The organism is Shewanella sp. Iso12 (genome assembly GCF_012030025.1).
GTDB classification, from domain to species: Bacteria; Pseudomonadota; Gammaproteobacteria; order Enterobacterales; family Shewanellaceae; genus Shewanella; species Shewanella algae.
Window position 1 is genome coordinate 227970 of record NZ_JAAUHW010000001.1, and the last position, 461373, is coordinate 689342.

391 protein-coding genes, 4 tRNA genes, 1 other RNA gene, 3 pseudogenes, 1 riboswitch and 1 other annotated feature (2 of these 401 running past the window's edge) are annotated in these 461373 nt (G+C 52.5%); of the genes and pseudogenes, 162 read left to right on the forward strand and 237 right to left on the reverse strand.

All coding sequences use genetic code 11. The features are described from left to right. The 3 genes from HCX89_RS01055 to HCX89_RS01065 form a co-directional block, all read left to right on the forward strand. Positions 1-159, forward strand: the final stretch of a protein-coding gene (locus tag HCX89_RS01055; protein WP_144217169.1) for an insulinase family protein. The gene continues 2631 nt to the left of window position 1, outside the view; the window shows 159 of its 2790 coding nt (coding positions 2632-2790); its start codon lies beyond the left edge, outside the window; it ends in the stop codon at positions 157-159. Positions 160-448: 289 nt separating this feature from the next. Further along, positions 449-4696, forward strand: a complete 4248-nt coding sequence (locus HCX89_RS01060; RefSeq protein ID WP_167714748.1) for an EAL domain-containing protein — start codon at positions 449-451, stop codon at positions 4694-4696. A gap of 153 nt (positions 4697-4849) precedes the next feature. Then, positions 4850-5383: a hypothetical protein gene (locus HCX89_RS01065; protein ID WP_144191575.1), complete on the forward strand. Its 534-nt coding sequence runs from the start codon at positions 4850-4852 to the stop codon at positions 5381-5383. 579 nt (positions 5384-5962) lie between these two features. Here HCX89_RS01065 and HCX89_RS01070 read toward each other — a convergent pair. Both HCX89_RS01070 and HCX89_RS01075 read right to left on the reverse strand, forming a co-directional pair. Next, positions 5963-8416, reverse strand: a complete 2454-nt coding sequence (locus HCX89_RS01070; protein ID WP_167714750.1) for an ABC transporter permease — start codon at positions 8414-8416, stop codon at positions 5963-5965. Next, positions 8416-9228: an ABC transporter ATP-binding protein gene (locus tag HCX89_RS01075; protein WP_167714752.1), complete on the reverse strand. Its 813-nt coding sequence runs from the start codon at positions 9226-9228 to the stop codon at positions 8416-8418. Before HCX89_RS01075 ends, HCX89_RS01070 begins: the two co-directional genes overlap by 1 nt. Here HCX89_RS01075 and HCX89_RS01080 point away from each other — a divergent pair. Continuing rightward, complete coding sequence (locus HCX89_RS01080) at positions 9167-9841, forward strand: arylesterase (protein WP_044735765.1); 675 nt, start codon at positions 9167-9169, stop codon at positions 9839-9841. The genes HCX89_RS01075 and HCX89_RS01080 overlap by 62 nt on opposite strands. A gap of 95 nt (positions 9842-9936) precedes the next feature. Here the strand turns inward: HCX89_RS01080 and HCX89_RS01085 are convergent, their stop codons facing one another. After that, on the reverse strand, positions 9937-10437 hold the full coding sequence (locus HCX89_RS01085) for a GNAT family N-acetyltransferase (protein WP_167714753.1): 501 nt from the start codon (positions 10435-10437) through the stop codon (positions 9937-9939). A 208-nt stretch (positions 10438-10645) separates the two neighbouring features. Here HCX89_RS01085 and HCX89_RS01090 point away from each other — a divergent pair, with 208 nt between their 5' ends. Continuing rightward, complete coding sequence (locus tag HCX89_RS01090; protein ID WP_025010450.1) at positions 10646-11707, forward strand: DUF3083 family protein; 1062 nt, start codon at positions 10646-10648, stop codon at positions 11705-11707. Between the two features lie 96 nt (positions 11708-11803). On the opposite strand, the gene HCX89_RS01095 is transcribed toward HCX89_RS01090, so the two are convergent. After that, positions 11804-12523: a suppressor of fused domain protein gene (locus tag HCX89_RS01095; protein ID WP_167714755.1), complete on the reverse strand. Its 720-nt coding sequence runs from the start codon at positions 12521-12523 to the stop codon at positions 11804-11806. A gap of 238 nt (positions 12524-12761) precedes the next feature. Between HCX89_RS01095 and HCX89_RS01100 the strand changes: the two genes are divergently transcribed. Next, complete coding sequence (locus tag HCX89_RS01100; protein WP_167714757.1) at positions 12762-15404, forward strand: SO2930 family diheme c-type cytochrome; 2643 nt, start codon at positions 12762-12764, stop codon at positions 15402-15404. Positions 15405-15477: 73 nt separating this feature from the next. Here HCX89_RS01100 and HCX89_RS01105 read toward each other — a convergent pair whose 3' ends face one another. The 3 genes from HCX89_RS01105 to HCX89_RS01115 all read right to left on the reverse strand — a co-directional run bounded on the left by HCX89_RS01105 (position 15478) and on the right by HCX89_RS01115 (position 20484). Then, positions 15478-16488, reverse strand: a complete 1011-nt coding sequence (locus HCX89_RS01105; RefSeq protein ID WP_037475515.1) for an AraC family transcriptional regulator — start codon at positions 16486-16488, stop codon at positions 15478-15480. A 385-nt stretch (positions 16489-16873) separates the two neighbouring features. Then, positions 16874-17896, reverse strand: a complete 1023-nt coding sequence (gene sohB, locus HCX89_RS01110) for a protease SohB (protein WP_028781231.1) — start codon at positions 17894-17896, stop codon at positions 16874-16876. A 119-nt stretch (positions 17897-18015) separates the two neighbouring features. After that, the gene (locus HCX89_RS01115; RefSeq protein WP_167714759.1) at positions 18016-20484 is read right to left on the reverse strand and encodes a VolA/Pla-1 family phospholipase; all 2469 of its coding nucleotides are present in this window, start codon (positions 20482-20484) and stop codon (positions 18016-18018) included. Positions 20485-20745: 261 nt separating this feature from the next. Between HCX89_RS01115 and HCX89_RS01120 the strand changes: the two genes are divergently transcribed. After that, a complete protein-coding gene (locus HCX89_RS01120) occupies positions 20746-21483 on the forward strand; it encodes a YciK family oxidoreductase (RefSeq protein ID WP_039033424.1) in 738 nt (245 codons plus the stop codon). A gap of 95 nt (positions 21484-21578) precedes the next feature. Beyond that, positions 21579-22544 carry a M14 family metallocarboxypeptidase gene (locus HCX89_RS01125; protein ID WP_144128571.1) on the forward strand — a complete coding sequence of 322 codons (966 nt, stop codon included), beginning with the start codon at positions 21579-21581 and terminating at the stop codon, positions 22542-22544. Positions 22545-22895: 351 nt separating this feature from the next. On the opposite strand, the gene HCX89_RS01130 is transcribed toward HCX89_RS01125, so the two are convergent. After that, positions 22896-23432, reverse strand: coding sequence for a TetR/AcrR family transcriptional regulator (locus tag HCX89_RS01130; protein WP_254428336.1), 537 nt, complete (start codon positions 23430-23432; stop codon positions 22896-22898). An 82-nt stretch (positions 23433-23514) separates the two neighbouring features. On the opposite strand from HCX89_RS01130, the gene HCX89_RS22790 reads away from it, so the two are divergent. Continuing rightward, a complete protein-coding gene (locus HCX89_RS22790) occupies positions 23515-23733 on the forward strand; it encodes a hypothetical protein (protein WP_025886786.1) in 219 nt (72 codons plus the stop codon). A 129-nt stretch (positions 23734-23862) separates the two neighbouring features. On the opposite strand, the gene HCX89_RS01135 is transcribed toward HCX89_RS22790, so the two are convergent. From HCX89_RS01135 to HCX89_RS01190, 12 genes are all read right to left on the reverse strand, one after another. After that, positions 23863-24468, reverse strand: coding sequence for a hypothetical protein (locus HCX89_RS01135; RefSeq protein WP_167714761.1), 606 nt, complete (start codon positions 24466-24468; stop codon positions 23863-23865). Between the two features lie 206 nt (positions 24469-24674). Next, entirely contained in the window at positions 24675-25310 is a 636-nt protein-coding gene (locus tag HCX89_RS01140; protein ID WP_167714763.1) for a hypothetical protein, read from the reverse strand. A gap of 759 nt (positions 25311-26069) precedes the next feature. Beyond that, entirely contained in the window at positions 26070-27467 is a 1398-nt protein-coding gene (locus HCX89_RS01145) for a leucine-rich repeat domain-containing protein (protein ID WP_167714765.1), read from the reverse strand. 433 nt (positions 27468-27900) lie between these two features. Then, entirely contained in the window at positions 27901-29298 is a 1398-nt protein-coding gene (locus tag HCX89_RS01150) for a leucine-rich repeat domain-containing protein (RefSeq protein WP_167714767.1), read from the reverse strand. A gap of 658 nt (positions 29299-29956) precedes the next feature. After that, a complete protein-coding gene (locus tag HCX89_RS01155) occupies positions 29957-30946 on the reverse strand; it encodes a transposase (RefSeq protein WP_167714769.1) in 990 nt (329 codons plus the stop codon). 841 nt (positions 30947-31787) lie between these two features. Continuing rightward, positions 31788-32453: a hypothetical protein gene (locus tag HCX89_RS01160; protein WP_167714771.1), complete on the reverse strand. Its 666-nt coding sequence runs from the start codon at positions 32451-32453 to the stop codon at positions 31788-31790. 642 nt (positions 32454-33095) lie between these two features. Further along, positions 33096-34070 (reverse strand): sialidase family protein, encoded by a 975-nt coding sequence (locus HCX89_RS01165; RefSeq protein ID WP_167714773.1) that lies wholly within the window; start codon positions 34068-34070, stop codon positions 33096-33098. A 305-nt stretch (positions 34071-34375) separates the two neighbouring features. Beyond that, a complete protein-coding gene (rluB, locus tag HCX89_RS01170) occupies positions 34376-35248 on the reverse strand; it encodes a 23S rRNA pseudouridine(2605) synthase RluB (protein ID WP_167714776.1) in 873 nt (290 codons plus the stop codon). Further along, complete coding sequence (gene scpB / locus HCX89_RS01175; protein WP_025010666.1) at positions 35249-35839, reverse strand: SMC-Scp complex subunit ScpB; 591 nt, start codon at positions 35837-35839, stop codon at positions 35249-35251. Positions 35840-35850: 11 nt separating this feature from the next. Next, positions 35851-36642 carry a ScpA family protein gene (locus tag HCX89_RS01180; protein WP_167714778.1) on the reverse strand — a complete coding sequence of 264 codons (792 nt, stop codon included), beginning with the start codon at positions 36640-36642 and terminating at the stop codon, positions 35851-35853. A gap of 77 nt (positions 36643-36719) precedes the next feature. Continuing rightward, positions 36720-37340: an L-threonylcarbamoyladenylate synthase gene (locus HCX89_RS01185; protein WP_025010668.1), complete on the reverse strand. Its 621-nt coding sequence runs from the start codon at positions 37338-37340 to the stop codon at positions 36720-36722. Further along, positions 37337-38197 (reverse strand): PHP domain-containing protein, encoded by an 861-nt coding sequence (locus HCX89_RS01190; RefSeq protein WP_028780247.1) that lies wholly within the window; start codon positions 38195-38197, stop codon positions 37337-37339. Before HCX89_RS01190 ends, HCX89_RS01185 begins: the two co-directional genes overlap by 4 nt. A 182-nt stretch (positions 38198-38379) precedes the next feature. Further along, positions 38380-38493: a sequence feature (Trp leader region), on the forward strand. Positions 38494-38552: 59 nt separating this feature from the next. Here HCX89_RS01190 and HCX89_RS01195 point away from each other — a divergent pair. The 18 genes from HCX89_RS01195 (at position 38553) to map (ending at position 53075) form a co-directional block, all read left to right on the forward strand. Beyond that, entirely contained in the window at positions 38553-40112 is a 1560-nt protein-coding gene (locus HCX89_RS01195; RefSeq protein ID WP_167714779.1) for an anthranilate synthase component 1, read from the forward strand. Continuing rightward, the gene (locus HCX89_RS01200; protein ID WP_025010670.1) at positions 40109-40711 is read left to right on the forward strand and encodes an aminodeoxychorismate/anthranilate synthase component II; all 603 of its coding nucleotides are present in this window, start codon (positions 40109-40111) and stop codon (positions 40709-40711) included. Before HCX89_RS01195 ends, HCX89_RS01200 begins: the two co-directional genes overlap by 4 nt. Then, the gene (gene trpD, locus HCX89_RS01205) at positions 40704-41780 is read left to right on the forward strand and encodes an anthranilate phosphoribosyltransferase (protein ID WP_100142450.1); all 1077 of its coding nucleotides are present in this window, start codon (positions 40704-40706) and stop codon (positions 41778-41780) included. The genes HCX89_RS01200 and trpD overlap by 8 nt, the downstream gene beginning before the upstream one ends. Continuing rightward, on the forward strand, positions 41777-43165 hold the full coding sequence (trpCF, locus tag HCX89_RS01210; protein ID WP_167714781.1) for a bifunctional indole-3-glycerol-phosphate synthase TrpC/phosphoribosylanthranilate isomerase TrpF: 1389 nt from the start codon (positions 41777-41779) through the stop codon (positions 43163-43165). The genes trpD and trpCF overlap by 4 nt, the downstream gene beginning before the upstream one ends. Before the next feature lie 58 nt (positions 43166-43223). Continuing rightward, positions 43224-44453, forward strand: coding sequence for a tryptophan synthase subunit beta (gene trpB / locus HCX89_RS01215; RefSeq protein ID WP_167714783.1), 1230 nt, complete (start codon positions 43224-43226; stop codon positions 44451-44453). Further along, positions 44450-45253: a tryptophan synthase subunit alpha gene (gene trpA / locus HCX89_RS01220; RefSeq protein ID WP_167714785.1), complete on the forward strand. Its 804-nt coding sequence runs from the start codon at positions 44450-44452 to the stop codon at positions 45251-45253. The genes trpB and trpA overlap by 4 nt, the downstream gene beginning before the upstream one ends. Positions 45254-46021: 768 nt before the next feature. Then, positions 46022-46549, forward strand: a complete 528-nt coding sequence (locus HCX89_RS01225) for a hypothetical protein (RefSeq protein ID WP_157824637.1) — start codon at positions 46022-46024, stop codon at positions 46547-46549. 94 nt (positions 46550-46643) lie between these two features. Then, positions 46644-47060 carry a GNAT family N-acetyltransferase gene (locus tag HCX89_RS01230; RefSeq protein ID WP_028780253.1) on the forward strand — a complete coding sequence of 139 codons (417 nt, stop codon included), beginning with the start codon at positions 46644-46646 and terminating at the stop codon, positions 47058-47060. 88 nt (positions 47061-47148) lie between these two features. Beyond that, positions 47149-47499: a hypothetical protein gene (locus HCX89_RS01235; RefSeq protein WP_045284101.1), complete on the forward strand. Its 351-nt coding sequence runs from the start codon at positions 47149-47151 to the stop codon at positions 47497-47499. A gap of 43 nt (positions 47500-47542) precedes the next feature. Next, a complete protein-coding gene (locus HCX89_RS01240; RefSeq protein WP_107004626.1) occupies positions 47543-47905 on the forward strand; it encodes an MmcQ/YjbR family DNA-binding protein in 363 nt (120 codons plus the stop codon). Between the two features lie 32 nt (positions 47906-47937). Beyond that, a complete protein-coding gene (locus HCX89_RS01245) occupies positions 47938-48156 on the forward strand; it encodes a DUF6500 family protein (protein ID WP_028780256.1) in 219 nt (72 codons plus the stop codon). A gap of 147 nt (positions 48157-48303) precedes the next feature. Further along, positions 48304-48750, forward strand: coding sequence for a GNAT family N-acetyltransferase (locus tag HCX89_RS01250; protein ID WP_025010677.1), 447 nt, complete (start codon positions 48304-48306; stop codon positions 48748-48750). 7 nt (positions 48751-48757) lie between these two features. Beyond that, a complete protein-coding gene (locus tag HCX89_RS01255) occupies positions 48758-49534 on the forward strand; it encodes a hypothetical protein (RefSeq protein ID WP_107111315.1) in 777 nt (258 codons plus the stop codon). Positions 49535-49537: 3 nt separating this feature from the next. Continuing rightward, positions 49538-49996 carry a hypothetical protein gene (locus tag HCX89_RS01260; protein ID WP_107111314.1) on the forward strand — a complete coding sequence of 153 codons (459 nt, stop codon included), beginning with the start codon at positions 49538-49540 and terminating at the stop codon, positions 49994-49996. Positions 49997-50072: 76 nt separating this feature from the next. Further along, positions 50073-50762 (forward strand): DJ-1/PfpI family protein, encoded by a 690-nt coding sequence (locus tag HCX89_RS01265; RefSeq protein ID WP_081737132.1) that lies wholly within the window; start codon positions 50073-50075, stop codon positions 50760-50762. A 121-nt stretch (positions 50763-50883) separates the two neighbouring features. Next, positions 50884-51735: a sulfurtransferase gene (locus HCX89_RS01270; protein WP_167714787.1), complete on the forward strand. Its 852-nt coding sequence runs from the start codon at positions 50884-50886 to the stop codon at positions 51733-51735. Positions 51736-52093: 358 nt separating this feature from the next. Then, positions 52094-52300, forward strand: coding sequence for a ParD-like family protein (locus HCX89_RS01275; protein ID WP_025010681.1), 207 nt, complete (start codon positions 52094-52096; stop codon positions 52298-52300). Beyond that, positions 52293-53075 carry a type I methionyl aminopeptidase gene (gene map / locus HCX89_RS01280; RefSeq protein ID WP_167714789.1) on the forward strand — a complete coding sequence of 261 codons (783 nt, stop codon included), beginning with the start codon at positions 52293-52295 and terminating at the stop codon, positions 53073-53075. The genes HCX89_RS01275 and map overlap by 8 nt, the downstream gene beginning before the upstream one ends. Before the next feature lie 10 nt (positions 53076-53085). Here the strand turns inward: map and HCX89_RS01285 are convergent, their stop codons facing one another. Genes HCX89_RS01285 through HCX89_RS01300 form a run of 4 tightly spaced genes read right to left on the reverse strand, consistent with a single transcriptional unit; the run spans position 53086 to position 56885 of the window. Beyond that, complete coding sequence (locus HCX89_RS01285) at positions 53086-54216, reverse strand: ABC transporter permease (RefSeq protein WP_071238349.1); 1131 nt, start codon at positions 54214-54216, stop codon at positions 53086-53088. Continuing rightward, positions 54206-55201, reverse strand: a complete 996-nt coding sequence (locus HCX89_RS01290) for an ABC transporter ATP-binding protein (RefSeq protein WP_082050177.1) — start codon at positions 55199-55201, stop codon at positions 54206-54208. Before HCX89_RS01290 ends, HCX89_RS01285 begins: the two co-directional genes overlap by 11 nt. Beyond that, positions 55198-56142: an HlyD family secretion protein gene (locus HCX89_RS01295; RefSeq protein WP_167714791.1), complete on the reverse strand. Its 945-nt coding sequence runs from the start codon at positions 56140-56142 to the stop codon at positions 55198-55200. Before HCX89_RS01295 ends, HCX89_RS01290 begins: the two co-directional genes overlap by 4 nt. Continuing rightward, entirely contained in the window at positions 56139-56885 is a 747-nt protein-coding gene (locus HCX89_RS01300) for a TetR/AcrR family transcriptional regulator (RefSeq protein WP_167714793.1), read from the reverse strand. The genes HCX89_RS01295 and HCX89_RS01300 overlap by 4 nt, the downstream gene beginning before the upstream one ends. Positions 56886-57391: 506 nt before the next feature. On the opposite strand from HCX89_RS01300, the gene HCX89_RS01305 reads away from it, so the two are divergent. The 10 genes from HCX89_RS01305 to fhuF all read left to right on the forward strand — a co-directional run bounded on the left by HCX89_RS01305 (position 57392) and on the right by fhuF (position 69981). Next, the gene (locus HCX89_RS01305) at positions 57392-58960 is read left to right on the forward strand and encodes an aspartate aminotransferase family protein (protein ID WP_197021448.1); all 1569 of its coding nucleotides are present in this window, start codon (positions 57392-57394) and stop codon (positions 58958-58960) included. A gap of 10 nt (positions 58961-58970) precedes the next feature. Further along, a complete protein-coding gene (locus HCX89_RS01310) occupies positions 58971-60317 on the forward strand; it encodes a lysine N(6)-hydroxylase/L-ornithine N(5)-oxygenase family protein (protein WP_167714795.1) in 1347 nt (448 codons plus the stop codon). After that, the gene (locus tag HCX89_RS01315) at positions 60317-60934 is read left to right on the forward strand and encodes a GNAT family N-acetyltransferase (protein WP_167387638.1); all 618 of its coding nucleotides are present in this window, start codon (positions 60317-60319) and stop codon (positions 60932-60934) included. Before HCX89_RS01310 ends, HCX89_RS01315 begins: the two co-directional genes overlap by 1 nt. After that, positions 60931-62823, forward strand: a complete 1893-nt coding sequence (locus HCX89_RS01320) for an IucA/IucC family siderophore biosynthesis protein (RefSeq protein WP_167714797.1) — start codon at positions 60931-60933, stop codon at positions 62821-62823. Before HCX89_RS01315 ends, HCX89_RS01320 begins: the two co-directional genes overlap by 4 nt. Before the next feature lie 143 nt (positions 62824-62966). Next, the gene (locus HCX89_RS01325) at positions 62967-65015 is read left to right on the forward strand and encodes a TonB-dependent siderophore receptor (RefSeq protein ID WP_254428346.1); all 2049 of its coding nucleotides are present in this window, start codon (positions 62967-62969) and stop codon (positions 65013-65015) included. A gap of 65 nt (positions 65016-65080) precedes the next feature. Further along, positions 65081-66181: an iron-siderophore ABC transporter substrate-binding protein gene (locus HCX89_RS01330; RefSeq protein ID WP_167714800.1), complete on the forward strand. Its 1101-nt coding sequence runs from the start codon at positions 65081-65083 to the stop codon at positions 66179-66181. Further along, entirely contained in the window at positions 66178-67227 is a 1050-nt protein-coding gene (locus HCX89_RS01335) for an iron ABC transporter permease (RefSeq protein ID WP_167714802.1), read from the forward strand. The genes HCX89_RS01330 and HCX89_RS01335 overlap by 4 nt, the downstream gene beginning before the upstream one ends. Continuing rightward, the gene (locus tag HCX89_RS01340) at positions 67224-68285 is read left to right on the forward strand and encodes an iron chelate uptake ABC transporter family permease subunit (RefSeq protein ID WP_167714804.1); all 1062 of its coding nucleotides are present in this window, start codon (positions 67224-67226) and stop codon (positions 68283-68285) included. The genes HCX89_RS01335 and HCX89_RS01340 overlap by 4 nt, the downstream gene beginning before the upstream one ends. Continuing rightward, positions 68282-69163 carry an ABC transporter ATP-binding protein gene (locus HCX89_RS01345; RefSeq protein ID WP_167714806.1) on the forward strand — a complete coding sequence of 294 codons (882 nt, stop codon included), beginning with the start codon at positions 68282-68284 and terminating at the stop codon, positions 69161-69163. The genes HCX89_RS01340 and HCX89_RS01345 overlap by 4 nt, the downstream gene beginning before the upstream one ends. After that, on the forward strand, positions 69154-69981 hold the full coding sequence (gene fhuF, locus HCX89_RS01350; protein WP_167714808.1) for a siderophore-iron reductase FhuF: 828 nt from the start codon (positions 69154-69156) through the stop codon (positions 69979-69981). The genes HCX89_RS01345 and fhuF overlap by 10 nt, the downstream gene beginning before the upstream one ends. A 151-nt stretch (positions 69982-70132) precedes the next feature. Here the strand turns inward: fhuF and HCX89_RS01355 are convergent, their stop codons facing one another. Beyond that, positions 70133-72046, reverse strand: a complete 1914-nt coding sequence (locus tag HCX89_RS01355; RefSeq protein ID WP_167714810.1) for a TonB-dependent receptor — start codon at positions 72044-72046, stop codon at positions 70133-70135. 235 nt (positions 72047-72281) lie between these two features. Here HCX89_RS01355 and HCX89_RS01360 point away from each other — a divergent pair, with 235 nt between their 5' ends. Together HCX89_RS01360 and HCX89_RS01365 are read left to right on the forward strand one after the other, a co-directional pair. After that, entirely contained in the window at positions 72282-73352 is a 1071-nt protein-coding gene (locus HCX89_RS01360; RefSeq protein ID WP_167714812.1) for an alpha/beta hydrolase, read from the forward strand. A 562-nt stretch (positions 73353-73914) separates the two neighbouring features. Next, a complete protein-coding gene (locus HCX89_RS01365) occupies positions 73915-74139 on the forward strand; it encodes a hypothetical protein (protein WP_025886758.1) in 225 nt (74 codons plus the stop codon). Here the strand turns inward: HCX89_RS01365 and HCX89_RS01370 are convergent. Further along, positions 74133-75059, reverse strand: a complete 927-nt coding sequence (locus HCX89_RS01370; protein WP_167714814.1) for a class I SAM-dependent methyltransferase — start codon at positions 75057-75059, stop codon at positions 74133-74135. The two genes, HCX89_RS01365 and HCX89_RS01370, sit on opposite strands and share 7 nt — an antisense overlap. Before the next feature lie 27 nt (positions 75060-75086). Further along, positions 75087-76166, reverse strand: a complete 1080-nt coding sequence (locus HCX89_RS01375; protein WP_167714816.1) for an AI-2E family transporter — start codon at positions 76164-76166, stop codon at positions 75087-75089. Positions 76167-76233: 67 nt separating this feature from the next. On the opposite strand from HCX89_RS01375, the gene folX reads away from it, so the two are divergent. From folX to ung, 4 genes are all read left to right on the forward strand, one after another. Further along, the gene (gene folX, locus HCX89_RS01380; RefSeq protein ID WP_025010699.1) at positions 76234-76602 is read left to right on the forward strand and encodes a dihydroneopterin triphosphate 2'-epimerase; all 369 of its coding nucleotides are present in this window, start codon (positions 76234-76236) and stop codon (positions 76600-76602) included. Positions 76603-76648: 46 nt separating this feature from the next. Next, a complete protein-coding gene (locus HCX89_RS01385) occupies positions 76649-77548 on the forward strand; it encodes a TIGR01777 family oxidoreductase (RefSeq protein WP_045282408.1) in 900 nt (299 codons plus the stop codon). Positions 77549-77780: 232 nt separating this feature from the next. Then, complete coding sequence (locus tag HCX89_RS01390) at positions 77781-77993, forward strand: molybdopterin-binding protein (protein WP_025010701.1); 213 nt, start codon at positions 77781-77783, stop codon at positions 77991-77993. A 37-nt stretch (positions 77994-78030) separates the two neighbouring features. Beyond that, complete coding sequence (gene ung, locus HCX89_RS01395; RefSeq protein WP_028780273.1) at positions 78031-78705, forward strand: uracil-DNA glycosylase; 675 nt, start codon at positions 78031-78033, stop codon at positions 78703-78705. Positions 78706-78816: 111 nt separating this feature from the next. Here ung and HCX89_RS01400 read toward each other — a convergent pair whose 3' ends face one another. From HCX89_RS01400 to HCX89_RS01440, 9 genes are all read right to left on the reverse strand, one after another. Next, the gene (locus HCX89_RS01400; RefSeq protein ID WP_167714818.1) at positions 78817-80676 is read right to left on the reverse strand and encodes a SurA N-terminal domain-containing protein; all 1860 of its coding nucleotides are present in this window, start codon (positions 80674-80676) and stop codon (positions 78817-78819) included. A gap of 210 nt (positions 80677-80886) precedes the next feature. Then, the gene (gene hupB, locus HCX89_RS01405) at positions 80887-81159 is read right to left on the reverse strand and encodes a nucleoid-associated protein HU-beta (protein ID WP_025010704.1); all 273 of its coding nucleotides are present in this window, start codon (positions 81157-81159) and stop codon (positions 80887-80889) included. 257 nt (positions 81160-81416) lie between these two features. Further along, on the reverse strand, positions 81417-83774 hold the full coding sequence (lon, locus tag HCX89_RS01410; protein WP_025886755.1) for an endopeptidase La: 2358 nt from the start codon (positions 83772-83774) through the stop codon (positions 81417-81419). A 129-nt stretch (positions 83775-83903) separates the two neighbouring features. Then, positions 83904-85184 (reverse strand): ATP-dependent protease ATP-binding subunit ClpX, encoded by a 1281-nt coding sequence (gene clpX, locus HCX89_RS01415; RefSeq protein ID WP_025010705.1) that lies wholly within the window; start codon positions 85182-85184, stop codon positions 83904-83906. An 88-nt stretch (positions 85185-85272) separates the two neighbouring features. Then, on the reverse strand, positions 85273-85881 hold the full coding sequence (gene clpP, locus HCX89_RS01420; RefSeq protein WP_025010706.1) for an ATP-dependent Clp endopeptidase proteolytic subunit ClpP: 609 nt from the start codon (positions 85879-85881) through the stop codon (positions 85273-85275). 92 nt (positions 85882-85973) lie between these two features. Beyond that, the gene (gene tig / locus HCX89_RS01425; RefSeq protein WP_025010707.1) at positions 85974-87278 is read right to left on the reverse strand and encodes a trigger factor; all 1305 of its coding nucleotides are present in this window, start codon (positions 87276-87278) and stop codon (positions 85974-85976) included. 246 nt (positions 87279-87524) lie between these two features. Then, a tRNA-His gene (locus HCX89_RS01430) sits at positions 87525-87600 on the reverse strand. A 9-nt stretch (positions 87601-87609) separates the two neighbouring features. Beyond that, a tRNA-Arg gene (locus HCX89_RS01435) sits at positions 87610-87686 on the reverse strand. Positions 87687-87753: 67 nt separating this feature from the next. Continuing rightward, positions 87754-87830 (reverse strand) — tRNA-Pro (locus HCX89_RS01440). A gap of 235 nt (positions 87831-88065) precedes the next feature. Here HCX89_RS01440 and folD point away from each other — a divergent pair. Then, complete coding sequence (folD, locus tag HCX89_RS01445; protein ID WP_062793544.1) at positions 88066-88920, forward strand: bifunctional methylenetetrahydrofolate dehydrogenase/methenyltetrahydrofolate cyclohydrolase FolD; 855 nt, start codon at positions 88066-88068, stop codon at positions 88918-88920. 102 nt (positions 88921-89022) lie between these two features. Here the strand turns inward: folD and cysS are convergent, their stop codons facing one another. Next, positions 89023-90402: a cysteine--tRNA ligase gene (gene cysS, locus HCX89_RS01450; RefSeq protein ID WP_044734237.1), complete on the reverse strand. Its 1380-nt coding sequence runs from the start codon at positions 90400-90402 to the stop codon at positions 89023-89025. A gap of 144 nt (positions 90403-90546) precedes the next feature. Between cysS and HCX89_RS01455 the strand changes: the two genes are divergently transcribed. Both HCX89_RS01455 and HCX89_RS01460 read left to right on the forward strand, forming a co-directional pair. Next, entirely contained in the window at positions 90547-91041 is a 495-nt protein-coding gene (locus HCX89_RS01455; RefSeq protein WP_025010708.1) for a peptidylprolyl isomerase, read from the forward strand. A 10-nt stretch (positions 91042-91051) separates the two neighbouring features. Next, positions 91052-91768, forward strand: coding sequence for a UDP-2,3-diacylglucosamine diphosphatase (locus HCX89_RS01460; RefSeq protein ID WP_107004604.1), 717 nt, complete (start codon positions 91052-91054; stop codon positions 91766-91768). 182 nt (positions 91769-91950) lie between these two features. Here HCX89_RS01460 and miaE read toward each other — a convergent pair whose 3' ends face one another. After that, positions 91951-92715, reverse strand: a complete 765-nt coding sequence (gene miaE / locus HCX89_RS01465) for a tRNA isopentenyl-2-thiomethyl-A-37 hydroxylase MiaE (protein WP_167714820.1) — start codon at positions 92713-92715, stop codon at positions 91951-91953. A 187-nt stretch (positions 92716-92902) separates the two neighbouring features. On the opposite strand from miaE, the gene HCX89_RS01470 reads away from it, so the two are divergent. After that, entirely contained in the window at positions 92903-93499 is a 597-nt protein-coding gene (locus HCX89_RS01470; protein ID WP_101059139.1) for a Yip1 family protein, read from the forward strand. Positions 93500-93689: 190 nt separating this feature from the next. Here the strand turns inward: HCX89_RS01470 and HCX89_RS01475 are convergent, their stop codons facing one another. From HCX89_RS01475 to HCX89_RS01490, 4 genes are all read right to left on the reverse strand, one after another. Further along, the gene (locus HCX89_RS01475) at positions 93690-94547 is read right to left on the reverse strand and encodes a hypothetical protein (protein ID WP_167714822.1); all 858 of its coding nucleotides are present in this window, start codon (positions 94545-94547) and stop codon (positions 93690-93692) included. A gap of 282 nt (positions 94548-94829) precedes the next feature. Next, entirely contained in the window at positions 94830-96500 is a 1671-nt protein-coding gene (gene glnS, locus HCX89_RS01480) for a glutamine--tRNA ligase (protein ID WP_167714824.1), read from the reverse strand. Between the two features lie 162 nt (positions 96501-96662). Then, a complete protein-coding gene (feoB, locus tag HCX89_RS01485) occupies positions 96663-98957 on the reverse strand; it encodes a Fe(2+) transporter permease subunit FeoB (RefSeq protein ID WP_044734231.1) in 2295 nt (764 codons plus the stop codon). Beyond that, positions 98950-99189, reverse strand: a complete 240-nt coding sequence (locus HCX89_RS01490) for a FeoA family protein (protein ID WP_025010714.1) — start codon at positions 99187-99189, stop codon at positions 98950-98952. Before HCX89_RS01490 ends, feoB begins: the two co-directional genes overlap by 8 nt. Positions 99190-99624: 435 nt before the next feature. Here HCX89_RS01490 and HCX89_RS01495 point away from each other — a divergent pair, with 435 nt between their 5' ends. From HCX89_RS01495 to panP, 15 genes are all read left to right on the forward strand, one after another. Then, on the forward strand, positions 99625-100602 hold the full coding sequence (locus HCX89_RS01495) for a DmsE family decaheme c-type cytochrome (RefSeq protein WP_243757014.1): 978 nt from the start codon (positions 99625-99627) through the stop codon (positions 100600-100602). A 10-nt stretch (positions 100603-100612) separates the two neighbouring features. Further along, positions 100613-102724: an MtrB/PioB family decaheme-associated outer membrane protein gene (locus HCX89_RS01500; protein WP_167714826.1), complete on the forward strand. Its 2112-nt coding sequence runs from the start codon at positions 100613-100615 to the stop codon at positions 102722-102724. A gap of 82 nt (positions 102725-102806) precedes the next feature. Further along, positions 102807-104675 (forward strand): OmcA/MtrC family decaheme c-type cytochrome, encoded by a 1869-nt coding sequence (locus tag HCX89_RS01505; RefSeq protein WP_273642949.1) that lies wholly within the window; start codon positions 102807-102809, stop codon positions 104673-104675. Positions 104676-104770: 95 nt separating this feature from the next. Further along, a complete protein-coding gene (locus HCX89_RS01510) occupies positions 104771-106957 on the forward strand; it encodes an OmcA/MtrC family decaheme c-type cytochrome (RefSeq protein WP_167714832.1) in 2187 nt (728 codons plus the stop codon). 302 nt (positions 106958-107259) lie between these two features. Continuing rightward, positions 107260-109401, forward strand: a complete 2142-nt coding sequence (locus HCX89_RS01515; RefSeq protein WP_044734226.1) for an OmcA/MtrC family decaheme c-type cytochrome — start codon at positions 107260-107262, stop codon at positions 109399-109401. A gap of 309 nt (positions 109402-109710) precedes the next feature. Beyond that, positions 109711-111693, forward strand: coding sequence for a cytochrome C (locus HCX89_RS01520; RefSeq protein WP_167714834.1), 1983 nt, complete (start codon positions 109711-109713; stop codon positions 111691-111693). A gap of 67 nt (positions 111694-111760) precedes the next feature. Next, positions 111761-112750: a DmsE family decaheme c-type cytochrome gene (locus HCX89_RS01525; protein ID WP_093983290.1), complete on the forward strand. Its 990-nt coding sequence runs from the start codon at positions 111761-111763 to the stop codon at positions 112748-112750. 12 nt (positions 112751-112762) lie between these two features. Beyond that, complete coding sequence (locus HCX89_RS01530; protein WP_167714836.1) at positions 112763-114850, forward strand: MtrB/PioB family decaheme-associated outer membrane protein; 2088 nt, start codon at positions 112763-112765, stop codon at positions 114848-114850. A gap of 189 nt (positions 114851-115039) precedes the next feature. Further along, positions 115040-116128 (forward strand): M35 family metallo-endopeptidase, encoded by a 1089-nt coding sequence (locus HCX89_RS01535; RefSeq protein ID WP_025886743.1) that lies wholly within the window; start codon positions 115040-115042, stop codon positions 116126-116128. A 200-nt stretch (positions 116129-116328) separates the two neighbouring features. Further along, the gene (locus HCX89_RS01540) at positions 116329-116907 is read left to right on the forward strand and encodes a hypothetical protein (protein WP_062793547.1); all 579 of its coding nucleotides are present in this window, start codon (positions 116329-116331) and stop codon (positions 116905-116907) included. 61 nt (positions 116908-116968) lie between these two features. Next, complete coding sequence (locus HCX89_RS01545; RefSeq protein WP_062793548.1) at positions 116969-117592, forward strand: uracil-DNA glycosylase family protein; 624 nt, start codon at positions 116969-116971, stop codon at positions 117590-117592. A 213-nt stretch (positions 117593-117805) separates the two neighbouring features. Next, positions 117806-118954 carry a sugar diacid recognition domain-containing protein gene (locus tag HCX89_RS01550; RefSeq protein ID WP_101059126.1) on the forward strand — a complete coding sequence of 383 codons (1149 nt, stop codon included), beginning with the start codon at positions 117806-117808 and terminating at the stop codon, positions 118952-118954. Positions 118955-119109: 155 nt separating this feature from the next. Further along, positions 119110-120468 (forward strand): GntP family permease, encoded by a 1359-nt coding sequence (locus HCX89_RS01555; RefSeq protein ID WP_025886739.1) that lies wholly within the window; start codon positions 119110-119112, stop codon positions 120466-120468. A gap of 54 nt (positions 120469-120522) precedes the next feature. Further along, entirely contained in the window at positions 120523-121686 is a 1164-nt protein-coding gene (locus HCX89_RS01560; protein WP_167714839.1) for a glycerate kinase, read from the forward strand. Between the two features lie 140 nt (positions 121687-121826). Then, a complete protein-coding gene (gene panP / locus HCX89_RS01565) occupies positions 121827-123473 on the forward strand; it encodes a pyridoxal-dependent aspartate 1-decarboxylase PanP (RefSeq protein WP_167714841.1) in 1647 nt (548 codons plus the stop codon). Between the two features lie 4 nt (positions 123474-123477). Here the strand turns inward: panP and HCX89_RS01570 are convergent, their stop codons facing one another. From HCX89_RS01570 to HCX89_RS01605, 8 genes are all read right to left on the reverse strand, one after another. After that, positions 123478-124530 (reverse strand): hypothetical protein, encoded by a 1053-nt coding sequence (locus HCX89_RS01570; RefSeq protein WP_167714843.1) that lies wholly within the window; start codon positions 124528-124530, stop codon positions 123478-123480. A gap of 135 nt (positions 124531-124665) precedes the next feature. After that, positions 124666-125757 (reverse strand): hypothetical protein, encoded by a 1092-nt coding sequence (locus tag HCX89_RS01575; RefSeq protein WP_167714845.1) that lies wholly within the window; start codon positions 125755-125757, stop codon positions 124666-124668. Between the two features lie 2 nt (positions 125758-125759). Then, positions 125760-127559, reverse strand: a complete 1800-nt coding sequence (locus HCX89_RS01580; protein WP_167714847.1) for a hypothetical protein — start codon at positions 127557-127559, stop codon at positions 125760-125762. Further along, positions 127549-127905: a hypothetical protein gene (locus HCX89_RS01585; protein WP_167714849.1), complete on the reverse strand. Its 357-nt coding sequence runs from the start codon at positions 127903-127905 to the stop codon at positions 127549-127551. The genes HCX89_RS01580 and HCX89_RS01585 overlap by 11 nt, the downstream gene beginning before the upstream one ends. A gap of 10 nt (positions 127906-127915) precedes the next feature. Beyond that, entirely contained in the window at positions 127916-128206 is a 291-nt protein-coding gene (locus HCX89_RS01590) for a PAAR domain-containing protein (RefSeq protein ID WP_025012114.1), read from the reverse strand. Position 128207: 1 nt separating this feature from the next. Further along, positions 128208-128735: a DUF4123 domain-containing protein gene (locus HCX89_RS01595; protein ID WP_167714851.1), complete on the reverse strand. Its 528-nt coding sequence runs from the start codon at positions 128733-128735 to the stop codon at positions 128208-128210. Positions 128736-128739: 4 nt separating this feature from the next. Beyond that, a complete protein-coding gene (locus HCX89_RS01600; protein WP_167714853.1) occupies positions 128740-130812 on the reverse strand; it encodes a type VI secretion system Vgr family protein in 2073 nt (690 codons plus the stop codon). A 156-nt stretch (positions 130813-130968) separates the two neighbouring features. Continuing rightward, positions 130969-131487: an Hcp family type VI secretion system effector gene (locus tag HCX89_RS01605; RefSeq protein ID WP_025009852.1), complete on the reverse strand. Its 519-nt coding sequence runs from the start codon at positions 131485-131487 to the stop codon at positions 130969-130971. A gap of 667 nt (positions 131488-132154) precedes the next feature. Here HCX89_RS01605 and HCX89_RS01610 point away from each other — a divergent pair. The 4 genes from HCX89_RS01610 (at position 132155) to HCX89_RS01625 (ending at position 134976) form a co-directional block, all read left to right on the forward strand. After that, positions 132155-132619 carry a hypothetical protein gene (locus HCX89_RS01610; RefSeq protein WP_044734212.1) on the forward strand — a complete coding sequence of 155 codons (465 nt, stop codon included), beginning with the start codon at positions 132155-132157 and terminating at the stop codon, positions 132617-132619. A gap of 406 nt (positions 132620-133025) precedes the next feature. Beyond that, entirely contained in the window at positions 133026-133910 is an 885-nt protein-coding gene (locus tag HCX89_RS01615) for an AraC family transcriptional regulator (RefSeq protein WP_082050172.1), read from the forward strand. Between the two features lie 2 nt (positions 133911-133912). Next, complete coding sequence (locus HCX89_RS01620) at positions 133913-134677, forward strand: AzlC family ABC transporter permease (RefSeq protein ID WP_234502508.1); 765 nt, start codon at positions 133913-133915, stop codon at positions 134675-134677. Continuing rightward, positions 134674-134976 (forward strand): AzlD domain-containing protein, encoded by a 303-nt coding sequence (locus tag HCX89_RS01625; RefSeq protein WP_025886690.1) that lies wholly within the window; start codon positions 134674-134676, stop codon positions 134974-134976. Before HCX89_RS01620 ends, HCX89_RS01625 begins: the two co-directional genes overlap by 4 nt. Positions 134977-134980: 4 nt before the next feature. On the opposite strand, the gene HCX89_RS01630 is transcribed toward HCX89_RS01625, so the two are convergent. The 7 genes from HCX89_RS01630 to agaR all read right to left on the reverse strand — a co-directional run bounded on the left by HCX89_RS01630 (position 134981) and on the right by agaR (position 143279). After that, positions 134981-136348, reverse strand: coding sequence for an MFS transporter (locus tag HCX89_RS01630; RefSeq protein ID WP_167714855.1), 1368 nt, complete (start codon positions 136346-136348; stop codon positions 134981-134983). A gap of 89 nt (positions 136349-136437) precedes the next feature. Continuing rightward, a complete protein-coding gene (nagA, locus tag HCX89_RS01635) occupies positions 136438-137625 on the reverse strand; it encodes an N-acetylglucosamine-6-phosphate deacetylase (RefSeq protein ID WP_099049507.1) in 1188 nt (395 codons plus the stop codon). Then, complete coding sequence (locus tag HCX89_RS01640) at positions 137609-138616, reverse strand: ROK family protein (protein ID WP_025886687.1); 1008 nt, start codon at positions 138614-138616, stop codon at positions 137609-137611. The genes nagA and HCX89_RS01640 overlap by 17 nt, the downstream gene beginning before the upstream one ends. Before the next feature lie 3 nt (positions 138617-138619). Continuing rightward, positions 138620-139825 carry an SIS domain-containing protein gene (locus HCX89_RS01645; protein ID WP_167714857.1) on the reverse strand — a complete coding sequence of 402 codons (1206 nt, stop codon included), beginning with the start codon at positions 139823-139825 and terminating at the stop codon, positions 138620-138622. 4 nt (positions 139826-139829) lie between these two features. Further along, a complete protein-coding gene (locus tag HCX89_RS01650; protein ID WP_167714859.1) occupies positions 139830-141104 on the reverse strand; it encodes a class II D-tagatose-bisphosphate aldolase, non-catalytic subunit in 1275 nt (424 codons plus the stop codon). A 7-nt stretch (positions 141105-141111) separates the two neighbouring features. Beyond that, positions 141112-142482: a Gfo/Idh/MocA family protein gene (locus HCX89_RS01655; protein WP_028780309.1), complete on the reverse strand. Its 1371-nt coding sequence runs from the start codon at positions 142480-142482 to the stop codon at positions 141112-141114. A 14-nt stretch (positions 142483-142496) separates the two neighbouring features. After that, positions 142497-143279, reverse strand: a complete 783-nt coding sequence (gene agaR, locus HCX89_RS01660) for a transcriptional repressor AgaR (RefSeq protein ID WP_025009833.1) — start codon at positions 143277-143279, stop codon at positions 142497-142499. 337 nt (positions 143280-143616) lie between these two features. Between agaR and HCX89_RS01665 the strand changes: the two genes are divergently transcribed. From HCX89_RS01665 to HCX89_RS01680, 4 genes are all read left to right on the forward strand, one after another. After that, positions 143617-146460 (forward strand): TonB-dependent receptor, encoded by a 2844-nt coding sequence (locus HCX89_RS01665; RefSeq protein WP_167714861.1) that lies wholly within the window; start codon positions 143617-143619, stop codon positions 146458-146460. A 324-nt stretch (positions 146461-146784) separates the two neighbouring features. Next, the gene (locus HCX89_RS01670; RefSeq protein WP_025009831.1) at positions 146785-147090 is read left to right on the forward strand and encodes an NIPSNAP family protein; all 306 of its coding nucleotides are present in this window, start codon (positions 146785-146787) and stop codon (positions 147088-147090) included. Between the two features lie 11 nt (positions 147091-147101). Beyond that, positions 147102-147647: a GNAT family N-acetyltransferase gene (locus HCX89_RS01675; RefSeq protein WP_025009830.1), complete on the forward strand. Its 546-nt coding sequence runs from the start codon at positions 147102-147104 to the stop codon at positions 147645-147647. Further along, positions 147598-148152 carry a hypothetical protein gene (locus HCX89_RS01680; protein ID WP_167714863.1) on the forward strand — a complete coding sequence of 185 codons (555 nt, stop codon included), beginning with the start codon at positions 147598-147600 and terminating at the stop codon, positions 148150-148152. Before HCX89_RS01675 ends, HCX89_RS01680 begins: the two co-directional genes overlap by 50 nt. 71 nt (positions 148153-148223) lie before the next feature. Here HCX89_RS01680 and HCX89_RS01685 read toward each other — a convergent pair whose 3' ends face one another. The 12 genes from HCX89_RS01685 to HCX89_RS01740 all read right to left on the reverse strand — a co-directional run bounded on the left by HCX89_RS01685 (position 148224) and on the right by HCX89_RS01740 (position 164481). After that, entirely contained in the window at positions 148224-148931 is a 708-nt protein-coding gene (locus tag HCX89_RS01685) for a YafY family protein (RefSeq protein ID WP_028780314.1), read from the reverse strand. Positions 148932-149159: 228 nt separating this feature from the next. After that, positions 149160-149543, reverse strand: a complete 384-nt coding sequence (locus tag HCX89_RS01690) for a VOC family protein (RefSeq protein WP_025009828.1) — start codon at positions 149541-149543, stop codon at positions 149160-149162. 221 nt (positions 149544-149764) lie between these two features. Then, on the reverse strand, positions 149765-151486 hold the full coding sequence (locus tag HCX89_RS01695) for a phospho-sugar mutase (RefSeq protein WP_044734203.1): 1722 nt from the start codon (positions 151484-151486) through the stop codon (positions 149765-149767). A gap of 232 nt (positions 151487-151718) precedes the next feature. Then, positions 151719-152024, reverse strand: a complete 306-nt coding sequence (locus HCX89_RS01700) for a hypothetical protein (protein ID WP_025009827.1) — start codon at positions 152022-152024, stop codon at positions 151719-151721. A 279-nt stretch (positions 152025-152303) separates the two neighbouring features. Next, entirely contained in the window at positions 152304-155861 is a 3558-nt protein-coding gene (locus HCX89_RS01705) for a M1 family metallopeptidase (protein WP_167714865.1), read from the reverse strand. 10 nt (positions 155862-155871) lie between these two features. Next, positions 155872-156762: an ABC transporter ATP-binding protein gene (locus HCX89_RS01710; protein WP_025009825.1), complete on the reverse strand. Its 891-nt coding sequence runs from the start codon at positions 156760-156762 to the stop codon at positions 155872-155874. Positions 156763-156960: 198 nt separating this feature from the next. After that, a complete protein-coding gene (locus HCX89_RS01715; protein WP_025886653.1) occupies positions 156961-157476 on the reverse strand; it encodes a rod shape-determining protein in 516 nt (171 codons plus the stop codon). Between the two features lie 294 nt (positions 157477-157770). Further along, a complete protein-coding gene (oleD, locus tag HCX89_RS01720; protein WP_144166234.1) occupies positions 157771-158931 on the reverse strand; it encodes a 2-alkyl-3-oxoalkanoate reductase in 1161 nt (386 codons plus the stop codon). Positions 158932-158953: 22 nt separating this feature from the next. Continuing rightward, positions 158954-160810 (reverse strand): fatty acid CoA ligase family protein, encoded by a 1857-nt coding sequence (locus tag HCX89_RS01725; RefSeq protein ID WP_167714867.1) that lies wholly within the window; start codon positions 160808-160810, stop codon positions 158954-158956. 1 nt (position 160811) lies between these two features. After that, positions 160812-161798 carry an alpha/beta fold hydrolase gene (locus HCX89_RS01730; protein WP_167714869.1) on the reverse strand — a complete coding sequence of 329 codons (987 nt, stop codon included), beginning with the start codon at positions 161796-161798 and terminating at the stop codon, positions 160812-160814. An 88-nt stretch (positions 161799-161886) separates the two neighbouring features. Next, the gene (locus HCX89_RS01735; RefSeq protein ID WP_096141333.1) at positions 161887-162936 is read right to left on the reverse strand and encodes a 3-oxoacyl-ACP synthase III; all 1050 of its coding nucleotides are present in this window, start codon (positions 162934-162936) and stop codon (positions 161887-161889) included. A gap of 201 nt (positions 162937-163137) precedes the next feature. Then, positions 163138-164481, reverse strand: coding sequence for an SAM-dependent methyltransferase (locus HCX89_RS01740; RefSeq protein ID WP_167714870.1), 1344 nt, complete (start codon positions 164479-164481; stop codon positions 163138-163140). A 493-nt stretch (positions 164482-164974) separates the two neighbouring features. Here HCX89_RS01740 and HCX89_RS01745 point away from each other — a divergent pair, with 493 nt between their 5' ends. Further along, positions 164975-165232, forward strand: coding sequence for a DUF1289 domain-containing protein (locus tag HCX89_RS01745; protein ID WP_145838939.1), 258 nt, complete (start codon positions 164975-164977; stop codon positions 165230-165232). A gap of 89 nt (positions 165233-165321) precedes the next feature. On the opposite strand, the gene HCX89_RS01750 is transcribed toward HCX89_RS01745, so the two are convergent. The 4 genes from HCX89_RS01750 to HCX89_RS01765 form a co-directional block, all read right to left on the reverse strand. Further along, positions 165322-166869, reverse strand: a complete 1548-nt coding sequence (locus HCX89_RS01750; RefSeq protein ID WP_062793645.1) for a peptide MFS transporter — start codon at positions 166867-166869, stop codon at positions 165322-165324. A gap of 357 nt (positions 166870-167226) precedes the next feature. After that, positions 167227-167586 carry a YajD family HNH nuclease gene (locus tag HCX89_RS01755; protein WP_025009816.1) on the reverse strand — a complete coding sequence of 120 codons (360 nt, stop codon included), beginning with the start codon at positions 167584-167586 and terminating at the stop codon, positions 167227-167229. A gap of 24 nt (positions 167587-167610) precedes the next feature. Further along, the gene (locus tag HCX89_RS01760) at positions 167611-169596 is read right to left on the reverse strand and encodes a BCCT family transporter (protein WP_208135609.1); all 1986 of its coding nucleotides are present in this window, start codon (positions 169594-169596) and stop codon (positions 167611-167613) included. A 355-nt stretch (positions 169597-169951) separates the two neighbouring features. Further along, on the reverse strand, positions 169952-170542 hold the full coding sequence (locus HCX89_RS01765; RefSeq protein ID WP_028780326.1) for a DUF502 domain-containing protein: 591 nt from the start codon (positions 170540-170542) through the stop codon (positions 169952-169954). Between the two features lie 191 nt (positions 170543-170733). Here HCX89_RS01765 and HCX89_RS01770 point away from each other — a divergent pair, with 191 nt between their 5' ends. Next, positions 170734-171117, forward strand: a complete 384-nt coding sequence (locus HCX89_RS01770; RefSeq protein WP_025009814.1) for a VOC family protein — start codon at positions 170734-170736, stop codon at positions 171115-171117. A gap of 170 nt (positions 171118-171287) precedes the next feature. On the opposite strand, the gene phoU is transcribed toward HCX89_RS01770, so the two are convergent. The 4 genes from phoU to HCX89_RS01790 all read right to left on the reverse strand — a co-directional run bounded on the left by phoU (position 171288) and on the right by HCX89_RS01790 (position 176850). Further along, positions 171288-171992 carry a phosphate signaling complex protein PhoU gene (gene phoU / locus HCX89_RS01775; protein WP_025886617.1) on the reverse strand — a complete coding sequence of 235 codons (705 nt, stop codon included), beginning with the start codon at positions 171990-171992 and terminating at the stop codon, positions 171288-171290. A gap of 30 nt (positions 171993-172022) precedes the next feature. Then, entirely contained in the window at positions 172023-172841 is an 819-nt protein-coding gene (pstB, locus tag HCX89_RS01780; protein WP_025009812.1) for a phosphate ABC transporter ATP-binding protein PstB, read from the reverse strand. A 32-nt stretch (positions 172842-172873) separates the two neighbouring features. Beyond that, a complete protein-coding gene (gene pstA, locus HCX89_RS01785; RefSeq protein ID WP_101059108.1) occupies positions 172874-174529 on the reverse strand; it encodes a phosphate ABC transporter permease PstA in 1656 nt (551 codons plus the stop codon). 62 nt (positions 174530-174591) lie between these two features. After that, entirely contained in the window at positions 174592-176850 is a 2259-nt protein-coding gene (locus HCX89_RS01790) for an ABC transporter permease subunit (protein ID WP_144132188.1), read from the reverse strand. A 175-nt stretch (positions 176851-177025) separates the two neighbouring features. Here HCX89_RS01790 and HCX89_RS01795 point away from each other — a divergent pair, with 175 nt between their 5' ends. The 3 genes from HCX89_RS01795 (at position 177026) to HCX89_RS01805 (ending at position 179188) form a co-directional block, all read left to right on the forward strand. Next, complete coding sequence (locus tag HCX89_RS01795) at positions 177026-177529, forward strand: glycine cleavage system protein R (protein ID WP_025009810.1); 504 nt, start codon at positions 177026-177028, stop codon at positions 177527-177529. A 130-nt stretch (positions 177530-177659) separates the two neighbouring features. Further along, positions 177660-178478: a DUF2797 domain-containing protein gene (locus HCX89_RS01800; RefSeq protein ID WP_107004567.1), complete on the forward strand. Its 819-nt coding sequence runs from the start codon at positions 177660-177662 to the stop codon at positions 178476-178478. A gap of 140 nt (positions 178479-178618) precedes the next feature. After that, the gene (locus HCX89_RS01805) at positions 178619-179188 is read left to right on the forward strand and encodes a DUF1415 domain-containing protein (RefSeq protein WP_093982697.1); all 570 of its coding nucleotides are present in this window, start codon (positions 178619-178621) and stop codon (positions 179186-179188) included. 72 nt (positions 179189-179260) lie between these two features. Here HCX89_RS01805 and HCX89_RS01810 read toward each other — a convergent pair whose 3' ends face one another. The 8 genes from HCX89_RS01810 to HCX89_RS01845 all read right to left on the reverse strand — a co-directional run bounded on the left by HCX89_RS01810 (position 179261) and on the right by HCX89_RS01845 (position 189157). Continuing rightward, positions 179261-180838, reverse strand: a complete 1578-nt coding sequence (locus tag HCX89_RS01810) for a methyl-accepting chemotaxis protein (protein WP_025009807.1) — start codon at positions 180836-180838, stop codon at positions 179261-179263. A 42-nt stretch (positions 180839-180880) separates the two neighbouring features. After that, complete coding sequence (locus tag HCX89_RS01815; RefSeq protein ID WP_197021449.1) at positions 180881-181495, reverse strand: PDC sensor domain-containing protein; 615 nt, start codon at positions 181493-181495, stop codon at positions 180881-180883. Between the two features lie 152 nt (positions 181496-181647). Continuing rightward, the gene (locus HCX89_RS01820) at positions 181648-182352 is read right to left on the reverse strand and encodes a TorF family putative porin (RefSeq protein ID WP_025009805.1); all 705 of its coding nucleotides are present in this window, start codon (positions 182350-182352) and stop codon (positions 181648-181650) included. A 53-nt stretch (positions 182353-182405) separates the two neighbouring features. Next, a complete protein-coding gene (locus HCX89_RS01825) occupies positions 182406-183623 on the reverse strand; it encodes a choline transporter (protein WP_025009804.1) in 1218 nt (405 codons plus the stop codon). Between the two features lie 161 nt (positions 183624-183784). Next, complete coding sequence (betA, locus tag HCX89_RS01830) at positions 183785-185470, reverse strand: choline dehydrogenase (protein WP_025009803.1); 1686 nt, start codon at positions 185468-185470, stop codon at positions 183785-183787. 9 nt (positions 185471-185479) lie between these two features. Continuing rightward, entirely contained in the window at positions 185480-186940 is a 1461-nt protein-coding gene (gene betB, locus HCX89_RS01835; RefSeq protein ID WP_167714872.1) for a betaine-aldehyde dehydrogenase, read from the reverse strand. Beyond that, positions 186940-187536: a transcriptional regulator BetI gene (betI, locus tag HCX89_RS01840; protein ID WP_167714874.1), complete on the reverse strand. Its 597-nt coding sequence runs from the start codon at positions 187534-187536 to the stop codon at positions 186940-186942. Before betI ends, betB begins: the two co-directional genes overlap by 1 nt. Positions 187537-188182: 646 nt before the next feature. Then, positions 188183-189157: a nucleoside hydrolase gene (locus HCX89_RS01845; RefSeq protein WP_044734188.1), complete on the reverse strand. Its 975-nt coding sequence runs from the start codon at positions 189155-189157 to the stop codon at positions 188183-188185. A 397-nt stretch (positions 189158-189554) separates the two neighbouring features. Here HCX89_RS01845 and HCX89_RS01850 point away from each other — a divergent pair, with 397 nt between their 5' ends. The 4 genes from HCX89_RS01850 to HCX89_RS01865 all read left to right on the forward strand — a co-directional run bounded on the left by HCX89_RS01850 (position 189555) and on the right by HCX89_RS01865 (position 195916). After that, positions 189555-191234, forward strand: coding sequence for a carbon starvation protein A (locus tag HCX89_RS01850; RefSeq protein WP_025009800.1), 1680 nt, complete (start codon positions 189555-189557; stop codon positions 191232-191234). After that, positions 191234-191506: a cory-CC-star protein gene (locus HCX89_RS01855; protein ID WP_025886589.1), complete on the forward strand. Its 273-nt coding sequence runs from the start codon at positions 191234-191236 to the stop codon at positions 191504-191506. Before HCX89_RS01850 ends, HCX89_RS01855 begins: the two co-directional genes overlap by 1 nt. 26 nt (positions 191507-191532) lie before the next feature. Beyond that, the gene (locus HCX89_RS01860) at positions 191533-192540 is read left to right on the forward strand and encodes an ArsA family ATPase (protein ID WP_167714876.1); all 1008 of its coding nucleotides are present in this window, start codon (positions 191533-191535) and stop codon (positions 192538-192540) included. A 397-nt stretch (positions 192541-192937) separates the two neighbouring features. Beyond that, complete coding sequence (locus HCX89_RS01865) at positions 192938-195916, forward strand: ricin-type beta-trefoil lectin domain protein (RefSeq protein WP_146507850.1); 2979 nt, start codon at positions 192938-192940, stop codon at positions 195914-195916. A 97-nt stretch (positions 195917-196013) separates the two neighbouring features. Here the strand turns inward: HCX89_RS01865 and HCX89_RS01870 are convergent, their stop codons facing one another. From HCX89_RS01870 to HCX89_RS23050, 4 genes and pseudogenes are all read right to left on the reverse strand, one after another. After that, positions 196014-197606: an ABC-F family ATPase gene (locus HCX89_RS01870; protein ID WP_107004967.1), complete on the reverse strand. Its 1593-nt coding sequence runs from the start codon at positions 197604-197606 to the stop codon at positions 196014-196016. A gap of 204 nt (positions 197607-197810) precedes the next feature. Beyond that, positions 197811-198197 (reverse strand): hypothetical protein, encoded by a 387-nt coding sequence (locus tag HCX89_RS01875; protein ID WP_167714878.1) that lies wholly within the window; start codon positions 198195-198197, stop codon positions 197811-197813. A 282-nt stretch (positions 198198-198479) separates the two neighbouring features. Beyond that, positions 198480-200687 (reverse strand): heavy metal translocating P-type ATPase, encoded by a 2208-nt coding sequence (locus HCX89_RS01880; RefSeq protein ID WP_338327153.1) that lies wholly within the window; start codon positions 200685-200687, stop codon positions 198480-198482. Between the two features lie 237 nt (positions 200688-200924). Then, positions 200925-201530, reverse strand: a pseudogene (locus HCX89_RS23050) (heavy-metal-associated domain-containing protein); the annotation flags it as partial. Between the two features lie 197 nt (positions 201531-201727). Between HCX89_RS23050 and HCX89_RS01885 the strand changes: the two are divergent. Then, positions 201728-202126: a MerR family DNA-binding protein gene (locus tag HCX89_RS01885; RefSeq protein ID WP_028780343.1), complete on the forward strand. Its 399-nt coding sequence runs from the start codon at positions 201728-201730 to the stop codon at positions 202124-202126. A 5-nt stretch (positions 202127-202131) separates the two neighbouring features. Here HCX89_RS01885 and HCX89_RS01890 read toward each other — a convergent pair whose 3' ends face one another. From HCX89_RS01890 to HCX89_RS01945, 12 genes are all read right to left on the reverse strand, one after another. Continuing rightward, the gene (locus HCX89_RS01890; protein WP_129980373.1) at positions 202132-204156 is read right to left on the reverse strand and encodes a S9 family peptidase; all 2025 of its coding nucleotides are present in this window, start codon (positions 204154-204156) and stop codon (positions 202132-202134) included. Positions 204157-204276: 120 nt separating this feature from the next. Beyond that, positions 204277-204501 (reverse strand): hypothetical protein, encoded by a 225-nt coding sequence (locus tag HCX89_RS22795; RefSeq protein ID WP_025009792.1) that lies wholly within the window; start codon positions 204499-204501, stop codon positions 204277-204279. Between the two features lie 151 nt (positions 204502-204652). Beyond that, entirely contained in the window at positions 204653-205636 is a 984-nt protein-coding gene (locus HCX89_RS01900; protein ID WP_167714880.1) for a hypothetical protein, read from the reverse strand. Between the two features lie 72 nt (positions 205637-205708). Next, positions 205709-206464, reverse strand: coding sequence for an SDR family oxidoreductase (locus HCX89_RS01905; RefSeq protein ID WP_025009790.1), 756 nt, complete (start codon positions 206462-206464; stop codon positions 205709-205711). Between the two features lie 10 nt (positions 206465-206474). Beyond that, positions 206475-207374, reverse strand: coding sequence for a 3-hydroxyisobutyrate dehydrogenase (mmsB, locus tag HCX89_RS01910; RefSeq protein WP_167714882.1), 900 nt, complete (start codon positions 207372-207374; stop codon positions 206475-206477). Positions 207375-207415: 41 nt separating this feature from the next. Then, complete coding sequence (locus tag HCX89_RS01915; RefSeq protein WP_107111006.1) at positions 207416-208528, reverse strand: enoyl-CoA hydratase/isomerase family protein; 1113 nt, start codon at positions 208526-208528, stop codon at positions 207416-207418. 12 nt (positions 208529-208540) lie between these two features. Further along, entirely contained in the window at positions 208541-209314 is a 774-nt protein-coding gene (locus tag HCX89_RS01920; RefSeq protein ID WP_167714884.1) for an enoyl-CoA hydratase, read from the reverse strand. Positions 209315-209351: 37 nt separating this feature from the next. Further along, positions 209352-210509 carry an acyl-CoA dehydrogenase family protein gene (locus tag HCX89_RS01925; RefSeq protein ID WP_167714886.1) on the reverse strand — a complete coding sequence of 386 codons (1158 nt, stop codon included), beginning with the start codon at positions 210507-210509 and terminating at the stop codon, positions 209352-209354. A gap of 123 nt (positions 210510-210632) precedes the next feature. Beyond that, complete coding sequence (locus HCX89_RS01930; RefSeq protein ID WP_025009786.1) at positions 210633-212126, reverse strand: CoA-acylating methylmalonate-semialdehyde dehydrogenase; 1494 nt, start codon at positions 212124-212126, stop codon at positions 210633-210635. Between the two features lie 125 nt (positions 212127-212251). Further along, positions 212252-213433 carry an acetyl-CoA C-acyltransferase gene (locus HCX89_RS01935; protein ID WP_167714888.1) on the reverse strand — a complete coding sequence of 394 codons (1182 nt, stop codon included), beginning with the start codon at positions 213431-213433 and terminating at the stop codon, positions 212252-212254. A 649-nt stretch (positions 213434-214082) separates the two neighbouring features. Next, positions 214083-215027: a homoserine O-succinyltransferase gene (gene metA / locus HCX89_RS01940; RefSeq protein WP_167714890.1), complete on the reverse strand. Its 945-nt coding sequence runs from the start codon at positions 215025-215027 to the stop codon at positions 214083-214085. 53 nt (positions 215028-215080) lie between these two features. Next, positions 215081-215494 (reverse strand): YbaY family lipoprotein, encoded by a 414-nt coding sequence (locus HCX89_RS01945; RefSeq protein ID WP_025886564.1) that lies wholly within the window; start codon positions 215492-215494, stop codon positions 215081-215083. A gap of 117 nt (positions 215495-215611) precedes the next feature. Between HCX89_RS01945 and HCX89_RS01950 the strand changes: the two genes are divergently transcribed. Then, on the forward strand, positions 215612-216364 hold the full coding sequence (locus HCX89_RS01950) for an SDR family oxidoreductase (protein ID WP_044734178.1): 753 nt from the start codon (positions 215612-215614) through the stop codon (positions 216362-216364). A 4-nt stretch (positions 216365-216368) separates the two neighbouring features. Here the strand turns inward: HCX89_RS01950 and yidZ are convergent, their stop codons facing one another. The 8 genes from yidZ to purL all read right to left on the reverse strand — a co-directional run bounded on the left by yidZ (position 216369) and on the right by purL (position 228347). Further along, positions 216369-217334, reverse strand: coding sequence for an HTH-type transcriptional regulator YidZ (yidZ, locus tag HCX89_RS01955; protein ID WP_107111001.1), 966 nt, complete (start codon positions 217332-217334; stop codon positions 216369-216371). After that, positions 217303-218535 carry an MdtL family multidrug efflux MFS transporter gene (locus tag HCX89_RS01960; RefSeq protein WP_254428338.1) on the reverse strand — a complete coding sequence of 411 codons (1233 nt, stop codon included), beginning with the start codon at positions 218533-218535 and terminating at the stop codon, positions 217303-217305. Before HCX89_RS01960 ends, yidZ begins: the two co-directional genes overlap by 32 nt. Before the next feature lie 152 nt (positions 218536-218687). Next, positions 218688-219368: an outer membrane protein OmpW gene (gene ompW, locus HCX89_RS01965; RefSeq protein ID WP_045282445.1), complete on the reverse strand. Its 681-nt coding sequence runs from the start codon at positions 219366-219368 to the stop codon at positions 218688-218690. Positions 219369-219785: 417 nt separating this feature from the next. Next, positions 219786-220370, reverse strand: a complete 585-nt coding sequence (locus HCX89_RS01970) for a nucleotidyltransferase family protein (protein WP_144128635.1) — start codon at positions 220368-220370, stop codon at positions 219786-219788. A 61-nt stretch (positions 220371-220431) separates the two neighbouring features. Continuing rightward, entirely contained in the window at positions 220432-220545 is a 114-nt protein-coding gene (gene cydX, locus HCX89_RS01975) for a cytochrome bd-I oxidase subunit CydX (protein ID WP_025009779.1), read from the reverse strand. Positions 220546-220557: 12 nt separating this feature from the next. Next, entirely contained in the window at positions 220558-221697 is a 1140-nt protein-coding gene (gene cydB / locus HCX89_RS01980; RefSeq protein WP_028779211.1) for a cytochrome d ubiquinol oxidase subunit II, read from the reverse strand. 16 nt (positions 221698-221713) lie between these two features. Then, positions 221714-223288, reverse strand: coding sequence for a cytochrome ubiquinol oxidase subunit I (locus HCX89_RS01985; protein WP_025886552.1), 1575 nt, complete (start codon positions 223286-223288; stop codon positions 221714-221716). Between the two features lie 1177 nt (positions 223289-224465). After that, complete coding sequence (purL, locus tag HCX89_RS01990) at positions 224466-228347, reverse strand: phosphoribosylformylglycinamidine synthase (RefSeq protein ID WP_167715144.1); 3882 nt, start codon at positions 228345-228347, stop codon at positions 224466-224468. 291 nt (positions 228348-228638) lie between these two features. On the opposite strand from purL, the gene mltF reads away from it, so the two are divergent. Beyond that, positions 228639-230090: a membrane-bound lytic murein transglycosylase MltF gene (gene mltF / locus HCX89_RS01995; RefSeq protein WP_167714892.1), complete on the forward strand. Its 1452-nt coding sequence runs from the start codon at positions 228639-228641 to the stop codon at positions 230088-230090. A gap of 244 nt (positions 230091-230334) precedes the next feature. Here mltF and tadA read toward each other — a convergent pair whose 3' ends face one another. Further along, the gene (gene tadA / locus HCX89_RS02000; RefSeq protein WP_167714894.1) at positions 230335-230847 is read right to left on the reverse strand and encodes a tRNA adenosine(34) deaminase TadA; all 513 of its coding nucleotides are present in this window, start codon (positions 230845-230847) and stop codon (positions 230335-230337) included. Between the two features lie 108 nt (positions 230848-230955). Further along, positions 230956-231441 carry a redox-sensitive transcriptional activator SoxR gene (gene soxR / locus HCX89_RS02005; protein ID WP_044734174.1) on the reverse strand — a complete coding sequence of 162 codons (486 nt, stop codon included), beginning with the start codon at positions 231439-231441 and terminating at the stop codon, positions 230956-230958. Between the two features lie 119 nt (positions 231442-231560). Between soxR and HCX89_RS02010 the strand changes: the two genes are divergently transcribed. Beyond that, complete coding sequence (locus HCX89_RS02010) at positions 231561-232754, forward strand: efflux RND transporter periplasmic adaptor subunit (RefSeq protein ID WP_144190923.1); 1194 nt, start codon at positions 231561-231563, stop codon at positions 232752-232754. Beyond that, positions 232751-235825: pseudogene (locus HCX89_RS02015) on the forward strand (MexW/MexI family multidrug efflux RND transporter permease subunit). Before HCX89_RS02010 ends, HCX89_RS02015 begins: the two are co-directional and overlap by 4 nt. Before the next feature lie 105 nt (positions 235826-235930). On the opposite strand, the gene HCX89_RS02020 reads toward HCX89_RS02015, so the two are convergent. Next, complete coding sequence (locus HCX89_RS02020; protein ID WP_156019951.1) at positions 235931-236128, reverse strand: hypothetical protein; 198 nt, start codon at positions 236126-236128, stop codon at positions 235931-235933. 172 nt (positions 236129-236300) lie between these two features. Next, a complete protein-coding gene (locus tag HCX89_RS02025) occupies positions 236301-237557 on the reverse strand; it encodes an adenylosuccinate synthetase (RefSeq protein WP_025886539.1) in 1257 nt (418 codons plus the stop codon). Positions 237558-237808: 251 nt separating this feature from the next. Between HCX89_RS02025 and HCX89_RS02030 the strand changes: the two genes are divergently transcribed. Continuing rightward, on the forward strand, positions 237809-238696 hold the full coding sequence (locus HCX89_RS02030; RefSeq protein WP_025009774.1) for a LysR family transcriptional regulator: 888 nt from the start codon (positions 237809-237811) through the stop codon (positions 238694-238696). 99 nt (positions 238697-238795) lie between these two features. On the opposite strand, the gene HCX89_RS02035 is transcribed toward HCX89_RS02030, so the two are convergent. The 7 genes from HCX89_RS02035 to guaB form a co-directional block, all read right to left on the reverse strand. Beyond that, positions 238796-239218: a VOC family protein gene (locus tag HCX89_RS02035; RefSeq protein ID WP_025009773.1), complete on the reverse strand. Its 423-nt coding sequence runs from the start codon at positions 239216-239218 to the stop codon at positions 238796-238798. Positions 239219-239322: 104 nt separating this feature from the next. Continuing rightward, entirely contained in the window at positions 239323-239799 is a 477-nt protein-coding gene (locus HCX89_RS23055) for a hypothetical protein (protein ID WP_311044951.1), read from the reverse strand. A gap of 40 nt (positions 239800-239839) precedes the next feature. Continuing rightward, positions 239840-240400, reverse strand: a complete 561-nt coding sequence (locus tag HCX89_RS23060) for a hypothetical protein (RefSeq protein WP_311044950.1) — start codon at positions 240398-240400, stop codon at positions 239840-239842. An 8-nt stretch (positions 240401-240408) separates the two neighbouring features. Continuing rightward, positions 240409-241506, reverse strand: coding sequence for an alkene reductase (locus HCX89_RS02045; protein ID WP_167714896.1), 1098 nt, complete (start codon positions 241504-241506; stop codon positions 240409-240411). Between the two features lie 235 nt (positions 241507-241741). Then, positions 241742-242623 (reverse strand): LysR family transcriptional regulator, encoded by an 882-nt coding sequence (locus HCX89_RS02050; protein WP_167714898.1) that lies wholly within the window; start codon positions 242621-242623, stop codon positions 241742-241744. Between the two features lie 189 nt (positions 242624-242812). Further along, entirely contained in the window at positions 242813-244390 is a 1578-nt protein-coding gene (gene guaA / locus HCX89_RS02055) for a glutamine-hydrolyzing GMP synthase (protein WP_028779200.1), read from the reverse strand. A gap of 103 nt (positions 244391-244493) precedes the next feature. Beyond that, on the reverse strand, positions 244494-245960 hold the full coding sequence (gene guaB / locus HCX89_RS02060; protein WP_025009769.1) for an IMP dehydrogenase: 1467 nt from the start codon (positions 245958-245960) through the stop codon (positions 244494-244496). Positions 245961-246078: 118 nt separating this feature from the next. Here guaB and xseA point away from each other — a divergent pair, with 118 nt between their 5' ends. Continuing rightward, entirely contained in the window at positions 246079-247422 is a 1344-nt protein-coding gene (gene xseA / locus HCX89_RS02065) for an exodeoxyribonuclease VII large subunit (protein WP_107004541.1), read from the forward strand. Between the two features lie 76 nt (positions 247423-247498). Here xseA and HCX89_RS02070 read toward each other — a convergent pair whose 3' ends face one another. From HCX89_RS02070 to HCX89_RS02110, 9 genes are all read right to left on the reverse strand, one after another. Then, positions 247499-247906 carry an SRPBCC family protein gene (locus HCX89_RS02070; RefSeq protein WP_044734165.1) on the reverse strand — a complete coding sequence of 136 codons (408 nt, stop codon included), beginning with the start codon at positions 247904-247906 and terminating at the stop codon, positions 247499-247501. Positions 247907-248201: 295 nt separating this feature from the next. Further along, a complete protein-coding gene (gene der / locus HCX89_RS02075) occupies positions 248202-249668 on the reverse strand; it encodes a ribosome biogenesis GTPase Der (RefSeq protein WP_039035069.1) in 1467 nt (488 codons plus the stop codon). A gap of 79 nt (positions 249669-249747) precedes the next feature. After that, positions 249748-250935, reverse strand: coding sequence for an outer membrane protein assembly factor BamB (bamB, locus tag HCX89_RS02080; RefSeq protein ID WP_167714900.1), 1188 nt, complete (start codon positions 250933-250935; stop codon positions 249748-249750). Between the two features lie 9 nt (positions 250936-250944). Then, positions 250945-251565, reverse strand: a complete 621-nt coding sequence (locus tag HCX89_RS02085) for a tetratricopeptide repeat protein (RefSeq protein WP_167714902.1) — start codon at positions 251563-251565, stop codon at positions 250945-250947. Between the two features lie 18 nt (positions 251566-251583). Next, the gene (gene hisS / locus HCX89_RS02090) at positions 251584-252861 is read right to left on the reverse strand and encodes a histidine--tRNA ligase (RefSeq protein WP_025009765.1); all 1278 of its coding nucleotides are present in this window, start codon (positions 252859-252861) and stop codon (positions 251584-251586) included. Positions 252862-252979: 118 nt separating this feature from the next. Further along, the gene (gene ispG, locus HCX89_RS02095) at positions 252980-254092 is read right to left on the reverse strand and encodes a flavodoxin-dependent (E)-4-hydroxy-3-methylbut-2-enyl-diphosphate synthase (RefSeq protein ID WP_025009764.1); all 1113 of its coding nucleotides are present in this window, start codon (positions 254090-254092) and stop codon (positions 252980-252982) included. A 63-nt stretch (positions 254093-254155) separates the two neighbouring features. After that, positions 254156-255118 (reverse strand): RodZ domain-containing protein, encoded by a 963-nt coding sequence (locus tag HCX89_RS02100; RefSeq protein WP_052657982.1) that lies wholly within the window; start codon positions 255116-255118, stop codon positions 254156-254158. After that, a complete protein-coding gene (pilW, locus tag HCX89_RS02105; protein ID WP_028779192.1) occupies positions 255118-255903 on the reverse strand; it encodes a type IV pilus biogenesis/stability protein PilW in 786 nt (261 codons plus the stop codon). The genes HCX89_RS02100 and pilW overlap by 1 nt, the downstream gene beginning before the upstream one ends. Before the next feature lie 32 nt (positions 255904-255935). Continuing rightward, a complete protein-coding gene (locus HCX89_RS02110; protein ID WP_025009762.1) occupies positions 255936-257057 on the reverse strand; it encodes a bifunctional tRNA (adenosine(37)-C2)-methyltransferase TrmG/ribosomal RNA large subunit methyltransferase RlmN in 1122 nt (373 codons plus the stop codon). 202 nt (positions 257058-257259) lie between these two features. On the opposite strand from HCX89_RS02110, the gene HCX89_RS02115 reads away from it, so the two are divergent. Beyond that, positions 257260-258336 carry a CNNM domain-containing protein gene (locus HCX89_RS02115; protein ID WP_025887502.1) on the forward strand — a complete coding sequence of 359 codons (1077 nt, stop codon included), beginning with the start codon at positions 257260-257262 and terminating at the stop codon, positions 258334-258336. A 170-nt stretch (positions 258337-258506) separates the two neighbouring features. Continuing rightward, complete coding sequence (locus HCX89_RS02120; protein WP_044735740.1) at positions 258507-260252, forward strand: bifunctional UDP-sugar hydrolase/5'-nucleotidase; 1746 nt, start codon at positions 258507-258509, stop codon at positions 260250-260252. 135 nt (positions 260253-260387) lie between these two features. Here HCX89_RS02120 and HCX89_RS02125 read toward each other — a convergent pair whose 3' ends face one another. Further along, positions 260388-261281, reverse strand: a complete 894-nt coding sequence (locus HCX89_RS02125; RefSeq protein WP_025887500.1) for a LysR family transcriptional regulator — start codon at positions 261279-261281, stop codon at positions 260388-260390. A gap of 138 nt (positions 261282-261419) precedes the next feature. On the opposite strand from HCX89_RS02125, the gene HCX89_RS02130 reads away from it, so the two are divergent. After that, positions 261420-261863 carry a DoxX family protein gene (locus HCX89_RS02130; RefSeq protein ID WP_044734163.1) on the forward strand — a complete coding sequence of 148 codons (444 nt, stop codon included), beginning with the start codon at positions 261420-261422 and terminating at the stop codon, positions 261861-261863. A 124-nt stretch (positions 261864-261987) separates the two neighbouring features. Continuing rightward, positions 261988-262680, forward strand: coding sequence for a pirin family protein (locus HCX89_RS02135; protein ID WP_044734162.1), 693 nt, complete (start codon positions 261988-261990; stop codon positions 262678-262680). Between the two features lie 76 nt (positions 262681-262756). Here the strand turns inward: HCX89_RS02135 and HCX89_RS02140 are convergent, their stop codons facing one another. The 4 genes from HCX89_RS02140 to HCX89_RS02155 form a co-directional block, all read right to left on the reverse strand. Continuing rightward, a complete protein-coding gene (locus tag HCX89_RS02140; protein WP_044734161.1) occupies positions 262757-263266 on the reverse strand; it encodes a GNAT family N-acetyltransferase in 510 nt (169 codons plus the stop codon). A gap of 7 nt (positions 263267-263273) precedes the next feature. After that, on the reverse strand, positions 263274-263813 hold the full coding sequence (locus HCX89_RS02145) for a GNAT family N-acetyltransferase (RefSeq protein ID WP_231473479.1): 540 nt from the start codon (positions 263811-263813) through the stop codon (positions 263274-263276). Positions 263814-263920: 107 nt separating this feature from the next. Further along, a complete protein-coding gene (locus HCX89_RS02150) occupies positions 263921-264220 on the reverse strand; it encodes a hypothetical protein (protein ID WP_025009756.1) in 300 nt (99 codons plus the stop codon). Positions 264221-264313: 93 nt separating this feature from the next. Further along, entirely contained in the window at positions 264314-264529 is a 216-nt protein-coding gene (locus HCX89_RS02155) for a DUF3820 family protein (protein ID WP_028779188.1), read from the reverse strand. Between the two features lie 118 nt (positions 264530-264647). On the opposite strand from HCX89_RS02155, the gene HCX89_RS02160 reads away from it, so the two are divergent. The 3 genes from HCX89_RS02160 (at position 264648) to HCX89_RS02170 (ending at position 267465) form a co-directional block, all read left to right on the forward strand. Next, positions 264648-265079: a MerR family transcriptional regulator gene (locus HCX89_RS02160; RefSeq protein WP_044734159.1), complete on the forward strand. Its 432-nt coding sequence runs from the start codon at positions 264648-264650 to the stop codon at positions 265077-265079. Positions 265080-265355: 276 nt separating this feature from the next. Then, positions 265356-266315: an NAD-dependent epimerase/dehydratase family protein gene (locus HCX89_RS02165; RefSeq protein WP_167714904.1), complete on the forward strand. Its 960-nt coding sequence runs from the start codon at positions 265356-265358 to the stop codon at positions 266313-266315. Between the two features lie 82 nt (positions 266316-266397). Further along, complete coding sequence (locus tag HCX89_RS02170) at positions 266398-267465, forward strand: trans-acting enoyl reductase family protein (RefSeq protein ID WP_044735739.1); 1068 nt, start codon at positions 266398-266400, stop codon at positions 267463-267465. A 9-nt stretch (positions 267466-267474) separates the two neighbouring features. Here the strand turns inward: HCX89_RS02170 and HCX89_RS02175 are convergent, their stop codons facing one another. Next, positions 267475-267954: an N-acetyltransferase gene (locus HCX89_RS02175; RefSeq protein ID WP_025009751.1), complete on the reverse strand. Its 480-nt coding sequence runs from the start codon at positions 267952-267954 to the stop codon at positions 267475-267477. 669 nt (positions 267955-268623) lie between these two features. Here HCX89_RS02175 and HCX89_RS02180 point away from each other — a divergent pair. The 4 genes from HCX89_RS02180 to HCX89_RS02195 all read left to right on the forward strand — a co-directional run bounded on the left by HCX89_RS02180 (position 268624) and on the right by HCX89_RS02195 (position 271405). Further along, entirely contained in the window at positions 268624-269367 is a 744-nt protein-coding gene (locus HCX89_RS02180) for an AAA family ATPase (RefSeq protein ID WP_025009750.1), read from the forward strand. Further along, complete coding sequence (locus tag HCX89_RS02185) at positions 269327-269731, forward strand: CopG family transcriptional regulator (protein WP_107004533.1); 405 nt, start codon at positions 269327-269329, stop codon at positions 269729-269731. Before HCX89_RS02180 ends, HCX89_RS02185 begins: the two co-directional genes overlap by 41 nt. Positions 269732-269910: 179 nt before the next feature. Then, positions 269911-270735 carry a zinc-dependent peptidase gene (locus HCX89_RS02190; RefSeq protein ID WP_044734158.1) on the forward strand — a complete coding sequence of 275 codons (825 nt, stop codon included), beginning with the start codon at positions 269911-269913 and terminating at the stop codon, positions 270733-270735. A 124-nt stretch (positions 270736-270859) separates the two neighbouring features. Then, complete coding sequence (locus HCX89_RS02195) at positions 270860-271405, forward strand: nuclear transport factor 2 family protein (RefSeq protein ID WP_044734157.1); 546 nt, start codon at positions 270860-270862, stop codon at positions 271403-271405. On the opposite strand, the gene HCX89_RS02200 is transcribed toward HCX89_RS02195, so the two are convergent. From HCX89_RS02200 to aceB, 3 genes are all read right to left on the reverse strand, one after another. Further along, on the reverse strand, positions 271385-272773 hold the full coding sequence (locus HCX89_RS02200) for an HDOD domain-containing protein (protein WP_167715146.1): 1389 nt from the start codon (positions 272771-272773) through the stop codon (positions 271385-271387). The two genes, HCX89_RS02195 and HCX89_RS02200, sit on opposite strands and share 21 nt — an antisense overlap. A gap of 293 nt (positions 272774-273066) precedes the next feature. Continuing rightward, the gene (gene aceA / locus HCX89_RS02205; protein ID WP_044734155.1) at positions 273067-274389 is read right to left on the reverse strand and encodes an isocitrate lyase; all 1323 of its coding nucleotides are present in this window, start codon (positions 274387-274389) and stop codon (positions 273067-273069) included. 73 nt (positions 274390-274462) lie between these two features. Next, positions 274463-276073: a malate synthase A gene (aceB, locus tag HCX89_RS02210; protein ID WP_044734154.1), complete on the reverse strand. Its 1611-nt coding sequence runs from the start codon at positions 276071-276073 to the stop codon at positions 274463-274465. A gap of 731 nt (positions 276074-276804) precedes the next feature. Between aceB and HCX89_RS02215 the strand changes: the two genes are divergently transcribed. Further along, on the forward strand, positions 276805-279231 hold the full coding sequence (locus HCX89_RS02215; RefSeq protein WP_044734153.1) for a TonB-dependent siderophore receptor: 2427 nt from the start codon (positions 276805-276807) through the stop codon (positions 279229-279231). 49 nt (positions 279232-279280) lie between these two features. Here HCX89_RS02215 and HCX89_RS02220 read toward each other — a convergent pair whose 3' ends face one another. Continuing rightward, entirely contained in the window at positions 279281-281050 is a 1770-nt protein-coding gene (locus tag HCX89_RS02220) for a monovalent cation:proton antiporter-2 (CPA2) family protein (RefSeq protein WP_044734152.1), read from the reverse strand. Between the two features lie 517 nt (positions 281051-281567). Between HCX89_RS02220 and HCX89_RS02225 the strand changes: the two genes are divergently transcribed. Next, positions 281568-282065, forward strand: a complete 498-nt coding sequence (locus HCX89_RS02225; protein ID WP_109248406.1) for an outer membrane protein assembly factor BamE — start codon at positions 281568-281570, stop codon at positions 282063-282065. Between the two features lie 85 nt (positions 282066-282150). On the opposite strand, the gene HCX89_RS02230 is transcribed toward HCX89_RS02225, so the two are convergent. Both HCX89_RS02230 and HCX89_RS02235 read right to left on the reverse strand, forming a co-directional pair. Then, complete coding sequence (locus tag HCX89_RS02230) at positions 282151-282486, reverse strand: RnfH family protein (protein ID WP_025009745.1); 336 nt, start codon at positions 282484-282486, stop codon at positions 282151-282153. Next, positions 282476-282913, reverse strand: a complete 438-nt coding sequence (locus tag HCX89_RS02235) for an SRPBCC family protein (RefSeq protein ID WP_025009744.1) — start codon at positions 282911-282913, stop codon at positions 282476-282478. Before HCX89_RS02235 ends, HCX89_RS02230 begins: the two co-directional genes overlap by 11 nt. A 208-nt stretch (positions 282914-283121) precedes the next feature. Here HCX89_RS02235 and smpB point away from each other — a divergent pair, with 208 nt between their 5' ends. Both smpB and ssrA read left to right on the forward strand, forming a co-directional pair. Then, the gene (gene smpB, locus HCX89_RS02240) at positions 283122-283607 is read left to right on the forward strand and encodes an SsrA-binding protein SmpB (RefSeq protein WP_025009743.1); all 486 of its coding nucleotides are present in this window, start codon (positions 283122-283124) and stop codon (positions 283605-283607) included. Between the two features lie 115 nt (positions 283608-283722). Beyond that, positions 283723-284077: a transfer-messenger RNA gene (ssrA, locus tag HCX89_RS02245) on the forward strand. Between the two features lie 211 nt (positions 284078-284288). Here the strand turns inward: ssrA and HCX89_RS02250 are convergent. The 4 genes and pseudogenes from HCX89_RS02250 to rfbC form a co-directional block, all read right to left on the reverse strand. Then, a pseudogene (locus HCX89_RS02250) lies at positions 284289-284441 on the reverse strand (transposase); the annotation flags it as partial. Positions 284442-284580: 139 nt separating this feature from the next. Then, the gene (locus HCX89_RS02255) at positions 284581-284829 is read right to left on the reverse strand and encodes a DUF3297 family protein (protein ID WP_025011888.1); all 249 of its coding nucleotides are present in this window, start codon (positions 284827-284829) and stop codon (positions 284581-284583) included. Between the two features lie 390 nt (positions 284830-285219). Further along, the gene (katG, locus tag HCX89_RS02260) at positions 285220-287463 is read right to left on the reverse strand and encodes a catalase/peroxidase HPI (RefSeq protein WP_167714906.1); all 2244 of its coding nucleotides are present in this window, start codon (positions 287461-287463) and stop codon (positions 285220-285222) included. Positions 287464-287855: 392 nt separating this feature from the next. After that, a complete protein-coding gene (gene rfbC / locus HCX89_RS02265; RefSeq protein WP_167714908.1) occupies positions 287856-288419 on the reverse strand; it encodes a dTDP-4-dehydrorhamnose 3,5-epimerase in 564 nt (187 codons plus the stop codon). Positions 288420-288628: 209 nt separating this feature from the next. On the opposite strand from rfbC, the gene HCX89_RS02270 reads away from it, so the two are divergent. After that, positions 288629-289102 (forward strand): copper resistance protein NlpE, encoded by a 474-nt coding sequence (locus HCX89_RS02270; RefSeq protein WP_254428339.1) that lies wholly within the window; start codon positions 288629-288631, stop codon positions 289100-289102. Between the two features lie 78 nt (positions 289103-289180). Here HCX89_RS02270 and HCX89_RS02275 read toward each other — a convergent pair whose 3' ends face one another. The 21 genes from HCX89_RS02275 to rfaH form a co-directional block, all read right to left on the reverse strand. Continuing rightward, positions 289181-290182, reverse strand: a complete 1002-nt coding sequence (locus HCX89_RS02275) for an NAD-dependent epimerase (protein WP_167714910.1) — start codon at positions 290180-290182, stop codon at positions 289181-289183. 41 nt (positions 290183-290223) lie between these two features. Further along, positions 290224-291387, reverse strand: a complete 1164-nt coding sequence (locus HCX89_RS02280) for a nucleotide sugar dehydrogenase (RefSeq protein WP_167714911.1) — start codon at positions 291385-291387, stop codon at positions 290224-290226. A gap of 70 nt (positions 291388-291457) precedes the next feature. Then, the gene (gene rfbA / locus HCX89_RS02285; protein WP_167714913.1) at positions 291458-292333 is read right to left on the reverse strand and encodes a glucose-1-phosphate thymidylyltransferase RfbA; all 876 of its coding nucleotides are present in this window, start codon (positions 292331-292333) and stop codon (positions 291458-291460) included. A gap of 54 nt (positions 292334-292387) precedes the next feature. Further along, entirely contained in the window at positions 292388-293407 is a 1020-nt protein-coding gene (gene rfbB / locus HCX89_RS02290; protein WP_167715151.1) for a dTDP-glucose 4,6-dehydratase, read from the reverse strand. Positions 293408-293756: 349 nt separating this feature from the next. Next, positions 293757-295010: a glycosyltransferase family 4 protein gene (locus tag HCX89_RS02295; RefSeq protein ID WP_167714915.1), complete on the reverse strand. Its 1254-nt coding sequence runs from the start codon at positions 295008-295010 to the stop codon at positions 293757-293759. 345 nt (positions 295011-295355) lie between these two features. Continuing rightward, entirely contained in the window at positions 295356-296474 is a 1119-nt protein-coding gene (locus HCX89_RS02300) for a glycosyltransferase family 4 protein (RefSeq protein ID WP_167714917.1), read from the reverse strand. After that, positions 296455-297600, reverse strand: a complete 1146-nt coding sequence (locus HCX89_RS02305; protein ID WP_167714919.1) for an N-acetyl sugar amidotransferase — start codon at positions 297598-297600, stop codon at positions 296455-296457. Before HCX89_RS02305 ends, HCX89_RS02300 begins: the two co-directional genes overlap by 20 nt. A 7-nt stretch (positions 297601-297607) precedes the next feature. Then, a complete protein-coding gene (locus tag HCX89_RS02310) occupies positions 297608-298372 on the reverse strand; it encodes an AglZ/HisF2 family acetamidino modification protein (protein WP_167714921.1) in 765 nt (254 codons plus the stop codon). After that, positions 298366-298998, reverse strand: coding sequence for an imidazole glycerol phosphate synthase subunit HisH (hisH, locus tag HCX89_RS02315; protein WP_167714923.1), 633 nt, complete (start codon positions 298996-298998; stop codon positions 298366-298368). The genes HCX89_RS02310 and hisH overlap by 7 nt, the downstream gene beginning before the upstream one ends. 39 nt (positions 298999-299037) lie before the next feature. Beyond that, entirely contained in the window at positions 299038-300189 is a 1152-nt protein-coding gene (locus HCX89_RS02320; RefSeq protein ID WP_167714925.1) for a glycosyltransferase, read from the reverse strand. After that, a complete protein-coding gene (locus tag HCX89_RS02325; RefSeq protein WP_167714927.1) occupies positions 300164-301270 on the reverse strand; it encodes an O-antigen ligase in 1107 nt (368 codons plus the stop codon). The genes HCX89_RS02320 and HCX89_RS02325 overlap by 26 nt, the downstream gene beginning before the upstream one ends. Positions 301271-301283: 13 nt before the next feature. Then, complete coding sequence (locus HCX89_RS02330) at positions 301284-302705, reverse strand: lipopolysaccharide biosynthesis protein (RefSeq protein ID WP_167714930.1); 1422 nt, start codon at positions 302703-302705, stop codon at positions 301284-301286. Further along, positions 302702-303205, reverse strand: a complete 504-nt coding sequence (locus HCX89_RS02335; RefSeq protein ID WP_167714931.1) for a DapH/DapD/GlmU-related protein — start codon at positions 303203-303205, stop codon at positions 302702-302704. Before HCX89_RS02335 ends, HCX89_RS02330 begins: the two co-directional genes overlap by 4 nt. 161 nt (positions 303206-303366) lie before the next feature. Further along, entirely contained in the window at positions 303367-304446 is a 1080-nt protein-coding gene (locus HCX89_RS02340; RefSeq protein WP_174839992.1) for a DegT/DnrJ/EryC1/StrS aminotransferase family protein, read from the reverse strand. 8 nt (positions 304447-304454) lie between these two features. After that, on the reverse strand, positions 304455-305042 hold the full coding sequence (locus HCX89_RS02345; RefSeq protein WP_167714934.1) for an acyltransferase: 588 nt from the start codon (positions 305040-305042) through the stop codon (positions 304455-304457). Continuing rightward, positions 305042-305989, reverse strand: coding sequence for a Gfo/Idh/MocA family protein (locus tag HCX89_RS02350; RefSeq protein ID WP_167714936.1), 948 nt, complete (start codon positions 305987-305989; stop codon positions 305042-305044). Before HCX89_RS02350 ends, HCX89_RS02345 begins: the two co-directional genes overlap by 1 nt. A 21-nt stretch (positions 305990-306010) precedes the next feature. Then, positions 306011-307312, reverse strand: coding sequence for a nucleotide sugar dehydrogenase (locus HCX89_RS02355; RefSeq protein ID WP_167714938.1), 1302 nt, complete (start codon positions 307310-307312; stop codon positions 306011-306013). Positions 307313-307799: 487 nt separating this feature from the next. Continuing rightward, positions 307800-308795: an exopolysaccharide biosynthesis polyprenyl glycosylphosphotransferase gene (locus HCX89_RS02360; protein ID WP_167714939.1), complete on the reverse strand. Its 996-nt coding sequence runs from the start codon at positions 308793-308795 to the stop codon at positions 307800-307802. 1 nt (position 308796) lies between these two features. Beyond that, positions 308797-309771 (reverse strand): Wzz/FepE/Etk N-terminal domain-containing protein, encoded by a 975-nt coding sequence (locus tag HCX89_RS02365; RefSeq protein WP_167714941.1) that lies wholly within the window; start codon positions 309769-309771, stop codon positions 308797-308799. Positions 309772-309850: 79 nt separating this feature from the next. Further along, positions 309851-312670 carry an SLBB domain-containing protein gene (locus tag HCX89_RS02370; protein WP_167714943.1) on the reverse strand — a complete coding sequence of 940 codons (2820 nt, stop codon included), beginning with the start codon at positions 312668-312670 and terminating at the stop codon, positions 309851-309853. 803 nt (positions 312671-313473) lie between these two features. Then, positions 313474-313971, reverse strand: a complete 498-nt coding sequence (rfaH, locus tag HCX89_RS02375) for a transcription/translation regulatory transformer protein RfaH (protein WP_025011089.1) — start codon at positions 313969-313971, stop codon at positions 313474-313476. Between the two features lie 432 nt (positions 313972-314403). Between rfaH and HCX89_RS02380 the strand changes: the two genes are divergently transcribed. After that, the gene (locus tag HCX89_RS02380; protein ID WP_025011088.1) at positions 314404-315912 is read left to right on the forward strand and encodes a peptide MFS transporter; all 1509 of its coding nucleotides are present in this window, start codon (positions 314404-314406) and stop codon (positions 315910-315912) included. 242 nt (positions 315913-316154) lie between these two features. On the opposite strand, the gene HCX89_RS02385 is transcribed toward HCX89_RS02380, so the two are convergent. Together HCX89_RS02385 and HCX89_RS02390 are read right to left on the reverse strand one after the other, a co-directional pair. Continuing rightward, positions 316155-317261 (reverse strand): response regulator, encoded by a 1107-nt coding sequence (locus HCX89_RS02385; RefSeq protein WP_054744114.1) that lies wholly within the window; start codon positions 317259-317261, stop codon positions 316155-316157. 79 nt (positions 317262-317340) lie between these two features. Further along, positions 317341-318111, reverse strand: a complete 771-nt coding sequence (locus HCX89_RS02390) for a VacJ family lipoprotein (protein ID WP_044734088.1) — start codon at positions 318109-318111, stop codon at positions 317341-317343. 216 nt (positions 318112-318327) lie between these two features. Here HCX89_RS02390 and HCX89_RS02395 point away from each other — a divergent pair, with 216 nt between their 5' ends. Together HCX89_RS02395 and HCX89_RS02400 are read left to right on the forward strand one after the other, a co-directional pair. Further along, positions 318328-320109 (forward strand): hypothetical protein, encoded by a 1782-nt coding sequence (locus tag HCX89_RS02395; RefSeq protein ID WP_146146518.1) that lies wholly within the window; start codon positions 318328-318330, stop codon positions 320107-320109. 9 nt (positions 320110-320118) lie between these two features. Beyond that, entirely contained in the window at positions 320119-320442 is a 324-nt protein-coding gene (locus HCX89_RS02400) for an EscU/YscU/HrcU family type III secretion system export apparatus switch protein (protein WP_231473474.1), read from the forward strand. 249 nt (positions 320443-320691) lie between these two features. Here HCX89_RS02400 and HCX89_RS02405 read toward each other — a convergent pair whose 3' ends face one another. The 50 genes from HCX89_RS02405 to HCX89_RS02650 form a co-directional block, all read right to left on the reverse strand. Beyond that, the gene (locus HCX89_RS02405; RefSeq protein WP_025011082.1) at positions 320692-321102 is read right to left on the reverse strand and encodes a DUF2802 domain-containing protein; all 411 of its coding nucleotides are present in this window, start codon (positions 321100-321102) and stop codon (positions 320692-320694) included. A 34-nt stretch (positions 321103-321136) separates the two neighbouring features. After that, the gene (locus HCX89_RS02410; protein WP_025011081.1) at positions 321137-321631 is read right to left on the reverse strand and encodes a chemotaxis protein CheW; all 495 of its coding nucleotides are present in this window, start codon (positions 321629-321631) and stop codon (positions 321137-321139) included. A 7-nt stretch (positions 321632-321638) separates the two neighbouring features. Continuing rightward, positions 321639-322649 carry a chemotaxis protein CheW gene (locus tag HCX89_RS02415; RefSeq protein ID WP_167714945.1) on the reverse strand — a complete coding sequence of 337 codons (1011 nt, stop codon included), beginning with the start codon at positions 322647-322649 and terminating at the stop codon, positions 321639-321641. Further along, positions 322633-323424 carry a ParA family protein gene (locus HCX89_RS02420; protein WP_044734086.1) on the reverse strand — a complete coding sequence of 264 codons (792 nt, stop codon included), beginning with the start codon at positions 323422-323424 and terminating at the stop codon, positions 322633-322635. Before HCX89_RS02420 ends, HCX89_RS02415 begins: the two co-directional genes overlap by 17 nt. A gap of 76 nt (positions 323425-323500) precedes the next feature. Then, complete coding sequence (locus HCX89_RS02425; protein ID WP_025887446.1) at positions 323501-323974, reverse strand: hypothetical protein; 474 nt, start codon at positions 323972-323974, stop codon at positions 323501-323503. Further along, positions 323967-325115 carry a chemotaxis response regulator protein-glutamate methylesterase gene (locus HCX89_RS02430; protein WP_144128513.1) on the reverse strand — a complete coding sequence of 383 codons (1149 nt, stop codon included), beginning with the start codon at positions 325113-325115 and terminating at the stop codon, positions 323967-323969. The genes HCX89_RS02425 and HCX89_RS02430 overlap by 8 nt, the downstream gene beginning before the upstream one ends. Positions 325116-325135: 20 nt before the next feature. Next, complete coding sequence (locus HCX89_RS02435) at positions 325136-327466, reverse strand: chemotaxis protein CheA (RefSeq protein ID WP_167714947.1); 2331 nt, start codon at positions 327464-327466, stop codon at positions 325136-325138. 14 nt (positions 327467-327480) lie between these two features. Next, positions 327481-328218: a protein phosphatase CheZ gene (locus HCX89_RS02440; protein WP_025011075.1), complete on the reverse strand. Its 738-nt coding sequence runs from the start codon at positions 328216-328218 to the stop codon at positions 327481-327483. A 13-nt stretch (positions 328219-328231) separates the two neighbouring features. Further along, the gene (cheY, locus tag HCX89_RS02445; RefSeq protein WP_025011074.1) at positions 328232-328615 is read right to left on the reverse strand and encodes a chemotaxis response regulator CheY; all 384 of its coding nucleotides are present in this window, start codon (positions 328613-328615) and stop codon (positions 328232-328234) included. A gap of 47 nt (positions 328616-328662) precedes the next feature. Next, the gene (locus HCX89_RS02450) at positions 328663-329382 is read right to left on the reverse strand and encodes an RNA polymerase sigma factor FliA (RefSeq protein ID WP_025011073.1); all 720 of its coding nucleotides are present in this window, start codon (positions 329380-329382) and stop codon (positions 328663-328665) included. After that, a complete protein-coding gene (locus HCX89_RS02455) occupies positions 329375-330256 on the reverse strand; it encodes a MinD/ParA family protein (RefSeq protein WP_025011072.1) in 882 nt (293 codons plus the stop codon). Before HCX89_RS02455 ends, HCX89_RS02450 begins: the two co-directional genes overlap by 8 nt. A 4-nt stretch (positions 330257-330260) precedes the next feature. Then, positions 330261-331637 carry a flagellar biosynthesis protein FlhF gene (gene flhF / locus HCX89_RS02460; protein ID WP_123116009.1) on the reverse strand — a complete coding sequence of 459 codons (1377 nt, stop codon included), beginning with the start codon at positions 331635-331637 and terminating at the stop codon, positions 330261-330263. A 6-nt stretch (positions 331638-331643) separates the two neighbouring features. Continuing rightward, positions 331644-333749 carry a flagellar biosynthesis protein FlhA gene (flhA, locus tag HCX89_RS02465; RefSeq protein ID WP_028779136.1) on the reverse strand — a complete coding sequence of 702 codons (2106 nt, stop codon included), beginning with the start codon at positions 333747-333749 and terminating at the stop codon, positions 331644-331646. Between the two features lie 62 nt (positions 333750-333811). Beyond that, positions 333812-334948 carry a flagellar biosynthesis protein FlhB gene (gene flhB, locus HCX89_RS02470; RefSeq protein WP_044734083.1) on the reverse strand — a complete coding sequence of 379 codons (1137 nt, stop codon included), beginning with the start codon at positions 334946-334948 and terminating at the stop codon, positions 333812-333814. Next, positions 334948-335745, reverse strand: a complete 798-nt coding sequence (fliR, locus tag HCX89_RS02475) for a flagellar biosynthetic protein FliR (protein WP_025011070.1) — start codon at positions 335743-335745, stop codon at positions 334948-334950. The genes flhB and fliR overlap by 1 nt, the downstream gene beginning before the upstream one ends. 3 nt (positions 335746-335748) lie before the next feature. Then, positions 335749-336018, reverse strand: coding sequence for a flagellar biosynthesis protein FliQ (gene fliQ, locus HCX89_RS02480; RefSeq protein WP_025887440.1), 270 nt, complete (start codon positions 336016-336018; stop codon positions 335749-335751). A gap of 9 nt (positions 336019-336027) precedes the next feature. After that, a complete protein-coding gene (gene fliP, locus HCX89_RS02485) occupies positions 336028-336738 on the reverse strand; it encodes a flagellar type III secretion system pore protein FliP (protein ID WP_234506375.1) in 711 nt (236 codons plus the stop codon). A 29-nt stretch (positions 336739-336767) separates the two neighbouring features. Beyond that, a complete protein-coding gene (gene fliO / locus HCX89_RS02490) occupies positions 336768-337127 on the reverse strand; it encodes a flagellar biosynthetic protein FliO (RefSeq protein ID WP_025011068.1) in 360 nt (119 codons plus the stop codon). 10 nt (positions 337128-337137) lie between these two features. Then, complete coding sequence (gene fliN / locus HCX89_RS02495; protein ID WP_025011067.1) at positions 337138-337518, reverse strand: flagellar motor switch protein FliN; 381 nt, start codon at positions 337516-337518, stop codon at positions 337138-337140. Between the two features lie 11 nt (positions 337519-337529). Continuing rightward, positions 337530-338558, reverse strand: coding sequence for a flagellar motor switch protein FliM (gene fliM, locus HCX89_RS02500; RefSeq protein WP_025011066.1), 1029 nt, complete (start codon positions 338556-338558; stop codon positions 337530-337532). A 26-nt stretch (positions 338559-338584) separates the two neighbouring features. Then, positions 338585-339109 carry a flagellar basal body-associated protein FliL gene (gene fliL / locus HCX89_RS02505; RefSeq protein ID WP_025011065.1) on the reverse strand — a complete coding sequence of 175 codons (525 nt, stop codon included), beginning with the start codon at positions 339107-339109 and terminating at the stop codon, positions 338585-338587. Between the two features lie 66 nt (positions 339110-339175). Next, a complete protein-coding gene (locus HCX89_RS02510; RefSeq protein ID WP_167714949.1) occupies positions 339176-340699 on the reverse strand; it encodes a flagellar hook-length control protein FliK in 1524 nt (507 codons plus the stop codon). Positions 340700-340846: 147 nt separating this feature from the next. Beyond that, a complete protein-coding gene (fliJ, locus tag HCX89_RS02515; RefSeq protein ID WP_039035641.1) occupies positions 340847-341296 on the reverse strand; it encodes a flagellar export protein FliJ in 450 nt (149 codons plus the stop codon). Positions 341297-341422: 126 nt separating this feature from the next. After that, positions 341423-342763 (reverse strand): flagellar protein export ATPase FliI, encoded by a 1341-nt coding sequence (fliI, locus tag HCX89_RS02520; protein ID WP_167715156.1) that lies wholly within the window; start codon positions 342761-342763, stop codon positions 341423-341425. After that, a complete protein-coding gene (gene fliH / locus HCX89_RS02525) occupies positions 342732-343706 on the reverse strand; it encodes a flagellar assembly protein FliH (RefSeq protein WP_167714951.1) in 975 nt (324 codons plus the stop codon). The genes fliI and fliH overlap by 32 nt, the downstream gene beginning before the upstream one ends. Positions 343707-343719: 13 nt before the next feature. After that, positions 343720-344763 (reverse strand): flagellar motor switch protein FliG, encoded by a 1044-nt coding sequence (fliG, locus tag HCX89_RS02530; RefSeq protein WP_025011061.1) that lies wholly within the window; start codon positions 344761-344763, stop codon positions 343720-343722. Further along, entirely contained in the window at positions 344756-346465 is a 1710-nt protein-coding gene (gene fliF, locus HCX89_RS02535) for a flagellar basal-body MS-ring/collar protein FliF (protein WP_071237829.1), read from the reverse strand. Before fliF ends, fliG begins: the two co-directional genes overlap by 8 nt. A 41-nt stretch (positions 346466-346506) precedes the next feature. After that, the gene (gene fliE, locus HCX89_RS02540; RefSeq protein ID WP_025011060.1) at positions 346507-346839 is read right to left on the reverse strand and encodes a flagellar hook-basal body complex protein FliE; all 333 of its coding nucleotides are present in this window, start codon (positions 346837-346839) and stop codon (positions 346507-346509) included. A 177-nt stretch (positions 346840-347016) separates the two neighbouring features. Further along, positions 347017-348348 (reverse strand): sigma-54 dependent transcriptional regulator, encoded by a 1332-nt coding sequence (locus HCX89_RS02545; RefSeq protein ID WP_044734080.1) that lies wholly within the window; start codon positions 348346-348348, stop codon positions 347017-347019. After that, a complete protein-coding gene (locus HCX89_RS02550) occupies positions 348345-349409 on the reverse strand; it encodes a PAS domain-containing sensor histidine kinase (RefSeq protein ID WP_144225128.1) in 1065 nt (354 codons plus the stop codon). Before HCX89_RS02550 ends, HCX89_RS02545 begins: the two co-directional genes overlap by 4 nt. Before the next feature lie 79 nt (positions 349410-349488). Continuing rightward, positions 349489-350919: a sigma-54-dependent Fis family transcriptional regulator gene (locus HCX89_RS02555; protein ID WP_028779126.1), complete on the reverse strand. Its 1431-nt coding sequence runs from the start codon at positions 350917-350919 to the stop codon at positions 349489-349491. 278 nt (positions 350920-351197) lie between these two features. Continuing rightward, positions 351198-351608, reverse strand: a complete 411-nt coding sequence (gene fliS / locus HCX89_RS02560) for a flagellar export chaperone FliS (RefSeq protein ID WP_025011058.1) — start codon at positions 351606-351608, stop codon at positions 351198-351200. A 6-nt stretch (positions 351609-351614) separates the two neighbouring features. Next, a complete protein-coding gene (locus HCX89_RS02565; protein ID WP_025011057.1) occupies positions 351615-351938 on the reverse strand; it encodes a hypothetical protein in 324 nt (107 codons plus the stop codon). A 12-nt stretch (positions 351939-351950) separates the two neighbouring features. Then, complete coding sequence (gene fliD / locus HCX89_RS02570) at positions 351951-353321, reverse strand: flagellar filament capping protein FliD (RefSeq protein ID WP_044734078.1); 1371 nt, start codon at positions 353319-353321, stop codon at positions 351951-351953. A gap of 27 nt (positions 353322-353348) precedes the next feature. After that, positions 353349-353726 (reverse strand): flagellar protein FlaG, encoded by a 378-nt coding sequence (locus HCX89_RS02575; protein ID WP_025011056.1) that lies wholly within the window; start codon positions 353724-353726, stop codon positions 353349-353351. Between the two features lie 117 nt (positions 353727-353843). Further along, the gene (locus tag HCX89_RS02580; protein WP_025011055.1) at positions 353844-354662 is read right to left on the reverse strand and encodes a flagellin; all 819 of its coding nucleotides are present in this window, start codon (positions 354660-354662) and stop codon (positions 353844-353846) included. 215 nt (positions 354663-354877) lie between these two features. After that, positions 354878-355699: a flagellin gene (locus tag HCX89_RS02585; RefSeq protein WP_025011054.1), complete on the reverse strand. Its 822-nt coding sequence runs from the start codon at positions 355697-355699 to the stop codon at positions 354878-354880. Positions 355700-355794: 95 nt separating this feature from the next. Continuing rightward, entirely contained in the window at positions 355795-357000 is a 1206-nt protein-coding gene (flgL, locus tag HCX89_RS02590; RefSeq protein WP_167714953.1) for a flagellar hook-associated protein FlgL, read from the reverse strand. An 11-nt stretch (positions 357001-357011) separates the two neighbouring features. Continuing rightward, positions 357012-358937: a flagellar hook-associated protein FlgK gene (gene flgK / locus HCX89_RS02595; RefSeq protein WP_044734076.1), complete on the reverse strand. Its 1926-nt coding sequence runs from the start codon at positions 358935-358937 to the stop codon at positions 357012-357014. Between the two features lie 20 nt (positions 358938-358957). Further along, on the reverse strand, positions 358958-359968 hold the full coding sequence (gene flgJ, locus HCX89_RS02600) for a flagellar assembly peptidoglycan hydrolase FlgJ (RefSeq protein WP_123116004.1): 1011 nt from the start codon (positions 359966-359968) through the stop codon (positions 358958-358960). A 25-nt stretch (positions 359969-359993) separates the two neighbouring features. Continuing rightward, the gene (locus tag HCX89_RS02605; protein WP_025011052.1) at positions 359994-361085 is read right to left on the reverse strand and encodes a flagellar basal body P-ring protein FlgI; all 1092 of its coding nucleotides are present in this window, start codon (positions 361083-361085) and stop codon (positions 359994-359996) included. A 10-nt stretch (positions 361086-361095) separates the two neighbouring features. Next, positions 361096-361770, reverse strand: a complete 675-nt coding sequence (gene flgH / locus HCX89_RS02610) for a flagellar basal body L-ring protein FlgH (RefSeq protein WP_025011051.1) — start codon at positions 361768-361770, stop codon at positions 361096-361098. Positions 361771-361782: 12 nt separating this feature from the next. Then, complete coding sequence (gene flgG, locus HCX89_RS02615; RefSeq protein WP_025011050.1) at positions 361783-362571, reverse strand: flagellar basal-body rod protein FlgG; 789 nt, start codon at positions 362569-362571, stop codon at positions 361783-361785. Positions 362572-362582: 11 nt separating this feature from the next. Then, positions 362583-363326: a flagellar basal-body rod protein FlgF gene (gene flgF, locus HCX89_RS02620; RefSeq protein ID WP_028779120.1), complete on the reverse strand. Its 744-nt coding sequence runs from the start codon at positions 363324-363326 to the stop codon at positions 362583-362585. A 166-nt stretch (positions 363327-363492) separates the two neighbouring features. Next, positions 363493-364854: a flagellar hook protein FlgE gene (gene flgE / locus HCX89_RS02625; protein ID WP_028779119.1), complete on the reverse strand. Its 1362-nt coding sequence runs from the start codon at positions 364852-364854 to the stop codon at positions 363493-363495. A gap of 54 nt (positions 364855-364908) precedes the next feature. Next, positions 364909-365592 carry a flagellar hook assembly protein FlgD gene (gene flgD, locus HCX89_RS02630; RefSeq protein ID WP_025011048.1) on the reverse strand — a complete coding sequence of 228 codons (684 nt, stop codon included), beginning with the start codon at positions 365590-365592 and terminating at the stop codon, positions 364909-364911. 15 nt (positions 365593-365607) lie between these two features. Next, entirely contained in the window at positions 365608-366024 is a 417-nt protein-coding gene (gene flgC / locus HCX89_RS02635) for a flagellar basal body rod protein FlgC (protein WP_025011047.1), read from the reverse strand. Between the two features lie 2 nt (positions 366025-366026). Beyond that, positions 366027-366425 (reverse strand): flagellar basal body rod protein FlgB, encoded by a 399-nt coding sequence (gene flgB, locus HCX89_RS02640; RefSeq protein ID WP_025011046.1) that lies wholly within the window; start codon positions 366423-366425, stop codon positions 366027-366029. Positions 366426-366599: 174 nt separating this feature from the next. Beyond that, on the reverse strand, positions 366600-367433 hold the full coding sequence (locus tag HCX89_RS02645) for a protein-glutamate O-methyltransferase CheR (RefSeq protein WP_025889999.1): 834 nt from the start codon (positions 367431-367433) through the stop codon (positions 366600-366602). A 144-nt stretch (positions 367434-367577) separates the two neighbouring features. Next, complete coding sequence (locus HCX89_RS02650; protein ID WP_025011045.1) at positions 367578-368498, reverse strand: chemotaxis protein CheV; 921 nt, start codon at positions 368496-368498, stop codon at positions 367578-367580. Positions 368499-368685: 187 nt separating this feature from the next. On the opposite strand from HCX89_RS02650, the gene flgA reads away from it, so the two are divergent. The 3 genes from flgA (at position 368686) to HCX89_RS02665 (ending at position 370215) form a co-directional block, all read left to right on the forward strand. After that, complete coding sequence (gene flgA, locus HCX89_RS02655) at positions 368686-369393, forward strand: flagellar basal body P-ring formation chaperone FlgA (RefSeq protein WP_025011044.1); 708 nt, start codon at positions 368686-368688, stop codon at positions 369391-369393. A 70-nt stretch (positions 369394-369463) separates the two neighbouring features. Then, complete coding sequence (gene flgM / locus HCX89_RS02660) at positions 369464-369784, forward strand: flagellar biosynthesis anti-sigma factor FlgM (protein ID WP_025011043.1); 321 nt, start codon at positions 369464-369466, stop codon at positions 369782-369784. Further along, positions 369784-370215 carry a flagella synthesis protein FlgN gene (locus HCX89_RS02665; RefSeq protein ID WP_144164680.1) on the forward strand — a complete coding sequence of 144 codons (432 nt, stop codon included), beginning with the start codon at positions 369784-369786 and terminating at the stop codon, positions 370213-370215. The genes flgM and HCX89_RS02665 overlap by 1 nt, the downstream gene beginning before the upstream one ends. A gap of 322 nt (positions 370216-370537) precedes the next feature. Here HCX89_RS02665 and HCX89_RS02670 read toward each other — a convergent pair whose 3' ends face one another. Together HCX89_RS02670 and HCX89_RS02675 are read right to left on the reverse strand one after the other, a co-directional pair. Further along, a complete protein-coding gene (locus HCX89_RS02670) occupies positions 370538-371005 on the reverse strand; it encodes an LPP20 family lipoprotein (protein ID WP_051472584.1) in 468 nt (155 codons plus the stop codon). After that, positions 371005-371622 carry a FlgO family outer membrane protein gene (locus tag HCX89_RS02675; RefSeq protein WP_223828927.1) on the reverse strand — a complete coding sequence of 206 codons (618 nt, stop codon included), beginning with the start codon at positions 371620-371622 and terminating at the stop codon, positions 371005-371007. Before HCX89_RS02675 ends, HCX89_RS02670 begins: the two co-directional genes overlap by 1 nt. Before the next feature lie 531 nt (positions 371623-372153). On the opposite strand from HCX89_RS02675, the gene HCX89_RS02680 reads away from it, so the two are divergent. The 14 genes from HCX89_RS02680 to HCX89_RS02745 all read left to right on the forward strand — a co-directional run bounded on the left by HCX89_RS02680 (position 372154) and on the right by HCX89_RS02745 (position 390538). Further along, positions 372154-373311: a flagellar assembly protein FlgT gene (locus HCX89_RS02680; RefSeq protein WP_167714956.1), complete on the forward strand. Its 1158-nt coding sequence runs from the start codon at positions 372154-372156 to the stop codon at positions 373309-373311. A 55-nt stretch (positions 373312-373366) separates the two neighbouring features. Continuing rightward, a tRNA-Arg gene (locus HCX89_RS02685) sits at positions 373367-373442 on the forward strand. A gap of 838 nt (positions 373443-374280) precedes the next feature. After that, entirely contained in the window at positions 374281-374625 is a 345-nt protein-coding gene (locus HCX89_RS02690) for a hypothetical protein (RefSeq protein ID WP_167714958.1), read from the forward strand. Between the two features lie 803 nt (positions 374626-375428). After that, complete coding sequence (locus HCX89_RS02695) at positions 375429-377759, forward strand: leucine-rich repeat domain-containing protein (protein WP_167714960.1); 2331 nt, start codon at positions 375429-375431, stop codon at positions 377757-377759. Positions 377760-378248: 489 nt separating this feature from the next. Beyond that, a complete protein-coding gene (locus HCX89_RS02700; protein ID WP_167714962.1) occupies positions 378249-379580 on the forward strand; it encodes a motility associated factor glycosyltransferase family protein in 1332 nt (443 codons plus the stop codon). Then, positions 379577-379822, forward strand: a complete 246-nt coding sequence (locus HCX89_RS02705) for a hypothetical protein (RefSeq protein WP_045282497.1) — start codon at positions 379577-379579, stop codon at positions 379820-379822. The genes HCX89_RS02700 and HCX89_RS02705 overlap by 4 nt, the downstream gene beginning before the upstream one ends. A gap of 62 nt (positions 379823-379884) precedes the next feature. After that, complete coding sequence (locus HCX89_RS02710; protein WP_167714964.1) at positions 379885-380730, forward strand: N-acetylneuraminate synthase family protein; 846 nt, start codon at positions 379885-379887, stop codon at positions 380728-380730. Positions 380731-380798: 68 nt separating this feature from the next. Beyond that, on the forward strand, positions 380799-382025 hold the full coding sequence (locus tag HCX89_RS02715) for a polysaccharide pyruvyl transferase family protein (RefSeq protein ID WP_167714966.1): 1227 nt from the start codon (positions 380799-380801) through the stop codon (positions 382023-382025). Positions 382026-382034: 9 nt separating this feature from the next. Further along, positions 382035-382784, forward strand: coding sequence for an SDR family NAD(P)-dependent oxidoreductase (locus tag HCX89_RS02720; RefSeq protein WP_174839993.1), 750 nt, complete (start codon positions 382035-382037; stop codon positions 382782-382784). Positions 382785-382822: 38 nt separating this feature from the next. After that, entirely contained in the window at positions 382823-384631 is a 1809-nt protein-coding gene (locus HCX89_RS02725) for a 1-deoxy-D-xylulose-5-phosphate synthase (protein ID WP_167714968.1), read from the forward strand. Then, positions 384628-385926, forward strand: a complete 1299-nt coding sequence (locus tag HCX89_RS02730; RefSeq protein ID WP_167714971.1) for an ATP-grasp domain-containing protein — start codon at positions 384628-384630, stop codon at positions 385924-385926. The genes HCX89_RS02725 and HCX89_RS02730 overlap by 4 nt, the downstream gene beginning before the upstream one ends. A gap of 13 nt (positions 385927-385939) precedes the next feature. Continuing rightward, the gene (locus HCX89_RS02735) at positions 385940-386836 is read left to right on the forward strand and encodes a bifunctional 2-polyprenyl-6-hydroxyphenol methylase/3-demethylubiquinol 3-O-methyltransferase UbiG (RefSeq protein ID WP_167714973.1); all 897 of its coding nucleotides are present in this window, start codon (positions 385940-385942) and stop codon (positions 386834-386836) included. A gap of 40 nt (positions 386837-386876) precedes the next feature. Continuing rightward, positions 386877-388832 (forward strand): glycoside hydrolase, encoded by a 1956-nt coding sequence (locus tag HCX89_RS02740; protein ID WP_167714975.1) that lies wholly within the window; start codon positions 386877-386879, stop codon positions 388830-388832. Beyond that, the gene (locus tag HCX89_RS02745) at positions 388829-390538 is read left to right on the forward strand and encodes an NTP transferase domain-containing protein (RefSeq protein ID WP_167714977.1); all 1710 of its coding nucleotides are present in this window, start codon (positions 388829-388831) and stop codon (positions 390536-390538) included. The genes HCX89_RS02740 and HCX89_RS02745 overlap by 4 nt, the downstream gene beginning before the upstream one ends. Before the next feature lie 109 nt (positions 390539-390647). On the opposite strand, the gene pseC is transcribed toward HCX89_RS02745, so the two are convergent. Together pseC and pseB are read right to left on the reverse strand one after the other, a co-directional pair. After that, positions 390648-391811: a UDP-4-amino-4,6-dideoxy-N-acetyl-beta-L-altrosamine transaminase gene (gene pseC, locus HCX89_RS02750; RefSeq protein WP_167714979.1), complete on the reverse strand. Its 1164-nt coding sequence runs from the start codon at positions 391809-391811 to the stop codon at positions 390648-390650. Further along, positions 391808-392803 (reverse strand): UDP-N-acetylglucosamine 4,6-dehydratase (inverting), encoded by a 996-nt coding sequence (gene pseB / locus HCX89_RS02755; protein WP_109248431.1) that lies wholly within the window; start codon positions 392801-392803, stop codon positions 391808-391810. Before pseB ends, pseC begins: the two co-directional genes overlap by 4 nt. A 291-nt stretch (positions 392804-393094) precedes the next feature. Here pseB and HCX89_RS02760 point away from each other — a divergent pair, with 291 nt between their 5' ends. The 3 genes from HCX89_RS02760 to HCX89_RS02770 all read left to right on the forward strand — a co-directional run bounded on the left by HCX89_RS02760 (position 393095) and on the right by HCX89_RS02770 (position 396754). Beyond that, positions 393095-395548, forward strand: coding sequence for a 6-hydroxymethylpterin diphosphokinase MptE-like protein (locus HCX89_RS02760; protein WP_167714981.1), 2454 nt, complete (start codon positions 393095-393097; stop codon positions 395546-395548). 91 nt (positions 395549-395639) lie between these two features. Next, positions 395640-396119 carry a DUF2947 domain-containing protein gene (locus HCX89_RS02765; protein ID WP_045282504.1) on the forward strand — a complete coding sequence of 160 codons (480 nt, stop codon included), beginning with the start codon at positions 395640-395642 and terminating at the stop codon, positions 396117-396119. Between the two features lie 71 nt (positions 396120-396190). After that, complete coding sequence (locus tag HCX89_RS02770; protein WP_167714983.1) at positions 396191-396754, forward strand: chalcone isomerase family protein; 564 nt, start codon at positions 396191-396193, stop codon at positions 396752-396754. A gap of 86 nt (positions 396755-396840) precedes the next feature. Here HCX89_RS02770 and HCX89_RS02775 read toward each other — a convergent pair whose 3' ends face one another. Together HCX89_RS02775 and HCX89_RS02780 are read right to left on the reverse strand one after the other, a co-directional pair. Continuing rightward, positions 396841-397731, reverse strand: a complete 891-nt coding sequence (locus HCX89_RS02775) for a DUF6268 family outer membrane beta-barrel protein (RefSeq protein WP_167714985.1) — start codon at positions 397729-397731, stop codon at positions 396841-396843. Between the two features lie 47 nt (positions 397732-397778). Further along, complete coding sequence (locus tag HCX89_RS02780; protein ID WP_025009386.1) at positions 397779-398393, reverse strand: TetR/AcrR family transcriptional regulator; 615 nt, start codon at positions 398391-398393, stop codon at positions 397779-397781. A 221-nt stretch (positions 398394-398614) separates the two neighbouring features. On the opposite strand from HCX89_RS02780, the gene HCX89_RS02785 reads away from it, so the two are divergent. Together HCX89_RS02785 and HCX89_RS02790 are read left to right on the forward strand one after the other, a co-directional pair. Continuing rightward, positions 398615-399718 (forward strand): efflux RND transporter periplasmic adaptor subunit, encoded by a 1104-nt coding sequence (locus tag HCX89_RS02785; RefSeq protein WP_123117197.1) that lies wholly within the window; start codon positions 398615-398617, stop codon positions 399716-399718. Next, positions 399715-402801 carry an efflux RND transporter permease subunit gene (locus HCX89_RS02790; RefSeq protein WP_167714987.1) on the forward strand — a complete coding sequence of 1029 codons (3087 nt, stop codon included), beginning with the start codon at positions 399715-399717 and terminating at the stop codon, positions 402799-402801. Before HCX89_RS02785 ends, HCX89_RS02790 begins: the two co-directional genes overlap by 4 nt. Before the next feature lie 61 nt (positions 402802-402862). Here the strand turns inward: HCX89_RS02790 and HCX89_RS02795 are convergent, their stop codons facing one another. Next, positions 402863-405580, reverse strand: coding sequence for a TonB-dependent receptor (locus HCX89_RS02795; protein ID WP_167714989.1), 2718 nt, complete (start codon positions 405578-405580; stop codon positions 402863-402865). A 291-nt stretch (positions 405581-405871) separates the two neighbouring features. On the opposite strand from HCX89_RS02795, the gene HCX89_RS02800 reads away from it, so the two are divergent. Continuing rightward, positions 405872-407878, forward strand: coding sequence for a methyl-accepting chemotaxis protein (locus HCX89_RS02800; RefSeq protein WP_044734039.1), 2007 nt, complete (start codon positions 405872-405874; stop codon positions 407876-407878). A 49-nt stretch (positions 407879-407927) separates the two neighbouring features. Here the strand turns inward: HCX89_RS02800 and HCX89_RS02805 are convergent, their stop codons facing one another. From HCX89_RS02805 to HCX89_RS02815, 3 genes are all read right to left on the reverse strand, one after another. Next, positions 407928-408341, reverse strand: coding sequence for a YbaY family lipoprotein (locus tag HCX89_RS02805; RefSeq protein ID WP_025889849.1), 414 nt, complete (start codon positions 408339-408341; stop codon positions 407928-407930). Between the two features lie 11 nt (positions 408342-408352). Next, entirely contained in the window at positions 408353-409216 is an 864-nt protein-coding gene (tesB, locus tag HCX89_RS02810) for an acyl-CoA thioesterase II (protein WP_025889848.1), read from the reverse strand. A 70-nt stretch (positions 409217-409286) separates the two neighbouring features. Next, complete coding sequence (locus HCX89_RS02815) at positions 409287-410171, reverse strand: SDR family NAD(P)-dependent oxidoreductase (protein WP_051472579.1); 885 nt, start codon at positions 410169-410171, stop codon at positions 409287-409289. A gap of 233 nt (positions 410172-410404) precedes the next feature. On the opposite strand from HCX89_RS02815, the gene HCX89_RS02820 reads away from it, so the two are divergent. Continuing rightward, complete coding sequence (locus HCX89_RS02820) at positions 410405-411280, forward strand: 1,4-dihydroxy-2-naphthoate polyprenyltransferase (protein WP_025009392.1); 876 nt, start codon at positions 410405-410407, stop codon at positions 411278-411280. Positions 411281-411388: 108 nt separating this feature from the next. On the opposite strand, the gene gndA is transcribed toward HCX89_RS02820, so the two are convergent. The 3 genes from gndA to HCX89_RS02835 form a co-directional block, all read right to left on the reverse strand. Continuing rightward, positions 411389-412927: an NADP-dependent phosphogluconate dehydrogenase gene (gene gndA, locus HCX89_RS02825; RefSeq protein WP_167714991.1), complete on the reverse strand. Its 1539-nt coding sequence runs from the start codon at positions 412925-412927 to the stop codon at positions 411389-411391. 157 nt (positions 412928-413084) lie between these two features. Then, entirely contained in the window at positions 413085-413399 is a 315-nt protein-coding gene (gene sugE / locus HCX89_RS02830; RefSeq protein ID WP_025889847.1) for a quaternary ammonium compound efflux SMR transporter SugE, read from the reverse strand. Between the two features lie 272 nt (positions 413400-413671). Further along, the gene (locus HCX89_RS02835) at positions 413672-415588 is read right to left on the reverse strand and encodes a propionyl-CoA synthetase (RefSeq protein WP_145839545.1); all 1917 of its coding nucleotides are present in this window, start codon (positions 415586-415588) and stop codon (positions 413672-413674) included. Positions 415589-415983: 395 nt separating this feature from the next. On the opposite strand from HCX89_RS02835, the gene HCX89_RS02840 reads away from it, so the two are divergent. The 21 genes from HCX89_RS02840 to HCX89_RS02940 all read left to right on the forward strand — a co-directional run bounded on the left by HCX89_RS02840 (position 415984) and on the right by HCX89_RS02940 (position 436983). Next, positions 415984-416391 (forward strand): MerR family DNA-binding transcriptional regulator, encoded by a 408-nt coding sequence (locus HCX89_RS02840; protein ID WP_025009395.1) that lies wholly within the window; start codon positions 415984-415986, stop codon positions 416389-416391. 60 nt (positions 416392-416451) lie between these two features. Then, a complete protein-coding gene (locus tag HCX89_RS02845) occupies positions 416452-417621 on the forward strand; it encodes an isovaleryl-CoA dehydrogenase (RefSeq protein ID WP_025889846.1) in 1170 nt (389 codons plus the stop codon). A gap of 72 nt (positions 417622-417693) precedes the next feature. Further along, the gene (locus tag HCX89_RS02850) at positions 417694-419301 is read left to right on the forward strand and encodes a carboxyl transferase domain-containing protein (RefSeq protein ID WP_025009397.1); all 1608 of its coding nucleotides are present in this window, start codon (positions 417694-417696) and stop codon (positions 419299-419301) included. Between the two features lie 11 nt (positions 419302-419312). Further along, the gene (locus HCX89_RS02855; RefSeq protein ID WP_254428340.1) at positions 419313-420167 is read left to right on the forward strand and encodes an enoyl-CoA hydratase-related protein; all 855 of its coding nucleotides are present in this window, start codon (positions 419313-419315) and stop codon (positions 420165-420167) included. 13 nt (positions 420168-420180) lie between these two features. Further along, entirely contained in the window at positions 420181-422238 is a 2058-nt protein-coding gene (locus tag HCX89_RS02860) for an acetyl/propionyl/methylcrotonyl-CoA carboxylase subunit alpha (RefSeq protein ID WP_167714995.1), read from the forward strand. Between the two features lie 2 nt (positions 422239-422240). After that, positions 422241-423131: a hydroxymethylglutaryl-CoA lyase gene (locus HCX89_RS02865; RefSeq protein ID WP_167714997.1), complete on the forward strand. Its 891-nt coding sequence runs from the start codon at positions 422241-422243 to the stop codon at positions 423129-423131. A 64-nt stretch (positions 423132-423195) separates the two neighbouring features. Then, positions 423196-423897, forward strand: coding sequence for a CoA transferase subunit A (locus tag HCX89_RS02870; protein WP_028779086.1), 702 nt, complete (start codon positions 423196-423198; stop codon positions 423895-423897). A gap of 15 nt (positions 423898-423912) precedes the next feature. Then, positions 423913-424569: a CoA transferase subunit B gene (locus HCX89_RS02875; RefSeq protein ID WP_025009400.1), complete on the forward strand. Its 657-nt coding sequence runs from the start codon at positions 423913-423915 to the stop codon at positions 424567-424569. 926 nt (positions 424570-425495) lie between these two features. After that, complete coding sequence (locus HCX89_RS02880; RefSeq protein WP_167714999.1) at positions 425496-426671, forward strand: DUF5694 domain-containing protein; 1176 nt, start codon at positions 425496-425498, stop codon at positions 426669-426671. 44 nt (positions 426672-426715) lie between these two features. Next, positions 426716-427024, forward strand: a complete 309-nt coding sequence (locus HCX89_RS02885; protein WP_025009401.1) for a hypothetical protein — start codon at positions 426716-426718, stop codon at positions 427022-427024. Between the two features lie 18 nt (positions 427025-427042). Continuing rightward, entirely contained in the window at positions 427043-427429 is a 387-nt protein-coding gene (locus HCX89_RS02890) for an NUDIX domain-containing protein (protein ID WP_025009402.1), read from the forward strand. Between the two features lie 100 nt (positions 427430-427529). Further along, positions 427530-427952 (forward strand): DUF1801 domain-containing protein, encoded by a 423-nt coding sequence (locus HCX89_RS02895; protein ID WP_167715001.1) that lies wholly within the window; start codon positions 427530-427532, stop codon positions 427950-427952. Positions 427953-428022: 70 nt separating this feature from the next. Continuing rightward, positions 428023-428460: a hypothetical protein gene (locus HCX89_RS02900; protein ID WP_025009404.1), complete on the forward strand. Its 438-nt coding sequence runs from the start codon at positions 428023-428025 to the stop codon at positions 428458-428460. A gap of 80 nt (positions 428461-428540) precedes the next feature. After that, positions 428541-429581, forward strand: coding sequence for a linear amide C-N hydrolase (locus HCX89_RS02905; RefSeq protein ID WP_025009405.1), 1041 nt, complete (start codon positions 428541-428543; stop codon positions 429579-429581). 159 nt (positions 429582-429740) lie between these two features. Further along, positions 429741-430319, forward strand: a complete 579-nt coding sequence (locus HCX89_RS02910; protein WP_025009406.1) for a hypothetical protein — start codon at positions 429741-429743, stop codon at positions 430317-430319. A 266-nt stretch (positions 430320-430585) separates the two neighbouring features. Continuing rightward, positions 430586-431698, forward strand: a complete 1113-nt coding sequence (locus HCX89_RS02915; protein ID WP_109248496.1) for a glycerol dehydrogenase — start codon at positions 430586-430588, stop codon at positions 431696-431698. A 339-nt stretch (positions 431699-432037) separates the two neighbouring features. Continuing rightward, on the forward strand, positions 432038-433429 hold the full coding sequence (locus tag HCX89_RS02920; protein ID WP_028779079.1) for an NAD-dependent succinate-semialdehyde dehydrogenase: 1392 nt from the start codon (positions 432038-432040) through the stop codon (positions 433427-433429). A gap of 240 nt (positions 433430-433669) precedes the next feature. Then, a complete protein-coding gene (locus HCX89_RS02925) occupies positions 433670-434497 on the forward strand; it encodes a hypothetical protein (protein WP_167715003.1) in 828 nt (275 codons plus the stop codon). Between the two features lie 257 nt (positions 434498-434754). Then, positions 434755-435054, forward strand: coding sequence for a DUF3861 domain-containing protein (locus tag HCX89_RS02930; protein ID WP_093983503.1), 300 nt, complete (start codon positions 434755-434757; stop codon positions 435052-435054). Between the two features lie 137 nt (positions 435055-435191). After that, complete coding sequence (locus HCX89_RS02935; RefSeq protein WP_045282516.1) at positions 435192-435653, forward strand: isoprenylcysteine carboxylmethyltransferase family protein; 462 nt, start codon at positions 435192-435194, stop codon at positions 435651-435653. A 214-nt stretch (positions 435654-435867) separates the two neighbouring features. After that, positions 435868-436983: an FUSC family protein gene (locus HCX89_RS02940; protein ID WP_167715005.1), complete on the forward strand. Its 1116-nt coding sequence runs from the start codon at positions 435868-435870 to the stop codon at positions 436981-436983. 13 nt (positions 436984-436996) lie between these two features. On the opposite strand, the gene HCX89_RS02945 is transcribed toward HCX89_RS02940, so the two are convergent. Next, positions 436997-438004, reverse strand: coding sequence for a tetratricopeptide repeat protein (locus HCX89_RS02945; RefSeq protein ID WP_368039288.1), 1008 nt, complete (start codon positions 438002-438004; stop codon positions 436997-436999). Between the two features lie 100 nt (positions 438005-438104). Then, on the reverse strand, positions 438105-438683 hold the full coding sequence (locus HCX89_RS02950; protein WP_025009412.1) for a thymidine kinase: 579 nt from the start codon (positions 438681-438683) through the stop codon (positions 438105-438107). A gap of 273 nt (positions 438684-438956) precedes the next feature. Between HCX89_RS02950 and HCX89_RS02955 the strand changes: the two genes are divergently transcribed. Both HCX89_RS02955 and brnQ read left to right on the forward strand, forming a co-directional pair. Further along, complete coding sequence (locus HCX89_RS02955; RefSeq protein ID WP_167715009.1) at positions 438957-441095, forward strand: M3 family metallopeptidase; 2139 nt, start codon at positions 438957-438959, stop codon at positions 441093-441095. A 902-nt stretch (positions 441096-441997) separates the two neighbouring features. Next, positions 441998-443320, forward strand: coding sequence for a branched-chain amino acid transport system II carrier protein (gene brnQ, locus HCX89_RS02960; RefSeq protein WP_167715012.1), 1323 nt, complete (start codon positions 441998-442000; stop codon positions 443318-443320). Between the two features lie 132 nt (positions 443321-443452). Here brnQ and HCX89_RS02965 read toward each other — a convergent pair whose 3' ends face one another. The 3 genes from HCX89_RS02965 to HCX89_RS02975 form a co-directional block, all read right to left on the reverse strand. Continuing rightward, positions 443453-445024 carry a Na+/H+ antiporter NhaC family protein gene (locus HCX89_RS02965; protein WP_062793306.1) on the reverse strand — a complete coding sequence of 524 codons (1572 nt, stop codon included), beginning with the start codon at positions 445022-445024 and terminating at the stop codon, positions 443453-443455. A gap of 81 nt (positions 445025-445105) precedes the next feature. Continuing rightward, positions 445106-445304, reverse strand: a riboswitch (Lysine riboswitch). Positions 445305-445394: 90 nt separating this feature from the next. Next, the gene (locus tag HCX89_RS02970) at positions 445395-446318 is read right to left on the reverse strand and encodes an electron transfer flavoprotein subunit alpha/FixB family protein (RefSeq protein ID WP_025009413.1); all 924 of its coding nucleotides are present in this window, start codon (positions 446316-446318) and stop codon (positions 445395-445397) included. Next, positions 446319-447068 (reverse strand): electron transfer flavoprotein subunit beta/FixA family protein, encoded by a 750-nt coding sequence (locus HCX89_RS02975; RefSeq protein ID WP_028779070.1) that lies wholly within the window; start codon positions 447066-447068, stop codon positions 446319-446321. It lies immediately after the preceding gene. Positions 447069-447387: 319 nt separating this feature from the next. On the opposite strand from HCX89_RS02975, the gene HCX89_RS02980 reads away from it, so the two are divergent. The 8 genes from HCX89_RS02980 to HCX89_RS03015 all read left to right on the forward strand — a co-directional run bounded on the left by HCX89_RS02980 (position 447388) and on the right by HCX89_RS03015 (position 457422). Next, positions 447388-447783, forward strand: a complete 396-nt coding sequence (locus HCX89_RS02980) for an H-NS family nucleoid-associated regulatory protein (RefSeq protein WP_025009415.1) — start codon at positions 447388-447390, stop codon at positions 447781-447783. A gap of 295 nt (positions 447784-448078) precedes the next feature. Continuing rightward, positions 448079-451189 (forward strand): amidohydrolase family protein, encoded by a 3111-nt coding sequence (locus HCX89_RS02985; RefSeq protein ID WP_167715014.1) that lies wholly within the window; start codon positions 448079-448081, stop codon positions 451187-451189. Positions 451190-451212: 23 nt separating this feature from the next. Beyond that, the gene (locus tag HCX89_RS02990; RefSeq protein WP_167715160.1) at positions 451213-452490 is read left to right on the forward strand and encodes an amidohydrolase family protein; all 1278 of its coding nucleotides are present in this window, start codon (positions 451213-451215) and stop codon (positions 452488-452490) included. A 61-nt stretch (positions 452491-452551) separates the two neighbouring features. Next, positions 452552-452932: an Rcs stress response system protein RcsF gene (gene rcsF / locus HCX89_RS02995; protein ID WP_025009418.1), complete on the forward strand. Its 381-nt coding sequence runs from the start codon at positions 452552-452554 to the stop codon at positions 452930-452932. Between the two features lie 10 nt (positions 452933-452942). Beyond that, positions 452943-453677, forward strand: a complete 735-nt coding sequence (tsaA, locus tag HCX89_RS03000; protein WP_025009419.1) for a tRNA (N6-threonylcarbamoyladenosine(37)-N6)-methyltransferase TrmO — start codon at positions 452943-452945, stop codon at positions 453675-453677. After that, a complete protein-coding gene (locus tag HCX89_RS03005) occupies positions 453674-454327 on the forward strand; it encodes an acyltransferase (RefSeq protein WP_167715015.1) in 654 nt (217 codons plus the stop codon). Before tsaA ends, HCX89_RS03005 begins: the two co-directional genes overlap by 4 nt. A 58-nt stretch (positions 454328-454385) precedes the next feature. Beyond that, entirely contained in the window at positions 454386-455591 is a 1206-nt protein-coding gene (locus HCX89_RS03010) for a diguanylate cyclase (RefSeq protein ID WP_167715017.1), read from the forward strand. A 112-nt stretch (positions 455592-455703) separates the two neighbouring features. After that, on the forward strand, positions 455704-457422 hold the full coding sequence (locus tag HCX89_RS03015; protein WP_167715019.1) for a proline--tRNA ligase: 1719 nt from the start codon (positions 455704-455706) through the stop codon (positions 457420-457422). Positions 457423-457581: 159 nt separating this feature from the next. Here HCX89_RS03015 and grpE read toward each other — a convergent pair whose 3' ends face one another. Further along, positions 457582-458199, reverse strand: a complete 618-nt coding sequence (gene grpE, locus HCX89_RS03020; protein ID WP_025009423.1) for a nucleotide exchange factor GrpE — start codon at positions 458197-458199, stop codon at positions 457582-457584. Positions 458200-458293: 94 nt separating this feature from the next. On the opposite strand from grpE, the gene nadK reads away from it, so the two are divergent. Both nadK and HCX89_RS03030 read left to right on the forward strand, forming a co-directional pair. Beyond that, a complete protein-coding gene (nadK, locus tag HCX89_RS03025) occupies positions 458294-459172 on the forward strand; it encodes an NAD(+) kinase (RefSeq protein WP_167715021.1) in 879 nt (292 codons plus the stop codon). 638 nt (positions 459173-459810) lie between these two features. After that, positions 459811-461373 carry the 5' portion of an L-lactate permease gene (locus HCX89_RS03030; RefSeq protein ID WP_044734016.1) on the forward strand. Its footprint extends 84 nt past the window's final position, so 1563 of the gene's 1647 nt are visible here — the first part of the coding sequence; the start codon lies at positions 459811-459813; the stop codon falls past the right edge of the window.

A 461373-nucleotide genomic window follows, 5' to 3' on the forward strand; every position in this document is an offset into this window, starting at 1 on the left:
ATCAAGTTTATGATGGATAAAATGCGCACCAAACACAGCGATCGTCTGGTGCTGTTCAGCACAGGAGAACAACACAGACATCTGGAACGTCTGCAAGCCGGTTCCTTGATCACAGATTTACGCGCCTTCAAGCAACAGGCTGAGCAGTTTAACCTTTAATCCCTGGACTGCCCTTGCTCAAACGAGGAATTTTTCTCCATTCCAATTGGTATCGAAGATTGTTCCAAGACAAAGGGCTGCAGCAGTTATAATCAAAAGGTATTATATTCAATAACAGCACAGCATGCTTTTAAGTGGATGGCACAGCTCGATTTATCACCACATATCTGGGGCAGAAATGAGATAAACGTATGTGATAGAAAGGTTTAATTTTGACAATCAAGCTACTTTCTGAAAGAGTTATCATTCAACGGTACTGGCATCACTCATTATAAAATTTACTAAATTTATGCCTAAATCACTGCACGGTCTCACACTCTCCTTTTCGCTGGTGCTTGCTGTTTTATTCACTTTGGTATCATCACTTCCTGCCTCAGCCATCCCAATCCAACTGAAAGCCGATGTTTACAGCGTCCCCGAAGGGTTATCACAAAGCACTGTTACATCAATTGCTGAAGATCCGGATGGCTACATCTGGGTTGGTACAGTAAATGGGTTAAACAGGTTTGATGGAAGGTCCTTCAAACAGTTTTTTTCCAACGATGGTTCTGGATTGAAAAGCTCATTCATCCGCTCTTTAATCTATTCAAGAAAGTACCAAGCACTCATTGTTGGAACAGATTCTGGACTATCAAAATACGATCCGGAAACGGAAAGATTTATTGGTGTGAACTTTTCAGAATCGGTACTAAGCATAGATGAAAGTGATGACAAACTCTTTATCACAACACCAAAAAACACCTATATTTTCAATGAACTAGAAAAAGATCCCATCCACAAGAGCTCAACGTCTGTAAAAAATATTAAATCCGGTATCTTAATAAAAAATAGTGAATATATTCTCACTTACTCGGGTGAGTTATTACACAACAATAAAACTATCAGCCTAAATATTGAAAACATTGAGAAAATTTCTGATTCCCTGTATGCAGCAAAAAAAGATGAAGTCATTGAGTTTATTGATGGGAATAGAGTAAATTCCATTCCTGGTACATACGACTCTTTAGGTGGTGACAGTGAGCACCTTTACTATACCTATGGCAACAGTATTTTTAAGCTGAACAAAGATAATTCAAGCTCTTATATCGGAAGAGTATCATCAAAAAAGTACTCTCTTAAAAGTCCATATAAAAAAAAAGTTAAAAATGGAATCTTACTTTCAAATATAAATGAAGGGTTCGTTTATTTGAAGAGTAGTAAAAACCTGTTAAAAAAGCTTGACATAACCAACAAACCGACTTGGTCATTAAGCTTAGACAGTAGCGATCATGTCGTTATTGCAGATCAAAGTGATAAAATACGAATATTAAACAGTGACCTTGTTAAAGGTGAAAGTTTTGATAGTAAATTTACTGGTCCAAAGTCAGTACTGAGTGACAATAATAGATTCTTGATTGGAAATAGTGACGGGTTATTCCAACTGTCTAAAGATACTATATCTATTAGAAAGATTATGGCTACTCCTGTATCCGTTGTGAAAAGAATAAAAGATCAGTTTTTAATTGGCACTGTTGATGGTCAGATAATATCTTTAGATGCAGAAAATCTAACCGAGATAGAAAGTTTTACTGTAGACACTCAATTCCCAGTTTTTGATATGATCAGCCATAACAATGAGTTATACATTGCAACACAAGGTGGCTTGTATAAAAAAGACAGTAGTGGTATCAATAATATTTATTCTCATGATATGGTTTTCTGCTTGTCAGCAAACAAGAATAGCGTTTATTTTGGCACGCCTAAAAACATACTTAGATATGATGGAAAAAACACTTCATTATTTTACTCCAACAATAAATCCATATTCTCAATTGTCGCAACAGATGAATTAATTGCCGCATCATCAATAAAAGAAGTTGTAGTGTTTAAAGACAACCAAGAGTTTGTAATCAATTCGAGTTATGGCGCTCAGTTGGAATACAACTCTCAAAGTGGCGTTATAATTAACAACAAATTACTATTTGGGGGTAATTCTGGCGTAAGCATACTAGATATAAGCGAGCTATCTGATTATATAAACTCTCAAGAAAGAATCATTCCAACCATTGACTCCCTACTCATATTCAACATAGAAGAGAGTGTTGGTGACGGTGTACTGGATAAGTCTATTCAACATACAGAAAAAGTCGTATTAAAGCATTCAGACTACCCTTTCACTCTAAAATTCAGTGCGCCTAGCAGCGATATAGATAATATCGAATTCATGTATAGCATGGAGGGACTTTCTGATGACTGGATTTCATCGAAAGGAACGAACTCAGCAACCTACACCAACTTATCTCCTGGTACCTATAGCTTTCATGTTTATGCGATTAATCCTTTGACTCAGCAACAAGGCATCACCAGAACACTGCAAATTGAAATAACCCCTCCTTGGTGGCTCTCCACGCTTGCCAAAACTCTCTATGTATTGGCGATACTGCTGATACTGACGGCTATCACCAAAGCCGTGCTGCGCAAGAGAGAGATCCAGCGTCAAATAGCCTTGAGTGAGGAGCGTCTAAAGCTCTCCCTCTGGGGTAGCGGTGATGAGATGTGGGACTGGGATATAGAAACGGGGCAGATATACCGCTCTAATATCTGGGGTTCTCTCGAGTTTCCCCGCGACGGCCAGCGCTCCGGCCACCATGGTGAAGAGAGCAATATACACCCTCAAGATAGAGAGCGGGTAAGAGAAGCACTCAATAAACATTTTTACGGTGAAACAGATCATTTCGAAGCAACCTACAGAGTCAAAAGCAAGAGTGGTGAGTGGCTGTGGATCCTCGACAGGGCCAAAATTGTTGAGCGGGATGAGCATGACAATGCCCTTCGTATGACGGGAACCATCAAAAACATCAACAGTTTCAAGACAGCAGAAGAGCAGCTGCGCCTGTTCGAGCGGGCGATAGAGAATATCTCGGAAGGCATGTTTATTCTGGATGCCGATTTCCATTATGTTGAGGTTAACGAAGCCTGCTGTGAACTAACCCAACACAGCCGCAACCAGTTGCTCGGCACAACGCTGCAGTTCAGCCGTTATCCTGACAATTACAATCAACAAATAAAACAGTTATTGCAGCAGTACGGTCGCTGGAGCAACGATATAGAAGCCATTAAGGGCGACGGTTCAGAGTTCTTGATGGAACTCACCATAGATGCGATTTACGATGAGCAAGGGATCCTGACCCATTATGTTGGGGTGTTTTCCGATATCTCCCGTCGTAAACAGCAGGAAGAAGAGCTGCGCAAACTCACCAATAATGATCTCCTGACCGGTCTTCCCAACCGCTCCAACCTGCAAGTCACCCTAGGCAACCTGGTGAAAAAAGATCATCACCACACTCTGATGGTCCTTGACCTGGATAATTTCAAAAAGATCAATGACTCTCTTGGTCACCAAATAGGTGACGAGCTTTTGATCCTGGTCGCAGAAAGGCTGCAGCAATCTATACCCGGACACACCAACCTTTATCGCCTCGGTGGTGATGAGTTTGCCATTTTGGTAGACAAGAATCCCGATATAGGTTCCAGTGCAGTGATAGCCAGCCGCGTCATAGACGCATTCGGTCAAGCCTTTGAACTGGTAGGCGAACAGCTGGTTGTCGGCGTCAGCATAGGCATAGTGCTTTATCCAGAAGACGAGCAAAATGAGCAAGCGCTGCTGAGAAAGGCCGATATTGCCATGTACCATGCCAAGTCTGCCGGTGGTAACCGCTATCAGTTCTACTCAGAATCATTGAACCGCAATGCAATCCGGCAGTTGGAGGTAGAAAATCTCATCCGAGAAGGCCTAAAAGACGATCTGTTTGAAGTCTATTACCAGCCAAAAATCAACCTGCGTAGCGGTTTGGTGTCGGGTATGGAAGCCTTGGTTCGCTTGAATCATCCTCAACACGGATTGATCCCACCCAATGACTTTATTCCGCTGGCAGAGGAAAACGGCCTGATTGTTGAAATAGGTGACCTTGTTATGCGAAAAGCCTGCTTTGCTGCCCAACAGTGGCGTGAGCAGGGATTGTTTGATGGCCGTGTGGCTGTCAATTTGTCGTCGCGACAATTCGCGCTTCCCGATCTGCAGCAAAGAATCGCGTCAATTTTACGTCTGACCCGCCTGCCACCGGCTAATCTGGAACTGGAAATCACCGAAGGGACTGTTATCAAGCATCCGGAAAAAGCCATTAAAGTCATGCAACAACTGGCTAAAATGGGAGTCTGTCTGGCACTCGATGACTTTGGTACCGGCTATTCATCTCTGTCCTATCTGAAACGATTCCCCATTCACAGCTTGAAAATAGATAAAGCCTTTGTCGACGATATCGATAAGTCTGACAGAGACCTAAAGATGGTCGATTCCATCATCACCATAGCCCACAATATGGGGCTTTCCGTTGTGGGAGAAGGCGTGGAAGACTCATCACAACTCAGTATTTTAAAAGCGTTAAACTGTGAAGAAATACAAGGGTTTATTTACAGCAAAGCCGTACCGGAAGCTGAGTTTTCCGAGTATCTGAAACAAAATCTGCCCGCATTTACAGGAAAGAAAAATACAATTTAAAAACCAAATTTAAACCGCATATGAACCGATAAAAAGCCAAAATAAAACCAATTTAAAACTGAAATAACACTTTGGCATAACTCCTGCTTTATCTCTCTCAGCGTCAAGAAGTTAACCGCTGACTGTTACCACTACCCTGAGAGAGATAAAATAATGATTAAATCAATACTAGTTACCGCCGCCGTTGTTACCAGTTCACTGGCTTTTGCCGCCGTCCCTCACATTAAAGTACTGGACACCCAAGTCGCTGCAGTGCCACATATCAAGGTGCTAGATACTCAGGTCGCCGCAGTACCGCACATCAAGGTGCTGGATACTCAGATTGCTGCTGTGCCACACATCAAAGTGTTGGAGACTCAAATTGCTGCTGTACCACATATCAAGGTGCTGGATTCTCAAATTGCCGCAGTACCACACATCAAGGTGCTGAATACTCAAATTGCCGCTGTACCACACATCAAGGTGCTGAATACTCAAGTTGCCGCAGTACCGCACATCAAGGTGCTGAATACTCAAGTTGCCGCAGTACCGCACATCAAGGTGCTGGATACTCAGATTGCTGCTGTGCCACACATCAAGGTGCTGGATACTCAAATTGCTGCTGTGCCACACATCAAGGTGCTGGAGACTCAAGTCGCAGCAGTGCCACATATTAAAGTCGTTAACTCTGTTGAGAGCATTGCGTAAGGGGTTCCAATATGATCATATCAATCAAGAAGTTATTGGGTCTGACCAAACCAGAGCGTAAACGGGTGAAACTGCCGGAGGGTCTGTGCCACCTGGAAGTGGTTCCTGCCAGAGGTTGGTGGAACTGATGAAACAGCGAAAAAACAAGGGAGCATTTATGCTCCCTTTTGCTGTGATTTGGAATCAATAGAGGATTCTAGAAGGAATGCTTGCTATCGCCGGACCGAGTGGTTTTGCGGTACGCTAATTGCCTATGTGCATTAAATAACAACATGGCAGCGGGTCCCAGCAACAACCCGGCAGCCACCCAACGTTTAACCCCCATCCCCGCCTTGAAGGCTGAATGTCCCAGAGTGTAAGCGGAGACGCCCAGAGTCCCCGCCAAAGCCAAAGCGCCTGCCAGTATCAGTGTCAACTTGCCTCACCTCACTTGTTGCAGCGCATCCCTTCACTGTCCAAAAGAAAGCCTGAATACTACCCCAGCAGCGCTCAAAATAACAGCAAAAGGTCAGTAATTCGCCACCCGAGCCTGGCAAAAAATGGTTCGACAAAAATAGCCTGACAACCAATCCCCTGGCGCTACTCCAGCCTTAACAGCTCACCACAGGACTTTTGCAGCAGACTGCGACAACGCCACAGGCCAAGCAGTGCCACCAACAAGGCGCCACTGAGGGGAGCCAACAGCCACCATTGCCAGTGAGGGCTGACTCTGAGTTCAAACACCTGAGTTTTCAAAAGCCAGAGCGCAAACTCCGCCACTATGACCGCCAGAATGCCCGCCACGGCACCTAGCAGTGCAAACTCCAACGCCGTGGCAAGCTTAAGCAAGCTTCCCGGCGCACCAAAGGTGCGTAGAACCGCCAGTTCTCGTTGGCGACTGGCCATGCCGGCTTCGGTCTGCGCTATCATCACCAGGGCACTGGCCAATACCACCAGCACCAACACCAGCGTCAGTGCCAAAGATACCTGGGCGACTATCTCTTTGAGCTGAGCCACCATGGCCCCCACATCTATGATGGAGACAGTGGGGAAATTACGGATAAGCTCAAGCACAACAGCCTTTTGGCCATCATCCAGATGAAAACTGGCCATGGAGGTATAAGCAAAGGGGGCCAAGGCTTCCTGACTGAAAATCATAAAGAAGTTGGGTTGCAGAGTTTCCCACTGCACAGAACGAATACTGGCCACTTTGACAGTCAGCGTTTGGTTATCGATAACAAAACTCAGGCTGTCTCCGACAGTAATTCCCAAGCGCTCGGCCACCCCGGACTCCACCGACACGTCATCGGTTCGCCGATTAAAATGGCCCTCAAGGATCTCATTGTTGGGCGGCAAGGTATTTCGCCAGGTGAGATTCAGTTCCCTTGAAATCCCAAGACGCCCTCTCTGCCCCTGTTCCTGCTCTTCGGCAGTGATCACCTCCTCACCATTGATAGCGCTGAGCCGACCACGGATGACAGGATAGATATCTGTGGCAGCAATCTGGCGCTGAGCCATAAAGTCCGCCAGCGGCTCTACTTCGTCCGGGGCTATGTTAACCAGGAAATAGTTCGGCGCATCCTCAGGCAACTGCTTCTGCCATTCGCTGAGCAAGTCCTGACGCAACGCCATTATGGTCAGCAATAACACCAAGGCGCTGGAAAAGCCCACCAGTTGTACAGCGTTTTGTCTGGCACGGCGCCGAAGGCCCGCCAGTGCGAGCGACAAGGGGTTGGTCGTGCGCATGCCAACACTCTGCCCCAGGCGGATTAACAAAAAACCCATCAGGCTGAGCAGCACCCCGAGCAACACCACGCTGGCCACCACGGTCAGGGTCAAAGGCAAAGAGCGCGAGTAGAGCCAGCCGAGTAATCCCATGGCCGCCAAACTCAGCAGCAGATGCAACCACATGCCCAGACGTATTCCTTCTAGCTGGCGTTGCAACACCCTGAGCGGCGGAATAGCCAGCAGCCGCATCAGCGGATAGGCACTGAACATAAAGGCGCTGATAAACCCTGTAGCCAACCCCAAGAGAAGCGGTCTGAGCATAGGCGGAGAATAGGCGGCAATTTCCGCAGGCAAGGCTCGGCTGATGAGATAATCCAGCACCAGGCCACCGAAGATCCCCAAGATCACTCCAAGAAAGGTCACCAGCAGCAGGTGCAGACCGAACAATAAACGGATTTGTCTTGCACTGGCGCCAAAGGTTTTCAGCATGGCAACCACATCATAGTGACGCTGGCAATAACGCTGGGCGGCAATGCCGATGGCGGCGCAGGCAAGGGCTATCCCCAGCAAGCTTGCCAGCAGCAAGAATCGCTCTGCCCGCTGCACCGCCCCGGCAATCGGCGAATCGCCGGATTGTACATCAACCCAACGTTGGCTGCTGGTCAGCAGTGGCTTGGCGTATTCTTCAAAACGGCTCAGCGCCTGGCTGTCCCCGACAAACTGATAAAGATATGTCACCCGGCTGCCGGGTTGAATGACCCCGGTTGCCGCCACATCATCAAGGCGCATCAACACCAAGGGGGAAGAAGCAAATGGATTGAAACCGGCATCGGGCAGCCTGTCTATCTCCTTGGCCAGCGCCATCTGGGCGTTACCCAGCTCAACACTCTTGGGATACCCCAGCAGGCCCCCAAGACGCATTTCAAACCACAGTTCACCTGGCTGCGGCAAGGTACTGGTTTCTCCTTGACGCAAGACAATTTTGCCCTTGAGCGGATAGGCATTATCAACTGCCCTGACAGTGACCAACTGAAAGGCATCACCGCTGTAAACCATAGAGTTAAACTGCAAACTCTGTGATTGCTTCAGCCCTAACGCGTTGGCCTGCTGCAGTATGCCTGCATCTATGGGGACGGGTGAATTAATGATTCGGTCGGCGGCAATAAACTTGGCCGCCTGGCCATTGATGGCGAGCTGCAATCTCTCACTGACCCGGGCCAGACCGGTGACAGACAACACCGCCAGGGTCAAGGCCAGCACAATCAATACCAACTGCCCTTGCTTGAGTTCGCGGCGAAACAGGCGCCATGCCAGCGTCCATTCCATCAGCGCCCCTCCTCTGCCGTTACCGATGCCGCCAGCACCTGGCTCTCTGTCTTGGCCTCATGCAAACCGACCTCTTCCGGCGGGGTTTGCTGCCCCTGTTCATACAATCGCCCTTCGTGCATCTCTAACTGGCGCTCACAGCGACTGGCCAATTGCATATCGTGGGTCACCAGAATCAAGGTGGTCGAACTCTCGCGATTGAGCTCAAACAGCATGTCGGCAACCTTGTCGGCGTTGTGTTTATCCAGGTTGCCCGTGGGTTCATCGGCAAACAGCACCTTGGGTTCGCTGATAAAGGCTCTGGCGATAGCCACCCGCTGCTGCTCACCGCCGGAAAGCTGTTTCGGGTAATGATTGAGCCTGTGCCCGAGGCCAACTCGCTCCAGCATGGCTTTGGCTCGCTCTCTGGCATCCTTGATACCCGCAAGTTCAGCCGGCAGCATGACATTTTCCAGGGCGTTGAGGGTATCAACCAACATAAAAGACTGAAAAATGAAGCTGACCTTCTGCTTACGCAGCGCCGCTTTCTGCTCTTCATTAAGCCCGGCCAGGGCACTGCCATCGAGCCAAATCTCACCGGACGAGGGGGTATCCAATGCCGCCAGCAGGCCCAGCAGAGTTGATTTACCTGAGCCTGATGGCCCAAGAATGGCCACACTCTGGCCCGGCTTGACATCCAAATTGATGCCACTCAGGATAGTCAGGTCACCTTCCTGGGTAGTGACAGTTTTTACGAGATGGGAAACCTTAATGGCACTGTTCTTCAAAATTGCTTCCTTATGCTTGCGTCCGCTGGCATTGATACCAGTCATATTCTTGTTCTCTGCGCTGCCCGTCAAGGCCGCTGATGTACTGATCCTGGGGGACAGCCTGGGAGCCAGTTACGGCATGGCCGAGAAACAGGGTTGGGTCGAAGGGCTGAGACAAGCCTTACCCGAGCATAACATTGTTAATGCCTCTGTCAGCGGCGAAACCACGGCCGGTGGCCTCAGAAGATTGCCTCAGTTGCTGAAGTCGGTAAAACCCTCGCTGCTGTTGGTGGAGCTTGGCGGCAATGATGGTCTGAGAGGCTTTCCGCCAACAGAGCTGAAAAACAATCTTACAAAAATCATTGCGCTGGCTCATCAATCCGGCGCCAAGGTGCTGCTTTCCGAAGTCATGGTACCGCCAAACTACGGCCCCAGATATGCCAACGCCTTCAGCGCCGTTTACAGTGACCTGGCCAAACAGCCCAACGTCACCCTGATGCCCTTCTTTATGACAGAGATAGCGCCTTTCCCCGAGTTGATGCAGGCCGATGGGCTGCACCCGAACGAAAAGGCCCAGCCCAAGATCACCGCCTTTGTGCTGCCCTGGGTTGAATCGGCAATCGAAGCCATCAAAGCCCCTGCCACAGACGCATCTGCGCCGGCAACGGGCGGATAAGACTATCGCCGGACATAATAGCAGCCGGACATAATAGCAGCCGGACATAATAGCAGCCGGACATAATAGCCGCAGGACGACATAGCTAAAAACGACTAAAGGCTGCGGCTGAATACCCTCACCTTGTGCCCCATCAGTTCACTTTCTTCCTGCGGCAGCATTCCCAACTTGAGGGCTATCGCTTCCGAGCCCAGGTTGCCATCCATGATCAGGGCTATCAACTCATTCACGGCGCAAATCGCTTTTATTTCTGGCAATGCATGGCTGGCGGCTTCATAACCCAGTCCCTGGCCCCAGTATTCAGGCAGATATCGGTATCCCAACTCAACCTTGCCGAACTCCGGCAGGAACTTGGGGCCGCAAAAACCTATCACCTTGCCATCGGCCTTATGCTCAACTGCCCAGCGACCATAGCCATACTTGCGGTAGTCGGCAAAAATGACCTTTTCAAGCACCTGACCGGCCTCTTCAATATCCTTCAATGGCTCGCCGGGGATATACCTCAGCACTTCGGGAGTACTGTTCATGGCAAACAAGGCCTGCTGATCACCATCACGGAACTGTCTCAAAATTAATCTGGGGCTTTCGGTAATCAAGATTAACGACTCCTTGTTATTCAGTTTGTTGCCTTAAGGTTGGCTAAAGTTTATTAATGTTTAATAAATCATAACCATAGATTACACTAGGGCGGGCGCGATAAGTCCATACCCGATCGGATTGAAAGTTGTTTTGTCGCAATAAGATTGCAGTGCAACCCGGCTAGTATGCCCATACCGGCCTGAAAACATAAAACAAGGAAAGCGTATGTCCCAGCAAAAAGTCTATATTCCCCTGGCCACCCGTACCAGCCAGTACATCATGGCTGAAATACTGATGACAGATGCGCTGCTCAGCCACTATGCCAGTTACGAAAACTGCTACCGCGAGATCAGCAAGTTGGTATTCCAGTTGGCAGAAAAGGAAGATCTGCACAACATTCATGTGATCGCCAATGACAAACTGCCTGTGGTGCGTTTTCACACCGAGGCCTACTGCTTCCAAACCGCCGAACAGATCCTGTTCTTTTACAACCCGGCCTACCATGAAGCCCAGAACCTTTTCTTCCAGCCGGACTACAAGGCCCGCAAGTTAAGACTGCTGTTTTTGGCCACAGGTAAGGAAATTCGCGCCAACGCCGCCAATTTCCACAGCCGGGTCAATGCCGTATTGAATGGAGTGTTGGACAACCTGCCGGAGCAGGAATTAAGGGTCAAAGTCCGCGATCACCAGCACATGGCCTACGATCTCTTCGCCCGTGCCAAGGGGGAGAAAAAGACCTATGGCTACAAGCTCAGGGATATTTATCAGCGCTACAAGTCGCGCAAGTGCAAACTGCCGGAAGATCACAGTTCATTGGCCTATGTCACCGTCAGCCTGCCGCTGAGCCGCCGCCTGAAGCAGAGCGTGCTGGAAGAAGAGCATACCGAAGACTTCAGCCCGCTGTACCAGTTCCTTGAGGACAAGTTCCGCAGCGCGGCGGCCGGCAAGCAATTGCACCGCATCGCCATGGTGGCCAACGGCCTGATGCCTTTGGTTCGCAACAGTAAGTTCGAGAAGGTGGAAAGTACTGCCGAAGCCCAGATGATAGGCTTTGATCCTGCGGCAACCGACACTCAGTTTGTCAGCCATTGGGATGGGCGCAACCTGGTAGAATCGGTGCACTTTTTGCTGGTTGCCGGTAAAGAGGACTACACAGAGCCAGGTTATGGCCGCTACATGAACCAGGTGGAAGCAGCCTTGAAAGACTTTGCCGAAGCCATAGGCTTGGATCCGGAGCGCCGTGAACTGGTGTTGAGATTCCATCAGCACATCAGTTACAAGCGTTAAGACTCAAAAAAGCCGGGCTAGCCTGCACAATGCAGCTCAGTCCGGCTTTTTACCTTGTTATTATGAGTGTGCTATGAGTGAGTCCCCGGTGCTCGGTTATTTCCGCCCTGTGACCACATTGATTCTGGCAACGTCCACCAGATCGCTCACCTGATACTTGTCGAACAGATCCAACAAGGCATCGCTGCCCTGCTCCAGTTTCAACATCATCTCTTCTTCATAAAGCGGCACCAGGCTATAAAAATTGATGCACTTGTCCTGGTCAATCTCCAGGGTGTGGAACCCCTCATCAACCAGCAGTGACGGCAGAACTATCATGCCGTTTTGACGGGTATTTTCGGCAAAGGGTTCGGCAGGATCACCATTGGGTATTGTGTGTCCCCAGCCCAGCCAGCTGTCGTATTTATGCGGAAAGCGCGCCAAAAACTTAAGCTGCCTTACAGGCCAATACCACTTTTCATCGCTGAAGGCTTCCTGACTTATCTGCCAATGCGCCGGCAAGGTGATCATCAGCTCCATAAACCTGGGAATATCCGCCTCTTTGGGGGTACTCATAGGCAAGTCACTCATGCCGGAAGTCACCAGAGTATGGAAAGGTCGCTCGTCTGTCGGTGCCACATAATGCACATCAATATGCACAGTATCCGAGATAACTTCATGAAAGACCCAGGTGACTTCACCAATATGGCGCTCAATATGTTCGCTTATCTGGACGATACACTCTTCACCCATAGGCGATTGCCATTCCTTTTCACCATCCGTGTATCTGAAAATGGGATCACCGGAAAGGCTGTATTCTTGTTCATCCTTACTCATGCCAACTCCTTTTGATTCTGACGCATGAGGTTTTATCACTGCCGGCGAACTAAATCCAGAATAAATGATGAAAAACAAACTGTTGTTAAAATAGTGTTTACATATGGCGATAACATCTCAATCTGTTATTTGCCGCTACTTGCATTATTTGGCGCTAATTTGGCCGGATTTCACATTGTCAGTCGGGAAATGAATCGGGATCTTGTTAACGGAATAATAACAATAATCAGGAGAGATTATGTTCAACAAGAAAAACCCCCTGACTTTGGCGTTGCTGGCAGCCGGGTTAACCGTGGGACTCATTGCCTGCTCGGATGACGACAATACGTCTCAAACCACTGAACCGCCGGTCGTGACGCCACCGCCGGTAACCAGCCCCTTCCCCGAAGGCGCCATCATGGTTGAAGCCGGAGACAATTTGACAACCCGAATTCAGGAAGCTCTGATCAACGCCCAGAGTGGCGCTGTAATCGTGTTGCCAAAGGGCCGATTTGAGATAGATGCCACCTTGTTGTTTGACGGCGATGTCGACGGTGACGGCAGCTATGCCAGCAATGTCACTGTCATGGGCCATGGCCGCGATGAAACCATTCTCGACTTTGCCAATGCCAACGCCGGTGACGGTATCTTTGTGCAAAACGCCCTCAATATCACCATCAAGGATCTTTCGGTCTATGAAGCCAAAAACAACGGCATCAAGCTGAAAAATACCAATGGCATCATACTGCGCAATGTCTCCGCAGTGTGGGAAGGTGAGCTGGATCAAGGCAATGGCGCCTACGGCCTTTACCCGGTGGAATGCGAGAATATTTTGATTGAAGACAGTTATGTCCGCGGCAGCGCCGATGCCGGTATCTATGTGGGCCAGTCTGAGTACATAGTCGTCAGGCGCAATATCGCCAAGGAAAACGTCGCCGGTATCGAAGTGGAAAACTCGCGCTTTGCCGATGTCTATGACAATGAGGCCATGGGCAATACCGGTGGTATTCTGGTGTTCGACCTTCCCATAGGCAACCACAAGTACGGCTCCAGCGTACGGGTATTCAACAACAAGGTTTATGACAACAATACCCACAACTTCGCCAACGCCTCTGCCAACCCGGCCGGAGTGCATATTGTTCCTCCCGGCACCGGGGTGATCATACTCTCCACCAACGATGTGGAAGTGTTCAACAACCAGATCAGCAACCACGATACCCTGGCGGTCACTGTCTCCAGCTTCTTTATCGCCGAGCCGGATGTCTCCGCCTTTGCCGCCAGCTATGCCCAGCCGGGTCAGGCCATTGAAGATGGCTGGCGCGCCACACCGCGCAACATCTATATCCATGACAACCAGATAAGCGGTTTTGCCACCAAGCCCAACGGTTATCTTATCGAGGATATCATCAAGGCCTACATCTACAGCCATGGCCGCTTCCCGGGGATCCTCTACGATGGCCTGGGTGAACTGCTCGCCAACAATGGTACCGGCGCCTATCTCGGCTTTGGTGAACTCCCCTTCAACCCTGACGGCAGTGAAAATGTCTGTGCCAGCAACAATGGAGATGTCAGCATTGGCCAGCTCTACGGCAACAGCAATACCGATGTCAGCATTCCCGATGTCATGTATGAAGCCAAGCAGCAGCAACTGTTGCAATGCTCTTTGGTCAGCCTACCTGTGCATACCGTCACTTTCGGTGAACAGATCTTCGGCTGCGGCGTGGATGATGATACCGAAGGTTGTGACGGCGGCGTTCTGGTCGGCGGTGGCGGTACTATAGGAGAAGGTGAAGGCGGCCTTGAAGGCGATGGCGACCTGTCGCTGTGCAGCGCTCAAGGCTCTGGTGTGAACTGGGATGCTCTGACGGGTGCCAATTGCAGCAGCCTGGCACAATACCGCCTGTTTGCCGACGCCTCTATGCCGGCGGCCATGCCAAACAGTGGCGGGATCCCTTACGATCTCAACACGCCGCTGTTTACCGACTATGCCAGTAAGTATCGCTATGTGTTTGTGCCGGAAGGGAAACAAGCCAACTACAGCAGCAATGAGGCCTTTGACTTCCCGGTAGGCACAGTACTGGTGAAAACATTTGCCCTGCCTGCCGATACCGCAACCAGAGGCGTGGACAATGAAACTCTGATTGAAACCCGGTTGTTGATCCACAGAGAGTCGGGCTGGACCGCCCTGCCCTATGTCTGGAATGCCGAGCAAACAGATGCCACTTTGGCCAAGGCCGGTGCCATTCAAGGCAAGAGCGTGGTGCACAAGGGGCAAACCCTGAACTTTGACTACGTTGTCCCGTCAATGAATCAGTGCAAGCAGTGTCATCAGTTCAAGGCCGACAGCGCCAGTCAGGCGGTGTTTATGCCGATTGGTCCCAAGGCCCGCCATCTGAACCGTGACTACCCCTACCAGGATGGCAGCGCCAACCAACTGCTTCATTGGCAAAGCGCGGGTATTCTCAGCGGCCTGCCAACTCTTACCAGCGTCGACAAGGTACCAGCCTATGTGGATGGTGATGAAGCCACTTTGACTCAGCTCAGTGACAGCGAGCTGATGCAAACTGCCAAGGGTTACCTGGATATCAACTGCGCCCACTGCCACAGACCCGAAGGCAATGCCTCCAATACCGGGCTGAAACTGGAATACCAGCGCAGCTATGATGAAGACAACGGCTTCAGCCACGGCACCTGTAAATCGCCTGTCGCCTATGGCGGCGGCACCCTGGGCTACGATGTGGTACCGGGTAATCCGGCCGAGTCCATCATGCATTTCCGGATGCAGAGCAATGAGCCGGGCGACAGAATGCCCGAAATTGGCCGTAGCCTCAGCCACGATGAAGGAGTCGCGCTGATAAGCGAATGGATTAAACGTTTACCGGCAGCCAGCTGCTCCAACTGAAGCTGGAGCCAAGCAGACTGAAAAACGCTTACCGCAATAAGCAAAAGGCCCGGGTTTGACGACCCGGGCCTTTTTAGTCTTCCTGCCCCAAGCGGCTGAAATAGCCTGGTGGATAGCCGAGCCAATGCTTGAAGCTCTGGCGAAAATGACAACTGTCGCTGTATCCCAAACGCTCGGCAATCTCACTCACCGATAGCCGGCCCTCAAGGATCCAGCTCACCGCTCTTTGACACCTTTGCTGATCCACCAGGCGTTGATAGCTGCTGCCGAGGGCCGCCAGCTTGCGCCTCAGGCTGCGACTGCTCATGTGTAACCTGAGTGCCATGGTTTCCAATGGCGGTACAGCGGGAAAGTCGCCATCCAGCTCGGCAATAATCTTTTCAATCAGCGAGCTCTGCTGCTGACAGTTTTGGCTGTGATCGGAAAAATGACTCAGATCCACAGCCAGCGCCAGGTAGGATTTATCGAGGCGCCATTCATTGAAGTCACTCTGAAACTCCAGCTGTTTGGTCAGTTTTGCCAATCCCTCAGACGGCATCAAAGTGCCGGTAACACAGATACAGTTAAAGCTGACCTCTTGACCGGTTAACTCCCGCGCCAAACTCAGCAGCGCACCTATGCTGTGAAGAAATTCGCCGCGATAGATTAACGACTCGGCCCGGCCGGTATTGAGCCAGCGCAGGCGGATTTCCCGCTCATCTTCCAGCAGCAACAGATCGGCAAAACTGCCCACCCACTTGGGATGGTTGAGCACAAAATCCAGGCATTCACCGAGATCCCGGCAATCCCCAAGCAAAGGCAACAGAAAGCCCAAGTCGGTTACCCGGGTATTGAGACCAGCCAGCAGGCTGATATCCTCACGTCGACTACGCTGCATGAGAAACGCTATGGTGGCGCTGAGCTGCCAGACCCGCACCAATTGGCACTCCTTGAGTTCATTGATACCTGTGCCTATGTGCAGGCATATCTCTTCGGCAGCCTCGGCTCCCAATTGTGACTGAATAAAACGAATAAGGTTGGCCAGTTCAAAAGCCGGGTACGCCTGATCCCCAACCATCATGTTGGCTCGGTATTTGATCTGCATAGTTATTGTTATCTTTTTGTTAATCCCCCAAGGCTGTTTTAACGTATCCAGCCAGAGAATTAAAGGCGTACTGCATAAAAAGGCCTAAATGCCTCTGTTTATGAATTTTAAAAGCATTAATGTCGGTGTTTTATGCAAAATAGCGTCAATTAGCCGCTCGAATTGGTCTGCGCTTGCGGTCGTTTTCTCAAACTCATCCGGAGGCAGAATCAGCCAAGGTCTTAAACACATTAGGAATGCATTCGGCCAAAGTAATCCTGTGGCTGAATGGTTTTGGCAGCGACTTGAGTGACGATAACGCCGGCACGGTTTTGCCGGAAGAATAGTGACATAAAAAGCCCCGGCGTGCCGGGGTTAGATTAGCGAATGGATTAAACAGCAGGAGTTACATTGGCCGATTCTTCTCGGCCAACTTGTTGTAGCAGGCGTTGAGCATCAAAGAAGCGCTGTGGGCCAACTTGTCGGCCAGTTTCTTGCGCAGCTGATATTTTACCTTGATCACAGTGCGATCCGCGGCCAACTTCAGCAAGAGATCATCACTGGTGCCGACTTCATCTATGAGCCCCAGCTCTATGGCTTGCTGACCATACCAATGTTCACCGGTTGCCACCTTGTCCAGCTCCAGTTGCGGCCGATAACGCCCGACAAAGTCTTTGAACAGCTGATGGGTTTCTTCCAGTTCCTGTTGGAACTTGGCTCTACCCTCATCTGTGTTCTCACCGAACAGCGTCAGGGTGCGCTTGAAATCACCGGCGGTATGCTGCTCATAATCAATGTCATGCTTCTTCAGCAGCTTGTTAAAGTTCGGCAATTGGGCAACAACACCTATGGAGCCTATGATAGCAAACGGCGCGGCAATAATGCGGTCGGCGACGCAGGCCATCATATAACCGCCACTGGCAGCCACCTTATCGACACATATGGTCAGCGGCAGCCCGGCATTGCGGATCCTGTCCAGTTGGCTGGCCGCCAGGCCATAACCATGAACCATGCCGCCACCACTCTCAACGCTGGCGACTACCTCATCACCTTCCTCGGCGATTGCCAGAATGGCGCTGATCTCTTCCCGCAGTGACGCCACTTCGGCCGCTTCTATGCCACCTTTGAACTCGACGACATACACCTTGGGATCTTTTGCTTCCCCGGCATCAAGCGCCTTGTCGTGGGCCTTTTGCTCGGCCTTGAGCTGTTTCTCATAGGCCTTGAACGCCTTTTTGCCCAAAAGCTCTGCCTTGAGGTGATGCTTGAGCGATCTAAGCTCATCGCTGAGATGCGTCAGTTTCAGCTCGCCCCTGTCACTCTTTTGTTTTACCGCCGATGCCACCACAATTACCACTATGGCACCCACTGCCACCACCAAAGTGATCGCCTTGGCCAGAAATAATCCGTACTCGTATAAAAATTCCACTACAGGGTTCCTTTCACCGCGAGAAAGCACACAAAATCGCGCTATTCTAGCAGCCCTTGCATAGATAAAAAAACCCGGCATTTCGCCGGGTTTGTTACAAAAAACATATGAGTAACCGCTTAGCCACCGCAGCTTTGCAGAACGGACGAGTCGGTCACCAAAATGCTGGCACCATCTTTACCGGCAGAAGAGGCAAAAATAGACACCTGAGACTGCATTTCTGCTGTCGCCTGAGCCGCCATGCCATCGGTCACGCCCAGAACTTCGGATGGGTCAATGAGTGAGCTGTGATGCCCCTTGGCAAAGCGCACAGCGCCGCCACCAGCACTGGTCTGATCGACGCAGTTAAGCCCCAGAGTCGCAATCAAAGGCTCAGTGCCGGACAGCGGGAAGCCCGCGACAGTACCAGGCAGAACCTGATCGCCCTTGTTACCTGCACCATCACCGACGATTTCCACCAGATGAACCGGCAAACCCGTGGCCTTGAGCATGGCAGTCTGGTTGATAGGATCGGCTGACTCTATCCCGGTCTGCACCGCAAAGGCGAAGGTAGGGATAAATTCGGCGTATACCTCCTGAACCAGTGCCTCATATTCGGCCGAACCCGGCTGATATCCTTGTTTATTGGCCACGTCCACCAAGGCCTTGAAGGTATCGGAAGCCGTCACATTGGCAAACAACAGAGGTGCAAAGGTGGCTGAACCGGCGAAAGAACCCGCCAGGCCGCCGCTCGGCGCCACCAAAGATGCGCCCTTGATGCCATAGTAGTTGGGCAAGGCTGTGCCGGATGCAGGGTCTTTCAAACCTGTGCTGGCATAGGTCGCGAAGTTGGTGCCGACAATGGCGCCAAGGCTAAGCCCCTGAGCAGTTATCTGGTTATTATCAAACACCTGAGGCGCGCCCATTTCGGCCAGTTGCGCCGACATACCTGTTATCGCGGCTCTAAGCGCCAGATGATCCATGGTCGCCTGACGGAAGTTATCCCGTACCGACAGCGTGCTTTCTATGTTGACAAATACCAGCGGATTGCCGTTTTGGAAGGCATCCGGCTTGCCGACAACATTACCATAGGCAGCACCTGAGGCCGACACTTCATAGATGCCGTCACCATTGGCATCAAATGAACGGGCACCGTGCAGCGGCATATCTATGGCCACTGTAGCCACACCGGCTGCGGCATAACTACCGGCATAGGCCAGCGACATCTCTTTGCCGCCACCCAGACCATGCAGCGCTATCGTGGTAGGCCAGCCACTGGTTGGTGGCGTGAAAGGCAAGCCCTGGCTGGCATAAAATGCCGCCAGCTTAGTGGCGTTGGGCATGGAGATCAGCACAGGCACAGTTTCGTAGTTGCGAATCGCCGGAATGGGATTAAAGCGGGTCAGGTGCTTGGTGGCATCGGCCGCACTGTCATCATCCAGTTTCCACGCTTTGCCGGCCAACAAGGAAGGATTGGCCAGTGCAGCGGCGGGATCTATGTTGTAAGCCATCGCCTGGGCGGCAAAGTTCTCCTGGCTCAGAGTACCGGCCTGCAGCGCCAGCAACACAGATACCGGGCTGTCGCCCTGGGCCTGCCAATAGCCGTTAATGCCGTCACAGCTTGCCGATGAACAAGTGCCGTAAACCGGTACTTCAATGGCCGCAGTGTAGACATCGGCCAAATCCGCCAATACATAGGCTATGCCGTCAGCAGGGGTAAGCCCAGCTGCCATCGCCACTGTATAGCCGGCTGGAGTCGGAGTTTGCAACCACTTGGGCGCATAGGGTGAGCCGGGTTGCAGCATCAGCAGCTTGGTGGTTTCATAAACATCGGCCACCGACTGGGTGGTAAACAGGCCTGAATAGGTAATGCTTTCCTTGTCGACGCCATGAGCCGCCGCCATGCCCTTCTCATAACTGTTTACCAGAGTTTGCAGCATCAATTGATCGGCGGTTTCCAGCGGCGCTGTGTCGATATCCAGTTTCAACAGGCCATAGGTATAGGAAGGCGCTATCGGGCGCTCGGCCGAATCCATGATGAGTTTAGTGGTGGCATAGATATAAGACTGAGCTGGCTTAAGTGGTTTCAGTGGAACAATGACAATCTTGTTGCCGGACGCTTGAGTGATAAAGTCTTCCCCCCAAACCAGCTCTTCACCCACTTCACAGGCAGAAACCGAAGGCTTGGCCTGGCACTCGGCTTTGGAAGAAAGCGGGCCGCCGCTGACGGCTTCAAACATTCTCACCGCTCCAGGCTGGGCCACGGAAGATGCCAGCAGGCTCAGGGTATTGCCGCTGTTATCTTTGGAAGGTTCAATATCTATGGTTATCGGTTGCGTGGTTGACCAGCCATCCAGCGCGCCCAGCGCCAGCTGCGGATTGGTATAGTCACCGGAGGCTTCTCCGGGAATATTCAAGGTACCGTCTGTGGTGCCGTTGAGCAGTAGGTCGTTTGGCAAGGGAACTTCAGCTTTGGCAGGATCAAACACCAAATGGGACTCAGGGATGAGCGGCTCTGTCTTATCCTTAAGTTCGTTATAGCTGTCTTCACCACATGCTGTCAGTCCAAGTGCAGATGCGATTGCAACACCCAAAATGAGTCTTTTCATCTTTTTTCCCCAAATCTTGTTGTAATAATTTTGTTTTCCCCAAGAAATTGGTCACAATACCCCAGACACTGTGACCAGAGGAGCTGAAATCAGTCCTCAGCTCGTCTCAAGTTAACGTAAAAATATTGAGTTAGCTACATTTTTGTCACAGTTGCACGCAACGAAAAGTAACAATGAACAGTCATTTGTTTTAAACAGATGTATACCGCTGTAGTGAGTCGAGTATTGGCGGGCTTTAGCGCGAAGAGGAAACAACTCCCCATGTTGGAATATCAAGCAGCAAAAGATCTTCTCAAGGGCAAAACTATTCTGGTAACCGGTGCCGGCGACGGCATTGGCAAAACCGCAGCCAAGACCTATGCCGCCCATGGCGCCACAGTGATCCTGCTGGGCAAAACGGTCAAGAAGCTGGAAGCCGTTTACGATGAAATTGAAGCCGCCGGTGGCCCGACTCCAGCGATTGTGCCTCTGGATCTCAAGGGCGCCAGCGAACAAAACTACCGCGACATGGCCGAAACCATAGAGCAGCAATTCGGCAAGCTCGATGGCCTGCTGCATAATGCCAGCCTGTTGGGCGCTTTGGGGCCATTTGAACATATTGATATTCAGTCACTGGAAGATCTGCTCAAGGTCAATGTGGTGGCGGAAGTGATGATGACCAAGGCACTGTTGCCTGTGATGCGCAAGGCCGAGCACGCCTCAATTATTTTTACCTCCAGCAGTGTTGGCCGTAAGGGCCGCGCTTACTGGGGCCCATATGCCTTCTCCAAGTTTGCTACCGAAGGCATGATGCAGGTGCTGGCTCATGAATGTGAAGGCACCCAGGTGCGCGCCAACAGTATCAATCCGGGAGCAACCCGCACCGGCATGCGCGCCAAGGCTTATCCGGCAGAGAACCCTCTGGATCTCAAGACGCCAGAGCAGATAATGCCCGTTTATCTATATCTGATGGGCGACGACAGCCTGCAGGAAAACGGTCAGGCCTTTAACGCCCAGTAACATTTTCCTCAAGAATAAACGCAGTCCAATGGGCTGCGTTTTGCTATTCATACGCCATTCATACACGTTTTATAAAAGAAATAAGGAGGCAATCCATGAGTCAAGAATACCCTATAGGCACTCCAGGTACTCCCTGGGGAGAGGCCGAAAAATCCGCCTGGCGCGCCACCCAAATCATCAAACGCAGCTACCGTGAACAGGTACTCGACAAAATCGATTCCCTCAAGACAGCTTTTGAATGCCGCCGGTACGGCGCCTTAAGTTATGACCCGGAACGTTATCCCCTGCTCGCCCTGCAGAGTAAATCGCCACAGGCAGATAAGCCCTGGGTATTGGTCACTGGCGGGATCCACGGTTATGAAACCAGTGGCGTTCAAGGTGCGCTGCAGTTTCTTGAGCAGGAAGCCGAACGTTATCAAGCGGATTTCAATCTCCTGGTCGTCCCCTGTGTCAGCCCTTGGGGATACGAAGTCATCAACCGTTGGAATCCTTTGGCTATCGATCCCAATCGTTCCTTCTTTGAACCCAGCCCGGCGGAAGAGTCTGCCGCATTGATGGCTCTGGTTGCTAGCCACGGCGCCCCTTTCCTGGCTCATATCGATCTGCATGAAACCACAGACACGGATGAAACCGAGTTTCGCCCGGCGCTGGCGGCCCGCGATGGCAAAATCATAGCTCCCGGCGAGATCCCGGACGGTTTTTATGTGGTAGATGATGAAGCCATGCCGCAACCTGAATTCCAACGAGCCATTATCGAAGCGGTCGCCAAAGTGACCCATATCGCTCCGGCCGACAAAGACGGCAATATCATCGGCTCTCCTGTGGTCGACCACGGCGTTATCCGTTATCCGCTCAAGCAGCTTGGTCTATGTGCCTCGGTTACCAATGCCCCATACACCTGCACCACAGAAGTCTACCCGGACAGCCCGCAGGCAAGCGATGAACAGTGCAATGCCGCCCAGGTAGCCGCGGTTTGTGGCGCGCTGGATTATCTAAGGAAGGTGCGAATAAGTCCTCGTGGCACTCTGGCTTGCACAGCAATTGGCGTTCAAGGCATCTGACTGAAGGCATGCCGGGGCCTGTCGAAGTCGGATAACGCTGAGAGCCGGTTGCTGTGAAAGCCCCGAAGGGCGTGGCTTACAGGCCTGCCTGCTGTGTTGTGCTTCTTGCAAAGGACTAGGGCCATTTGCTGCGAACCACGCCTTGCATCCAGGCCCGTAAGCCGACGCAGAGCACACATGGGACTTGTTCGCACCTTCCCTAAAGCGAACCCGGAATTAAGTTTTCAGGATTGAAGCTTGAGCCTTGAAACTTAAGTCTTGAGGCTCAAATAACTAGACCCGGCACTAAGCTTTGTGCCCCAGTGCCGGCTCTTAATTAACTTATTTTCCTCGCCTTTTGGCGATGTGACCTCACAGCAACGCCAGTTTGGCACTAAGACGCTTCACCATGGTATCTGCATCGGGATTCGGCGCATTCAACCCTTCAACCAAGGTCATAAAATAGCAATCCATCATAATGGTTGCCCTCACTGCATCATACTGAGGCGCACCGGTAAACAGCAGCTCTTTGAACTGGCGGATCTGCTCATCAAAGAAAGCTCCTTGCCAGATTAAGCCTTGCAGCAAGGTTTTACTGAACTCCACATGCTGCAAATAGAATCCGTATAAATGCCTGGCATAATGCTGCATCTTCAACTTAGGCTGCTCAAAGTCATCGTTGCTCTGCGCCTCGCTGATAACCCCGGCGATAAGCTCCAACATCAACGCCTTCAACAACTCTTCTTTATTGCTGAAGTGGCTAAACAAGGTGCCATTGGCAATCCCTGCTGCTTTGGCAATATCGCGGGTCGATGTCGCTTCAAAACCTTGCTCGATAAACAGCTCCCATGCGCATTGGCAGATGCGCTCGCGGGTTTGGCGTTTTTTAGGGGTCATATCTGCAGTCAAAAGTGAACCTTTTACTTGTAATTGAGCGTGCTCAATAAATATAATGAGCGCGCTCAATTTTATTTATACCAAGGTAAATCACATGAAATCAGTCGTTAAGATTCTAACACTCGCAGTAGGCTATGTCTTATACATCCCCTTTATCTGCTTCTATTCGTATATCTTGGGGCCGATACTGAAAGCCGTCCTGATACCCGGTGGACTAGTGCTTATTGCGCTTATGATGGGCCCCAAGGCGGCCTGGCAGGAGTGGAATAGTGCCAGGCAGCCGCAAAACAGCCCCCAGTCAAAGCAGGAGTGATGCCGCTCATCGCGAGTCAGCAAACAACAAGCCCCGGCAAAATCAAGAAGTAAGTCAGTCTTTCAACTTTCACTCTTCTGATGCTGGGGCCGGTGTAGGTTGTAGTGCATATAACGGAGACAAATTACTTTAGGGGAGGTTTACACAGTCGGAAACTTTGACAAAGTTAAGTGTATCGACCTTGAGTTTTTTAAAAACCTTAACAATCTTCTCGTGAACCATGACATGAGGAAAGTCAGAGTATTCAGGCATAAATACCAAACGTTCATTTTCGGGTATAGTTTGCATCTTTTGCTTGCAGAGAGAGTATCGTTTTATTGCATACTCGTCTTCACCTGGCTTGTAGTTGTTAATCAAGCACTCTTCAGGGTTCAAAACATCCATATACTCAAAAATATTGAATACCCAAAAGCCTTCATGATAATTTTGCTCGTCGTCGACAATCACAGCTGGGTATAACTGAAAAAACTCATTGTCTACCTCACCAAGCTCCCGTTTGATCTCGTCATCAATAATAGGGTAGTTAATTGCCATATGCGCTTTTTTAATTGGTCGCTTAACCCCTTTTGCAAGGTCCTCATCCCGATAGCCATTTTTAAAAAACATAGGATCACCGGCCGTTAATTTCGTGAACTCATAATGTCTCATGGCAGAACGCATTTCTGGGCTAAGGTATAGGGTTTCCTCATCGTGGTTCAGGGAAAGAATATAATACTGCTCGTTGTATGGGTTCATCTACCTTCTCTTTGGAATTATTTCGAATTTACACAAGTGGTCTTTTCAGTTTTTCTTTAAAATCATTACTATGAACGAAATAAAAAATCATCTCTCATTGCCGGCATTCATGTTCCAATAGCGTTGACAACCAAATTATAGTAGTTCTGGACACTTAACCGGCAAAAGTAAATCGCTCAGCCCCCTTTCAGCTGTATTTCCCGTTCTTATGTCCCGGGTTTTCTCAGGCTCCACTCAATCAGCTTGGCTCTGATCAGGCGTTGCGAAAACTGCTGGGGATCAAGAACCCAGTTGGTGGCGATTTCCCGAACGTTCGCGTCATCAGGATAACCTCCCCCTATAGACAAACCGTTAATATGGCAACGCTTGGCCGCTTGAACCTCAGCCTCTGTAGGTTCACCCGCCGAAATGTGGCTTTGGTCATATTCATGCAGCCCATCATGATACACGGCGTATTTTCTTGTTACCTGACCGTCTTCCGCCATAAACCAAAAATTGTATATACCGCCCTGATGGTCGCCAAAGCCATAGGTTTTCCCAAATTTCTGGCTTAACCTAGCGGCGAATTCTGAAAGGTTGCGTAGGCATTCATCCAGCATCTCCATACTGTCCCTGCGGCCATACTGCCGGAACGGCAAGCCCCAACCGCCAAGGTAGATAAGCCCATCAAGATCCGCGACAACCAGGTGTGAAGTTTTCCAGATAAACTTCAGATCGTCTGCAGACCCCAAATCACCGATGGACTTGATATCCGCTTCCCCCTTCAGATGTTCAACTATTCCATCTAGGTCGCGGCTTTCTACGACCAACCAAATCATATTGCGATACATCGAAACGCTCATTTCTATTCCCTTAAATATCTGGCGAATGCAATTTCAGTAGTCCACGGATTCTAGTGGCTCAACAATGAGCCGGGACAGTAACAAAACCCAAAAACAAAACCAAGACAATAAACAAAATCCAGACCCATAGTTTTCGACAAATTGTTGACTCCTTGCCTAGGTTTCAATGGTTTGTTAGGTATCAAGGACTCTTCGCAACTGATTGATGATAGCGGGCGCATCATCCGCAATAACAAGGTGGCCACACGGCAGCCAGCAGGACGACCTGTCCTTTTGAACCGTTTAATATTCCCACCGACAATGGGGTGCGACTTCACCTATATCAGGGCTTCTTGGTCCCCTTGCAGCTATGACAATGCTCTATAAAACCAGAGTTACAACCACCTCCAACATCGATGAAGGCAAGGGGCTACCCATTGCCAGAAGCTATTTAGCTGAATTCCCAAGGCTCCATGCTCTCCCTCACCCATCGAACCCTATTCGATCTTCATTGTGCTTGGGAACTCGACTTTGTACCCACTTCAATAGCCGAGAAACCTTCACTGGAGTTGAAAGATGATCTTCCTCAAGTGGAAACCTCTGCCGTTCTGTAACATTGGCAACTAACGCCCTCACCCGGCTTATATCGGGTGTTTCCATTGTTCCTGGCTATATTGTTCCTGTGCCCTACTAAAGCAGTGGCTGTAGATTACATACCACACATATAATCACACACGCCCTCATTATTGGGTGATTGCGTTTCATCACTAACTCCTAAACTTAGAATGCTCGTCTTTGCTCGTGGGTTAGGCTCTGATAAAAAGGAGTATTGTAAGCTCTTTTTCGCACAGAAGAATAAGACGCTAATACTTCTGGAGAAATAGCTTCAATAGGGTTATCAGAAAAATCAATTCTCCTAAGGTTATTCCCAGGCTTCAATTTTGGCAAAGTCATTAAACGATTGAATGAAACATCGACTGCTTTTAGCCAGGGCATCTCAGCAATCACACTGATATCATCCAAGTCGTTTTCACGAACAAATAAGCCTTCTAAATTAGGCAGTGATACTACTGACGAAATATCAACAGTCCCATTATTCGTTAAGTTTACTTTTACAAGACTGGGTAATTTATCAATACCATCTAATGTAGGTAGATCAACGTCTGAGCCAAATAATTCTTTCAGACTTGGTAAGTTAGCCATATTTTCCAGTATATTATCTTCGATATGGAGAAAAGAAAGGTCTGTTAACTTAGGCAGATTACTAATTTTCGGTAGGCTACCTTTTTTTACGTCATAGATCGAAATCTTTTCTAAATTTTTAGGAAGTGCTAAACCATTAAATCTTGAGTCCTTCATTCCATCAATATTCAATTCACACAACTTATCTAAATTGTGTACAGTGGCAATGTTCTTGTAACCTGGACTTTTTAACCTAAGCTTCTCCAAATTTTTCAAAGAACCTACATCAATGTTTAAAGATGACAAATCTATGGATAAGAACTTTAGCGACTTTATTTTATTGATACCGTTAAAACTACTCGAGTTAACCACATAACTAATCAACACATCGAGATTTACTTGTTTTTCTAAGTTACTAATAAGGCGTATCTCCTCACCACTAATCAATAATTTATTAAGGCACCCAGATTGAGGTAGAATAATATGTCTAACATTATCTACTGCTGAAATGCTGAGTCGTTCCAATTGATAAAACTGGCTTAAATCCATTTTATCATTAATAAACATTGACCGTCTTAAATGAACATAACGAGCATCCACAATAGCTGATAAAAACTCTGGAGGTATAGTTGTGTTTTTCTCTGATACAACGTTTACTGCTTTGCCATGTTGGTCTAAAAGCACGGCAATGCGAGATAGCGAGCCCGAGCCTCCAAAATGTTCATTTCTTCCTTCGATTGAAGGAACCAGATGATCATTTTGCCTTTCACGGCGCTCTGATGGAAGATCCCCGAGCTCTCCTGTTAGGCCATTGACAAAGAAACTTAGTTTTCCATATTCAGGTTTAAAATTTTGCTTTATCTTTTGCACTACGGGCGAAGCTTGGATAATCGCTGCCGCTTTCTCTTCGGGAGACAACGCCAATACTTGCCCTACCACCAGTAACCATAATCCAAGTATGGCTGTCAACGAGCCCACATGTTTTTGTTTTATCACTATTTGTTCTCCATCAATCGATTCTGAGTATAATTGAGGATACGAAATCTCGGGTGATTCCATATTCTACACAGGTGAAATTCTTGCTCACTCGGTTCTGCTGGCGCAAATAAGTCAGTATTCAACAATTGAGCAATAGACATGACCTCAATGTTTACTCATTCATTCTCCAATAAATGAACTGAGATAAAGCACTTACCATGTCAAGTCAAGTAATAAAAACCGCCGAAGGCAGTTTTTTATTGTTAATTACCTTTCCTCAAAATGCCAACGATAATAATGTGTAGCATTGTGGTCAAACCAATAATAAATACATAATCAAGCAAGCTATTGACCCCATCCGATAAAGCAACGGTGGTAGATTACATACCACACATATAATCACACACGTCCTCATTATTGGATGATTGCGTTTCATCACTAACTCCTAAACTTAGAATGCTCGTCTTTGCTCGTGGGTTAGGCTCTTATAAAAAGGAGTATTGTAAGCACTTTTTCGCACAGAAGAGTAAGACGCTAATACCTCTGGAGAAATGGCTTCAATAGGATTGTCAGAAAAATCGATGCTCTTAAGCTTGCTTTCTAACTTCAATTTAGGTAGAGCCCGTAAGCGATTATATGAAACATCGATGTCTTTTAGCCAGGGCATCTCAGCAATCACATTGACATCATCCAGAACGTTTTCACTAACAAATAAGCCTTCTAATTTAGACAGTGATGCTACTGACGAAATATCAATAGTCTCATTATTATTTAAGTTCACAGTGACAAGGCTGGGTAGTTTTTCAATACCATCTAATGTAGGTAGCTCAATACCTGCGCCAAATAATTCTTTCAGGTTTGGTAGATTATCCATATTTTCCAATATATTATCTTCAACAGAACGAAAAGAAACACTTTTTAATTTAGGGAGGTGACTGATTTTAGGAAAACTACCTTTTTTTATGTTAAACATCCAAATTTCTTCTAAGTTCTTAGGCAGAATCACGTCTTTAACTTTCGGATCATTCATTCTACGTATACTTAGCTCACGCAAATGTTCCAACTTATTAATAGTGGAGATATTTTTGTATTCCGGCATAGTTAACCTAGCGCTCTCCAAATTCATTAAGGAACCGATATCAAGTTCAGATCCTGACAAATCTATTGACAAGTACTTTAGAGACTGACTTCCGTCAACAATATCGAATCCATCAAAATTTACTACGGAGCTAATTAACACATTAAGACGAGTTTGCTTTTCAACATTCAAAACACTCTCCAGATTAGCTTGATCAATCCTTAACTTAGCTAAATTTCCAGCTTCTGGTAGAACTATATGTTTTGTCGTGTCTACAGCTATAATTGCAAGTCTCTCTAGATTACCAAACTGACTTAAATCAAGCGTACCGTCTAAAAACTGCACTCCCCACAGAAGCATATACCGAGTGTTGGCAACAGCCTTTATAAATTCAGTTGTTAATTTGGTGTTACCCTCAACGACAACATTTATAGCTTTTCCTTGTTGATCAAGAAGCACAGCAATACGGGACAGCGAGCCAGTTCCACCAAAAATTTCATTACTTCCTATTATTGCAGGAATAAAGGCGTCATTACGTCTTTCATGCTGCTCCGAAGGTAGCGGGCCGATTTTCCCTGTGAGTCCTTCAACAAAAAAATATAGCGAGCCATATTCAGACTTAAAACCTCTTTGAATATTTTGTGCTGCAGGCGAAGCTTGGATAATTGCTGTCGCTTTCTCTTCGGGAGACAACGCCAATACTTGCCCTACTACCAGTAACCATAATCCAAGTATGACTGTCAACGAGCCCACATGTTTTTGTTTTATCACTATTTTCTCCATCAATCGATTCTGAGTATAATTTGGGCGTAAAATGAAAAGGACGCAAAATGAAGATACCCATAATTCTTGGTAGATTATTGGCTCCTTGTCTAAATAACTGATCCTATTTTTGCTACATCTTGCTGAACCCTTGTGGCGCAAGAGTTTCCGGATATGCGCTCCTGAAGCCCAGCTCATCAGGCTTGGTGTTCTAACTGCGTCAAGTTACCATTTGGAGACGATATCGGTGCAGTATTCTACTGTTTGGAACAGTTATTTAGGCTTGAATGGAGCCTTTGAAAAGGAAAGGATACAATACCGAGGCCAAGATATACTCAAGTAAGTCTTGAGTCTCCCCTTCTATCACTGCATTTATAAAGCACTTCCCCTTTGGGCCCAGCAATATACAAGCAATATACAAGCAATATACAGGACATCCTAAACACTTTCCAACAAACATGCAGCCAAATATGCAGGACCCCCTAAACACTTTCTGAGCAGCAAGGAAGTACACTGCAGGGGGCAGTATCTGATAAATAACGACAGTTTTATGGAAATGAGACTCTCTGAGATGAGTAATCTGCGTGCTTCATACAAAAACTGCGATTGCCAGGCAGGCCAACGGCAGGCTTAAGCCTGTTGCTGCAAAATCACCAACGGTTTAAGGTTAATAGGGGTGTATTGCTTGGCTTTGTTGCTTACCCCGGCACCATTTACCACCATATTTGGCCTTCATGGCACACATCGCATCCCATCGGCCACTCATGCCACTGTACTGACGGCGAAACTCCTTGGCGGAAGTTATCCAGGCATCGTCACTGATACCAAGCTCAAGCAATAGTTTGGGCCTGGAACAGGCAATAAAGCCACGCTTGTCTTCCCGCACCGCCCGGCCTGTCCAATCAATCAGCTCCAGATAGTCGGCAAAGTGAAACGGAATGCCGCTTTGTTCGGTGGCAGTGGCTGCACCATCAAATTGCAGCAGTGGCTTAAGTGAAGTGTTGGCGGTTGCAGGCTCAGCAACTTCTTCTATGCGCTCCTGAATGGATGTGTAATCCGAAGTTTGCAGCGAATCTGCAATACCGGCGCGAATGGGATTTAAATCCACATACATCATGCAGGCCAGCAGCGCCTGTTCATCGAGCAGCGCCTGCGACTTAAAGCGCCCTTCCCAGAATACGCCCTTGCAGCCATCTTCTCGATTGGCCTTGCGGGCGATATCTTCGTTTAAACAGCGCATAAACCAACTGATACTGCCAAGGCGTTCCTGCCAATCGCTAATCAGCGTATCCAACTGTATTCGTTCACCGTCTGAGAGACTATCGCCCTTAAGGAACTTTGCCGCCACAGGATTGCCGCTAAAGAGCAATGTCCAACGCTCAATGACTTCAAATGGCGACAACGATTGTTGCGTAGCAAGGTCGATTTTGAGCACCAAATGGTAGTGATTATTCATGACCGCATAAGCGCAAACGTCGATGCAGAATATTGACGACAACTGCCTGATTCTATCCACTATCCAGCCACGTCTATGCTCGTAACTGCGCCCCGACTGTGCATCTTCACCACACAAAAATGCCCTTCTAACGCAACGGTTAATCACGTGGTAAAAGGGCGTACTTTCAGCGTCTATCAACTGACGGCGGGCTGTAGTCATAACCAACCTCGACTGAGCTTTGATGGGTATTTCAAAGCCTAGTCAAGGCTGGGCGAAACATCAAAAAGGTATGGCTGTCCTATCTTTTCGTGGGCGACGGGGTGTGGTCATAACCAACCTCGACTGAGCTTTGATGATTATTTCAAAGCCTAGTCAAGGCTGTGTGAAACATCAAAAAGATTTGGCTGTCCTGTATTTGAGGGCGAAACATCAAAAAGATATGGCTGTCCTGTATTTCTTTTCACCACACAAAAATGCCCTTCTCACGCAACGGTTAATCACGTGGTAAAAGGGCGTACTTTCAGCATCTATCAACTGGCGACGGGCAGTGGTCATAACCAACCTCGACTGAGCTTTGATGGGTATTTCAAAGCCTAGTCAAGCCTGGGCGAAACATCAAAAAGATATGGCTGTCCTGTTTTCCTGGCACAAAAATGCCCTTCTCACGCAACGGTTAATCACGTGGTAAAAGGGTGTACTTTCAGCATCTATCAACTGACGACGGGCTGTGGTCATGGCCAACCTCGACTGAGCTTTGATGGGTATTTCAAAGCCTAGTCAAGCCTGGGCGAAACATCAAAAAGATATGGCTGTCCTGTATTCTAGCTTTGATGGGTATTTCAAAGCCTAGTCAAGCCTGGGCGAAACATCAAAAAGATATGGCTGTCCTGTATTCTGTCGTATTTTTTTCCTTGCTGTCCTGTATTCCTTGCTCGAATTATGAGGGGATCCTCCAGCGCCTCGTTAAGAGGCAAATAATATGTTGGCTAAAATAAGCGACGCAGGAGCAAAAGCCAACTGTTATTTGTCCTACTTTAACGACTTGTTATGTGTAGATTTATTAAGGATTCTCAGCGTATGAAAACTTACAAACCAATTGAAGTTTATCGTTAGGTGACTCAAACTGTTTCGCCTCTGGAGTTACTATCATTTCACCAGTATACTTTGCAATGATGAAGCTCTCGCTCAAATGCTCTTTTTGTCCAAAAACCCAAGATTCGAGGGTTAAATATGTTGTGCTATTTAATTTAAACGAATTTAAATGAAAGGCTGCTTGAATACCGTAATGTCTGTAAGTGGAATTATGGCACCAACCAATTCCTTCTTTTGACCAAATATCCTGCTTGGTAATATTCAAGGAGCCGTCACTATTTATTTCGTTATCTTCTATAACCCTATAGTATGATTTATCTCCGCTACAGCCTATAAGTCCCTCGAGGACAACTTCAGGAGTACCGTTATTATCAATGTCAAATTTTGAATATTTTAAAAAATTATTTGTAAGGTTATAATGACCTTTTACTTTGTTCCACTTCGTGAAGTCATAATCCCCCCCAGAAGCTTTAATCGCAGAGTGAAAGTTAGCCTCTTTATCACTAAGAAGATTTTTATATACACTTGCACAAACTTTTTCATCGTTGTCTTCATTTAGTACAACATGTTGGGCATATGTGAATGTTGAAACTACCAATGTTATTGGTAGTAATATATTGCAATAAGACTTCATAATTTCTCTATAAAATTAGACCTAATTTAGAGCACTAGACTGCTGATACACATAACAGCTGTATAGGCGCATGCGCGTTTCAGTCCTCGGAGGAGTGTAGACGCGTATTGCTATCTGTTTGTATTAGCTGGATATAATTCAATTTAGTCCAATATCCCTTGCAGCTAAACGCGCAGGCGCGGTTTCTAAACCTACTATCTACCAGCTGCATTTTTTAACATTTTGAATTTGATGGTATTTTTTATAATGTTACAGAAATAACGCGCAAACTTACCTTAAAATTTCCCAAACAGCATCTTGCGGCTATATGCCCCCGGCAACCCCATAACTACCGCACGGCTCCAAACTCTGCTCGTCCCTACATTCCGCTGAGCACGGAAAAATACCACTGCCGCCGACTTTGAGCCGCTGAGCTTAAGGAAGCGCTAAAGCTAAGCGGTTGAATTAGTTATACAATACCCAGTACTGAATGTGAAAACAATTAGCCAAAGGTCAAGTTTTTGACAAAGGCCACAAAACCCTGATTTGGCTGATTTTTGCAATAGAATTGACTGACTTTGAAATCTAAAGCGATTTTCCCTGTTACTAAACCTGATTAAGTCGCACTGGCTGGTGTCGAGCAGACTGGTATTGGTTGGTACTTTAACCTTTGAGCCCGATACGGGCGAAATAGATGGCGGTTTTGCCCTCATGGCTTGAGTAGTACACCAGCTTGAGTTCATCGTCGTCCAGCTCGATACCGGCGTAACTGGTATCGCCGCCGGATGGCAGGGTTAAGAGCTCGGTGACCTGGGCTGTGGTGCTATCGATTTCCACCAGCGAGGTGCGCACCTTATTGTCATAGAGGCGCACCACGGCCAGCAGGCGGTCGTTATAGAAAAAGGCGACCGGACCACCGATACGGCAACTGAGCTGCTGCCAGTGCCAGGTTTTGAAAGGTGCCTTGGCCTTGCCGAGCAGGCCGGTTTCTTGTGCGTCCCACACAGGATCGCGCCTTAGCAGGCAAAGCGCTTCTGTGTTTGAAGAGGATTGAGCAGAGCAAGTCTGCTCGCCGCCCCGAAACACTCGAAACAGCAGTGATGATTCATTGACATAGCCGTCATTTTGCAAGGGGGCCACCCAGGGCGTAAATTGCAGTTTACCAGTTTGTGATGCTTGCAAGCGCTCACTGCGATAGAGCCTGACATCACCATCGGCGCCTGGGCGATAACCCACGCCGTAGAGGCCATCTTCAGCTTCGGTCACCCGCCAGAGCCAGTATCCGGTATCGGCGACTTTTTCGGGGGCCGACCAGTTGATGCCATCCAGCGAGTGCCACATCAAAGACTGCAGCGGCGCCTTGCCATGTTTGGAGGCTGCGCCAAAAAGCCATAAACGGCCGGCATGGGCAAGCAGTTTGCCGTCGCGCAGATCGCCAAGCTCGCTTTGAATAAGCGCCTCGGCTTGCCAGCTTTGGCCATCGTCGGTGGATTTAAGCACTCTCAGCGCACCATCATCAGACACATGGGCCTGGCCCTCCCGAAAGACGCAGTAGAGCGCTCCCTGCCAGCGGCATAGATCGCAAAAGGCGTTGTGTTCGCCTTGGTCCCAAATTTTTGTGTGTGAGATCAGCTGCATGCCTTGGCTCCCTGAGTTGCTGTTCCTTTATCTTATACCATTACTGAACTGCGCCAAGGTAAGTGGACTTTTTACGGTAAAAAGTGATGGCGAAAAACTTTGGTAAAAAGCTATGGCAAAAACAACGACAAAAACTACGCAAAAACTATGCAAAAAAGCGGCGAGAAACAGTGGCAAAAAGCTAAGAAAAACAGCAACAAAAAAGGCCGCCGCGGCGACCTTTCATTGCATTGGAATCACATCTTTAGATGGGATTAGATAGGCTATCGACAAGCTGTAACACACTGCCGAAAGCCTTGGCAGTATCAGTTGCGCTGCCGGGTTGGCTTGGGCTTACCCGCCGCTGTCTTGTGTTTACGCACTGCGCGGCGCACCTTGGCACTGCGCACCTTGTTACGGGCCACGCTGTGTTTGTCGGCACCCAGCATGGAGCGGGTTTCCGGATCCATGCCCGCCAATTGGCGCAGGTAGTTGACCTGCTCCAGCGGCAGTTCGACCCAGCCGCCACGAGGCAGGCTCTTGGGCAGTTCTATCATGCCGTAACGCACCCGAATAAGGCGGCTCACCTGCACTTCCTGGGATTCCCACAGACGACGCACTTCACGGTTGCGCCCTTCGCGCAGGGTAACGTGCCACCATTGGTTGATGCCTTCGCCACCGGCGGCCTTGATGTGGTCAAACTGGGCCGGGCCATCCTCCAGCATAACGCCGCTGCGCAGACGCTGCAGCGCCGCTTCCGGCACTTCACCGAAAGTACGCACGGCGTACTCACGCTCCACTTCATTGGAGGGGTGCATCAGGCGGTTGGCCAGTTCACCATCAGAGGTGAACAGCAACAAACCCGAGGTGTTGATATCCAAACGTCCCACTGCAACCCAGCGGCTGTCGCGGGTGCGGGGCAGACGATCGAATACTGTGGGCCGGCCTTCGGGATCTTTGCGCGAGCAGATCTCCCCTTCCGGCTTGTGGTAGGCCAGTACCCGGCAGATCACATCATCGGCAGATTTCAGCGATACCGCACGGCCATCGATACGTACCTTGGCGTCGGCTTCGATGCGATCACCCAGTTTGGCGATTTCTCCGTCAATACTCACGCGACCTGCAGCAATCCATGCCTCCATCTCACGACGGGAGCCATGGCCTGCACGGGCCAAGACTTTCTGCAATTTTTCGCTCATTCAAGTTGACTCTTCTAAGGGTTCCGGCGGTGTTTTCATCCCCGAAAATACCGCCTCTAATGATTCGGCGTCAGACAGAGGCGGCAGATCCGCTATGCTGTCCAGACCGAAGTATGCCAGAAACTCTGTAGTGGTGGCGTATAACGAAGGCCTTCCCGGCACCTCTTTGTGCCCCACAACGCGGATCCAGCGTCTGTCTGTTAAATTCTTGATAATCTGGCTGCCGACAGCCACCCCTCTGACCAGCTCAATTTCGCCGCGGGTCACAGGCTGACGGTAGGCGATAACCGCCAGGGTTTCCAATGTTGCCCTGGAGTACTTGGGCGCCTGCTCCTGCCACAGAGGTTGCAGCAAGGGGCTGAGGCTGTCGCGGGTCTGAAACCGATAACCACCGGCAACCTTGACCAGTTGTACTCCGCGTTCCTGATAATCCAGGGTCAATTCATCCACCGCAGCGCGAATACGCTCGCGGGAGACACTGAAATCGGCCAGCACGGTTTCCCTCAGCGCCTTCAAGGTCATGGGCTTGGCCAGCACAAACAGGCTGGCTTCGATCAGTTGTTTCAGCTGAAGGTCGTTAATCTTCGCCAAGTCGGCTCCCGTCAGTACGCCTTGAGATAAATTCGCGATAAAGGTTCGGCCTGGATCAGTTCCACCAGCAGTTCCTTTACCAATTCCATCAACGCCAGAAAGCTGACCACCACTCCGGCGCGCCCCTCTCCCACCTTGAACAGGGCTTCAAAAGGGGTGTAATGCTCACTGGAGAGCATGGCCAGAATTTGGCTCATCCGCTCCCGGGTAGAAAGCTGCTCGCGCTGCACCTGGTGAGAAGTGCCGGCTTCCACTCGCTTGAGTACTTCGCCAAAGGCCCGGGCCAGCTCAGCCAAAGACACATCCGGCGGCACCAGCAAGGGCTTGATATCCGGCGCCTTGCCCGCCTTGGCCTGGAATACATCCCGCTCGAGCCTTGGCAGTTCATCCAGCCGCACCGCCGCCTCTTTTATGGCTTCATAGGCCTTGAGTTGGCGGATCAGCACGGCTCTGGGGTCTTCCTCTTCCTCGGCTTCCAGCTCCGGCCTTGGCAACAACAAGCGCGACTTGATTTCCGCCAATGTTGCCGCCATCACCAGATAGTCGGCCGCCAGCTCTACCCTGGCGCCCTGCAGCAGCTCGATATATTCAAGATACTGGGCGGTGATCCTGTGGATAGGCAGGTCTACCACATCCATTTTTTGCTTGCGGATCAGGTACAAAAGCAAGTCGAGCGGCCCTTCAAACGCCTCAAGAAACACCTCAAGCGCCTCGGGAGGAATAAAGAGATCGGCAGGCAGCTCTCTAAGCGCCTCACCCCGCACTACGGCAAGCGGCAGACTCTGTTGAACGCCTTCACTCAAGCCGTTTTCTCTCCTCTGGCAGCATCCTTAAGGCGGCATAGGCCGACCAAACGCGCGATTATACCTTTATTGAGCGGTTAAAGAAATGGGCTGATATCGCCACTGCCTTCACGGACTATGACCATTTCGCCTTCAGACATGTCTATCACTGTGGTGGGCTTTTCGCCCAGGTAACCGCCGTGGAGAATGGCATCTACCTGATGTTCGAGAATATCGCGGATATGCTCGGGATCCGACTCGGTAAAGTCGTTGCCGGGCAGAATAAGACTGGTGGACATCAAGGGTTCACCCAGAGCTTCCAGCAGCGCCAGGGCGATAACATTGTTCGGTACCCGAATGCCTATGGTGCGTTTCTTTTCGTTCTGCAGCCTTCTTGGCACCTCTTTGGTGGCCTTGAAGATGAAGGTGTAACAACCCGGTGTGTTGTTCTTCAGAATGCGAAACGCCTGATTATCGACTCTGGCATAGGTCGACAGCTCAGATAAGTCGCGGCACATCAGCGAAAAGTTATGATCATTGTCTATCTGGCGAATTCTGGCGATACGGCTCATGGCGTCTTTATCGCCAATCATACAACCCAGCGCATAGCCGGAATCTGTGGGGTAAACTATGACCCCGCCGCTTTTCAGAATGCTCACCGCCTGGCTTATCAGACGGGTTTGAGGATTCACCTCATGTACGTAGAAAAATTGACTCATTTAGTTATTGTCCATTGCTTGCATTGCCAGACCCAGTTCAATCCCTGGGGCCGATACAGATTCTTGCCCAGTTCCAGCCAGCGGCCGGGAAAGTGGAAATCGGATCCCACCGAGGCGTAGAGGCCGTTGAGAGTGGCCAGCGCCCCTAAATTATTTCTGTCGTCTGTGGTTTGCTGCCCGAGCACCACCTCCATGGCATCACCACCGGCGGCTTTGAATTCGCGCACCAGGCGTTTGAGCCACTTGGCCGACAGTTGATAGCCACTGGGGTGGGCCAACACGGCCACTCCACCTGCGTTGTGGATCACCTCTATGGCCGTCGCCATCTCGCCCCAGTTGTTGGGCACATAGCCCGTCTTGCCACGGCCGAGAAACTTCTTGAACACGCTGGCGCTGTCCGGCGCATGCCCCTGCTCGGCCAGGAAACGGGCGTAATGGCCACGGCTCAGTGCCGCATCACCGGCGAGCGCCCTGGCGCCTTCGTAGGCCCCTGGAATACCGGCCTTTTCAAGCCTTGCGCCTATTTCACGAGCCCGCTCTTCCCTGAGCTCACGTTGACGCTCAAGAAAGACAAGCAGGTTTTCGTCGTGACGGTCGATATCCAGCGCCACGATATGAATATCATAGGCGTGCCAACGGGTAGAGATCTCAACCCCGTCTACCAGGGTCAAAGGCGCGCTCTGCCCGGCATTGAAGGCATGGGCCTCATCGAGCCCGGCGACTGTGTCGTGATCGGTAATCGCCAGCAGCTCAACCCCCTTTTCCAGGGCGCGCTCGAGCAGCAAAGACGGTGTCAGTTGGCCATCTGAGGCTGTAGTATGGCTGTGAAGATCGGCCAAAGTATTTTCAGTTATCATAGCGCTATTGTACTTGGTTTTGTTGGCAAAATGCGATTTATCTCCGCTGGGCGACGGCAAATTGGCATAAATTTGCATAAATTAAAAATATTCAATTGACATTGGCGGGCAGCTGGGTTTTTCTATAGGTCAAACGTCGAGAGGACAAATTTTCAATGACACACTTCAACGCTTCACTCAACATCATCTGGTGGTGGCACTTCCCTTAACGCGGGTAGTGTGAAGCGCTGTGCACGATTGAAAATAACGCAGCCAAATTCAACAAAAAGCCCGCAAGAGATTGCGGGCTTTTTTGTGCTTAACGGTCAGGAAAACCCCGCAGCCAGGCTAAACAGCGGAACAACAGGAAGAACAGATGAACAGAATCGAGCCAATCGCCAGAGTACACCGCCAGATGCGGTCACTGCCCTATTACGACGATCCCCTGAAACTGTATCAGCAACTGACTCGGGACAAGCCTCACAGCATGTTGCTGGAGTCGGCCGAAATCGACAGCAAGGATCACCTGAAAAGCATTATCCTCAGCCACGCGGCGCTGGCCATTCGCTGTGACGGGTCGACCTTAAGCTTCGAGGCTTTGACAGACAACGGCGCCGGACTGCTGCCCGCCATTCACGACTTCTTTAACTCGCGCGGTGAGGTCAGCCTGGAGCAGCAGAGTCTCAAGGTCCTGCTGCGCCCCATCACTGCCGAACTGGATGAAGATGCCAGACTCAAGGCAGGCTCGCCGCTCGATGGCCTGAGATTACTGCAGCAGGGTCTGGTTGATGAAAACGAGAGCCAGTTTGAAACCGGATTTCTGGGCGGCGTTTTAGGGTACGACCTTATAGCCAGCACAGAGCCGCTGCCAAGCGTAAGCCAGGGCGCCAACCACTGCCCCGACTATCTGTTTTATCTGGCTGAAACCCTGATAACGGTAGATCACCAAAAGGGCTGCGCCGAAGCCGTGGTGATGGAGTTTAATGGCAACAGCGAGGTGCAGGCCGAGCTTGACGCCAGACTGGATGCCATAGAAACCAACTGCCAGCTGCTGGAAGATGTCGCCCCTTTGAGCGGCGTACATGCCGAGGCCAGCGTCAATATCAGCGACGCCGATTTTTGCCGCCAGGTGAGCCGCCTCAAGGAGCATATCTGCGCCGGTGATATCTTTCAGGTTGTGCCATCACGCAGTTTCAGCCTGCCCTGCCCCAATACTCTGGGCGCCTATCGGGCACTGAGACTGACCAACCCCAGCCCCTATATGTTTTACCTGCGCAGCGCCGAATTCACCCTGTTTGGCGCCTCTCCGGAAAGCGCCCTCAAGTATGAAGCCGAGGGCAATCAGGTTGAGGTTTACCCCATCGCCGGTACCCGCAAACGCGGCAAGACCCCAGATGGCGAGATAGATTTCGATCTCGACAGCCGCATAGAGCTGGAGCTGAGACTAGATAAGAAAGAGTTGTCGGAGCACATCATGTTGGTGGACTTGGCCCGCAACGATATCGCCCGCATCAGCCAGAGTGGCAGTCGTAAAGTGGCCGAGCTGCTGAAGGTAGACAGATACTCCCATGTGATGCATCTGGTCAGCCGGGTAACCGGGCAGCTTAGGGAAGATCTCGACGCCCTGCACGCCTATCAGGCCTGCATGAACATGGGCACCCTGGTGGGCGCCCCCAAGGTGCGCGCCGCCCAACTCATTCGTGAAACCGAGCAGCAACGCCGCGGCAGCTATGGCGGCGCCGTAGGTTATCTCAACGCCCTTGGCGATATGGACACTTGCATAGTGATCCGCTCCGCCTTCGTCAGCGAAGGCATGGCGCACATCCAGGCCGGGGCCGGAGTGGTCTATGATTCAGATCCCCAGGCCGAGGCCGACGAGACCGCGCAAAAAGCGCAGGCAGTGATCAGTGCAATCAAGATGGGAGGTGGCCTGTGAAACTCTATCTATTGGATAACTTCGACTCCTTCACCTACAACCTGGTGGATCAGTTCCGCAGCCTGGGCTTTGAAGTGCTGGTGTACCGCAATAATGTCAGTGCCCAGTTGCTCGCCGAGCGGATGCTGGCGGAGCCGGGTCAGGCGGCGCTTATTTTGTCTCCCGGCCCGGGCGCCCCCAGAGAAGCCGGTTGCATGATGGAGCTTATTGCGCTGCTGGCCGGCAAACTGCCGATTCTCGGTATCTGCCTTGGTCACCAGGCCCTGGTTGAACATTACGGCGGCAAGGTTGAACGTGCCCCCCAAGTGGTACACGGTAAGGCCAGCCCGGTAGAGCACAACTGCGATGGCCTGTTTGCCAACCTGCCATCTCCCTTGCCTGTGGCCCGCTATCATTCACTGGTGGCAACCAAGGTGCCCGACTGCTTGGAGGTGATTGCCACTACAGAAGGCATGCCTATGGCCATCAGCCATCGCTGTGATGCCGCCGTCGGCTTCCAGTTCCACCCCGAATCGATTCTCACCACCCTCGGCAGCACCTTGCTGGTGCAAACACTGCAATACCTGACCATGAGCCGCGAGGAAACCTGCCATGACTGAACTGCAACCTCTGTTCGACCGCCTGTACCGGGGCGAGTCTTTGAGCCGTAGCCAGGCCGCCAGCCTGTTTGCCGAACTTATCGACGGTAAGCTCAGTGAAAGCCAGATGGCAGCCATGCTGATCGCGCTCAAGCTCAAGGGCGAAACCATAGACGAGATCAGCGGCGCCGCCGATGCCCTGCTGGCCGCCGCCAAGCCGTTTCCGCACCAATGTCAAAGGGTAGTGGATATTGTCGGCACCGGCGGTGACGGCCACAACACCATCAATATCTCTACCACGGCCGCCTTTGTTGCCGCCGCAGCCGGGGTCAATGTTGCCAAACATGGCAACCGCGGAGTATCCAGTAAGTCGGGTTCTTCCGATCTGCTGGCACAGTTCGGCATAGACTTGACCATGTCGCCCGAGTGCGCCGCCAAACACCTTGCAGACAACGGCCTGTGTTTTCTGTTTGCACCCCATTATCACGGTGGAGTGCGGCACGCTGTGCCTGTACGCCAGGCGCTCAAGACCCGCACCCTGTTCAATGTACTCGGCCCACTGATTAATCCGGCTCGCCCCGACTATATGCTGCTTGGGGTCTACAGCCCGAGCTTGGTTCGCCCCATCGCCGAGGTGTTGCGGGCCCTTGGCGTCAAAGGCGCCATGGTCGTTCACGGCAGCGGCCTGGATGAAGTGGCGCTGCACGGCGAAACTCAGGTGGCCGAACTCAAGGGTGAAGAGATAGTGGAATATCGACTCAGCCCGGCAGACTTTGGCGTGCCCCAAGCGACGCTGGCCGAGCTGGAAGGCGGCACCCCGGCAGAAAACGCCCTTATTACCCAAGCACTGTTCGCCGGTAAAGGCAGCGCCGCCCAGCGTCATGCCGTGGCTATCAATGCCGCCTGCGTGCTCTATCTCGCCGGCAAGGCTGATAATCTCAAGCAGGCCACCCAACTGGCACTGGCCACCCTGGATGATGGCCGCGCCTGCGCCAAACTCAACGCCCTGGCGGACAAGGCCCACCAAACCCAGACTGAAAACAATGACGCCAACTCACCACAACCCAGCAAGGCAGGAGCTATATCATGAGTAACGTGCTTGAGCGTATCGTCGCCACCAAGCAGCAGCATATTGAAGCCCTCAAGCTGCGTTTTCCCGAAGAGAACCTGACGCCCAAGACGTCGGATCGCAGCCTGTATCAGGCACTCAGTGCAAAAGGCGCCGGCTTTATTCTGGAATGCAAGAAGGCCAGCCCCTCCAAGGGGCTTATCCGCAAAGACTTCGACCCGGTTGCCATTGCCGATGTTTACAGCCGCTACGCCTCCGCGGTGTCGGTACTGACAGACGAGGCCTTCTTTCAGGGTGACTTTCGCTATCTGCCCAAGGTGCGGGCCAGAATCAAACAGCCGGTATTGTGCAAAGACTTTTTTGTTTCGCCTTATCAGGTTAAGTTGGCGGCCCATCAGGGCGCCGATGCCATCTTGCTGATGCTGTCGGTACTCAGCGATGAGCAATATCGATTGCTGGCGAGCGAAGCCGAGCAATATGCCCTCGACACCCTCACGGAAGTCTCCAACGAGGAAGAGCTCAAGCGGGCGCTGGCTCTGGGCGCGCCGATTATTGGCATCAACAACCGCAACCTCAGGGATCTGAGTACAGATCTGGCGATGACAGAATACTTAGCCCCCAAGATCCCCGAGGGGACACTGATCATCAGCGAATCCGGGATCTACAGCCGTGAGGATGTACGCCGCCTCAGCCCGCTGGTCGACGGCTTTTTGGTGGGCAGCTCGCTGATGGCCGAGGCCGATTTGGATCTGGCCTGTCGCCGCCTTATCTATGGCAACAACAAGGTGTGTGGCCTGACCCGGGAGCAGGATCTGCTGGATGCGGCAAAATCCGGTGCCGTCTACGGCGGCCTTATCTTCGCCGCCAAGTCCCCCCGTTGTGTCAGCCGCGCCCACGCCGCCGAGCTGTGCCGTTACAACGCCGAGCAGCCGCGTAAACTGGCGATGGTGGGGGTTTTTGTCAATGAATCACCGGCTAAGATGGCCGAGCTGGCCAATGAACTGAAACTGAGCGCGCTGCAGCTTCATGGCAGTGAATCAAGCGAAGATATTGCCAAGCTCAAGCAGCTGCTTGAGCAAAATGGGCACCAGGCCGAGATCTGGAAGGCAGTCCCGGTCAATGTCGACGGCGGCGAGCTGCCAACCTTGCCGGAAGGCGCCGACCGCTATCTCTATGACAGTAAAAGCGGCGACAGCTTTGGTGGTACCGGCAAACATTTCGATTGGCAGCAAGGGCTTGCCCAGCGCGAGCACGCCATGCTTGCCGGTGGCCTGAGTCCGGATAACGCCGCCTTGGCTGCCATCCAGGGCTTTTTCGGGCTGGACTTTAACTCAGGGGTGGAAAGCGCCCCCGGCATCAAAGACAGAGCAGCACTGCAGGCGGTGTTTAAGCAGCTCAAAGCCTGACAAGAACAACAGTATTCGCCTGTCAGACAGGCGCAACAAGTATCCTAAGGAAAGCAGTATGAGCGAGTTAAAACTCAACCCTTATTTCGGGGAATACGGCGGCATGTATGTGCCGCAGATTTTGATGCCGGCGCTGAAGCAGTTGGAAAGTGCCTTTGTCGAGGCCCAGAATGATCCCGCCTTTCAGGCCGAGTTCACCGAGCTTTTGAAAAACTATGCCGGGCGTCCCACCGCCTTGACCCTGACCCGTAACCTGTCGCCCAATGACAAGGTGAAAATCTACCTCAAGCGGGAAGATCTGCTGCACGGCGGCGCCCACAAGACCAACCAGGTGCTGGGGCAGGCGCTGCTGGCCAAGCGTATGGGTAAAAAAGAGATCATCGCCGAAACCGGCGCCGGTCAACACGGGGTGGCCACCGCCCTGGCCTGCGCCCTGCTGGGCCTTAAGTGTAAAATCTACATGGGCGCCAAAGATGTGGAGCGCCAAAGCCCTAATGTGTTCCGCATGCGTTTGATGGGCGCCGAGGTCATTCCAGTCACCTCAGGCTCTGCCACTCTCAAAGATGCCTGCAACGAGGCGATGCGCGACTGGTCCGGCAGCTATGACAAGGCGCACTACCTGCTGGGTACCGCCGCCGGGCCTCACCCCTTCCCCACCATAGTCAGGGAGTTCCAGCGCATGATAGGCGCCGAAACCAAGGCGCAGATCCTTGAGCGTGAAGGCCGACTGCCGGACGCCGTCATTGCCTGTGTTGGCGGCGGCTCCAACGCCATAGGTATGTTTGCCGACTTTATAGATGAAGCCTCGGTGCGCCTCATAGGCGTTGAGCCGGCCGGAAAAGGCATAGATACGCCGATGCACGGCGCGCCGCTGCGGCACGGCAAGACAGGCATCTTTTTTGGCATGAAGGCGCCCTTGATGCAGGACAGCAACGGCCAGATAGAAGAGTCTTACTCCATCTCTGCCGGTTTGGATTTCCCCTCTGTGGGCCCGCAACACGCCCACCTCAACGCCACCGGACGCGCCACCTATGAGTCGGCCACCGATGAAGAGGCGCTGGAGGCCTTCCAGTTACTGGCCCGCTGCGAAGGGATTATTCCGGCGCTGGAGTCAGCCCACGCGCTGGCCTATGCCATCAGGCTGGCCAAAGAGTGCCGCGAAGAAACCATACTCGTGGTTAACCTCTCCGGCCGCGGCGATAAAGACATATTTACCGTTTCCGATATTCTGGCAGAGCGCCAGGCTGCATCTGTGCAGTCAGATAAATCACAGGAGTCACAGGCATGAGTACACGTTATCAAACCACTTTTGCCCGGCTGCAGGCCGAAGGCCGCGGCGCCTTTGTTCCCTTTGTGACACTGGGCGATCCCGGCCCTGAGCTGTCGCTGCAGATTATCGACACCCTGATTGCCCATGGTGCCGACGCCCTTGAGCTGGGCTTCCCCTTTTCCGATCCGTTGGCCGATGGCCCGGTGATCCAGGGCGCCAACTTACGGGCGCTGGCTGCCGGCACTACTCCAGCCAAGTGCTTCGAGCTTATCGCCGAGGTACGTAGCCGTTATCCCGAGTTGCCCATCGGCCTGCTATTGTACGCCAATCTGGTATACGCCAACGGCATTGACAACTTCTATCGCCGCGCCGCCGAGGCCGGGGTGGATTCAGTGCTGATAGCCGACGTGCCGGTTGAGGAAGCCGCACCTTTTATAGAAGCCGCCAAGGCCTATGCCATAGCGCCTATCTTTATTGCACCACCCAATGCAGACGATGATACCCTCAAGGCGGTGAGTGAAGCCGCTGAAGGCTACACCTATCTGCTGTCCCGCGCCGGGGTAACAGGCGCCGACAATAAGGCAGGTATGCCGGTGGATGAGGTACTGGCCAAGCTTAAAGCCTTCGATGCGCCGCCTCCACTGTTGGGGTTCGGTATCGCCGAGCCGGCTCAGGTCAGCGCCGCAATTGCCGCCGGCGCCGCCGGTGCCATCTCGGGCTCTGCCGTGGTCAGGATCATTGAACAACACCAAAATGCGCCCGATATGCTATTGAGCACTTTGGCCGGCTTTACCCGTGCCATGAAGGACGCCAGCTAATCTCAGCCCTCTTTAATCCTCCAGCCAGGGTATTCCCTGGCTTTTTTATGCTTGCCTTACAATGACTTTGCGCTTGTTGCTTGTGTTGGCACAGGGTAACAAGATACCCTTGAATCATTCTCTATGCGGTTGCAAAGAGAAGCATGTAAAACCGAGATCCTTGTACCAAGCTAATCATCTCGGTTTCCGGGACGAAAGGGACTTTCGGCCGTGCGGTAGCTATTGTTTTAATGCACTGTCTTAAAGCTGTATTTAAGGCAATAGCTTGGGATAGAGCCGCGCAGCACTCAGATACGCTTCAGGAGCCCAGTCTCAAACCGCGACTGACAACCAACTACACCAAGCGGAACTCAAGTATGAGAAGACTATTTTGCCTCCCGATTATTCTATTCTCGACTGCCGCTATGGCCTAAACACTGGAAACGGATGGTTATAAAATAGAGATAGAAATCAACTGTGAAAGTGAAATGTTATGTGACGATGTTTCCTATATAGGCCAGTCCAAAAAGTCGGGGAATCAAATAAGATTAACCGGCAGAACAGTACACACTGTGTGCAATGATGGTGTTCCCCCCAGCTATGACTTTCAAAACGGCTCAATCAATTACTTTGTTTCCGTCTTTGGCGAGCTTAGCGTCACCAATCAACATGGCGAGTTGATCCTGGAGCAATCCGGGCAATGGCTCGATTAGCATGCTCATCAGCAAATCCAAATTCACTATCAGACTTGATTGTATAAAGGACAGGGAAAGAATAATGATAAAAAGGATGTTAGCTGTTTTTGGGATAAGCTTTTTTATTGTCGGTTGTGCCAATATTCCACTTGGCACCATGCTCAGTCTAAGCTCCTTCGATGAGCAGGATTTTGTTCAATTAAACCCGCAAGTCATCAGATCGCAGATCCTTATCGATGCGCCGGGCAAACTCGACCTTGATACCACTGAACTGACCCTGGAGCTGGATAGCAGTAAGGGAATATCCAGTTATCGCTTCCCGCTCAGACTGGAATCGACTGAGATTATCCCCCAAAACGAGGGACTGTTCAGCACCAGCCCTATGAAACACCATTACCAATTGGCACTCTCTGAAACGGCAATAAGCAGTTTCAGGCAAGTGCAGGCGTTGATAAATGCCGAGACACCCACAGAGTACAGCTTTTCCATCGACGCGGGCCTTGCTGATACAAGCGAACCGTTAAGGGAAGTCACCTTGTCGGTTTTGATCAAACTGACCGAAGAGCAGGGATACCTGACCTTGATAGATAATGCGACACTGAACCTTGAGCAACAGCCTTGAGCTTGAGCCTTGAGCATAAAACGACAGCAGCCTTAGCCCCTGATTTGATTAAGACTGGATCCAAAACAACCAACAACAACTCAAGGAAATCGGTATGCAGATTGACCTTTTACAGCAAGTTGATGATGACCTGCAAAATGAGCTTATCGACAAGCTCAGAACCTATAATCACAGCTATATAAACGAAACTAGCCAACCTCTGGCCGCAATCGCCCGCGATTCCGAGGGACAACTCATTGGTGGCGTGAGTGGCCGCAGCATCTATCGCCAGTTGCTGATTGAGGTGGTTTGGGTCGCGAAGGAGCATAGAGGTTCAGGTCTCGGCAGCCGCTTAATGGCTCTGTGCGAGCAAGAGGCAATCAAACGGGGGTGCCTGGCTGCGCAGCTCGACACTTTGTCGTTTCAGGCGCCGGCATTTTATGCCAAACAAGGGTTTGAAGTTGTCGGCTCGGTCAGCGGAATTCCCGGCAGTCCGGACAGGTATTTTATGTGTAAACGCTTCAATGGCTGAAGGCCTGGCCAGGCTGCAATATGCCTTTTCTCCTGAGAGCGTGTTTGCGCCTTGTTCAATTTAGAGACTTGTTTCCATGCACGGACTCATGAGTAACACCAAGTGGCGCAAGGTATTGACTGTTCTGGCCAAGTACCCCGTCTATCTACAGCTCAAACGCCTGCAGGATGAAGACTTTCCACTGGATGTCGAACGCGCCGATCTGATTCTATCTGAACTGGGTGCGACACACTTTACTTATGTCAGATGTTCAGTCAGCTACAACGAGATAGACAAGTTGAAAATAAAACGTCCAGCCAGAATATCGGCTTGGGGAGCAAACGAGATGACAGATTTATTCCCAGAGCTGAGCACGGAACTGAAAAACCTAGGTCAGCTCCCTTGCCAATTTGGGACCGATACGCTTGTCCTGTTCGGTTATCAACAAAACGTCGACTGAAGCCGGTATTATTATACTCCCCCCAAAAATGACAGAGAACGCCATGACACTGACACAACTCAAGAAACTGTTACAGCAATGCCCCAACGCCACTGCCGACTATCCTTTTGGTCCTGAGGCCAGAGTCTATAAGGTCATGGGTAAGATGTTTGCTCTGCTGGCCGAGCAGGAAACGCCCCCTAGGGTGACACTCAAGGCCAAACCTGCCGACGTGCTGGCACTGATCGATAGCTTTGAGGCGATAGTGCCCGGCTATTACATGAATAAGCAGCATTGGTTCACGCTAACCTTGAATGGTGAGGTCAGCGAGGATATGCTCCGTGACCTGATTGAGGCATCCTACGCCCTGGTTGTCAGTAAACTGACCAAGGCGCAACAAGCTCAGTTGCAACAGCAAAACACCTAAAAATGACTTTCCAGATTGAGGGAACAATCGAGATGCGTGCCAGCCTGCGACAAAAAGTTATCCATGTCTGCCAGCAAAAAATCGCCCAGAAGGGCGAAAATGTTGGCGTCTCCTTCTATGCCTTCTTTGCCAACAAGAATGATGATCCCGAGTTGCTCATGGAGGCCGCAACCTGGTGGATCCAGACCCATAAACTGGATCACTTTGAGAAGGCCCGCAAAATTCTGCAAATGGTGCAAGCCGGGCAATAACCTCAGGGGCTGAGTAGCGCTAACCAGAGCCTAATTAAGCCCATGGATATAAACCATGCAACTCGCCGGGGAAAGATGAGCGCATCCTGCTCGGCCTGGCTCTCAAAGAGCACCACAACCCGACCCAGGATTGGAAAACCACAAGATATGAACATTGAAACCCCATCCAGTGCCGACTTTGCTGAGCTGCTGCAAGTCTGGGAAGATTCAGTGCGCGCCACCCACGACTTTATCAGCGAAGCCGATATCGCCTTTTTCAAGCCGCTGATCCTCGATAAGGCCTTCCCGGCGGTGACGCTCAGATGTATACGAGATGAAGCCAAAGCCATTGTCGGCTTTCTGGGCGTAGCAGACGACAAGATAGAGATGCTGTTTGTTCACAGCCGGGCTCGCGGCCAAGGCGTAGGCAGTGCCCTGCTCAAGCATGCTATCGAAGACCTCGGCGCCAACTTGGTCGATGTCAATGAGCAAAACCCACAGGCGGTCGGATTCTACCGCCATCAAGGCTTTAAACAGATCTCCCGCTCGGCACTCGATGCCATGGGTAAGCCCTTCCCTATTTTGCATCTGGCGCTTGATACCTCAAAAGGATAACTGATTGATGTCCAAGGAAGATGAGTTAAACAAAAAATATCGTGCACTGCCCCGCGGCGCTCGTTGGCACTTAAAGCTGGATGCCGATGGACGAGCCTACTTTATTGGCAGACAGCAAACCCTGGCTACAATCTGGGGCTTTATCATGCTGGTTCCCCTGTCGGCCTCAAGTTTAATGGCTGTCGTGCTGACAGGTAAATCACAGGTATTTCATGCCGTCTCGGCCTTGCTGTTGTTAACCCTGGCAATTGGCTGTTTGGGGGTGAGAAGGCGTTGGCTGTTTGACCCCAAAAGCGCTGAGATTCAAGAATACTCTGGCTGGTGGCGTATAAAAGCCAAGCCCCGCAAAACCCTGCCCTACAGTCAACTCTCTATTCATATTACCCCACTGGCACAAACGCCCAATGGGGTGCAGCTGGTGCTGCTCGGACAGCGCCACACCCTGACAGATATGGCCGAGGCGCTGGCATTGATAGGCTTTTTGCGCGGCTGCGCCGACCCGCTTGCAGTCTATGAACTTGAAGTCTATGAAAAAGTCACTGCCTGGCCCGAGTTGAAAGCCGTGCCCTTTGACACAGCTCCAAGCGACTCGGCGCCGGAGGCCGAGAGCCAGGCCGCAAAATCCCCCCATACCGAAACCAAGCCTCTGAAAGCCGCGACTCAAACTGGCCAATTCATCAGTCAGTACCGGCCCATTTGGGAGCAACACCTGATGTGGAAACTGGCACTGCCGCTGCCGCTTTTTGCCCTGCTCGGACTGCTACTGACACGCATAGGGAGCTGAGCCATGGCGCACTGGAACAAGTACTCCTCACAAAGGGCCGAGTTGGTGTTTGGCCGCTGGACCTGGTTAATCGGCCTGCCGCTGGCGGCGCTGACTCTGGCACAGGTGTATTTCGGGCTTAACCCTGAATTGCTGCTCGGTTGGGCCATGGGGGCAACACTCGGCTGGCACGCATTGTTCTGTCGCCATAAAATCTTGATAGACAAAGATACCGGAGTGCTGGTGCACAGTATTCGCAGTATCTACCCCATAGGGCAACTCAAGGTGCCACTGGCCGAAATCAGCGGATTTTGCCTCTGCCCCCACTTCGGCGAGCCCAGATACTGGGACTTGATCTTGATGCTCAAGGATGGTCAGAGAGTGACCCTGCTGAAACGTAAGGGCAAGGCCGCAATGCAGGAGCTGGGTAAAGAGCTGGCAGATGTCAGCGGCCTGGCCTATGACGAAGAGTTCAGAGACTGAATCCCGGCTTGCATTGGCATTGAATAACATTCCTGAAGAACCCAATTGTCAAACTGATACCAGACAAGGAGGCTGTATGTCTGTTTATACTTCACCAAACGCCCAAACTCCGAGCGCCAGCTATGGCGCGGCGGACAAGAAACCCACTATCGCCATAGTGGCTTTCGATGAATTTACCGATATCGATCTGTTTTTGATGTGGGACATAGTGGGCCGCATCCAGAATGATTGGCAGGTCAAGCTGCTCGGCAGCAGCAAAAGTCACAAATCGGCATTGGGTCTTGAGATTGAGATGCAGGGCCATATTCGCGAAGCCAACCAGGCTGATGCCGTGCTGTTTATCAGCGGCAAACAGGGGATCCCGCTGGCGCTGCAAGATCCGGACTTTATCAATACTTTTGAGTTGGATCCCAACAAGCAACTGCTCGGCTCTATCTGCGCCGGTTCCTTTATCCTGCAAAGATTGGGGTTACTGGATTGCCGCGCGGCCACCACGCATCCGGATGCCAAAACGGCATTGCAAAAGACAGGTGCCGAAGTACTGGATGAACCTTTGGTGATAAGAGGCAACATAGCTACCGCCGGTGGCTGCCTGTCGGCCATGTATCTGTGTGCCTGGCTGGCCGAACGCCTGCTCGGCGAAGAGAAGCGCCGGGAAATGCTAAGGGAGCTGTTGCCCGCCGGACAACAGCCACAGTTTGAGGCCATTATTGATGCCAGCCTGCAAAGTGCTGCCGAGGCTGCAATCCAAACCGCATGCCAATAACTATTGAGAATAATCGCCTATAGAGGTTCTGTGGCAATAACAGCTTGAGAAATCCGTAGCGCTCCAGTAATTTGGGCCAAGTTTCATTGCTTGGTGCCGTTACCGAGCTTAAGGAGTCGAGATGCAATCTGCACTGGTAAGCAGCGAGTGGTTGGCCGCTCATCTTTCTGATCCCAAGTTGGTCATTTTGGATGCCAGCATGGACAAGGTGATAGGCCGCGAGCCGATAGTCTACGATGAGCCCTGCTTTATTGCCGGTGCCCGGCGGCTGGATCTGGAGCTGGAGTGCACAGATCTGCAGTCCAGTGAGTTACACGCCCTGCCGAGTCAGGCCCAGTTTACCGAGCTGGTGCAGCGGCTAGGCATCGACCAGGACAGCACTGTCGTCATCTATGACAACCAGGGTATCTACTCATCGCCCCGGGGCTGGTGGTGTTTCAAGGTCATGGGCTTTGAGCAGGTGTTTGTTCTCGACGGCGGTCTGCCCAAATGGCTCAAAGAGCAGCGGCCCTGTGCCGACAAGCCGGCGACCAGGTTTCCGCGCGGTAACGCCTGTGGGCAATATCAAGCGGAAAAGGTCTGTAACGCCCTCCAGGTATTGGATACCCTGGCAGGCAAGCAGGCCATGATACTGGATGCCAGGGCCAGTTCACGCTTTCTTGGCCAGAGTCCCGAACCCAGAGAAGGCGTGCGCAGCGGCCATATTCCCGGCGCCGTGAATCTGCCGTTTGCCGAAGTGCTGGATGGCGACAGCCTGAAACCTCAGCCGGCACTGGAGCAGATTTTTCTGCATCTGGGTGCCATGGACGCCAGACGCAGCGGCAAGCCTTTGATATTCAGTTGCGGCTCAGGGATCACCGCCTGTATTTTGATCCTGGCGGCCTATCAGGTACGCCTCGATGCCCTGATACTCTACGATGGCTCCTGGGCCGACTGGGGCAGCAAGGCCCATCTGCCGCTGGCAACAAATTAAGACCCAAGCCGGTATAAACCAAAGCGGTTAAAAACCAGGGCTGTTAAAAACCGGCTCTCGCTTTCTGCCTAACTGAAGACGAGCAGCAAACGGTTCTCTAGCTTCACCTTCACCCTCGAGCTCAATCTCAGGCCTGCTTCCCCAAGCAGGCTTTTTAACATCATAGCCGCCCATCAGCTTGACCCTGCAAAATAGAGCCAAGACTGCTTATGCTTGCCCAAAGAACTGCCTTAAGCCCTTTTCTGACAACGCCACACTTTCTTAAGGCGCCGCAATCTTTCAACCAACATGCTTTTCTTTCACCGCCACACAGTATACGATTCATATATGTTTTATATATAAAGTGTATTTTTAGCATATGGGAATTATCAAGATCTCCGATGAACTCCATGAGGAGCTGCGCAAGGCCAGCGGCCTGATGGCGCGCTCCATCAACGCTCAGGCGGAGTTTTGGATCAAGATGGGCATGCTGGCCGAGCTTAACCCCGACCGGAGTTTCAATGAGCTGATGGCCGAGCTGTATCAGCGGGAAGCCATCAAGGTACCTGGAGCGCAAAATGCTTGATCAAAAAAGAAAAATTCATTTAAAAACCGCGGCAGAAGCCGAGCTGATGCGCCGCTCAGGCGCCCTGCTTGCCAAGGTATTTGCCATGTTGGATGACTTTGTTGTTCCCGGCATTTCGACCATGGCCATCAACGACAGAGTAGAAGACTTTATCGTCAACGAGCTTAAGGCGCGTCCGGCCAGCAAGGGCCAATACGGCTATGCCTATGTGCTCAACAGCTCGGTCAATGAAGTCGTGTGTCACGGGGTTCCTTCGGAGCAGCAGTTGCTGAAGGCCAGCGATATTGTCAATCTGGATATTACCCTCGAAAAAGACGGTTTTATTGCCGACTCCAGCAAGATGTACCTGATGCCACAGGCATCGCCTTTGGCCAAACGCCTGGTACAGGCCACTTATGAAGCCATGTGGCGAGGGATCAGGATGGTCAGGCCCGGTGCCCGCCTCGGGGATATTGGCCATGCGATTCAGCAGTATGCCGAATCCCAAGGCTACAGTGTGGTCAGGGAATATTGTGGTCATGGCATAGGGCGCGAGATGCACGAAGAGCCCCAGGTGCTGCACTATGGCCGCGCTGCCAGCGGCCTGGAACTGCGAGCCGGTATGTGCTTTACCATAGAGCCGATGATCAATCAGGGCGGCGCCAAAATAAAGACCAAGAAAGATGGCTGGACTGTAGTGACCCGGGATAAAAAACTCTCGGCCCAGTGGGAGCACACCATACTGGTGACAGATACCGGCTATGAAGTGCTGACCCTCAGAGATGAAGAGCGCTGAACCACAGCGCTCATCCCAAACGCTTACGGAACCTCAATGAAGCGAGCAACACGCCTCCCAGGGTGAACGCCCCCAGCCAAAAGGCATCTTTAGCCAACATCAGGATATCGGCCTCACGCAGGACTATGGCGCGCACCATACGCATAAAGTGGGTCGCCGGCAGCGCTTCGGCTATCCACTGCGCCGCAATTGGCATAGCTTCGTAAGGAAACATAAAGCCTGACAACAGAATAGAGGGCAACAGGATAAATACCGTCAGCTGCATCGCCTGCAATTGGGTCTTGGCAATGGTGCTGATCACCAGGCCCAGGCTGAGGCTGGCAAAGATAAACAGCAAAGAGGCCAGCAACAAGCTATCCAGACCGCCGCGCACCGGCACACCGAACAGGAAGTGGCCCACGCTGAGGATAATACTCACCTGAATAAGCCCCACCAGCACATAGGGGATGATTTTCCCCACCATCAGCTCCATGGGTTTGACCGGGGTGGTGATCAGAAACTCCATATTGCCCTGCTCTCTTTCCCTGACAATGGCGGCAGAGGTGAACATGATCATTGTCATGGTCAAAATCACCGCCAGCAAGCCGGGCACTATGTTAACCACAGTGCGCTGCTCCGGGTTGAAATACTGCACCACCTCAAAGCTTGGCACCCGGCTTTGGCTGCTGAAACCGGCCACTTCATCCAGCGGCATGCTTCTCAGGCTACGAATCGCGGCGGCGATAACCGTATCCGAGCCATCCACCAGCCACTGGGCCACGGGCCGGGTAAGCTGGCTGTCGCTTTGACGACGGTCGAAGGCTGGATGATTCACCAGACGGGCATTGAGATCCGCCGGCAAATAGAGCACGGCGCGCACTTCTCCCGAGGTGATGGCCGCCTCGGCCTGTTCGATAGAGGCGTATTTTGCCTTGAAGTCCACCACTTGGGTGGCCTTTACCGCCTGCACCAAGGCCCGGCTGTAGCTGCTGGCGGACATATCCACCAAGCCGGCGGGCAGATGCCTGGCATCGGTATTGATGGCGTAGCCAAACAGCAGCAGCTGCACCAGAGGGATCATCACTATCATGCCAAAGGTCATCCTATCCCGCGACAACTGCCTGAGCTCCTTGAGCATGATTGCCAATATCCTAGCCCACATGTCGACCTCCTGTGCAGGATACAAACACATCTTCGAGACTGGGGCGCGCCATGGCGAGCTTGCGCCCATCACAATAGGGGCTGAGAAAGGCGATGGGATCTGTGGCATCACGCCGCACCAACACCCTGAGCCGGGTGCCTACCTGAGCGGCAGAAACAACCTCAGGTAAGGCCACCAGCTGCTGCTTGAGCGCCCTTAGCTGCTCACCGCTCACTTCCACCACGCTGGCGCCCATCTGCTGCATCAATTCGGCCGGGGAGCCATCGGCCCGCTTGGCGCCGCGCTCAAGGATTGCCAATGCATGGCAGCGCTCCGCCTCGTCCATGTAGTGGGTTGAAACCAAAATAGTGGTCCCGGCGGCGCAGAGATCGAACAGCCGCTCCCAAAACTCGCGGCGGTTTTCCGGATCGACCGCCGAGGTGGGTTCATCGAGAAACAACAGCTCGGGGGAGTGTAGTGTGGCGCAGGCCAGTGCCAGACGCTGCTTCTGACCACCACTCATGGAGCCGGCCAACTGAGACTCCCTGCCCTCCAGGCTATACAGATGCAGTAGCTCTTCAATGCGCGCCTTGCCGCGGCGGCCGAACAGGCCATAAATACTGGCGACAAATCTGAGGTTCTCCAGCACAGACAGATTATCGTAGAGGGAAAACTTCTGGGTCATATAACCTATACGTTGCTTAAGTGCCTCTTCGTTGCCGGCAAGCGGCTCTCCCAATACGGTCACCTCACCGGCATCCGGCAACAACAGGCCGGTAAGTAGCCGGATCGCAGTGGACTTGCCGCAACCGTTGGGGCCGAGAAAGCCGTAAATACTGCCACGGGGAATGGCAAGACTGAGATTATCCACCGCGGTCAACTCACCAAAGCGCCGGGTCAGCCCGTGAGCTTCAATGGCTAGGGGAGCTTCAATGGCCAGGGAAGAATCAATGGACAAGGTGGCTTGAATGGCCGAAGAAGCTCCGGCATCAGCTGACTGAGTCATGGCAGTCGTACCTCCAGCGCCAGCCCTGAGGGCAGAGACTCGGCGCCCTCGACATCGATATCCGTCAGATACATCAATCTGGCACGATCGCGCTCATTAAGGGCATAAAACGGGGTAAATGCCGGTTGGGAACGGATATTTCTGACAGTGCCCTTGAGCGGCTGCTCCACCCCATCGACCCAGACCTCCAGCTTGTCGCCGCGGGAAAGCTTACTGATGGCCGTTTGCGGCAGATAAACTCTGGCATAGGGTTTATCCAGTGCCAAAAGCGCGACAAGTTGAGTGCCCTGAGCCACTCGATCGCCCCTCTTCCAGGGCAATATGTCCACCTCTGATGCCAGCGGCGCCCTGAGACTGAGGTCGTCCAAGGCTTTCTCCTCGGCCTTGAGCGCCGCCGCTGCGGCAGCCACTCTGGCTTCGGCCTGGGCCAGTTGTTCGCTGCGGGTACCGTTTTCCAGTTGCAGCCAGTGTTCATTGGCCTGCTCGACCAAGGCCTTGGTGTGATCCCGCTCGGCGATGGTCGCATCCAGCTCCGCCTGCCCCACCACTTTGGCGGCAAACAGCTCGCGGGTGCGCTGATATCTGAGTCTGGCTTCGGTCGCGGCTGCCGTTGCCGCCTCTATGGCGGCTCTGGCCGCCCGCCGCTCTTCTACCCTGGCACCTTGTTGCAGCTCATTAAGCCTGGCGCCGGCCTCAGCCAATTCGGCGCGGCGCTGTGCCACTCTGGCTGCCGCGCTGCGGCTGTCCAATTGCAGCAACAACTGCCCCGCCTCGACCTTGTCACCCTCGGCCACATGGATATCGGCTATCTGCTCGGCAACGGGGGCTGAAAGCTGGATACGATCCCGCTCCAGAGTGCCCATGGCGCGGCTTTCGCCGTTGTCGCCACAAGCTTGCAACAGCAATAGTGTCGCTGTCAGTATCAGGGATATCTTGTTCATTGGGGTTCCTCACTGCCTGGGTTGGCGGCAATATCCTGGCGCAATAAGCCTTGATGCAGGACTTTGGCATTGTGCTCTGCCAGCTGTTTGAGCCAGGTTTCGTTCAATTCGACGCCGAAGTCCCGCATCAGATGGGCCGGGGCGATCAGCGGAAACACCATCAGGCTGACAAAACTCAGCCGCGCCAAGGTAGGGTCCAGGTTGGGATTGAGGCCTTGATGTTGCCCAAGCTGGCGGATCCACAGCCTCGAGCGGCTGAGCATGTCACTGAACACGCTGGCAAGGGCATCGAAGGCTTCACTGCCTTCTCTGTGATTCAATACCTGGATGATAAGCCCGGGCAAGGCCGGGTTGGCGGCCATAGCGCGGTAATAGACCTGCATCAGCTCAAATGGTCCGCCAAAACCTGGTTCGGGCCTTTTCTTGCTCGAATCAAGACTCATCTTGCTCGGCTCAAGGCTGTTTGCAGAGCCCTCAGAGGTAGATTGATGACTTTGCGCGGCATTGTAGTGTTTGAAGGCTTCCAGCACTGGAGCGATGGTGTCTCTAACCATGGCCTCAAACAGGCCTGCCTTGGAGCCGAAGTAATAACGGATCATCGCCGCATCCACTCCCGCCTTGCGCGCCAGCTCTCGGGTGGAAACCCGCTCATACCCCTTCACGGTAAAGCAACTGCGCGCGGCTTCTATCAAAGCATCCCTGGCCCCTGAATGGCCTTTAGGACGACCGGCTGTGGCTTTCATCCCCTGCTCCTCAAAAATTCCTCTTGTGATGAATATACTCAGTTTAGTGCTTATATGGCAGTGAGTTAATTCTCCATTCGTGCCTATGTTGGGGAATTTAGTCGGCCCAGTTAAGAGGATATTTGAGCAAGCTTGCTCCACCGTCTTCGACTCCCGTCCTTTACCTCTCCGCCGACGGAGCCAATGGGAATTCCGTCACTCTTGAGCAAATCGCTCTCAACTCAGCCACTCTCAAATCAGTCGCTCCCAATGCTGTAAATGCCGTCTTTATCCGACCAATTTATGGTTATCGGTACAGGCTTCTAATCAGACCAGTTACATCTTTACACAAATCAATTGAGAATCATTTGCATTTGTATTTGAGTGCATGCTAATTTGTCGCCGCTGTCGTTGAGAAACGGATGACAGCAAAAAAGGAATGGCCCAGGGAAAGGCCGAAGTAGTTCCTGTCCCTGGGTGACTTGTCATTGATGACTGACCTCATGTCAGTCGCAAAGGAGGCAAAAGTGACACACCCCAGCATGGAGCCTGAACAGGCGAGCAATGACCCGAGCTATGATGCCGCCGGTCACCTGCCGTTCGCTCCCCACACTGAACTCTTTGGTATCGCACCCGAACACCACTACTCCCGCTTGATGCAACTGGGCATGGATACCCTGAAACACCGCCTTGAACGGCTGGATGGCCCCAGCAGTGGCATTCGCCCCGAAGAGCTGCAAAGCGCATTTTCCGATATCAATCTCGACCGCCCCCTCGGGGACATGAAGCAAGTTCTGGCCGAACTGGACAAGCTCTATCTCAGCCACGCCATCTACTTCCAACACCCTGATTATCTGGCCCACCTCAACTGCCCTGTAATGCTCACATCCTTGTTGGCCGAGCAGTTGAGTTCTGCCATCAATACTGCGGTGGAAACTTGGGATCAGAGCGCCGGCGGGACTCTGATTGAACAGAAGGTTATCGACTGGGCCTGCGAGCGCGTGGGATATCAAGGATTTGCCGACGGTGTCTTCACTACGGGCGGCACCCAGTCCAACCTGATGGCGCTGCTGCTTGCCAGAGAGTTGGCCGGCAGCCTTGAGCCGGGTCACAGAGGCAATGTTCTGGCCGGCCTGGCTGCCAATGCCCGCCGCTACCGCATTCTCTGCTCTGAATTCAGCCATTTCAGCATTCAAAAAGCAGCCGCACTTTTAGGGTTGGGACACGAGGCGGTGGTGAGTGTCGGTTGTGATGCCAATCGGCGCATGGATCCCAAGGCACTGGCGGGCAAACTCAGGCAGCTCAAAGCGGCAGGACTGATCCCCATCGCCGTGGTCGCTACCGCTGGGACCACTGACTTTGGCGCCATAGATCCCATAGCGCCCATTGCTGCCCTTTGCCGCGAGTTCGGCTGTTATCTGCATGTGGATGCGGCCTACGGCGGCGCCTTGTTGCTGTCACGCACTCAGCGCCAACGCCTCGAAGGCATAGAGTTGGCCGACTCTGTCAGCCTGGATTTCCATAAGTCCTTCTTCCAGCCCGTGTGCTGCTCGGCGCTGTTGGTCAAGGACAAAGGCGTGCTCGGTTACCTCACCTACCATGCCGATTACCTCAACCCTGAGTCCCAGGCCCAGGCCGGAGTGCCGGATCTGGTCAATAAGAGCCTGCAAACCACCCGCAGGTTTGATGCCCTCAAGCTGTGGCTGAGCCTGAGAGCCGCCGGGCCGGATGCCATAGGCGAAATGTTCGACACCCTGATTGCCACCACAGCCGAGCTTTATGAAAGCTTTAGCCGTTTCCCCGAGTTGCAGACGGCGCAGCGCCCGTCGCTGACTACCCTGGTGTTTCGCTTCAACGACCCGGCACTCGGCAGCGCCGAATTGGATGAATGCAATCGCCATATCCGTGCCCGTCTGGCCCGTGAAGGCCGCGCCATGATTGCAGCGACCAAGGTGGCCGGCAGCCAATATCTCAAGTTTACCCTGCTCAACCCTCACACCCGTCTCGAGGATATCGAAGCCGTATTGACCGACATCTGCAAAATCGGTCGCGAGCAGGCCCGTCACTACAAGACCAGCGCGCTTTGCAGCGCCTGAGGAGGAACTGATGCAAACCAAAGTCTACGATATCCTGGGCATAGGGATAGGCCCCTTTAACCTGAGCCTGGCGGCCCTGGCCGAGCCGCTTGACGGTCTTGAGTGTCTGTTTGTCGATGCCGGCGCCGGTTTCGACTGGCATCCCGGCATGTTGCTGGAATCGTCCAGATTGCAGACCCCTGTCATGTCGGATCTGGTGACCATGGCCGATCCCACCAGCCGCTACAGCTATTTGAACTTCGCCAAACAAACCGGCCGACTCTACAGCTTCTATATTCGCGAAAGCTTCTTCCTGCCGCGGCAGGAATATAATCTCTACTGCCAATGGGTCTGCGCCGAGCTGAGTAACCTTAAATTCAATTTCAAGGTCACTCGGGTCAGTTTCGATGCCGAAACCGACACCTATCTGGTCAAGGGACTGGACAGAGTCAGTGGCCAAGAGCAGAGCCTGCGCGCCCGTCACCTGGTGCTGGGAACCGGTACCCAGCCCTGGATGCCCCACTTCTGCCCCGGCGCCGACAAGCGGGTACTGCACTCGGCCAACTATCTGCACCGTAAACAGGCGCTGCAGAGCCAAAATGACATCACCATAGTCGGCAGTGGCCAGAGCGCGGCAGAGATCTTCGAAGATCTGCTGCTGGATATCGACAAATACGGTTATCGCCTGCGCTGGCTCACCCGCTCGCCAAGATTCTTCCCGCTTGAGTACACCAAGCTGACACTGGAGATGACCTCGCCGGAATATATCGACTATTTCCACGCCCTGCCCGAGGCGCAGCGTCGCGAACTTATCGGCTCACAGAAGAGCCTCTATAAGGGGATCAACGCCGATCTGATCAACAGCATCTATGATCTGCTTTACCAAAAACGCCTGCACTGTGACTTTGATGTACAGCTGCTGACCAACACGGCACTGCAAAGCGTTCACAGCGACGGACAGCAACTGCTGCTGGGTTGCAGACATACAGAGCTTGAACAGGAGTTCGAGCTGACCAGTTCGGCACTGGTGATGGCCACCGGCTACTGCTACCGATTGCCGGACTTTCTCGAGCCGCTCCACTCGCAGCTGCTGTTCGATCAAAAGGGCGAGCCAGATGTCCAGCGTCATTATCACATAGACAAGGCCGGACGAATTTTTGTTCAGAACCTGGGACTGCACACCCACGGGCTGTGTTCGCCGGATCTGGGAATGGGCTGCTATCGCAACGCCACCATATTGCGGCAGATCCTGGGCAAAGCACCTTACGAGATAGAGCAGCAAATTGCCTTCCAGAGCTTTGGTATTCCCAAGCAAGACGCCAGTGCGCCCAAACGCCGGCAAAGCAGCAATCAAGCTCTGCAGCGGGAGGCCAGCTGATGGCCTCTCAAACAGCAGTTAATCCGGCTGCGGACACAGCCGGCTTCAGCGCCAGATACGGCTTTGCGCCGGACAAGCGCCTCAAGGTCAACGACTTTGATTTTTGTGCCTATCGGGAAAGCGAGCACTTTGACACCCTGAGCGACTGGCTCGGCCGCGACTATGCCGCCTTCTGGGGTATGCAATCCTTAACGCCCACCGAGCGCCGCGTTGAGCTCGCCCCCACTGCAGATAAGTTTGGCCTGATGGCCTATCGCGACGCAGAGCCTGTGCTCTATACCGAGCTGTACGATCCCCGCTTTGATGAAGTGGGCCAACACTTTGACTGCCAGCACGGCGATTGCGGCATGCATTTGCTGCTGGCTCCTCCCACTAAGCCGCAGCGCGGTTTCAGCCGCCAGGCTATCACTGCTGTGGTGTCTCTGATACTGCAGCATCTGGGCTTTGCCCGCCTGGTGGTAGAGCCGGATATCAACAACCAAAAGATTCACCCGCTGAACCGTGCGGTAGGCATCTGCTACAGCCACGCCATTCAACTCGAAAACAAACAAGCCATGCTGGGTTTTTGCACCCTGCCTGGTTTCAGTGCCGCACTGGCAACAGGAGCCACACAATGACAGCATCCATTATCGAACAGACCCGTCTCAGCCATCTGACGCCTGCTATCTGGAATCAGGCGAGCCGCCATCTGCTGGCGAAAATTCTCAGTGAATTCAGTCATGAAAAGCTAATAGCGCCAGAGCTGTTATTGCCAGCAGAGGCAGAGCAAGAGGCCTGTTGGCAGCTCAAGCTGGATACCCGGGATGGTCAGCTCTGCTACCGCTTCAGCGGTCGCCGTTATCAGCTGGATCACCTGCAGATAGCGCCGGATTCCATCGAGTGTTTCAAAGATGGCGAGCAGCAACAGCCGGACGCCATGCTGTTTATCATCGCCCTCAAGGAGAGACTCGGCATAAGCGATGCATTGCTGCCCACTTATCTTGAAGAGATCACCAGCACCCTCTACAGCAAAGCCTTCAAACTTCTGTGGCAGGCAAAGCCGGTGCAGGAGCTGGTGGATTGCGACTATCAGCAGATAGAAGCGGCCATGACCGAAGGCCACCCTGTGTTTGTCGCCAACAACGGCCGCATAGGTTTTGATGTTGATGACTGGCGGGCCTTTACGCCGGAGAGCGGCCAACCGTTGCAACTCGAGTGGCTGGCGGTCAGCAGTGAACATACCAGCCTGGCGCTGATAGCCGGGCTCGACTATCGCCAACTGCTGCAAGATGAGTTGGGCGATGCTTTGTTGCTCAGATTTGAGCAGAAGATCCGGCAACAGGGCAAAAACCCGGACGATTATTTTCTGATGCCCGTTCATCCATGGCAGTGGCGCGAAAAGATCAGCCGCATATTTGCCGCCGATCTGGCCCGTGACCGCCTCATTCACCTGGGACAAGGCCGTGATGAATATCAGGTGCAGCAATCCATCCGCACCTTCTTCAACCTGAGCCAACCCAAGCGCTGTTACGTGAAGACGGCGCTGTCGATTCTCAATATGGGCTTTATGCGGGGTTTATCGCCCTACTACATGAGCCGCACCCCGGAGATCAATGCCTTTGTCGCCGAGCTTATCGACAGCGACCCTTTCTTTGCCAATCAAAGATTTGTGCTGCTCAGGGAAATCGCCGCCATAGGCTATCACCACAGATACTATGAGCAGGCGCTGGAGAAAGACACCCCCTACAAGAAGATGCTCTCGGCACTGTGGCGTGAAAGCCCTTATGCTCTCAGCTTCCAGGGCGAGCCTTTGGTAAAACCCGGACAGCAACTGATGACCCTGGCGGCCCTGCTGCACCAGGACAATCAGCAGCAGAGCCTGCTGGCGGCGCTTATCGAGGCTTCCCCCCTGAGTGCCCACGACTGGATGAGCCGGCTGCTGGATCTTTACCTTACCCCCTTGCTGCACGCCTTCTTTGCCTACGATCTAGTGTTTATGCCCCATGGCGAGAACCTTATTCTGGTGCTGGATGACAAGGTGCCTGTCACCATATTGATGAAGGACATAGGCGAAGAAGTCGCAATTCTCAACGGCAGTGCGCCGCTGCCGGGACGGGTGGCGCAACTGGCGGTCTCGCTCGAAGAGGAGATGAAGCTCAACTACATACTGCTGGATATTTTCGACTGCATCTTCCGCTTTATGGCGCCGCTGCTCGATAGCCACACCAGCCTGAGTGAACAGGGGTTCTGGAGCCTGGTGGCCGGAAAGGTACGTGATTATCAGGCTTGCCACCCCCAGTTTGCCGATAAGTATCGCCGCTACGATCTGTTCCAGCCGACCTTTGTCCGCACCTGCCTGAACCGGATCCAGCTCAACAACAACCAGCAGATGATAGATCTCGAAGACAGGGAGAAGAACCTGCGCTTTGCCGGCGATATCGACAATCCGCTGCACCCCTTTGCCGCCAGCCACAGCTTTGGCGTGACACCCACCCAGGCCGAGTGTCTTGCAGACCCGGCCTTGTAAACCTTCCAGGAAGTAACAGGAAAATGGACACAAATATGCAAACCCTTAATGGCTTCAGGCCGACCCCCATCGCCCTTCTCTGTTCTGTGCTATTGAGCGCCCCGGTGTTCGCTGCCGACAAGAGCGAAACACAGGAGAAAGAGATGGAGGTACTGACAGTGGTCGGTGCCAAGAGCCAGCCCATGAGCTACAAGGCAAGTGACATGAGCACGGCCACCGGCATGAAGCTCTCGTTTCTCGAGACGCCGCAGTCTGTCACAGCCGTCACCGCCAAGGCCATTGAAGATCAGCAGCTCAACTCTGTCATAGATGTTATGACCAGTGTCGCCGGGATCAACGCCCGCCCCTCGGACAACGACAGATACTCCATCAGCGCCCGCGGGATCTCGGTCAGCAGCATTCTCTATGATGGCGTGGCAACCACCTATGACACCCGCTTCAACTATGGCGATAACCTGATGGACAGCGCCCTATACGAGCGCATTGAAGTGGTGCGCGGCGCCACCGGCTTGATGCTGGGTGCCGGTAGCCCTTCTGCCGCCATCAATTTGGTGCGAAAACGGCCCACTGCCGAGTTTCAGGGCAGCGTCAGCCTGAGCAGCGGCTCCTGGGACATGCTGCGCGGCGTGGTCGATCTCTCCGGCGGCCTCAATCAGGATGCCAGCATCCGTGGCCGGGTGGTGCTGGCCTATCAGGACAGGGAGAACTGGCAACACAGATATGAGCAGCAGCGGCAAACCCTGTATGGCATCCTGGAAGCGGATCTGGGGACCAATACTCTGCTGACCCTGGGCAGTGATTTCCAGCATACCAGGCCGGAAGGCACCATGTCCGGCGGCTTGCCGCTGTTTGACAGTGACGGCAACCGCACCAATTACGACCGTCATGTATCCACCGCCCCCAGTTGGGCCTCCGCCAAGACAGATGCGCTCAACGGCTTCGTGACTCTGGAGCACCACTTCAACCCAGATTGGAGCCTAAAAGGCAGCTATATCTATGGTGACAACAGCCTGGAGTTTGATGTGCTCTGGCCCATGAAAAATCCGGATCCCGTCACCAATGAGGGCATGGTCCCCGGCTCTTTGGCCTTTATCGACGGCAGTCGCACCCAGCACACTTTTGATCTCAAGCTGTCCGGCAACTTCAATGCCTTTGGCCGTAACCACCAACTGGTGGCCGGCGCCAATCAACAAAAACAGGATTTTGCCAACCCCTACTATGGCGCACTCGGCGCCAGGCCACCTCTGGGAGACTTCCGCCAACCCGGCTTTGATTACCCAAAGCCGCAATGGAGCGATAAGGTGCTTTACGGCTCCTGGGGTGAAACCAAGCAACAGTCTGTCTATGTCGCTTCCCAGCTTGAGCTGACCGATGCCCTGTCCATGGTGCTCGGTGGCCGCCTGGATAACTGGGAGACAGATCAGGATAACTTTGGTGCCAAACATGACTATAAGGTCGATGGTGAGTTCACCGGCTACCTGGGGCTGACCTATGCCCTGAGCGACGAATATGCCCTGTATGCCAACTACACGGATATTTTTACTCCGCAAAATAAGGTTCAGGCCGATGGCCGTTACCTGGACCCCATCAAGGGCAGCAACTATGAGGCCGGGATCAAAGCCAGCCTGTTCGATGAGGCGCTGGACTTGTCACTGGCCGCCTTTGAGATCCGTCAGGACAATGTCGGTGAGCGAACCGGCGAAAGCCTGCCCAACAGCACTATCCCTATTTATCTCAGTGTCGACGGCACCAAGACTCGCGGCTTTGAGTTTGAGGTCAACGGCTCCATCAATGACAACTGGGATCTTTACCTGGGCTACACCCAGTTTGATACCGAAGATCCCAAAGGGCAAAAGATCAACACCACCAACCCGGAGCGGCAACTCAAGCTCTTTACCACTTATGAATTCGATGGCTGGCTTCACGGATTGCAGCTGGGCGCCGGGGTCAACTGGCAGAGCCGCATCTATAGCCAAGTCTCAAAACCGGACGGGAAAAAAGTTGAAGTGGAACAAGGCAGCTACGCCCTGGTGAAGTTGATGGCGAGATACAAGTTCAATGAACAGTTGAGCCTGAGGGCCAATCTGGATAACGCGCTCGACAAGAGTTATTACAGCCAGCTCGGCTTCTATGACCAATACCAGTACGGCGCGCCGCGTAACTTCAGCGTCACCCTGGACTACCGTTTCTGAGCCGCGTTATGCCGTGAAACTACCCATAATAAGGAGCGCCCCGCACTGCGGGGCGAATAACAAGTATGTTGTGTGAAGCAAGGCGCCTGTTGGCGCTTATCGTGTTTCTGAGCCTGGGGCTGGCGGGCTGTTATGACCCTCAGCAAACCAAAGCCCAAACACCGCCGCAAGACGGTTATCCGGTTTGCATTACCACGGCCCACGGGACCAGCTGTATCGAGTCGCCGCCCAAGCGAGTGGTGACCCTGGGAGCCGGAGCCGAAGACTGGACCCTATCCTTAGGGGTTGTCCCCATCGCCATTGAACCCCATTACTGGGGCGGCGATGCAGAGGGTTATCTACCCTGGTTTCGCCAGGCATTGGAAGCGCAAGAGCTGCCGCTGCCCGCCATCATCAGCAGTTACCCCGAGCTGGATGTGGAGCGATTATTGGCGTTGAAACCGGATCTTATTCTGGCGCCCCAGTCCGGTATCACCCGCGAAAGCTTTTTGCAGCTGAGCGCTCTGGCCCCCGTCATCGCCTATCCGGACAAACCCTGGCTGACACCGGTTAAGCAGCAGGTGGAACTGATAGCCAAGGCGCTCGGTAAAGAAGTGCAGGCCGAAGCGCTTTTGAAACAGCAACGGGCCTATATCGCCCGAGTCGCCGCCGAAAATCCTGAGTTCAATGGCGTGCGCCTGGCCTATATCAATGCCGCCAGTCGAGTTGGCAATCTCTCGGTTTATGTCACAGGCGATCCCAGAGTGGATCTGCTGTTGGCGCTGGGGTTTGTATTGCCGCCACAACTTTCCGGGCTCAATGCCAGCCGAGGCCACTTCGCCGCCCACATAGGACTGGAGCGCGCCGACATGCTGGACGATGCCGAGCTGCTGCTCAGCTGGTACAGCTCGGACAAGGCCAGAGCCGAGGTAGAAGCCATGGCGGTTATCCGTCGTCTGCCCGCCATGCGCCGCGGTCGGTATCTGGCAATAACCGACCCGGCGCTGGTGATGGCCAGCTCCTACGGCTCGCTGCTAAGCGTTAAATGGGCTATTCCCAAGCTGGTGCCGCAACTGCAACAAACCCTGGCAGAGCAAAAAGAAAACCCTCGCCAATACCGGCATCAAGACACACAGACAGACGCAGATACAGGCGCGCCATCGAATAAAAATTGGAGGCCGGGATGACACACCCAAAAATCTTTCTGCAACCTGCCGCTACCCAGTCCCAGAACCGTCTTGGACGTAACGCGGTAACCCTGCTTGGGCTGCTGACGATACTGGCGCTGCTGGTATTGGCCAACCTGCTCTTTGGCGCCCGCACACTACCGCTGACTATGCTGGGCAAGCTCTGGCAACCGGCCGCAGACGATCATCTGTCGCTGGTGTTACAGGCAAGGCTGCCAAGATTGCTGTGCGGCATGTTGGCCGGCATGGCATTGGCAATGGCCGGTTGCGTTATCCAGGCGCTGTGCCGCAACCCCTTGGCGGATCCCGGCCTGCTCGGCGTCAATGCCGGCGCCAGCGCTTCTCTGGTCACTCTGGGGCTATGGAGCGCAACAGCGGGTTTGAGTCTCTTCTGGCAGGCCTTGCCCGGAGCGCTGCTGGCCAGCGCCTTGGTGTATATGATGTCCAGGGCGCAGCAATCCCAGGGGCAATCCGCGGCGGTCAGGCTGATCCTGGCCGGCGCCGCCATCAGCGCCGTGCTCGGGGCCTATGTCCAGGCCAGAGTGTTGCTGAACCCGCAGCTATTTGATGGTTTCAGGTATTGGATGGCGGGCTCCCTGTCCGGGTTGGGCTGGCCGAAGTTTCATGCGCTCTGGCCCTATCTGCTGCCCGCCGCGGTACTCTTGTGGCTGCTGGCGCCGGCGCTGAATCTGATGCTGCTGGATAATCATACCGCCAAGGCGCTCGGTGCCTCACAGGGCTGGCAGGGGCTGCTCGCCTGGCTGGGTGCCACCTTGCTGTGCGCCACAGCCACCGCCATTGTCGGCCCGCTGGCCTTTGTCGGCCTGGCCAGTGCCCATCTGGCCAGGCGTTATCTGACGCTCAATTTCCGCCTGCTATTACCGGGAGCCGCTTTGATAGGCGGCGCCATGGTGTTATTGGCAGATCTGTTGGCGCGGGTATTGATGCCGCCGGCCGAGCTGCTGACCGGTATCATGGTCGCCCTGCTGGGAGCGCCGTTTCTGTACCTGATGGCCCGAGGGCAAAACCTGAAGGAGGCGTCATGAAACACACCCGTTTTCCTATCTGGCGATGGGGCCCGATAACCTTAAGAGCCCCCTCATCCAGCGCCACAGGGGCCGCCTTGCTGGCCGTAGTCCTGCTTGGCGCTGCACTGCTACTTAGCCTGATGCTGGGACATCAGGGCCTGGCACCGGTGAGCCTTGCCAAGGCCTTGTTTGCCGAAGCCTCCGACTATGAAAACTGGCTTTTGTGGCAATCACGCCTGCCAAGGGCCCTGTGCGCCCTCGGCGCCGGCATGGCGCTGGGACTCTCCGGCGCCGTGTTTCAAAGCCTTAGCCGTAACCCGCTGGGAAGCCCGGATATTCTCGGGGTCAATGCCGGCGCCAGTGCCGGCGCCGTCCTCTGGTTATTATGGCTGCCGGAACTGCCATTGCTGCCCGGCGCCCTCTTGGGCACTGGGGTTGTGCTCCTGCTGTTTTTCGCAGGGCTCGGACGCCAATGGCAGTTTTCCCGCAATCTGGTGTTGATGGGCATCGCCATCAACGCCTTTGCCATCGCCCTGGTGCAGTTTGTGCTGACACTGGTGCAAAGAGAGCAGGCGCAGCAGATGCTGGGGTATCTGTCCGGCAGTCTGGCACACCGCACCTGGGGTGATGTGCTGCTGATAACCTCAGTGTTACTGCTGGCGCTGCCCGCTCTGTTGCTGCTCTCCCGCCGTCTGTCACTGCTGGCTTTGGGCCAGGAACTGGCTCAGGCGCTTGGCAACCCGGTGCGCCAAAGCCAAACACTGGCGCTGCTGTTTGCCACCTTACTGGCGCTGGGCGCCGTACTCTGCGCCGGCCCGGTAGCCTTCGTCGCCTTGGTGGCGCCGCATCTGGCCCGCTTTGGCAATCGTCAATTGGCACTGCTGCGCTCGGCGCTGATAGGCGCACTGTTGCTGCTCGGGGCCGACACTCTTACCTTATTGCTGCCGGGCAACCAAAGGCTGCCGGTGGGCGTATTGACCGCCCTCATCGGCGGCGCCTATCTGGCGCTGCTGTTGAGCCGCGAAATCCGGGGACAACCGCAACTGGCCAAGGGACTGAAAGGAGAAAGATCATGACCCAATACCCTGACTATGACATAGCCCTCAGTGGGCATGAGCTTTATCTCGAGTACGGCCAGCGGCCCATCATAAGCGCCATGAACCTGGCCATCCCCAAGGGTAAGCTGACGGTGATCCTTGGCCCCAATGGTTGTGGCAAGTCGACCCTGCTCAAGTGTTTAAGCCAAGTACTGCCGCCCACACGCGGCCAGGTCATCTTGGGTCACACCCCCTTGGCGCAGTTGAGCAACAAGGCCAGAGCCAGGGAGCTGGCACTACTGGTGCAAAAGCCTGAATTACCGGAAGGAATAGATGTGCAGGAGCTGGTCAGTCGCGGCCGCTACCCTCATCAGAGCCTGTGGCACCAATGGTCAGAGCAAGATGAGCTGGCGGTTGCCCAAGCCCTGGCTGCCACAGGGTTAACCACACTGGCACAAAGGCCGGTGGCCGAGCTCTCAGGCGGCCAGCAACAGCGAGTCTGGCTGGCGATGGTATTGGCGCAGCAAACCGACTTGCTGCTGCTCGATGAACCCACCTCGTTTCTCGATATCCGCGCCCAGCTGGCAGTACTCGACTTTTGCCGGGCGTTGGTGGATCAGGGCCGCACCTTGGTATTGGTGCTGCACGACATCAACCAGGCTCTGCGCTACGGCGATCACTTGCTGTTGATGCGTGATGGCAAGTTGATTGCCGGCGGCGCGCCTGAGTCACTGTTGACCGAGGCCCTGCTGGAACAGGTGTTCGATATCAATGCCAGCATAATCACAGATCCCGAGGCCAACTGCCCGATGATTATCCCCAGACCCAGACCCAGAGTAAAGCCCAGAGCCGCCGGGCACCATGGCGGGGAAGATTCGAGCAACAATGCCACCGGAGGACTGCCATCATGGGAATGAGTATTGCCAGCGAGCTCAACCAACTATTGGCACAAAAAGCCGCCTTCTATGGCGAGCACTTCAAAGCCATAGAGAGTCTGGAGCAGTTACCCCAAGAAGCCATCAGCTTGAACTCAGTCTTGAGCCAGGCACATTACCCGGCGCTGCTGCAACAATTTGCCCTGAGTTATCAAGCCAAGGTGTCCACAACTTGTGCCACAAAGCCCGAGATAGACGCCCGGGCACTGCACTCCATGTGGAGCCAGTGGTTTTTCGGTCTGCAACTGCCACCCCTGCTGCTGTGGTTGTTTGCCAGTCAGCCCGGCAGCGCACTTAACCGCGCCATTGCGGCTGCAGCTTGCAGTGGCAACTGGTACCTTGAACCTTTTGATAACGGCCGGGCGGAAACCTTCTATCTGCTGCTTGATGCAGATGTCAGCCATCCGGCTCCCGCCGGGCAACTTGCCAGTTGGGAAAGCTTACTCGAGCAGTTGCTCATTCCCATTGTCGAGCGCCTGGCAGAGCTGGGCCCAGTGCCATCAAAGCTGCATTTCAGCCATCAAGCCTATATTGTGCATTGGTATCTGGGTGAGTTGTCACTGCCCGTCAGTTGGCGTAGGCAATTGATAAGAGAGATGTTCGAGCAAGCTGAGCTGCAGCCACGGATTGATATTGCACCGATTGCCCATCCGTTTTGGCGAAAGCTAAGGCTCAAGCAGCAGCGAAGCCCGCGTATCGCCTGTTGCCTGCGGCACAAGCTTCCCTGCACCCAAATGTGCGCCGATTGCCCGCTGGATAAAGATGGCCACAAAGGCAAAGGGCAAAAGGCCTGCGGTTAGGTTACGGCTCAATGCCTTTTGGTGGTTATCACCTGAGCCTTTCGATGGAGAAATAAAATGTTGGCCAAAAGAAAAGCAGCGACAAGTCGCTGCTTTTCTTATTGCAATCCTGGCTATTTAAAGGATTCAGGCCGGGAGTAAGCCCAGACGCTTAGAGGCTCAGGCTGACACCGACAAAGAAGGCACGGCCTTGCAGTATCATATCGCTGTTGGTGTCTTCCTCGGCCGGTTGCTCGTCGGTAAAGTTGGTTACCCCTGCGCGTAGTTTCAGGTGATCGTTCACCCGATAACTGCTGCCGATATCGAAGCGGCTGTAGCCATCCTGACGCACGGCACTGCTATCCAAATATGAACCGAAATAGTTACCGGCAACATACAGCTGCCAATCGTCGGTGAGATACCAATCCAATTGCACATTGGCACTCTGGCGTGGACGACCAGTGAGTTCATCACCGTCACCTGTCTCGGTATCGAGATAACTGTAGTTTGCCTTGAGGCCGAGATCCGCCGTGATATCCACGCTGGCGGTCAGCTCTACCCCTTGCAAAGTCACCTTGGATTCGTTGTAGTAAGTACGGGTTGGGCTGGAACCATCCCAAGCCGAAACCGTGATCAGATCTTCCACCTTGTTATGGAACAAGGTTGCAGACAGCTCATAGGAAGGCTGACTCCACAAGGCTGCCAGCTCATAGTTGACACTGGTTTCGGGCTCAAGATCCGCATTGCCCACTACAGTACAAGCGCCGCGGCAACTGACTGAAGAGAAAGTCGGAGATGATTCAAACAGTGCCGGAGCCCTGAATGCCGTACCGACACCACCTTTGAGCACCAATGCATCAGAGGCACGGTAAACCAGATACGCCCTGGGGCTGAAATGGCTGCCGTACTTTTCGTTGTCTTCGTAGCGGCCGCCGAGGGTCAGGGTGAAATCATCCAGGAAATCGAACTGATCCTGAATAAACAGCGAGTATTGTTCAACACTGTCACCACCGGTAAGCGGATATTGCACAGGATCGTCGACTTCAGTTTCAAAGTACTCGGCGCCGACTGTCCAGTCCTGCTGCCACAGGTTAAAGAAGGCTGAGCCTCTGAAGGTAGTGTTTTTCTCTTCGATGTCGCGTCCCAAAGGGGGCTGCAGCGAATAGCGGCTGTTGTAGTCGTAGATATCCGACTTTTCCAGGTTGGCCAAAAGCTCGGTGCCACCCCAGCTCCACTCGCCTCTGTGAGTCAGAGCAAAGGTGTTGCGCTCTATCTTCTGCTCGCGCTTTGAATTGGCAGCAAAGGTGGTCAAGGGCACCTTGTCATTATCGTATTGATAATCCAAGTCCAGCGATTGATTGTCTGCCAGCTGCCAGGTGAGCGAGCCATAGAGCTTGCGGGTCTTGCGCTCTTCTATGGTGTCCTGATCCGGGGTCAGTTCGGGCATCAGCCAGGCGTCCTGCTCGGCCACCTCTGCGGTGAACATCAGCCCCAGATTATCTGTGAGTTTGCCCGAGCCAAACAGGTTGGTACGACTGCGATCGCCACCCTCGCCGTCCTGCATCCAACTGTACTCGCTGTCGAGTACCAGTTGCCAGTCATCATCTGGCGCCTTGGTGATCACGTTGATGACCCCGCCAACCGCATCTGAACCATAGAGAGCCGACATCGGGCCGCGAACAATCTCCACCCGGGAGATGGCGTCGATGGGGATAGCGGTCAAGTCAAAGTTACCGCCGCGCCACAGACCATTGGAAGAAGAAACCCGCTTGCCGTTGATCAACATCAGTACATAGTCTTCATCCATACCACGGATATAGATGCTGTTTCGACCCGAGTCGTTGGTCACCACATTCACGCCGACGCTGTTTCTCAGCACATCCCCCAGATCTTTGACCGGCATCAACTTAATCGCTTCGGCATCGATCACCGAGATTGAGGCAGGCGCAGTGCTGAGTTGCTGATCCTTGGCACTGGCGGTAACGACCATATGCTCCATTTCACCTTCATCTGCCTGGGTATAACCACTGACAGCCATGGCGACCAGGCTCAAGGTAAGCAGTTTGCGGCACTTATCCAGTTTCATTCTATTCCCCCGATTATCGCGGCGACAATTGCGCCTTGTAAGTTATTGCTCTTGAGTAAATCCAGGTAAAGCCCCTGGTTCCATGGCGCGAAAAAGTAGCATAATCTTTACAACATAGGAATGATATTGGTTATCATTTACAATGTAATAATGCGAATGTGAGCCAGGCCACTCAAAAGCCCATCAGGGCTGAATTTCAAGCTGAAAATGTCACCTTTACCGAGTAAAAATTTCCATGAAAAAATCACTGTTTATCCCTCTGACGCTATTGTTAGGTCTGCTGGTAGGCTGCAGCGCCCAAAGCCTGGATAAAGAAGCCGCCGGGAAACAACAGCGACTGACGCTGAACTCCAACATATTGGGAGAATCGCGGGAAGTATTACTGCGCCTTCCCAAACACTGGGATGCCAGGCACAGCAAGAGCTTTGCCCGATATGTAATCCTGGATGCCGAGCAGCAGTTTGAGCATCTTGCGCCCATGCTGGACTATCTGGCTTCCGGGGTTAATCCTGCGATACCTGAAGGCGTCATAGTCGGCATCATCAACCGTAACCGTATTCGGGACTTCACTCCGGTGAAACTGGAAACACTACCCAGTGGTAGACCCGCAGGGCCGCTTTATCAGCAATCGGGCAATGCCGGCGCTTTTCTCGACTTTCTCGACCAGGAACTTAACCCCTGGCTGAATACCAGGCTTGGGCAGCCCGGCCCTACTGTGCTTATCGGTCACTCTTTTGGGGGCTTGTTGGCACTGGAGGCGCTGCGCCGACAACAGCCTATGTTCAATGCTTACCTGGTGCTGGATGCCAGTCTCTGGTACGACAGCCCGACTTATGCCGATGAGCTCGAACAGGCACTCACTCAGGGCCAGCTAACAGGCAAGCCCCTGTACATGGCGATAAGTAACCAGGCCACCACCCCCGGACTTGGCCGCAATGACTACCACAAACAGCGAAATCTGGCGCTGGCCAAACATCTGTCGGTGCTGCCGTCTCAGCAACTTATATTTCACAGCGAGTTCTTCAGTGACGAAGATCATCACTCCCTGCCTCACATAGGTGTCTATCAAGGTATTCGCTGGCTGATGCACTCGCAACAGTTGGATATATTCGCCGAGGATTTCAGCGTGACTGAAGTGGTCAGTCGCTTCAAGCACTTGAGCGAGAGCCAGGGTATTGAAATCAAGCCTCAGTATCATGCACTCAAAGGCTTGCAGCGCCAGGCACAAAGACAAAAGCTTGCTCAACAGCAGCGGATATTGACCCAACTTATCGAGCATTATTACCCCGGCTTCACCCTCGAATGACTCATCCGTAATTCAATGGCAACAAAAAAAGCGGCAACCCTGAGGTTGCCGCTTTTTCAAGATTTGAGCTGCCTGGCTGAGGCTTAATCCAAAAACGCTTCTTCGTCTTTCTCTACCGGAAGTGATTCAATCACTTCATCCTGCAGTTGGTAGTAAGCATCTTGGTACTCATGAATTTCCATAACAACTCCAGTCTATTCTGTAGGGTACAGGGCGTATCTTTTTCTTGGATTCCTGTTAAGTTCAGGTTCCGACGACACTTTATGCCCGATTCCGGCTTTTCGGAGCCTTAGGTGTTTCCCCTAAGGCGGCGCCAGTATAACAGGGCTCGAGAAGGAATTACAGAAAACTTTCACTTTCGTTACCCTAAGCTGGTGAAATCACCTTAAAAAGCTCAAATATCCACCGGTTATGTAGGAAGTACTGAAAGACTTTCAGTTTGATATGCCCCTGGGTTCTGAGGCGAAATTTTTTAAACACATTGGGTCTAGCGGCGGGCGCTGCAACTGCTATTGCTTAAAGGAGGCCTCCCCGGCCCGTAAATCAGCAAGAGGACGACGCCATGAATCATATTGTCGACTTTGAAGCACGAACCCTCGCCACCCTGCTGGCCAGTGGCGATATATTGGGAATGCGCATGTTTATGGAAAGGATGCAGATGCCCTTGGATGTCCAGGACAGGCTATTGCACCAGGCATCCGGCTTGAGCAGTTTTGATGTCGAAGGCATAGCCGCCCTGTTGGAAGAAGGCGGCCAATCCCTGATCTCTGAACGCCTCAGTTATTGAGTATCCGAGTCCGGTTCTCCCTCATAGCGATACAGCAACACCTTCAATGCCCTGTCAGGATCCCGGTCTGCAAAGGCCGGTGGGTTATCCAGCTGTTTGACAAACTCAAGTTCTGGTGCGGCGTCACTGACCTGGCTCTGCAAAAACGCTCTGTCCAGCTCAGGCGCATTGAGACAGAGCAACAGCTCGGCGCCCGGGTTCAAGAGTTGCGGCAGATGACGCAGCAATCGCAGATAGTCTTTGGTTGCCACAAAGCTGCCCTTTTGGTTGCTGGGCGGATCGACAATCAGCAAGTCATAGGGCCCGAGTTTTTTAAGTTTGCCCCAGGACTTGAAGATATCATGCCCCAGAAAGCGGGCGCCGGCAGTAAGCCCATTGAGCAAATGGTTTTGCTTGCCGATGCCGAGCGCCCCCTTACTCATATCCATATTGACCACCTCATCGGCGCCGCCCTTGAGGGCCGCCACCGAAAACGCACAGGTATAGGCAAACAGATTCAGTACTTTCCGCTGAGCACTGTTGGCCATCACCCACTCGCGGCCGTTTCGCATGTCCAGGAACAAACCATGATTCTGGCCCCGTAACAGATGCAATTGATAACGGCAGCCAAGCTCGCTGGCCAGATGTGGCTCGGGTATCTCGCCGGCAATGAGCTCGGTGCGGGTCTGCCCGGCGGCGCGGTATTGATAGACAAGATTCAGGGCCAGCCCCAAGGCTTGCCAGCGTAATTGCAGACGCTCGGTAACCAGCGCCAGCTCTTCCGGCGTCAGTGGTTTAAAGGCGGTCAGCAACACCACAGGCTCAAACCAATCCAAGCATAAGTGCTCGCTGCCTGGATAACGGCCACCGCGACCATGAAACAAACGGCCACACTCATCGCCTGGTATCAGGTCTGTGATGGCTTCCAAAAATAACTGCATGAAATCCTCAACCTCTTATTTCTGCCTTTATTCGGCATCGGATGCCGCTTCTTTATCGGCATTTTCCCGCACGGCAATACTGGCATCGTCCGAGAGCAAGATTGCCAGCCAACTGCCACTCTGGCTCGATTCCAGAGCTATCTTGACTATCATGGTGAGCGGCACGGACAGCAACATGCCGACCGAGCCCAAGAGCCAGCCCCAGAAGATCAACGACAGGAATACCACCAGGGTGGACAGCCCGAGGCCGCGCCCCATGAATCTGGGTTCTACCAGATTGCCCATTACCATATTGGTTGCCAGATACAGGGCGGCAACCCCGCCGGCACCCGCTGTGCCCAACTGCACAAAGGCCAGCAGCACAGCCGGGATGGCGGCGATGATAGAACCGATATTGGGAATATAGTTAAACAAAAAAGCCACTACGCCCCAGAGCAACGCATAATCCACCCCCATCAGCGCCAGACCGACACCAACAATAACACCGGTTGCCAGGCTGACCAGGGTCTTGATCACCATGTATTGGTTCACTGATTGCAAGAAGCGCTCAATCTGGGATAAACGCATCTCGGGGTCATCCAGCGCCAGATGCACCTTGCGCGGCAAAGATTGTGCCTCAAACAGCATAAAGACTATGGTCAGCACTATCAGAAACAGGTTGGCCATGACATTACCCACGCCGGAAAGCGTATTGGTGGTCAAAGACAAGGCCATGCCGGGGTCCAGATAGGCCAGCACCTTCACTTTGGAGATGTGAATATTCAGCTCCTTGAGCTTATCCAATATCCAGGCAAATTGCTCCACCAACTGCGCCCGGTATTGAGGCAATTGCTGGGAAAACTCATTGATGGAACTGCCCACCACAGAGGCCAGCCAAAGCCCAAGTAACAAAATGATCGCCACCAACACAAATACAGCCAGGGCTCGGGGCACGCGGTAACGACTCAAGGCATTGATGGCCGGGCTGCAGATAACCGCAATAAAGGCTGACAACACAAAAGGCACCACTATGGCGCTGGCGGCCTTAATTCCCGCCAGCACTATGACCAGGCAGGCCATGACAGCAAATCCTTTCAGCGCCATGGACGGACGATAGGCTGATGACATAATTGAAATTCCTTGTTGATCTCTGTCACAATCAGCCGTTGCATCAACAACAAAAAGTAGTGACATGATGAAACCCGAATTAGCTATTATACGCATTAAAAACCTGCGCTTGCGCACTTTTATCGGTATCAAGGAAGAGGAAATCAACAATCGCCAGGATGTGATCATCAATGTCTGCATCCATTACTGTGCCGACAAGGCGCGTAGAAGTGATGACATGGAGCACGCGCTCAATTATCGCACCATCACCAAGGCGATCATTAACCTGGTGGAAGACAATCGCTTCTCCTTGCTTGAGCACCTCACAGGGAAAGTACTGGAACTGGCCAGCGAGCATGAATGGGTAGAGTACGCCAGCGTGGAAATCGACAAGCCCCATGCCTTGAGATATGCCGACTCGGTTTCACTGCAACTGAGCTACCGTAAGCCGGTGTAAGTCAGTCTATACTCTGGAGAAACCTTCAGTGATTCAGGGAGAAAGCATGAATATTTTGCTCACAGGTGCAACCGGGTTTGTCGGTTCAGAACTGGCGCAGCGGCTGGCAAAACGCCATAGGCTGACTATTTTGAGCCGCAACCCCGCGGCGGCCGAGCAAAAGCTGGCGCTGGCACAAACCCGTTACATAGATTCGCTGCAAACACCCGGACTGCTTGAGGAGATAGATGCCATCATCAACCTCGCCGGTGAACCCATAGTTGCCAAACGCTGGAGCGATGAGCAGAAACAGCGGATCTGCCACAGCCGCTGGGATATCACAGAGCAGTTGGCCACGCTTGTCCGCAACAGCCAAAAGAAACCCCAAGTCTTTCTCAGCGCCTCGGCGGTGGGTTTTTACGGGCGTCAGGGGCCGGAGCCCATAGACGAAAACGCCACGCCCCATGATGAGTTCAGCCACAGGGTCTGTGCCCAATGGGAGCAAAAAGCCCTGGCGGTTGCCGATCTCACTCGGGTTTGTATCTTTCGTATCGGCATAGTGCTTGGCAAAGATGGCGGCGCCTTGGCCAAAATGCTGCCAGCCTTCAAACTGGGCCTTGGCGGCCCGATTGGCCATGGTCGTCAGGGAATGAGCTGGATAATGCGCGAAGACTTGCTGCGCCTTATTGAATTTCTGCTGGAAAATGAAGCCTGCCGTGGCATATACAATGCCACTGCGCCTCAGCCTGTCAGCAACCGCGACTTCAGCAAGGCCCTCGGCAAAGCGCTGCACCGCCCCGCTTGTCTGCCGGCACCGGCATTGGCCCTGCAACTGGCCATGGGTGAGATGTCGACCCTGCTGACCGAGGGTCAGTTTGTATTGCCGGTTCATGCTCAGGCCGACGGCTTTGAATTCAACTATCCGGAAATCAACCACGCCATGAGGACCTTATTCGATAAAGACTAAAAGGTGTGAATAAGTCCCCGTGGTACTCTGGCTGCAAGCAATGGCGCTGACCAGGTTTATTGCCGGCATAAGCCTGTCATCCGGGGACCAGCGTCCTGTATCTACTTTCGGCGTGACATTGGCGTCATTTCAATCTCCTCTGACGCTCAAATTTGTTATCGAAGCATCCCAACTTAATGGCAATTCGGTTTATACTCTTGATCCTGCTAATCGTTCTTTCGGGAGAAAACCAATGAAAATCAGTGCACGTAATTGTCTTGGTGGCACCATCAAAGCCATCGAAGAAGGCTCTGTAAACAACGAAGTCACCATTGAACTGGCTCCGGGTGTCGAATTGACTTCCGTAGTCACCAAGGCCTCCTGTGAGCGTTTGGGGCTTAAAGTGGGTGACAGTGCATACGCACTGATCAAAGCCAGCAGCGTGATGCTGGGTGTGGACGAGTAATAGATGAGCAGCGCCTTGCGGCGCTGCTTTTTTAGTTATGCATAAGGACATCAGTTGGGCCGAAGTGCTGGGCCCGGAAAAACAACAAGCCTACTTTCGGGATACTCTGGCCTATATCGACGCCGAGCGCGCCCGGGGAAAGGCTATCTATCCTCCCAAAAACGATACCTTCAACGCCTTGCGTTATACACCACTATCGGCAGTCAAAGTGGTGATCCTGGGGCAAGACCCTTATCATGGTCCAGGGCAGGCCCACGGCCTGTGCTTCTCAGTGCCCAAAGGGGTGATGCCACCGCCATCATTGCAGAACATGTTTCAGGAGCTGGCCAATACAGTCCCAGGCTTCAGCTATCCAAGCCATGGCAATCTTTGCAGCTGGGCCAGTCAGGGTGTGTTGCTGCTCAATACTGTGCTCAGTGTCGAACGTGGTCAGGCACATTCCCACGCCCATCTCGGCTGGGAGCAGTTTACCGACAGAGTGATAGAGGCCATAGATAAATACACGGAAGGCGTGGTGTTTCTGCTTTGGGGTAAGCATGCCGGGCTCAAGGCCCAGCGGGTTGACGGCAACAAACACCTTATCTTAAAGGCCCCTCACCCATCACCGCTCTCGGCTCATAGAGGATTCTTTGGCTGCAATCATTTCAATCAGGCCAACGATTACCTCATAGCCAAAGGCAAGCCACCCATAGACTGGCGCTTGCCGGATTAACCCGTTTTATCCCCAAGTTCCAGCAACCTAGTTAACCGCTGGACATAAACGCTGGAGATAAAAAAACCGGTCACTTGGACCGGTTTTTTAACGTTAAATCAATGAGTCAAGTTACTCATCACCTTCTGGATAAATGATCTCGGCCTTGGCCTTCAGCATATCGATAACGGCACGATAGTCATTCTCACCAAACTGGCTGTTGAGACGTTGCTTGATGGCCGCGACCTGATCGGCAGGTGCGCTTTCAGTGTCATGGATTGCATCCAGTACCACTACCGCATAACCGGTTGCCAGCGACACGGTATCAACGCTCAAGCCTTCTTTAGCCTTGGCCATCTGGAATGCCTTGCTCACCAAAGCGGAATCTACATCCTGGGTGAAACGTCCCAGGTTGGCGCGGCTTTGCAGCGCAGTGTCGGCATTGCCTTCTTTGAGCTTGACCATGTATTCCTGTGCCTTGTCACGGGCAATCTCATTGGCTTTTTGCTGTTTAAGACGCGCTTCAATGGCAGGCTTAACCTCGGCGAATTCCAGCGTACCGGCTTGCTGATGCTCTTTAACGCGAACAACTACGACATGGTTGCGATCCACTTCAAGCAGCTCACTGTTCATGCCCCCCAGTACATCACTGGAGAAGGCAGCCTTAGACAGCTCAGGCTTATCGAAAGGTGCGGGCGCGTTGTCACGGCCGAACAGTCGGGTAGTCTTGATCTCTGCACCAACGGCCTTGGCCGCTTCCTGCAGGTTATCAGGAATTTCATAGCTGGTATCGGCCAGTTTCTGCTGCAGGCCATAGAACTGTTTTACAGCTTCTTCCTGCTTGATCTGCTCAACTATCTTGTCTTTCACTTCAGCGAAAGGCGCAGTTTGACCGCTCTGAATATCCAGCAGTTTGATGATATGGAAACCGAAAGGTGTCTTGACCACTTTAGAGATATCACCCTTGTTCAGTGCAAACAGGGCTTCATCGAAAGCGGGATCCATCACACCAGGCTCAAACCAACCCAATTCGCCCCCCTTCTCACCGCTCAGGGTATCCTGGGAATCAGACTTGGCCAGCGCAGCGAAATCGGCGCCGTTTTCCAGTTGCTTATGGATATCCTCTGCCTTGGCTTCGGCATTGTCGGTCGAGGCGTCGATCAGAATATGGGCTGCCAAACGCTTTTCTGCGGTCTGGTATTGATTCTGGTGCTCATCATAGTAAGTCTTGGCTAGCTCGTCACTGACCTCGATACCATCGACCAGATCTTTGGCGTTAAGCTCGACATATTCCAGGCTGACCATCTCCGGACGTTCAAATTGAGCCGGATTGGTGTCGTAGAATGACTTGGCTTCCTCTTCGGTCACTGTCGCTTGGCCCAGGAAAGGCTCGGCATCAACCAAGAGATAGCGAATATCACGGGTTTGTCCCTGCAGCTTGGCCAGAGATTCTGCCTCACCATTGAGAACAAACTCACTGCCAATCAAGGCGCTGATCAGCTGACGACGAGTCATGTCCACCCGCATGCTTTCACGGAAAGCAGCTTGCTGATAGCCCAATTGGCGCAGAATGGCCTCGAAGCGATCATTGTCGAACTTGCCTTCAGTCTGGAAAGCAGGCTCTTGTCTAATTGCTTCTATGATTTGGGCATTGGACACTCTCAAGCCCATTTCAGCGGCAGCTTGATCCAGCAACTTTTGCGCTACCAGACGTTCAAGCACGCCTTTTTTGATACTGGCCAGGTAAGCATCATTGGCCGCCAGGGCGTCAAACATCTCACCCAGCTGTTGTTCCAGACGGGCACGCTCGCTTTGATAGGCCTGGTCCAGTTCGGTTGTGGAAATCTCTTCACCATTGACTGTGGCGGCCGGAGCCACTGAGGAGGAACCCAGGTAACTGCTTACACCAGCAAATGCAAAGGAAAGTATCACCAGTACCAAAATACCTTTGGCAATTACGCCCTGTGACCCTTCGCGAATCTTCTCTAACATCAGACGTCTCGCTTATGCGATTAATAGTAAAAAAAAGGCGCATCTCTTGTGGGATGCGCCTATCTGTAACATGAATGGAGTCTGCAGACGCTACTTCAGCTTATCCTCACACTCCGAAACGTCGGTTAACCCGGCGCTTCCCAATCCGTAAAAAGCACTGCCAGGCAGTGCTTAGTCTTTACGAAAGCCCTACAAAGGCTGCGATGTTAATTAGTTAACAGCGTCTTTCAGAGCTTTACCTGCTTTGAATGCAGGGATCTTAGCTGCAGCGATTTTGATCTCTTTCCCGGTCTGTGGGTTACGACCAGTACGCTCAGCGCGCTCACGCACTTCAAAAGTACCGAAACCAACAAGAGAAATTTTGTCGCCTTCTTTCAGACCATCAGTCACAGCTGCGATGAAAGAATCCAGTGCACGGCCGGCAGCGGCTTTAGAAATGTCAGCACCAGAAGCGATTTTCTCGATTAGTTCAGATTTGTTCATGTCATCCCCTTGAATGTAGTTTTCGCGCCGCAACCAAATCCTTCTCTAGAGCGGTCTGCGGAGGCTTTTATAACAAGCTTGATACCAAAGTTCAAGCTCAGTTGGAAAACCAAAGAATTTAAATTGGATACAGCTCAAAGCCAGTTGCCCCAAGGGCTTGGCACAACTGGCTCTCCACAGACCTAGGCTACCACAGGTCTGGGTTTTGTTAAGCCCCTTTTTTCACTTTTTTTAGTGGCATAGGACATTTTCTTGCGTTAGCCCAAATTTTTAACCACTTCAAAGCCCTCGACTGGTCGCTCAAGCGCCAGTTGCAGTACTTCATCTATCCAGCGAACCGGACGAATATCCAAGTCTGCCACTACGTTAGCCGGAATTTCTTCCAGATCCCGTTCGTTCTCCTTGGGTATCAACACCAGTTTGATACCACCGCGGTGGGCCGCCAGCAGTTTTTCTTTCAGGCCACCGATTGGCAGCACCTCGCCTCTGAGGGTAATTTCGCCTGTCATGGCAACTTCACCCTTGACCGGGTTACCCGTCAGGCTGGAAACCAACGCGGTACACATGGCGGCACCGGCTGATGGACCATCTTTCGGGGTTGCTCCTTCGGGTACATGCACATGGATATCACGCTTCTCGTAGAAGTCAGGGTTGATCCCCAACTGCTCGGCGCGCGCTCGAACCACTGTCATTGCGGCCTGAATAGACTCCTGCATCACATCACCCAAAGAACCTGTATAGGTGAGCTTGCCCTTACCGGCAACTGAGGTAGCTTCAATGGTCAGCAAGTCGCCGCCCACTTCGGTCCAGGCCAAACCTGTCACCTGACCAATCTGATTCTTGGACTCTGCCTTGCCATAGTCAAAGCGCTGTACCCCCAGGAAAGACTTGAGGTTGTCCTGATTGACATCCACGTGCTTGGTGTCTTTCTCCAGCATGATCTGCTTGACCACTTTACGGCAAATCTTCGACAGCTCACGCTCCAGCGCCCGCACCCCGGCTTCGCGGGTGTAATAACGGATCACCCCGAGAATGGCACTGTCATCAACAGTGATTTCATTCTTCTTCAGGCCGTTACGCTCAATCTGTTTCGGCAGCAAGTGCTGCTTGGCAATATTGAGTTTCTCATCTTCGGTGTAACCGCTAAGACGGATGACTTCCATCCGATCCAGCAAGGGGCCCGGAATATTCATCGAGTTGGAGGTGGCCACAAACATCACATCGGACAGATCGTAATCCACTTCCAGGTAGTGATCGTTAAAGGTCGCGTTCTGCTCTGGATCCAACACCTCCAGCAGAGCTGAGGCCGGATCGCCTCGCATGTCCGAACTCATTTTGTCGATTTCATCGAGCAGGAACAGTGGGTTCTTCACCCCGACTTTGGCCATCTTCTGAATAATCTTGCCAGGCATAGAGCCTATATAGGTCCGGCGGTGACCACGGATTTCCGCTTCATCACGCACACCGCCCAGCGCTACCCGCACATATTTACGGCCAGTCGCTTTGGCAATAGATTGCCCCAGGGATGTCTTACCTACCCCTGGCGGGCCAACCAGACACAGGATAGGCCCCTTGAGCTGTTTCACCCGGCTCTGTACCGCCAGATACTCGAGGATACGTTCCTTAACCTTCTCCAGGCCATAGTGATCTGTATCCAGCACCTGTTCCGCCTTGGAGAGGTCTCGCTTGATCTTGGAGCGCTGTTTCCAGGGCACAGAGGTCATCCAGTCAACATAGCTGCGCACCACAGTGGCTTCGGCCGACATGGGTGACATCATTCTCAGCTTGTTGAGCTCGGCAGACGCCTTGTCTTTGGCCTCTTCCGGCATGCCGGCTTCTTCAATCTTACGGCTCAGACTTTCAAATTCGTCGTGGCCTTCATCGAGATCGCCAAGCTCCTTCTGGATAGCCTTCATCTGCTCGTTGAGATAGTACTCACGCTGGCTCTTTTCCATCTGTTTTTTGACCCGGGAGCGGATACGCTTTTCAACCTGCAGCAGGTCGATTTCCGCTTCCATCATGGCCATCAGATATTCAAGCCGCTCACCGACCTTGACCATCTCCAGCACAGACTGTTTGTCTGCCAGCTTGAGAGGCATATGGGCTGCCATGGTGTCGGCCAGCCGGTCGGCTTCTTCGATACCTGTGAGCGAAGTGAGCACCTCGGGAGGAATTTTCTTGTTCAGCTTGATATAGCCTTCAAACTGACTGATTGCGCTGCGAACCAGCACCTCTTCTTCCCTGTCATCCAGCGCTTCGGACTCCAGGTAGTGTGCGGTAGCAACAAAGAACTCTTCTTCCTGGGTATAGCGTTCGATGCGGGCGCGCTTGCCGCCTTCGACCAATACCTTGACTGTGCCATCGGGCAGCTTCAGCAGCTGCAAAATGGAAGCGACTGTACCTACGTCGAAAATATCGTCTATGCCAGGCTCGTCCAGATCCGCATCCCGCTGCGCCACAAGAATGATCTGTTTATCCTGCGCCATGGCAGTTTCCAAACAACGGATGGACTTTTCACGTCCTACGAATAACGGAATTACCATATGGGGATAGACCACCACGTCTCTCAGTGGCAGCACGGGCAATTCGATTCGCGCTTCACGCTCTAGGGTCATAGTTCGATTCCGTTTCAGTTAAAGATTACAGAGAGTATATTGGGACGCTTTCCCGGCTTTCAATGGTAAAGACAAAAAAAGGAGCCCTAGTGGACTCCTTAATTTTCAACTTGATAGCTTGTTGCTCAGTTATTGGTCACCGGCAGCAGCCTGGGAGTCATTATTCTCGTAAATAAGAATAGGCGCTGACTCACCTTTCACCACAGATTCATCAATAACCACCTTGACCACATTATCCATGGACGGCAGGTCATACATGGTATCCAGCAGTATCGCTTCAACGATGGAGCGCAGACCTCGGGCCCCTGTCTTACGGGACATGGCTTTTTGTGCTATCGCCTTAAGGGCGTCATCGCGAAACTCGAGTTCGACATTTTCCATCTCGAACAAAGTGGCAAACTGCTTGGTGATGGCGTTCTTGGGCTGAGACAGAATCTGCACCAGAGCTGCTTCGTCCAGTTCACCCAAGGTCGCAACCACAGGCAAACGCCCGATAAACTCAGGAATAAGGCCATATTTGACCAAGTCTTCCGGCTCAACCTGCAGCAGAGTATCGGTAATGGTGGCCTTTTCGGCCTGGCCTTTAACCTGGGCGCCGAAGCCTATACCGCTACCCACATGGGAGCGCTGCTCAATCACCTTCTCAAGGCCTGCAAAGGCACCGCCACAGATGAAGAGTATCTTGGAGGTATCAACCTGCAGGAACTCCTGCTGTGGGTGTTTACGGCCACCCTGAGGAGGTACGGCGGCAACAGTACCTTCAATCAGTTTCAGCAGTGCCTGCTGCACCCCTTCACCGGACACATCCCGGGTGATGGAAGGGTTATCTGACTTACGGCTGATTTTGTCAATCTCATCGATATAGACAATACCACGCTGCGCCTTGTCGACATCATAGTCGCACTTCTGCAGCAGCTTCTGAATGATGTTTTCAACGTCTTCCCCCACATAACCGGCTTCGGTCAATGTGGTGGCATCTGCCATGGTGAAAGGCACATTCAGGAACCGCGCCAGGGTCTCTGCCAGCAAGGTTTTACCACTACCGGTTGGACCGATAAGCAGAATATTACTCTTGCCCAGCTCCACACCATCTTTGGGAGTACTGTTTTTCAGGCGTTTGTAGTGGTTATAAACCGCTACAGACAACACCTTCTTGGCCTGCTCCTGGCCGATAACATAATCATCCAGATGAGCACGCAGTTCGTGGGGAGTTGGCAGCTTGTCCTGATCCCGGTTGGGCGAAATCTCTTTTATCTCTTCGCGAATGATGTCATTACACAACTCGACACATTCATCACATACATACACAGATGGCCCGGCGATCAGCTTGCGAACTTCATGCTGGCTTTTTCCGCAGAAAGAGCAATACAGCAATTTGCCGCTATCACCGTTGCCTTTGTTGTCACCCATTACTCTACCTCTTTTGCAGTCTGCTCTACTGCCATACACTTAAGCGTCTTCAATCTGAGCATAGCCCAGCCAAAAGCAAAAATCAGCCTTAACGTTTGGTCAGAACCGAATCCACCAAACCGTATTCCATGGCCTGAGAAGCGCTCATAAAGTTATCTCGGTCGGTATCCCGCTCGATGATTTCCAGCGGTTGACCAGTATGATCGGCCAACATCTGGTTCAGCTTCTGTTTGATCCCCAGTATCTCTTGGGCGTGGATAGCGATATCCGATGCCTGTCCCTGGAAGCCCCCCAAAGGCTGATGGATCATCACCCGCGAGTTAGGCAGACAGTGACGCTTACCCTTGGCACCACCGGCCAACAGGAAGGCGCCCATACTGGCCGCTTGCCCGATACATACAGTGCTGACATCCGGCTTGATAAACTGCATGGTGTCATAAATAGCCATACCAGCAGTGACAGAGCCGCCTGGTGAGTTGATATAAAGAGAGATCTCTTTATCCGGGTTTTCTGATTCCAAAAACAGCAACTGTGCCACGATCAAATTGGCCATGTGTTCTTCAACCTGACCAACCAGGAAGATCACCCGCTCTTTCAACAGACGTGAATAGATATCGTAAGAGCGTTCTCCCTTGGCAGTTTGCTCAACCACCATAGGAACGAGTGCATTAAGTACTGATTCTGGCGCGTTATGCATCATTAACTTTCCCTAAATAAAAAAACGGCCCGCATGAGGGACCTCATACGAGCCATTATAAATGGCGAACAACCAAGCAAGTCAAGCTTAGGTTATGCGCGGCCAGTAGCCTTGTTCATAAATTCTTCAAAAGCGACATCTTTCTTAGTCACTTTGGCTGATTTCAGAACCGCTTCAACGGCTTGCTCTTCCAGAGCCAAGTTGCGCATGTTCTGCATCAACTCTTCGTTGCCGTTGTAGTATTCGATCACTTCTTTTGGATCTTCGTAGGCAGAAGCCATAGAAGCGATCAACGCCTGTACGCGCTCTTCTTCAGCTTTCAGCTCGTTGGACTTGATCACTTCGCCCAGCAGCAGGCCGACTTTAACGCGGCGCTCGGCTTGTTCAGTGAACAGCTCGGCTGGCAGCTCAGGCATGTTGGCACCTTGACCACCGAAACGCTGCATGGCCTGGCGACGCAGAACGTTAACTTCACCGTCGATCAGCGCTTTTGGCAGTTCGATTTCGTTGGCAGCCAGCAGACCATTCAGCACTTGTTCTTTCACATTGGCTTTCAGAGCTTGTTCCAGCTCACGGCTCATGTTCTTGCTGATCTCAGCTTTCAGAGCATCGATGCCACCGTCAGTGATACCGAACAGCTTGGCGAACTCGTCGTTAACTTCAGGTAGGTTGGCACCCTTGACTTCTTTCACTGTGATAGCAAACTTGGCGGCTTTGCCTTTCAGGTTTTCGGCGTGGTATTCCTCAGGGAAAGTCACGTCGATGTCGAACTCTTCACCGGCTTTGTGGCCTTTAACGCCTTCTTCAAAACCAGGGATCATACGACCGCTGCCCAGTTGCAGTTCGAAGTCTTCGGCCTTGCCGCCTTCAAACTCTTCACCGTCAACACTACCCACAAAGTTGATAACGACTTTGTCACCGTCTTCGGCAGCGCGCTCAACTGCTTCGTAAGTCGCGTGTTGCTTGCGCAGGGTTTCGATCATGTTGTCAACGTCGGCTTGTTGTACTTCGGCAACAGGCTGCTCAACTTCGATACCGTCCAGGCCTTTGATTTCAACTTCTGGATAAATTTCAAAGGTCGCGGTGAACTCAAACTTTTCGGCGTCAGTGGCACCTGGGGTAAAGGTAGGAGCACCGGCAGGGTTCAACTTCTCGGCAATGATGGCCTCAATGAAGTTGCGCTGCATTACTTCACCGGTAATGTCTTGGCGAATCGCTTTGCCATAACGCTTTTCAATCACGCTTGCTGGGACTTTACCTGGACGGAAACCTGGAATACGGGCACGCTTGGCTTCGCGTTGCAGGCTGTCTTTAACCAGTTGTTCGATCTGCTCTGCAGGAACAGAGATGGTCAGGCGACGCTCCAGGCCTTGGGTTGTTTCAACAGAAACTTGCATTGTTTTACCTCGAAATGTGTCTAACGTCCTTTGCAATAGCCGATTGTTTCAACTATTCAGGTATTCGTTTCTTGATCTTTAACTTGACTGAAATGCCCATCAGAAGTGAATTCCGGCACCGGTCGCACATTGTTGATTGTTATCAAGACGCAGCATTATATCGACCGTTCTTAGTGGAGTCGAGCCTCAATGCCACAGAAAAAGGCATAAAAAAAGCGACCTAAGGTCGCTTTTTTTATAAAAGAGTGGGGTGACTGATGGGGCTCGAACCCACGACAACTGGAATCACAATCCAGGGCTCTACCAACTGAGCTACAATCACCACCGAAAATGGTACGCCCGGCAGGATTCGAACCTGCGACCATCCGCTTAGAAGGCGGATGCTCTATCCAACTGAGCTACGGGCGCAGGATCTGCAAATTCAATTTGCATCCTAAGCGGTACTGACAATGCTATCCACACTGCCCTTGAAATCTGGTCGGTGATAGAGGATTCGAACCTCTGACCCTCTGCTCCCAAAGCAGATGCGCTACCAGGCTGCGCTAATCACCGAAAATTTTCTCCAAGCGCGGTTACAACCGGCTTGCCTCGAGAACGGAGCGCATCTTAGCCCCTCACCCAACAAGCGTCAACGATTTTTTTAAGCGCTTTATCTGCTTGGCGAAATTACGTGCTGCTTTGACGAAATTCTGTGTTCTGGAGCAGGTTTGTCCATGACACTCCCAAGCCTCACTGGTAAAATAGCGCCGTTTTCAACATCGCGCCATACAAAGGATATCCTACACCCATGACAGCCCAACTAATAGATGGCAAAGCGATTGCGCAATCCATAAGACAACAGCTAAAGCAAAAAGTCGCTGCACGTCAAGCAGCGGGACAACGTATCCCAGGCTTGGCTGTTATTCTGGTGGGTGCTGATCCTGCCTCTCAGGTTTATGTCGGCAGTAAGCGTAAAGCCTGTGAAGAAGTGGGGTTCATCTCCCGCTCCTATGATCTGCCGGATTCCACCAGTGAAGAAGAACTGCTGGCCCTGATAGATTCACTCAATGAAGATGCCGCCATTGATGGCATTCTGGTGCAGCTGCCGCTGCCGGAACATATTAAAGAATCCAAGGTGATCGAGCGGATCCGTCCCGACAAAGATGTCGACGGTTTCCACCCTTATAATGTCGGCCGTCTGGCTCAACGGATCCCGGTACTGCGCTCCTGCACTCCCATGGGGATCATGACCCTTATCAAGTCTACCGGTATCGATACCTATGGTCTGGATGCGGTTGTGGTTGGCGCCTCCAACATCGTGGGCCGTCCCATGACTCTGGAGCTGCTGCTGGCCGGCTGCACCACCACTACTTGTCACAGATTCACCAAAGATCTCAAGGATAAGGTCAGCCGCGCCGATCTTCTGGTGGTTGCCGTCGGCAAACCCGACTTTATCCCCGGTAGCTGGATCAAACCAGGTGCCATAGTCATAGATGTGGGCATTAACCGTCTCGACAGCGGCCGTTTGGTGGGCGATGTTGACTTTGATGTTGCCTGTGAGCGCGCCAGCCATATCACCCCGGTTCCCGGTGGCGTGGGCCCTATGACCATAGCCAGCTTGCTGGAAAATACCCTGTTTGCCGCGGAGCAATATCACGACTAAGGGTAGATTGAAACCAACCTCAGTTTGGTTTTCAATTTCAAGCGATAAAAAACGCCGGCTTCAACAGCCGGCGTTTTTGTTTCGATTATTGGCAAAGAAGGATTACTTCTTGCGCCAGCTGGTCCCCTGTGGGCCATCTTCCAGCACCACACCCAGCTCATTCAGCCGGTCACGGGCAACATCTGCAGCAGGCCAATCCTTCTCGGCTCGGGCGCGGTTGCGCTCGGCAATAAGTGCTTCGATTTCAGCTACTTCATCGTCGCTGCCCTCGCCTTTGAAGAAGGCTTCAGGTGTAGAGCTGACAATCCCAAGCACTGCAGCCAGTTGTTTCAGTGACACGCCAAGGGCCGAGGCTGCCGCCATATCCACGCCCTTGAGGCGGTTGATTTCACGCACCATTTCAAACAGCACAGAGTAGGCTTCGGGGGTGTTGAAGTCATCATCCATCGCCGCCTTGAAGCGCTCAACATACTCTTCGGCAGGCGCCGCAGTGACACTCAGGTCAAGGTCTTTGAGCGCTGTGTAAATTCGCTCAAGCGCGGCTCTGGCCTGCTTGAGGTTGTCTTCCGAATAATTCAACTGGCTGCGGTAGTGGCCGGACAACAGGAAGTAGCGCACGGTTTCGGCATCATAATGCGCCAACACATCGCGAATGGTGAAGAAGTTACCCAGCGACTTGGACATCTTCTCTTTGTCGACCATCACCATGCCGGTATGCATCCAGTAGTTCACATAAGGCGTGTCGTGGGCGCAGCAAGACTGGGCGATTTCATTTTCATGATGCGGAAACTGCAGATCGCTGCCGCCGCCATGGATATCGAAATGCAATCCCAGGTGTTTGCTGTTCATGGCAGAGCACTCAATGTGCCAACCGGGACGCCCCGGGCCCCAAGGTGAATCCCAGGTAGGTTCACCAGGCTTGGACATCTTCCACAGCACAAAGTCCATGGGATCCCGCTTATGCTCGTCCACTTCGACCCGGGCACCGGCCTGCAGCTGTTCCAGGTTCTGCCCGGAAAGCTTGCCGTATTCAGGGAAAGAAGCAACGCTGAACAACACATCGCCATCATCGGCCACATAGGCATGACCACGGGCGATCAGCGCCTCAACCATTTCGATAATCTCGCCAATATGCAGAGTCGCCCTTGGCTCCATATCGGGGCGCAGCATGTTCAGGGCATCAAAGTCTTGGTGCATCTGGCCAATGAGACGCTCGGTAAGGCTATCGCAGCTCTCGCCATTTTCATTGGCGCGCTTGATGATTTTGTCATCCACGTCTGTGATGTTGCGCAGGAAGTTAACCTGGTAACCCGCGTAACGCAGGTAGCGCACTATCATGTCAAAGGAAACAAAGGTCCGGCCATGACCGATATGACACAAGTCGTATATGGTGACACCACACACATACATACCCACTTTACCTGGGTTAATCGGTTTAAATTCCTCTTTTTGGCGGCTCAGACTGTTGTATATCTTCAACATCGACTTTCTCTTCAACAATATAGGATTAGTGGGTAAAACGAATCTGGCAGTTTAGCATTGCCAAAAGCTCTTGAATACTGCCCTTTATAGCCGGAGTCGGATAAGTTAGAATCCGCCAACAAAATTTATCCTGAGGATCCGATCATGATTACACTGCACACCAACCACGGCGACATCAAACTGGCGCTGGATAGTGAAAAAGCCCCTCTGACTGCGGCCAACTTTATCAAGTACGCCCAGGAAGGCTTCTATGACGGTACTATCTTCCACCGCGTTATCGATGGCTTTATGGTTCAGGGTGGCGGCTTTACCGAACAGATGTCACAAAAACCTACCAATGCCCCAGTGCGTAACGAAGCCAACAACGGCCTGTCAAACAAGACAGGTACCATAGCCATGGCCCGCACTTCCGATCCTCATTCCGCCACGGCGCAGTTCTTTATCAATGTCAACGACAACACCTTCCTGGATTTCAAAAACGAATCCATCCAAGGCTGGGGTTACTGTGTATTCGGTGAAGTGGTTGAAGGTATGGACGTGGTCAATGCCATCAAAGGCGTGAGCACGGGCAACCACGGCATGCATCAGGATGTGCCCTTGGAAGCCGTGATCATCGAGAAAGTGACCATAGCAGACTGATAACTTCTGAATGCGCACTCTCTTTATCGGCGATCTGCACCTCAGTGCCGATCGCCAAGATATCCTCAACGCCTTCTATCAATTTCTCGATACCGGTCTTGAACAGGTCGACGCCCTCTATATCTTGGGTGATCTGTTTGAGGTTTGGGTCAGTGATGATTTGGCCGAGCCCTTTGCCTTGGCGCTGGCCAAGCGTCTCTATGAAGTCAGCCGCAGCCTGCCGGTGTACTTTATCCACGGCAACCGCGACTTTATGCTGGGGAAAGAATACGCCGCCAAAGCGGGGATAACCTTACTGCCCGAGGTGTATCGACTGGATCTCTATGGCCACAAGACAGTGCTGCTGCATGGCGACAGCCTCTGCACTCTGGACAAGGCCTACCAGCGTTTTCGGCGTTTTCGCAATATGGCTTTGCCCCGCTGGATATACCGCCATCTGCCGAAGAAGACCCGCAGCAATATTGCCGCCAAGCTCAGGCAAAACAGCCAGATGCAGAATCAGCTGAAAAGCATTGAGATAATGGATGTTGAGCCGAGCGCGGTGGATGAACTGTTTGCCGGCACTGGCGCCGAGTTGATGATCCACGGTCACACCCATAGACCGGATATCCATCAATTGGCGGGTAATAAGCAGCGCTTGGTAGTGGGAGACTGGTATGAACAGGGAAGTGTCTTGAGCATCAGTGCCGACAACATAGCACTGACCAGCCTTCCTTTCATAGAATAAAGCCAGCAGACCCGGCTTTAACTGAACTCTTAACTGAACTCATTCGACTCGGGTTTTATCTGTTTGGCTTGAGTCGGCTCGCATTGAACCTAGCCAGCCCTGATAACCTATAAAACCCTTCCAATCCAGCAGTTGCCGACCCTGTCGGCATCTTTATCTATGTAGGCGCAATATCGAGTAGTTTAAAGCGGCGCCCCGCTGTGAAACCTGAATTCATCATCCGGCGCTAGAATAAGCTCGGCTTCCACCTCAGCAAAATAGGCCACTCTGGCGCTGATATCCTCGCCGGCAATCGCCTCGGCCAATGAAAGATAATCCTGATAGTGGCGCGCTTCAGAACGCAGCAGTGAAATATAGAAACGTTTAAGCTCATCATCGAGCCAAGGCGCCAGCTTGGCGAAACGTTCACAGGAGCGGGCCTCGATAAAGGCGCCCACTATGAGTTTATCTATCAGAGTCGCAGGTTCATGGGTGCGAACGTGTTTCATCATCCCCTTGGCATAACGGCCGGCACGGATGTTGCTGTATGGGATATTGCGCGCCAACATCAGTTCCAGAACCTGTTCAAAGTGGTGGAACTCCTCTTTGATAAGGCGGATCATCTTGGCGATGAGCTCAAAGCCATGGGGGAATCCCGCCCTGGGCGTCAACTCACCAATCAACTCGTTCTTCTTCACCTCTCTGGCCAGAAATGCCGCCATATCCCTGTCGTTGTGATAAACAAACTCTTCGTAAAGCTTGGCCCAGGTTAGCAACTGCTCGCCACTTTGCTTGTCCACCGCATACTTGCGGACCAAAAACATCGCCGTCTGCGCCGCCTTAAGCTCACAATTACAGTGATCTATCAGCAATTCGGCCAGTCTATGCTCCTCTTTGGCAGCTGCTATCCAGCTGTCAGGGGTTTCACAGGCCAGGAATTCTTTTACTGGGGCGAGTAACTGCTGCATTGAGGTCAAGCTTCCACAAGAGTTTTCAAGGCCGCCAAGTCTACCAGCAAGCCAATGCTATGCCCACAGCCTCTCGGAGTACAAACTTGACGGCCCGCTGTTTTTGTTCAATAAATAGACTCAGAGCGGTAAAACGCTCGTCTGCAGTTTGACGAGCAAAAGTCAAAGCGGAATAAGGATAATTATAATGGTATTGAATCACTTAATGGGGTTGTATACTCATCCCAAACAGGAATGGCAAACCATAGAACAAAACCATGAGGCACTTAAAAGCTGTCTCAGTCACCTGCTACTCATTGCGCTCATCCCTTCTGTCTGTAGTTATATCGCCGCCGTGCATATCGGCTGGAACCCAGGTGCCGGCGAACCCTTGTTTCTAACAGCCCAAAGCGGCTTCATCATGTGCGCCGGCATGTATTGCGGCCTGGTATTCGGTGTGTTCGCCCTCGCCTACCTGGCCTACTGGATGGGACAAACTTTTGATGCCCATCCGGACTTTACCCAGTGCCTGGAACTGGCGTCTTATACTGCCACCCCACTGTTTATGGTGGGACTGGCGGCGCTCTATCCAGAGCTTTGGTTTATTATGGTGATAGGACTGATAGGCCTTAGCTACTCTGTATACCTGCTGTATACCGGGGTCCCTATCATAATGAATATTCCCGAGGAAAAAGGCTTTATCTATGCCAGCTCTGTGGTGACGGCAGGTTTGGTGCTCCTGGTCGCTCTGATGGCCAGCAGCGTGATCCTCTGGAGCATGGGACTCGGCCCAATACTGCAATAATAAAAGCAGTCATCAAAACACCAGAGACGAAAAAGGCGCTCCTTGAGCGCCTTTCTTACGTCCAATTCAGCCCTAGCCATATAGCATCCCCCAACGGAACCCAGGATGTGTTGGGTAAGCAGGAGATATCCGTCATGCAGAACTGCTAAGAAGCCTTACATCTGCTCTGTACAGACTTACAGGCCAAGCCCTAGTTCAGTAATTCCTTTGCAAGCGCGTCATGGCCCAAACGGTCAAATAATGTGGCCAACTCAGTTAAATCTATGCTGCTGTTCCTTAGGTCTTCAAAAGCTTGAGCAAATGCTTGCTTGAACTTTTGATCCTCAAGGTAAGCTTCAATAAACTTCGCCCAAAAATCTTCCGAATTGATAATACGGGAGTTAAATCGTTCAACGTAAAAGTGTTTAGCCGCATTGGGTGCATTAATGAAGCAATCCAAATACGCCCATCCATAATCACTGTCCGTCGTTAAGTTCACATCCACATTGAGCTTGTTTATAAACCATGAAATTATTTCGGTTTGATCGGAGTTTTCATGATAACAGGAAGTGACACTGGCATTAACCAAGTAGCCAAAGGCAAGATTAAGCTCTTCGTTGGATACTTGAATGTTGGCAATCAAAAACTCAATGGTATCACGACAAATAAAGTTACAGCTCACCTGTAAAACATAACCCCAAGGTATGTCTGCCTTCATATCGAGCATTAATTTGAATAGTTCAACCCTGCCGGGGATTTGGCACATATGATAGAGAGCATCTTCATCGTCGAACTCATAGGATATTCCTTTGTCGAGAGACTTTAAGAAGTTGAGGCACTGGATAGCCGTAGGGGTGATATCAACACCGGCACTCTCGACAACAGCATTAAAAATTAGCTGCTCCATAGGTTCGGTATCTTTAAAATGATTGTAAATTATTTCGACTAGATCAAACCTGTTACTCTCAATTATCGAGGTCAATACCCTAAAGTCCAGATCGTTCCTGATTGATTCTATGTCACCATTATTTATTGCTTCTTCGACTTCATGTGCTTGTTGAATCAACATTTAGATACCTTATATACATCCAAGTTGTTAACGCTTAAATAATCCCTATCACTTCAGCATCTGTTGAAGAATGATTGTGTCTTTACTGATATCAATCGAGAGCAGCTTAACCAGTTATTCAAGGGAAGGTGCGAACGAGTCCCACGGGTGCTCTATATCGGCTCACTGGCCTGGAAACGGTTTAAAGCGCAGAGGGAAATAAGCGGGCTTGTGAAGCCGACAGCTGACTAAGCTTGCGAAAAACAAGTCTAGTCAGCCACAGCTTTACAGAATGGTACTGACTTAAGCGAATGAATCTCTTAATGCCACGGTGCGGTTAAATACCAGCTTATCTGGGCTTGAGTCCTTGCTGTCGGCACAGAAGTAACCTTCACGCTCAAACTGATAGGCCTTCTCGGCCTCCGCTTGCACCAGACCAGCCTCAACCAGACCATGCTTAACCACCAAAGATTCCGGGTTCAGCACTTCGTCCACGGTTTCTGCCGCTGCCGGATTGGCATCAACAAACAGGCGATCATAGAGACGGAACTCGGCAGGCACAGCGCTGCTGGCTTCGACCCAGTGGATCACGCCCTTGACCTTGCGGCCATCGGCAGGGTTTTTACCCAGAGTCTCTGGGTCATAACTGCAGTAAATGGTGGTGACCTTACCGTCGGCGTCCTTGTCACAACGCTCGGCTTTGATCACATAGGCATTGCGCAAACGCACCTCTTTGCCCATCACCAGACGCTTGTAGTGCTTGTTGGCTTCTTCACGGAAGTCGGCCGCATCGATATAAAGCTCACGGCCAAAGGCCAGCTCACGATTACCCAGCTCTTCCTTATTGGGATGCACCGGCGCACGGACATGCTCCAACTGCCCTTCAGGATAGTTCTCAATGATCACCTTAACCGGCTCGATAACCGCCATGGCTCTCGGGGCATTGTCGTTGAGCTCTTCACGGATACAGGCTTCGAGCATACCCACTTCCACCAGGTTATCCTGCTTGGTCACGCCGATGCGATCACAGAATTCACGGATGGAGGCCGGGGTGTAACCGCGGCGGCGCAAACCGGCGATAGTCGGCATGCGGGGATCATCCCAGCCATTGACCAACTGACGTACCACCAGCTCGTTGAGCTTACGCTTGGACATCAGGGTATATTCCAGATTCAGGCGTGAAAACTCATACTGACGGGTACGGTTGGGGATCTTGAAATCATCCAGATTATCCAACACCCAGTCATAGAGGCGACGGTTATCCTGAAACTCCAGCGTACAAAGGCTGTGAGTGATATTTTCCAGCGCATCAGAGATACAGTGGGTAAAATCGTACATGGGATAGATGCACCACTTATCACCCGTCTGATGGTGATGAGCGAATTTGATCCGGTAGATTACCGGGTCGCGCATACACATGAAAGGTGATGCCATGTCTATCTTGGCCCGCAGTGAACACTCGCCTTCTTTAAATTCACCGGCGCGCATCTTTTCAAACAGCGCCAGGTTTTCTTCAACGCCGGTGTCACGATAAGGGCTGTTCTTGCCCGGCTCTTTCAAAGTGCCGCGGTACTCGCGCATCTGCTCGCCATTGAGAAAACAAACATAAGCCAGACCTTTTTTGATCAGCTCAACGGCATAACCATAGAGGCTATCAAAGTAGTCTGACGAGTAGTGAATATCACCGGCCCACTGGAAGCCCAGCCATTGCACGTCCGCTTTAATGGAATTTACATAGTCAATGTTTTCTTTTTCCGGGTTGGTGTCATCAAAGCGCAGGTTGCACTGGCCCTGATAGTCCCTGGCAATACCGAAATTCAAGCAGATAGACTTGGCGTGACCTATGTGCAGGAAGCCATTAGGCTCTGGTGGGAAACGGGTGTGCACATTGGTGTGCTTACCGCTCGCCAAATCTTCATCTATGATATTGCGAATGAAGTTACTTGGACGTACTTCGGTGTCCACATGACTCATGAAATTCCTCTTTGCGAACAATGGCTGTCTAACGAAAAGAGGCATGATCCTACAGATCATGCCCGGTTACAATCCTTCTAGAATAAAAACTGCGGCGCACTTCGTCAAACCCGGTGCCGTGATCAAAAAAGCAGCCAAGATGGCTGCTTTTTATCTGCGACCTTACTCAGTCACTATCTTGATACCCGGAATGATCTCCTGGGTCTTGCGGCCTTTACGCTTCAGCCACATATAGAAACCTATCAGGGCGAGGACAAAGAAGCTTATCCATGCGCTGGACTGCAATGGATGCTCGGCAAAAGTCGCGCCTTGGTAGACCACAGTGGCACTGCCGTAAGCCAGTGCAAAGGTCCAGGTAGCGGCAAAGGTAGCCCAGCGACTGCCAAACTCATTCACCAGTGCACCCATGGCGGCCACACAAGGGGTGTAGAGCAGAATAAACAGCAGATAGGAGAAGGCAGCCAATTGTCCGCTGAATCCTGCCTGCAGTGCACCGAATGTGGACTGATCAACCCCCTGCTCTTCGGCAGCCAGCGTCTTATCCTCAACATGGCCCACAGACAGCTTGAGCGGATCTTCCATCACTATGCCGAACAGGTTGGCCGGAATGGTCGCCAGCGCCTCGGAGAAGCTGTCCATCAATGGAGTAAGCTCGCCATCACCGCCATCAGCCGTGCTATACAGGCTATTGAGCGTACCCACCACCGCTTCTTTGGCGAAGATACCCGTTACTATCCCAACAGTGGCCGGCCAGTTGTCTTCCTCTATCCCCATGGGTGAAAACACCGGAGTGATCTTCTGACTGGCAACACTGAGCAGAGACTCCTGACTGTCTTCATGGCCAAAACTACCATCGACCCCTATGGCATTGATAAAGTTGAGCAGAGTCACTACAACCACAATTGTCTTGCCGGCACCGAGAATAAAGCTCTTGGTACGCTTACCTGTACGGGAAGCCACCGCTTTGAGCTTGGGCAGTTCATAGCTTGGCAGCTCCATCACTACGGCACTGCTGTTACCGGGCAGCAAGGTCTTGCGCAGCAGCAGGCCTGTGCCTATCGCAGCCAAAATACCGATAAGGTAGAGACCGAACACCAGATTCTGACCTGAATCAGGGAAAAAGGCCGCCGCAAACAAGGCGTATACAGGCAATCTGGCACCGCAGGACATAAAGGGCGCCATCATACCCGTGACAATACGTTCACGCTCACTGCCCAGTGTGCGGGTCGCCATGATGGCAGGCACAGAGCAGCCAAAACCGACAATCATGGGCACAAAGGCCTTGCCGGGCAAGCCGATGCGGCGCATCAGGCCGTCAACCACAAAGGCGGCACGGGCCATATAGCCAGAGCCTTCCAGCACAGATAAAGCCAAAAACAGCGCCGCGATAACCGGAATAAAGGTCGATACCGTCTGAATACCCTGACCTATACCACCGGCCAGCAGAGTCACCAACCAGGCAGGAGCTCCTATATTGGTCAGCAAAGCCCCGAAATGATCGACAAACAGCGCGCCGGCACTGATATCGAAGAAGTCGATAAAGGCACTGCCCACGTTGATGGCAAACATGAACATCAGGTACATCACCAGCAAAAATACCGGAATACCCAACACAGGATGCAATACCAACTTATCGAGCCTGTCACTCAAGGTCAGCTGGCCGTCGGCATTGACCGACCCCTTATAAACCCGCTCAACAAAGTCAAAACGTGTGGTGGCCACCATGATCTCTATGTCTTTGCCTTCCAGTGCCAGTTTATCCGTCACTCTGGAGACCTGTTCATCGAGCAAATTGTTCTGGCAAGAACCACAGCCCAAGCCATTGGCCAACATGGCCAGCGCCCGGCCCCGGCTTAATTGACTGTCGCTGCCCATAATGGCTGTGACACCGGTTTCAATGGTGGCGTCATATTGCAGCATCAAAGGCGACTCTGAAACCCGCCCTTCCAGCAGCTCTATCACCTGTTCCTTGACCCGCTCGACGTCTTTGGCTTCTCTTGAAGTCACTCCTATTACGGGGCAACCCAGCTCTCGACTCATGGCTTGGGTATCGACCCGAATGCCGCGCTTGACCGCCGCATCCATTTTGTTGAGCACCACAACCATGGGAATACCCAGCTCACGCAGCTGCACTGTCAGATACAGGTGACGTTCGATATTGGTGGCATCCACCAAGTTGATAATGCCATCTACTTTCTGGTTGGCCAGATACTGCTGGGCAATCTGCTCATCCAACGAGCAATCACAGTTGCTACCGGCGGGAAGAAGATCGTAAATGCCGGGTAAATCGGTTAGAAAGACATCATCGCCATTAAGCGAAAAGTGGCCGGTCTTCTTCTCGACTGTCACCCCGGACCAGTTACCTACCTGTTGATTGGCACCTGTCAGGGCGTTGAACAATGTCGACTTACCGGCATTGGGATTACCGACAGTGACACAATGGAACTGCTTAGTCATTGGCCTTTTCCACCTCTATAATCTGTGCCAGATCCTGACGCATGCACAACTTGCTGCCGCGAATGTCCAATTCCAACCCGGATCCCATGGGAGCACGGCGGATCAAAGAAAAACAGGTATTGGGGGTGATCCCCATGGACAGGAGCTTGCGTTTGACCACTGCAGGCAGATCCAGATGGCCAACTTCGGAAATCATGGCGCGATCACCGGGTTTCAATTCACTTAACTTCATTGCCTCTACCACTGAAAACAGCATGCAAGCATGCGGGTAATGATTCGATTCTACCTGAAACAGTCAAATAAGAACTTTATCTGGATCAAGCTTTTCAACTGGTAACGATAATAGTTTTCAATTGTGTTGGCTATTATGGGACAAAAGCTAGCTGGAATAAACCGTTTAACTGCAAATAAAAGTAACTGAACCGCGGCTTTTTCTGCGGCGGATCCCAAATTCGAACAAAGACACACCATACCCAAAACGAGGCATGGATCACACTTTGTTGTTTTCTTTTTTAAATCAGCCTTCTTTACCCATAAGCATCATCAAAAAGTTATCGCTTTGTCACTTTTTTGCTCTATTCTTTAACATTAGCAATTCGGTAAATTACTGATGCATGCCTAATAACTATAAATCGGCAATGAACGCGCTCAGGATGGAATGATGAAAATGGATAACTCGAGTAAACCAAGCCTTTGGGGGTTGGGTTGCGCTCTCCCCTTATTGTTATTGTTGGCCTTCCCGGCCAAAGCTACCCCGTGGGACAACCAGGACCCGGCCGAGGTTGAAGCCACACTGGACAAGAAATTTGCCGAAGGCAAATACTCCCCCAAGGGTGCTGACAGCTGCCTGATGTGTCACAAAAAGAACCAGAAGGTAATGGCGCTTTTTGATGGTGTACACGGCAATCCCAACGTCTCTCAATCTCCGATGGCCGATCTGCAATGCGAAGCCTGCCACGGCCCCATGGGGAAACACAACCGCGGCGGCAAGGAGCCGATGATCACCTTCGGTGCCGACTCGCCGGTCCCGGCCGACAAGCAAAACAGCGTCTGCCTCAGTTGCCACCAGGATGAGCAGCGTCTGGGCTGGAGTGCCAGCCACCACGACACGGCCGGAGTTGCCTGTGCCAGTTGTCACCAGGTGCATACAGGCCAGGATCCCATCCAGAGCCGTGAAACCGAAGTCGCCGTTTGCAGCAGCTGTCACTCAGAGCAACGTGCCGACATTCACAAACGTTCCGCGCACCCGATACGCACAGAGCAGATGGTCTGCAGCGACTGCCACAATCCTCACGGCAGTCTGGGGGACGCCAGCCTGAAGCAGATGACGGTCAACGAAAACTGTTACAGCTGCCACGCCGAAAAGCGCGGGCCCAAGCTGTGGGAACACGCCCCGGTTACAGACAACTGCGCCAGCTGTCACAACCCTCATGGCAGCGTCAACGAAGCCATGTTGCTGGCCAAGCCACCTCAATTGTGTCAGCAATGCCATGCTTCCGACGGCCATGCAGCCAGAGCCTACTTCCCGGCCAATGAGCAAACCGGCTTGATGCCCAACGCCTATAACGCCGGCAACTCCTGTCTGAACTGCCACACCCAGGTGCATGGTTCCAACCATCCATCCGGCAAACTCTTGCAGCGATAAGGAGCTGAGTATGGTTATCGAGAAACAGACACAGATGAAACTATCACTGCTGACGCTCACCATAGCCTGTGCACTGCAGCCGGCCTGGGCTGGTGGCTATTCGCTGCAACAGGCCAATCGCGCCGAGCTCAAGCAAGACAAGTGGAGTTGCGGCCAGTGCAAGTTACCACAGGAAAGCCGCGGCACGCTCGAAGCCGGTGTGGCCTACAACGATGGCGACAATGCGGTGTTTGCCAATAGTAGTGGCACAGATGCCGATGGCGCCACGGGGCACCTTGGCGGCGATGTCGTCTTTTATGGTGAACAGGGTTACCGTACCCACATTGAAGCCGACAAACTGGGCTATGACACCGGCAGCGCCAGCCTGAGTACCGGAAGACCCGGCCAATTTGATATCCGTCTGGGTTATCGTGCCTTGGCCAACTTCGGCCCGGACAATGGCATGAGCCCCTATATCAATCAGGACAACAGACTGATGTTGCCGGACAACTGGCAAGCGGCCGCCCTCACCTCGCAAATGCCTGGGCTTGATGACAGCCTGACAAGCCAGCGACTGGAAATGAAGCGGGATCGCTTCACCCTGGATGTCCATTACCTGGGCAGCTTTTATAAGGCGGGGCTCAATTACCGTCACGAGCAACGTGATGGCACCCGCCAAACCAACGGCAACTTTCTTACCAACTCCATGGCATTGGCCACCCGGGTGGATGACAGTACTGACGAGCTGGAAGCCAAACTCTATTTCAAAGGAAAGGGCTGGCTGGCCGGCTTCAATTCGACCCTGAGCCAATACAGCAACGACTATCAGGCACTCTATTGGGAAAACGCCTTCTTTCCCACATTCGGCGCCGCCTATAATGGCCAACTTGCCGACAATCCGGATAACAAGGCGCTGAGGGTCGGTGCCGATCTGCAGTTATCCGAGGCCGGACATCAAATATTGATGCACACGGCATTCACCCGCATGACTCAGGATCAGGCGCTGTTACCGGCCACCATCAATGGTCCTTCACCCCAGTTGCCTGCAACCGATGGCGACATGCAGGTTGACGTGCTGGAACTTAAACTCAAGTATGCCGCCCGCCTCAGCAGAGGCTTGTCGGTTCGCGCCGGCTATGACTATCGCGACCGGGAAAACAAGACACAATTTAAAGAATGGCCACAGGTGAGCAGTGACAGCTGGCACCAGGGCAGCGCCACGCCCGCGGCCTATGACCACACCCGCCAAAGAGCCGATATCGCCTTCAACTACCGTTTTACCCGCGCCCTGTCTCTTGACGCAGGTTACGAGTATGAACACCACAGCTATAGCGATCTGGCGCGCGAATCCCTGTTCCAATCCAGCGTGTTTGCCAAGCTGAACCTGCGTGCCAGCCGCGACTGGCAGTTGTGGTTCAAAGGTGAACTCAGTGAGCGCAGTGGCGGCAGTTATCAGGCATCCGAGCTGAGCCAAAGCCCCAATAATCCCTGGATGCGTCAGTATTGGTTGGCAGATCGCAAGCAAACCCTGTTGCGACTGCAAAACGATTACCGCTTCAGCGATGCCCTGTCGTTCAGCCTGGCGCTGAATCACAAGCAGCAAGACTATGATGAGACGCTTATCGGCCTGGATGAAGTCAGCAGTTGGGGCTATGGCCTCAGTGGCAACTATCAATTCTCAGCCCAGTTTGGCCTCAATGCCTGGCTCAATCAGGACTGGCAGGATACAGATCAAACCGGCTCAGCTTCTTTCGGCCCCAGCGGTTGGTACAGCCGTGCCAGCGACAGCAGCACTGTCGCCGGCTTCGGCATCTACTATAACGAGTTGCTGAATAAACAACTGGATCTGGGCTTCGACTGGCAATACTCAAAAGGCGAAAGCGACACAGATGTCAGCCAGGGGCTCACTCTGGATTACGGCGACTATTATTCACGCCGTCATACCTTCAACGCCTTTGCCAAGTATCACTTCAGCGACAAGATGGCATTGAGGCTGGATTGGTTGTTTGAACACTATCAGGACAGTGACTGGCTCAATCAGGGATTAACCCCGGATAGCATCCCCAACGTACTCAGCTTTGGAGATCTTGGCCAGGACTATAACGCCCACTATCTGGGGCTGACACTGAGTTACTCCCTATAAGAGCAAGAGGCGAAGAGCGATGTCAAAGGAATACACCCCAAAAACTCCCCTGCTTTACCTAGGCGCGCCCCTGCTGACCGCCATGTTGGCTCTCTCAGGTTGCGGTGGTGATGATGGCAACCCGGGAACCCCAGGCGAACCGGGCGGCGAGCCGGCGATGAATATCAGTAAGCTCAATATTGAGGTCAAGGAAACGGCTCTCGAAGAGGGCATTACCCGGGTAGATTACCGGGTCACCAATCAGGATGACGAGCCGGTAGTCGGTATCCCCTCAGGACGCTTCATTGCCGCGCAGTTGTTGCCGGAAGGCAGCAGTGGGGCCGGGAACAGCAGTGAGTGGCAGTATTTCACCGCTGAGACCTGCTCCAGCAGCTGCCCTGGCACCTATGTTGACCATAAAAATGGCAACTACTCCTACAGTTTCAGTGCCCCTTTCGACGGGATGAATGAGATAGCTGAAATCGCCGGAGCCACCCACAGAGTGGTGATCAAACTCGGTGGTGATACCTTGGCCGATGGCACCGCATTACCGGTAACCAATGACCATTACGACTGGCAGCCCCCAGGCGGTGCTCCGGCCTACAGCCGGAATATCGTTTCCATCGACACCTGTAACAGCTGTCACAATGACCTGGCGTTTCACGGCGGTAACTATAATCAGGTGGAAACCTGTGTTACCTGCCACAATGCCACTCGGGTCAGCAATCCGGAAAACATCTTCCCGCAAATGATCCATGCCAAACACCTGGCCGGATTCCCCAAACCCTTGTCCGACTGTCAGACTTGTCATAAAGAGGATGAAACCCTCAGCGAACAGCACAACTGGTTCCGGGTGCCAACCATGGAGTCCTGTGGCAGTTGTCATAACAATATCGACTTCGTCAAAGGCGAAGGTCATCCGGCGCAAGCGGATAACAGCAATTGTGTCGCTTGCCACAATCCGGATTGGACCCGCGAAGTACATGCCAATCAGGAGAACATGGCGGCCCTCGAGCAATTCAAGGCCGAGGTCACCAACGCCAGTGTCAGCGGCAGCAGTTTGAGCTTCTCGCTCAAGCTGAGTAACCCGCAGACAGGTGCAGCCTATAACGACAGCGCCGACAAGCAGGTGTTTGTCAACGATCTCAGGGTCTACGCCAACTGGGGCACCAGCTTTGATTACGCCACCCGCTCTGCCCGCTCAATTAGGGTGCATGAAGTGGTACCGCTGTCCGGCAGTGATGGTATCTATCAGTATCAGTTGGATGGACTGACCATTCCCGCCGGCAGTGAAGCCGATGCAGGTACCCTGGCGATTCAGGGCCGAGTCTGTGCCAGCCAAGGCATGCTGGTCGACTGCAGTGACAGCGCCGCCAGTGTGCTGGTTATCAAGTCGAGCCATCAGTCATTCAACATGGCCGGCCTCACCACGGCCGGACGGCGCCAGGTGGTCAGCAACGAAACCTGCGGCAGCTGCCATGGCGATCAACAGTTGAACTTCCACGGTGCTCGCAACGATTTGTCCGGCCAGTGCCAACTGTGCCACAACACCAATATGCAGGCCGACGCCACTGCTGCCAATCCATCAGCGAGCAGCGCCGACTTCAAGCAGTTGATCCATGCGCTGCACTCGGCCAATTTTGAAGGGTTCGAGACGCTGCAATTCCCGGGGAATATAGGCAACTGTGCTCACTGCCACAGCAAAGATGAAAATGGCGTGCTGAGTATGGCACTGCCACTCAGCCCGGCAGTGCAACCCTTGAGTCTGGATGATGGCAGCTTCACCAGCCCCACGGCGGCAGTCTGCAGTAACTGCCACCAGAGCGATAGTGCCCGCAACCATATGACGCAACAGGGAGCCGTGTTCCAAGGCACCGAAGCGGATGCCAAGGCAGGAACAGAAAGCTGCGCCACCTGTCATGGTCAGGGCGGCATGGCCGATGTCACCAAGGTGCATCCTATCGCCCAGTAACAACAATAAGCCGCCCTTTGAGGGCGGCAATTACAGGAACGGGCCGGTCTTCAAAGGCTGGCTCAGTCGTGCAATCAAAGCAATGCAGGGAAATAATGATGAAAAGCTCAAGACTGGTTAAAGGGCATACCCGCCTGGCATTGGCCACTCTGATGTCGCTGACGCTCATGGCATGTGGCAGTGACGGCAAGGATGGCGAAGACGGCAAGGACGGCGTGATCGGAGTGAATATCGATGCCACTCCCACACTCAAGGTCAAGTTTACCGACGCCAAAGTAGAAGCAGGCAAGGTCACGGTCGACTTTATGTTGACCAATGCCAATGGTGTGGCTGTGCTGGGTCTGAACAAAGATTATGACCTCAGATTTGGTATCGCTCAGCTGACCCATGTGACCGAAACCATAGGTGAAGGTGAGGAAGCCAGAGAAGCCGATTGGGGATTCCAATGGCAAGCCTATATCAATAGCCTCAAACAACCGACAACGGTTCCCGACGGGGTGGATAACCTCAGTCCATCGCCTCAGTATCAGGCCGGAGTCGAAGCCGCCAGCGCCTGCGAAACCTGTCTGGTGGACAATGGCGATGGCAGCTATAGCTATAGTTATCAGGTTAATATTGCCGAAGTCACAGAGCCGCTGGCCATAGCTTATGATGCCGATGCCACTCAAAGGGCCACACTGGAGCTGAAACTCCCTCAGGTTACCGCCAATGCCCATTATGATTGGCAACCCTCCAGCGGCAATACAGAAGGTATCCAGACCCGCAATGTGGTCACCATTGATGCCTGTTACACCTGTCACCAACCGGACAGCCTGGAGCTGCACGGCGGACGTCGAATAGCGCTGGAAAACTGCGCTTCCTGCCATACTGCGACCTCAGGAGATCCTGAGTCGGGTAACAGTGTGGAGTTCACCTATCTGATCCACGCCATTCACCGCGGCGCAGAACGGCATACCTATGATGCCGACGGCAATGAAGTGCCGGCACCGTACAAGATTGTCGGTTATGGCGGCAGCGTCCACGACTATGGTGTGGTCGGCTTCCCCCGTAAGCCAGCTTCAGACTGTAGCGTCTGTCACCAGGAAGGCAGTGGCGCTCCCGCCAATGCCGATCTGTTCAAGGCAGAGAAGAGCAATACCGCCTGTGTCGCCTGTCACACGGAAAAGCCTTCATCCCACCACTCCAGCACCGACTGTATGGCTTGCCACAACACGGACAATACCTATCACGGTACCGGCAGCGCAGCCAAGCGCCACGGTGATGTAATGCAAGCCTACACTCTGGCAGCCGAACTGAGCGTCAAGGTGTTGGAGGTCAGCAGCAACGCTGGCAAGATGACCTTTAAAGTGCAGGTGCTGGATAAAGACGGTAACGCCATGGATCAAAGCTTTATCGATCAGGGCAGCCGTATGATAGTCGGCTGGGATGTAGACAAGGACTACCCTGCCTATAACGAAGCCTCCTACAGCCAGCGCCGTATTCGTCTCAGTGAAGGCAGTTTTGACACCACCAGCAAGAGCTATACGCTGACTCCGGCGTTTGATATGCCGGCAAGTCCGGATGGCAAGAGCTTTGAAATCTGGTCGGCACTGGAAGCCTGCTTCAATAACGGCGGTTATGGTGTTGCCGATATTCAATTGACAGACTGCGCAACCGATGGTGTTCGCTCTGTGGCTATCCAGCAGGAACCCTACCGCTTTGTCTGGGGTAACAATGGTGTCGACAGCGGTATGGATGCCGTGGCCCGCCGAGCCATCATAGATCCGACCAAGTGCCAAAGTTGTCATGGCAAGGAGATCCATCACTATGACAATGGCGTCAACTGCCAGACCTGCCATACACCGGATAAGACACTGCGAAATGACGCCGATTATCCCGGTGGCAAGATCCCCTCAAGCTTTGCCTGGAAGGCACACGAGCGTGAGGGCCACTTCCTCAAGTATGCAGGGCTTAAGTCCGGCACTGTGCTGAAAACCGATTGTGCCACCTGTCATGCCGAGTCTTCCGGCAGCGTCACAGGTATCACTCTGGGTCGTTCACCGGATCGTGTCTGGCGCTATGGTGACATCAGCAATAGCGGCGCGGATATCTGGGTATCCTCAGATGCAGGCTCCTGCTTGAGCTGCCACCAACAGTACCTCAGCGATGCGGCCAAATCGCATATTCAAGCCAACGGCGGTATTCTGGATGGCATGGATGAGACCGATGTCCGTAATCGTGCCAAAGAGGCCTGTGCCACCTGTCATACCCCGGCTCAGCTGATGACTGCACACGGCAATTAACTTGCGTTTTGCTACCAAAGGGAGGCATGTGCCTCCCTTTTTTATGCAGCAAAATTCGTTAAAAACTCTTTCAAAAAACACGTTTTTTTGATCAGGATTAACGTTTTTTGATCTAGCCGTATACCCCTAAAGAAATAGTCGGATCTTAATCACATAACCCATCTAAAGTGACTGCTTAATCCCCACCACTTGGGTAGCCTTAGCCTTGGAAAAATAATTCCACACACTTTCCATGGTTAATGAGATTTATTCTTATTTAACCTCTGGTTAGTGATGATTAAAATCACTTGCAGGGAAATATCATGATGAAACGGTTTAATTTCAATGCCGCGACTAAAGCGATGTTGGGTGCCGGTTTGCTGTCTCTGATGCTGGCCGGTTGTGGCAGCGACGGTAAGGATGGTGAGACTGGTAAGCCAGGTCCTGTCGGCACACCCATAAGCAAAGTCAACACGCTGAAATCCAAGATTAATTCAGCATCTGTAGACACCAACGGCTTCCTGACAATCAACTTCAGCTTGTCCGATGCCAACGGCGCCGCCGTCTTTGGTTTGAAAAACACTGACATAGGTGCAGTCTCCTTCGGCCGTGTCGGCAGCGAAGATGAGATTGAAGGCCTGACCAATGTAGAAGGCCAAGCGAGAGAGATCTGGCTGAGCTACTTCAACAAAGACAAAGGTGACGGCTTCTACACGGGTTCTTCCTACTTCCAAGGCAAAAACTGCGAAGACTGTCTGACCGACAATCAGGACGGCACCTATACACTGAAACTGAACAAAGCCATAGATACCCTGGGTAAATACGACTACAAGGCCGATATGGTCAATGGTATTTACCTGGGCATCAAAACAGCCAATGCGGCCAACGTTAACTTGGTTAACAACAGCTTCTTCTACTGGCAGCCCTCTTCCGATACCACTCAGGCCAAGCCCAAGCCGGTTATCGCCGATGAAACCTGCCAAAGCTGTCACAGACCCGGTCATGCCGGTGAACTGGCCATGCACGGCGGCAAACACGTCACTCTGGAAAGCTGTACTTTCTGTCACACCGACTACAACAGCTACATGAAGGATGACAAGGACGAAAATGGCCAAGTGATCGGTAGCCATAAATTTGATGGTTCCATCAAGGCCATGGCGCACGAAGTGCACAGCCATGCCTTCTACAACGGCATTTTCCCGCAATCAGCCAGCAACTGTCAGACCTGTCACCAACCAGATGAAAACCTGGCGATGGCCGATGCCTGGAAAGCCGATCTGGATGCTGCAACCTGTCTGAGCTGCCACAACAGCCAGTATGCCGTACCTTCCTGGCACTGGGATGCAGAAAACAACCAGATTAAAGAAGACAAACTGAACTGTGTCTCCTGTCACAGCGATCCTGATGGCCATGGCCGAGGTGCCGAACGCGCCCACTACAGCAACAACGACAGTGCCCAGTCTGCCAAGACCAGCGTTACTTTCAACAGCATGACTTATGATGAGGCCAGCAAGACCATTAAGGCCAACATGACTGTCAAGCACGGCGACACCAATGTGACACTGGCGCAGATTGACTCCAGCCCATACTCACACGGCGGTTTCACCAGCGCCATCGTCTTCAACGGTGTGGTTAAAGACGACTTCCTGGTTAACTACCAGAAAGTGGGTTACGACCACTTCAGTGAGGGCGCCGACGGCAGCATAGATGTCACCTTCAGCGATGGCGACTTCAAAGTAGCCGAAGTCATGGGTACGCCAGAGGTTAAAGTGGCCCTGAGCAGCCAGTTGCATGTCTGCTTCGATGGCAAAGGCGCTGTAGCCGACTGTAAGCCAGTCGAAGACGGTGTTATCCCTAACTCCGGTCCTTACGTGCCATCTGACACAGCCTACTTCAATGTGGATGGCAGCAAAGTCGACAAGACGCCAAGGGTTCAACATGCCGAAATGACAGCTTGTCAGCAGTGTCACACCACTGCCATCAAGCACCGTTTCTCCAACGACATCGACGGCTGTGCCTCCTGCCACAACGGTACCCGCGACAAGAAGGGTGACGGCTCATCCAACCTGGCGTACATAGTGCACTCCAAGCACTACCTGTATGACAGCTCTGGCAACGGCTTCTTCAAGAAGACAGACTGTCAGACCTGTCACGGTAAAGACGGCTTCTCACTGAAGAAAATTGCCGCCGATGCCGCTCCGGTTGCCTTCGGCAAGACTGAAGATGGCACAGAGCAGACTCTGGTATCACCACAGACTGCCGCCTGCGCCAGCTGTCACCAGCCGCCATACGGCCTGAGTGAAACCACTATCAACCACATAGTGACCAATGGTGGTGTGATAGGTACAGGCCACGGTGTAGCTGCAAGTGATTATGACGCCCAGAAAGGCCAAGAAGCCTGTTCTACCTGTCATACTGATTCCCAGCTGTTGGAAGCTCACTCCAACTGGGGCTTCAGCCACTAAAATTTAACCCTAAAGAGAGGCTTCGGCCTCTCTTTTTTTATCTGCCAAATTGCCAAAATCGAATTAAAAAACAGCGTTTTTTTGATCGAGATTAAGTTTTCCCTACCAGCTCAAATACCTCTTTATAAATAGAAAGATCCAAGTCACACATTAACACCAGTCATGCAGCTTTTCGGCCCTGCTTGAGTTAGCCTTTTCGAGGGAAATCCTATTTCCGGTATCGGGTTAAGGGCCAATTACATAATCAATTTGGTTGAGATGACTCAGCCACTCCCTAAACCAGATACTTCCACTATTGCAGGGAACAAGATGATGAACGCACAAAAAACCAGAATCGCACTGCTGCTGGCAGCCAGTGCAGCTACTCTGGCCTTAGGTGGCTGTGGTGGCGATGATGGCAACGATGGTAATCCAGGTAACCCAGGCGGCGAGCCTGCAGGTGAAATCAAAGAGCTGCATTTCAGCTTTGAGCAAGCTGTTGTCAAAGGCGGTATCCCAACGGTTGAATTTACCGTGACCAACGAAGACGATATGCCGGTAGTTGGCCTGCAGAAGTTCCGCTTTGCCGCCGCTCAGTTGCTGCCGGAAGGCGCAACCGGTGCCGGGAATGCCTCTCAGTGGCAGTATTTCGGCAACGAAGACTGCACTGTAAGCAGCAGCTGCGCAGGTACTTTCGTTGACCACAAAAACGGTAGCTACAGCTACACCTTCAGCAAGACCTTGAATGAGCTGAGTAAAGACACTATCAGCTTCAACCCTGAGTTGGCCCAGCGGGTACTGCTGCGCGCTTACAATACGCCGCTGCCTGACGGCACTCTGATCCCCAACAGCAACGCTTTCGTCGACTTCAGTTCCGACTCAGGTGCCTCCGCGGCTTACAGCCGCAAGCTGGTGAGTACAGATAGCTGTAATACCTGTCACGGTGATTTGGCCAACGTCAAACACGGCGGCGCCTACTCAGATGTTAACTATTGCGCCACTTGCCACACCTCAGGCAAGGTAAAACCAGGCAATGAATTCAACGCCATGATCCATACCAAGCACAAGGATCTGGGCCTGGATGCGCTTAACAGCTGCCAATCCTGTCACAACGACACCAATGTCGAGTTGACGCCCGATTGGGGCAACTGGTCCAAAGTACCTACAGCTGCAAGTTGCGGTAGCTGCCACAGCAACATAGATTTTGCTGCCGGTCAGGGCCACAGCCAACAAACCGACAACTCCAACTGTATTGCCTGTCACAACAGCAAGTGGACAGAAGAGCTGCACACAGGTGTAACCGGTGACAAACGTGCCGTTATCGCTCAGCGCGGTCTGACCGCAGAACTGACCGGCAGCGCCGACAACAGTGCGACTCTGACTGTGACCCTGTTGGACAAGGCCGGCAATGCGCTGGATGCCAACAACGAACTGGCCAAGATCAAGCGTCTGGAAACCATCACCAACGTGGGCCCTAACTTCCCTGTCATGGGCTACAACGTCAGCCCAGGAAGCGGTAAAGCCAAGGTCGCCAAAGATCTGGTTAAAGACGGCCAGCTGCAGGACGCCGTGACTCTGGTTGACGGCAAGCTGCAATTCACCGTTCAGGACCTGCCTTTCGGTGCCGGTGATGCCGATACCGCCTTCAGCTTTATCGGTCTGGAAATGTGCAACCAAGGCAGCGAGCTCATCGCCTGTGCCGATGGCGTTGCCACTACCAGCATGAAAGCTCAACTGGCCTTCGGTACCAAGTCAGGTGATGCACCTAGTCACCGTCATATCGACTCAGTGAACTTCGCTACCTGTCAGGGCTGTCACAGCGACACCTTCGAACTGCACAAAGGCCACCATGCCGGCTTTGTGATGACAGAGCAGCTGGGCCGCGAAGTAAACGGCAAGCTCACCGTCGGTGTTGATGGCTGTGTGGCCTGTCATACCCCAGATGGTACTTACGCCAGCGGTGCCAACAAAGGCGCATTGGAGATGAAACTGCACAAGACCCACATTGAAAAGGCTCACGGCCTGATCGGTGGCAACTGTTCAGCCTGTCACAACGACCTGAATCTTGATGCCTTCAAGAACAAGGGGGCTCTGGCAACCTCAGCAGGCATGTACACCACGCCTGTCACTGCTACCTGTACTTCTTGTCACACTGTCGGTGGCGACTACATGGTACACACCAAGGAGCAACTGGAAGCCTACGGCGCTGTGGTAGATGGTGATTACACCGCTGCCAACCAGGCTGCGCAGCTGGAAACCTGTTTCTACTGCCACAAGCCAACCGCCGCAGATCACACTCAGGTGAAGATGTAATTTGCCCAGGCCGGGGGAGACCCCTCCCCCGTCTTTCAAGGGTTTGGACAAATTAAGGATGCCTAATATGAGAATCAGCAAAAATATACCAACACTGCTAAGCGCCCTTCTGGCGACGGCAGTGTTATCTTTTGGTGTCACCCATGCGGCGCACGCCGCCAAGTGGGACGCCAAAATGAGCCCGGAAGAAGTGGAAGCTACCTTGGATCAGAAGTTTGCCGAAGGCAGCTACTCTCCCAAGGGTGCCGACTCCTGTCTGATGTGCCACAAGAAGTCAGAAAAAGTCATGGACCTGTTCAAAGGGGTTCACGGCGCCATCGACTCCAGCAAGAGTCCTATGGCCGGACTTCAGTGCGAAGCCTGTCACGGCCCCATGGGCAAACACAACCGTGGCGGTAACGAACCCATGATTACCTTCGGTAAGGGTTCTACCCTGGCGGCCGACAAGCAGAACAGCGTCTGTCTCTCCTGTCACAAGGATGACAAGCGTATGTCCTGGAACGGCGGTCACCACGACAACGCCGATGTTGCCTGTGCTTCTTGCCACAGCGTACATACCGCCAAGGACCCTGTGCTCTCCAAGAACACTGAGATGGAAGTCTGCACCAGCTGCCACACCAAGCAAAAGGCTGACATGAACAAGCGTTCCAGCCATCCGCTGAAGTGGGCACAGATGGTGTGCAGCGACTGTCACAACCCTCACGGCAGCACGACCGATGCCGATCTGAACAAGGCGTCAGTCAATGACACTTGTTACAGCTGCCATGCGGAGAAGCGCGGCCCAAAACTCTGGGAGCATGCACCCGTCACTGAGAATTGTGTCACTTGCCACAATCCCCACGGCAGTGTCAACGATGGCATGCTTAAGACCCGCGCTCCGCAACTGTGCCAACAGTGTCACGCCAGCGACGGCCACGCCAGCCGTGCTTATCTGGGTAACACAGGCATGGGTTCTCAGGTCAACGACAACGCCTTTACCGGTGGTCGCAGCTGTCTGAACTGTCACAGCCAGATCCATGGTTCAAACCATCCATCCGGCAAGTTGTTCCAACGCTAAGGAGGCGGGAAGATGAAATTCAAACTTAATTTGATCACCCTGGCTCTGCTGGCTCCTGCCAGTCTGGCGATGGCCGCCGACGGTTATGACCTGGCCAATGCCAATACCGAAAAGGTCAAGTTTTCGGCCTGGAGCTGTAAGGGTTGCGTCAGTGAAACCGGTGTATCCGGTACTATTGGTGCCGGAGTTGGCTATAACGACTCTGACGATATCCGCTCTGCCAACGCCTTTGCCGCCGAAGATGACTTTGCCGGCAAGGTGGATGCAGACCTGAACTATCGCGGTGAAAACGGCTATCGAGCCAGTATCGAAGCCGATAACCTGGGTATGGAAAACGGCCGGGTCGATATCAATGCCGGTAAACTAGGACAGTACAATATCAACCTGAACTACCGTCAGATCCACACCTATAAGACTGACTCTGCCATGAGTCCTTATCTGGGAATTGGCAGCGGCAACCTGACACTGCCGGCCAACTGGCAGACAGCCGGTGGCAGCAACGAGATGCCCATGCTGTATGACAGCCTGAGCCCACTGGAGCTGTCGCTCAAGCGCAAGCGCGCAGGCCTGGGTCTTGAATATCAGGGTGAGGAGCTGTGGAGCACCTACGTCACCTATATGCGCGAAGAAAAAACCGGCCTGAAAACTGCGTCCGGCAGCGTCTTCAACCAGTCAATGATGCTGGCCGAGCCTGTGGACTACACCACAGATACCGTCGAGGCCGGGATCACACTCAAGGGTGACAACTGGTTTACCGCACTCAACTACAATGGTTCATTCTTCAAGAATGATATCCAGACCTTGAGATTCGACAACGCCTTCAACCCAACCTTTGGTGCCCAAAGAGTGGGCTATATGAGCCTGGATCCGGATAACGAGTCTCACACTGTGACCTTGAGCGGCCAATTTGCCCAGAAAGGCGCCGTGGTCAGCGGCCGTTTGTTCGCCGGACAGATGACCCAGGATGAGGCCTTTATCACCTCGGGTTACGGCTATCAATTGCCGCAGGAATCCCTGGACGGCAAAGTCGATATCCTGGGGATGAACCTCAAGGCTGTCAAACGCGCCACCCGCAATCTGCGGATCAGCGGCAGTTATGATTACTACGACAGGGACAACCAAACCCAGATCCAGGAATGGACCCAGATCAGTATCAATAACGTCAGTGGTCGTGTGGCCTACAACACCCCTTATGACAACACCAGTCACAAGGCCAAGTTGGCCATGGATTACCGGATTGCCAACGGCATGAAGTTGGACGCAGGTTATGACTACCGTCGTGATGAACGCAGCTATCAGGACAGGGAAATCACCGACGAGAACAGCGTTTGGGCCCGTTTCAGTCTCAACAGCTTTGAACACTGGAATATGTGGATCAAGGGCAGCTATGGCAAGCGCGATGGCTCAGAGTACGAAGCATCTGAATGGACCTCTTCCGAGTCCAACAAGTTGCTGCGCAAGTACAATCTGGCCGACCGCAAGCGCACTCAGGTTGAAGCCAGGGTGACTCACAGCCCTATCGACACCCTGACCCTGGATTTCGGTGCCCGCTATGCGCTGGATGACTACAACAACACGGTTATCGGTTTGACTGAATCCAAAGACCTCAGCTATGACGCCAGCATCAGCTATTTGCTGACAGACGATCTCAGCCTGAGCGCCTTCTACAACCATCAGACCATAGACTCAGATCAGGCCGGCAGCAGCAACTTCAGCACTGTCACCTGGACAGGAACCGTGGAAGACAAGGTGGACGTCATAGGTGCCGGTTTGGCCTACGACAACCTGCTGGAGAAGAAACTGCGTCTGGGGCTGGATTACACCTACTCTGACTCGGATTCCAGCACTCAGGTACGCCAAGGCATCACAGGCGACTATGGCGATTACTACGCCAAAGTGCACAACGTCAACCTCTATGCCCAGTATCAGGCTACTGAGAAAATGGCGCTGCGTCTTGACTACAAGATGGAGAAATACGAGGACAACGACGCAGGTAACGATATCGCCCCGGATGGTATCTGGAACCTGGTCAGCTTTGGTGACAACAGCCATGACTACACGGCTCACCTGATCATGTTGAGCGTCAACTACCGTCTGTAATTCTCGCTCTTAGCTCCCAAAAGCCCGCTTTTCGCGGGCTTTTTTTATCTCTTCCCGCCTTCACCTCAAACCAACAAGCATTCGGTAAAATTCCTCTTGCCAGCGGCCCTTTTTGCAGCTTACACTGCAAAACGTTACATTTTTGTAACAAACATAACAATTAAGACTATATGACCTGAGGACAAAGGCATGAGAATCACTCATACACTACAAGGAATAGCCTTGCTCGCGGCCCTTTCCAGTACCAGCGTGCTGGCCGATGGCATTCGTGCCAGCCTGGAGATGAGCCAGCAGAGCTATAAGGCCAGTGATAACGTGTTGGTCACTGTGACCCTGACCAATGACGCCAACCAGCCGGTAAAACTGCTCAAGTGGTACACAGCCGCTGATGGAGTGGAAGAATCCCTGTTCAAAGTCAATGCCGATGGCCTTGACCGTCACTATCTGGGTGCCCATTTCAAACGCCCGGCTCCCGGCAAACAGGACTATATCAAGCTCAAATCCGGTGAGAGTGTGTCCTATCAGGTAGAGTTGTCCTCACTTTACGACATGAGCAGCAGCGGCAACTACGAGATAAGCTATGATGTCAGTTCGTTGCAACTCTTCTCCCCCAACCCGGGCCAACAAAAGAAGCTGGCCCGCTTAGGGATAGAAGGGATACATTCAGATCCGGTCAGCTTCTATGTGGAAGGCCGTGAATTCAAGTCCGGCGCCAACAAGGGTAAACCCGGCAGTGGCGATGGCGGTACGGCACCCGACGGTATCAGCTTTACCGGCCGTTGCAGCAATTCCCAACAGAGCGATATTCTGGCGGGACTGGACGCCGCCCGCGCCATGGCGGCAGACAGCAAGCAATACCTCGCGAGCAACAACAACCCCTCAAGCTCGGTGCGTTATGCCACCTGGTTTGGCAGCTACAACAGCAGCCGCTGGAATAGCGTCAGCAGTAACTTCAGTGCCATAGACTCGGCCTTGAACAATCAGCCACTCACCTTCGATTGCAGTTGCAAGAAGAGCTATTACGCCTACGTTTACCCAACTCAACCCTACAAGATCTACATGTGTAACGCCTTCTGGAGCGCACCGGTATCGGGCACCGACTCCAAGGGCGGCACCATAGTCCATGAAATGAGTCACTTCAATGTGGTGGCGGGAACCGATGACATTGTCTACGGCCAAAGTGGCGCCAAATCGCTGGCCCTGAGTAATCCTGCCCAGGCGATTCAAAATGCCGACAGCCACGAATACTTTGCTGAAAACACCCCCTTTCAAAACTAAGGAAGCTTCAGCAGATTAATTTACCTTTCGTGGGCCGGCTCCCCCGGCCCACCTCCCTGTTACCTTGTGAGCTTGGGCGGACGGAACTGCCCCTTTTTTCCTCATAGTCTCAGAGCCATCCCATAACGGCCATCAAGCACTTGCAAGCCTTCCGCCTTTAAGCCAATGTAAGGCGCAGCCTTTATGATGAGAATCTATTGATGAAGTTGAAATATCCTTGTGCCCTGATCGCTCTTTTCCCGCTATCGGCCATGGCCGCACAACCCGACGGTTTAATGGCCGGGGTGTTTACCATACTGGTGCTGGGTGGTTTTACTTTGGTTAACCTGCTACTGCAGTTGGTTTTTTACTTCAACGGCCAATATAGCCGCCCAGGGTTTGTCCGCAGTCATATCTATTGGGCCTTGCCCATTCCGCTCATTACCCTGTTACTTGTATTCTGGGATCATGCTTCTATTGCCGATCTCAGTATGAACTTCGGCCTGGTGTTGATAGCCGTGGCGCTGGCGTTGTTGCCACTGCAACTGAAAAACTCGGCCAAGGTCGCCGGGCCTCAGGCCGGTTGGCGCTTGCTGGCAACCTCTGCCTTATTGTTGCTGCTGGCCAATATCATCTGGCCGCTGACTATACCGGCAATGCTTATCGCCTGGAGTGCTCCTGATTGGCAGCAGTGTAAAGAAAACGGCTTTAAGCTCAGCCGGATAGTGTTGCTGCTGGCGGCGCTGGGGCTGACTTTGTATGAAGGCTTTCAGGCCTGGCAACATTTTTTCGGCGCCTGATTTTCGGAGCCTAGTTTTCGAAGCCTAAGTAGGGTCTGATATCCATCAAAAACCAGGAAATATGATGAAAACTGCCGCTCTGCCCAGTGATTTCCCGCTACTCGATGAGGTGCGAGCCTGCACCCTGTGCCGGGATAAACTGCCGCTACCGCCCAAGCCGATACTGCAGGCCCACCCTGACGCCAGGATTTTAATCGCGGGGCAAGCGCCCGGCAGGATAACCCATGAGCGTGGCCTGCCCTTTGACGATGCCAGCGGCGACCGGCTAAGGCAGTGGCTGGAGGTGAGCCGCGAACAGTTTTATGACCCCAGGCGGTTTGCCGTCATTCCCATGGGATTTTGCTATCCGGGAACGGTTGAAAAACAGGGTCGCAAACAGGGTGATATGCCGCCGAGGCCAGAATGCTCAGCCACCTGGCACCCAAGGCTTTTTGCCGCCTTGCCCAATATTGAGCTGACGCTGATCCTTGGCAAATACGCCATGGCCTGGCACCTCAAGGGCAGTCCGCTGGCCAAGGCGTCCGTCGGTACCGCCGTGGCAGAAGCTGATTCGCTGTGGCCGACAAAACTGGTGCTGCCTCACCCGAGTCCGCGTAATCGCCTCTGGTTCAAACAGCACCCGGAATTTGAGCAAAACCTGTTACCCAGGCTCAGGCAGAGAGTCGCCGAGTTATTAGCACATTAGGGTCTGTTGACCCTTGAAGATGGTTTTTGCAGCTTTTGTCGTTTTTTATACCAAACAACAAATGCTACCCAAAGGGCTCGGCTAGAAGCGCTTTACTCTTTGTTGCAAGGTATTTACCTAGGCCCCTAGGCTGCATACCTTGCGTCGCGATTAAAACGCGTCTAGTACGAGCAAAATTCAACCATGAAAGGTTAACAGACCCTAGAGGCTCGCATGTATTTTCTCGACGCCGCGACCGCGCAGCAGATAGTGGATCGCACCATGAATATCATCGACCACAATATCAATGTGATGAACAGTCAAGGGGTGATCCTCGGCTCCGGCGACAAGCAGCGGCTCAACAGTGTCCATGAGGGCGCCCTTTTGGCCATAGCCCAAAACCGCACTGTAGTGATAGATGAAGGCAGTCGCCACAGCCTGCACGGTGTCAAACCCGGGGTCAACCTGCCGCTGCATTATCACGGCAAGATAATCGGCGTTGTCGGCATTACCGGTAATCCGGCGGAGCTGCTGCGCTATGGTGAGCTATTGAAAATGACCGCCGAAATGATGGTCGAGCAAGCCAACTCTCTCGAGTTGGATCTCTGGCATAAACGCCAGCGGGAAGAATTTATTCTGCAACTGCTGAAACGGGACAATTATAGCGAAAGCGATTTTTGTGCCTGGGCCGCCCAGCTGCAGATAGATCTGCAAAAACCCAGAGTTGCTGCCGTGATAGAGCTCGCCAAAGGCGAAAACAAGGCCACAGATCTCAAGGAGATCCAACGCTTGCTCGAGTATCCCCAAAGGGACAACCTGGTGGCCATGACCGCCATGGATCAGTTGGTGATCCTCAAACCCGCCTTTCTCGATGGTCGCAGTTGGGATCCGGCGCTTGAGGATCTGCGAATCGAGAAACTGCTTGCCCGTTTGCCGGCCGACACCCAGGGCCGGCTCAAAATCGCACTGGGGCATTTCTTCCCCGGTGAAGGCGGTATTAGGCGCTCATTTCATACCGCGCTTGAAACCCTGAGATTGGGAAAGAAACGGGCGCCGGAAAAGACCAAATACCTCTATCAGGATCACGCGCTGGCGGTATTGCTGGCCGGACTGGTCGATAGCTGGCGCGGTCAGGAGCTGGCAGCGCCTTTTCGCAAACTGCAGCAGCATGACAAAAAGGGCCTGCTGACCCGCACTCTCAGCGCCTATCTGCAACACTTCGGCGACCAACAACAGTGTGCCAAGACCCTGTTTATTCATCGTAATACCCTGAGATACCGCCTGGAGCGTATCAGTGAAATCACCGGCATAGAGCTGCAAAGCCTGGATGGATTGCTGCAACTCTACCTGGGAGAAGTCCTCAGCCGCCTGGAACACAAATAATTGTGCACACGCACAAAAAACTACCCTCTTTCAGGGGGGAATTCCGTATTTTCCCCTAAAGCCATCACGGCGCGGCAACTGGGATAATAATCGCCAGCCCGCCTTCGCGCCGGCGCCCCAACCCTACACAAATAACGACCCAATAAGGGACACTTATGAGCCTGGTACTAGTACTATTGGCGGTGATCATCTTTATTGTCATCGCCACCTCAACATTTAAACTACACCCTTTCTTGACGCTGCTGCTGGCGTCATTTATCGCCGCCTTCGGATTCGGCCTGCCCGCCGGGGAAATCGCCAAAACCATCAGTGGTGGTTTTGGAGGTATTCTTGGTTACATAGGGCTGGTGATAGTCCTGGGAACTATCATAGGCACAGTGCTGGAAAAGAGCGGCGCGGCCATCACCATGGCCGATGTGGTCATCAAGGTGCTCGGGCAGCGTTTCCCGACCCTGACCATGTCCATCATAGGTTATATCGTTTCCATCCCGGTGTTTTGTGACTCGGGCTTTGTGATCCTCAACAGCCTGAAACAGTCGCTGGCCAACAGAATGCAGGTTTCCAGCGTTGCCATGAGCGTTGCCCTGGCCACCGGCCTCTACGCTACCCACACCTTTGTGCCGCCGACTCCCGGCCCGATTGCCGCCGCCGGTAACCTGCAACTGGAAGCCAGTCTGGGGCTGGTGATTGCCGTCGGTATCCTGGTTTCTGCCGTTGCCGCCTTCGCCGGTTTGCTCTGGGCCAACCGGTTTATGAACACTGAGCCGGATGGCGAAGGCGCCGAAGAGCTCAAGGCTTCTGCCGAAGAATTTGAAACACTCAAGGCTGCTTATGGCAAGCTGCCAAGCCCCTTGGCGGCGTTCTCACCTATTTTTGTTCCTATTTTGCTGATCTGCCTTGGTTCTATCGCCGCCTTCCCTTCCAAGCCCATGGGTGAAGGCATGTTGTTCAGCCTGTTCCATTTCCTCGGCCAACCGCTCAATGCCTTGATGATAGGCCTGGGGCTGTCACTCTTGCTGCTCAAGGGCGACAACAAGGTCAAAGAGTTTTCTGATCGTATCTCACAGGGCCTGGCTGTTGCCGCCCCCATACTGCTGATCACCGGGGCCGGCGGCGCTTTTGGCGCAGTGATCAAAGCCACGCCTATCGGTGACTTTATCGGTACTTCACTGTCGGCTCTGGGTATAGGTATCTTTATGCCCTTCCTGGTGGCGGCGGCACTGAAGTCGGCTCAAGGCTCCTCCACAGTGGCGCTGGTAGCCACTTCGGCTCTGGTGGCCCCCATGTTGGGAGATATCGGCCTTGGCAGCGAAATGGGCCGGGTGCTGACCGTCATGGCCATAGGCGCCGGAGCCATGACAGTGTCCCACGCCAACGACAGCTTCTTCTGGGTGGTCACTCAGTTTAGCCGCATGAGCGTAGCCCAGGCCTACCGGGCTCAGACCATGGCGACCCTAATTCAGGGGATCACCGCCATCATCTTCGTCTGGCTGCTTAGCCTGGTTCTGCTCTAAACTCTTCCCTTGCTGCTGCCGGTTTCACCGGCAGCCCGTTGTACAGGAAATCAGATGAAAATAGTGATAGCACCAGATTCCTTCAAGGAAAGCCTGAGCGCCCTCGAAGTGGCCAATGAAATTGAAGCAGGCTTTAAACACAGGCTGCCGGATGCCGAGTACCTCAAAGTGCCGGTGGCCGACGGCGGCGAAGGCACAGTGCAATCTATGGTCGATGCGACCAATGGTCACCTGGTCGAGCTTGAAGTCTGTGGCCCACTCGGACAACCAGTGAAGGCCCATTACGGCATTCTGGGTACAGAAGGTGGCACCAGTGGCATCCGAACTGCAGTTATCGAAATGGCGGCCGCCTCCGGGCTGCATCATGTCAGCCCGGCGCTTCGCAATCCAAGGCTCACCACCAGTTACGGCACCGGCGAGTTGATTGTCGATGCCATAGAGCGTGGCATTCGCCACTTCATCATAGGCCTTGGCGGCAGTGCCACCAATGATGGAGGCGCCGGTATGGCCAAGGCGCTGGGCGCCAAACTATTGGATAGTACCGGACTGGAGATAAGCCCGGGCGGGGCGGAGCTCGCGGCCCTGGCAACACTGGACTGCAGCCAACTGCATCCGGCGCTCAATGACTGCCATTTTGAAGTGGCCTGTGATGTGGACAACCCTTTATGTGGCGAGCGCGGCGCTTCGGCGGTATTCGGGCCGCAAAAGGGAGCCACAGAGGAAATGGTCGCCGAGCTTGACGCCGCCCTCGGTCACTTTGCCGATATCCTGGCTCAGAGCGGCTTTGAAGATAAGCGCCTGCAAAGTGGTGCTGGCGCCGCCGGTGGCATGGGACTTGGGGTGATGGCATTTCTGGGCGCCGAGCTGCGCCCCGGTATCGACATAGTCATGCAGGCTGTGGGGCTGGATGCCAAACTCGAAGGCGCTGCACTGGTTATCACCGGCGAGGGACGCATAGATGGACAAACCATCTATGGCAAGACGCCCATGGGAGTTTTGCGCCTGGCAAAGGCGCGCAACATTCCCGTGATTGGTATTGCCGGCTGTCTGGGAGCAGGCTCAGAGCTGGTGTTGGAGCAGGGAATGAGCGCCATTTTTGATATCATACCCTCGGCCTGCGACTTGCCCAAGGCGCTGGCCGAAGCCAGAGCCAATCTGCAGCGCACCTCGAGCAATATCGCCGCTCTGCTGGCTCTGCAACTGAATAACGCCAATTGATTTTTCGCGGGTCAACCTCTGTGGCCCGCCGCTTTTTCGCTTCAGTTTCAACTTGTCTGACCGCAATCCTTGCAGTAAAGTGAGCTGCCATTTCAAGACCTGTGCAGACACAGGCAGATACAGTGTGAGACCAAAGCCCAATGACCGCCAGCAAACAACGCCAGGCCACCGCCTCAGAAAACTCTCTGATGCGTATCTTTACCGTGCCCGAAGCACCGGAATCGACCCTGAGCCGCATAGAGCAGGCATTGTCTGAAGATCTCGCCGGTTTCCTGACCCAAAATATTGCCGCGCTGGAAAAACCCCTGAGTGAAATCGAAAAAGATTTCCAGGCCTTTGAAATCCCGCGTCAACCCAGATTTGTTTCTGACTACACTGAAGAGATGATGCAGAATTTGGTGGCGCATTCAGTACACACCGCCGCCCCCAGCTTTATCGGCCATATGACATCGGCGCTGCCCTACTTCGTGTTGCCCTTGTCGAAAATGATGGTGGGCCTGAATCAGAATCTGGTCAAAATCGAAACCTCCAAGGCCTTCACTCCCCTGGAGCGGCAGGTGCTGGGGATGATGCATCACCTCATTTATGGCCAAACCACCATCTTCTATCACCAGTGGATGCACAGCGCCAATCATGCTCTGGGAGCTTTCTGCTCCGGCGGCACTGTGGCCAATATCACCGCCCTGTGGATTGCCCGTAACCAACTGCTCAAGGCTGACGGTGAATTTCGCGGTATCAATCGTGAAGGCTTAGGCGCGGCGCTCTGCCACTACGGTTGGAAGAGCCTGGCGATACTGGTGTCCGAGCGCGGCCATTACTCTCTGGGCAAAGCTGCCGATCTGTTGGGCATTGGCCGGGATAACATAGTTTCAATCGCGACCGATGCCAACAATAAGGTCGATGTCGACGCCATGCGCGAGGCGGCCACCAAGCTGGCCCGGCAGGGCATCCGAGTCATGGCGATTGTCGGCGTCGCCGGCACCACAGAAACCGGTAACATAGACCCTCTGCCTGAGCTGGCCGAGTTGGCAACCGAGCTCAATTGCCACTTTCATGTTGATGCCGCCTGGGGCGGAGCCAGCTTGTTATCCAGCAAATATCGCCATCTGCTCAAAGGGATAGAACTGGCCGACTCAGTGACCATAGATGCCCATAAACAGATGTATGTCCCTATGGGGGCTGGTATGGTGCTGTTCAAACAGCCTGAACTGGCCCGGGCGATAGTGCATCATGCCGAATATATTTTGCGTAAAGGTTCCAAGGATTTGGGCAGCCAGACTCTGGAAGGTTCCCGCCCCGGAATGGCCATGCTGGTGCATGCCTGCATGCAGATAATCGGCAAGGAAGGCTATGAAATACTGATCAATAATTCGCTGGAAAAGGCCCGCTTCTTTGCCGGCTTGATTGAGCAACACAGCGAATTTGAACTGGTGAGTGCGCCCGAGTTGTGCCTGCTCACCTACCGTTGGTGCCCCTCTTGGGCACAAACTGCTCTGAACCGGCAATTGGCACAGGGCAATCTTGAAAAGGTCAAAGAGATCAATGGCATTCTTGATGACCTCACTCGTGCCATTCAGAAAAAACAACGTGAACAAGGCAAGTCTTTTGTGTCCCGCACCCGGATCCAACCCGCCCGATATCACAGAGAAACCGTGACTGTATTCCGGGTGGTGCTGGCCAACCCGCTGACCACAGACACCATACTGGCAGATGTATTAAACGAACAAACTGAGCTGGCAGCTTCTGAAACCGGGCTACTGCAGGTGCTAAAGCAAGCCTGCAACTAAACATTTATTGAGGGCGATGCTGAGTCACGCCCTGCATGCCGTTTTCCCGCACCCGCACGCTTTTGAGCAGCCCTACTATCATATCGGTGGCATTCAAGGGTGCCATTGCAGGAAAGTCCTTGATCTCTATCTTGCCGCTGATCTCCATATGGGCATAACGGACACTGTTGATTTTGCTGTCGGTGCTGACCCAGGTAAACTCCCGCTGGGTATCCGAGTATTTACCATCACTGATAAACAGCCGCCCTTCCCGCCCGGCCACCTTGGTCTTGCTGCTGGCGAAAAAGGCCATCATCCCGCTGTAGCGGCTGAACTCCTCTTTCAAGCCCTTTTCCTCGCCTTTGCCATACACGTTTACGATGATCTCAAACAGTGAATCCTTTCCGTTAAAAAACTCCGCCCCATAGTTTTCGTGATAAGAGCCTTCCTTATACGCGCTCGTTGGATAAGGCCCTGAAGGGGTAATCGGTGGCTGAAGATTGGCGATCAAGATATTTCTTTGCAAACAGACACCCGCCTGCTTATGCGGCCAGGGCTGATATTCAATCTTCTCTATCGCCTGACGCATCCATTGCAGCCGCTGCTGCAATATCTCATCCACATTGGGGGCGTTACGGGCTATAAACTCATTAGCGCGGCCATCAATGCTGATGCCTATCTGTTGCTCCGGAAAATCCTTAAAGAAAAAAGCTGCAAAGTAATGTTCTGCGTCCGGTTCTTGCATTAGCCTTCTTCTGTCTTTGTAGTAAACAACCGTCTTCAGCTCAGGTTCCAGTTCTTTTATAACGTATTTGGTTGGATAGTATTTTGTCGTTTCCTTACTACGCAACTCCTCCACGTAAGCCAGCCATTGCTCAAGCCTATGTTCACCGGTTATCACCCCTTTCTTTTCCGCCTTATCATCCTGATGATAGATATTGATAAAAAACTGCGGCTGACCATAACCCGAGGTGAGCAGTTGCATCTCTTGGGGTAACTCAAACTCAAACCGACCTACACAGTGCTTGGTAAACACCATACCGGCCGGTCTTGGCGGTATCTCCTTGGCGTACGTCAAAAGGGGAAAAACTGCACAAACCAGGCAGCAGAACCACAGCTTTCGCCGCAGTGAACTTAAGGACTTCAGGCATGCTCTTATCAAAGGTTTCTCCCTTTCGCTCCTATCAATAGTTCCAACCTTTCATTCTTATAGCTAGTCCTTCACTCCGACCATGCCGTTTTCTCTAACCCGCACGCCTTTGAGCAGCCCCACTATCATATCGGTGGCATTCAAGGGAGCCATCTGCGGAAAGTCCTTGATCTCTATCTTGCCGCTGATCTCCATATGGGCGTAACGAACACTGTTGACCTTGCTGTCGGTACTGATCCAACGAAACTCCCGCTGGGTATCCGAGTATTTGCCATCACTGATAAACAGCCGCCCTTCCCGCCCGGCCACCTTGGTCTTGCTGCTGGCGAAAAAGGCCATCATACCGCTGTGGCGGCTCAGTTCTTCTTTCAGCGCCTTACCCTGATCTTTGCCATACACGTTCACCAGGATCTCAAACAGTGAGTCTTTACCGTTATAAAACTCCATCCCATAGTTCTCATGGTAAGAACCCTCAGCATTTTTCAACGGCTGGGAATTGGCGATCAGGATATTTCTCGGCAAACAGACGCCCGCCTGTTTATGCGGCCAGGGCTGATATTCAATCTTATCTATCGCCTGACGCATCCATTGCAGCCGCTGCTGCAATATCTCATCCACATTGGGGGCGTTACGGGCTATAAACTTATCCGCTCGCCCATCAATGCTGATCCCCACCTGCTGCTCCGGAAAATCCTTGAAGAAAAAGCTAGAGAAATCATGCTTAGCATTAGGATCATTCATTAAAACTCTGGAATCTTCGTTATAAACTAATGTCTTAAGTTCAGGTTCCAGGTCTCTAATCACATACTTGGTAGGCCCATATTTCGCAGCCTTACTATGCAACTCCTCCACATAAGCCAGCCATTGCTCAAGCCTGTGTTCACCGGTTATCACCCCTTTCTTTTCCGCCTTATCATCCTGATGATAGATATTGATAAAAAACTGCGGTTGACCATAACCCGAGGTGAGTAGTTGCATCGACTCCGGCAATTCCAGTTCAAAACGCCCCGCGCAGTGTTTGGTAAACACCATGCTCGCCGGTCCTTCCTGCATTTTTTCCGCTTGCGCCATCACAGCCTCTCCCTGCCAAAAACAAACCATTACCAGACTGCCGAGCAGCCCACGTTTAATCCTCTTGCGATAACCATCAGCCATCTCTATCCCTTGAATTTCTGGTGAATATCCGGTAGCCAAGACTGAAGCACACCGACCATAAGCTCCCTGACATCGGGACAGTTAAAGAACCCTTGATGATCCTGGGTCGCCACCAAGCCGATAGTCTGCACCCCTTTGGGATACTTGCCCGCGCCTTCATGCACAGTACCATCGCCCTTGGCCGTCTCTTTGGCAAGCCTGAAGCTGGAACTTTGAGCCATAGGCGGCGTATGGGCATATTGATGGCCATGGCGGTTCTGTTCAACCCAAGCCTTTAACTTACGTTCATGTTCTGCCAGCTCACTGCGACTCAGCAGCTTGACTTCCCCCTTCACGAAGAGCCAGTCATGGTTTTCATCGCCTATAACTTGCCAGCGCTCCACAGCCGCCGTCTCCAGCCCCGGGGTCAAGCTGTTCTGCAATTGCCATTCACAGGTGTCAAACGCCTTGGTGTCCGGGTTATTGCTGTAGAGCAGTGTGGTTGTTGCGTGAAAGTTAGCCGCCAGTTGGTCATGAAATTTCTCACAATCAGTGATACGTTTTGTAAATGCTTTCTTATGTTCTATTAACTGCTCATCCGTTGATGTTCCCAGCTCAGGTGCCAACAAGGAAGGCTGTACCAGGCTGTACCAGGTATCGAAACGGCGGTAGAAATCATAAATGCCACTGCCATAACCTATCTGCAACAGTTCCCGTTTGGCGGCTTGTTTCGTTGGATCTTTATTGATAAATAGCCACTCCCCCTTATTGGCCGCATCCACGTAGAGCTTATTGGGCATCAGCTCCAGCCCGCCCTGACAAAATCCCAGTATTGCCGTGGTATCGGCGGCATTCTTACCCAATACTTGTTTGGCTACCTGACCGGCCAAACCACCACCAACTGCGCCGGAGCGAAATTGGTAATAAGTGGATGGGCTGCCATGGGTTGGCATAGCGCCATGGATAACAGCTTCGACTTGAGTTTCCAGGCCGCTTAAGATAAAGCCGGCGCGAGAGGCGTATCCGCCCATGGAGTGACTGATGACCACAAACTTAATATCGTCCTTGGTCAGCCCCAGGTTATCGCCTTCTTTATCTTCCTTGAGTAACTGTGTCCTGAATTCCTCAAGTTTATCCTTGAGTCGCTCTCCGGCCGTTTCATTGCTGAGCATCCAGTTATAGCCCACGGCAAATACCGGGAATTGCAGCCCGGGATACAGGCGTTTGAATAACGGCTCCTTCGATTCGAGGTGTCGAAGCAGCGGGCCATAGCTGTCCCACAGCACTTCGCCCCAACCTCGAGCCGTTTTCTGCTCCATCTGCGACTTGGGTACTGAGGTATAGACCCTGAAATACTTATCGGTACCTGGGTCCACCTCCAATAAGTCATCCTTCCGATTGACGATCGGCTCTCCTTGATATTTAGTGTTGTCATCCACCAATAGGGCTTTACGCTGCATTGGGCCAGCAAAGAAAAGATCTTTGATTCGAGGCACGGCCGCTGCTTTAGTTCTAACCTTACGACCGGTTTCAGCTATTCCCCGGCCAACCTCCTTGACCGATATCCAGCGGCGAGTAAACCATTTGCCTATCCCCTCGAAGAAACCATCATCATCGTCCGCCTGTGCCGCAGCAAGCTCGGCTTCACGTTCGGCCTTCAGCTCCATGGCGGTACTGCTGGGACCATCAAACATTGCTCCGGCAGCGGGATCCCATACTGAGTCGCCACTCTTTTTGTTCATCAAGCGGGTGCCCATAATGCCGGGAACGAACACCAGCGCCACAATACCCTTGCGGCATTTACAATCAGCGTTACAGCTCATAACCAGACTCCATGGTAGAAGATTGCTGTTCCTTGGCCCACTGCAACAAGATAGCCGCTCGTCCTGAAGGCAAGCCGGTCTTGGTGACTATGGCACTCACTTCCGGGTCATTGATTGACACTTGTGCCAAAAACAAGGCCTCGGCCACCAAGCGCAGATGGCCCAGCTCGGTGAATCCATATTGATAAACCTGACTGACTTGCTGCTCGAGCCAGTCATAGCATGCCTGCTCATCTGTTGGTGGACTTTCCAGTGATAATAGGTGACGTGCGAGGGCATGGATCTGGTTTCGCCTTTGCCAGTTTGGCATCGCATCCATGATTTCCTGACTCAATTCCCAGCTCATTCGCTTCTCCTTAAGACACTGTCAAGGCAGCATCTCCCTGAATGACTTTGCCACCATGGGCCGTGGACGCACCCTGCAATACCACGGCGATGCCATTGACCGTCAAACTCGGATGTCCCTGAACCAGGGTATCTGGCCCGCCAACCTGGCAGTCACACTTGTGCCCGGTTAAGGCCACAGGAATACCGTTGACCGTCAGAGCACTTTCTCCCTGATTTATCGGTCCACCAACATGAGGGGTATTGCCGCTGAACATAGGGCAAATATGTTGATGTCCTTTCAATGCAACCGGAGTACCCATATTAATCCTCCTTAATCGATATCGCCTGACAGCGGTATCCGTCCGGCTCCCTTTGCCAATTCAGCCAATCGCTATTGAAACGAAAGGGGTTAAGCGATGCATAGAGCACTGACCCCAAAGGCTCAAGAAATGCATCCCTTCTGGCCTGCGTTTCTTCGGTTAAATAGTGATGTAAGACCCTGGGGTCGTAGAAACGAAAACGAGTAGTTTCACCATCAGGCTTGACGGCATACAACCTTTGCCCCAGTGCTTCTTTCAGTGACTGCAGGGCTAGCTCACTCTTGCACCACAGCGCGCTGTGGCCATGGGTGTCTTTCTCCAGCATCAGTTGTATCAGCTCATCCTGTCCCGCAAGATGGAGTAACCAAGGGCCGTTATCCACCAATGCCTGATCCCTGTAATCAAACAGGCTATGACACTCGGCTCCGGCCCCTTTGGCAAACCACAAGGGCTCGGGGCATAGCGCTGCATCCAAGACCAAGTAGTTGGGCCCAAACGCCTTGAGGCTATTTTCTTTCACCATAGTCATACTGTTATTCTCCGCAATCGGGACAAAGATCGACTATCGGGTTGCCCTCTTCTGCGGCACTCTTCAGGGTCGCCAATTGGGGCTTGGCTCCGGTTGTCACAGCCACTGGCCCCTTGAGCTTGATATTGGGAGCTTCGAGAGTGATCCCGCCGGAATCTATGAGTATCTTGCCTCCTGGCCCCTGAATAGTGACTTTCTCCGAGCCATTGAGGGTGAGCGACTTGGTGTGCACCAGTACGCTTTCACCGGCTTCCAATAACACCTTTCCCTCAACCTTATGGGTGTAATGGCCGCCCACTTCCAAATCGTGATTGGCTCTGGAGTACTCGTGACGACGATCCATGACTTCGAGGCGATAATGACGCTTGATCAGGGTTTGCCTGTCTCTGGTCACTTCCAGCTTTTGATCCTGACCAATCAATGCCTGCTGATCTCGACCTATTTCCAGAAACTCATCCTGCCCCACGTTCAGGCGCTGATCCCGTCCTATGTGCTTCTCTCTATCGTTACCCACCTGATAGTGCTGGTCGTGGTTGATTTCCAGCTTATGGTCTTTCTGGGCATGCAAATAGATGAGTTGATTTTCGGCGGCATCCTCAAAACTCAACTCATTGAATCCCGGCCCTTTGTGGGTTTGGGTCTTGAGCACGGTTTTGGTTTTGTTGGTCGGCAATACATAGGGCACAGGATTGGCAGCATGGTATGTGCGACCGGTAATGATAGGTTGGTCCGGATCGCCTTCAAGAAAAGAGACTATGACCTCATGACCAATGCGTGGAACCGCCATAAAACCGTACTGACCACCGGCCCACCCCTGGCTGACACGAACCCAACAGCTGCTGTGCTCATCGGCCCGGCCATATCTGTCCCAGGGAAACTGCACCTTGACCCGGCCAAATTCATCACAAAAGATCTCTTCATTATCCGGCCCCACGACAATAGCCATGTGTGGCCCTGTCACCAAGGGTTTGGTGGCCGGAAGCGATAACCAGGGAAGGTGCCCTTCAATTGCCAATAACTGGTTTTGATACTGAGTCGGGGTGCTACTGTTCCCCTCCTCTGCCGCTGCGCCCTGTATTCCGCTGTGTTTTACCCCCACAAGCAACCAATCACGGTTAAACGCCGCATCTGGATGTTCGCCCAAGTTGAACTTGATACCGGCACCGGCATCAGCAATATCGGACATTGCCGATGCCATTTGGGTTTCATTCCGTAACGCCTGCAATCTGGCACGCGTGAAAAGCTCTCCCTGGGCATCATCCTTGTAACGCCCCGGATAATCATAGTGCTCATAAAGCACTTCAGATCCCGCTTGCTGGAAATCGAGCTGATTGGCAATATCATCCTGTAAAAAGCTATAAGCGGGCTTTTTGAAGCTGTAATCCTTGAGTTCGGCCTTGGCACTCGCCAGTTGCTTGGCGTAACTGAAGCTGCGGACAAAAGGCACTTCGCTGTCGCCGCCGCTCAAGGCGTTATAGGGGAATAGTTGTTTGGCCGCTGGCAGCTTGCTGGTGGCATCACAGAAAATCAGCGTATGTTTGTCGTCACTGAATTCGAAATACCAGAACACCCCGGCCTCAGCCGCAAGACGGGTGATAAAGTCAAAGTCCGACTCCCGATACTGAACACAGTATTCGCGCTTTTCCGACTCGTAGCGTGCATCCCAACTGAAGGCATAATCACTGATACCCATTTCATCAAGCAGGGTGCTGAAAATCTGTTTGAGGGACTTTTCCTGAAAGATACGGCTGTTTTGTCTCAGCCGCAGCCGCGCCATGGCAGGTTCCATGGTCAGCTTGTATTGGGTCTGTTTATGGCCTGAGTCTTCCTTGGCAAAGCGACTGACTATGCCGTGAAAACTCCTGACTCGAACACCGTCCTGCCAAATACTCAAGACGCCATTCTTATCGACTATCTGCTCGGCAGTAATATCATCCCTGCGGCTCAGTAATATCAACTCTCCCTTGAAGGGCGAGGACAACTGCTCATCAAAATCAAACGACAGCAGGTTGAAACTATCGTCCGCCTCCGCTTCTGCCTTGAAATGAAACCGCAAACCACTGCCAAGATAAAACATAGCCGGTATCCTTGTTCGAGTTCGTCCTGACTCTAATCCGATAGAATCACTCTTTTAATGTCATCGAAAACCTATTTGCAAAACCTTTACATCAGATAACAAGAGGCGCCCGGCTATCAGCCGGAACACCTCTTAGAAAAACAGTTGCTGAATGAATTATGCTTCGATGGGCTTGCGCCAATCGTCGGCACCAGAGGTTCCGGCGCTGACGTGATCCCAGTCTATCTTGCGATAAGCCATGGACACTTCAACCAGCTGAGTAAAGTCAGCCTTATTGGGATCCTGGCAGTGAGGCATATTGCAGTTGATATCTATGATAGTGGCACCTTCCAGCTTGGTCGTGAAGAAGTGCTCTTGCTTACCTTCGATAGAAGTGCGGTACCACTTGAGCTCAACCTTGGTCAGTTTCTCACCGGAAGATAGTGAGTTGTACATCAAGGGAACGGCTTTGTTCAGCGCGACGGTGAACTTGAACGGTTTGTGCACACGCTGACCGGAAGGCATGCCGGACTGAGGGTCGGTTGGCACAGTCACAATGTGGTTGAACTCCTGAACCAGCATCTCGTCTTCATGGCCTTCCACAAAGATGTCACCGACGGATTCCGCAGTAAAGGCGCCGGCAGTGAGGTTGCCCTGAGTTTGGCCTTCGATAGAGATATAACATGGTGTTGGCATGATAAATTCCTTTTTAAAATTCACTGAGGTTTGGATTAACCTTCCTAGCTAAGGCAACCTTCGTGCCAAAATTTAATCAATTGATTTCGTTACTGTTTAAAAAATAGCCTAATTGGCTGGGCAAAAAATTGCCCGAACTTGAGCAAAAAATTGCCCAGCGGGCAAGAAATTGCCCAATCAGTCAGGCATACCTTAAAAACTTATTTTTTGCTGCTTTATCGCGGCTAAGATTGACCGTCGCAATCCCTCACTTACCGGCACGGGTATGTGTACAGAATATCCAGCGCAAGGTCCCAGGTTAATATGCCGGATAATATGCGAAATAGAGAGCCCGGCAGAGGAATCATGATGAACGCCATAGACATAGGCCTGACCTTGGTGAGCCTTGAACACTGGAGCCTCACCTGCCTCATGGCAACTCAATAGTATGTGTATCAAGTCAATCATATTTGTTGTGTTACTTCTCTGTCTCGGCCAGTTGATAAGTTAGATGGAAGTAGGAGATTGGACATTTTCATGAACCAAGATTTGATAATCAGCGGGCTTTGGCTATCTAATTCATCATCATAGCCCCTGCAACTGCCGTGCTAAACTGCCGATTCGCATTGACATTTAGCGAGAAATATAATTTCATACCAATAATCCATCCAATTGTTTTTAAAGAAAAATGATAGAAGTAAAATGTTTTACGTTTTTTGCCACACAGAAGTTACACGCATCAGATATAACAAAAATAGTGGAGGATAAACATTACCCAATCATAGAAATTGACGGTTTAGAGCTATCTCCAAGCATAAGACTCACATGTACCAACCCTAATATAAACGAGTTTGATGCTGATGATATGTTAGGAGGGTTCTTTTCGGATCTATTCGACTCTATCAATAATGAAATAATAGAAGAGGATGGCAATGTAATTATAAAATCCATTTTTGTCCTACAATTCGATGTTGATTGTCCTATATCACTACATGGCGACGAAATAACCTACAAAGAAGGAGAAAGAGATTACTCATATAAAGTATCACCTTCTTTCTGTAGAACAGACTTTCCACCATTGACCGATTCGATAGAGATTAAATCAGAAAAGAAACTCACAATAGAAGAAGCAGTTAAAGAATTGATAATGTAATGAATGGGTTGATGCGCTTATTACCGGGTAAAGACATCTGCAATGAGGTCGCCCTGAGTTTGAGCATCGATATAAGTACAAGATAGATACAAGTTAGAGTTGGTTTGATAAATTTCTTCTTAAAATTTACTGGGTTTGGATTAACCTTTCAATCCAAAGCAACCTTTACGCAAAATTTAATCAATTGATCTGGTTACAGTTTAAGACTTGGTCTAACTGTGTGGCCCCTTTTCACTCAATCATACCTTAACACTTATTCTTGTTGCTTCATGGCGGCCAGGATTGGCCGTAACAATCCCCGGGGAGTCTTAGCTAATCAACCACTCGCCTGCGTGCAAAAATATCCAAAACAATGCCAGGTAAACTGGTTAATATGCAGGATAGAGAGACTGACAGGGGAATAAAGATGGCCGAAACAGCCAATGCACAGCAAAGCAAAGCGCTGCGCCACAAGTCCCGCAGGCAAGGGCGGGAACGGGCGACTTATCGTCTGGCCGAAGAACTTGGCGGCCTGGAAACTCTCAGTGCCAGCTATCATCAGCAGAACTTTGGCCGCCACAGTCATGAAGGCTTCACCTTGGGAATCATAGACAGTGGTGCCCAGCGGTTTTTCCGAAGTGGCGGAGATCATGTTGCCCCCAAACACAGCATCATTCTGGTGAATGCAGATGAGGTGCATAATGGCCGTTCGGCAACAGAAAATGGCTGGTCGTATCGGGCACTTTACCCTACCCCTGAGCAGTTTGCCGAACTGGCACTGTGCAGCAAGCAACAGGTGCCCTGGTTTGCCGAGCCTGTGGTACAGGACCCTCTATTGGCGCACCTGATAGCCATCACCCATGAAGCGCTCAACTATTCGAGTAATCGCCTGCAACGGGAAAGCCTCTTGTACGAAACCCTCAGCCTGTTGATGCTGCGTCACGGTCGGCTGAAGCCCGCTGCAGCTGTCCAGGCAGGCCCCCTGCTGAATAGGGCCAGGCAGTTTCTGGAAGACAGTTGCAGCAGTAACATCTCGCTCCAGGAACTGGCCAATCTGGTGCAGCTGCCACCTTTTGTGTTACTCAGGCAGTTCAGGGCACAATTTGGTTTAACCCCGCACCAATACCAGACTCAGGTAAGATTAATTCTGGCGCGAAAGTTGTTGCGGCTGGGTGCTTCCCCCATCCAGGTGGCACAGGACTCAGGATTTTGCGACCAAAGCCATTTGAACCGTCAATTCAAACGGGCATTCGGCACCACTCCGGGCCAATTTGTTCAAACAGAAAAATCATCAAGATGGAGTCAAGATTGACCATTCACAATCAGCAATCATCATGCATTCAGGAACTTAACCGGGGCCGCGAATTTTTACGGGGTACCCTGGCGGTAATGCCGCTGACTTTAGCTGTTATCCCCTGGGGAATATTGGCCGGCTCGCTGGCACTGGAAACCGGCCTCAGCGCCTTAGAGAGTCAAGCCATGAGCCTGTTTGTTTTCGCAGGCTCGGCGCAATTGGTCGCCCTCGGAATGATAAAGGCAGGTTCAGGCCTACTGGCCATTTTGGTTACCACGGCATTGATCACCTCGCGTCATCTGCTGTATGCCATGGCGATGCGTCCAGCCATCAGCCCCTTGCCACTGCGCTGGCGCCTGACACTGGGTTTTCTGCTCACGGATGAACTCTTTGCGGTGGCCAATCAAAGCAAGGAAAGTACCCTTAGGCCCTGGTACGCCCTGGGAGCTGGTTTGAGTTTTTATCTTGGCTGGAATCTGGCAACCCTGGCCGGAATTCTTGCCGGCAGCTCTATGGATAATCTCGGCTCTCTGGGACTGGATTTTGCCATCGCAGCCACCTTTATCGCTTTGGTGGTGCCGAGGATAGTCAATGTTGCCACCGCCTTATGTGTGCTCACGGCCATGTTGCTGAGCGTCCTGTGTGAAGCACTGGCTATCCCGGGAGGTCTGCTGATCGCCGCCGTAACCGCCATGGCTGTGGGGTATATCTATCAAAGCCTCTTGGGCAGCAGTCCAGTTAAACCGGTTGAGACAACACAAGATAAAGGCGAGGAGCAGGCATGATTTGGTTAACCATACTGACCATGGCGCTGTTGGTGATACTCAGCCGTTATGTACTGCTTGAGCCCGGGCTGCCGATACGGCTTGGCAAGAAAACCCAGGCTTTCCTTGGCTTTTCGGCGCCGGCGGTATTAAGCGCCATCTTCGCCCCCATAGTGTTTCTGCGAGACGGCGAGTTGCAACTGAGCCTGAGCAATCCCTACCTCAGCTGTGCCCTGCTGGCTGCCTTACTTGCACTGCTGACCCGCAACACCCTGCTGACCACTATCGTCAGCATGGCGGTATTTTTCTGGATCTACTGAGGTCTCAGTCAATCACGGCTTTGGTGGCGGCCGCTCCCGACCAGGCCCGCAGCTTGTGGCCGGCAACGGCGTAATAAAGGATCATCCCATAGCAGGGAAGGAGGATCCCGTAGGCGCTTTGATGGGGCACACCCTGATGCACCAAGGCGCCATAGAGCAAGGGCAGCAAGGCGCCACCGGCTATGCCCATGATGAGCAGTGCCGAGGCCACAGCAGTCAGGTGGCCGAGCCCTTCCAGCGCCAGCGGCCAGACAGCGGGCCAGACCAAGGCGTTGGCAAAGCCGAGTAGCGCAAGGTAAAGCAAGGGATCCGGCAGCGGCATTATCCCCAAAGGTTCGAGCAAGAGACTCGACAGCTGCATGCTGGTTTCATCCCCAAGCATGATCCCCAAAGTAAACACCAACCCAGCCAGCGCCGAGCCCACCAAGGCGCTGCGCTGACTCATCACTCTTGGGATCAAGAGTATGCCGAGCAAATAGCCCAGCACCATAAATCCCATGGTGTAGGAGGTTAGAATGCCAAATTCGGCCACTTTAAGATGCTGGCCATAGAGGCCTATGCTGTCACCGGCAATCACTTCGGCACCTATATACATAAAGAGAGTCAGTGCCCCGAGAATAGCCTGGGGATAGGCCAGAATGGCGCGCCAATCTGTTCTCGGTACCAAGCTGTCACAGCTTTTGGCCTGGCTGTCCTGTTCAAGTTGCAATTCGGGCAGAGGCGAAAATCGCACATACAGCAGCAACAGAGCCAAGACAACCGCCATAGCCAGGTAAGGCTGCACCAAGCGGGCAGACAGTTGCTCCAATGCCGCAGTGCGCTCAAGCTCACTGAGCTGTGCCAGCGCTTCCGGCGTAAAAGCATCCATACCTGTCAGCACCCAGGCACTGAACACTAGAGGGACAATAAAACCGGCGCCCTTGTTGACCACGCCCATACAGCTGATCCGCATGGCGGCGCTCTCTCGCGGACCAATGCAAACAATGTATGGATTGGCCGCAGTTTGCAGTATGGTAAGGCCGGTCCCCAAAACAAACAACGCCAGCAAAAACAGGCCAAAGGTGTGACTCAGCGCCGCAGGGATAAACAGCAGTGCGCCACTCGCCATTACCCCAAGGCCAATCTGTAGCCCGGCACGGTAACCGAAACGGGTCAACAGCCCGGACATAGGCAAGGCCATCACGAAGTAAGCGATATAGAATACAAAGGCCACCAGATAAGCTTGCAGCTCATTGAGTTCACAGGCGATTTTCAGAAAAGGGATCAGTGCACCATTGAGCCAGGTTACGAAGCCGAATACAAAAAAGAGTATTCCAATCAGCACCATGGGCAGTAAAGTGCCGCCTCCTTTATTCAGGGTGTTATTGTCCATTGTCGGCATCTCCTCTTGTTATTGTTATTCTCTGTCAATGATTATCCAGCTGCTGCCAAGGACAGATGCCCCTTGAAGCTGCTTATTTTTCAAACGCTTTTGCTGCGAACTTCGGCGCCCGCTGCGAGCCTGCCGCCTTGCCAGCGCTTTGACTGATACAGGGCATCGTCAAGCAGCAGCAAGTCAGCCCGCATGCCTTCGGCCAACATGCCTCTGTCATTCAGCCCGGCAAAAGCGGCCGGAGTACTGCTGGCCATGGCAACGGCCTGCTCCAGCGGGATCCCCAGCACCTTGACGGCATAGCGAACCGCCGTTGTCATCTCCAATACTGAGCCGGCCAAAGAGCCGTTGAGATCCCTGAGCTCAGTACCGCGGCGCACAACTTTACCGCCGAAAAATTCAAATTCCTGCTCTTCAGAGCCCACAGGCGACATGGCATCAGTCACCAGCATCAAACGTCGACTCCCCTTGGCACGCCAGGCGAGAGTGGCGCTGACCGGGTGCAGATGATGACCGTCGAGAATAATGCCGCAAAATGCCCTTGGGTCACTGAGCGCCGTTCCCACCATGCCAGGGGCACGCGACTCCAGCTGTGACATGCCATTATAAAGATGGGTAAAGCCGCTGGCTCCGGCATCCAGCGCCGCCATCACGGTCTCGGCGTTGGCATTGGAATGCCCCAACGACACTCTGACACCGAGCGCCACCAGGCGGCGAACATCTTCAGGCGCTACCCTCTCGGGAGCCAGAGTCACCACACAAACACCCAGTTGGGACACAGCCTCGGCGTAGAGCGCCAACTCAATATCGCCAAGCTCCCTTAAGCGGGCTTCACTGTGGCAACCCTTGCGCTCCAGTGACAGATGCGGCCCCTCAAAATGGATCCCGGCTATGCCGTCAAGACTGGCTTCCCTGGCGCTGATGGCCGCCGCAAGTGCCGCTTGCATTACCCTGATATCGTCGCTGATAAGCGTCGGCAACATGCTAGTGGTGCCGAAACGGCCATGGGCGTCCAACATCAGCTTAAGCGTCTCAACGCTGGGCTGCCGGTTGAACATGCAGCCACCACCACCGTTGACCTGAGTGTCAACAAAACCGGGAACCAGAAGGCCTGCATAGTGAGTTGCCGCCTCACCTTCCTTGGGCGCCTTGGCAATGGTATGAATACGGCCATCGACTATCCGCAGCCAAACCTCATTACTGCGGCTCATTTGCGGCCCGAGCAGGGCACCATAGGCACCAATCCAGAACGGGGCCTTGTCAGTGTTGCTGTTCATGCCAACCTCCGGTTAACAGAGTATCCATATCCGCTACCTGCTCGTTGGCGCTCACGCTATTGCTCTGTTCCACTCTAGTCGCCAGCGCCTTTCCCAGCATGGCGGCGCCGCGAACGCCACTGGCGGCGCCGAATTGAGCGGCGCAAAACTCGGGCAACTGCACCCCATTGAACATATGCCTGGCGGTAGCTTGTGGCAGCGCCGCCAAAATTTCCGGCACTTCGCTCAAGCCGCCGCCGAAGACAAAGATGTCCGGATCCAGACTGAGGATCTGCCCGGCCAACACACTGCCCAGGGCATCCAGATAAGCATCGAAACTGCGTTTGGCTATGGCATCACCGGCACGCAGCGCCGCCAGCCAAGCGTATGTATCACCCTCGCCGCCAAACGCCCGGTAGATACGACCAAGGCCTGTGCCCGAGACATAGGTTTCGGCGCAGCCTTTGAGGCCACAGCCGCAATCGTAAAGCGGCAAGCCATGGCGCAGCAGCACGCTGGCCGCCATACCCTGATGGCCGAACTCACCGGCCAGACAGTGGGCGCCGGTGATCAGTCGCCCTTCGATACAGATCCCGCCGCCAAGCCCGGTACCGAGTATGAGCCCAAGAACTCTGGCATGATCTTTCCCGGCTCCCAGCAAGGCTTCGGACAGGGCGAAACAACGGCAATCATTGCCAAGAGCCACAGGACGCGACAACAAGGCGCCCAGATCTTCGGCCACTTTACGCTGATTGAGGCAAGGTACATTGCTGGAGACCACAGTGCCATCGGCGCGGATCACCCCGGGCAGGGCTATCCCCACAGTGCCCGGGATGCCGGACTCGGCCGGCCAGCGCCTGTCGGCCTCGCTTATCTGCAAGGCGAGTGAGGCCAGAAAGCTCTGATAATCGTCACCCTGAGTCGCAATGCGCCATTTATCCAACAGACGCAATTGTGGACTGAACACCGCCAGTTCTATCTTGGTACCACCGATATCCACACCGTAGTACATGGCTCAATCCTCTGTGTTATCCAGGCTGCCGGGCCGAGTATAAACCGCAAGCGAATGCAGCTTCACCCCCTGCACCACTCTATTGACCTGGCCGCTGGGACAGGGATTATCCGGTGACACCCCAAGCTCCAACGCCTTGTAAAATGCAAGTAGCTGACAGTAAACAATAAAGGGCAGTGTCAACCAAGCCTCTTCCAGACTGGCCTGACCATCTTGGGCCAGAGCCTCTTCACTCAGATAACAGATATCCAGCGCCCGCTTATCGGCGCGCAGCTCTGCCAGAAGATCCAGATCGTAGGCTCTGGCATAGGGCTCAGAGCTGCCGAGCAGCACTATCTGGGTATCTTCATTTACCAGTGACTTGGGGCCGTGACGAAACCCCAGCGGACTCTCAAAACTGCTGATCACTATACCGGCCGTCAGTTCAAGGTACTTGAGCGCCGCCTCCTGAGCCGCCGCCTTGAGCGGCCCGGCGCCGAGGAACACTATCCGCTTGCAGCAATGGCCCGCGGTTTGCTGCACCCCGTCGAGCCGGGTTTCGAGCAGTTGCTCCGTCAGTGTCAGCACCCTGGATAGCGGTTTGTCTTCCTCGGCAAACAACAGCAGGGTCGCCAGATACATACAGCTGAAGCTGCTGGTCATGGCAAAGCTGCGATCGTGGCTTTCTTGGGGCATCAACCACAAACAAGCCTTGTGACTGTGTTCGGCCGCATAGCTGGCCAAGGCTCCCTCAGGGTTACAGGTCAGCAGCAGATGACTGACATCTGTCAACAACTCCTCGGCCAACGCCAGCACAGCCAGGGATTCAGGGCTGTTTCCAGAGCGGCCATAGGAGACTATCAGAGTCGGCTGTAACGGGTTGAGATGCAGCCTGGGGTGAGAAACAATATCCGTGCTGGACAAGGCTTCCACCCTCTGGCCCGGCAATCTGAGTTGCCGCTGTAAAAAGGCTGCCAACGCCTCGCCGATATAAGCCGAAGTACCCGCGCCGGTGAGAATAATCCGCAGATTGTCCTTGGCCAGCAAGGGATTGAGAAAAGCGCTGAGCTGCGCTTCCCTATGTTTGAAATCGGCCTGTAATTCGCGCCAGAGTGTCGGCTGCTGGGCTATCTCGATCGCCGTCCATTTGCCGCTCTCCGGCGCTTGCCAAAGCGGGTTGGCGGCAGATTTTGGATACAAGTGGGTCTTTGATAGGTCACTGACTTGCATTGATTTATCCTTCGATGGCAGCAGGCTGACAGGCGCTGGCATAACGGTTAAGCACCAAGCCGATATGATGGAGTACCAGCTCAATCGCCGTGGCAGGCAGCTCGCCTCTGACCACGGCCGGATAGGCCAGCGGCAGATATTGGCTGATAAGGGGCTCGGGAATGGGGTTTGCCAGATTGGCCAGCAGCTTGTCTATGGTCAGTGACAATTCGGGCCAGTAGTAGCGGATCCTGTCACTGTAACTGAATCCCAGTTGCCAATCCCGCAGCGCAGGATCTGTATAGAACGACTGCCAGTATTTGGGCTCAGATAGCATCTTCTGCTCACACAGTGCTCTAAGCCCTGAGCGTTTCGCCGCCGGCACCAGCAAGGCCTCGATATGATCCAGGGCAAACAGCCCCTCGCGCAGGGCAAAAGTCAACTGCGGCCCCACCTTGAGAATGGCAAAATGGCCGGCCACCAACTGGGCGTAATGCTCCGGCAATTGATAATCTGTGGAGTGGGCTTCAAACACCAGGTTGGGCTGCTCGCGAATAAAGCGGCTCTGCTCTTTGGTGAGCGTATCATCATACTGATGTACCCCGGCATTGCCGAACTCCACCCCTGGCTGCACCACCAGCGCAATCACCCGCTGCCAAACCTCCTCCCCAAGCCCTTCGGCGGCAAAGGCCTGTTTGTGGGCGCTAATGGTGTGTTTTATCGCCGCGACCGGGGTGATCTGCAGCCCCTCCTCCAGCGAACTGACACCACCGGGAGCGGGTACTTCAGTGCCTATTACATAACAGAGCTGTTGCCCCGGCGCCTTGGCCGCTTCTGCGGCGCGGCACAGTCTGGCGGCGCGCGCGGCAATCACCTCATCGGCAAGGGGCGTTTGTTCCTGATGACAAGCCATGCTGGCATCCAGATGAATTTTACAAAATCCCGCCTCGACATAGGCCCGCACCATGGCTTCGGCCTCAGCCATCGCCTGCTCGGCAGTCAGGTGCTTCCAGGCCACCGGCCCCAGGTGATCGCCGCCGAACAGCAACTGCGCTTCGGCAACACCTTCACTTTGGGCCAGGATCTTCACAAAGGCGATAAAATCGGCGGGGGTCATGCCTGTATAGCCGCCGTGCTGATTGACCTGGTTGGCCGTAGCCTCAATCAGCAAAGGCGCCCGTTGCCGCGCCGCATGACGCAAAGCGGCGCGCAGTACCAGCGGCTGGGCCGAACAGACGGAATAGATCCCCGCCTGCTGCCCGGCCTTGTTGGCCTCAATAATGGATTTGAGTGCAGACATGCTTACCTCAACCTACAATGCCAAGCGGTTTGGCACTCTGCCACACGCCACGGGTAAAGTCGGGGAAATCCTTGGAGTTACCGCGATCGGCCACTGAAGCCGCCGACAGAGGCTGCACCGCAGACCAGGCCGCACCGTCATACACATCCTGATCCAGCGGCTCGCCGTTACGCAGGCAGTAGATCATTCGCCAGCACATTAAAAAGTCCATGCCGCCATGACCGCCGTTCTTTTCGGCCGCCTCGCCCATCTGCAACCACAGCGGATGGTCATACTTGGCATACCACTGGGTCATATCCTGGTCCCAATGGTGGAAGCTGCCACTGCCACCCTGCTCCAGCGCTATGCGGTTGGGGAAACCGGCAAACACCCCATTGGTGCCCTGAATCAGGTTATGGCGGCTGTAAGGACGCGGCGTTGTGGTGTCGTGTTGCACCATGATGGTTCGGCCTTTAACCGTCTTGATAAGACTGGTATTGATATCACCGCAGATATAGTTGAGCTTGTTGCGGGCATGGTCGGCGGGGAATTCACGCTTGGCATAGGCTGCGCGCCCAAGCGACGGGGAGCTCATGGAAGTGAGATAGTCGAACCTGTCCCCGCGGTTGATATTCATGTACTGGGACACAGGCCCCAAACCATGGGTAGGATACAGGTTACCGTCAATCAAGGCGTGATACTTGGTGCGCCAGGAGCCCGTCTTGCGATCTATCTCCTTCATCTGCCAGCGCAACTCGTGAATATAAGCGGCCTCACCGTGCAGCAGTTCGCCGAACAGCCCCTGGCGTACCATGTTGAGCACCATCAGCTCGTCGCGACCGTAGCAGACGTTTTCCATCATCATGCAGTTGCGCTGGGTTTGCTCGGCTGTGTCCACCAGATCCCAGAGCTGCTCCATGGTGATCCCCATAGGCACTTCAACAAAGGCGTGTTTGCCGGCCAGCATAGCCTCTTTGGCCATGGGGTGGTGCCATTCCCAAGGTGTGGCAATGACCACTATGTCCACATCCTGGCGTGCCAACAATTCACGATAGGCGTGTTTGCCCTGGGAATAATAACCGGGCTGGGCCAAGCCTGCGTCACTCATTACCTTCTTGGCACGTTCTATGACCAGGGGATCGGTATCGCAGATAGCTGTTACCCTGGCGCCCTCTATGTTGTTGAAATGGTGAATGAACCCCACACCTCGCTCACCGACGCCGATTAGCCCCACCCGCACTTCAGCCATTTTCGGAACCACCAGCCCCATGACAGATCGGCCACTGGCCTTGGGTGCCAGCGCAGATGAACCGGCATTGGCGGCGCAGCCAGCCAGCGCCGAGGCAGCAGCTGTGGCCACCGAAGCTTTCAGAAAGGAACGACGATCAAAACCAGACATAACTTCTCCCCTTGTTATTTGTTTTTATCTATCAGGTGCAGCTGCACCCCTTGCTTGGTGAGTTCTTCCACATAGCGCTCGGGAATGCCGCTGTCGGTCACCAGTTGCTGGATCTGCCGACTGGCACAAATGACATGAAACGCCTGTTGGTCGAATTTAGATGAATCGGTAACCACTATGATCTCGCTGGCAATCTCACACATCATGCGGTTGAGACTGGCTTCCTTCTCAAAATGGGTGGTGAGACCTGCCTTGAGATCAAAACCATCCACCCCGAGGATCAGCTTGTTGAAGTTGTAATCCCTGAGGCTCTTCTCGGCGATGGAACCATAGAAAGACATCGACTTCTTACGCAGCAAGCCGCCGGTGAGCATCACCTCAACGTCGTCGGAACGCGCCAGCTCAGTGGCTATGTTAAGGCCGTTGGTCATCACAATAAGATCTTGATGTTCAAGGAGGTTGGCCGCGACTTGCTGGGTAGTGGTGCCCGAGTCCAGCAACAGGCGGTCGCCATCATTAACCAAAGAGGCCGCCACCTTGCCCAGCTCCTGCTTCAGTGCCGAATAGCAGTGGCCCTTCTCTTTCAGTGACAGTTCACGAATAAGGTCGGAGTTGACCATGGCGCCGCCGCGGGAGCGCACCAACAATTGCTTTTGATCCAATACCGCCAGATCCGAGCGTATGGTGACTTCCGAGACCCCGAAGCGATTTGCCAGCTCGGTGACCGACACCTTTCCCTGTTGCTGGGTCAGCCGGACTATCTCCTGCTGCCTCTCAATAGTGTTGAGATTATTCACTGCACTCTTCCTGTTTTGTTTGTTGCGCTCTGGAGCAGGTGAACCTGCACTGGCTTTCGAAAGCTTTCAATCTACTAGCAACGTCGTCAAATCATAACAACAATTCTTATACCACAACGACTTAAGCCAAAACCAACAACAAACTTTCACTTTCAACTAGCTAAACTATGCACCAAACCGAAAACAATTAAAAGACATTTTACATTTTTTTATTGATCACCCAGAGTTTTTAACGCTATAAATAAGCAATCGAAAGTATTTCGCTGTTTCTAATGCTTTCGAAAAACAACAAAAGCGAAAGGCATTAAGCCTGATAAAAACAAACAGCGGGGAACCCATGAAGCTCTTAGCCACCCAACCTGCCCTAATTGCCCTGGCAGTTGCCAGTGCGCTGGCAACACAGCCGGTTACGGCCAATGACGAGTCCGACAAGGAAAACAAGGCTCAAACACAACAAAACTCAGCTCAACAGCAGGATGCTGAGCTGGAAAGGATCCAGGTAACGGGTATCCGCTCAGCCATTAAGGAGTCGCTGTTTCTGAAACAGAATGCCACCGCAGTGGTGGATCTTGTGGTGGCCGATGACATAGGCAAGTTTCCGGATGAAAACCTGGCCGAAGCACTGCAACGTATTCCCGGGGTGACCATTACCCGCAACGGCGGCGAGGGACAGAACATACTGATCCGCGGCCTGGGGGACGGCTACAACATCACCACCCTCAATGGCCGCAAGCTGGCGTCGGACAACGCCGGGCGGGACTTCAACTTTGACACCATAGCCTCGGAGCTGGTCAATGTGCTGGCGGTTTACAAGTCTCCCGAAGCGCGGCTCACCGAGGGAGGCATAGGGGCAATTGTGGATATTCAGACCCGCAAACCTTTGGATTTGGACGGTTTTACCCTGCAGGCCTCGGCCAAGGGTATCTATGAGTCGCGCACCGAAGACCTGCACCCGCACGCATCTCTCATCATAGGCGACAAGTCCGATGACGACAGTTTCGGCGCTCTGTTTTCCGCCGTTTACTCCAAGAAAACCCTCAGGGCCGACACCTATTCCGCCGATGGTTTTTTCGATGAAGAGGAAGGCTGGGGTGTCGACAGCGCCGGGGTGCCGGTAGACACCAACGGCAATGGTGTGATTGATGAAGGCGAAATCTACGCCTCCCAAATACCAAGCTACATGTACTATGCCAACGCCCAGGACGTACGCGAACGCATCGGTGGCACCCTGGCGCTGCAATGGCGGCCTCTGGATAATCTGGATGTCAATTTCGACGCCCTCTACTCTCGCTACAATACCGATGGACACAAATACCAGATAGGGTTTGTCAACTACGACGAGGAGTGGACACCGGGTACCCCGCTGTTCAGCGATGCGCAGTTCGATGAGCTGGGGCGAGTGGTTTCCATGCGCCAGCAGGGCGACAACACTATGGTGGAGCTGCTTAACCTGAGCACACCGCGCAAGACAGACACCTACCAACTGGCACTGAATACGGCGCTGTTTATCACCCCCAATTGGTCGGTCACCGCCGATCTTGCCTACTCGGCCGCCAAGAACAAGAACAAGGGCGACAATCGCTTCATCGTCGCCCGAGGCTTTGTCGACAGCATAGATATCGACTACACCAATGGTCAGATGCTGCCGGATGTGGTGATAGGCCCGGGACTCACCAGCGAGCAGACCTATGGTGCACACTACAGCCTAAACAGTGGCACAGGCGTGGATGACAAGGTAACGGATCTTAAGCTGATGACCCAGTATTTGCCGGAAAGCGGCTTTATCAGCAAGCTGGATGCCGGGATAAACTATGTCAAACAGGTCAAGAGCCAGAATGAGTTCAGATCGAAAAACCCCAGCCAATTCAGTCGCGGCGGCTACTATCTAACCCGCGACGGTTATGCTTTTGACGGCTCGGGAGTCTTCACTCAAGGCGAGTTTGAGCTGTTCCAAATTCCGGGCAATGTGTTTGTGCCCGCCAACTTCGATAACTTCCTCGACGGCGAAAACAGCATCTCACCGGATCCCTGGCCCAGCTTTGACTATGACAAGTTGCTGGAATACTACCGCTCCATCAACAGCGATGCCGCCAATGAGGCCATAGTAGCCAGTGCCAATCAGGCCGGTACTTATGAGGTAAGCGAGGCTGTGACCTCGGCCTATGTGCAGATAACGATTGAAGAGCTGCTGTTCGATCTGCCCTATATGCTCAATCTGGGGGTCAGGGCCAGTCGCACCCAAGTCGATTCCGAAGGCTTTGGCTATGACTTGAGCAAGGTAGTGCTGGATGATGCCGGTCAGCCGCTCAACGATGACTGGCGCACCGTCAGCCCGGTAAACTACAGCGACAGCTATACCAACATATTGCCAAGCCTCAACTTCAAGCTGAACCTGCAGGACGATCTGCTGCTGCGTATCTCGGCCGCCGAAGTATTGAGCCGCCCGTCACTCTACTCGCTCAGAGTCTGGGCCGCGCCCAACTTCACCAGTCAGGAGCAGGGCTTACCAACTCTGGTGCGCGGTAATCCCGGGGTTGAACCCGAGCAAGCCAAACAGGCGGATCTGGCGCTGGAGTGGTATTACGGCGACAGCAGTTCACTGAGCGGCGCCCTGTTCATCAAGGATATCGATTCCTTTATCTCTGATGAAAAGACCCCCATGGAGGTCGATGGCAACCGTTACCTGGTAAGCCAGCCGGTTTCCGGACAGTACGGTGCCAAAGTGCAGGGCTTTGAAATTGCCTGGCAACAATCCCTCGAACAGTGGTTGCCTGAGCCATTCAACGGCTTTGGCTGGCAGCTTAACTACACCTATGTGGACAGCCGTTATGACGATCCTGAGCTGAAAGCCAAGGAGCTGCCCTTCAAGGGGATGTCCGAGAACTCCTACAATGCCGTGCTCTACTATGAGCAGTATGGTTTGCAGGCGCGCCTTGCCTATAACTGGCGCAGCAAGTTCCTGGTGGATCCGGATGCCTGGGGCGGCCCGGCCTGGATAGACGACTACGGCCAGTTGGATGCCAGCATCAGCTACGACATCACAGACAACTTGACCCTGTTCAGTGAAGCCTCCAACCTGACCAACAACCGCTACTCCGGTTACATCAAGCGCGAAGATCAGGTGAATTATCTGGAACGCTTCGGTACCCAGATAGCCGTGGGTATTCGCGGCAGCTTCTAAAAACAGAGTTTGGGTGAAAGGATAACGCCTTCCGCCCAAACTCCATGTCGGCCCGGGAAACCGCCATATAGCCTGGGCTGACATCTTCCAAATCAATCCTTCAAGCCGATGATTCTTAATTAAAAGCTACTCTGTTGCTCCCAAGTCACCCACTTGCTTAACAAGCAAAGCCTGGGTTAGTCTCTAGCACTCCTTTTAACACCCGGCTGACAAAAGTAGATACGATTCAGCCGACTCAGCATCTGGCATAGAAGGCCGGCTTCAAGGAATTGGCCGGGCGGTTAATCCCAAGCACTTCCCCCAAAATCAAAGGACTCGAAAACTGTGATCACCTGCTATATCAAATACGTCATCAAACCCAAGCAACTGGCCGAATTTGAACGCTACGCCAAAATGTGGATCCCCTTGGTGGAAAAGTTCGGCGGCACCCATAATGGTTATTTTCTGCCGAGCGAGGGTGCCAGTAATATCGCCCTGGCTCTGTTCACCTTCCCGAGCCTGGCAGAATACGAAAGCTATCGCAATCGAGCCAAAGACGACCCTGAGTGTCAGGCGGCGCTGGTATTTGCCGAACAAACCGACTGCATTGAAAGTTATGAGCGCAGCTTCTTTCGGCCAGTGCTCGGTTAAGGAGAACGAAGATGCCTTCAAGCTTGTTTGCCCCGACACTCGAGACTTCGAGACTCAGGCTCCGGCCGCTGCAAGTGCAGGATGCCGATGCCCTGCTGGCGATATTTTCCGATCCCGAAGTGATGAAATACTGGAATACCGCGCCCTGGACCCATAGCAGCGACGCGCTGGATTTTATCTCTGCCGCCAAGCAGGGCATGACCAGGCAAGAGGGCATCACCCTTGGCATATTCCAGCGGGATACCTGTGAGCTGCTGGGGAAATGCATGTTGTTCAGCTATGACAGCGGCTCCAAACGGGCTGAGATAGGTTTTGGCCTGGGCAAAGCCGCTTGGGGCAAAGGCTATATTCAAGAGGCCGGCGAAGCCCTTATCGACTATGGCTTCAACACGCTTAAACTCAGACGCATCGAGGCCGAGATAGATCCCGGCAACAGTGCATCGGCCAAGGCTCTGGATAAACTCGGCTTCATCCGGGAAGGTTTGCTGCGCCAGCGCTGGCAAATCAATGGTGTTATTTCAGATTCGGCGCTCTATGGGCGACTGGTCAGCGACTGACCATGGCTCTGCATCAGGCGGCGCAGAATGGTATCGGCTGTTTGGCGCCGGTGAAGCTATGGCGCAAATGAGTGAAACAATAAAAGGACTCGATAGTTTGGATAGTTTGCTTGATACGCTGGGGATGCTGAAGAAGTTCCAAGACGATTTATACTGCAATCCACCGGCAACAGAGGCGCAAATCGATCAGTTGCTTAATGTCTGGGAGTCTATTCCACCAGGTTCACTGCCCCGCGATTATCTGGATTTGCTCAGGTATGCCAATGGCATCCAAATTAACAATGTCATCCTTAACTCAATCGACGAACTATTGCACTGCAGCCTGGAGCAGGATGACTTTTTACAGCTGGGCCATGAAGGCAACCTGGACAGCATAGTGTTTCACCTCCCCAGTGCCGAATACCGGGTAGTGAATTTTTTCGACTTACGGGAAACCTTTGAAAGCTTTGATTACCTGAAAGATTTGATAGCTTACCTGTTGCGGGAGCAAGGAATAATGTCTTAGGGGAACTGACATTTTGAATGTTCAAAGTTGGCTTTTCACGCCAGCGCCCTGTCGGTCAAGCGTCAGTAAGATCAGCTTTCGCCCTGGCTTTGCTCCTGTCTTTGATAGTCATCCTCCATACGGCGGACAAAGTCCTCCATCTCCTGGCCCGGGGTAATGGGGAAACGCTCCGGCAACTGTGACAGATTAACGATACGGTCGACCCGAAAGGAGCGAAAGTCGTCTCTCAGTTCACACCAGGCCAACAAGGTCCAGGTGCCGCGCCAAAAGTAGATAGCCAGCGGCCTTATTTTGCGCTGACTGGCGCTGCCTTTTACATCCTGATAGTCGAGCAACACAAAGTGGCGCAGCCTGGCGGCAATACGCAGTGGGTCAAGATAAACAAACTCTTGCTGATCCAGATAAAAGTCCGGTGAGAACATCAAACTCTGCAGCGCCCGCAAACGCTCAGGCACCACGGCTTCGACCTTGATAAGCGCCTGTTTGGCCGCCTTGCCCAGCTCATTGCCGCCCCAGGTCTGCACCATGCGGATCCCCAGTTGAATCGCTTCCAGTTCGGCCTCATTGAACATCAGCGGCGGGACACTCACCTCCTGACGCAGCAGATAGCCAAGCCCGGCCTCCCCTTCGATGGGGATACCACTAAGACAGAGATCCTGAATATCCCGGTAGATGGTTCTGACAGAGACTTCCAGGCGCTCGGCCAATACGGCCGCAGTGGTCAAACGGCGGTGGCGCAGGATCTGCACTATCTGAAACAAACGGTCGGCGCGGCGCATAACTTAATACCATTCCTTATAGCTGTTTGATTTGAATTCCAAAGTTTGGCTTGAAACGCCAGGCTTACAGCGCAGACCAATGACGATTTATCCCTATACACCATGCATTGCCCTACTAGCCTGCCACCCTTTCATTCTTGCCGGCTGAGTAAAAGCCTATGCGCTATGGTATTCATTCAAGCAAAGACCGACATTGCGTCGGTCCCGATAAAGATAACAGCGCTGAGCTTACAACTGCATGGCCCACAAGCCAAGTCGGTTGCCTTCGGAATCGGCTATTTGGGCACAATAGCCGCATTCACCTTCCTTGATGGGCATAGGTGGCAAGAGGATTTGCACACCCTGTGCTTCCAGCTGACCTATGGTGGTACCCAGCTTGTCACCCAGGTGGAGGTAAACCACGGATGCCGTCATTGAAGGGGCCATCTGTGGGTGTTTAATCAGCCCAAAGCAAGCGGTATCACCACTGGTGCGGCTGACGCTGACATACTCACACTCAGGCATAGGGTCTTCGCTGCAGTGCAGCCCCAGCACCTCTTGATAAAAACGCTTGGCGCGAGCCATATCGGCAACCGGGATCTCACTCCAGACCAAAGGGATTTCTGCTGACATTTTCACATCTCCATGTTGATTCAGTTGTGGCAGGAGGACCATCCTCCGCCGTCCTGACAAGCTTGGCTCTCAGGACGAAAACAAGTATGCACTGGTGCTGCTGACAACCTGTTGTCAGTAGTCTGAGCGAAAACACCAATAAAATTTGTATGGGAGTAAACGACAAAAGGCCCGCAGTGCGGGCCTTTATCTATCTTCTCAGCGGTTTTCCGGGTAGTAGGTTACTTGGGCAGTGACGCCTGATGGCCGCTGACGAAGGCATCCAGCGCGGCTCTGGCCCGGCTTTCGGCATCTGCCAGGCTGTCGCTTGCCTGCATAGGCTCAACCACCTCGTAATAACACTTGATCTTGGGCTCGGTTCCCGAGGGCCGCACTATCACCCGGGCACCGCCTTCAAGGTGGAAGGTCAGCACATCACTGGCCGGTAATTCGATGATCTCCCGCCGCCCATCGGCGTAACGCCGCTCGGCCGATTTGAGATCCTCGGTCACCAATACCGCCATACCCGCAATGGACTCGGGGGGATTGGCCCTCAGATGGGCCCCGATATCCGGCGTTCCCGGCTTGAGCGCTATGCTCACCTGAGTATTGAGGTGCAAACCATAGTCGCGATAGAGTTCTTCCAGTCTGTCCCAGATGGTTTTGTCCTGCGCCGCCAGCTCGGCAGTCAGCTGGGCAAAAGCCACCAGCGCCGACAGGCCGTCCTTATCCCACACCATGCTGCCCACTGTGTAGCCCAGCGCCTCTTCATAGGCGAACAGGAATTTATTGCTGTCGCTCTGTCGCTGCATACCAACATTGGTGAGCCATTTGAAACCCGTGAGCGTGGTATAAAACTCACCGCCCTTGGCCTTGGCGATTTTGGAGAGCAAGGTTGAAGAGACTATGGTGGTTCCCAGTAGACGCTGATTAGCCGGCGCCTTGGACAATAGATAGTGGCCCAGCAAGGCCCCCACCTGATCGCCGGTGAGCATTTGGTACTCGCCATCATCACGGCGCACTGCTACCGCCAGCCTGTCGGCATCCGGATCGTTGGCACAGGCCAGCAGCGCCTGATGCTGCTTGGCCTCGGCGATCACCAGATCCATGGCGCCCTTCTCTTCCGGGTTGGGGAACTTAACCGTTGGGAAGTCACCGTCCGGTTTTTCCTGGGCAGCGACAGAATAAACCTGAGTAAAACCGGCATCCTTGAGCACTGTCTTGGCCATTTCTGCGCCAACACCATGCATGGCGGTATAGGCCAGGCTCACCCTTTCGGGCGCCGTTTTGTGCTGCAAAACATCGGCATGGAACACACCGCGGCGATAGTCCTGATAGAAATCATCCTGCAGCCAAATGAGTTTACCCTGCTTGGTGGCTTCACTCTGCTCCAGCCAAGGCAGCTCTTCGTTGGCAGCCTTATCTATGCAGGCAGCAATACCTGAGTCGTGTGGCGGAATGATCTGCGCGCCGTTACCCCAATAGACCTTGTAGCCATTGTATTGCGGCGGGTTATGGCTGGCGGTCACTACGATGCCGGCGGCAGCTTCAAAGTGTTTCACCCCAAAGGCTACCAGCGGCGTGGCGGCCACTTTGGCGGTGAGTCGCACCTTAATCCCCATGGCGGTCAACACGCTGGCGGCATCATGGGCGAAGGTACGTGAATCATGGCGGCCATCGAAACCTATCACCACACCGCGGCTGGCGGCATCTTTAACCTGGGCGAGCAGATACTGCCCCAGGCCCGCTGTGGTTTGGCGGATAACCAAACGGTTCATCCGCATTGGACCGGCGCCGACCACGCCCCTGAGACCGGCGGTGCCGAAGGCCAAACGGCCGGCAAAGCGGGCGGCCAATTCAGTTTCATTGCCTTCGGCTTTAAGACTCAATAGCTCATCCCGGGTTTTAGGGTCGGGATCTTTGTCCAGCCAATGTTTCAGTTGCAGCTCCAGATGAGTATTCATAGGTGGCCTCTTTGACAATCAGTTTCATTCCAAAGTAAGAAAAACTCAGGTCCGCGACAAGTGAATTTGCATTAATTTTATGATTTTGTTCGGACTTTAAAGTAGGCCCTCCTACTTAAGTCAGCCCTTTGCCATCAGTATGGCTAGTATGCAGTGGCAATGAGAACTCTTGTAGAGCGGGCTCCCGGCTTTTATAACACCTGTGACTTACAAACAGATAGGTGCAACTATTTCAGCGGGACATATTGATGGAGATAACGTTATTGAAGATCTCCTTGTCAAATTGCTGCTCCAGTTGTTGCCGCCAGGGCATGGGACAGACACGCACCAGGAAGAACTGTTCCCGGGAGGTATCTGTCACAAATGCCATGCCGTGCTGCATCAATTCATAGTGGATATCATGGACAAACACCATGGAGAAATTCTGCCTGCCGGTAAGCTGGTTGATATCCTCACGGCTCATGCTGACCCCATGCTCTACCTGCTCGAAACGCTTGTAAAGCCAGTCGGCAAACTCTTTGGCACTGACCATAGACATAATCCCATTCCTTATAGAAGTTTGAGTCACTCAAAGCGCTGTCAGCCGTTCGAGTACCAGCCGGATTGGCGATAGCATAGTGATTCTATGGCGAGTCAGGTTAGGCGGTAATCGACTGGCCATATCCATAAACTATAGTCGAGCCCGGAGTGCCGGGGAGATGAATGGCAACCTGCCTGAGACAGTCGCTGAGTTCACTGACAAAGCCCAAATGTAAAAACGCCCCACAAACCTGATTGCGGGGCGTTTTGTCAAATAGCCAAGTAGGCCGTTAAAGGATCAGAGCTTGAAAATATTGTCTTCCGAGTCCCGGTCCACCAACTTGATGAAGGGATCGACCCCGACATAGGCAGGTTTTTCGCTCAGCACCAGTTCGAGATGATTCTCTCCGCTCTTGAGCCGATATTTGTGCAGCGACAACACCTGCTCATCCTGTTTGAGCTTGTCCGGGTTGACCTTGAAGGCGCCTATATCTATCCACTCGTCCAGCGGTACCTCCTGCTCAGCGCCCTTCTCTGAAGCGACCCGGCGTTGGGCATAGATATCCAGACTGACTTTAAACTGGCCTTCCGGCGTTTCGGTTACCTTGGCCTCGGTCAGACGCAGGTCATAGAGGCTGATTTCAGAGAAGGAGTCCTCAATGAAACGCGCCTCGGCGCCGTCCGTATCCCGCTTCAGATAGCTGAGCAGGTCCAGAGTGGTCGGGAAAGGATCGCCGCGGAACTTGTAGCGCTCAAGGAATGCCTTCAAATTGGCATTGAGCCGTTCTTCACCCAGGCGGTCACGGATCCCCATCATGATCACCGAGCCCTTCTGATAATGGATATAGCCCTGCCCTTCACTGCGCAGTAGCGGTTGCTCGCCCTTGCTTTCCGATGAGCGACCTCGCAGGTAGCGGTCAAGCTCATACTTGAGGAAGCGGCGCAGCATCTGCGGGCCATACTTGTGCTCCATCACCATCAGCGCAGAGTATTGCGACAGGCTCTCGGAAATAACCGCACTGCCCTGTACATCGGCAGCGCCAACCTGATGCCCCCACCACTGGTGTGCCACTTCGTGGGCCGTCACATAATAAACGGGGTCAATATTGTCCGAATTGCGCAGGTCGGTGATAAAGCCGATACGCTCAGAGTAAGGCACAGTGTTGGCAAAACTCTGGGCAAAGGAGCGATAACCGGGAAACTCTACTATACGCAGTTGCTTGTGTTGATAGGGACCAAAAGCCTGGGTGTAATAGTCGATAGAGTCTTTCACCGACTCTATCATTCGCTCCACGTTCCAATAGTGGGCCGAATGGTAGTACACCTCGATCACTATGCCCTTGTACTGCTGCCGGTCCACTTCGAAACGTCCGGAGAGGATCGAATAGAAGTTAACCATGGGGCTATCCATCTTGTAATGGAAGAAGTTGCGACCATTTTCACGCCATTGCCGCTGCAGGTATCCGGGCACCAGTGCCATCTGCTGGCCTGAGGTGGAAACCGTGGCTTCAAAGTCGATAAAGTCGCCGTCTACGCCAAAGAAGTTCTGCCGATAAAAGCGCGTGTCTTCCAGCTTATTGGCTCTTGGTTTGTCTTCAAGACCACGTTTCTCACGCTCGTGGCGATCGCTGAGTTCATAGCCTTCCTGATACCCAAACTGAGGCAGCAGCTCGATATTATTGATAAAGGTGCCGTTTTCGACCACAGACAGATCGAAGTTGGACTCTTCAACCCCTTGGGTTTCCCGAATCAAATGAATGCGGCCACTGATTTTCTCCCCCGGCGGCAACGGCTTGTCAAACACCAGCCAACTGACATTGAATTTATCGTCAAACTCGCCCAGAGTCGCCCCCGGCAAGGTGATGCTGAGATCTTCCGCGCGGGTGTGGGACGGTAGACTGACCAGCAATTTGCTTATCGGCTTGTCCTGTTTGTTGACCCAATCAAGCTTGATATCTGCCTCGATTCGCCGTGACTCGGGATAGATATCAATGTCGGCCTTGACCGCAGTGGTGGTCAGCACGGGCAAAGACGCGTACTGCTTGAATTTCTTCTCATAGTCGGCGCGCAGGTCGGTTTCCTCATCATTGGTATAGTAATGATTGACCACCTTGGTCTGGTAGAAGAGATAGCTGCCGCTGGCAACAAACAGCAGTACCCCAAAGGCCGCCAGCAAGCGTCCCTTGGCCCCCAGCTGACCGCCAAGCAGGGCAAACCTGTGTTTCAGAGACTGTTTCGGCCCCCTGTGATAGAGGCCATAACCCAGCACAAACAGCAGCAGTGAGAAACCGCCCCAATAGAGCATATACAGGCTGTGGCTCAAGAGTCCCCAGCCGTAACCGTTCATATCCGAATAGGCCAGATAAGGAGAAGCGCCGAAGTTGTACAGCGAATGGCCGAATCCCCAACTTGCCATCACAAAGGTTGTCAGGTAGTAGGCAACAAACAGCCCCATACCGGCATACTTGTTCGGGCTGAGCACCTGAAAGAAGAACGCCAGAACCGCCGACATCAGCAGTGGCAACAGATAGTAGAAGCCCAACCTGATGGCGTATTGAGCCAGTTCGAGATTGTACTGCCCCTTGATCAGTTGGAAAGTAATTGTGGTCAGGGTCGCCAACAGGTACAGCAGCGCCATCACCAACACCACAGCCACCAGTTTGGAGGTCCAGAACACCAGATTCGGCACCGGCAGACTGTCGACTATGTCCCCCATTCCGGAGTTGCGCTCACGCCAGACAATCTCGGCGCTGTAGTAGATGAGTACTATCACCATCAGCAAGCCGGTGGCCCCGGCAATATTATCGACCATGTCCTGGGTCAGCGGCCAGTTGGAGGTACCATACCAACCAAAATCACCGAACATGGGCCCGACCAGGTTAAAGACGGTGAGCAGTCCCAAAATCACAAATGGTGCTGTGTAGAGCACCTGGCGGATTTCAAAGCCGACTCGGGCCTTGAACTGTGCCGAAGTCGATGGCGAGCTTGCGCGGCTCAGTTGCTGCAAGGGCTGCAATGCCGGGGTTGCAGACTGCTTGCCGGCGCGTTTGTCCTTCTTGCGAGTAAGTGTTGGTTGGCGCCAGACCTTGGCTACAAGCAGCAAGATGACCGCCAGAGAAAGCCACATGGCGCGGTTGCTGAGCATAACACCGGTCAGCTCCACCAACTGGGTGTTTTTCTCGGCTATGGTCCAGTAACGGGTAACGTCGGCAAAGGTGCGCAGTGCAAAGGGATCCAACATGGCCGCCAGCGTGCGAAACTGCGGCTGACTGGCCAGTTCGCCGGTGAGGTTGTAGATGATAAGCAGTGCTACGGCTGTCAGATACAAACCCATCATGGAGCGAAAACGGCTGGCCATGGCATAAAACAGCGCCGATATCAGCAGCAGGCTCGGCGCGGCCAACAGCAGCAAGGGCAGCAGATAATAGCTGAGCCGATTTTCACCGAAACGGCTGGCATCGACCCAAGGCATAAATGAGCCGAGCCACATCGCCAGCGGCACCATGGAAAACACCGCCATGACCACCAGATAACTGCCGAAAAAACGCCCCAACTGATAGGCCAGCGGAGTCAGCGGTTTGGAATAGATCAGTTCCTCCATCCCGTGCTGCTGGTTGCGCACCGCTGTACTACCGACAAAGTTGACCACGGCAAACATGGAGATAAAGCTCATGATCAGCAGGGTCTGAGCAATGCTGAAAGGGCTGTTCTTCAGCACCTCACCGCCACCACCTATCTGCACATTGTTGGATACAATGGATAGAAAGCTGATTAAAAACAACAGCAAAGAAACAACATAAAAAGATGGCTGCCGCAGATAGTAGCGCCATTCAAAGCGTAACATGGAAACAAACATGGGCAGTTCCTCAGGCAGCCTGAACCGGCTTGCTGTTGCGGTGGCGATGCAGGGTGCTGAAATAAAGATCTTCCAACCCCGGCGTTGCCTGAGTAAAACCTTCCGGCGCCGAATCGGCCCAGACATGCAGCACAGTGCGCCCGGCAAACAGGCGTTTGGCAATCACATTGAGCTGTTGTTCAAGCTCAGTGGCTTCGGCCTGGCTGACGGTGCGAGTCCAAATTTTTTGCTCCAAAGAGGCCACCAACTCCATGGGATTGCCCTGCAGCAGGATCTGACCACCGGCGAGCACCGCCATATTGGCGCAAAGCTCCGAGACATCTTCCACTATATGGGTCGAGAGGATAATCACCTTCTCTTCCCCCAGGCTCACCAACAAGTTGTGGAAACGGTTGCGCTCCTCAGGATCCAAGCCGGCGGTGGGTTCGTCGACAATCAACAGCTTAGGGTCGCCAAGCAGCGCCTGCGCAATCCCGAAACGTTGACGCATACCGCCGGAAAAACCGCTGACCGCCTTGTTCTTGTGTTGATAAAGGTTGGTGTGTGCCAGTAAGCCATCCACCATCTCACGCCGCTCACCCTTGTTGTTGATCCCTTTGAGAATAGCCAGGTGATCGAGCAAGTCCCAGGCGCTGATCCTGGGGTAAACGTTAAAATCCTGCGGCAGATACCCCAGGGTCTGGCGCAATTTTTGCGGCTGTTTGAGAATGTCTATGCCGTCGAAACTAATGCTGCCGCTATCGGCACTTTGCAATGCGGCTATGGTGCGCATCAAAGAGGATTTGCCTGCACCGTTGGGGCCGAGCAGACCAAACATCCCTTTGTCTACCTGTAGATTTACATTATCCAGTGCCTTAACACCGTTGTCATAGGTCTTGCTTAGGGCTTCGATACTGAGCATAGTTTCCTCATGCCGGAGAGATAAATGAATACCAAGCTAGCATGATTTAAACTTTACAACTTGCAAAATTTGTAACAAAGATTCAAACATTTAACATACTTTGTTCGCTAACGCCGATAACCTTTTGCTGTACAGTTTCTCGGCGGCGCAGAGATGCCGCCAGTGATGGATTGCAATATGTGCGGTACTTTGGCTCGACTAAAAAGCCTTCACTTGCTGCAGTTTCAACCCATTGAAATCCTGCTGCCCTGTGAGTCTCGGCCCCTGGTAAACCAGGCTGTCTTTTGCGCCGGCAGCAAAGGCGAGTTCCTGCAAGGCGCGCTCTTCTATCATGGTCAGACCGCCGGCATATTCGTCGCTTGGCTGGATGATAAGCAAAGGCGCCTTGGCAAAAAGTTTTCGCGGTAGTACCCGCTTAACCAACTGTTTGAGCAGAATTTCGGCCAGGTAAAAGTCCGCCAACGGGGTACGGACATGGTCGAATGGATTGAGGCATTTCACTCCCTTGGTCGCGGCCAGTTGCCGCGCTTCATCGCCCACTGCCAACAGCTTGAAACTGCCCTTGTTATCCTGCTGCACTGCCACCTCAGGAATGGTCTCAAGACTGACTTGCCCCAGACTATGGCGACTGTCGGCAAGGGTGAGCCTGATACGTTTGGCGTTGAACTCGATATAAATAAGCGCCGGCTTTGTGCCGGGCAACAGCGACAACATGTTATTTCCTTATGATTTTCCTGAGTTTAGGGAAGGTGCGAACAAGTCCCATGTGTGCTCTGTGTCGGCTTACAGGCCTGGATGCAAGGCGTGGTTCGCAGCCAATGGCCTTAGTCCTTTGCAAGAAGCACAACACAGCAGGCAGGTCTGTAAGCCACGCCCTTCGGGGCTTTCACAGCAACCGGCTCTCTGCGTTATCCGACTTTGACAGGCCCCGGCATGCCTTCAGTCAGATGCCTTGAACGCCAATTGCTGTGTAAGCCAGAGTGCCACGAGGACTTATTCGCACCTTCCTTAGTTCGAGTGGCCAAGAGAGCGCCTTAGCTTATTCATCCCCTGCTCCATACTGACGATGACCCTGTAATCCAAGTCGCGCTTGGCGGCTGAGATGTCGTAGTAATGGCTGCAGGAAAGCTGTTTGGCGACAAAGCGGGTCATCAGCGGCTCCTGCTTGATAGCCAGCAGTCGGTATATTCCTTCGAGCATGGCGCCAATGACGTAGGCCAGAGTGGCCGGTACCCGCTTTTCCACCGCGGGTAAGTTGTCACAGGCAAGAATGCTGTCGAGCATGGCCGCCATAGTAAGGGGCTGATCGTTACTGACAAAATAGGCCTTGCCATTGCAGCGACAAGGTTCAGCCAGCAGGCTCCTGGCCGCGCTCAGGTGGGCAAAGGCGGCATTGTCGATATAAATGGTGTCCACCAACTTATCGTCATGACCCACCAACTTGAGCCGGCCCTTGCGGCCTCGCTCCAGCACGCGGGGCACCAGATGAGGATCGCCAGGCCCCCAAATCAGGTGCGGCCGAATGGCCACTGTCTTCAAGCCGTTTTGGGCGCTGGCCAGCACCAACTCTTCCGCTTCCGACTTGGAGGCGCCGTAATGGTTGAGATAACGCCTGGCGTAGGGAACCGACTCATCGATACCGGCCTCATCCTTGCCATCGAAAGTGACACTCGGCGTGCTGGTATAGACCAGATAACCAATCCCCAATTCACGGGCGCAGGCGATGATGTTTTCGGTCCCCAACACATTGGGGCGAAAATAGCTTGCTCTGCTGCCCCAGACTCCGGCCTTGGAGGCAACGTGAAAGATAAGCTCACAGCCACCGAGGGCTTGTTTCAGTGCCTGCTTGTCGCAAATATCGGCGCGCACCATGGTAGCGCCCATGGCCTCGAGCGCCGGATAATGGCCCCTGGCCACCCCCACTACCTGAATACCGGCGGCCAGCAGCGGCCGACATATGGCCTGCCCCAAAAAGCCTCCCGCGCCTGTCACCAACACCCGCTTGACTCGAGTCGCGAGTTCCCTGGCCAGCGCCAACAGCTCGGGATGAAGTTCATCATGCCCGGTTTCTTGTGACAAAGCCGTAGTCTCTTGTGACAAAGCCGCGGGCAAATCCTGCGACGAGGCTATTGACTCAGGTGATTGAGATTGTGGTGCAGATGTGGCCATAGTGGGTTTCTGTCTCTGTTATCTATTTTGGCTTCCAGCCGTTTCCATCCAACTGTTTTTGCGCCCAAACAGCAAGTTGCTCGCGAAATATCTTGGCATTATGGCGCACATCCATGGGAAACCCCGGATGCAACATAAAATGCCTGATGCCTCGGGTCAGTGGCTGCTTGTCGGCAAGTACCTGCAACTCGCTAAACAGCTGTTGCTGCTCGGCTGGCGACAGGGATTGCTCAAGCTCGATGCAGATAAGCGGCGCTTTTTCGGGCACTGTGCTATCAGGGGAAGTGCTATCAAGGAAAGTGCTATCAGGGCCAGCAGTAAAAGAGAAAGCGCTCTCTTGGACTGTCCCCCCGCCGCCAGGCTTATTCTGCATCAGTTCAACGCCAACCAGTGCCGAACGTTTAACCTGAGGATGGGTATTGAAAATCCGCTCACAGGGAATAGACAGATAGCGCTTTTGCAGCTCACCGTCCTTAATGACATCCACTCTGTGGGCCTTGCGGCCACACATCCATAAACGGCCCTCGGCATCTAGATAACCGAGATCGCCCATCCGGTGCAGTTGCCGGCCTTTATAGGCAATCTTGGCCTGCTTGTTGGCGCCTTCACGGCGATAGTAGCTCTGGTTGACCACAGCGCCGTCAACGACGATTTCGCCTATCTCCCCCGTCGCCAACTCGAGAGTCGGCGACCAGCTGTCGATGGTCTCTTCACTGATCCCTATGATACTGACCCTTATTCCGGATACCGGCTTACCGACACAGATGCCGCCGCCCTTGTCGGTCATGGCGGAGGTAGTGCCAAGCGCCTTGCTGCCAATCATGGAGACTGGCAGGGATTCGGTGGCGCCATAGGAGTTGAGCACTTCGACATCCTCGGCCAACATGGCGGAGAAACGCGCTATCGCCTTGGGGTCGGCCGGTGCGCCGGCGGATATCACCCGCTTCAGGCTGTGCAGTCGGCGCCCGTTTCCGCCGCGTCCCAAACGGTCGAGCAAGGCAGGGTTCACGAACATATTGCTGCAGGCATAGTGCTCTATGGCGGCAAACAGGTTTTCCGGTCTGGCGGTTATCGGTTTGCTGGCATCCATTTCAGGCACTATCGATGCCATCCCCAGCGCCGGTCCAAAGAGAGCAAATAGCGGGAAAGTCGACAGATCCCGCTCTCCGGGACGAATGCCATAGTCATTTCGCAGCGCGGTTATCTGCGCCTCAAACATGCCGTGGCTGTAGACCACGCCTTTGGGAGTGCCGGTGCTGCCACTGGTAAACAAGATGGCCGCCATCTGCTGCGCGCCTAGCTGTGCCATGGGAAATGTGACTGACTCGGGTGCCCTGGCCAGCAAACGGCTAACACTGCTGCCCCCCCAAGGAGGGTTACGGCCAAGAAAGCCTTCACCTGCCGTCAGCAACAAGCGGATACTGGGTTTGCCCCAACCGAACAGCAATCTGGCCACATGAGCCTTGGGGATCCCAATAAAGGCATCGGGCTCGGCTTCGGCCAGACACTGCTTGAGCTTGGCGATCCCCATGCCGGGATCTACCATCACAGGGATGATCCCCGCCTTGAACAGGGCAAAGGTAAGCACAAAAAACTCTATCCCCGGAGTCACCATAAGCACGGCTTTCATCCCGGGCTTGAAGCCATAGTCGAGCAAGGCGCTAGCAAGCCGGTCGCTGTCGCTGTCCAGGGTCTTGAAATCAAGCTCCTGATAACTGAACTTACCACCGCAGCGACGCTGCACGGCAACCGCCAGGTCCTCGCTCTGGTTAATGGCCGCCTGCTTCAGGTGGCGACACAAGTTGTGCCCCTTGGCGGAGTTTGCCTCTGGGGCCGGTTCATTTGCGGCCACTTGCGAGTCTTCGGCGGGTGGGAACATCTCAGTCAGCGCTCCCGGCTGAGGTTGTTTCCGCCGATGCCTTTTCTTTAGGGTTAGATGTTTGTTCGTCGGCGCTTTTAGCCACTGCCGTTTCATCAATAAAGCGGCGAATATGGGCTATCACCTCATCACTGGCGTCTTCAAGAATATAATGGCCGCAGTCGGCAAAGGCGTGCAGCTCGGCTTTGGGCAGGCGCTGCTGCCAACCTTCAAGGAAGTGCCGGTCAAAGACAAAGTCCTTGAGACCCCAAAGAATAATGGTCGGCACCCGGGTAAACTGCTGCAAACTGGCATCAATCGACTGCACCAAGTCCCAGTTTCTGTCGCCGGGCTTGAGCGGAATATCCTGTACAAACCTCAAAGTCGAGATTCGATTTTGCCAGGAGTTGAATGGTGCCACATAAGCGCGGCGCACATCCGCAGCCATGGGCGCACGTTTGACTCCCACATAGGAAGCGGCGGACGAGAAGGCATTGAAGCCCCGCACCAGCAGGGTGCCAAGCGCGGTATCGCGGCAGATTTTCAGCGCCAGCGGCAAGGGCTTGCTCTTTGGCAAACCGAAGGCGGCGGTATTGAGCAGCACCAGGCGTTTAATCCTCTCAGGATAGCGGGCGGCATAGCCCATGCCTATCATGCCGCCCCAGTCATGCAGCACCAGTGTGATATTGCTGCGAATATCCAGACTGTCCAGCAGTGCTTCCAGATCGTCGATACGCTGCGCCAGCGTATAGTCATAGGCATCATCGCCCGGTTTGTCGGACAAGCCGCAGCCGATATGATCCGGCACCACACATTCATATTGGTCGCTTAACGCCTGCACTAGGTTACGGTAGTAAAAAGACCAGCTGGGGTTACCGTGCACCATCACCACGGCATCGGGGCGTTGGCCGTTAATCCCGGCAGGTTTTTCATGCACATAATGCAGTTTGTGGCCGCCGAGCGTGATGAAATGACGCTTGAACGGGAAGAGTGTATCTAGGGTGGCCATTGGCTATCCTGTTGTTAATTTTGGTTATTTAGGCACTATTCTAATGGGCCCTGTCGAATGGGCATTGTCTAAAACCTGTATCAAGGGCTTACCAGCGCAGCCCCAGCATCATGCAGTTGAGTCCCGAGCCTATGCCAAGAAAGCTCACCCGGTCGCCTGCCTGCAAAAAGCCTTCACCGTGGGCCAGCGCCGCCGACACAGGCAAAGAGACAGTGCCCATATTGCCAAGGCGGGCAAAGGTGGGAAACTCTTTGTGCTCGGCAATGCCCAGGGCGCCCAGTACTTGTTTTCGGTTGGCAGCCCCCACCTGATGACAGATAACCTTATCCACCTGTCCGGCAAGCCACTGGCGCTGCTGCAAAAACTGCTCCCAGGTCTGGCGCGCCAGCTCCACCCCCTCCTTCAAAAGGGCAACGGCATCTGTGCGCATCACTTCGCGGTAGAGGCGGTTACCGACCTCGACAAAACCCCACTGACACATCTGATGATGCTCCGGCGCCGCCAACTGACTGGCACCGAGCAACTGATGCTTGCGGGAGGTGGTAAGCGGCAAGCTGCCATCCGTGAGGATAACGGCCACGGCACCTGAGCCGCCGGTCAAGGTGGCCAGAGAAGCCGCAAAGTTTGCCATGCTGGGTTCGGCCAGCATCTGCTCTATGGACGCCTCGACTATCTCCCGGGATGATTCACAGGACACCACCATACCGGCGCGGATCTGCCCCAGTTCAATACGGTTGGCCACATCCAGAATACCGGACAGGACTCCCAGGCAGGCGTTGCTGATATCAAAAACGGCGCAGTCGCGCCCGATACCTATGGCAGAAGCCACAGCGCAGGCCGTGGCTGGCTCATGCTGGTCACGGCACACGCCGGTGTAAACCAAGGCGCCAAGCGCTTTGGGATCCAGCCCTGTCTCGGCCAGCGCCTTTTGGGCGGCGCACACTGCACCTTGGGAAACCTTGAAGCCCTTGGGCCACCAACGACGCTCCTCAATGCCCGTCAGGGCAGCGAGTTGCCCAATGGGGATACGAAACTTTTGATAAAGCGGCGCAAGCCGGGATTCCAACTCGCGGCTGGACACCATTTCCGGCGCCAACTCATAAGCCAGACTATTGATATACACACGGGAATAATTCATGAAAAGCCAATCGCTCTCTCGGGCGCTCTGTGCCCTTGTTATCTTTTGGGGTCGTGATAATTAAGTCTTATGCCCCAGGCTGGCGTCATTTGACCAAGAAACGCCGGGGTATTCAATAAAAAACGCATTAAGCCGGTACTTGGCGCCGACTAATTCCCCGCTTGAGAGACATCTCTGTCCAAGCGGGCCTTGTTGTTTCATTTATCGGCTACCAGGCAACCAGGCATGGATTAAGGCATTGCGCGGCGTGGTGGCCTGCTCACAAAAGGCGCCGAGCTGCACCCGGTAACCGGCCTCCAACAGGAAACAGACCCTATCGAGCAGCAGATACCGTTCAATAACCGGCCGAAACAGATGTGCCGCCAAGTCAATACGGGCGGTTAATCTGCGCCTTTGCTCCCCCAAGCGCTGATAGGCGGCAAAATCCACCGCCTCAGGCAATAGCACTCCCTTTTGCGCCGCGGCCCAAAGACAGAAGTCCTTGAAGCTGCCGGACAGCTGACTCTGCCGTACCGCAGGCAGTGGCAGATAAGTGTCCTGAGCACGCACTTCACGCTGCAGACTATCGAATCCGAGCCGCCAACTGACCTCTTTGATCCTGTCGGCGCGCGCCTTTTGATTGGCAATAACACTGTGATTAAGCGGCAGTTGCAGCGCCGTCTTATCCAGTCGCAGCGCCTGCTCTTGGGCACTTTGACTCAAGGGAGTGATATCGCCGGAGGGCAAGAGGTGATAACAACAAGGGGAAACCGAGACCACAGCGGTACCACTTGCAACCGCGCGGCGCAGCAGCGTCAGGTGCAGCTCGCCGCAGGCATGCAGCGCAATGGCATGCTGCTTGGGCTTGAGATAACAAGGCTCGGCGGCAAAGGCATCGGCACAGACAAATTGCTGCGGCAAGTTACGTTTTTTTGCCGCTAGCTCGCCGGCTTCGCACAAAGATGCTTGCCACTCCAGGCTCAATACCGCCTTGCCGCTCAAGGCGCTGAGCAGGCGCCCGAGATGCCCTTTTCCGGCGCACCACTCCAATAAAGGAAAGGGGTTGTTATGGGTGGCGATGGTATTGGCAAAGCGGCTTATCTGCTGCCATTTTCGGCCCTTTATACCGGCACTGAGCCGGGCCTCGGTTGACGCGCAGAGCTTAGGTTGGCCATTATCCTGCTCAGGTGCCGGATAATCAAAGAGGTGCCAGACAAAGTGTCTCTTGTCCCACAGGGCCAATTCCTGCTCGCTCAAGTCTGCAACCAAGGCCGGCCAGAGGGTTGCCAACAACAATGACTGACTGGCATCCACAGTCTCGAGCGCATCGTCATCAATAGCCCAGAGCGCTGCGGCCAGCTTGGCAAAGCGCTGCTGCCAGGGAAGCTTGTGGTGCTCGAAACTCCTGACACTCCAAAGCGCGCGGCTTGAGAGCAACAACTGACTGAGCTGTCGAAGCTCTGCTTTCACCTCGGGCAAGCTGCAATCAACTGCCGTCAGCCGGGTTTCAACCCTGCCGGCCACTGGCTCGGCTTGCCGGGGGGAATTCTGTTGGCAGTCACACATTTTACTGGCCCGATTAACTTAAAGGGGTCGCATTATAGCCCCTGGTTGCCTTTGAGGAAAATAGCGCCACCCAAGCAGGAAACAGGGGGCAAAGCCTGCGAAAAAGCTGGGGTTGAGTCTCCCGCTTGCTGATAGCTTTACAGCTAAGGGGAAAAGCCAGCAGTAGGGACTAATTCACATAACAAATTGATTAGGAGTGGATTATTGTTTCAATAAACTATGCCTAAAGCCCGAGTCATCATCTTTCCTGGCGGCTTGGCAACGAAAGCTGCCGCCGCTATTTTCAGGTATAAATCCGCTCAAAGCTGTTACCTTTGCACCTGCCGCAATAGACTGGTGCATTCAAGCTGACAAAACAATCGAACCAACTCAATCTAACGAACTCAATCTAACGAAATGGTCGAGTGAAATCGGTAGAGCGAAATCAATCGCGCCAATTCACGGCGCTACACTCCGCCGCTGAACAGAATATTGATAAGAAGGATGTTGAATGATCCAATCTCCCTGCGTGGCGCGTTGCGGCCTCAATGAAGACGACTTTTGTATGGGCTGCCTGCGCCATATAGATGAAATCGTCAATTGGAGCCGTTGCCCGGATGAAGAGAAACGCGCCATTATTGCCAAACTCCCGGAGCGAAAACGCGCCTTTTCGGGCATGGAAAACAGCGGCATTATCAGCAGAACCAAATACCTCGAGGCAGAGGCCAGGCTTGGGCGCAGCGACAAGAGTAAAGCAAGTAAAAAAGAGTGATACAGCTTTAAGCGTTCAAGGCAACCAAGCCTTCATAAAGAAAAAGACCGCAATCGCGGTCTTTTTGGGATTTATAGGTCACTCAGTCATTACTGCTCTGAGCTGACATTCCCAAGGGAACTGGCGGCACCGCCATTACCGTTGTGGGAATGGTGAGTTTCTGTGAGGCGACGCATCAGCGGCAATACTGCCAGCGCGATAAAGGTACAAACCAGCGCCGCTATCCCCAACTTGTTGAACAAGCTGGTGTAGATGGGCAGAGTCTCAAGCGGATCGGTTATGTTCTTCGGCACACTGGCGAAGTTGGCCACCACACCACCCAGATACTGAGAGATGCCCGAGGCGACAAAGTAAGCCCCCATCATAAAGCCCCCCATGCGCTCAGGTACGTAACGGGCAATCATAGCCAAGCCCAAACCACTGACCAGCAGCTCACCGAGTGAGTATGCGCCATAACCCCAGATCATCACCCAGGAAGAGGTCTTGCCATCGACGGCGAACATACCGGCAAAGCTGTAGATGAAGAAACCCAGCGCCACTACAGCAAAGCCCAGTGCGAACTTGGCGGCGATGGAAATATCCTTGTTGTTACGTCCGGCAGTGGCATAAACCCAGGCCAGCACAGGACTGAGCAACATGATCCAGATAGGGTTCAAGGCCTGGAACTGCGCCGGTGACCAGGTCCACAGATCGATACCAAAGGCCTGGAAGTTCCAGTCGACGTTACGCAGGGCAAACAGCGCCAGCGAGGTAGACATCTGTTGGTAAAACACAAAGAAGAATACAGTTTGTACCGTCAGAACCAAGGCGGCTATCAAACCGGCCCGTTCACTGGTTTCACTGTTTTTAATCAAGTAGATAAAGATACCGAGTACGGCGGCACCAGCTGTGTAAACAAAGGCGCGGGCCACATCTTCATATTCGAGGATAAAGGCTGAAGCCACTACCGACAGGGCCGCCAGGCCGAGTACCGCAAACAGCTTATTCATTTCTACTGGACGGGTATCCGGCTCTGAGCCGTAGTTGGCCAGAGTCTTACGCATCATGGCGTAGTTACCCAGGCCTACCAGTAGGCCCACGCAGCAGACGGCGAAAGCCGCATGCCAGCCAAACTCGTTGCCATAGTTGGCGTTGACGTAATCTTTAATCCAGGGAGTCAACAACATGGAGAAGGTGGAACCTACGTTCACCGCCATGTAGTAAATGGTAAAGGCGCTGTCTATCTTGGAGTCGTCCCCTTCATAGATTTTGCGCACCAGGTTACCGGCATTGGGTTTGAACAAACCGTTACCGACAACGATTACCCCAAGGGCCGAAAACAGGAACCAGGTGTTTTCGGTCGGCACTGTCATCAAGGCATAACCCAATGACAGAATACCGGCACCGAGCAACATGGTGCGCTTGGTACCGAGAATTTTATCCCCGACCCAGCCACCAATCGCCGGCGACACATAAATCAATGCGGCACAGGCACTCCATACCAGGTTGGCGCGACTGTCCTCAAACCCTAGACGCTGTACCATGAAGTACACGATAAGCGCCTGCATACCGTAATAACCGAAACGTTCCCATAGCTCGATAAGTGACACAGTCATAAAAGAATGCGTCTTGCTTACCTTAGGAGACCCTAATGTCATTTTGCTTGCTTCCATCTTGATTTGAAATAATTGTCAGACGAGTATAAGACTGCTGGCCGCACAATCCAACGCAAACTCTGGGGCAAAACACACTTTGTCGCAATTCTCCTACTCAGCTCAAATTCCATTGGCGAATTTTTCAACAAAACACTTGCCTTCAGTGGGGAAAACAGAGCAAACCCAGCTGCCACAGGGGTTTCCACTAATTAATGAGAATTTTTATCAGTTCCAAAATCACCACCAAGGCGACTTGAAAACAGCATTTATCAGCGCCTATGACATAAAAAAACCGTCCTTGAATGGACGGTTTTTGCATTGAATGGCTTAAGCCTTATCAGGCCTTCCCAAAAGAAGCGGTCAATCTTTGGCCGCCATTCTCGCCTTGAGATCGGCAAAAGGATTAAAGGTGGCCGGCGCCTGTTTGGCTTCACTGGTGTCGCCGTACTGCACCAATTCTTCAAACCTGGAGTGCTCGTTGTCATGGCAGTAGAGACACAACAGCTCCCAGTTGGAACCATCTGAAGGGTTGTTGTCGTGATTGTGATCTCTGTGATGCACAGTCAACTCACGCAAGTTCTTGTGGGTAAACTCCCTGGCACAGCGGCCACAGACCCAAGGATAAAGCTTGAGCGCCTGCTCCCGATAGCCTTTTTCACGACTCGCCTGATACTCACGGGCCTGCGCCAGCACCCGATCCAATTTACTCTGTTCTGCCATCTTTCTTTTCCGGTGAACGGGCCCTTAAGGGCCCTCTACATATTCTGCGCTGGACAGATGCAGATAATGCAGGTGCTTCTCATACTGAGTCACCACATCTGCCTGGATTTGCTCTTCCGTATAACCCATCACATCATAATACTGTCCGCCGTGTTCGAGGAAGACTTCAACCCGGAAGTAGTTATTTTGTGACTCATCCTCAGCTTCTGCCTGAGTCTGATGGGTCACAGGCAGCGTAAAGGCGCGGATCCGCAAGCCATAGACAAAGGTCTGCACCTCTTCATTTTCGATGACCAACCTCACCCTGTCTTCATCGTACTGGAGATCGGCATTGATACCGCGGGACAAGAAGCCCTGAGAGACCTTGGACAGCGCCGGTGTCGCCACGTTGTCGACAAAGCGCCGCGCCTGCTCGTAGGAGGGATGCGACACTAACACATCTATCCTGTCTTCCCAGGACACGCTGGTTCTGGCGTACTGCACACTGGTGGTATGCAACTGCACGCTGTTGATTTTGAGCCAGTCATCCTGCAACGCCTTGAACAGGCCAAAGCAAATAAGCAGCATCACCAACAAGAACGGCATGGCACTGGCAATCGCTGCCGTTTGCAGCGCCTGCAAGCCACCTGCGAGCAGCAGCACAGAGGCAACCACACCTTGCATCAGGGCCCAGAAGATCCGCTGCCATACTGGCGCATCGGCATCGCCGCCTGAGGTCAGGTTATCGATCACCAAAGAGCCTGAGTCCGACGAGGTCACAAAGAAGGTCACCACCAGACACACAGCGATGACTGACAGCAAACTGGAAAGCGGCAAGTGCTCGAAGAAGGTAAACAGGGCGACTGACACATCGGTAGAAACCGCGGTAGCCAGATATTCGGCGCCATGGTTCATGATGGCATCTATCGCCGAGTTACCGAAAACCGTCATCCACAGGAAAGTGAAACCACTGGGAACAAATAAAATCCCCACCAGGAACTCACGAATGGTGCGGCCGCGGGAGACCCGGGCGATAAAGGTACCGACAAAAGGTGACCAGGATATCCACCAGCCCCAGTAGAGCAGAGTCCAGCCACCGAGCCAGTCATTCTTCTGCTCGTAGGCATAGAGGTTAAAGGTCTTGCTCACCAGCTCACTCAAATAGCTGCCGGTGTTTTGCACGAAAGACTGCAGCAGAGCAACCGTTGGACCAAACAGCAGTACTATCATCATCAGCACAAAAGCCAGCCCGAGGTTAAGCTCACTTAAACGCTTCACCCCTTTATCCAGGCCGGAAAACACAGAGCCGGTGGCGATAAGAGTGATACCTATGATCAGTGCCACCTGTACAGTACTGCTGATAGGGAAAGAATCACCCAACAGATAGTTGAGTCCCGAGTTAACCTGCAATACCCCGAAGCCCAATGAGGTAGCCACACCAAACATGGTGCCAAGCACGGCAAAGGTGTCGACGCAGTGGCCTATGGGGCCATAAATACGTTCACCAATCAGAGGATAAAGGGCACTTCTTGGCAGCAGCGGCAGCTTATGCCGATAGCTGAAATAGGCCAGACTCAAGGCCACTACCGCATAGATGGCCCAGGCGTGAATACCCCAGTGGAAGAAGGTGATCTTCATCGCCTCTTTGGCGGCTTCAACTGTCTGGGGATCCGCGTCCGGCGGTGCCAGATAGTGCATCACAGGTTCACCAACCCCAAAGAACATCAAGCCTATGCCCATACCGGCAGAGAACAGCATGGCAATCCAGCTCTTGTAGCTGTAATCCGGCTCGGCATGATCCGGCCCAAGCTTGATATCACCGAAGCGACTCACCATCACAAAGATGATGAATACCAGAAAAATGGCCACGCCCATGATGTAGAGCCAGCCGGCCTTCAACTCCAGCCAGGATTGAGCTGACTTAAATAGCTCCTGTGCTTCATTCGGCCAGACGGCACACACCAACACCATGAAGGCGATACAGATCACTGACGAAAAAAACACCGGAGGATTAATACTCGACTTAATCAAATTTTGCGCTCCTTTTTACGGATAAAACTGCGCTGCCTGCGATCAAGTTCCTAAGTTACCGCTGAACTCGGCCGGGGACAACGCTTATCCAAAGCCACACCAAAAGCTTATAGGGTGTTTATGTGCAGTATGTGACACCCTTCCGCGGACAAGCTCTCGGCTTGATAAAAATGGAAGAGATAGGACCCACCGGGATCAAAGTGTTGGCGGGACAGACAAGATTACCGTGGCATATTGAATGGCAATCGACTCAGACACAAACTGCTACTTTTGGCAACAATCGGCGCTGATTATACACAAAAACGGACAAAATGGGGAGTCTCTGGCGACTCCCGCTCACAGAATCAGCCTTTTCCTACTCGCCGCTTTTGGGGGTTTGTGAAATACCCGCGGTCAGATTAAAGCGCATCGCCTCCTCGAATGACCAATCCACCATGATCAAGTCCTCTCGTTTGACCAGGCTGGTGACCCCGGCCATCTGATAGGAGAGTTGAAACAGCACAGGCACCCAGTCCCCTTCGGGCAAGGCATCGAGCAGCGGCTGAGGCGGCTTGTCCGTCATAATAAAGCCGACCACAAAACCGCCGTTTGCCTGGCGCACCAATACCGTTTGCTGCGACTTGGGCTTACTGCCATCTCGGTTCATCAAAGAAGCAATATCGCGGATACTGCCATAGACAGACTTGAACAGGGGAAAGCGCATCAACTGCCGTTCAATCCAGCTCCAGAGCCAAACGATGGGGCTGACAGAAAACAGTAAACCGGCAACAAATACCAAGGCTGTGACCAATATAAAACCGGCTCCGGTAAATACAGTGTCCATGCCCACCAGAGAGAAGAGTAACTTGCCCAGGCTGTCGAGAGATTCAAACAAGGACCAGAACAGCCAGAGACTAAGCGCCATGGGCAGCAGATTAAGCAAGCCGCGGATCAGGGTTTGTTTCATTGAATTCCTCTTGATATTTAAGACTGTATAGGGCGCAGGACAGAGGCTCAAAGGAAGGTTTCTCGGCTGCCCCTTCCCCAACAGGCGCTCAACTCTGTATCCTGACAGAGACGCAAATCGATAGCAAAATGTTGTGCATATTACCCCGGGAGGCCGCAGGGTCTCCCGGGTGCGACAAGGAGAATAACAGCATGCGCGTAACCCGACTGGACCACCTGGTGTTGACCGTCCGCGACATAGAGCAGAGTGTCGCCTTCTACCAAAAACTGGGCATGAAACGCCAAACCTTTGCCGATAACAGAACGGCGCTGCAATTTGGCGATCAGAAAATCAACCTGCACCAGCTTGGCCGCGAATATTACCCCAATGCCGCCAAAGCCCAAAGTGGTTCGGCGGACTTGTGCTTTATCACCTGTGGTTCACTCGAGGATGTTATGGCGCATCTCAGTGCCGTGGGTATCGACATCGAAGAGGGCCCCGTCGCCCGTACCGGCGCCACCGGCCCGATAGACTCAGTCTATATTCGCGATCCTGACGGCAACCTGATCGAGCTGGCAGAATACCGCGTGGACTAGGCTGGGTTTTGACGAGACTGCTTTGACTAAGTCCTATGTTGACTAAGTGCTCTGTTGACCAAAAGCTCCGTTGACCGGGCGGTGCAGCTAACCGAGCTGCACCAGCCTGCACAGGCACAAAAAAGCCGCTTGACTACAAGCGGCTTTCTCTAAGGCTCGCGGATAAGAGCTTAAAGCTCTTTTTCCATCTCCTCGTAGGAGACGTGGCGTACGTCTTTGCCCTTGACGTAGTAAATCACGTACTCACAGATGTTTTTGCAGCGGTCCCCTACCCGCTCAACCGCGCGGGCAGCCCAGAGCACATCCAGCACACCTGGGATAGAGCGGGGATCTTCCATCATGTAAGTCATCAACTGGCGAATGATGCCTTCATATTCCTTGTCCAGCTTGGCATCTTCCTTGTGCAGCTCCAGCGCCGAGTCGGCATCCATCCGTGCCAATGCATCCAGGGTCGAGTGCAACATACGGGTGGCATGGCGCCCCATGGACTCAATGCTGACCAGCAGCGGCTGCTGATTATTGCTGCGCTTCTCCTGTGCCGCCTTGGCGATACGCACACAGGCATCGCCGATGCGCTCAAGATCGGCAATCGTCTTGGAGATGGCTATCACCAGACGCAAGTCGCTGGCCGCCGGCTGACGCTTGGCAATGATGCGAGTACACTCTTCATCTATCATCACCTCCATGCCGTTGACCTTGTGATCGCCCTCGATCACCTTCTGCGCCAACTCGGTATCCAGGCTGCCCAGGGCATCCAGCGCCTGTTCCAACTGCCGCTCCACCATACCGCCCATGGCCAGCACCCGGTTGCGGATATCTTCCAGCTCGGCATTGAACTGGCCTGAGATATGTTTATTCAGGTTCTTGTTTTCCATTTGCTTCCCCTTGCTCGGACGCAGCGTTTATCAACCGTAGCGGCCGGTAATATAATCTTCGGTCTTACTCTGTTTTGGCGTGGTAAAGATAGTGTTGGTATCCGAGTACTCGATCAGCTCGCCCATATACATAAAGGCAGTCTGATCCGATACCCTGGCCGCCTGCTGCATGTTGTGCGTCACTATCACCACGGTGTACTTGGACTTGAGCTCTGTGATCAGCTCTTCGATAGTCAGGGTCGAGATAGGATCCAGTGCCGAAGTTGGCTCATCGAGCAGCAAGACTTCAGGCTCAATGGCTATCGCCCGGGCAATCACCAGACGCTGCTGCTGACCACCGGACAACCCGAAGGCGTTGTCATGCAATCTGTCTTTCACCTCGTCCCAGATGGCGGCGCCGCGCAGTGAACGCTCACAGGCCTCATCCAGCTCACGGCGGTTACTCACGCCCTGCAGGCGCAGGCCATAGACGACATTTTCATAAATGGACTTGGGGAAAGGATTGGGACGCTGGAACACCATGCCCACATTGCGTCTCAGCGCCGCGACATCGACTTTCTTGTCGTAGATGTTTTGGCCATGGAGCAAAATCTCCCCGTCGATATGGCAGTTATCCACCAGATCGTTCATCCGGTTGATACAGCGCAGCAAGGTAGACTTACCGCAACCACTGGGGCCGATGAAGGCGGTGACCTTCTTCTTGGGGATCTTCATGGAAACATCAAACAGCGCCTGCTTGTCACCATAGCGCAAATCCAGGTTACGGATCTCCAGCGCCGTCTCTTCGGCAGGCAGGTTCGCCAGATCCAGCGTCTCAGTATTCATTACCGATGAGTCTATCGAAATCATATTCTGTCCTATCACTTCAGGATAATCGTCAATTAGTGTTCAAGCGAGCGGTACTTTTCACGCAGATGGTTGCGCACGCTGATAGCCGTCAGGTTGAGTGCCACGATCACAGATACCAGCAGGAACGAGGTGGCATAGACCAAAGGCCTGGCAGCTTCTACGTTGGGGCTCTGGAAACCGACATCATAAATATGGAACCCGAGGTGCATGAACTTACGCTCAAGATGCACGAAGGGGAAATTCATATCCACAGGCAAGGTAGGCGCCAACTTGACCACCCCCACCAGCATCAAGGGTGCCACTTCGCCGGCGGCGCGGGCAACAGCCAGAATAAGCCCTGTCATAATCGCCGGGCTGGCCATGGGGATAATAATCCGCCACAGGGTTTCGGCCTTGGTGGCCCCCAGTGCCAGGCTGCCCTGACGCACTGAGCTTGGAATACGTGACAAGCCTTCTTCGGTGGAAACTATCACCACAGGCAGGGTCAGAATCGCCAAAGTCAGTGCCGACCAGATAACCCCGGGAGAGCCAAAGGTGGGCGACGGCAACGCCTCTGGATAGAACAGCTGATCCAGCGAGCCCCCCAACATATAGACAAAGAAGCCCAGACCAAACACCCCGTACACAATCGAAGGCACACCGGCGAGGTTGATCACCGCGATACGTATCATCTTGGTGATCGGCCCTTTCTTGGCGTATTCGTGCAGATAGATGGCGGCCACCACACCGAATGGTGTCACTATCACGGCCATCAACAACACCATGAATACTGTGCCGAAAATCGCCGGAAACACCCCGCCCTCTGTGTTGGCTTCGCGGGGGTCGTCACTGATAAAGCGTCCCAGACCAACAAACCAGTGGCCAACCTTGTCGATAAAGCCCATGCGGTTGACATAGCTGACATCGAGCACCGAATCCAGGCTGAGAGTCACTTCTTCACCACGCATGTCGCGTACTATCACAGAGTCGCGTCCGGCTTGCTCACGCAGAGAGAACAGCTGCTTTTCCAACCCTTGATAATGCTGATCCAGTTGTTGACGCTTGGACTCAAGCTCGGCCTTGCGCTCAGGCGTCAGGGCATCGTCAAGCTCATAGCCACGCTCTTTAAGGCGCAGACGTTCGAGCTCATAGTTAACCGCGCCTATGTCCTGCTTCTGCAGTGTCATCGCCTGATCGGCCAGGTCCACTGCGCGCTCGATATGCTCCTCGAGTGAGTGCTGCACATCGCCGCCTAGCTCCAGCCGCTGGCCCTTCTCAATCACGGCCACAGGATAGCCGTAGAAGTTACCGTTCTTGGTACGCTCTATCATGGCCAAGCCTTCCGGGGTGGAGCGCGACAAAATATCTGTCTCCAGAATCCAGCGGAAATCCAAGCCGACAAACTCACGGTTACCCGTCTTGACCAGATAGCGGGTCACAAACTCACCCGGCTCTGAGTTGAAGTGGTAACCGGCGGATTTCAACCGCTCGGTCGGCACTTCTTCTCTGTCGTACAGCTCTCCTATCAGGGTGTAGCGCTGGCCTTTGTCATCCTGCATCTCCCACTGATAGATATCCGCGGGCCAGAAATAGCTCAGGCCACGCCAGGCGATGAGTAACAATAGCCCCAACACCGCAATCAAACTCAGGCTAACGGCGCCCCCTGTCATCCAGATCCAGGGAGAGCCTGATTTAAACCACTTACCCATTGCACAAACCCCTTAAGGTGATTGGCGAAACATCTAGTGTTCTATTCATAATTTCTCTCCCGTTACAGTGAGCTGTAGCGGTCACGCAGACGCTGACGCACCACTTCGGCCACAGTGTTGAACAGGAAGGTAAAGATAAAGAGCACAAAGGCTGCGAGGAACAATACCCGGTAATGGGAGCTGCCGATGGCCGACTCCGGCATTTCCACCGCGATATTGGCCGCCAGGGTCCGCATCCCTTCAAACACGCTCCACTCCATGATGGCGGTGTTCCCCGTGGCCATGAGTACAATCATGGTTTCACCCACGGCGCGGCCAAGGCCCATCATGACTGCCGAGAATATCCCCGGGCTTGCGGTCAGCAGCACTACCCGGGTCAGGGTCTGCCAGGGGGTCGCTCCCAAGGCCAGGCTGCCGTTCGACAGATGACGCGGCACAGAGAAGATGGCGTCTTCGGCAATGGAGAAGATGGTTGGAATGACGGCAAAGCCCATGGCAATCCCCACCACCAGCGCATTACGCTGATCGAAGGTGATCCCCAATTCATTGGTGATGAACTGGCGGGTGTCGCCGTGGAAGAAGGCCACTTCGATTGCCGGGCTGATGGCAAAAGAGAACCAACCGACAAAACAGATAACCGGGATCAGCATCAGTTCCTGATAGGTTTCAGGCAGTATCGCCTTAATGCGACCCGGCAGCTTGGACCAGGCATAGGCACTGGTCACTATGCTTATCGGCAACAACAGCAGCAAGGCCAGAATGCCGGGCAGATGCTCTTCAATCAGCGGCGCCAGCCAGAGACCGGCCAGGAAACCGAGGATCACTGTCGGCAGGGCTTCCATGATTTCAATGGTGGGTTTGACTATGCTGCGCACCTTGGGCGACATGAAATAGGCGGTATAGATGGCGCCGGCAATCGCCAGAGGAACGGCAAACAGCATGGCATAGAACGCCGCCTTGAGCGTACCGAATGCCAGCGGCATCAGGCTGAGCTTGGCTTCAAAATCATCCGAGCCGGAAGTCGACTGCCAGACAAACTGCGGCTCAGGGTAACCTTCATACCATACCTTGTTCCACAGGGCGCTCCAGGAAACTTCCGGATGGTCGTTATCAACCGCGTACAGGTGCAGCTTGCTGCCATCTTCAATGATCAAGGCATTGGAGCGGGGGCTGAAGCCCATAACACCCGGCGCCTTGAAGTCGAACTTCTTATCGAACAGCTCGCGCTCACTCGTGGTGTAAAGCAAAGACAGTTCACCCTCAGGGCTTACTGTGGCAAAGCTCTTACGGTAGAACTCAGAGGCTATGGTGTCCACCTTACCCAAACCGCTAAACTCGCGGATCTCCTGATAGACACGGCCGCGGTCGCTGGCCACCTGAAAATACTGGGCCACCACACCGCTGTCGTAGCCTACCAGCAGTGAACTGGCGCCCGCCAGCAGGCTCAAACTGGTGACCTTGGCCTTGGCTTTCTCAACATCTATCACCTGTTGCAGCGATATTTCATCCGCATACTGAATCTTGTAGACAAAAATCTTGTTGCCGGACTGCAGCAGCAGTTGGCGCTGATCCGGGGTCATGAGTTGATGTTCAGTACGGGAAGGCGCATCCGGCAGTGGCATGGTTTGTGTGTTCCACTCCACTTCCTCGGTCATCATGTTCTCTTCGCCGACCATCTTGGTCAGTTGCCAGCGATTCTGGCTGTCTTGATAGGCAAAGCTCATGCTCTCCGAGCTATAGCCGAAGGCGAGGTTCTTGAGTGGCGAGCCATCCTCGGCAACCGTCAGTGCCGACTCCCCCAGTGGATACTTAACCTTGGGAGTGATTAGGCGCTGGTTATTGGGATAGCTAACACCAAACTCGACCCCGGCCAACAAGAGTTGACCGTTATCCAGTCCGAGGGCAAACAACTGCTGGCTTGGGGCACTGACTGCGCTGCTGACCACTTTGCTCGAATCTGGCACTGGCAGTTTCACCTGCTGGTGCTGCTGATCGCCTTTGACCCTGAAGAAATCCACCACGCCTTGGTCACCGACCCGATAGAGCAGTTCATTTTGCTCGTCACTGCCCACCATCAGCGTCTTGTCTGAACTGGCCGGCAGGCTCACTTCGGTGACGGGTTCAACACTGGCGCCGTCAAACACCGGCTTAATCACGTAAAGCAGATAGAAAAAGATCAACAAAAGGGCGACGAACACCATGGTTCCGCCCACTGTTACCCCTATCTGCGCGGCCTTATCCTTGAAGGCTCTGCGGCCGGAGCCCTTGCTCACCAACAGATCTTTCGACGCAGAAGCAGGCTGAATGACCTGACTTTCCATTAAGAACCTCTATTATTAATAGCTGTTAGGCTTTTTTACCGAATTAACCGTACGTTATTGCGTTTCGGCCAACCCAGGTAAGACCATCCCTTATCGAGTGGCTGGGATTATATGACGCAAAAATGACAATAGTGTTACATAGCTTTTTTTAACATTATTCAGGAGTCTGTCTACCATGCTTCGTTACCTTATCACACTGCAAGTCCCTGACAGAAAAGGATTGGTTGAGCAGATTGCCCATGCGGTCAGCCGTCACGGTGGCAACTGGCTCGACTCGGAATTACGTCATATAGACGGAATTTTTGCCGCTATTTTGCTACTTGAGGTGCCCAGCGAACACTGGGATGACCTGCTCGATGCCCTGGAGTGCATCGATGGTATGGCGCTCACCAGTGCCAGGGCCGGCCAGCAGCAGAAATATATCAAACGCCTGAGTTTCAACCTGGTGGCCTACGACAGGCCCGGGCTGGTGCTGGACATTTCCAACAGGATCAATGCCCTGGGCATCAATATCGAGCAATTCAGCAGCAAGTTTGAAACCGCGGGCCATACCGGCATCGCCCTGTTTCGGGCCACCATCAGCCTGGGATTGACCGACCCTATGCAGGAGGAGCGCCTGACCGAATCCCTCTACAGCATAGGTGATGATCTGGTACTGGATAAGCTGAATCTGACCTGAGCCCGATACTGCAGCTGCCCGACCTCTGACTCTTGAACGCCTGCAAAAGCAGCAACCGATGTGCAATCGATAATTCCTGTTAGGAAAACTGGTACACTGGCGAAAATCACAAGAACAGAGTTTTGTCGTTATGCTTGGAACACTGAATAAGATGGCCGTCGCCCTGGACGAGAACCATCTGGCACAATACACCCTCAGAGTGGCTGAACAGCGCCTGGCGTTGAACCCTTTGATAGGCAAGAGTTTAACCCTGAGTCACACGGGTAACATCTTCTGCTGCAACTGCGGTAAGAAGACCAAGAAGAGTTACTCCCAGGGCCACTGTTATGTCTGTATGCAGAAACTCGCCAGCTGCGATCTCTGCGTGATGAAACCGGAAACCTGCCACTATGATCAGGGAACCTGCCGCGAACCCGAATGGGGCGACACGCATTGCATGGTGCCCCACTATGTTTACCTGTCCAATACCTCGGGAATAAAGGTCGGCATTACCCGCCACACCCAGTTGCCCACCCGCTGGCTGGATCAGGGAGCCACCCAGGGGCTGCCGATATTCAAGGTCAGCAGCAGGCAGCTTTCCGGCCTTATCGAAGTCGAACTGGCCAAACTGATTGCCGACAAGACCAACTGGCAGGCGATGCTCAAGGGCAACAACGACGAGATAGATCTCAAGGCCAAGGCCGAAACGCTATTGCCGAGTATCGAAACCCGCTTGCACGAGCTGGCAATGAGCCGCGGTGATTACAAGATAGAGAGATTGACCGAGGCAGAGACGCAAATTCACTACCCGATCAGTGAGTTTCCAAAGAAGATCAAGTCCCATAACTTTGACAAAGAAGCCGTTGTCAGCGGCACTCTGATGGGCATCAAGGGTCAGTACCTGCTTTTCGATACCGGAGTAATCAATATCCGCAAGTTCACCTCTTATGAAGTGGAAGTCAGCTACTGATTTTTTAATTTGAGCAAACCAGCGGCGCCACTTGGATGGGCGCCGTATTTCATCCTTCAGTACCTTTGGTGCTTGCCAGTACCCCAGAGGCTGCCTATGATGGCCGCCAATAACGCCCTTACACAGATACAGAGCAGAATATGGCCACAGACTCCATGATGGGATCCCAGACTATCGCCGCCCAGACCCAGGCTTGGGTCAAGGAGGTGATCATGAAGTACAACATCTGCCCCTTCGCCAGACGGGAAGTCGAGCGCGACTCGATTCGTTACACAGTTTGCGAAGAAAGCCGTATGGATACTGCCTTGCAGGCGTTGCTGGACGAGTGCCAATATCTGGATGAGCACCCACAAGCGGAAACCAGCCTGTTCATTCTGCCGAGGGGCTTTGAAGGCTTTCACCTCTATCTGGATCTGTTGGCCTTTGCCGAGCAGCTGTTATTCGAAGAGGGTTATGAAGGGGTTTACCAGTTGGCCAGCTTTCACCCCGACTATTGTTTCGAAGGGGAGGCCCAGGATGATGCCGCCAACTATACCAACAGAGCGCCCTATCCGACCTTGCACATCATACGTGAAGCCAGTATGGAACAGGCCCTGGCCGAATATGATGATCCTGAGTCGATTCCCGAGCGCAACATCGCCTTTGCCCGCCGCAAGGGCAGCGAATTCTTCGCCAAACTGCTGCAAAACTGCCTGAGCCGAAAACCATAAAAAAGCAGATAAGCCTTGATGTGATTCAGGCTTATCTGCCCCTTCCCGGGCCTTACCCCAGGCCTTGAAACCCTAGACTTTGAAACGCCCGAGGGTTACCTGGGTCTTATTGATTAGGTCGAAGAGCTCACTGCCATGGTGCGCCGCTTCCTCGGCGCTGCTGGCGGAGATTTCACTCAGATGATGCAACTGTTCCAGATCATGGGACAGACTCTCGGCCGAGCGTGCCTGAGATTGGGTCGCCGAGGCTATCAGGCTGTTGACGCTGGAAATGGCGTCTACCTTGGCGGCAATCAGCTGCAGTGCTTCACGGCTCTGCTGTGCCTGCTCAACCCCCTCCCGAGCCTTGTTACAACTGGCATTCATCACATCTGCGGCATCTTTACTGCCGGCTTGCAAACGTTCTATCATCGCCTTGATCTCTTCGGTCGACTGCTGGGTCTTGCTGGCCAGAGAGCGTACTTCGTCGGCCACAACGGCAAAGCCCCGCCCCTGCTCACCGGCACGGGCCGCCTCTATGGCCGCATTCAGTGCCAGCAGATTGGTCTGCTCGGCAATCGCCTGGATCACTTCGAGGATCCGCCCTATCTGCTGACTGTCATCATAAAGCCGCTGAATCACCCCCGAGGCCCGCTCCACCTCGGCGGCAAGTGAGTCTATCGACTCACGATTGCGCTCTATGATGGCCTGCACTTCCTGGGATACCGCCCTGGCATCCTTGGTGGAATCCTCTGCCTCGGCCGCGTTTTGTGCCACTTCGTGGATCACGCTGGACATATCACGTATCGAGTGGGACATCTGTTCCAGGCTGCCGCGCTGCTCTTGAGTGGCGGCATTGGCACTCTGGGATGTATGGCGGCTTTGGGTGGCTATCTCGGTCAAGGAGCTCGACTGAGCGGTAACATCGGCCAGGGCTTCCTGCACCTTGATAATGAAGTGATTGATGTTGTCACACAGGCCGCGCAACTCATCGTCGCTCGAATACTCGATACGCCGACGCAGATCCCCTTCTCCGCGAGCCAACTCCTGTGCCAGTTGGGTGATCCTGTCCACCGGGCGCATCACCAGGCGCTTCATCACCAGCAGCAGGCAGATGATGATCGCCACGGCGACAGGAATAGCAACGGCTATGCCTCCCAGCAACATAGCATTTGTCTGCCGCTGGATCTCCTGAAGACCCCAGCTCATGCCCAGTACCCCAATCAGCGCCTGATCACGACTGTTGATAATGGGATGAAGTATTTGAATATCCTTGTCGGTAACCAAGGTCTGGGGCTCGCCGGCTTTCAGTTGCGGCAGATGCTGCCCCAGCGAAGCCTGCATCTGGGCGCCGGTATTGCCTGGCTCGCCAAACTGAGCAAAAACGGCCTGCGAAGCATCAAACACCACGGCATACCCGAGGTTCCCCCGGGTCTGTTTGGCCAGATTGATAAACTCCTCCTCGACCTTGTCCGCCTTGCCGAATTTCACCGCATTGAGCAGTTGTTGCGACACGAATCCGGTGATCACCTGACTGCTGACCCGCTCCATATCAACCAGAGTGCTGGTGAGCCTATGCTGGCTTATAAAATTGGTCAGCGTAAAACCGGCCAAAACCACCACAGAGGCGATCAAGGCCATCTTGCTGCTGATCCTGTTGAAGATTCCCATACAGGCCTCCCTGACTGAGGGGAAATAACAAGCAAAAGACGCTTAAAGTAGCTCTACGTTGATCCCCAGTGTAATGGCGCCTATCACTGCACCGGACGAGGGGTCGACAACAGGCAGACTCAGCTGACTCTGATAACTCTGGGTAGACTCATCCTCTTCCACCTCGCTGATATGGATACTGTCTGGCCCCTTGGCGAAGGTTTGCTGCCATTTGGCTTCATCCCCCTGCCAATAATCTGAAGTCATGGCACTCTGTCCCACATTCAATCCCTTGTCATCCATGATGAATATTTCGGTATAAAGGCCATTGCTTTGCTGCAGTTTCTGCCGCAAAAAATCGGAAAGCGGATTGTTGAGAAGCTTATCCACCAATGGCTTGTCGGCGGCAGCAACCTGAGCACGCCATTGCTTGTCCAAGTTGAGAATTTGCTCCTTGGAAAGTTCGGCATTGGCACTGTTTTGTTGCTTGATGCTATCGACGATCAAAGGGTCGCCAAGCCAACTCTTGACCTGGGTATTGGCAAGTTCGCTGATGGCGGCTTCATAGTCGTTGGCATTGGCTGCGGCGGCAACAAACATAGAAGTCGCGCCGAGCAGCGTCACACTGAACAATGCAGCGCAAGATTTGCTGCGACAAAATTTGCTGATAGAGGTCATCTGGGTTGCTCCCTGCTGTGATAGAAATCATCCTGAGATAAGACTAGTCAACAAATCACAAGAGCGCTTGAAAGATAAAAGAATATTCTTAAGTAAGCCGCAAGGCCCAGGCTGACGCCGCCCACTCCAGCCTGGGCCAATAGGGCAGCTCTTCAGAAGGTGAATCTGTGCGACAGGCTTAGCACCAACCTGGCATCGGCATTGTCCGAGTCCAGGCTGGTATCTTCACCTGCCAGTTCAATATCTATGCCGTGATATTGGGTCTGGTAGGCGATGCGGTAGTGTTGATAGCCTCTGCTTCCCTGCCACTGCCACTTGTCTGTATCATCCGATGTGGAACGGTCAAAACTCAACCTCAGCCGGTGACCGGGCGCCAATTCAAAACTGTGGGCCAGCATCACTATGCTATGGCCGGCACCGGTACCAAAGTAATCCCAGCTGTACCAGAGATTCAGCTCCGACTGACCGAATGGCGACTGATAACCCCACTTGGCATAAGCTTCCGGATAGTTGTAGTCATCGGAAAAGGATTCGCCGTGATAGCTGTAATAGGCAAGCCCGGCATCCAGGCTCAGGTGTTCATTGAACTGGTAAAAATAACCTGCATAACCGTCAAGTTCCAACCAGGTATCATCGCCACCACCGAAGTCGACATTGGAAGCGAAGCTGCCAAGATACCAGCCACTTTCACTACTGTAATCCAAGCTGGCCTGTAACGCCGGGCCTTCATCTGTCTGACTGACCCCGTTGAAACTGTAATCCGATGCCAGGGTCACGGTCGATGACCACTCGGCCTCGGCCGTGAAAGTCAGTGTCAGCAGTGCCGCCACACCGCCGCTCTTGAGATAATTTGCCATGGCGTTCAAGCGCATCTGTGTTCCTCTTTTGGTTTTATGGATTGAAGCCGACATCAGTCAGCCAACTCTATTTTATTAAAATCTATAGTGTTTTCTTTGGGAGAGCCTTGGATCCGGCCCAAGGTTTTCAATTTGGTCAGCAGCATGTAACCGGCACAGGCGAAGATAAGCCCAATGGCCAGGGCCCCAACCCATTGAATCTCCAGAAAATCAAGCTGGAACAGCAAGGTCAGCAGTACCATCACGGCGATATTGCCAAGCAGATAGTTGCGTTTGCCGAGCCTGGCAACCGTCAGCCCCAGGTTATCCGTGTAGAGACGGATCAATGAGTCCAGCGAATTGATCACAAAGGTTATGCCCACCATGACCATGGCCAGGTTATAAAAGCCGGATGTGGAGATGGCCTGGGTATCGTAGAAATAGAGGACACTGAACCAAATCGCGATGGGAATGGAGGGAAACACCATCATGGCAAGCAAGAGTTGCCAGGTCTTGATCCCGCCGACAAACCGTGAGGTAAACTGGCCTATCATAATGCTCCAGGCAAACCACCAGAACAGGTAAAAGGCGTGATAATCATTGAGCGGCAACACAAAATGCTTGATATCGACAAAGTACTCACCCAATAACGAAAAGGTGGTAATGAAATCGCCGACAGTGCCGCTCTCCCCTAAAAATGCGCCGCTCCACATCAGGGCTATCAGCGCCACAAACAGCCAGGTACTGGCCAGGCTGAGCACCTTGACGTATTTAATGCTGGTACTGGAATAAACCGCGATGGCGATGACGGCAAACACTATCAGATAGAAGGCGCCTATGACGGACTCTCCATCGCCCATCTCCGGCAGATACCAGGGCAAGTTGCTGAGCAGCAGATAAGCAGTGAAGGCACAGGTGCCGATAATCACCATGTTGTTGATGAACTTTACCGCCTTGAGTTCAAAGAACTTCACTCTGGGCTCAATGACGCAAAAATAGAAACAGGTGACAAAGTAAAAACCCCAGATGAGAAAGGCCCAAAATCCAAACTCTATCGCCAAGGGATTGGAAAAGGCGTATTCGGGGCTGCTGTTGGTATCTGTGTAAGTGCCGAATTCGGTGAGCGGGAACATGATCAAGCCTACATCCAGGCCTGAGGTGAACAAAATAGCGATAAAGGTGTTGATCCGCACCGGGGTGACACCTACGCAGGGGATGTTGCCCCACCGATACAGGATCACCCCTATCATGGCAAAGGTAAATAAGATCCCTGCAGAAAGCCAAAGCTCCATAATTTTTCCCTTTATTGTTGATTTAAATTATATTTTTCTAATTTCAGCCCCAGACTAATGGCGAATTTTGGCCAGCAAAAAGCCCTCGGCTTGGCTGCGCCGATTTCAGCATTGACAGGGGTTAAGGGGCCGACTGCAGACTGGCCCCTTGAGTTTTAAGATCAGCTAGGCCGCTCGGGTGCGTGGCAGCGCTGCTGCGCTCGCCACTTGTCAGCCAGAACAACTGTGGCATCAGAGGCCGGTAAGGCTTCACGGCCGCGGATAATATCGGCGGCCTTCTCTGCCAACATTATGGTCGGTGCATTGAGGTTGCCATTGGGAATGGTGGGGAATACGGAAGAGTCCACGACTCTCAGTCCTTCAATGCCATGCACCCGGTTTTGCGGGTCCACCACGGCCATGGGATCTGTGCCCATCTTGCAGGAACAGGATGGATGATAAGCACTCTCTACCGAGCGACGAACAAAGGCATCTATCTGCTCATCGGTTTCCACCTCGGCACCAGGCTGGATCTCTTCTCCGCGATAACCATCGAATGCCGGCTGATGAATAATCTCCCGGGTCAGGCGCACACAGGCGCGAAAGCCTTCGATATCATCCTGGTGTTGCAAATAGTTGAAACGTATCTGCGGATGCCGGTGCGGATCGCTGCTCTGTACTCTGACCCATCCCCGGCTCTTGGGTTTATTGTGGCCGATATGCACCTGAAAACCATCACCATCAAAGGCTTCCCGGCCGTCATAACGCATGGCAGCGGGCAAGAAGTGATACTGGAGATCCGGTGCGGCCAGGCCCGCCTTGGAGCGGATAAAACCGCAGGATTCAAAATGGTTGGTCGCCCCGAGTCCCGTCTTGGTAAAGAACCAGCGGCTGCCGATCAGGAACTTGTTCCACCAATCCAGTTTGCGGTTGAGGGAAACTGGCTGGGTGCAACGGAACTGAAAATAGAACTCCAGATGATCCTGAAGATTCTCCCCCACCCCGGGCAAGGCATGCTCCAGCTCAATACCGGCTTCTTTAAGGACTTCGGGCGCACCTATACCGGAAAGCTGCAACAGATGGGGCGAACCCACGGGACCTGCTGAAAGGATCACTTCGCCGCCCATGCCAACCACGGCCTGCTGCAACTTGCCGCCGCATTCATAGCGCACCCCGGTTGCCACCTTGTCCTGCAGCAATACCTTGTGCACCAAGGCGCCGGTCACCACTTTTAAATTATCCCGTGTCATGGCCGGACGCAGATAGGCATTGGCCGTAGACCAGCGCACACCATTTTTCACCGTCATATGCATGGCGCCAAAGCCTTCCTGCTGGGCACCGTTGTAATCATCCGTGGCCAGGTAACCGGCTTGCACACCGGCATCAACAAAGGCCTTATACAGAGGGTTAGCCATGCGGTTGCCGTTGTTGACCCCCAAGGGCCCTCTATCGCCTCGATACTTGTCACCGCCAAAGGCCCAAGTCTCGGCCTTTTTGAAATAGGGCAAGCAATCGGCGTAGCTCCAGCCCTCGGCGCCACTGGCCTGCCACTCATCAAAGTCATGGGCGTGACCGCGGACGTAGACCATGCCGTTGATGGATGAAGAACCGCCGAGCACCTTGCCCCTGGGACAATGCATGCGCCGGTTGTCCAGCCCCGGTTCAGGCTCGGTTTCAAACTGCCAGGCATACTTTTGGGTATTCATGGGAATGGACAACGCCGTTGGCATCTGAATAAAGATGCTGCGATCGCTGCCGCCGGTTTCCAGCAACAAGACCCGTTTGTTTTTATCTTCGCTCAGGCGGTTGGCCAGCACGCACCCTGCGCTACCGGCACCGACAATGATGTAATCGAAATTCTGATTCATAACGGCTCCTTAAAATGGACTTTCCAGGGGCTGCATGCCGACATAAACCGATTTGGTCTGGGTATAGGCCTTGAGGGTTTCACTGCCGTTCTCCCGGCCGACTCCCGAAAGCTTGTAGCCACCGACGGGCATCTCCGAGGGTGAGGCGCCATAGGCATTGATCCAGCAAATCCCAGCCTGAAGCCGATGAATCACCCTGTGGGCGCGGCGAATATCGCGGCTAAATACCGCAGCAGCCAGACCAAGGGCCGTATCGTTGGCGCGGCGGATCACTTCCGCTTCATCGTCGAAAATCAATACAGACATCACAGGGCCGAAGATCTCTTCACGGCAAATACGCATCTTGTCATCACAGTCGACAAATACGGTCGGCTCAACAAAGAAACCCTCTGGGGCCGAGTCCGGCGTCAAAGGCTTGCCACCGCAAAGGAGCCTTGCCCCCTCGGCCTGCCCAAGGGCGATATACTCGAGCACCTTGTCTCTGTGCGCGCTGGATATCAGGGCGCCGAAATTGGTGTCCGGCGCCATGGGGTCGCCGGCCTTGATATTGGCCATCCTTTGCTGCAAACGTTCGATAAAGGCCGGGTAAAGGTTGCGGGCGACATAGACCCGGGTACCATTGGTACAAACCTCTCCTTGGGTATAAAAGTTGCCCAGCATGGCGGCGCTGACGGCATCCTCCAGCTCGGCGTCTTCAAAGATGATCAGCGGGGACTTGCCCCCCAGTTCCATGGTGACATCCTTGAGACTGGAGGCCGCTGCCGCCATCACCTTCTTGCCTGTGCCCACCTCGCCGGTAAAGGACACCTTGGCGATATCCTCACTGTGAGTCAGCCATTGACCTACTTCGGCCGCGCCCTGCACCACATTGAACACCCCGGCGGGCACACCGGCTTCGATAAAGATTTCCGCCAGCTTCAGAGCGCCGAGCGGGGTCTCCTCAGACGGCTTGAAAACCATCGCGTTACCGGCGGCCAACGCCGGCGCCGACTTCCAACAGGCTATCTGCAAAGGATAATTCCAGGCGCCGATACCGGCACAGATCCCCAGCGGTTCACGGCGGGTATAGAAGAAATCATCGCCAACACTTTGCTGACAGCCTTCCAGGCCCACCACTATGCCGGCGAAGTATTCTATGGCATCGGCCCCTGTGACCACGTCCACCACAGACGCCTCCTGCCAGGGTTTACCCGTATCCAGCACTTCAATTTTGGCCAGCTCATCGTTGCGCTGCCGCAGCAGGGCCACCGCCTTCAACAGCACCCGGCTGCGCGCCATGGTGCTCATGGCTGACCAAGCGGCAAATCCGCGTTTGGCACTGGCAATGGCCGCCTGTTTGATGGCCTCATCGGCCACTTCAACGCGGTATTGCACCTGTCCGGTGCCAGGGTTAATCACCTCAAAGGATTCACCCGAGGCGTTGGCCATATAACGACCGTCAATAAAATTCTGATAAACAGGCTGTGTCATCAATGTACTCCGTGATAAGCCAGACTTTGGTCAATGAAATCGATACACCAGGATTCTGCGGCAGCAAACGCCTGCTCAGGCTCAGGACTGAGAGCACTGCGCAGCCAAAAACCGTCAATCATGGCGGCCACCTGCTCGGCACTCTTAAGCGCCTGCTCCCTGGGTAATAACTGTTTGAAAGAGAAGGCCAGGTTACTCTGCAGTCTGGCACTGTTGACCTGCTGCAACCTGGCAAGCCCGGGCTCATGCATGGACTGAGCCCAGAAATTAAGCCAGGTGCGGGTAGCCGCTCCCGAGCGTTGAAACTCGGTGAAGTTGGCCGCCACTATGGCGTGCAGCCGTGCCTTGGGGGAAAGCTGCCGCTGCGCCGTTTGCGCCAGTAAAGCCAGCTTCAGTTGCTCCAGCAAATGCCGCAATGTCGCTTCAATCAGCTCCTGCTTACCACCGAAATAATGGCTGATGATCCCCGACGACAACCCGGCCAAGCGGCTGATGCTGTTGATGGTGGTATTGTGCAAACCATTGGCGGCCACCGAGGCCATAGTGGCATCGATCAGTTGTTGGCGGCGCACGGGTTTCATTCCAATCTTGGGCATATCTTTTATTAATTGACCGTTCAATTAAAAACAAGCCTAATGATTTGAACTGTAATTATCAACCTGACCAGAGCCGAGTTTTAAGATCACACAAGTCACAAAACAGTGATTTACCTCACAGCAACAAATGCTTACGTTGCTTGAAGTTTATCTGAAAAAGTTTCTATTTACCGACAAAACTTCGCTATTTCTGAGGTGTTAACCGAAAAATTACCGCAGAACGACCCAAGCGTTCACCGTCTAAATAATTACAGCAGATATCATTTGAGCTAAAACATTGTGACTCACTCTGTAACCCGATAGCGCAGATAAATACGCCTGTCGCTCCGGACCTAACCTGCTGCTTGGAAGCCGGACACTGAGATTGAGACTGGGGCTGAGGATAAGGCGATGAGTAGGGGAAGCAGAGAATAAAGTGACAATGAGAAAGAGTGATTAGAATGAGGAGTTATGACCAAAAAAGAGGAGTCATGATTAACAAGAGGAATACTGAACCTGGAAGCCGACTAACGCTGAACTATGTTGAGACAAGTAACAGATGAATAAAGTGAAAAGGCGGATAAAGCGCAAGACAAGAGTCCCTGCGAGGGACTCTTGCATCAGATGAAGTCGGCTGAGATCAGAAAAATAACTGCCGCAGCAAGACCTATGACCGACGACCGAAATCTATCAGGGTGTTGCGATACAGTTCAAGCAGCGCCTCGTTGCGCACCCCTACCCCAACACTTTGCGCCGGCATATCGCTCCAGTCATCATGGGGATGGCGCCGCTCGTAGGTTTTCTGCATTGTGTGGCCAATGGCCGGCCCGGAGCAAACCACCCGCACAGGCCCTTTTCTCAGGGTAAACAGGCTGGGATCTATCACATAGGCAATCGCCGAGGGGTCGTGCACATGGCAGCCGGAAATTCCCAGGCTACGCTGGTAAAAGTCGAGATAGAAACGGCTTATCTGGTGAATAAAGCGTCCCGGCTCACCGGCTTCATCGCGCAGCTTATCCAGATACTCGGGCGTAAAGAAACTCTCATGGGTCACATCCAGACCGATAATCACCACGGGCCAGTCGGCAGTAAATACGATATCGGCCGCCTCGGGATCGTCATGGATATTGGCTTCGGCAAACGGGCTGACATTGCCCTGATGGCCGTTAACCCCAAAGGCCCCGCCCATGATCACCACTTCTTTAACCAGTTTGGTGATCCCGGGTTCATGCTGCAGCGCCAGTGCCAGATTGGTCAGAGGCCCAACAGCCACCAGAGTGATCTCCCCCGGCTGCGCCTTGAGCTGCTCGACGATATACTGCCATGCCGGACGGGGATCGGCGCTTAGGCTGACATCGGCGGCGGTGACTTGCAGATCGCCAAAACCGGTATCACCATGAACTATGGTGGTAGGGCCGACAGGAGGGCGCGACAACGGCTTATCCGCCCCCATGGATACGTCTGCCTTCATGCCGTATTTCTGTTTCAAGTAAAGGGCATTGCGAGTGCTGTTTTCAATGGTGGCGTTGCCAAATACTGTGGTGATACCGATAAGATCCACAGATGCATGCCCTTCGGCAAACAGAATTGCCATTGCATCATCAATACCAGGATCTGTATCCAGGATAATTTTCTTCGTCACAATCCAGCTTCCTTTGTGATGTTATTGATATTATCTGTGCCGCTGCAAGCCGGCGGCACTGGCCCATTCTAGCGCTAAATCTCACGCTGTGCGCCCCATAATACCGCGCCCTATCGAGGAAATGAGACACAGGGGTCAGTATCTGTTCACCTAAGGGCTATCACTGCAATATTCGGCTCTCATCCGGATAAGTTTGATAGCCCATAAAAGCGGCGAAACGCGCAATCAAGCGGCATGAACCACCGCGGTATTGCAGGCAATTATTGCTTTTCTGACAAATGCCTACAGCAAAGATGCTGTTCTTGATAGCCGCGAGCGAATAGGACTTTAGTCTGATATCAGCCACAACCACCTTCCATTAACATCGATACATCAAAACAACAACAAGAGGTGTCCCATGAATGCTGTGCTGTTGATGTTAATGGGCCTGGGCGCGATGGCGGCCGGCTATTTTGTCTATTCAAAATTCATCTGCGAAAAAATCTTCAAAGTCGATCCCAACTTCGTGACTCCTGCACACGAGATGCAGGATGGTATCGACTATGTGCCCACCAATAAATATGTGCTTTGGGGCCACCACTTTACCTCTGTGGCCGGAGCTGCACCGATTATCGGCCCGGCTATTGCGGTTATCTGGGGCTGGGTGCCGGCCTTCCTCTGGGTGGTGTTCGGCACCATCTTCTTTGCCGGGGTGCACGATGCCGGCGCCATCTGGGCCAGTAACCGCAACAAGGCCAAATCCATAGGTGCGGTCACGGGTGATGTTATCGGCGAGCGGGCCCGCAGCATCTTTATGGTGGTGATATTCTTGGTGTTGCTCATGGTTAACGCCGTGTTTGCCGTCGTCATTGCCAAGCAGTTGATCAACTTCCCCAGCGCCACCCTGCCGGTTTGGGGCGCCATAGTGGTGGCACTCATCATAGGCCAGCTTATCTACCGCCGTCTTATCAACCTCTTGGTGGTGTCCATTGTCGGCGTGGCAGCATTGTACGCGCTCATCTATATCGGCCCGTCTTTGCCGCTGGCATTGCCGGAAACCCTGGGGCCGCTGTCGGATAACCAAAGCTGGATCATCCTGCTGTTTGTTTATGCCGCCATCGCCTCGCTGCTGCCGGTATGGATGCTGCTGCAACCACGGGACTATATCAATGGTATTCAGCTGTTTATCGGCTTAGGCTTGCTTTACGGCGCCGTGCTTCTGGGCGCGCCTGATATAGTGGCACCGGCCTTTAATACCGATGTGCCCGAAGGCACTCCATCCATAGTGCCACTGCTGTTTGTCACCATTGCCTGCGGCGCGATTTCCGGCTTCCACGGCCTGGTTTCCAGCGGAACCACCTCGAAACAGCTGGATAAAGAACCGGATGTGCGTTTTGTCGGTTACTTTGGCGCCATAGGCGAAGGCTCTCTGGCACTGGCGGCCATCATAGCCGCCACCGCGGGTTTTGCGACCCTGGCCGACTGGCAGGCTGTCTACCACGCCTTTGGTCAGGGGGGCGTCAGCGCCTTTATCAAGGGCGGCGCCAATATCCTCGAATCCGGGATAGGCATGGATGAAACCATGGCACAAACCCTGCTGACGGTAATGGTAGTGCTGTTTGCCGGTACCACCATGGACACTGGCTTGCGGCTACAGCGTTACATATTCCAGGAATGGGGCAGCATCTATAACCTCAACTGGATGCAAAATGGCGCCGTCGCCACTTTGCTGGCCGTGGGCACCTGCTTGCTGCTGGCCTTCGGTGCCGGCGGTGACGGCTCGGGTGGCATGCTGATCTGGCCGCTGTTTGGTACCACCAATCAGTTGCTGGCTGGCCTGACACTACTGGTAATCACAGTGATGCTGGTGAAACTGGGTCGCCCCATGTGGTATACCCTGGCTCCGCTTATCTTTCTGCTGGTGATGACCACCATGGGCCTGCTTATTCAGCTCAAGGGCTTCTACGACAAGCAGGATTGGTTCCTGTTCACTCTGGACTTGGTGGTACTGATCGCCGCCATAGTAATTTCACTGGAGTGCAGTGCCACGCTGAGCCGCTCGCTCAAGGCGCGCAAAACCGCGGCGGAGAACGACTGATGAAGCTGGCGAAGATCAAGGCATTGGTCAAAGACCTGAGCTACCTGGCGGAAGAGGCATATAACGCCCCTTTTCGTTCGGCAGTCGCCCGCGCCCGCAGGGAGCAGGACGATCTTTTTATGCTGCTGATCTTCTCCGAAATGATGGGGGTACCCAACCCGGCCAGTTACTACACTCTGGAGCTGCAGCCCTTGATGCTGGAAAAGTTCCATGACTGGCACCTGCGTATGGGTATGCCCCACTCACCGCTGGATCAGTTCAGATGCTGTTGAAACAAGATGTTAATTAAGGACGGGCTATGGCGCAGCTGACCGACAAACGTATTCTGTGGGTGGGTGGCAAAGGCGGTGTCGGCAAGACCACTGTCTCCTCCTCACTGGCCCTGTTGGCGGCCGGGCGCGGCAAGAAAGTCCTGCTGGTATCCACAGATCCGGCCCACAGCCTGAGCGATGCCTTTGCCAAGCAGATAGGCGATCACTACACCCGGCTGGCACCGAATCTGGATGCGCTGGAAATCGACCCGGATGAGGAAGTGCGCCAACATCTCGACCGGGTCAGCCAACAGTTGAAGAGTTTTACCCGCCCGGAGATGTTCGCTGAAATTGAGCGGCAGATGCGTCTCACCCGACAGTCTCCCGGTGCCCAGGAAGCCGCCTTGCTGGAGCGGATTGCCAAGACCCTGGAAAGCGGCCTCGGTGAATACGATCTGATTATTTTCGATACCGCACCCACCGGTCATACGCTTAGGCTACTGAGCCTTCCTGAGGCGATGGCCGCCTGGACCCAAGGTATGCTGAGCGCCAATCAGAAATCAGAGAAGCTCGGCGCCATGCTGTCGCACCTGACACCCGGCCGGGGCCGTGATGTCGATAACCCCTTCGACGATCCGGCCGAGCACGCCACCGCCGGAATGGCGCCGCGCAACAAGGCCATAGCCGAAACCCTGCTGGCGCGACAACGGCTGCTGCAACGCACCCGTGAGCTGATTAAAGATCCGCAGCAAACAGGGCTGCTGTTTGTTCTGACCGCAGAGAAGCTGCCTATTCTGGAAACCCGCCGCGCCGTGGCCAGCCTGCAGGCCGAGCAGTTACCGTTGGCAGGTTTGGTGGTCAATCGACTGCTGCCACCCGAGGCCGACGGCAGTTTTCTTGCCAAACGCCGCCAGCAGGAAGCCGTGCACCTCGAAGAGATAGACGTAAACCTTAGCAAGCTGCCCCGCTTTCGACTGCCCCTCAAGGAAACCGATATCCAGGGCCTGAGCGGTCTTGAACAGATGGCGACAGAACTGGCCAAAGCCGGGCTGTAAATTCAGCCAATTTCCCTTCAATCGTTTGGCCTATTTCACCAAACGCAGACAACACCTGCACCCAATCGCGAGCTCCGGCAAGGAGCTACTTATAACCTTTGACACAGCTAAATCCGCAGCATAAGAGACGCCATAGCCTATAAAACCAATCACCAGAAAAACTCACAACACTTTGAGTTTAAACAGATAAAAATCAATCAACTCAAATCAAGAAGGCGCAGTGGCACAGCAGTCTCTACATCTCAACGTTGCCTGTTACCAAGATCACCAACCTCAAAATTAACAAAATTTAAACAATCGCTTGATTAAAACCAGTGTTAGCCATATACATGAGGGTGCAGAAGTTTAGCAGTTGCGAAATAAACCAACATTAACCAGCAACTTCGTGGACTAACCTATGAAAAAGCTAATCGGACATGGAGATTGGCCCAGTGCCAAAAGTCTGTTCTCTGCCCTGATCCCCGGCCTGTTTGCGCTGGGAACCCTACCCCTAGCTGCAGCTGAAACGCAAACCACCCAGGCGGTCGACAGCCTGGCGCAGCAATGTTTTATTATTCAATCGCCAACCAATGGCCAGTATCTGCATCGCTTCCATCAGGGAGGCACTGTGGATGATGGTCTGAGTTATCGTTTCGATAATATCAGCCAGGCCGAGGCCAGTGCGTTTTACTTCAAACCCAGTCGCCGCGGTCATTTTATGATGACAGACGCAGATGGCCGCTTCTTTGCCAGCCATCTGCCGGCCGAAGTCAGCGCCGGTCGTTACCCGGGGGAATTTGCCGAGTGGCGGGTTGACGCCGAAACAACGCCATCCGGTGAATTCAGTTATCGCTTTCACGCCGTGGGCCTCAATCTGGGACTCAGGCACAACTACAGCGGTGGTGGCTTGTATTTCTTCGATCTGCTCAACCCTGGAAACAACACTTCAGAGGCAAGCTTCAAGCTGGTTGCCAGTGACGCCTGCAGTGCGTTTCCCGAGGTTGAAGTCAATGCCAGTGGTGATTTCTCCGCCCTGAAAGGCGATGCTTCACTGCCTGTGCGTGGTCTGGTCGATGCCCACACCCATATCACCTCGTATGAGTTTATGGGCGGCAAGATGATGCATGGCAAGCCGTTCCACCGCTGGGGGGTGACCCAGGCGTTGAACGACAGTGCGGTGATCCATGGGCCGAATGGCTCACTGGATCTCATCGGCAATCTCTACTCCTTCAACGACGCCAACTTCCGCTATGACACCCGAGGCTGGCCGGACTTCCCCTGGTGGCCCAATCACGAGCAGATGACCCACTCAGGTTACTACTACAAGTGGATTGAGCGCGCCTGGCTAGGCGGTTTGCGCCTGATGGTCACCCATCTAGTGGAAAACGAGGTGTTGTGCAACGCACAGAAAACCATCAATCCCGCCAGTTGGGTCAACCCCAACGACTGTAACACCATGAACAGCATTCAGTTGCAGATTAACCGTCTCAAGCAAATGCAGGAGTATATTGATGTGCAGTCCGGCGGCCCCGGCAAAGGCTTCTTCCGCCTGGTGTCCTCGCCTCAAGAGGCTCGCGAGGTCATTGCCGACGGCAAGCTGGCGGTGCTGATGGGCATAGAGGCCTCAGAGCTGTTCAACTGCGGTATCAAGGATGATTGCAACCGCCGCCAGATTGAAGAGCAACTGCAGCAAGTTTATGCCAAGGGGGTGAGAATCCTGTTCCCGACCCACAAGTTCGATAACCAGTTGGGCGGCTCAGTGGTGGAAGACGGCTTTATCAATATCGGTGAAGTCTTGGCGACGGGCCATTTCTTTGAAACCCAGGCCTGCGACGCTGACACCCAAGGCAGACCATTCAAGTCAGGTTTCCCCATTTTGGGCGAAATCCCAGTGCTCAAGGATATTCTCAATGCCGTGGGTCTCAATCCTCAGTACGACGAGAACATGCTGCACTGCAACAAGCATGGCTTATCCGAAAAAGGCGTCTACCTGGTTAACCGCATGATAGATATGGGAATGTTGATAGAACTGGATCATATGTCAGCACAAACCGCCACCAGTGTGATGGATATTGTCGAGCAGCGTCAATATGGCGGGGTGATCACCAGCCACAGCTGGATGACTGATGGCACCCAAGGCAGGCTGCACCCCAACACCCTGCGCCTGGCCAAGGTCGGCGGCTTTATGGCGCCCTACAACAGTAACGCCAACCATCTTGGAGGCAGTATTGATAGATACCTGCAGTTGATAGCCGATACTCCTTTTCTGCCGGGTGTCGGCCTGGGAACCGATATGAGTGGCCTCGGCGCTCAGGCCGGTCCCAGAGACGATGCGGCCACTAATCCACTGCACTACCCCTTCGTCAGTGAGTTCGGTATCCAGTTTGAGCGTCAGGTATCGGGGAATCGTGTATTTGACTTCAATCAGGATGGCATGGCCCATTACGGTATGCTGGCTGATCATCTGCAGGATGTGCGCGAGCAGCTTGGCGGCAGTACCTATGAAGCCTTGATGAACTCGGCCGAAGCCTATCTGCAGATGTGGGAGCGCGCAGAAGCCCACAGGGATGAAGCCTATATCAATCCACTGCCGACCTATGTGCGGATAGTCAACCGCGCTTCGGACAAGTGTATGGATATTCCGGGTAATGGCAGCGATATGGTCAATGGCACAGATGTGATCCTCTATGATTGTGAACGCGACGCCTGGGATCAACGCTGGAGCTTTGATGCCGACAAACGCATGTTCAGCAACAAAGCCAATCCATCCTTGTGTTTGGACAATCGCGGTCAGGCCTACAATGAAGGCGAAATCGTGGTATGGGAGTGTGTCGACAGCGACAATCTGCGTTGGGATTATGACGGCCGCTTTATTCGCAGTGCCCATGACGCCAATATAGTGGCCGACGCCTATGGCCGTGGCAACGATGCCCAAGTGGGTCAATGGCAATTTCATGGCGGCGCCAACCAGCAATGGTTGCTCAGGCCTGAGATGACTATTCACCGCTGGGTCAGTTTGCGGGATAAACGTGCCGGGCTATGTATCAGCGCTCCCGAACAGGCCCAAAGCGGCAGCCTGGTGAACCTGGACAACTGCAGCAACCGTCAGGGGCAAAAATGGTACTTCGATCCGATAAAAGGCAGTATCAAACTGGCTGGTGACGCGGGACTGTGCCTGCACATTCCGGGTGGCAATACCCAGGATCATAGCCAGTTGGCACTGGCGCCCTGCGATGCTTCCAATCCGGCTCAGGCATTCGATAAAGACGGCAGCGTGTTCTCAAGCCGAATGGCACCCAATCAGGTGCTTGATGCCTCGGGAGAACAAGCCGGCGCGGCTCTTATCCTCTACCACCACCATGGCGACAGTAATCAGAAGTGGAAGTCCAGCCTCTGATCCAAGCCCTTAAAAAACAGCAAGGCCGGTTCAATGAACCGGCCTTGTTTATTGTGATTTTTTTACTTGGTGTTAAACCAAGCTCGCCATAAAAGACTTAGGCTTCAATGCCTTTGTTGGCCAGGAACTCATCATAAGTGCCCTTGAAGTCGCTCACGCCATCAGCGCTTATCTCTATGATACGGTTGGCCAGTGATGAAACGAAGGCGCGGTCATGGCTGACAAACAACAAGGTGCCTTCATAGAGTTCGAGGGCGTTGTTCAACGACTCAATCGATTCCATATCCAGGTGGTTGGTCGGTTCGTCCATCACCAGAATATTGGGCTTTTGCAGCATCAGCTTGCCAAACAGCATACGCCCCTGCTCACCACCGGACAGTACCTTGACAGATTTCTTGATGTCATCGGCGCTGAACAACATACGGCCCAGCACTGAACGCACCGCCTGATCGTCATCGCCTTCCAGACGCCACTGACCCATCCAGTCGAACAGGTTCATATCATTTTCAAAGTCGCTGGCATGATCCTGGGCGTAGTAGCCGATACGATGGTTTTCAGACCACTGAATGGTACCGCTCTTTTGTGGCAACTCGTGGATCAGAGTACGCAACAAGGTGGTCTTACCCACGCCGTTTTCACCCAGAATCGCGATACGCTCGCCCACTTCAGCGATAAAGTTCACATCCTTGAACAGCAGCTCATCGTAACCATTGCTCATGTTCTCAACAATCAAAGCGTTACGGAACAGTTTCTTCTCCTGTTCGAAACGAATGTAGGGGTTAACCCGGCTGGAAGCCTTGATCTCATCCAGCTTGATCTTGTCGATTTGACGGGCACGGGATGTGGCCTGCTTGGCCTTGGAAGCGTTGGCAGAGAAGCGCGCCACGAAGGTTTGCAACTCGGCAATCTGTGCCTTCTTCTTGGCGTTTTCAGCCACCAGGCGCTCGCGGGCCTGAGAGGCGGCTGTCATATATTCATCATAGTTGCCCGGATAGACCCGCAGCTCACCATAGTCCAGATCCGCCATATGGGTACAGACAGAGTTGAGGAAGTATCTGTCGTGGGAAATGATGATCATGGTGCTGTTACGCTGGTTAAGCATCTCCTGCAGCCAGCGAATGGTATCGATATCCAAGTTGTTGGTCGGTTCGTCGAGCAGCAACACATCGGGATCAGAGAACAAGGCCTGTGCCAGCAGCACCCTGAGTTTCCAACCCGGTGCCACTTCACTCATGGGGCCAAAATGTTGTTCCAGCGGAATACCCACCCCGAGCAGCAGCTCACCGGCGCGGCTTTCTGCGGTATAACCGTCCATTTCGGCAAACTGCATCTCAAGATCGGCCACTTTAATGCCATCTTCTTCGCTCATTTCCGGTAAGGAGTAGATGCGATCGCGCTCCTGCTTCACCGCCCACAGCTCTTTGTGGCCCATGATCACTGTGTCGATAACGCTGTGCTCTTCATAGGCGAACTGATCCTGGTTCAACTTACCCAGACGCTCGTTGGGATCCAGCGACACATTACCCGAGGTTGGCTCCAACTCACCGGAAAGGATCTTCATAAAGGTAGACTTACCGCAGCCATTGGCGCCGATAAGGCCGTATCTGTTGCCTTCGCCGAATTTAACCGAGATGTTTTCAAACAGCGGCTTGGCGCCAAACTGCATGGTGATGTTAGCTGTCGTTATCACTGTATGATTCCAAAATATCCAGATGCGGGACCTGGCCATGTAAAGCCGCGTCCAAGAGCCCAAGGCCTGTGATTGGCCGGGTAAATAAAGCCGGGCACTATAACATTACTGCGTGAATTATCAACCAAACTCGCATGCAACCAGCGAGATAAAGCAGTGCAACCAGCTGTTTATAAAAGACTTTAAAAATCTTCTGCAAGCAGATTAAAAATCCAGATCGCGGCCACACACCAAGGTAGTTTCCGCCTTGTTTGTTGCAAAAGTGCTGTAACAGCCAAGTTCAGCGCGCAAAATATCCGCCGGCAAGGCATATCCCGGCTCACCATTGATAGTGATGCTCTCGCTGTCCTCGGTGTAATCCGTGCTCAGCGTGGTGCCATCGGCCAACTGCCAGCGACTGAGAAATGAGTGCACATTGGCACAAACCGTGATTTCACACTCCAGGGTCTTTTGGCTGTCACCCTTGATCACTATGCACTCAGTGGTTTTCTCGCCGCAGCCCGCCTGAGCAGGCACAGAGATGGCGCTGAGCAACAAGACGCCGCCTAGCAGACTCAGCTTAGCTGCCGCGGTTAATTTTCTGGATTGCATTTTCCTACTCCTTTCCCATTTATTTTCTTATTTCCCGTTACCCTTGCCGTGACTCGCTTGGCCAGCGATATCCAGCCCCAAGCTTATATTGACCAAAGGCTCTTATAGACTAAAGGTTCTGACAGGCTAAGGGTTCAAGCCGTGACCGCAGGCTGCCTTTTTCGGCAGGCATTGGTGCTGAGCAAAGGCAAACCCCTTATTTAAACAGGAAAAACAAGGTGATAAAACAAGAAAGCAATAAAAAAGCCGGGGAAATTTCCCCGGCTCAAACGCTGAAAAAGCTTAATCCAAAGACTGACGCCGCAAGCGGTTGGCGTTGGTCACCACAGTCAATGAAGACAGCGCCATTGCCGCGCCGGCCACCACAGGGCTCAGCAAGATCCCTGTCAGCGGGTACAGCACCCCGGCCGCAATCGGGATCCCCAGAGTGTTGTAGATAAAGGCGCCGAACAGGTTCTGCTTGATGTTGCCAAGCGTCGCCCGCGACAGGGCAAATGCCCCGGCCAAGCTGCCCAGCCTTGGGTTAAGCAAGGTCAGGTCGGCGCTCTCTATGGCAATCTCTGTGCCTGAGCCCATGGCAATGCCGACATCGGCGGCCATCAGCGCCGGGGCGTCATTGATCCCATCACCGACCATGGCCACCACTTCACCCTGTGCTTGAAACTTATTGACCCAGGATTGCTTTTCATCCGGCAACACCCCGGCGATGACTTCCTCAATCCCCACCTGACGCGCCACCGCTTCGGCGGTGGCCTGGTTATCACCACTGAGCAATACCAAGCGTTTACCCTGGGTCTTGAGCGCGGCCATGGCTTCTTTGGCATCGGCTTTGATTGGGTCACTTATCCCCACCAACGCCAGCAGCTGATGATCTCGGGCCACCAGCACCTGGGTGTGTCCAAGCGCCGCCCCCTGCTCCAGTCTTGCCTGGTGCGTCTCGGTCAGCCTAATGCCCAGTGCGTCCATTAGCTTGCTGTTACCGACCGCCCACTGTCGGCCTTCAAACTGCCCCAGCAGACCTTGCCCCTGGCGATAGTCAAACCCCTGCGGCTCACTCAGTACAACCTCTTTGGCTTTGGCGGCATCCAGCAGCGCCGCCGCCAATGGGTGGCCCGAGTGTTGTTCAAGGCTGGCCACGGCGCGCAGTAGCTCGCGCTCATCAAAGGCATCATCAAAAATATCCACCTGGGTGACGGCGGGCTTACCTTCTGTGATGGTGCCGGTCTTATCCAGCACCACACAGCTGACCTTGCTGGCGGTTTGCAGCGCCTCACCGTTTTTCACCAACACCCCCATGGAAGCGGCGCGGCCGACAGATACCATGATGGACATAGGCGTCGCCAGCCCCAAGGCGCAGGGACAGGCGATAATCAGTACACTGGTCAGCACCACCAGCGCATGGGACAACGCGGGCTCAGGGCCGACAAAATACCAGATGATGGCCGCCAGCAGCGCAATCACCACCACCACAGGCACAAACACGGCGGCTATCTTGTCTGTCAATCGCCCTATGGGCATCTTGGAGGTCTGGGCCTCCTGAACCAGGGCGATAATCTTCGCCAGGCGGGTATCGGCAGGCCCGGCAGTAACTTGGTAAATAAGGCTGCCGTTTCCATTGACTGTGCCGGCGCTCAGACTGTCGCCCACGGATTTAGCCACGGGAATGGGTTCGCCTGTGAGCATGGACTCATCGAGCAGCGAACTGCCTGAAAGCACTTCACCGTCGAGCGCCACTCTGTCACCCGGGCGCAGTCTCAGCTTGTCGCCCACCACCAGCGTTGCTATGGCCACGGTTTCATCGCCGTTTTCGGTGATCTTGATGGCCGTATTGCTCTGCAGGCCAATAAGCTTCTGCACCGCTTCACTGGTCTTGCCGCGGGCTCTCAGCTCCAATGCATGCCCAAGGTTAATCAAGCCGAGGATCATCACACTGGCCTCAAAGTACACATGACGGGTGCCGTCGGGGAAAAAGCCGGGAATAAGCACCACCAGCATGGAGTAAAGCCAGGCCGTGCCCGTACCCAGGGCAATCAGCGTATCCATGTTGGCACTCTTGGCCTTGAGTGAGCGCCACATACCACTGAAGAAATGGCCCCCGGTGGTAACCAGCAGCAGCAAGGTCAGCAGCCCCATGGCGCCCCAGATAAGTTGGCTTTGGCTATCGTGGATCATCATGTCACCACCGGCCAGCCCCCAGATCATCAAGGGGATCCCCAGCCCGAGACCCGCGATGGCCTGTCTGATCCGGGTGCGATATTCCCTGGCATCATGCTCGGCCTTGTCGGCCATGGCACTGGCGGCGTCGGTTATTGGCTCCGCGCGATACCCGGCCGAGAGCAGCAGCGCAACGGCTTCAGCCACTGGCAACCCTGCGGCCACGCTCACCTGCTTGTCGGCCAAGTTGACTCTGGCCTCGACCTCTTTGGCGGCAAAGGCTTTTTCTATCTTGGCCACGCAGCTGGCGCAGCTCATATCCGGCACAAACAGCAGTGTGGGGTTGGCAGGGTGAGCCGTGGCGGCCTTCTGCTTGACTGCTTTATCGGCATGCTTGCCAGTTTCAGCTTCAGTTGTGGCTTCGGCCACTGCCGGTTTCAAAGTGTCAGCCTGAGCTTCTGTCTCAGTCTCGGTATCAGCCTCGGCATGCTCATCGCGCCAAGGCTCGGCGGTAAACCCGGCGGCCTTTAACAGCTCGGTCAACTCGGCGGCGATTTTATGGCTTTTCAGTGCAAGCCGTTTCTGTTTCAGATTGACTGTCACCTCGGCTTCATCGCTGAGCGCCTTACGAATACTGGCCTCACAATGGCCACAGGTCATATCGCCAACATAAAAGTGGAAGTTTTCCGGCTCACTTGTATTACCTGGCGCAAGCGTTGGCGGGGTAAAGCCTGCGCCGGTTATCAATTCGGCCAGTTCGGCCGCGCTCTTGTGACTTTTCAGCCGCAGCTGTTTGCCTTTAAGGTCGACTTCTACCTCAAGCTCATCAGCCAGCGCCCTGCGAAGCTTACTCTCACAGTGGCCGCAGTTCATATCGGCAACATGGAAGTTAAAGCTGGCAGTGGCTTCAGGGCTGGGTTCAGGGCTTGGCTCTTGCGCGCTGTCACCGGCGCCAAGAGCCGCAATCTCGGCCTGCTCAGCGTCATAACCTGCGTCTTTCAGCCTCGCCAGCGCCGTGGCGGGGGTGAGCTCAGCGTCCGGGGCGAATGTCAGCGTCAACGACTTATCGGCCACCTCGGTAGCGGCTTCTACGCCGATATCGTCGGCAAACAGGGCTCTTATCTTGCTGGCGCAGCCGCCGCACTTCATATTCGTTATGGTGAATTGTATCTGGTCCATTGGAAACTCCCTTCTGTGCCCCTCGCAAGCGAGGCTGGCTCAACACTGGGATAAAGGTTAAAGTCTCCAGTAACGGGAGAGTCAAGCTCGAAAAATCATCCGTGAGATAAAAGGTGCACTGACTCTCAACAATACGCTTGCGGCGCGACAAAATAGCCCACAATAGTCCAAATACGGCAGAAAGCGGGAGTTTGACGATGAAAATAGGCGAAGTGGCCAAGGCAACAGGTCTGAGTATCAAGAGTATCCGTTATTACCATGACATAGGCTTGGTTGAGGCCCATAGAGGCGACAACGGATATCGTGAGTATCGAGCAGCCGAAATCGAGGCGCTCAAGTTTTTGCAACACTGCCGCGAGCTGGGCTTTACCTTGGATGAATGCCGGGATCTGTTGCAACTGAAACACAATCCCAAGCGCTGCGCCGAGGATGTCAAACGCCTGGCCAAGGGGCACCTGCAGGCGCTGGAAGAAAAGATGACCAGACTGGCCTCACTGCATGCCCAACTGAGCGAGCTGGTATCTCAGTGCCGCGGTGGCAGCCAGTCTGAATGCGCCATCATAGATGGCCTGTCCAGCGAAGCCAAACAGGCCTGAAGTTGTCACTCAGGCAATTTGGCTTGCTGCCCGGGCCGCGCCAAGGCTGCGGCATTGTCCAGCTTCAGTGCCGGCAGCGTGCCCGCCGGGGTGAAATCAAACACCATGCCGTAGAACACCAGCTCTGACTCCAATGCCAGTATCTTGTTGTGGGGCTGGCGAAAGCCGTGCCCCTCCCCCTCAAAGCCGATAAATGCCGTGGGAACACCCTTGTCTTTCAGCGCCTTGAAGATATGCTGCGACTGATTCGGTGGCACCACCTTATCTTCGAGCCCTTGCAACAGCAGCAAAGGCTCATTGAATCCCTGCAGGTGATACAGGGGCGAGCGTTCACGATACACAGCCTTCATTTTGGGGTAAGGGCCTATCAGTTGATCCAGGTATCTTGACTCAAACTTATGGGTTTCCTTGCCCAGCACCTCGATATCACTGATCCCGAAATAGCTCACCCCGGCCTTGAACTTGTCATAGAAGGCCAAGGCCGAAAGCACGCTCAAGCCACCGGCACTGCCGCCGCGAATCGCCAGTTTGTCAGCACTGACCCAGCCTTGGTCAACTAAAAACCCTGCGGCCCAGACAGCATCCTCAACATCTGCCTTGCCCCAGTTGCCATAGAGACTTTGGCGATATTGGCGACCAAAGCCGGTACTGCCGCGGTAATTGAGTTCAAACACGGCAAAGCCGCGACTGGTCCAGTACTGAATGGCGCTGCTGTAAGCCCGGTTGGCCTTGGCGGTCGGGCCACCATGCAACATCATCAGCAGCGGCGGCCGGGTGTCCGGCTGGGGTTGGTAGTCACCATTTACCGGCGGATAAAAATAGCCGTGAGCCTTGTCTCCCCCCTTGGTGGTGAACTCCACATTGATGGCGCGGGAGATATATTTGGGATCCAATCCGCTGATCTCCGGGGCATACACAAGCTCTGTACCGCGGCCGGAAACCTTGTAGATGCCACGCTCGGGTGTTGGCCTATTGCCAACAAAATAAACCCCGTCGGCTCCTTGCACCACCTGCCTGATATCGGCAAAGTCGGCGGCCAAAGGTTCAATGACCCCAGTCTGCAGATCCAGTCGCAGCAATCCGGCATCGCCTTCCTTGTTGAAGCTGGCTATCAGGGTGTTTTCATTCTCAAAGGCGTAAGCATGCTGGCCCAGCTTCCAGGCAGGGCCGCCGATTTCAGCCTTGAGTTGAGTAACCTGCTCGATACTGCCGTTGGCATCCAGCCGATACAGGTTCCACCAGTTGTCATAGTCGGCAATAAAATAGAGCACACCGCCAGGGCTGAACAGGGGTTGCATCAGTGCGCCCTTGCGCTCAGGGGCGATTTGCCGAATATTGGTCAACTGCCCCTTGCGGTTGAGATCCCCAAGCCACAACTGGGTATTATCCCAAGGCATGTTGGGGTGTTCCCAGGTGATCCAGGCAAGCTGTGTATTGTCGGCATTAATTGCCGGAGAACTGATAAAGTCGTGACCATCGACGAAGATATCCCCTTCACCGGAGAAATTCAGGTTAATGGTCACCAAACTGGCCTTGGGCTCTCCCGGTTGGCGATGATCTTCCCGGACACAGATAATCCGTGAGCCCTTGGGATAAGAGATACAGTCGCCGTGACGGGTGCCATTGGGTGTCAGTGCCAGCGCCTCCTGATTGGGCGCTATCCGGTAAAACAGCTGATCCTGCCCCTTGGTGACAAACAGGCTCTGGCCTATGCCGAGAAAGTCGCCTCCGCCATATTCATGAACGCGGCTGCCAATACCAAAGGCCGGCGCCACCACACTGGTAATGCTGCCGTCTTTTTCGAGACGCTTGATCCCCACCTTGCCACCTTCGGCCGGGCTGGATTCCGAGAAATAAATCGCATCACCGACACTCTGCAGCTCACCTATTGCCGAGGCACTGCCGTAGACTTCGGCGGCTCCCAAAGGTGAGACCCAGCTGCCATAAGCGGCACTAATCCTCTGTTCATTGTTGGCAGGAGCTTCTTGCTCCTGCGCAGGTTGACCGCAACCCTGCAACACTGAAGCCATCAGCGCTGCGGCCAGAATTCGCTTTCCGGGATTGAAAATCATGGTTTCGTTTCCCCCAACACCTGCCCAGGGGCAGGCTGAAACTACTACAACTTAAGTCTTGTGTTTTCTTGGTTTTTCTTATTTTTTATATCTGGCACAGAACCACTGCAAAACCCTGTACTGCTGCAAACTGGATAATCCAAAAAAGATGCAGATCCAAGGTGAAAGCAAATAGTACCAGGTGATGGGTTCTGTGGAGCGACCGCTGAGAAGCAGGTAGAAGAATCCGAAGTAGATTACCATGACCCCCACGACTCCCACCAGTAAAAGCAGGCGCTTGATTTGTTTCTCCAGCCAATGCATGGGTGAGTGTTTATACCTCTGGTGCTTTTACCTTTTAGTAGGGGAATTGTTCAATCCGGGACAAGAATTGTCAACGTCTGTGATACAAAGCGGACAAGTATCTGACACCCCGGATTGCAGAATGATAACTTTTGAGAGACTTGGGCGCGGCTCAACCGCCATTTTTGGACAAATAACGCCCGGCATCCCTGGACCAACGAAAGTCCACTTTGCTGCCATTGTCGACATTTTTCAGGCGCAGATCATAGTATCCCTGATGTTGACGCCCAAGAAGCTGCAGCAGATTTTTGCCTTCATCAATAACCCGGGCGCGGACGCCGGTTTCATCCCGCTCACCGGCCAGATCTTTATAGAAATACATGGGTTCAGAGAAGATATTCACCAGCTTATCGCCATCAATTACATAGAGCTGCAGCGCTTCATAGAAGGCACCGCCACCGGAAAAACCTTCACTGAAACCAACTCGGATCCCTATGGCGGTTAACTGGTCACTAACCTTGTAGGGTGCCAGATCCAGCTTTTTGACCGATTGAGGTACTGTATCAGAACCGCCATCCACTGTGCTCTCCAGATTGGAGTCGTTCCAGTTGACCGGGGTATTGAGTGGGCCATCGTGGGTAGCAAGCGCTTGGAAGTTCCCCTGGTCCAGCTTAAATACGCCAAAGTAAAAATCATGGGTCTGACGCTCGGCAAAGTTCTCACTGCAAAGATCGCTGCCATCCGTATATTTAAGATCCGATTCTTCGGCAACCACACAGGCATAGCCCAGATACAAGCCCTGGTTGCCCCAAGGTTTGGCGCCTATGCTTGCCAGCAAGTCCGGGGAACGTCCCGGCGCCAACCAATCGAGCAACGTCTTGGGCGCAACGCCATCTGGCAAGCTCTGGCCGTCTTTGGCGAGCAGTTTTCCTTCCATCTGCTCAGCATAAATCTGCCGCCCTTCCTCGTGACGTATGGCAGCTTTGGCTTCACTGGGTTGAACTGTCTGAGTAGTGTGTAAGGTTTGGCTGGCATTGGTTTGGCTGGCATTGGCTTGTGAGCCGACAAGAGCACAGGAGAGCGAAGCAGTCAGCACTAGCGTGGTTGACAACAATAGAGGGTTAAAGGAAACCTGCCTGGTGGAAGAAAACATCATCCCTGTCCTTGTTTGAAACGCGGTAAAGAACAGGGATGATATCTATTTTCGCCTTGATATCAAAGCATTGAATTACAGGCGGATACCGCCGTCAATTTCAAATACCCGGCCATTGACATAGTCGTTTTCAATGATGAATTTAACTGTCGAGGCGATTTCAGCGGCATCACCCAAACGGCCGACCGGTACCATTTTCTCCAGGCGCTCCAGTGCTTCCGGTTTCATGGCGGCGGTCATTTCGGTGGCAATAACCCCGGGGGCAACAGCGGCGGCCCTGATCTTATAGCGCGCCAGCTCTTTGGCCCAGCCCACTGCCATGGCAGCGACACCGGCCTTGGAGGCGGCATAGTTGCTCTGCCCTACATTGCCGGCCCGAGCCAGGCTGGAGATATTGATGATCACCCCTTCCTGACCAGAGCTTATCATGGCGGCTGCAGCTTCACGGCCACAGAGGAAGCTGCCGCTCAGGTTTACATTGATAACTGACTGGAACTGCTCCAGAGACATACGGTCTGTCACCTGGCCCTCTTTGGCTTTGATCAACATGCCGTCACGCAGAATACCTGCGTTGTTTACCAGCACATTGAGCTGACCAAAATCTTCCAGAATGTACTGAAAGGTTGCCATCACATCTTCTTCATCCGTGATGTCCACCGCATAACCCTGAACTTCGGTCTCGCCCATCAGGGCACAGGCTTGCTCCAGACGGTCCTGATCCACATCGATCAGCGCCAGACGGGCACCGGCAGCGGCCAGCTCCTGCGCCATGGCCAGACCCAGTCCACCGGCTCCACCTGTGATGGCGACTACCTTACCTTTTACATCCATTGGGTTATCCTTATTTCTCTTGCTTGAATTGTTCAAAAATACTGGAAAAATCGCGACGACCATTGCCCTTGCGGGCATGATTGACATAGAGGCTGCGCGCCAGTGCGCCCATGGGGGTGCTCGACTGGCTGGACAGCGCTGCTTCCTGGGACAGGCCGAGATCCTTGACCATAAGATCCACCATAAACCCGCCCTGATAGTCATTGGACGATGGCACGCTTGGCATCACCCCGGGACAGGGGTTGTATTTCTCCAAGGTCCAGTTGCCGCCGCTCGAAACTTTCATGATATCTGACAGCACCTTGGGATCCAAACCATTATCTATCCCCAGACTCAGTGCCTCGCTGGTACCTACCATCAAGACAGACAACAACATGTTGTTGCAGATTTTGGCAACCTGACCGGCGCCGGCACTGCCTGCATGGAAAATATTGGCGCCCATGCACTCGAGAACGGGTTTGGCCTTGGCAAAACCTGCGTCGCTGCCGCCGCAGATAAAGGTCAGCGTACCGGCCGCGGCCCCGGCGGTGCCACCGGAAACCGGCGCATCAACAAACTCAAGCCCTTTGGCGGCCGCCGCAGCCGCCACAGTGCGGGCGCTGTCGGCATCTATGGTCGATGAATCGATAAGTAAGGTTCCCTCGGCCACAACATCCAGCAGCCCTTGCTGCTGCTCGCCGCCGAGGTACAGGCTACGAACATGCTTGCCGGCCGGCAACATGGTTACCACCACATCGGCACCCGCCGCTGCGCCACAGGCGCTCTGGGCCGTTATAGCCCCCTGCTCTGCCAGGCTCTGCATCGCCGCCGGCACCAGATCGAATACCCGAACAGTCATCCCGGCCTTGATCAGGTTGACCGCCATCGGCCCACCCATGTTGCCCAAACCAATAAAAGCCACTGTTGTCATCTGTTTGCTCTCCCTGTTGGAATCTTGTTTGCCGGCATCTGTTACAGATCGGCCAATGGGTGTTCATGTTCAAATGGCGACTCGAGCAAGGCAGATACCGCTTCTTGCGGTGCTATCTTGCCCTTGCCGTAACGCCAGTTGGGATTACGGTCCTTGTCGATAAGCAGCGCCCTGACACCCTCACAAAAATCACCTATGGCGCAGCAGTTGAGGCTGAGACCCAGCTCGAAGCGGAAACAATCCGCCAGGCTCATGTCAGTCCCAAGCCTTGACTGCTCGTAGGCCAGCGCCCAGCTAAGCGGGCTGCCGCTCAGCATGGTGTCACGGGCGCGCTGCAACCAGCTCTCTTGGGTTTCCAGGGCCTGCATCTTGGCGAGAATTTCGGCCATATCCCCGGTCATCAGCTCATCAATCTGAGCCTGATGGCCCTTCAAGCGACTGCTGCCGGGACGCTCTTCACTCTGGGTTTCCAGTTCATTAAGCAGATCATGCAGCTTCTGCTGGTTGAGACTGGTGTTATTGCCCCAATTAACCGTCGCCATGGCATCGAGCATGCGCTCTTTATCCGTTGAGGCCAGAAAATGGTTGCCAATGCCGGTATAACGGGCATCGGCCGCATTCATATTGTAGGCTGTCAGGCCGAGAAACAGCCCAGTCTTGCCCGGCATGCGGCCGAGAAAATAGCTGCCACCGACATCCGGGTAAAGGCCTATGGTGACCTCGGGCATGGCGATGCGCGAGCGCTCGGTCAACACCCTGTGGCTGGCACCTATCATCAGCCCCAGACCACCACCCATCACTATGCCGTCGCCCCAAACCAATACAGGCTTGCCGAAGGTGTGCAGCTGAAAGTCGAGCCGATATTCCTCTTCGAAAAACACCCGGGCTTCCTGAGTGTAACTGCCGGGATTGGCCTGCTGTGCCTGATACAGCGCCCGCACATCACCACCGGCGCAGAAGGCTTTGTCGCCGCTGCCGTCAAGGATCACGCAGGCAATCTGCTCATCCTGTTTCCAGGCAGCCAACTGCTTGGCCAGCAAACGCACCATGTTAAGATTCAGTGCATTGAGTGCTTTTTCCACATTGAGTGTCGCCACACCAATCAACTTGCCGCTGGCGGTTCCCAGGGTCTGAAATACCACTTCATGACTCATATCAGCGCCTCCTTATGCGTTTTTCCAGTTGGCTGCGCGCTTCTCCAGGAAGGCATTGACCCCTTCTTTCTGATCTTGGGTGTCAAACAGAGCCACAAACAGCTCACGCTCCAGCGGCAGCGCCTGAGCTCTTGGCATATTACGTCCGGCCTGGATCAACTGCTTGCAAACGGTCACGCTTGATGGGCTCTGCTTGGCGGCCTTGGTCGCCAGCGCAATGGCAGCACTCAGGGCCTCACCCTTACCAACTACCTCTTCTACCAGGCCAATCTCACGGGCCTTGGCGGCATCGATTCGCTCACCGCACAGGATCATCCGCTTGGCCCAGCCTTCACCGATCAGAGCGGTCAGATTCTGGGTGCCGCCGGCGCAAGGCAGCAGGCCGACTGTGGCTTCGGGTAATGCCAGCTGCGCCTGCTCTTCGGCGATACGGATATCACAGGCCAATGCCACTTCCAAACCGCCGCCCATGGCATAGCCGTTGATGGCGGCAATAGACACACCGCGAAAGGCGCTCAGGGTTTCAAATGCTTCGCCAAAATAGCGTGCCATGGTGGCGGCATTGCCTTTATCACCATCGGCAAACAGCTTGAGATCGGCGCCGGCCGAGAAGAATTTCTCCCCTTCCCCTGTCAGTACCAAGGCATAGATATCGGGATCATTGTTGAGCTCTTCCACCTTGAGGCGCAGTTCATTGAGGCTCTCGGCCGTCCAGGTGTTGGCCGGTGGATTGTTGATGGTCAGAACAGCCGTATGGCCTTCGATATGCTCAATCAAAAAAGACATGAATGACTCCTTGCAATTCGGTTAAATGGGTTTGGCCTTAGAGGATCTCGCCGGCATGCTCATCCAGCAGGCGGCGGGCGATGATAAGGCGCATAATCTCATTGGTTCCTTCCAGGATCTGGTGTACCCGTACATCACGGAAATGTCGCTCCAGCGGGTATTCGCGGATGTAGCCGTAGCCGCCGTGAATTTGCAGCGCGCTGTCACACACGGCAAACCCTATGTCTGTGGCAAAACGCTTGGCCATGGCGCAATAAGCCGTGGCTTCGGGATCACCGCTGCCCAGCTTAAATGCCGCCAGACGCACCATCTGCCGCGCGGCGACCAGTTCTGTGGCCATGTCAGCCAGCTTGAACTGCAGCGCCTGGAAGGCGGCCAGTGGTTTGCCGAACTGCTTGCGCTCATGCATATATTCGGTGGCGCGCTCAAGTGCAGCCTGAGCGGTACCCACAGAGCAGGTGGCGATATTGATACGGCCGCCATCCAGGCCCTTCATGGCGAAGGTAAAGCCCTGGCCTTCCTCACCCAACAGATGATTGACCGGCACCCGCACGTTTTCAAAAGTAATGAGTCTGGTTGGCTGGGCGTTCCAGCCCATCTTGTCCTCGGCCTTGCCGTAGATAACGCCCTTGGCATCAGCCGGGATGGCAATGGCCGAAATGCCCTTGGGGCCGGCCTCACCGGTGCGGCACATCACCACCAAAAGCTCGGTGGCGCCGGCGCCCGAGATAAACATCTTGGAGCCGTTAATCACATACTCATCGCCGTCGCGCTCGGCGCGGGTGGCAAGTGAAGCGGCGTCACTGCCTGAACCAGGCTCGGTCAGGCAGTAAGAAGCCAGCTTGCTGCCTGTGGTCAGCGCTTCAGACCAATCGGCCCGCAGACTTTGCTGGCCCCAGGTCGTCACCATCCAGGTAGCCATGTTGTGAATGGTCAGCATGGCTGTGGTGGCAGTGCAGCCCTTGGCCAGCTCTTCAAAAATAATCGAGGCATCCAGACGCGACAGGCCCATGCCGCCTTCAGACTCGGGAGAATAGAGTGAACAGAATCCCAGCTCCCCGGCTCTTTGGATCACGTCTTTGGGAAAGTGATGTTCCTCATCCCATTTGGCGGCAAATGGGGCCAGTTCATCGGCGGCAAACTGGCGGGCCAGCTCGGCGAATTGGCGCTGATCTTCGTTGAGATTGAAATCCATGCTTGACTCCTGTGCGCAGATCTCTGCGTCTTGCGGTGATCCGGTGATGCCGGATCTCTTGTTATTTACTGTTGCGATTAAAAAGGGGCACCGGCCATTGCCGGTGCCCTTGGGCTCACACTGTTACTTGAGGGCGATAGTCATGTTGGGACCAGAGGCGATATCAGACTCGAACCAACGGCTGGTGATGGTCTTGGTCTCTGTGTAGAAACGCACCGCCTGCTTGCCGTAGGCGTGCTGATCGCCGTAGAAGCTGCCCTTCCAACCCGTGAAAGAGAAAAATGGCAGCGGTACGGGAATAGGCACGTTGATACCCACCTGACCCACTTCAATTTCATGTTGATACTTACGCGCCGCAGCGCCGCTGGCGGTAAAGATAGAGGTGCCGTTGCCGTAAGGGCTGGCGTTAACCAGCTCAATGGCATCTTCCAGCGACTCTGCTTCCATACAGCAGAGCACAGGGCCGAAGATCTCTTCCTTGTAGATGCTCATGTCCGTGGTTACCTTGTCGAACATGGTCGGGCCTACCCAGTTGCCTGACTCATAGCCGGGTACAGTGCAGTCGGAACCATCGAGCAGACACTCGGCGCCTTCAGCCTTGCCCTCGGCGATAAGCTTGAGTACCCGCTCTTTGGCGGCCGGGCTGATGAGTGGGCCGTAACCGGCTTCCTTGTCATCCCAAAGACCGGGACGCACCTTGGACAGGGCTTCTTTCAGCTCAGGGATCCACTCTTTGGCGGCGCCGACAAACACAGCGACCGACAGCGCCATACAGCGTTGACCGGCGGCACCAACCGAGGCGCCCACCAGGTTATTGATCACTTGCTGCTTGTTGGCATCAGGCATGATCACGCAGTGGTTCTTGGCACCGGCAAAGGCCTGCACCCGCTTGAGGTTGTCAGTGCCTGTCTTGTAGATGTACTGACCCACACCCACAGAACCCACAAAGGAAATCGCCTTGATATCCGGATGAGACAGCAGTACATCAACCGCCGTTTTGTCACCGTGAACCAGCTGCAGCACCCCCTTGGGAGCCCCGGCCTGTTCGAACAGCTCCACCAGACGCTGAGGCGTCATTGGGTCCTGCTCGGACGGCTTGAGAACGAAGGTGTTGCCGCAGGCGATAGCCAGCGGGAACATCCACAGCGGGATCATCGCCGGGAAGTTGAATGGCGTAATCCCGGCGCAGACACCCAGCGGCTGAGTGTAGGAGTAGGTATCTATGCTGCGGGCCACGTTCTCAACCGTTTCACCCATCAGCAAGGAGGCGATGTTGCAGGCATGCTCGGCCACTTCAATGCCGCGCCAGACATCACCCTTGGCATCTTCAAAGGTTTTACCCGTTTCCTGGGCCAAAATGGTAGCCAGCTCGTCATGGTGTTCTTTCAAAAGGTGTTGATAGCGCAGCATAACCCGAGCGCGTTCGGAAACGGCCACTTCCTTCCAGCTCTTGAAGGCTTCCTTGGCGCTGGCGATGGCGCGCTCAACTTCCGGCTGGGTCGCACAGTTGATAAAGGCGATGGTTTCATTATTGGCCGGGTTGGTGACATTGATCTGCTTGCTGCCGGAACCGTTGACGAATTCGCCATCTATGTAGTGCTTGACTTGTGTGCTCATAAGAATTCCTTGTAGGTAGTAGAACGGCGCGGCAACAGCTCTTGTGGCTGCTTTTTGATGACGCCGTTTCCTGTCTTGTTGATTGCTTCAATTTGTTGCCGGCCGCTGCCGCGGCCGACTGGATATCAGATCTCAATCGCCATGGCAGTGGCTTCACCGCCACCTATGCACAGCGATGCCATGCCACGTTTGAGGCCTCGGGCCTTGAGCGCATGAACAAGAGTCACCAGCAGACGGGCGCCGGAGCAACCTATCGGATGACCGAGCGCACAGGCACCGCCATTGACGTTGACCTTGGCGGCATCCAGCCCCAACTCACTGATGGCCAACATGGTCACCATGGCGAAGGCTTCGTTGATTTCGAAAAGGTCGACCTCATCCTTGCTCCAGCCGGTCTGTGCCAAGAGTTTTTGCATGGCGCCCACGGGCGCCGTGGTAAACATGGCCGGCTCTTGGGAATGGGTAGCGTGGCCCTTGATGGTGGCCATCACTGCCAGCCCCAGGTTTTCGGCCTGCTCACGGCTCATCAGCATCAAACTGGCGGCACCGTCGGAAATCGAACTGGAGTTGGCGGCGGTAATGGTGCCGTCTTTGGCAAAAGCGGGGCGTAGCGCCGGGATCTTGTCAGGGCGGGCATTGCCGGGCTGCTCATCGGTATCAATCAGAGTATCGCCGCGGCGGCTGCTTACGGTTACCGGAACTATCTCCTCCTTGAAGGCACCTGAGGTGATGGCTGCATTGGCTTTTTCCAGTGAGCTCAGGGCAAAGGCGTCCATGGCTTCACGGGTCAGGCCAAAATCGTCGGCAGTTTTCTGGGCAAAGGTTCCCATGGCGCCACCTGTGTAGGCATCTTCCAGCCCATCGAGGAACATATGATCCAGCACCTTACCGTGGCCCATACGCATGCCGCCGCGAGCCTTATCCAGCAGATACGGCGCCTGACTCATGCTCTCCATACCACCGGCAATCACGATATTGGCACTGCCGGCCTTGATAAGATCGTGTGCCAGCATCACGGTTTTCATCCCAGAGCCGCACACCTTGTTGACTGTGGTTGCGCCAACAGACTGGGGCAAACCTGCCCCCAAAACCGCCTGTCTGGCAGGGGCCTGCCCCAGACCAGCCGGCAATACACATCCCATCAGCACTTCATCGACCTGTTCGCCCTTCACACCTGTAGTTTCCATCAAGGCCTTGATGCTGGAAGCCGCCAGCTGAGGAGAAGGCACAGTGGAAAGACAGCCCTGAAAACCGCCCATGGCGGTTCGTTTGGCGGCGACGATAACAATATCCTGAGGACGACTCATTGTTGACTCCCTTGTTGGGCACCCAAACACCGGCCCAACAGCAGGCCGGCGGTGTTAGGTGCAGCAAATTTGCACTCTGTTGCTGCCACTTTGACGTTTACGCGAACGTAAGGCAAGTACTAATTAGTCTAATACAGGCTCTGTTTATAGGTATTTTTGTCAGGGAGGATTTACAGCAGGATGACAGCTTGTGCCCTGAAATAAAGCCAAAACACTACGGCTTAGAAAAGGTTAGGGAAGGAAGTATCAGTTTGAGGAAGCATAGGCAGTAGAGGCCGACGCCATCTGGCTTAATATGAGCTAAGCCCTTTAGGACTTAGGGAAGGTGCGAATAAGTCCTAGTGGCCTTCTCTTATGTAGAGAGTGGCTTACACAGCAATTGGCGTTCAAGGCATCTGACTGAAGGCATGCCGGGGCCTGGCGAAGTCGGATAACGCAGAGAGCCGGTTGCTGTGAAAGCCCCGAAGGGCGTGGCTTACAGGCCTGCCTGCTGTGTTGTGCCTCTAGCAAAGGACTCGGGCCATTTGCTGCGAACCACGCCTTGCATCCAGGCCCGTAAGCCGGCGCAGAGCACACATGGGACTTGTTCGCACCTTCCTTGAGTCACAAGATTGCGACTCCCGCCAACAAAACGTTTGGCATTTGCAGCTCAGCTACTCTGCTCCCAGGGAGTAATAGCACTGAGATCCGATAAGTCATAAGGGGTTAACTGGTAGACATAATAGTTGAGCCAGTTACTCACCAACAGACTACCGTGACTATACCAACGAGCTATCGCTTCAGCCTCTGGGTCATCGTTGCGGAAATAGTTTTGCGGGATCTTGGGCGCCAACCCGGCTGCCAGATCTCTTTGGTACTCATCTTTAAGGGTCGACTTGCGATACTCGGGGTGCCCCATCACAAACAGGTTGCGATTGTCCTTACTGATCACCAGATAGGCACCGGCTTGGTCTGACTCGGCCAGCACTGTCAGTTCGGGATGCGCCTTAAGCTCGTCCACATCCATTTGGGCATAGCGGGAGTGCGGAGCATAAAACTCATCATCAAAGCCGCGCAGCAAGGGCACATGGGCGCGAATACGCCTGTGCTGATAAACCCCGGAGCATTTTTCAGCAAGGATTTTACGCTCGAGTTGATACAGGTGATAAAAACCAGCGTGGGCCGCCCAGCAGAGAAACAGTACCGAGGTAACATGCTCCTGTGACCAATCGATAATCTCGCGGATATGATCCCAATAAGTGACCTCCTCGAAATCCAGCTGTCCCAGGGGGGCGCCAGTGATGATCAGGCCGTCATAGTTGCGATGGCGTACATCTTCAAAGTCACGGTAAAAGGTGTTGAGATGATCGCTCGGCGTATGTTTCGACTCTTTGTCGTGGATCCTGAGCAGGTCGATATCCACCTGCAACGGAGTATTGCCCAACAGCCGCAGCAACTGGGTTTCTGTCTCAATCTTGTTGGGCATCAGATTGAGGATCAACACCTTCATCGGCCGTATATCCTGCATCGCCGCCCGGCTCTCGGACATAACGAAGATATTCTCCGACTCAAGAACGCCGGCGGCTGGCAGGTTATCGGGTATTCTTACGGGCATAAAAGCGCCTCTCCTGAACTATCCAGGGCAAGGCGCTTGGCTTGGTATACCTGTTAGCGCCCTACCTTTTGCACCATGACTGATACCGGCTCAGCCTTGTCGATATCGACAAGATAAGCCTGGGTATTGATAAAGAGTAAGTCATCCTTGAGAGTGATCCTGGCACTGACACTGTAGCTGTGGCCACTCTGGAACTGGTCCCGGGCAAGAATAAACTTAAAAGGCGTTGGGCTGGTCACGCTGTCGCGCTGAATAACCGCCAGCACTTCTGCCGGAGCATCCGCCTTGGAAACGTCCTGAACCTGAACCGTCAGCACGGCTTCCGGTGGCAGGGCAATACGTTCGCGGTACCAAACATCGCCATCAATTTCGACTGTGGCATTCGGGGTCGCACAACCTGTGAGTGCCATCATTCCTGCTACAGCCGCCATCATTGGCAGTCGCAGCCAGTTGCCTGTCATTTTCATTGCTAGCTCCTAATCATACACAAAGACTTCTGGATGTCTATACATCCAAGTTTAATCATTGAGAACCTGGGAGGATAATCCTATCATAGGACTCCATTTTTGAGTTCAAATATCCTTATGACACAAGCAACTGCGATTATTGTGGGCGCCAGCTCACTCCTCAGCCGTGAAATAGCCCGCCGCCTGGCCGATGAAGGCACTAAACTGGCATTGCTGGCACAGGATCCCGACTCATTGAAAGAGTTTGCCGCCACCCTGGCAACCGAGGCTCAGGTGTTTGGCCTGGACATAGATAAACCACAAACCTTGATAGCCGAGCTGGAACAGATTTGGCAACAGTTGGGGGGTGCACATCTGGTGTTGGTCAATACCGGACTCAACTCCTATCACCCGGATCTGCCTTGGCAGTTGGAAGATGAGATCATCAGTGTCAATGTCCGTGGCTTTGCCGCCGTTTGCAACACAGCTTTCAGGCTGTTTCGCGAGCAGGGTTATGGCCAGCTTGCGGCTATCAACTCCATTGCCGGTCTTCGCGGTGGTCCCAGCGTAGCCTTTCATGCCTCCAAAGCCTTTGGGATGAACTATCTCGAGGGTCTGTCCATGCATGCCCAAAGGCTCAAACTACCGATCACTATCACGGATATTCAGTTGGGTTTGCTGGATAAGGCCGCGCTGCAGCAGAGCAGGCTATGGCTATCCCCCGTAGATGTGGTTGCCGGGCAAATCATCCGCGCCCTGCAAAAAGGCAAGCGCCGGGTCTATGTCACCAAACGCTGGGCGACGGTTGCCTGGCTCACCAAACTGCTGCCCGAGTTTATCTACAATACCCGCCACTGGAAGGTGAAGAAACGCAAGGGGCAAGCGGAATAATCTTTTAAAGCGACAGCCGCTGTTCCAATTGCCGGCGAATGGTTTCCTTAAGCCAGCGCAACTTGGGATTGTGGCTGTTGCGTTTGTGCCACATCAGGGTAAAGAGAATGGTGAGCTTTTCCCTATCTTCCGCAACCATTGGCAATGGCCGGGTCACCAGCTCAGGGCATGTCCTGGCCGCATAGGTCCGGCAATAGCCTGGAGCCGTGGTTAACAGCTGCGACCCGGGCTGTGATGCCAGCCATAAAGATTGCTCAAACAGGGAAACCGACAACGCGATATCCCGCTTCAGACCTTTTTCAGCCAGCAGGCTATCCAGAGCCCAGCCCTCACATTTTTCCCACTCGATATTGATTTGCCGATACTCAAGGAATGTCTCCAGGCTCCAGACTTGTTGCAGTGCGGGATGATCTTTCCGCAGATATACCAAGGGCTCGTCGCTGAACAAGACCTCATAATCCACGGCCGCAGGCAAGAGTGCCAGCGTCTCCCGCGAGCCGGGATGAGTCTCACGCCCCGATAGCCCCAAGTCAGCCTTGCCGGAAATAATGGCGTCCAGGGAGTCATAGTCCCAATTGCGGATCCGCACCACGGAATCAGGGAAATGGGCATCAATCAACCCTGGAAGTTCAGGCAACAATTCGAGGTAGAATGGTGACTCCAACATCAGCTGAAACTCTACCCCTTTGGGGACTTCAACATTGCGTTTGGCCACTATACTGCTGGCCAACTGAAACAGCTCGGCCAACTCTTCGGCCAATGCCAACGCCAATGGCGTCGGCAGCAGGCCTTGGGGAGAACGAACCAATAGAGGGTCATCAAACCAATGACGTAACTTGGTCAAAGATTTACTCACGGCAGAAGGTGTTACCGACAGGCGTTTGGCCGCTCTGGTAACACTACGCTCACTGAGCAGGATCTGCAGCGTGACCAAGAGGTTAAGATCGAGGCGATGTAAGGCTCTGTTCATCTTGCTTCCATTGGCTATTGGTCTTAATTGGAGCGCGCGAGGTAAAATACAGGAGTATGATGCTGCCCAAAGCGGCGATCAGCAAGCTCAGTATCAACATGGTGCTCGCCGTCAATCCAAACCAGGCACTTATCGCAATGAAGGCTCCAGACCAACTTATCTGGCAGATCCCCAATATGGAACTTGCCAGAGCCGAGCGCTGAGCAAAGGGGGCCAGAGCCTGGCTCATAGTGACCCCGAACCCCACAGAAAAACCGGCGCAAACAAAGCCAATGCCCAGCAAATATAGCCAAAGCTCTGCGGCCAGAGACGCAGCCAACAGCAGTACAGTGGCCGCCAAGGCAAAAGCCAGTTGCGACAGTTGCAACATGCGTTGTTGGCCAATCGAATCTATTAGCCAGGGAGAAACAAAGGCCATAACCATGCTTATCAGTGCCAAACCACCCATGGCTGAGGCGTAGCCACCACTGTCGAGCCCTAACTGCTCCATCAACAGCATGGGCGAAGTATTGACGAAGGTGAGTATCGCTGTCACGGCCAGACAACTGATCAATAAGCGACAGACGAAAGTCACACAGAGCAAGGATTCACCGGCTATCAATTCTCCCGCCGTCTTGGCCGGAAGCGACTCTTGCAAACCCAAACACAAAAACAGCGCCGCCGCAGCCAACAAAGCCATCAATACAAACAGCGCCGGCCAGGGAAAATACAGCAAAACCAGATGCCCCAGCACAGGCGCTAAAACCGGCACTATGCAGGTAATTCCATTTATCATCGACAAGACTTTGGCTCGTCTTTGGTCATCAAGCACATCCCGCAGAATGGCAAAGGTCACCAGATAGGCCGCTCCGGCACCTATACCCTGTCCGGCCCTGGCAAACAAAAACGCCGTGATTGATAGAGTAGTGGCGGCCCAAATCGACGACAGCACAAAAATCAACGCTCCGCAAAGGGCTACCGGCTTGCGCCCAAGCCTATCGGCAAGATGCCCACCGAGCAACATGGCCAGAGCCATGCCCGCCAGATAACAGGAAAAGGCGTTGTGCAATTGAGCCTCATCGGCGTTCAGGGTGCGGGCTATCTCGGGCAAGCCAACCAAGTAGAGATCGATCCCCAATGGATAGAGTAAAACCAAGGCAAAGGCACAGATAAGGTAATAACGCATGATCAGTTGATAGAGCAGGAATTTGCTTGTCAGCATAAATGCCCGGACTGATGCCAGCGAGTTGCCATCAAGACAAGAGTATTTTCCTCAGAGGAAAAACATACAGCTGACGTCAATGACAAAAAAGGCGCCAGAGGCGCCTTTTCAATAGTTGGGAGCTTTGGGTTGGGAGCTGGGTTTGTGGGAGATCAGAAGGTGTAACCTATGCTGACCATATAGACCCAAGGATCGATATCAGTCTCGATTGTCACAGCGGCAACTTCGCTGTTGCTGGTGCCATAGTGGTAGTTGAACTTAACATCCGTGCTGATCTTGGCATACCACACAGAAGCATTCACCAACCAGTTATCGTTGATCTGATAATCCAGACCCACTTGTGCGGCCCAGCCCCAAGAGTTACTCAGGCTCAGATCAGAGAGTTTGCCACCGACGTCATTGGTGAATTCATTGTCGAAGAAATTGGTGTAGTTAACACCGACACCCACGTAAGGACGCAGCTTGGACTCGGCATTACCAAAGTAGTACTGGGCCACCAAGGTAGGCGGCAGATGCTTGGTTTCGGCAATCTTGCCCAGCTCTCCGAGAGATACGTCATGGCTGAACGGGGTCGCGGCCAACAATTCGATACCAAAGTTATCTGTCAGCATATAGCCGAAGTTCAGACCCAACTGGGTGTTATTGTCCACACTAAAGGTGCCAAGATTTCCCAGATCCGGGGTAACAACATTTTGGCTGGACTCGTCCGGGGCTACCACAACGGCACCGGCACGAACGATAAAGTCACCGGCCTTGTGGGCCAATGCAGGGGCAGCAACAGTAGAAAAAAGGGCGGCGGCAATCAATCCTGATACGATATTTTTTTTCATCATCTCACTCCGTAGCGACAACACAGCGCTTTGTTTTTTATTACATCCATAACAACTGAGGCCACACTGCCAGATTTAATTCTTCACATTTTTGATCTGCATCAAGCGTTTTAAGAGGTACCCAGATTTAGATACAACAAGCGCGAAACAGATCACATAAAATAAAGATTTATTGATATTACACCTTTAAAATAAGTGAGCCAGTTCAAAACTCCACTAACCCCAAAGTGAAAGAAAAGTACATTTTTCGAGCAATGACGCTTGAGCCACTCACAACCAAAAATTAACAATCAGTCACAGTAAGATATGCTGACCAGCACTTACAGAATGGTGTTTTTAACTGGAGAGAAAAGGAAGCAGAGGATGCCAGATAACTGCAATCGGCAAGATAAATGTGTCAGAGAATGCTTGAGAAAGTACTCAGTAAAGCCTCTTCAGCAACGGATAGTTTGCCAACCAGTTCTTAGCCTTGAGCCGACTCTCGAATACGCCGGGAGTGCTCTTGGGATTAGGACTGAGTTCCAACGCCAGTAATGGGCCAAGCGGGAACAGATTGAGCAGTTGCAGCTCCCCTGCCCTCAACCTGACAGCCAGGGCCGTTTGCTGCTCTGGCCAGTAACTCATGGCATCAATCACTGAAGTATAGGGTTTATGGTGGTTTTTAAGGTGCATTCTGGCCTGGTTCTTTACCGACCATGGTAAGTCGAGTGCTGTGGCCAACTTGGCCTCATAGGCCCTGTCGGTGACTTCCGAGCTGTCGTTTGGCTCAAAGTAGAGCACATCTATGTCGCTGAGCCTGGATACACTGCCGTGCAACTTGTCCCACACCAGATTACGGACAAATCCCGCGGCTACCCAGGCATCAATAGGCCCAAGGTTTGCAACACACTCAAGTGCCTGCATTCGCATCCTGTCCTGCCTGAGCCAGTTTTCAATCAGCTCAGCCGCCTCACTTTCACTGACCTGCTGCGGCCCTCTCGACTCAAGCTTATCATTTGCCACCATAGCCCCCTTAAAAAGACAAAAGCCCCCGCAGAGCGGAGGCCTTTGAGTTTAACTCAAGCTATCACTTCTCTTCAGTGTCTCTATCCATGTTCTCTGTATTTTCCAACCAGAGAGCATTAATGATACCGAAGGAACAAGCCAATAAAATGCCGAGTATCCAAGTGAAATACCACATAATTCAGGCTCCTTAGTAAAGTGATGTGCTGTTGTTTTCAATGTGCTGACGGTTCAGACGGCCATACATCTTGTAGTAAGTCCAGCAGGTGTAACTCAACACTGTTGGTACAAAGATGATCGCAACCCAAGTCATCACAGTCAGAGTCATCTGGCTGGCGGTAGCATCCCACATGGTCAGACTGACGTTAGGCTCCTGTGATGAAGGCATCACGAATGGGAACATAGCCGCGCCACAGGTCAGGATGATACCGGCAATGGCCAGTGAGCTGAACAGGAAGGCGAAACCGCTACGCCCCATACGGCTGGTCAGCAGCACCAAGGCAGGCGCTAACAGGCCCAAAGCAGGGAACAGCATGGTTACTGGGTACTTGTCGTAGTTGGCCATCCAAGCACCGGAAACAACTTCAACTGTCTTCATGGTTGGGTCAGATACAGCGTTAGTATCCAGAGCCGAAGTCACCACATAGCCATCAATACCGGTAGCCAGCCACACACCGGCTGCACCGAACAGTACAATCAGCAGCAGTGCGGTCAACTGTGAAGCTGCAGCGGCGCGATTGCGCAGCTCACCTTCGGTCTTCATCTGCAACCAGCAAGCCCCCTGCATCATGAACATACAGGCACTGACCAGACCGGCCAACAGGCCAAAGCCATTGAGCAGACCGAACAGGCCACCATCATAGTGGGCACGCAGGTACTCGTCGAAGCTGAAAGGCACGCCTTGCAGCAGGTTACCGAAGGCAACACCTATGATCAGCGGAGGAACAAAACCTGCGACAAACAATGCCCAGTCCCAGCTCTTGCGCCAGCGTGGATCTTCTATCTTGGAGCGATAGTCGAAACCAACGGGACGCAGGTACAGCGCCAGCAACACTATGATCATGGCCACGTAAAAGCCGGAAAAAGAAACGGCATATACAGTAGGCCAAGCGGCGAACAGGGCACCGGCACCGGTGATCAACCACACCTGGTTACCATCCCAGTGAGGAGCAACCGTGTTAATCATCACCCGGCGCTCGGTATCGTCCTTACCCAAGATTGGCAGTAAGGCACCTACCCCCATGTCAAAGCCATCAGTAATAGCGAAGCCTATGAGCAAGACGCCAACTAACAACCACCAGATAAATCTTAATATTTCATAATCAAACATAATGAAATCCCTCTGCTCAGGCTTCTAGTTTTTCAAAGTGATAACGGCCGGTCTTGAGACTGCTTGGACCCAGGCGCGCAAACTTGAACATCAGGAAGAGCTCGATAACCAGCAGCACTGTGTAGAACAGAGTAATGCTGATGATACTGAACCAGAGATCGGCCGCCGTCAGGCTGGAAGCAGACACAAAGGTCGGGAGAATCTCGGAGATAGTCCATGGCTGACGACCATACTCGGCCACAAACCAACCACACTCGATGGCGATCCAAGGCAGAGGCAAGCTGTAGAGCGCAGCTTTGAGTACCCACTTCTTCTCTTCAATCTGATGACGGGTGCTCTGCCAGAAGGCAGCTGCAAACACTACCAGCATGACGAAACCAAGGCCCACCATGATACGGAAGCTCCAGAACAGCGGTGCTACGCTTGGAATAGAATCCCTGGCGGCCGCCTTAATCTGCTCTTCGGTGGCATCGACCACTTTATCTGTGTAGCGCTTCAGCAACAGACCGTAACCCAGGTCAACTTTCTGCTCTTCGAAAGCCGCGCGAACCGCAGGATCTTCCTCAATAGCAGGGTCAGCCTTGGCGGCACGCAACTGCTCAAGCAGGGCATAAGCCTTCATACCGTTGCGGATGCGAACTTCGTGCTCGGCGATCAGATCCTTGATTCCTGTCACTTCTTCATCGATAGAACGAGTAGCTATGATACCCATGGCATATGGGATCTTGATGGCATAGTCGGTATGCATGGTTTCCTGGTTAGGGAAACCTATCGCAGTAAAGGCTGCCGGAGCAGGCTCTGTGTGCCATTCAGCTTCAATCGCCGCCAGTTTCACCCGCTGAGCTTCACCAACTTTATAACCGGATTCGTCACCCAGTACGATAACAGACAGGATAGAGGCCATACCAAAACTCGCCGCAATGGCGAAAGAGCGGCGGGCAAATGGCAGGTCACGCTTCTTGAGGATGTAGTAAGAACTGATAGCCAGAACAAACATGGCACCGGCTACATAACCGGAAGCAACAGTGTGAACAAATTTAACCTGAGCGACTGGGTTAAATACCACTTCTGCGAAGCTGGTCATTTCCATGCGCATGGTTTCATAGTTGAACACGCTACCCACAGGGTTTTGCATCCAGCCGTTGGCGACCAGGATCCACAACGCAGACAAATTACTTCCCAAAGCAACCAACCAGGTCACAGCCAAGTGTTGACGCTTGGAGAATCTGTCCCAACCGAAGAAGAACATACCCACGAAAGTGGATTCCAGGAAGAAGGCCATCAAGCCCTCAATCGCAAGAGGAGCACCGAAAATGTCACCCACGTAGTGTGAGTAGTAGGACCAGTTGGTACCGAACTGGAACTCCATTGCCAGACCTGTGGTAACCCCCAGGGCAAAGTTAATACCGAAAAGTTTGCCCCAGAATTTAGTCATGTCCTTGTAGATCTGCTTATCTGTCATCACATAGAGTGATTCCATGATTGCCAGCAGGAAGGCCAAACCCAAAGTCAAAGGAACAAACAAGAAGTGATACATGGCTGTCAGCGCGAATTGTATGCGCGATAGCTCAACGACTTCTTCAACTATCATTTGTGACTCCTTACATGGTGCTCCGCCCGTTGTCTTCAGATCCCCATCAAAGACAACAGGTGGTGAGTTGGATAGCTTAGTTCATTAATTTCTTATCTACCCGGAAACCCGGATAAACCACCCAAATGATTCGCGTTGCTGCGCTTTAACTCACCAAAAGCTTAAAAATCGGTTTTTGGCGGCCTTAACGAGAGGCGAATCACGCTTTTGCAGATTTATGCGATCAGCATCAGCATTTGCCAGTGTTCCAATATTTGCAAATTATTTAATATCAGGCACTTGCGTTATTAGTTCAGCTAAGATTTGCCCTGATTTTATACCACTTGAATTTGACGCAAATCAATCAAACTCCGGGCTTTAGCTGGGTTTTGCGGAGGGGCACACAGCCACCAAGGATGAGTATTGACTTTGTGGCAAAATCCTGTTAGAGCATTTGCACCAACTATAAATAATCCATCATTTTGGATGCTTTAGGCAAAAACATATACAAACAAGCTAAAATAAACTTTTTAACAATTTTCAAGGTTAAATATGCTAACTCAAATCGTGTGACTTCGATCTCATTATTTTTTAACCTTTTGATTATGGTGAAATAAATAAAAGCCAATTAACCAAACATAAAAATCACCAAAAATTCAGATTAATTTTTCTAATCTCATATCATATTATTTCTCGTTTGATAAAGCCGCCAGGGTTGACTAATATGTAGCCTGTGTTAAGGAGACGCTCGGGTCGGCCGACATCAATATCTGCAGACCTTCCTCCGCGCACATTGACTGAACTTTGTGTGGAGATATCGTTATGAAAAAGTTTTTTGAACGTCTGGTTAACTGCTACAAGCCTGTTTTTGTTGAACTTTACAAGTCTCAACTGGTTTACTAATCACAGCTGAGCAACTGCTTGTCTTGAAGTTTTGTTAGCGCAAAACGGCCCCATAGGTATTCCTATGGGGCTTTTTCGTCTCTGCAGCCATTAAAGAGTGATTCCAGCCTTAGTCCGGCTTTAGCCTGTTAAGCGCTGTAAAGCCTGCATTTTGACACTTCAATACATAAGAATATATTGAACAAAGTGCAACCTATTGATGATTTAAAGTTTTTACTGTAGGGCAAAAGTTAAATAAAAAAGGCGGGTTATAAATACCCGCCTTTTTTTACCCTTTATGGGATGATTTTTAACCTTATCCCAACTTCACTCTGGCGTTACGGAACATTCTCATCCAAGGGCTGTCTTCACCCCAGTTTTCCGGATGCCAGGAGTTGGCGACTGTGCGGAACACCCGCTCAGGGTGAGGCATCATGATGGTGACTTTGCCATCCAGGCTACAGATCCCGGACAAGCCGTTGGGCGAGCCGTTGGGGTTCTGTGGATACAAGCTGGCCACCTCACCTTTACCATTGACATAACGCAGCGCCACAGTGCCGCTCTGCTCGGCAGCCGCCATGGCGGCAGCTGAAGCAAACTCGGCACGCCCTTCCCCGTGGGAAACGGCAATCGGCATTCTGGAGCCGGCCATACCGCTGAAGAACAGCGATGGGCTTTGCTGCACTTCCACCAGGCTAAAACGCGCTTCAAAGCGTTCAGAGCGGTTACGGACAAAGTGCGGCCAATGCTCGGTACCCGGAATGATCTCCTTGAGGTTGGAGAGCATCTGGCAACCGTTACAAACACCCAGAGCAAAGCTGTCGGCACGCTCGAAGAAGCGGCTGAAGTCCTCACGGGCACGGCTGTTGAACAGGATGGACTTGGCCCAACCTTCACCGGCGCCCAATACATCACCGTAAGAGAAGCCACCACAGGCCACCAGCCCCTGAAACTCTTCCAGGCTGATACGGCCACTGAGGATATCCGACATATGCACATCGCGGCTTTCAAAACCGGCACGCTCGAAGGCGGCTGCCATCTCGATATGCGAGTTGACCCCTTGCTCACGCAAAATCGCCATCTTGGGCGCAGCGCCCTTGAGGATATAAGGAGCAGCAACATCTTCTGCCGGATCAAAGCTTAAGTTAACCGTCAGGCCGGGATCGGTTTCATCCAGCTTGAGGTCAAACTCTTCACGGGCACACTCAGGGTTGTCCCTGAGCGCCTGCATTCTGTAGGTGGTTTCAGACCAGAGCTTACGCAGCTCGGTACGTGAAGCACTATAAATTTCAGCACATTGATCCTGGATACGGATGCGGCCATCGTCGCTCAGCTCTGCTATCGGATGACAATCCACACCGGCATCAGTGTAAGCCTTGATAATCTCGGCGGCTTGGTCTTTGCTCACCTGCAGCACGGCGCCCAACTCTTCGTTGAACAGGCGCGCCAGGGCGCTGCCGGCCAGCGCAGAAATATCCACATTCAGGCCAGTGTGACCGGCGAAGGCCATTTCCACCAAGGTGGTGAACAGACCGCCGTCACTCTTGTCGTGGTAAGCCAGCAAGCTCCGCTCGGCCACCAACTGCTGAGTCACCTCGAAGAAAGCTTTCAATACGGCTGCCTGATCCAGATCCGGCGCGATATCGCCAAGCTCACCGAACACCTGCGCCAGGCAGGAACCGCCCAGACGAGTCTTGCCCTTGGCCAGATCGGCCAGCAACAATACAGTTTCGCCCTTGTCGGTACGCAGCTCAGGAGTCACGGTATTGCGAATGTCGCGCACCGCACCGAAGGCAGAGATGATCAGCGACATAGGTGCGGTAACCGCCTTCTGCTCGCCCTTGTCTTCCCAGGCGGTCTTCATCGACATCGAGTCTTTGCCCACGGGAATGGTCAGTTCAAGCTCAGGGCACAGCTCTTCACCCACTGCCTTGACCGCCTCATAGAGGCCGGCATCTTCACCCGGGTGACCGGCTGCAGACATCCAGTTGGCCGACAGCTTAATGCGCTTCAGTGAGCCGATATCGGCACCGGCCATGTTCAGCAAGGATTCGGCCACGGCCATCCGCGCCGAGGCGCCAAAATCCAGCAAGGCCAGCGGAGTGCGCTCGCCCATGGACATGGCTTCGCCCACATAGCTGTCGAACGAGGCGGCGGTAACGGCGCAATCCGCCACAGGTACCTGCCAGGGGCCGACCATCTGATCGCGGTTCACCAAGCCGGTTACCGTGCGATCGCCTATGGTGATCAAGAAGCTCTTGTCGGCAACGGTTGGCAGAGTCAGCACCCGCTTAACGGCTTGTGCGAGATCGATGGAAGCTTCATCCAGCGCCGCAGACTGCGCCTTTTGACTCACTACATCACGGCTCATCTTCGGTGGTTTGCCCAGCAAGACTTCCAGCGGCAAGTCGATAGGCTTGTTGTCAAAGTGCTCGTCGCTCAGGCTCAGGTGCTGCTCGGCAACCGCCTCGCCCACCACGGCAAATGGCGCACGCTCGCGCTCACAAATGGCGGCGAAGGTATCCAGGTTTTCGGCTGCCACAGACAGCACATAACGCTCCTGGGATTCGTTACACCAGATCTCCAGCGGGCTCATGCCTGGCTCATCGGAAGGCACGTTACGCAGCTCAAACTTACCGCCGCGACCGGCATCGCTGACCAGCTCAGGGAAGGCGTTGGACAAACCACCGGCGCCCACATCGTGAATAAACTGGATAGGGTTGGCATCGCCCATCTGCCAGCAGCGGTCGATAACCTCCTGACAGCGGCGCTCCATTTCCGGGTTTTCCCGCTGCACCGAGGCAAAGTCCAGATCTTCACTGGACTGGCCGGACGTCATGGAGGAAGCCGCGCCGCCGCCAAGGCCAATGTTCATCGCCGGGCCACCCAGTACAATCAGCTTGGCGCCTAAGGAGATCTCCCCTTTCTGTACGTGCTCTTCACGAATGTTGCCAAGGCCGCCGGCCAGCATAATAGGCTTGTGATAACCGCGCACCTCGACACCGTTGTGGCTGCAAACCTGCTGCTCATAGGTGCGGAAGTAACCCAGCAGGGCCGGACGACCGAATTCGTTGTTGAAAGCGGCGCCGCCCAGAGGGCCGTCGATCATGATGTCAAAGGCAGTCACAATCCGGTCCGGCTTGCCGTAGTCGCCTTCCCAAGGTTGCACAAAGCCCGGGATCTTGAGGTTGGATACGCTGAAGCCGGTCAAACCCGCCTTGGGCTTGGAGCCGCGGCCGGTAGCGCCTTCGTCACGGATTTCACCGCCCGAGCCGGTGGCAGCACCAGGATAAGGACTGATGGCGGTCGGGTGGTTGTGGGTCTCCACCTTCATCAGAATATGCATCGGCTCTGTGTGATAGCGATAAACGCCGTCACTGTCGGGGAAGAAACGCCCGGCTTCAAAACCTGTCATTACTGCGGCGTTGTCTTTATAGGCCGACAACACATAGTCCGGGGTCTTCTCATAGGTATTCTTGATCATCTTGAACAGCGACTTGGGCTGCACTTCGCCGTCAATGGTCCAATCGGCGTTGAAGATCTTGTGACGACAGTGCTCTGAGTTCGCCTGGGCGAACATCATAAGTTCAATGTCGTTGGGGTTGCGCTCAAGGCGCAGGAAATTGGTGACCAGGTAGTCGATTTCATCATCGGCCAGGGCCAGGCCCATTTCGCGGTTGGCGATTTCCAGCGCCCGGCGGCCTTCGCCGAGAATGTTGACGCTGACAAAAGGCTTGGGCTCAGTGCGGGCAAACAGCACATCGGCCGCTTCAAAGCTGTCCAGTACCACTTCCATCATGCGGTCGTGCAGCAGCGCCTTGAGGCTCTTGAGCTGTTCGCCGCTCAGAGCGTCGGATTCCACATAATAAGCCAGACCGCGTTCCAAACGTTTTACCTGCTTGAGGCCGCAGTTTTGGGCGATATCGGTGGCTTTGGAAGACCAGGGAGAAATAGTACCGGGACGGGGAGTAACAAAAAGGAGAGTGCCTTGGGGCTCGTGGGATTCGATGGCCGGACCGTAGGTTAGAATCTTACTCAACTGCACTTGGTCATCGGGGTTGAGCGCTTCGCTCAGATAAGCCAAATGAACATATTCGGCATAGATTTGCTTTACCGGAAGCTGGGCGGCTTCACAGGCCTGCATCAGCTTTTGCACTCTGAATGCCGAGAGTGCGGGGGCTCCGCGGATGATCTCCATCACGTCTTATCACCTTATTATTTATAATTACAGGGTCAGAGGTGGCGCTATTATAGGTAAATGCGCCCTACAAATCACCTCAGACTTTGCTTAAAACAGTGTTTCCTGTGATATAAAGTAATCCTATGGGGTAATATACCCTCCGGTGCCTGCCCCCATGGTTCAATCATGGGGATACCAGGCCTGCAACCAAGACGCAATTTATTGAATTTATTTGTAAATTAATCAAACAAAAGGAATAACCCCTATCTCAGCGGCAAACCACAGGCTAAGGGCTTTTACCGATAGATAATGAAACGATTCACCGCGACTCTCACCCTGATAATCTTGCTGGCAGGCTGCCGGCAAGCTGTCGTGGATGAAACTCAGGTAATCCCTGCGGTGAATGAGGCCAAGGAACTCAGGGTTGGCACCCTCTATGGCCCACAAATCTATGTTTCTTCCACCCAGGGCAGTGCCGGGTTTGATTATGAGATGGCGGCGCGTTTCGCCGACTTTCTCGGCAAGCCGCTGGAGATGAAGCCCTATGGCAATATCAATGAGCTCTACCAGGCGCTGAAACAAAACGAGATAGATTTGATTGCCGCCGGGCTGTCGGATACCCGTAGCCGCAGACAACAGTTTCGTCTCGGGCCACCGCTTTATCGGGTCAATCAGGTGATGGTCTACCGCGCCGGCACCCCTGTCCCCAAAGATCTCAACGCCCTGGATGCACCTGTTACTGTGATAGCCGACTCGTCGTTTGTGGAAACCCTGAACCGACTCAAGGCAGATAATCCCAACCTTGAGTGGCAACAGGTCGCAGATAAGGATAATGAAGAGCTACTGAGCATGATAGCCAGCGGCGAACTCAGCTACACCATTTCAGATTCCACCAGCATCAATATCAATCGCCGTTTTATGCCTGAGCTGAGATCCGGCCAGGTGCTGGAGCAGCAACAGGCTGTGGTCTGGCTGTTGCCACCCCGGGGAAGCGATCAACTGATGAGCCAACTGCTGCGTTTCTGGCACCAGGAACAAAGAGACGGCACGCTGGAACACTTGGTGGAAAAGTACTTCGGCCATGTCAAACGTTTCGACTATGTTGACACCCGCGCTTTTATCCGCGCGGTCGACAGCAAGCTGCCCAAGTACCGCCATCTGTTTGAAACCTATGCCGGTGAACTCGACTGGCGCAAGCTGGCCGCCACCAGTTATCAGGAGTCGCACTGGAACCCCAGGGCCCGCTCACCGACCGGCGTGCGCGGCATGATGATGCTGACCCTGGCAACCGCCAAACAGTTGGGAGTGGAGAATCGCCTCGATCCCGAGCAGAGCATCCGTGGCGGTGCCCGCTATCTGAGCGACATTTTGGTGCGCCTGCCTGAGTCTATTCCGGAGGAGGAGCGGATGTGGTTTGCCCTCGCCTCTTACAACATAGGCTATGGCCATGTGGAGGATGCCCGTAAGTTGGCACAGGCCAAAGGCCTTAATCCCAGTGCCTGGAAAGATCTCAAGCAGGTATTACCCTTGCTGCAAAAGCGCAAATACTACCAACATACCCGCTATGGCTATGCCAGAGGCAACGAGGCGGTGCATTATGTCGACAGCATTCGCCGTTACTACGACACTCTGGTGTGGATAGACAATCAGGCCAAACTGGAAGCCCTGGCCAGGGAGCAGGCTCAGGAAGAGGCTGCACAAAGAGAAGCGGAATCCCAGGCCGGGGAAGAAACCGAACTCAGCGGTGCCCAGCCCAACTGAAAACCCCGCACACGACTCATTTTCGCGCCAAACAGTCTTGCTTTGATGCGCTGCCCGCCATTTGGGGCTGGCGCAAGCTTAAATAAGCTGTTAGCTTGTCATTGATGCCAAAAAACTAACAAAGACATCTGAATAAACTAAGGTAAGCTTATGAAAAGAAAGACCATTAACAATGCAATGGCCCGTCGCCGCAGCCTGGTTAAAACCCGTCACAAACGCATTCTCAACCGTCACAAACTCTTCTTCAGTTTTCTGCAGCAGGCGGATTAAGCTTCCTTGCCTGCTTCAATGTCTTCTGCTCCTGTCTGCGTCGCCTGAAAAAGGCGCTCAACTGTTCGCTGCACTCCTGTTCCATCACCCCGGCACTGACCGCCAACTTGTGATTGAACAGGGGATGACGCACCAGATCCAGCACTGAACCGGCCGCGCCTGTCTTGGGATCCGCAGCCCCGTACACCAGTCTCCCCACCCTGGCATGCACCATGGCACCGGCGCACATGGCGCAAGGCTCCAGCGTCACATAGAGGGTAGTATCCAGCAGACGGTAGTTTTCCAGTTGACTGCCCGCCTGCCTGAGGCAGAGGATTTCTGCATGGGCACAGGGGTCGTTGGCGGCAATAGGTTGATTCCAGCCGCAGGCAATAAGCTGGTCATCTTTGACCAGCACCGCCCCTACCGGCACTTCCCCGAGGGCCTCAGCCTTTTGCGCCATCTCCATGGCCAACTGCATCCAATGTAAGTCGCGATTCTCTGTCATTTTACCCATCCGTTCTCAATGCGGCGCCAGTATAACTGGCATGAATACCAGTACCAAATCCGAGATCCGCGGATATCGACTCTTTCGGCGCCTGCATGCGGCATAGACTCAAGGCCGCTCCAGGATCCTCGGGCCCGCGCCTTCCTGACCCAGCACATCATCTGGGTTTCTGAGTGGACATTCGGCCAGCGATAAACAACCGCAGCCTATGCAGCTGTCCAGCTCGTCCCGCAGCCGGGTCAGCTTCTTGATCCTCTCATCCAGCGAGGCCCTTAACTCGGCGGAAATGGTCCGCCACTGCGCCGCCGTCAACTTGGCGTTGGTGCCGTATTTGGCCAGTGCCTGCTTTATCTCCTCCAGCGGCACTCCGGTGCGCTGCGCCACCTTAATGATGGCAATCAACCTAAGCACAGTCGAGGGAAAGCGCCGCTGGTTGCCACTGCTGCGCTGGCTGCTGATAAGCCCTTTGGACTCATAAAAGTGAATAGTGGACACCGGTACCCCACTGCGTTTGGCGACCTGGCCTATGGTCAGAGCACCGCGGGATGACACTTCGTCATCATTTTCAGGTTCGGCAGTAAATTTTGTGTTCATTGACTATTGACCTCAAGTTAACTTGAGGTTTTATAGTGCCGCCGAAGGAATAAATCAACCCCCGCCAAGGATGGCCCCTTTACATAAACGACAAAAAACACAGGAAACTTGTCGCTATCATGATCAACAAATCCCTATCTCTGATGCTTGGCCTTTCGCTGCTTCTCGGCCTGGGTCTTACCTACGGCCTGAAAGCCGATGATGAGGCTGACAGTGGCGGCCATGGTTATGGCCCTGTGGCTGTGTCATTGGCCAGCGTGCAACAAATCAGCCTGCCACAGCAACTCGACGCCGTTGGCGAACTTGAAGCCGCGGCCCAAATCGCCGTCGCTGCCGAGACATCTGGCCGGGTAACGGCGCTGCACTTCGACTCGGGGCAACAGGTTAAAGCCGGTGAACTCTTGGTGCAGCTCAATGATGCGGTGGAGCAAGCCGAACTGTTGCAGCAAGAGGCGCAGTTACTGGCAGCCGAGAGTGCCTATCGGCGTCTCGTTAGCCTGGCCGCCGATAATCTGGCCTCCAGGGAAGCACTGGACAATGCCCTGGCCGAGCGCGATATGGCCCGCGCGGCTGTCGCCCGAACCCAGGCTCTGATAGCCCAAAAGGCCATCAAGGCCCCCTTCTCCGGTACCTTGGGGATCCGCAAAATTCACTTGGGCCAATACCTTGGCGCCGGTGAAACCATCGCCCAATTGGTGGATGACAGTCAGCTCAAAATCAACTTTGCGATCAGCGAAGCCCAGGCCGATAAACTTGAGCTTGGGCAGACATTGCAACTCTGGACAGACTTACGCCCCAATGAAAGCTGGCCCGCCAAACTGAGCGCCATAGAGCCGATTGTCGGCAGCTCACGAATGCTGCAACTGCAGGCGATATTGCTGCCAAAACCTATTGATGGCGAGCCTGATGATAAAGAGCGAGTCGACGACAAGCCTGCCGAAAAAGCGGCCAGCTATCCAAGCCAGAAGAATGGTGCTGCCAAGCTGAGAGCCGGCATGTTTGCCCGCGTAGCCTTGGAAAAGTCCAGACGCCAGGCGCTGATGATCCCCGAGAGCGCCATCACCTATAACACCTGGGGCGAAACCGTGTTTCGGGTCGATGCCGGAGAACAAAGCCTCACGGCCCACAAAGTGGCAGTTAAAACCGGCCAACGTCAGAATGGCTGGGTCGAGGTCATCTCCGGCCTGTCGCTTGATCAACTGGTGGTCACCTCCGGGCAGCTCAGGCTGAGCGATGGCGTCCAGGTCAGCAGCACGGGCCAGGACAGCCTCACCGCAGCGCTGCTTTATCAGAGCAAGGGGCAATCACAATGAGATTCACCGACCGTTTTGTCGAGCGTCCGGTGCTGGCACTGGTGGTCAGCAGTCTTATCCTGTTGCTGGGGCTGTTCTCCGTCGGCAAGTTGCCGGTGCGCCAATATCCGCAGCTGGAAAACGCCACTATCAGTGTGACAACCCAATATCCCGGCGCCTCGGCCGAGCTGATGCAAGGCTTTGTGACCCAGGTGCTGACTCAGGCGCTGTCATCAGTGGAGGGCGTCGATTTTATCTCCTCATCCTCCACCCAGGGCCGCAGTCAAATTCAACTCAGAATGACACTCAACAGTGACTCCACCCAGGCTCTGACCGAAGTGATGGCCAAGGTCAGTGCCGTGCGCTACAAATTGCCCAAGGATGCCTTCGATCCTGTTATCGAGCGCTCCTCGGGTGAATCCACCGCCGTGGCTTATGTCGGTTTTGCCAGTGACAGCCTGAGCATTCCGGCCCTGACCGACTATCTGTCGCGGGTGGTCGAGCCCAGATTTGCCAGCATTACCGGTGTGGCCAAGGTCCAGCAGTTTGGCGGTCAACAACTGGCGGTGCGCCTGTGGCTCGACAGCGACAAGCTTGCCGGACGAGGCCTGACGGCCGCCGATGTGGCCGATGCGCTGCGTCGCAACAACTTTCAGGCCGCTCCCGGTGTGATCAAGGGCCAGTTTGTTGTCGCCAATATTAAGGTGAATACCGATATCACTGATGTCGCAGCCTTTCGCGAGCTGGTATTGAAAAACGATGGGCGGGACTTGGTACGCCTCGGTGATGTCGGCACTGTGGAACTGGGCGCCGCTTCCAAAGAAAGCAGCGCCTCCATGGATGGTCAGGCAGCTGTGCATCTGGGGCTATTTGCCACCCCCAAGGGCAATCCTCTGATCATAGTGGATGGCATTCGCAAGCAGTTGCCGGAGATCCGCAAAACCTTGCCGCCGGGTGTTCGGGTGGAGCTTGCCTATGAAAACGCCCGCTTTATTCAGGCATCCATAGATGAAGTGCTGCGCACCTTGCTCGAAGCACTGTTGATAGTTGTGCTGGTGATCCTCTTGTGTCTCGGGTCGCTGCGCTCTGTGCTGATCCCCATAGCCACCATTCCCCTATCCATGCTCGGCGCCACTGCACTGATGCTGGCCTTTGGTTTCAGCATTAACCTGCTCACTCTCTTGGCCATGGTGCTGGCCATAGGCCTGGTGGTGGATGACGCCATTGTGGTGGTAGAAAACGTCCACCGCCATATCGAAGAGGGGAAACATCCGGTCGCAGCGGCCCTGATAGGCGCCCGCGAAGTGGCCGGCCCTGTGATAGCCATGACCATTACTCTGGCGGCGGTTTATGCCCCCATAGGCTTGATGGGCGGCCTCACCGGCAGCCTGTTTCGTGAGTTTGCCCTGACCCTGGCCGGTGCTGTACTTGTCTCCGGTATTGTCGCCCTGACCTTATCGCCGGTGATGAGCTCAATGTTGCTGCAACCTAAGCAGAGCGAAGGCCGACTGGCCCGCGCCGCCGAGCATTTTTTCGAGCGCTTGGGCGATAGCTATGGCCGTTTGCTGAAATGGTCACTCGCCCACAGAACCCTTAGCTTGGGCTTCGCCCTGCTGGTAATGCTTGCACTTCCATGGCTCTATTTGCAGCCGCAGCGGGAATTGGCCCCCACGGAAGATCAGGCCGGCGTATTAACCGCCATTAAGGCGCCGCAACATGCCAATCTCGAGTATGCTGAGCACTTCAACCGGCAGTTGGATCAAATATTTACCCGGATCCCGGAAACCCAGGGTACCTGGATAATCAATGGCACCGACGGCCCGGCGGCCAGTTTCGGCGGTATCAATCTCAGTGACTGGAGTGAACGCAGCCGCGACGCCAGTGCTATTCAGGCCGAGCTGCAGCAACTGGCGGGCACTATCCCGGGCAGCAGTATCTTTGCCTTCCAGTTGGCACCCCTGCCCGGTTCCACCGGCGGGCTGCCGGTGCAGATGGTATTGCGCTCCCCCGGCGCTTACCCCGAGCTTTATCAAACCATGGAGCAAATCAAGCAGGCGGCGCGCCAGAGCGGTTTGTTTGTCGTGGTGGACAGCGATCTGGATTACAACAACCCAGTGGTGCAACTCAGTGTCGACAGGGCCAAGGCCAACAGCTTAGGGGTGAGGATGCAGGATATCGCCGAGTCATTGGCGCTGCTGGTAGGCGAGAACTATGTCAATCGCTTCGCCATGGATGGCCGCGCCTATGATGTGATTCCCCAAAGCCTGAGGGAACAACGCCTCTCGGCCGAAGAGCTTGGCAAACAGTATGTACGCAGCACTGATGGCACTCTGGTGCCCCTCTCCAGCTTGGTCACACTCGAGCGAGGAGTCGAGCCAAACCGTCTGAGTCAGTTCGGCCAGCAAAATGCCGCCACCTTGCAGGCGATTCCAGCGCCGGGAGTCAGCATGGGGCAAGCTGTGGCCTTCCTCGAGCAGCAGCTTGCAGCACTGCCCGCCGACTACAGCCATGACTGGCAGTCTGACTCGCGCCAATATGTGCACGAAGGCAACAGTTTGGCCTTTGCCTTTATCGCTGCACTGCTGATCATCTATCTGGTGCTGGCGGCGCAGTATTAAAGCCTGATTGACCCGCTTATCATTCTGATCACTGTGCCTTTGTCCATCTGCGGCGCCCTGCTGCCACTGGCGCTAGGGTTGACCACTCTCAATATCTACACCCAGATAGGGTTGGTCACTCTGATAGGCCTTATCAGTAAACACGGTATTTTAATGGTGGAGTTTGCCAACGAGCTGCAACAGCAAAAACAGTTGAGCCGTCAACTGGCGATACTGGAAGCCGCCAGGATCCGCCTGCGGCCGGTGCTGATGACCACGGCCGCCATGGTATTTGGGCTTATCCCCATGCTGTTTGCCAGCGGCGCCGGTGCCGCCAGTCGTTTCGGTCTGGGCCTGGTGATCGTTTCCGGCATGTTGATAGGCACGCTGTTTACCCTGTTTATATTGCCGACCATCTACACCCTGCTGGCACGGGACCATACCCGCATAGATGAAAGACAGCAGCAGTTGGCGCCTGTATTGCAGAGCCAGTAACTCGGGCTCGCTATAGAAAGACCAAACTGCCCGCGATTGCGGGCAGTTTATTATTCGCTGCGCTCCTTAACTTCACCGCATTCGATTTTGCGGCATGACGATTCCTTAGCCTTGTGCTTCCTGAGGCTGGTCCGCTTTATCTTTGGCTTCCCTGCGCCGTTTCAATTCGGCTCGCATCCAGGCAGCCGATTCGGCCATATCCCGCCTGAGCTCGGCTATCTCCTCATCCGTGAGCCGCCGAACCAGCGGCTCATCTCGCTGAGATATTGAGTTTGGCTTTGCCGTTTCCTGCTGTTTGCTCATGGTCATTATTCCTTTTTCTGGAGCAGGTCCATGTCTCCAAGAGTTTATCTTGCAAGCCAATAAAACCAAAGGGCCCCATTCACTCGGTAAAAGTGAATGGGGCCCTAAATCAGTTCTCTTTATTCCGCTCTCTTTAACAAGCTAAGGTTGCGGCATGGCACACAAGAGGCTGTTAGCGGAGGATCATCTGCGCCCGCTCCGGGCCGACAGAGATCATTTTTACCGGTACGCCCATCAGCTCTTCAACCCGCTGCACATACTTTTGCGCCGCCAGAGGCAGGCTCTCAAAGGTGCGGCAAGCCGTGATGTCTTCGCTCCAGCCTTCCATCTGCTCATAAACCGGCGCCAAGGCTGAGGTTTGTGGCCAAATCGGGTTTTCGCTGTGATCGCCCTGATAATCGATGCAGATTTTCAGATCCTGCATCCCACTCAAACAATCCAGCTTGGTCAGCGCCACTTCGGTAGCTGCCTGCAGCTCGACACCATTACGGGTGGCCACGGCATCGAAATAGCCCATATCACGGGGACGCCCGGTTACCGCGCCATACTCATTGGCGGCTTCGCGGAAGCTGTCCTGCTCTTCCATGGCGGTGATCAAGGTGCCGGTTCCCACTGATGAGCTGAAGGACTTGGCTACGGCAATCACCCGCTCGGGGCGCAGTGCCGGTAAACCACTGCCGAGACCGGCATAAGCGGCGGTCACGTTGGAAGATGTAGTCCAAGGGTATTCACCGTAAACCAGGTCACGACCCGCGCCCAACTGGGCTTCAAACAACAGGTTTTCATCTTTTGCCTGCAGCGCTTTCAGTGGCTCGCTCACGTTGCAGATGGCATCACGCCAAGGGGCAGACACTTCCAGCAACCAGGCTGTCATCTCTTCTGCGGTTTGCGAAAATTCAAAGGAGGGGTACAGCGCCTTGAGCTGCGGCAGTTTCCAGTCCAGCATAAACTGGATACGTTCACGCAGTACTTCAGGCTGCTTCAACCAACCCACCAGAATGCCTTTTTTCATTACCCGGTCACCGTAAGCCGGGGCAATGCCCTGGCGGGTAGAACCGTAAGCGCCGTCACCGAGACGCTCTTCTTCCAGAGTATCTTCAATGGCGTGGATTGGCAGGCACAGAGTCGCCCGGTCGGAAATGCACAGATTGACATTGACTCCGGCGGCTTTTACCTCGGCAATCTCTTCGGAAAGTGGCGCCGGGCTTATCACCATGCCGGGGCCCAATACCGCCAAACAACCAGGATTGAATACGCCGCTAGGCAGTTGATGTAGTTTGAATGTACCAAAGTCATTCACAACTGTGTGGCCGGCATTGTTGCCGCCCTGAAAACGTATACTCGCCGCTGCGCTATCTGCCAGATAGTCCACGATACGGCCTTTACCTTCATCACCCCAGTTTGCACCAACTACAACGATAGACGACATTTCCAGTTCTCCTAAACAAAAACCTGTCTATCCTATGACCACTGCATAAATAAGAAAAATTAATAATCATTATTGGCTTGATAAGAAATCCATATCGGGATATTTTGCATCGGAATCGAAGATAGCGGGCAATTGTCGTGACCAAGGCCATGATTAAGGCCATGACTAAGACCAAGGCCAAGCCGCCAACCATAAAGCGCCTGCCCCAAAGCTGCAAAAGTACCGCTTAAAAAACTCTTAAAGAGGCTGCTATGCTCGAACTCCACTGGCTTAAAACCTTTGTCACCCTGGCCCGCCTGGAACACTTCGGCAAGGCGGCCAATGAGCTGCATATGACTCAACCCAATGTCAGCTTGCATATCAAACAGTTGGAGCAAACTACCCGAGTAAAGCTGATTGAGCGTAATCCATTTCGGCTGACCCAAGCCGGTGAGCGCTTGCTAAGGAGTGCGCACAACACCCTGATGGAGCTGCAAAGTTGCCAGGCCGATCTCAACGCCATCAATGATCTGTGCCAGGGCACCATGACCATAGCCGCCAGCGATATTATTTCCAGATGGCTGCTGATAGGCCCGTTTCAATCGTTCAAAACCGAATTCCCCGGAATCGACCTGACTCTGCTGAATACCACCTCCTCACAGGCGGCAGACCTGGTAAAAAGTGCCAAGGCAGATCTCGGCTTTGTGATGGCGCAAAAAGAGAGTCAGCCGCTGCATTTTACCGAGCTGAAACAAGTGAAATGGTACGCCTTGGGCAATGATCTCAAGGCCTGGCAGAGAGGAAAAGTCCCCAGCCCGCAGGAAGCACCGACCTTGATACTGCTGGGACACGACACCCGCACCCGGGATCTGATTGACCCGGCACTGCCTGAGCTCAAACTGCCGGAATACCGCATCATGGAAGTGGGCAGCGTGGATGCCCAAATCGACTGGGCCGAAGCCGGCTTCGGCATCGCCATAGTGCCGGACTTCGCCCTGCACCCGAAACTCAATTTGCAGTCCAGCATTACCCCACTGCCCAGCTTCCCTTCCGCCAGCCTGGGTTACATAGTGCGCCAGAACCAGGTGCTATCCAAAGCCATCAAGAAACTGCTCCATTGGGTGGATGAAGAGATATTGCAGTCGCCGAGTGTGGGTTAACTGTGTGAAGGTAACAGGCATTCAACGACTTCCGGCTGCAGGGAAACTTAACAAGCCGGCGTCAGATGGGAAAATAACCATTGACGCCATAGCCATTTGTTATGCTTGCCTTTTCGCCATTGGATGCTCAGGATTCAACTGAAGTAAATCCCAAAGGTTGCCATACAAATCTTTAAATACCGCTACCGTACCGTAATCCTGCTCTTGGGGTTCACGTACAAACTCGATACCTACTGACTGCATACGCTCGTAGTCTCGCCAAAAGTCATCGGTATTCAAGAAAAGGAATACACGACCACCCGCTTGATTACCAATGAAGTCTAATTGCTCAGGTTTTGAAGCCCTTGCCAACAACAAAGCCACTCCGTGGGAATTGGGCGGCGCAACTACAACCCAGCGCTTATCCTGCTCTGGTTGGTAAGTGTCTTCAATAAGCTCAAATTGAAGCTTATTGGTATAAAAATCGATTGCTTCATCGTAGTCTTTTACTACCAGTGCAATATGGACAATGTTCTGTTTCATCTTCTTATTCTTACCTTATATGCTGAACTGACTTGGACATGATGTAACCCCAGATTTTATCCCCTCATATTCCTGCAGCAGGGGAACCAATGAACCCTGTCGGCTTATACCTTATAAATTGGGTAATCGATATAACCTTGTTCACCACCACCATATAAAGTTAGCCTTGCATCTGCATCGAACTCAGCCAATGGCCAGTCATGGGTAAAACGGGCAACCAAGTCCGGATTGGTCACAAAAGGCGTACCAAAGGCAACAAAGTCGGCATACTGTTTGTCGAGTAAGCTCTGCGCTGTTTGCTTGGTCAGCTTGCCCGCCACCATAATAGGATTGCTATATACACTGCGAACCTGGCGACGAAATGCCTCGGGTACTACCGAGTAACGGGAGATATTCTCCGAAAAGTGCACATATGCAAGATTCATCGGCTGCAACTTTTCCAGCAAGGCCAACGTCAAGGGCACGATTTCCGGGTCCTCGCCGGCAAAGCCTTCGTTAACATAAGGGGATAAACGTACAGAGACCTTGCCTGCGCCAATCGCCTCACAGAGTGCCTGTAGCGTTTCCAACAAGAAACGCATCCGATTCTCTTGATTGCCGCCATATTGATCTTGTCGTTGATTACTTTCCAGTGTCGAACAGATAACCATGTGCGGCGTGCACTTCAACGCCATCAAACCCCGCCTCGATTGCATTTTGGGCTGCTTGCACAAAATCTGCGGTAGTGGCTTTAATCTCTGCTTCTGTCATCGCTTTTGGTTGTTGTGTTGCCACCATACCGAAGCCGCCTTCAGCCAACGGGCCAAACACCTGATCTGGAATGCTAATCGCCGATGGTGACAAAGGTTGCGAGCCGGCGATATTAGCATGGCTGCGACGCCCCACATGCCAAAGTTGAACAAAGATTTTTCCCCCTTGCTGATGGACAGCTTGAGTGACTTTTTTCCAGCCTTGGATCTGCTCAGGGGTATAAATCCCGGGGGTCATCGAATAGCCTCTCGCGATGGCTGAAACCGGTGCTCCCTCGGTAATAATGAGCCCGGCACTGGCGCGTTGCCGATAATACTCAGCCATCATCTCATTGGGAATGTCTCCCGGTTGAGAAGTACGTGAACGTGTCATGGGAGCCATGACGATGCGATGGTTGGTCTTTAATACTTGACCATGGAATGCTGTTAACATGCTACCCCCTATGCCTGATAACTTGGATAATCAATGAGCCCTGCTTCACCGCCCCCAAATAGGGTGTTGGGATCATGTTCAGCCAAGGGATAGCCCCGTCGTAACCGCTCCGGCAGATCTGGATTGGCAACAAAAGGCCGACCAAAACCTATCATATCGGCCAGGCCAGCGTTAATGGCTTGCTCTGCCTTCTCCAAGTTATAGCGTCCGGCATAAATCAACACTCCTTGATAGGCTTCACGGAGCGCTTGCTTGAACGAAAGCGGTGTATCGGGTGCATCGTCCCAATCCACTTCGGCAATATGCAAATAAACAATACGATGTCGATTGAGTAGTGCAGCAGCAGCGGTATAGGTTTCAATAGGCTTTGCATCGACTGTGCCGTTGAGTGTAGTCAGCGGTGCCAGACGCACCCCGACGCGATCTGCCCCAATGGCGTCAACCAATGCCGTAACCACTTCATCAAGAAAACGAAGACGGTTTTCAAGGTTGCCACCGTACTCATCACCACGATTGTTTGCTTCGGAATCAATAAACTGGTTAATCAAGTAACCATTGGCGGCATGTAATTCAATGCCATCAAAACCGGCTTCAACAGCATTGAGCGCTGCTTGACGATAATCAGCGATAACTTGCTCTATATCGGCCTTTGTCATTGCCCTGGGCTGAACCACATCGACAAAACCGGGTTTGTCGCTGCCATTATCGACGAACACTCTCACGTTCTCAGCCTTAATGTCTGATGACGAAATAGGCTGCAAACCACCAATATTGTCCGGGTGAGTCACTCTCCCCACATGCCACAACTGCGCAAAAATCGCACCGCCTTTGGCATGTACAGCCTCAGTCACTCTGCGCCAACCGGCGATCTGCTCGGGAGTGTAGATCCCCGGCGTCCACGCATAACCTTTGGCCATGGCGGAAATCTGTGTACCCTCTGAGACAATCAAGCCCGCACCGGCACGCTGCGCATAATAGGTTGCCATCATCTCGTTGGCCACATCGCCTGGTTGACTGGCTCTTGAGCGCGTCATAGGTGGCATGACAACTCGGTTGTTGAGCAGTAGCTCACCCAGCTTGATCGATTGAAAAAGTGATTGCGTCATAGAAAAGCCCTCTCATGTGATGGCCGGCATAGTAACAAACCCAAAGAGAGGCATTGAGAGCAATAAAGACAAATCATTTTTGCCATATACGCAAAAATCACCAAGTAACATGAAAGCCCAATGCCAGATAAGGAAAAGCATTCGACTCCCTTGAACCATGAAAGGTACAAATAACGTTAGGGAAGACTGGATTACCGCCGACGCAAACCGCAAAGAGAGCTTGCCCAAATCCGAATCATAGCGTCAATTTAGGCTGAATAAAGTCAATAAAAGCAGAGATACGCTTGGCAACATTGGAGGATTTATAATAAACGGCATTAATCTGCTCTCGTCCTATATTGGTGATTTTTTCCCTCTCCAATAACGGGATTAAACGTCCCTCACTGATATCTTTCTTCACCATAAATCCCGATAAGCAAGCGATACCATTGCCCTGTAATGCCAGTTGCCTCACCGTTTCACCGTTACTCGATGTTATTGTTGGGGTGATACGACCAATCCCTTTGAGCGGCCAATCGTTAAGGGTTTTAGGGCTGGAAAAACCCAGTAAATCGTGATGAATAAGCTCACTGCTTTTATTGATAAATCCGCGTCTTGCGAGGTACTCAGGCGAAGCGACAACATAGAGCAAACTCTTACCGAGCGGCCGTGCGTGCAGAGTCGAATCGCTTAAAGAACCTATTCGAATCGCTAGATCTGTTTTCTTTTCCAACAGATCAACAAATCCTTCGTTGGATGTCAGTTCCAGTTCAATATCCGGAAAGGCTTGCATAAAGGGCTGGATAAGCGGCACCAGTTGGTGAAACACAAATGGACTTGCGGCATCGACGCGTAAACGCCCCTTGGGTAATGTCCCCCTGGTGATAATCTCTTCTTCTGCTTGCTGAATTTGCGACAAACCAAGACGAACTGTATCAATAAACTGCCGTCCCTCCTCGGTTAATTCTATGCGGCGCGTAGTACGATTGAGTATTGAAACCCCAAGCTGACTCTCAACCTTACTTACCGCCCTTGAAACCCGCGAGACCTGGATATCCAAAAGCTCAGCTGCCGGAGAAAAGCCACCATTGTCTACAACCGCCAGCAGTATTGCCAAGTCATCGGAGCGTGTTTTCATCACTCTTACCTAAATACATCACAAGAATTTTTTCATTTATAGCAAATATCACCGGCTAAAACAGTTATTTTTGACAAACTGATTTCTACGGATAATGCTCGCAAACGCCGGGGGCCTCCTTGGGTATCGTGCCCATAGGCAGCAAAAAAGGCGCCGAAGCGCCTTTTTTAACCACTATCCCGAGAAGGTTTATTCCCACTCAATCGTTGCCGGTGGCTTGCCTGAGATGTCGTACACCACGCGGGAGATGCCGTCGATTTCATTGATGATGCGGTTGGATACCCGGCCGAGGAAGTCGTACGGCAGGTGAGCCCAATGGGCAGTCATAAAGTCGATGGTTTCCACGGCGCGCAGAGACACAACCCAGTCGTACTTGCGGCCATCGCCCATTACACCTACGCTGCGAACCGGTAGGAACACCGTGAAGGCCTGGCTGACACGGTCGTACAGTTCGGCTTTACGCAGCTCTTCGATGAAGATGGCATCGGCGCGACGCAGCAGATCGCAGTACTCTTTCTTGACTTCGCCGAGTACCCGTACACCCAGGCCTGGGCCAGGGAATGGGTGGCGATAAAGCATGTCGTAAGGCAGGCCCAGCTCCAGGCCAATCTTGCGTACTTCGTCTTTGAACAGTTCACGCAGCGGCTCAACCAGCCCAAGCTCCATATCTTCCGGCAGGCCGCCGACGTTATGGTGTGACTTGATCACATGGGCCTTGCCTGTGGCGCTGCCGGCAGACTCGATAACATCAGGGTAGATGGTGCCCTGGGCCAGCCACTTGGCGTTAACGCACTTACCGGCTTCTTCGTCGAAGATTTCCACGAATACCCGGCCGATGATCTTGCGCTTGGCTTCAGGGTCGTTTTCGCCTTTGAGGGCATTGAGGAATCTGTCTTCGGCTTCAACCTTGATGATGTTGAGACCGAAGTGGTCGCCGAACATCTCCATCACTTGCTCGCCTTCGTTCAGACGCAGCAGGCCGTTGTCGACAAACACACAGGTAAGTCTGTCGCCGATGGCGCGGTGCAGCAACATGGCGGTAACAGAGGAGTCAACCCCACCGGAAAGCGCCAGGATCACTTCGTCGTCACCTATCTGCTTTTTCAGGCGCTCAACGGCGTCTTCGATGATGGAAGCGGGTTTCCACTTGGCTTCACAGCCACAGATTTCCAGTGCGAAATGCTCCAGCATGCGCTTGCCCTGACGGGTATGGGTCACTTCAGGGTGGAACTGCACGCCGTAGAAACCTTTGGCTTCATTGGCCATGGCGGCGAAAGGGCAGGTTTCGGTCTTGGCAACCGCGACAAAGCCTTCAGGGATGGCCGAGACCTTGTCACCGTGGCTCATCCATACATCCAGCAATGGACGACCAGCTTCGTTAACGGCATCTTCGATGTTCTTGAACAGTGCAGATTCGGCCAGCAGTTCGATTTGCGCGTAACCGAACTCGCCCTCGCCTATGCCCTGGATAACTTTGCCGCCCAGCTGTTCGCTCATGGTCTGCATGCCGTAGCAGATACCCAGTACAGGCACGCCTGCGTTAAACACATACTCAGGGGCACGGGGAGAATTGTCGGCGGTGACACTCTCGGGACCACCGGCCAGAATAATGCCCTGAGGGGCAAACTCGCGGATCTGCTCTTCACTGACATCCCAGGCCCAGAGTTCACAGTAGACGCCAATTTCGCGGATACGACGGGCAATCAGCTGGGTATACTGGGATCCGAAATCAAGGATCAGTATCTTGTGCTCATGAATATTGCTCATTGATAACCTTTATCTCTTTAGTTTGATTGCAGTGCCTGCCGTAACAGGCACAGTTTTTATCTGCTTATAAACCAAGGGCGACACTCATGCCGCCCCGAATTTGTTAAACGCCTGAACGGTAGTTCGGCGCTTCTTTGGAGATAGTCACATCGTGAACGTGGGATTCGCCCATACCGGCAGAAGTCACCTTGACGAACTGGGCCTTTTCACCCAATTCCTGAATGGTGGCGCAGCCTGTCAGGCCCATACAGGAGCGCAGACCGCCCATGTACTGATGGATAATCTCTTTGATTTTGCCTTTGTAGGGAACACGGCCTTCGATACCTTCCGGTACCAGTTTGTCGGCAGCGTTGTCGCTCTGGAAGTAGCGATCGGAAGAGCCCTGAGACATGGCACCCAGTGAGCCCATGCCGCGGTAAGACTTATAGGCACGGCCCTTGTAGAGTTCAGTTTCACCTGGAGACTCGTCGGTACCGGCAAACATGGAACCGGCCATGATGCAAGATGCACCGGCGGCCAGCGCCTTGGCCAGATCGCCCGAGAAGCGGATACCGCCATCGGCAATCACAGGGATACCCAGATGCTTAACGGCAGCAGCGGCATCGGAAACCGCAGTGATTTGCGGTACACCCACACCGGTAACGATACGGGTAGTACAGATGGAGCCAGGGCCAATACCGACTTTAACGGCGTTCACACCGGCTTCTACCAGCGCCAGGGCACCTTCGGCGGTCGCCACATTGCCGCCAACGATTTGCAGATCAGGATACTTGGCACGGGTATCGCGAATACGCTGCAGTACCCCTTCAGAATGGCCGTGGGAAGAGTCAATCAAGAGTACATCGACACCGGCTTTTACCAGTGCATCAACACGCTCTTCGTTACCGGCACCGGCACCAACAGCGGCACCAACACGCAGACGACCCAGCTCATCTTTACAGGCATTGGGCTTACGCTCGGCTTTCTCAAAGTCTTTAACAGTGATCAGGCCCTTGAGCTGGAATTCATCATTCACAACCAGCACTTTTTCAATGCGGTTGGAGTGCATCAGCTTTTGTACTTCATCCAGCTTGGTGCCTTCAGGTACTGTCACCAAACGCTCTTTCGGGGTCATGATTTCAGAAACCAGGCGGTTGGTATCGGTCACGAAGCGCACGTCACGGCCGGTGATAATACCCACCAGTTCGTTGGCGTCATTGATTACCGGATAGCCGGCAAATCCGTTCTTTGCAGTTAATACCTTAAGCTCGGCCAGTGTCGTGGAAGGCTTCACTGTCACAGGCTGTTGAACCACACCTGCTTCATAGATCTTCACTTTACGAACTTCTTCGGCCTGCTGTTCAATACTCATATTCTTATGAATAAAGCCCAAGCCGCCTTCCTGCGCCATGGCGATTGCCAGACGGGCTTCGGTCACTGTGTCCATTGCAGCGGACACCAGGGGGATATTCAGTTCGATTTTGTCGGTCAGACGGGTCTTGAGATTGGCGGTATTAGGGAGAACGGTCGAGTGGGCTGGAACCAGCAGCACATCGTCAAAGGTAAGCGCTTCTTTAATTAATCGTAGCATTGCAACATCTCCCCGGGGGTCAGATTTGAAGGTGAAATATTGCGGCGGCATTATACCTTGCAACCCCGGGGTGGTAAATGGGAAAATAGAGAAAAATTCCAATTTGAACGCAAATTCCATGCCAGAGCCCAAAAAACAGGTATATACCGTCTCCCGCCTCAATGCCGAAGTTCGCGCCTTGTTGGAGGGAAACCTCGGCAGAATTTGGCTCAATGGTGAAATTTCCAACTTTGCCAGCCCAAGCTCGGGCCATTGGTATCTGACGCTCAAGGACAATCACTCACAAATTCGCTGCGCCATGTTCCGTGGCCGCAACCAGAATGTGACCTTTCGCCCGACCAACGGCCAGCAAGTGCTGGTGCGGGCAGCCCTGAGTGTGTATGAGCCAAGGGGCGATTACCAACTGCTTATCGAAACCATGCTGCCTGCCGGTGATGGCCTGCTGGCGCAGCAGTATGAAGCGCTGAAGCTGAAGCTAGCGGCCGAAGGCCTGTTCGCCGCCGATACCAAGCGGCCACTGCCGGCCAATATCCAGCGCATTGGGGTGATAACCTCCCCCACAGGCGCCGCCATTCGCGATGTACTGCATGTGCTGAAACGCCGCGATCCCTCCATCGAAGTAGTGATCTACCCCTCACAGGTTCAGGGCGGTACCGCCGCCAACCAGCTTATTGAGGCGCTCACACTAGCCAACCAGAGGCTGGAAGTGGATCTGTTACTGCTGACCCGCGGCGGTGGCAGCCTGGAAGATATGTGGTGTTTCAACGATGAAAATCTGGCTCACGCCATCTACAACAGTGCCCTGCCGGTGATTTCGGCGGTGGGCCATGAAGTGGATACCTGTATCAGTGACTATGTCGCCGATCTGCGTGCCCCTACCCCATCGGCCGCCGCCGAGCTGGTATCCCAGGATGTCGACAACAAGCGGCAAAAGCTGACCACGGCCATGGCCAGGCTGCGCCAGGGCTGGCAACACTGGCACTTGGCCAAACGCCAACAGCTGTCGCTGCTGGATCACAAGTTGCAGCGCCAGGATCCCAAGCGGCGGCTGGAGCAGCTGGTACAGCAGTTTGATGAGCAGCAACTGAGAATGACGGCCGCCATCAACAATCGTCTGCACCGGCTGGAGCACAGACAGCTGCAGCTCAAGAGCCGCCTCGAAGCCCAGAGCCCGGCCCACAAGCTGAGCCTGGAAGCCAGCAGGTTGAATTATCTCGGTCAACAGTTGCAGGACGCCATGGCCGATAAACTGAAAGAGGCTAAGGCACGCCTGGGTGCCAGCGCCCATTCGCTGGAGAGCGTCAGCCCGCTGTCGACCCTGTCCAGAGGTTACAGCATCAGCAAGAACGAAGCCGGTAAAGTCCTGGAAAACAGCCAGAACGCTGTGGTCGGCGAGCAAATGCGCACCCAATTGAAACAGGGTGCGCTGCTCTCAAGAATTGAAGCCATTATTGAGGACTGAATCCAGCTGTGCTGATTGGACAAACTTCTATACCCACGGCTTGCAACATTGAGGTGTACAACATTTTGGGCTCGACTTACAGAGCCTCCACATAGCGAACGAAATTGTCCAGTATCGCTTGCCAACCCTGACGCTGCATCTCTTCAGAGTTGGTCTTTTCGGCCTCAAAGGCTTCGCTGATAAGCACTCCGGCGTCAGTTTGCTTAAACTCTGTGGTCACTACCCGACCATCGTCCATGATGAACTCCAGTAGACTGCCCGGGACTATCCGGCTGTAGACACCGCCAAAATCAAATCCCACGCTACCATCCTTAGCTTCCATTCTTGAGCTCAAGCGACCACCTTGGCGTAAATCCACCTCGCAACTGACGGTATGCCAGTCGTCAGAGGCCGCATTCCAACGGCAGATATGCTCAGGGTCATTCCAGGCTCGCCATACCAACTCGGGGTCAGCCTTGGCCAAGGCATTCACTTTGATGATCATAGTGCAGCTCCTTTTGCATTGATTCGGGCGTTTATGAGTATAGCCACAGAGACTCAATATGCCTTTGAATACCCGGTTCAATACTCCCAAGTTCAACACTCCCCCAGTTCAACACTCAGGGCATTGCCCCCTGTGTGAGCCCCGCACTGAAGCTGCTTGACCCATTTGCAATCGCAGCCTGGCTATGAGTTTGATATGCCAAATGCCAAAGAGCGCTCACCGGACTCTCCCCAAAGATTGACGGTCGGAAACAACAAAGCCGGGTTAAACCCGGCTTTGTTTTGCGAAAATCCTATCAGGATTTCTTGTTCTTGATGTGCGCCATCATCCGCTTGCGGCGTCTTTCCTGGCTCAGGGTCAGTTTCTCCCCCTTGCCTTCAAAGGGGTTGGCCCCCTCCTGGAAGCGCAGCTGAATGGGCGTACCCACAACCTTCAACGAGCGGCGGTAGTAGTTCATCATATAGCGCTTGTAGGAATCCGGCAGCTTGGATACCTGGTTGCCGTGTACCACCACGATAGGCGGGTTGTAACCACCGGCGTGGGCATACTTGAGCTTGACCCGGCGACCATTGACCAGAGGTGGCTGATGGTCGTCCTGCGCCATCTGCATGATCTTGGTCAGCAGCGAAGTGGATACCCGTCTGGTAGCACTGTCGTAAGCTTCTTCGATGGACTCATACAGATGACCCACGCCTGTGCCATGCAGCGCCGAGATAAAGTGAATGCGGGCAAAGTCGATAAAGCCCAGACGACGATCCAGCTCACTCTTGACCCTTTCCTTGACGTCATTGTCTATGCCGTCCCACTTGTTGACCGCAATCACCAGCGCGCGGCCGGCGTTGAGGGCAAAGCCCAGCAAGCCAAGGTCCTGCTCGGCGATACCTTCACGGGCATCGATAACCAAGAGCACCACGTTGGCGTCTTCAACCGCTTTCAGGGTTTTAATCACCGAGAACTTTTCAACGACTTCATGTACCTTGGCGCGGCGACGCACCCCGGCTGTGTCTATGATGACGTACTCGCGGCCTTCACGCTGCATCGGAATATAGATGGAGTCACGGGTGGTGCCCGGCTCATCATAAACCACCACCCGCTCCTCACCGAGGATACGGTTGGTCAGGGTCGATTTGCCCACGTTGGGCTTGCCGATAATCGCCAGTTTGATAGGCAGGTCCTGCAGTCTGGCCTGTTCGGCTTCGGCTTCCTCTTCTGTGTATTGACGCTCGTCGACCTTCTCTTCCTCGGGTGCATCGGGGTTAATCCCCATCGCCTCGGCAAAAGGAGCCAGCGCATACTCAATCATATTGGTAACGCCGCGACCGTGAGCCGCCGCCATCTGATACACCTCACCCAGGCCCAGGGCCCAGAATTCGGCGCAGGCGGAGTCGGCATCGATACCGTCAATCTTGTTGGCCACCACGAAAGTGGTCTTTTGCCGGCTGCGAAGATGTTGGGCTATGGCCTGATCGGCCGCGGTCAAACCGGCGCGGGCATCTGTCAGAAACAGCACCACATCGGCTTCTTCGATAGCCGCCAGCGATTGCTCGGCCATCTTGGTTTCTATGCCTTCTTCGGTGCCGTCAATACCGCCGGTATCCACCAGGATGAATTCGTAACCTGACAGATAGGCACGACCGTATTTACGATCCCGCGTCAAGCCTGGGTAATCCGCCACCAGTGCATCACGGGTGCGGGTCAGACGATTGAACAGGGTCGACTTACCGACATTGGGTCGCCCTACCAGGGCCACTACAGGAATCATCTTTTTGCCTCTTTAAAACTTCTCAATAAAAAGCCCCCGGAACGCACTCCCAGGGGCTTGGCAGTATCAAAGCCTGGGTTCAGGGCAGAGTTACTGTGGCAATTTTGCCATCCCGGGTCTGCAGATAGATTTTGTCGTCAACCACCAGAGGTTGACTGAACAGGCCCGAGCTGTCGACCTGCACCCGACCCACAATTTGGCCGTTACTGCGATCGATAAAGTGCAGATAACCTTCAAAGTCACCTACCACTACATAGTCCTGGAACACGGCCGGAGCAGTCAAATCCCTATTGGTCAGGTCCGAGTTGCTCCACAGCTCCAGACCGTTACGTCTGTCCACTGAGTATACACGGCTGTGATCGTCCACCAAATACAGACTCAAGCCCGCAGTGTCCAGCTCGTGGAAACTGGAGTACTTACGCGACCAGACAATACGGCCGCTGCGCATTTCCATGCTGACCAGGTTACCGTTGTAGCTCACCGCGTACAGGTTGTCACCCAGCAACAGCGGCGTCATATCGACATCGGCCATACGGCTGAACTCGTTGCCACCTTTAGGGGTGTAAATCGGTTGTTCCCAAGCGGGTTGACCATTGTTCTTGATAACAACAGTGACCTTACCATCGGCCGTACCGACAAAGAAACCGCCCTGGGCATAAGCCGGAGAGCTGGTACCGCGCAGAGTCAGGTTCGGCAGGGACGCTTCATAACTCCAAAGCTTTTCACCTGTGTCGACATTGAAGGCATCCAGCGAGCCTGAGCTGCTGTTAACCACCACCATGTCTTCGGCCACTGTGGGCAAGGACAACAGCTCGCCGTCGGCTACCGCATGCCAGAGCACTTCACCTGTTTCGGCATCAAGTGCTGCCAGCAGGCCACTTTCACCACCGACAAACACCTTGTTACGGGCCGCTGTCACGCCGGATGCCAAGCGGGCACCCTTGTTCTTTTTCAGGGCGCCATCACGGAACGCCTCGCTGAAGTCTGTGCTCCAGACCTTCTCACCGCTGGTCTCGTCAAAGGCGGTTACTTCACCGTAACGGTCGGCAACAAAGATTTTGCCGTAACGCACTGCGGGACGCAGACGGGAGTAATAATCGCCAACACCACTGCCAACCGAAGCGCTCCAGCTGACCTGTGGGAATACGCTGGCATTGATCTCCAGCAGCGGGCTCACAGGTTCTTCTTCCACATCGCTGGAAGCACAACCTGTCAGTGCGCCTATGGCCATGCCACAAGCCAAAAGGGTTTTACACCACGACTTCATTGGCCTTCCTTATGCCTGATTCAGGTTATCGAGTTTCATCTGCAGCGCCGGACTGGTTGTCACGCCACCATTTTTAACGGCTTCCTGATAGGCCAGTCTGGCCTTGTCGGTTTCGCCCTGACGCAGCAGCAGATCGCCTTTAAATTCATCTCTTTGGGTAGAAAATGCGCTGTTCCTAACCTGTTCCAGCGTGGTCAAAGCGGTAGCAACCTGGCCCTGCTCAGCCTGAATACGTGCCAAACGCAAGGTGGCAACCGCAGTCAGGGCATCGCCCGGCTTGGCGGCAATCACGGTTTTGAGTGCGGCTTCGGCCTTGGGCAGGTCGCCTGACTCAACTGCGCTTTTGGCAACAATCAGTTGCATCAGCGCCGAGTAACCGGCTTGGGCGTGCTGCTTGTCAAATTCGGCAGCGGCAGCCATCACCGCGGCTTCATCACCGCTTTGCATCAAGGCCTGATTAAAAGCCTGAGAGGCGGCTTCGGCACGTTCCACTTTGACATCGGAGTAGTAGTTCCAGCCATAGAGGCCACCCAGACCTATTACGACACCTGCGACTATCGAAGTGCCATAGTCTTTCCAGAACTGCTTGATCGCTTCGACTTGTTGTTCTTCTGTGCTGTAGATTTCCACCCGCACTTCCCCTCTAAATTATTTAATCAGTTCTGCCAAATAGTCGGCCAGGGCCTGGCGTTCAACATCCTGCTGAGCCCCATCACCCCGCAGCGGTTTCACCGCCACCTTGTTATTGGCCAGTTCGGTCTCACCGATAATCAGCGCAAAACCCGCGCCGCTCTTATCGGCTCTTTTCATCTGTTTCTTGAAGTTGCCACCACCGCAGTGACTCATCACCTTGAGCTTGGGCAGCTTCTCGCGCAGTTCCTGGGCAATTTTCATCGCCTCGATTACGCAGTCATCGCCCATGGCGGTCACGTAGACATCCACTTCGGCAGCAACATCGGCGTTCAGCTCCAGGGTTTCCAGCAGCAGAACAATCCGCTCCAGTCCCATGGCAAAGCCCACTGCCGGCGTTTCTTTACCGCCAAGCTGGCTCACCAGACCATCGTAACGACCACCGGCCAGTACTGTGCCCTGAGCGCCCAGGCTGTCGGTGACCCACTCAAATACGGTGCGGTTGTAGTAATCCAATCCGCGTACCAGGCGTGGGTTAACCCTGTATTGGATGCCAACGGCCTCCAGGAGTTCACACAAGCGGGCAAAATGTGCCTTTGAGTCTTCACCCAGGTAGTCCATCAGCGCCGGAGCATCGGCCAGCAAGGCCTGAACCTGCTGATCTTTCGAGTCCAGCACCCGCAGTGGGTTGCTGTACATGCGCCGCTGACTGTCTTCGTCCAGCTTGTCTTTATGCTGCTCGAGGAAGGCCACCAACGCCTCACGGTAGGCAGCGCGCTCGTCGCTGTCACCCAGAGTGTTCAACTCGAGGGAAACGTGTTCGGTCAATCCAAGCTTCTGCCACAAAGAGGCTGACAACATCAACACTTCGGCGTCAATATCGGCGCTCTTGATGCCATAAACTTCAACCCCAAACTGATGGAACTGACGATAGCGCCCTTTCTGTGGCCGCTCGTGGCGGAACATGGGGCCCATATACCACAGACGTTGTTCCTGGTTGTACAGCAGGCCATGTTCGTTACCGGCACGAACTGTCGAGGCGGTGCCTTCCGGGCGCAGGGTGAGGCTGTCACCGTTGCGATCGGCGAAGGTGTACATCTCCTTCTCAACAATATCTGTCACTTCCCCTATCGAACGCTTGAACAGGTCTGTGTTCTCAACGATAGGTGTGCGGATTTCACTGTAACCGAAAGAGGCAACAGAGGCGCGCAATACCGCCTCAACTTTTTGCCATACGGGGCTTTGGGTTGGCAGAATGTCATTCATTCCGCGAATCGCTTGGATCTGTTTTGCCACTATCTCGACTCGTTTTGCTCTGGGGCTAAAAATTCAAAAATGCCAGCCATTATAGGCGCTTCACCGGCAAACGTAAAACTGGCCAGCGCTGGCCAGTTCACATTCACATCATCGGGGATTATTCGGCTTCTTTGACTGAAATACGGTTTTCCATCATTTGCGCCTTGGCGCGAATTTTGGCTTCGAGGGCATCGACCAGATTGTCGTTGTCGAAGCGCTCTTTCTGACGCTCACCTTCATCGTAATAACCGCTCTTGCGGTTACCGCCGGTGAGGCCAATATGGGACACCAGGGCTTCGCCGGGGCCGTTGACCACACAGCCTATAATGGAGACATCCATGGCTGTGGTCACATCTTCCAGGCGCTGCTCCAGGGCGTTAACCGTGCCTATCACATCAAACTCCTGCCTTGAGCAGGATGGACAGGCGATAAAGTTAATCCCGCGGGAGCGAATGCGCAGCGACTTGAGGATATCGAAACCAACTTTGATCTCCTCTACAGGATCGGCTGCCAGCGATATTCTCAAGGTATCGCCTATGCCTTCTGCAAGCAGCATACCCAGGCCCACTGCCGATTTAACGGCGCCGGCACGGGCGCCACCGGCTTCGGTGATGCCAAGGTGCAGCGGCTGCTTAATCTGTTTCGCCAGCAAACGGTAGGACTCCACCGCCAGGAACACGTCCGATGCTTTCACCGAGACCTTGAACTGGTCGAAGTTGAGCCTATCGAGAATGTCCACATGGCGCATTGCCGATTCCAGCAAGGCTTCCGGGGTGGGCTCTTTGTATTTGTCCATCAAGTCTTTTTCGAGACTGCCGCCGTTTACCCCGATACGGATGGGGATATTTTTGTCACGGGCAGACTCAACCACGGCGCGAATGCGTTCTTCATTGCCTATGTTGCCTGGATTAATACGCAGACAGTCGGCGCCGTATTCCGCCACTTTAAGGGCGATGCGGTAGTCGAAATGGATATCGGCCACCAGCGGCACCTTGACCTGCTGTTTGATAAGCTTGAACGCTTCGGCGGCATCCATGGTAGGCACAGACACCCGCACGATATCGGCGCCTACGGTTTCCAGCGCCCGAATTTGCGCCACTGTAGCTTCTATGTCTGTAGTGCGGGTATTGGTCATCGACTGCACTGCGATGGGAGCGCCATCACCAATGGGCACATTGCCAACATAGATGCGGGTGGAGGGACGGCGTTTTATGGGATTTTCACTGTACATCGTATTCTGCTCTGTTGACTCGGCGCCCTGTGGGCGCCACTTCAATTATCCTGCTTGATACTATTATGCCTGTGGCAGGGTCAATCTGGCTACCCGACCGTTGGGGAAATCGGCAAGGCTCACGGCCTGGCCGTTAAATGTCAGGCTAACTGTCTGCGGCGCGCCCAAGACCAGTTTAAAAGGCGCTTTACCCTGTACATTGATGCTTTGTCCTGGCGATCTCAGACCATCTATCAGAGTCTTGCCGTTGGCATCTGTGAGTTTGATCCAGCAGTCACCGTTAAGCTCAATACCGACCGAAGCCTGCGCCGGGTCAGTTACCGGCTCCAGCTCTGCCGCCTCAACGCCGACGATAGCACCGCTGGTGTTGCTCTCGGCACTGTCTGTGTCTGTTTCAGCGCTCTCAGTATCACTCTCGTTTTCCAAGACTGGGTTTGATGCCGCAGAGGCGCCCGGCTCATTATCCGGCAGTACATCAACGGGCTGCTGCGACGTGTCCTGTTGTTCCATTTGTGCCTGACGCGATTCAAACTCTCTGGCCTGCTGCACCTCTTCTGCCGTCGGTTTGGAAAAGTCGACATCGGAAACCACAGAAGGCTTTTGCAGCCACCACACCACCAGCAGAGCCAGCAGCAGAAAACCGATTAGGTAAGTCACCAGCATCAAACGGCTGTCGGTAGCCTGACGGCTGGTCTTGCGCGAAAAGCTCTGCATCGCAGGTTCAGTCACCTTGGGGACCTGCCGCGCCAAACAAGCGTTAATGGCTTCTTTGTCTACATCCAATATGCGGGCGTAGTTCTTCACATAGCCGCGGACATAGGTGGAGGAATCGATATTGCTGAAACAATCGGCTTCAATATCGGCCACGATACAGGGACGCAAATGCAGCCTGGTAGCCGCATCTTCTATAGTGATACCTTTTTGTTCGCGTGCGCTTTTCAGTAATGACCCGAGCGTATCCTCTTGCCCGGGAACCTTTTGGCTCTCGTCTTCATCCTTGTTGACTTGGTTATTCAACTCTGTCATCAGTGCATACTTGCCCGGTATTGTTTGGCCTGGGGAGACGCTGGAAATTTGGCCTGCAGCAGTATTCCGTAACGCTTGGCGGCCGCGTCATCATTTAACCCTTGCTCAATGCTAATGCCCAACGCCAAACTCTCCGCTGTTTCGGGAATCACCCTATGAAGGCGTTCCAACTGCACTCTGGCCGCGGCGTAGTTGTGGGCGTCAAGCTCCAATTCTGTCAGTTCCAGTAATGAGACCTGTCTTCTGGGCTCATACTTTAGCGCCATCTCAAAATAGTGTCGCGCTTTTTCTATTTCCCCGGCATCCCGGCTGCAAATACCCAGGTTTTCATAGCTGGAGGCAGTGCGGGTATATCTGGGGTTGTCGATTGCCTTCAGGAACATCTTCTCTGCCTTGGCATATTTCTTCTGCTGGCAGAGAAATACCCCAAAGTTGTTCATCGAGTCGCCGCTGGCATTGCGGGTATCTATGGCGGCTTCATAGGCTTGCTCAGCCTTCACCGCTTCACCCACGGTTTGATAGTAATAGGCCATGGCAATATGCACTTCCTCAAGATGAGGGGCGTATTCCATGGCCTTGTCGAGATTAAATTTGGCTTGTTGGGAGTTACCCTTTTGCAGATAGGTCAGGCCTAACTGCGTCCGTTCCTTGGCGGCGGCAATTTTATCAAACTGGCGTTCCGAGACCGGAATGTCCGTGCCGGCATAAGTTCGCTCGGTCACACATCCGGGCAACGTGGCCCCGAGCAGTAACGCGAGCGCTAAACCTGGCAATCCGTGCTTCATTGGCAAACCTATAAATCTGGACAAACAAAGAGTTAATCCATTGTGACCGAAATTTGATTGGCTTGCATGCGTTTTTTCGCCAGACGCTTGGTTCTGTCACGTATATCTCCGGCCAACTGGCCACAGGCGGCATCGATATCATCGCCGCGGGTCTTACGCACTATCACGGTAAGGCCGTATTCCATAAGCACTTTGGCAAACCTGTCGATACGGGAATTGGAAGAACGCCCGTAAGGAGAGCCAGGATAAGGATTGAACGGGATAAGGTTGACCTTGCAGGGGGTATCCTTCATCAACTTGGCCAGCTCATGGGCTTGCTCTGTGCTGTCGTTGATATGATCCAGCATCACATATTCCAGCGTGACCCGGCCGCGGTTGGCGTTGGACTTGGCGATATAACGGCGAATAGCGGCCAGGAATTCGTTGAGCGGATACTTCTTGTTGATAGGCACCAGCTCGTTTCGCAGCTCGTCATTGGGGGCATGGATACTGACCGCCAGCGCCACATCGAGAGCGTCGCCCAGTTTATCCAGCGCCGGTACTACGCCGGATGTGGAAACCGTTACCCGCCGTTTGGACAGGGCAAAACCAAAGTCATCCAGCATGATATCCATCGCCGGGATCACGTTGGCCAGGTTCAGCAAGGGTTCACCCATGCCCATCATCACCACATTGGTGACCGGGCGTTCACCGGTTTCCTTCTGGAAGCCGAGGAAATGGGATACCCGCCAGATCTGGCCGATAATTTCAGATACTGTCAGGTTACGGTTAAAGCCCTGCTGCGCCGTGGAGCAGAAAGTACATTCCAGCGCACACCCCACCTGAGATGAGATACACAGAGTCGCCCTATCATCTTCAGGAATATAGACGGTTTCCACTTCCTGACCTTCGCCGACATTGATGGCAAACTTGATGGTGCCATCGGCCGATTTCTGATAGCTGGAGATCTCCGGCGCGACCACTTCACAGCGCTCTTTCAGCTTGGCCCGCAGGTGCTTGTTGATGTTGGTCATCTGGTCAAAGTCACTGATCCCGAAGTGATACAACCACTTCATCAGCTGTTCGGCACGAAACGGCTTATCGCCCAACTCGACGAAAAGCTCACGCATTGCCTTACGATCAAGATCCAAAAGATTGATCTTTTTTTCACTCATTTGACTTACCTCAACACCAAAACCTGCAGCAGGGCGGCGAATTATACAGATAGGCCGCCACTATAGCCAGTAATTCAGCGGATCCCCTTATACCCTACTTTCTCTCTACCAAGCAGAAAATTAAGCTTCAGCTCACAAGCTCTATGATAGAATAGCGCTGGGCTAATGTTGGCCTTTGCATCGGAGTGATAATTCCCCCCTTATGCTAACGCTTATCGTTATTGTATTGGTCGCCATCGGCGTCTCTTTTCTCTGTAGTGTGTTTGAAGCCGTGCTGCTTTCGGTGACTCCCAGCTATATTGCGTCGCTGCGCCAGTCCAACCCGGATGCTGCCGAACGTCTTCAAAAACAGAAAGACAATGTCGAATCTCCCCTGGTCGCTATTTTGACACTCAACACCATAGCCCATACCGTAGGTGCGGCCGTGGCCGGTGCTCAGGCTGCCAAAGTGTTTGGCGATGAGATGTTGGGGGTATTCTCCGGGGTACTGACCTTCCTCATTCTGTTCTTTTCCGAAATCATCCCCAAAACCATAGGTGCCAACTACTGGCGAGCCATGGCCCCCAGTGTGTCTGTGGCTCTGGTATGGATGGAACGCATCACCCTGCCGCTTATCTGGATGTCCAATAAGGTTACCCGTTTGCTCGGCAAAGGTGACTCTGGCCAGTATATCCGTCAGGAAATGAGCGCCATGGCCAAGATAGGCCATGAATCCGGTGAGCTGGATGAGCAGGAAAGCAAAATTCTGACTCAGATGCTGAGCGTCAAGGAGATGCCGGTTACCGCCATCATGACTCCAAGAACCGTGATGTTCACTCTGCCGGCCGCCCTGACTCAACATGAGTTTGTCAGCCAGCATATCAATAAGCCTTTTACCCGGGTGCCTATTTTCGACAAGGATCACGACGACATCATAGGCTATGTGAACCGTACCGATGTGCTGCTGAGTGAGCGGGATAATCCCGATGCGCCCCTTGGGAACCTCAAGCGCAATTTGGTGATAGTGCCGGAAACCGCCCGCATCCTGCCGCTGTTTGAGCTGATGATCAAACGCAACGCTCAGATAGCCATGGTGGTGGACGAGTACGGCAGTGGTCAGGGGCTGGTGACACTGGAAGACATAATCGAATCCTTGCTGGGGCTGGAGATTGTCGATATCAATGACCCGGCCACCGACATGCAGCAACTGGCAAGGCGACTTTGGAAACGCCGCATGAAAGATAAGGGGATCCGACTCTCGGATGACAGAGAGCCGGTCACTGACTCCCAAGGGCTCTGATTTCAGAATATTAATTCAGTGCTTTAATACAGGTGTCATCCAAGTGGGAGATAGTTTGACAGGCTAACGACCCACCCATCAATACAGTCATCATTTTGGGGGAGCTTGAGCTCCCCCTTTTTCATCCGCCTCTGGAGGTGTACAATCCCCGCTCGCAGAATGAGGATGATATGCACACAGATTATGTTTTAAGACTTGCCCATCTCAACGATACCCACTCACACTTGGATCCCAGCCGGGTTCAGTTCAAGATTGACTCTCAGGGACGCGAGTTTGATCTTCACAGCCACAGTGGTGGCTACGCGCGGATCTCGGCTCAGGTCAAGGCAGCAAGAGACGCTGCCCAAGCACAAAACCAGCCTTTTATCCTGCTCCACGGCGGCGATTGTTTCCAGGGCACCTTGTATTACAGCCAGTTCAAAGGCCGGGCCAACGCCAAACTGCTGAAGATGTTGGCACCCGATGCCATGGTCATAGGCAACCATGATATTGACGATGGCAACGCTCTGCTGGCCGGCTTTATCAAAGAGGTCGGCTTCCCTGTGCTGGCGGCCAATATGGATCTCAGCGGCGAAGCTGAAGATAAGCCCGGGCGTCTTCGAGGGCTGGACAACCTCTATGATCTGGATACCGCCTCAGGTATCGGCCGCAGCCTGATAAAGCCTTTCCACGACAAGCAACTGGCCATAGTCGGTATTACTCTGGATCAAATGAAAGCCATCGCCAGGCCGGATCCCGATACCGAGTTTGCCGATGCCTTTGCCACTACCAGGAAGACTGTTGAAGCCCTCAGGGCCAAAGGCATAGTGCATATCATAGTGCTGAGTCACTTAGGGTTGGAGCAAGACAGATTACTGGCCGAAACCATCCCAGGGATCAGCCTGATAGTCGGCGGCCACACCCATACCCTGATGGGTGATTTCCGCGGTTTTGGCCTGCCATGCCTGCCCTATGGTGAAAACATCAACGGCGTGCCTATCCTCCATGCCGGCAAACATGCCGAAACCCTGGGGCTCGCCGACATTCAGTTCGATGATGCAGGCCGGGTGATCCGGCTCGAAGGCAGTAACATCTTTATGCTGGACAGTCAGTTTCTGCTGAGCGGCCCACAGGCGGCCAGCGAAGCCGACTATCAAGCCGCCAAGGCGATATTGGAACAACACCCAGGGATCCACTGGGATGATAACGATGAAGCCATGGAGCAAGTGATTGCCAACGAGTTCCGTCCAGCGATCAGCAGCATGGAAAATCAGGTGCTGGCTCTGGTACCCAAGGCCCTGGTGCATACCCGCCTGCCAAGCCGCACCCTGCCCCACGGCAGTGAAATTGCCCCCTGGGTCAGCCGCAGCATGTTTCTGGAGTCCAGAGCCAAAGACCAAAGAGTGGACTTTGCGCTGCATAACGCCGGTGGCGTGCGTCAATCTGTGCCCCAGGGACAACTGACCAAAGCCGACGTGCTCGGGCGTCTGTTGCCGTTTGAATTGCCGCTGGTTAAATATGAAATTGCCGGTGAACACCTCTACCAGGCACTGGAGTCGGCCATTAACGCCGCCACCAACAACGGCGTGCGTGGCACCGGCGCCGGCAGTTTCCCCTATACCTATGGGCTGAGATATTTCTATGATGGCCGCAAAGAGCAGGGAGAAAGGCTATTGCGGCTGGAGCTGTTGCGGGCCAATGGCCTGTGGCAAGCACTGGCGCCAGAGCAGCACTATATCGGGGTTTCCACCTGTTACACCTCAGCCGGGAAAGAGGGCTATGAACCCCTGCTGCAAGCCCGCTGGCAGGAGTCGATGCCGTCGCTGACATTACCGGGCGCCTTTATCAACTTCCTGAAAAAGGCCCCCAAACTGGATGAGTTGCTATTGCCCCATGTGCACTATACCAGCCATAGGGCCGAAGCTGCCGGCGAATAAGCCGGTAGTATTCACAGCAGTTTTGCCTCGCCCCTTTTGCTGACAAAGCAACCATTCAAGGTCATCAGCCTGCATGCTAAACCCAGGTTATAAGCCATTTTATAAACCGCTTCATAAACCACGTTATAAACTGCTTTATAAGCCAAAGTCACTGCCTTGCAGGCGCTCGGCAAACCAGCCAAGCGCCTTTCCCATCTCCCCTTTTCGCCAGGCCATATAGATGGGCAGTGAAGGCCTGGGCAAGGCCACTTCGCGCTGCACCAACTCACCTTTGGCCAAGGCCTCCCGGATCAAATGCAGCGGCAAAAAGCCCACCCCTATTCCCATCTTCTGTGCGGTGATCTTGGCTTCCATCGACGACACCCGGATAAGCTGGCGACTGTCAAACACCCCACTGGAGCGCTGACTCAAGGAGCGCGAGGTATCGGCCACTATGATGGATGGAAATTGCAACAAGGCTTCAGAAGCTATCTCAGTGTCAAATTGCGCCAAGGGATGCTCAGGCGCCACAACAAACACAAACTCCAGCTCACCAAGCTTTTGCAGTTCATACTGACCTCTTGGCAATTCACCCGTGACGCCTATGGCGATATCGGCGCGGTTGGAGTAAAGCGCATCCCAGCCGCCGCCAAGAGCCTCATGGGTCACGCTGACGGTGAGCTGTTTACCCAGCTCGGTGAATTCCTTAATTAATGAAAGCAGCGGCGCCTGTGGCAAGACGGTATCCAGCGCCAGTGTCAGTTGCGCCTCCCAGCCGGTTTCCAATTGCCTCACGGCATCCTCAAGCCGGGCGGTGGCCGCCAGGATCTCCCGCCCCTGGGTCAACACCAAACGCCCCACTTCGGTAAGTTGAGCCCGAGTGCCCTTACGTTCAAATAATCTGCTTCCCAGCTCGCTCTCCAGCTTTTGAACCTGATAGGTCAAGGCAGATGGCACCTTGAAAAGCGCCTCGGCCGCTGCCGAAAAACTACCTTTTTTATCTATAGCATCCAATACTTTAAGCGCATCCAGGCTAATGACAGAGTGCATGATAAAACCTATGTTCAATTTTTTTGAAATTAAATATCAAAATGTTCCGATTTTCAGCCACAAAGGTCAAGGATAAACTGCACAGCAACTGGACAGGAAAGCCTATCCACCCTATTCAAATTCATTGAGGACACCATTATGAAAGACCTGATTATTAAACTGCTCCGCACCGATGCCGGTTTCGCTCCTCTGGCGCTGCGCCTGCCTATAGGTATCACTTTTATGGCTCACGGCGCCCAGAAGCTCTTTGGCTGGTTCGGCGGTTACGGCCTGGAGGGCACAGGACAATGGATGGCCTCTATCGGCCTGACTCCCGGATATTTGATGGCGCTGATGGCCGGCTCCAGTGAATTTTTCGGTGGTCTGCTGCTTATCATAGGTCTGTTGATTCGCCCCACTTCAGCTGTGTTGGCATTCACCATGTTGATGGCGATAGTCACAGTGCACCTGGACAACGGCTTGTTTATGTCCAACAACGGTTACGAGTTTGGTCTGGCATTGCTGGCCGCCACTATATCCCTGACGATTTCCGGCGCCGGTAAACTGTCCATCGACAGCATGATTGCCCGCAAGACACATTAATTCTTGTAAAGCACACATCTTGCTTTAAGCCATTCACTGCTTACAGGCCTTGCATCCTGGCCTGTAAGTCCGTGAAGAGCACACAAAAGACTTGTCTGCACCTTCCCAGCAGGAGAACTGAATTATGATTTATGTACGTCATGCCGACGAACGCGGCCGGGCCGACTTCGGTTGGCTCAAAAGCCAACACAGTTTTTCATTCGGCAACTATTATGATCCAAGATTTATGGGGGTCTCTGCCCTGAGAGTCATCAATGATGACAGAGTCGCGCCAAGCGCCGGCTTTGATACCCACGGCCACAAGGACATGGAGATCATCAGCTATGTGATTTCCGGCACCATAGCCCATAAAGACAGCTTTGGTCACGTGAAAACCTTGCCGGCCGGTGAGTTCCAACTTATGTCTGCCGGCACGGGGATCTATCACAGTGAGTACAATGCCTCGGCAACTGAACCACTGCATTTCCTGCAGATCTGGATCCAACCGAGCAGCCAGGGTGACACCCCGGGTTATCAGCAAAAAGCCTTTGCCCAGAGTTCGGCCCTGACCCCGGTTGTCACTCCCGATGGCCGCGATGGCACCCTGTCCATCAAACAGGACGCCAGCGTCTACCGCCTGGAGCTGACCGCTGCCGAGCAGACGAGCTTCAAGCTGGCAAAGGGACGCAACTTTTATGCTCAAGTGGTGGAAGGAGAGCTGCAATTGGCAGGTGAAACCCTGCAAAGTGGCGATGGCATTCACATCAACGAACTTGAGGAGTTTGCCATCAAGGCCGGCAACAAGCGTGCCGTCGCCCTGGTGTTTGATTTGCCATAACAAGCAGCATTTCTTGGCGTTTGTCCATAGGCCGCCCTTGGAACTTCATTTGGGTGATTTTCCAGGGCGGCTTGGGTTATAACTGCAGCTGCATACTGAAATTGGTCAGCACTTCCCCGTGGCGTTGATGCTGATTGCGCTTCAAGGTTGTAAAGCCCTGCTTGCCGAAAAACGCTTTGGCATAGAAAGAAGCCTCTACCCTCAAACACTGCACCCCGGAATCGACGGCGTATCTCAATAGCTGCCGGTAGAGCTCGGCGGCAATCCCCCGGCGCTGGGCATTGGGGTGAGTAAAAAGGCAGTCTATCTCGGCTTCACCCGGCGCATTCAAAGGCTTTAGGTTAATAAATCCGAGCAAATTGCGACCATCTTCGGCAACCCAGAGCGCCGTCCCCTGCAAACGATTCCGCCACTCATCTTCGCTGCGCTGTGCAGGTGACCAAGCCTGGCATTGCGCCTGGCTGTAATGCTCAGTACTGGCGTTTACCACCAGATGAAACAGCTCGGCGATGGCCGCGCTGTCCTCGGGGCGACCTTGGCGAACAATAAAGCCGTGCTCGGCTTGAATGGGCGTTGGTGAAATCATAGGCTGCTTAGCTCTTGTGCTCCAAAGGCGGCAGTATCAGCTTCATAAAGTAGCTGCCGAACATTTGGCCGGATTTTTCCTGGTAGCTTTTGTGATGCAAACGAAACCCGGCCCGTTCAAACACAGGTTTGGACAGTGCCGAAGCATCTGTTGTCAGGTGATGATAGCCTTGGGTGAGTGCCCACTTCTTGGCGGCTTCAAGCAAGGATGAGGCAACACCCTGACGCTGGCTATCGGGCGCCACATAAAGGCAGGCGATGTAACCTCGCTCACGGAAGGTGGTCTCCAGCAACACAAAGCCGACACATTGAGGACTTTGCTCGCTGCCTTTGAGCATCACCCAGGCCTGAGCCCGTTTGAGCCTTAGCTGCCAGTATCGCCCCGAGCGCGGCGCCGCCGACCAAGCCAGACGCTGAGCCGCGCTATAGCGGGCATCATCTATGGCAGTAACGGCACTGTGGTAGAGATTGGCTATCTGCTCCCCCAAGTGCCTGTGACGAGAATGAGAGTAAACCTCTACCCGCAACATGAGAATTGGTACCAACACAGTTGAATTGCAGGCATTTTGCCCGACATTTGTGCTCAGGCAAAGCCCTTAAGCGCAAATAAAAAAGCCGCGAACAGAGTCGCGACTTTAACAGAGAGTGGATGAAATCACTTCTTATCGATTTCACCAACAAACATCAGCTTGTCAAAAGTCCGGTTGAGGGTCTTGCTGGTGAAGTTGGTCATCCACATCTGCTCGGTAACCTGCACCTTATCACCCTTGGCCACCGCTACCTGAGGGCCTGCCGCCCAGAATGTCTTATCGGCTTCTTTAATCTGCACATAGGTATAACCGCCACTGTTCATGGTGTCGACCACTGTGCCTTCATGTACCGCACCTTGCGCCCAGGCTGAAGATATACCCAGAGCCAAAGCCGCGGTCGCCAAGATCTTTGCCAATTTTGCCATTGTCTGTTGCTTCCTGTTGTCGTTGGAAATACTGCGCCATTAAAACATGTGTTATTTCATAAATCGCTAATAGGGTTCACACTTTTGACAGCTTCACGGACGTAGTAAGGGCCGCAGCATAGACTCAAGTCCATTGAGCTTCACCTCATAGATAAGCGCCAATTGCTGCCCAAGTTTGCCCTCGGGGAACCCCTTGGAGTGAAACCACACCAGATAAGGCTCGGGAAGCTCCAATAACTTGCGTCCGGCGTACTTGCCAAAGGGCATGGTCTGATTGATGGCTTCCAACAACTGCTGTTCCGGCTGCATCTTCTCTCCGTTTCAGGCTAAAGTTGCCAGTATACTCCGGAAAAGTAAACTTGAGTGGAAAGCTGGCCAATCTGCGCAGCTCATGAAAGCAGGATTAATCAATTTTGGACGAACAAAGATGAAAATTGGTGAACTGGCACAGAAAACCGGCCTGGCTCCCTCGCGGATCCGCTTCTATGAACGTATTGGGTTGCTGAAAACCGTCAACCGTAAAGCCAATGGTTATCGCAGCTATCCTCCCGAGGCCGTGATACTTCTGGATATGATAGCCACAGGCCAACAAGCCGGTTTCAGCCTGGATGAGCTCAAGGCTCTGCTGCCGAGCGAACTCGGTCAATGGGACCACCAGCAACTGCTTGGCTCACTGCACAGGAAGATAGCCGATCTGGAGGAGATTGAACGCAAAGTGGCCGCCAGCAAGGCCAAACTCTTGCAGGTTCTGGCCGAAATAGAAGCCAAGCCCGATGACCTGGACTGCAGCAGCAATGCCAAAAGAGTCATGTCCCAGTTGGGTTGGCAGATATTGCCCCGCAGCAGTGACAAAAAGTGATTTTCCCATTCTCCAGGCTATATCCAGCAGACACAGCAGAGCCTTGCGGCCAAACCACGCGCCGATTCCAGCAGCCAGCGGCTTTCAGGGCAGCCAGGTTAATCATAAAGATTCCCTCTTGACCTTAAACTTAACTTTAACCTTAGGATAGTCAGGGTAAGAGCAAGTCCCGGCTAAACTGACGCGAAAGCCCTGCTCTGGATCAGGGGCCAGAGCCCAATAGACCACGACTTGTTCGCACTATCCTTAACCTCACAGCAAAAGGTAAGCTGAATCATGCAAACAATACTGGGTGCCAATGGGCAGATAGGCAGAGAGCTGGCCTTGAGTCTCAAACGCGACTTCACCGACACCATACGCTTGGTCAGCCGCAGACCACAAAAGGTCAATGACAGTGATGAGCTATTTCAAGCCGATCTCCGAGATCCTGAGCAAACACTGAAGGCAGTAGCAGGTTCAGAAATTGTCTATTTTACCGCGGGGTTACCTCTGGATACCCAGATTTGGCTTGAGCAATGGCCTGACATGATGCGGAATGTTATCAACGCCTGCAGTGCCCACGGCGCCAAGTTGGTGTATTTCGATAACACTTATATGTACCCGCAAACCTCAGTGCCTCAAAGTGAAGATACACCTTTTGTGCCCAACGGTCCCAAGGGGTTAGTCAGAGGCCAAATCACCCAGATGCTGCTGGATGCGATGCAACAGGGAAAGGTAACAGCCATGATCTGCCGCGCGCCTGAATTTTATGGCCCGGGTAAAACCCAGAGCTTTACCAACACCACCGTAATAGACAGACTGATAGTGGCCAAAAGTGCCAAGGTGCTGCTGAATGACAAGGCTAAGCGCAGCCTCATTTACACCCCGGATGCCAGCCGGGCGATGGCGCTGCTGGGTAATACCCCGGATGCCTATGGCCAAACCTGGCATCTTCCCTGCGACGATAACCTTTTGACCTTCCAAGAGTTCATCTTTCTGGCGGCAAAGGTTTTCGGCACTCCGGCCAAGTATAAAGTGCTCAAAAGCTGGCAGCTGTGGCTGGGCGCCAAGTTCAACCAAAAACTCAAAGATACCGCCGAACTCTTGCCGCGTTATAAGGTGGATAATCTCTTTGTGTCCGATAAATTCAAGGCGCGCTTCCCGGACTTTCAAATCACCGGCTACGAACAGGGATTGCGTGAGATATTCCAGGAGCGAGTTTTCCAGGAGCAAAGCCACCGGGCGGGCAATCCTTAGCGGTCACTCAAGCAGCAACCGAATGCCTTGCCTCATGGCCAGACACAAGCAACTGATTACAAAATCTTTTTGGAGCAGAACCATGACAGACACAGGTTCAAACAAGCAGGGAAACTGGATGATTTACGGTGCCTACGGTTACACGGGTGAACTTATCGCCCGGGAAGCCGCACATCGAGGATTGCGCCCAGTACTCGCCGGGCGCAACCGTGAAAAGACCCAGGCACTGGCCAAGGAGTTGCGGCTCGAGTCAGCTGTGTTCGACTTGGATGATATCCCACGCCATATAGGTGACATGAGCTTGATACTCAACTGCGCCGGGCCTTTTTCGGCAACGGCTGGGCCTATGATGCAAGCCTGCTTGGCTGCCAAGGTGCACTACTTGGATATTACAGGGGAAATTGCGGTGTTCGAGCTGGCGCAATCACTCAAGCAGCAAGCCCAAGCCACCGGGATTGTTATCTGTCCGGGTGTCGGTTTCGACGTGATCCCCACAGACTGTCTCGCCGCAGCCCTGAAAAGTGCCTTGCCCGATGCCAACCACTTATCACTCGGTTTTGACTCTCGCTCGGGCTTATCTCCCGGCACAGCCAAAACCTCGGTTGAAGGCCTGGCCCAGGGCGGCAAGGTACGTAAACAGGGTAAAATAATCTCTGTGCCGCTTGCCTATAAGGTGAGAAACATAGATTTCGGCGATGGTGAGAAACCGGCTATGACAATTCCCTGGGGCGATGTGGCAACCGCTTTCTACACCACAGGGATCCCCAACATAGAGGTCTTTATCCCGGGCTCGGCCAAGATGATAGCCAACACCAAACGGGCCAACTACATCAGACCCTTGTTGAAATTCCGCTGGCTGCAGAAACTGCTCAAGGCACATATAGGCAAGACGGTGACAGGGCCCGATGGAGCAGCAAGGGCAAAGTTGCCGACCTTTGTCTGGGGTGAAGTCAGTAATGCGCAAGGGGAGCGGCGCACAGCGCGGATAAAAACTGCCAATGGCTATAGTCTGACGGTTTTGGGTTCGCTAGCGGTTGTGGATTATCTGCTGCAGCATAATCATGATGGCGGCAGTTATACGCCATCACAACTCATGGGCGCCGACTTGATAACTCGATTACCGCACTCGGGTGAGCTGCAGCTGATTTAGACTTTCAATTCAACCTACGCTTCTCAGCCAAAGATTTCCCGGCACACTGTGGCCGCCTGGCTTAAACCCCAGGCGCTGCGCCAGGACTTCGTCTCCCGGAAGCACCTCCAGCATCAGTTGCCGCTTAGGCGCTCCCAGAAGCGATAATCGCTCAATAACCGCCTCCAACAAAAAGCTGCCGAGTCCAAGATGGCGAAATTCGGGCAACACCAGAAAGTCCTGCAACAGATAGTGCTCCTGTTCCTGACTGGGTTCAGCTGCAGAGCCGCTACGCACCAAAGCCAAGGCCACCAGTTGTCCCTGCTGCAGGTTTTCCCCGCCGGACCTTTCCCTGATACATAATGACAGCAGCGGCTTGGCAGGCAAACAACTGTCATCCAGTCCATGCACCGGCAGTCCTGCCCTGTCCCGGAGCAACAAGAGTTCGTGGGTTGCCAGACAATACTCCATCACTTCAAAGCGACTGGTCTGGTTGAGTACATGGCCCATAAATGCCTCCTTGCATAAATACTGATGGTCGAAACGCCAGGGTATCCCCAGCCAATACGCCAACATGGCAGAGTACTGTGGCAAGCAGATGACAGTTGCAACAACCTGGGTGACAAGATAGAGCAGAAAAAAGCCGGCACCCCAAACGACTTAAAGGCACACCAAGAGTCTGATTAATGGACCAATCGACAAAGATCACATTTATTTATACTTTTTAGGTCTAATAAAAATATTTTTAATTCCTACAAACGGTATCTACTGCGTCATAAAAGAAGCTCTGCTGAAACTTACCCTGTGGCAGTGCAGATTTAACAAATAAATGACGCGGAAACATTTTTTTAACAGCATAATTTTATTGATAATTTCCTCGGCCACCTCCCCTCACCGGCAACACTGCCATTATTACGGCAACCCAAGGGGCAACGCCAAAAACATGACGCAACAAAAACAATAAAAACCAATAAAAATCATCAAGTTGACCAAGAACAATTTAGCTTTTACATTTGTTTTACCGTTCACTGTTCACCTCCGTCAGCAACAACTTTTCGGAGTGCAGAAAAGCAGCGACACGGCAAACATCAGGTTGGGAACACTCCCGAACCAAGGAAAGTTGTAAGCCATCAGGGAAAGAGCAAATAACTTAATAACAGGCTTTCAGAGGGCAAGACAATGATCATACTCGTTGGCGGTGAAAAGGGGGGCAGCGGCAAGAGCTGCCTGGCACAAAACATTGCCGTTTTTCTCACGGTGGAATGTGGCGCATCGGTGATCATGGTGGATTGCGACCCTCAGCGAACCACCTCTGATTGGATCCAGGCCCGCAACAACGACAGCAAGCTAGCCGGGATCAACTGTGTTCAACTCTATGGCAAAATCCGCAACGATCTGTTGAGCCTGGAGCAACACTATGACTATGTGATAGTCGATTGCGGCGGCCAGGACAACCTGGCGCTGCGTGCCACCATGTCAGTGGCCTCCCATGTACTCATGCCCCTCAGGCCCAAGCGCCGCGATCTTAAAACCGTCAGCCATATGGACGACATTGTCGCTACCTGCATGATGATAAACCCCAAGATGCGCGCCTCTTTTGTCATCACCCAGTGCCCTAACCTGCCCAATCAGGCCAGCCGTATTCTCGAGGCCAAGGAAGTCTGCAAAACCTATGATATCAATGTGCTGGACGCCATTACCTACAGCCGTAACATCTATGATGACAGCGAAGAGTCTGGCCGCTCGGTAATTGAATTCGAGCCCAAGGGCAAGGCCGCCGCCGAGATCCGTGCCATCGCCTGCGAAATGCTGCAGGCACAGAATGCCACTGAAATCCGCAGCCGCCTGATGACCAATCAACTCAACAGCATGAGGACTCAGTATGGGACTGGCCGATCTGAAGAAAAACGTTACGCCATCTGAGGTCGATGCCCGTAAGCGTATGTTGGCCATGCAATCCCTGGATGAGTTTATCGACGGTGCCATCTATTACGCCATGGGGCAAACACAGCAATCGGCGGCAACTATGCCGGTTGAGCAGCGGTATTCCAATACAGCTTCCACCCATCAGGAAGCCACTCAGCAAAAGCTGATACCCAAACGCCGCCACGAACCTTTTCGCAAGGCAACTTTCACCCTGAGTGAAGCGGCCATCAGCCACCTGGCCGAAATGGCCAGCGACTGTGATATTGCCAAGTCACGCCTGATACGTTTGCTTATCAAGCATCATCACAGCCTGACACCGCAAGAGCGCCGCGAGTTGGAGCAGAAGTTTATGCCGGACTGATTCCTTTCCCTTGAAATGTGTGGACGGTTTGACACTCCCACCCTTTGCTGACAGCCGATAACAGGTTTCAACCTCTTTGCTGTCAGCTTTTTTTTGCTTGTTTTTCATGCGCCAAGCTTGAGTTATTCCCACTGAGCCCCCACAGATCTGATTAGACTCTTTAGCCATGGAGCCGGATCATGCTGGCCATTCTGATCACCCTTGCCGCAGGCGCCAGCGCCATAGGTTGGATCCTCAGCCAATCCTGGCGGGATCGCAAACGCAGAGACAAGATACGCGCCAAGCCTTTCCCCAAGGAATGGCGCACTATTCTGAAGAAACGTATGCCCTATTTCCGTTCCCTGCCCAGTGACCTGCAACTGCAGCTCAAGAAACACATCCAGGTGTTTCTGGCGGAAAAGCAGTTTGTCGGTTGCGACGGGTTGGAGATAGATGATGAAATCCGCCTGACCATAGCCGCGCAGGCCTGTCTCTTGTTACTCAATCGCCAAACAGACTATTACCCTAACCTGAGACAAATTTTAGTGTACCCATCGGCCTTTATCGTTCGCCAGCAGCAGCGGGATGCCAATGGCCTGGAATGGCACAGCCAAAGGTTATTGGCGGGAGAATCCTGGGGTCAGGGGAAGGTCGTCCTTTCCTGGCAAAATACCCTGGATGACGCCGCCGATCCGGCAGACGGCCGGAATGTCGTGATCCATGAATTCGCCCATCAACTGGATCAGGAAGCTGGCGATGCCAATGGCGCTCCCAGACTCGGCGAGTTCAACGCCTACCCTGTGTGGTCGCAGGTACTTGGCCGAGAGTTTGCCAAACTGCAGGCTCAGGCCGCCAGTGGTGAGCCCAGCCTATTCAGTTACTACGGCGCCACCAATCCGGCCGAGTTCTTTGCCGTAATAAGCGAGGTGTTCTTCGAACAGCCGCAGCAGATGAGAGCCGATTATCCGGCACTCTACCAGGAGCTGAGCCGCTTCTATCGTCTCGATCCCCTGAGTTGGCACTAGCCCAGCTTTCAACTGCATAACTGGATAACTGCATGCCTGCAAACAGAAAACCCATTTGGCTCACATCTTGTGCCCAATTGGGTTAAGCTGGGGCCAACAATAAAAATTTATAAGAGGAAACATTATGTTGCACCTTAAGCCTCTGTTGCTGACTACAGCGCTGCTACTACCGATTTACGGCCATTCAGCCTTGGCAAATAGCCTGGAAGCCGGCAATCAAAACGGCCAGGAGCAAAGCGGCCAGCTCGATGATAGCCAAGCTCAGGCCGCTTCGGTATTGGATAAGCTGCACCAAAGTGCTGCCAATGCCGACTGGGACAGTTACTTTAGCCTCTTCAGCCCCGATGCGGGGTTTATCGGTACAGATGCAAGTGAATACTGGAATATGGTTGAATTTGAGCAGTATGCCCGTGCCACCAAGGGCTGGACTTACCAAAGTTCCTCGCGCCGCCTGGTACAGCACGGCGATGTGATAGTGTTCGATGAACTGCTGGACAGCCAGTCCTATGGGCTTGGACGGGGCACAGGCACGCTTGTCAAAACCGAACAAGGCTGGCAAATACTGCAATACAGCCTGAGTTTCCCCATTCCCAACGCTCTGGCGCCCAGAATTACCGATCAGATAAAACTGTATCGCAAAAAGCAGAAATCAGTGCCTGAAGGCAACTGAGAAACAGATGTTGGCCAACTGCACGAAGTGGCCAAAACTGTCAAAATCTTCAGGATGAATGTCCCGGCCCGAACTGGCCTTGTCGGCGTAGTAGACGCCTATTACCTTATTGTCCACTTTCAGCGGTGCCAGCATAAAACCACTGGCGGGGACTTTTCTCGCCAGCTGTTCTCCCAATACAGCTTTGTCGGCCCCCTCGCCCTGCCAGGCCAGTTTCTGATTTTCAATACAATCCCTCAGCAAGGTGCCGCGGCCTTCCAGCTCGAGAATAAAGTCGTTTTTCATCTCCTCGGCGCCGTCACCAAGCGCGATTCTCGGCTGCAACATGCGCCTGCTCGGTGACAGCAAGAGCACGGCGCAGCGGTCAAGACCAATACCCTCGAGTATTCCCTCCAATGCCGTGGTCACTACCTTATTGAAATCAGTCTTCTCGACGGCAAAGCCGGTCAGCTCTCTGAGTTTTTTCAGCTGGAACGCAAGATTTGCCTCGCGCACTACAACCTCAGCCACTCTCTCCTGAGGCAGCAGCTGATCTGTGTCCGGCAGATACTCGATAAGCACCTTGGCGCCATAGGCTTCGGCTAACTTGACGGTAGCGTTGGAGCAGCGAAGGACCCGGCCACGAAACTCATCTGTATCCAACTGCAGCATATCGGCGGCTTGTTTAAGGCGCCGCTCCAGCTCCTCGGGTTTGAGTGCGGCGCCGGCCAGCGCTTCGCTGAGTTTATTGGCCAGAAAAATACTGCGAATTTCCGGCGTGCGTTCATCGGGATTGCTGAGCGACTTGCACAATAGTTCACCCAGGCCCCAACTGCGGGCCAGCCCCTGGCTGAGCTGATTGAATGAAGCCCCGAGCGCCTCGCGCACCAGATTGAGCCTATTTACGGCATCACTCTCGGCGCTGAGGGCCAAATCCAGCTCCTCGGCCAGTTCGGCTCCCGTGCTCCAAAAGGCACTCTCACCCAAGTGATAGAGCAGCGCGGCAATAAACACCTCCTCCTGCAACTCCTCATCGTAGCCATCGAGCATCATCTTGGCCAACATGGCGGCCTGAAACGCCTGAGCCATCAGCCTAAGCAACCTTTGATAAACCGAGGGCGCCAGATTTTTGCTTTCCAGCAAACTGGAGAGGAGTTTGGCGGTAATGCAGATATTGCGGATGGTGTCGAACCCCAGTACCACGGCAGCGCGGCTGACCGTTGTAACAGGGCTTATCCCCTTGTTATAGATGGCGCTGTTGGCCACCCGCAAAATACGGGAAGTGAGCGCATTGTCGTGCATTATGCTGCGCCCCAGAATCGCCATGGAGGACACATCGTCCTTGGCGAGTTTTTCCAATGTCCTTATTGTTGAGCAAAGTGCGGGCATTTCCTGATCACTGATCCTGCGGGTCCAGTAATCCACCCCCTTGTTGGCTGATTTCAAATACGACTCAACTCTTTCAGGTATTGGCCCAGTGGTGGGCTTGAGAATGGAACTCTTGTTATGAATAAAGCACAAACTTCAAAGAAATAACACAATTACAACAAAAAAAGGCGACTCAATGAGTCGCCAAAACACAAGCAACAAGGCTCAAATGACTGGGAAGTCACAAATTACCCCCGAAAATGGCGTAGGTTCATTTCCGGGGAAGTGGCGCCCGAGGACGCCAACACAGGGGATTAAAACTGCTCTTCTTCGGTCGAACCACTCAGAGCCGTGACAGAGGACTGGCCGCCCTGGATAACATTGGTCACCTGATCAAAGTAACCTGTACCCACTTCCTGCTGATGCGCCACAAAGGTGTATCCCTTCTGCGCGGCAGCGAATTCGGCTTCCTGAACCTTCTCAACATAGTGCTTCATGCCTTCGCCGCGGGCATAGTCGTAGGCGAGATCGAACATGTTGTACCACATGTTGTGAATACCGGCCAAAGTGATGAACTGGTACTTGTAACCCATGTTGGCAAGCTCCTGCTGGAACTTGGCAATGGTGGCGTCATCCAGGTTCTTCTTCCAGTTGAACGAAGGTGAACAGTTATACGCCAACAGTTGATCCGGATACTGGGCATGGATGGCTTCGGCAAAGCGGCGCGCCTCTTCCAGATCCGGCTTGGCGGTTTCACACCAGATAAGGTCGGCATAAGGTGCGTAGGCAAGCCCGCGGGAAATGGCTTGATCCAAACCTGCCTTCACCCGGTAGAAACCTTCCTGGGTACGCTCTCCGGTGATGAAGTCGCGATCATAGGGGTCGCAGTCTGAGGTCAACAGATCAGCGGCGTTGGCATCGGTACGGGCAATCACCAGAGTATCCACTCCGGATACGTCGGCTGCCAGACGGGCCGCCACCAGCTTCTGTACCGCTTCCTGAGTCGGCACCAAAACCTTGCCGCCCATGTGACCACACTTTTTCACCGAGGCCAGCTGATCTTCGAAGTGCACCCCGGCGGCGCCGGCGTCTATCATGGACTTCATCAACTCATAGGCGTTCAGCACGCCACCGAATCCGGCTTCGGCATCGGCCACAATCGGCAGGAAGTAATCGACATAACCCTCATCTTCCGGGTTTTTGCCCTGATTCCACTGGATCTGATCGGCGCGGCGGAATGAGTTATTGATCCGCCCCACTACGGCAGGCACAGAGTTGGCCGGATAGAGTGACTGATCCGGATACATGGTGCCCGCCAGGTTGGCATCGGCCGCCACCTGCCAGCCTGAAAGGTAGATAGCCTCGATACCGGCCTTGGCCTGCTGCACGGCCTGACCGCCGGTCAAAGCGCCGAGAGAGTTAACATAGCCCTTCTTCGCGCCGCCGTTAACCAGTTCCCACAACTTGGCTGCACCGCGCTTGGCGATAGTGTTCTCAGGAACCACTGAACCGCGCAATGCTACAACTTCTTCTGCGGTATATGGACGGCGAACGCCCTGCCAACGTGGATTTTCAGCCCAATCCTTTTTCAAAGCTTCTATCTGCGCCTGACGTGAATTCTGTGTTGCCTTGGTCATTTTGACTCTCCTTCGTAGGGTAATTTGGCAGCCACCCAGCCCCCGCGGGCAGCAGCCGTTAATGGTTATGGGGTTATCGGGTAAGCAGCTCGTAGCCCGGCAAGGTCAGGAAGGTCACCAACTCATCGGCTGTGGTGATCTCTTCCAATAAGCTTGCAGCCTGCTTGAATTGGCCGTTATCGAAACGCTCGCTGCCGATCTCTTCACGCACATTGGCCAACTCTTCTTTCAACATGGCGCTGAACAGTGCCTTGGTCACCGGCTTGCCGTTGGAAAGCTTTTGCCCGTGCTGGATCCATTGCCAGATAGAGGCGCGGCTGATTTCCGCTGTGGCTGCGTCTTCCATCAAGCCATAGATGGGTACACAACCATTGCCGCCAATCCAGGCTTCTATGTACTGCAGCGCAATACGAATATTGAGTCGCATCCCCTCTTCGGTGCGCTCACCATCACAGGGTTTGAGCAGCTCGGCCGCCAGGATGGGTGCGTCCACGTCGCGGGTGATATGCAGCTGGTTGGCGTGCTCTTCACCTATATATTCGTTGAAAATCCCCATGGCGGTATCAGCCAGGCCAGGGTGTGCCACCCAGGTACCGTCATGGCCGTTTCGGGCCTCAAGCTCTTTGTCCTTGCGAACCCGCTCCAGCACCTGGGCATTGGTTTGCGGATCCTTGGCGGGAATAAAGGCCGCCATGCCGCCCATCGCCAGAGCGCCGCGCTTGTGGCAGGTCTTGATCAGCAGGCGTGAATAGGCGCTGAGAAACGGCTTATCCATGGTCACTTGCTGGCGGTCCGGCAAAATACGATCGGGATGCTTCTTCAAGGTCTTGATATAGCTGAAAATGTAATCCCAACGGCCACAATTGAGCGCCACTATGTTGGAGCGCAGCTCATAGAGGATCTCCTCCATCTCAAACACGGCCGGCAGAGTTTCAATCAGGCAGGTGCACTTGATGGTGCCGCTCTGCAGGCAGAAACGCTCTTCGGCGAAGGCAAACACCTTGGCCCACCAGCGCGCCTCGAGATGGCTCTCGAGCTTGGGAATGTAGAAGTAAGGTCCACTGCCCTTGGCAAGCAGCTGGCGATAGTTATGATAAAAGTACAAAGCAAAGTCGAATAAGCAGCCGGGAATAGGCTTGCCGTTGAATTCGACATGCGCCTCCGGCAGGTGCAGCCCCCGCACCCTGGCAATCAATACCGCGGGGTTGGCCTGCAATTGATAGTGTTTGCCGGTTTCCGGCGCGGTGAAATCAATTTCACCGCGGACGGCGTCACGCAGGTTAATTTGGCCCTCGACCACCTTTTGCCAGCTGGGTGCCAGCGAATCTTCGAAGTCGGCCATAAAAACTTTTACATTGGCGTTGAGCGCATTGATGATCATCTTGCGATCCACAGGCCCGGTGATCTCGACCCGTCTATCTTTAAGATCCGCCGGTATACCGCGAATTTGCCAATCACCATCTCGAATGGCTCGGGTTTGCGGTAAAAAGTCCGGCAACTCGCCGCCGTCTATCCGCTGCTGACGTTGCTCACGCTTTTCCAGCAAGCTGGTCACTTCCGGAGCAAACTCCCGACACAGAGCCTCGAGGAAGTTGAGCGCACCTTCAGTAAAAAGGCTATGCTGCTGTGGTATTTCGGCCCCCTTAATACTGAGCCCTTGCTGTGCGACTGTCTCTGCTATCATGCTGCTGTCTCCCTGGATGGCAGATAAGGCTGCCAAACCCTGCAAATGTTCGTTTCGTACTAAAACCTATCGATAAACATTTGTATTTGCAACAGTCGGTATGTCGAAAAAATCGTCAAAATCTAGGCTTTAACTTGACTCAAAATTGGTATGACCAAGCCAAAAGTCAAACAACAATTGATTGATTTTAAATTAAAAAATATCAAACCACAAAGACTCATGCTGCAGATTACAGAAAAATGTCAGACAACTTGACCACAAAAACGCCAAAGTAATTTATTACGTAATTAAATAACAGTAAGGAAAAATAAATTTCCACAAAATATCATTAAAACTTAGGTCTAATCCGCGAATATCCGTTTCGAACTCTCGTCAGGGTCAACTTCAAATAACCAACAAAAATAAATAGTTAACAATAATGCAACCACGATGAATATTAAACGAGCGTTTAATTCTAACCTTTACGTAAAGGTTAGAATTAAATGTGATCGAGATCCGTTTTTCACGACTTGCGTATAGTGATCAACACAGGCCGACTCTTTGGTCAGCAGCAATAAAAAAACGATTTTTTTTAAATTTTTTTCAAAAACTTGCCTATTTTGCTCCCGAAACAGGATCCAAGTGACTTAGTCAAAAAATATCCATTCGGTTGACACAGTTTGAAACTTTTGTTGCAAGACAAATAAAAACCATTATCATTCGCACCCTACTTTAGAGGGGGATGATCTCAAATGCAGCAATCCGCAATATCTCTGGCGGTGACGGCTTGTTTGTCGCTGACCATGGCACAGGCCGCACAGGCAAACCAAGCGACTCAGTCACAACAGGTATCACAGGATGTGGAACGCATTACCGTTTATGGCAAACAAAACAAAGTGGTAATGAATTCAGGGCTGGCGACAAAATCAGATATGTCGCTGATGGAAACCCCGGCGGCCTTGGTGGTGATAGATAAAGAGCTGTTTGCCGCCCAGGGGGCCGACTCTCTGCAGGATCTGGTGCGTAACATCAGTGGTGTTACCCAAGCCGGCAACAACTACGGTATAGGCGACAACCTGGTGATCCGTGGCCTGGACGCCAACTACACTTATGACGGCATGTACGGCGGCGCAGGACTCGGCAACACTTTTAATCCCACCCGCTCCATGACCAATGTGGAAGCGGTTGAGGTGCTCAAAGGCCCGGCGACCGGGCTCTATGGTATGGGCAGCGCCGGCGGGATCATCAACCTTATTGAAAAGAAACCTCAATTTCAGGACAACACAGAAGTCAGCGCCGAAGTGGGCTCCTGGAACAGTTACAGCCTGGGGCTCGACTCAACCGGAGGCTTGAGCGACACCCTGGCCTATCGACTGGTGGCCAAACATGCCCGTAGCGATGGCTATCGTGATATCGGCAGCGACAGAGATGAAGTCTATGCCTCGTTGAAAATTCTGCCTTCAAACTCTCAAGATCTGGTGCTGTCGGCCGCTTGGATTAAAGACTCTGTGCAAGTAGACTCTGTAGGCCACCCGATACGTATCTACAACGCCGCCTCTACCGGTGGCCTGAGCGGCGCACAAGTCAGCTGGCAAGATTTGGTTAACGACCCCAATGGCGCCGGCATTCAACTGACTGAGGCGCAGCGGCAACAACTGGCCGACTCCCTGGTGGCGAGCGATGGAATCGAACCCTTCGACATAGGCGATACCAGCCTGGCCTCTCCCATCAGCAGGCCCAATGAAGGCGAAGAGTGGCGCTTCAAGCTGAACCACAACATCGCCCTCAGTGACAATCTGCAGCTCAATCAGCAGTTACAGTATAGAGACTACCAGTCCGGGTTCATCCGCCAGACTGGCGCATATAACTATGTTTACTGGAAACGCAAGGTCAAATCCGTAGACGTGATCAATGCCGATCCCCGCGCGCCACTGGTGATTGATGATGTCCTGTATCCTTATGCCGCCAGAAGACAGGAATACCGCAAGGTAGATGCCCACGAGAAGTCCTGGCAGTACTTTGCCGATATGCGCTACAACTTCAGCCTGGCAGGCATAGACAGTGAGCTGTTGCTGAATGCCAATCTGGAAGACAGAGATATCGCCTACAAGAGCTGGGCACTGTACGACAAAGATGGCGGCGGTGAACTGCCTTATATTCTGGATATCCGCAATCCCAACTGGGGTGACAAAGCCTTTGAGGACTACAACCCGGATCTCAAGGACAACTACAACAAACAAGTCCGCGCCTGGGGTCTGGGCATGCAGTATGTGGGTTACCTGAGTGAAACCTTTACTGCCAGGGTGGGTGTAGCGTTCAATGAGATTGAGCAGAAGTACAGCCATCTGGGCACCCCTAAAAAAGATCCGACCCCGGAGCAAGACACCAAAGATCACGGCATTACCTACAACCTGGGGTTAACTTATATGCCGACGGATAATCTGTCCTTCTTCGTCAATCATGCCAAAGGACGCACGGCCTACAGCGTGCTCGGTGCCGTAACGGGTGCTGAGAGCGGCGGCGCGGCGGACAGGAAGGATTCTGAATCCCTGAGCTATGATCTCGGTATGCGCTTCAAGGGCTTTGACGATCAGCTGCTCGGCTCCTTGGTCCTGTTCCAGAGCGAGCGCACTAACCTGCGCTACGGTAACCCGGAATACAATGACAAAGAAGGTGCACCTGACTACAACATCTCAGTGCCCGAGTTCTTTTACGATGGCAAGGACAAGACCACAGGTGCCGAGCTGGATCTCAACGCCCACCTCAATGAAGAATGGTTGATAAACCTCAATGGTCTGTATCAGGATGCACGCAACAAGAATGACCCCAACACCAGCAGCTACAACAGCCGCCAGAAAGGGGTTCCTCAGGTCAGTGCCAGTGCCTGGGTCACTTACAGCCATCAGTGGCAGGCGCTGCCGCAACCCTTGTCCGTCAGCTTTGGAGTTCGTTATGTCGACGAGCGCAGCACCAACTCGGATTCCTTCGGGATCCCGGATGGCAAAGTGCCCGCCTACACAGTTTGGGATTCGGCCATTGCCTACAAGGCCGATGACTGGAGTGTGCAGCTGAACCTCAATAACCTGTTCAACACCCACTACTACGACAAGGCGATGTTCCTTGGCGGCATGCCGGGGGCCGAACGCAATGCCAAGTTGAGTGTCAGCTACCGCTTCTAAACCGCAAAAGCGCGCCGATTGGCGCGCTTTTTGTCTCCGGACAGAGCCCTTACAGGCCCTTGTCTTTATCCGCCCGCATCAAAGACTCCAGCTCCGCCCTGCCCTTGTTGGACAAACGAATAAGCGCCTTGAGATCGTCCTTATGTTTGGCCCCGGCCTCGACCTGCGCCTTATCATGCTCGGCAAATATCTTCACCCGCTCATTGGCCTGTACCTGACTCAGACCCAGCGTATGCAGCACACTCTCACTGGCACTGAGCGCCGAACCAAAGGTTTCCCGAAATACCGAAGTCACCCCCAGGCTCATCAAACGATAGGCATGGTTACGGTCACGGGCCCTGGCAACTACGGCCACATGGGGGAAGTGAGTCTTCACCTGAGTCACTATTTGCAGTGAGTCTTCCACATTATTAACCGCCACCAGGATCACCCGCGCCTTGGGCAAACCGGCCGAAAACAGCATATCGAGTCGCTTGGCATCACCAAAGTACACCTCACCACCAAACTGGCGCACCACATCCACGTGGCGGGCGTCTTTATCCAGCGCCACAAACGGGATCCCGGAGGATGCCAAAATACGACCAGTTATCTGCCCCATGCGACCAAAACCGGCGATCACCACTTCACTGTCAGCCGCTTCTATCACATCCGGCAGACGGCTGGTTTCGGCCGGTTTACCGAGTTGCTTGAACAACTTAAGCAGATAAGGGGTTATCGCCATCGACAAACCTATAGCCAACACTAACATCTGGCTGATTTTTTCAGACAAGATCCCCGACAGCTGCGCCTGGGAAAGCAGGACAAAAGCAAATTCACCGCCTTCTGCCAGGATCAAACCCAGCACCATGGCACTGCGCCAGGTATGGTGCCTAAGCTTTCCAAGCAACATCAGCACCAAAGTCTTGACCGCCAACATGCCAAAGAGGATCCCCAGCAACGCCAAAGGCTCCTTCAGCAGCAATCCAAGATCCATGGTCATGCCCACGGCCATAAAGAACAGCCCCAGCAGCAAGCCCTTGAAGGGTTCTATATCGGTTTCAAGCTGATGACGGTACCCAGAGTTGGCCAACATGATACCGGCCAAAAATGCCCCCATACCGGCCGACAGCCCGAGCCAGGCCATCAGCGCCGCACTGCCCATCACGAGTAACAGCGAAAATGCCGTCAGCACTTCGCGGACACCACTGGCCGCCACCAGCTGCAATACCTTGGGAAGCAGGTACTTACCTACCAGCAAAAAGCCCAAGAGAGCCACACAGGTCCAATACCAGGGCACGGCATGATGAGCCGGATCGGCGCCGCTCGGCGACAGGTAGGCAATCAGCAGCATCATGGGGATCACCGCCAAGTCCTGCATCAACAATACCCCAAAGGCATCACGCCCCACTGGAGTGGTAAGCAGCCGCTGTTCATTCATCAGCTGCACCGCAAATGCGGTAGAAGACAATGACAGCGCCGCGCCGATAATCACCGCCGCTTCGATGGAAAGTCCGACACCGAATGCCAAGGCGCTGACCGCAGCCCAGGACAGCAGCAACTGACCACTACCGAGGCCAAATATGGCACTGCGAAGCTCCCAGAGTTTGCCCGGGGTTAACTCCAGCCCCATCACAAACAGCATGAGGATCACCCCAAGTTCGGCAAAATGAAGCACGGCGGCAGGCTCAGACACCACGGCAATACCACCCGGCCCAAGCAAGACGCCGGCGGCGAGGTAAGAAAGAATGGGGCCAATACCAAAGCGTTTGCCCAGTGGGACCAAAACCACGGCAGCGAGCAGAAACATGAGCACTGAGGTAAAGATGCCGGCCTGTTCCATCAAGACTCCTTAACAAATGGCGATAGAGGGCTGTTGTTTGTCACTCTTATATTCCGGGATGCACTTTGCCACTAAGACCAAGTTCAGCCCTAAAAATGCATGGATAATCGAAACGGCCCAAACCAGATTTTGCTCAGGCCTATCACGGGAGTTTCAGTATAGCCAGCTTTATAGACCTTGATAACCGAAATTTTGAGCAAATATAAAAATAAGTCTTTTAAATACAAATAGTTTTCAATGCTGCAGCAGGCTTATTGCAAGCCGGTAAAGCGATTTCAAATTTCTTGTCAGTCTGTCAATGGTGCGTTTGGCTATACCAGAAAGAATCAGCCGCCCCCCGTTAACTTATTCTATTTGCCGGATGTTAATTTGAGCCAAGACAACAATTTGGCAACAGAGAGACGAACCAAGTCACTTTTATGTTGTCGAAGCCTCAAGCGCCGAGTCAATAGCCCTTGTCAGCACGGGCTGGGCTTGGGTATTATGGCCGACAGTTTTTCATGAAGTAGCACATTCAATGTCAATTAAAAAGCAAAGTCTAACCCTGCTGAGCGTCAGTGCGCTCACCCTCTCACTCAGTGCCTGCAGTGTCTTTGACTGGCTGGTGTACAAGCCTGATATTCCACAGGGCAACTATATGGAGCCTCAGCAGGTGGAAAAGCTGCGCATCGACATGACCAAGGAACAGGTGGAATTTGTGCTTGGGCGTCCTGTGCTGCGTGACAGCTTCAAGGATGATACCTGGTACTATGTTTACCATTACAAGAGTGGTCGTGATGCCAGTATTACCCATAAGGAACTGATCCTACACTTTAACGGTGATCAATTGGCCAAAGTCACAGGGGATTATGAACTGAGTAATGAATTCAATACCCCGCTGGAGCAAAGCAGCCTGCCAATGGCCAACAGCCCAGAGCTGACGCCGCAGATCCCGCAGCAACGCGGTGATGAAAAGCCTCTGGTTGAAGAGCAAGATCCCGCCAAGATGAATAAGCACGAGCAGGACGGTAAGTAATTCCGAATTCCAAGCTTGCACAGACAAAGACATTAAAAAAGCGCCAACAGGCGCTTTTTTAATGTCTTGCTGTTACTCAAGTCACTCAGCTGATTTTGGCGCCGGTCACTTTATTGATCCGCCCTTCCTCGGCCGCTTTTTCGGCGCGCTTGCGGCGCACCTCTTTGGGGTCGGCAATCAAGGGGCGATAGATTTCGATTCTCTGCCCGGGTTCAACTTCTTCATCGTGTTTGACCTGACGGCTGAAGGTGCCGAGTTTCACCGTTTCCAAATCAATCTCTGGGAAAAAGGCCTGGATGTTACTCTGACGCACAGCCTCAATAAAACTGGTACCCGGCGTCACGGAAACACTGATCACCTTCTGTTGTGTCGGTAATGCATAAATGACATCGACACTGAATTTTTCCTGTTCACTTGCCACTGTATACTTCCTTCGCCCGTTGAGTAAAAGCCGTCACCATAGAGGTAACCAACTCTTTGAACACCTTGCCGAATGCCATACCAACCAAGGAGCTGGAGAACTCAAAATTCAACTCAAACTCCACCTTACAGGCGTCCTCGGCCAATTCGGTAAAATACCAATGGCCGGTCAAATGCTTGAAAGGACCATTCTCCAGTTGCAGCTCGATACTCTTGCCTTCCACCACCTGATTACGGGTGGTAAAGGTTTTGCTGATCCCGGCCTTACTGATATCCACCGATGCCAGCATGGTTTTGCCATCAAACTCCAGCACCTTACCGCCAACGCAACCGGGAAGAAACTCTTTATAAGACTCGACATCATTGACTAGCTGGTACATCTGCATCGCACTGTAACGCACCAGAACACTGCGGGAAATCTGTGGCATCCGTTGGTTGATACTCTTGGCTGACTCAAAAACAGACCCGGATTTTAGCACGCCGGCCGAAAAACGCATCCTTTGTTCCACCGCAATGGGAGCGGCCACCATAAGCGCTCAAAAAGCCAGCAACAAAACCCTAAGCTACTGCCCACAACTCAAAATATTCTTCCAGGCCAATTCCAAATTGGTGGCTGCTGCGTATAATAGCCAGCCTATGGCTAAGAAGAATGCAAAAAAATCCGCAAACGCTCCGGCAACCATTGCCCGGAACAAGCGTGCGACCTTTGAATATCGCTTCGATGAAAAATTCGAGGCCGGTCTGTCCCTGATGGGATGGGAGGTCAAATCCATCCGCGCCGGCAAGGTGAATCTGTCGGAAAGCTTTGTCATGCTGAAAAATGGCGAAGCCTTCCTGCACAACTGTAATATCACCCCACTCAGCGCGGCGTCGACTCATGTGGTCTGCGACCCGACCCGCATGCGTAAACTGCTGCTCAATCGCCGTGAGCTGGACCGTCTGGCCGGCTTGGTTGAAAGACAGGGTTACGCCATAGTGCCCATCTCCATGTACTGGCGCAAAGGTGCCTGGGTCAAGGTTGAGATAGGCTTGGGTAAAGGTAAGAAAGCCCACGATAAGCGCGATGATATTAAACAACGTGACTGGGCTATCGAGAAAGCCCGGGTCATGAAAAGCAAGTAACTGATATTTGCCGTTATTTCGCACGCAAATTGTGCGGATAACCAGCAAGTGATTGTCCTTTGCCAATTAAAGCCTTGGTAAGCCGGCGGTAAAGGGGTTACAATCAAAACATCACGGGGGCGATTCTGGATTCGACGGGATTCGCGAAACTCCGGGAGCATGCCGAGGGGCGGTTGGCCTCGTAAAAAGCCGCACAGTTATAGTTGCAAACGACGATAACTACGCTCTAGCAGCCTAAGGCCGCTAGCCATCTACCACAGGTCTCGCACATGGGCAGTGGATTTGATGGTCACCTTACATAGTGCTAGCGAGGGAACCTTGTCTGGGGGTGAACCGCGAAACAGTACCAGGCTCACCGTTTGGAATCCTGTCTTTCGGAGTTCAACCGGTTAAACAAAAGAGAGACTAAGCATGTAGCGCCTTGAGCGTAGGTTTTTCGGACGCGGGTTCAAGTCCCGCCGCCTCCACCAATTCAAAGTAAAAAGACGTCTTCGGACGTCTTTTTTATTGCCTAAAAAACAACAAAATCAACAGATTGCGTACCACGACGTATCAAGTGGTCTCACTGAATCTCACAGCTTTAGTATCCCAAACGGTATTCCAAGGTGATTTGACTTACTCTTGGAATACCATTGACCTTTCCCCGAGATTAGTACCAATATCTTGATGAGATTTTCCAGCTTATGCCGCTTGCTTGGCATACGCAACAAGCGGCATGTAGTTCAGTGAACTATGTGGGCGAACATGGTTGTAGTGTTCACGCCATAGCTCGATTTCATATCTGGCCTCGTCCAAGGTTCTGAACCAGTGCTGGTTCAGACATTCGTTCCGGAATTAGTTGACCGCTACAACCGCTTCCAGCTCACGGTTTGGCAACACTCCCTATGGTCAGTGACCTTGGCAGTTCAATTGCCAAGTAACAAAAAAGGGCCATCCTTACGGATAGCCCTCAGGGGTTAATTGGCAGATAAGCTTACTTATAAAAAGCTTCGACTGTGCCTTTGATGGTCATCAGCAGGGGCTGGCCGCGGCGGTCGAGCGCTTTGTGAGAGGCGACTTTAATCCAGCCTTCGCTGATGCAGTATTCTTCCACGTCATTGCGCTCTTTGCCATTGATGCGAATACCCACATCGAACTCAAACACTTCGGCCACATGGTGTGGGCTGCGTGGGTTGATAGAAAGGCGATCCGGCAGAGCGGGTGGTACTTTGGTATCGGTCATAATCTTCATCTTGGGTAAATAAAACTCGCGATATTGTAGGCAATACCCCAATCTGGCTCAATAGCGGCGAATGGCTTTATCCACACGGTTTATGCCCTTTTTATAAATCCAATCAGCCAATTTGGTTGTTCGGCTATGGGCTAAACTTTATCTGACTCGATTGCACGCCCGTTGATATGTGAATCAATAGAGTCAGATTCCAAACGATTAACGGCGTATGCGACGAGCCGGCAGCTGAAGTTGTTCTATTGGCCAAATACCTTATCCCCAAATCCAATAGAAATAGCGCTTGGGAAAGCCCCAAGAAAAATCGGCGCAAAGTCAAAGCCTGCGCCAATTTCATGGGGTGGATTATCCCCTCTATTACTTGTTTACATCAGCCGTCAACGACTACTGCAAATCGAATCTATCCAGCTCCATCACCTTGCTCCAGGCTTTGGCAAAGTCCTCAACGAAGCGGGTCTTGCCATCGTCTGCGGCATACACTTCAGCGACGGCTCTGAGTTCTGAATGGGAACCAAACACCAAGTCGACAGGCGTAGCCGTCCATTTGAGTTTGCCGGACTGACGATCAAGACCCTGATAGAGACCTGGCTCTTTGCCCTTTTCCCAACGAGTGGACATATCCAGCAGGTTAACGAAGAAATCGTTGCTGAGCTTGCCAGGGTTTTGGGTGAACACCCCATGTTTGCTGCCACCGCTGTTGGCATTCAGCACTCTGAGACCGCCGACCAATACCGTCATTTCAGGAACCGTCAGGTTAAGGAAGTTCGCCTTTTCAATCAGAGCTTCGGCCGGTGATGCCGGGCTTTGTTCACTGAAATAGTTTCTGAAGCCATCGGCCTTGGGCTCCAGCACGGCAAAGGAATTTACATCTGTTTGGGCCTGAGTCGCGTCCATCCGCCCGGGATGGAAGGCAACATTGACTTTAACCCCGGCATCGGCCGCGGCTTTTTCTATGGCTGCACTGCCACCCAATACAATGAGATCGGCCAGCGACACCTTTTTACCCCCCTTGGCTTTCTTGTTGAAATCATTTTGGATTTTCTCAAGCTTGCCAATGACTTTCGCCAATGCCTTGGGGTCATTTGCCGCCCAATCGCTCTGGGGCTTCAGGGCGATTCTGGCACCATTGGCGCCGCCACGCATATCTGTGCCACGGAAAGATGACGCCGCGGCCCAGGCCGTTTTCACCAGCTCAGACACGCTGAGGCCTGAATCCAAAATGGCCGCTTTCAGCTGTTTGGTATCGGCCGCGTCGATCAAAACATGATCGACCGCTGGGATAGGGTCTTGCCAGATCAGATCTTCAGCAGGCGCGTCTTTACCCAGGTAGCGGGTCTTCGGCCCCATATCTCTGTGGGTCAACTTGAACCAGGCCTTGGCGAAGGCCAGCTCAAACTCGGCCGGATTATTGAGGAAACGGGTCGTGATTTCGCGGTAAATAGGATCTTCCTTCAGCGCGATATCACTGGTGAACATGATGGGAGCATGACGCTTGTCGGGGATATGGGCGTCAGGCACCAAATTGGCGGCCTTGCCATCGGCAGGGATCCATTGAATGTGGCCGGCCGGACTCTTGGTTTGTACCCAATCGAAGGTGTAGAGCCAGGTTAAGTATTCCATGGTCCACTTGGTGGGGTTGGAAGACCAGGCACCTTCAAGGCCGCTGGAAACCGTATCTTCCGAATGACCTTTACCGCAGCGGTTTTTCCAGCCAAGACCCTGCTCCTCTATTCCGGCGGCAGCGGGTTCTGCGCCGACACACTTGGCAGGATCATGGGCGCCGTGAGCCTTACCGAAGGTGTGACCACCGGCTATCAGCGCCACGGTTTCTTCATCATTCATGGCCATACGGCCAAAGGTATCGCGGATCTCCTGGGCGGATGCCAAGGGATCGGGCACGCCGTTGGGACCTTCCGGGTTCACATAGATGAGCCCCATCTGGGTGGCTCCCAAGGGTTTGGCCAACTCACCCTTTTCATTGCGGCGTTTATTGTCGAGCCACTGTTTCTCGGCGCCCCAGTTAACCTTTTCGGCTTCCCAGTCATCAGTGCGGCCACCGGCAAACCCGAAGGTTTTAAAACCCATGGACTCCAGGGATACGTTACCCGCCAGTACCATGAGGTCGGCCCAGGAGATCTGGCTGCCATACTTTTGTTTAATTGGCCAAAGTAGGCGGCGAGCCTTGTCGAGACTGACGTTATCGGGCCAACTGTTGAGAGGTTCAAAACGTTGCTGGCCACCACTGGCACCGCCGCGACCGTCAAAGATGCGATAAACACCGGCACTGTGCCAGGCCATACGGATAAAGAACGGGCCATAGTGGCCATAGTCGGCGGGCCACCAGTCCTGGGACGTGGTCAACGTGGTTTTGATATCGGCTTTGACGGCGTCCAAATCCAAAGAGGCAAAGGCCTTGGCATAATCATAATCGGCGCCGTAGGGATTGGATTCAGCGCCGTGCTGGCGCAGTGGCGATAGATCCAGTTGCTGGGGCCACCAATAGGCGTTGGTTGTTGCGGCCTGAGGTTGAGCGGCAGATTGCGACTGCGCCGCTTGGGTAGCGGCTGCGCCAAAAACCATGGCTATAGACAACGCCACCGCGGTTAGAGATGGGATACTTGATTTCATGTTGGAAGTCCTCTTCCTTGGTGAAGGGCGTGGGATAAGCCACTTTCCCGATTCAAGTGCCGCGAATGCCGGCGCCTTTGGTTAGCGCGCCTTAACAAACGGGCACAGTTAAACAGCGGCGAATACGGCCTGCCGCTGTTCACTCCAAGGTAGTGAGGAAACTTATTCGCGACTAACGATTAAATCAGATTGTCGTAATCTAAAAAGAAGTATCAACTAATTTAGAGAATAGTATTCTGTAGTTACCCAACTATCTCCGGTACATTCCTAACCCGGTGAGATTGACGCCATTTCAGCCATCTCAAAAACACAAACCTGCTATTAAGCCATTCTGCTTAACCATTCTCTAAGCCAAAGATTGGAAGTCAGTAATTGCTATCAAATATTCGTGTTTAAACCCACTTTTGAGCGCAAAAGGGCCTGGCCTGTCTGTCTTTGGCAGAGAGTAATGGCTCACCCTGTGCGATATTCAGCGGCCAGTCTATCGCTAAGTCAGCATCGTTCCAGACAATGGCACCTTCATCGCCGGGCTGATAATAATCGCTGCACTTGTATATCACCTCGGCCGGGCCCTTGGTCACATAAAAACCATGGGCAAACCCTGGTGGGATCCACAGCTGACAGCGGTTCTGTGCCGATAAATACAAACCGTGCCACTTTCCAAAAGTGGGAGATTGGGGACGAATGTCGACGGCGACATCGTAGATCTCACCGCTGATAACCCGAATCAACTTACCCTGGGGATATTGGCGCTGAAAATGAAGCCCCCTAAGCACTCCCGCGCCAGAGCAACTGTGATTTTCCTGCACTAAAGTGACAGCAGCCTGACCGGAATCCATCAAGGCTTTTTCAAAACCGGAGGCTCGAAAGCACTCCATAAAATAACCCCGGGTATCGCTGAAGATCTCGGGCGTAAACAATATCAGGCCGGATAAAGGGAGAGATTGAGCTTTCATCAAGAGACACAAAAAACGGTAATTGGAGGGATTGTAGCAGGAGTCGCAGTCATAGCACGATAGCCTTTCCATTGCATTGCGTAAACAAGCCGGTTACGTGACTGAATATGCTCTGAACCGTAACCCAGATGGTGTGACAAAAGCCTTACTACCGCCAAAAAAGCTGTGCTAGCCTGAAGGTCAACTTAGGTAACTTAAGGGAATAAACCATGAACAAGTCCACTATTTTTGCGTTATTGATGACGAGTGGTATGGCGCTTGGCTTGGCGGCTTGCCAAGACCAGGAGACACAATCTCCGGCCACTAACGGCCAAACAGAACCGGCTACAGCCCCCGCTGAGCAAACAGCGCAAGTACCAATGGGTGATACCAGCCAAAATGCGCTGGATTGGGAAGGAAGTTATAAAGGGCTGCTGCCCTGTGCAGATTGCTCAGGAATAGAAACCACGCTGACGCTCAAGGGAGACAACAGCTATCGCCTGCAGCAAGTGTATCAAGGTAAGGACGAGAGCATATTCAGCGAAAGCGGCAAGTTCACCTGGGATGCCAGCGGCGGCAAAATCACCCTAGAGGATGGCAGTAAATATCTGGTAGGGGAAAATCAGCTGTTTATGCTGGATAGAGAAGGCAACCGCATCACCGGCAGCCTGGCAGATAACTACAGGTTGAGTAAAGAACAGTAATTGGGGCAGTGTTTAAGCTAATACAGCCAAGTCAAGCCATAGCGCGCTTCAGATCTGAAGCGCGCTATGGCTCTTTTATCAATAAAAGGCTTTATACCAATCGGCAAAAGCCTTCACCCCTTCACTGATCCCAACTTGTGGTTTGTAAGCCACAGCTTTAAATAAATCTTCGGTATCTGCCCAAGTGGCCTGGACATCACCATCTTGCATAGGCAGCATAATTTTTTCGGCCTTTTGCCCGAGCGCTACTTCAAGCTCGCTGATAAAGTCCAATAAACGAACCGGGCTGCCATTGCCTATGTTGTACACGCGATATGGAGCACTGCTTGTTGCCGGAGTGCCCTGCTCTACCGTCCAATCACTTTGTATCTGTGGCACTTTATCGGCCACTCTGATAATGCCTTCGACAATATCATCAATAAAGGTGAAGTCACGGCTCATATCCCCCTGATTAAACACCTTGATGGGCCTGCCAGAGGTAATGGCATCGGCAAACAGCATAGGTGCCATATCCGGGCGCCCCCATGGGCCATAGACGGTGAAAAACCTCAGTCCCGTTGTTGGCAAGCCATATAGGTGCGCATAGCTATGAGCCATCATCTCATTGGCTTTTTTGGTCGCGGCATAGAAAGAAACCGGATGATCAACCGAATCCGTTGTCGCAAACGGCATCTTCTTATTGAGGCCATAAACAGAGCTGGAAGAAGCGTACACCAAATGCTCTATGCCGTGATGGCGACAACCTTCCAACACAGTAAGAGTGCCGACAAGATTACTGTCTGCATAAGCATAGGGATTTTCAATCGAATAACGGACACCGGCTTGGGCACCCAAGTGGATAACCCGCTTGAAACCGCCTTCGGCAAAGAGTTCAGCCATGGCTTCCCTGTCGGCAAGATCAAGCTTTTGGAATTGGAAATGGTTAAAGTCAGCCAGCTTTTGCAATCTGGCCTGTTTTAAACTGACATCGTAGTAATCATTGAGATTGTCGATACCAACAACTGCAAACCCCGCTTCACACAAACGTTCGCAAACTCGGGCACCGATAAAGCCAGCAGCTCCGGTAACCAGATATTTCATTTTGTTGATCTCATTCAACTTGCAGCCCTTCTGCGGCGTATTCAATCATTTCCAAACAGGTCCCGGGTATAGACTCTATCGGCAACATCTTTTAGCTCATCGACCATGCGATTGGAAATAATCACATCAGAGATCTGCTTAAACTCAGCCAAGTCGCTTATCACTCGCGAACGGAAAAACTCATTCTCCTCAAGTACCGGCTCGTAAACCACCACTTCAATCCCTTTGGCCTTTATCCGCTTCATCACACCTTGCACTGCAGAAGCGCGGAAGTTATCTGAGCCAGACTTCATTATCAGCCGATATACCCCAACCACTTTGGGCTTTCTGGCAATAATAGAGTCCGCAATGAAGTCCTTACGAGTTCTATTGGCATCCACTATGGCCGCAATCAGATTGTTGGGAACCTGGTTGTAATTGGCAAGCAGTTGCTTGGTATCTTTCGGTAAACAGTAGCCACCATAACCGAATGATGGGTTGTTATAGTGACTCCCAATCCTGGGGTCCAAACATACACCATCGATTATCTGCCGGGTATCCAGCCCATGGGTTTCAGCGTAGGTGTCAAGTTCATTAAAATAAGCCACACGCATGGCCAAGTATGTGTTGGCAAAAAGCTTAATGGCTTCGGCTTCTGTGCTGCCGGTAAAAAGTACAGGAATATCTGGTTTTAGCGCGGCTTCCGCTAGCAGATGAGCAAAGCGCTCTGCCCGCTCAGAACGTTCGCCGACAATGATCCTCGAAGGATAGAGGTTATCGTATAAGGCTTTGCCTTCTCTCAAAAACTCAGGTGAGAATATGATATTGGCCGAGTTGTACTTCTCACGTAATGCTCTGGTGAAACCAACTGGCACAGTTGACTTAATTACAATGCAAGCAGAGGGATTAACAGCGACAATGTCCCGCGTCACCTCATCAACAGTACTGGTATCGAAGTAGTTAGTCTTAGGGTCGTAATCCGTTGGTGTTGCAATAATGACATAATCTACACCGCGATAGACTTCTTTGTCCGTTGTGGCAGTTAACTGCAACTTATTGCTCACCAAGTGTTGCTCAATAAGCTCATCGGCGATGGGCGAGTGCCCGGCATTGACCATTGCCACCCTCTTCGAGGAGACATCCAAAGCCCACACCTGGTTATGTTGTGCCAACAACACCGCATTTGACAAACCCACATAACCCGTACCAACAACCACTATCTTCATTTTATTCCCCAATGGCTTATGCTGTACGCTAACTTAGCACAGGAGAAAAACGACTGATACAAGACAGAATTCATAAATCGAGTAAGGAGCAAAGATAGGCTGCATATTCATTGCTTCCCATAGATATCGCGTGTTGCCTGAGTTGTTCTTTGGATATCCAATGTTGTCGCAAGGCTATTTCCTCAAGACAAGCAATCTTTACTTGCTGCAATGTTTGAATACTCTGAACAAAACATGCAGCCTGGTGGAGTGACTCTACGGTACCGGTATCAAGCCAAGCAAACCCTCGACCCAAGCACTCAACATCTAGGACGTTTTCCATCAAGTAATGATTGATAAGGTCTACTATCTCGAGCTCGCTTCGCGCAGAAGGTTGCAAGCTCTTGGCAATATCTGATGCTCTTCCATCTAAAAAATACAAACCTGTCTGCGCCCAATTAGATTTAGGCTTCAAAGGTTTTTCTTCAATCGATAGAGGCTTTCCAGAATCATCAAATGTAATGACCCCAAAGCGCTGAGGATTTTTCACTTGGCAAGCAAAAACAGTTGCGCCTATATCTCGGGCACGTTTCGTCATTACATTATTTAACTGACCGGTGAACCCTTGGCCGTAAAAGATATTGTCGCCAAGGATTAGGCAACAAGGTTGCTGCTTCAAAAAATCATCGGCCAAAATCAGCGCTTGAGCAATCCCTTGGGGCTCATGCTGAACCAAGTACTCAAGTCTAATCCCATAAGCACTTCCATCACCAAGTAAACGCTCAAATGCGGTCCTATCCTGAGGAGTGATTATGATGAGAACTTCACGAATACCCGCCAACATAAGAACCGATAAAGGATAATAAATCATCGGCTTATCAAATACGGGCAGTAGCTGCTTGGATATCCCACGAGTAGTAGGAAACAAACGGCTACCTGTACCGCCTGCTAATACAATGCCTTTCATGGCTACCTTTTTATCTGCTGAAACCGTTCCAGCACACTCGTTACGGTCACAATATTACTGTCCACAACTTTTACAACGATTGACATACCAAGCAACTGTTTTACGTAAACCTGATTCAAAAGACTCATAAGGTTGCCAACCTAACTCCGTTTGAATTTTGCTGGAATCTATAGCGTAGCGCATATCATGACCAGGCCTATCCGAAACATAACTAATCAGCTGCTCGTACTGCGTCAAACCTTTGGGCTTGTTAGGGGCAAACTCTTCCAAAAGAGTACAGATAGCCCTCACAACATCAATATTTCGCCTCTCACTCTGCCCCCCTATGTTATAGGTTTCACCTATACACCCTTGAGTTAGAACGCTATACAATGCTCGTACATGATCTTCAACATAAAGCCAATCTCTTACTTGCTCCCCTCTTCCATATATTGGCAAAGGATTACCTTCCAGCGCACAGGATATCATCCGTGGAATTAACTTTTCTGAGTGTTGATAAGGGCCATAGTTATTGGAACAATTGCTGATAACTACAGGTAAGCCGTAGGTTTTATGCCACGCACGCACCAAATGATCACTGGAAGCTTTGGATGCAGAATATGGGCTACTTGGTGCATATCGATTGTTTTCAGTAAATGGTGAATCTAACAAATCTAGCTCACCATAAACTTCATCTGTGGAAACATGAAGAAAACGAAAGTTAGCCTTTTGAACACCACAAAGACCTTGCCAATAGCTACGAGCGGCTTCTAATAAAGTGTAAGTACCCACTACATTGGTCTGAATGAAAGCAGCAGGGCCATCGATTGAACGGTCGACATGGCTTTCCGCAGCTAGATGCACAACGGCGTCTGGTTTAAATTGCGAAAACAACTTATCTACAGAGTCACTATCACAGATATCACCCTGAGCAAATTGATAACTCTCCCCTTTTCTTACATCCTGGACTGAATCCAAATTAGCGGCATAAGTGAGCTTGTCTAGGTTTAATACCCTATGACGTGTATGAGTCAGCAGATAACGAACCAACGATGAACCAATAAAGCCGCATCCACCTGTAACTAGAATTTTCATCATCTATGTCACTTATAACAATACGATGTAAAGAAGCCGCCATCCTAAATAAGTGTTCTTAATTATGCTACACCTTGCAGAACCCTTGTGGTGCAAGAGTTTCCGAACATGTGTTCTTGAAGCCCAGCTCACCAGGCTTAGTGTTCTAACTGCGTCAAGTTACTATTAGGAGACGATATCGGTGCAGTGGTCTACTATTTCGAACAGTTATTTACTATAGGGTTCGAAGCACAATTGTGCTAACAGCTCGACTTTGAGACAAATCAGCTTAGTGACTTACGTTTAGGAACAGCCATTTAGCATTTTTTTAAACAGCATTAAGGGTGAAATATAGCAAATTTACAATTAATCAAGGAAACATTATCTCCGCTAACTGTTGAGAAAGTTGTCCATATTCATATTGTCTTACCGCTGCACTGTGGCCATTCGCCCCTATGGCCAACCTCTGCTCGATGGGCATGTGATAGAACTTTAACACTGCCTCTGCTAACTTTATAGGGTCTTCGGCTGGTACTTGTATGCCTGCATTAGCAGAAATAATTGGGTCTGATGAACCGGAATAAGCGTGCAATATAGGTTTACCGGAATAGAGATATTCAGGGATTTTATTAGCACCGATACCAAATCGGTACAATTTCTCATTTAGCCAACCAATATAACAGACATCAAACCGGCTTAACATAGCTTGAATTTGAACCTTAGGTATAGTGTCAATAAATAGAACATTTTTAAGCCCTTTATCCGCAGCACGTGATTTAAGCAACTCCTTTAACTTACCGCCGCCAACAAGCACAAACACAATATCTTCGTAATCACGTAACTTTTCAGCGGCGTCAATTAAGCTATCGAGACAATTTGCAACCCCCAAAGTGCCGGTATAGCCAACTAAGAACTTTCCTTGAGGTAACTGCTTGCTGACACTTTCGGGCAATAACACCTTTTGATTGACTTCATCGAGCGAAAAACCATTTGGAATCCAGCTAAATTTATCAGGACTTAACCCGCGGGAGATCATATGCTCGACCGAGTTCTTTAAGTTTGAGATCACTGCATCAGATTTCCGATAGGCTCGATCTTCAACCCATTGCATAAAGCGGATAAATGGATGATTAGTTGAATATCCACCGATTTCAGTCAATGTAAGCGGCCAAATATCACGCACCTCGAATAACAAACGCGATTTGAATTTATTTGCTAGCCACTCAGCTCCTAAAAATGCAATTGGTGAGGGAGAGGAATATAAGATCGTGTCAGGTTTAGACAATAGCTTAGTTAGCCTCTGTAAGCGCCATGAAAAAATAAACCAATTTAATGCTCGCTGCTTGCTGTGTGCTTCAGCATAATATGGCATTTTTACCCAGACAAAATTGATACCATCAATCTTTTCTATTAGGCAAGCATTCTTCACATCAGGTTGACGATTAAGGAGATGATTTGCAGATGATGCAATAAGATAAACACTGTAGCCCTGCTTAGCCAATTCGCGAGCCAAATAATAGTGTCGACCTCCGAATCCTGTTACAGGAGTTGATGCATACTGATTAATAATCCATGCCGTTTTACTCCCGCTTGGGGAAATATCATTATTTACTAAAATATCCATTAAATTTCACATCAATAATTCAACAAACCTTAGGAGGCCGTTAGATGAGATTAGAGATCCATGACTATTGCTTACTATGTTTAGATACTTACAATGTAAGAAAAGCACATGTAAAACCAAAAATCTATAAATTTCATTAAGTTCTACACAAGAAAACATTCATAAAACACTTGATTTTTAAATCGGCAATAAATCTCTACTTAAACTAACCAACCAAAATCTAAGAAGATTAATACTGAGAAAAGTGTAGAAAAAATTTTTATATAGAAAAACAAAATATGAATTACATGACTTAATCATATCGAAAAAATTCAGAGATAGTTAGATTTACACTATAAATAGAACTCACAATGTTTGATAAAACTCTAAAAACTTACGTTCTTCTATTCCCCAATTATATTTCTCTTGTACAGCCTGTTGACCATTACGTCCCATTTTTTCTGCTATATCTGGATTACTAACTAGATAATCGATAGCATTAGCTATTGCCTTTTCATCAAATGGGTCAACACATAGACCACACTGATTATTCTCTATAACTTGTCGCCAAAGAGGGAAGTCAGAACAAATTACAGGAACGCCAGCACTCATATACTCGAACATCTTAATCGGTTGAGATTCAATATGATTAGGTGAAGGTAAGAGTGTTACCAAACCGCCTACACAACGAGCCAGCAAGTCGCGTACCTCTTCACGGCCAACAAAGCCCAAAGGATCGACGCGCTGCCAACCTAAGTCTGCTCGTGCAGCTTTTTCTATTGAGACTTCACTAAATTTTCCCGCTAACTGCAGTCGAGCGTTTGAATCAACGATTCTAAAGGCCTTAACCATTTGTAAAATGCCTCTAACTTGACTAATCCCGCCAACGTAAGCTATCTGAGCCTCTTTAATTGACCAATCAATTGAACCGAGTGTAGCGAGCTCTCCCAATATAGGATAATTGCTAATATCAATAGACCTAACACCAATGCTAATATATTTATCCCGGATAAAAGGAGTTGCCGCCACCACAGCATCTAGCTTACGACACGCCCAATATTCAAAAAAGGCAAACCCCTTTGAGAAAATCCACCTTGCAGGTCTATTTAAATAAGGCTTACTTAATAGTTGCTTAGGGACATCCTCGTGTGCATCAAAAATCACTGTCTTCCCAAGTTTTTTTAGCTTTAGGCCAATAGGGATCAACTCTGGATCATGGAGATGATAAATATCGAAATCAAGTGCCAAGGCTTTCTCAAACACCCGAGTAGGTGCATTTCGAATTCTATCTATTCGGCTTTTCGAGGCTCCCACATCATAAATAGATACGCCATTACGAAGCTCATCCCCCTTTCCATCAGCAACAACTAATGAGGTAACATAACCGTGATTTGCCAGCGAAGTACATTGCTTGAGGAAAATACGGGTATCATAGCGCGTATGTGCTGAAGTGAGGTGAACAACTTTACGAGTAGTTTTTAACATTTCGACCAAGCACCTTAGAAACAAATGACTGGATCCCTTTCATCAAAGTGTAACGGGAATCCCAATTTGCATATTCTGAATATAAATGTCCTGGAGAGTTAACATATCCATCGAGCTGCTCAACACTAATACCTAGCTTTTTCGATATAAAATGTTTATCTTCACGCAGCTCCGTCTCGTCATATAAGGGCTTGTTTAGCTCATCAAGTGCTCGGTCACGAGTAATTAATCCGGACAAAATCATACTCGACAAATGAGGTTTTCTCTTATCCATATTAAACTTTACAGGCAAGTAATGATTCTGAAAGAACTTAGTAAAGCGTGATTCACCATGTTTTCTAGCATATGGTTTATAACCGACTTTTTCAACTAATTCTTGCAGAGCTACTTCCTTACTATATGGCATGTAATTAAGAGGACGAACAGCTTTCATTTTCTTTATAAAAGGATAATATAAATAATATTCCAGAAAGCTAATGGTTTTATAATCTTTTAATGGTAGCTTACCAAACCTCTTGTGAATGGCTTTTAAATTTATCGCATCCATGGCGGCATGATGCCATTTTTTTGGGAAAACAGCTTCTGTTGCAATATTTCCACCACTTATAACATAATCAATTTTATTTTCTACGGCGAAGTGATAAAGTGAAGCAAAAAATGCATGATCTTGTACAACATCTTGATTTGCAACTCCAGCTTTTAAATAAGCTAATTGTAAATCTCGTATCTCAGGCCAACTCATTACCCGTGTATGTAAATCGTAACCACAATACTTAACTATTTTTTCAATATTATAAACAGCGGTCTCACTGTTCCAGCCAGCATCGACATGTACAACCAAGGGCCGCATGTCATATTCTTTCATAATTAAAGCCAGATAAGAGCTATCTAGTCCCCCACTTAGACCAAGAACACAGTCATATTCAAAATTTTTACGCTCATGTTTAATCTGGTCAAACATTTCTTGCAATTTGACCTTACCTTCTTCATTTGGGAACCAACGCTTACTAGTCTCACTATCAAATGTATGACAATGATTACAAACACCTTCACTATCAAAAGAAATTTCGGGATCAGTTGTATCCATCACACAACGTGTACACATCTTATATTTTTGTGCAGTCATTACCGTCTCATTTTTTAAATAAGTTTTCAAGTTGATCATAATCAGGATAAGTTAGCAAAACCGCTCGATGCTTACCGTGAAAGGTAAAAAAAGTTCCCGCAGCTATTGCCGAAGCACCACCGATTTTAACCCCATCTCGTATATGTTCCAAACTTCCCACACCACCTTGTGCGATCACGGGTATTTGTACCGTATCCACAATTTTTCTAACTAATTCCAAATCAAGTCCAGAACCACTTCCTTCACGATTTATAGCAGTAACTATTATTTCACCCGCTCCAAAATCCTGAGCTTGCTTGGCGTATTCTATAGGACTTAAATCCGCCTTTTTAGTTGCACTGTAAGTATATGCCTCATACTTTCCCAACAAGCTCCTTTTTACATCAATTGAAACCACTATACTCTGTGAACCTGCTATAATACTGCATTCTCGAATAAAGTTAGGATCAGAAACAAAAGCGGAATTGATTATAACTTTCTCCACTCCAGAACGAAACAATCGTTCAACCTGATCAAGTCGACGAATACCTCCACCGTAAGCAATTGGCATAAAAGCTTCAGAGGCCATATCTTCAATAAGTGCGTAGTCAGGGTCCTTAGAGCTTAGACTTGCCGAGATGTCGACAAAAGCAAGTTCATCCACTTCTTTTTCATTAAATATGCGAACAGAGTTAATAGGGTCACCAACATACCTATGCTTCTTGAATTTCTCACCTTTAACTAAACCACCATCTTGCAGCAACAGTACAGGAATCACACGAGACTTTAACATTTGACCAACTCAATAAATTTAGCTAAAAAATGTTTACCAAATTTATGGCTTTTCTCTGGATGAAACTGCACACCATAAATATTATTTTTTTGAACTGCACATATAAAATCATAACCATAGTGACAATAGGCTAATATATTGTCACTAGGAACATTTTGAGCGTGAAATGAATGAACAAAGTAAAAGCGATCATATACACCTGAAATTAAAGGATCCAGCAAATTGTCTTTTTTACTATTGGCCCAGACTTCATTCCACCCCATATGTGGCACAGCTAACTTTCGGCTACTTTCTGATAATTCAAAACTGAAACGTTTAACTTCTCCATCAATCCAACCTAAACCAGCAAGTGTTCCTTCTTCACTTCTTTGTAGTAAAAGCTGCATCCCTAAGCATATTCCCAAAAAAGGAACTTTTTCATTAAGAATTTTCTTCTCTAGGATGGGTTTAAAAGCCGACAATTTTTTAATACCATGGTCAAAAGCCCCTACACCAGGAAGAATAATAGCATTTGCATCAATCAACTCTTCAGGTTGACTCACTATCTGCGCATCAGCTCCTAAATAACGAAGCATGTTCTTGATAGAACCGCAGTTACCCATTCCATAGTCAACTATTTTGATCATAACCAAAACCTTGTATTCATGAGAGACTCTCAAAAAACTTTATTGCATAGCGTTGGCATACAATGAATCCACTACTTTAACGTACTCACGTTCACTAAACCGTTCAAGAGCATTATTCCTCAGTTTTTCAGCATCATATCTATCATAATTCTCGAAAACATATTTCATCGCCAAACTGAGTTGTACTTCAGAACCCACATCAACCAAAACTCCATTTTGATCATTTATAATATCCTCTGGCCCACCTGATTTAGTAGCTATCAACGGTAACCCAGAAGCTAATGCTTCAATCAGTACCACACCAAAAGTTTCATAATTACTAGGTAACACAAAACAATGAGCTTTAGACATTTCCTTACTTACTTGATGACGTTCTAATCTTCCCATAAAAATCACTTGAGAGTCGATGCCTAAATTAATAGATAGTGACTTTAATTTTTGAGTCAGAGGTCCATCGCCAATTATCTTAAGTTTTACCTTTTTCCCCAAAAATACTTTGGCGAAAGCTAGTAATAGCAGTGCTTGATTTTTATTACTATCTAATGAGCCAACATTAATAAATGTAAAGTCACCCTTACACTTCAAAGACACATCATTATTAAAAAAACGAGTATCTACCAAATTACTTAATACTGAAAAATCATGTTCTAAACGGGCAGACAAAATGCCCCTAAACTTAGAACTAACACAATTAAGTTCGCTTGCTTCGTTACAAATATCTTTCAGATAAGGGTCATATTTAGATTCAACTAATCCACGAGCATATGCGGAACTATGTTCTGTCAATACGAAAGGTATTCGATACTTTTCTTTAGCTACTTTTGCAAGGTAACCTGCATACAAAAAATTATGAGCATGAATAACATCTGGCATACCACAATCAACAATGTACTGTTCTAGTTGATTAAGAAATAAATTAGAGTATTTACATGCCAGCGAGCTAAAATCTAATACTCTATAGGGCAACAACAATCTCTTATATTTTCTATATATATTAACGCCTTCCGTTGATTCAACTTTTTGATAGGGGTACTTTTTTAATAAGTACCTTGTAGTAATAAAGCCAACAGATATCACCCCAACTTGATGTCCAGCCCGCTTCAAAGCTAACGCTTGTTCATATTGAAATATTCCTGCCAGTGGGTTTATTTCCGTAACAAAATGTTCAGATGGCAATATTAGTATATGCATGCTTTGTCTCTAAAATATTGCTTAAATAAATTATAAAAATTAGCGTAATCCATATAGGATTAAATCCGGAAAACAAAATTGTTTCAAACATCCCTGTCAGTAACAGTGAAAATGAGGATACAACAAAAATATTAACTTGACGATATCTTACAAGGTTAGAGAGAAGTAAGCTAAAAATGAACAAAACCAAAATAAGTGTAGATAAAAATCCATAGTTAGCAATATGGTTAATATAGGAGTTATGCACGCTAATATCTTCAGAAGCACCATAACTTAAAATCAAGTTATTAACACCCACTCCAAACATGAAGCTTCCAATATCCTCTGTCAAAATATTATAAGCTTTAAACCATAATTCAGTACGGCCACTAGTCCCTGATTCAAAAAGTCTAGCCATAATATGTGAAAACAAATCTGGATTGGCCAGTAGATACGAGAAAATGAAAGTCATTAGAATACCATAAATAACTATCACCCACCAACGATACAAAGACCAAAAATAAAATGTAATTATTATGGTTGCAGCAAGAAGACTCGCTCTAGACTGAGTCATCACTATAACAATAGATAAGAAAAAAACTAAGCTCGAACTTATTAAGTTTTTATTTCTATTAGTAACTACATTCAAAGTCAATAGTGCCAAGCTAGACATGGCCGTTGTATTTTGATTTAGAAATGGACCTGTTAAGATAAAAAATTGGTTAAACTGTTGCAGACCTGAAAAGTAGTAATAATAAACAATAAAAATAAAAAGACAGGAAACTAACCCTAATAGCTTGTTTAGTAATATAAAATCAATGCTATTTTTCTTGACTGCAAGCAAAATTAATGTGAAAGAGTATATGAAAAACGTAATTATCCCACCAGGATGTTGGGTATTCACATTTATATTAATACTTATTAAATTAACTACAACTAGAAACAATGCGATATAGAAAAACTTATTTAAACGCGAGTTTATTGTTACAAGAAAAAGAAAAGCTAAAATCAGCAGGTTCAAAAAAGTAGTGCCAAAAAGCTCAACAAATACCGTTTCTCTAATAATAGATAAAGAAATAATTATAGCAATCAAAAATTCCATTTTATAACCAATATCAACTTTTAAGGCTTTTGAATATGACTACTTTTTTGAAAAAGACAATATAAGACCGTCTAAACAAAACGAAACCAAACACCATAGAAATAGTATAAATTGAGACTATGACAAAATAATAGTCCCTAAAAAATAGATGTAAGCTTGCCATTATAATTAATATCACCGTCATAGAATAAACTCTTGCCCTAGGCATTGGACGCCAAACATAACTAGAAAATTCTGTCCTTAACAAGAAGAAAAACCAAAAAGATATTCCTGTTGAGAAAGCAGCTCCTACAGCGCCATATGTAGGAACCAGAATAAAATTACTTACTAAACAGATAATTAAAGCACCAATCGATGCAAGCATCGAATAACTAGTTTTTCTGGTCAACAGAATACCAATAGATGAAACTTCTGATAGAGTATAAAGAAGTGGGCATAACAAAGACATGGGAAGTAAACTTTTCACTATCCCGTAATCATTAGGTAGCAGCAATGTAATAATCCAAGAAAAAATTCCAGATAAAACAGATATAAAAAATACAACTGCCAATAGATTCTCGTAAACACTGTTGACTTTTTTTAAGTCTACACCTTCACTTTCCCATTTAAATACTAAAGGAGCCCATATTGTATTGAAGACACCAGCTAGAATTGCTACACCTCCAGCTATAGTAACGGTAAGTGAATACAATCCTAATTCTTCCAAGGTACTCATAGATTTCAAGAAAAATCTATCAATCGAAGTTAGCCCCCAGGAGGCTAATCCTCCGATAATTAATGGCATACCAAATCTTATATAAGTATTTAGCTTCTCAAAATTTATACTTCTTGATATAAACACTTCACGTAACAATATTCGATTCTGCCAAATCAGGTAGCAGAAAATAGTTGCTATTGAAAAAAAATAAACAAAAATCAAGCTATAAAAAGTTAGATTCTCGTCAATAGCTAGTAAACATAATAAAAGCAGAAATAAAAGCAGTTTCGGCAACAACTGACTCATGGAATAGGCCAATGAACGCTCTTGCATTCTTAAACTAATTGCTAAAAAACGAGAAAGGAAATTTATAATAAAACAGAGTAGCGTTAAAATTGACAGGTATTCACTTGGAATATCGTATAAAAAAGATGAAATTATTTTTGGTTCGAATAATAAAACTAGAAATGAAAATGAAAGCAAAGTAAAAGCGCCAGGCATGGTAACTGAAGTAAACAGGCTCGCCTTATTTTCTTCATCATAGTATTCTCGACCGTAAACTTGATCTAATCCGAGACAGAAGAAGATAATGATAAAATTAATTGCCAACTGCAGTATTGATAAACGTCCAACATCCTCGACAGAAAAAATCCATGCCATCAATGGCACACTAATAAAACCAACTAAAGCGGCACCAATTGGGCCAATACAATACTGCAATATCGTTTTTGCATTCATTCTACTATCTTAATCACTTTTGCTGGTACTCCTGCTATAATACAATCATCTGGAAAAGATTTAGTCACAACAGAATTAGCACCGACAATAACGTTATCACCGATACAAACACCCTCTTTGATAAATACACCGTCACCGATCCAACAATTGTTCCCTATTTTTATATCCTTTTCAAGGTGTTCAATATCACCTTCAGAATTTCGCGTTGGTTTTCTTAAAGAATGTGTTTTTGCTTTAATCGATACACGATAACCTATTGCACAACCGCTGCCAATTTTCACAGTTGATTTTTCACCAGCCTCAATATGAGCACCATTAATATAACTGTATTCAGAAACGTAAACATTAGCATAGGGTCCTGAAATTATAGACCCCACTCCTATTTCCACACTTTCATCTATATTAATATAACGTTTAATGTGATGATATTTTACAGTTTTCAACGCCCAATTATTTACATAGTTTATTAACTTAGCTAACAAATAGAACACATTTAACATTTTTCTGCCTTACTTATGACCTAAAGCGATAAGTTCTCACTCGTGAGTTAATTAACGTCTATTTCAATTAAGAATAATCTGCACTCCATAAGCCAATATGGATATAGAGTGCAAATATATAAAGAAATCTCTTATCTACTCATTTATAACATAAGTGGTAACTAGCTTGTTAATGTATTGACTACACTTAGGATGTCAGATTCCGTCATATAAGGATGCATTGGTAAACTAAGCACTTCCTCTGCTATCGCATCGCCTACTGGCAGATGCACAGTATCGTCAGCTACTGCAGGCTGCTTATTGAGTGGAATAGGATAGTGCACAGCAGTAGGAATCCCTACCTGATTCATTTTTTGCTGAATCTGAGTACGATTTTTAACACGAATAGTGTATTGCGCCCAAGCGGAGGTATTATGTGACTCTATAAACGGAGTTGCATCTATACCAGCTTCATTAAGTAAGTATTGATAGCGGCTAGCTACTTTTTCGCGCAGTTGTAGCTCTTGGGGGAAAATATCAAGTTTAGACAATAGGATAGCAGCTTGTAAAGTATCGAGTCTACTGTTGACCCCAACTCGAACATGATGATAGCGGCGATCTTGGCCATGACGTGCAATTTGTCGAATAATCAATGCCAACGAATCATCATTAGTAAAAATAGCCCCACCATCTCCATAGCAACCCAAAGGTTTGCTAGGGAAGAAACTGGTACAGGCTACCGTACTCAAATTGCATGACTTCTTCCCTTTATAGCTGGCCCCAAAGCTCTGCGCTGCATCTTCAATTACTGGAATACCATATTTGGCGGCAATGGCATTTACTCCATCGAAATCAGCACATTGACCGTAAAGGCTTACAGGAATAATCGCCTTGGTATTTGGTGTAATAGCTGCTTCGAGTTTAGCTGGGTCAAGATTATAGGTTTTAGGACAAACATCTACGTACACCGGCTTAGCACCAAGCAAAGCAACAGTTTCCGCAGTAGCAATGTAAGTAAAACCAGGGGTAATGACTTCGTCACCAGGACCTATGCCAAAAGCCATCTGCGCAATCTGCAATGCATCTGTACCATTGGCAACTGTAATGCAGTGTTTAACTCCAGTGAATGTAGCAAGTTTTTCTTCTAACTCAAGGACTTCCGGCCCCAAAATATATATTCCATGTCGCAGTACATTCTGAATCGCCAAGTCAATCTTATTTTTTATAAGCGCTTGTTGTGCACCTAAATCAATGAATTGCATGATTCCCTCTACTTTTCAACAAGCTCGACATAATCGCCGTGCAATATATATTGATCTCCAGTATGTGGACAAACTGCTTTAGCATCACCACTCAAAGGTAGTGAAAGCTGTTCACCATACTTACTAATCCAGCCGATTTGTTTAGCAGGTACTCCAACCACTAAAGCAAATGCCTTAACGTCCTTGTTTACTAAAGCACCAGCACCGACCAATGCATACTGACCTATTGTAACACCGCACACAATTGTACAATTAGCACCTAGCGTAGCTCCCTTTTTTACATATGTGTCACGATACTCAGATTTTCGTTCAATAAATGAACGAGGGTTATAAACGTTAGTAAATACTATACTTGGACCACAAAAAACATCGTCTGCCAGATGCACGTTATCGTATACCGAGACGTTATTTTGCACCTTAACATTATTCCCGATAGTTACTTTATTGCCAATAAATACATTTTGTCCGAGAGAACAGCCTTCACCTATATTTGCACCACCACATACGTGAGTAAAGTGCCAAACTCGTGTTCCATTTCCAATTTTAGCACCATCATCCACAATGGCTGTTTCATGTAATTGATAGTTTACAGACATTACTTTAGAACCTTAGCTAGAAGTGGGTGGGCATTTTCACCTGAGGTAACAATTGACGAAATACGGATTTGTTCAACAGTTTCAATTGCCATACGGTTTTCATCAACACCAAAACCATTACCGTCCAAAATATTTTGATAGCTTTGCGTATGAAGATCGGTAAAACCACCTGAGAACTCAAGCTCTTCATCACCTATAGTAATGCTACGATAAGTAAGCTTTTCACCTTGAACCGCATTTTCAGGCAAATTATTAGCATCTATAGAAAGAAACCAACGAACGCGTGCACGCTCGTATTCTAAATAACCACTCGCGGTTTTTTCATCACGATAATGAACTTCGTTATGCTTAAGTTTACCAAATACAAAGTGCAACATGTCGTAGAAGTGTACACCAATATTTGTAGCTACCCCGCCTGACTTATGATCAAAACCCTTCCATGACTTCATGTACCATTTACCTCTAGATGTCATGTAGGTCAGGTCAACATCAAATACATAATTAGCCGGAGCTGATGCAACCTTTTGCTTTAACGCAATAATAGCTGGATGTAGACGTAACTGTAATATTGAGTTTATTCTCGCACCGTACTTATCTTCATACTGCTTCAACTCATCCATTTCACTTGACTTAAGAACCAATGGCTTTTCACAAATAACATCTATGCCATTTTTAAGAGCATATTTCATGTGAGGTGTATGCAAATAGTTTGGACTACATATAGCAATGTAATCTAGTTTACTCCCCTTTAATGCTTGATCTTCTACAAAAGCAGCAAAGTCCTCAAACTCTGTATAAAATTCTGCATCTGGGAAGTGACTATCCATAATGCCTACTGAGTCATTAATATCCATAGCTACAATAAGATCATTCCCAGTGTCTTTGATAGCTCGGAGATGTCTTGGAGCTATATAACCGGCCGCGCCGATTAATGCAAATTTTTTCATTAGCAATCTATCCAGTTCAGTTTAAAGACGAAAGACAGTGAAACCGAGATTTTCTAAATATTCTCTATCATGCAAGCTTTTTACATCAGCAATAACTGGTTTTTCTGTTTTAACCATTAATTTGAGCCGCTCTAATGGCAAGGTACGATATTCTCTATGTCCGACCGCAATTACAAGGCTATCTAAATCGCGAGCAGTTTCAAGATTTTCTAGCTCTATATTGTACTCTTCACGCACTTCCTCACTAGAAGCCCAAGGGTCAAAAACAATAACCTTAACTCCCCAAGATTCGAACTCTCGAATCATATCTATAACTTTACTATTTCTGATATCTGGACAATCTTCCTTAAAGGTAATACCAAGAATACCAACAGTGGCCTGTGAAATATCAATACCATTATTTGCCATTCGTTTAATGACATTTCTCGCAACATATCTTGCCATGTTGTCGTTAATACGTCTTCCAGCTAATATAACTTGAGGATGATATCCGACCTGTTCAGCTTTATGTGTCAAATAATATGGGTCAACACCAATGCAATGTCCTCCCACTAGGCCAGGTCTAAATGGCAAAAAATTCCACTTACTTCCTGCAGCCTCTAAAACATCTAGTGTGTCAATTCCGATCCGTTCGAAAATAACTGAAAGTTCATTAACAAGTGCAATATTCAAATCTCTCTGAGTATTTTCTATAACTTTAGCTGCCTCAGCGACTTTGATAGAACTGGCTTTAAAAGTTCCTGCTTCAATTATACTTGAGTACAAATAATCAACAACATTTGCAATCGAGGGAGTTGAGCCGCTAGTTATTTTACGAATTTTAGTAAGCGTATTAACTTTATCGCCTGGATTAATACGCTCAGGACTATATCCAGCAAAGAAATCAACATTAAATTTCAGTCCAGAATTTTTCTCCAAGACAGGAACACATACTTCCTCAGTTGCCCCAGGGAAAACTGTCGATTCATAAATAACGATATCGTTAGCCTTTAGCAATTTGCCAACTGTTTCACTTGCTCTAATTAATGGTTGTAGATCTGGCCGATTAACTTCATCTACTGGTGTAGGAACTGTAATAATATATACGTTGCAGTCAGCTATATCAGCAACATCACTGCTATAAGTAAGCTTTGCAGCTGACATTAAATCTTCACTCGAAACTTCTAACGTTGAGTCTACCCCATTTGAAAGCTCCGCAACCCTATGAGGATTTATATCAAATCCTATAACAGAATAGGATTTACTAAACTCCACAGCCAAGGGCAATCCAACGTACCCAAGACCGATTACTCCTAACTTATAATCACTTTCACTAAAAGACATATACCTACCTTTAATATTATTTATCGATTCAAGTATTGCACCAAGGTACTATATGTTAAACTTCCAGATTATAAATCTTCGTCCGTGAAAATAAATACTGATGAATACTTTAACAAAAATCCAGATTCCAATATCAAACAAATAAGAGAAAAAGCCTTACTATAAAATATACACCTCGGCTTTTTAACTCGTAAAAATTATAGTATTGGATTATCAATCCATAAATTTAATCCATGGCAAACATTCACAACACAGTATTACAAGAAAATGACTTACCATCTATTTTAATCGCTGGCATTGTGTACTATACAATCAAATCCACGTAACACCTGCATTAACACACTATGTTTATTTGTATATTATTTAACAGAAAAAGTTACTCTACAGCTATTTCTACACAACTCTATACAGCACCATCTCCGACTAAATATCAAAATTTAAAGAAACATATGCTAAAAAACACTTCCATCTTTACAGGATGTAATCATTATCTGCCCATTCCAAATAATACTACCTTTATAGTCCTAATTAGTATTTTTATATCTAACCAAGTGCTATGATGTTTAATATAGTATATATCATACTTATGCTTCCAAATCGCATCCTCAACTGATGCACCATAAGGATAGCTCACCTGAGCTAATCCTGTGACTCCCGGCTTAACCGCATGTCGGAAACGATAGTATGGTATTTCTTTCTCTAACTCTGAAATAAAGATTTCTCTTTCAGGCCTAGGCCCTATGATGGACATATCACCTTTGATAATATTGATGATTTGGGGCAATTCGTCTATTCGAGTCTTACGAATAAAATAACCAATCTTAGTCACTCTAGCATCATCCTTAGCAGCCCATTGTGCTCCTGATTTTTCAGCATCGTTTCTCATCGATCGGAATTTTATCACTTCAAACTCTTGATTATATTGCCCCGTCCGTTTTTGCCGATAAAAAACTGGTCCAGGACTCTCGAGTTTAATAATGATCGCAGTAAGTAAACCAATGGGGAAACCGACAATACCCAATAGCAATGCAGCCACAATATCAATTAATCGTTTTGCTAGTTGAGTACGCTGTGTTGACAATATAGAAAAAGCTTTTTGATGTAAAAAATACCCACTGTGTAATAATCGAACTTCAGTATAACCTAGCCGTGAGTCTAGATAACTTACTAATGGCTCAACCCAAGCACCCACCTCAGTAGCTTTAACTAAAAATTGCCTTTGTTCTTTAGTAAGCATTGCACTTTCAAAATGACAAATCACTTTGCAATTCAAGTCTTGGAGGTCATAGTCATTCATCACAATATCAAATGAATAATCTTCTACTATCGAACCTATCTCAAGTTCTTTATCCTCAGGACAATATACATATATAACCGACTGACACAATGCTTGGTGCTTTGACTTAAAGCTCTTAATTGGCTTAAATTGGGGAGGAATATCAAGTTCATCCGAGTCTATTACATCTCTGGAAATCAAACTCATATCAATACTCTCTATTCGTATAAAAATGTCTTAATAATACGAAAACCAATGCCAGCATACCTCCTAATAAGGTACCTAGAATACATATCAATGCTCGTTTTGGCTTTGCTTTAAGTTCTGGAATTAAAGCTGGATCAAGAGTTTTAAACACATACTCATCACGAACTTCAGCGAACATTATTGTTTTAGCCTGTTCTTCTATCAATTTATATAGAATGGTCCGAATGTCGGCAACATTTGTAAGCTCAATTTGCTTATTCAAAAACTCAGTACTTCGCATAGCTTCGGCTACATCACGCTCTTTCATCTTAAGATTAATGTCAGCGACCAACCAGTCGACCCATTCTTTAGCGATAAAGGGAGACTGATGTTCTACTGATATTTTTATCATTCCTGTTTCTGGATCTTTATTAATGGAAAAAGCTTTCAAAAACTCTTTATAGGCTTCCTGTAATGAAGGTTTCGGTTGAAATGGCGGTTTTACTTCACGCACCCAAGTTTTACTTTGTGCATTATATAGCTTTTGATCAAATGAAAGGCTGTTGTCTTCCATATGCCACTTATCGACCGCCATTAATTCAGGCAATATTTGATGTTTCTCAATAAACTCACCGATGAACTGCCGCGATTTTAATACTTCGATTGCTAGTAAGGTCTTATCTGTACCTGCCTTACCGGCTAAATTAATCCCCGCCATACTGGCAAGGCCACCAAACTGAGAAGCAAGCCCGGCTAGCCCTCCAGCCCCCTGTTCTTCAGATGCCGGGGCTAAAAGCGCCTCCGATTTATAGATATTCGGCAGCATAAGTGCGATAGCCACAGAAGCAACGGCAAATACCAGAGTGACACCGGCAATTAACCATTTCCCTTGCCATATTACCGAAAAGAGCTCACGGAGATCTATTTCGTCATCTCTCATCGAGTTCACAGCAAACTGTGCATTCGGATGCTGTTGAGGAGTAATTTGTGAAGTCATATTTATGTCTATTTAATACTGTATTAATTTTGTTCTAGAGCCTGAAACCACGGCTCTAGAACAAGTTTGTTATTAAGAATTACAACCCAGAGATTGTCGCAACAGCCACAGCCGTGTTGTAAATGATCTGGGTGACTTGACTCCAGAGCGTCAGGTTATCCTTATACTCTGTATCCAGCGGAACTATGATGGTATCTCCTGGTTGCAGATTATCTTCACTGCTAAACCACATGGAACGTTTGGGCATCATCACAGAACCATCTGCTTTAATCACATAAGTTCTGTCTTCATCTGCACGCTTACGGGCTCCGCCAGACATATTCAGATACTGGTCTAACGTGAGACCTTCCTTATACCTGTGAGTCGATGCATGTTGAACTTCTCCCATAACAGCTATGGTCTGTTTGGTTGAAGGCACGTAGAGGACATCCTGATCTTCGAGCTGAAGGTCGGCTTGGGTAATGCCCACGGAGATAGCAGGTAAGTCAACAACCAGTCGGCCAACAGCTTTAATGCCTTCAAGATCTTTAAGCATCAACTGAGCATCTGCATAGTTGACTACATTGCCATCTTTGGAAACGCCTCGAGTGGCAATATCACGCCGAAGTTGATCGGCCAGTTTTTTGATTTCCATCTGCTCTTGTTTGCGAACAGACTCACGCACAAACACGGCTGATGGAAGATAGGCGTATTCGGTAAAGCCGCCAGCTCGTTGAATAACATCCTGTAGTGTTTCGCCGCGGCGGATGTTGTATACGCCAGGGAACTTCACTTCACCGCGTATTTCAACAGTTTGATGTTCCTGCCAATCAGGCGTAGTCATCACTGTCAAAATATCCCGCCCTTCGAGAGCCAGATCAGCTGCTTTGTTACCTTGTAGAGCCGAAGTCAGATCTACAGTCTTATGCACTATTGATGAACCAGTAGCATCTGTAATCGTGCGGGTTAACTCAGCTCTGGCTGTGTATGCACCTTCCTTTAGGCCGCCAGCGGCTTCAATTAAAGAGCTGACAGATGCATTGACACTTAAAGGATACATACCTTCGTGGCGCACTTGGCCGCTGACAGCGACTATTTTAACGCTGCTGCCTGCGCGAGCCTGTGCGTTAAGTTTGCTGATAACCGGATACAAAAGCTCACTGCGGTTCATCATATAGCTGTACTTTACCAGATCTCTATCATCGAAAAGATTGGTAAGCATCTTGCTCACTTCTGCTGTAACAGCTTCCTGTTCAGCCTTTTGTGCTTCTTCTAATTCGGTATCACCGGTCGCTCCATCATTAACTACGACGCCGGCAAGTTCAGTACGCTTGTTGAGGCGCTTGTTTTGCAGGTCGCTGAACCCCGCCTTGAAAAGATCTGAACCCAGTAACGAATCGCCGGTAAGGGAAGTAACCTTAGCAACTCTTTCTTTAACCAGCTTGTTCAGCTCATATCTGTTGATACTGTCATCGCTAAAGTTAAATATGATCAACTTATCTCTTGGTTGCAGCGCCAGGTTCTCACCGACGTCCTGATGCACTATTGCTTTGCCAGGTGCGAATTGATAGACCTCAATATTGCCATAATCATCTACTTCACGAAGCAGGATGGCGTAATCTAGATCTGCTGAAATTTGTAAATCGGACCAAATAGACTTGAGGATGTCATTGACTTTTAAGCCTTCATGCCATTGATATTTCCCCGGCCGAACCACAGCACCAACCAAGGTAATTGCATTATCATATTGGCCCGAGGTGCCTTTAACTCGAATAACATCACCGGCCTTGGCAAGCGTTTTTTGCCCTTTAGCAGACGTCAAATCAACCGTGAGCAGCGACTTAAGCCCCTGGTCATTGTAACGCTCAACCACACTGCCTTTAGGATAAGAACCCGGTTTAGCCCCGGCAGCCATATTAACGACATCACCAAGGGTTTCTCCCCCTTTGAGCTCATAAATTGCCGGACGGCGAACTTCACCGGCCACGCTGACCAGGCCACCTACTGGAGGAATGAAAACCACATCACCAGATTGCAGACGCATATCGCCGGAGGCATCGCCGCGCATCAATAAATCATAAAGGTCAAGAGTACCAACCAGCTTACCACCACGCTTGAGTTGCACTTTACGTAATGAACCAATTTCGTTGACGCCGCCGGAGACAAACAGCGCCTGTGTCATGGTTGACAGACTGGATACAGTATAAGAGCCTGGTTTATAGGCATCACCGGCCACAAAGATACGGATAGAACGCAACTCTCCCATGGTGATATTGGACTCAATGCCTATCATCTGATGCTTGATGCGCTTTTGCAGCGTGTCTTTGGTTTCCGCAAAGCTCAAACCCGCCACACTAATTGGGCCAAGCTCAGGGAATTGCACTGTACCGTCACGGTTAACAGTAAGAGTAAACTCCCGATTATCTTTACCGAAGAGTTGTACATTCAGAGTGTCTCCAGGCCCCATAAGGTATTCACTGGGAACAGGTACATCTGAAACTGGGGCAAAAGTGCTGGGTTCACCTTCAAACAGAGAATAGCCAAATCGTTCTAGCTCTGCCTTGTCTGCCGCAGCGGTAAAATCCAAGCTGTGCTTATCTTGACTGCGGCGATTATTCAGCTCTCGCCCTTGGCCATTTTGATATTGCCAATTTTCTTGATCATTACCTTGAAAATTCTGCTGTCCTCTGGGGTAAACCAACTGTGGGTTTTCCAGTTTCTGACTGCCGCTGTTACTGCTACCTCTAAGCATGGCGGGATCAATACCATACTGTTTGGCTAACCTTTCCTGCTCAGCACGAGGCAAATTTTTGAATTGTTCAATCATCTGAGGAGATGGCGTAATTGCCTGAGCTTGCGAGCCAAGCAAAGCCAGTGCTCCTATGCTCGCTATGATGAGTTTTTTGGTTTTCTGTAACACCAGTTGTCTCCGTAATGGTGAGTAACACTAAAAATCAAATGAACCTTGCTACAACAATAAAAACCGGTTCGGGTGTAGTAACTCCCCCAACCAGGCCTTCATCTCAGGTCAATGTTCCCCAAAAGTGGATTCTGTATATCAAGCATTGGTAATTAGATAGGACCTGTTGCCATCTGGAGAGTATGGAAATTGTCCATACTGATAGCTTTCAGGCACACAACCGTTCCGCGTGGCGCCCAGACGGCTTCGGCGTTCACTAAGAATATGAAATTATTCATATTCTTGTCTTTCAGACACGCTACCGTTCCGCGTGGCGACCAGAGGGCTTCGGCGTTCACTAAGAATATGAAACTATTCATATTCTTGTCTTTCAGACACGCTACCGTTCCGCGTGGCGACCAGAGGGCTTCGGCGTTCACTAAGAATATGAAACTATTCATATTCTTGTCTTTCAGACACGCTACCGCCCATGGATTTCGGCCTCCAAACTGCCCTTTGCAATGCAAAAATTTATATTTTTTAGTAAGTTAAGAATGTCATTCAAATAAAATAACATTCCTACCCTGTACCGGCTCTTACTTTAACCGGGGATTATACCCCACACCAAGGTGTGACACAGATCGAAAAACGCTCAACTCTCAGAGCACCGAGTAATTATTCAATTTGTATTCTAAAACAAGGATGGCTTGTCCAACCAGAATCCATAACAAATTGATTTCCATACAAAACGAAATACGGTTTCAAGATTAACAAACGTTGGATTTGTGTAACAATGGCAAATGTCTCACATACCAGATGGCTGATTACGCACATACGGCTCTGATTGCACTTTGTTCAACTGTGATGCTCTTATGCTGGCCAAGGAAGGTGAACAATACCTTGCAGCGGGTATCACCACACTTCTCTGCGAAAATTCCGTCAAAGTCTGCGAATGGCCCTTCGGTGAACTGTATTTTATCACCAGACTGCAGGGGCTTTTCTGTGATCAAAGGCGTAGCCAATTCACGTTGTTTAAGCTGAATGATCAGTTGTTCATCTATTGGCAGTAGTTTCTCGCGGCAGTTGACTAAATCAGCAACACCACGAGTAGATCTGAGCTGACGAACACTGGTCTGCTCAGGATCAAACTTGATGAATATATAGTTGGGGAACAGAGGTTGCTTACGAACGACAGTCTTGTTTTTCTCTTTTTTTTCGCTCCGCACCATCGGCAAATAAGTCTCCAGCTCTTGGAGCGTTAGATTCTGTTGTGCCCTCACTTCGCTGCGAGGTTTACAGTACAAAAGGTACCAGGCCTTCATGGTGTTCTCACTACTTGGTTTCTGTCGGGTGACGTCCTATCACAGCGGGCAATCATATCAGACATGAGTTTGCGATTGAAAGCGAATTTCAGACCACGCCTTCACCCCACTTTAGTCTAATTGAAATTGCGAACTATTCCAGCACAGCTCCGACCACTACCAGCCTAACAATTGTTCACAAAGCAGCCGCCTCGGGGGGCTAAAATTGACTTTGTTGCTGAATCCAGAGTATATAGGGTGGGCTTTGTTGCTTTTGATGAACAAATTACAATACAGAAAACCAAAGCCTCAATCACAGCGCATTAAAAGATATGCCCATAACACTTTACAAAACAGTGTGATGTTAACGGCAATACAGCTGGGATAAAAACAATCGCTTTCTGTGTCGACTTTTGTCACACGGCCAATTAACAATTTAAGGTGGAAGACTTCATGAGCTTAGCAAAACCCAAGGGGACGATGCTCGGGCATCCCAAGGGATTGTTCCTGCTGTTTACAACAGAGCTTTGGGAACGATTCAGTTATTATGCGATGCGAGCCATTCTGGTTCTGTATCTGGTTGATCAGGCCAACTCTCAAGGCGGTGGACTGGGTTGGACTCAGGCCGATGCACTCTCACTCTATGGTACCTTTACCGCGTTGGTTTACCTTACGCCTCTCATCGGCGGCTGGCTCGCGGACAACTACCTCGGACAACGTAAAGCGATTTATATTGGTGGTGCCTTGATGGCTATAGGCCAGTTTACCCTGGCAACGCCTCACAGCATGACTCCCGGCCTTGAAACCATGGTGTTTTACATAGGTCTTGGCACTCTCATCATAGGTAACGGTCTGTTTAAGCCTAACATTTCAACTATGGTGGGCGATCTGTATGAAGAAGGTGATCATCGTCGCGATGGCGCCTTTACTATCTTCTACATGGGTATCAACTTAGGTGCGGCGCTTTCTGGTTTTGTCGTTGCCTGGGCCTATACCAACTTTGGCCATAAAGAAGTCATCGATGGTGTTGAAACTACCATCAACAACTGGCAAGCAGGTTTCATGTGTGCCGGTATCGGTATGGTATTGTCGCTGATTATTCAATTCCTGTTTGCCCAAAAGTTATTGGGCGACATAGGTACAGTACCTTCTGCCAAGCTTGAACGTGAAAAAGACTTGGCCCGCGGCCAGGTACGTAAAGAACCACTGACCAAGGTAGAACGTGACCGCATTAAAGTGATCATGGTGATGGGTCTGTTTACCATCATCTTCTGGGCGGGTTTTGAACAGGCCGGTGGCTTGATGAACCTATTCACCAATGAGTTTACCGACCGCTTTATCGGTGCCTGGGAAGTGCCGACAACTTACTTCCAGTCGCTAAACGCCATTTTCATCGTGGTTTTTGCCCCGGTTGTTGCTTCTATCTGGATCCGCCTGGGTGATAAGGAGCCTAACTCACCGGTGAAATTTGCCCTTGGTCTGGTTCTATTGGCTATCGGCTTCCTGTTTATGATTGGTGCCGTACTGGAAATGGGTGGCGACGCCTCAGCCAAGTCAAGCATGTGGTGGCTGGTTGGTGCCTACTTCTTCCACACCATGGGTGAGCTTTGCCTATCCCCTATAGGCCTGTCCATGGTAACCAAACTCGCTCCCCTGCGTATTGTATCTCTGATGATGGGAGCATGGTTCCTGTTTATCGCCATGGCCAACAAGATAGCCGGTGTAGTCGGTTCCTTTATCGGCCACGGTGGCGAGAAAGAAGAACAGCTGGCCAACGCCATGTCTATCTTCTCCGGCATTGCCATCACCGCTGCTATTTCCGGTGTGATCCTTTATTTCATGGCTGACAAGCTGGTTGACTGGATGCACGGCGCTGAAAGCAAAATCCATGATCATTCTGAAGAAGAAGCTCTGGAGCAGGAAATGGCTGTAACCGGCGAGCACGAAGCCATTAAACGCTAATTCTGATATATACAAAGAAGGCTGCAAAATCTGCAGCCTTTTTTTATTGGAATTTTTCACAGTTTTAAGTTCAAGCCAATTAAGCCTCAGTTTGAAAAGCAGAAGGTGCTTTCTCTCACTATGAAAAATGGCACTCTTACAATGTCGATACAAAACTAAAAATAGTGAGACAAACATCGGCTCCCCACTCAAAAACAACTTTGAACGGAGACCAGAGAAATACCTAGTCGGCATTAAGGCCATTAAAAGGCCAGTTGCAGGAATCCACCTTGAGGTATTTTAGGGTTAAAAGTCAGCCCCAGGAATTTATCTTGCTGAAGCAGTTGTCTGTGCTCTGCCTCACTGGTAACAATGCAGAGCCTTTCACCTGGCATTAAACTCCGGAACTGAGTCGCCGGCTTGCCCCACTCCAATAACCCCAACTGCAGTGAATCTGCCAACGCCAGAGGTGTAAGACCATCCTGGTTACGAATGTAGCATCTCAGCCCCCTGCCCGCCTGGGCAATAGCCGCCCGATAACTATCAAGCTCAATCGCGATGTAAATCATATCGCAATAGAGATCCAGCCCCGACTTGACCAAACGGTCATTCAAATAGCTGAGCATATTGAAAGGTTCTATCACCACAGAACTGACACCATTGCGATTCAGTTTCAGCTTTTGATTAACGAAACTACGCATCAACACGCTGGCAAAGGCGGCCCTGTTGTCTTCCGGGTGAAAGTGGGCCAGGTACATGATGAGGTGGTTATTCCCAACCATAGCCGAGTCGATGAAGTAAGGGCTTACCTGCTCATGTTTGAACAAGCTATAGTCCAACCTGGCCTTGGGATATTCAATACGGCTTGCGGGGAATAGCTGTTGCTGTACACACCTGGCCGCTTCAGCGTTTTGCTCCAGCAATGCCAGGTTTTCGTTCAACTCCATAAAGGAGAGCTCTTCCACATCTCGATTAAGAGTATTTTGTTCCTGCTCAGGAGCCGCAAGACACTGATTAATCGCGTGCTCTATGCTGTAGAGATCCGATACGGGTTTAACCAGATAGTCACTGGCACCAATTCGCAGCGCCTCGACAACATCGGCCATAACCTGGTTTCCGGAAATCACAATGGAAGGAATGGCAGGATTGATACGCGACATGGCTTTGAGCATTTCCAATCCCCCCATTCTGGGCATGGAGAGATCGGCTACAACCACATCATACTTTTGGCTTTTAAAGCTTTGCAGTCCTTGTTCACCATCCTCGGCTTCAACAACATTAGCGCCTCTCCCGGTAAGAAAGGCAGCAACGATATTGCGAAAGACGGGATCATCCTCAACCAGCAGTACATTGAGACTGTTCAGCGCCATGGTCAATTCCCCGCAGGTTTCAATCGCCGGTAACGAGTGACCGTATCAACCACCTGCGGGTAAGCAAACAGATGGTGGGTTACTCCAGTTCCTGCATATATTCATCAAGCAACTCGTCTTCGTCCTCATTCGAAGGCACATTGCCATCGTACACCTTATAATCCATGTGCTGTATATAAGCGTCTTTAACAAAAGTGTATGGATCGAGCGCGTTGTCTACTAATCTTTCTTGATCTATGGCAACAGAACGGGCGTGGAGATTCTTCAGGCCCCACTTGATAACTGACTGCCACATAGTTAATTCAGACAATGGAAAGTATAGACCATCCACCCAATCTGAAGCGAGTTCACGGGTGACGTAGGGGCCGAAGAATGGCGCCATAAAGTAAGGACCATTGGGCACTCCGTAGTAACCGAGCACTTCGTTGAAGTCATCCTGTTTACGGGGCATCCCCATCATATCGGCGACGTCAATCAAACCAAGCAAACCCACGGTCGAGTTAACGGTAAAACGGCCACCGGCATTCAAGGCCCAACCCCACTTGCCCTGCAATGTGTTGTTGACCAAGCTGTGGGGCTCTTCCAGGTTGAGAACAAAATTGTTGAGACCTGACTTGACCGGCATAGGCACATAGTCGTTGTAACCATGAGCAACCGGACGATAGAGAAATCTATCCAGATACAGATAGTTGAAGTCCCACATGACACGGTTGAACCCTTCTATCGGATCCCGCGGGTCGTTATAACTGATGCGCACACCCTGTGTATTGTTGCTTTCGCCACTCCCTGCAGCCACTGCCGAATGCGCACTCAGAGCAGCCACAACCATCAGAATCCATTTAAACTTCATATTGCTCTCTTTGTAAAAGTACCGCTGTAATCCAACCGAAAAACAGTTAAAGCTTTGATTACCATAGGCCGATAACCTGAGTATACCTATGGCGACAGTCAAATTTCTGTCTAATGTCGATTTGGACGGATAAGGATACTTCGCTGTGGAAATAGATCAAATTTAAATTTACGATTGCCTACAGATAAAGCAACTTGAGGAGTGGGGTTTGCAACAATGGATCCAGTGAATGGTACAATCCCCCCCTCAGGGTCAAGCCCAACTCCTCAAGCAAATGCATCCATCCCTCTGCTTCCGGTAACCACAGTCGATGTGGGTAGCGAGCTCAGACTACAACTGCAAAATGCACAGTATCAATTGCAGCTTGCCAATCAAGAGTCCAACGCTCAAGCCAAAGCCCTGTTGCATCAGGCCAATACTACACTGCTGGAGCTGACTCGCCCCTTACCGGAAATCGTTCAGGGCAAAACAGCTCAATTGCTGTTGCTGGCCAGTGAAGTCCAGATAAAACTGCCGGACGCTTTGATGCAGCTGGCGGCCAAAAATGGCATCAGTCAAACAGCACTGCAGCAGTTGGCAGCCAGGCCACAAGGTTATCCCTTACCCATGTTGACTGTTTCCCAGGGTGAAATGCGTTTTGCCAATGGTACAAGCATAGCCTTCCCACCGCAGTTACAACTACCTGCCGGAGAATACGTTGCCAAAGTTGTCAGCAACAATCATGGGCTACAGCTGCAATTAAGCCCCATCAATGCCAGATTGGAAGTAAAACTGACGCCAGTAGCAAATCTGCAACCCGCTGCCCCAACACAGGAAAGTGAGCAACTTATAACCAAGCCGGAAGTCGCCCAAACCTATGCCAGGTTGATAAAACTCCTTGAGCAGCAACCCCAAAGTAAAGGGGAATCAGCACCATTGAGGGAAACGGCGGTTGATCTCAAAGCAGGCTTGTCTCAAACAGTTGCCAGCGGCAGCAAGTTGCCAGCTTCTGTCTTATCTCAGTCAACACAAACATTTGATAATGCCCAGTTGCAGCAACCGAAAAATGCCCCGCTGCCGGGGACAGATAAATTCAGTAACCAAGCACTTCAGCAGGCGACTCAAGCCAATACGGATAAGCCTGTTGGCACAAGTGCATCCAATAAAGTTGCCGGCGAAACAGCCAAAGCGCCCGAGCTGAACTTTCTCCAGCGCGCCTTCAATAAGGCCGGCGCCATGCCAAGGGCTGAGGCTATGACACTGGAGGTGAAACATAACCTGGCCGCTGAACTGCTCAAGCAATTGCCGGCACTGTCGCCTGTGCCCCTGAGCGAGCTGACAGAGCCGTCCCAACTTCGAAGTGAACTGCTTGGGCTCACAGGGTTGCAACTGACCAGTCAGCAAACGCAATCCCAGCCTTCAACTCAAGCCAGTGCCATTACCACCTTGTTTCAGCTGTTGCTTGGCGTTAGGGCCGGTAACCAAAACCTGAGTGTGCCGCAACGCCTGAAGCAATACCTGGAAGGACTTCAGAGCCGGTCCGGCCTGCAAACTCATCAGTTAGCTTCACTGGAGAAGAGCGGCACTCTGGACGCGCTGCAGCAGATGTCCCAGGCTGTCGCCCTATACCAGCAAGCCAATACAGACAATAGTGGTCAATGCTGGTATTTCATGCTGCCCTACTATCTCAACCAAAGAAACGAACAGTTGGAAGGCAAATTCGAACACAACAATCAGGATAAGGACGCAGACAAAGACAAGGCCTGGCAGTTGCAACTCAAGTTTAATCTGGGCATGGGCTCCTTGCTCGTCAAGGCGCAGGTGAAGGATTCCAAGGTCGACCTGCAGTTTATCGGCAGCACCCAGGCGCTGATCAGCAGGGTCAGCAACTTCCTGCCCCCCTTGTCGCAAAAGCTGGTTCAGTTAGGACTCACTCCCAATGAATTGAACGCCCACGTTGCCCCTGTGCCGGCCACCCTGCTGCCCGGCGATCACTATCTGGTGCAACTGAAAGCCTGAGGAAAGACTATGTCCATGGATTCAAACGACAAGCAAGCCAAACCTCGTCAGGCAGTGGCCCTGAGTTATGATGGCAAAACTGCGCCCAAGATAACGGCCAAGGGCCAGGATCTGCTTGCAGAAGAGATCATTGCGTTAGCACAGGAGGCCGGGGTTCATATACATCAAGACCCTTACCTGAGTGACTTTCTGCAGATGTTGGAACTGGGGGAAGAGATCCCCAAGGAGCTCTATCAACTAATCGCCGAACTGATAGCCTTTGTCTATATGTTGGACGGGAAATTTCCCGAGCAGTGGAATAACCTGCATCAGAGAATTGTCGACAAGGTTTAGGGAATCCGACTTCGACAGGCCCCGGCATGCCTTCAGTCAGATGCCTTGAGCGCCAATTGTTGTGCAAGCAACTTTCTAAACAAGAGAACGCCACGAGGACTTATTTGCTTTGCACCTTCCTTTAGTAACGGATAACACAGACAAGCCGTTACCCTGAGAGCCAAAACGGCTTGAGGTTTCTCGCATTCCTTTCAAATAGAAACAGAAAGAGCGCATCTCAATGCGCTCTTTCTTTACTCAGGCAAAATATCAAGCCCGGGCCGTTTTACCGTGCAGACGGATCAAGAGTTCAGCTTCCGCCTTGGGCAACTCGCACTCGCGGATCAGTTCATCGACACCGGCTCCCAACTGCACCATCTTCATGGCCCGGCTGTAAAGCTTGGCCTGAGGATCCTGTTGCATCGATTCATCGAGACGGGCATTTTGCTGCGCGAGGCGCTTCTCAAGCTCCAACACCCGCCGGCCAACGCCTATGGTGCCACTACGCAATTCTTGCAACTCCCGCTTGAAGGCATCTCTTTGCCTGTCGCTTTCCTTGACCAGAACAGTTAACGCCTCAACCTTGCTTCTAAGCTTGTTGCTTTGTTTTTGCAGGTACAGCACCAGTCCGAGACAGGCAATGACATATACCAGCGCAGCGATAAAAAAAACATCGCCCATCATCGGTTAAAACTCCTTTTCCCGCAAAAGCCTATCAGATTTGCGCCAACTCGGCCCATTCATCATCTGACAGCAGCTTATCCAAGTCCACCAGGATCAGCAGTTCGTCGCCACGGTTGCTGACACCCTGAATAAACTTGGCACTCTCTTCGGTTCCCACATTCGGGGCGTTATCGATTTCAGAGCGGCGCAGATAAACCACTTCGGCCACACTGTCGACCAGAATACCTATCACCTGCTTTTCCGCTTCGATAATCACGATTCGAGTAGAATCGTCCACTTCAGAGGAGGGCAAACCAAAACGTGAGCGGGTATCAATAACGGTAACCACATTACCGCGCAGATTGATGATCCCCAACACATAATGAGGAGCTCCCGGAACCGGAGCTATTTCGGTATAACGTAATACTTCCTGAACCTGCATCACATTGATGCCATAGGTCTCGTTATCCAGCCTGAAGGTTACCCACTGGAGAACGGCATCGTCCTTGCCTCCGGATACCGCTGCTACATTTCTTGAATCAGTCATATTTACCTCAGTCTATCGGATCCTGACAACCTAACCCGGCATTGAGCATTTCAATCAATGCCTGCACGTGCAAAATGCCACACATTTGTTCTTTCACTACTCCGGCCAACCAGGGGCGCTTACCTTCACTGCCACGCCAGTTGACCTGTGACTTGTCAATCTTGACCGCATTGACCAAAGATTCACAAGCCAAACCCCAATTACTGTTCTCTAATACTACAAGATATTGATAATTTACGGATTGCGCCAGTTTATCATCATATTTTTCCGGCATAACCCAGGCGCAGGTATCAACGATATTCAGCTGAGAGTCCCGATAACCCTGAACCCCCATAAACCATCCTGGCCGCCCAAAGATATGATTGATGCGCTCTATTCTGACTATGCCGCCCAGGTTTATCAGGGGCACGGCCAGCGTGAGTCCCGCCACCTTGAAGAACAATACTTGAAATTCATCTTCCAGTTGTTCCTTGAGCGGTTCTATAGGTGCCGCCGGCGCGCCGACTTGTGTTTCGAGCTGAACCTGTTCCAGAACCTCAGGCTCAGTCACCTCTTGGACTTGAATCTGCTCGCGCTGAGCAGCATCGGTCTGAGTATCCACCTGTCCGGTTATGGGCTCGCTTTGCAGCGAAGCAGCTGTGATGGTTTCCGACTGAGTTTCTGTCGGCACCTCTGTCTGCGTTACCTCGGCAACCTGCTCTTTAAACACCGGCGCCAGTAGCTGTTCCAGCGCATTACGGTCGAGTCTCGGCTTATCTGGCTCTGCCGGGTATTGCTTGGCAGTACCGTCCGCTCGAGAAAGCGGCGCTTTCTTGGGTGCCGTATCAACTGGCACAGCGATATCGTCCCGTAACCTAGACGTTGCCGGCGGAGTCTGCTCAGTTCTTGCCTCAACTACAGCTTGCGCTTTTTGTTCAGGCTTAATCGCAGATTGCGCCTCGGATTTAACCTCGGGTGCCGGCTCAGTCAGCAGAATGCTGAAATAATCAAAAACAGTTTCATCAACCGATTTTGACATGGTCAAACTCCCCCGCCAGCAGATAATCCAGCAAACGCTCGTAGGCCTTCACTCCGCGCGAGCTTGGGGCATAGTGGGACGCCGGTAGATGAGCCAAACTGGCGTCGCGAAACTTGGTATCCACAGGGATCACATCCGGCCAAAGCGTGTCGCCGTAAACCTCACCAAGATGTTGCAGCGCCGCAGGTGAAGCCTTGGTACGTCTGTCATACATGGTTGGCACTATGGAATAACTGTAGCGGGTCTTTTTCGAGCGCCCCATCAGTTCCATGGTTTTAATCATTCTATCCAGGCCTTTAATCGCCAAAAATTCGGTCTGAACCGGGATCACTATGTGTTGGCTGGCCGCCAGTGCATTGACCATCAATACCCCCAGCACCGGGGGACAGTCGACCAAGGCAACATCGTAGTCATCCTCAACCGACTTGAGAATATTACGCAGCACCAGCCCCATCCCCTCTTGATGACCAAGGGCACGATCCAAAGTGGCCAACGCCATGGTTGCCGCCAAAAGATCGACTCCCTCAACAGATGTGGGAACCGCGTGTTGCTTTACCAAAGAGGTATCAAGATTCTTATGAGCCAGAAAGAGATCATACAGTGAGCCGGGCACCTCTTCCGAATCTATGCCCAGGTAATAACCCAGCGAAGCATGGGGATCTGTGTCTATCATCAGAACCCGCTGACCACGCTTGGCCAGTGTGCCCGCCAAACTGGCAACTGTTGTGGTTTTGCCCACTCCGCCTTTTTGGTTTGCAATGGTCCAGACTTTCACTTTCCGCCCCTTATTCTCGCCTTATCGGCCAACTAGTGTAACGAGCCACTATTATTGTCGTTCTTGTCTTGTACGGCTACTCATTACCCTCTTCACGGGTAGTGACACGGATCCCACCGTGAGGTAAACGTATTACTTTTACGCCATTTTCCAGCTCTGTCACCCTGGTATCTTCAGTCTGAGCAGGCAGTGGCACTGCGGCCCCAGCCTCGCCCGGGGTTCTCTCTGGCGAAATATCACCCGACGGGACTGACAAGTTGGCTGAAGTCGGAGCCTCTGGCCCCGTCCCGGATGTCACCTTAGGTCGAATCACATCCAATAAGGATGCTGTCTGTTGTGGGTGACGACTCATCCAATCGGCAATAATCGCGGCCTGTTCATCCGGCACCATCAAGAGGACCTGGGACGATTCAAGCTGGGCGACTTTCTCACTCAGTTGCCGATTTTTTTGTCGTAAGTCCCAGTAAAGCGCCGCCACTACCACCAAGGCGACCAAAAACAAAAACAGCGCCAACCGGTATCCCAGCAGGCGCGTCTCTTTGTCAGCCACGAGCCGATTCTCTCAATATCGCCTCTGCCATATTATCCAGTGAGATAGACTGGCTGGAGATACCGGCCGCCGTCACTGCCTGTGGCATGCCATAAACGACGCAAGAGGCTTCATCCTGGGCCCAGATGGTGGCACCAACACCTTTGAGCATGCGCGCACCTTCTCGGCCATCGGCACCCATCCCCGTCAAAATAACCGCCAGTACATCTCCGCCAAAGGCCTTGGAGGCTGAAGCAAAAGTGATATCGACACAGGGCTTATAGTTCATCTCTTCATTGCCGGCAAGAATTTTAATCCTGCCTCCAGCGCCGGAGCGCTCGAGCATCATCTGCATACCACCGGGCGCGAGATAGGCACAGCCTGGTCTGAGCATATCGCCATTGACCGCTTCTTTGACTTCTATCTTGCACAAGCCATTGAGCCTGCTGGCAAAGGCCGGAGTAAAGGCTGCAGGCATGTGCTGTACCAATAAGATAGGATGCGGATAATCTGCCGGAAACTGGGTCAAAATTCGCTGCAATGCCACAGGGCCACCAGTGGATGTGCCTATAGCCAACAGCTTGTATTGTTTACCACTGGCTCTGGCAGGGACCGCTCCGCCGCTGCGCCTCACCGGCTGGCGACTGGCGGCAGCACTTTCAGCTGTGGCAGCTTGACGCTGCAGACTGCTTGGCGCCGTGGGTCGGCTTGGGGTGGTTGCCGGCGTAGGCGCCACACTCGGACGGACTATAGGGCGGAATATACGCCTGCGTCCCAACGCCTTGACTCTTTGCTGAAGCAGTCGAATCGCTTCGTCCTTGTTGGTAGCAATGTCCTCAAAGCGTTTGGGCAGAAAATCGAGAGCCCCGGCGTCCAGCGCATCCAAGGTCGCCTTGGCTCCATCATGGGTCAAGGAGGAAAACATCAGGATAGGTGTCGGATGAGAAGCCATTATCTGCCGCACGGCGGTAATCCCGTCCATGACAGGCATTTCAATATCCATGGTAATCACCTGAGGCTTGAGCTCGGCGGCCAGTTTAACGGCTTCGGCACCGTTATTGGCCATACCTATCACCTCAAGCTCAGGATCCTGATTGACTATCTCGCTGACACGTCGTCGAAAGAAGCTCGAATCATCGACAACCAAAACTTTAATGGTCATTTAAATCCTTATACGGCACTTCAACGCTTGGATTTGGCGTAGTGCTTCAATAATCCTGGTACATCGAGGATCAGCGCGATTCCGCCGTCCGACGTAATTGTGGCCCCGGCCATACCCGGTGTGCCATGCAACATGGAGCCCAGAGGTTTAATTACCACCTCTTCCTGACCTATCAGGGCATCTACCACAAAGCCTATCTGCATGGTGCCAAGCTGAACTATGACCACATGGCCATGTTTCTTGTCACCATGCTGGAAACTCATCGGCTTACGGCTGAGCCAACGCTCAAGATAGAAGAGTGGCACAGCTTTGTCCCGAACGATCACTGTCAATTGCCCATCTACAATATTGGTCTTGGTCAGATCCAGATGGAAAATCTCATTCACGCTGGAAAGCGGCAAGGCAAACACCTGCTTGGCAACTTCCACCATCAGAGTGGGCATAATCGCCAAGGTTAAAGGTACCTTGATCTCCAGACGAGTGCCTTTACCCTTGACCGAGTCGATATGCACAGAGCCGTTAAGCTGAGTAATACGGGTCTTGACTACATCCATCCCAACACCTCGGCCGGAGATATCGGAAATCTCCACCTTGGTTGAGAAGCCGGGAGCGAAGATCAGGTTATAGGCTTCCTGATCGGACATTCGGGCGGCGCTGTCTTCATCCAGCACACCACGACTTATGGCAATCTCTTTGAGTTTGGCAGCGTCCATACCGGCGCCGTCATCCTCAATTTTAAGCAGGATATGGTCACCTTCCTGACTGGCCGCCAAGGTAATAACCCCGGTTCTGGGCTTACCATTGGCCTCGCGCACATCAGGCATTTCAATACCGTGATCCACAGAGTTACGCACCAGGTGCACCAGAGGGTCGGCAAGGGCTTCGACCAGGTTCTTATCCAGATCCGTGTCTTCACCTATCATCCGCAGATCTATCTCTTTATTGAGACTGCGGGCCAAGTCGCGAACCACCCGAGGGAAACGACCGAATACTTTCTTAATCGGCTGCATCCGGGTCTTCATCACGGCACCCTGCAGATCGGAGGTCACCAGATCCAGGTTGGCCAGCGCCTTGGACATCTCTTCATCTTCACGGGATATCCCGAGGCTGACCAAGCGGTTACGTACCAATACCAGCTCACCGACCATATTCATGATCTCATCCAGGCGAGCCGTATCTACCCGAACCGTGGTTTCCCCCTGAGGCACACTGGTCGCAGCCTTGGCCGGAGCAGTGTCTTTAGCAACAGCAGGAGCCTTGGCCTGAGGTTTGGCGGCCGCTTTAGGTGCCTCGACTTTGGCAGCAGCTGGAGCCGCCTTCGGCGTAGCAGCTGCATTCGCTGCCGGTGCTTTGGGTGCGGCTACTTGAGATGCAGATGCTTGAGATGCAGCAGGCGCTTTGGCAGTTGCATTACCCGCAGCAGGCTCTGAACCACTGGTGTTAGCCCCAGGACCGGCGCCTTTGCCGTGCAACTCATCAAGCAGCTTTTCAAACTCATCATCGGAAATTTCATCAGCATCGACACTGGCAGTAGGCGCTTCCTCTACGGCACTGTTGGCCGCAGGTGCGGCAGCAAACTGGCCTTTGCCGTGCAGCTCATCGAGCAGCTTTTCAAACTCATCGTCTGTAATGTCATCGGAAGAGGTGTTGGCAGGTGCACTATCGCTGGGCTTGGGAGCATCACCACTCGGGGCCTGAGTACTGTTGGCAGAAGGCCCTTTGCCTGAACCATGCAGGGCATCCAGCAGGGCTTCAAACTCGGCTTCATCGATTTCATCTATGCTGCCTTCAGCCCCTTGGGCCGGAGCCTTGGGTGCTTCAGGAGTTGGCGCGGCCGGTTCATCAAACAGTTCCACCCCAGCGGCGCTGTCGAGCATGCCGTCAAACAGCTCATCAACACTCTCATCACTGGGTTCTACTGCAACAGGAGTTTCCTCCTGAGCCTGCTCGGAGGGCAAAGGCGCCCCTGAACTGAGCAACTTGAGTTTGTCCAGCAAGACTTCATCCGCGGGCTCTTGCTCCTGACCGGACTGAGTTTGGCCGAACATGGTATTTATACTGTCGAGCGCCTGCAGAATGATGTCCATCAATTCAGAGCTGACGCTGCGCTTACCGGTACGCAACAAGTCGAAGGTGTTTTCTGCCTCGTGGCATACATCCACCATGGGGGCCAATCCCAGGAATCCGGCACCGCCTTTGACCGTGTGAAATCCCCTGAAGATGGCGTTGAGCAGATCCGTATCTTCCGGATTGTTTTCCAGAGACACCAACTGTTCCTGCAACAGCTCTAGGATCTCGCCTGCTTCAATTAAAAAATCCTGGAGTATCTCTTCATCAACATCAAAGGCCATTAAATTGACTCCTATTAGAAACCCAGACTCGAAAGCAGATCATCTACTTCATCCTGACCGTTCACCACGTCTTCGCGTTGCTCTGCGTTCAGGATAGGCCCTTCTGCCTCTATGCTCTTCTCTTCCTTGCCGCGAATTTCATCCAGCGGCTGCTCACCGAATACTGTCAGCATAGAAACCAAGCTGTTTTCGACTTCCCGAACCAGTTCTATGACCCGGCGAATCATCTGTCCGGTCAAGTCCTGAAAATCCTGGGCCATCAGAATCTGATTCAGCAATTCCCGCAGGCGACAGGCATCGGCTTCGCTCTGCTGCATAAAGTGCTGTACGTCATGACACAAGCTCTTGAATTCATGCAAGGCCAGATCGCGGCGCATCAACTTGTCCCAGGCGGGCTTAACATTTTGCAGGTTAGTACTCAGAGCATCCGACAGCGGCAGACATTCCTCAACCGCGTCCATGGTCTTGTTGGCGGCTTGCTCTGTCATATCTATGACATAAGTCAGTCGTTCTTTGGCATCGGGAATATCAGTATTGGCAAGCTCAATAAGCCGGCTATCCACTTGAAAATCCACCAAGGCGCTATGCAACTGGCGGGTCAACTTGCCAACTTCATCAAACAGATCCCGTTGCAGGGGAGCCGCCAGTTCCCGAAGTAATTCATCGGCCTTTTCCTGCTCGCCCTGACTGAGCAAGGCCACTAATTCCTGCGCCTGCTCCAGTGTCACCAGCCCGGATGTCTCTGCTTTCATCGCATCACCCCACTCAACCGAGCCGTTCGAAGATCTTATCCAACTTCTCTTTCAGCGTAGCGGCAGTAAAAGGTTTAACGACATAACCATTCACACCGGCCTGAGCAGCCGCGATGATCTGTTCGCGTTTTGCTTCGGCTGTCACCATCAATACAGGGATATGCTTGAGGTGCTCATCGGCGCGAATCGCCTTGAGCAGGTCAATCCCCTGCATACCTGGCATGTTCCAGTCGGTTACGACGAAATCAAAATCGCCCTTTTGCAACATAGGCAGGGCTGTTGAACCGTCGTCTGCTTCCTGGGTGTTGTTGAACCCCAGGTCTCGCAACAAGTTCTTAATGATCCGTCTCATCGTTGAAAAGTCATCAACGATAAGAATCTTCATATTCTTGTCCAAGGTTTCCTCCGGTGAGCTGACATACTTAAAAGTTGCTCAATCATTAATTACGCTTGTGTCCAGTGCTTGAGTTTGGCTTTCAGCCTCAGCATGGCCTGACTATGGATCTGGCTCACCCGGGACTCACTTACCTCAAGAATGGCACCAATCTCTTTTAAATTCAGTGCTTCATCATAATATAGCGACAAAACCAAGGCATCGCGCTCTGGCAAGCGCTTAATTGCATCGGTCAAGGCTGATTGGAATTGGCTTTGGGCCAGATCCTCAAAAGTGTCGTCGGCCGGCATATCTTCCGACACCAGTACATCGGGCGCTACCCCCAGGTCTTCTATCCCTATGATTTTGCCGGTAGAAACATCATTGAGAATATGATGGTATTCATCCAGCGACATATCCAGTCGCTCGGCAATTTCACTATCACGGGCATCCCGGCCCAGCTCCTGTTCGAGCTCATCCATCACCTGAGCTACACGTCGGTTGTTGCGATGAACCGAGCGTGGCACCCAGTCGCCACGGCGTATTTCATCTATCATGGCACCACGTATACGGATCCCGGCAAAGGTTTCAAACTTGGCACCTTTGCTGCCATCAAATTTGGATGAAGCTTCCAGCAGTCCCATCATGCCGGCCTGCAGCAGGTCATCGAGCTGAACCGATGCAGGCAGACGCGCGAGCAGGTGATGGGCTATTCGTTTTACCAACGGTGCATATTGCTCAACGATCTGTGTCTTATCGTTTAAACCTGAGTATGCAGCCGCTTTATTCACTCGCACCTTCCTCCTGGTATTCAGTTCTTTGTACCAAACGTTCGACAAAGAACTCGAGGTGGCCTCCCGGTTGCTGAGGTATAGGCCAGCTCATAATCTTGTTGGCCAGCCCATGGTAGGCGATGCTGGCCGGAGATTTGGGATAAGCTTCCACTATCAGTTTCTGCTTTCGCACCGACTTGCGCAGGTTCTCATCGAACGGAATAGTTGCTACAAGTTCCAGTGCCACATCCAAAAATCTGTCGGTTACTTTACTGAGCTTAGCAAATAACTCCATACCTTCCCGCAAACTACGTACCATATTTGCGACAATTTTGAAGCGGAACACACCATGCTCACGACTGAGTATCTTAATCAGTGCATAAGCATCGGTAATTGAGGTGGGTTCATCACAGACAACCACGAGTACATCCTGTGATGCACGAGAGAAGCTGAGTACCATATCTGAGATCCCGGCGGCCGTATCGACTACCAAAATATCAAACTGGGTTTTCATTTCGCTGAAGGCGCGGATAAGACCGGCGTGTTGGGCCGCAGTCAACTCGACCATGGCCTGGGTGCCAGAGGTGGCGGGAATAATGCCAATTCCTTTTGGGCCACGAACAATAATATCATCGAGTTCAGACTCACCCGAGAGCACATGGGATAAGTTACGTTCGGCGCGCAGCCCGAGCATCACATCCACGTTGGCCAACCCAAGGTCAGCATCCAATACCAGGACGCGTTTGCCTTTCTCTGCCAGAGCAACCGCAGTATTGATGGAGACGCTGGTTTTACCCACCCCACCCTTGCCTCCGGTCACGGCAATCACTTTTACTTTTTCGTTATTTGGTTGATTCATCATTCGTAAACCGCTCGCTTGGTCCCGGGTCATAGCTTTACTCAAATGCATAGGTCATCTCTTCTGACCTGGCTTTATTATTAAAATGGCTTGCTTCTGTCTTGTTCAATACGGCCAATGCCTGCTTGGCCAAGGTCAGGGTATCGGCTACCTGCATATCCTCAGGAACCCTTTGACCGTCAGTAATATAACTTAATGATAACCCACTTTGGATCAACACGCTCAGCGCGGCGCCCAAAGAGACGGACTCATCAAGTTTAGTTAAAACCGCCCCTGCGAGATCAATTCGCTGGAAATGACTTACCGCCTCTTCAAGCACCCGGCGTTGACCGGTTGCCGAGAGCACCAGATAGCTACGAATAGGCAAACGGGTATTGGCGGCAAGGTTATCCAGTTGTTGGTACAGGCGCATATCCCTTTGTCCCATACCTGCGGTATCTATCAAAACCAGTTTCCGGCTACGGAACTGATACAGTATCTGCTCCAACTCATTGAGATCATGAGCTTGCTTCACCGGACATCCCATTATTTTGCCATAAGTTGCCAATTGCTCAAAGGCTCCGATGCGATAATGGTCCATGGTGACCAACAATACAGAATCCGGGCCATGATGGGCAATGAAACGGGCCGCAAGTTTGGCCAATGTTGTGGTTTTACCAACACCGGTAGGACCGACCAACGCGACAATGCCGCCCTGGCGCATTAAATCATCACCTTGATTATCAAGCAGGTTTGCCAAACTTTGCGGCAAGGCACGGCCAAGTTCAGCGCTTTGATAGTGCTGGCTTAAAGATGCCAGGCGCTCGGCAACATCAGGGGAGAACTCGGCTTCCAGTAATTTACGCTTCAACATGGCACCGACAGGATCTGTACGGCTGCGCTGATCCGACATCAAACTGGAAAGCTGATGGGTCAACAAACCACGCAGGGAAGCCAGCTCTTCACGCATGGCTTCCATCTCTTGCTGTTGCTTGACGCTGTTGCCCTTGCTTGCCCGCTCAGGCGTTTTTTCACGCAGCTGTGGCGCTGGCTTGTGCTCTTCAGCAAGCCCTTTGGCCCAAGCAGGCATATCCAAATCTTTGGCGCTGTTTTGCTGCCCCAGCTGTTCATTCAAACGGCTCTGTTGCCGCTCAAGCAAAGCTTGCAGAGAATCGGCAACAGGCTCCGGGTTGGTCTTACTATTGCTGCGCACATGACCACTGCCGAGGGAGACTTTGTCCTCACCCAACTCCATAAAAGGCGATGCGGTTGGCGCCGCAGCAGGCTTGGGAGAGTCGTAATCAACCGCCGCCACTATCTCTATGCCGCCGGTAACCTTCTTGTTGGACATGATTACGGCATCTGCCCCCAGAGTCTCTTTCACCTGAGCCAGCGCAGCACGCATATCTTTGGCAAAAAAACGTTTAATCTTCACTTTCGGTTACCCCTGTTGGCCAACGGCTGACACTATGCGTATCTGTTTCTCATCGGGAACCTCCTGATAGGAGATCACCCGCAGATTGGGAATAGTGTGCTTAACAAAACGTGACAGAGTAGAACGCAGCATGCCGGATGTCAGCAATATGGCGGGCTGACCTACCATTTCCTGCTTCTGGGCCGCTCCGGCCAGTGACTGCTGCATACGCTCTGCCAGTCCCGGCTCGATATTCGGACCTTCGCCCCCTGTCGCCTGCATTGACTGATGCAACATCTGTTCCAACTCTGGCGCCAAAGTTATGACGGGGATTTCCGGCTCAGGACCGGCTATCTCCTGCACTATCATGCGTTTAAGGGCAATACGTACCGCGGCGGTCAACACCTCGGTGTCATTGCTCTTGGGACCGTACTCCAGCAGGGTTTGGACTATGGTGCGCAGATCCCGAATCGATACCCCCTCGTTAAGCAGGTTCTGCATCACCTTAACCACATTGCCCAGGGTCATCACATCGGGAATGAAGCCATCGACCAATTTGGGCGAATGCTTGGCCAGCATATCCAGCAACTGTTGCACTTCTTCGTAACCCAGCAGTTTGGAGGCGTTGTTGGTCAGAAGTTGGCTGAGATGAGTGGCCACCACAGTGGCGGCATCCACAACCGTGTAGCCCAGAGTCTGGGCGTGCTCTCTGAGCTCGGGGGCAATCCATACCGCATCCAGACCAAAGGCGGGATCTTTGGTTTCTATGCCATCCAGCTTACCGAATACCTGTCCCGGGTTAATCGCCAGTTCACAATCGTGACGTACTTCGGCTTCACCACTTGCCACCCCCATCAAAGAGATGCGATAGGCATTGGGAGAAAGGTCCAGGTTGTCGCGGATATGTACTGCCGGCACCAGGAAACCCAGTTCCTGAGACAGCTTCTTGCGCACCCCTTTGATACGGCCGAGAAGCTCGCCACCCTGACCTTTATCCACCAAAGGAATAAGGCGATAACCCACCTCCAAGCCAATGGTGTCCACATGACGAACATCGTCCCAACTGAGTTCTTTGGGTTCGTTGAGGCTCTTCTCTGTGGGCCCTTTCTTGGCGAGCTCCAGCGCCTGTTGTTTGTTCTTTTCATTACGTTTGTAGATAAAGAAGGCGCCCACTGAGGCCAGCAAGGCAAAGGTTAAAAACGCCAGATGAGGCATGCCGGGCACTATCCCCATCACAAAGAGTACCGCAGAAGCGATGAGCAATGATTTGGGGTTGTCGAACATCTGCTGCACGACCTGCTGCCCCATATCGCCGGACTCATTCTGACGGGTCACCATCAGCGCGGCAGCGATGGACAACAACAGCCCGGGTATCTGCGCTACCAGGCCATCACCTATGGTCAGCAGGGTGTAAATCTCTACCGCTTGGGAAAAGCTCAGTCCGTGCTGAACTATCCCTATGATGAAGCCACCCAAAATGTTGATCACCAAGATCAAAATACCGGCAATCGCATCCCCTTTCACAAACTTGGAGGCACCGTCCATAGAGCCGTAGAAGTCGGCCTCACGAGTGACTTCTTCCCGGCGTACCCTGGCCTGCTCCTGATTGAGGATCCCGGCATTGAGGTCGGCATCAATCGCCATCTGTTTACCCGGCATGGCGTCCAAGGTAAAGCGGGCACTCACTTCCGAAATACGCCCGGCACCCTTGGTTACCACGGCAAAGTTGATGATAATCAGAATGAGGAACACCACCAGACCTACGGCATAGTTACCGCCGATCACCACAGAGCCGAAGGCCTCAATCACTTTACCGGCAGCATCACCGCCGTTGTGACCTTCGAGCAATACCACCCGGGTAGAAGCGACGTTAAGCGCCAGTCTGAGCAGAGTGGCTACCAGCAAAACGGTCGGGAAAGCAGCAAAATCCAGTGGCCTTTGAGTGTAAACAGCCACCAGCAGCACCACCAGTGCCAGGGCGATATTGAAGGAAAACAGGATATCCAGCAGAAAGGCCGGCATAGGCAAAACTATCATGGCCAGCGTCGCCAGGACCAGAAGCGGCGTGCCTACGCCCTTGAAGTTTGCCGGTTTTACTTGCCTCAGTTGCCCGAGCGTCGCTTTAACATCCATTCACTATCAGCCTGAAGTTTGACACTTAGACCAAGTTCAGCAAGTTTCGCGCCAAGTTAGCTTCAATACTGCTTGTATTCATCCGGGATGGGTTGATTGAGAGGGATAGGTTTGGGCCGAGTGCCCTTGCCTTTTTGGTATTGCCTGAGCTGGAACACATAGGCGAGCACTTGGGCTACAGCGGTGAACAGGCCTTCGGGGATCTGCTGATTGAGCTTGGTAGTATGGTAAATCGCCCGCGCCAGAGGCGGCGCCGACACTATGGCAACCTGGTGCTCTCTGGCAATTTCACGAATTTTAAAGGCCACATCGTCAACGCCCTTGGCAAGCACAAAGGGCGCAGGTGACTTGTCTACATCGTACTTTATCGCTACCGCGAAGTGCTCGGGGTTAACCACTATTACATCGGCCTTGGGCACTTCACTCATCATCCGCCGCTGGGCCATCTCCCTTTGCAACTGGCGAATACGGCCTTTGACCTCGGGCTTTCCTTCGGTGTCCTTGTACTCGTCTTTGACTTCCTGCTTGGTCATCCGCAATTGCTTGGCGTGGTTCCAAATTTGAAACGGCACGTCAATGACCACTATCACCAGGGTGGACGCACTCAGTAGAATAAACATCCATACCAAGAGATCCAATGCATGGCGTATGTTGCCCGGCAGGTGATCCTGCGACAACCTGAGAATATCTTCAAAGTAGAAGCTCAGCAGCAGATAGGCTGACAGTGCCACCACGGAAAACTTGGCGATCCCCTTGGCCAGCTCCACCAGCGCCTGTACCCCGAACATCCTTTTAAAGCCGGTCATAGGGTTCATCTTACTGCCCTTGGGCATAAATGCCTGGGTCGAAAAACTGATACCGCCTAGAACAATATTACCGACAAAGGCCACGAAACCGAGAAACAGAATAAAACCGGCCATAGGCCAACCCAGCTCGGCGGCAACTATACCCCAGACATTGAACATGCTGTTGGTATCGAATATCTGATCCCGTTCCATGGAGAAGATACGGCTCATGACAGAGGCCAGACTGGCGGCCAGACTTGGCCCCAGCATGGCAAAACCCACGGCTGCGGCCAACAATACCGCCGAGGTGCCCAACTCTTTTGACCTTGCAACCTGCCCTTTCTCTCTGGCCTGTTGCAAGCGCCTGGAGGTTGCCTCCTCGCTTTTTTCCTGCCCGTCTTCGTTCTCTGCCATCAGGGGACTCCATCCAGATTACAGGTCAGCTCCAGCATGTCACACAGCAACAGCTGCGCCGCATGCCAAACCTCATCGAAGTGAGCCATCACAGGCCCCAGTGTCAACCAAAGAATAATCAGGCCACCTATCATGGTAACGGGAAAACCTATGGCAAAAATGTTCAGCTGGGGTGCCGCCCGGGTCATCACCCCGAAAGAGAGGTTAACGGTAAGCAGTGCGATAATGGCCGAGATAGACATGGTCAACGCGGCGCCGAACATATAGCTGCCCCACTCAGCCAGGGTGCGATAGTTGGCAATTTTGATCCCTTCGCTGGATACCGGCAAGGTTTCAAAGCTTGCCACCAGCATACGTATCATCACCAGGTGGCCATCTACCGCCAGGAAGATCATGGTGGTCAGCAGCAAAAAGAAGTTACCTATCACAGGCGTCTGCTGCCCTGAGCTGGGATCCACCATGGAAGCAAAGCCCAAACTGGTTTGCATGCCGATTATCTGCCCGGTCAGCACAAAGGTTTGCATGATGAGCAAGGTAACAAACCCCATGGCGGTACCGATAAGAATCTGTTGAGTAGTAATAAATACTGCTGCGAGAGAGAAAAGATCCACTCCGGGCATGGGCGGCAAGACAGGCGCTATTGCCACAGTCAAGGCCAGCGCCAGCAACAAACGGACTCTGGCTGGCGTGGTATTGGCGCCAAAAACCGCCATCACCATCAACATGCTGGCCACCCGAAACAATGGCCAGAGGTAGGCGGCCAGAGTCTGTTGGATGCTGTCGAACAGTATCTCCATGGCTCAGCCCACCACTTGCGGGATCCTGTGAACCATCTCGATAAAGAAATCCATCATGGTGCGCACCAGCCAATGACCGATAAACATCAGTGCAAACAGGGTCATCAAGAGCCTGGGCAGAAAACTCAGAGTCTGTTCGTTAATGGAGGTAGCAGCCTGAAACACTGCCACAATCAAGCCTATGATCAACCCGGGCACCACTATGGCCGAAACCATCATCACGATCACCGCCAGGGCTTCGCGGAAAATGTCGATCAGTGACTCGGGGGTCATCTGCGCCTCCTATAAACCGAAGCTGCCGGCGAGAGTGCCCATCACCAGGGTCCAGCCATCAACCAGCACAAACAACATGATCTTGAACGGCAAGGAAACAATCATGGGGGATAGCATCATCATACCCATGGCCATCAGAATACTGGCCACCACCAAATCCAGCACAAGGAAAGGCACAAACAGCATAAAACCTATCTGGAATGCGGTCTTGAGCTCACTGGTGATAAAGGCCGGGATCACCACTGTCATAGGAGCATCTTCAGGGTTGTTGATGTTCTGGTAGCCGGAGATCTCAATAAAGGAGTTGAGATCCGTGGTGCGGGTTTGTGACAACATAAACTTTTTCAGCGGCGATTGTCCGGCATCGAATGCTTGCTGCAAGGTCATGCTGTCATTCATGTACGGCTGCACCGCGTCATCATAGATGCGGTCAAACACAGGCGCCATGATAAAGAAGGTCATAAACAGGCTCATACCGATAAGAACCTGATTGGAAGGGGTTTGTTGCAGGCCTATAGCCTGCCGCAGGATAGACAAGACCACTATGATACGGGTGAAAGAGGTCAGCATGATCACCATGGCCGGCAGGAAACTCATGGCGGTCATCAGCAGCAGGATCTGCATGGTCACCGAATACTGAGTCGAGCCATCCGGCCCGGTAGTCACGGTTACCGCCGGAAACAATGCATCCTGAGCCTGGGCAAAGCCCGGCAGCAGCATCAGAGGTAATAGCAGCAGTGGCCAATATTTCATGATGGTTTCACCCTGGCCTGCCTGAGCTTGGCGGCGAAGCTCTCATTGTCTATGGTCACCGGCCGCTCCAGCTTATCTACCAAAGAGACTTGCGCCGCGGTGACTCCCAGCAGGTATTGCTGCCCATCCAGTTCCACCAATACCAGCTTCTCTTTCTGCCCGAGCGGGGTAACTGCCAGCGTCTTGATAGCCGATTGGCTGCCCGGCACCAAATTGAGGCGTTTCACCAGATAGGCCAGCACAAAAATCAACGCCAGCACCAGAATAAGCCCGCCCATCATGCTGGCCATGGTCGCCAGGCTGCTGCCACCGTCGTGAGTCAAGGCGGTTGCCGCCTGGGTCGTCGTTTGAGTCATGGCCACCGGCTTATTTGAGTTTCTTGATACGTTCGGTCTGGCTTATCACATCCGTCAGACGAATACCGAACTTGTCGTTGACCACTACCACTTCGCCGTGGGCAATCAAGGTGCCATTGACCATCACATCCAGAGGTTCACCGGCGACTCTATCCAGCTCCACTACCGAGCCCTGGTTGAGCTGCAACAGATTGCGGATACTGATAAAACTGCGCCCCACCTCCATGGAGATAGTCACGGGGATATCCAAAATGGTATCCAGTTTGGCGGCTTCCTCTTCAGACAAGGGTTTGGCATCGCTCTTGAGCTCATCCAAATCAACCGCCTTGGCCTCCTCTTCAGCCTGCTCGGCCATGGCGGCAGCCCAATCGTCCATCTCTTCAGTACTCATTCTCTATCACCTTATATATCCGAGATATCCTTGGATTTACCCTTGCGGGTTACCAGCTGCAGTTCGGTCTTGACCGTTTCCGGACGCGGGATCTTGTCGCAGATCTTCAGCGCCAGGTTTTCCCTTACCCGCCCCAGCTTACATCTGTAGGTAGGCAAGTCCTCAATCTTCATCACTATATGCTCAGGCAACTCAACCGGGATCACATCACCGGCCTTGAACTCCATTACTTCCCTGAGAGTCATCTCTTTTTCAAGCAGACGTGCATCCAGCCCCACTTCGACATCCATGATCTCGTCTTTCAGCGCCTGAGACCAGCGCATATCGGTATCTTGCTTGTCGCTTTGAACCCCGGCATCCAGCAGTTCCCGGATGGGTTCAATCATAGAATAGGGCATGGTAATGTGAAAATCGCCACCGCCGCCGTCCACTTCAATATGGAAAGAGTTGACCACAACCACTTCGGTTGGGCTGACAATGTTGGCCATCGCCGGGTTAACTTCTGAGTCCAGATAGTCGAATTCGACATCCATCACAGGCGCCCAGGCATCTTTGTAATCTTCAAAGATAATCTTCAGCAACAGCTGTACTATGCGCCGCTCTGTCGGGGTAAATTCCCGCCCTTCGATCTTGGCATGGAAGCGGCCATCGCCACCAAAGAAGTTATCCACCAGAATAAACACCAATCTGGCTTCCATGGTAATCAGCGCCGTCCCCTTGAGTGGACTGAAGCGCACCATATTCAAACTGGTTGGCACAAACAGAGTGTGCACATACTCACCAAACTTGAGCATTTGCACGCCGTTAATGGAGACTTCGGCTGCCCGGCGCATCATGTTGAACATACTGATCCGCAGGTGACGGGCAAAGCGCTCGTTGACAATTTCCAGGGTCGGCATCCGGCCACGGACGATACGATCCTGTGAAGAAAAGTCATAGGATTGGGCGTCGTGTCCCGACTCCTGGGCATCCTCTTCTTCGACGTCGTCCACGCCATGAAGCAGCGCATCAATTTCGTCTTGGCTTAATAAATCACTCACGATATTGCCTTCGCCTCTTGTCCCTGTTACTGCATCACAAAGCCGGTGAACAGCACTTTCTCAACGACTTTACGGCCGGTAACCGGTTGCAGTGTGTTTTGTACATTGAGCAGCGCCAACTGTCTGAGCTCATCCTTACCTGCCTGGCTGCTGAGCTTTTCAACATCGGCACCGCTGAAAGTGGTCAGCAGTGCATCTTCAATCAAGGGAATATGCTTCTTGAGAGTGACATCGTCATCACTGCCACGCACCATGAGCTGTACCTTTATCTCCACCAGCCTGGAACGGTTAGCCCCCGGCAGATTGAACAGAAATGGTCTGGGCATGGCCACATAGAAGGCTTCCCTGCTGTTATTGGCCTGAGCTTCTTCGGTTACCTGCTCACCTTCGGCCGCATCGACCGCAGTGTCATCTGAACCGCCCAGGAAAAACCACAAGCCAGCACCGACCAGCAGCAACACCACCAAACCAATGCCGCCGAAGATAAAGAGTTTCTTTTTGCTTTTGGGCGCCGGCGCCTCTTGCAGCTCAAGCTCTTCTTGCTCTGCCATTCTCTACCCTTTCCCTTAATCAACCGCAATGCCCGCGGAAAAATACCATCCCTATAGGTTACCTGCTCAGGCGTAATAATCTATACCCGAGCCATAACTTGTTGTGTGATTTGTGCTTTGTGCCGTTTCTTCGGCGGAAATTTCACCATTGGCACCCTCTTGGGCAAAACCACCGCCATTGCCACCATGCTGCTCGCCTTGCTCCCGACCACCTTGAGAGATGTGGCTATCGGCCAGGTTCATTCCCTGCTCCTGCAGCATTTCTCTCAATCTGGGCATGGCCTGTTCCAGCATATCCCGGGTTTGTGGTTGGGTGACATGGAACTGCACCTGAGTCTGATCACCATGCACCTGAACCCTGACCATCATGGCTCCAAGCTCTGGTGGGTCGAGACGAATCTCAGCCTGCTGCACACCATTACTGACCATGGTAATCAACTGCTGCCGCATCACGGGGGCAAAACGCTGCACCATATCGGCGGTTTGCAGTGATTGCTCCATCCCCTGCCTCAATGACAGTTGATATTGGGCCATCTCTCCCCTCTGTGGAGGCTGCAACCCTTGTTGATGCAGCTGTTGCTGAAACGGGCTGATATCTGTCTGGGTTGATGCCGCATCGCCCTTGAGCGCCTGATGTATGGCGTCACTCACAGGGCTTCGTACCTCGGCAGCAGTCTGAGTACCTTTCACCTCAGCCTTAAGTAAGCTGGCGAGAACATCCTTGGCCGTAGCTTTGTCACTCTTGCCGTCAGCGCCGACAGACGTTGCCGCCGCGGCCACCGCAGCACCCAACTTGCCGGTAGTATCTGTCTTGGCCTTCTCGGCAATTGCGCTTTGCGCCAAGATCTTGTCACTCTTTTCCTCAGCGGCATTGAGCACAGCTTCACGAACCACAGCAGCCATACCATCCTGAGTCGCCGCCTTACGCGCTGACTTATCAGCATCCGGCCAACCCATTTGTTGCTCGCCTTCCTGAGACTTGGCCTTTTCCGCTGTTGCAGCCGCCTTGTCGAGAGCCAGCAAAGGAGCATCTATAGTTTCATCCTCTGCTTTGCTATCGCCTTTGCTTGCCGCTTTCTCATCAGTATCGGCCAGTTTGGCACTGTCTTCTTCACTCTCGTCGCCTTCGTCAGCGGCAATCACCTCTGCGCCTTCCAGACTATCTGTCACTACCATGCCAAGCTCGGCACTCCCCTGCTTGAGGTTTTCCAAGAGCTTCATCTGCTCTTCGGGAGACATGGCCTTGATCTCATCTTCTTTGAGCCCGGTGAGAGCGGCAATCTGTTTCAGCAGGCTCACCTCATCCACTTCGGTGACTATGGTGCCGTCTTCAGACGGCAATTTCTTGCCCATGGCTATTTGCCCCAGAATAAGCGAGACATCGACGGCCTGCTCAGCTTGAGCACCTTCTCTGTTAAGACTGCCAGCGGTAAATCCCGGCTTGGCGCCTTGCGAGTCGAACGAGAACTTGGCCTGCGCCTGTTGATAAGCGGCGAAAAAAGCTTCGTTATCAGTAGATTGTAGTGCATCTGTGGCGGAGACTCCCTTGCCGCCCGCATTGCCGATCAGGATATTGGATAACTGCTGCATGCCTTCCTCCAGCACCTAGGCCCTCAATAGATAAAGATAGGCCGAGTCAGAATTAATGTCTCTGTCTCAAACAAAGCAAAATTCACGCCAATAAAAAATTTAGAATGAATATTAAGGAATTGTCCGGGAATGGATGTAGGAATGGGCTCAATGGTTGAGCTTACGACGGAAAAACTGCTGGGAAGCAAACTCATCAATGAGTTTCTGCTCTTGTTTGGCGGCTTTGGCTTCGGCCTGCAGGGCTTTTTTCTCCAACAACATCTCCACCGCCTTACGCTTTTGCTGCTTCTCCAGCCAATGTTGCTGTCTATAGCCCCGCTGCTTATCGGCCTCGGCGACCACGGCAAGTTGTTGCCCTATGGCATCATCTACCTGACGCACAAATCGATGAAACTGCTGGTAATAGGAGGCGCCAATGCTCTGCCCCTGCTGGGCATCGAGTTGCTTCATATAGTCGAGACGGTATTCCTGCAGCGCCTGCAGCTGAGACTTACGCCTCTGGCATTCCATTTGCGCGGCTTTAAGCTGCAGTGCTGCCTGCTCTTCGGCTTCGACCGCCAGTTTCAACACTGTGTGCAAAGGATCGGGTTTCGCCATCTGTAGTATTATTCCTTAAAATTGCCTGCCTTGCGGGCCTTAACCCGGCGCTCTATTGAGATCAGGCTACCCCCCTATTGTCACTGAATTTTTTATCGAGCACGCAAACTCCTGCACTGAATTGCATTACACCTTACATTGGGCAGCAAGCTGCCCCAACATCTGCTGGCAATCGCTGAAACTGATGGCATCGCGCATCCCCTGCCGCAAAAAGGCGTTCATGGCGGGTTGCAGGCGTATGGCGTTGTCGATACGCGGATCCGAGCCTTGGGAATAGGCACCAATGGAGATCAGATCCCGGTTTTGCTGGTAGAGCGAATAAACCTGCTTGACGCGCCGCATCGCTTCCAGGTGCGCCTCGCTGATCACCATGGGTGCCACCCGACTGATGGAAGCTTCAATGTCTATCGCCGGATAATGCCCTGAGTCGGCCAAGGCCCGTGACAACACTATGTGACCGTCCAAAATGGCCCGCGAGGCATCGGCAATGGGATCTTGCTGATCGTCCCCTTCGGTAAGCACAGTATAGAAGGCAGTGATCGAGCCCTGACCTTCACCACCATTACCGGCGCGCTCCACCAAACGGGGCAACTTGGCAAATACTGAAGGCGGATACCCTTTGGTTGCCGGCGGCTCACCGACCGCCAGGGCGATTTCCCGCTGCGCCTGGGCGTAACGGGTCAGGCTATCCATCAACAGCAGGACGTCATAGCCGAGATCGCGAAAATACTCGGCTATCCGAGTCGAGGTTTCGCAGGCACGAAGGCGCATCAAGGGGGAGGTATCGGCCGGGGCGGCTATGACCACAGAGCGGGCCCGCCCCTCTGCGCCCAGGATCTCTTCGATAAACTCTTTCACCTCCCGGCCACGCTCCCCCACCAGGCCAACCACAATAATGTCGGCCGTGGTGCCGCGGGTCATCATGCCAAGGAGCACACTCTTACCCACGCCGGAGCCGGCAAAGAGCCCCATACGTTGGCCCTTGCCCACGGTAAGCATGGCGTTGATGGCTCTGACGCCTACATCGAGCGGTTCGGTAATCGCCCGTCTGGCCAAGGGATTGATTGCCGGGCTATGGCGCGAGGCTTGTTCGTCTGTGTGCATGGCGCCCATACCATCGAGCGGCTGGCCGTTACCGTCCAGCACCCGACCAAGAAGACTCAAACCGACACTGAGCCCGGTTTGCTCACCGAGCGGCATCACTTTGGCTCCGGGGAGCACGCCCCTGAGTTCTTCCACCGGCATCAGATACAATAGCTCATCGTCAAAACCTATCACCTCGGCAATAAGCTTACCCGCCATGGTATCTATGGCGCAGAGACTGCCGACCGGCGCCCGGCAACCACTGGCTTCCAGCGTCAGACCAACCACCCGCACCAACTGGCCGCTGGCAACCGCTTGAAACGGCGCCTGCTTTTCGGCCAAGTGTTTGAGTTCACTCAGCAGTTGGCTTCGGCGCTGCTGCATCATGAGTGTCTCCTTCGCTGGGCTGTTCGCCCTCTTGGCTTGCGGTCTCGGCCTTGTCGCTCATAGCGGCTGTTTGTTCATCGGCAAGCGTTTGCTCCTGCTCGCTGTCCTGTGGCGGCGGGCTTGGCCTATCGTCTATTGCGGCCTGCTGCTGGGCGGCCTTTTTCGCCAACATGGATTGTTCGGCTTCAAGATTGGCAAACACCCCTTCCAAACGGGTTTCCAAGCGCATATCCACTTGCGAGCGTTGGCTGTCCACCACACAATCGCCACGATTGAGGCCGGGATCGGCTTCCAGTGTCCAGCGGTTACGTGTCAGTTGCTCTTCACCGTAGAGCTCGCTGACCAAAGCCATATCTTCCGGGTGCAAACGCAGATTCACTTTCTGCTCTTTGAGTGGCAGGGCATCTATCCCTTGCCTGAGCGCCGCCAGTATATGTTCCGGGTGGGTCTTCAGCTCATGGGCTATGAGGTTGCGCGCCAAAGTGCCGACCAAGGTCAGTAACGATTCTTCTATCTGGGTATCCAGCAGCGCCAGCGGCGCCTCGAACTGAGCAAGCAAGGCATCGAAACGCTCTATCATGGCGGCGGCCTGTTGCAAGCCTTCTTCCCGGCCTTGCTCAAGCCCCTGGGCAAAACCTTCACTGTGCCCCTGTTCCAAGCCCTGAAGACGGCCTTCCTCCAGGCCTTTGGCCAGCCCTTGTTCCTTGCCTTCGGCAAAACCTTCCTGCTCGGCTTGCTCGCGGATAGATTCGATTTCAGCCAAAGTCGGTGGTGATACAGCCTCTTCGGCGGCCTTGGGCTCTATGCGTCCAGGCTTATAGCCAAACAGATTACTCGGCTTAAGCGGCATGGCGTCACCCACATCGGGCAACTGCCAATTAACAAACTCGTCCGCTTCATCCGGCGGTAAAATGTTGTGGGACACCTTTTTGTCTGTCATTCAAACTCGCCTGTCAGAGGAATTCTTCACTGCCGCCGCCACCGAGCATAATCTCTCCGGCATCGGACAAGCGACGGGCGATGGACAATATCTCTTTCTGGGCCACTTCCACTTCGCTGATACGAATTGGCCCCATGGCCTCGAGATCGTCACGCAGCAATTCGGCGGCACGTTTGGACATATTGCCGAGGATCTTCTCCTTCAATGGCTCGTCAGCGCCCTTGAGCGCCTTCATCAGTACATCCTGCTGCACTTCCCGCAGCAGCGTCTGAATGCCACGGTCGTCGACATCGATCAGGTTTTCGAACACGAACATCAAGTCCTGGATCTGCTGCGCCATCTCTTCGTCGGACTCGCGCAGAGTTTCCATCAGTTGGCTCTCCACCCCGGTATCCAGGTAGTTCATAATGTTGGCAGCAGCCTTCAAGCCACCCATCTTGGCGGCCTGGGCGCCACCCTGACCGGCAAACTGTTTCTCCATGATGTCGTTAAGCTCCTGCAGTGCTGCAGGTTGCACCTCTTCGAGGTTGGCGATACGCATCATCAAATCGAGACGGGTGTTTTCCGGGAACTGGGCAAAGATTTCCGCCGCCTGATCCGGTTCAAGATAGGACAGTACAATGGTTTGGATCTGCGGGTGTTCGTTCTGGATAATAGTCGCCACCTGTCTGGCGTCCATCCACTTGAGCGAGTCGAGGCCTTTGGCGCCACTGCCCATGACAATCTGCTCGATAAGATTACCGGCCTTGTCTTCACCCAATGCGGTAGTCAGTGCCTTACGCACAAACTCTTCGCTGTTAAAGCCTATGGAGGAGTATTTCTGGATATCATCCAGAAACAGCTTGTGAACCGCAACCACCTTCTCCTGGCCGAACTCCTGCATGGCCGCCATGGCCATACCCACCTTTTGAACCTGTTTGGGTTCCAAGTGTTTGAGAATAGAGGCCGCATCGGCTTCACTGAGACTCAGCAACAAAATGGCGGTCTTCTCAATCCCGTTGAGATTCTTGACATCGAAGCCGCTCTCGGCTGGTTTATCCGCTTTTTTTTCAGGCATCTTCTTGCAACCAGTTCTTCACCACTTGGGTGGACAGTTCAGGCTCATTGGCCACCAGAGCACGTATGGCCTTAATCATATCATCATCTTTGTGCAGATCCGGTATCAGAATCGAACCGTCATCGGCATAGCTGTATTCACTTTCAGGGCGGTTGAGCATACCCAGGGTGTCGGCAGCGTACTGATCTTCAATATCTGCCAGCTCGTGCCCCAGCGCAGGTTCATCCGGCATATTCTGGCCATCGGGATAGATGAGGCGTTTGAGCATGGGACGCACCACGAACAGGATAAGCACCAAAATCACCAAGGCACCTATGCCGAGTTTCATCGCCCGCCAGAACCAGGGCTGCTCCCACAGAGGTGGCTCAGGCAGGTCTTCAACCAGCTGATCCATAAAGGGCACAGTCACCACTTCTATCATGTCGCCCCTTTGGCTGTTGAAGCCAACGGCGCCTTCCAGCAAGCGACGGATATTGGCCATCTCTTCACCTGTGCGAGGCACTCTGGCGACCTGACCATTTTCACCGGCAGCACCTGCCTTGTAGTCGACCGCCACTGAGACACTGACCCGGCGTACTACACCTATCTGCTGACGGGTATGGCTGATGGTGGTATCCAGCTCAAAGTTACGGGTCGCTTCCCTATGGCTGTTGCCTGACGTAACACTGCTGCTTTCTGTAGCATCGGCAGCGTTTTCAGGAATATTGGACTCCATCGGCGGCTGATTGGAAAGGGCTCCGGGGATGCCGCCACTGCTGCCACCAACGCTGTTATTTTCCACTGTCATTTCACTGCGAAGTGATGGCAGATCCGGATTGAAACGCTTGGCAGTTTGCTCGACCGCGGTGAAGTCCATGCTGACATCCACCTGGGATGTGAAGTTTTCCGGACCGAGGATCGGCATCAGAATCGAGTCAATCTTGGTGCGGTATTCGTTTTCTTTTTGCTGCACCAGCTCAAGCTCGCGTCTGGCGCGGGCAGATACCCCATCCTGACTGCCTGAGTTCAGCAAGCGGCCGTTGGAGTCTGTCACTGTAACCCGGCTGGGTTCCATGCCATGAACCGCTGAGGCAACGATATCGACTATCGCATCAACCTCTTCCTGTCCCAAACCGCCCCTACGGGTATTGACCACCACTGTGGCACTGGGTTTGGCGCGATTGCGGGCGAACACATTTTCCTTCGGCAGCGCCAGGATCACCTTGGCACGGCTGACACTATTGAGCTCTTCAATCGCCCGCGCCAGGTTCATCTCCTGACTCTGCTTCAGCCTGGCCTGTTCCATCCGCTGACTGACACCAAAGCCGGAATCCTGGCTCAGATAATCCTTGGCCTCGGCACTGGAATCTATGCCGGCGCGGCTCAGCATCATCTTCACGTCCTGATACTTGTCTTCAGGCACAGTGATCACATCGACTTCAATCTTGTACGGTACCCGGTTCTTATCCAGCACATCGAGTACCTGCACCATCTCCTGGGTATCCATCTTGCCCAGTGGCCGATATTCTGGCTCCTGGGCCCAGATCATCACAAATACCGCCAGAGCCAGACAGATAGCCAATGCCAGGATCATGGTGATCTGCCGCAGCATATCCACTCCCCCGAGGGAGCCCAATACACCCGACTTGTTTTCCTGTTGGACCCCTTCCAGCGTTGTTCCACCGGCGGAAACATTGGATCCTGCTACTAATTCTGTGCTCACGGTGCGTTCCTGTTATCCGGGATCTGTGATGCAAGCATGCCTTAAACAGGCATGCTCATAATCTCTTTGTAGGCTTCGACCAGCTTGTTGCGCACCTGCACTGTGGCCTCGAATGCGACGCTGGCTTTCTCGCGGGCAATGACAGTGTCAGACAGAGACACTGTGGTGTCGCCCATCTCCAGCCGGGTGGCCAGATTGGATGATGTGCTTTGCAACTCACTGACATTGCCTACGGCCTGGGCCAGTAATTGGCCGAAATCAGTTCCTGTGGTATTGCCCACCTGGCGTACAGGCGAAGACTGAAATCCCGTTGGGGCAATTTCACCTTTAAGTGATTGCATTTCTTGCAATAAAGAATTGGCACCTATTTGCATCTTCTCACTCCTGTCGTCAGCGAATTGACGAAAAATCTGGGTTACCAGACTCTATGCAATTAGTTTGCCAAAAATGGAATAGTCAAAGTTAAGCTAAGTAAACGCCCTGAATTCACCCAGGGCCTGAAGAAAAACAATGGAATTGGAAAGCGGCCTAACGGCCGCTTTGGAGATGACTCAGGCGGGCACCTCTATGCCCATCTCGCGCATGCGCGCCATCTTGTATCTGAGAGTGCGGGCGCTGATCCCCAATTTCTCTGCCACCAGTTTGCGACTGCCCTGACACTGGGCCAGAGTCTCGAGAATAATCACATGCTCCTGAGCCTTGAGCTCATCACCGAGCGCTTCAGGCGTTTCCGGGGCCGTGGTCTCTCCCAGAGCAACATCCTGCAAATCGATAATAATATCGCCCGCTTCTATCTGCCCTTGACTCAAGATCAACGCCCGCTGGATCACATTATCCAGCTCACGGACATTCCCCGGCCAGCGGTGGGCCAACAAACGTCGCACCGCAGCATCGCTGAGAACTGGCACCGGGTTAATCGCCGCGTTTTCAGCGTGACGCGCCAACAGATGTTTGGCCAACGGGATGATATCCGCCGGTCTTTGGTTCAGTGCCGGCCAGGCAAGCGGAAACACATTGATCCTGTAATAAAGGTCTTCGCGAAACTCGCCCTTGGCCACCATCTCTTTCAGATCCCGGTTGGAGGTTGCCAGCACCCGGACATCGAGCTTGATGGTCTTGCGGCCTCCCAAACGTTCAACCTCGCGCTCCTGCAGCACCCGCAGCAGCTTGGCCTGCAATGCCAGCTCCATCTCGGAAATTTCATCGAGCAACAGAGTGCCGCCATGAGCCTGTTCAAACTTACCGGGGCAAGCCTGATAAGCCCCGGTAAAGGCGCCTTTCTCGTAGCCAAACAAGGTGGCTTCCAGCATATTTTCCGGGATGGCGGCGCAATTAATCGCCACAAAAGGCCCGTCAGGCCTTTGGCTGTGCTGATGAATGTAGCGAGCCAGCACTTCTTTACCCGAACCGCTGGGGCCACTTATCATCACAGAGGCTTCTGAGGCGGCCACCCGCTGCGCCAGTGCCAGCAAGGCCAGGCTCTTTTCATCGGCCACCACTGGGCCGCCGCTAACCACCTTGGGACGTAAATAGCGACTCACCTGATTGAGCAATACCTGAGGGGCAAACGGCTTGGCGAGATAATCCACGGCCCCCAGCTTGATTGCGCTGACGGCATTGTCGATGGTGGCATAGGCTGTCATCAACAGGATCGGCAGCTGCGGATGTTGCTGACGCAGATAATCCAGCAGCCCCATACCGCCGATACCTTCCATCTGCACATCGCTTATCACCATATCAAAACGATTACCTTTCAAAGCGGTTATCGCTTCTTCGGCGCTGGCGACATCGACGCACTCATAACTGGCGAGCAGCAAGGTATCGAGCAGTGCTTCCCGAAGCGCGGCATCGTCTTCCACCAACAAAATTTTTGCTTCGCTCATGCCACGCCTCCTTGAGAGTCTGTCGTTAACGGGAATGTCAGCGTGACGGTACAACCTGCACCCAGCTTACAGCTGAGGTCCAATTTGCCGCCGTGGCTGCGCACCACTGACTGCACCACCGCCAGCCCAAGCCCTGTACCCTGACGCTTGGTGGTGAAGAAAGGCTCCAGCACCTGCTTTTGCATCTTGCTGTCCAGGCCCTTGCCGTTATCTATCACATCGAGGCGCAGTGCCTGTTCGCAGCTCAGGCGCAAAATGACTCTTGTGGCACCGGCTTCCAGGCTATTGATCACCAGATTATTGATGGCAGAACTCAAGCCATGAAGATTGACCAGCATCTCGCTATCGCCTTCAATTTGCAGACTCAATGCAACGTTTTGCCTGGCAGCGATGGGCTCACAGTTGGCCATGACTTTTTCCAGCACCGTCGAGAACGGCACTCTATCGCAGGCTTCCTCTTGCTTACCTTTGGCAATCAACAACATATCATTGACCTGCTGCTCCAGCTCGGAAAGCCTGTCGAGTAATTTGCCCTGAAAACGCTCTCTGGAGCCGGCATCCAGCCTTGGACTGCCCAAGTTGGCGGCATAGAGTAAGGCGGCAGACAAAGGGGTGCGTATTTGATGCGCCAGAGTGGCGACCATTTTCCCGAGCGCAGACAAGCGTTCAAGGTGGGAAAGGTTTTGCTGCAACAGTCGGGTTTCGGTGAGATCGGTCAGCATAATCAGCTGCCCCTGCTCCGGGGTCAGAGGCGTAATCGCCAGCTTCACCCGGCGGCCATTACGCAGGGAAACTTCATGACCATCGTCTTTTTGCGGCGCGAAGGCGCGATTGATGATAGTCAGCCAGCGCTGACCAACCAGAGGAACACCCAACAAAGATTCGGCAACCGGGTTGGCTTCACTGACCAAGCCGTCACCGTTGAGGATAACGACGCCCGAAGGCATGGCCTGCAAAATATGCTCCATACGATTGGACATATTGGCGGCTTCCCTTATCGGGATCCATTCGCGGCCATGATGAGAGATGGTTTCGAGCTGAGCCAGTGGGCTTGCAGACATATTAACCCCGTCAAAAATACGATGCTGACAGGGTTAATGCAGAGTTTATGCCAATTTAAAAATCTAAATTATCAGTAGCTTAGTCTTTACTCATGCCGTATTTGCGCATTTTCTCCACCAAGGTGGTGCGGCGAATACCCAGCATTTCAGCGGCGCGGGCAACGACGTTGTCCTGCTGATCCAGCGCCTGACGTATCATGTCGATTTCCAATTCGGCCAAGAGATCCTTGAGATTGACCCCTTCCGGAGGCAACTCACTGGGGAAACGGGTCTCTGGCAGATCGACCGGCTCTTCGTCATTGAAGATGGATGCCAAGGCATCACGTTCCAGTTGCTCTTCACTGACCTCGACCGAATACTCGGGCACATCGATATGGCGATACTTGACCGGCAGGTCGTTAACATCGACCAGGCCGCCCGGATAGAGGATAGTCAACCTTTCTACCAGATTGGACAGCTCGCGGACATTGCCCGACCAGGCGTGTTCCTTGAGAGAGTCGATGGCGCGTTGGGTAAAGCGCACCCGTCCCTTGCCTTCGTTGAATACCCGACTGACCAACTCCTGCAGCAGCAGCGGAATATCATCCCGACGCTCACACAGAGGTGGCATTTCGATGGGGAACACATTGAGGCGATAGAAGAGATCTTCGCGGAATTCACCGCCTTCAATCATGGTTTCCAGATCTCTGTGGGTCGCAGCTACCACTCGCACATCGGCGGTAATCGCCTTATTGCCACCCACACGTTCAAATACTCTTTCCTGCAACACCCGCAGCAGCTTGACCTGCATCTGCAGCGGCATATCACCTATCTCATCGAGGAACAGGGTGCCGCCTTCGGCCAGCTCAAAACGTCCCTTACGGGCACTGATAGCACCGGTAAAGGAGCCTTTCTCATGGCCAAACAGTTCACTTTCCAACAGCTCAGGTGGAATGGCGCCGCAGTTGACCGGAATAAAAGGGCCATCGCGACGCTCTGAAAGATAATGAATATTACGGGCGACCACTTCCTTGCCGGTACCAGAGGGCCCGAGCACCAGCACAGTGGCATCAGATCCCGAAACCTGGTTAATCAGATGGCGCACATTGGCAATGCCGTCGCTGCGCCCTACCAGGCTGCGGAACAGCTTGGTCTGGTTGGCACTGGTTGGTACCTGTGGCCGCTTGACCTGACCAAAGACCTGGCAAAAATGCAACAGTTCGGTCAGTTGGGAATAGCTGAGAGGTTCTTCAATCTTGCCGAGTAGATTGGAAGGATTGGCATTGCTGTGCCCCAACAGCAACATAGGCTGCCATGGCAGTTTAAGCATCAGTGACTGCAGCGCCTCGTCCTCTATGCCGTCACTGACCAATATCATGGCCCGACATCGAGTTTCCGGAGATTGCGCGTCGATAGCCTCGGGAGCCACAACTTCCACTTGCTCACCAATAAACTCTAAAACACAAGATAAGCGACTGGTGCGCTCAGAGGGGTTTCCGACAAGTAAAATTCGTTGATCTGTATGCATCATTCAGTGGGCCGCTAAGCTTTGGCAATTATGGATTCGCATTAATTATTAGTGTTAGTTGCTCTGGAAAGTCTGGCAATGCTTTCTTCACATACTCAGCTAAATTTGTAGCAATGCTGAATATTGTATTATCGGCACGATATAAGCAAGCCTAGGATGGCTTTTCTGCCTAACCCTTCCTGATTTTAGTCCAAATTCAGCACTTAAGAGCTAATATCGTCAATTAAATGGCGCAAGTCAAAAAGGCGCCAAAGGCGCCTTTATCTCGAATGGTTAATAACTCAACGGTTTTCTTCGTGAGCCGTAAGGTGATGTTTATCAGCGGGAATGGCATCCCAGGCTTCTTTGATGTCCCGCAGCACGGCCGCAACATCATCCAGCGCCTGAACATCATTATTCAGATTGGCCTCAGAGATACGCCGCAGCATAAAGTCGTAAAGGTTGCTGAGATTCTTGGCTATCTCACCACCGGCTTCCATATTCAGGCTGTTGCTGAGACCTGTGATAATACCAATCGCCTTGTTGATGAAAATTCCCTTGGACGACTGGTCGCCTTGCTCTATGGCGTAACGACTCTGGGCAATACGCTCCAATGCGCCGTTGAACATCAACTGAATGATCCTGTGCGGTGATGCAACTGAGATTTCACTCTCCAATGACACCTTACGATAAGACTGTAGCGACCCTCTCATAAATACCTACCTATTTGCATCTATAGACTTGTAAACATTGACCTGACGTTTGTTCTGACTCCTGAGCGCCAATAGCTCCTGCCTTTGTTGGCGTATCGCTTTGGCATGCTGCTCAAAAGTGGCAGTCAGCTCCAATTGCTCCTCTAGCAACTCAGGACTCTGCACTTCCTCTATCAGGGTCTGGAGCAAAGTTTGACGCCTGCTTACCAGCTCTTGCAAATTAGAGACCAACTCGTCAGTTTTTTCATCCTCGGCGGGAATTGTCAGTAAACAATCCAGAGCCCGGCGCAACAATTCGTTGATCTGATTCAGTTCTTCAGTTACCTGCATCTTTTATCCCAATCAGCTACTCTTCTTGACGACACCCGGCAAGGAGTTCAGGGCACCGATAACGTTCTGTCCCTGTGCTGACAACTGGCCAACCACCAGATCCATGGCGTTGAACTGCTTGGTCAATCTGGCTTCCAGCAACTCCATTTTAAGGGCAAAGGCCTCACGCTGATCCGCAAGACGTTGCTTATCGCCGGTATAGGCCTGATTGCGGGTGTCTATTACACCACCGGCCTTGACGTAGGTCGTGGCCAATTCATCCATGGCGTTGGCTAGGCCGGTATCCTTGGTGGAAAACAGCGCTTCGACCCCGTCCATATTGGTCTTGATGGCCTCATCAAGCTTGGCATCATCAATCGAGAGTTTGCCATATCTGTCGGTTTTAATGCCAATATCATAGAGTGCAATAGTACCGTCGGCCGTCGCCACCCTGTCACTGATCCCGGAGCGTAACTGAGATTCCAGTGAGCGGATCATGGAGTCCCCCTGCAGCGCTGCAGCCTCTTTTTTGTCTACATCATAGGCCGAGAGCTTTTCTATCGAGGTGATCAGGCTATTGTAGGCATCAACAAAACCTTTGACGTTTTCTTTAACCGCATCGGTATCCTGAGCTATGGTCAGCTTGGTGGTCTTGTTGACATCAGCATCAGTGAGGTTGAGCGTCACGCCGGGGATGGCGTCTTTCACTTCATTGGATTGGGAGGTCAGCTTCTGGCCGTCAATATAGAGTACGGCGTTGCTGGCAGCCTGGATCTCTTCAAGATTACCGGCACCAAACATATCTGAAAGCCCGGTACCTGAAGTATCAGTTGCGGTTACGCTTATCTGGTTATCCGTGCCTTCTTTGTCGGAGCTGAATACCAAACGGCTGCCGGCATCACTGGTAATGACAGTGGCGGTAACCCCCGAATTATCGGCATTGGCATTCACTTTTTTGGCAATATCTTCAAGCGAATCTGTGGCTTCCACATCGACGCTGAAATTCTCGCCATTGACCGCAAATTGTAGGCTTCCTTCACCGACCGCGGCACTGGCATCGGCGGTGGCAGCACCGGCAACCTTGTGTTGCTGTGCCAAGGCCTCAATCTTGATGTTGTAGGAGCCGGGCAAAGAGTTTTTACCTGCAGTGGCAGTAAAGAAATCTTCGTTGCCCAAGGTGACAGTACGTTGATTCAAGGCGCCGCCATCCTGGAGCTTTTTCAGCGCATCCTGGAACTTGGACAGCTGGCTCTTGAGGGTTCCTATGGCAGAAACCTTGGCATCTATCGTATCTTCGGTCTTATTGAAAATCGCCTCTTTAGGCACTTTCTCGGCGTCAACCAAGACCTTGACGATCTCGGTAATATTGAGCCCCGACCCCAAACCTGTTGCTGTTAATGCCATATCAACCTCTATCTCACGTTAAGCCTTTTAGGCTTCCGTCTTCATCAGCAGTCCTGCTACTTCTGAAAGTTTAGCAGCCAGCTCCAAAGCTTCCTCGCTGGGGATCTGTCTTATCACATCCCCTGAGTCTACATCCATCACGCTGACAACGTGAGTACCGGATGTTTCGTCCACTTTGAATGCCAGTCCCTTGCGCATCATAGACATGGTATTGGAGAGTTCTTCCGCCACCTGCTGCAGCTGCTCGGGATCTTGCTGCGCCTCCTTGTTCTGCTCCGCCTCATCGACCGGCTTGAGCAAGGCTGTCGCCTCGGTTTCCGCGTTCTTGGGGGCAGCTTCTTTCAACTGTCCCGGCTTCACTTCTGTCCTCACTGGGACAGCATTGGATAAGGTAGTAACTTCCATCGCCTATTCTCCACTCAGTTGACCTAACTGCCTTCAATATCTTCCTTCCATGAATGCAGCAAAGGGAGATCCGTTGCCGAACCTCCCTTTTACTGACGCGATAGCTAACCTGAAAGATTACAGCAGTGACAGTGCAATCTGTGGCAGCTGGTTAGCTTGGGCCAGCATGGCCGAACCTGTCTGTTGCAGCACCTGGCTCTTGGTCATGGCAGAGGTTTCTTTGGCGAAATCCACGTCCACGATACGGCTCTTGGCGTCGGCAACGTTGGCCTGAGTGTTGGCGCTGTTGCTGATGTTGTGTGCCAGACGGTTCTGGATGGCACCCAACTCGGCGCGTTGTGAGTCGATGTTCTTGATAGCGGCATCGATCTTACCGATAGCTGAGTCACGACCAGCAGAAGTCAGTACAGTCAGAGAGTTAACAGAGAGAGTACCAGCGTTGGTGGTCTTCACTTTAACTGTTACATCTTCGCCATCCTGGTGACCTACCTGGAACTTTTTACCGGCAGAGAAGCTACCTGTCATCAGCTTGGTGTTACCAAAGGCGGTAGTGTTACCGATAGCTGTGATTTCAGTTGCCAGCGCATCCATTTCGTCTTTCAGCGCCTGCAAGTCAGCAGTACTGTTGGCACCGTTTTCAGACTGGATGGCCAGGTCACGCATACGTTGCAGCATGTTGGTCTGCTCCTGCATCGCACCTTCAGAAATCTGGGCGATGGAGATAGCGTCGTTGGCGTTACGCATGCCGACTTCAAGACCTTGCACCTGGCTATTCAGGCGGTTAGAAATCGCCAGACCTGCAGCATCATCTTTAGCACTGTTGATACGCAGACCACTTGACAGACGCTCCATTGAAGTAGCCAGGCTACCGTTGGAGATGTTCAGGTTTTTCTGAGCTTTCAGTGATGTTACGTTGGTGTTTACTGTAATAGCCATAATGATTTCCTCTTTACCTGGCTTGGAAAACTAGCCTGTCTTCGTTCGAGCCAGGCGGGTCTTACTGGTTACAGTATCTTTAACGGCACCCCTGTTTTGATCTTTAGTCATTTTTTTCAAAAAATCATCAATTCTTCTTAACTCAATGATTGTTTGAGAAAAATAATATCGCCAGTGGTGATGAAACCACTGACGATATTGCCCTTTCCACTCGATTAGCCAAGCAGAGAAAGCGCGACCTGTGGCAATTGGTTGGCCTGTGCCAGCATGGCGGAACCCGTTTGCTGCAGTACCTGGTTCTTGGTCATGGCCGAAGTTTCCTTGGCAAAGTCCACATCCACGATACGGCTCTTGGCATCGGCAACGTTGGCCTGAGTGTTGGCACTGTTGCTGATATTGTGGGCCAGACGGTTTTGCACCGCACCCAATTCAGCACGCTGGGTATCTATGTTCTTGATGGCAGCGTCAATCTTGCCAATGGCAGAGTCACGACCGGCAGAAGTCAGCACCGTCAGCGCATTTACCGACATTGATGCGGCATTATTGGTTTTGACCGTCACTGTCACGTCTTCACCGTCTTGGTGACCGACCTGGAACAGCTTGCCACCGGAGAACTCACCAGTCATCAGCTTGGTGTTACCAAAGGCTGTGCTGTTACCGATAGCGGTGATCTCATCACGCAGCTGATCCATTTCATCTTTCAGCGCCTGCAGATCGGCGGTGCTGTTGGCACCGTTTTCAGACTGGATGGCCAGGTCACGCATACGTTGTAGCATATTGGTCTGCTCTTGCATCGCGCCTTCGGCAATCTGGGCGATGGAAATCGCGTCGTTGGCGTTACGCATGCCCACTTCCAAGCCGCGAACCTGAGAGTTCAACCGGTTGGAGATAGCCAGACCCGCGGCATCATCCTTGGCGCTGTTGATCCTAAGACCACTGGACAGGCGTTCCATAGAAGTCGCCAGGTTACCACTGGATATGTTCAGGTTCTTCTGTGCCTTCATCGAGGTCACGTTAGTATTAACGGTAATAGCCATGTTGAGTTCCTCTTCCTAGTTTTAGCGCCAAGACTCGGAGCTTGGCTAAATTTGTTAACAATTTATCTGACAGACGGGTAGGTCTTTGCTTTCTGTTAAATAAAGTCAAACAGGGAAACAGAACCCACTCTGCTGAACACATTTGAAACGGCGTTCAACGCCAGCTGCTGTTTTTGAAACTCGGTTATCGCCGAGGCGTAATCGAGATCTTCCAGCAGTGACAATGCCGACTTATTCACCAGCTCTTCCTCTGTATGATTGGAGCTGTAGCTTTCGAGGCTTTTGAGATTATTCCCGGCCCCCCCTCTGGCCACACTGAGCTGATTCAAGCCGCTATCAACGTTATTCAATAACTGTGCCAACTCAGCTTTTCCTTCCGGGGTATTGACCCGGTTGGGATCCTCCAGCAGATCGATTGCCTGCTGAATGGTATCGAAAATAGGTACCTCGGCATCGGGCTCCATGGTGAAGGAATCCCCGCCAGCCGGCGTGCCGTCCAGCTTCACCTCAATGCCATTGAAACTCACGGGATTACTGGCATCGAAGTTGGCCACATTAGCCACCGCAGTGCCGCCCGAGTCCAACACTTCCAAATCAACCCCACCAGCACCATTGTCGGTAAAGTTAAAGGTGTAGGTATCGGCCACATGGGCCGCGGGGTTATCTATCTTGGCGCTGAGCACCCTGAAGTCCCCGGTTTGAGAGGCCAAATAATTGACGCCATAGTCACCCAAACCATTGGGCACCTTCATAAAGGCCGAGTCCCCCGGGATGTTGGTGCCCATGGCAACCCCTTGAGCCACCAAGGCGTCACGAACGCCGCTGTCACCGCTGTAAACCATGTTGCCGCCGGCATCAAAGGCAAAGGGTTGATTGTCTGTGCTGAATCCGGAGAACAGATAGTTGCCTGACTCATCCTGGGTATTGGCAATACTCAAGAGTTCATCCAGACTGCCGCGCAATTCATCGGCAATCATTTGCCGCTCTGACGGTGCCAGGGTGCCATTTACTGCACGCAACATTTGCTCTCGAATGCTGGTAACCAGAGTTTCGGCACTGCCGAGCTTGCTTTCCGCCATCGACAAATGATTCTTGCTGTAGTCCACATTCTTGAGATACTGCTGCACCAGCGCGTTTTGCTGATAGAGATTGTCTATGCCGATAGCCGCCACAGGATCGTCACCGGCAGTGTTGACCTTTTTACCGCTGGAGAGCTGCTCGAGGATCCTGTTGGTATCCGTTTGCTTCTGCAGAATGCTGTTTAAGTTCTGCTGGTACATCTGTGAAGTTGAAATACGCATCTCTCAAGCTCCTATCGAACCGAACTGAACAAAGTGTCGAACAGGGTATTGGCCGTGGTCATGATCCGTGCCGATGCCTGATAGGCCTGCTGGAACTGCATCAAGTTGGCCGCCTCTTCGTCCAGATTAACCCCGGATTCCGACTGCACCCTGGCATAGGCCTGGTTGTAAATGGCCTCCGCCGAACCGGCCCTCACCTGGGCGGATTTGGTTTGGCTGCCAATATCCAGCTTGGTCTTTTCAAACACATCTCCCAGGGTCGACTTGCCATTGTTCATTATCTTGCTGTCACTGAGCTTGGCCATGGCCACGGCATTGGTGTTGTCACCCGGCGCAAAGCTGAGATCGAAAGTGAAACTCTCACTGCCGCCACTGCTGCCATCGACTTCGAAGGTAAAGCCAAAGGCGCTGATCTGCGGCGGAGTGCCCGCAGCCGTCCCGGTTGCCAAAGAAGCGCCGTTGACATCAAAGACTTCATAGGTAGGCGGATTGACACTGGTATCCAGGGTGAATGTCAGCTCACTGTCAGTCACGGGGAAGTTAGCCGCGCTTCTGTCATCTATGCTGACCAACTTCACTGAAGTGCTGCCTGAATTACCTGTCCCGGCGGTGATTTTCGGCGCCGCAGCGGCAATCCCCTTGGGATCTGACATCACTACACCTATGTTGGCTGCCGCATTCGCCGTTGGCCGTATTTCAAACCTGTCACCGGCGGCCATGGCACCGGCGTCGATATTGATACTGAAACCGTTGGCGCCTTCCAAAGTGTTGCCGTTGAGCGTCAAGTTGGTCACGGCTCCCGTCTTCATATCCTTGAGTTCATAAGTACCGGCGCTGGTATAGTTCAGCTCATAACTGCTGCCGGACAGGGCGCCGACATCATCGATATTAACGCTCAAGGAAGCTGTGCCCGGATTACCCGAATAGGCGCCGACACGGCCGGCGGCAATCACAGGGTCATTGATATCGGTAAAAATAGGTTGTCCCAGCTCGCCATTGAGATCGAAGCCCTGGGACTGCATCTCGTTAAAGGCATCGGCAATCCCCAGCGCCAACTGCCCCAGCTCATGGCTGGCGGGCATCAGGGTGTTGTCACGAAAATCAAATAAGGCGCCCAGTTGACCACCGAGCTTGGCGGGGTCTGCCTTTAATTCACTGCCACCAAGGCTATAGGTCAGCTCAGGCTCATTAGGGAAGGGGTCACCTGTGGTCACGCCCATGGTCATGGCCACTTCACCGGATACCAGCATAAAGGAGCTGCCCAGCATGATGGAGCGGGCACCGTTTTCCAGCGGGATCACATTGACTTCGGCATATTGGCTCAATTCCTGGATCAGGGCATCTTGCTTATCCAGCAGCTGCGCATCGTTACCCGGCGTCTTCATCAGTTCAAGATTGATCTGCGCCATCTCTTTACTGATCTCATTGATCCTGGTGGTAATGCTTTCAATCTGATCATTGGTTTGCTGCACCTGACCACTCAGATGGCTCTGCATCTGATTGAGATTCTGCGCCAGTTGTGAGGCCGAGTTGAGCACAGAGCCGCGGATCCCCAGATCAGAGGGCAGGTCAGCCAGGCTGTTGAGGCCGGAGAAAAAGTCATTCAATGAGGCTGGCACCGCCTTGCCTATCTGGGAAAACAGCTGATCCAGCTCGCTGAGCTTGGTGTAGCTGGCCTCGGCGGCACTGAGCCCTGTTTGGCCGATACGCAGCTCTCTGGCGGCATAATCGTTGTAAATACGCTTAACTTCCTGCACATAGGTACCTGTGCCATAGAAGTTATTGCCAAGACGCATTGAGGTGGAGGTGCCCTGAATTGCCACCTGGCGGTGATAGCCTTCGGTATTGACGTTGGCAATATTGTTACTGGTCACCCCCAATTGTGATTGGGCGGCCAGGATCCCGCTGCGGGCTATACTGAACAGATCCATAGACATGGGTTATCGCTCCTGCACCTTTACTGGCCCGGCTTTGAGCCGAACTCCTGCAACAATTGGCCAAAATCGGCCTTGATGGTATCCAGCACTTTCATCACCTTGTTGGCATATTGAGGATCCGTGGCGTATCCCGCCTCGGCCAGTGCCTTGATAAATTCGCCGGGATTGGCGGCCATCTTGCGCGCCTGGCTATAACGATCGTTGTCGGAAATAAAGCTGACAAAGTCGTTAAAGCTCTGCTCAAAACTGTCATACACCCGGAAGTCCGCCTTTTGCCGCACAGCTGTTCCCTGCTCATATTCCAGGGTCGACACTGCCGCTTTCTCGCCCTGCCAACGCCTGTCGGCCTTGATGTTGAACAGGTTGTTGCTGGACTCGCCTTTATGGCCACGGACCATTTTCTGGCCCCAGCCGGTTTCCAGAGCCGATTGCGCCAGCAGCACTTCGGGTTGAGTCCCCAAAGCATCGGCAGCGGCCTTGGCATGGGGATAAAGCTGTCTGACAAACTCTTCCTGGCTGCCAATTGCCGGCCGCGCCTGCCGCCATGATGGCAATACTTTGCCGCTCAATACCTGCTGCAGGCTGTCATTGCTTGGCAGCGCGGAGGCTTTGGCCGCTGCTGCTTCAACACCGGATATCTTCTCCATTTGGCCGCCGTTTAAGGCCGCGACACTGCGGTTATCGACATCACCGCGGAGCACTGAGGCCGGGGTAATGTCGGAGTTTTCAGGTGACAACTGCTGCACCATGAGATCCGCCAGCCCCAACATGCCTTTGGAGGACAGCTCCACCGACATCTGCTGATCGTGCATCTGCTCGTAGAACTTGGTGTACTGGCTGTTCATCGGGCTGTCGGATTCAAATATCGCATTGGCATCACGCATGCTTTTCATCAACATCTGCACAAAGATGCCTTCAAACTGCTGCGCGACTTCTTTAAGCGCCGCCTTTTGATCCTGCTGCGCCTGGGCTCTGAGCTTGTCCAGCCCACCGAGATCCAGAAATTGCGAAGCATCAGCCATTTTGTTCATAGTCGATAAACCAATGTGCCATTAATCAGATGATGATGAGTTCACCATGCAAAGCCCCTGCCATCTTTAAGGCTTCGAGGATGGCCAACACATCCGATGGTGCCGCGCCGACCATATTCACCGCCCGCACCAACTCATCGAGGGAAGTGCCCGGGTTGAACATAAACATACGTCTATTGTCCTGAGCCACATCTATGGTGCTGTTGCTGGTCACCGCAGTCTGGCCACCGGCCAGGGCGTTGGGCTGAGAAACCTGAGTCGCTTCGGCAATGGTGACGGTAAGGCCGCCATGGGTCACTGCCGCCGGCAGGAGTTTTACGTCCTTGCCGACCACTATGGTGCCGGTGCGGGAGTTGACTATCACCTTGGCCGACTCATCAGCAGGCTCAACCTGAATATTTTCCAGGGTGGCCAGGAAAGATACCCGCTGCGACACATCTCTGGGGGCACTGACCTGAATGGAAGATGCATCGAGCGCCCGTGCCATACCCGGGCCGAGTAAGCCATTAATGGCATCGGCGGTGCGCTTGGCGGTGGAGAAGTCGGCTCTGTGCAGGTTAAAAGTCAGGTGATCGCCATTACCAAAGGGGCTGGCCACTTCACGCTCGACTATGCCGCCGTTGGGAATACGGCCCACGGTTGGCGTGTTCTGGATAACCTTGGAGCCATCAAGCCCCTCGGCACTGAAACCGCTGACCACCAGACTGCCCTGGGCGATGGCGTAAACATTGCCGTCCACCCCTTTAAGGAAAGTCTGCAGCAAAGTACCGCCGCGCAGGCTCTTGGCTTCACCCAGGCTCGATACCGTCACATCCAGGGTTTGTCCCGGCTTGATAAAGGGTGGCATATCGGCATGCACTGCCACCACGGCAATATTCTTGATCTTGGGCCTGAAGTTATCCGGCAAATTGATGCCGAAATTCTTCAACATGGTCTTGAAGGTCTGCTCCGTGTAACGGGTCTTCTCCCCGGTGCCCGGCAAACCGACCACCAGACCGTAGCCTATCAACTGGTTATCCCTGACCCCTTGGATATCGGCGATATCCTTGATGCGCTCGGCCTGTCCAGGCAGGGAAACCAGCAAACAGGCAAGTGCCATGATTAATTTGATTTTCATGAGCTTATCCTCAGAAAGGCCACCAGTCAGAGAGGAAGAACTGGCTCAGCCAGCCCACCTTTTGCGAATCGGCAAAGGTGCCGGTACCGCTGTATTGAATACGGGCATTGGCGACTTTGGGCGAATCTATGGTGTTCTCGGGAGTAATATCCTGCGGTCGAATAATGCCGGTTACCCGGATAAACTCGTCGCCATTATTGATGGTGATCCACTTTTCACCGCGAATAACCAGGTTGCCATTGCCCAGCACCTGCATCACATTGGCCGAGATCTGCCCGGAGAGACTGTTGCTCTGATCGGCATCGGCCTCACGATTGGTATCCATGCTGTCGCCGTAACGGAAATCCAGCGGATTGCCCTTGATGGTGACATTGCTGCCGCCCATATAGAGCGGGTTCACCGACATGTCCGAGCCTTTCTTGATCTTGTTACCGACGCTTTTCTTCGCCTGGGTCGACTCCACCAGCACCACAGTGATGATGTCCCCTACCCTGTGCGCCCGCAGATCCGAGTAAAGCGAAGACGCCTGGCTATCCTGATAAATAGAGCCGGTCGGCGCTATCCGGGTCGGCGGTGCTTCGGGATACACAGGCGCATAATAGGGATCATCGGCTATGGGTTTATTCTGGGTAGCAGTGCAAGCCCCCAGAAACAAAGCCGGAATGATAAGGAACAAGGGTTTCATCACATCACCTCATCACAGATTCTGGTTCACGTAGGCCAGCATCTGGTCTACGGCCGAAATGACTTTGGAGTTCATTTCGTAGATCCGCTGACTCTCAATCAGGTTAACCAGCTCTTCGGTCACGTTAACGTTGGAGGTTTCCAGCGAGCCCTGACGAATGGAGCCCAAACCGTCAAGCGAAGCCGTGCCCTGAATTGGGGTACCGCTGGCGCCCGTCTCCAGATAGAGGTTTTGCCCTATGGGATCCAGGCCGGACGGATTGATGAAATCAGAGATGGTCAGCTGGCCCACCACCTGGTTTTCGGCGGCACCCGGGGTTTTAACCGACACTTCACCTTCGGCGGAAACGGTAATACTGGTGGCATCGTCCGGAATGGTAATGGCAGGCTGCAGCACATAGCCGGCGCCGGATGTCACTATCTGGCCGGTATCATCCAGAGTGAACTGGCCGTTGCGAGTGTAGGCAGTGGTGCCGTCCGGCAGCTGGATTTCAAAGAATCCCGGGCCTTCAATCATCATGTCCAGCGCGTTATCTGTGGTTTGCAGATTCCCCTGGGAGAAAATCTTCTGGGTGGCCACTACCTTGGTACCTGCGCCCAGGTTAAGGCCATTGGGCAGCTTGGTGTTGGAAGCACTGATACCACCGGCCTGATTGACCGTCTGGTACAGTAAGTCTTCAAATATCGCCCGGCCCTTTTTGTAGCCTATGGTGCTGGCATTAGCGACGTTATTTGAAATCACCGAGATGTCTGTTTGCTGGGCATCTAGCCCAGTCTTACTTATCCATAACGCGGGATGCATATCAATTACTCCTAGCTAATGCGCATCAATGAAGCGGACGACTTGTCGTTCTCTTCTGCGGTTTTCATCATTTTTACCTGCAGCTCAAACTGACGTTGCAGCTCAATCAGGTTGACCATTTCATCCACGGCATTGACATTGCTGCCTTCCACAGCGCCGCTTTCCACATTCACAAAGGGATCGGCGGCGGCCGGATTGCCGTCCAGAGTGCGGAACAAGCCATCTTCACCGCGCATCAGGTTCTGATTGCCCGGGTTGACCAGCTTGATGCGGCCCACCTCTTCAATCACCTCGGCGGTTGCGCCCTGGGGACGAATGGAGATGGTGCCGTCGGTGGCAATCTGGATTTTGTCTATCGGCAACGGCAGCACTATCGGGCCGTTATCGCCCATTACCGGGTTGCCCCTGTCGTTACGCAGTAAACCTGTGGTGTCAAAACTCAGACTGCCGGAGCGGGTGTAGGCCTCGCTGCCATCGGCTGCCTGCACCGCAATCCAGCCTTGATCTTTGATGGCTATGTCCAGATCCCGCCCGGTCGATTTGATAGGGCCGGACTGAAAGTTAGCCGAGGGCGACTCTGTCATGGCAAACACCCGGGTCGGCAATCCTTCACCGAAGGCTTGCATCGCACGGGCCTGAGCCATGTCTGACTTGAAACCATCTGTGTTGGCATTGGCCAGGTTGTTACCCCGAACCGCCAGCGCATTCATGTTTTGTTTGGCGCCAGTCATGGCGACATAGAGAAGTTTGTCCACCTGCTGCTCCGTCAATCTTTTTACCTATCCAGGTAAAAGCAAACATCGTGCCAATAAAATGAGCAATCGAGCGCAGTGACAACAGAAGAACTTCAGTAACTTGGGAGTATGTACGGGGAGAAGCGGCAAGACATTGCCGTAGCGGCAATGTCTTGCGCAGGAAGGATTAGCGGATCTGCAGTACTGTCTGCTGCAGTGTGTTGTTTACTTCCAGAGTACGGGAGTTGGCCTGGAAGTTACGCTGAGCCGAAATCAGGTCCACCAGTTCAGTGGTCAGGTCGACGTTGGCCTGTTCCAGCGTTGAGGAACGGATACTGCCGAACACGCCACTGTTGGCCTCACCGGCCAGCGCTGCACCTGAATCCAGGCTCGCTTTCCAGGAGGTGTTACCTACCTGGCTCAGACCCTGTTCATTGGAGAAACGCGCCAGTGCCACCCGCGCCAAGGGCACGGTCGAGCCATTGCTGTACTTGGCTGAGATCAACCCGTCTGTACCCACTTCCACATTGGTCAGACGACCCACAGTCACCCCATCCTGCGTCAATTCAGTGGCGTTAAACTTTTCCGAGAACTGGGTCGGGTTGTTGAAGTCTATGGTTATTGTCTGGGTTCCGTCCGCCGCGGGGCCGAGAACATTGGCACCGCCAACACCCAACTGCTCTGTGGTGATCACCGCCGGATCTGAACCTATATAACCGCCGACATCGTTGAACTTGAGCACGGCGCCAGTCCAGCCACCAGCAGTTTGCGCTGTGCCTGTACCATCCGGGTTACCGTCACCATCAGTATCTGTCTGGTAGCTGCCAGCGGCGCCGCCCAGATTGACCGGCTTGTCGTCGATAGCATAATAAGCCACCCAGTTACTCTCGCCCGTGTAGGCACCATTGTCCGGACGCACAAAATAGGTGGTCAAGGTGTGGGAGTTACCCAGGGAGTCATAAATGGTCACTGCGGTTGAGTTGTTGAAAGTGTCTGACTTGGATGGGTCAAACAGCGCCGGATCTTTGGTGGCCTGGGTGGAATCCAGGTTCATGCTGATGCCGACATTATTGGTCTTCTGCGGGCTACCGGCAGTATCCGGGATCTGCACCGGCTTGGTAGTGGTCAAACTCACAGAGGTGGAGTTGCCGTCTTTATCGACGGGGAAGCTCTGCAGGAAGTTACCTGCGGCATCGACCAGGAAACCGTTTTCATCACGCTTGAAGGCACCGGCGCGGGTGAAAGAGTAATCCTGACTGCCCACATTGGGAGAGGTCACGAAGAAACCGCCACCGTTGATCGCCAAATCCAACGCATTGTTGGTGGAGTTCAGGTTACCCTGGTGGAACTGCTGCGCCACCTGAGTGGTGGTCACACCGCCGCCCACTGTAGTTCTGCCGTTGGAGAAAATCGAGCTGGCGTAAACATCGGCAAACTCGGCCCGGGATTCTTTAAAGCCGACGGTATTGACGTTGGCAATATTGTTGGCTGTGGTATTGAGATCTTTCTGCGCCGCAGCAATCCCACTCAGAGCAATGTTAAAAGACATAATTCACCTCATGATTTTCAGATACTGTCCGGCGCAGCCGGGGCAGAAACAGAATTAAACTTCGGAAACAGCCAGCACGTCGGCCAGTCTGATCCCGCCAATACCTCTTAGGTTCAACACGGCGCCACTGGCCGAGTTGAGCGATACACTGGTCACGTGGGCATAGGCACTGACAATAAGATCCTGGGACTTGCCATCGACAACCCCGCTGGCCTTCATGGTGTAGATACCGGCCTCAACGGGTTTACCGTCCTTATCCAAGCCGTCCCATTCCACGTCTATGTTGCCGCCGGCACTGCCATCCACATCAAAGGTCTTGATTACCTGGCCGGCTTCATCCTCAACAGTCACCTTGATGGAAGGCATTTTCTCTGGCGATGTGATCACCCCTTTGAGGGTCGGGTCTTCCTCGGAAACATAGCCGGTGCCCGCCGGGATCAACACTTTCTGCCCCACCAGGCCAGATGCCTGTAATGCCTGACTCGAGGTCATTACCGTGTTGAGGTTCACTATCTCCTCGTTGAGCTTGGAGATACCATCCACGGTAGAAAACGACGCCATCTGGGCAATCATCTGGTCGTTGTCCACAGGCTTGAAAGGATCCTGCATCGACAACTGCCTACTCAGCAGCGAGAAGAAATCTTCCTGGGTAAGCTGCTGATTGTTGCTCTTCTTGGTCTCCGAATCCCCTTTGACGCTTATGCTGTCGAGGAAGGGGTTAACTGAACTTACACTCATGGGCTATGTCTCCCTTTATTTGCCCATTCTCAGGGTCTGCTGCAGCATGGACTTGGCTGCATCGGCCACCTGGACGTTCATCTGGTAGGAGCGGGAGGCGGAAATCATATCGGCCATCTCTTCCACTACATTGACATTGGGTTTGTAGATAAAACCATCGGCATCGGCCATGGGATGATCCGGCGAATACTCTTTCAACAAGGGTTTATCGCTTTCCACTATGCCCTTGACCTTTACCGCAGCGCCTTGCTGCTGTTGACCATTGGCCTTGGCCAGCTCGGCCTCAAAAATGGGATGCCGCGCCTTGTAGGTCTTATCGATACTGGAAGAGACGGAATCTGCGTTGGCTATGTTACTGGCGGTGGTGTTCAAGCGCACAGACTGCGCCGACATTCCCGACCCCGCAACATTGAAGATATTGTACAAGCTCATGATTAATCTCCTTTCAATGCCTTTTTCATCCCGGCGAACTTACCGTCGAGGAACCCAAGCGACATCTGATATTCAAGCGCATTTTGCATAAAGGCCTGCTGCTCTTTTTGCATATCGACAGTATTGCCGTCACCCGTGTCCGGCTGATCCGGTACCCGATACTGCACATGCTGGGCTGTCAGCGCCTTGAGGTCGAAATGCTTTTCAGAAGTTGCCGCCATGCTCATCCCCTGTTGCCGCCCTTTTGCCGCCTGCAACGCCGAGGAAAAATCAACATCCCGAGCCTTATAATGTGGGGTATCGGCATTGGCTATATTGCTGGCAAGCACTTCGGCACGCTGGGCGCGAATGCCCAGAGTGTATTGATGTATGCCAAGGGCCTTATCGAAACTGATCGCCATAAAACCGCCTCCTCCAATGACTCGACAAAAACAAAGCAAGCTTTGTGCCAGATATAGAGTGGAGGATAACAGATAAGAAGATGATGGCCGTTGGGGTGAAAGGTAAAACAGAAAAGGCCCGTCCAAGTTGACGAGCCTTTCAAATTATTTAATTAAAAATCAAATGATTATGTGTTAATTTTTCTTTTGATAATAGATGCCTGGGTTACAGCGCACCATGTCGAATTCATCGGTCAACCCGGCAATCGATTCACTGGCGCCCAAAAACAGTATCCCCTTGGGATTAAGGGCGGCAGCAAATTGCCGCAGTATTTTTGCCTTTGCCTCCGGCGCAAAATAGATAAGCACGTTGCGGCAAAAGATGATGTCGAACTTGCCAAGCAAGGTGTAGCTTTCAAGCAGGTTGTGGGCCCGAAAACTCACCAAACGGCGCACATTGTCTTTAACCCGCATATTGCCGTTGGGCAGGGCTTCAAAAAACTGACGCTTGCGCTCTTCAGACAGGCCGCGGGCCAACGCCAGCTTATCGTATTCGGCGTTTTTACAACGCTCCAGCATGGACGGCGACAAATCTGTGGCCTGAATCATGGCGCCACCCGGCAAAGCACCCGGCTTACGCTGCTGATATTCAAGCACAGTCATCGCCAGTGAATAGGGTTCCTGGCCGGATGAACAGGCTGCCGACCAAATCTTCAACGGCCGCCCCAGCTTGGCATAACCGGGCAACAATGTATTGCCGAGCAGGTCAAAAGGATACTTGTCCCGAAACCAGAGGGTTTCGTTGGTGGTCATGGCATCGACGACTTCAGCGCGTAACTGACGCTCGGTGGGCCGCATCGACTGCTTAACTACGTCCGACAGGGATGGCAAGCCATATTTCCCCATCAAAGGCGCCAAACGGCTGCGAACCAAATACTGTTTGTTCTCACCCAATACAATGCCACTGTGCTGTTCAAGAAACAGCCTGAATTGATTGTACTCAGTTTCTGCGAGAGATTTATCTGGCACCTTAGTGTCCTAACTATCCGTGAAAACGTCGCTGCAACTCAATGCAGCGCCATTTAAAAACTGGGTCAGCGTTATACCCCAGCCCCATTTGCAACACAAGACATCAAACTCACTATAGTCATAAAAATCCACAGCAGACAGCGACTATAAACTCAGATGCTTGTTAACTGCCGATGCCAATTCATCGGGGTTGAACTTGGCAATAAAATCGTTGGCGCCCACTTTTTGCACCATGGCCTGGTTGAACACCCCACTCAACGAGGTATGCAACACCACCTTGATATGTTTCAGCTTGGGATCATCACGGATCTCGGCGGTCAGGGTGTAGCCATCCATTTCCGGCATCTCAATATCTGAAATAATCAGCGGGATCTCATCGGCGACATTGTCCATCTCCGACGCGATACTTTTCAACTTATCCAGCGCTTCCCGACCATCTTTGGCGGTATCTATCTGCAGGTTCAACGAAGACAGCGCCCGAATGATCTGCTTACGGGCCACCGAAGAGTCGTCAATCACCATAATATGATAGTGCTGCTCTCTGTCGATTGTGAGAGATTCATCGATTTCCTGACTGATGTCTGTCTTAACCGGCGAAATTTCATCGAGAATTTTCTCAACATCGAGAATTTCAACCAACTCACCTTCGATTTCGGTCACCGCGGTCAGGTAGGAGTATCGCCCTGCCCCTTCCGGTGGCGGCATGATGGACTCCCAGTTCATATTGATGATCCGCTCGACAGACTTCACCAGAAAGCCCTGCACGCTGCGGTTGTACTCGGAAATAATGATGAAGCAATCCTTGACATCATCTATGGGTTTGCCGCCGGTCGCCGCACTGAGGTCGATAACCGACACTGTGGTGCCGCGAATATGGGCCACGCCCTTAACGAAGGAGTTCAACTTGGGCAGTGCCGTCAGCGGTGGGCACTGTAGAACCTCTTTAACCTTGAACACGTTGATCCCGAACCTTTGCCTGCCGTTGAGTTTAAACAACAGAAGTTCGAGACGGTTTTGTCCGACCAGTTGAGTGCGCTTGTTGACTGATTCAAGAATGCTCGACATAAGGCTGCCTTGTTGTCTTTGTATTGATAAATACCTGCTGTCACGCAGACAGGCATACTATTTGCTTTGTCCAAGACACTGGGTCTCAGTCAAATTTCTGACTAAACCTGTGGTGAAGCCAGCACTGGGATCCGCGAATCATTGAAAGTATAGGTGTAATCTGGCGAGACAAGCTAGCCCGTTCATTATGAAAGTAAATTTTGCGTACATTTTGGCTACAATTTTAATGCCCATCCCAGCGGTGGCGGCAGAGAATAGCTTTGTTCCCAGTATATCGGCCGTAGAAAGCCTGGCTAAAGAGGCAGTTGCCAAAAAAGTGCTGGCGGCCGAGAATGCTCAAATTACCATCACCCCGCAGCGACTGGATTCGAGGCTCACGCCCCCCAGATGCAATTCGCCTTTGACGGCCGAACTTGCCAGCGACAGAGAGATAAGTCGCAACAATACGGTACGCATAGGTTGTAACAGCCCGGAGCTCAGCTACCCGTGGCAAATCTATGTCTCGGTGCGGGTGGATATCAGTTACCCTGTGGTAGTGGCTACCCAGACACTGGCCCCGGGCACTGTGCTTGGGCCGGAAAATCTGGCGCTGCGTTACATAGATGAAACCAGTTTGCGCGGCGCGCAATTTGACGATATCGCCACAGTCACAGGCACCCGCCTCAAGCGGCGCATAGCCAAAGACTATCCGGTATTTGCCGCCAATCTCTGCTTTGTCTGCAAAGGTGACAGAGTCTCCATCTATGCCCGTAACGAGAAGTTTCAAATAAAAACTGTTGGTGAAGCCCTGCATGATGGTAACCTTGGGGAACAGATTCGGGTAAAAAACACTCGCTCAGACAAAGTGTTGGAGGCTACTGTCACCAATGTGGGCGAAGTGGAAGTTCGAATGTAAAAAATGCTAAAGTTCCCCTTGGCGGTGCCGATAAGACAGCAAGGTAATCAGAGAAAAGGCTGGAGCCGAGATGGCTATGGATATTAAACAACTGCAAAATCAACCCAGGGTGAACACAGGTTCAGTCCCCAAGAACACAGCTCAGAGCAGCCAAACAGCTCAGCAAGGTGCTGCTCCGCAGAAAGCTGACTCTGTTGTGGTGTCACAACAGGCGCAGCAACTGCAAGGAGTACAGAGTAAAATGGCCTCCCTGCCGGAAATAGATCAAAAGAAGATCACCGAAATTAAATTGGCGATCGCCGAAGGCAGATATAAGGTTGACCCGGAAAAACTGGCAGCCAACATATCTCAATTCGAATCAGAACTGAACGAACTCAATAAAGGGTCCTGATGCCTGATACCCCGGATATCACCAGCCTGATAGCACAGCAGACGACTCAACTCGAGCGTCTGCTGAACTTGATCGAGCAGGAAAAAAACGCCCTGCTGGATCGCAATGCCGATAATCTGCTGCAACTGGCCAAAGACAAGGGCGACCTGCTCAATGAGGTCAAGGCGGTGGATGAGGCGCTCTCATCTCATCCTGAACAAGCCAAACTCAGTCAGCTACCATTGGCCGAACAGGTCAGTGAAGCTCGCGAACTATTGGCCGCTTGCCAACTGCGCAATCAGGAAAATGCCGGCCTGATAGAGCTGAGCATGGCCAGTATCAATCGCCTGGCGCAAGCGCTGCAGGTCAGCCGTAACGCCTCCAGCCTGACCTATGACGGCAAGGGCAAAACCTCAACCATCGCCACCCTGGGCAACGATCTCAAGGCTTGATTAAAACCCTGCTGCTGTTGCTTATAGCTTATTGCGTAAGCTCAACCCTTTAGTGAGAATCACTGCCTGTGCCCCCTGCCCTAGGCTGAACTCAAGGTGGTTACTCAGGGTACGCGACCCGGCACGCAAAGCTCAGCTCAGAACGCAAAACTCAGCTCAGAACGCAAAACTCAGCTCTCAATTCAGCAACGCATCTTAAGCCATAAAAGGCCACAAAAAAGCAGCCAAACAAGGCTGCTTTTTGCTTATGCCAATTGAAGGTGCGAGCCACTCTCTACAAAATTTACAAAAGTGAACGCCGCGGGGACTTATTCTCACCTTCCTAAAAATAAGTGATCTCTTTGACTCGCTGGGGGCGATTTTGCTGCTGATACAGATCCCACACCCGGGCGAAATCCAGCTCCAGTTCGGTCACATAATGATCTCCGGCCGGATAACTGCGCACCACCTTGGCGCCACGGATCACCCCGGAAACCGAGGCCTGGATATTATCGCCTTTCAGCATCCAGTCACTGACTTTGCTGTCGGCCGACAACCGCTGACCATAGACCTGTTCGGCCAATTCACGATAAGCGGCAATCTTGGATGCCTGCATCGCCATCAGCACCTTTTGCGACTGTTCCTTGGCCGGTTGGCTGGCCAGCGGGGCATAGCCTATTGCCGTCAACTTGGGAAAACTGCTCGGCGCCTCAGTCTCCCACTGTACATATCTGTCCTTATCGGCGCAGCCCCCCAGAATTAACGCCAGCGCCAGCGTGGCCAATGACAGTGTTTTGTTCCAATGCTTCATTACTTGTCTCCCACTATCCGGCCCTTATCCTCACCACGGCTTTCGTAGCGATAAAGCAGCCCTTCTTTTGACACCACCTTATTGGAAGGCGCCAGGTAGCCGGGCAGCTCTTGCTCCTGTACCCGCACACCGGCTGCCGAAAGCACCCGGTTGTTGTTGACGTTGACAATTCGGCTGTTGAACAGCATTTCACCTTTAGCCTGACTCATGCTGGTGACCAGTACATGCTCCACCGCAATATCGGTCGGTAGTTGCTGCCAATCACGGGTAAGGATGAAATCTCCCTGTGGCGTTACCCGCACCGCATCGGCCAGGTTCAAATCCACCAGGTTAAAACCGCGCTGATGAAAGGCCGTCATCAGCCCCTGCTGCAGTTGTGAAGCGAGCGCATTGCTGCTCTGCATGTCTTCCACCATCACAGGTGTCATCACCAATAGCGGCTGGGTCGGCTTGAGAGCGTCATTATGAGTTACCAACTCATCAACCAATTGCTGCGCCAATAGATTGACTGGCGCCGCTTGCGACTTGACCTCGGCCTGCTGTTGCGGCGAAGTCATACTGCAAGCAGGCAGCAAGAGTAAAGGCAATATACACAGGGCTTTATACATAATATCCATCCCACTGGTACCCTGGCGGGCACTTGCTTTATTGAGGAACCTGGCGACTCATGGACCTGGTGTGAACCTTGGCCTACCTGACTTATGCCGCGCTTTCTCCGAGGTTGTCATTAAGCACCACGGCTAACTCGATTAGCGCCAAGTTCCTTTCACTGGGGTAAAGCTATGCAAATAAAATACCAACCTAAGTTAGGCCTGCAGACCAAGTACAAACAGATGACACCGGCGAACCAACCCAATGGCCTGGCAGCTTATTACAGGCTTTTACGAAGATGTTTAAAGGGCTTATCTACGCCTTTTCATTACCCACACCTTCATTTGCCCCTTCAATTTACCCACTGGCGGGCAATGGGAACTTATATTCTCTGTTCCCTTATCGGCAAACTCTTGCCGCGCTTTAGTCATGGTCGCAAACTGCTCTGCATCAGCTGTGAATGGATGGCGCTGGCATAAAATTTGAATAGCAAACGGTACCAGTTTAAGTGGCGGCAAAATTCCGTCACCCTGACTCCTATTTTGAGGAACCGTCTTATGAGATTGCGCCCCTTGCTCTTGCTGCCGCTGCTGGGCATCAGCCTGAACGCCATGGCAGAGTGGACCGAGGCCCGAGGTGAAGCCAAAATAATCAATGGCAATTTGACCCAGGCACGGGAAGCGGCAATGGACAACGCCATCAACATGGCTCTGCTCTCCCGTGGCGGCAGTTTTCAGTCTACCCAGAGTGTCAGCCAGGGGCTCTTGACCCAAAACGATTTCAGCCTTTCCAGTCAGGCGCAGATAAGCAGCGTCGAACTGGTCAGCGAAATGCGCCAGGGAGACAAGCTCAAGGTGGTTATGCGGCTCGATATTCTCGATGGCCCGGATAACAAGTGCCAAAGCTCAGCCATCAAGGCCGCTATCCTGGTGCCACAGGCCAGTATTAAGGACAGAAGCCAACTGCGTTATGGTCAGTTGGAAAATTTCCAGCGAAGCCTGTCCGAGCGGATAGCGGCAACGCTGGATAAACAATCCTCCACCAGTTTTGCCCACCTGCACGCCAAAGAGCGGCTGGATATCAAAGAAGAACTTATCAATATCCGTGGTTACCGTTTGCCGACTTGGATAAGTGAAATTACCGACAGCCAGTATCTGTTGCTGCCGCAAGTCATTGATATCTCCACCGAACCGGCCGAATCCGGCTTTATGGGCCTGTGGGACAGCGAGCCTCAGCGACTGTTTCAGCTGCAGCTCAGCCTCTATCATGGGATCAGCGGCGAGCAGATCTGGTATCAGAACTACAGCATTTCCGCACCCTGGGAGTTTGCCAAAAATGAATCCGTCGCCCCCAACAGCGACAGATTCTGGCGTGCCAGTTATGGGCAGGCCATAGATAAGGTGCTGGCCAATGCCAGTAAAGATATCGATATGGCCCTGGCCTGCAGACCGCTGCTGGCACAGATAGTAGTGCGTCAACAAGATAGAGTGATACTCAACCTGGGGCGACGCAACGGCATCCGCGTTGGCGATCAGTTCCAAATCGTGCTGCAACAAAACCTGCCCGACCGCATGAACCAGATGCGCGCCGTGGCCGGAGAAACCCGGGCGAAAATCACCATAGATCAAGTCACAGAGGAAAGTGCCACCGCAGTGCTCAGCGGTGAAAATGCCGCCCTCAACATTCAGGTGAATGACATCGCGATTAAGATTTAAGCAATTAAATCCAAAGCCTTTTCATCCGGGTGAAAACCAGTATAATCACTGGCGTCTCCCTATAGCTCAACAGGATAGAGCAGTCGCCTCCTAAGCGACCGATCGGGGTTCGAGTCCCTGTGGGGAGACCAGCATTTTCCTCTTGTGCCTGCTTACACAAGTCTCAAGCTTCTTTTAGAACCCATCCACCTGCCGATTCAGGCGCTTCAAATTAATGATTTTGTTCTCTGATAGTTTTCTTTTGGGAAAACGTTGAGTTGGTGATGTGGTCATCTTGGCTTTAAAGCCCAAAGTAGCCAACCAACTTGGATTTAGCTTCCCACTAAGCAACATCCCATCACCTGCGGTACGGATGGGCAGGAAGCTCGAATGCCGTGAAGGACAGGACGTCCGAGAACGGTCCTTTTCGCACAGGCGATCCTGTGACATGGCAAGTGTTGCGCAGCAATATGCTTTCGAGCGCGTGTCGGGGATGGCGACCTGGCCGTTGTGCATGGGGATGCACTTGCTCCAAGACTTTAGGCCGCTGACAAGGCGAATATCATTGCTTTTATTCAAGTCGTGACGAATAAACTCAGACTTAACTGCCAAACACGTGGTAACCCATCACCTGCGGTGCGGATGGGCAGGAAGCTCGAATGCCGTGAAGGACAGGACATCCGAGAACGGTCCTTTTCGCACAGGCGATCTGACCTTTCCCCGAGATTGGTACTAATCTCGGGGAAAGGTCAGATCCCGTGACTCGCTGTGAACCCATTGCACTTGAGAATTTCCACTGGATCAATCGTTAGAACAGCGTATGAACTTATCGTCTTCACCTTAGTATTGACAAGTATATGAGTTACCACCACTCACAGCTCATTTATTAAGTTGATTTATCATTATTCATAAAGTAGTCTTATTAACGCTTGGCCTAGGATTGGCCGTTAAGCTCCATCCCTATACTATTAACTCAACAGGAGATGGAAAATGAAAAAACTCTCAAAATGCATCAAAAAGACCGCTCTCAAAAAACCTATTACTGTTGGTAAAAGTTGGTTCATGGTTGAGCATATCAACCGAGAAAATGGCGATTGTACGGCTGTCGTTTCAACCCCTAAACCAGGCCGTGCAGAAGGCAGTCTTTGGTTGTCTCCCCCTAAATTTCTTCCGGAAAATGAACGAGTTGAAATTTTTGAAGGGGTATATCTAACTTTTAAAGACTTATCGAAACAAAGTCGAATTGTCGTTTTCATTGAAGCAGACAAGAGTGTGCCAATATTTTCGGGCTTCCCTTATCAGTGGAAAGAAGCATTCCGTTCTGATCTAGCCTAAATCATGCAAAGCAGTTCTCTTTTTCCATTTCAGAGAGCTGCTTTATTTCGTCAGCCAATCTTTTGACTCGACTTACATTTGTTTCCTTCCTCCCCAACAATGCCGCAGTAGTGATCCCAAGCTCTCGCCTGACCTGCTCAATATCCAAGTAAGCATAGGTGCAGGCGTTAATGCTAATGTCACAGTGGCCTGAAAGCTTACTGGTGATTTGCCCGTGGTTTCAACATCAGCCACCGCGCATCACGCTTCAACTGGTGATCGACCGACGGAGATTATGAATGGTGACACTTTTGTCCTTGCCTTCGCCCGCAGTCCCGCTCTTTCAGTTATCCGGTCCTAGAAGCTGCCCTGACTGGATTTTTCGGTCACACCGCCTGTAAGGCTGTTATCTGCATAAACATCATTCCAGTATTACTGGCCTATATCTATCCCATTGATTGTACAGGGCCTTCAACTCTTGTAAAATCCGGTAGCAAGCTTGAGTGCGGGCCACTTTTGTGGTAACGGGAAGGAAAATCGGTAAATGGAATTAGTCAGCTCTTCGCATTGCGCGGCATCTTATGCTGCGCCTCCATCTGTAAATTTTGATGTCATATTCGGTGCACTTTTCGATGCACTTTACCGGGCATCTTGCAATCCATCTCGTTCCACACCTTCTGGCGCACTATCGACAGCAAATCTAGCCAAATCCGGGGCCTGTGTCCCTCTAAGCCCAAGTTAATCAGAACGATAAAACTACGGCGTTAAGCATCTGCAGCGGCCAACTGGCTAATAACCATACCCTACAATAAGTTGTTTATATTATGTCCCAATTTATAGAATCCCTCCCCGACTACTTTAATGCTGTTAAAAACAGTGACGGCTTTCCTGAGAAATTCATCAACGACCTTTTCTTGATTGGCAAATGCAGCGCAGATACCGACTGCGTGAAAGAGATCCGCCAACTGCTGAAACAGCATGCGAGCCAGGATATTCAGAATGCCTTCAAGTGCCGCAAGAAACTGATTAAAGGCGAGAAAGAGCCTGATATGAGAGATGTCTTCTGTGTCCTTTGCGAATATGCCAGCCTATCGGCCGAGCTGGATGTCGATTACCTCTATGCCAGGCTTGGACATACCATCATAGATATTCGAGCCAGTCAGCCACTGGAGGCACTCTGCGAGCGCCCCGAGCTGTTGGCGCGTTTCCCCTCGGTGACTTTTCTGGCTATCGAAGAAGTGCCCTTTTGTGGACGGCAGTTGCCGGAAAGTATCGGTAACCTGCCATTGCTTGAAAAGCTCAACATTGAAGGCGATTACAAGACACTGCCCAAGAGCATTGAAAAGCTAAAGAAACTGCAAGAGTTTAAAATTGACTCAGTGCCGCTGGAAAGTCTGGATCTTGATTTTCGCCAACTGACAAACCTCAGCAGCCTAACCTGGTACGATACCCCTATCTGCGGCGCCGAGCTGTTTGATTTACCGGCGGGATTGACCAAGATTGATTTGGCGTTTGTCCCGGATTTACAACGCCTTGGCACTAACTTGGATAAGCTGCCACAGCTGCAACACTTAAAAATCTCATGCTGTCCCCAACTTGCATCTATTGATGAGCAACTGACCTTAGCCAACCTCAATAAGCTGACACTATGGAAGAACCCGTTATTGAGTTCAATCCATGCCAATACGGTGCTTGGCAATCAAAAAACATCTTTCACTAATGGCATAGATATCCGCTTTGCCCCAAAGATATATGAAGATATAACCCGGCTTAAAATCCAAGAAAAGAAACTGTTGGCATTGATCTGTGAGCATGCTGCATGTTTTCCTAATCTCAAAGAGTTGCACCTAGGTTATGCCAGAGACTTAACCGGCATTCGCTTCCCTTTTGGGGCGTTTTCGCAACTGGAGAGCATCTGGGGGGCAGATTTCGGCGACGACGGCTTCTGGGATGAACTACCTCTATGTCAAAGCCTTAAAAATCTTAGTTTTAATTCGACCAACTCGGAAACCATCCCCGAGTCGTTTAAAAAGATAGCGGCGCTGGACAGCCTCAGCATAATGAACGGTCAAAAACTCACCATAGATGCGTCATTGTTGCCACGAAACATCAAAAAGCTGGAAATCGACCGCTGTCATCGCCTTATTGCACCAACCGAGAGACTAACCCTGGATGAACTCATTCTAAGCCATTGCCCGGTGGACAACGAACGGCAGCTGTTCAGCAATATTTCTACAGCTGTGATGAAATACTACCCTGACGATGACACGCCGGACACGGGGGAAGAGCTGTCTCAATACCTGCCTCAGCCAGAGCGACTCACCTCCATCACCACTAGACTGGCGACAGCTAAAATTGCCGATCTATTAATGCATTGCCCCAATCTAGCGTCGCTCAATATTGACCCGGCCCAAGTTGAGACTGAGCTTGAGGATGGATACGCAGACCAAAGGGAGACTTTACCTGGTTTGAATTGCCCCGCCGTTACCCAGTTGACCTCGCTGGAGCTGGACAATACAGACGTCGTTACCCTTGGCCCATTGCTAACGAGTAGCCCCAAGCTTGAGACAGTTAAACTCAACAAATTCGACAATTTCCCTGCCAATGTTTCGCTGCCACGGCTGAAAACCCTGTTGATTTCACGCAGTGATCTTAAAACCCTGGCCTCATTCGATGCGCCGGCATTGGAAACCTTGAAACTGGCCCTGTGTTATGAGTTTGGTCTGGAGGCCACCAAGGCCCTGATGAAATATACCCGCTTGCATCACCTTAAACTGATGGGAATGCACAAGAGCCTGGATCATTTCCCCATAGAGCTTAAGGCACTACCGTTAAAACGGCTTTCTCTGAGAGGCGGCGATATCAAGGTTATCCCTGATTTTATCGGTGAGTTTACCGAGTTGGATACTTTATCTCTGGAGGACTTTGTCACTGAGTCTCTGCCCGAATCCATGTTGGCGCTTGAGAAGCTGGAACGCTTGAGTATCGATTGCTGCAAATTCCTTAAACCTATCCCTCCCAGCTTCAGAAAGCTCAAGCTGAAAGTCCTTTGCTACACCATAAGCAAATTCAGCGGTTTCAACATGAACCCCAAGCTGTATCAAAACTTGCTGACCCCGAATTACACCGAGCAGACCAAGTATCTCGACGATTAAGTTATTAGGTCGATTCAACAGAGCCACTCAGCGCCCCAGTAAGACTTAAACTCGTAAAAGGTTTACAAACTGGAACGCGATTTGCTGCACTGAAGCGCCATGGAGTCATCAAAGCCATTTTTTTGACAAGCGGTTGCCAGGTGGGTAAAGCGCAAGGGATTACAGCCGGTAAACGCCTGTCGGCACTCGAAGGCCTGTGCATTGAGCCGCCAGATGCTGTGTTATGTGCCCTAATAGGCCGATTGAGGGGAAATCCCGTTTGGCCAGGGCCATTAAGCTTCCATCTTCTTGGCATACAACAAGGTGCTTACCGCCTTAAAATGAGCCGGGTATTTGAAGCTATGCTCTCTGGTACAGATTAAGACTTTGGCAAACGCTAAGTACCAAGGTACTGTATTATTTAAACTTTAGAGTCAGAATCCTATCGTCTGCCAGGCGGGGGTTACAATCTGGGTTTTGACACAGCCCATCTTCAACGAGGAAACCTCCATGACAGAGCTGTTTGCAGCCAATTTGCAAATCATCCAGTCCAGATGGCCACTGGCGGGGGCAATACTCAAACAACAAGCGCCCGGCAGCCTGGATGCGGCCTTGGTGACAGGGCAAAATCAGACCATCAGTGTCGATGGCATTCAGCTCAGCAGCCGTCACAACCGTTTGGCAGAAGCCAGACTGTATATTGATACCCTGCCAGCCGGCGCGACCGCGGTCAGTCTCTATGGCGTAGGAATGGGCGATGTACCCAGCGTATTGTTGGATAATCCCGCCATCACCAAGCTGACGGTAAATGTTCTCAACCCGGCCATTTTCGCTCTGGTACTCAGCTACACAGATCAATCCGAATGGTTGAGCCATCCGGCCGTCACCCTGGAGCTGCAGCCGGAACAACTTAAAGTGACCCAGCCTTATATCGCCCTGATAGCCGACCTTGAACTCTGCAGTGATGAAAATGCCAGGCTCAGGGATCTCTTGGTGCTCGAGCAAAATCTGCCTTATATCAACCGCCGCCATCAGGCGACCGACCCTGCAATAATCAAGCGCCTGCAGGACAATCGCCCTTTTCTGCTGCATGACCCCGATGTGATTGAGCTTAAGCGGCAGGTTCACAGTCATAAGGCCCTGGTCATAGGCGCCGGGCCTTCGCTGGAAGAACATTACGATTACCTGGCCAAGTTGCAAACGCAGCGGCAAAGGCCGCTGATTATCTGCGCCGACACCGCCATGAAGGGCTTGCTGCACCACAATATCCGCCCCGACATAGTGGTTTGCATCGATGGACTTGTCGGCGAATACCACCTGCCTTTGGCACTCAGCGAAGGGATAGCACTGGCTTATTATCCCCGGGTCGCCCCCGAAATCCTCAATGGTTGGAGAGGCCCCAGGTTTAACGCCTATGGCAATAGCCCGCTTTATGATGCGTTGGTTAAAGAGATACCCAAGACTCGCCTTTACACCAACGGCAGCGTGATCCACCCGGCGATAGATCTGGCAGTACTACTGGGCGGACGGGAAATTACCCTGCTGGGCTGCGACTTTTGCTATTGCCACAACAAGAGCCACGCCTTTTGGGATGACTTTGCCAAGACTACTGAGGATAAAATGACCCAAACTTGGGTAAAAAACACCACACACAGAATGCAAAATGCCAGCCATTGGGTGCTGGATGGCCATGGTCAAAGGGTGGCAACCGATCTCAACCTCAGGGCTTACCTGCGAAACCTGGAAACCTACATAGCCAAGCGGCCTCATGTCAGGTTTTATCAAACCAGCCTCTCAGGCGCCCGAATTAAAGGTTGCCAATACAAGGAGTTGAAACCATGATCCAAGATTCATTGGCACAACAGCTGCTCGACACGGCCACCGCGTTCAGGCTTGGCAAAGAAGCAGAGGCCTCCGGGCGGCTGAAAGATTGCATAGAGCAGATGCAAGCACGACTGGAACAGCAACAGCTGCCAAACGAAGCGTTGCAACTGGTGCCCGGCATGTTGGCCTCGCAACAACGCCATGACTGGCTGGGGCTGGCCGACACCCTGGAATATGAACTCGTGCCTTTACTGGCCTAAGCACTCAGGAATACTCTTTCAGTGCCGATAAAGCACTTGAATCACCCAAGCGGAAGAAACTGATGAAACATACGCTTTTTATTGCCGAAGTATCCAGCAATCATCACAGGGATCTGGAACGCTGCTTTGATTTTATCGCGTCTGCGGCGGCCATCGGCTGTGACGCCGTCAAGTTTCAGCTATTTAAAATTGATCAGCTGTTCGCCCCCGAGATCCTCGAAAAGAGCGAAATGCACAGAAAGCGCAAGGATTGGGAACTGCCAGTCAGTTTTCTGCCACAGTTGAAACGCTGCTGCGATAGCCACGGCATTGCGTTTTCCTGCACGCCTTTTTATCTCGATGCTGTCAAAGAACTTGAACCCTATGTCGATTTCTACAAAATCGCCTCTTACGAGCTACTGTGGGATGAACTGCTGATCGCCTGTGCCAAGACAGGAAAACCCGTGGTCATTTCTGCCGGCATGGCCAACTTCGACGAAGTTGATCACGCTATCTCTGTGTTGAAAGACTCAGGTTGCCGCGATATCACCCTGCTGCACTGCGTATCAGCCTACCCGACGCCTAAATCCGACTGCAACCTGGCGGTAATTGGCGCTTTTCGCGAGCGCTATGGAGTTAAAGTGGGTTGGTCTGATCACAGCGTATCAGCGGCAGTGATTCGCCGCGCCGTTGGCCGCTGGCAGGCCGATTGCGTGGAATTTCATATCGACCTGGATGAACAGGGCGCCGAATACGCCGCAGGGCACTGCTGGCTACCCCAGCAGATGCAGCCGGTGATCGCCGAATGCCGCGAAGCCGAGCTTATCGACGGTCAGAGCGACAAATTGCTGGCCCCTAGCGAAGCGCCGGATCGCGACTGGCGCGCCGACCCCAGCGATGGTTTGCGGCCGCTGAAACACCTTAGATAACTAACGCAATTGTTACTGACAGGATTAAACAACTGAGGTGCTGCCTCTTGTTGATATAGGAAAACCATATGAAACCCCACTCCACTACATCTCGTCGCAAAAAAATCATTTTTGCCGGAGCCTATGGTATCTACAGTCACGGCGATGATGCAGCCTTGGTGGTATTGATAGACCAGCTACGTCAGCAATTTGGAGATTTTGAAGGAGTAGTATTAAGCCGCCACTTAGATCAGGATTATAGTATTTACGGGCTTCGCAGCGTAAAGAATCTTGAGTATGAAACCAAGGCAGAAAGCTTGGGGAAATGGTTTCAAGGATTTAATTATGATGATGATACCCAGGTATTGAATGAACTATTTGGCGAGATAGCAACCGCTGACTTACTGGTTCTGGGTGCAGGAAACTTCTTGGTAGATTACGCCATTGAACTCTTTCGAGGACCAGTACCTTATTTCAGCGTGCTTTCAATAATGGCAAGAATGAATGCCGTCCCCGTAATGTGGTACGGTATTTCTGTAGGGCCACTCAGTAGTTGTTACGGACAAAAATTAAGCTACTTTTCCTCAACTATTGCTGATTGTATTACCTTGAGAGATCCCTTGAGCTTACATAACCTCAAAGCTCTCGGCTACAAAGGTGAAGCCAAGGTACTGCCAGATGCCGTAATGGGCTTATTCAATGCGAAGGAACAAATCGCCAATAACCCTCTGGCTATTGAACCTGGATTTGTTGCCATCAGTGTCCGCTATCTACCTCAGTCACCAGAAGACAATCTCCTTTACCAGCAAACGCTCGCGGCATTTGCCGACTATTTGGTGGAAGAGCTTGGCAAAACAGTGGTATTCATTCCACAGCAAATTTACCAACACGGGAATCCACAGGAAGACGATCGTGTTGTTGCCAGACAGATTCACGATCTTATGGCCCATCAAACCAAGGTTGTTTTAGTTGAACAAGCACTAGATGTTTATCAAACTTGTGCAGCCTATGTTGGGGCCAACTTTGCTATAGCGACCCGCCTGCATGCCAATGTTTGCAGTGCTATTCAGGGAGTACCTTCCATTGCCATTGACTATAACCCCAAAGTAGCCTCATTTATGGAATACTTGAATGAGGAGGAATATGTGTTGGCACCAAATCAAATGAGCCTCCAGAAGCTTAAAAAGCTAACCAATCAATTAGTTGAAAATCAGCAAAAGATTAAGCAAAACCGAATCACAAAAGTAGAACAGGGGTGTAAAGATATCCTCACCTACTCAGAGTTGGCGGTTGATTGTTTGGAAGCTTCATCTTAAGGGAAAATTATGCGGTTAAAAAATCAAGTTGCCATCATTACCGGTAGCTCTCGTGGGATTGGGCGGGCTATCGCCGTTCAGTTTGCCAAAGAAGGAGCCCATGTTGTGATCAACTACCGGGACAACTTCCTGGCAGCGCAAGAAGTCAAAGAACAAGTAGAGTCTATCGGTGCTCAAGCTATTGTTATACAAGCAGATGTATCTAAACGAGCTGATATTCAGAGGCTGTTTTCCTCCACCTTGGACGCCTTCGGCAAAATAGATATCTTGGTAAATAATGCAGGTATAAACAAGCGAGGTTGGTTTGACGAAATTACAGACGACGACTGGGACCTGATAATGGACACCAACTTAAAGGGGCCATTTATCTGTTGCCAAGAGGTTTTTCCTCATATGAAGTCCCAGAATTTCGGCCGTATCATTAATATTTCCTCAGTGGCGGGTCAGTATCATGGCCCCAAAACTGTTCATTATGCGGTGTCTAAAGCCGGGCTGAATAGCCTAACCAAGGTTTTGGCTCGTTATGGTGCGGAACACAATATTATGGTTAATGCGATTGCACCTGGAATAATGTTGACCGAACAAACAGCTGATGAGCTGGCCAGTCCGGCCGGACAAAAAATTATCGATATGACTCTGGTTAAACGTGCCGGAGAGCTCAAAGATGTTGCTGCTACTTGCGTGTTTCTGGCCTCTGATGAACAAAACTATATTACCGGACAAGTACTCAGCGTCAGCGGCGGCGCTTATCTAGGCTAACTCACAACTATTTCAAATCTAAGGGAGAAACTAACATCATGGCTATTCTGGAAACACTAAGAGTGCCTGCCGACATAAAAGATTTGGGACTGAATGAGTTAGAATCTTTAGCAACAGAAATACGGCAATTTCTGATATCCAATATCAGCAAAACCGGTGGTCATATAGGTGCCAATCTGGGCGTAATTGAGCTGACTATCGCCCTGCATCACGCCTTCGATATTCGCCCCCTCGAAGACAAAGACTGTGACGCGATTCTGTTTGATGTGGGCCATCAGGGCTATACCCATAAACTGCTTACCGGCAGAATGTCATCCTTCGCCAGCCTCAACCAGATAGGCGGCATGTCGCGCTTTGTCTCCCACCATGAAAGCGACTTTGACCTGATGGAAGCCTCTCATGCAGGCACGGCAATTCCCATTGCCTGCGGTCTGGCGTATAGCAAGATGAAACAGAGACAGGGAGGCAGCATCATTGCCTTTATTGGTGACGGCTCCATGGTAGAAGGCATGGCCTTTGAGGGACTGAATTTTTCGGCCGAATACCCGTTACCACTCTACATTGTCATCAATGATAACGGCATGAGTATTCCTCCTAATCTGGGAGCACTGCATAAACTGTTTTCGGCACCAGATTGGCAACAACGAAGCCGCGCTTGGTTTGAAGGTATGGGATTTGGCTACGTCGCCATTGACGACGGCCATAACCTATCCAAGCTTTTACAAGGCATGGATGAAGCCAAGCAAAAAGGGACTATGGCAAGTCATTCCACTCCAGTAGTTATCCATGTAAAGACAAAGAAAGGACGTGGACTGGCGCTGGCAGATAACCACCCCTATAAACTGCATTTCTCTATGCCCTTTGATCCAGAAACCGGCGCCGGCGTTGCGGCAACCCTCACAGGCAAAACATTCCAGGGGATAGTGGGCGACACACTGATGAAAAAGATGGCTGCCGATGACAGCCTCTATGCTCTAACACCAGCCACCCCTTATGCCTCAGGTGTCGAGGCCTTGATGAAAGCCTTTCCCGATCGTGCCATTGATGTCGGTATGGCGGAACAGCATGCTGTCGGCATGGCTGCCGGTTTAGCCATGGCCGGCAACAAAGTCTTCATGTGTTTCCAATCCACCTTTATGCAAAGAGCATGGGACCAACTGTTCCATGACCTGTGTTTTCCGCAGCACCCTGTGACTGTAGTCAGTGCTCGCTCGGGTTTTGCCGGATTTGATGGCCCTACCCACCACGGCATCTATGATTTCGGCCTGCTACGCAGCCTGCCTGACGTGAAAATCTTCTATGCCGGCACAGGCCGAGATCTGGAAGCTATCATAAACGCCAGAGCTCAGCATGCTGAAGGCCCCATGATAGTGCTGCACCCCTACGAAACCGTGCCAGATAATGAATCCGATTACCTGCCGACCGATCTAACTCCCCTGGACGAAGTGGAGGTGATCTGCCAAGGCAAGGATGGTCTGATCATTGCCGTAGCCAACCAACTACAAACGGCCATGGCCCTCAGGGACAAGCTGGCTAATGAGCAGCAGCTGCAATTCCAGGTAGTCAACCTGCGTTGGTTGAAACCCCTGCCACTGCCCAGTCTGCTACCGCTGCTAAGGCAACACGGCAAAGTCATCAACCTTGAAGAAGGGCAAAAGGACAACGGTATTGGCGTTGCCATCAACCAGCTCATCAGAGATCAGCGCCTCAATTGCGACCTTTTGGTCAATGCGCTGGAGCAAGGCATATTGCCTGCCGGCGACAAACTGTCACTGGCAAAAATGACCCAAATAGACGCCGATAGTGTCTACCGGCAAATCCTGGCCAGATGGAATATTGCACTATGACCCAACCAGCAAAGGCCCTGTTGGTGCTAGGTGCTGGTTCTGATCAGCTATTCATGATCCAAACGGCACAGCGTATGGGCTATGTCACTGTAGCCGTGGATGCCAATCCCGATGCACCCGGACTCCAGATAGCCGATTATTCACAGCCCATCGACTTTTCAAATGTTGATCGGGTAATCCGCTACTGTGAACAATTACTGTCAGACGGGGTTAATCTGACAGGTGTATCCACCATGGGCAGCGATATCCCTCACTTGGTGGCCGCTATTGCCAAGCACTTTGGCTGGCCAGGTCCCAGTCAACAAACAGGCCTCTGGGCATCCCACAAGTTCGCCATGAAACAACGCTTTGAACAGATGGGGATCCCAGTTCCCAGCTATGCCCTGATCGACAGCGAAGCTGCCATCTTGGCACTCTGGCAACAGTGGGGCTGTGACAAACTGATCATTAAACCGACAGACAGGGCTGGCTCTCGCGGGGTGAGGATCATTCAAGATGCTGCAGAGGTGGCATCAGCGTTGGCTCATGCCAGGTCCTTCTCGCTCAATGGTGAAATTCTGCTGGAAGAGTTTATCGATGGGCCACAGATAAGCACTGAAAGTATTATCGACGGCGATCAGACTGCAACGCCCGGTTTTGCCGATAGAGCCTATGAAGGTATGGAGTGCTTTTGGCCAAATATCATGGAAAACGGCGGATGGTTGCCCAGTCGTCAATCCGCTGAAGCACAAGCTCAGATATCAGCCTTGGCGGAACGGGCTGCCAGGGCCCTTGGAATTGACTCCGGCGTAGCCAAGGGAGACATAGTTGTCTGCCCCCGCCGTGGCCCCATGGTAATAGAAATGGCAGCTCGCCTCAGTGGCGGGGATTTTTCCGCCAGCTTGGTTCCGCTATCATGCGGCATAAACTATGTTGAGACTGTCATCGATATTGCATTGAGTAATTCAGTAAGCCTTAAAGAACTGACCCCAAAACATCAGCTTTGGGTTGCTAACCGTTATTTCTTTCTCCCTCAAGGCCAGTTGCAGGCAGTTGAAGGACTGGAGTGGCTCAAAGGACAAGCATTCTGTAACAAACTGGAGTTCTACCCTCAAATAGGCTCTCAACTACCGGAAATACTATCCCATGCCAATCGCAGCGGCGTTTTTGTATTGACGGCCCCATCACAGGAAGTGCTGGAACAACAGATAGAAGCGGCTTACAGCCGTACCCGGTTTAAAGTCAACGGTTATTGGTATTCTGGACGCCCGACTTCCATGCAAGAACATCCATTATCGATTCAACTCCAGGACTGAAAAGGGATATCCCATGACCTCTGCACATTACGGCCACAAAATAGACGCTAAAGAGGGCTACGACATCATAGAGTGTGAAGTCTGTGGTTTTACCCATGTGTCACCACTACCCTCTTTCGAAGAACTGGATAAGTTCTACAAGGAAGCCTTTTATGTTACCGAAAGACCTACTCATTTCGTTCAAAAACAACAAGATGAACCTTGGCTTAATCTGCAATATGCCGACAGATACGACACCTTTGAGCAACATCTTCCTATAGGTCGCAGAAATCTATTGGATGTGGGCGCCGGCGCCGGTTATTTCCTAAAATACGGTCAAAACAGGGGCTGGGCAGTAAAAGGCATTGAGCCTTCTCCGCAGGCCGTTACCTATGCTCAGAGTATGGGAGTTGACCAAGCAGTCGGTTACCTGACCCGGGACACAGCCCACCAACTGGGAACCTTTGACGTTATACATGCCAGCTTGGTACTGGAACATGTGCCCAACCCCATTGAACTTATTCAAATCATGTACGGCATGTTGGCCGAGGGTGGGATAATCTGCATTACCACCCCCAATGATTACAACCCGTTTCAACAAACCCTAAGGGAAATAGACAATTATCAACCTTGGTGGGTTTGCCCGGATCATCATCTGAACTATTTCACTCCGAGTAGCCTTCAAGGCTTACTGGAAAAGCAGGGGTTTAGTATCATACAAAAAGAAACCAGTTTTCCTTTGGATATGTTTCTGCTTATGGGTGATAACTATGTCGGCAACAATACCTTGGGGCGAGAGTGTCATCATAAGAGGGTCAGATTTGAGACTAAGCTTGCCGCGGCCGGGAAAAACGATTTGAAACGCCGCCTCTATCAAGCCTTGGCTGAACTGGATCTCGGTAGAGAGATCTGTATCTACGCTCAAAAATAATCAAGACAACATCAATATCCAGTCATTATCGGGCCACAAGATGCCAGTCAACTGCAAACTATACACGGTTTTTCACCTCAACCTGGCGTTTTCCTCCGTTGAAACAGAGCAGCACTCTGAGGTGGTAAAACGCTGCTACTGGCCATTGTTGCAATTGGCTGAGCGGGGCATACCTGTTGGTCTTGAGCTAACTGCTTATACTCTCGAGTGTATCAACGCGGTAGACCCGGCCTGGGTCATTCGCTTCAAAGAACTGTTGGAGCAACAAAAATGCGAGCTGGTTGCCAGTGGCGACAGCCAAATCATTGGGCCGCTGATCCCGGCCGAGGTCAACTGTGCCAACCTGAGGCTGGGTCAAGAGGCTTATCAGCGCCTGTTGGGCATAAGCCCCAGACTCGCCTATCTCAATGAACAAGCGGTTTCAGCCGGCTTGCTTGATATCTACATAGATGAAGGCTTCGAAGCCGTGGTGGTGGAGTGGGACAATCCCTTTTCCCATAACCCAGAGTGGCAACGAGAGCGATTAATGCGGCCGCAATCTTTGAAGAGCGCCAGCGGCCGACAGATCAAGGTCATCTGGAACCATGCCATCGCCTTTCAAAAATTCCAGCGCTATGTTCACGGCGAGCTAACTCTGGAAGATTATCTGCAATATCTGCGCAAGGTATTGAACCCCGGCACTGTGGCATTTCCGGTTTATGGCAGCGACGCCGAGGTATTTGACTTCCGTCCCGGGCGCTACCATACCGAAGCCGAGCCAATAAGCGGCGAATGGCAGCGCATAGCGCAGTTGTTCATGGCCCTCAATGACCTGGACGGTTACCAGTGGAACCTTCCCTCCAAGCTGCTGCAACATTGGCAAGGCATAGCGCCTCTGGCACTCACCAATGCCCAGCACCCGGTTTCGGTCAAAAAACAGGCCAAATACAACATTACCCGTTGGGGGCTGAGTGGCCGCAATGATCTCCATCTCAATAGCCTTTGTTACCAAAGGCTGGCCGAGCTTAAGGCGCAGCCCAATACAGACGATGAGAGTTGGCGGAACTTGTGCCGCCTCTGGGCCAGCGATCTCAGGACCCACCTGACCCAAGCGCGCTACGAGGCGCTGGCATTAACCAAGATGGCTTCGCCCGCGCCAACATTTGCGCCCTGGCAAGCCCGCGAAGATATCTGCATTCATTATGATGAGGCCAGGCGTAGGCTGGAGGTGCAAACCCCGGACATCAGGCTGAGACTCAACGGCAACCGCGGTCTGGCGATTGATTCGCTGGCCTTTGCCAGCCATGACTTTGAAGCGGTTGTCGGTACCCTATCACACGGCTACTTCGACCATATCAGCTATGGCGTCGATTTTTACAGCAATCATCTCCTGCTGGAGCGTTTTCGCGACCGCGACAGAGTGGCCGATCTCAACCGGGTGGAATACCAGTTGGGGGAGCAAGACGGCTGCCTGATCATCTATTGCCGCCAAGCGCTCAAGAGCGGCGCGATATTAAAATGGTATCGGCTCGAAGGTGAGCGCCTCTTTAGCGGCTTTCATTTCGAAGAGAGCTGCCGCCCGGAAGCCTCGGTACGCTTGGGCTTTATGACCCTACTCGATTGTGAGCAGCGGGCCTGGTATCAAACTCGCCTCGGTGGCCACAGGGATGAATATTTCCAGATAACCAGTGACATGGATCAGGGCGCGCCAATCTCCTCGATAGTCTCCTCATCCAGCGCCTTGGGGGCAACCTCGGGCTCCATCTGTTTTGGCACCCGGGCAAGAGGCATTCGCATTGACTGGAACCCTGCGCTTTGTGCCGCCTTGCCGATGATTTCCAGCAAAAAAATCGATGAACAATATCTGAATCGGCTGTGGTTTTCGCTGGCTGAGGCCGATGAAACCCTCAAACCCGGCGGGCAACTGTTGAGCCTTGAGCTGTGCATCAGTCCAGTTAGCCAAACCTCTCCCCCTTCGGCAACAGAAACACCCAAAACAGAGGAACAGTCGCTATGACCAAGACACTTGCCATTGTCGGGGCCAGGCTCAACTCCAGTCGTCTGGCGGGAAAACACTTATTGCCACTGGCCGGCGACCCCATGATTAGCCATATTTGGCGCAGACTGATGCAATGCCAAGAAGTAAATGACTGTGAACTGGCCACAACCGCAGATGACTTTAACCGCCCACTGCAAGATTGGGCTGCTGAACATAGCGTCGAATGTCATCCCTATGAAGGCGATGTCAACGACCTGATGGCAAGGCTTGATTGCATAATCCAAAGGCAAGATCCGGATTATATTCTCTACGTCTGCGGTGATTGTCCACTGATAGATCCCGGCTTTATCGACCATGGGCTGAAAGCGCTCAAGGCATCGGGGAAAGACAGCATTGAACTGAACCCAGGCGTTGTTTCTATGCATGAAGGCATGGCCTTCTATAGCCGCCGAGGCTGGGACAAATTGATGTCGGTCAGTCAATGTGCCATGTCCAGAGAACACGTAGGCTATGGGGATAAGTTAACCCCGATACTCGAACGTTTGAGCATTCCCGACAGCGGCGACTATTCAAAAGTCCACCAGCGAATCTCTGTCGATACCCAGGCCGATTACCGCTTCATGACTGAGGTCTACCGCCGCTGGTACGCCGAGCATCCTGCAGACTCTATCGTTAGCCTCGCCTGGGTTCAGGAGCAACTGCTCAGTGACCCGGCCTTGAGTGCCATCAACGCCCATGTGCAGCAAAAAGCCGCCGATCGTCAATACGCCAAGGCCTGTATCTATTGTCACTTGGGAGCGGAGATCGGCCTGGGACACTTCAAGCGCGCCGAGTTAATCGCCGATGCCTTGCAGGAGTATCTGGCCATAGGTGCCCAAGTTCATGCGCTCTACGAAGGCTCGACACCTAACTCACTCGCCCAGACATCATCAGCAAAAGTCACTTGGTATCAAACAGAAGCGGAATGGCTTACTGCGTTGAAGGCCGATGCCAGCCCGCTGATCATACTAGATCTCCACCCGGATTTTATCGCTCTACCTGCCATCAAGCAGGCGCTGCAAAACCTAAGACACAAGGGATGCAAACTTGTCGGCATAGACAAACTGGCGCCGCTGTTACCTGAGTTGGATTGGCTGTTCATTCCCAGCTTCAATACCTCACTGCAACATCCCAAGGTATCTTCCGGCTGGCAAAACTACCTGTTCAGTCCCCTTCCCCAAAGGCCGAAGAAGCCTCAAATTTTGGTATTGACCGGCGGCAGCGATGCCCTGGGGTATGGCCAAGCGTTGCCTGGGTTACTGAGTCAACTGCATACCGATTGGCCGATAGTCTGGATCCAGGGGCCATTGGCACCGAGGCCACTATTGCCCGCCGGGTGTAATATCCAAGTGCTTAAAAATCCGGAAAATCTCAAGCAATGGATTGCCGAATCCGAAGTGGTGCTGAGCTGTTATGGCTTGTCGCTGTTTGAATCCATCTATGCAAGGGCGGCGACTTTGCTGCTGCCGCCAAGGCATCTGTGCGATGACGCCGAGCTGGCACTGTTGGAGAAAACGCAATCTTGCCTTATCAGCGACTCGCTCTCTGATGCCATTCACAAACTGGAACTGTTGCTCAGTGATGCCAAAGTGCGCGAAAATTTGCAAACAGAGGCCGCCAGGGTCTTTGCCAACCATGGCGGCATCAAGCAGTTGATGGCTGAAATCAGTTCGCTGCTAAAATAGCGACAAAGCTAGTGGCAAAAATAGTCGCAAAGAGTAAAGCAAACGGCAGCACGACAGTCTGACAATCTGACAGTCCCAAGCTGACATTTTCGAGTTTACATTCAGTAGCTTAAGACGCCGCCCTGGTATTTAAGCTGGAGGTCAACTCATCAAGCACCTTTTGCTGAGCGGTTTCATCCAGGGTCGGATAAAGAGGCAGAGTCAATATCTCCTGATAAAACTGCTCTGCAGCCGGGAAATCGCCTTCTTTGAAGCCAAGAGAGAGGTAATAGGGTTGTAAGTGCACCGGAAAATAATGTACGTGCACCTGCACGCCCCGCTCTCGCATGGTATCGAACACCTCCCGGCGCCGCCCGGCCTCCTTGAGGCGTATCATATAAAGATGACGAGCACTCACGCTACCTAGTAAAGGCTCCACACTCACAACCGGCAACTTTGCCAGCGCTTGGCTGTAATAAGTAGCCAGTAGGTTGCGCTTGCAGACAAATTCATCCAAGCGCTGGAGTTGTGAAAGCCCCAGCGCCGCCTGCAGATCTGTCATACGGTAATTGAAGCCCAGGGTATGCTGCTCGTAGTACCAGTCGCCTTCGTCTGGACGCAATAGGGTATTGGGCTCTCGACTGATCCCATGACTGCGAAAAAGTGCCATCTTATCGGCCAATAACTGACTCTTGGTCAGTGCCATTCCGCCTTCGGCGCTGGTAATTACCTTGACTGGATGAAAGCTGAAAACCGTGATGTCCGAAAACTCACAGCTACCAAGCTTATTCCCCTGATAACAACCACCGATACCATGGGAGGCATCTTCGATGATCTTGAATCCATACGCTTTACCCAGCTCGGCGATGGCCGCCATATCACAGCTGTGACCACAAAGATGAACCGGAATAACCACCTTGGGTAGAGTACCTTCTCGTTTAGCCTGCTCCAGCTTGGCCTTTAACGCCTCAGGGCACATGTTCCCGGATTCGGGATTGACATCGACAAAGTCCACTTCAGCGCCACAGTACAAGGCACAATTGGCAGAAGCCACGAAGGTAATGGGGGATGTCCACACTCTGTCGCCAGGCCCGACATCGAGTGCCAGGCAAGCAATATGCAAAGCCGACGTGGCACTATTTACCGCAACGGCGAATTTGCCACCAGTATAGTCACACAACGCCTGTTCAAACGCCGGCACCTTGGGGCCCTGAGTCAACCAGTCGGATTGCAAAACTTCAACGACAGCGTCAATATCGTCCCGGCTGATATCCTGTTTGCCATATGGGATCATACATCGGCATCCAGTTTGACTATCTCATCCCCACCGAGGAAATGAGGGTTGGTTCCCGAGTTATATTCAAATCCCATTGCTACCGGCTGGCCCTTTTCTCCCAAGGCATTGGTACAAAAGTCGGTTTCCCGGCCGAAGAAACGGATACTCGGCGTGATAACAAAGTGATCATCAAACTCCAGGGTATGATGTGAGTCATCGGCAGGGCACATGATTTCGTGCATTTTCTCGCCGGGACGAATACCTATAATCTCATGCTCCAAGTGCGGAGCATAAGCCTTGGCCAGATCGGTAATACGCACTGAGGGAATTTTGGGCACAAAAATCTCTCCGCCCTGCATCCGCGCAAAGTTCTTCAGCACAAAATCCACCCCTTGCTGCAGGGTGATCCAAAAGCGGGTCATCTCCGGATGGGTTATCGGCAAGGACTCAGCGCCATCGGCAATCAACTTCTTGAAAAAAGGCACCACAGAGCCCCGGGACCCCACCACATTGCCATAACGTACCGCCGCAAAACGAGTCTTACCGCTGCCGACTATGTTATTGGCAGCAATAAACAGCTTATCGGAGGCCAATTTGGTGGCACCATAGAGGTTGATTGGGCTGGCCGCCTTATCGGTCGATAGCGCGATCACTTTCTTCACTTTATTGCTGATCGCTGCCTTAATTACGTTCTCGGCACCGTGAATATTGGTCTTGATACATTCCATAGGATTATATTCAGCAGCCGGCACCTGTTTCATCGCCGCAGCGTGGATAACATAGTCCACATCCTGCATCGCCTGCATCAAGCGATCACTATCGCGCACATCGCCGATAAAGTATCGCATGCAGGGATCATTGAACTGTTGCTGCATCTCGAACTGCTTGAGCTCATCACGGGAAAAGATAATTAATCGCTTGGGTTTGTAGCGAGCCAGCAGAGTTCTGGTGTATTTCTGTCCGAAGGAACCTGTCCCACCAGTAATAAGTATTGTTTGGTTGTTGAACATATATTATCCAGCCCTCTGCTTTACGCTGACGATAAACCTGAATGGCTTTACGTCATCCTCTTATCCCGGTCAATATACAAAATCTGAGCCAAACCAGGCTATTAACCAACAACTTAAAGTATGCACAGTATAGGTTTCATTGTATAACAAAAACTTAGGAGACAAAGTCAAAAGCCGATTTTCAATACAGAGATCACTTCACCTCTTTGAAAACTGGCACATATCTTGAGATTATGGACTCAAGCACAGTAAAACGTCAGACAATTGGCGTCCAAGCCATCAGGGGCCCAGATGCAAAGCACTCCATCAGCCATGCTCAATACCTTTGCCGTTAGCCGTTTCAACGAAACCTACCTGCCTGCGATCAACCGGCAGATGTTTGAACAATTCGACTCGGCAAGCCAATATCGCAATAAATTCGCCAAACAACTAAGCGCTGAAGACACCCTTTACATCTTCACCGGTATGGATTCTGGCTTGTTGGCCAACTATATACTGTCTATGGAGCTTCCAGCCGGAAGCCGCTTTATCTTCGTCGAACTGCCAGAAGTGTTGAGCCTACTCAATATTGACCTCCCTGATTCACTCAAAAGTAAGTTATGGATCACCACAGAAGCCGAATTGCCCGAGATACTCAAACAAGCCGGTAATGATATTTGTATCGCCAAAGGCCAATACCGCCATTACCACTCTATGGCCGCAGCAGCCGAGACGCTTCCCGAGTATATTTTGTTAAAAAGTGCTATTGCGCAGGCATTGGATCACGAACGCTTCAATCAGGGTGTCAACTACAACCAGAAAGAGTTTGTGCAGCGACAACTGGAAAACATCTGCGATAATCACTCCCCGGCTGAGGTACTGCGAGGGCAATTTGAAGGGGAAACCGCCATTATAGTCGCAGGTGGTCCTTCAATGGATCAACAGCTTGATTGGCTCAAGGCCAATCAACAGAGAATGACCATATTCGCGGTTTCCCGCATCGCCGCCAAGCTCATCTCTCACGGGATAAAACCTGACATAGTCGTGACTGTGGATCCACAGGCATTCAGTTTTGATGTCAGCAAAGAGATGATGCAATACCCCGAAGATTTTCTCTTGGTTCACTCCTACCACGCCCACCCTTGGATAGTGGGCCAATGGGCCGGAAAAAACCTCTATCTGGGTGACCGCTTCCCATGGCAAACCCATCACTGCAATATCATCACTCAAGGCCCAACTGTCACCAACAGCGCCCTGTTATTGGCAATAGAGATGGGTTTTAGCCAAATTCTGTTTACCGGCATGGATCTGTGTTTCTCAAGGCAAGGCGTTTCTCACGCATCCGGTACTCTGGAAGCCAAACGAGGCCCCAATATTGGCGGCATTTGTGAATGGGTAGAAACCTACAGCGGCTATCTGGCAGAGACCCCTCTTCAGTTACTCCATGCCAGGCAGGCGATTGAAGATGAAATCGCCGCCCATCCCCAGCATGAATATATAAACCTTTCCGAGGACGCCGCCAGAATAGCGGGCATTGGCTTTTGCTCTCGCGAGAACATAAAACTACCACAGAGCAAAAAACCATTGTCAGAGCGGATTTCAAGCTCAGACTTGAAACAAGTAAATAAGAAAGCCGATCTGCAACTTTGTTTTCAACAACTCGAACAGGCAAAGCAAAAGTTGACCCGAATTGAAAACCTTACCCAAAAGGCATTCAAAGCCTGTCAGGCTGAAATCAATTCAAAAGCCCCTTCGAACAAACTGTTAAAGCAACTGCAGACCACCGAAGCCAAACTCAACAAAGACTTCAGTGACATGGCTCAACTGATCAAATTTTATGGCTATCGGGAATTTTCAGCATTTCTAACCGCTCGCAGCAGCGACGAGTGGACTCAAACCCAAATGCAGCAGATGAACCTGGACTACTACCAGGCTTATTGTGTCATCGCCAAGCACTTGGGCGGGCTTGTTGACAACGCCTTAATCCGGGTGAAATCCCGCCAAGAAGAACTCAGCCCGGATGCCAAACTCGAGTCACTGGCCAAGCAGTGGCAGCAGGATAACACCCCAGGCAGAGTGCATATTTGGCGACGAAGCCATCAAATACGGCCTAAGGAGCAAACTCTGGCCGATGAACTCGAGAAGAACTTCCACGGGATGTTGACTACTGCACGCCAAGTTTATCGCAAGGTCCTTGCCGCCAGAAATACTCAAGACAAGGTGTTTGACAAAATAATGTTGCTCAAGAGCCAGCAGCATCGCCACGGTCTGCAACAAATGACACTGTATTTGGAGTCCGTACTGCCGGAAAAACCCGAGCTCAAACGCCTCTATTGGCTGGCCAAGGCCAATTTGGAGGTGCTTAAACAAGCCCCGGAACAAGCACTGCATGCACTGCAACAGATAGATCATCAACAAACAACCGAAACCGAGCTCAGAATGATTTCAGTGCTGGCGCTGCAGCTCAACCTGCTGCCTCTGGCCGAAACCACTCTGGCGGAATTAAGCCACTTGAATGACAGTTTTCTGCCGCAATATGCCCACGTTTTACGTCTCAGTGGTAAAGGGCAACAGGCACTGGAAACCTATCTGGATTATCTAGGTAAATATCCGCAGGATCTGCAGGTATGGCTGAAGTTAGCGCAGTTCATGCAGGCAGTGCAGCAGGATGAAGCCGCAGTCACGGCGTTTCATAAAGTACTGGAGCTTGACCCGGATAATCTCAGCGCCAAGCAGGGATTAACTGAACTGCAAAACAGAAACTAAACGCCAAAGGCCGTTTCCTGCGGCCTTTCTTTTCCCCTTTCGCCACCGTTATAATGCCCCGGCAAATAAGCGCAGTTCCGGAGAACAAAACTTGAATCACAGCTATATTCCACTCGATCAGTATCGCCGCAAATGGATCTTCAACCATAAGGATCTACCGGTCAGTGACCAGGACAAGGCGGCCATATTGCCGCTGGATCAGAAGAGTGCCATGGAAGTGTGGAATCGCTGGATAAGCAATAAGAGCAGCTGCGCCGAGGATTTTACCAAGGGCGACTGGGCCAGCCGCAGTTCCACCTGGCATCAAACGGAATACTGGCAAAGCCATTGGGACAGTGAAGACAACAGCCTGCCGGAACCTCTGGCCGAATTCATCGACTGGCCGGCGGATGCCCCTGTATATTTCTGTTATGAAAAGTATCAGGTGATCCAAACATGCTGGGAAGTCTTCGCCCGGAACTGGAAATGCTTTCTGTTTTTCGACGATGGTCCCTTACTGATAAGCCCCAAACACAAGCAAGCCGTCTGGTTCAGTCAGGATGGCAACTTCAAAATGGGCCTACGCGGATAGTTTTGACAAGCGTTCAATCAACAATAAAACCCTTGTCAGTTCATTAAGATACAAGCGACCAAGAGAGCAAAATGAAAAAAATAGCCTTAACCGCCCTGCTGTTGGGATTGTCTCTATCCACCACAATCAATGCCCGCGAAATTGCCGGTGAAAATATCCCGGAAACCCTCAGCATTCAGGCAGCAACCCCGCTTGAGCTCAATGGTGCCGGGGTACGCAGCAAATTCTTTATGGATCTCTACATAGGCGGGCTCTATCTGCCTGCTAAGGCGACTACCACAGCCGATGTATTGGAGCAGCCACAGGCAGCAGTCAGCTTAAAGATAGTCTCGGGTCTTATCACCGCAGATAAGATGCGCTCGGCGATTACTGAAGGTTTCGATGACGCAACAGGCGGTAAAACTGAGGCCATACAGGCCGATATCGACCGTTTTATGAGCCTGTTTCAGGAAGAGATCAAAGAAGGCGATACCTTTCTCCTGTATACCAGCCAGGAAAATGGTGTCAGTGCCTATAAGAACGGTGAATTGCAGGACACCATCGCCGGAGAAAACTTTCGCCGCGCGCTGCTGAACATTTGGCTTGGCGATGAACCGGCCCAGAGCAGCCTGAAAAAAGCGATGCTGGCTAACTGAGCCTCTGAATGAATTTCCCGGGCCAATAGCTTAGCGAATGACCCGGTTTAATCGATGAAACTTGCCCGCTCCTGCGGGCAAGTCAATCAAAAACTATAGCTGAGATGGACAGCGCCAGCCAGATAGTTATCCAACTCTCGCTTGATCTCCGGCTCGCTCAACTCAAGCTCGGGGTTGATGAAGTAACCCACATAGGCGTTGAGATTGAACCCTTGTCCCAGCCGCCAGCCCAAACGGGCGAAGCTGCTGATTTCCGTCAGCTCCAGTGTCTGTTCGTTTTCCCCCACCAAAATCCGCTCAGTCCGATGAGATGACCCCAACCCCAGCTCCATCTCAGGCGAAATCCGATAACTGAACTCTATCCCGGCCGGACCGGTAAAACCTGCCTGAAATGGGTTGCCCACCCGCCATCTGTCACTGAGTTGCCAATCGATAAGCAAGTAAGGAACAGTTCTTACCTCACTGATATCATTGAGATAAGCAACCCCAAAACCCAACATGTTACCCGAATCAAACCTGTGAACCGCGCCGGCGATGACACCATAGCTTCTGGCATCAGAAGAGGAAACCTCATCACTGTAAGCATACTGCAACTGAGGCGCCAGCATCAGACTCCAATGCCGGTTCAGGGTATATCTCAGGCTGACAGAAGCCGAGTAACGCTGGGCCGAGTCAAACTGACTGGCAGCAAAAGCCATATCACTGGCGCCATTGGTTGGCAAAGCAGAGAAATCCCAATCCAGTTTGTCATAGCCAAGGCTGACACCCAGACCCCAACGTTCATCCAGTTGCCAATCTCCGCGCGCGCCCAGAAGATAGCTGCGGCGTCCCAGCTCTCCGCCACCGTCAATATCCGTATCGGCATTTTCAATGGCCGCCAGGCTCAGGGTATAGCGGGAGGTTGGAGCCTCTGCGGCCAACAATCCGGTGCTGGCACTGATAGCGCCCAGTAAGATAAATGCGGCCGTTTTTTTCATTTCATGTCCTTTTGCCGTTCAGAGAAAAGCCCAATTATAACAGTACGCTATTCCAACCTATGCGCTTTGAGAAACAATCCCGCCGTTTCAATGCAATAATCCCTGTGTTGCGCCTCGAGTTGCCCTGTATCCAGCCCCAACTCTTTTCTGAGCCGCAGCTCACCAAACAACATTAGGCTCAGCCTCACCGCGGCCTGACGCTTGTTGCCGAAGTGATACCCGCCATGACGCTCAACCTGGGTAAAGAAATCCACCAACAGACCCAACATGTACTCGGGTCCGGCATCGAAATAAAGCTGCGCCGGTTCTGGATGAGTATCCACCTGGGAAACACAGGCGCGATAAACCGTAATGGCATCCTCACTGACGATCAGCTCGCCGAAATACTCAGCAAACACCGCCAGCGCCTGCTCCGGCCGGGCAGCGTCGGCCAACAGCACTTCAGCAATCTGGCGAACCACGCACTTGGATTCAATGGCCGCCACAAACAGCTCATCCTTACAACCAAAATGAGCGTAAACCGTTTGCTTCGACACCCCGGCGGTTTTAGCCACTTCATCCATGCTGGTATTGGGAAACCCTTGAGCGCAGAAGAGCTCGATTGCGGCTTCCAGTATCTGAGCCCTCTTCTGTTCACTACGACTTAATTGCTGAGTATTCATATCGTTATAACTAGTACCTAATTCGGCAACGCCTTGGAATGCATTAGACCACAAAATAGACTAGACAGTCCAGTTCCATCAAACTAGACTAGTAAGTCCAGTTTAACCTATCAATAACAATTATCAGTCAAAGCAGGGAGAGGACGTTGCAACAGACCATCAAGGACGCCGGAAAACCCAAGGTACCCCGGCCTGAAACCAAGTACGTCAGCCACAGGAGCCTGGGCAGCGGTGCGCTGGTTGCCACCCTCACTTTGTTATTATCCCTATCCGCCTGCCAACCACAGCCATCTGAGCACAGTGAAACCAAGCCCCCAGTGGTCAACAGTGCCAATCTTGTGTTAAAGCCAGGATACACCAAGCTGCAGCAATTCAGTGGTAGCATACGAGCCGGCAATACCACAGGCATAGGTTTCGAACTCGCAGGCAAGTTGCAAAAACTCCTGGTAGATACAGGTGACAGAGTTAAACCCGGACAATTGTTGGCACAGTTGGATACCAGCTTGCTGGAAGCCGAGCAGACCGAATTACAGGCGGCACTGGATCAGAATCAGGCCGATATCTCGCTGGCCAGGGCAACGTTGAAACGCTCACTGGAGCTCAGTGCCAAACAATATCTTTCCGAGCAGCAACTCGACGAGCTCAAAGGCAAGCTGGCCAGCCTGGAAGCCGGGCACGCCAGGCTGGAAGCCTCACTGAAGGCCAATGAGCTCAAGCGGCAGAAATCGCTTCTCATCGCCCCCTTTGCCGGTGTGATAGCCGCAAGAGAGCATAATCTCGGCGAAGTAATCGCCCTGGGCAGCCCGGTCTTTACCCTGGTGCAGAGCGACAATCTGCAGGCACTGATAGGTGTGCCGCTGAATATTGCCGAGCAGTTGCAACCGGGAGCCATTCTCAGTCTCAGAGTTGCCGAACACTACTATCAAGCCCAACTGCAAGGGATCAGCGGCCAAATCAATCCGGTCACCCGCACAGTGCAGCTCAGGTTCAGCATCACCCCCACATCGGAAACGACACCTATCAATGGCGAACTGGCTTATTTGCAGTACCGCCGTGAAGTTCCCCGTGAAGGCTACTGGGTTCCGGTATCGGCGCTCACCGACGGTATTCGCGGTCTGTGGAATCTGTACGTGCTCAAGCAAGATGTCGAAGGGTTTAAACTGCAGCGCCGCGATGTGGAAATTCTCTATACCGAAGGCGACAACGCCTTTATTACCGGTGCCATCAGCCCGGGAGAGCAGTTTGTCACCACAGGCCTGCATAAACTGGTTGCCGGGCAAAGGGTCTCACCGGGAGCGGCATTGACCGCAAGAGGTGGACAATGAACGCTGTTATCAAGGCTTTTGTCGAGAATGGCCGCCTCGCCAGCCTGTTGATAGCCCTGTTGTTGGTTGCCGGACTCGGCGCCATTTCCAGCCTGCCACGCACCGAAGACCCCCATATCACCAACCGCTTTGCCTCTGTGATCACCAGCTATCCGGGCGCTTCCGCCGAACGGGTCGAGGCACTGGTGACTGAAGTACTGGAAAATGAGCTTAGGCGACTTGAGGAACTCAAGCTTATCCAGTCTACCTCAAGACCCGGGGTCTCGGTGATTCAACTCGAGCTCAAAGATAACGTCATAGAAACCGAGCCGGTCTGGTCGAGAGCCAGAGATCTGCTGGCCGATAGCAGCGGCCGCCTGCCACAGAGTGTCAATCCGCCGGTACTGGACGATCAGCTGGGTTACGCCTACACCGCCATCATAGGCCTGGGATGGCACGGCGGCGGTGAAGCGCGCCCCGACATTCTCAGCCGTTACGCCAAAGAGTTGCAAAGCAAACTGCGGCTCTTGAACGGCACAGACTTTGTCAAACTCTATGGCGCGCCAACGGAGGAAATTCTGGTAACGCTGGATGGCGAGCGTATCAATCGTCTCGGACTGACACCGGGAGCCGTTGCCGGAATTCTCAATCAGGCCGATACCAAGGTGTCGGCCGGTGAAATCAACAACCAAAGCTTCCGGGCATTGGTGGAAGTTTCCGGTGAACTGGACTCGCTGGAGCGTATCCGCCAGGTGCCGCTGAAGACCGACAGTTTCGGGCAACTGATCCGCCTTGGCGATATCGCCGTTATCAGCCGCCAGCCCAAGGATCCGCCGGATAATCTGGCGCTGCAGGACGGTGAGCCCGGCATCATGGTGGCCGCCCGCATGCTCAACAACACTCGGGTGGATATCTGGAGTGAACAAGTCCGCCAGGTTGCTGCCGAGCTGGAACAGGGCTTCCCCGCCAATATCCGCATGCAATGGCTGTTTGAGCAAGAGGGATATACCAATGAGCGTCTGCAGGAGTTGCTCGTCAACCTGCTGCAGGGGTTTGTGCTCATTCTCCTGGTGCTACTGGTGACTGTTGGCATGCGCAATGCGCTTATCGTCGCCTTGTCGCTGCCACTGACGGCGCTGTTTACCCTGGCCTGCATGAAGTTTACCGGCCTGCCCATTCATCAGATGTCGGTCACCGGCCTGGTGGTGGCCCTGGGGATCATGGTGGATAACGCCATTGTGATTGTCGATGCCATTGCCCAGCGTCGCCGCGAAGGAATGAGCAAGCTGCAGGCGGTCAATGCCACCATCAGGCACCTGTGGCTGCCGCTCGCCGGCTCCACCATCACCACCATGCTGGCATTCGCGCCGATAGTGCTGATGCCGGGCGCCGCCGGCGAGTTTGTCGGTGGCATTGCCATTTCGGTGATCTTTGCCCTGCTCGGCTCCTACCTCATCTCCCACACCCTGATAGCCGGTCTCGCCGGACGCTTTAGCCGCGCCAGGGACAACAACCGCTGGTACCACCACGGAGTGAATCTGCCAAGGCTTGCCAGAGCCTATCGCCAGACTCTGCAACTGGCGCTTGATTACCCGAAAACTGCCGCGCTGCTGATTGGTATCTTGCCGCTGACAGGCTTTGTGGCCTCCGGGCAGATGACAGAGCAGTTTTTCCCGCCATCGGACAGAAACATGTTCCAGCTGGAGCTCTACCTCTCGCCCCATGCCAGCCTGGCGAGAACGGAGCAGAGGGTCAAACAGCTCGATAGTGAGCTGCGCAGTACTGACGGCATAGAAAGCGTCAATTGGGTCATAGGCGGGAACGTGCCCTCCTTCTACTACAACCTGACTCAAAAGCAGCAAGGTGCCAGCCAATACGCCCAGGCAATGGTAAGGACCCGCGACTTTCGCACCGCCAACCGCTTAATCCCCGAGTTGCAGCAGCGGCTGGATAAGGACTATCCGGATGCGCAGATCCTGGTGCGTAAACTGGAGCAGGGCCCTCCCTTCAACGCCCCTGTGGAGTTGAGGCTTTATGGCCCCAACCTCGATAGGTTGGCCGAGCTTGGGGATGAGGTGCGGCGAATGTTGGCCGAAACCCGGGATGTGATCCATACCCGGGCAACCCTGAGCCCGGGGGCGCCCAAGGTGTGGCTGCAGCTCGATGAAGATGCCAGCTTGATGGCCGGCCTGAGTCTGGGAGAAATCGCCTCGCAGATTCAGATGTCCACCACAGGCATCACAGGCGGCAGCCTGCTGGAGCAAACCGAATCGCTGCCGGTGAGAGTCAAGCTGGGTGCCGGTGTCGGCGAGCAGCAATCCAGGCTGTCACAGATAAGTCTGCTGTCGCCCAATGGTGAGTCGATTCCACTTTCGGCCGTGAGTCAAAGCCATGTCAATGCCAGTCGCGGCGCCATTCCTCACTATAATGGCCAGCGGGTCAATATTCTCGAAGCCTATATCGCCTCTGGCGTGCTGCCGCAAAAAGTGCTGGAGCGAGTCAAACCCAAACTGGCCGAGCTTAAACTGCCCGCCTCCTACCGAATAGAGATAGGCGGTGAGAGTGCCAAGCGTGATGAAGCCGTGGGTAATCTGCTCTCCAATATCGTCTTGGTGATCGCCGCATTGCTGACAGTGCTGGTACTCTCTTTCAACTCCTTCAGGCTGACGGGAATCATTCTGCTCAGCGCCCTGCAATCGGCGGGGCTTGGGCTGCTGGCGGTCTGGGCTCTGGGTTATCCCTTTGGCTTTACCGTGATAATAGGTCTGCTGGGCTTGATGGGCCTGGCTATCAATGCCGCCATAGTGATCCTGGCAGAACTCGAGTCCGAGCCTATGGCACGCGCCGGCGACACCGAAGTCATTCTCGCCGGGGTGATGAGTTGCAGTCGTCATATAGGTTCAACCACCATCACTACAGTAGGCGGCTTTCTGCCACTTATTCTGGGTGGCGGCGGTTTTTGGCCCCCCTTTGCCATAGCCATTGCCGGAGGCACGGCACTGACCACCCTTTTGTCTCTGGTTTGGGTACCTGTGGTCTACTCTCTATGGCTGAAACCTCGGCCCGAATGCTCCCGCGATTTGGCGATGGCGAACCAATATTGATCAAAAAAGGCACACCCTAACGGGTGTGCCTGAAGATCCAACGAGGATCAAGGGAGCGGCGTTAAAACGCCTGACGGAAGCCGGCCCAGTAGGTTCGACCCCGGATATCGTACAGGTTGGAGTTATAGCTGCCGTCGTAGGCCAGCACTAGGTCCTCATCGGTGAGGTTGGTTACCCCCAGCGACAAGCTGTTGTTCCAGGGCAAGGTATAGGTGTAACTGAGGTTGTGATACCAGATACTGTCGAGTTCATAGAGCTTGCCGTCATCAATAGTTTGCCCCGTCGCCGGATCCCAACTGTCATCAAGAACATCCCAGCTGGTTTGGCTGCCGATAAAATTACTGAAATAGCTGACGGCATGGTCGCCATAGTTCCAGTCCAGCGTCAGATTCAATCTGTCCTCCGGGGTGCCCTCTCGCCCGGCGACATCATCCCCCAGCACCTGTTCTCCGGCGCTGGCATAGGTATAGGTATACTTGAAGTAGTGTGACCAGCCGAGGCCCAACTTCCAGTCACCAAACTCTGTTTCCAGAGTGCCACTGAAGCTAAGATCCAGCCCCTCACGCTCACTGCGGCCGAGATTGAGTTTCTGACTCTGCACATAATCGATACGGCCATTACCCAAGCGGGAAATCGCAGTGCCAGGATAGATATCGCTGACATCGGGTCTGGGCTGCCCCTGGGCATCTGCCGCCTGCCAGAGTCTTGCCTGGGTGCGGACGATTTCACTGGCTGACAACTCTTCGATCATATTGGTGATCTCCAGCGACCAATAATCTACCGAGACATTGAAATTGTCATTGATATCCCATACCAGCCCCAGATTGTAGGATTCAGACTCTTCGGCTTCGAGTTCCAGATTGCCGCCTGTCAAGGTCGGTGCATTGTCGGTGCGGCTGCAAGAGTCGATATCTTCCTGATTATCGTAACAACTCAGGTAGTTGGTAATATCGCCATAGCTTTCGCTGGTGCCCTGATAGAGATCCGACAGAGTCGGCGCTCTGAATCCTGTGCCCCAGGATGCCCTCAACATCAAGGACTCCAACGGCCGATAACGCAGCGACAACTGGGGGTTGAAGGTGCCGCCGAAATCCGAGTAATCATCGTAGCGCCCGGCCAGATTCAACTCCAGCGAGTCAAACAGTGGCAACATAAGCTCGAAGTAGGTAGCCCAAACTTCACGCTCACCCTCGCCGCCACTGCCACCGTTGCCGCCGGTTATCATGCCGGCCTCGGCCAAGGCATCCACCTTGGAATCCAGTGATTCTTCACGATAGGAAGCGCCGATATACAAGGCACTGAAGCCACCTGGCAGCTCGAACAAATCCATGGAAGCGCCGCCATTGATATCCAGATAGGTAGCCGTCATGCGCTTATCATAGTTGGCGGTAGCGCCCCCGGGCATAGAGGAATTCGGGTCTCTGGGGTCCCAGCCGACAAAGCTGTTGCTGTTTGTGTCCCAATGGCCGATAAGATCTGAGCTGGCGCCCTTGAGTTGATAGCCAGTCCCCCAAGTGAAGTTGCTGTATTTATTGTAGTTGAATGCAAGATCCCAACTGATAAAGTCGGCAGTGCCGTTGAGCGCCAGCAGATAGTCAAAGATGTTGTCATGATGCTCGGCGACCCTGTCACCCGCGGTATCGAAGCGAAAGTTCATTCCGGCAGAAGGGTCGGCCATCAGCTCAACCAACTCGAGCCCCTCGGCCGTGGTATAGACGGGTAAACCATTGGGAATGCTGATCCAGGCCGGGACCGGCGCCGAAATATCCCGGGTTTCATTGGCGGCCCAATAGGCTCTGGCCGTCAGTTGCAGTGAATCACTCAGCTCATAGGTATAGTGCAACAGGGTATTGTTGCGGCTCTGATCCACTGTAGTGGCTGCGGCCTTGGTATAGTCATAGGCACACAGAGTATCGCCGGGATAATCGCTGTCGTTCAGCACACCGACAAACTTGTCACCATAAACATCGGCGCAGTCTCTGTCACTGTTGGCAAAGGGAGCCGAATAAACCCAGTTTCCTGCCGCCCCTTGGGTCAGCACCCTGCCGGTGGGCGAAATATTGACCCAATCCTGATAGTCGGATGCATCGCCACCCGGTACCACAAAGGGTTGGGTAAACCAGCGCTGCGACTGCATGATGGGTTTCTGCTCATAGTGTTCAAAGGTGAACACCAGGTGGCCCTTATCGGAATTGAGTCCACCGGTGAACGACAGATTGGAGGACTCACCGCCTTCATTGCTGGGCCTGTCCATACGACCGTCCAGCTGGATACCCTCGAAGTCCTTCTTGAGAATAATATTGACCACACCGGCAATGGCGTCTGTACCGTAAATCGCCGAGGCGCCGTCTGTCAGTATCTCAATCCGCTCGACCGCCGCCATCGGAATAGTATTGATGTTGGCCGCGCCTCCATCCAGCACGGGGGACTTGGCCATACGTTTGCCATCCAGCAGCGTCAACGTATTGAAGGCCGAAGCCCCTTTGAGTTGTACCGTAGCCTGGGAACCCCAACCATTGTTGGAACCACCGCCCCAGGAACCGAAGGCGTTGAGGTTGGAGGAACGCAAGGCATCGCCGACCGTGGCAAACCCGGACTTGGCCAGCTCATCGGCGGTAATAGTGGTGATCGGGGTCGCGCCTTCCATATCGACACGCTTAATCCTCGACCCTGTGACTTCAATCCGTTCCACCTGTTCCGCCGCGCTCTGTTCGGCCCAAGCCGATGCCGAAGCCCCCAACAGGCAGGAAATGGCGATAGCCAATGGCTGCATTCTCATACTCGTTCTCCCTTCCTCTAATATTAATCAATCAGTTAGCTCTATTTATCCTTCTACTCCCTGGCTTGCCCCACTTTTGTTTTAACCTGTAGCGGTAACAAAACCGCAACTTTTATATCACATACTTTATTTTGTATACAATATAAAGAACTAAAAACTTGCCCAAACTGTACTGCTGTAATCAAGCTTCCTCTAAAATAAAGGGGCGAGCCCATAGTTAGATTCAGGTCAAAACTTGTTTAACGTGAATGAGATAAAGTTCAACAAACCGGTCATACAGGAATAACGATAATGAATTACCGCAACTGGCCTATCGCCAAACAGATCGGCACACTGGCTTTTGTGCTGACGATTTTGGTGTTTGGCATCCTGAGTAGCATCTCCTACCTGACAGCCTCATCGACCTTGAAAGAGAAAGCGATAACCGCCATGGAGCAACAGATCCATGGGGTCGATGATCTGCTGGCATTGCAATACGAGAGCCTGTTGTCCCTGGCCCGTCGCAATGCCGATGTATTCAGGGCCATGTATCCAGGCCAATTCCATAAACCGGAAAACAAAACTGTCAGAGTCCTGGGGATAGATACCCCGGCATTGATGCATGAAAAGGAGCAGCTCAACTCCTCCCGCAGTAAAGTCGACAGATATGCCAACCTCACAGGCGGGAATGCCACCGTGTTCGTTCGTGACGGCGATGACTTTCTACGTATTGCCACCTCACTGAAAAAGGCCGATGGCAGCCGCGCTCTGGGGACTTATTTGGGAACAAAACACCCGGGCTATCAAAAACTTATTCAGGGTCAGGTCTATGAGGGCTATGCCAAGTTGTTCGGCCGCGACTATATGACGGTTTACCGTCCAGTCAAGGATGCTCAAGGGTCAGTGATAGGTATTCTCTATATAGGCTTCGACATCAGTGACTCTCTGGTGCAGTTGCAGCAGTCGGTCAAACAGCTGCGCCTGGAAGAAAGCGGCAACTACCTGCTGCTGCGCCGCGCCGACAAGGTGGTGGTGGCTCATCCCAGCCTGGCTCAGGGACAAACCGTGACAGAGGCAGAGCTCGATGGCTTGCCACTCGATGAGCTGATGAACAGTGAAGGGGTCAAGGGCTATCACAACAGCAAAGGCGTGGAGATGATTGCCTACAGCGCTACCATTCCCGGCTGGAACTGGGAGCTTATTGGTCAGGTCAAAGCCGCCGAGTTGAATGAGGAAAGCCAGACTCTTTTACTGATCAACGCCCTGGTTGCCGTGATTGGTATTCTGGTGATCACCGCCCTGCTCTCTGTCGTGCTGGTACGCACTGTCAGACCACTGCAAACCTTGCAGCGCCACATGGAAAACCTGGGCAAAGGCGACTTCAGCAATGATCTGCCCAAGCTAGACAGCCGCAGCGAAAACGAAGTGGTACGGATAAGCAACAGCGTCACCGAAATGACCCAGGGACTGAAACAGCTGATCCAGGCATTGCAGGGCTCAGTACAAACTCTGGAATACCAGGCCGAACAGGCCCAGGAAGTTGCCCGTCTCAACGGCGATGAAGCCCAGGCGCTAATGGCTCAAACCGATCAGATAGCGACTGCCATTGAGGAGATGTCCACTTCGATACGCGATGTGGCCAACCACGCCGGTGAAAGCGCCAACCAGAGCCAGCAGGTAGATGAAGCCTCCCGCGCCGGACACCAGCAACTGACCCAGGTGGTGCAAGGGCTGGAAACCCTCAGCAGACAGTTAAGCGAGAGCCATACCGCCGTCGAAGGGGTAGCCAAAGAGAGTGAAGCCATCAACACCATCACTGAAGTTATCAATGGCATCGCCGAGCAAACCAACCTGCTGGCACTGAACGCCGCCATCGAAGCCGCCCGCGCCGGCGAACAAGGGCGCGGTTTTGCCGTGGTGGCCGATGAAGTGCGCACTCTGGCAAGCCGCACTCAGGCATCGATTTCGGAAATCGGCCAGACCATCACCTCGCTGCAGGCCAAGGTCAAGGACACGGCTACACGCATGGATCAGAGTCATCAGTTGGGTAATCGCTCCGCCGAGCAGGGAGAGGAAGCCAACAATCAGTTGACCGCCATTGCCCAGCGGATTGCCGATCTGGCGGTATCTGTCAGCAGTATTGCCAGTGCCACAGAGCAGCAAAGCGCGGTGGCCGATGAAGTCACCCGTAATCTGCACCAGATAACAGATCTGGCCCGCGAAGGCGATATCCGCGCCACAGAAACCGTCAACTCCGCCAGAGAGTTGACCGAGCTGGCCGCCGCCTTGAAGAAACAGATAAGTATTTTCAGAGTGTAACAAGTAAAAAGGCGCCCAAGTGGCGCCTTTTCATATCCTGCGGCAACGCTTAACGCTGATCCAATTGCGGTAAAGGCACCGCCTTCATCAGCACTTCGGTGGTAAATTTGTCATTGTTGATCACAGGGTATCTGTCATAGGTCTGGAATATCACTCGCCCCTGATACTGGATCATGGCCACCACACCATAGTTGACATTGGACTCAACGGTTTCCGCCGGCAAAATGAATTTGAACGGCACCGGCGCCCTGGCAATATCAAAGCTCTTTTGCGCCACGATTACCCCTGGGGTATCCAAATCTATGATGGCAATTGTGATACTTGAGCCTTGAGGCAAGGCCACTCTTTCCAGGTAGCCCGCCGCCCCGTTGACGATAACCGGTGCCTTGGGGTCAACCGTAACACAGGCACCGAGAAAGACTATCCCGGCGGCAACGACCAGCCCTTTTACATATTTAATCATCTTTCATTCCCTTATTTGGCAGTCATACGTATCAGGCCTTCCTGAGTGGCCGAAGCCACTAGTTCTCCCTGTTGGTTGAAGAACTGCCCTCTCACATAACCCCGGCCACCACTGGCATTGGGGCTCTCTATGGCATACAGCAACCACTCGCCCATATTGACCGGACGATGGAACCAGAGTGAATGATCTATGGTGGCCATCCGCATCCCTGGGGTCAGAAATGACACCCCATGAGGCTGAGCTGCCGTCACCAAAAAGTTGAAATCCGAAGCGTACGCCAGCAGGTAATCGTGCATTTCATGCTCAGGCGGCAAGGCGCCATTGGCCCGCAGCCAAACATGGCGTACAGGTTCAGTCGCCGCAGGTGCCACAGGGTTGAGCGGATTGACCAGGCGCATCTCGATGGGGGCATCGGCCATAAACTTCTCCAGCATTCTGGCGGGCACCTTGTCCCTCATGGTCATCGCCAATTCCTGCTGATTGAGTATCCCTTCAGGGCCGGGAACCTCCGGCATTTCTGCCTGGTGGCTGAAACCCTCCTCCGGCTCCTGGAAGGAACAGGTCATGTAGAAAATCGGCCGCCCTTTCTGAATCGCCTTCACCTGACGGGCACTGAAACTGCCGCCATCACGCATGTTTTCGACTTCGTAGACTATCGGCAACTTTTCATCGCCTGCCCGTAAAAAATAGGAATGCAGTGAATGCACCTGGCGCTCTTGCGGCACAGTGCGACGGGCAGCGCTGAGGGCTTGGCCCATGACCTGACCGCCAAACACATGACCAAAACCCAGATCCTGGCTCTGGCCCCGATAAAGTCCAATTTCTATCTGTTCAAGCGCGAGCAGTGACAAGAGATCATCTAAAACCTGGCTCATAAAATTCTGTTAACTGGCTGACATATACCGCAAAGATTAACCCAGAACCGCCCTTCGTGACCAGAAGCCTTTATTCTATCTCTATATCATGCTCGGCAGCGGCCTGCCTGGCCCATTTGACGATTTGTGCCTCTCCGCTGTCGCTGAATCCCAGCGGAGTGGCCACACTCAGCTCCGGCCATGCTCTGGCCAAAAGCTCAGGCGTACAGGCGCCGGCATGGAAATAACCCGGCTCGGTTTCAGCCATTCTCACTCGGCTGATACTGCCGGCCGCCGCCAAAAGATGCTGGCCATTAGGCGCCTGCTCACTGAGCAGAAACAACCCGGCAGCCAAAGGTGCATTCACCCCAAACAGGGGTTGCACCGGCAGTGCCAGATGTTTTTCCGTCATGGGTGTAGTGACCATGGGGCAGAGGCTGTTCACGCGGATATTGTGAATACTGCCTTCACGACTGAGACTATTGGTTAATCCAAGCAAAGCCATCTTGGCACTGGCCCAGGCACTTTCGAATAGATCGCCGAAAACACCGCTGACACCGCCGAGCAGCAGGATCCGGCCATACTCCTGTGCCTTCATTCGCGACCAGAGGCCGTGACAAAGGAAGAAACTGCCATCGAGATCCACCTGCAACTGCCGTCGCCACTGTTTGGCAGTCAACTTTTCAAATGAGCAGGGATGGTGGATCCCGGCGCAGGCCACCAGCAGCTCTATCGTGCCAAAGTGGTCGCAGGCTTCCTGCAACACCTTGGCTACCCGCTGTTCGTCGGCAACATCACATTGCCAGGCTTTGGCATCGGCCCCCAAAGCAGAAAGCGCATTCAAGGTATCTTTACAGCTGTCGATATCCAGCAGCGCCAGGCTGGCGCCCCTTTGTGCCAATCCTATGGCAAAAGCCCGCCCCAAGCCCGAGGCGGCACCGCTGATAAGGGCTGTCCTGCCCCCAAACCCCATCATATTAACCTCTGCATTAGCATTAAGCCCATGAAATACCGGGTATTCTTTAACAATAAGAACACATAAAACCCTAGGGTAATTTGATTATGGCTGCATTTTTTTAATCCGCACGGGTACAAATGTGCGCTGACTCAAACTCTGTTAAATGCATTTATCCGATTGTGCTAACTTTCAAGTGGAAAATTGGTATCCTTAGCTTGTTTTTCCGTCTTTAACTCTGAAGAAAGGACAAGATGAACCCCTGGATTTTAGCCTCACGGCCGCGCACCTTGCCTGCGGCGATAGGACCCTTGCTGATAGGCAACATACTGGCTCTGCAACTGGAGAGCTTCAGTTGGGCCATTGCAGTGGCGTCCATGGTCTGTGCCCTGTTGCTGCAGATTGCAGTTAATCTGGCCAATGACTATTTTGATTTTAAAAACGGTATAGATACCGAGGAGCGACTGGGGCCGATAAGGGTCACCCAGAGTGGCTTGCTCGATCCGCAGAAAGTACGCAACGCGATGATTTTTTGCCTCTTGCTGGCATTGGTAGTGGGGTCTTTCCTCATTTGGCACGGAGGCTGGCCGATTGCCATTCTGGCGGCGGCTTCCATTATGGGCGCCCTGGGTTACAGCGGCGGCCCATACCCGCTGGCCTCACACGGCCTTGGCGAAGTGGCGGCCTTTATCTTTTTTGGCTTGGTAGCCGTTGTCGGCAGCTACTATCTGCAGGCCGGTGATACCAGCACCGCAGCCTGGATTTTGGGTAGCGCCGTGGGCCTGCTCAATGCCGCCATCTGCCTGGTTAACAACACCCGCGATATCTATACCGACGAGAAAGCCGGCAAGCGCACTTTGGCGGTACGCATAGGTGAGGCCCAGTCCAAGGTGCTGTATCAGGCGTTGGTTTACTTACCCTTCGGCCTGATTATCGCAGGCTTTCTGCTGGGCTTACTGCCTGGGCTGCCTGTGCTGCTGACCGGCCTCGCGCTGCTGATGGCCCGCAGGCTGTCCAGCGATTTCACGCAAGTATCGGGCGCGGCGCTGAATCCCCTGCTGGGACGCACAGCCAAACTGACCATGATGTTCAGTGCCCTGTTCAGCTTAGGCTTGGTATTTACCATTTAACCCAGGGAAGCAATAACAAAGGGATAGCAATAGCAAAGGCTTCCACTGCCATGCAGTTGGAAGCCTTTTGGTTGTTCGGCGATTATGTTCTGCCGACCCGGTTTTCCCTCAATCCAGCTTAATCAGCGGCCGCTTGGGGTCACTCCAATCCAGGTGATAACGCTCGTTGGCAGCTTGGTCTATGCGCTCAAAACTATGCGCTCCGAAAAAGTCCCGTTGTCCCTGCAACAGATTGGCCGGCAGCGTCTCACTGCGATAACTGTCGTAGTAAGAAAGCGCCGATGAGATGCAGGGCACAGGCACACCTGCAAGCACCGCCTTGGCAACCGTTTGCCGCCATGCCTGCTGGCGCGCCGAAAGCGTTGAAGCAAAGCCATCGGCCAACAGCAAATTGGCTAATTCCGGCTCGCTGTCGTAGGCTGCGGCTATGGATTGCAGGAATCTGGCGCGAATAATACAGCCGGCGCGCCAAATCCTGGCGATGGCGGCAAAATCCAGCCGCCATCCCTGCTCCTGAGCCTGCATCGCCATCAACTGGAACCCCTGGGCATAACAGCTCACCTTGGCGCAATAGAGTGCACTCTCCAGGCCATCAATAAAGCTTTGTTGCTCGTCCGAGGCCGCCGATTGAGTGTCTCGCGCTTCGGGAGCAGCCAACTTGCTGGCCAAACTCTGGCGCAGAACCTTTTGAGTACTGATGGCGCGGGCATAAACCGCTTCTGCGATAGTGGGCGCCGGGCAACCTATCTGCAGGCTGCTGACTGCCGTCCACAGGCCAGTGCCCTTCTGCCCCGCCTTATCGAGGATCATCTCAACCAGAGGCTTGTCGCTCAATGGGTCCTGTTGCCGCAAGACCTCGGCGCTGATTTCCATCAGATAACTGGAGAGCACACCTGTATTCCAGCGCTCGAACACCTGGGCAATGGCGTAGGCATCAAGGCCCAGCACTTGGCTTAGCAAATGATAAGCCTCGCAAATCAACTGCATGTCGGCATATTCAATGCCGTTGTGCACCATCTTCACATAGTGACCGCTACCGGCCGGGCCTATGTAAGCCGTGCAGGGCTCCCCTTGGGTAACCGGGTTGCCGGGCTCAAATCGTTCCAGCGGCAATCCGGTGTCACCATCCACCTTGGCAGCTATCGCCCGCCAAATGGGAGCAACCCGCTCCCAGGCCTCGATATCACCGCTTGGCATCAGCGAGGGCCCGAATCTGGCCCCCACCTCACCGCCGGATACGGCTGAGCTGAAGAAGATAAACTGATCGCGATAGCGCTGCTCCCGCGCTATGGTGTCTGTCCACAGGCTATTGCCCGTGTCTATGACTATATCCTCGCGCTCAATCCCGGCATCGAGCAGGGATTGGCATACGGCATCGACTGCCGTACCGGCCGGAATGGACAACAGCAGGATGCGCGGTGTTGCTAAATTTGCCATCAAATCAGTAAGATTATTACAGCCAAACAGCAATTGTTCCCTCTCGGTCACTTCCACCTTGGCCTGGTTTTCGGCAGCTGTCACTTTGCGACTGTCCAGATCGAACGCCGCGACCCGATAGCCGTTATCTATGATATTGAGAGCGAGATTCTTGCCCATAACACCCAGGCCTATGACCCCGATGTCAGAAAGATGCTTGTGGGTTTGCATTGTTGTTAATTCCACGGGTAGCAGATGAGCCGGCCATTTTGTGAGCAAACAGCCGGCCTTGAGTGGATTAATTATACTGATTAACGAAAGTTAATTACCAGTCACCCTTGGCGATAACCTTGTTTGAAAAACACGATTAACAGGCAAACCTCCGGGTTCAGCTGGCCAGTTTCAGCCCCAAGACACCAATAAAAATCAACAGTAAACTGCCGATTTTCATCAGGCTGGCGCTCTCGCCGAACAGCCAGATACCCACCAATGCCGTGCCCATGGCACCTATGCCAACCCAAACACCGTAAGCCGTGCCTATTGGCAATGACTTGGTCGCCAGCCCAAGCAAACCGACACTGATGGCCATGGCGCCCAAGGTCAACAGACTCGGAGTTAACTTGGTAAAGCCCTGGGTATATTTAAGGCCTATGGCCCAACCGATTTCGAACAAACCAGCGAGGATTAAGAGTATCCAGTTCATGGACCCTTCCCTTTTTAAAAAGGGGTCGTCCCCGGTAATAGATAAGGCGCTTGCAGGGTCGTCCCTGCGGCCGGAATGATAAGGCTACATAGTGAGCTTAAGTTGCAAGCCTGAATGTAAAGCTTGAATGTAACTACTTTGCCCCTAACGGAGCAGCGGCATCTTAGCAAAGGCCGACTCAAAGGGCAAAGTGTAAGAGGCGCGCCTTTGCAACATGAAAAACAGCTAAAAAAACGCCTGCCGACGGCAGGCGCAAAAGGAGAAAGTCAACCTCAGGCGTGCTCTTTCACCAGAGAATCGGCATAGCCCATGCGGGTCAGCGCGGTGCGTACCAGATCCAGAGTAGCGGGATCCTCTATGGTTGCCGGCGCCTTGAACTCCTGGTTGTCGGCAATTTTACGCATGGTGCCACGCAGTATCTTGCCGGAGCGGGTCTTGGGCAACTTGGGCACGGCGCTCACCAAACGGAATGCCGCCACCGGGCCTATTTCCTGGCGCACCAGAGCCACCAGCTCCTTGTGTAGCTGCTCTTCGCTCAGGGTATTACCCATCTTGAGCACCACCAACCCCAGCGGCACCTGGCCCTTGAGCTTATCTTCCACACCGATAACCGCTGCTTCAGCCACTGCCGGATGCTGACAAAGCACCTCTTCAAAACGTCCGGTCGATAATCTGTGACCGGCCACATTAATGATGTCATCGATGCGACTCATGATGTAAAGATAGCCCTCTTCATCCATATAGCCGGCATCTCCGGTGAGATAATAGCCGGGATACATGGCCAGATAGCTGTCATGGTAGCGCTTATCGTTTTGCCACAGCGTGGTCAGGGTTCCAGGCGGCAGAGGCAATTTGATCACCACATTGCCCGACTGCCCGGGAGCCACCTGCTCACCCATTTCGTCCAATACTTCCACCTGATAACCGGGCACGGCTCTGGCCGGTGACCCGGCTTTGACCTGAATAGGGGCAACCCCCATCAGGTTGGCGGCAATCGCCCATCCTGTTTCGGTTTGCCACCAGTGATCTATTACTGGCTTGGCCAACTTCTCGGCCGCCCAGTTGAGGGTATCCGGATCACAACGTTCGCCGGCCAGAAACACATTTTTCAGGCAAGAGAGATCGCTTTGAGCTACATAGCTTGCCTCCGGGTCCTCACGTTTGATGGCACGAATCGCAGTCGGTGCGGTGAAGAAACTCTTGACCTTGTACTTGGATATGGTGCGCCAGAAAGTGCCGGGATCCGGGGTGCCCACAGGTTTGCCTTCAAACAGCAAGGTGGTGGCGCCTACCAGCAGCGGTGCGTAGACAATATAGGAGTGACCCACTACCCACCCCACATCCGAGGCTGCCCAGAAGACATCGCCTGCGTCTATGTCGTAAATAGCCTTCATCGACCAGGCCAGAGCCACGGCGTGGCCGCCATTGTCGCGCACCACACCTTTTGGCTGCCCTGTGGTGCCGGAGGTGTAGAGAATATACAGGGGATGAGTGGCTTCGACCGCCACACAATCGGCCGGGCTCGCCTGACAGATGGCATTCTGCCAGTCATGATCCCGCCCGGGTTGTAACTCGGCCTGATACTGACTGCGGCCGAGAATAAGGCAATTTTCCACCTTGTGCTCGGACAGTTCCAGCGCCTTGTCCAGCAATGGCTTATAAGGCACAACGCCTGAGGGTTCTATACCGCAGGAGGCAGACAACACCAGTCTGGGTTTGGCATCGTTGATCCGGGTTGCCAACTCATTGGCGGCAAAGCCGCCGAACACCACTGAATGTATCGCGCCTATTCGGGCACAGGCCAGCATGGCAAACACGGTTTCCGGCACCATGGGCATATAGATAACGACTCTATCGCCCTTATTGATACCGACAGATTGCATCCAGCCCGCCAGGCGGCTCACCTGCTGCTGCAATTCGTTATAGCTGATGCCATACTCGGTATCTGTTACCGGGCTGACATATTGAATGGCGATCTGTTCGCCACGCCCTGCGGCCACATGCCTATCCACCGCGTTGTAGCAGGTGTTGAGCATGCCACCGCGAAACCAGCGGTAAAATGGCGCCTCACTCTCATCCAGCACCTGCTCCCAGGGCTGTTGCCAATCTATGGCACGGGCACACTCGCCCCAAAACTGTGTCTTGTCCTCGAGTGACGCCTTATGCAGGGCTAAACCCGGATCTATCATTATCTGTCCTCCCAAAGGACGCCGTTCTGCGACGGCACTGCGTTCCCTTCCTTCCTGGGACAATTAATAGTCTTTTTTGGCCCTGTCCCCAATTAGACGTTAGCCTAAAACCCTGCTCTAACTGCGCCTTTTGGCCTCAGGGCATTTTGCTGTTTATCCGCTCCGGCCTTCAAAACGATTGGAATGCAAACATAGGCATAGCGAAGGGCAGCATGCATTGCTATCTGCTGCTGTGAGATAAATGAACAGCCAACTGAAACGAGTGTTTCAATACGGGCAAAGGCCGATGGCAGCAGGGATTGACACCTCACAGTTCGCAAAATGCCACAACAAACTTTACCTTTACGTAAACTTCATATATCTTGCCAAACAAGTTCCATTTTATGGTGTTATCGATGAGCGCAAACCACAATCCACAAACCACTTACTCCATCAGTGATCTGTCAAAGGAATTTGATATCACCACCCGCAGCATCCGCTTCTATGAAGATCAAGGGTTGCTCAAACCCAGGCGTCGTGGTCAGACCCGTATCTACAGTCTCAAGGACAGAGTCAGACTGAAACTGATCCTGCGCGGCAAGCGTCTGGGCTTTTCCCTGGCGGAAACCCGCCGACTGTTTGAACTCTACGATGCCGACAAGAGCAGCCATGCACAGCTCAATACCATGTTGGCCCTGATCGAAGAGAAAAAAACCTCACTGCAACAGCAGATGGACGATATCAAGGTGGTGTTGATGGAACTCAATTCTGCCGAACTTCAGTGCCGTCAGGCGCTGGATGACATGGAGCAGGAAAAAGCCTGAGCCATTGACCAAACACCATAATAATAAAATAAAAATATTAACTTACAGGACATCAAGCCAATGAACTCTCTCTACTCAAGCCTCAACTTTGGACTCGGTGAAGAAATCGATATGCTGCGGGATGCAGTCAACGGTTTCGCCGCCAATGAAATCGCCCCCATTGCCGCCAAGGTGGATCAGGACAACGCCTTCCCCAACGAGCTTTGGCCTCAGTTCGGCGACATGGGGCTGCTTGGGATAACAGTCCCAGAAGAGTTCGGCGGTGCCAACATGGGTTATCTGGCGCACGTCGTCGCCATGGAAGAGATCTCCCGTGCTTCGGCGTCTATAGGTTTATCCTACGGCGCCCACTCCAACCTGTGCGTTAACCAGATCAACCGCAACGGCAATCAGGCCCAGAAGGAAAAATACCTGCCCAAGCTGGTCAGCGGCGAGCATATAGGCGCACTGGCGATGAGTGAACCCAACGCAGGTTCGGACGTGGTTTCCATGAAGCTGCATGCCCGCAAGGAAGGCGACCGTTACATTCTCAACGGCAACAAGATGTGGATCACCAATGGCCCGGATGCCCACACCTATGTGATTTACGCCAAAACCGACTTGGACAAGGGCCCGCACGGGATTACTGCCTTTATCGTCGAGCGCGGCTTCAAAGGCTTCTCCCAGGCACAGAAGCTCGACAAGCTGGGAATGCGCGGCTCCAACACCTGTGAACTGGTATTCGAAGACTGCGAAGTCCCGGAAGAAAATATTCTCGGCGGCCTCAACCAGGGTGTAAAGGTACTGATGAGCGGCCTCGACTACGAGCGGGTGGTGCTCAGCGGCGGCCCCCTTGGGATAATGACCGCCTGCATGGACATAGTGATGCCCTATATGCACGAGCGGGTGCAGTTCGGCAAATCCATCGGCGAATTCCAACTGGTGCAGGGCAAACTGGCCGACATGTATACAGGCATGAATGCCGCCAAATCCTATATCTATAACGTCGCCAAGTCCTGCGATCGCGGCGAAACCACACGTAAAGATGCCGCCGGTGCCATTCTCTACAGCGCCGAGCTCGCCACCAAGATGGCACTGGACGCCATTCAGTTGCTGGGCGGCAACGGCTATATCAATGAATACGCCACCGGTCGCCTGCTGCGCGATGCCAAGCTCTATGAAATCGGCGCCGGTACTTCGGAAATCCGCCGCATGCTCATCGGCCGCGAGCTGTTCAACGAAACCAAGTAATGGCGAATGCCGGGGCCGTTCAAGCAAGCGGCCCTTCACGCTCCCCCATTCAGTCGAAAAGGATGACAAGCCGTGCCTCAAATCAGCAGTAGAATCAACGCCCGCAGCGATGAATTCAGGGAAAAACAAGCCGCCATGTCCCACCTGGTGGCCGATGTCCAACAAAAGCTCAACAAGATAGTCGAAGGCGGTGGCCCTGTGGCCATGGAGCGCCATCTGTCTCGCGGTAAACTGGCGCCGCGCACCCGGGTAGAGAAACTTCTGGATCCCGGCTCGCCATTTCTGGAACTGAGCCAGTTTGCCGCCTTCGAAGTCTATGACGAAGAAGTGCCCGCCGCCGGCATCATAGCCGGGATCGGCCGGGTCAGCGGAGTCGAGTGCATGATTATCGCCAACGACGCCACGGTCAAAGGCGGCACTTACTACCCGCTGACGGTGAAAAAACACCTGCGGGCTCAGGAGATAGCCGAGCGCTGTCACCTGCCCTGCATCTATCTGGTGGACTCGGGCGGTGCCAACCTGCCGCGCCAGGATGAAGTGTTTCCGGACAGGGATCACTTCGGCCGTATCTTCTTCAATCAGGCCCGCATGTCCTCCAAAGGGATCCCGCAAATCGCCGTGGTCATGGGCCTGTGTACCGCAGGTGGCGCCTATGTGCCGGCGATGGCGGATGAATCGATTATTGTCCGTGAACAGGGCACCATCTTTTTGGCCGGCCCACCGCTGGTGAAAGCCGCCACAGGTGAAGAGGTCAGTGCCGAAGAACTCGGCGGCGCCGAGGTACACACCAAGATAAGCGGTGTGGCCGATCATCTGGCGCAAAACGACGACCACGCGCTGGAGTTGGCCCGCAATGCCGTCTCCCGCCTCAATCACCAAAAGCAGATTGCCCAGACTCTGAGCCAGGTAAAGCCACCCAAGTACGATATTCATGAGCTCTATGGCATAGTCGGCACCGACTTGAAAAAGCCCTTCGATGTCAAAGAAGTGATTGCCCGCATCGTCGATGACTCGGACTTCGACGAGTTCAAGGCCGGTTACGGTGCCACTCTGGTGTGCGGTTTTGCCCGTATTCATGGCTACCCGGTAGGCATAGTGGCCAACAACGGCATTCTGTTTTCCGAGTCGGCGCAAAAAGGCGCGCACTTCATCGAGCTTTGCTGCCAGCGCAAGATCCCGCTGCTGTTTTTGCAAAACATCACCGGCTTTATGGTCGGCAAGAAATATGAGCATGAAGGCATAGCCAAACACGGCGCCAAGATGGTGACCGCTGTATCCTGCGCCACTGTGCCCAAGTTTACCGTGATCATCGGCGGTTCCTACGGCGCCGGTAACTACGGCATGTGCGGTCGCGCCTTTGAACCCACCATGATGTGGATGTGGCCCAACGCCCGCATCTCAGTCATGGGGGGCGAACAAGCCGCCGGAGTGCTGGCCACAGTGCGTAAAGACGGCCTGGCCCGCAAGGGGCAGACCATGAGCGCCGAGGAAGAAGCCGCCTTCAAGGCTCCGGTGATAGCCCAATACGATAAAGAGGGGCACCCCTACCATGCCAGCGCCCGTTTGTGGGACGACGGCATTATCGACCCGGCCCAGACCCGGGATGTGGTCGGCCTGGCATTGTCGGCGGCGCTGAATGCGCCCATTGAGGACACACGTTTCGGCGTGTTCCGCATGTAATGGAGGCCGGAATGGATTATCAATATCTGACCTTAACCACCGACTCCCGCGGCGTTTCATCCCTGGTGATGAATCGCCCTCAGCTGGCCAACGCCTTCGATGAGGTGATGATTGCCGAGCTCATTCATGCGCTGGAGTCCCTGGCCCGGGATCCCGCCTGCCGGGTGCTGCTGCTGAAAGCCAACGGCAAACATTTCAGCGCCGGCGCCGACCTGAACTGGATGCGCAAACAGGCGGCGATGGACTTTGACGACAACCTCAAAGACGCCGCCGAGTTGGCCCGGTTGATGGCCACTCTGGATCAATTCCCCAAACCGTCATTGGCACTGGTGCAAGGCGCGGCCTTTGGCGGGGCGCTAGGGCTGGTGTGTTGCTGCGATATAGCCATTGCGACCCCCAAGGCCAGCTTTTGCCTGTCCGAGGTGAAGCTTGGCCTGATCCCGGCGGTTATCAGCCCCTATGTGCGCCGCGCCATGGGCGAGCGTCAGGCGAGACGCTATATGTTGACCGCAGAGCGTTTCGATGCCGAAGCCGCCATGACTTTGCAACTGGTGCATCAGGTAGCAGACGATCTTGATGCCGCCGCCGCGCCCCTTATCGAGTCGCTGCTGGGCAACAGTCCGCAGGCGCTCAACTGGTGCAAACAGCTGATAAGCGATATCCGCCACGGACTGATAGATGAACAGACGCTGGCGCTCACCGGCGAGGCCATCGCCCGGATCCGGGTGTCTGCTGAAGGCCAGGAAGGGCTGAACGCCTTTTTCGAAAAACGCCCGCCGAACTGGCAAGGCACAAGTAACAATACGGGCAGCAACTCCAGTTGCAATCCAGGCAATAGCTCGAACCCGCCAGAGCGCCGTGACTAAGGAAGGATGTAAGATGTTCAACAAGATTCTGATTGCCAACCGCGGCGAAATTGCCTGTCGCATCATACGTACCGCCAGGTCATTGGGTGTGCGCACTGTCGCACTGTTCTCGGATGCCGATCGCCATGCCGCCCACGTGGCCATGGCCGATGAAGCCTTTTATCTGGGGGGCTCGGCGCCAGCCGACTCCTACCTCAAGGGCGATGCCATTATCGATATCGCCAAGGCCTGTGGCGCCGAGGCGATCCACCCGGGTTATGGTTTTCTGTCGGAAAACGCCGGTTTTGCCGCTGCCTGCGAACGGGCCAATATTGCCTTTATCGGTCCCAAGGCCGATTCCATAGAAGCCATGGGCAGCAAGAGCGCGGCCAAACTCATCATGGGCCGCGCCGGAGTGCCGCTGGTGCCCGGCTATCACGGTGATGACCAGAGCGATGAGCTGCTGCTCAGTGAAGCCGAAAAAATCGGTTTCCCGCTGCTGATCAAGGCCGCCTTCGGTGGTGGTGGCAAGGGAATGCGGATTGTCCGCAGCCTGACGGAAGTCAAGTCGGCCATCGACTCGGCCCGCCGTGAAGCCGCCTCCAGTTTTGGCAATGACAAGCTGTTGATGGAGCGTTACCTGGAGCAGCCGCGCCATGTGGAAGTGCAGATATTTGCCGACACCCAGGGCAATGCCATCTATCTGTCAGACAGGGACTGCTCGATTCAGCGCCGCCACCAGAAAGTGGTGGAAGAAGCGCCGGCTCCCGGCCTCAGCGACGCCCTGCGTCGCCGCATGGGTGAAGCCGCCGTGGCGGCCGCCCGCGCAATCGACTATGTGGGTGCAGGCACGGTCGAGTTTTTGCTGGACACCCATGCCACAGAGGAAGACGGCAGCTTCTTCTTTATGGAGATGAATACCCGTTTGCAGGTAGAGCATCCTGTTACCGAGCTGGTGACAGAGACAGATCTGGTGCACTGGCAACTGCTGGTCGCCGCCGGAGAGCCTCTGCCCCTGACTCAGGAGCAAGTTGCCATTAATGGCCATGCCTTTGAAGTGCGAATTTATGCCGAAGATCCGGATAACGACTTCCTGCCTGCCAGCGGCAAGCTCAACTTCCTGCGCGAGCCCAAACCATCGCGCCATGTGCGTATCGACTCAGGGGTCCGTGAAGGCGATGAAATCTCCAACTTCTACGATCCCATGATAGCCAAGCTGATTGTTTGGGATGAGTCACGCCCAAGAGCGCTGCAGCGCCTGCAAAGGGCTCTGGATGACTTCCAGCTCACCGGCCTGAAACACAATATCGGTTTCCTAGGTAAAATCGCCGCTCACCCGGCCTTTGCCGGCGCCGACTTCAGCACAGATTTTATTGAGCGCTATCAAGCACAGCTGCTGCCTCAAGCGAAAGACAGCGCCCCGCCCTTGCCGCTGCTGGCCAAAGCCGCACTGTATGAAATGCTGTGGCGCAAACGCGACTCCCAGGCCAAACAGGCAAACAGTCAGGACCCTTCCTCGCCCTGGGGCAGCGCCAGTGGCTTTAGACTCAACAGCGCCAAGCGCCACGATATTGCCCTGATGGACGATGAACACCATATTCATCACCTGCAGCTGACTGAGCTGGCCAAGGCCGATAGCTGGCAACTGACACTGGATGGTCAAACTCTGGTTATCGAAGGCGAGTTGAGCACAGATGAGGCCGGTGGAGACACGCTTCGCTGTGTGGTCGATGGGCATATCAGCAGCCAGCGAATCAGCCGCCAGGGCATGGACTTTACCCTGCTTGGCCGCTCCGGCGAGCTTAGCGCCTGCCATTTCCGCGCCATTCAGAATGAGCTGGAAGAGGAACAGGCCAACCACGCCGATCTGCTCAAGGCGCCGATGAACGGCACCATAGTCACCCATCTGGTGGCTGTGGGCGACAGCGTTAAGGCCGGCCAAGGGCTGATGGTGATGGAAGCGATGAAGATGGAATACACCATAGCCGCGCCTTTCGATGGCACTGTGAGTGAGTTTTTCTTCCAGCCCGGCGAACTGGTCAGCGATGGCGCCCAGTTGCTGGAGCTCAGCGAACAACTCAAGGAGGCTTAAAAATGCTGCCTCCCAAGGTAAGCCTGTTTGAAGTGGGCCCAAGAGACGGCCTGCAAAATGAAACCTCGGTCAGCACTCAGGCCAAGATAGCCCTGATTGAAGCCTTGGCCGATGCCGGGGTGAAGCGCATCGAAGCCGCCAGCTTTGTGTCACCCAAGTGGGTGCCGCAAATGGCAGACTCGGGCGAGGTGCTACGCGGCATTTCACGCCGCGCCGGCGTCTGCTACAGCGCCCTGACTCCCAATCTCAAGGGCCTGGAGTTGGCGCTGGATGCCGGTGCCGATGAAGTGGCGGTATTTGCCGCCGCCTCCGAAGGCTTCAGCCAGAAGAACATCAACTGCTCCATCGAAGAGTCCATCGCCCGCTTCGAGCCCCTGCTGAGCCGGGCCAAGGAGCAAGGCATTCGGGTTCGTGGCTATGTTTCCTGCGTACTGGGTTGCCCCTATGATGGTGAAATCGCCCCGACAGAAGTGGCTCGGGTCGCCGACATTCTGCATCAATTGGGCTGCTATGAAATATCTCTCGGCGACACCATAGGCGTAGGTACACCGCTCAAGGCCCGCAAAATGGTGGAAACCGTGGCCGAGCGCGTACCGGTAGAGCGCTTGGCGCTACACTTCCATGATACCTACGGTCAGGCGCTGGCCAACATTCTCGCCTGCCTGGAAACCGGCGTCAGTGTAATAGATACCTCGGTCGCCGGACTCGGTGGCTGCCCCTATGCCAAAGGCGCATCCGGTAATCTGGCCAGTGAAGATCTTGTCTACATGCTGCATGGTATGGGTATAGACACAGGCATAGATCTCAACAAACTGGCCCAGGCCGGACGGCAGATAAGCCAGCAGCTTGGCCGGAAAACCAGTTCAAAAGTGGCCAGAGCCCTGGGAGCTTAAGGCTTCCAGGTGGCACAACAGATAAGCAGTATTACGACAGATAATAAACAGCAAGGACATCACTATGGCAGGACTCAATAAAGTCGTCGGCAGCTACGACGAAGCGCTCGCAGGTCTCACCAATGATATGACAGTCATGGTGGGCGGTTTTGGCCTTTGCGGCATTCCCGAAGGCCTTATCAATCAGATGGTCAAGCTGGGCGTCAGCGGCCTGACCGCCATCTCCAACAACGCCGGGGTGGACGACTTCGGACTGGGGCTGCTGCTGCAACATAAGCAGATAAGCACAATGATCGCCTCCTATGTGGGTGAAAACGCCACCTTTGAGCGGCAGATGCTCAGCGGCGAGCTCAATGTAATCCTTACTCCGCAAGGCACACTGGCGGAGAAGATCCGCGCCGGCGGCGCCGGGATCCCCGCCTTCTTTACCGCCACTGGCTACGGCACCCCGGTGGCCGATGGCAAAGAGACCCGCGAAATCAATGGCCGCCACTATGTGCTGGAAGAGGCACTGACCGCCGACTTCGCGCTGATCCGCGCCTGGAAGGCCGATACCATGGGTAACCTGGTATTTCGCAAGACAGCCGCCAACTTCAACCCCATGATGGCCACCGCCGGCAAGATAACAGTGGTGGAAGTGGAAGAGATAGTCGAGCCGGGTGAGCTGGACCCGGATCATATCCACACCCCGGGCATCTATGTGGATCGCGTCATCAAGGGTGTGTTCGAAAAGCGTATCGAACAGCGCACAGTCAAACAGGCATAAGGGCAGGAGAGCAAAATGGCACTTTCAAGAGAACAACTGGCCCAACGCGTCGCCAAGGAACTCAAAGACGGTTACTACGTCAACCTGGGGATAGGTATCCCGACTCTGGTGGCCAACTATATCCCCGAGGGCATGCAGGTGATGCTGCAATCGGAAAACGGCCTCTTGGGCATGGGTGAATTCCCCACCGAAGACACTATAGATCCGGATCTGATCAACGCCGGCAAGCAAACCGTTACCGCCGTCAAGGGCGCGTCTTTCTTCTCAAGCGCCGAGAGCTTCGCCATGATCCGTGGCGGACATGTGGATCTCACGGTACTGGGCGCGTTCGAGGTGGATGTCGAAGGCTCTATCGCCTCATGGATGATCCCCGGCAAGCTGGTTAAAGGCATGGGCGGCGCCATGGACTTGGTGGCCGGCGCCGACAATATCATAGTCACCATGATGCACGCCGACAAACATGGCAACTCCAAACTACTGAGCAAATGCGAGTTGCCGCTCACAGGTTACGGCTGCATCAAGCGAGTACTGACAGACCTGGCCTTTATCGAAATCAAGGACGGCGCCTTCCACCTGCTGGAGCGGGCACCTGGTGTGAGTGTCGAGGAGATAGTTGCCAAAACCGCCGGCAAGCTTATCGTCCCGGAACATGTGCCAGAGATGGCACTGTAAATCAGACCGGTGGCTCCCACAGAGAAGTGATATCCCAAACACCCGCCGTTGCGGGTGTTTTTGTATTCAGTCAACAGGGACAATTCTCCCCACCAACACTTGCAGGGCTTACGGCGGTGGATTTTCCTATTACATGCCGCAAATTTTCGCACAGGCACATCTGTGACATGGCGCGAGTTGCATAGCTAGTTGCGTAGCTAGTTGCATAGCTAGTTGCGTAGCTAGTTGCGTAGCTAGAGCAAGGTGCTTTCGAGCACGAACCAAGGAGGGTGAGCTGGCTCATTATCCCTCAAGGCTCTGCCTCGGCCATACACTTCCCTGGGTATGAGCCAGTTCGGCGTTCATGCCTCTCGTTCGTAGCCAACGCAATGCGTTACTAACCATGCTCCGGAAGGTCAAAGTTCCACCTGCGCTTAGAAAATAAATGCACTACCTAAGGAAGATGCGAACAAGTCCCATGTGTGCTCTGCGTCGACTTACAGGCCTGAATGCAAGGCGTGGTTCGCAGCAAATGGCCCGAGTCCTTTGCAAGAAGCACAACACAGCAGGCTGGCCTGTAAGCCATGTCCCCGAACAAAGTGTTTACCAATTTCCCGGTCTATACACTCTTGTATTCCCCTCTTGTATACACTGTGGCTATCCATTAACCTGAAACGGCATTGGCAATGGATGGCTTGACGCGAATCTGACGCCAGTCAAGAGCGGCTAACGCTTTTATGTTTTAGTGCTTGGATGCTCACGACTAAGGCTCAATTCTCCGCCTGTTACTTCAGGCAGTTGCATGCGACAGGGAAAGTCGGGCTCTCTCCCCCTTAGTGAAACCCCAAAATACTGCCCAGCCGATGTTGCAAAGCCCCTTAGTCCGGCGCCGCTCGTATCCAACACGGGTATAGGGTAAAAAAATAATCATAATTTGGAGACTCAATTTGGCCACCAAAGTACTGCTTCTTCTTGCCTGCCTGGCGACATCGAGTATTGCCCAAGTTCATGCAACCGCCACAGAAGCTGCCGCTTTAAGCGCAGAGAGTACAAAGAGTGCACTGCAACAACTCAGTGTCAAGAGTAAGCTGCAAACCCAGGTGATGGTGCTTGGCAGCCTGCACCTGAGCAATATCAAACAGCAATTGGACAGCCGCTCTCTGTCCTCGATCCTTGAGCCACTCTCCCGTTACCAGCCTACGGCCATAGCGGTAGAGTCACTGCGGCCACAGGATATCGCCACCATGATCAACGGCTCTGGCGAGTATCAAACTGTGTTGGATCATTTTGTGGGACAAAGATTTCTGGCGCTGGCGATAAAGGAGCAGCAGGAGTTGCGGCTCTCGGCGCAAAAGGCGCTTGAGAGTCTGGAGCCCTTATTGGACGAGACAAGCCTTGAACCTGTGCAGCGAGCAAGGCTCATCAAGTTGGCCGTTGCCGCCTATCACAAAGAGATAGCCCTGCTGCACTGGCATTATTTGGACAAAACCGCGGCGAGCCCAACGATTTCCACCGAGTTGCAGCACTATCTGGAGCAACTTGCCGCGAGCAATAACGAGAAAAACACCCTTGGCAACAACCTGGCCATGGCACTGAAGCTCAAGCGCATTTATCCGATAGATGATCATCTGGATAAAGATCTCTACCGCCCCATCGAAGCGCGGCTGCTTGAGTCTTACAATCAGTCGCCTCATGCCGCCGCTCTGGCCAAAAGCGACTATATCAACAAGCCACAAAGGCTAAAGACAGAGGCGCTTGAGACAGGTAATTGGTTGCCGCTCTTTTCCTGGCTAAACAGCCAGGAGTACCAGAGGGCCGTCATTGACCAGGAGTGGAGCCTGTTTATCGATAAAGATTTAACCCAGGATGCGGCGCTCTCCCGGGTTGCCCTTTGGGAGATACGCAATCTCAACATGAGCTCCCACATCATGCGCGTGGTGGCAGCTAACCCTGGAGGCCGGGTGCTGGTGATAGTCGGTGCCAGTCACAAGGTGTTTCTGGAGCAGTATTTGGCCAATATGTTAGGGGTTAAACTGATCCAACCGCAGCAGTATTTTGCCGCCCCAAAGACATCAAAGGGGCAATCACCACAGCACTTGCTCTCATATAAAGAGCAAAGATAAAGAACATGAACAGTCCATAACACACGATCAATAAAGCATCGCCCATGAAACATAGCTCACGAAATAGAAACAGCGGCAAAGGGTCATCAACTGCGCGCAGCAAGACCCACTCCGGTTGGCTTGTTGGCCTGCTCATGGGGCAACTGGCCGCTCTGGTGTTTGCCGTGCCGACCGCGGCACTGCTTTGGTTGGCAACCAATAAACATCTGGCCCTGTGGAGCAACGGCCAAGCCTTTATCGGCAGCCAGGGTTGGTGGCTGACACTGGCAGTATTTGCCCTGACGGCGCTGTTACTGCCGCGACTCTTCCCGAGTCTGCTGGGGAAAGTCTGGCAGTTATTGATTTGGTTTTAGTTGTAAACAAGGAACCCCATGAAACAATTGCAAAGTGTAGCCTGGCTATATGAAAAAGACGGTAAAGTCTTGTGTGTCAAATCCAAGGGCAAAGATAAGTACTTTATTCCCGGCGGCAAACCTGAACCGGGTGAAACCCTTGAACAAGCCCTGACTCGGGAGTTGAAGGAAGAGCTCAGCATAAATCTGCAGCAAGACACCATTTGCCACAGGTTCAGCATTACGGATAAGGCCTTCGGCTTCGAGAACACTGAGCTGACCATGCATTGTTTCAGCGCGGGCTTTAGTGGCGACATCATTACCGCCGCCGAGATAGAAAGCCTGGACTGGATAGACATGGTGGGTATCATCAAGTGTGCACCGGCGGCGCAGCAGGCGATTGCAAGACTGCTTGGCGACCATTGAATCGACGTTCGCTGGAGCAGCTTTGTCCATCTTGGTCTATCCTGCTGCCAGATAACACAGAGTCAGGCTCGCACTCGCAAGCGAGCCAGGGAGAACACAAATGGACAAAAAATTGCAGCAAACCGACGGTAGTGTTTCTATCGACCACAAGATTGCCGCCCTGGGCGGCTGGCGCGCCGAGATGCTTGGCCATATCCGCGAACTTATCAAGGCAGCTATTCCCGAGGTAGTTGAAGAGTGCAAATGGGTAAAGCCAACGAACCCGTCCGGCGTACCTGTATGGTCGAGCCAAGGCATACTCTGTACCGGCGAGTCATACAAAGCCAAATTGAAACTGACATTTGCCAATGGCGCTTCGCTGCCGGATCCCCAAAAGCTGTTTAATGCAGGTCTTGAGGGCAAACAGCGTAGAGCCATAGATATTACCCAGGGCCAATCCTTGGATGAAACAGCTTTCAAGGCACTGATAAGCGCCGCTGCCGACTTCAACCACAACAAGGCCCTGAAACAATCAAAGCGGTAAGTGGGCTGCCAGAGCGGCAGCAAAGATGCACCAAGCTATAGCTATAGATATACAAATCTAAGGAAGGTCAATGAATAACCCGTTTATTCGCCGTTTGGCACTATTGTTTTTCCCCTTGTTTTCCCTCTGCCTGGCACCTGCGGCATTTGCCGAAGTAGATGAGCTTTTTATGCAGTATCTGCAGGGCAATTATCAGCTGGTTGGCAAAGCCATTGACTCAGATGCCAGCTACACGGGCAAGATGAGCATTTATGAGCAGGACGGCGAACTTAAGGTGCGCCGGGAGATAGAAGGCTTAAGCATTCAAGGAACAGCAGCCATAGAGCCGGTGCTGAACGGCGATGCCAAGGTGCTTAGGATCCGTTTTCAGCAACAAGAGCGGGATATTGAAGCCAGCTGCCTGTGGCGCGGCGATCTGGATAACTATGCCCGCATCAGCTGCTACCTGTATCATCCGGGGGAAGACACAGAAAACCCAGGTTTGGAGGCGCTGTTTCACTTGAGATAATTGCCAGGATTAACAACCCGGCTTGCCATTACGCGTTCAACACCTTTAACTCTCTTTAGCAATCAAACAGGGAAGTCACTATGAATCGGAAACTCATCACTTTAATCAGCAGCGCCTTAATCCTGATTATCGGCACGACGGCGCAGGCCTGCACCCGCGCCGTCTATCACGGCGAAGAACAGTTGGTGATCACTGCCCGCTCCATGGACTGGCGCGACGAAATCCCGGCGAGCCTGTGGCTGTTTCCCCGCGGCATGCAGCGCCATGGGGCGGTCGGCGACAACTCAGTCACCTGGACCTCACGCTACGGTAGCCTGGTCACCAGCGCCTTTGATATCTCCAGCACCGACGGCATGAATGAGAAGGGCCTGGTGGCCAATCTGTTATGGCTGGCAGAGTCGAGTTATCCCGAATACCAGGGTAAACGAAAAGGCCTGTCGGTCGCCGCCTGGGTGCAATATGTGCTGGATAACTTTGCCACAGTCGCCGAAGCCGTCGATGCACTGAGAGCCGAACCTTTTGTAGTAGTTTCCGCCAATATTCCCGGTACCCAACGCTTTGCCACCCTGCATCTGTCAATTTCCGATGCCGCAGGTGACAGTGCCATATTCGAGTACATAGATGGCAAGCTGGTGATCCATCACGACCAAAAGTACCGGGTGATGACCAACTCCCCCATCTTCGAGCAGCAACTGGCACTGAACCAGTATTGGCAGCAGATTGGCGGCTTTACCATGTTGCCGGGAACCAACCGCGCCGCCGACAGATTTGTCAGGGCCTCTTTCTATATGGATGCCATTCCCAAGACAGCCAATACCCGGGTGGCGGTTGCCGGCGCCTTCAGCGTCATTCGTAACGCCTCTGTGCCTTTCGGTATAGCTTCCGAGACTGAACCGAATATCTCTTCGACCCGTTGGCGCTCGGTCTCGGATCATAAAAATCGGGTGTATTACTTTGAAACCGCCTTAACCCCCAACACCTTCTGGGTCGATATGAAGGGCATCGACTTCAATAAACAACAAGAAGTGAAAAAGCTGACCATCAACAACAACAGCATCTACTCAGGTAACGCGCTGTCGGACTTTGTCACGGCCAAGCCCTTTACGTTCGCCGGGCTTTAATCTTTAAGACAGGGAGCCAAGGCTCCCTGTCTATCTTTTTGGCCTCACTGCCGAGCCCACACTCGCGCAAACCGTATCTAGGACTCAAAACTGTTCAGCCCGGCTTAAGGCTGATGGCGGATACTGTGAACTCTGAGAATCTTTGCAGGAGTCCTGTGAATGAAGCTAACCAACACCTTAGGCAAGTATTTCCCTAACTCCAAAACCGCTCTCTGGATGTTTTCGGCCCTGGCCCTTGGCACACTCTCCGGCTGCGGCTGGTTTGCCGCCGATGAAAAGGCGCAACTGGAGCAGCAGTGGCTCGCCAAAGATCAAGAGTTGCAACAAGCCATTGAGCAGATCCGCTCTCAAGGTCTGGATGCCATCAATCGCAGCGCCGAGGTCAGCTCGGTAACCGCCTGCGTCGCTGAAAAGCTCAGCCTGGATCCGCTTGGTGAACTGATCCAGGTCGATGGCGTATTGGCCGAGCCCGCCAGGGTCAGCGAGCTGCTCGGCCAAATTCAGCAGTTACTGGAGCAGGGCTTCAGTTTTGAAAACGCAGCCGCACTGCTGAATAAAGGAGCGGATCTCGCCGCCTATGTCAGCACACTTATCGAATCCCAGGGAATAGACAAGGCTTTGGCAGATGTCGAACAGCTACTGAAAAACGGCACTGATATCAAGGATCAGCAGCTCGGTGGCCACTTGCAAACCCTGTTGAACCAATGCCGCCAATCCCCTCCTAAAGGAAATGGATAGCGGCCGAACATCATTCCTGCAAAAGACGGTGGCTGCAAACAACTTGCCGCCGCTCTCCCCTTGCCCGCCAAGGACATGACCACTGGCGCCACAGACTCACCAGATAAAAGAAAAATCCCAGTTATCCAATTAGCCATTCAAACCAAAAACCAGTTTTTATTGCCACCAACACAACAAAAACCAGACAGTTGCGCCATAGCTTTAAATCTTGGCTGTGATAGAGTCTCTTTGAACAAGGATCCGAGTCTGAATGTAATGGAGGCCATATGAGCACAGCAGTTCCACGTACCGTCACATCTCCCAAAAAGTTCATTATTGGCAAAGGCTTATTGTCGCAAATGCACGAATATGTGCATGACTTCGGCGACAATGCTTTTATTATTGCCGATGAGTTTATTCTCGGCAGGCTTGAGGATGAAGCCCTGACGGGTCTTGAGCAAAATGGCATCAGCAACCAACTGGAAAAATTCAACTACGAGTGCAGTGAAGCCGAGATCCAGCGGCTTGCCGCCCTGGCTGAGCAGGCTCATTCCAACGTAATAGTGGGTGTCGGCGGCGGTAAGACCCTGGATGCCGCCAAGGCCGTTGCCTTTCACCTTAAGCACCCCGTCGTTCTCTACCCCACCATAGCGTCAACCGATGCTCCCTGTACGGCTCTGTCAGTGATTTATACCGAAGCGGGTGAGTTTGAACGCTATCTATTCCTGCCACAGAATCCGGATGCCGTGATTGCCGACACCAGCATCATCGCCGCCGCACCGGCGCGTTTCTTTGCCGCGGGTATAGGTGATGCCCTGGCCACCTACTTTGAAGCCAGGGCCTGTTATCAGGCCGATGGCGTTAACCTGGTGTTGAAAAAGCCCTCGCGTACCGGCCTTGGACTGGCGCAGCTGTGCTATCAACTGCTGAGTGAAAACGTTGCCGCCGCCATGGATGCGGTAAACAACAAGATAGTCACCCCGGCGCTAGAGCAAACCATAGAGGCAACCATCTATTTAAGCGGTGTCGGCGCCGAAGCCGGTGGCCTGGCGGCAGCGCATGCGGTCAACAATGGTATGTCGGCGGTTGCCGAGCTGCATGGCGCCCAACATGGCGAGAAGGTGGTCTTTGGCCTCTTGACCCAACTGGTGCTGGAAAACGCTCCACAGAGTGAAATAGACAATGTTGTCCGCATCATTAAAACCGCGGGATTGCCGCTGACTCTGGCAGATATGGGGCTGAAGCACTTTTGCGAAGAAGAGTGGCGCAAGGTCGCCGAAATCGCCTGCGCCGAAGGCGATACCATGGGCAATATGCCTATGGCTATCAGCGTCGATGATGTCTATCAGGCGATGATAGCTGCCAACGCCATGGCCGAGCGCTATCGCCGCCAGGACTGACAACAGCCAGAGCTGCAAACCCTCTCCGCGAGTTGGTTTGCAGCCTTCTTTAAATAACAGCAAGGCCCAAGGTTACATTTTTGTTAGTCAAAGATGTTTTTAAGTTTTTTAAAAACAAAGACCTAACAAAAAAGGATTAAAAATCACCGGCCGGCAGAACCCCGGGGATTTGCGTGACACTCATCACACAACTATCGCCATTTAAGGAGTAGAAAGGTTTGAGCTTTATTTCCAGCCACTCGCCTCTGAGGGCCGGAATCCACGATAAATCCAAACATTTTCACCCGATGCCAGGAGTTGGCATCAATACCCTATTACTTGCAACGCTGGGAGGAACACATGGCATATGCAACGATCAATCCCTTCACGGGAGAGCTCATCAAAGAATTCCCCAACGCCACTGACGCCCAAGTCACCGAGGCGATTGAATCGGCCCACCAGGCCTTCTTGAGCTGGCGCAATACGCCCTTTGCCACCAAGGCTGAAATACTCAATCGGGCTGCAGCCCTGCTCAGAGACAGCAAGCGCCGCTATGCAGAGCTGCTGACTCTGGAGATGGGTAAAGTCATTGGAGAGGCTGAGGCCGAAGTAGAATTGTCGGCACAAATCCTCGAATACTATGCCCAGCATGCCGAGAGACTGCTGGCACCGCAGAAACTGCCGGTGGCCGATCCCGCCGAAGGGGAAGCACTTTTAGTCAATGAACCTCTGGGGGTATTGTTGGCCATTGAGCCATGGAACTTCCCCTACTACCAGATTGCCAGGATCCTGGCACCACAGCTTTCAGCCGGTAATACCCTGCTGTTGAAACACGCCTCCAATGTGCCTCAGTGCGCCGCCGCCTTTGAGAGCCTGATGCGTGATGCCGGGCTGCCGCAGGGCGCCTTCCAAAACCTGTATGCCACCCGGGATCAAATCGAGCAGATCATTAACTCACCCAAGGTGCATGGCGTGGCCCTGACCGGCTCTGAAGGTGCCGGCGCCGTTATCGCATCCCAGGCCGGCAAGGCGCTGAAAAAATCCACCCTGGAGCTGGGCGGCTCTGATGCCTTTATCGTGCTGGAAGATGCCGAGCTCGAGAAAACCATAGATTGGGCGGTGTTCGGCCGTCACTGGAATGCGGGTCAGGTTTGTGTTTCATCCAAGCGAATGATCCTGGTGGAAGCCATCTATGACAAGTTTATGGAAGGCTATACCCAAGGTGTGGCCAAGCTTAAAGCCGGCGACCCCATGGATCCGAATACTACCCTGGCCCCATTGTCATCCCAGGGCGCCGCAGATGAAGTGAAGCAGAAAATTCGTGAAGCGGTTGAGCATGGTGCCACGGCTACCGAAGTCGGCCCCAAAGTGCCGGAGCAAGGCGCCTTTGTGCAGCCGACCATACTCACCAATGTCACCCCGGACAACCCGGCTTACTACTGGGAGTTCTTTGGCCCTGTCTCCATGATCCTCAAGGCCAAGGATGAACAGGAAGCGATTGCCATTGCCAACGACTCTCCCTTCGGCCTCGGTGGTTCGGTATTCACCGCCGACAAACAACGCGGTCTGGCGGTAGCCAAACAAGTCTCTACCGGGATGATGTTTGTCAACCACCCCACCATGGTCAAGGCCGATCTGCCCTTTGGCGGTATCCGCCGCTCCGGCTATGGCCGCGAATTGATCGACTTAGGACTGAAAGAGTTCGTCAACCACAAGCTGATCAATGTGGTGGATATCGACGCCCCCTTCTGATCTCACTTGAATCACGCAGCAATCAATGACAGACCCGGCCATTTGGCCGGGTCTTTTTGTGTAAGTCCATGAACTGACACAGATACTGACAAGCAAGGCTTACAGGCTGGACCAGATTGCTTAAATGGACAGCATCGACTATAGATTTGTGACCCGGCATATCCCCGGCAACCGACAGCACCACAAGGACAAGGAAGCCCAAGGTTATCGCCACTTCAGCCATGTCATGGAGGACACCCTATGAACTCACAAATAAGCCAAGGTTTTGAAATCGCTACCTGGTACGATACCTGGAATCCTGTTGGCCTGAATAATCTGGTCAACAACCTGGTCCCACTACACCTTGCCAGTCGCTACAGCCTGGCATTCGGCCAGTTGTCGGCAATTCACTCTGGTGGTTACTGTATTGAAATGAGTGGCAAATATGCCGATGCCATCAAAGATCAGCTGCTCTCTCAAACGCCGGGTATCGAGCTTTATGCCGGAATTGGCAGTGAAGGCATACAGGCAAGCGTTGCCAGTAACAAGAGTGACAACAATCTCTCGACCCGCAATATTGTCTCCTGGCTCAAGGACAATCACTACACAGGGATAAACATAGACGCCGAAGAAAGAGAGGCGATGAAGCAAGTGGCCGAATTCGTCACTCAGTTGGGGCCTGAGTTTCGTGCTGCCGGTCTCGGAATTGCCGTTTCAGTCCCCTGGCCCGGGGAAGGACCGAGTTACCTCTACGGAGAGGGAGCTATCCAGGCCTTTAACGATAATGTCGATGCGGTGGAAATGCAGGACTACTCCTCCATCAATACCGCCCGCGATGCTGCGGTTTGGCTCGATGCCGGTTTAAAAGCCGAGATATTGATGGGCGGAGTCTGCAGTGAAAACTCCCGTGTACAAACCCCGCTCGAACAAGTTGAGCAGTGGACTGAGTTCGCCATTCACAATGGCTTGCGGGGCATGTTCAGTTGGCGCCTGGATAACGATCACGGCTCAGACGGCACCCGGGAAGACGTAGGCCCCAACTTTGCCTGCGCCAAGCGCCTATACGATACCCTGATGAAAAACAGATAGGCAGCACCTATCCCGGCAGGCTCGCCAAGCCAATGCTTGCCTGCATTGTTGCCTGAACGGCTTCAGAGCCGCTGCCGGGAAATCTATGCCACGCGCCCCGGTTGCGGCTGGCACTCTGGCATGTAAATTTAGGCAAATCCCTTATCGTTGAGAGCTCCCTGACAGTTAAAGTGTTTATTCGCAGCGCTTTTGCAATGCTGTCCCGGTTCATATCCACGCCGCTGCCGCGCGGCGGCCTCTAGTCAATGGAGTCCTCAATGAAACAACACAAATACAGTATCAGTGTCGAACATCTCGAAGATCAAAACGGTATGCCATCAAACTATCAACAGGCACTCAAATTCGAAGTCGGTAATCACGACGATATCTTTGCCATAGTGGACAAAATCAAACAGCGACAGGACTTCGATGAAGATCAGGCTGCCGCCTTTGCCGTTGGCCTTAAACTCTTCAGTGAGGTGATGCTGGAGCAACGTAAAAATCCACTCTTCGATGAGTTTCGGCCTCACTTTATGCAGTTTATGAAACAGCTCAAGCAAGGAAACCGCAGCGCCTAAATAGCTTCATGGCAAGGAATGCAGTGTTATCACCCTGGCAAGAGCTCCAGGCGTTAACAACTTGTATTTAGTGCTTGTATTCACAGCTTGGGCCATGTCATCTTAAGCGGCATCTAATACTCACAGCTGCATCATTCATGTCTGGATTGGAAAAGAAACTGCCGCCCCTGGCTCTCTTGTTGCTGTTTGCCCTTTTGCTGCAACTGACGTCCTATTGGCTGCCCTCTTCCGGTCTGCATTCCAGCCTCAGCCTGAGCCTTGCTTTTTCTCTGTTGGCGGCCGGGCTGATTATCCCATTGGCGGGAGTGCTCAGCTTCAAACGCCATGGGACGACACCGGATCCCAGGGTGCCGGAGCAAAGTTCAACGCTGGTAACCTCGGGGATTTATCGCTGCTCACGCAATCCCATGTATCTGGGATTTGTGTTCTTGCTGCTGGCGCAGACATTTTTCCTCAACTCACTCTGGCTGCTGCTCTTGGTCGCCCTGTTTATTGCCTATTTACAGCGCTTTCAGATCCTTCCCGAAGAGCGGGCGATGCAGCAACTCTTTGGTGAACCCTACCGCACCTATTGTCAGAGAGTCAGACGCTGGATTTAACCCGGGCCTCCTCTTGTAAACCTGCCCCAGGCAAAAAACCACATTCGAATGATGCCACCAGGGGACAAGCTGTGATCCAGCGCATAAAGGCTTTGCCGTCAAGCAATTGTGGCTCCCAGTTTGCACCTTTCGCGGCCACCGCCGACTCCATCGCGATTCATCTCTGTCATAATTGCCCTTGACGGTCAACCCATACGCTTTTTGAGACACTGCCATGCCCCTGTTTGCCAGAGCCTCCGCCTTCGCCGATTTCATCTATCGCCATTCCCGCGCCGTACACACGGTAAAACTGGCCTTGGCGCTGTTTATTGCCGCCGCCATCAACGCCATCTGGTCTTTGCCTCACTTTGTCTGGAGCATGGTCACCATAGTGATCATCATGATGGGCCTGCCACAAGTGGGCGGCGCTATCGAAAAATCGCTGCAGCGGGCCATAGGCACCTGCTTGGGCTCGGCCTATGGGGTCTTGTTGGTGATCACCATGGGCGGCTATTGGGACTTGATGGGCTTACTGATCCTCGGGGTCAGCATAGTCTGTTATATCAATGCCGGCCGCTACAGCTATGCCTACCTGGTGGCTGGGTTCACCATGATCATAGTGATAGGTGACGCCAACCACGACACCTCGGAAGCCTTATGGCGCACCGCCAATATTCTCATCGGCTGCGTGATTGCCGTGCTGGTATCCCTGTTTGTGCTGCCAATCAAGGCCAAACAGGACTGGCGGGCCCAGTTGGCAAGCTCACTGAAAATCATGACCCAAGTGCTGGAGCAGCATCTCAATGCCGGCCAGGAAGAGCCGGAAAATGCCCGTAAGTCGCTGGAAACGGCAATGAAGGCAGTGCTGGCGCAGAAAAAACTGCTGTTTTCGCTGGAATGGGAAAGCCAAACCTTGAAGAAAGAGGCCGCTACTCTGACCGAGCTGGCCAACAAACAGATAAGGGTGATCACGCTTTTGGAGCTACTGCTGCTCACCCGCGGGAAGGCCGAAGAAGATGAGGCCTATGCCAGAGTCAAACAGGTAGCCAGCGGGCTGCAGCGAGAGTTTGCCTATCTGGCGGACTATGTGGCCGGCAACACACCCGACTGCCCCAAACTCCCCCTGGGACTCGGCTATCAATTGCAGCAACAGCTACTTAAGCAACTGCCATCTGAGCCGAGCGACGACTCGCCGGAATCGGCCCATCAAGGTTTCGCACTCAGCGGTTACAGTTGGCTTATCTATCAACTGGCCCAGGCGCTGTTGGCCATTCATGGCGAGCTGGCCAGCCTGGATCTGGCTTATAAGCGCAAAGCATCTTCCCAGCGCCAGTTGGATATTCCCGAGTAACTGGCCGCCGGCGTTACAGCCGCAACAGGTCCTGCTGATGAAAGTGGATCACCACTTCAGGGTCAAGCTCGAGTGCCAGATCCAGTATATGGCTGATGCTGATGGGTCCCTCTCCCATCTGGCTTAAGCTGTTGTAATAGCCCAGTAAGGGTAAGGCCCAGCCGCGGCGCCTTTCAATCAGCTGCTGGTACAACAGGGCGGCCTCTTGGTATTGTTTCTGCTCATAGCTCAGCATGGCTTTGAGATAGACAAGCTGAAAATACGCACGGCCCTGACGCTTTAATCCCTTATCGAGCTGCGCCAGAGCCTCATCGGATCGTCCCAACGCCCGCAAGCTGACGGCCTGATAAAACTGCAGCTTATCCAGATAGTCATACTGTCTCGCGGCTCGTTTATAACTCTTGAGCGCTGCCTCATGCTGGCCCATTTGTGCCAGGATATTGCCTTTGAGCATCTGGCCATCGGCCCAAAGCTGAGGCTTGTTATTGAGATAGCGGTTTATCTGCTCCAGCGCTGCCGGATAGTCCCGGGTTTCATAGAGTGTCCTGGCAATATCCAACCTGAGATCACGCTCCGATCCCAAAGCCTCGGCTTTGCGGTAATCGGCCAGAGCGCCGGCATAGTCCGGACGCAGACGCTGGGAATAAGCGGACAGCACCTGAGCCTTGGCTGCGGCGCGGAAAAAATACAGTTCAGAGTCCTTGGACAGCATGGGCTCGGCCTCGTCATAGGCCGCCACCGCCTTGGGATAATTGGGGATATTGCTGAAGTAATAAAGCTGCCCAAGCAAAAATGCCAACCGCCCGGAGTCCGGATAGTTTTCTATGGCCGCATCCAGTCTGGGCGCCGCCTCTGCCATCTTCCTTTCATAAATAAGCTTTTGAATCACTTTAATTTCTGAGGCGGGAACGGCTTTATCTGCGACGGCCTGCAATGGCAAAACTGAGCCCAGCAATAACAGCAACAAACCCGGTAACCGCTTCCTGGATATACGGCTTCCAGCAGGGGAAATAGACGACATAAGCTTCCTTTCTTTATCTCTTTATTTATATCTTTGGCTGTTCGCCTGGGCTTTTACTATTGAACTTGTCGCTTTGGGCTTGCAACCACGACGCCTCGCATCAGTCCCAAATCAATTCGCGGTAGTGCTTACGACAGACAGACTCATAACTCTCATTGCCGCCTATCGCCACCTGCTCACCCTCACGCACCGGGTTACCCGCCCCATCACGACGGATCACCATATTGGCCTTGCGACCACAGTGACAGATGGTTTTCAGTTCTACCAACTTGTCGGCCCAGGCCAACAAGTACTGACTGCCAACAAACAGCTCGCCCTGGAAGTCGGTACGCAAACCGTAACAAAGTACAGGAATATCCAGGATGTCGACCACATAGGCCAGCTGTTTGACCTGCTCTTTACTGAGAAACTGGGATTCATCAAACAGCACACAATTCAGGTGCTGACGCTCATGTTCTGCGCGGATCATCTCAAGCAGATTATCGTCATGGGCAAAAATACGTGCATCACATTCAATACCGATCCTGGAGGCGACCTTTCCCACTCCAAAACGGTCATCTATCGCCGGGGTCATCACCAGGGTGTGCATGCCGCGCTCGCGATAGTTATAGGATGACTGCAGTAAAGAGGTCGATTTCCCGGCATTCATCGCCGAATAGTAGAAATAAAGTTGCGCCAAAACGGCTCTCCCCTGAGAAAAATTCCGGCCGCAATTTTACACTTTTTACCACATAAATACAGGATGTATGCCCCATGCAGCCAAACTTGAGCATTGGTTCAGCATTCGCTGAATCTGCCCATTAAAATCAATTTGTTACACTTCTTTATCAATAAGCTGCTGGCCTGCAAACATCGCGATTATGTAGGCTATAAGCATTAAATTCAGCCACTTTTAAGCAACAAGTGCTAAGTTGCGCTAAAAAACTCATAACTAAAGATGGAAGTCATAACAATGCGAAAATCTCTTCTGGCGCTGGCCGTTGGCGCCACACTGGCTATTTCAGGCTGCAGCACCCACAATCCTCAGGACACAAATCTGGCAAGTGCGGAAGCCACTCAAAGCAATCCACTTTTTGCCAAGAGCACCTTGCAATATCAGGCCCCGGATTTTCGCCTGATCAAAGATGAACACTTCAAGCCTGCACTCGAAGCCGGTATTGCCGAGCACTACCAGGAAGTATTGGCCATTGCCAACAACCCAGAGAAACCCACTTTTGCCAACACCATAGTCGCCCTGGAAAAATCCGGTGAACTGCTAAGCCGCGCCTCAAGCGTTTTCTATAATCTGACCGGCTCCAACTCCAACCCTGAACTGCGTAAAATTCAGGGTGAAATGGCGCCCAAGATGGCGGCCCACTCAGACAACGTCAATCTCAACCCGGAGCTGTTTGCCCGCATCGACAGCCTCTACTCTCAACGGCAGCAATTGGGCCTGAGCAGCGAAGAAGTGCGCCTTATTGAGATGTACCACCAACGCTTTGTGCTCGCCGGCGCCAAGCTGACCGAGAACGAAAAAGTCCAGATCCGCGCCTTGAACGAAGAGCAGTCCAAGCTGGTGAACGAATTCCAGCAACGACTGATGCGGATGAACAAAGAAATCGCCGTAACTGTTACTGACGTTGCTCAATTGGACGGTCTGTCCGACTCGGCCATTCGCAATGCCGCAGCCGATGCCAAGGCTGCTGGGCTCGATGGTCAATACCTGATCAGCATCACCAACACCACTCGCCAGCCTGTGCTGGCTCAGCTGAAAAACCGAGAGCTGAGAAAACAGATTTGGGAAGCCTCTGCCTATCGCGGCCTTGAAGGTGAAAACGAAACTGCCTCTCTGGTAGCCCGCCTGGCGCAGCTGCGCGCCGAACGCGCCGCCCTGCTGGGATTTGATAACTGGGCCAGTTACCGCCTGAGCCCACAGATGGCCAAGACACCCGAGGCCGTCTATGAGATGTTCGGCTCCATGGTGCCTGCCGTTGTCGCCAACACCCAGAAAGAAGCCGCCGATATCCAAGTGATGATCGACAAGACTGGTGGCAAGTTCCAGCTCAAGCCTTGGGACTGGGCCTTCTATGCCGAGCTGGTGCGCCAGGAGAAATATGATCTGGATGAAGCCAGCCTCAAGCCTTACTTCGAATTCAATCGAGTGTTGGAAGACGGCGTCTTCTTTACCCTCAACCAACTCTATGGGGTAACCTTCAAGCCACGGCCGGATCTGCCGGTTTATCACCCTGATGTCAAAGCCTGGGAAATGTTTGATGCCGACGGCAGCAGCATGGCCATCTTCTACGGCGACTATTTCGCCCGTGAAGGCAAGCGCGGCGGTGCCTGGATGAGCTCTTTCGTCAACCAGAACCTGCTCAAGGGTGAAAAGCCCGTGGTGGTCAATGTGATGAACATCAAGAAGGCACCGGAAGGCGAAGCCACCTTCGTCAGCTATGACGAAGTAACCACCATGTTCCACGAGTTGGGCCACGGCACGCATGGCATGTTCTCCAAAGTAACCTACCCCAGCCTGTCCGGTACTGCGGTATCCCGTGACTTTGTCGAGTTCCCATCCACCTTCGAAGAGGACTGGGCCGGTCATCCACAAGTATTGGCCAACTATGCCAAGCACTACCAAACCGGCGAGCCTTTACCCAAAGCGATGCTGGACAAGTTGCTGAAGTCCCGCAGCTTCAACCAAGGCTTCGACACCCTGGAGTATATGGCTGCTGCATTGGTCGACATGGAATGGCATTCGCTGGACAAAAACGCACCGCTGCAGAATGTCGCCGAGTTTGAAGCCAAGGCGCTTGAAAAGCACGGCCTGAACATTGAAGCCGTGCCACCACGTTACAAGTCGACCTACTTTGCCCACGCCTTCCCGGGTGGCTACAGTGCCAGCTACTACGCCTATATGTGGAGTGAAATCCTCGCGGCCGATGCCTTTGCCTATGTACAGACCCAAGGCGGCCTGAAGCGGGATATCGGCATGAAGTATCGCAAGACTATCCGCGAAGTGGGTAACAGCGTGCCACCTATGGAAGCTTACAAAAACTTCCGAGGCCAGGAGCCGACAACCGATGCCCTGCTCAAGCGTCGTGGTCTGCTCTGATAAGTGAGTGCTGAAAACCGTTTAAGTCCGAGGGGCGAGATTACACCTCGGACTTAAGCATAAAAAACACCTGAGTCTTCCGGCTCAGGTGTTTTTTTATGACAAGCTATTCGACTTCCAGCACCGGCAATCATCCTCCCCGTAATCTGGGCCGGGTCTATTTTGCAACCCCTTGAAAATGGACACGTGATACCTAAGGAAGGTGCGAACAAGTCCCATGTGTGCTCTGCGTCGGCTTCCAGGCCTGAATGCAAGGCGTGATTTGCAGCAAATGGCCAAGTCCTTTGCAAGAAGCACAACACAGCAGGCAGGTCTGTAAGCCACGCCCTTCGGGGCTTTCACAGCAGCCGGCTTTCTGCGTTATCCGACTTCGACAGGCCCGGGCATGCCTTCAGTCCGATGCCTTGAATGCCAATTGCTGTGTAAGCCAGAGTGCCACGAGGACTTATTCGCACCTTCCCTAATTGAGAGTGGCAGGCATTTATCCCCAAGTACTGGTGGGATCCCGATTTCCATCACTGCGAGACTGAATCGTTAATGTTTCTTTAAAGAGTTTTTAGTGGCTTATTCCTGTGAGTGGAGAAAATGTTGAAATACACACTATCCACTATTTAAGGCTTGCCAGGTTCCAAGAGATAGGTTTATAAGGGATCCACACAGGGAGGAGCCTCCTCCCATATTTTCTGTCAACCTGGATTTTGTATGTCATTGGTCGCTTCCACAATTTGTTTGCAGCCTAGTCGCCAACAAGTGACCGTCGCCAATCTCCTCCTGCTCTCTCTGGAACTCAACCGGGGCTGACAGGCTATTATCTTTTATTTTCTGTCAGTGAGAGTCGCTGGCAGAGTCATCAAAACGCTCACTTGCTGGTTACTTCAAAGCTGACATATTTGAGGAAGACTATGTTAAGTGCACGCAATATAGCCGCTTTGGGGTTTATGACCTTTGCCATGTATTTAGGCGCCGGCAACCTTATTTTCCCATCATTTTTGGGTTATCAGGCAGGCGAAAACCTGTTTCAGGGCATGGCGGGCTTTCTACTGGCCGGTGTGGGCTTACCCGCCTTTGCTTTGGTCATTGTGGCCCTGGTGGGGGGCTCCGATAACCTGACTTCAGTACTTCCCCGCCCTCTGGCTACCACGTTCTGGATTATGGTATTTATCGTGATTGGCCCGGCATTTGTCATTCCTCGTGCCATCACAGTCGCTTACCAATTCGGTTTTAGCCCGTTTTTCGGTGACAACGCTCTGGGTCCTTTTTCAATTATCTTCTGCGTTATCGCTGTACTGTTTTCCCTGCATCCGGGCAAACTGGTCGACAACCTGGGGAAGTGGTTGACGCCGGCGCTAATGGCTATCCTACTGGCAATGGCTATCGCCGCACTGTTGTTTCCGAGTCAAGGCATTTCCCAGGCGACCGGCGCCTATGTAACCAGCGCATTTGCCGAAGGTGTGACTCAAGGATATATGACCATGGACGCCTTGGGCTCTATCGGTTTTGGATGGGTTATCTTCCGCGCGATTAAAAGTATGGGTGTCACTCAGCCAAAGGCGATTACCAGGTACACCCTGATTGCCGCCTTGATGTACGCTGTGGCTATGGCACTGGTATATATATCCCTGGCTTATATCGGCGCCAGCAGCGTCGGTGAATACAGTAACGGCGGGGATATTCTGACCACCTTTACCACAACACATTTTGGTATTTTAGGTACCTTGCTGTTGGGGGCTGTGATGATATTGGCTTGCCTGACGACGATAATCGGCGTGACGACTGCCGGCAGTGAGTTTTATAGCCGCACATTCAGTAACGTGTCTTACCGTAACAGTGTGCTGGTCACCATGATAATTGGAGCATTGGTTGCCAATATTGGTCTGGAGCAACTTTTACAGATCACCCAACCCGTCGTGGTAGCCCTGCATCCGATTGCGATTGCCTTGTTGTTGATTGCGCCGCTACGGCGCCTTGTCTCCATGTCTGGCGTACTTGCAACCTTAGCGGCAGCGTTGATCTTTGGCGCTCTGGACGCCTTGCATATTCTCGGCAGTATGCCTGCCAGCCTGGATGCAATTTTGAACCAATATCTACCCTTATACGCTTGCTATGCAGCTTGGATTGTCCCGACGGTTATTGTTCTGGCCATAGCGACGAGTTTGACTCTGTTTGCCCGCTCGGCATCGGCTCGCGTCATCACGGAAAACTCAATAGAGCTGCCACAAAAATAATTGGCGAGGCCAGTTTGAATCAATAGGTATTTAGCCTGAATATCCAAGACGAGAGTACGCCTCCAACTCCAATGGCCCTGAAATATTGGTAACAAAAAAACGCTGCCGAGGCAGCGTTTTTTAATTGGCCGGTTAGGCAGCACTGTTTTTGGGCTGCTGCCACTTGAGCCACACCAGCCCCAGCATGAACAGCACACAACTGCTGGCAAGCCCAAGCCATACCGACTCGGTAAAGCCGAGTACTATATAGCCGCCGAGGGAAATAAGCGCTACCAAGACCGCATAGGGCAACTGAGTCAGCACATGGTCGATATGATGGCAGCTGGCACCTGTGGATGACAGAATCGTGGTGTCCGATATCGGCGAGCAGTGATCGCCAAACACAGCGCCGGAAAGCACGGCGGCCAGCATAGGCAACATCATGCCACTGTGGCTGCCCATGGCCATATCGGCGGCAATCGGCAACATGATACCAAAGGTGCCCCAGCTGGTGCCGGTAGAAAAGGCGGTAAGCCCAGCCAAAATAAACAGCACGGCCGGCAACAAGGCAAAGGGAATATTGCCACTGGCGAGGCTGGCCATAAACTTGCCGGTTTCCAGTGAGCCTATGATCCCGGCTATGGTCCAGGCAAACATCAGAATATAGATTGCCGGCAACATGGAACGGGCACCCGAGGTAAGCGCCTTGAGGATCATCTTGGCTTCAATCTTCTGGATAAAGGCCAGCAGCAGCGTCACCACCAGGCCGATGGAGGCGCCGAAAAACAGTGACGAGCCCACATCGGTTTTCTCGAAGGCACCTATGATACTGAAAGGCAGGCTTTCTGCCGCCAGGGCATCGGCACCACTGGAAACCATAAAATAGAAGGTCGCCACCACCAAGACACCTATGGGCAGGAACAGGCCGTGCACCTGGCCGGTTTCCGCCTCGGGCAGATCGGCATTGGCACCGGGGGGCAACCCCTTGGACTCATCATAGAGATTGCCCTTGCGGGCGTTGAGCTCGTGTTTGCGCATGGCGCCAATATCCAGCTCCATAAAGGTGACGCACAGCAAGAGCGCCAGGGCAAACAGGGCATAGAAGTTCATCGGGATCATCTGCACGAAAGCACTCAGATGTCCTACTTCAGTAAAACCGTGAGCGGTGAGAATGCCGCCGATAAGGGCGATAATATAGGCGCCCCAACTGGACACCGGCGAGATAACGCACACGGGCGCCGCGGTAGAATCCAAAAGATACGCCAGTTTGGAGCGGGAGATATAGTATCTGTCGGTCAGAGGCCTAGCGATACTGCCCACCACCAAGCTATTGAAGTAGTCATCGATAAACACCGCACAGCCGAGAAACATGGTCAGCAGCTTGGCATCACGGCGATTACGGATATGCTGTCTGGCCCAGTTGGCAAAGGCCCTGGCCGAGCCACTGACGGTGATCAGCGCAGTGATCATCCCCAGCAGCACCAGGAATCCCAGAATATACAGGTTCCAGGCATTGAAAGCGTCATCGTCCCATACCAGGGAAAGCACCCTTTGCCCCAGATAAACCCCGGTGTCCAATACCGACCATTGATTGAGCAACAAGGCTCCAATCAATATCCCCAACCCCAGCGATAACAACACCCGACGGGTGAGGATCGCCAATAAAATTGCCACAACCGGCGGCAACAAAGAGAGTGCCGAATCGGCATAACTTGTTAGTGTCATTGAGTCTTGTTCTTCGTTAAATACGAATGGAGGGCAACTGAACTGGTGGGAAAAGGCAATGGCATACCGAGTAGCACCTGTCCTTTCAGTAGCGCTCCATAGTAACGTCAATCTGTCATCCCGACAGAATATACTATGGCAGTGCTGCCCCTATTTGGTAACAGCCCCAGCGGTGGACCTTGATAAGTCGCAACCACTTCGGCACCAAATCCTTTCGCGATACATAAACGGAATCACCCTGCTTACCGCTACTGATATTTAGTGCGCCTCTACTTCTCAGGACGCCTGATGTCAGGCGTGAGGCACATAAAAACATAGGCGGCTTTGAGGATGCTACCCCAAAGCCGCCTATCGTGACCTAGATCACAGATTAAATCAACTCGTTCAATTTAGGCACAACATCAAACAGGTCAGCTTCCAAGCCATAATCGGCAACCTGGAAGATAGGCGCTTCAGGATCTTTGTTGATGGCCACAATGACTTTTGAGTCCTTCATCCCGGCCAGATGTTGAATCGCCCCGGAGATACCCACAGCGATATAAAGCTCTGGCGCCACGATTTTACCCGTCTGGCCAACCTGCAGGTCGTTGGGAACAAAGCCGGCATCCACTGCTGCCCGCGATGCACCTACGGCGGCGCCCAGCTTATCGGCCAAGGCTTCCAGCATGGCAAAGTTTTCGCCACTACCCATACCGCGACCACCAGAAACAATGACTCTGGCGCTGCCAAGCTCCGGACGAGCCGACTCGGTCAGGCTCTGGGATACAAAGCTGCTCTTGGCGTCAAAGACGCTATCGAGCTGATTGATTTCAGCTGAGCCTGTCTCGGCAACGGCGTCGAAGGCGCTGGCGCGCACTGTGGCCACTTTCTTATCGTCCAGACTCTTAACGGTCGCCATGGCGTTACCGGCATAGACGGGACGGACAAAAGTATCGGCATCAATCACCTTGGTGATCTCCGAAAGCTGAGCCACATCCAGCAAAGCCGCCACTCTTGGCAGTATGTCCTTACCCTGGCTTGAAGCTGCAGCCAGAATGTGGCTGTAGTCGCCACTCAGAGACAAGATGAGTTCACCAATATTGTCGGCAAGATGAGCACCATAGGCAGGGTTATCGGCCAGCAGTACTTTACTGACGCCTTCAAGCTTGGCGGCAGCATCGGCGGCGGCCTTACAATCCTGACCGGCAACCAAGAGGTGAATATCTCCCCCTATGGCTTTGGCTGCGGCGACAACTTTGGCTGTGTCCTGTTTCAGGCTGGCATTATCGTGTTCTGCTATTACTAATACGGCCATTTAGATCACCTTCGCTTCGTTTTTCAACTTGTCCACCAGCTCCTCAACGGAAGCCACCATCACACCCGCCTGACGGCTGGCCGGTGCAGCTACCTCCAACACCTGTACGTGCTGCTTGAGCGCCACTCCCAGGTCATCAATGCTCATGGTCTCCAGCGGCTTGCGCTTGGCTTTCATGATATTGGGCAAAGAAGCATAGCGAGGCTCATTCAGACGCAGATCTGCGGTGACCACGGCAGGCAGAGGCATGGACAGAGTCTGTAAGCCGCCATCCACTTCACGGGTGACCAGCAGAGTTTCGCCTTCCAGCTTCACTTCAGATGCAAAGGTTGCCTGAGGCATACCGGCGAGTGCCGCCAGCATCTGTCCTGTCTGATTGTTATCGCCGTCGATGGACTGCTTACCGAGCAGAATAAGTTGCGCCTGTTCCTTGTCCTGCACCGCCTTGAGCAGTTTGGCAATAGAAAGGGGCACCAGCTCTTCATCGGTTTCGATGTGAATGGCACGGTCGGCACCCAGAGCCAGTGCGGTACGCAGCTGTTCCTGTGCCGCCTTGGGACCTATGCTGACAACGACGACTTCAGAAGCACTGCCGGCTTCTTTCAGACGCACGGCTTCTTCTACCGCAATCTCACAAAATGGATTCAACGCCATTTTCAGGTTGGCTGTTTCAACGCCTGTGTTGTCGGCCTTGACCCTGACCTTCACATTGGCATCGACCACACGTTTTACTGGCACCAATACTTTCATAGGGTTTCCTTCCTACACCTTGTATCTAATGTGGGTTGCGTACCGATGATACCAGGGCCATCAGTACAGGATGGCTCAACTTTACGTGCTGTTGACGTTAACGTCAACAGCAACTTAAACGCTCGTTTGTCACTTCTGTCACACTTTAAGGCCAGTTTTTTGAACACTTGGCAACTTTCATGGTCATAGAATTGAGTTAAATAAAGAAATTAATGTCAATTGGCGTAAAAATATTTGATCCAGACTCTTATAGTTTCTATTATTTATAGCGATGTTCACCATAACCCAATTTATAAATTAGCGTGGGACCAAAATACTTATGAGCGATTTTCTTGATATATTGACTCACGGTCGTCGTTTTAAGGCCGCAGTAAAAGAGTTGAGCGTTGCAGATCTGCGCGATCTGGCTGCCAAATTGGATAAGATCATTATTGATCGTGAAGAGGAAGCCAAGGAAGAAGAAAAGGCACAAGCTGAACGTCTTTCTAAAATAGAAGATATCCGTAAGCAGATGGAAGCCGTTGGCCTGTCTGTTGAAGATCTGGGTAATGTTGCTGCCGCCAAGGCTGCTCCCAAGAAGCGTGCTCCTCGCCCACCAAAATACAAAATCGTTGTAGATGGTGAAACTATTACTTGGACCGGTCAAGGCCGTATGCCAACTGTATTCAAGAACGAAGTAGACAAAGGTCGTTCAATGGATGATTTCCTGATCTAATCAGGCATCTATTTACTTAAGCCTCGACAGTGTCGGGGCTTTTTTATGTCTGATAGACGTCTGGCATCTGTTAAAAAGCCTTACAATTACGCCTTGGCATTTACATTTTGACTGGGTTAACTTTTATGGACATCAGCACACAGCCATGTATCCCGTCGGCCTCAGATACCTTTTTGTATTATGGATATCTGTAACTCTTTGGTAAAAAAGTAGTGAATATATACTGATGTTCATATCTTTTTACTGATAGCTGTGACTTTTCCCCAAAAGAATAATGACAAGGTAGCCACAACAGATGAAACCCTCTTTCCCCGCCGCAAAACTGCTGTTTATCAGCCTTGTGGCCTGCAGCGCCTACGCCGATGAAACGCAACTGACAGACAATACTCCGAGATTGACCGCCTTAACCCACGCCAAACTCATGCTCTCCCCGGGTAAGCAATTGGATAACGCTACCCTGCTTATTGAAAATAACCGGATAAAGCAAGTTATTTCCAATAATGAAATTCCACAAAATGCTTATAAGATAGATCTCAATGGTTACACCATCTATCCGGGGTTTATCGATCCCTTTGCCGAATATGGCTTGGAGTATTCAGAATCGCCGGCAACTATTGAAGGCCCTGTCTATCGGATAAACCCCAAAGGGGCTGTGGCTGCAAATGGGGCTATTCACGCAGAGAAAGAATGGTTTTCCTATGTATTGGCAGATAAAGAAGCCGCGTCAAATTGGATAAGCAATGGCTTTACCAGCGTTCAGAGTGCTCATCTTAACGGAATATTCAGGGGAATTGGTGTTTCACTGTCTTTGGCGGACAAGAATAGCAATCAACTGATATATAATCCCCAAAGTCGACATTTTATGGCTTTTGATAAAGGCAATTCACCACAGAACTACCCCAACTCCCTGATGGGAAGCATAGCGTTAATAAGACAGACTCTCAGTGATGCCAACTGGTATAACCAGAATAAAATGAAAGCAGCCGGCCGCGCGGATTTATTGTCACCGGAATTTAATATCGCCCTGGAGCGCTTGCACGATATAAAAACTCGTGGTGCGATATTTGACACCCGAAACCTCAATAACCAGTTGCGTGCAGCCAAACTCTTGAGCCAAGAAGATATCCAGCCAATCTTACTGGGAAATGGCCAGGAGTATGCAAGAGTGAGAGAACTGCAGGAATATCGACCCGTGTTGATATTGCCGTTGAACTTCCCAGCAGCCCCTCAGGTCAGTGATGAAGACAATGCCAGGGAAGTACCACTCAGAACCTTGAGACACTGGGAGCGGGCACCGAGCAATCCTGCTGTGATGGCCGCCAACAATATCCCCTTCTCCTTCACCCAATACGGCATAGACGGTAAAGCCTTTTGGCCCAGGTTAAGAATGGCGCTGCAAGCCGGTCTCGACGAAGAAACCGCATTGGCAGCGCTGACCACAGAAGCCGCTGCGGCTGTCGGCATAGATAATTTGGTCGGTAAACTGGCGCCCGGCTATATGGCCGATCTGGTGATAGCCAAAGGCAATCTGTTTCAGGATGGCGAAATAGTCAGCGTTTGGCTGCAGGGTGAAGAGCAAAAACAGCTGGCTCCGGGATTCCAGTGGCAAGGCAGTTATCGCCTGCATTTGGCTGAACTGGAATTGGATCTTGAGCTGCAACTGACCCAGCAAACGCCCCGAAAACTCAGGGGCAACCTCAGCAGTGGCGATCAACAGATAGCGCTTGCTCACCTGAAAGCCGACAGCAAACGCCTGAGTTTCAGCGTCAATTTGCAGGGTGCCGGCATAAATGGCATCAGTAGATTGACTCTATGGCAAGATGATGAAGGATTGAGAGGAAGACTCTTGAGTGCCGATGGCACCGTGACTCAACTGGCCGGCTCAAGATTACCGCAAGCGCTTTTAATGCAAGAGACAGAAGAGGATACGCGGACAAATACTCAGGCAACAAGCCCCAAAACTGTGTCAAAGACCGGGCCAAAGACTGAACCCGAGTATCTCAGTCGTTTGACGAGCCCACTGCAAGCCTATGGCCGCAGTGAGCTGCCAGGTACGGAAAAACTGCATATCCGCAATGTCACCCTCTGGACTTCAAGCGAGGCCGGCATTATTGGCAACAGCGACCTGCTTATGGCCAATGGTAAGATTGAAAAGATTGGCACAGATCTCAGCACTCCGGCAGGTTATCAGGTCATAGAGGGAGCTGGCATGCACCTGACTGCCGGGATCATAGATGAGCATTCCCACATTGCCGTCAACGGCGGCCTCAATGAGATGTCCGATGCCATCACCTCAGAAGTACAAATAGCCGATGTGCTTAACCCGGATGATATTGCCATCTATCGCTCCTTGGCCGGTGGCGTCACCACCGCCAATCTGCTGCATGGCAGTGCCAACCCTATAGGTGGCCAGTCGCAGGTTATTCAACTGCGCTGGGGAGAGTCGGCCGAGGGACTCAAGTTCACCCAGGCCCATCAGGGGATTAAGTTTGCTTTGGGGGAAAACGTCAAACAGAGCAATTGGGGCGAGCGTTATACCCGTAGATTCCCGCAAAGCCGCATGGGGGTGAAGGCCCTGATGAGCGATGCTTTCAATGCCGCCAGAGACTATAAAGACGCCCAGGCCCAATATGCCGAGCTACGCTCACGGGAGAAACGTAAGCAGCTCTCCCCTCGCCCCGATTATCGTTTACAGGCGATTGCCCAAGTGCTGAATGGCGAGCGCGATGTGCATATTCACTCTTATGTCCAGTCTGAAATCCTGATGTTCTTGCGCCTCGCCGAGGCCTACGATTTCAAGGTCACCGCCTTCACCCATGTACTGGAAGGCTACAAGCTGGCCCCCGAGTTGGCGGCTCATGGTGCCGGCGCTTCCACCTTTGCCGACTGGTGGGCCTATAAATTTGAGGTCTATGATGCCATTCCGCAAAACGCCTGTTTGATGATGAATGCCGGCGTGCTCACCTCGATTAACTCAGATGACTTTGAGATGCAGCGGCGCCTGAATCAGGAAGCCGCCAAGTCGGTGAAATACTGCGACATGTCCCAGGAAGATGCCTGGAAGATGGTAACCATCAACCCCGCCAAACAGCTCGGAATAGACGCCATAACAGGTTCGGTTGAAGAGGGGAAGCAGGCAGATTTGGTGCTCTGGGATGCCAACCCTCTATCGGTTTATGCCAAGAGCCAGGCAGTGTGGATTGGCGGCAAACGCTACTTCGACCGCGCTGAGGATAAGCAAATGACCCAGGCTATTGCCGGCGAGCGCCAGGCGCTGATCCAGAAAATTCTTGGCAGTGACCCGGCGCGTCTTCAAGGCGAAACGACGTCAGAAATCATAGAGCCGTTGTGGCAATGCGATACCCAATTCAACGCCTGGGACCAGAATAAGGAGAGCCGCCTGTGACCAAGTTTCCTCTATTGCCACGCATGGCATCTATACTGGTATATCTGCTGCTGGGTGGTTCGCTATTGATGTTCGCACCGGCAAAGGCCCATAACCTGATCCCGGCCGAGCGCCAGCAGCAAGCCATATTATTGAAAAACGCCACGGTTCACACCGTCAGCCAAGGCACACTCGAAAATACCGATGTGCTGCTCGAGCAAGGCGTTATCAGCGCCGTAGGCCCAGGATTAACGGCTGAAAATGCCCGGGAATTTGATCTCAGTGGCAAACACCTTTATCCCGGCCTCATCGCACTGGATACCACCCTGGGTTTGGTAGAGATAGCCATGGCCAGGCCAACAGTCGACAGCCGCGATGTGGGCAGTGCCAATCCGCAGCTTGAAGCCGCCAGCGCCTTCAACCCGGATTCGGAATTGTTGCCCAGTGTGCGGGCCAACGGTATCACCCACGCGCAAATAGTGCCGAGAGGCACAGGCATTGCCGGGCAATCGGCACTGGTCTCACTGGATGCCTGGACCATAGAAGATGCCCAGGTCCCATCCAAACCACAGTTCCACCTCTATTGGCCAACTGCGCCGCAAAAACAAGGTACCAGCGAGGCTGATAAGCAGGCACAAAAGGCCTATCAGGACACCCTGTCACAGATACACAAACACTTTGAAGCGGGTAAACGCTACGCCTTGAGTCAGCAAGGCAGTGAAGGCGCGCTTGAAGACAGCCGCTGGCAAGCGCTCTTGCCTCTGTATCGCCAGGAGGCGCGGCTGTTTGTCCATGCCGACAGGCAGCGGCAGATAGAGGCTGCCATTGCCCTGGCCCGTCAGTATGGATTCAAGTTAACCCTGGTCGGTGGCTATGATGCCTGGCGCCTGGGTGCAGCGCTCAATGAAATAGAGGCAAGTGTCATCTATACCCATACTCTTGACTTGCCGCTACGAGAAGATGAGCCCATAGGTCAGGCATTTAGAGTACCGGCATTGCTCAAGCGCGCCGGTATTCCCTTCGCCCTCGGCTTCAGCTCCGATTGGGACAGCCGTAACCTGCCGCTGGCCGCGGGCCAAACCGTGGCTTGGGGGCTCAGTAAAGAGCAGGCGCTCAAGGCCATTACACAAGATGCCGCCAAGATACTGGGGGTAGACAACCTGGGGGCGGTAGCGCCCGGGTTTCAGGCCAATATTGTGGTCAGCAGCGGCGATATTCTCGACCCCATGAGCAGCCGGATAGAGCTGATGTTTATTGACGGCAGACAGGTGGATCTCAACAATCGTCATCGGCAGCTTTATCAAAAGTATTTGAAGCGATAGAATTTCCCATACAGCTCCCGGGATGGCCGGGAGCATGGACGAATAACTATAAGGCCGGGCCATGAAACCGATTTTTCTCTCCACTCTGGTACTGCTGCTTGGCGGCTGCGCCGGGGAATACAGCTTCAATTCCAACCTGGACAGCCAGGCTATCCAGGAGTATTTCAAACCCTCGGAAGTACAGCTGTTCGATGGCAGCCGGCCAACAGGCCAATATGAAGTGCTGGGATTGGTTGAAGGCAATGCCTGTCAGTCTGAGCTCGATGGTGTACCGGCCACTATGGCCGATGCCCGCACTGAGGCGCGCCGGGCGGCCGCAGATATGAAGGCCAATGGTCTTATCATTAAAAACTGTGTCGAAACCCAGGAAGCCGCAGCCGGTTGCTACACCAGCGCCATGTGTGTCGGCCAGGCTATTCGCCTGGCAACGCCGAAGGAGTAAGCCTGACGTTATGGGGTTTTCGACTCAGATAGAAGCGGTTGCCTATTGCCGGACACCATATAAACAGAAGTTTGGTATTCCTCGTCAGCCGGGCTTGGTGGATTTTGTTCGCGGTTTTGTCGAACTGACAGCGCCCTACAATCATATTGATGCGGTGCGTGGGCTGGAGCAGTATTCCCACCTCTGGTTACTGTTCTGCTTTCATGAAAATCTGGCCCAGGGCTGGAAAACCACGGTGCGCCCTCCCCGGCTCGGCGGCAATGAAAAGCTCGGGGTGTTTGCCACCCGCTCCACCTTCAGGCCCAATGGCATTGGCCAATCTGTGGTGAAGCTGCATCAGATCCACCAAGGCAAAGGCAAGGTGGTCCTGGAGATCTCCGGCATGGATCTACTCGATGGCACTCCGATAATCGACATCAAGCCCTACATCCCCTTCTCGGATGCGATACCCGAGGCGATAGGCGGCATAGCGCAGCAAGCTCCCGAGCAGGTTGAGGTCAGCTTCAGCCATCTCGCAGTAGAACAACTGATCCGACTCGAGAAACGCTATCCCGGGCTGGATAAGCTTATCCAGGCGGTGCTGGCCCAGGATCCGAGACCCGCCTACAAGAAAGGCAAGCCGGACCCCAAACGCTATCAAGTAGCTCTGTATGATCTGGATATCTTCTGGCATGCCCAAGAACAAGGCATTGAGGTCGAAACCATACAGCCCTTTTGTGCCAAAGCGTCCGGCGCCGGAGCATGAGTGATTTTACCCCCTCAGCTGATGACTATCAGGCGCAACACAAGAGGCGCCTCTCCTGGATGCCCTGGCTCTGGTATCGCCTCAAACCCAAGCATCTCGAGTGGGCCCTTCCCTGGCAACAAGCGATTCAGGCCAGGCTCCAAGTCCTTGAAACCATCAGCATAGGGCAAAACTGCTTTATCGCCCCCGAGGCAGAGCTGTTTGCCGAACCCGGCAGGCCGATAACCCTGGGCGATGAGTGCATGATAGCCGCCAACTGCTTTCTGCATGGGCCGATACAGATAGGCCGGGAGGTCAGTATCAACCACGGCTGCTCGCTGGATGGCGGCAGTCGCGGCATAGTGATAGGTGACAAGACCCGCATTGCCAACAATGTCACCATCTACGCCTTCAATCATGGTATGGCGCCGGATATGCCCATCTATCGTCAGAGCAGCCAATCCAAGGGGATTGTGATTGGCGAGGATGTCTGGATTGGCGCCCAGGCCGGTATCGTCGATGGTGTTACCATAGGCGACTGCGCCGTCATTGCCATGGGCGCCATTGTCACAAAGTCGGTACCCGCGTTTGCCATAATGGCGGGAAATCCTGCTAGAGTAGTGGGAGATAGACGCGATAAGCCACTGACGGGCAGTGAAAAAAAACAATAAGAGGAAGTTGAGCGCCATGGATTGCCAAACCCGCCAAAACACACAAACACCAAGAAGCATGTCACTTAGCTTGCCGGGGATCCGCAGCCGGTTACTGCTGAGTTTTTTTCTGCTTGCCGGGCTGATAGTGTTTTTTGGCGGAGCCAGCCTCTGGGTGATGGAGCGTACAGGCAAGGCCCATATCGCCGAGCTCCAGGACCAGAAACTGCTGCTGCAAACCATCAAAGCCAACCAGATGCAGCATCTGGCACTGCTGAAACTCAAAAACAACTGGCCTACCTATCCCTCCAACGAGCGGGAGGCGATCCTCGACGAAACCAGGCAGAGACAACAACAGATTATAACCACCCTGAGTCAGTTTACCCTGGCGGCCAAAGAATATGACGAGGCCCTGGCTCTTGGACAACAGCTGTCAGTGATGAGTGGTCAGCCTTTGAGAGCACCACATATGACCGGCATGATAAGTGCCATAGATAATCTTTCTCTGCGCCTGTCCGGCATAGGGCTGACCCACCTGGATGCCCAGGCACAAAAGAACAGCAAATCGCTGATGCAAACCTTGCTATGGCTGGTCCTCGGGTCACTGGCGCTGATAGTTCTGAGTCAAACTGTGGCCTGGGCTGTACTTGGCCGCCACCTGCTCAAACCCTTGTTGCAGACCAGCCACAAGCTCAGCGAATTGGCGGAACAAAACTTCGGTGGCAACTCCCCAAATGCCGTGAATCGGGAAACACTCAAGATAAACCATGCGCTGTTGTCTCTTGAGGCCCAAATGAGTGCCTTGACCAGCGAGCAACAACAGGACGAACTCACAGGGCTCTATAACCGCCGCAGCTTCAACCAACTGTTGAAGCAGGCCTGGCACAAAGCGGTAGTGAAACAGCACAGGATAGGCCTGTTGCTCATTCAGAGCGATCAGGCCATTGCCAGCGAAACCCTGTTGCATTTGGCCCAAAGGCTGCTGGACTTTAAAGTTAGCGGTGAACATTTTCTGGCGCGATTGCAACAATCTCAGTTGGCACTGTTACTGCCAGACCGGGATCCGGAAGCCTGTATCCGCATTGCCCAGAGCCTCAATCAATTTGTGCTGGCGGCCAATCTGAGAGCCAAGGCCCAAAGCCCGCGACTGACAGTCTCTATCGGTGTGGCCAACATCCAACCGGCCAGGCAACTCGGTTGGGACACCCTGGTATTTCAGGCTGAAGAAGCCCTGCTCAGCGCCCAAAACCGCGGCGGCAATTGCAGCGCCGGCGCCAATCAGTAGCCGACAGGCTAAATTCGAGCAAGGAAAGGGGAATTTATCCGCCCTGGCCGCGTGACATCATCAAAGCAAGTGATAAAATGGCGGCCATTCAATTCATTTCGGACCCAAGGTAATGCGAGTCAGTCAATACCTGTTATCAACACAGAAAGAAAACCCTGCCAATGCAGAGATAGTCAGTCATCAGCTTATGCTGCGCGCCGGTATGATACGTCGCAACGCCTCAGGCCTCTATAGCTGGCTGCCGTCCGGCCTGCGCGTACTGCGCAAGGTCGAAGCCATTGTGCGTGAAGAGATGAACAAGGCCGGTGCCATCGAAATTCTGATGCCCATGGTACAGCCGGGGGATCTCTGGGTGGAAACAGGTCGCTGGGACAAGTTTGGCCCGGAACTGCTGCGCTTTGTAGACCGTCACAATCGTGACTTCGTTCTGGGCCCGACCCATGAAGAAGTGATTACCGATCTGGTGCGCAAAGAAGTCAGCTCCTACAAGCAACTGCCGCTGACCCTGTATCAAATCCAGACCAAATTCCGTGATGAAGTCCGCCCACGCTTCGGTGTCATGCGCTCACGTGAGTTCCTGATGAAAGATGCCTACTCTTTCCATCTGGATCAGCAAACCATGGATGATACCTATCAGGCCATGTACACGGCTTACAGCAACATCTTGTCGCGCATGGGCCTGGCCTTCCGCCCTGTACTGGCAGATACCGGCTCTATCGGTGGCAGCATGTCACACGAGTTCCATGTTCTGGCCAACAGCGGTGAAGATCTGATTGCCTACTCCAATGGCAGCGACTATGCCGCCAATATCGAGAAAGCCGAAGCGCCGCTGCCAACCACAGAGCGCGCCGCGCCCACTCAGGAAATGACCTTGGTAGACACACCCAATGCCAAGACCATAGACGAACTGGTTGAGCAGTTTGGCCTGGATATCACCAAGACGGTTAAGACACTGATAGTCAAAGGCGCCACCGAAGAGGCCCCGCTGGTAGCCCTGATTGTCCGTGGCGACCATGAGCTGAACGAAGTCAAAGCCGACAAACTGGAACTGGTTGCCGCGCCGCTGGAATTTGCCTCTGAAGCGGAAATTCGTGACGCGCTGGGAGCCGGCCCTGGCTCTCTCGGTCCAGTCGGTCTGACTATTCCTGTGGTCATAGATCACAGTGTTGCCGTGATGAGCGACTTTGCCGCCGGCGCCAACCTAGACGACAAACATTATTTCGGTATCAACTGGGAACGGGATCTGCCGCTGGCCAGCACCGCCGATATCCGTAACGTAGTGGAAGGCGAAACCACCCCTGATGGCAAAGGCACTTACGCCTTCGCCCGCGGTATTGAAGTTGGCCATATCTTCCAGCTGGGCACCAACTACTCTGCCGCCATGAACGCCACTGTGCTGGACGAGAATGGCAAGTCTCAGGTCCTGCTGATGGGCTGTTATGGTGTCGGCGTCAGCCGCATCGTTGCCGCCGCTATCGAGCAGAATCACGATGACCGCGGTATCATTTGGCCGGAAGCGATTGCCCCATTCACAGTGGGTATTCTGCCGATGAACATGCACAAGTCACATAGAGTGACTGATACTGCCGAGCAGCTTTACAAAGAGCTGACCGATGCGGGTATCGAAGTGCTGTTTGACGACCGTAAAGAGCGCCCTGGCGTGATGTTTGCCGATATGGAGCTCCTGGGTCTGCCTCACACCATAGTGATTGGCGACCGCAACCTGGATGCTGGTGTTTATGAATATAAAAACCGCCGCACCGGAGAAAAGCAGGAAGTGCCTATGGCGGAGATAGTGGACTTTATCAAGAAGGCCGCTGACCAGAAGTAAGCTCCTGAATTCAAGAGCCCCCAGGCTCCAGAAAACTCAGGAACAAGAAAGCCGAGCTTAGCTCGGCTTTTTCATGGCTGGAAACCTGCTTGTAAATAAAAAACCGCAGATAAGTCTGCGGTTTTTTAGTCTCGCCGCTATGGGCGTTTTAGTGCGCTATCAGGCTTGGGTATCGACACCTTCACCGCCCTTGGACACCATTACCATGGCAGGACGCAGCAGACGCTCATTGAGCTGATAGCCCTTTTGCATAACCAGCATCACAGTATTGGCCGGGAACTCGGCGCTTGGCTGCATGCCAATGGCTTGATGCTGCTCAGGGTTAAAGGCTTCACCCATAGGATCTATCTGCTTGACCCCGAACTTCTCCACCGCGGACAGGAAGCTTTTCAGTGTCAGCTCAACCCCTTCAAACAAAGGCTTGGTGGCTTCATCGGCCTTATCGGCACCCACCAGCGCACGCTCCATGTTATCGATCACAGGCAGCAGCTCATTGCTGAACTTTTCCAGGGCAAACTTATGCGCCTTCTCCACATCCTGCGCCGCCCGGCGACGGATGTTGTCAACTTCAGCTGCGGCACGGATGACAGAATCTTTCTGCTCCTCAACTGTCGCCTGTGCGTCAGATAAAGCCTGCTCCAGCTCCTCAATACGGAAGTTCGCCTGAGTCAGCTCGTCGATAATGCCGCCTTCCTCAGCTATGCCCTCGGTGGTTTCAACCTGGTCAACCACTTCTTCGACCTGTTCCTGCTCTGCTTTAAATGACTCTTTGTTCATTTCTACTCCAGCTAAAAATGCTTTGTTTCTGCATACTCTGGGCATATTATGGGGATCAAATTGACCGTTTCAACCCCCAGAGTTCCCAAAATCTATGTCCACTGAGTTTCATACTATAGGCCTGATAGGAAAACCCCACCATCAGGGGACCAACCTGACCCTCAAGCGCCTGCATCATTGGCTGAAAATGCAGGGCTATGATGTGCTGGTGGAAGAGAGAGTCGCGGCCGAACTCGGGAAAGATGTGTGCGCGGTAGACCTACTGGATATCGGCGAACACTGTGATCTGGCGATAGTCGTCGGGGGGGATGGCAATATGCTGGGCGCGGCCCGGGTTCTGGCACGCTTCGATCTCGGCGTTATCGGTGTCAACCGCGGCAATCTGGGGTTTTTAACCGATCTGCCGCCGGATGCCTTTGAAGAATCTCTGGCCAAGGTGCTGGATGGTGAATATGCCACAGAACACAGGTTCCTGCTGGAAGCCGAGGTTTATCGCCACGGTGAAGTCAAAGCCAGCAATACCGCCGTCAATGAGGCCGTCCTGCATCCGGGCAAGATAGCCCATATGATCGAGTTTGAGGTCTATATCGACAACCAGTTCATGTACAGCCAACGAGCCGATGGCATGATAGTGTCTACACCGACCGGCTCAACCGCCTATTCGCTGTCGGCCGGCGGCGCAATATTGACCCCCAATCTCGAGGCGCTGATCCTGGTGCCCATGTTTCCCCATACCCTCTCCTGCCGCCCTATAGTGGTCGACGCTTCCAGCACCATCAAACTGGTGGTGTCACCGGAAAACGGCGAAAACCTGGAAGTGAGCTGTGACGGCCATGTCACCTTATCTGTAATGCCGGGCGATGAAATTATCCTGAAGCGCAGCAAGGAGCGGCTCAAACTCATCCACCCAAAGGGGCACAACTACTTTCACGTCTTGCGCAACAAGTTGGGCTGGGGCAGTAAACTCTTTTGAAACCGGCGCTTGGGCGATGTCAGCTTGCCACTCAATCCAACTTAGTTAAAGCACCTGAGAATAAAGGTGCTTTTTTGTTATTTATTTTCAAAAAATGTAAAACATCATTCACGTGACAAAGATCACAATTTACTGCGCTCTATAAAACAGTGATCTGCATCACTCATAAACAAAAGTCAGAACAATCACAACCCGTTGATTATTAACAATATAAGCAACACCACATAAAATCCAACTTCACCAAACACTCAATTAGTGTGACATGAATCACATTCAAATTTTACGATATAAGCCTGCGTTTCCATCATAAATGAAATAACAGGATCACTTTATTACCGTTTTGAGCAAAACAAAGCCATAATTCCAAGGGTTTTGGGTCATTTCCAAGATTTCTATTCCCCAAAGTTATATAAGAGCCCTATCAAAGGTGACCTTGATCACATTTAGCTATTTTGTGGCGGAGATACTGCTCCCATAACCAAAAACTTAAGCCACATACGAAAGGCAAGATGATCCAGATCATTTTGGTTCCGGGTAAATTAACCATGATAAGCACGCACAACAACAAAAGGGAAAGGCGATAGCACTTTCTCAACACCACAATAAGCACAAGCAACATATGAAATGATGAGGCAACCATGACATTTCTACAGTTACTCGCAAGCCTGACACCCGTGATCAGCGTCATGCTGTTCCTGGTGTTGCTCCGGATGCCCGCATCCAGAGCTATGCCAATCTCCATGGTGATCACCGCCCTGGCCGCCGTTTTTATCTGGCAGATGGACACTACCCTACTGGCCGCCTCCGTGGTTGAAGGCCTGCTGTCGGCGATTACTCCTTTGACCATCATCTTCGGTGCGGTCTTCCTGCTCAACACCCTGAAATATTCAGGCGCCATGGATACCATTCGTGCCGGTTTTACCAATATCAGCGCAGATGCCAGGGTCCAGGTGATCATCATCTGTTGGCTGTTCGGCTCCTTTATTGAAGGCTCAGCCGGTTTTGGTACACCTGCCGCTATCGGTGCACCTCTGTTGGTACTCTTGGGTATCCCACCGGTTGCGGCCGCCGTGGTAGCCCTGATTGCCGACTCAACTTCAGTGTCTTTCGGCGCTATCGGTCTGCCGGTACTCTTTGGTATGGAGCAGGGTCTGCTCGAAGGCGGTACCAGCATGGCTGCAGCACAAATTGCCGAACATGGCGGCCACTTCAGCGATTATGCCCAGTTCATTGCCATGCATATGATCACCATAGATCTGATAACAGGTACGCTGATCCCCTTGGTAATGGTGTCTGTGCTGACAGGCTTCTTTGGTCGCAATAAGTCCTTCAAGGAAGGCTTTGCCATCTGGAAATTTGCCCTGTTCGCCGGTTTGGCCTTTACCATTCCTGCCTGGTTGATCAACTTCTTCGCCGGCCCAGAGTTCCCTTCAGTGATTGGTGCCCTGGTCGGTATGGCACTGGTTATCCCGGTTGCCCGCAAAGGCTGGTTACTGCCGAAAACGCCTTGGAATGACTTTGCCGAAAACGACAAGGAAGCAGAAACAGCTAAAGTGGAAACCAAGGCGCGCTTCTCTCAGTTGGCCGCCTGGACTCCGTACCTGATCATGGCCGCTCTCTTGGTGCTTTCACGTGTGGTACAGCCACTGAAAGCCTGGCTGAACGGTTTCAATATCAGTTGGACCGGCCTGTTGGGCACTGAGCTCAAAGCCAGCTTCGCCACCTTCTTTGCACCGGGCGCCTTCTTTGTTGCCGTGTGTATTCTGGGCTTCTTCCTGTTCAGAATGAACTCCAAGGCCATTAAAGAATCGGTCACGGTTTCCTGCAAGTCCATGGTGCCAACCATTATCTCTCTGGGTGCCTCTGTACCCATGGTGAAAATCTTCCTTAACTCAGGCACCAACAGTGCCGGTCTGCAGTCAATGCCGGTAGCACTGGCGGATATGCTGGCCGGAAGCCTCGGCAGTGTCTGGGCCTGGATTTCACCTATAGTCGGTATTTTCGGTGCCTTCCTGTCGGGTTCGGCTACCTTCTCCAACATGATGTTCTCTGGCCTGCAATACAGCGTGGCCGATAATATAGGAGCCAACCACGCGCTGATCCTGGCACTGCAAGGTATTGGCGCCAACGCCGGTAACATGATGTGCGTGATGAACGTGGTCGCGGCGGCAACTGTGGTCGGTATGGCCGGTCGCGAATCT

Excerpts from the sequence above, each read along its gene's own strand:
- HCX89_RS01925 (WP_167714886.1), bottom strand. The coding sequence starts at position 210,509 with ATGGATTTCAATCTCAACGAAGATCAGCGCCAATTCGCCGAGCTGGCC.
- HCX89_RS02705 (WP_045282497.1), top strand. The coding sequence starts at position 379,577 with ATGATCCAAGATTCATTGGCACAACAGCTGCTCGACACGGCCACCGCG.
- HCX89_RS02160 (WP_044734159.1), top strand. The coding sequence starts at position 264,648 with ATGAAAATTGGTGAACTGGCACAGAAAACCGGCCTGGCTCCCTCGCGG.
- HCX89_RS02935 (WP_045282516.1), top strand. The coding sequence starts at position 435,192 with ATGTCTGGATTGGAAAAGAAACTGCCGCCCCTGGCTCTCTTGTTGCTG.
- HCX89_RS01530 (WP_167714836.1), top strand. The coding sequence starts at position 112,763 with ATGAAATTCAAACTTAATTTGATCACCCTGGCTCTGCTGGCTCCTGCC.
- HCX89_RS01730 (WP_167714869.1), bottom strand. The coding sequence starts at position 161,798 with ATGGCCACCCTAGATACACTCTTCCCGTTCAAGCGTCATTTCATCACG.
- HCX89_RS01765 (WP_028780326.1), bottom strand. The coding sequence starts at position 170,542 with ATGAAACAAACCCTGATCCGCGGCTTGCTTAATCTGCTGCCCATGGCG.
- HCX89_RS01520 (WP_167714834.1), top strand. The coding sequence starts at position 109,711 with ATGATGAACGCACAAAAAACCAGAATCGCACTGCTGCTGGCAGCCAGT.
- flgL (WP_167714953.1), bottom strand. The coding sequence starts at position 357,000 with ATGCGTATTTCAACTTCACAGATGTACCAGCAGAACTTAAACAGCATT.
- metA (WP_167714890.1), bottom strand. The coding sequence starts at position 215,027 with ATGCCCGTAAGAATACCCGATAACCTGCCAGCCGCCGGCGTTCTTGAG.
- rfbC (WP_167714908.1), bottom strand. The coding sequence starts at position 288,419 with ATGAAAGCTCAATCTCTCCCTTTATCCGGCCTGATATTGTTTACGCCC.
- HCX89_RS02225 (WP_109248406.1), top strand. The coding sequence starts at position 281,568 with ATGTCAATTAAAAAGCAAAGTCTAACCCTGCTGAGCGTCAGTGCGCTC.
- HCX89_RS02440 (WP_025011075.1), bottom strand. The coding sequence starts at position 328,218 with ATGAAAGCAGAGACATCCGGGCTGGTGACACTGGAGCAGGCGCAGGAA.
- HCX89_RS02435 (WP_167714947.1), bottom strand. The coding sequence starts at position 327,466 with ATGGCCTTTGATGTTGATGAAGAGATACTCCAGGATTTTTTAATTGAA.
- HCX89_RS01495 (WP_243757014.1), top strand. The coding sequence starts at position 99,625 with ATGGATAACTCGAGTAAACCAAGCCTTTGGGGGTTGGGTTGCGCTCTC.
- HCX89_RS02675 (WP_223828927.1), bottom strand. The coding sequence starts at position 371,622 with ATGGATATTATGTATAAAGCCCTGTGTATATTGCCTTTACTCTTGCTG.
- HCX89_RS01935 (WP_167714888.1), bottom strand. The coding sequence starts at position 213,433 with ATGAGTCGTCCTCAGGATATTGTTATCGTCGCCGCCAAACGAACCGCC.
- tadA (WP_167714894.1), bottom strand. The coding sequence starts at position 230,847 with ATGACAGAGAATCGCGACTTACATTGGATGCAGTTGGCCATGGAGATG.
- HCX89_RS02760 (WP_167714981.1), top strand. The coding sequence starts at position 393,095 with ATGCAAAGCACTCCATCAGCCATGCTCAATACCTTTGCCGTTAGCCGT.
- mltF (WP_167714892.1), top strand. The coding sequence starts at position 228,639 with ATGAAACGATTCACCGCGACTCTCACCCTGATAATCTTGCTGGCAGGC.
- HCX89_RS02730 (WP_167714971.1), top strand. The coding sequence starts at position 384,628 with ATGACCCAACCAGCAAAGGCCCTGTTGGTGCTAGGTGCTGGTTCTGAT.
- ispG (WP_025009764.1), bottom strand. The coding sequence starts at position 254,092 with ATGTACAGTGAAAATCCCATAAAACGCCGTCCCTCCACCCGCATCTAT.
- HCX89_RS01710 (WP_025009825.1), bottom strand. The coding sequence starts at position 156,762 with ATGCTCAGTATCGAAGCCCTAAGCAAGACCTATGACAACGGTGTTAAG.
- smpB (WP_025009743.1), top strand. The coding sequence starts at position 283,122 with ATGGCTAAGAAGAATGCAAAAAAATCCGCAAACGCTCCGGCAACCATT.
- flgG (WP_025011050.1), bottom strand. The coding sequence starts at position 362,571 with ATGCATCCCGCGTTATGGATAAGTAAGACTGGGCTAGATGCCCAGCAA.
- HCX89_RS02855 (WP_254428340.1), top strand. The coding sequence starts at position 419,313 with ATGGATTATCAATATCTGACCTTAACCACCGACTCCCGCGGCGTTTCA.
- HCX89_RS02125 (WP_025887500.1), bottom strand. The coding sequence starts at position 261,281 with ATGCACTCTGTCATTAGCCTGGATGCGCTTAAAGTATTGGATGCTATA.
- HCX89_RS01815 (WP_197021449.1), bottom strand. The coding sequence starts at position 181,495 with ATGACCTCTATCAGCAAATTTTGTCGCAGCAAATCTTGCGCTGCATTG.
- HCX89_RS02690 (WP_167714958.1), top strand. The coding sequence starts at position 374,281 with ATGAAAAAACTCTCAAAATGCATCAAAAAGACCGCTCTCAAAAAACCT.
- HCX89_RS01550 (WP_101059126.1), top strand. The coding sequence starts at position 117,806 with ATGTATTTTCTCGACGCCGCGACCGCGCAGCAGATAGTGGATCGCACC.
- HCX89_RS02945 (WP_368039288.1), bottom strand. The coding sequence starts at position 438,004 with ATGTCGTCTATTTCCCCTGCTGGAAGCCGTATATCCAGGAAGCGGTTA.
- HCX89_RS02975 (WP_028779070.1), bottom strand. The coding sequence starts at position 447,068 with ATGAAAGTATTGGTGCCAGTAAAACGTGTGGTCGATGCCAATGTGAAG.
- HCX89_RS01790 (WP_144132188.1), bottom strand. The coding sequence starts at position 176,850 with ATGGAAAGTCAGGTCATTCAGCCTGCTTCTGCGTCGAAAGATCTGTTG.
- HCX89_RS02345 (WP_167714934.1), bottom strand. The coding sequence starts at position 305,042 with ATGTCTGTAAACTATCAATTACATGAAACAGCCATTGTGGATGATGGT.
- flgB (WP_025011046.1), bottom strand. The coding sequence starts at position 366,425 with ATGGCGATCAGTTTCGATAAGGCCCTTGGCATACATCAATACACTCTG.
- HCX89_RS01615 (WP_082050172.1), top strand. The coding sequence starts at position 133,026 with ATGGCCGAAACAGCCAATGCACAGCAAAGCAAAGCGCTGCGCCACAAG.
- HCX89_RS02200 (WP_167715146.1), bottom strand. The coding sequence starts at position 272,773 with ATGCCCGCACTTTGCTCAACAATAAGGACATTGGAAAAACTCGCCAAG.
- HCX89_RS01325 (WP_254428346.1), top strand. The coding sequence starts at position 62,967 with ATGGAGGTACTGACAGTGGTCGGTGCCAAGAGCCAGCCCATGAGCTAC.
- flgD (WP_025011048.1), bottom strand. The coding sequence starts at position 365,592 with ATGAGTGTAAGTTCAGTTAACCCCTTCCTCGACAGCATAAGCGTCAAA.
- HCX89_RS02120 (WP_044735740.1), top strand. The coding sequence starts at position 258,507 with ATGCACACAGATTATGTTTTAAGACTTGCCCATCTCAACGATACCCAC.
- HCX89_RS02360 (WP_167714939.1), bottom strand. The coding sequence starts at position 308,795 with ATGAGTTTGATTTCCAGAGATGTAATAGACTCGGATGAACTTGATATT.
- HCX89_RS01655 (WP_028780309.1), bottom strand. The coding sequence starts at position 142,482 with ATGTCTGGTTTTGATCGTCGTTCCTTTCTGAAAGCTTCGGTGGCCACA.
- HCX89_RS01355 (WP_167714810.1), bottom strand. The coding sequence starts at position 72,046 with ATGAAACTGGATAAGTGCCGCAAACTGCTTACCTTGAGCCTGGTCGCC.
- HCX89_RS01945 (WP_025886564.1), bottom strand. The coding sequence starts at position 215,494 with ATGAAAATGACAGGCAACTGGCTGCGACTGCCAATGATGGCGGCTGTA.
- HCX89_RS01340 (WP_167714804.1), top strand. The coding sequence starts at position 67,224 with ATGAAACACACCCGTTTTCCTATCTGGCGATGGGGCCCGATAACCTTA.
- HCX89_RS02135 (WP_044734162.1), top strand. The coding sequence starts at position 261,988 with ATGATTTATGTACGTCATGCCGACGAACGCGGCCGGGCCGACTTCGGT.
- HCX89_RS02680 (WP_167714956.1), top strand. The coding sequence starts at position 372,154 with ATGAGATTGCGCCCCTTGCTCTTGCTGCCGCTGCTGGGCATCAGCCTG.
- HCX89_RS02915 (WP_109248496.1), top strand. The coding sequence starts at position 430,586 with ATGAGCACAGCAGTTCCACGTACCGTCACATCTCCCAAAAAGTTCATT.
- flgE (WP_028779119.1), bottom strand. The coding sequence starts at position 364,854 with ATGTCTTTTAACATTGCTCTGAGTGGGATTGCTGCGGCGCAGAAAGAT.
- HCX89_RS02195 (WP_044734157.1), top strand. The coding sequence starts at position 270,860 with ATGTTGCACCTTAAGCCTCTGTTGCTGACTACAGCGCTGCTACTACCG.
- HCX89_RS02155 (WP_028779188.1), bottom strand. The coding sequence starts at position 264,529 with ATGCAGCCGGAACAGCAGTTGTTGGAAGCCATCAATCAGACCATGCCC.
- HCX89_RS01190 (WP_028780247.1), bottom strand. The coding sequence starts at position 38,197 with ATGATAACTGAAAATACTTTGGCCGATCTTCACAGCCATACTACAGCC.
- HCX89_RS01630 (WP_167714855.1), bottom strand. The coding sequence starts at position 136,348 with ATGGACAATAACACCCTGAATAAAGGAGGCGGCACTTTACTGCCCATG.
- HCX89_RS02725 (WP_167714968.1), top strand. The coding sequence starts at position 382,823 with ATGGCTATTCTGGAAACACTAAGAGTGCCTGCCGACATAAAAGATTTG.
- HCX89_RS01470 (WP_101059139.1), top strand. The coding sequence starts at position 92,903 with ATGGTATTGAATCACTTAATGGGGTTGTATACTCATCCCAAACAGGAA.
- HCX89_RS01245 (WP_028780256.1), top strand. The coding sequence starts at position 47,938 with ATGCGTGCCAGCCTGCGACAAAAAGTTATCCATGTCTGCCAGCAAAAA.
- HCX89_RS02985 (WP_167715014.1), top strand. The coding sequence starts at position 448,079 with ATGAAACCCTCTTTCCCCGCCGCAAAACTGCTGTTTATCAGCCTTGTG.
- HCX89_RS01365 (WP_025886758.1), top strand. The coding sequence starts at position 73,915 with ATGAATCATATTGTCGACTTTGAAGCACGAACCCTCGCCACCCTGCTG.
- HCX89_RS01545 (WP_062793548.1), top strand. The coding sequence starts at position 116,969 with ATGATGAAAACTGCCGCTCTGCCCAGTGATTTCCCGCTACTCGATGAG.
- hupB (WP_025010704.1), bottom strand. The coding sequence starts at position 81,159 with ATGAACAAATCTGAACTAATCGAGAAAATCGCTTCTGGTGCTGACATT.
- HCX89_RS02865 (WP_167714997.1), top strand. The coding sequence starts at position 422,241 with ATGCTGCCTCCCAAGGTAAGCCTGTTTGAAGTGGGCCCAAGAGACGGC.
- cysS (WP_044734237.1), bottom strand. The coding sequence starts at position 90,402 with ATGTTGAAGATATACAACAGTCTGAGCCGCCAAAAAGAGGAATTTAAA.
- rluB (WP_167714776.1), bottom strand. The coding sequence starts at position 35,248 with ATGAGCGAAAAATTGCAGAAAGTCTTGGCCCGTGCAGGCCATGGCTCC.
- HCX89_RS02585 (WP_025011054.1), bottom strand. The coding sequence starts at position 355,699 with ATGGCTATTACCGTTAATACTAACGTGACCTCGATGAAGGCACAGAAG.
- HCX89_RS01105 (WP_037475515.1), bottom strand. The coding sequence starts at position 16,488 with ATGCAGATCAAATACCGAGCCAACATGATGGTTGGGGATCAGGCGTAC.
- HCX89_RS03015 (WP_167715019.1), top strand. The coding sequence starts at position 455,704 with ATGCGAGTCAGTCAATACCTGTTATCAACACAGAAAGAAAACCCTGCC.
- flgM (WP_025011043.1), top strand. The coding sequence starts at position 369,464 with ATGGCTATGGATATTAAACAACTGCAAAATCAACCCAGGGTGAACACA.
- HCX89_RS01310 (WP_167714795.1), top strand. The coding sequence starts at position 58,971 with ATGCAAACCAAAGTCTACGATATCCTGGGCATAGGGATAGGCCCCTTT.
- HCX89_RS01515 (WP_044734226.1), top strand. The coding sequence starts at position 107,260 with ATGATGAAACGGTTTAATTTCAATGCCGCGACTAAAGCGATGTTGGGT.
- flgA (WP_025011044.1), top strand. The coding sequence starts at position 368,686 with ATGAAAGTAAATTTTGCGTACATTTTGGCTACAATTTTAATGCCCATC.
- phoU (WP_025886617.1), bottom strand. The coding sequence starts at position 171,992 with ATGGAAAACAAGAACCTGAATAAACATATCTCAGGCCAGTTCAATGCC.
- HCX89_RS02890 (WP_025009402.1), top strand. The coding sequence starts at position 427,043 with ATGAAACAATTGCAAAGTGTAGCCTGGCTATATGAAAAAGACGGTAAA.
- HCX89_RS01370 (WP_167714814.1), bottom strand. The coding sequence starts at position 75,059 with ATGCAGTTATTTTTGGAAGCCATCACAGACCTGATACCAGGCGATGAG.
- HCX89_RS02770 (WP_167714983.1), top strand. The coding sequence starts at position 396,191 with ATGAAAAAAATAGCCTTAACCGCCCTGCTGTTGGGATTGTCTCTATCC.
- HCX89_RS02805 (WP_025889849.1), bottom strand. The coding sequence starts at position 408,341 with ATGATTAAATATGTAAAAGGGCTGGTCGTTGCCGCCGGGATAGTCTTT.
- HCX89_RS01540 (WP_062793547.1), top strand. The coding sequence starts at position 116,329 with ATGAAGTTGAAATATCCTTGTGCCCTGATCGCTCTTTTCCCGCTATCG.
- HCX89_RS01985 (WP_025886552.1), bottom strand. The coding sequence starts at position 223,288 with ATGATAGTTGAAGAAGTCGTTGAGCTATCGCGCATACAATTCGCGCTG.
- HCX89_RS02255 (WP_025011888.1), bottom strand. The coding sequence starts at position 284,829 with ATGACCGATACCAAAGTACCACCCGCTCTGCCGGATCGCCTTTCTATC.
- HCX89_RS01070 (WP_167714750.1), bottom strand. The coding sequence starts at position 8,416 with ATGGAATGGACGCTGGCATGGCGCCTGTTTCGCCGCGAACTCAAGCAA.
- HCX89_RS01230 (WP_028780253.1), top strand. The coding sequence starts at position 46,644 with ATGCAGATTGACCTTTTACAGCAAGTTGATGATGACCTGCAAAATGAG.
- betI (WP_167714874.1), bottom strand. The coding sequence starts at position 187,536 with ATGCCCAAGATTGGAATGAAACCCGTGCGCCGCCAACAACTGATCGAT.
- HCX89_RS01735 (WP_096141333.1), bottom strand. The coding sequence starts at position 162,936 with ATGAATTATTCCCGTGTGTATATCAATAGTCTGGCTTATGAGTTGGCG.
- HCX89_RS02575 (WP_025011056.1), bottom strand. The coding sequence starts at position 353,726 with ATGGAAGTTACTACCTTATCCAATGCTGTCCCAGTGAGGACAGAAGTG.
- HCX89_RS01275 (WP_025010681.1), top strand. The coding sequence starts at position 52,094 with ATGGGAATTATCAAGATCTCCGATGAACTCCATGAGGAGCTGCGCAAG.
- yidZ (WP_107111001.1), bottom strand. The coding sequence starts at position 217,334 with ATGAACAGAGCCTTACATCGCCTCGATCTTAACCTCTTGGTCACGCTG.
- HCX89_RS01195 (WP_167714779.1), top strand. The coding sequence starts at position 38,553 with ATGAACAGAATCGAGCCAATCGCCAGAGTACACCGCCAGATGCGGTCA.
- flhB (WP_044734083.1), bottom strand. The coding sequence starts at position 334,948 with ATGGCAGAGAACGAAGACGGGCAGGAAAAAAGCGAGGAGGCAACCTCC.
- HCX89_RS02340 (WP_174839992.1), bottom strand. The coding sequence starts at position 304,446 with ATGCAATTCATTGATTTAGGTGCACAACAAGCGCTTATAAAAAATAAG.
- HCX89_RS01270 (WP_167714787.1), top strand. The coding sequence starts at position 50,884 with ATGCAATCTGCACTGGTAAGCAGCGAGTGGTTGGCCGCTCATCTTTCT.
- HCX89_RS01100 (WP_167714757.1), top strand. The coding sequence starts at position 12,762 with ATGTTCAACAAGAAAAACCCCCTGACTTTGGCGTTGCTGGCAGCCGGG.
- fliE (WP_025011060.1), bottom strand. The coding sequence starts at position 346,839 with ATGCAAATAGGTGCCAATTCTTTATTGCAAGAAATGCAATCACTTAAA.
- HCX89_RS02385 (WP_054744114.1), bottom strand. The coding sequence starts at position 317,261 with ATGGCGCTGAACAGTCTCAATGTACTGCTGGTTGAGGATGATCCCGTC.
- folD (WP_062793544.1), top strand. The coding sequence starts at position 88,066 with ATGACAGCCCAACTAATAGATGGCAAAGCGATTGCGCAATCCATAAGA.
- flgJ (WP_123116004.1), bottom strand. The coding sequence starts at position 359,968 with ATGAACAAAATGGCTGATGCTTCGCAATTTCTGGATCTCGGTGGGCTG.
- fliL (WP_025011065.1), bottom strand. The coding sequence starts at position 339,109 with ATGGCAGAGCAAGAAGAGCTTGAGCTGCAAGAGGCGCCGGCGCCCAAA.
- trpD (WP_100142450.1), top strand. The coding sequence starts at position 40,704 with ATGACTGAACTGCAACCTCTGTTCGACCGCCTGTACCGGGGCGAGTCT.
- soxR (WP_044734174.1), bottom strand. The coding sequence starts at position 231,441 with ATGAACACAAAATTTACTGCCGAACCTGAAAATGATGACGAAGTGTCA.
- HCX89_RS02555 (WP_028779126.1), bottom strand. The coding sequence starts at position 350,919 with ATGATGCATACAGATCAACGAATTTTACTTGTCGGAAACCCCTCTGAG.
- betB (WP_167714872.1), bottom strand. The coding sequence starts at position 186,940 with ATGACACAGCCTGTTTATCAGAATTTTATTGACGGTCGTTATATGGCC.
- HCX89_RS02115 (WP_025887502.1), top strand. The coding sequence starts at position 257,260 with ATGCTAACGCTTATCGTTATTGTATTGGTCGCCATCGGCGTCTCTTTT.
- HCX89_RS01555 (WP_025886739.1), top strand. The coding sequence starts at position 119,110 with ATGAGCCTGGTACTAGTACTATTGGCGGTGATCATCTTTATTGTCATC.
- HCX89_RS02390 (WP_044734088.1), bottom strand. The coding sequence starts at position 318,111 with ATGAAGTTTAAATGGATTCTGATGGTTGTGGCTGCTCTGAGTGCGCAT.
- HCX89_RS01740 (WP_167714870.1), bottom strand. The coding sequence starts at position 164,481 with ATGTGTGACTGCCAACAGAATTCCCCCCGGCAAGCCGAGCCAGTGGCC.
- HCX89_RS01680 (WP_167714863.1), top strand. The coding sequence starts at position 147,598 with ATGGTGTTATTTCAGATTCGGCGCTCTATGGGCGACTGGTCAGCGACT.
- HCX89_RS02870 (WP_028779086.1), top strand. The coding sequence starts at position 423,196 with ATGGCAGGACTCAATAAAGTCGTCGGCAGCTACGACGAAGCGCTCGCA.
- nadK (WP_167715021.1), top strand. The coding sequence starts at position 458,294 with ATGTCCACTGAGTTTCATACTATAGGCCTGATAGGAAAACCCCACCAT.
- HCX89_RS02720 (WP_174839993.1), top strand. The coding sequence starts at position 382,035 with ATGCGGTTAAAAAATCAAGTTGCCATCATTACCGGTAGCTCTCGTGGG.
- fliS (WP_025011058.1), bottom strand. The coding sequence starts at position 351,608 with ATGAGAGGGTCGCTACAGTCTTATCGTAAGGTGTCATTGGAGAGTGAA.
- HCX89_RS02100 (WP_052657982.1), bottom strand. The coding sequence starts at position 255,118 with ATGACAGAGTTGAATAACCAAGTCAACAAGGATGAAGACGAGAGCCAA.
- panP (WP_167714841.1), top strand. The coding sequence starts at position 121,827 with ATGACCGCCAGCAAACAACGCCAGGCCACCGCCTCAGAAAACTCTCTG.
- HCX89_RS02510 (WP_167714949.1), bottom strand. The coding sequence starts at position 340,699 with ATGCAGCAGTTATCCAATATCCTGATCGGCAATGCGGGCGGCAAGGGA.
- rfbA (WP_167714913.1), bottom strand. The coding sequence starts at position 292,333 with ATGAAAGGCATTGTATTAGCAGGCGGTACAGGTAGCCGTTTGTTTCCT.
- HCX89_RS01795 (WP_025009810.1), top strand. The coding sequence starts at position 177,026 with ATGCTTCGTTACCTTATCACACTGCAAGTCCCTGACAGAAAAGGATTG.
- map (WP_167714789.1), top strand. The coding sequence starts at position 52,293 with ATGCTTGATCAAAAAAGAAAAATTCATTTAAAAACCGCGGCAGAAGCC.
- HCX89_RS22795 (WP_025009792.1), bottom strand. The coding sequence starts at position 204,501 with ATGCATTGGCTGGAGAAACAAATCAAGCGCCTGCTTTTACTGGTGGGA.
- HCX89_RS02215 (WP_044734153.1), top strand. The coding sequence starts at position 276,805 with ATGCAGCAATCCGCAATATCTCTGGCGGTGACGGCTTGTTTGTCGCTG.
- HCX89_RS01400 (WP_167714818.1), bottom strand. The coding sequence starts at position 80,676 with ATGTTAGAGAAGATTCGCGAAGGGTCACAGGGCGTAATTGCCAAAGGT.
- fliJ (WP_039035641.1), bottom strand. The coding sequence starts at position 341,296 with ATGGCGAAACCCGATCCTTTGCACACAGTGTTGAAACTGGCGGTCGAA.
- HCX89_RS02970 (WP_025009413.1), bottom strand. The coding sequence starts at position 446,318 with ATGGCCGTATTAGTAATAGCAGAACACGATAATGCCAGCCTGAAACAG.
- HCX89_RS01285 (WP_071238349.1), bottom strand. The coding sequence starts at position 54,216 with ATGTGGGCTAGGATATTGGCAATCATGCTCAAGGAGCTCAGGCAGTTG.
- HCX89_RS02175 (WP_025009751.1), bottom strand. The coding sequence starts at position 267,954 with ATGGGCCATGTACTCAACCAGACCAGTCGCTTTGAAGTGATGGAGTAT.
- HCX89_RS02735 (WP_167714973.1), top strand. The coding sequence starts at position 385,940 with ATGACCTCTGCACATTACGGCCACAAAATAGACGCTAAAGAGGGCTAC.
- HCX89_RS02900 (WP_025009404.1), top strand. The coding sequence starts at position 428,023 with ATGAATAACCCGTTTATTCGCCGTTTGGCACTATTGTTTTTCCCCTTG.
- HCX89_RS01505 (WP_273642949.1), top strand. The coding sequence starts at position 102,807 with ATGTTGGCTCTCTCAGGTTGCGGTGGTGATGATGGCAACCCGGGAACC.
- HCX89_RS02875 (WP_025009400.1), top strand. The coding sequence starts at position 423,913 with ATGGCACTTTCAAGAGAACAACTGGCCCAACGCGTCGCCAAGGAACTC.
- HCX89_RS02050 (WP_167714898.1), bottom strand. The coding sequence starts at position 242,623 with ATGAAAACACGCTCCGATGACTTGGCAATACTGCTGGCGGTTGTAGAC.
- HCX89_RS02305 (WP_167714919.1), bottom strand. The coding sequence starts at position 297,600 with ATGACTGCACAAAAATATAAGATGTGTACACGTTGTGTGATGGATACA.
- HCX89_RS01460 (WP_107004604.1), top strand. The coding sequence starts at position 91,052 with ATGCGCACTCTCTTTATCGGCGATCTGCACCTCAGTGCCGATCGCCAA.
- HCX89_RS02070 (WP_044734165.1), bottom strand. The coding sequence starts at position 247,906 with ATGATCATCAAAGTGAATGCCTTGGCCAAGGCTGACCCCGAGTTGGTA.
- HCX89_RS02605 (WP_025011052.1), bottom strand. The coding sequence starts at position 361,085 with ATGAAAATCAAATTAATCATGGCACTTGCCTGTTTGCTGGTTTCCCTG.
- clpX (WP_025010705.1), bottom strand. The coding sequence starts at position 85,184 with ATGGGTGACAACAAAGGCAACGGTGATAGCGGCAAATTGCTGTATTGC.
- HCX89_RS02110 (WP_025009762.1), bottom strand. The coding sequence starts at position 257,057 with ATGAGTGAAAAAAAGATCAATCTTTTGGATCTTGATCGTAAGGCAATG.
- pilW (WP_028779192.1), bottom strand. The coding sequence starts at position 255,903 with ATGAAGCACGGATTGCCAGGTTTAGCGCTCGCGTTACTGCTCGGGGCC.
- HCX89_RS02310 (WP_167714921.1), bottom strand. The coding sequence starts at position 298,372 with ATGTTAAAGTCTCGTGTGATTCCTGTACTGTTGCTGCAAGATGGTGGT.
- HCX89_RS02650 (WP_025011045.1), bottom strand. The coding sequence starts at position 368,498 with ATGTCGAGCATTCTTGAATCAGTCAACAAGCGCACTCAACTGGTCGGA.
- HCX89_RS01850 (WP_025009800.1), top strand. The coding sequence starts at position 189,555 with ATGAATGCTGTGCTGTTGATGTTAATGGGCCTGGGCGCGATGGCGGCC.
- HCX89_RS01805 (WP_093982697.1), top strand. The coding sequence starts at position 178,619 with ATGGCCACAGACTCCATGATGGGATCCCAGACTATCGCCGCCCAGACC.
- HCX89_RS02350 (WP_167714936.1), bottom strand. The coding sequence starts at position 305,989 with ATGAAAAAATTTGCATTAATCGGCGCGGCCGGTTATATAGCTCCAAGA.
- HCX89_RS01625 (WP_025886690.1), top strand. The coding sequence starts at position 134,674 with ATGATTTGGTTAACCATACTGACCATGGCGCTGTTGGTGATACTCAGC.
- HCX89_RS02130 (WP_044734163.1), top strand. The coding sequence starts at position 261,420 with ATGAAAGACCTGATTATTAAACTGCTCCGCACCGATGCCGGTTTCGCT.
- HCX89_RS01860 (WP_167714876.1), top strand. The coding sequence starts at position 191,533 with ATGGCGCAGCTGACCGACAAACGTATTCTGTGGGTGGGTGGCAAAGGC.
- HCX89_RS01075 (WP_167714752.1), bottom strand. The coding sequence starts at position 9,228 with ATGACTGGTATCAATGCCAGCGGACGCAAGCATAAGGAAGCAATTTTG.
- HCX89_RS01360 (WP_167714812.1), top strand. The coding sequence starts at position 72,282 with ATGAAAAAATCACTGTTTATCCCTCTGACGCTATTGTTAGGTCTGCTG.
- feoB (WP_044734231.1), bottom strand. The coding sequence starts at position 98,957 with ATGACTAAGCAGTTCCATTGTGTCACTGTCGGTAATCCCAATGCCGGT.
- HCX89_RS02930 (WP_093983503.1), top strand. The coding sequence starts at position 434,755 with ATGAAACAACACAAATACAGTATCAGTGTCGAACATCTCGAAGATCAA.
- HCX89_RS01725 (WP_167714867.1), bottom strand. The coding sequence starts at position 160,810 with ATGTTCCCACCCGCCGAAGACTCGCAAGTGGCCGCAAATGAACCGGCC.
- hisH (WP_167714923.1), bottom strand. The coding sequence starts at position 298,998 with ATGATCAAAATAGTTGACTATGGAATGGGTAACTGCGGTTCTATCAAG.
- HCX89_RS02235 (WP_025009744.1), bottom strand. The coding sequence starts at position 282,913 with ATGCCACAGATTTCCCGCAGTGTTCTGGTGCGTTACAGTGCGATGCAG.
- HCX89_RS01640 (WP_025886687.1), bottom strand. The coding sequence starts at position 138,616 with ATGTACTACGGTGTGGATATCGGTGGTACCAAGATAGAACTGGCGGTG.
- HCX89_RS01595 (WP_167714851.1), bottom strand. The coding sequence starts at position 128,735 with ATGACTATGGTGAAAGAAAATAGCCTCAAGGCGTTTGGGCCCAACTAC.
- clpP (WP_025010706.1), bottom strand. The coding sequence starts at position 85,881 with ATGCATAACGCGCCAGAATCAGTACTTAATGCACTCGTTCCTATGGTG.
- HCX89_RS01970 (WP_144128635.1), bottom strand. The coding sequence starts at position 220,370 with ATGGTGGCAAATGATAAGCTTGAGTCGAGAGGGCCGCAGCAGGTCAGT.
- flgH (WP_025011051.1), bottom strand. The coding sequence starts at position 361,770 with ATGAAACCCTTGTTCCTTATCATTCCGGCTTTGTTTCTGGGGGCTTGC.
- HCX89_RS01080 (WP_044735765.1), top strand. The coding sequence starts at position 9,167 with ATGGCACTGTTCTTCAAAATTGCTTCCTTATGCTTGCGTCCGCTGGCA.
- der (WP_039035069.1), bottom strand. The coding sequence starts at position 249,668 with ATGATTCCTGTAGTGGCCCTGGTAGGGCGACCCAATGTCGGTAAGTCG.
- HCX89_RS01060 (WP_167714748.1), top strand. The coding sequence starts at position 449 with ATGCCTAAATCACTGCACGGTCTCACACTCTCCTTTTCGCTGGTGCTT.
- HCX89_RS01065 (WP_144191575.1), top strand. The coding sequence starts at position 4,850 with ATGATTAAATCAATACTAGTTACCGCCGCCGTTGTTACCAGTTCACTG.
- HCX89_RS01235 (WP_045284101.1), top strand. The coding sequence starts at position 47,149 with ATGAGTAACACCAAGTGGCGCAAGGTATTGACTGTTCTGGCCAAGTAC.
- HCX89_RS02220 (WP_044734152.1), bottom strand. The coding sequence starts at position 281,050 with ATGGAACAGGCCGGCATCTTTACCTCAGTGCTCATGTTTCTGCTCGCT.
- HCX89_RS02300 (WP_167714917.1), bottom strand. The coding sequence starts at position 296,474 with ATGTTAAAAACTACTCGTAAAGTTGTTCACCTCACTTCAGCACATACG.
- HCX89_RS02940 (WP_167715005.1), top strand. The coding sequence starts at position 435,868 with ATGCCCCTGTTTGCCAGAGCCTCCGCCTTCGCCGATTTCATCTATCGC.
- HCX89_RS02405 (WP_025011082.1), bottom strand. The coding sequence starts at position 321,102 with ATGGGCGATGTTTTTTTTATCGCTGCGCTGGTATATGTCATTGCCTGT.
- HCX89_RS02400 (WP_231473474.1), top strand. The coding sequence starts at position 320,119 with ATGTCCATGGATTCAAACGACAAGCAAGCCAAACCTCGTCAGGCAGTG.
- HCX89_RS01930 (WP_025009786.1), bottom strand. The coding sequence starts at position 212,126 with ATGAGCACACAAGTCAAGCACTACATAGATGGCGAATTCGTCAACGGT.
- glnS (WP_167714824.1), bottom strand. The coding sequence starts at position 96,500 with ATGAGTCATGTGGACACCGAAGTACGTCCAAGTAACTTCATTCGCAAT.
- guaB (WP_025009769.1), bottom strand. The coding sequence starts at position 245,960 with ATGCTACGATTAATTAAAGAAGCGCTTACCTTTGACGATGTGCTGCTG.
- HCX89_RS01755 (WP_025009816.1), bottom strand. The coding sequence starts at position 167,586 with ATGGCAGAACAGAGTAAATTGGATCGGGTGCTGGCGCAGGCCCGTGAG.
- guaA (WP_028779200.1), bottom strand. The coding sequence starts at position 244,390 with ATGAGCAATATTCATGAGCACAAGATACTGATCCTTGATTTCGGATCC.
- HCX89_RS02580 (WP_025011055.1), bottom strand. The coding sequence starts at position 354,662 with ATGGCTATTACAGTAAACACCAACGTAACATCACTGAAAGCTCAGAAA.
- HCX89_RS01900 (WP_167714880.1), bottom strand. The coding sequence starts at position 205,636 with ATGATGTTTTCTTCCACCAGGCAGGTTTCCTTTAACCCTCTATTGTTG.
- HCX89_RS01300 (WP_167714793.1), bottom strand. The coding sequence starts at position 56,885 with ATGAAAGCCACAGCCGGTCGTCCTAAAGGCCATTCAGGGGCCAGGGAT.
- HCX89_RS02715 (WP_167714966.1), top strand. The coding sequence starts at position 380,799 with ATGAAACCCCACTCCACTACATCTCGTCGCAAAAAAATCATTTTTGCC.
- pseC (WP_167714979.1), bottom strand. The coding sequence starts at position 391,811 with ATGATCCCATATGGCAAACAGGATATCAGCCGGGACGATATTGACGCT.
- HCX89_RS01455 (WP_025010708.1), top strand. The coding sequence starts at position 90,547 with ATGATTACACTGCACACCAACCACGGCGACATCAAACTGGCGCTGGAT.
- HCX89_RS02835 (WP_145839545.1), bottom strand. The coding sequence starts at position 415,588 with ATGATAGATCCGGGTTTAGCCCTGCATAAGGCGTCACTCGAGGACAAG.
- HCX89_RS02180 (WP_025009750.1), top strand. The coding sequence starts at position 268,624 with ATGATCATACTCGTTGGCGGTGAAAAGGGGGGCAGCGGCAAGAGCTGC.
- HCX89_RS01510 (WP_167714832.1), top strand. The coding sequence starts at position 104,771 with ATGATGAAAAGCTCAAGACTGGTTAAAGGGCATACCCGCCTGGCATTG.
- pseB (WP_109248431.1), bottom strand. The coding sequence starts at position 392,803 with ATGTTCAACAACCAAACAATACTTATTACTGGTGGGACAGGTTCCTTC.
- HCX89_RS01185 (WP_025010668.1), bottom strand. The coding sequence starts at position 37,340 with ATGAGTCAATTTTTCTACGTACATGAGGTGAATCCTCAAACCCGTCTG.
- HCX89_RS01315 (WP_167387638.1), top strand. The coding sequence starts at position 60,317 with ATGGCCTCTCAAACAGCAGTTAATCCGGCTGCGGACACAGCCGGCTTC.
- HCX89_RS01865 (WP_146507850.1), top strand. The coding sequence starts at position 192,938 with ATGAAAAAGCTAATCGGACATGGAGATTGGCCCAGTGCCAAAAGTCTG.
- fhuF (WP_167714808.1), top strand. The coding sequence starts at position 69,154 with ATGGGAATGAGTATTGCCAGCGAGCTCAACCAACTATTGGCACAAAAA.
- HCX89_RS01950 (WP_044734178.1), top strand. The coding sequence starts at position 215,612 with ATGACACAAGCAACTGCGATTATTGTGGGCGCCAGCTCACTCCTCAGC.
- HCX89_RS02455 (WP_025011072.1), bottom strand. The coding sequence starts at position 330,256 with ATGACCCGGGACCAAGCGAGCGGTTTACGAATGATGAATCAACCAAAT.
- HCX89_RS02965 (WP_062793306.1), bottom strand. The coding sequence starts at position 445,024 with ATGACACTAACAAGTTATGCCGATTCGGCACTCTCTTTGTTGCCGCCG.
- rfaH (WP_025011089.1), bottom strand. The coding sequence starts at position 313,971 with ATGAAGGCCTGGTACCTTTTGTACTGTAAACCTCGCAGCGAAGTGAGG.
- HCX89_RS01820 (WP_025009805.1), bottom strand. The coding sequence starts at position 182,352 with ATGGCAAATTATCTCAAGAGCGGCGGTGTGGCGGCACTGCTGACACTG.
- HCX89_RS01385 (WP_045282408.1), top strand. The coding sequence starts at position 76,649 with ATGAATATTTTGCTCACAGGTGCAACCGGGTTTGTCGGTTCAGAACTG.
- HCX89_RS01825 (WP_025009804.1), bottom strand. The coding sequence starts at position 183,623 with ATGGAGCTTTGGCTTTCTGCAGGGATCTTATTTACCTTTGCCATGATA.
- HCX89_RS02010 (WP_144190923.1), top strand. The coding sequence starts at position 231,561 with ATGATCAACAAATCCCTATCTCTGATGCTTGGCCTTTCGCTGCTTCTC.
- HCX89_RS01905 (WP_025009790.1), bottom strand. The coding sequence starts at position 206,464 with ATGGATGTAAAAGGTAAGGTAGTCGCCATCACAGGTGGAGCCGGTGGA.
- HCX89_RS01890 (WP_129980373.1), bottom strand. The coding sequence starts at position 204,156 with ATGGCTTCAGTGTTGCAGGGTTGCGGTCAACCTGCGCAGGAGCAAGAA.
- aceB (WP_044734154.1), bottom strand. The coding sequence starts at position 276,073 with ATGATAGCAGAGACAGTCGCACAGCAAGGGCTCAGTATTAAGGGGGCC.
- HCX89_RS02325 (WP_167714927.1), bottom strand. The coding sequence starts at position 301,270 with ATGGAATTTTTGATTGCTATAATTATTTCTTTATCTATTATTAGAGAA.
- HCX89_RS01345 (WP_167714806.1), top strand. The coding sequence starts at position 68,282 with ATGACCCAATACCCTGACTATGACATAGCCCTCAGTGGGCATGAGCTT.
- HCX89_RS02700 (WP_167714962.1), top strand. The coding sequence starts at position 378,249 with ATGACAGAGCTGTTTGCAGCCAATTTGCAAATCATCCAGTCCAGATGG.
- HCX89_RS01875 (WP_167714878.1), bottom strand. The coding sequence starts at position 198,197 with ATGCAATCCAGAAAATTAACCGCGGCAGCTAAGCTGAGTCTGCTAGGC.
- HCX89_RS01240 (WP_107004626.1), top strand. The coding sequence starts at position 47,543 with ATGACACTGACACAACTCAAGAAACTGTTACAGCAATGCCCCAACGCC.
- HCX89_RS02790 (WP_167714987.1), top strand. The coding sequence starts at position 399,715 with ATGAACGCTGTTATCAAGGCTTTTGTCGAGAATGGCCGCCTCGCCAGC.
- HCX89_RS02395 (WP_146146518.1), top strand. The coding sequence starts at position 318,328 with ATGGATCCAGTGAATGGTACAATCCCCCCCTCAGGGTCAAGCCCAACT.
- HCX89_RS02845 (WP_025889846.1), top strand. The coding sequence starts at position 416,452 with ATGAACTCTCTCTACTCAAGCCTCAACTTTGGACTCGGTGAAGAAATC.
- nagA (WP_099049507.1), bottom strand. The coding sequence starts at position 137,625 with ATGAACAGCAACACTGACAAGGCCCCGTTCTGGATTGGTGCCTATGGT.
- HCX89_RS02925 (WP_167715003.1), top strand. The coding sequence starts at position 433,670 with ATGAACTCACAAATAAGCCAAGGTTTTGAAATCGCTACCTGGTACGAT.
- HCX89_RS02355 (WP_167714938.1), bottom strand. The coding sequence starts at position 307,312 with ATGTCTTTTAGTGAAAGTGATTATAAGTTAGGAGTAATCGGTCTTGGG.
- HCX89_RS01600 (WP_167714853.1), bottom strand. The coding sequence starts at position 130,812 with ATGTTTTATCTTGGCAGTGGTTTGCGGTTTCATTTCAAGGCAGAAGCG.
- HCX89_RS02185 (WP_107004533.1), top strand. The coding sequence starts at position 269,327 with ATGGGACTGGCCGATCTGAAGAAAAACGTTACGCCATCTGAGGTCGAT.
- HCX89_RS02820 (WP_025009392.1), top strand. The coding sequence starts at position 410,405 with ATGAACCCCTGGATTTTAGCCTCACGGCCGCGCACCTTGCCTGCGGCG.
- HCX89_RS02775 (WP_167714985.1), bottom strand. The coding sequence starts at position 397,731 with ATGAAAAAAACGGCCGCATTTATCTTACTGGGCGCTATCAGTGCCAGC.
- cydB (WP_028779211.1), bottom strand. The coding sequence starts at position 221,697 with ATGTTTGATTATGAAATATTAAGATTTATCTGGTGGTTGTTAGTTGGC.
- sugE (WP_025889847.1), bottom strand. The coding sequence starts at position 413,399 with ATGAACTGGATACTCTTAATCCTCGCTGGTTTGTTCGAAATCGGTTGG.
- fliR (WP_025011070.1), bottom strand. The coding sequence starts at position 335,745 with ATGGAGATACTGTTCGACAGCATCCAACAGACTCTGGCCGCCTACCTC.
- HCX89_RS01135 (WP_167714761.1), bottom strand. The coding sequence starts at position 24,468 with ATGAACCCATACAACGAGCAGTATTATATTCTTTCCCTGAACCACGAT.
- HCX89_RS01115 (WP_167714759.1), bottom strand. The coding sequence starts at position 20,484 with ATGAAAAGACTCATTTTGGGTGTTGCAATCGCATCTGCACTTGGACTG.
- HCX89_RS02380 (WP_025011088.1), top strand. The coding sequence starts at position 314,404 with ATGAGCTTAGCAAAACCCAAGGGGACGATGCTCGGGCATCCCAAGGGA.
- HCX89_RS01590 (WP_025012114.1), bottom strand. The coding sequence starts at position 128,206 with ATGGGTACTCCGGTTGCATTGAAAGGACATCAACATATTTGCCCTATG.
- HCX89_RS01610 (WP_044734212.1), top strand. The coding sequence starts at position 132,155 with ATGATAGAAGTAAAATGTTTTACGTTTTTTGCCACACAGAAGTTACAC.
- HCX89_RS01800 (WP_107004567.1), top strand. The coding sequence starts at position 177,660 with ATGCTTGGAACACTGAATAAGATGGCCGTCGCCCTGGACGAGAACCAT.
- HCX89_RS01705 (WP_167714865.1), bottom strand. The coding sequence starts at position 155,861 with ATGTTTGTTTCCATGTTACGCTTTGAATGGCGCTACTATCTGCGGCAG.
- HCX89_RS01695 (WP_044734203.1), bottom strand. The coding sequence starts at position 151,486 with ATGAATACTCATCTGGAGCTGCAACTGAAACATTGGCTGGACAAAGAT.
- HCX89_RS02275 (WP_167714910.1), bottom strand. The coding sequence starts at position 290,182 with ATGAAATATCTGGTTACCGGAGCTGCTGGCTTTATCGGTGCCCGAGTT.
- HCX89_RS01255 (WP_107111315.1), top strand. The coding sequence starts at position 48,758 with ATGTCCAAGGAAGATGAGTTAAACAAAAAATATCGTGCACTGCCCCGC.
- HCX89_RS02910 (WP_025009406.1), top strand. The coding sequence starts at position 429,741 with ATGAAGCTAACCAACACCTTAGGCAAGTATTTCCCTAACTCCAAAACC.
- HCX89_RS02815 (WP_051472579.1), bottom strand. The coding sequence starts at position 410,171 with ATGATGGGGTTTGGGGGCAGGACAGCCCTTATCAGCGGTGCCGCCTCG.
- grpE (WP_025009423.1), bottom strand. The coding sequence starts at position 458,199 with ATGAACAAAGAGTCATTTAAAGCAGAGCAGGAACAGGTCGAAGAAGTG.
- HCX89_RS01225 (WP_157824637.1), top strand. The coding sequence starts at position 46,022 with ATGTTAGCTGTTTTTGGGATAAGCTTTTTTATTGTCGGTTGTGCCAAT.
- fliI (WP_167715156.1), bottom strand. The coding sequence starts at position 342,763 with ATGCAGCAGCGCCGAAGCCAACTGCTGAGTGAACTCAAACACTTGGCC.
- aceA (WP_044734155.1), bottom strand. The coding sequence starts at position 274,389 with ATGACCAAGGCAACACAGAATTCACGTCAGGCGCAGATAGAAGCTTTG.
- HCX89_RS01675 (WP_025009830.1), top strand. The coding sequence starts at position 147,102 with ATGCCTTCAAGCTTGTTTGCCCCGACACTCGAGACTTCGAGACTCAGG.
- HCX89_RS01500 (WP_167714826.1), top strand. The coding sequence starts at position 100,613 with ATGGTTATCGAGAAACAGACACAGATGAAACTATCACTGCTGACGCTC.
- HCX89_RS01320 (WP_167714797.1), top strand. The coding sequence starts at position 60,931 with ATGACAGCATCCATTATCGAACAGACCCGTCTCAGCCATCTGACGCCT.
- fliD (WP_044734078.1), bottom strand. The coding sequence starts at position 353,321 with ATGGCATTAACAGCAACAGGTTTGGGGTCGGGGCTCAATATTACCGAG.
- HCX89_RS01585 (WP_167714849.1), bottom strand. The coding sequence starts at position 127,905 with ATGAGCTGGGAATTGAGTCAGGAAATCATGGATGCGATGCCAAACTGG.
- HCX89_RS01290 (WP_082050177.1), bottom strand. The coding sequence starts at position 55,201 with ATGACTCAGTCAGCTGATGCCGGAGCTTCTTCGGCCATTCAAGCCACC.
- HCX89_RS01650 (WP_167714859.1), bottom strand. The coding sequence starts at position 141,104 with ATGTCTGCACTCAAATCCATTATTGAGGCCAACAAGGCCGGGCAGCAG.
- HCX89_RS02545 (WP_044734080.1), bottom strand. The coding sequence starts at position 348,348 with ATGAGCGAAGCAAAAATTTTGTTGGTGGAAGACGATGCCGCGCTTCGG.
- flgK (WP_044734076.1), bottom strand. The coding sequence starts at position 358,937 with ATGTCTATGGATCTGTTCAGTATAGCCCGCAGCGGGATCCTGGCCGCC.
- HCX89_RS02430 (WP_144128513.1), bottom strand. The coding sequence starts at position 325,115 with ATGACCATTAAAGTTTTGGTTGTCGATGATTCGAGCTTCTTTCGACGA.
- HCX89_RS22790 (WP_025886786.1), top strand. The coding sequence starts at position 23,515 with ATGAAATCAGTCGTTAAGATTCTAACACTCGCAGTAGGCTATGTCTTA.
- HCX89_RS01155 (WP_167714769.1), bottom strand. The coding sequence starts at position 30,946 with ATGACTACAGCCCGCCGTCAGTTGATAGACGCTGAAAGTACGCCCTTT.
- HCX89_RS01330 (WP_167714800.1), top strand. The coding sequence starts at position 65,081 with ATGTTGTGTGAAGCAAGGCGCCTGTTGGCGCTTATCGTGTTTCTGAGC.
- lon (WP_025886755.1), bottom strand. The coding sequence starts at position 83,774 with ATGACCCTAGAGCGTGAAGCGCGAATCGAATTGCCCGTGCTGCCACTG.
- HCX89_RS01645 (WP_167714857.1), bottom strand. The coding sequence starts at position 139,825 with ATGCAAGTCAGTGACCTATCAAAGACCCACTTGTATCCAAAATCTGCC.
- HCX89_RS01525 (WP_093983290.1), top strand. The coding sequence starts at position 111,761 with ATGAGAATCAGCAAAAATATACCAACACTGCTAAGCGCCCTTCTGGCG.
- HCX89_RS02410 (WP_025011081.1), bottom strand. The coding sequence starts at position 321,631 with ATGACTGATTCAAGAAATGTAGCAGCGGTATCCGGAGGCAAGGACGAT.
- HCX89_RS02365 (WP_167714941.1), bottom strand. The coding sequence starts at position 309,771 with ATGACTTCACAAATTACTCCTCAACAGCATCCGAATGCACAGTTTGCT.
- HCX89_RS02710 (WP_167714964.1), top strand. The coding sequence starts at position 379,885 with ATGAAACATACGCTTTTTATTGCCGAAGTATCCAGCAATCATCACAGG.
- HCX89_RS01265 (WP_081737132.1), top strand. The coding sequence starts at position 50,073 with ATGTCTGTTTATACTTCACCAAACGCCCAAACTCCGAGCGCCAGCTAT.
- miaE (WP_167714820.1), bottom strand. The coding sequence starts at position 92,715 with ATGCAGCAGTTACTCGCCCCAGTAAAAGAATTCCTGGCCTGTGAAACC.
- HCX89_RS01125 (WP_144128571.1), top strand. The coding sequence starts at position 21,579 with ATGAGTCAAGAATACCCTATAGGCACTCCAGGTACTCCCTGGGGAGAG.
- HCX89_RS02415 (WP_167714945.1), bottom strand. The coding sequence starts at position 322,649 with ATGTCAAAATCGGTTGATGAAACTGTTTTTGATTATTTCAGCATTCTG.
- katG (WP_167714906.1), bottom strand. The coding sequence starts at position 287,463 with ATGAAATCAAGTATCCCATCTCTAACCGCGGTGGCGTTGTCTATAGCC.
- trpCF (WP_167714781.1), top strand. The coding sequence starts at position 41,777 with ATGAGTAACGTGCTTGAGCGTATCGTCGCCACCAAGCAGCAGCATATT.
- HCX89_RS01490 (WP_025010714.1), bottom strand. The coding sequence starts at position 99,189 with ATGAAGTTAAGTGAATTGAAACCCGGTGATCGCGCCATGATTTCCGAA.
- betA (WP_025009803.1), bottom strand. The coding sequence starts at position 185,470 with ATGAATCAGAATTTCGATTACATCATTGTCGGTGCCGGTAGCGCAGGG.
- cydX (WP_025009779.1), bottom strand. The coding sequence starts at position 220,545 with ATGTGGTATTTCACTTGGATACTCGGCATTTTATTGGCTTGTTCCTTC.
- fliP (WP_234506375.1), bottom strand. The coding sequence starts at position 336,738 with ATGCTGCTGCCGGGCTTTGCCCAGGCTCAGGATGCATTGTTTCCGGCG.
- HCX89_RS01665 (WP_167714861.1), top strand. The coding sequence starts at position 143,617 with ATGAAGCTCTTAGCCACCCAACCTGCCCTAATTGCCCTGGCAGTTGCC.
- HCX89_RS02190 (WP_044734158.1), top strand. The coding sequence starts at position 269,911 with ATGCTGGCCATTCTGATCACCCTTGCCGCAGGCGCCAGCGCCATAGGT.
- bamB (WP_167714900.1), bottom strand. The coding sequence starts at position 250,935 with ATGAAGTCGTGGTGTAAAACCCTTTTGGCTTGTGGCATGGCCATAGGC.
- HCX89_RS01855 (WP_025886589.1), top strand. The coding sequence starts at position 191,234 with ATGAAGCTGGCGAAGATCAAGGCATTGGTCAAAGACCTGAGCTACCTG.
- gndA (WP_167714991.1), bottom strand. The coding sequence starts at position 412,927 with ATGCAAACCCACAAGCATCTTTCTGACATCGGGGTCATAGGCCTGGGT.
- purL (WP_167715144.1), bottom strand. The coding sequence starts at position 228,347 with ATGGAGATCATCCGCGGAGCCCCCGCACTCTCGGCATTCAGAGTGCAA.
- flhA (WP_028779136.1), bottom strand. The coding sequence starts at position 333,749 with ATGGATGTTAAAGCGACGCTCGGGCAACTGAGGCAAGTAAAACCGGCA.
- HCX89_RS02840 (WP_025009395.1), top strand. The coding sequence starts at position 415,984 with ATGAGCGCAAACCACAATCCACAAACCACTTACTCCATCAGTGATCTG.
- HCX89_RS01685 (WP_028780314.1), bottom strand. The coding sequence starts at position 148,931 with ATGCGCCGCGCCGACCGTTTGTTTCAGATAGTGCAGATCCTGCGCCAC.
- HCX89_RS01375 (WP_167714816.1), bottom strand. The coding sequence starts at position 76,166 with ATGTCATCAGCCTATCGTCCGTCCATGGCGCTGAAAGGATTTGCTGTC.
- HCX89_RS02800 (WP_044734039.1), top strand. The coding sequence starts at position 405,872 with ATGAATTACCGCAACTGGCCTATCGCCAAACAGATCGGCACACTGGCT.
- HCX89_RS01560 (WP_167714839.1), top strand. The coding sequence starts at position 120,523 with ATGAAAATAGTGATAGCACCAGATTCCTTCAAGGAAAGCCTGAGCGCC.
- HCX89_RS23060 (WP_311044950.1), bottom strand. The coding sequence starts at position 240,400 with ATGTTAACAGCATTCCATGGTCAAGTATTAAAGACCAACCATCGCATC.
- HCX89_RS02270 (WP_254428339.1), top strand. The coding sequence starts at position 288,629 with ATGAACAAGTCCACTATTTTTGCGTTATTGATGACGAGTGGTATGGCG.
- folX (WP_025010699.1), top strand. The coding sequence starts at position 76,234 with ATGAAACCCGAATTAGCTATTATACGCATTAAAAACCTGCGCTTGCGC.
- HCX89_RS01770 (WP_025009814.1), top strand. The coding sequence starts at position 170,734 with ATGCGCGTAACCCGACTGGACCACCTGGTGTTGACCGTCCGCGACATA.
- HCX89_RS01120 (WP_039033424.1), top strand. The coding sequence starts at position 20,746 with ATGTTGGAATATCAAGCAGCAAAAGATCTTCTCAAGGGCAAAACTATT.
- HCX89_RS01960 (WP_254428338.1), bottom strand. The coding sequence starts at position 218,535 with ATGCTGACAAGCAAATTCCTGCTCTATCAACTGATCATGCGTTATTAC.
- HCX89_RS01160 (WP_167714771.1), bottom strand. The coding sequence starts at position 32,453 with ATGAAGTCTTATTGCAATATATTACTACCAATAACATTGGTAGTTTCA.
- brnQ (WP_167715012.1), top strand. The coding sequence starts at position 441,998 with ATGTTAAGTGCACGCAATATAGCCGCTTTGGGGTTTATGACCTTTGCC.
- HCX89_RS02860 (WP_167714995.1), top strand. The coding sequence starts at position 420,181 with ATGTTCAACAAGATTCTGATTGCCAACCGCGGCGAAATTGCCTGTCGC.
- HCX89_RS01580 (WP_167714847.1), bottom strand. The coding sequence starts at position 127,559 with ATGAGCTGTAACGCTGATTGTAAATGCCGCAAGGGTATTGTGGCGCTG.
- HCX89_RS02955 (WP_167715009.1), top strand. The coding sequence starts at position 438,957 with ATGCGAAAATCTCTTCTGGCGCTGGCCGTTGGCGCCACACTGGCTATT.
- HCX89_RS01810 (WP_025009807.1), bottom strand. The coding sequence starts at position 180,838 with ATGGGAATCTTCAACAGGATCAGCAGCAAGATGGCCTTGATCGCCTCT.
- HCX89_RS01090 (WP_025010450.1), top strand. The coding sequence starts at position 10,646 with ATGTCCCAGCAAAAAGTCTATATTCCCCTGGCCACCCGTACCAGCCAG.
- HCX89_RS02905 (WP_025009405.1), top strand. The coding sequence starts at position 428,541 with ATGAATCGGAAACTCATCACTTTAATCAGCAGCGCCTTAATCCTGATT.
- HCX89_RS02780 (WP_025009386.1), bottom strand. The coding sequence starts at position 398,393 with ATGAATACTCAGCAATTAAGTCGTAGTGAACAGAAGAGGGCTCAGATA.
- HCX89_RS02695 (WP_167714960.1), top strand. The coding sequence starts at position 375,429 with ATGTCCCAATTTATAGAATCCCTCCCCGACTACTTTAATGCTGTTAAA.
- flgC (WP_025011047.1), bottom strand. The coding sequence starts at position 366,024 with ATGAGCTTGTACAATATCTTCAATGTTGCGGGGTCGGGAATGTCGGCG.
- HCX89_RS01335 (WP_167714802.1), top strand. The coding sequence starts at position 66,178 with ATGACACACCCAAAAATCTTTCTGCAACCTGCCGCTACCCAGTCCCAG.
- HCX89_RS01690 (WP_025009828.1), bottom strand. The coding sequence starts at position 149,543 with ATGTCAGCAGAAATCCCTTTGGTCTGGAGTGAGATCCCGGTTGCCGAT.
- HCX89_RS02140 (WP_044734161.1), bottom strand. The coding sequence starts at position 263,266 with ATGATTTCACCAACGCCCATTCAAGCCGAGCACGGCTTTATTGTTCGC.
- HCX89_RS01920 (WP_167714884.1), bottom strand. The coding sequence starts at position 209,314 with ATGTCTTTTTTGATTGAGCATATCGAAGGCCATACGGCTGTTCTGACC.
- HCX89_RS02895 (WP_167715001.1), top strand. The coding sequence starts at position 427,530 with ATGGACAAAAAATTGCAGCAAACCGACGGTAGTGTTTCTATCGACCAC.
- trpB (WP_167714783.1), top strand. The coding sequence starts at position 43,224 with ATGAGCGAGTTAAAACTCAACCCTTATTTCGGGGAATACGGCGGCATG.
- HCX89_RS01165 (WP_167714773.1), bottom strand. The coding sequence starts at position 34,070 with ATGCAGCTGATCTCACACACAAAAATTTGGGACCAAGGCGAACACAAC.
- HCX89_RS02045 (WP_167714896.1), bottom strand. The coding sequence starts at position 241,506 with ATGACGCAATCACTTTTTCAATCGATCAAGCTGGGTGAGCTACTGCTC.
- HCX89_RS02170 (WP_044735739.1), top strand. The coding sequence starts at position 266,398 with ATGACAGACACAGGTTCAAACAAGCAGGGAAACTGGATGATTTACGGT.
- HCX89_RS02150 (WP_025009756.1), bottom strand. The coding sequence starts at position 264,220 with ATGGCAAAATTGGCAAAGATCTTGGCGACCGCGGCTTTGGCTCTGGGT.
- rfbB (WP_167715151.1), bottom strand. The coding sequence starts at position 293,407 with ATGAAAATTCTAGTTACAGGTGGATGCGGCTTTATTGGTTCATCGTTG.
- HCX89_RS01915 (WP_107111006.1), bottom strand. The coding sequence starts at position 208,528 with ATGAGTCATGAAGTGGTATTTCAGACCCTGGGAACCGCCAGCGGCAAG.
- HCX89_RS02030 (WP_025009774.1), top strand. The coding sequence starts at position 237,809 with ATGCTCGAACTCCACTGGCTTAAAACCTTTGTCACCCTGGCCCGCCTG.
- HCX89_RS02795 (WP_167714989.1), bottom strand. The coding sequence starts at position 405,580 with ATGAGAATGCAGCCATTGGCTATCGCCATTTCCTGCCTGTTGGGGGCT.
- HCX89_RS01715 (WP_025886653.1), bottom strand. The coding sequence starts at position 157,476 with ATGTTGTCGCTGTTGCCCGGCACAAAGCCGGCGCTTATTTATATCGAG.
- ung (WP_028780273.1), top strand. The coding sequence starts at position 78,031 with ATGCATAAGGACATCAGTTGGGCCGAAGTGCTGGGCCCGGAAAAACAA.
- HCX89_RS02025 (WP_025886539.1), bottom strand. The coding sequence starts at position 237,557 with ATGTCGTCTATCGTTGTAGTTGGTGCAAACTGGGGTGATGAAGGTAAA.
- xseA (WP_107004541.1), top strand. The coding sequence starts at position 246,079 with ATGCCAGAGCCCAAAAAACAGGTATATACCGTCTCCCGCCTCAATGCC.
- HCX89_RS02035 (WP_025009773.1), bottom strand. The coding sequence starts at position 239,218 with ATGAAACAGAACATTGTCCATATTGCACTGGTAGTAAAAGACTACGAT.
- HCX89_RS02745 (WP_167714977.1), top strand. The coding sequence starts at position 388,829 with ATGACCAAGACACTTGCCATTGTCGGGGCCAGGCTCAACTCCAGTCGT.
- HCX89_RS02330 (WP_167714930.1), bottom strand. The coding sequence starts at position 302,705 with ATGAATGCAAAAACGATATTGCAGTATTGTATTGGCCCAATTGGTGCC.
- pstB (WP_025009812.1), bottom strand. The coding sequence starts at position 172,841 with ATGATTTCGATAGACTCATCGGTAATGAATACTGAGACGCTGGATCTG.
- fliH (WP_167714951.1), bottom strand. The coding sequence starts at position 343,706 with ATGACAGACAAAAAGGTGTCCCACAACATTTTACCGCCGGATGAAGCG.
- rcsF (WP_025009418.1), top strand. The coding sequence starts at position 452,552 with ATGAAACCGATTTTTCTCTCCACTCTGGTACTGCTGCTTGGCGGCTGC.
- HCX89_RS01295 (WP_167714791.1), bottom strand. The coding sequence starts at position 56,142 with ATGAACAAGATATCCCTGATACTGACAGCGACACTATTGCTGTTGCAA.
- tesB (WP_025889848.1), bottom strand. The coding sequence starts at position 409,216 with ATGAGCCAGGTTTTAGATGATCTCTTGTCACTGCTCGCGCTTGAACAG.
- HCX89_RS02980 (WP_025009415.1), top strand. The coding sequence starts at position 447,388 with ATGAGCGATTTTCTTGATATATTGACTCACGGTCGTCGTTTTAAGGCC.
- HCX89_RS01475 (WP_167714822.1), bottom strand. The coding sequence starts at position 94,547 with ATGTTGATTCAACAAGCACATGAAGTCGAAGAAGCAATAAATAATGGT.
- HCX89_RS01535 (WP_025886743.1), top strand. The coding sequence starts at position 115,040 with ATGAGAATCACTCATACACTACAAGGAATAGCCTTGCTCGCGGCCCTT.
- HCX89_RS01390 (WP_025010701.1), top strand. The coding sequence starts at position 77,781 with ATGAAAATCAGTGCACGTAATTGTCTTGGTGGCACCATCAAAGCCATC.
- HCX89_RS03005 (WP_167715015.1), top strand. The coding sequence starts at position 453,674 with ATGAGTGATTTTACCCCCTCAGCTGATGACTATCAGGCGCAACACAAG.
- HCX89_RS02670 (WP_051472584.1), bottom strand. The coding sequence starts at position 371,005 with ATGAAGCATTGGAACAAAACACTGTCATTGGCCACGCTGGCGCTGGCG.
- HCX89_RS02665 (WP_144164680.1), top strand. The coding sequence starts at position 369,784 with ATGCCTGATACCCCGGATATCACCAGCCTGATAGCACAGCAGACGACT.
- HCX89_RS02565 (WP_025011057.1), bottom strand. The coding sequence starts at position 351,938 with ATGCAGGTAACTGAAGAACTGAATCAGATCAACGAATTGTTGCGCCGG.
- HCX89_RS02550 (WP_144225128.1), bottom strand. The coding sequence starts at position 349,409 with ATGTCTGCAAGCCCACTGGCTCAGCTCGAAACCATCTCTCATCATGGC.
- HCX89_RS01700 (WP_025009827.1), bottom strand. The coding sequence starts at position 152,024 with ATGTCTATGGTCAGTGCCAAAGAGTTTGCCGACTGGCTTTACAAGCGT.
- HCX89_RS02020 (WP_156019951.1), bottom strand. The coding sequence starts at position 236,128 with ATGAGCAAACAGCAGGAAACGGCAAAGCCAAACTCAATATCTCAGCGA.
- fliQ (WP_025887440.1), bottom strand. The coding sequence starts at position 336,018 with ATGACCCCCGAGTCACTGATCGACATTTTCCGCGAAGCCCTGGCGGTG.
- HCX89_RS02165 (WP_167714904.1), top strand. The coding sequence starts at position 265,356 with ATGCAAACAATACTGGGTGCCAATGGGCAGATAGGCAGAGAGCTGGCC.
- HCX89_RS02740 (WP_167714975.1), top strand. The coding sequence starts at position 386,877 with ATGCCAGTCAACTGCAAACTATACACGGTTTTTCACCTCAACCTGGCG.
- HCX89_RS01095 (WP_167714755.1), bottom strand. The coding sequence starts at position 12,523 with ATGAGTAAGGATGAACAAGAATACAGCCTTTCCGGTGATCCCATTTTC.
- mmsB (WP_167714882.1), bottom strand. The coding sequence starts at position 207,374 with ATGACAACAGTGGCTTTTATTGGTTTGGGCAACATGGGTGGGCCGATG.
- HCX89_RS01575 (WP_167714845.1), bottom strand. The coding sequence starts at position 125,757 with ATGGCTGATGGTTATCGCAAGAGGATTAAACGTGGGCTGCTCGGCAGT.
- HCX89_RS02280 (WP_167714911.1), bottom strand. The coding sequence starts at position 291,387 with ATGAAGATAGTGGTTGTTGGTACGGGTTATGTGGGTTTGTCAAATGCG.
- HCX89_RS03010 (WP_167715017.1), top strand. The coding sequence starts at position 454,386 with ATGTCACTTAGCTTGCCGGGGATCCGCAGCCGGTTACTGCTGAGTTTT.
- pstA (WP_101059108.1), bottom strand. The coding sequence starts at position 174,529 with ATGGGTAAGTGGTTTAAATCAGGCTCTCCCTGGATCTGGATGACAGGG.
- HCX89_RS01260 (WP_107111314.1), top strand. The coding sequence starts at position 49,538 with ATGGCGCACTGGAACAAGTACTCCTCACAAAGGGCCGAGTTGGTGTTT.
- HCX89_RS01605 (WP_025009852.1), bottom strand. The coding sequence starts at position 131,487 with ATGCCAACACCATGTTATATCTCTATCGAAGGCCAAACTCAGGGCAAC.
- tsaA (WP_025009419.1), top strand. The coding sequence starts at position 452,943 with ATGGGGTTTTCGACTCAGATAGAAGCGGTTGCCTATTGCCGGACACCA.
- tig (WP_025010707.1), bottom strand. The coding sequence starts at position 87,278 with ATGCAAGTTTCTGTTGAAACAACCCAAGGCCTGGAGCGTCGCCTGACC.
- HCX89_RS02335 (WP_167714931.1), bottom strand. The coding sequence starts at position 303,205 with ATGTTAAATGTGTTCTATTTGTTAGCTAAGTTAATAAACTATGTAAAT.
- HCX89_RS01250 (WP_025010677.1), top strand. The coding sequence starts at position 48,304 with ATGAACATTGAAACCCCATCCAGTGCCGACTTTGCTGAGCTGCTGCAA.
- fliN (WP_025011067.1), bottom strand. The coding sequence starts at position 337,518 with ATGAGTACTGAAGAGATGGACGATTGGGCTGCCGCCATGGCCGAGCAG.
- HCX89_RS01750 (WP_062793645.1), bottom strand. The coding sequence starts at position 166,869 with ATGACATTAGGGTCTCCTAAGGTAAGCAAGACGCATTCTTTTATGACT.
- HCX89_RS02920 (WP_028779079.1), top strand. The coding sequence starts at position 432,038 with ATGGCATATGCAACGATCAATCCCTTCACGGGAGAGCTCATCAAAGAA.
- HCX89_RS01885 (WP_028780343.1), top strand. The coding sequence starts at position 201,728 with ATGAAAATAGGCGAAGTGGCCAAGGCAACAGGTCTGAGTATCAAGAGT.
- HCX89_RS02295 (WP_167714915.1), bottom strand. The coding sequence starts at position 295,010 with ATGGATATTTTAGTAAATAATGATATTTCCCCAAGCGGGAGTAAAACG.
- HCX89_RS02885 (WP_025009401.1), top strand. The coding sequence starts at position 426,716 with ATGAAACATAGCTCACGAAATAGAAACAGCGGCAAAGGGTCATCAACT.
- trpA (WP_167714785.1), top strand. The coding sequence starts at position 44,450 with ATGAGTACACGTTATCAAACCACTTTTGCCCGGCTGCAGGCCGAAGGC.
- HCX89_RS23055 (WP_311044951.1), bottom strand. The coding sequence starts at position 239,799 with ATGCGTTTCTTGTTGGAAACGCTACAGGCACTCTGTGAGGCGATTGGC.
- ompW (WP_045282445.1), bottom strand. The coding sequence starts at position 219,368 with ATGATGAAAAAAAATATCGTATCAGGATTGATTGCCGCCGCCCTTTTT.
- HCX89_RS02990 (WP_167715160.1), top strand. The coding sequence starts at position 451,213 with ATGGCATCTATACTGGTATATCTGCTGCTGGGTGGTTCGCTATTGATG.
- fliG (WP_025011061.1), bottom strand. The coding sequence starts at position 344,763 with ATGCCTGAAAAAAAAGCGGATAAACCAGCCGAGAGCGGCTTCGATGTC.
- HCX89_RS01140 (WP_167714763.1), bottom strand. The coding sequence starts at position 25,310 with ATGAGCGTTTCGATGTATCGCAATATGATTTGGTTGGTCGTAGAAAGC.
- HCX89_RS02320 (WP_167714925.1), bottom strand. The coding sequence starts at position 300,189 with ATGCATATACTAATATTGCCATCTGAACATTTTGTTACGGAAATAAAC.
- oleD (WP_144166234.1), bottom strand. The coding sequence starts at position 158,931 with ATGGCCACATCTGCACCACAATCTCAATCACCTGAGTCAATAGCCTCG.
- fliO (WP_025011068.1), bottom strand. The coding sequence starts at position 337,127 with ATGACTCAAACGACGACCCAGGCGGCAACCGCCTTGACTCACGACGGT.